The organism is Brevibacillus sp. JNUCC-41, from assembly GCF_014844095.1.
Taxonomy (GTDB): Bacteria; Bacillota; Bacilli; order Bacillales; family DSM-1321; genus Peribacillus; species Peribacillus aracenensis.
The window spans coordinates 4,021,619-4,482,991 of record NZ_CP062163.1; the positions used below are offsets into that span (position 1 = coordinate 4,021,619).

The 461,373-nt window shown below is 39.4% G+C and carries 431 protein-coding genes, 1 other RNA gene, 13 pseudogenes, 8 riboswitches and 1 other annotated feature (2 of these 454 only partly in view); of the genes and pseudogenes, 351 read left to right on the forward strand and 94 right to left on the reverse strand.

Going from position 1 to position 461,373, the window contains the following annotated elements:
* From JNUCC41_RS19600 to JNUCC41_RS19670, 15 genes are all read left to right on the forward strand, one after another.
* Positions 1 to 182 carry the final stretch of a sigma-54 interaction domain-containing protein gene (locus JNUCC41_RS19600; protein ID WP_192204436.1) on the forward strand. The gene continues 1,231 nt to the left of window position 1, outside the view, so only the last 182 of its 1,413 coding nucleotides appear in the window; its start codon lies beyond the left edge, outside the window; it ends in the stop codon at positions 180 to 182.
* A 392-nt stretch (positions 183 to 574) separates the two neighbouring features.
* Positions 575 to 1,207: a YitT family protein gene (locus JNUCC41_RS19605; RefSeq protein ID WP_192204437.1), complete on the forward strand. Its 633-nt coding sequence runs from the start codon at positions 575 to 577 to the stop codon at positions 1,205 to 1,207.
* Positions 1,208 to 1,586: 379 nt separating this feature from the next.
* Positions 1,587 to 2,999 carry an amino acid permease gene (locus JNUCC41_RS19610; RefSeq protein ID WP_192204438.1) on the forward strand — a complete coding sequence of 471 codons (1,413 nt, stop codon included), beginning with the start codon at positions 1,587 to 1,589 and terminating at the stop codon, positions 2,997 to 2,999.
* Between the two features lie 168 nt (positions 3,000 to 3,167).
* A complete protein-coding gene (locus JNUCC41_RS19615) occupies positions 3,168 to 3,623 on the forward strand; it encodes a hypothetical protein (RefSeq protein WP_192204439.1) in 456 nt (151 codons plus the stop codon).
* A 95-nt stretch (positions 3,624 to 3,718) separates the two neighbouring features.
* Positions 3,719 to 4,549, forward strand: a complete 831-nt coding sequence (gene phnX / locus JNUCC41_RS19620; protein ID WP_192204440.1) for a phosphonoacetaldehyde hydrolase — start codon at positions 3,719 to 3,721, stop codon at positions 4,547 to 4,549.
* Between the two features lie 174 nt (positions 4,550 to 4,723).
* Complete coding sequence (gene xsc, locus JNUCC41_RS19625) at positions 4,724 to 6,487, forward strand: sulfoacetaldehyde acetyltransferase (RefSeq protein WP_192204441.1); 1,764 nt, start codon at positions 4,724 to 4,726, stop codon at positions 6,485 to 6,487.
* 147 nt (positions 6,488 to 6,634) lie between these two features.
* A complete protein-coding gene (locus tag JNUCC41_RS19630; protein WP_192208238.1) occupies positions 6,635 to 7,987 on the forward strand; it encodes an aminotransferase in 1,353 nt (450 codons plus the stop codon).
* A gap of 147 nt (positions 7,988 to 8,134) precedes the next feature.
* Positions 8,135 to 8,884 (forward strand): PIG-L family deacetylase, encoded by a 750-nt coding sequence (locus JNUCC41_RS19635; RefSeq protein ID WP_192204442.1) that lies wholly within the window; start codon positions 8,135 to 8,137, stop codon positions 8,882 to 8,884.
* 45 nt (positions 8,885 to 8,929) lie between these two features.
* The gene (locus JNUCC41_RS19640) at positions 8,930 to 9,982 is read left to right on the forward strand and encodes a YeiH family protein (RefSeq protein ID WP_192204443.1); all 1,053 of its coding nucleotides are present in this window, start codon (positions 8,930 to 8,932) and stop codon (positions 9,980 to 9,982) included.
* Between the two features lie 266 nt (positions 9,983 to 10,248).
* A complete protein-coding gene (locus JNUCC41_RS19645) occupies positions 10,249 to 10,956 on the forward strand; it encodes a GntR family transcriptional regulator (protein ID WP_192204444.1) in 708 nt (235 codons plus the stop codon).
* 589 nt (positions 10,957 to 11,545) lie between these two features.
* On the forward strand, positions 11,546 to 12,961 hold the full coding sequence (locus tag JNUCC41_RS19650) for a sigma-54 interaction domain-containing protein (protein ID WP_228467380.1): 1,416 nt from the start codon (positions 11,546 to 11,548) through the stop codon (positions 12,959 to 12,961).
* Between the two features lie 439 nt (positions 12,962 to 13,400).
* A complete protein-coding gene (locus JNUCC41_RS19655; RefSeq protein WP_192204446.1) occupies positions 13,401 to 14,705 on the forward strand; it encodes a CitMHS family transporter in 1,305 nt (434 codons plus the stop codon).
* A 7-nt stretch (positions 14,706 to 14,712) separates the two neighbouring features.
* Positions 14,713 to 16,053 (forward strand): acyclic terpene utilization AtuA family protein, encoded by a 1,341-nt coding sequence (locus tag JNUCC41_RS19660; protein WP_342615568.1) that lies wholly within the window; start codon positions 14,713 to 14,715, stop codon positions 16,051 to 16,053.
* Positions 16,034 to 16,357, forward strand: coding sequence for an AtuA-related protein (locus tag JNUCC41_RS19665; protein ID WP_192204448.1), 324 nt, complete (start codon positions 16,034 to 16,036; stop codon positions 16,355 to 16,357). The genes JNUCC41_RS19660 and JNUCC41_RS19665 overlap by 20 nt, the downstream gene beginning before the upstream one ends.
* Before the next feature lie 240 nt (positions 16,358 to 16,597).
* Positions 16,598 to 16,750: a YfhD family protein gene (locus JNUCC41_RS19670; RefSeq protein WP_076368975.1), complete on the forward strand. Its 153-nt coding sequence runs from the start codon at positions 16,598 to 16,600 to the stop codon at positions 16,748 to 16,750.
* A 534-nt stretch (positions 16,751 to 17,284) separates the two neighbouring features.
* Here the strand turns inward: JNUCC41_RS19670 and JNUCC41_RS19675 are convergent.
* Positions 17,285 to 17,773 (reverse strand): divergent PAP2 family protein, encoded by a 489-nt coding sequence (locus tag JNUCC41_RS19675; RefSeq protein ID WP_192204449.1) that lies wholly within the window; start codon positions 17,771 to 17,773, stop codon positions 17,285 to 17,287.
* A 261-nt stretch (positions 17,774 to 18,034) separates the two neighbouring features.
* On the opposite strand from JNUCC41_RS19675, the gene JNUCC41_RS19680 reads away from it, so the two are divergent.
* Genes JNUCC41_RS19680 through JNUCC41_RS19690 form a run of 3 tightly spaced genes read left to right on the forward strand, consistent with a single transcriptional unit; the run spans position 18,035 to position 20,107 of the window.
* Positions 18,035 to 18,406 carry a hypothetical protein gene (locus tag JNUCC41_RS19680; RefSeq protein ID WP_192204450.1) on the forward strand — a complete coding sequence of 124 codons (372 nt, stop codon included), beginning with the start codon at positions 18,035 to 18,037 and terminating at the stop codon, positions 18,404 to 18,406.
* A gap of 25 nt (positions 18,407 to 18,431) precedes the next feature.
* Positions 18,432 to 19,700 carry an erythromycin esterase family protein gene (locus JNUCC41_RS19685; RefSeq protein WP_228467381.1) on the forward strand — a complete coding sequence of 423 codons (1,269 nt, stop codon included), beginning with the start codon at positions 18,432 to 18,434 and terminating at the stop codon, positions 19,698 to 19,700.
* 47 nt (positions 19,701 to 19,747) lie between these two features.
* Entirely contained in the window at positions 19,748 to 20,107 is a 360-nt protein-coding gene (locus JNUCC41_RS19690) for a hypothetical protein (protein ID WP_192204452.1), read from the forward strand.
* A 27-nt stretch (positions 20,108 to 20,134) separates the two neighbouring features.
* On the opposite strand, the gene JNUCC41_RS19695 is transcribed toward JNUCC41_RS19690, so the two are convergent.
* Positions 20,135 to 20,575, reverse strand: a complete 441-nt coding sequence (locus JNUCC41_RS19695; protein ID WP_192204453.1) for a GNAT family N-acetyltransferase — start codon at positions 20,573 to 20,575, stop codon at positions 20,135 to 20,137.
* Between the two features lie 122 nt (positions 20,576 to 20,697).
* On the opposite strand from JNUCC41_RS19695, the gene JNUCC41_RS19700 reads away from it, so the two are divergent.
* Positions 20,698 to 21,150, forward strand: coding sequence for a MarR family winged helix-turn-helix transcriptional regulator (locus JNUCC41_RS19700; protein ID WP_192204454.1), 453 nt, complete (start codon positions 20,698 to 20,700; stop codon positions 21,148 to 21,150).
* A 116-nt stretch (positions 21,151 to 21,266) separates the two neighbouring features.
* Here JNUCC41_RS19700 and JNUCC41_RS19705 read toward each other — a convergent pair whose 3' ends face one another.
* The 3 genes from JNUCC41_RS19705 to JNUCC41_RS19715 are packed head-to-tail and all read right to left on the reverse strand — an operon-like array spanning position 21,267 to position 25,320.
* On the reverse strand, positions 21,267 to 23,126 hold the full coding sequence (locus tag JNUCC41_RS19705) for an ABC transporter ATP-binding protein (protein WP_192204455.1): 1,860 nt from the start codon (positions 23,124 to 23,126) through the stop codon (positions 21,267 to 21,269).
* Positions 23,123 to 24,847: an ABC transporter ATP-binding protein gene (locus JNUCC41_RS19710; RefSeq protein WP_192204456.1), complete on the reverse strand. Its 1,725-nt coding sequence runs from the start codon at positions 24,845 to 24,847 to the stop codon at positions 23,123 to 23,125. The genes JNUCC41_RS19705 and JNUCC41_RS19710 overlap by 4 nt, the downstream gene beginning before the upstream one ends.
* Positions 24,844 to 25,320, reverse strand: a complete 477-nt coding sequence (locus JNUCC41_RS19715; protein ID WP_228467382.1) for a MarR family winged helix-turn-helix transcriptional regulator — start codon at positions 25,318 to 25,320, stop codon at positions 24,844 to 24,846. The genes JNUCC41_RS19710 and JNUCC41_RS19715 overlap by 4 nt, the downstream gene beginning before the upstream one ends.
* A gap of 470 nt (positions 25,321 to 25,790) precedes the next feature.
* On the opposite strand from JNUCC41_RS19715, the gene JNUCC41_RS19720 reads away from it, so the two are divergent.
* The 12 genes and pseudogenes from JNUCC41_RS19720 to JNUCC41_RS27475 form a co-directional block, all read left to right on the forward strand.
* Positions 25,791 to 26,786, forward strand: coding sequence for a thiamine pyrophosphate-dependent dehydrogenase E1 component subunit alpha (locus tag JNUCC41_RS19720; RefSeq protein ID WP_192204457.1), 996 nt, complete (start codon positions 25,791 to 25,793; stop codon positions 26,784 to 26,786).
* Between the two features lie 12 nt (positions 26,787 to 26,798).
* On the forward strand, positions 26,799 to 27,782 hold the full coding sequence (locus JNUCC41_RS19725) for an alpha-ketoacid dehydrogenase subunit beta (RefSeq protein ID WP_192204458.1): 984 nt from the start codon (positions 26,799 to 26,801) through the stop codon (positions 27,780 to 27,782).
* 46 nt (positions 27,783 to 27,828) lie between these two features.
* Positions 27,829 to 27,969, forward strand: coding sequence for a hypothetical protein (locus tag JNUCC41_RS19730; protein ID WP_192204459.1), 141 nt, complete (start codon positions 27,829 to 27,831; stop codon positions 27,967 to 27,969).
* A gap of 25 nt (positions 27,970 to 27,994) precedes the next feature.
* On the forward strand, positions 27,995 to 29,362 hold the full coding sequence (locus JNUCC41_RS19735) for a sigma-54 interaction domain-containing protein (RefSeq protein ID WP_192204460.1): 1,368 nt from the start codon (positions 27,995 to 27,997) through the stop codon (positions 29,360 to 29,362).
* A gap of 366 nt (positions 29,363 to 29,728) precedes the next feature.
* On the forward strand, positions 29,729 to 31,285 hold the full coding sequence (locus JNUCC41_RS19740) for an AMP-binding protein (RefSeq protein ID WP_192204461.1): 1,557 nt from the start codon (positions 29,729 to 29,731) through the stop codon (positions 31,283 to 31,285).
* Between the two features lie 178 nt (positions 31,286 to 31,463).
* The gene (locus JNUCC41_RS19745; RefSeq protein WP_192204462.1) at positions 31,464 to 32,258 is read left to right on the forward strand and encodes an enoyl-CoA hydratase/isomerase family protein; all 795 of its coding nucleotides are present in this window, start codon (positions 31,464 to 31,466) and stop codon (positions 32,256 to 32,258) included.
* Between the two features lie 474 nt (positions 32,259 to 32,732).
* Positions 32,733 to 34,199: a GntP family permease gene (locus tag JNUCC41_RS19750; RefSeq protein WP_192204463.1), complete on the forward strand. Its 1,467-nt coding sequence runs from the start codon at positions 32,733 to 32,735 to the stop codon at positions 34,197 to 34,199.
* 197 nt (positions 34,200 to 34,396) lie between these two features.
* Positions 34,397 to 34,840: a MaoC/PaaZ C-terminal domain-containing protein gene (locus JNUCC41_RS19755; RefSeq protein ID WP_192204464.1), complete on the forward strand. Its 444-nt coding sequence runs from the start codon at positions 34,397 to 34,399 to the stop codon at positions 34,838 to 34,840.
* Between the two features lie 501 nt (positions 34,841 to 35,341).
* Entirely contained in the window at positions 35,342 to 36,265 is a 924-nt protein-coding gene (locus JNUCC41_RS19760) for a DMT family transporter (RefSeq protein ID WP_192204465.1), read from the forward strand.
* A gap of 448 nt (positions 36,266 to 36,713) precedes the next feature.
* Positions 36,714 to 37,691, forward strand: coding sequence for a ring-cleaving dioxygenase (locus JNUCC41_RS19765; RefSeq protein ID WP_192204466.1), 978 nt, complete (start codon positions 36,714 to 36,716; stop codon positions 37,689 to 37,691).
* A gap of 104 nt (positions 37,692 to 37,795) precedes the next feature.
* Positions 37,796 to 38,395: a nitroreductase family protein gene (locus JNUCC41_RS19770; RefSeq protein WP_192204467.1), complete on the forward strand. Its 600-nt coding sequence runs from the start codon at positions 37,796 to 37,798 to the stop codon at positions 38,393 to 38,395.
* Between the two features lie 86 nt (positions 38,396 to 38,481).
* Positions 38,482 to 38,613: pseudogene (locus tag JNUCC41_RS27475) on the forward strand (TetR/AcrR family transcriptional regulator); the annotation flags it as partial.
* Between the two features lies 1 nt (position 38,614).
* Here JNUCC41_RS27475 and JNUCC41_RS27480 read toward each other — a convergent pair.
* Positions 38,615 to 38,814: pseudogene (locus JNUCC41_RS27480) on the reverse strand (IS110 family transposase); the annotation flags it as partial.
* A 981-nt stretch (positions 38,815 to 39,795) separates the two neighbouring features.
* Here JNUCC41_RS27480 and JNUCC41_RS19775 point away from each other — a divergent pair.
* The 8 genes and pseudogenes from JNUCC41_RS19775 to JNUCC41_RS19810 all read left to right on the forward strand — a co-directional run bounded on the left by JNUCC41_RS19775 (position 39,796) and on the right by JNUCC41_RS19810 (position 45,324).
* Positions 39,796 to 40,668 carry a Cof-type HAD-IIB family hydrolase gene (locus JNUCC41_RS19775; protein ID WP_192204468.1) on the forward strand — a complete coding sequence of 291 codons (873 nt, stop codon included), beginning with the start codon at positions 39,796 to 39,798 and terminating at the stop codon, positions 40,666 to 40,668.
* Between the two features lie 29 nt (positions 40,669 to 40,697).
* Positions 40,698 to 40,778 (forward strand): annotated as a pseudogene (locus JNUCC41_RS19780) (SMR family transporter); the annotation flags it as partial.
* A gap of 59 nt (positions 40,779 to 40,837) precedes the next feature.
* On the forward strand, positions 40,838 to 42,124 hold the full coding sequence (locus JNUCC41_RS19785) for an MFS transporter (protein WP_192204469.1): 1,287 nt from the start codon (positions 40,838 to 40,840) through the stop codon (positions 42,122 to 42,124).
* Positions 42,125 to 42,608: 484 nt separating this feature from the next.
* On the forward strand, positions 42,609 to 42,905 hold the full coding sequence (locus JNUCC41_RS19790) for a RidA family protein (protein ID WP_286182424.1): 297 nt from the start codon (positions 42,609 to 42,611) through the stop codon (positions 42,903 to 42,905).
* A 182-nt stretch (positions 42,906 to 43,087) separates the two neighbouring features.
* Positions 43,088 to 44,038: a sugar phosphate isomerase/epimerase family protein gene (locus tag JNUCC41_RS19795; RefSeq protein ID WP_192204470.1), complete on the forward strand. Its 951-nt coding sequence runs from the start codon at positions 43,088 to 43,090 to the stop codon at positions 44,036 to 44,038.
* A gap of 183 nt (positions 44,039 to 44,221) precedes the next feature.
* Positions 44,222 to 44,563 carry a DMT family transporter gene (locus JNUCC41_RS19800; protein ID WP_192204471.1) on the forward strand — a complete coding sequence of 114 codons (342 nt, stop codon included), beginning with the start codon at positions 44,222 to 44,224 and terminating at the stop codon, positions 44,561 to 44,563.
* Entirely contained in the window at positions 44,564 to 44,878 is a 315-nt protein-coding gene (locus JNUCC41_RS19805; protein ID WP_192204472.1) for a DMT family transporter, read from the forward strand.
* Between the two features lie 203 nt (positions 44,879 to 45,081).
* Positions 45,082 to 45,324 carry an HU family DNA-binding protein gene (locus JNUCC41_RS19810; protein WP_192208240.1) on the forward strand — a complete coding sequence of 81 codons (243 nt, stop codon included), beginning with the start codon at positions 45,082 to 45,084 and terminating at the stop codon, positions 45,322 to 45,324.
* 1,066 nt (positions 45,325 to 46,390) lie between these two features.
* Here the strand turns inward: JNUCC41_RS19810 and JNUCC41_RS19815 are convergent.
* The 3 genes and pseudogenes from JNUCC41_RS19815 to JNUCC41_RS19825 all read right to left on the reverse strand — a co-directional run.
* Positions 46,391 to 47,023: a type 1 glutamine amidotransferase family protein gene (locus JNUCC41_RS19815; RefSeq protein WP_192204473.1), complete on the reverse strand. Its 633-nt coding sequence runs from the start codon at positions 47,021 to 47,023 to the stop codon at positions 46,391 to 46,393.
* A 74-nt stretch (positions 47,024 to 47,097) separates the two neighbouring features.
* Positions 47,098 to 48,060, reverse strand: a complete 963-nt coding sequence (locus JNUCC41_RS19820) for a helix-turn-helix transcriptional regulator (RefSeq protein WP_192204474.1) — start codon at positions 48,058 to 48,060, stop codon at positions 47,098 to 47,100.
* A 63-nt stretch (positions 48,061 to 48,123) separates the two neighbouring features.
* Positions 48,124 to 48,549, reverse strand: a pseudogene (locus JNUCC41_RS19825) (recombinase family protein); the annotation flags it as partial.
* A 113-nt stretch (positions 48,550 to 48,662) separates the two neighbouring features.
* On the opposite strand from JNUCC41_RS19825, the pseudogene JNUCC41_RS19830 reads away from it, so the two are divergent.
* A pseudogene (locus tag JNUCC41_RS19830) lies at positions 48,663 to 51,630 on the forward strand (Tn3 family transposase).
* Between the two features lie 707 nt (positions 51,631 to 52,337).
* Here JNUCC41_RS19830 and JNUCC41_RS19835 read toward each other — a convergent pair.
* Together JNUCC41_RS19835 and JNUCC41_RS19840 are read right to left on the reverse strand one after the other, a co-directional pair.
* Positions 52,338 to 52,538, reverse strand: a pseudogene (locus JNUCC41_RS19835) (GNAT family N-acetyltransferase); the annotation flags it as partial.
* 288 nt (positions 52,539 to 52,826) lie between these two features.
* On the reverse strand, positions 52,827 to 53,648 hold the full coding sequence (locus JNUCC41_RS19840; RefSeq protein WP_192204476.1) for a helix-turn-helix domain-containing protein: 822 nt from the start codon (positions 53,646 to 53,648) through the stop codon (positions 52,827 to 52,829).
* Between the two features lie 363 nt (positions 53,649 to 54,011).
* Between JNUCC41_RS19840 and JNUCC41_RS19845 the strand changes: the two genes are divergently transcribed.
* Complete coding sequence (locus tag JNUCC41_RS19845) at positions 54,012 to 55,442, forward strand: class-III pyridoxal-phosphate-dependent aminotransferase (RefSeq protein ID WP_228467384.1); 1,431 nt, start codon at positions 54,012 to 54,014, stop codon at positions 55,440 to 55,442.
* Positions 55,443 to 55,447: 5 nt separating this feature from the next.
* On the opposite strand, the gene JNUCC41_RS19850 is transcribed toward JNUCC41_RS19845, so the two are convergent.
* Positions 55,448 to 55,657 (reverse strand): hypothetical protein, encoded by a 210-nt coding sequence (locus JNUCC41_RS19850; protein WP_192204477.1) that lies wholly within the window; start codon positions 55,655 to 55,657, stop codon positions 55,448 to 55,450.
* 364 nt (positions 55,658 to 56,021) lie between these two features.
* Between JNUCC41_RS19850 and mbcS the strand changes: the two genes are divergently transcribed.
* Positions 56,022 to 57,614: an acyl-CoA synthetase MbcS gene (gene mbcS / locus JNUCC41_RS19855; RefSeq protein ID WP_192204478.1), complete on the forward strand. Its 1,593-nt coding sequence runs from the start codon at positions 56,022 to 56,024 to the stop codon at positions 57,612 to 57,614.
* A gap of 98 nt (positions 57,615 to 57,712) precedes the next feature.
* On the opposite strand, the pseudogene JNUCC41_RS19860 reads toward mbcS, so the two are convergent.
* Positions 57,713 to 58,386 (reverse strand): annotated as a pseudogene (locus JNUCC41_RS19860) (IS6 family transposase).
* Between the two features lie 168 nt (positions 58,387 to 58,554).
* Here JNUCC41_RS19860 and JNUCC41_RS19865 point away from each other — a divergent pair.
* Positions 58,555 to 59,049 (forward strand): DinB family protein, encoded by a 495-nt coding sequence (locus JNUCC41_RS19865; protein WP_228467385.1) that lies wholly within the window; start codon positions 58,555 to 58,557, stop codon positions 59,047 to 59,049.
* Between the two features lie 178 nt (positions 59,050 to 59,227).
* Positions 59,228 to 60,103 carry a R2-like ligand-binding oxidase gene (locus tag JNUCC41_RS19870; protein WP_192204479.1) on the forward strand — a complete coding sequence of 292 codons (876 nt, stop codon included), beginning with the start codon at positions 59,228 to 59,230 and terminating at the stop codon, positions 60,101 to 60,103.
* Between the two features lie 300 nt (positions 60,104 to 60,403).
* Here the strand turns inward: JNUCC41_RS19870 and JNUCC41_RS19875 are convergent, their stop codons facing one another.
* Both JNUCC41_RS19875 and JNUCC41_RS19880 read right to left on the reverse strand, forming a co-directional pair.
* Positions 60,404 to 60,883, reverse strand: coding sequence for a hypothetical protein (locus tag JNUCC41_RS19875; protein WP_192204480.1), 480 nt, complete (start codon positions 60,881 to 60,883; stop codon positions 60,404 to 60,406).
* A gap of 166 nt (positions 60,884 to 61,049) precedes the next feature.
* Positions 61,050 to 61,319, reverse strand: a complete 270-nt coding sequence (locus JNUCC41_RS19880) for a COG4315 family predicted lipoprotein (RefSeq protein ID WP_192204481.1) — start codon at positions 61,317 to 61,319, stop codon at positions 61,050 to 61,052.
* Positions 61,320 to 62,071: 752 nt separating this feature from the next.
* On the opposite strand from JNUCC41_RS19880, the gene JNUCC41_RS19885 reads away from it, so the two are divergent.
* Both JNUCC41_RS19885 and JNUCC41_RS19890 read left to right on the forward strand, forming a co-directional pair.
* The gene (locus tag JNUCC41_RS19885) at positions 62,072 to 62,449 is read left to right on the forward strand and encodes a hypothetical protein (protein ID WP_228467386.1); all 378 of its coding nucleotides are present in this window, start codon (positions 62,072 to 62,074) and stop codon (positions 62,447 to 62,449) included.
* A 467-nt stretch (positions 62,450 to 62,916) separates the two neighbouring features.
* Positions 62,917 to 63,096 (forward strand): IDEAL domain-containing protein, encoded by a 180-nt coding sequence (locus JNUCC41_RS19890; protein WP_192204482.1) that lies wholly within the window; start codon positions 62,917 to 62,919, stop codon positions 63,094 to 63,096.
* 503 nt (positions 63,097 to 63,599) lie between these two features.
* Here JNUCC41_RS19890 and JNUCC41_RS19895 read toward each other — a convergent pair.
* Complete coding sequence (locus JNUCC41_RS19895; RefSeq protein ID WP_228467387.1) at positions 63,600 to 64,562, reverse strand: D-2-hydroxyacid dehydrogenase; 963 nt, start codon at positions 64,560 to 64,562, stop codon at positions 63,600 to 63,602.
* 700 nt (positions 64,563 to 65,262) lie between these two features.
* Between JNUCC41_RS19895 and mscL the strand changes: the two are divergent.
* The 27 genes and pseudogenes from mscL (at position 65,263) to JNUCC41_RS20025 (ending at position 96,817) form a co-directional block, all read left to right on the forward strand.
* Positions 65,263 to 65,663, forward strand: a pseudogene (gene mscL, locus JNUCC41_RS19900) (large conductance mechanosensitive channel protein MscL).
* An 854-nt stretch (positions 65,664 to 66,517) separates the two neighbouring features.
* A complete protein-coding gene (locus JNUCC41_RS19905; RefSeq protein WP_192204483.1) occupies positions 66,518 to 67,459 on the forward strand; it encodes a M48 family metalloprotease in 942 nt (313 codons plus the stop codon).
* Between the two features lie 123 nt (positions 67,460 to 67,582).
* A complete protein-coding gene (locus tag JNUCC41_RS19910) occupies positions 67,583 to 68,854 on the forward strand; it encodes a type IV secretory system conjugative DNA transfer family protein (RefSeq protein WP_192204484.1) in 1,272 nt (423 codons plus the stop codon).
* A 23-nt stretch (positions 68,855 to 68,877) separates the two neighbouring features.
* Positions 68,878 to 70,080 carry a type IV secretory system conjugative DNA transfer family protein gene (locus JNUCC41_RS19915; protein ID WP_192204485.1) on the forward strand — a complete coding sequence of 401 codons (1,203 nt, stop codon included), beginning with the start codon at positions 68,878 to 68,880 and terminating at the stop codon, positions 70,078 to 70,080.
* Positions 70,081 to 70,299: 219 nt separating this feature from the next.
* Positions 70,300 to 70,431, forward strand: a complete 132-nt coding sequence (locus tag JNUCC41_RS27155; RefSeq protein WP_286182172.1) for a hypothetical protein — start codon at positions 70,300 to 70,302, stop codon at positions 70,429 to 70,431.
* A gap of 1,138 nt (positions 70,432 to 71,569) precedes the next feature.
* On the forward strand, positions 71,570 to 73,945 hold the full coding sequence (locus JNUCC41_RS19920; protein ID WP_192204486.1) for a M14 family zinc carboxypeptidase: 2,376 nt from the start codon (positions 71,570 to 71,572) through the stop codon (positions 73,943 to 73,945).
* Between the two features lie 352 nt (positions 73,946 to 74,297).
* Complete coding sequence (locus JNUCC41_RS19925; RefSeq protein WP_192208351.1) at positions 74,298 to 74,444, forward strand: hypothetical protein; 147 nt, start codon at positions 74,298 to 74,300, stop codon at positions 74,442 to 74,444.
* A 605-nt stretch (positions 74,445 to 75,049) separates the two neighbouring features.
* A complete protein-coding gene (mntA, locus tag JNUCC41_RS19930; RefSeq protein WP_228467388.1) occupies positions 75,050 to 75,457 on the forward strand; it encodes a type VII toxin-antitoxin system MntA family adenylyltransferase antitoxin in 408 nt (135 codons plus the stop codon).
* The gene (hepT, locus tag JNUCC41_RS19935) at positions 75,447 to 75,851 is read left to right on the forward strand and encodes a type VII toxin-antitoxin system HepT family RNase toxin (protein WP_192204487.1); all 405 of its coding nucleotides are present in this window, start codon (positions 75,447 to 75,449) and stop codon (positions 75,849 to 75,851) included. The genes mntA and hepT overlap by 11 nt, the downstream gene beginning before the upstream one ends.
* A 16-nt stretch (positions 75,852 to 75,867) precedes the next feature.
* Complete coding sequence (locus JNUCC41_RS19940; protein WP_155727554.1) at positions 75,868 to 76,029, forward strand: hypothetical protein; 162 nt, start codon at positions 75,868 to 75,870, stop codon at positions 76,027 to 76,029.
* Between the two features lie 107 nt (positions 76,030 to 76,136).
* Positions 76,137 to 77,264: a tyrosine recombinase XerS gene (xerS, locus tag JNUCC41_RS19945; RefSeq protein ID WP_192204488.1), complete on the forward strand. Its 1,128-nt coding sequence runs from the start codon at positions 76,137 to 76,139 to the stop codon at positions 77,262 to 77,264.
* Between the two features lie 87 nt (positions 77,265 to 77,351).
* Entirely contained in the window at positions 77,352 to 78,218 is an 867-nt protein-coding gene (locus JNUCC41_RS19950) for an MFS transporter (RefSeq protein ID WP_228467681.1), read from the forward strand.
* Positions 78,219 to 78,730: 512 nt separating this feature from the next.
* Positions 78,731 to 80,200, forward strand: a complete 1,470-nt coding sequence (locus JNUCC41_RS19955) for a helix-turn-helix transcriptional regulator (RefSeq protein WP_192204489.1) — start codon at positions 78,731 to 78,733, stop codon at positions 80,198 to 80,200.
* A gap of 195 nt (positions 80,201 to 80,395) precedes the next feature.
* Positions 80,396 to 82,072: a urocanate hydratase gene (gene hutU / locus JNUCC41_RS19960; protein ID WP_192204490.1), complete on the forward strand. Its 1,677-nt coding sequence runs from the start codon at positions 80,396 to 80,398 to the stop codon at positions 82,070 to 82,072.
* Positions 82,069 to 83,367 carry an imidazolonepropionase gene (gene hutI / locus JNUCC41_RS19965; protein ID WP_192204491.1) on the forward strand — a complete coding sequence of 433 codons (1,299 nt, stop codon included), beginning with the start codon at positions 82,069 to 82,071 and terminating at the stop codon, positions 83,365 to 83,367. The genes hutU and hutI overlap by 4 nt, the downstream gene beginning before the upstream one ends.
* A gap of 423 nt (positions 83,368 to 83,790) precedes the next feature.
* Positions 83,791 to 85,113, forward strand: coding sequence for an MFS transporter (locus JNUCC41_RS19970; RefSeq protein ID WP_192204492.1), 1,323 nt, complete (start codon positions 83,791 to 83,793; stop codon positions 85,111 to 85,113).
* Between the two features lie 427 nt (positions 85,114 to 85,540).
* Positions 85,541 to 85,693 carry a hypothetical protein gene (locus tag JNUCC41_RS19975; protein WP_192204493.1) on the forward strand — a complete coding sequence of 51 codons (153 nt, stop codon included), beginning with the start codon at positions 85,541 to 85,543 and terminating at the stop codon, positions 85,691 to 85,693.
* Positions 85,694 to 85,971: 278 nt separating this feature from the next.
* Positions 85,972 to 87,357 (forward strand): MFS transporter, encoded by a 1,386-nt coding sequence (locus tag JNUCC41_RS19980; RefSeq protein ID WP_192204494.1) that lies wholly within the window; start codon positions 85,972 to 85,974, stop codon positions 87,355 to 87,357.
* 82 nt (positions 87,358 to 87,439) lie between these two features.
* Complete coding sequence (hutH, locus tag JNUCC41_RS19985; protein ID WP_192204495.1) at positions 87,440 to 88,999, forward strand: histidine ammonia-lyase; 1,560 nt, start codon at positions 87,440 to 87,442, stop codon at positions 88,997 to 88,999.
* A 97-nt stretch (positions 89,000 to 89,096) separates the two neighbouring features.
* Positions 89,097 to 90,227 (forward strand): N-methyl-L-tryptophan oxidase, encoded by a 1,131-nt coding sequence (gene solA, locus JNUCC41_RS19990; RefSeq protein WP_192204496.1) that lies wholly within the window; start codon positions 89,097 to 89,099, stop codon positions 90,225 to 90,227.
* Between the two features lie 300 nt (positions 90,228 to 90,527).
* Positions 90,528 to 91,286, forward strand: coding sequence for a 5-oxoprolinase subunit PxpA (pxpA, locus tag JNUCC41_RS19995; protein WP_192204497.1), 759 nt, complete (start codon positions 90,528 to 90,530; stop codon positions 91,284 to 91,286).
* Between the two features lie 120 nt (positions 91,287 to 91,406).
* On the forward strand, positions 91,407 to 92,546 hold the full coding sequence (locus tag JNUCC41_RS20000; RefSeq protein WP_192208245.1) for an NRAMP family divalent metal transporter: 1,140 nt from the start codon (positions 91,407 to 91,409) through the stop codon (positions 92,544 to 92,546).
* Between the two features lie 72 nt (positions 92,547 to 92,618).
* On the forward strand, positions 92,619 to 93,410 hold the full coding sequence (locus tag JNUCC41_RS20005; RefSeq protein ID WP_192204498.1) for a putative hydro-lyase: 792 nt from the start codon (positions 92,619 to 92,621) through the stop codon (positions 93,408 to 93,410).
* A gap of 23 nt (positions 93,411 to 93,433) precedes the next feature.
* Positions 93,434 to 94,189: a 5-oxoprolinase subunit PxpB gene (gene pxpB / locus JNUCC41_RS20010; protein WP_192204499.1), complete on the forward strand. Its 756-nt coding sequence runs from the start codon at positions 93,434 to 93,436 to the stop codon at positions 94,187 to 94,189.
* Positions 94,186 to 95,181 (forward strand): 5-oxoprolinase subunit C family protein, encoded by a 996-nt coding sequence (locus JNUCC41_RS20015; RefSeq protein WP_192204500.1) that lies wholly within the window; start codon positions 94,186 to 94,188, stop codon positions 95,179 to 95,181. The genes pxpB and JNUCC41_RS20015 overlap by 4 nt, the downstream gene beginning before the upstream one ends.
* 459 nt (positions 95,182 to 95,640) lie before the next feature.
* Positions 95,641 to 95,835, forward strand: a complete 195-nt coding sequence (locus tag JNUCC41_RS20020; RefSeq protein ID WP_192204501.1) for an ATP-binding protein — start codon at positions 95,641 to 95,643, stop codon at positions 95,833 to 95,835.
* Positions 95,836 to 96,061: 226 nt separating this feature from the next.
* Positions 96,062 to 96,817: an IclR family transcriptional regulator gene (locus JNUCC41_RS20025; protein ID WP_192204502.1), complete on the forward strand. Its 756-nt coding sequence runs from the start codon at positions 96,062 to 96,064 to the stop codon at positions 96,815 to 96,817.
* Positions 96,818 to 97,039: 222 nt separating this feature from the next.
* On the opposite strand, the gene JNUCC41_RS20030 is transcribed toward JNUCC41_RS20025, so the two are convergent.
* Complete coding sequence (locus JNUCC41_RS20030) at positions 97,040 to 98,062, reverse strand: NAD(P)H-dependent amine dehydrogenase family protein (protein WP_192204503.1); 1,023 nt, start codon at positions 98,060 to 98,062, stop codon at positions 97,040 to 97,042.
* A 703-nt stretch (positions 98,063 to 98,765) separates the two neighbouring features.
* Between JNUCC41_RS20030 and JNUCC41_RS20035 the strand changes: the two genes are divergently transcribed.
* The 5 genes from JNUCC41_RS20035 to JNUCC41_RS20055 all read left to right on the forward strand — a co-directional run bounded on the left by JNUCC41_RS20035 (position 98,766) and on the right by JNUCC41_RS20055 (position 103,794).
* A complete protein-coding gene (locus JNUCC41_RS20035) occupies positions 98,766 to 100,046 on the forward strand; it encodes an MFS transporter (protein ID WP_192204504.1) in 1,281 nt (426 codons plus the stop codon).
* A gap of 348 nt (positions 100,047 to 100,394) precedes the next feature.
* Positions 100,395 to 101,183, forward strand: a complete 789-nt coding sequence (locus JNUCC41_RS20040; RefSeq protein ID WP_228467389.1) for an SDR family NAD(P)-dependent oxidoreductase — start codon at positions 100,395 to 100,397, stop codon at positions 101,181 to 101,183.
* Between the two features lie 244 nt (positions 101,184 to 101,427).
* Positions 101,428 to 102,222, forward strand: coding sequence for an alpha/beta fold hydrolase (locus tag JNUCC41_RS20045; protein WP_192204505.1), 795 nt, complete (start codon positions 101,428 to 101,430; stop codon positions 102,220 to 102,222).
* Positions 102,223 to 102,308: 86 nt separating this feature from the next.
* On the forward strand, positions 102,309 to 102,557 hold the full coding sequence (locus tag JNUCC41_RS20050) for a ferredoxin (RefSeq protein WP_192208247.1): 249 nt from the start codon (positions 102,309 to 102,311) through the stop codon (positions 102,555 to 102,557).
* Between the two features lie 244 nt (positions 102,558 to 102,801).
* Positions 102,802 to 103,794, forward strand: a complete 993-nt coding sequence (locus JNUCC41_RS20055) for an NAD(P)/FAD-dependent oxidoreductase (RefSeq protein ID WP_192204506.1) — start codon at positions 102,802 to 102,804, stop codon at positions 103,792 to 103,794.
* A gap of 641 nt (positions 103,795 to 104,435) precedes the next feature.
* On the opposite strand, the gene iadA is transcribed toward JNUCC41_RS20055, so the two are convergent.
* Positions 104,436 to 105,608: a beta-aspartyl-peptidase gene (iadA, locus tag JNUCC41_RS20060; protein ID WP_192204507.1), complete on the reverse strand. Its 1,173-nt coding sequence runs from the start codon at positions 105,606 to 105,608 to the stop codon at positions 104,436 to 104,438.
* 37 nt (positions 105,609 to 105,645) lie between these two features.
* Positions 105,646 to 107,067, reverse strand: coding sequence for a YfcC family protein (locus JNUCC41_RS20065; RefSeq protein WP_192204508.1), 1,422 nt, complete (start codon positions 107,065 to 107,067; stop codon positions 105,646 to 105,648).
* Positions 107,068 to 107,356: 289 nt separating this feature from the next.
* On the opposite strand from JNUCC41_RS20065, the gene JNUCC41_RS20070 reads away from it, so the two are divergent.
* Complete coding sequence (locus JNUCC41_RS20070; RefSeq protein ID WP_192204509.1) at positions 107,357 to 109,408, forward strand: sigma-54 interaction domain-containing protein; 2,052 nt, start codon at positions 107,357 to 107,359, stop codon at positions 109,406 to 109,408.
* Positions 109,409 to 109,629: 221 nt separating this feature from the next.
* Here the strand turns inward: JNUCC41_RS20070 and JNUCC41_RS20075 are convergent, their stop codons facing one another.
* Positions 109,630 to 110,553, reverse strand: coding sequence for a LysR family transcriptional regulator (locus JNUCC41_RS20075; RefSeq protein WP_228467390.1), 924 nt, complete (start codon positions 110,551 to 110,553; stop codon positions 109,630 to 109,632).
* Between the two features lie 441 nt (positions 110,554 to 110,994).
* On the opposite strand from JNUCC41_RS20075, the gene JNUCC41_RS20080 reads away from it, so the two are divergent.
* The 4 genes from JNUCC41_RS20080 (at position 110,995) to ggt (ending at position 116,833) form a co-directional block, all read left to right on the forward strand.
* Positions 110,995 to 111,969 carry a TAXI family TRAP transporter solute-binding subunit gene (locus JNUCC41_RS20080; protein WP_192204511.1) on the forward strand — a complete coding sequence of 325 codons (975 nt, stop codon included), beginning with the start codon at positions 110,995 to 110,997 and terminating at the stop codon, positions 111,967 to 111,969.
* 83 nt (positions 111,970 to 112,052) lie between these two features.
* On the forward strand, positions 112,053 to 112,559 hold the full coding sequence (locus JNUCC41_RS20085) for a DUF1850 domain-containing protein (protein WP_192204512.1): 507 nt from the start codon (positions 112,053 to 112,055) through the stop codon (positions 112,557 to 112,559).
* A complete protein-coding gene (locus tag JNUCC41_RS20090) occupies positions 112,552 to 114,546 on the forward strand; it encodes a TRAP transporter permease (RefSeq protein WP_192204513.1) in 1,995 nt (664 codons plus the stop codon). Before JNUCC41_RS20085 ends, JNUCC41_RS20090 begins: the two co-directional genes overlap by 8 nt.
* A gap of 211 nt (positions 114,547 to 114,757) precedes the next feature.
* Positions 114,758 to 116,833 carry a gamma-glutamyltransferase gene (gene ggt, locus JNUCC41_RS20095; protein ID WP_192204514.1) on the forward strand — a complete coding sequence of 692 codons (2,076 nt, stop codon included), beginning with the start codon at positions 114,758 to 114,760 and terminating at the stop codon, positions 116,831 to 116,833.
* Between the two features lie 146 nt (positions 116,834 to 116,979).
* Here ggt and JNUCC41_RS20100 read toward each other — a convergent pair whose 3' ends face one another.
* On the reverse strand, positions 116,980 to 117,882 hold the full coding sequence (locus JNUCC41_RS20100) for a LysR family transcriptional regulator (protein ID WP_192204515.1): 903 nt from the start codon (positions 117,880 to 117,882) through the stop codon (positions 116,980 to 116,982).
* 123 nt (positions 117,883 to 118,005) lie between these two features.
* On the opposite strand from JNUCC41_RS20100, the gene hutG reads away from it, so the two are divergent.
* The 4 genes from hutG (at position 118,006) to JNUCC41_RS20120 (ending at position 122,009) form a co-directional block, all read left to right on the forward strand.
* A complete protein-coding gene (gene hutG / locus JNUCC41_RS20105) occupies positions 118,006 to 118,962 on the forward strand; it encodes a formimidoylglutamase (protein WP_192204516.1) in 957 nt (318 codons plus the stop codon).
* Positions 118,963 to 119,253: 291 nt separating this feature from the next.
* Positions 119,254 to 119,409, forward strand: a complete 156-nt coding sequence (locus JNUCC41_RS20110; protein WP_153246094.1) for a hypothetical protein — start codon at positions 119,254 to 119,256, stop codon at positions 119,407 to 119,409.
* A 60-nt stretch (positions 119,410 to 119,469) separates the two neighbouring features.
* Positions 119,470 to 120,141 (forward strand): SOS response-associated peptidase, encoded by a 672-nt coding sequence (locus JNUCC41_RS20115; RefSeq protein ID WP_192204517.1) that lies wholly within the window; start codon positions 119,470 to 119,472, stop codon positions 120,139 to 120,141.
* A gap of 260 nt (positions 120,142 to 120,401) precedes the next feature.
* Positions 120,402 to 120,509, forward strand: a riboswitch (SAM riboswitch).
* Positions 120,510 to 120,698: 189 nt separating this feature from the next.
* The gene (locus tag JNUCC41_RS20120; RefSeq protein WP_192204518.1) at positions 120,699 to 122,009 is read left to right on the forward strand and encodes a Na+/H+ antiporter NhaC family protein; all 1,311 of its coding nucleotides are present in this window, start codon (positions 120,699 to 120,701) and stop codon (positions 122,007 to 122,009) included.
* Between the two features lie 227 nt (positions 122,010 to 122,236).
* Here JNUCC41_RS20120 and JNUCC41_RS20125 read toward each other — a convergent pair whose 3' ends face one another.
* Complete coding sequence (locus JNUCC41_RS20125; protein WP_228467391.1) at positions 122,237 to 122,782, reverse strand: chromate transporter; 546 nt, start codon at positions 122,780 to 122,782, stop codon at positions 122,237 to 122,239.
* A 47-nt stretch (positions 122,783 to 122,829) separates the two neighbouring features.
* Complete coding sequence (locus JNUCC41_RS20130; protein WP_192204519.1) at positions 122,830 to 123,453, reverse strand: chromate transporter; 624 nt, start codon at positions 123,451 to 123,453, stop codon at positions 122,830 to 122,832.
* Positions 123,454 to 123,712: 259 nt separating this feature from the next.
* On the opposite strand from JNUCC41_RS20130, the gene JNUCC41_RS20135 reads away from it, so the two are divergent.
* From JNUCC41_RS20135 to JNUCC41_RS20170, 8 genes are all read left to right on the forward strand, one after another.
* Entirely contained in the window at positions 123,713 to 124,591 is an 879-nt protein-coding gene (locus JNUCC41_RS20135; RefSeq protein ID WP_192204520.1) for a LysR family transcriptional regulator, read from the forward strand.
* A 393-nt stretch (positions 124,592 to 124,984) separates the two neighbouring features.
* Positions 124,985 to 126,976: an alkyl/aryl-sulfatase gene (locus JNUCC41_RS20140; protein WP_192204521.1), complete on the forward strand. Its 1,992-nt coding sequence runs from the start codon at positions 124,985 to 124,987 to the stop codon at positions 126,974 to 126,976.
* 288 nt (positions 126,977 to 127,264) lie between these two features.
* Positions 127,265 to 128,500, forward strand: a complete 1,236-nt coding sequence (locus JNUCC41_RS20145) for an MFS transporter (protein WP_192204522.1) — start codon at positions 127,265 to 127,267, stop codon at positions 128,498 to 128,500.
* 118 nt (positions 128,501 to 128,618) lie between these two features.
* The gene (locus JNUCC41_RS20150; protein WP_192204523.1) at positions 128,619 to 129,524 is read left to right on the forward strand and encodes a LysR family transcriptional regulator; all 906 of its coding nucleotides are present in this window, start codon (positions 128,619 to 128,621) and stop codon (positions 129,522 to 129,524) included.
* 173 nt (positions 129,525 to 129,697) lie between these two features.
* Complete coding sequence (locus JNUCC41_RS20155) at positions 129,698 to 130,870, forward strand: acyl-CoA dehydrogenase family protein (protein ID WP_192204524.1); 1,173 nt, start codon at positions 129,698 to 129,700, stop codon at positions 130,868 to 130,870.
* A gap of 21 nt (positions 130,871 to 130,891) precedes the next feature.
* Positions 130,892 to 132,466: a class I adenylate-forming enzyme family protein gene (locus tag JNUCC41_RS20160; protein WP_192204525.1), complete on the forward strand. Its 1,575-nt coding sequence runs from the start codon at positions 130,892 to 130,894 to the stop codon at positions 132,464 to 132,466.
* Positions 132,467 to 132,899: 433 nt separating this feature from the next.
* Entirely contained in the window at positions 132,900 to 134,327 is a 1,428-nt protein-coding gene (locus tag JNUCC41_RS20165; RefSeq protein ID WP_192204526.1) for an alanine/glycine:cation symporter family protein, read from the forward strand.
* 171 nt (positions 134,328 to 134,498) lie between these two features.
* Positions 134,499 to 134,717 carry a YozQ family protein gene (locus JNUCC41_RS20170; protein WP_192204527.1) on the forward strand — a complete coding sequence of 73 codons (219 nt, stop codon included), beginning with the start codon at positions 134,499 to 134,501 and terminating at the stop codon, positions 134,715 to 134,717.
* 103 nt (positions 134,718 to 134,820) lie between these two features.
* Here JNUCC41_RS20170 and JNUCC41_RS20175 read toward each other — a convergent pair whose 3' ends face one another.
* The 5 genes from JNUCC41_RS20175 to JNUCC41_RS20195 form a co-directional block, all read right to left on the reverse strand.
* Complete coding sequence (locus JNUCC41_RS20175; protein ID WP_192204528.1) at positions 134,821 to 135,666, reverse strand: energy-coupling factor ABC transporter ATP-binding protein; 846 nt, start codon at positions 135,664 to 135,666, stop codon at positions 134,821 to 134,823.
* An 18-nt stretch (positions 135,667 to 135,684) separates the two neighbouring features.
* Complete coding sequence (gene cbiQ, locus JNUCC41_RS20180; protein WP_192204529.1) at positions 135,685 to 136,461, reverse strand: cobalt ECF transporter T component CbiQ; 777 nt, start codon at positions 136,459 to 136,461, stop codon at positions 135,685 to 135,687.
* Positions 136,448 to 136,759 (reverse strand): energy-coupling factor ABC transporter substrate-binding protein, encoded by a 312-nt coding sequence (locus JNUCC41_RS20185; protein WP_192204530.1) that lies wholly within the window; start codon positions 136,757 to 136,759, stop codon positions 136,448 to 136,450. Before JNUCC41_RS20185 ends, cbiQ begins: the two co-directional genes overlap by 14 nt.
* A gap of 1 nt (position 136,760) precedes the next feature.
* On the reverse strand, positions 136,761 to 137,504 hold the full coding sequence (locus JNUCC41_RS20190) for an energy-coupling factor ABC transporter permease (RefSeq protein WP_192204531.1): 744 nt from the start codon (positions 137,502 to 137,504) through the stop codon (positions 136,761 to 136,763).
* A 20-nt stretch (positions 137,505 to 137,524) separates the two neighbouring features.
* Positions 137,525 to 137,695, reverse strand: coding sequence for a hypothetical protein (locus JNUCC41_RS20195; RefSeq protein ID WP_179086154.1), 171 nt, complete (start codon positions 137,693 to 137,695; stop codon positions 137,525 to 137,527).
* Positions 137,679 to 137,872, reverse strand: a riboswitch (cobalamin riboswitch). It overlaps the preceding gene by 17 nt.
* 203 nt (positions 137,873 to 138,075) lie before the next feature.
* Positions 138,076 to 138,266, forward strand: a riboswitch (cobalamin riboswitch).
* A gap of 150 nt (positions 138,267 to 138,416) precedes the next feature.
* Between JNUCC41_RS20195 and JNUCC41_RS20200 the strand changes: the two genes are divergently transcribed.
* The 16 genes from JNUCC41_RS20200 to JNUCC41_RS20275 all read left to right on the forward strand — a co-directional run bounded on the left by JNUCC41_RS20200 (position 138,417) and on the right by JNUCC41_RS20275 (position 153,022).
* Positions 138,417 to 138,785, forward strand: coding sequence for a (2Fe-2S) ferredoxin domain-containing protein (locus tag JNUCC41_RS20200; protein ID WP_192204532.1), 369 nt, complete (start codon positions 138,417 to 138,419; stop codon positions 138,783 to 138,785).
* A 14-nt stretch (positions 138,786 to 138,799) separates the two neighbouring features.
* Complete coding sequence (gene cobJ, locus JNUCC41_RS20205) at positions 138,800 to 140,437, forward strand: precorrin-3B C(17)-methyltransferase (protein ID WP_192204533.1); 1,638 nt, start codon at positions 138,800 to 138,802, stop codon at positions 140,435 to 140,437.
* Positions 140,438 to 140,455: 18 nt separating this feature from the next.
* Entirely contained in the window at positions 140,456 to 141,382 is a 927-nt protein-coding gene (locus tag JNUCC41_RS20210) for a sirohydrochlorin chelatase (protein WP_192204534.1), read from the forward strand.
* Positions 141,379 to 142,149, forward strand: coding sequence for a precorrin-6A reductase (gene cobK, locus JNUCC41_RS20215; protein WP_192204535.1), 771 nt, complete (start codon positions 141,379 to 141,381; stop codon positions 142,147 to 142,149). Before JNUCC41_RS20210 ends, cobK begins: the two co-directional genes overlap by 4 nt.
* Positions 142,150 to 142,161: 12 nt before the next feature.
* On the forward strand, positions 142,162 to 142,809 hold the full coding sequence (locus JNUCC41_RS20220) for a precorrin-8X methylmutase (RefSeq protein ID WP_192204536.1): 648 nt from the start codon (positions 142,162 to 142,164) through the stop codon (positions 142,807 to 142,809).
* A gap of 5 nt (positions 142,810 to 142,814) precedes the next feature.
* On the forward strand, positions 142,815 to 143,927 hold the full coding sequence (locus JNUCC41_RS20225) for a cobalt-precorrin-5B (C(1))-methyltransferase (protein WP_192204537.1): 1,113 nt from the start codon (positions 142,815 to 142,817) through the stop codon (positions 143,925 to 143,927).
* A complete protein-coding gene (cbiE, locus tag JNUCC41_RS20230) occupies positions 143,911 to 145,125 on the forward strand; it encodes a precorrin-6y C5,15-methyltransferase (decarboxylating) subunit CbiE (protein WP_192208249.1) in 1,215 nt (404 codons plus the stop codon). The genes JNUCC41_RS20225 and cbiE overlap by 17 nt, the downstream gene beginning before the upstream one ends.
* A complete protein-coding gene (gene cobI / locus JNUCC41_RS20235; protein ID WP_098371853.1) occupies positions 145,118 to 145,825 on the forward strand; it encodes a precorrin-2 C(20)-methyltransferase in 708 nt (235 codons plus the stop codon). The genes cbiE and cobI overlap by 8 nt, the downstream gene beginning before the upstream one ends.
* The gene (gene cobM / locus JNUCC41_RS20240) at positions 145,822 to 146,598 is read left to right on the forward strand and encodes a precorrin-4 C(11)-methyltransferase (RefSeq protein ID WP_192204538.1); all 777 of its coding nucleotides are present in this window, start codon (positions 145,822 to 145,824) and stop codon (positions 146,596 to 146,598) included. Before cobI ends, cobM begins: the two co-directional genes overlap by 4 nt.
* A complete protein-coding gene (locus JNUCC41_RS20245) occupies positions 146,595 to 147,719 on the forward strand; it encodes a cobalt-precorrin 5A hydrolase (protein WP_370662537.1) in 1,125 nt (374 codons plus the stop codon). The genes cobM and JNUCC41_RS20245 overlap by 4 nt, the downstream gene beginning before the upstream one ends.
* Positions 147,720 to 147,735: 16 nt before the next feature.
* Positions 147,736 to 149,130 (forward strand): cobyrinic acid a,c-diamide synthase CobB, encoded by a 1,395-nt coding sequence (locus tag JNUCC41_RS20250; protein ID WP_192204539.1) that lies wholly within the window; start codon positions 147,736 to 147,738, stop codon positions 149,128 to 149,130.
* A 35-nt stretch (positions 149,131 to 149,165) separates the two neighbouring features.
* On the forward strand, positions 149,166 to 149,975 hold the full coding sequence (gene cobA, locus JNUCC41_RS20255; protein ID WP_192204540.1) for a uroporphyrinogen-III C-methyltransferase: 810 nt from the start codon (positions 149,166 to 149,168) through the stop codon (positions 149,973 to 149,975).
* Positions 149,954 to 150,517 carry a nitroreductase family protein gene (locus JNUCC41_RS20260; protein ID WP_192204541.1) on the forward strand — a complete coding sequence of 188 codons (564 nt, stop codon included), beginning with the start codon at positions 149,954 to 149,956 and terminating at the stop codon, positions 150,515 to 150,517. Before cobA ends, JNUCC41_RS20260 begins: the two co-directional genes overlap by 22 nt.
* Before the next feature lie 14 nt (positions 150,518 to 150,531).
* The gene (locus JNUCC41_RS20265; protein ID WP_192204542.1) at positions 150,532 to 151,068 is read left to right on the forward strand and encodes a cob(I)yrinic acid a,c-diamide adenosyltransferase; all 537 of its coding nucleotides are present in this window, start codon (positions 150,532 to 150,534) and stop codon (positions 151,066 to 151,068) included.
* Positions 151,069 to 151,081: 13 nt separating this feature from the next.
* A complete protein-coding gene (locus JNUCC41_RS20270) occupies positions 151,082 to 152,599 on the forward strand; it encodes a cobyric acid synthase (protein ID WP_192204543.1) in 1,518 nt (505 codons plus the stop codon).
* A gap of 150 nt (positions 152,600 to 152,749) precedes the next feature.
* A complete protein-coding gene (locus tag JNUCC41_RS20275) occupies positions 152,750 to 153,022 on the forward strand; it encodes an HU family DNA-binding protein (protein WP_076371466.1) in 273 nt (90 codons plus the stop codon).
* Between the two features lie 360 nt (positions 153,023 to 153,382).
* On the opposite strand, the gene JNUCC41_RS20280 is transcribed toward JNUCC41_RS20275, so the two are convergent.
* Positions 153,383 to 154,168, reverse strand: coding sequence for a serine/threonine protein kinase (locus tag JNUCC41_RS20280; protein WP_228467392.1), 786 nt, complete (start codon positions 154,166 to 154,168; stop codon positions 153,383 to 153,385).
* Positions 154,169 to 154,851: 683 nt separating this feature from the next.
* On the opposite strand from JNUCC41_RS20280, the gene JNUCC41_RS20285 reads away from it, so the two are divergent.
* The 11 genes from JNUCC41_RS20285 to JNUCC41_RS20335 are packed head-to-tail and all read left to right on the forward strand — an operon-like array spanning position 154,852 to position 165,599.
* A complete protein-coding gene (locus JNUCC41_RS20285) occupies positions 154,852 to 156,333 on the forward strand; it encodes a 4-hydroxyphenylacetate 3-hydroxylase family protein (RefSeq protein ID WP_192204544.1) in 1,482 nt (493 codons plus the stop codon).
* A 31-nt stretch (positions 156,334 to 156,364) separates the two neighbouring features.
* The gene (locus JNUCC41_RS20290) at positions 156,365 to 157,114 is read left to right on the forward strand and encodes an IclR family transcriptional regulator (protein ID WP_192204545.1); all 750 of its coding nucleotides are present in this window, start codon (positions 156,365 to 156,367) and stop codon (positions 157,112 to 157,114) included.
* Between the two features lie 38 nt (positions 157,115 to 157,152).
* Complete coding sequence (locus JNUCC41_RS20295) at positions 157,153 to 157,713, forward strand: 3-hydroxyanthranilate 3,4-dioxygenase (RefSeq protein ID WP_192204546.1); 561 nt, start codon at positions 157,153 to 157,155, stop codon at positions 157,711 to 157,713.
* The gene (locus JNUCC41_RS20300; RefSeq protein WP_192204547.1) at positions 157,698 to 158,744 is read left to right on the forward strand and encodes an amidohydrolase family protein; all 1,047 of its coding nucleotides are present in this window, start codon (positions 157,698 to 157,700) and stop codon (positions 158,742 to 158,744) included. The genes JNUCC41_RS20295 and JNUCC41_RS20300 overlap by 16 nt, the downstream gene beginning before the upstream one ends.
* A complete protein-coding gene (locus tag JNUCC41_RS20305) occupies positions 158,707 to 159,168 on the forward strand; it encodes a RidA family protein (RefSeq protein WP_192204548.1) in 462 nt (153 codons plus the stop codon). Before JNUCC41_RS20300 ends, JNUCC41_RS20305 begins: the two co-directional genes overlap by 38 nt.
* A 47-nt stretch (positions 159,169 to 159,215) precedes the next feature.
* Positions 159,216 to 160,691 carry an aldehyde dehydrogenase gene (locus JNUCC41_RS20310; RefSeq protein ID WP_192204549.1) on the forward strand — a complete coding sequence of 492 codons (1,476 nt, stop codon included), beginning with the start codon at positions 159,216 to 159,218 and terminating at the stop codon, positions 160,689 to 160,691.
* A 16-nt stretch (positions 160,692 to 160,707) separates the two neighbouring features.
* Complete coding sequence (locus tag JNUCC41_RS20315) at positions 160,708 to 161,490, forward strand: 2-keto-4-pentenoate hydratase (RefSeq protein ID WP_192204550.1); 783 nt, start codon at positions 160,708 to 160,710, stop codon at positions 161,488 to 161,490.
* 16 nt (positions 161,491 to 161,506) lie between these two features.
* Positions 161,507 to 162,388 (forward strand): acetaldehyde dehydrogenase (acetylating), encoded by an 882-nt coding sequence (locus JNUCC41_RS20320; protein WP_192204551.1) that lies wholly within the window; start codon positions 161,507 to 161,509, stop codon positions 162,386 to 162,388.
* Positions 162,389 to 162,422: 34 nt separating this feature from the next.
* Entirely contained in the window at positions 162,423 to 163,442 is a 1,020-nt protein-coding gene (dmpG, locus tag JNUCC41_RS20325; RefSeq protein ID WP_192204552.1) for a 4-hydroxy-2-oxovalerate aldolase, read from the forward strand.
* Positions 163,439 to 164,212, forward strand: a complete 774-nt coding sequence (locus JNUCC41_RS20330) for a 2-keto-4-pentenoate hydratase (RefSeq protein ID WP_192204553.1) — start codon at positions 163,439 to 163,441, stop codon at positions 164,210 to 164,212. Before dmpG ends, JNUCC41_RS20330 begins: the two co-directional genes overlap by 4 nt.
* 25 nt (positions 164,213 to 164,237) lie before the next feature.
* A complete protein-coding gene (locus JNUCC41_RS20335; RefSeq protein WP_228467393.1) occupies positions 164,238 to 165,599 on the forward strand; it encodes an MFS transporter in 1,362 nt (453 codons plus the stop codon).
* On the opposite strand, the gene JNUCC41_RS20340 is transcribed toward JNUCC41_RS20335, so the two are convergent.
* A complete protein-coding gene (locus JNUCC41_RS20340; protein ID WP_192204554.1) occupies positions 165,542 to 165,856 on the reverse strand; it encodes a hypothetical protein in 315 nt (104 codons plus the stop codon). The two genes, JNUCC41_RS20335 and JNUCC41_RS20340, sit on opposite strands and share 58 nt — an antisense overlap.
* 183 nt (positions 165,857 to 166,039) lie before the next feature.
* Between JNUCC41_RS20340 and JNUCC41_RS20345 the strand changes: the two genes are divergently transcribed.
* From JNUCC41_RS20345 to JNUCC41_RS20415, 15 genes are all read left to right on the forward strand, one after another.
* Positions 166,040 to 166,468, forward strand: a complete 429-nt coding sequence (locus JNUCC41_RS20345) for a MaoC/PaaZ C-terminal domain-containing protein (RefSeq protein ID WP_192204555.1) — start codon at positions 166,040 to 166,042, stop codon at positions 166,466 to 166,468.
* A 5-nt stretch (positions 166,469 to 166,473) separates the two neighbouring features.
* Positions 166,474 to 167,796, forward strand: a complete 1,323-nt coding sequence (locus JNUCC41_RS20350) for a sigma-54 interaction domain-containing protein (RefSeq protein WP_192204556.1) — start codon at positions 166,474 to 166,476, stop codon at positions 167,794 to 167,796.
* A gap of 268 nt (positions 167,797 to 168,064) precedes the next feature.
* Positions 168,065 to 169,219, forward strand: a complete 1,155-nt coding sequence (locus tag JNUCC41_RS20355; protein ID WP_228467394.1) for an acyl-CoA dehydrogenase family protein — start codon at positions 168,065 to 168,067, stop codon at positions 169,217 to 169,219.
* A gap of 158 nt (positions 169,220 to 169,377) precedes the next feature.
* The gene (menB, locus tag JNUCC41_RS20360; protein WP_192204557.1) at positions 169,378 to 170,178 is read left to right on the forward strand and encodes a 1,4-dihydroxy-2-naphthoyl-CoA synthase; all 801 of its coding nucleotides are present in this window, start codon (positions 169,378 to 169,380) and stop codon (positions 170,176 to 170,178) included.
* A gap of 18 nt (positions 170,179 to 170,196) precedes the next feature.
* Positions 170,197 to 171,834, forward strand: coding sequence for an AMP-binding protein (locus JNUCC41_RS20365; protein ID WP_192204558.1), 1,638 nt, complete (start codon positions 170,197 to 170,199; stop codon positions 171,832 to 171,834).
* A 51-nt stretch (positions 171,835 to 171,885) separates the two neighbouring features.
* Positions 171,886 to 172,632, forward strand: a complete 747-nt coding sequence (locus tag JNUCC41_RS20370; protein WP_192204559.1) for an SDR family NAD(P)-dependent oxidoreductase — start codon at positions 171,886 to 171,888, stop codon at positions 172,630 to 172,632.
* 138 nt (positions 172,633 to 172,770) lie between these two features.
* A riboswitch (TPP riboswitch) is annotated at positions 172,771 to 172,899 on the forward strand.
* Between the two features lie 134 nt (positions 172,900 to 173,033).
* Positions 173,034 to 173,717, forward strand: a complete 684-nt coding sequence (gene tenA / locus JNUCC41_RS20375) for a thiaminase II (RefSeq protein WP_192204560.1) — start codon at positions 173,034 to 173,036, stop codon at positions 173,715 to 173,717.
* Between the two features lie 14 nt (positions 173,718 to 173,731).
* Positions 173,732 to 174,316, forward strand: coding sequence for an ECF transporter S component (locus tag JNUCC41_RS20380; RefSeq protein WP_192204561.1), 585 nt, complete (start codon positions 173,732 to 173,734; stop codon positions 174,314 to 174,316).
* A gap of 10 nt (positions 174,317 to 174,326) precedes the next feature.
* Complete coding sequence (locus tag JNUCC41_RS20385; protein ID WP_192204562.1) at positions 174,327 to 175,784, forward strand: ABC transporter ATP-binding protein; 1,458 nt, start codon at positions 174,327 to 174,329, stop codon at positions 175,782 to 175,784.
* A gap of 16 nt (positions 175,785 to 175,800) precedes the next feature.
* Complete coding sequence (locus JNUCC41_RS20390; protein WP_192204563.1) at positions 175,801 to 176,577, forward strand: energy-coupling factor transporter transmembrane component T family protein; 777 nt, start codon at positions 175,801 to 175,803, stop codon at positions 176,575 to 176,577.
* Positions 176,578 to 176,617: 40 nt separating this feature from the next.
* A complete protein-coding gene (locus JNUCC41_RS20395; protein WP_192204564.1) occupies positions 176,618 to 177,247 on the forward strand; it encodes a thiamine phosphate synthase in 630 nt (209 codons plus the stop codon).
* Positions 177,231 to 178,355 (forward strand): glycine oxidase ThiO, encoded by a 1,125-nt coding sequence (thiO, locus tag JNUCC41_RS20400; RefSeq protein ID WP_192204565.1) that lies wholly within the window; start codon positions 177,231 to 177,233, stop codon positions 178,353 to 178,355. The genes JNUCC41_RS20395 and thiO overlap by 17 nt, the downstream gene beginning before the upstream one ends.
* Before the next feature lie 14 nt (positions 178,356 to 178,369).
* Positions 178,370 to 178,573, forward strand: coding sequence for a sulfur carrier protein ThiS (thiS, locus tag JNUCC41_RS20405; RefSeq protein WP_192204566.1), 204 nt, complete (start codon positions 178,370 to 178,372; stop codon positions 178,571 to 178,573).
* 1 nt (position 178,574) lies between these two features.
* Positions 178,575 to 179,342, forward strand: a complete 768-nt coding sequence (locus JNUCC41_RS20410) for a thiazole synthase (RefSeq protein ID WP_192204567.1) — start codon at positions 178,575 to 178,577, stop codon at positions 179,340 to 179,342.
* The gene (locus JNUCC41_RS20415; protein WP_192204568.1) at positions 179,339 to 180,358 is read left to right on the forward strand and encodes a thiazole biosynthesis adenylyltransferase ThiF; all 1,020 of its coding nucleotides are present in this window, start codon (positions 179,339 to 179,341) and stop codon (positions 180,356 to 180,358) included. The genes JNUCC41_RS20410 and JNUCC41_RS20415 overlap by 4 nt, the downstream gene beginning before the upstream one ends.
* A gap of 171 nt (positions 180,359 to 180,529) precedes the next feature.
* Here the strand turns inward: JNUCC41_RS20415 and JNUCC41_RS20420 are convergent, their stop codons facing one another.
* Positions 180,530 to 180,673 (reverse strand): small acid-soluble spore protein P, encoded by a 144-nt coding sequence (locus tag JNUCC41_RS20420; RefSeq protein ID WP_083450736.1) that lies wholly within the window; start codon positions 180,671 to 180,673, stop codon positions 180,530 to 180,532.
* Positions 180,674 to 180,786: 113 nt separating this feature from the next.
* Between JNUCC41_RS20420 and JNUCC41_RS20425 the strand changes: the two genes are divergently transcribed.
* Positions 180,787 to 181,050, forward strand: coding sequence for a hypothetical protein (locus JNUCC41_RS20425; protein WP_192204569.1), 264 nt, complete (start codon positions 180,787 to 180,789; stop codon positions 181,048 to 181,050).
* Between the two features lie 141 nt (positions 181,051 to 181,191).
* Here JNUCC41_RS20425 and sspO read toward each other — a convergent pair whose 3' ends face one another.
* On the reverse strand, positions 181,192 to 181,344 hold the full coding sequence (gene sspO / locus JNUCC41_RS20430; RefSeq protein ID WP_034312428.1) for a small acid-soluble spore protein SspO: 153 nt from the start codon (positions 181,342 to 181,344) through the stop codon (positions 181,192 to 181,194).
* Between the two features lie 385 nt (positions 181,345 to 181,729).
* Here sspO and acnA point away from each other — a divergent pair, with 385 nt between their 5' ends.
* The 8 genes from acnA to JNUCC41_RS20470 all read left to right on the forward strand — a co-directional run bounded on the left by acnA (position 181,730) and on the right by JNUCC41_RS20470 (position 187,210).
* Positions 181,730 to 184,441 carry an aconitate hydratase AcnA gene (gene acnA / locus JNUCC41_RS20435; RefSeq protein ID WP_192204570.1) on the forward strand — a complete coding sequence of 904 codons (2,712 nt, stop codon included), beginning with the start codon at positions 181,730 to 181,732 and terminating at the stop codon, positions 184,439 to 184,441.
* 206 nt (positions 184,442 to 184,647) lie between these two features.
* Positions 184,648 to 185,181, forward strand: a complete 534-nt coding sequence (locus tag JNUCC41_RS20440) for a TlpA disulfide reductase family protein (protein ID WP_192204571.1) — start codon at positions 184,648 to 184,650, stop codon at positions 185,179 to 185,181.
* Positions 185,182 to 185,191: 10 nt separating this feature from the next.
* Positions 185,192 to 185,338 carry a hypothetical protein gene (locus tag JNUCC41_RS20445; RefSeq protein ID WP_192204572.1) on the forward strand — a complete coding sequence of 49 codons (147 nt, stop codon included), beginning with the start codon at positions 185,192 to 185,194 and terminating at the stop codon, positions 185,336 to 185,338.
* 242 nt (positions 185,339 to 185,580) lie between these two features.
* Entirely contained in the window at positions 185,581 to 185,709 is a 129-nt protein-coding gene (locus tag JNUCC41_RS20450) for an FbpB family small basic protein (RefSeq protein ID WP_192204573.1), read from the forward strand.
* Between the two features lie 138 nt (positions 185,710 to 185,847).
* On the forward strand, positions 185,848 to 185,991 hold the full coding sequence (locus JNUCC41_RS20455) for an acid-soluble spore protein N (protein ID WP_057275900.1): 144 nt from the start codon (positions 185,848 to 185,850) through the stop codon (positions 185,989 to 185,991).
* 64 nt (positions 185,992 to 186,055) lie between these two features.
* Positions 186,056 to 186,301: a small acid-soluble spore protein Tlp gene (tlp, locus tag JNUCC41_RS20460; RefSeq protein WP_192204574.1), complete on the forward strand. Its 246-nt coding sequence runs from the start codon at positions 186,056 to 186,058 to the stop codon at positions 186,299 to 186,301.
* Between the two features lie 158 nt (positions 186,302 to 186,459).
* Complete coding sequence (locus JNUCC41_RS20465) at positions 186,460 to 186,891, forward strand: acyl-CoA thioesterase (RefSeq protein ID WP_192204575.1); 432 nt, start codon at positions 186,460 to 186,462, stop codon at positions 186,889 to 186,891.
* A 25-nt stretch (positions 186,892 to 186,916) separates the two neighbouring features.
* Positions 186,917 to 187,210, forward strand: a complete 294-nt coding sequence (locus JNUCC41_RS20470; protein WP_192204576.1) for a hypothetical protein — start codon at positions 186,917 to 186,919, stop codon at positions 187,208 to 187,210.
* Between the two features lie 37 nt (positions 187,211 to 187,247).
* Here JNUCC41_RS20470 and JNUCC41_RS20475 read toward each other — a convergent pair whose 3' ends face one another.
* Positions 187,248 to 187,544, reverse strand: coding sequence for a HesB/YadR/YfhF family protein (locus JNUCC41_RS20475; protein ID WP_098371891.1), 297 nt, complete (start codon positions 187,542 to 187,544; stop codon positions 187,248 to 187,250).
* Positions 187,545 to 187,634: 90 nt separating this feature from the next.
* Between JNUCC41_RS20475 and JNUCC41_RS20480 the strand changes: the two genes are divergently transcribed.
* The gene (locus tag JNUCC41_RS20480) at positions 187,635 to 188,123 is read left to right on the forward strand and encodes an NUDIX hydrolase (RefSeq protein ID WP_192204577.1); all 489 of its coding nucleotides are present in this window, start codon (positions 187,635 to 187,637) and stop codon (positions 188,121 to 188,123) included.
* A 405-nt stretch (positions 188,124 to 188,528) separates the two neighbouring features.
* Here JNUCC41_RS20480 and JNUCC41_RS20485 read toward each other — a convergent pair whose 3' ends face one another.
* The gene (locus JNUCC41_RS20485; protein WP_098371894.1) at positions 188,529 to 188,672 is read right to left on the reverse strand and encodes a YycC family protein; all 144 of its coding nucleotides are present in this window, start codon (positions 188,670 to 188,672) and stop codon (positions 188,529 to 188,531) included.
* 314 nt (positions 188,673 to 188,986) lie between these two features.
* On the opposite strand from JNUCC41_RS20485, the gene JNUCC41_RS20490 reads away from it, so the two are divergent.
* A complete protein-coding gene (locus JNUCC41_RS20490) occupies positions 188,987 to 189,313 on the forward strand; it encodes a hypothetical protein (RefSeq protein WP_192204578.1) in 327 nt (108 codons plus the stop codon).
* Positions 189,314 to 189,406: 93 nt separating this feature from the next.
* A pseudogene (locus JNUCC41_RS20495) lies at positions 189,407 to 189,586 on the forward strand (globin-coupled sensor protein); the annotation flags it as partial.
* Between the two features lie 202 nt (positions 189,587 to 189,788).
* Here the strand turns inward: JNUCC41_RS20495 and plsY are convergent.
* Positions 189,789 to 190,376: a glycerol-3-phosphate 1-O-acyltransferase PlsY gene (gene plsY / locus JNUCC41_RS20500; protein ID WP_192204579.1), complete on the reverse strand. Its 588-nt coding sequence runs from the start codon at positions 190,374 to 190,376 to the stop codon at positions 189,789 to 189,791.
* A gap of 491 nt (positions 190,377 to 190,867) precedes the next feature.
* Between plsY and JNUCC41_RS20505 the strand changes: the two genes are divergently transcribed.
* From JNUCC41_RS20505 to JNUCC41_RS20620, 24 genes are all read left to right on the forward strand, one after another.
* Positions 190,868 to 191,278 carry a CoA-binding protein gene (locus tag JNUCC41_RS20505; protein ID WP_192204580.1) on the forward strand — a complete coding sequence of 137 codons (411 nt, stop codon included), beginning with the start codon at positions 190,868 to 190,870 and terminating at the stop codon, positions 191,276 to 191,278.
* Positions 191,279 to 191,662: 384 nt separating this feature from the next.
* On the forward strand, positions 191,663 to 193,648 hold the full coding sequence (gene parE / locus JNUCC41_RS20510; RefSeq protein ID WP_141994290.1) for a DNA topoisomerase IV subunit B: 1,986 nt from the start codon (positions 191,663 to 191,665) through the stop codon (positions 193,646 to 193,648).
* Positions 193,638 to 196,082: a DNA topoisomerase IV subunit A gene (gene parC / locus JNUCC41_RS20515; protein WP_192204581.1), complete on the forward strand. Its 2,445-nt coding sequence runs from the start codon at positions 193,638 to 193,640 to the stop codon at positions 196,080 to 196,082. The genes parE and parC overlap by 11 nt, the downstream gene beginning before the upstream one ends.
* Positions 196,083 to 196,415: 333 nt before the next feature.
* Positions 196,416 to 198,017, forward strand: coding sequence for a long-chain-fatty-acid--CoA ligase (locus tag JNUCC41_RS20520; protein ID WP_192204582.1), 1,602 nt, complete (start codon positions 196,416 to 196,418; stop codon positions 198,015 to 198,017).
* Positions 198,018 to 198,055: 38 nt separating this feature from the next.
* A complete protein-coding gene (locus tag JNUCC41_RS20525; protein ID WP_192204583.1) occupies positions 198,056 to 199,207 on the forward strand; it encodes an acyl-CoA dehydrogenase family protein in 1,152 nt (383 codons plus the stop codon).
* Positions 199,208 to 199,233: 26 nt separating this feature from the next.
* On the forward strand, positions 199,234 to 200,409 hold the full coding sequence (locus tag JNUCC41_RS20530) for an acyl-CoA dehydrogenase family protein (RefSeq protein ID WP_192204584.1): 1,176 nt from the start codon (positions 199,234 to 199,236) through the stop codon (positions 200,407 to 200,409).
* A gap of 20 nt (positions 200,410 to 200,429) precedes the next feature.
* Positions 200,430 to 201,194, forward strand: a complete 765-nt coding sequence (locus JNUCC41_RS20535) for an SDR family oxidoreductase (protein ID WP_192204585.1) — start codon at positions 200,430 to 200,432, stop codon at positions 201,192 to 201,194.
* Positions 201,195 to 201,212: 18 nt separating this feature from the next.
* Positions 201,213 to 201,665 carry a MaoC family dehydratase N-terminal domain-containing protein gene (locus JNUCC41_RS20540; protein ID WP_192204586.1) on the forward strand — a complete coding sequence of 151 codons (453 nt, stop codon included), beginning with the start codon at positions 201,213 to 201,215 and terminating at the stop codon, positions 201,663 to 201,665.
* A complete protein-coding gene (locus JNUCC41_RS20545) occupies positions 201,662 to 202,063 on the forward strand; it encodes a MaoC/PaaZ C-terminal domain-containing protein (protein ID WP_192204587.1) in 402 nt (133 codons plus the stop codon). Before JNUCC41_RS20540 ends, JNUCC41_RS20545 begins: the two co-directional genes overlap by 4 nt.
* Positions 202,064 to 202,484: 421 nt before the next feature.
* Positions 202,485 to 204,182, forward strand: coding sequence for a sigma-54 interaction domain-containing protein (locus JNUCC41_RS20550; protein WP_228467395.1), 1,698 nt, complete (start codon positions 202,485 to 202,487; stop codon positions 204,180 to 204,182).
* 872 nt (positions 204,183 to 205,054) lie between these two features.
* Entirely contained in the window at positions 205,055 to 205,918 is an 864-nt protein-coding gene (locus JNUCC41_RS20555; RefSeq protein WP_192204588.1) for a branched-chain amino acid ABC transporter permease, read from the forward strand.
* A 1-nt stretch (position 205,919) separates the two neighbouring features.
* On the forward strand, positions 205,920 to 206,915 hold the full coding sequence (locus JNUCC41_RS20560; protein ID WP_370662538.1) for a branched-chain amino acid ABC transporter permease: 996 nt from the start codon (positions 205,920 to 205,922) through the stop codon (positions 206,913 to 206,915).
* On the forward strand, positions 206,912 to 207,682 hold the full coding sequence (locus tag JNUCC41_RS20565; RefSeq protein ID WP_192204589.1) for an ABC transporter ATP-binding protein: 771 nt from the start codon (positions 206,912 to 206,914) through the stop codon (positions 207,680 to 207,682). The genes JNUCC41_RS20560 and JNUCC41_RS20565 overlap by 4 nt, the downstream gene beginning before the upstream one ends.
* Positions 207,675 to 208,382 (forward strand): ABC transporter ATP-binding protein, encoded by a 708-nt coding sequence (locus JNUCC41_RS20570; protein ID WP_192204590.1) that lies wholly within the window; start codon positions 207,675 to 207,677, stop codon positions 208,380 to 208,382. Before JNUCC41_RS20565 ends, JNUCC41_RS20570 begins: the two co-directional genes overlap by 8 nt.
* A 23-nt stretch (positions 208,383 to 208,405) precedes the next feature.
* Positions 208,406 to 209,587 (forward strand): ABC transporter substrate-binding protein, encoded by a 1,182-nt coding sequence (locus JNUCC41_RS20575; protein ID WP_192204591.1) that lies wholly within the window; start codon positions 208,406 to 208,408, stop codon positions 209,585 to 209,587.
* Positions 209,588 to 209,938: 351 nt separating this feature from the next.
* On the forward strand, positions 209,939 to 210,853 hold the full coding sequence (gene murQ / locus JNUCC41_RS20580) for an N-acetylmuramic acid 6-phosphate etherase (protein ID WP_370662539.1): 915 nt from the start codon (positions 209,939 to 209,941) through the stop codon (positions 210,851 to 210,853).
* An 11-nt stretch (positions 210,854 to 210,864) separates the two neighbouring features.
* Positions 210,865 to 211,722, forward strand: a complete 858-nt coding sequence (locus JNUCC41_RS20585; RefSeq protein WP_192204592.1) for a MurR/RpiR family transcriptional regulator — start codon at positions 210,865 to 210,867, stop codon at positions 211,720 to 211,722.
* Positions 211,723 to 211,756: 34 nt separating this feature from the next.
* Complete coding sequence (locus JNUCC41_RS20590) at positions 211,757 to 213,127, forward strand: PTS transporter subunit EIIC (protein WP_192204593.1); 1,371 nt, start codon at positions 211,757 to 211,759, stop codon at positions 213,125 to 213,127.
* On the forward strand, positions 213,124 to 214,134 hold the full coding sequence (locus JNUCC41_RS20595; RefSeq protein ID WP_192204594.1) for a MupG family TIM beta-alpha barrel fold protein: 1,011 nt from the start codon (positions 213,124 to 213,126) through the stop codon (positions 214,132 to 214,134). The genes JNUCC41_RS20590 and JNUCC41_RS20595 overlap by 4 nt, the downstream gene beginning before the upstream one ends.
* Positions 214,135 to 214,337: 203 nt before the next feature.
* Positions 214,338 to 216,278, forward strand: a complete 1,941-nt coding sequence (locus JNUCC41_RS20600) for a glycoside hydrolase family 3 protein (RefSeq protein ID WP_192204595.1) — start codon at positions 214,338 to 214,340, stop codon at positions 216,276 to 216,278.
* A gap of 13 nt (positions 216,279 to 216,291) precedes the next feature.
* A complete protein-coding gene (locus tag JNUCC41_RS20605) occupies positions 216,292 to 217,530 on the forward strand; it encodes an exo-beta-N-acetylmuramidase NamZ family protein (RefSeq protein WP_370662540.1) in 1,239 nt (412 codons plus the stop codon).
* A 180-nt stretch (positions 217,531 to 217,710) separates the two neighbouring features.
* On the forward strand, positions 217,711 to 219,186 hold the full coding sequence (gene nagE / locus JNUCC41_RS20610) for an N-acetylglucosamine-specific PTS transporter subunit IIBC (protein ID WP_192204596.1): 1,476 nt from the start codon (positions 217,711 to 217,713) through the stop codon (positions 219,184 to 219,186).
* Between the two features lie 308 nt (positions 219,187 to 219,494).
* The gene (locus JNUCC41_RS20615) at positions 219,495 to 219,923 is read left to right on the forward strand and encodes a DUF1801 domain-containing protein (RefSeq protein WP_192204597.1); all 429 of its coding nucleotides are present in this window, start codon (positions 219,495 to 219,497) and stop codon (positions 219,921 to 219,923) included.
* 60 nt (positions 219,924 to 219,983) lie between these two features.
* Positions 219,984 to 221,027 (forward strand): oxidoreductase, encoded by a 1,044-nt coding sequence (locus tag JNUCC41_RS20620; protein WP_192204598.1) that lies wholly within the window; start codon positions 219,984 to 219,986, stop codon positions 221,025 to 221,027.
* Positions 221,028 to 221,498: 471 nt separating this feature from the next.
* On the opposite strand, the gene JNUCC41_RS20625 is transcribed toward JNUCC41_RS20620, so the two are convergent.
* Complete coding sequence (locus JNUCC41_RS20625; RefSeq protein ID WP_192204599.1) at positions 221,499 to 222,686, reverse strand: MFS transporter; 1,188 nt, start codon at positions 222,684 to 222,686, stop codon at positions 221,499 to 221,501.
* A gap of 121 nt (positions 222,687 to 222,807) precedes the next feature.
* On the opposite strand from JNUCC41_RS20625, the gene JNUCC41_RS20630 reads away from it, so the two are divergent.
* The 8 genes from JNUCC41_RS20630 to JNUCC41_RS20665 all read left to right on the forward strand — a co-directional run bounded on the left by JNUCC41_RS20630 (position 222,808) and on the right by JNUCC41_RS20665 (position 231,950).
* Positions 222,808 to 223,254 (forward strand): MarR family winged helix-turn-helix transcriptional regulator, encoded by a 447-nt coding sequence (locus JNUCC41_RS20630; RefSeq protein ID WP_192204600.1) that lies wholly within the window; start codon positions 222,808 to 222,810, stop codon positions 223,252 to 223,254.
* A gap of 316 nt (positions 223,255 to 223,570) precedes the next feature.
* Positions 223,571 to 225,160, forward strand: coding sequence for a long-chain-fatty-acid--CoA ligase (locus tag JNUCC41_RS20635; RefSeq protein ID WP_192204601.1), 1,590 nt, complete (start codon positions 223,571 to 223,573; stop codon positions 225,158 to 225,160).
* 720 nt (positions 225,161 to 225,880) lie between these two features.
* A complete protein-coding gene (locus JNUCC41_RS20640) occupies positions 225,881 to 226,984 on the forward strand; it encodes an amidohydrolase/deacetylase family metallohydrolase (RefSeq protein ID WP_192204602.1) in 1,104 nt (367 codons plus the stop codon).
* On the forward strand, positions 226,962 to 228,071 hold the full coding sequence (locus JNUCC41_RS20645) for a DgaE family pyridoxal phosphate-dependent ammonia lyase (protein ID WP_192204603.1): 1,110 nt from the start codon (positions 226,962 to 226,964) through the stop codon (positions 228,069 to 228,071). The genes JNUCC41_RS20640 and JNUCC41_RS20645 overlap by 23 nt, the downstream gene beginning before the upstream one ends.
* Positions 228,068 to 228,823 carry a 2-dehydro-3-deoxy-phosphogluconate aldolase gene (gene dagF / locus JNUCC41_RS20650; RefSeq protein WP_192204604.1) on the forward strand — a complete coding sequence of 252 codons (756 nt, stop codon included), beginning with the start codon at positions 228,068 to 228,070 and terminating at the stop codon, positions 228,821 to 228,823. Before JNUCC41_RS20645 ends, dagF begins: the two co-directional genes overlap by 4 nt.
* Positions 228,816 to 229,829 carry a sugar kinase gene (locus JNUCC41_RS20655; RefSeq protein ID WP_192204605.1) on the forward strand — a complete coding sequence of 338 codons (1,014 nt, stop codon included), beginning with the start codon at positions 228,816 to 228,818 and terminating at the stop codon, positions 229,827 to 229,829. The genes dagF and JNUCC41_RS20655 overlap by 8 nt, the downstream gene beginning before the upstream one ends.
* 17 nt (positions 229,830 to 229,846) lie before the next feature.
* A complete protein-coding gene (locus JNUCC41_RS20660; protein ID WP_192204606.1) occupies positions 229,847 to 230,569 on the forward strand; it encodes a GntR family transcriptional regulator in 723 nt (240 codons plus the stop codon).
* Positions 230,570 to 230,624: 55 nt separating this feature from the next.
* Positions 230,625 to 231,950, forward strand: coding sequence for a GntT/GntP/DsdX family permease (locus JNUCC41_RS20665; protein ID WP_192204607.1), 1,326 nt, complete (start codon positions 230,625 to 230,627; stop codon positions 231,948 to 231,950).
* 211 nt (positions 231,951 to 232,161) lie between these two features.
* Here JNUCC41_RS20665 and yppF read toward each other — a convergent pair whose 3' ends face one another.
* Positions 232,162 to 232,344 carry a YppF family protein gene (gene yppF, locus JNUCC41_RS20670; RefSeq protein WP_076371344.1) on the reverse strand — a complete coding sequence of 61 codons (183 nt, stop codon included), beginning with the start codon at positions 232,342 to 232,344 and terminating at the stop codon, positions 232,162 to 232,164.
* A gap of 265 nt (positions 232,345 to 232,609) precedes the next feature.
* Positions 232,610 to 233,899: an MFS transporter gene (locus JNUCC41_RS20675; protein WP_192204608.1), complete on the reverse strand. Its 1,290-nt coding sequence runs from the start codon at positions 233,897 to 233,899 to the stop codon at positions 232,610 to 232,612.
* A gap of 831 nt (positions 233,900 to 234,730) precedes the next feature.
* On the opposite strand from JNUCC41_RS20675, the gene JNUCC41_RS20680 reads away from it, so the two are divergent.
* The 18 genes from JNUCC41_RS20680 to JNUCC41_RS20765 all read left to right on the forward strand — a co-directional run bounded on the left by JNUCC41_RS20680 (position 234,731) and on the right by JNUCC41_RS20765 (position 253,801).
* Complete coding sequence (locus JNUCC41_RS20680) at positions 234,731 to 235,546, forward strand: IclR family transcriptional regulator (protein WP_076371338.1); 816 nt, start codon at positions 234,731 to 234,733, stop codon at positions 235,544 to 235,546.
* 266 nt (positions 235,547 to 235,812) lie between these two features.
* Entirely contained in the window at positions 235,813 to 236,346 is a 534-nt protein-coding gene (locus JNUCC41_RS20685) for a cupin domain-containing protein (RefSeq protein WP_192204609.1), read from the forward strand.
* 123 nt (positions 236,347 to 236,469) lie between these two features.
* Positions 236,470 to 237,408 (forward strand): VOC family protein, encoded by a 939-nt coding sequence (locus JNUCC41_RS20690; protein ID WP_192204610.1) that lies wholly within the window; start codon positions 236,470 to 236,472, stop codon positions 237,406 to 237,408.
* 85 nt (positions 237,409 to 237,493) lie between these two features.
* Positions 237,494 to 238,285 (forward strand): SDR family oxidoreductase, encoded by a 792-nt coding sequence (locus JNUCC41_RS20695; protein WP_192204611.1) that lies wholly within the window; start codon positions 237,494 to 237,496, stop codon positions 238,283 to 238,285.
* A 30-nt stretch (positions 238,286 to 238,315) separates the two neighbouring features.
* Complete coding sequence (locus JNUCC41_RS20700) at positions 238,316 to 240,004, forward strand: thiamine pyrophosphate-binding protein (RefSeq protein ID WP_192204612.1); 1,689 nt, start codon at positions 238,316 to 238,318, stop codon at positions 240,002 to 240,004.
* 12 nt (positions 240,005 to 240,016) lie between these two features.
* Positions 240,017 to 241,462, forward strand: coding sequence for an aldehyde dehydrogenase family protein (locus JNUCC41_RS20705; RefSeq protein ID WP_192204613.1), 1,446 nt, complete (start codon positions 240,017 to 240,019; stop codon positions 241,460 to 241,462).
* A gap of 16 nt (positions 241,463 to 241,478) precedes the next feature.
* Positions 241,479 to 242,264, forward strand: coding sequence for an aspartate dehydrogenase (gene nadX / locus JNUCC41_RS20710; protein WP_192204614.1), 786 nt, complete (start codon positions 241,479 to 241,481; stop codon positions 242,262 to 242,264).
* Positions 242,265 to 242,302: 38 nt separating this feature from the next.
* On the forward strand, positions 242,303 to 243,604 hold the full coding sequence (locus JNUCC41_RS20715; protein ID WP_192204615.1) for an aromatic ring-hydroxylating oxygenase subunit alpha: 1,302 nt from the start codon (positions 242,303 to 242,305) through the stop codon (positions 243,602 to 243,604).
* 21 nt (positions 243,605 to 243,625) lie between these two features.
* The gene (locus tag JNUCC41_RS20720) at positions 243,626 to 244,135 is read left to right on the forward strand and encodes an aromatic-ring-hydroxylating dioxygenase subunit beta (RefSeq protein WP_076371322.1); all 510 of its coding nucleotides are present in this window, start codon (positions 243,626 to 243,628) and stop codon (positions 244,133 to 244,135) included.
* A gap of 42 nt (positions 244,136 to 244,177) precedes the next feature.
* Positions 244,178 to 244,966 carry an SDR family NAD(P)-dependent oxidoreductase gene (locus JNUCC41_RS20725; RefSeq protein WP_228467396.1) on the forward strand — a complete coding sequence of 263 codons (789 nt, stop codon included), beginning with the start codon at positions 244,178 to 244,180 and terminating at the stop codon, positions 244,964 to 244,966.
* Between the two features lie 40 nt (positions 244,967 to 245,006).
* The gene (locus JNUCC41_RS20730; protein WP_192204616.1) at positions 245,007 to 245,966 is read left to right on the forward strand and encodes a VOC family protein; all 960 of its coding nucleotides are present in this window, start codon (positions 245,007 to 245,009) and stop codon (positions 245,964 to 245,966) included.
* 393 nt (positions 245,967 to 246,359) lie between these two features.
* Positions 246,360 to 246,809 carry an SRPBCC family protein gene (locus JNUCC41_RS20735; RefSeq protein WP_192204617.1) on the forward strand — a complete coding sequence of 150 codons (450 nt, stop codon included), beginning with the start codon at positions 246,360 to 246,362 and terminating at the stop codon, positions 246,807 to 246,809.
* 51 nt (positions 246,810 to 246,860) lie between these two features.
* The gene (locus tag JNUCC41_RS20740; RefSeq protein WP_192208259.1) at positions 246,861 to 247,742 is read left to right on the forward strand and encodes an FAD binding domain-containing protein; all 882 of its coding nucleotides are present in this window, start codon (positions 246,861 to 246,863) and stop codon (positions 247,740 to 247,742) included.
* A complete protein-coding gene (locus tag JNUCC41_RS20745; RefSeq protein ID WP_192208260.1) occupies positions 247,742 to 248,218 on the forward strand; it encodes a (2Fe-2S)-binding protein in 477 nt (158 codons plus the stop codon). The genes JNUCC41_RS20740 and JNUCC41_RS20745 overlap by 1 nt, the downstream gene beginning before the upstream one ends.
* A 13-nt stretch (positions 248,219 to 248,231) precedes the next feature.
* The gene (locus JNUCC41_RS20750; protein ID WP_192204618.1) at positions 248,232 to 250,610 is read left to right on the forward strand and encodes a xanthine dehydrogenase family protein molybdopterin-binding subunit; all 2,379 of its coding nucleotides are present in this window, start codon (positions 248,232 to 248,234) and stop codon (positions 250,608 to 250,610) included.
* A gap of 145 nt (positions 250,611 to 250,755) precedes the next feature.
* Positions 250,756 to 252,030: an MFS transporter gene (locus JNUCC41_RS20755; protein WP_192204619.1), complete on the forward strand. Its 1,275-nt coding sequence runs from the start codon at positions 250,756 to 250,758 to the stop codon at positions 252,028 to 252,030.
* A gap of 120 nt (positions 252,031 to 252,150) precedes the next feature.
* Positions 252,151 to 253,200 carry an XdhC family protein gene (locus tag JNUCC41_RS20760; RefSeq protein ID WP_192204620.1) on the forward strand — a complete coding sequence of 350 codons (1,050 nt, stop codon included), beginning with the start codon at positions 252,151 to 252,153 and terminating at the stop codon, positions 253,198 to 253,200.
* The gene (locus JNUCC41_RS20765; RefSeq protein ID WP_192204621.1) at positions 253,193 to 253,801 is read left to right on the forward strand and encodes a nucleotidyltransferase family protein; all 609 of its coding nucleotides are present in this window, start codon (positions 253,193 to 253,195) and stop codon (positions 253,799 to 253,801) included. The genes JNUCC41_RS20760 and JNUCC41_RS20765 overlap by 8 nt, the downstream gene beginning before the upstream one ends.
* Positions 253,802 to 254,025: 224 nt before the next feature.
* On the opposite strand, the gene JNUCC41_RS20770 is transcribed toward JNUCC41_RS20765, so the two are convergent.
* The gene (locus JNUCC41_RS20770) at positions 254,026 to 254,739 is read right to left on the reverse strand and encodes a GntR family transcriptional regulator (RefSeq protein WP_192204622.1); all 714 of its coding nucleotides are present in this window, start codon (positions 254,737 to 254,739) and stop codon (positions 254,026 to 254,028) included.
* 559 nt (positions 254,740 to 255,298) lie between these two features.
* On the opposite strand from JNUCC41_RS20770, the gene JNUCC41_RS20775 reads away from it, so the two are divergent.
* The 3 genes from JNUCC41_RS20775 (at position 255,299) to JNUCC41_RS20785 (ending at position 258,106) form a co-directional block, all read left to right on the forward strand.
* On the forward strand, positions 255,299 to 256,294 hold the full coding sequence (locus tag JNUCC41_RS20775) for a D-cysteate sulfo-lyase (RefSeq protein WP_192204623.1): 996 nt from the start codon (positions 255,299 to 255,301) through the stop codon (positions 256,292 to 256,294).
* A gap of 109 nt (positions 256,295 to 256,403) precedes the next feature.
* Positions 256,404 to 256,907: a DinB family protein gene (locus JNUCC41_RS20780; RefSeq protein WP_192204625.1), complete on the forward strand. Its 504-nt coding sequence runs from the start codon at positions 256,404 to 256,406 to the stop codon at positions 256,905 to 256,907.
* Positions 256,908 to 257,371: 464 nt separating this feature from the next.
* Entirely contained in the window at positions 257,372 to 258,106 is a 735-nt protein-coding gene (locus tag JNUCC41_RS20785; protein WP_192204627.1) for an SDR family NAD(P)-dependent oxidoreductase, read from the forward strand.
* A gap of 135 nt (positions 258,107 to 258,241) precedes the next feature.
* On the opposite strand, the gene JNUCC41_RS20790 is transcribed toward JNUCC41_RS20785, so the two are convergent.
* Complete coding sequence (locus tag JNUCC41_RS20790; RefSeq protein WP_192204629.1) at positions 258,242 to 259,138, reverse strand: LysR family transcriptional regulator; 897 nt, start codon at positions 259,136 to 259,138, stop codon at positions 258,242 to 258,244.
* A gap of 337 nt (positions 259,139 to 259,475) precedes the next feature.
* On the opposite strand from JNUCC41_RS20790, the gene JNUCC41_RS20795 reads away from it, so the two are divergent.
* Entirely contained in the window at positions 259,476 to 261,290 is a 1,815-nt protein-coding gene (locus JNUCC41_RS20795) for an assimilatory sulfite reductase (NADPH) flavoprotein subunit (RefSeq protein WP_192204631.1), read from the forward strand.
* A 27-nt stretch (positions 261,291 to 261,317) separates the two neighbouring features.
* Positions 261,318 to 263,036, forward strand: coding sequence for an assimilatory sulfite reductase (NADPH) hemoprotein subunit (gene cysI, locus JNUCC41_RS20800; RefSeq protein WP_192204635.1), 1,719 nt, complete (start codon positions 261,318 to 261,320; stop codon positions 263,034 to 263,036).
* 679 nt (positions 263,037 to 263,715) lie between these two features.
* On the opposite strand, the gene JNUCC41_RS20805 is transcribed toward cysI, so the two are convergent.
* The 3 genes from JNUCC41_RS20805 to JNUCC41_RS20815 are packed head-to-tail and all read right to left on the reverse strand — an operon-like array spanning position 263,716 to position 267,435.
* The gene (locus JNUCC41_RS20805) at positions 263,716 to 264,801 is read right to left on the reverse strand and encodes a Ger(x)C family spore germination protein (protein WP_192204636.1); all 1,086 of its coding nucleotides are present in this window, start codon (positions 264,799 to 264,801) and stop codon (positions 263,716 to 263,718) included.
* Complete coding sequence (locus tag JNUCC41_RS20810; RefSeq protein WP_192204638.1) at positions 264,798 to 265,889, reverse strand: GerAB/ArcD/ProY family transporter; 1,092 nt, start codon at positions 265,887 to 265,889, stop codon at positions 264,798 to 264,800. Before JNUCC41_RS20810 ends, JNUCC41_RS20805 begins: the two co-directional genes overlap by 4 nt.
* A 19-nt stretch (positions 265,890 to 265,908) precedes the next feature.
* A complete protein-coding gene (locus tag JNUCC41_RS20815) occupies positions 265,909 to 267,435 on the reverse strand; it encodes a spore germination protein (RefSeq protein ID WP_192204640.1) in 1,527 nt (508 codons plus the stop codon).
* A 98-nt stretch (positions 267,436 to 267,533) separates the two neighbouring features.
* Here JNUCC41_RS20815 and JNUCC41_RS27160 point away from each other — a divergent pair, with 98 nt between their 5' ends.
* The 4 genes from JNUCC41_RS27160 (at position 267,534) to JNUCC41_RS20830 (ending at position 268,281) form a co-directional block, all read left to right on the forward strand.
* Complete coding sequence (locus tag JNUCC41_RS27160) at positions 267,534 to 267,659, forward strand: hypothetical protein (RefSeq protein ID WP_286182177.1); 126 nt, start codon at positions 267,534 to 267,536, stop codon at positions 267,657 to 267,659.
* Positions 267,660 to 267,753: 94 nt separating this feature from the next.
* Positions 267,754 to 267,894: a hypothetical protein gene (locus JNUCC41_RS20820; RefSeq protein ID WP_192204642.1), complete on the forward strand. Its 141-nt coding sequence runs from the start codon at positions 267,754 to 267,756 to the stop codon at positions 267,892 to 267,894.
* 55 nt (positions 267,895 to 267,949) lie between these two features.
* The gene (locus tag JNUCC41_RS20825) at positions 267,950 to 268,069 is read left to right on the forward strand and encodes a hypothetical protein (RefSeq protein ID WP_192204644.1); all 120 of its coding nucleotides are present in this window, start codon (positions 267,950 to 267,952) and stop codon (positions 268,067 to 268,069) included.
* Positions 268,070 to 268,077: 8 nt separating this feature from the next.
* A complete protein-coding gene (locus JNUCC41_RS20830; protein ID WP_192204646.1) occupies positions 268,078 to 268,281 on the forward strand; it encodes a hypothetical protein in 204 nt (67 codons plus the stop codon).
* Between the two features lie 71 nt (positions 268,282 to 268,352).
* Here the strand turns inward: JNUCC41_RS20830 and JNUCC41_RS20835 are convergent, their stop codons facing one another.
* Positions 268,353 to 269,804, reverse strand: a complete 1,452-nt coding sequence (locus tag JNUCC41_RS20835) for a flavin monoamine oxidase family protein (RefSeq protein WP_192208261.1) — start codon at positions 269,802 to 269,804, stop codon at positions 268,353 to 268,355.
* A 541-nt stretch (positions 269,805 to 270,345) separates the two neighbouring features.
* Here JNUCC41_RS20835 and JNUCC41_RS20840 point away from each other — a divergent pair.
* A pseudogene (locus tag JNUCC41_RS20840) lies at positions 270,346 to 271,348 on the forward strand (serine hydrolase domain-containing protein).
* 249 nt (positions 271,349 to 271,597) lie between these two features.
* Here JNUCC41_RS20840 and JNUCC41_RS26860 read toward each other — a convergent pair.
* Positions 271,598 to 271,788 (reverse strand): annotated as a pseudogene (locus JNUCC41_RS26860) (transposase); the annotation flags it as partial.
* Positions 271,789 to 271,928: 140 nt separating this feature from the next.
* Between JNUCC41_RS26860 and JNUCC41_RS20845 the strand changes: the two are divergent.
* The 18 genes from JNUCC41_RS20845 (at position 271,929) to JNUCC41_RS20930 (ending at position 290,742) form a co-directional block, all read left to right on the forward strand.
* Complete coding sequence (locus JNUCC41_RS20845) at positions 271,929 to 272,435, forward strand: acyl-CoA thioesterase (RefSeq protein WP_192208262.1); 507 nt, start codon at positions 271,929 to 271,931, stop codon at positions 272,433 to 272,435.
* Positions 272,436 to 273,161: 726 nt separating this feature from the next.
* On the forward strand, positions 273,162 to 274,523 hold the full coding sequence (locus tag JNUCC41_RS20850; protein WP_192204648.1) for a cytochrome ubiquinol oxidase subunit I: 1,362 nt from the start codon (positions 273,162 to 273,164) through the stop codon (positions 274,521 to 274,523).
* Positions 274,524 to 274,537: 14 nt separating this feature from the next.
* Entirely contained in the window at positions 274,538 to 275,584 is a 1,047-nt protein-coding gene (locus JNUCC41_RS20855) for a cytochrome d ubiquinol oxidase subunit II (RefSeq protein WP_192204650.1), read from the forward strand.
* Positions 275,585 to 275,612: 28 nt separating this feature from the next.
* Entirely contained in the window at positions 275,613 to 276,371 is a 759-nt protein-coding gene (locus tag JNUCC41_RS20860) for a hypothetical protein (RefSeq protein WP_192204651.1), read from the forward strand.
* Positions 276,372 to 276,542: 171 nt separating this feature from the next.
* Entirely contained in the window at positions 276,543 to 277,208 is a 666-nt protein-coding gene (locus JNUCC41_RS20865) for a TetR/AcrR family transcriptional regulator (protein ID WP_192204652.1), read from the forward strand.
* 60 nt (positions 277,209 to 277,268) lie between these two features.
* Entirely contained in the window at positions 277,269 to 278,411 is a 1,143-nt protein-coding gene (locus JNUCC41_RS20870) for an acyl-CoA dehydrogenase (RefSeq protein WP_192204653.1), read from the forward strand.
* 124 nt (positions 278,412 to 278,535) lie between these two features.
* A complete protein-coding gene (locus tag JNUCC41_RS20875) occupies positions 278,536 to 280,173 on the forward strand; it encodes an AMP-binding protein (protein ID WP_192208263.1) in 1,638 nt (545 codons plus the stop codon).
* A gap of 12 nt (positions 280,174 to 280,185) precedes the next feature.
* The gene (locus tag JNUCC41_RS20880; RefSeq protein WP_192204654.1) at positions 280,186 to 281,535 is read left to right on the forward strand and encodes an acetyl-CoA carboxylase biotin carboxylase subunit; all 1,350 of its coding nucleotides are present in this window, start codon (positions 280,186 to 280,188) and stop codon (positions 281,533 to 281,535) included.
* 38 nt (positions 281,536 to 281,573) lie between these two features.
* A complete protein-coding gene (locus tag JNUCC41_RS20885; RefSeq protein ID WP_076371237.1) occupies positions 281,574 to 281,786 on the forward strand; it encodes an acetyl-CoA carboxylase biotin carboxyl carrier protein subunit in 213 nt (70 codons plus the stop codon).
* Between the two features lie 17 nt (positions 281,787 to 281,803).
* A complete protein-coding gene (locus JNUCC41_RS20890) occupies positions 281,804 to 282,703 on the forward strand; it encodes a hydroxymethylglutaryl-CoA lyase (protein ID WP_192204655.1) in 900 nt (299 codons plus the stop codon).
* Between the two features lie 19 nt (positions 282,704 to 282,722).
* Positions 282,723 to 283,505: an enoyl-CoA hydratase gene (locus JNUCC41_RS20895; RefSeq protein ID WP_192204656.1), complete on the forward strand. Its 783-nt coding sequence runs from the start codon at positions 282,723 to 282,725 to the stop codon at positions 283,503 to 283,505.
* 23 nt (positions 283,506 to 283,528) lie between these two features.
* Positions 283,529 to 285,058: an acyl-CoA carboxylase subunit beta gene (locus tag JNUCC41_RS20900; protein WP_192204657.1), complete on the forward strand. Its 1,530-nt coding sequence runs from the start codon at positions 283,529 to 283,531 to the stop codon at positions 285,056 to 285,058.
* Positions 285,059 to 285,251: 193 nt separating this feature from the next.
* Positions 285,252 to 286,016: an NUDIX domain-containing protein gene (locus JNUCC41_RS20905; RefSeq protein ID WP_192204658.1), complete on the forward strand. Its 765-nt coding sequence runs from the start codon at positions 285,252 to 285,254 to the stop codon at positions 286,014 to 286,016.
* A gap of 14 nt (positions 286,017 to 286,030) precedes the next feature.
* Positions 286,031 to 286,582, forward strand: a complete 552-nt coding sequence (locus JNUCC41_RS20910) for a cysteine hydrolase family protein (RefSeq protein WP_192204659.1) — start codon at positions 286,031 to 286,033, stop codon at positions 286,580 to 286,582.
* A gap of 61 nt (positions 286,583 to 286,643) precedes the next feature.
* Entirely contained in the window at positions 286,644 to 288,113 is a 1,470-nt protein-coding gene (locus JNUCC41_RS20915; protein ID WP_192204660.1) for a nicotinate phosphoribosyltransferase, read from the forward strand.
* Positions 288,114 to 288,147: 34 nt separating this feature from the next.
* Positions 288,148 to 288,978, forward strand: a complete 831-nt coding sequence (gene nadE / locus JNUCC41_RS20920) for an NAD(+) synthase (RefSeq protein ID WP_192204661.1) — start codon at positions 288,148 to 288,150, stop codon at positions 288,976 to 288,978.
* Between the two features lie 113 nt (positions 288,979 to 289,091).
* The gene (locus JNUCC41_RS20925; protein ID WP_192204662.1) at positions 289,092 to 290,117 is read left to right on the forward strand and encodes a serine hydrolase domain-containing protein; all 1,026 of its coding nucleotides are present in this window, start codon (positions 289,092 to 289,094) and stop codon (positions 290,115 to 290,117) included.
* A gap of 331 nt (positions 290,118 to 290,448) precedes the next feature.
* On the forward strand, positions 290,449 to 290,742 hold the full coding sequence (locus JNUCC41_RS20930) for a hypothetical protein (RefSeq protein ID WP_192204663.1): 294 nt from the start codon (positions 290,449 to 290,451) through the stop codon (positions 290,740 to 290,742).
* Positions 290,743 to 290,907: 165 nt separating this feature from the next.
* On the opposite strand, the gene JNUCC41_RS20935 is transcribed toward JNUCC41_RS20930, so the two are convergent.
* Positions 290,908 to 291,312, reverse strand: coding sequence for a hypothetical protein (locus tag JNUCC41_RS20935; protein WP_192204664.1), 405 nt, complete (start codon positions 291,310 to 291,312; stop codon positions 290,908 to 290,910).
* A gap of 385 nt (positions 291,313 to 291,697) precedes the next feature.
* Here JNUCC41_RS20935 and JNUCC41_RS20940 point away from each other — a divergent pair, with 385 nt between their 5' ends.
* The 8 genes from JNUCC41_RS20940 (at position 291,698) to JNUCC41_RS20975 (ending at position 297,440) form a co-directional block, all read left to right on the forward strand.
* Complete coding sequence (locus tag JNUCC41_RS20940) at positions 291,698 to 291,946, forward strand: hypothetical protein (RefSeq protein ID WP_192204665.1); 249 nt, start codon at positions 291,698 to 291,700, stop codon at positions 291,944 to 291,946.
* 226 nt (positions 291,947 to 292,172) lie between these two features.
* Positions 292,173 to 292,601 (forward strand): YwqH-like family protein, encoded by a 429-nt coding sequence (locus JNUCC41_RS20945; protein ID WP_192204666.1) that lies wholly within the window; start codon positions 292,173 to 292,175, stop codon positions 292,599 to 292,601.
* On the forward strand, positions 292,601 to 292,891 hold the full coding sequence (locus JNUCC41_RS20950; protein WP_192204667.1) for a YwqI/YxiC family protein: 291 nt from the start codon (positions 292,601 to 292,603) through the stop codon (positions 292,889 to 292,891). The genes JNUCC41_RS20945 and JNUCC41_RS20950 overlap by 1 nt, the downstream gene beginning before the upstream one ends.
* Complete coding sequence (locus tag JNUCC41_RS20955) at positions 292,888 to 294,900, forward strand: deaminase domain-containing protein (RefSeq protein WP_192204668.1); 2,013 nt, start codon at positions 292,888 to 292,890, stop codon at positions 294,898 to 294,900. Before JNUCC41_RS20950 ends, JNUCC41_RS20955 begins: the two co-directional genes overlap by 4 nt.
* A 27-nt stretch (positions 294,901 to 294,927) precedes the next feature.
* Positions 294,928 to 295,284, forward strand: coding sequence for an Imm3 family immunity protein (locus JNUCC41_RS20960; RefSeq protein WP_192204669.1), 357 nt, complete (start codon positions 294,928 to 294,930; stop codon positions 295,282 to 295,284).
* 310 nt (positions 295,285 to 295,594) lie between these two features.
* Positions 295,595 to 296,062, forward strand: coding sequence for an antitoxin YezG family protein (locus tag JNUCC41_RS20965; RefSeq protein ID WP_192204670.1), 468 nt, complete (start codon positions 295,595 to 295,597; stop codon positions 296,060 to 296,062).
* A gap of 172 nt (positions 296,063 to 296,234) precedes the next feature.
* Complete coding sequence (locus tag JNUCC41_RS20970; RefSeq protein WP_228467397.1) at positions 296,235 to 297,029, forward strand: DNA/RNA non-specific endonuclease; 795 nt, start codon at positions 296,235 to 296,237, stop codon at positions 297,027 to 297,029.
* Complete coding sequence (locus JNUCC41_RS20975; RefSeq protein ID WP_192204671.1) at positions 297,030 to 297,440, forward strand: immunity protein YezG family protein; 411 nt, start codon at positions 297,030 to 297,032, stop codon at positions 297,438 to 297,440. It begins immediately after the preceding gene.
* Between the two features lie 186 nt (positions 297,441 to 297,626).
* On the opposite strand, the gene JNUCC41_RS20980 is transcribed toward JNUCC41_RS20975, so the two are convergent.
* Positions 297,627 to 299,297: a M4 family metallopeptidase gene (locus JNUCC41_RS20980; RefSeq protein WP_192204672.1), complete on the reverse strand. Its 1,671-nt coding sequence runs from the start codon at positions 299,295 to 299,297 to the stop codon at positions 297,627 to 297,629.
* 499 nt (positions 299,298 to 299,796) lie between these two features.
* On the opposite strand from JNUCC41_RS20980, the gene JNUCC41_RS20985 reads away from it, so the two are divergent.
* Positions 299,797 to 300,036: an immunity protein YezG family protein gene (locus JNUCC41_RS20985; RefSeq protein WP_228467398.1), complete on the forward strand. Its 240-nt coding sequence runs from the start codon at positions 299,797 to 299,799 to the stop codon at positions 300,034 to 300,036.
* Between the two features lie 117 nt (positions 300,037 to 300,153).
* Here the strand turns inward: JNUCC41_RS20985 and JNUCC41_RS20990 are convergent, their stop codons facing one another.
* Complete coding sequence (locus JNUCC41_RS20990) at positions 300,154 to 301,071, reverse strand: iron-hydroxamate ABC transporter substrate-binding protein (protein WP_192204673.1); 918 nt, start codon at positions 301,069 to 301,071, stop codon at positions 300,154 to 300,156.
* 951 nt (positions 301,072 to 302,022) lie between these two features.
* Here JNUCC41_RS20990 and JNUCC41_RS20995 point away from each other — a divergent pair.
* On the forward strand, positions 302,023 to 302,172 hold the full coding sequence (locus JNUCC41_RS20995; RefSeq protein ID WP_192204674.1) for an MBL fold metallo-hydrolase: 150 nt from the start codon (positions 302,023 to 302,025) through the stop codon (positions 302,170 to 302,172).
* Between the two features lie 791 nt (positions 302,173 to 302,963).
* Here the strand turns inward: JNUCC41_RS20995 and JNUCC41_RS21000 are convergent.
* Genes JNUCC41_RS21000 through JNUCC41_RS21010 form a run of 3 tightly spaced genes read right to left on the reverse strand, consistent with a single transcriptional unit; the run spans position 302,964 to position 304,024 of the window.
* Entirely contained in the window at positions 302,964 to 303,245 is a 282-nt protein-coding gene (locus JNUCC41_RS21000) for a hypothetical protein (RefSeq protein ID WP_192204675.1), read from the reverse strand.
* 10 nt (positions 303,246 to 303,255) lie between these two features.
* Positions 303,256 to 303,645, reverse strand: coding sequence for an SHOCT-like domain-containing protein (locus JNUCC41_RS21005; protein WP_192204676.1), 390 nt, complete (start codon positions 303,643 to 303,645; stop codon positions 303,256 to 303,258).
* A gap of 13 nt (positions 303,646 to 303,658) precedes the next feature.
* Complete coding sequence (locus JNUCC41_RS21010) at positions 303,659 to 304,024, reverse strand: DUF2089 domain-containing protein (RefSeq protein WP_192204677.1); 366 nt, start codon at positions 304,022 to 304,024, stop codon at positions 303,659 to 303,661.
* 553 nt (positions 304,025 to 304,577) lie between these two features.
* On the opposite strand from JNUCC41_RS21010, the gene JNUCC41_RS21015 reads away from it, so the two are divergent.
* Positions 304,578 to 304,778: a hypothetical protein gene (locus JNUCC41_RS21015; RefSeq protein ID WP_192204678.1), complete on the forward strand. Its 201-nt coding sequence runs from the start codon at positions 304,578 to 304,580 to the stop codon at positions 304,776 to 304,778.
* Positions 304,779 to 304,948: 170 nt separating this feature from the next.
* A complete protein-coding gene (locus JNUCC41_RS21020; RefSeq protein ID WP_430624070.1) occupies positions 304,949 to 305,920 on the forward strand; it encodes a peptidoglycan-binding protein in 972 nt (323 codons plus the stop codon).
* Positions 305,921 to 306,030: 110 nt separating this feature from the next.
* Here the strand turns inward: JNUCC41_RS21020 and JNUCC41_RS21025 are convergent, their stop codons facing one another.
* Positions 306,031 to 306,345, reverse strand: a complete 315-nt coding sequence (locus JNUCC41_RS21025) for a hypothetical protein (protein WP_192204680.1) — start codon at positions 306,343 to 306,345, stop codon at positions 306,031 to 306,033.
* Between the two features lie 284 nt (positions 306,346 to 306,629).
* Between JNUCC41_RS21025 and JNUCC41_RS21030 the strand changes: the two genes are divergently transcribed.
* Positions 306,630 to 308,234: a phosphodiester glycosidase family protein gene (locus tag JNUCC41_RS21030; RefSeq protein WP_192204681.1), complete on the forward strand. Its 1,605-nt coding sequence runs from the start codon at positions 306,630 to 306,632 to the stop codon at positions 308,232 to 308,234.
* A gap of 173 nt (positions 308,235 to 308,407) precedes the next feature.
* Here JNUCC41_RS21030 and JNUCC41_RS21035 read toward each other — a convergent pair whose 3' ends face one another.
* The gene (locus JNUCC41_RS21035; RefSeq protein ID WP_192204682.1) at positions 308,408 to 309,139 is read right to left on the reverse strand and encodes an IclR family transcriptional regulator; all 732 of its coding nucleotides are present in this window, start codon (positions 309,137 to 309,139) and stop codon (positions 308,408 to 308,410) included.
* 471 nt (positions 309,140 to 309,610) lie between these two features.
* Between JNUCC41_RS21035 and JNUCC41_RS21040 the strand changes: the two genes are divergently transcribed.
* From JNUCC41_RS21040 to JNUCC41_RS21050, 3 genes are all read left to right on the forward strand, one after another.
* Complete coding sequence (locus JNUCC41_RS21040; RefSeq protein WP_192204683.1) at positions 309,611 to 311,410, forward strand: acyl-CoA dehydrogenase family protein; 1,800 nt, start codon at positions 309,611 to 309,613, stop codon at positions 311,408 to 311,410.
* A 25-nt stretch (positions 311,411 to 311,435) separates the two neighbouring features.
* Positions 311,436 to 312,623: a CaiB/BaiF CoA transferase family protein gene (locus tag JNUCC41_RS21045; RefSeq protein WP_192204684.1), complete on the forward strand. Its 1,188-nt coding sequence runs from the start codon at positions 311,436 to 311,438 to the stop codon at positions 312,621 to 312,623.
* Positions 312,624 to 312,899: 276 nt separating this feature from the next.
* Positions 312,900 to 314,180, forward strand: a complete 1,281-nt coding sequence (locus tag JNUCC41_RS21050; protein WP_192204685.1) for an MFS transporter — start codon at positions 312,900 to 312,902, stop codon at positions 314,178 to 314,180.
* A 434-nt stretch (positions 314,181 to 314,614) separates the two neighbouring features.
* Here the strand turns inward: JNUCC41_RS21050 and JNUCC41_RS21055 are convergent, their stop codons facing one another.
* Together JNUCC41_RS21055 and JNUCC41_RS21060 are read right to left on the reverse strand one after the other, a co-directional pair.
* Entirely contained in the window at positions 314,615 to 315,199 is a 585-nt protein-coding gene (locus tag JNUCC41_RS21055; RefSeq protein WP_192204686.1) for a TetR/AcrR family transcriptional regulator, read from the reverse strand.
* A gap of 7 nt (positions 315,200 to 315,206) precedes the next feature.
* A complete protein-coding gene (locus JNUCC41_RS21060; protein ID WP_192204687.1) occupies positions 315,207 to 315,959 on the reverse strand; it encodes an alpha/beta fold hydrolase in 753 nt (250 codons plus the stop codon).
* A 1,030-nt stretch (positions 315,960 to 316,989) separates the two neighbouring features.
* Between JNUCC41_RS21060 and JNUCC41_RS21065 the strand changes: the two genes are divergently transcribed.
* Positions 316,990 to 317,874: a YitT family protein gene (locus JNUCC41_RS21065; RefSeq protein WP_228467685.1), complete on the forward strand. Its 885-nt coding sequence runs from the start codon at positions 316,990 to 316,992 to the stop codon at positions 317,872 to 317,874.
* Between the two features lie 196 nt (positions 317,875 to 318,070).
* Here JNUCC41_RS21065 and JNUCC41_RS21070 read toward each other — a convergent pair whose 3' ends face one another.
* Positions 318,071 to 318,562, reverse strand: a complete 492-nt coding sequence (locus tag JNUCC41_RS21070; protein WP_192204689.1) for a DinB family protein — start codon at positions 318,560 to 318,562, stop codon at positions 318,071 to 318,073.
* Between the two features lie 450 nt (positions 318,563 to 319,012).
* On the opposite strand from JNUCC41_RS21070, the gene JNUCC41_RS21075 reads away from it, so the two are divergent.
* Positions 319,013 to 319,546, forward strand: coding sequence for a YhcN/YlaJ family sporulation lipoprotein (locus tag JNUCC41_RS21075; RefSeq protein WP_192204690.1), 534 nt, complete (start codon positions 319,013 to 319,015; stop codon positions 319,544 to 319,546).
* Between the two features lie 587 nt (positions 319,547 to 320,133).
* Here JNUCC41_RS21075 and JNUCC41_RS21080 read toward each other — a convergent pair.
* Together JNUCC41_RS21080 and JNUCC41_RS21085 are read right to left on the reverse strand one after the other, a co-directional pair.
* Positions 320,134 to 320,658 carry a DUF3900 domain-containing protein gene (locus JNUCC41_RS21080; protein ID WP_286182181.1) on the reverse strand — a complete coding sequence of 175 codons (525 nt, stop codon included), beginning with the start codon at positions 320,656 to 320,658 and terminating at the stop codon, positions 320,134 to 320,136.
* A gap of 168 nt (positions 320,659 to 320,826) precedes the next feature.
* Entirely contained in the window at positions 320,827 to 321,096 is a 270-nt protein-coding gene (locus tag JNUCC41_RS21085) for a hypothetical protein (protein WP_192204691.1), read from the reverse strand.
* 172 nt (positions 321,097 to 321,268) lie between these two features.
* On the opposite strand from JNUCC41_RS21085, the gene JNUCC41_RS21090 reads away from it, so the two are divergent.
* The 15 genes from JNUCC41_RS21090 (at position 321,269) to JNUCC41_RS21160 (ending at position 330,166) form a co-directional block, all read left to right on the forward strand.
* A complete protein-coding gene (locus JNUCC41_RS21090; RefSeq protein WP_192208265.1) occupies positions 321,269 to 321,676 on the forward strand; it encodes a YkvA family protein in 408 nt (135 codons plus the stop codon).
* A 353-nt stretch (positions 321,677 to 322,029) separates the two neighbouring features.
* Positions 322,030 to 322,239, forward strand: coding sequence for a hypothetical protein (locus JNUCC41_RS21095; protein ID WP_192204692.1), 210 nt, complete (start codon positions 322,030 to 322,032; stop codon positions 322,237 to 322,239).
* Positions 322,239 to 322,478: a hypothetical protein gene (locus tag JNUCC41_RS21100; protein WP_192204693.1), complete on the forward strand. Its 240-nt coding sequence runs from the start codon at positions 322,239 to 322,241 to the stop codon at positions 322,476 to 322,478. The genes JNUCC41_RS21095 and JNUCC41_RS21100 overlap by 1 nt, the downstream gene beginning before the upstream one ends.
* Positions 322,479 to 322,620: 142 nt before the next feature.
* Positions 322,621 to 322,974 (forward strand): hypothetical protein, encoded by a 354-nt coding sequence (locus JNUCC41_RS21105; RefSeq protein WP_192204694.1) that lies wholly within the window; start codon positions 322,621 to 322,623, stop codon positions 322,972 to 322,974.
* A 332-nt stretch (positions 322,975 to 323,306) separates the two neighbouring features.
* Positions 323,307 to 323,555 carry an aldo-keto reductase family protein gene (locus JNUCC41_RS21110; RefSeq protein ID WP_192204695.1) on the forward strand — a complete coding sequence of 83 codons (249 nt, stop codon included), beginning with the start codon at positions 323,307 to 323,309 and terminating at the stop codon, positions 323,553 to 323,555.
* Between the two features lie 46 nt (positions 323,556 to 323,601).
* Positions 323,602 to 323,835, forward strand: a complete 234-nt coding sequence (locus JNUCC41_RS21115) for a hypothetical protein (protein ID WP_192204696.1) — start codon at positions 323,602 to 323,604, stop codon at positions 323,833 to 323,835.
* Positions 323,836 to 324,344: 509 nt separating this feature from the next.
* A complete protein-coding gene (locus tag JNUCC41_RS21120) occupies positions 324,345 to 325,079 on the forward strand; it encodes an HNH endonuclease (RefSeq protein WP_192204697.1) in 735 nt (244 codons plus the stop codon).
* Positions 325,080 to 325,843: 764 nt separating this feature from the next.
* On the forward strand, positions 325,844 to 326,047 hold the full coding sequence (locus JNUCC41_RS21125; protein ID WP_192204698.1) for a hypothetical protein: 204 nt from the start codon (positions 325,844 to 325,846) through the stop codon (positions 326,045 to 326,047).
* A gap of 134 nt (positions 326,048 to 326,181) precedes the next feature.
* On the forward strand, positions 326,182 to 326,433 hold the full coding sequence (locus JNUCC41_RS21130; RefSeq protein WP_192204699.1) for a hypothetical protein: 252 nt from the start codon (positions 326,182 to 326,184) through the stop codon (positions 326,431 to 326,433).
* A gap of 107 nt (positions 326,434 to 326,540) precedes the next feature.
* Positions 326,541 to 327,251, forward strand: a complete 711-nt coding sequence (locus JNUCC41_RS21135; protein WP_192204700.1) for a hypothetical protein — start codon at positions 326,541 to 326,543, stop codon at positions 327,249 to 327,251.
* A gap of 478 nt (positions 327,252 to 327,729) precedes the next feature.
* Positions 327,730 to 327,957: a BhlA/UviB family holin-like peptide gene (locus JNUCC41_RS21140; RefSeq protein WP_228467399.1), complete on the forward strand. Its 228-nt coding sequence runs from the start codon at positions 327,730 to 327,732 to the stop codon at positions 327,955 to 327,957.
* Positions 327,958 to 327,974: 17 nt separating this feature from the next.
* On the forward strand, positions 327,975 to 328,322 hold the full coding sequence (locus JNUCC41_RS21145) for an N-acetylmuramoyl-L-alanine amidase (RefSeq protein WP_192204701.1): 348 nt from the start codon (positions 327,975 to 327,977) through the stop codon (positions 328,320 to 328,322).
* 169 nt (positions 328,323 to 328,491) lie between these two features.
* Positions 328,492 to 328,635, forward strand: coding sequence for an SPOR domain-containing protein (locus JNUCC41_RS26865; RefSeq protein ID WP_228467686.1), 144 nt, complete (start codon positions 328,492 to 328,494; stop codon positions 328,633 to 328,635).
* 561 nt (positions 328,636 to 329,196) lie between these two features.
* The gene (locus JNUCC41_RS21155) at positions 329,197 to 329,928 is read left to right on the forward strand and encodes a hypothetical protein (RefSeq protein ID WP_192204702.1); all 732 of its coding nucleotides are present in this window, start codon (positions 329,197 to 329,199) and stop codon (positions 329,926 to 329,928) included.
* A 13-nt stretch (positions 329,929 to 329,941) separates the two neighbouring features.
* Positions 329,942 to 330,166 (forward strand): hypothetical protein, encoded by a 225-nt coding sequence (locus JNUCC41_RS21160; RefSeq protein ID WP_192204703.1) that lies wholly within the window; start codon positions 329,942 to 329,944, stop codon positions 330,164 to 330,166.
* Between the two features lie 151 nt (positions 330,167 to 330,317).
* Here the strand turns inward: JNUCC41_RS21160 and JNUCC41_RS21165 are convergent, their stop codons facing one another.
* The 7 genes from JNUCC41_RS21165 to JNUCC41_RS21195 form a co-directional block, all read right to left on the reverse strand.
* Positions 330,318 to 330,605 carry a hypothetical protein gene (locus tag JNUCC41_RS21165; RefSeq protein ID WP_192204704.1) on the reverse strand — a complete coding sequence of 96 codons (288 nt, stop codon included), beginning with the start codon at positions 330,603 to 330,605 and terminating at the stop codon, positions 330,318 to 330,320.
* Entirely contained in the window at positions 330,592 to 331,116 is a 525-nt protein-coding gene (locus JNUCC41_RS21170) for a hypothetical protein (protein WP_192204705.1), read from the reverse strand. Before JNUCC41_RS21170 ends, JNUCC41_RS21165 begins: the two co-directional genes overlap by 14 nt.
* Before the next feature lie 137 nt (positions 331,117 to 331,253).
* Positions 331,254 to 331,643, reverse strand: coding sequence for a LexA family transcriptional regulator (locus JNUCC41_RS21175; RefSeq protein ID WP_192204706.1), 390 nt, complete (start codon positions 331,641 to 331,643; stop codon positions 331,254 to 331,256).
* Between the two features lie 458 nt (positions 331,644 to 332,101).
* Complete coding sequence (locus tag JNUCC41_RS21180) at positions 332,102 to 332,497, reverse strand: hypothetical protein (RefSeq protein ID WP_192204707.1); 396 nt, start codon at positions 332,495 to 332,497, stop codon at positions 332,102 to 332,104.
* Positions 332,498 to 332,527: 30 nt separating this feature from the next.
* The gene (locus JNUCC41_RS21185; RefSeq protein ID WP_192204708.1) at positions 332,528 to 332,998 is read right to left on the reverse strand and encodes a hypothetical protein; all 471 of its coding nucleotides are present in this window, start codon (positions 332,996 to 332,998) and stop codon (positions 332,528 to 332,530) included.
* Positions 332,999 to 333,071: 73 nt separating this feature from the next.
* Positions 333,072 to 333,503, reverse strand: coding sequence for a hypothetical protein (locus JNUCC41_RS21190; RefSeq protein ID WP_228467400.1), 432 nt, complete (start codon positions 333,501 to 333,503; stop codon positions 333,072 to 333,074).
* Positions 333,504 to 333,880: 377 nt separating this feature from the next.
* Complete coding sequence (locus JNUCC41_RS21195; protein ID WP_192204709.1) at positions 333,881 to 334,708, reverse strand: FtsK/SpoIIIE domain-containing protein; 828 nt, start codon at positions 334,706 to 334,708, stop codon at positions 333,881 to 333,883.
* A 46-nt stretch (positions 334,709 to 334,754) separates the two neighbouring features.
* Between JNUCC41_RS21195 and JNUCC41_RS21200 the strand changes: the two genes are divergently transcribed.
* A complete protein-coding gene (locus tag JNUCC41_RS21200) occupies positions 334,755 to 335,030 on the forward strand; it encodes a YolD-like family protein (protein ID WP_192204710.1) in 276 nt (91 codons plus the stop codon).
* Positions 335,031 to 335,361: 331 nt separating this feature from the next.
* Positions 335,362 to 335,529, forward strand: coding sequence for a hypothetical protein (locus JNUCC41_RS21205; protein WP_153246107.1), 168 nt, complete (start codon positions 335,362 to 335,364; stop codon positions 335,527 to 335,529).
* Between the two features lie 421 nt (positions 335,530 to 335,950).
* On the opposite strand, the gene JNUCC41_RS21210 is transcribed toward JNUCC41_RS21205, so the two are convergent.
* Positions 335,951 to 336,490, reverse strand: a complete 540-nt coding sequence (locus tag JNUCC41_RS21210) for an ECF transporter S component (protein WP_192204711.1) — start codon at positions 336,488 to 336,490, stop codon at positions 335,951 to 335,953.
* A gap of 209 nt (positions 336,491 to 336,699) precedes the next feature.
* On the opposite strand from JNUCC41_RS21210, the gene JNUCC41_RS21215 reads away from it, so the two are divergent.
* The 4 genes from JNUCC41_RS21215 to JNUCC41_RS21230 all read left to right on the forward strand — a co-directional run bounded on the left by JNUCC41_RS21215 (position 336,700) and on the right by JNUCC41_RS21230 (position 338,761).
* Positions 336,700 to 337,548: a pyridoxamine kinase gene (locus tag JNUCC41_RS21215; protein WP_192204712.1), complete on the forward strand. Its 849-nt coding sequence runs from the start codon at positions 336,700 to 336,702 to the stop codon at positions 337,546 to 337,548.
* Between the two features lie 307 nt (positions 337,549 to 337,855).
* Positions 337,856 to 338,059, forward strand: coding sequence for a hypothetical protein (locus tag JNUCC41_RS21220; protein ID WP_053346496.1), 204 nt, complete (start codon positions 337,856 to 337,858; stop codon positions 338,057 to 338,059).
* A 248-nt stretch (positions 338,060 to 338,307) separates the two neighbouring features.
* Positions 338,308 to 338,481, forward strand: coding sequence for a hypothetical protein (locus tag JNUCC41_RS21225; RefSeq protein ID WP_192204713.1), 174 nt, complete (start codon positions 338,308 to 338,310; stop codon positions 338,479 to 338,481).
* A gap of 7 nt (positions 338,482 to 338,488) precedes the next feature.
* On the forward strand, positions 338,489 to 338,761 hold the full coding sequence (locus tag JNUCC41_RS21230; RefSeq protein WP_192204714.1) for a hypothetical protein: 273 nt from the start codon (positions 338,489 to 338,491) through the stop codon (positions 338,759 to 338,761).
* A gap of 238 nt (positions 338,762 to 338,999) precedes the next feature.
* Here JNUCC41_RS21230 and JNUCC41_RS21235 read toward each other — a convergent pair whose 3' ends face one another.
* Positions 339,000 to 340,061 carry a DUF3900 domain-containing protein gene (locus JNUCC41_RS21235; protein ID WP_192204715.1) on the reverse strand — a complete coding sequence of 354 codons (1,062 nt, stop codon included), beginning with the start codon at positions 340,059 to 340,061 and terminating at the stop codon, positions 339,000 to 339,002.
* Positions 340,062 to 340,355: 294 nt separating this feature from the next.
* Here JNUCC41_RS21235 and JNUCC41_RS27165 point away from each other — a divergent pair, with 294 nt between their 5' ends.
* Entirely contained in the window at positions 340,356 to 341,654 is a 1,299-nt protein-coding gene (locus tag JNUCC41_RS27165) for a globin-coupled sensor protein (protein ID WP_192204716.1), read from the forward strand.
* 326 nt (positions 341,655 to 341,980) lie between these two features.
* Here the strand turns inward: JNUCC41_RS27165 and tatA are convergent, their stop codons facing one another.
* Entirely contained in the window at positions 341,981 to 342,187 is a 207-nt protein-coding gene (gene tatA / locus JNUCC41_RS21245) for a twin-arginine translocase TatA/TatE family subunit (protein WP_192204717.1), read from the reverse strand.
* A 359-nt stretch (positions 342,188 to 342,546) separates the two neighbouring features.
* Here tatA and ssrS point away from each other — a divergent pair.
* The 3 genes from ssrS to JNUCC41_RS21260 all read left to right on the forward strand — a co-directional run bounded on the left by ssrS (position 342,547) and on the right by JNUCC41_RS21260 (position 344,882).
* Positions 342,547 to 342,734: non-coding RNA, 6S RNA (ssrS, locus tag JNUCC41_RS21250), on the forward strand.
* A 288-nt stretch (positions 342,735 to 343,022) separates the two neighbouring features.
* Positions 343,023 to 344,390, forward strand: coding sequence for an MFS transporter (locus JNUCC41_RS21255; protein ID WP_192204718.1), 1,368 nt, complete (start codon positions 343,023 to 343,025; stop codon positions 344,388 to 344,390).
* A gap of 303 nt (positions 344,391 to 344,693) precedes the next feature.
* Complete coding sequence (locus JNUCC41_RS21260; protein WP_192204719.1) at positions 344,694 to 344,882, forward strand: hypothetical protein; 189 nt, start codon at positions 344,694 to 344,696, stop codon at positions 344,880 to 344,882.
* Between the two features lie 500 nt (positions 344,883 to 345,382).
* Here JNUCC41_RS21260 and JNUCC41_RS21265 read toward each other — a convergent pair whose 3' ends face one another.
* The 3 genes from JNUCC41_RS21265 to JNUCC41_RS21275 are packed head-to-tail and all read right to left on the reverse strand — an operon-like array spanning position 345,383 to position 347,270.
* Positions 345,383 to 346,033 carry an ABC-2 transporter permease gene (locus JNUCC41_RS21265; RefSeq protein WP_192204720.1) on the reverse strand — a complete coding sequence of 217 codons (651 nt, stop codon included), beginning with the start codon at positions 346,031 to 346,033 and terminating at the stop codon, positions 345,383 to 345,385.
* Between the two features lie 5 nt (positions 346,034 to 346,038).
* A complete protein-coding gene (locus tag JNUCC41_RS21270; RefSeq protein ID WP_192204721.1) occupies positions 346,039 to 346,890 on the reverse strand; it encodes an ABC transporter ATP-binding protein in 852 nt (283 codons plus the stop codon).
* Positions 346,890 to 347,270: a GntR family transcriptional regulator gene (locus tag JNUCC41_RS21275; RefSeq protein ID WP_192204722.1), complete on the reverse strand. Its 381-nt coding sequence runs from the start codon at positions 347,268 to 347,270 to the stop codon at positions 346,890 to 346,892. The genes JNUCC41_RS21270 and JNUCC41_RS21275 overlap by 1 nt, the downstream gene beginning before the upstream one ends.
* Positions 347,271 to 347,545: 275 nt before the next feature.
* Between JNUCC41_RS21275 and JNUCC41_RS21280 the strand changes: the two genes are divergently transcribed.
* The 3 genes from JNUCC41_RS21280 to JNUCC41_RS21290 all read left to right on the forward strand — a co-directional run bounded on the left by JNUCC41_RS21280 (position 347,546) and on the right by JNUCC41_RS21290 (position 350,320).
* A complete protein-coding gene (locus JNUCC41_RS21280; protein ID WP_370662542.1) occupies positions 347,546 to 347,722 on the forward strand; it encodes a hypothetical protein in 177 nt (58 codons plus the stop codon).
* Positions 347,723 to 347,965: 243 nt separating this feature from the next.
* Positions 347,966 to 348,397: an MFS transporter gene (locus tag JNUCC41_RS21285; protein ID WP_228467401.1), complete on the forward strand. Its 432-nt coding sequence runs from the start codon at positions 347,966 to 347,968 to the stop codon at positions 348,395 to 348,397.
* A gap of 299 nt (positions 348,398 to 348,696) precedes the next feature.
* Positions 348,697 to 348,944: a binding site (T-box leader), on the forward strand.
* 128 nt (positions 348,945 to 349,072) lie between these two features.
* A complete protein-coding gene (locus JNUCC41_RS21290) occupies positions 349,073 to 350,320 on the forward strand; it encodes an MFS transporter (RefSeq protein WP_370662586.1) in 1,248 nt (415 codons plus the stop codon).
* 124 nt (positions 350,321 to 350,444) lie between these two features.
* Here JNUCC41_RS21290 and JNUCC41_RS21295 read toward each other — a convergent pair whose 3' ends face one another.
* Both JNUCC41_RS21295 and JNUCC41_RS21300 read right to left on the reverse strand, forming a co-directional pair.
* On the reverse strand, positions 350,445 to 351,452 hold the full coding sequence (locus JNUCC41_RS21295; RefSeq protein WP_192204724.1) for an IS1595 family transposase: 1,008 nt from the start codon (positions 351,450 to 351,452) through the stop codon (positions 350,445 to 350,447).
* Positions 351,453 to 351,759: 307 nt separating this feature from the next.
* Positions 351,760 to 352,086, reverse strand: coding sequence for a YnfA family protein (locus tag JNUCC41_RS21300; protein WP_192204725.1), 327 nt, complete (start codon positions 352,084 to 352,086; stop codon positions 351,760 to 351,762).
* A 525-nt stretch (positions 352,087 to 352,611) separates the two neighbouring features.
* On the opposite strand from JNUCC41_RS21300, the gene JNUCC41_RS21305 reads away from it, so the two are divergent.
* From JNUCC41_RS21305 to JNUCC41_RS21320, 4 genes are all read left to right on the forward strand, one after another.
* Positions 352,612 to 354,276 (forward strand): amidohydrolase, encoded by a 1,665-nt coding sequence (locus JNUCC41_RS21305; protein WP_192204726.1) that lies wholly within the window; start codon positions 352,612 to 352,614, stop codon positions 354,274 to 354,276.
* 88 nt (positions 354,277 to 354,364) lie between these two features.
* Positions 354,365 to 354,586 carry a DUF3311 domain-containing protein gene (locus JNUCC41_RS27395; protein ID WP_192204727.1) on the forward strand — a complete coding sequence of 74 codons (222 nt, stop codon included), beginning with the start codon at positions 354,365 to 354,367 and terminating at the stop codon, positions 354,584 to 354,586.
* A gap of 17 nt (positions 354,587 to 354,603) precedes the next feature.
* Positions 354,604 to 356,070 carry a sodium:solute symporter family protein gene (locus JNUCC41_RS21315; protein ID WP_192204728.1) on the forward strand — a complete coding sequence of 489 codons (1,467 nt, stop codon included), beginning with the start codon at positions 354,604 to 354,606 and terminating at the stop codon, positions 356,068 to 356,070.
* 266 nt (positions 356,071 to 356,336) lie between these two features.
* Positions 356,337 to 357,284: a DMT family transporter gene (locus JNUCC41_RS21320; RefSeq protein WP_192204729.1), complete on the forward strand. Its 948-nt coding sequence runs from the start codon at positions 356,337 to 356,339 to the stop codon at positions 357,282 to 357,284.
* A 297-nt stretch (positions 357,285 to 357,581) separates the two neighbouring features.
* Here JNUCC41_RS21320 and JNUCC41_RS21325 read toward each other — a convergent pair whose 3' ends face one another.
* Complete coding sequence (locus JNUCC41_RS21325) at positions 357,582 to 358,667, reverse strand: MBL fold metallo-hydrolase (protein ID WP_342615711.1); 1,086 nt, start codon at positions 358,665 to 358,667, stop codon at positions 357,582 to 357,584.
* Positions 358,668 to 358,982: 315 nt separating this feature from the next.
* Between JNUCC41_RS21325 and JNUCC41_RS21330 the strand changes: the two genes are divergently transcribed.
* Both JNUCC41_RS21330 and JNUCC41_RS21335 read left to right on the forward strand, forming a co-directional pair.
* Positions 358,983 to 359,729 carry a type II toxin-antitoxin system SpoIISA family toxin gene (locus JNUCC41_RS21330; RefSeq protein WP_228467687.1) on the forward strand — a complete coding sequence of 249 codons (747 nt, stop codon included), beginning with the start codon at positions 358,983 to 358,985 and terminating at the stop codon, positions 359,727 to 359,729.
* Positions 359,726 to 359,905, forward strand: coding sequence for a hypothetical protein (locus tag JNUCC41_RS21335; protein WP_076369116.1), 180 nt, complete (start codon positions 359,726 to 359,728; stop codon positions 359,903 to 359,905). Before JNUCC41_RS21330 ends, JNUCC41_RS21335 begins: the two co-directional genes overlap by 4 nt.
* 278 nt (positions 359,906 to 360,183) lie before the next feature.
* Here JNUCC41_RS21335 and JNUCC41_RS21340 read toward each other — a convergent pair whose 3' ends face one another.
* Entirely contained in the window at positions 360,184 to 361,143 is a 960-nt protein-coding gene (locus tag JNUCC41_RS21340; RefSeq protein ID WP_192204731.1) for a sensor domain-containing diguanylate cyclase, read from the reverse strand.
* Between the two features lie 553 nt (positions 361,144 to 361,696).
* Here JNUCC41_RS21340 and JNUCC41_RS21345 point away from each other — a divergent pair.
* Positions 361,697 to 364,267, forward strand: a complete 2,571-nt coding sequence (locus tag JNUCC41_RS21345) for a helicase-related protein (RefSeq protein ID WP_192204732.1) — start codon at positions 361,697 to 361,699, stop codon at positions 364,265 to 364,267.
* Positions 364,268 to 364,328: 61 nt separating this feature from the next.
* On the opposite strand, the gene JNUCC41_RS21350 is transcribed toward JNUCC41_RS21345, so the two are convergent.
* Complete coding sequence (locus JNUCC41_RS21350) at positions 364,329 to 364,538, reverse strand: YqaE/Pmp3 family membrane protein (RefSeq protein WP_192208270.1); 210 nt, start codon at positions 364,536 to 364,538, stop codon at positions 364,329 to 364,331.
* 551 nt (positions 364,539 to 365,089) lie between these two features.
* On the opposite strand from JNUCC41_RS21350, the gene JNUCC41_RS21355 reads away from it, so the two are divergent.
* A complete protein-coding gene (locus JNUCC41_RS21355) occupies positions 365,090 to 365,761 on the forward strand; it encodes a hypothetical protein (RefSeq protein WP_192204733.1) in 672 nt (223 codons plus the stop codon).
* Positions 365,762 to 365,869: 108 nt separating this feature from the next.
* Here the strand turns inward: JNUCC41_RS21355 and JNUCC41_RS21360 are convergent, their stop codons facing one another.
* Together JNUCC41_RS21360 and JNUCC41_RS21365 are read right to left on the reverse strand one after the other, a co-directional pair.
* Positions 365,870 to 366,181, reverse strand: a complete 312-nt coding sequence (locus tag JNUCC41_RS21360; protein WP_192204734.1) for a hypothetical protein — start codon at positions 366,179 to 366,181, stop codon at positions 365,870 to 365,872.
* 234 nt (positions 366,182 to 366,415) lie between these two features.
* Positions 366,416 to 366,745: a four-helix bundle copper-binding protein gene (locus JNUCC41_RS21365; protein WP_192204735.1), complete on the reverse strand. Its 330-nt coding sequence runs from the start codon at positions 366,743 to 366,745 to the stop codon at positions 366,416 to 366,418.
* Between the two features lie 176 nt (positions 366,746 to 366,921).
* On the opposite strand from JNUCC41_RS21365, the gene JNUCC41_RS21370 reads away from it, so the two are divergent.
* Positions 366,922 to 367,311 (forward strand): DUF948 domain-containing protein, encoded by a 390-nt coding sequence (locus tag JNUCC41_RS21370; protein WP_192204736.1) that lies wholly within the window; start codon positions 366,922 to 366,924, stop codon positions 367,309 to 367,311.
* 97 nt (positions 367,312 to 367,408) lie between these two features.
* The gene (locus tag JNUCC41_RS21375; protein ID WP_192204737.1) at positions 367,409 to 367,774 is read left to right on the forward strand and encodes a DUF948 domain-containing protein; all 366 of its coding nucleotides are present in this window, start codon (positions 367,409 to 367,411) and stop codon (positions 367,772 to 367,774) included.
* A gap of 206 nt (positions 367,775 to 367,980) precedes the next feature.
* Here the strand turns inward: JNUCC41_RS21375 and JNUCC41_RS21380 are convergent, their stop codons facing one another.
* Positions 367,981 to 368,172: a DUF3934 family protein gene (locus JNUCC41_RS21380; RefSeq protein ID WP_192204738.1), complete on the reverse strand. Its 192-nt coding sequence runs from the start codon at positions 368,170 to 368,172 to the stop codon at positions 367,981 to 367,983.
* Between the two features lie 160 nt (positions 368,173 to 368,332).
* Positions 368,333 to 369,664, reverse strand: a complete 1,332-nt coding sequence (locus JNUCC41_RS21385; RefSeq protein ID WP_192204739.1) for a polysaccharide biosynthesis protein — start codon at positions 369,662 to 369,664, stop codon at positions 368,333 to 368,335.
* Positions 369,665 to 370,037: 373 nt separating this feature from the next.
* Here JNUCC41_RS21385 and JNUCC41_RS21390 point away from each other — a divergent pair, with 373 nt between their 5' ends.
* Complete coding sequence (locus tag JNUCC41_RS21390; protein WP_192204740.1) at positions 370,038 to 370,316, forward strand: hypothetical protein; 279 nt, start codon at positions 370,038 to 370,040, stop codon at positions 370,314 to 370,316.
* A gap of 325 nt (positions 370,317 to 370,641) precedes the next feature.
* Here the strand turns inward: JNUCC41_RS21390 and JNUCC41_RS21395 are convergent, their stop codons facing one another.
* The gene (locus tag JNUCC41_RS21395; RefSeq protein ID WP_192204741.1) at positions 370,642 to 372,078 is read right to left on the reverse strand and encodes an amino acid permease; all 1,437 of its coding nucleotides are present in this window, start codon (positions 372,076 to 372,078) and stop codon (positions 370,642 to 370,644) included.
* Positions 372,079 to 372,234: 156 nt separating this feature from the next.
* On the opposite strand from JNUCC41_RS21395, the gene JNUCC41_RS21400 reads away from it, so the two are divergent.
* Positions 372,235 to 372,450 (forward strand): hypothetical protein, encoded by a 216-nt coding sequence (locus JNUCC41_RS21400; RefSeq protein ID WP_192204742.1) that lies wholly within the window; start codon positions 372,235 to 372,237, stop codon positions 372,448 to 372,450.
* On the opposite strand, the gene rocF is transcribed toward JNUCC41_RS21400, so the two are convergent.
* Positions 372,443 to 373,393 (reverse strand): arginase, encoded by a 951-nt coding sequence (rocF, locus tag JNUCC41_RS21405; protein WP_192204743.1) that lies wholly within the window; start codon positions 373,391 to 373,393, stop codon positions 372,443 to 372,445. The genes JNUCC41_RS21400 and rocF overlap by 8 nt on opposite strands.
* Positions 373,394 to 373,887: 494 nt before the next feature.
* Between rocF and JNUCC41_RS21410 the strand changes: the two genes are divergently transcribed.
* From JNUCC41_RS21410 to JNUCC41_RS21455, 10 genes are all read left to right on the forward strand, one after another.
* Positions 373,888 to 375,954, forward strand: coding sequence for a helix-turn-helix domain-containing protein (locus JNUCC41_RS21410; RefSeq protein WP_192204744.1), 2,067 nt, complete (start codon positions 373,888 to 373,890; stop codon positions 375,952 to 375,954).
* Between the two features lie 350 nt (positions 375,955 to 376,304).
* Positions 376,305 to 378,488: an acetate--CoA ligase family protein gene (locus JNUCC41_RS21415; RefSeq protein ID WP_192204745.1), complete on the forward strand. Its 2,184-nt coding sequence runs from the start codon at positions 376,305 to 376,307 to the stop codon at positions 378,486 to 378,488.
* A gap of 7 nt (positions 378,489 to 378,495) precedes the next feature.
* A complete protein-coding gene (locus tag JNUCC41_RS21420; RefSeq protein WP_192204746.1) occupies positions 378,496 to 378,954 on the forward strand; it encodes a MaoC family dehydratase N-terminal domain-containing protein in 459 nt (152 codons plus the stop codon).
* Between the two features lie 75 nt (positions 378,955 to 379,029).
* The gene (locus tag JNUCC41_RS21425) at positions 379,030 to 379,446 is read left to right on the forward strand and encodes a MaoC/PaaZ C-terminal domain-containing protein (protein WP_192204747.1); all 417 of its coding nucleotides are present in this window, start codon (positions 379,030 to 379,032) and stop codon (positions 379,444 to 379,446) included.
* Between the two features lie 13 nt (positions 379,447 to 379,459).
* Complete coding sequence (locus JNUCC41_RS21430; protein ID WP_192204748.1) at positions 379,460 to 380,623, forward strand: thiolase C-terminal domain-containing protein; 1,164 nt, start codon at positions 379,460 to 379,462, stop codon at positions 380,621 to 380,623.
* An 11-nt stretch (positions 380,624 to 380,634) separates the two neighbouring features.
* On the forward strand, positions 380,635 to 381,051 hold the full coding sequence (locus tag JNUCC41_RS21435) for a Zn-ribbon domain-containing OB-fold protein (RefSeq protein ID WP_192204749.1): 417 nt from the start codon (positions 380,635 to 380,637) through the stop codon (positions 381,049 to 381,051).
* A gap of 38 nt (positions 381,052 to 381,089) precedes the next feature.
* Positions 381,090 to 382,286, forward strand: coding sequence for an acyl-CoA dehydrogenase family protein (locus JNUCC41_RS21440; protein ID WP_192204750.1), 1,197 nt, complete (start codon positions 381,090 to 381,092; stop codon positions 382,284 to 382,286).
* A gap of 21 nt (positions 382,287 to 382,307) precedes the next feature.
* Positions 382,308 to 383,444 carry an acyl-CoA dehydrogenase family protein gene (locus JNUCC41_RS21445; RefSeq protein ID WP_192204751.1) on the forward strand — a complete coding sequence of 379 codons (1,137 nt, stop codon included), beginning with the start codon at positions 382,308 to 382,310 and terminating at the stop codon, positions 383,442 to 383,444.
* 55 nt (positions 383,445 to 383,499) lie between these two features.
* On the forward strand, positions 383,500 to 384,975 hold the full coding sequence (locus JNUCC41_RS21450; RefSeq protein WP_228467402.1) for an aldehyde dehydrogenase family protein: 1,476 nt from the start codon (positions 383,500 to 383,502) through the stop codon (positions 384,973 to 384,975).
* A gap of 38 nt (positions 384,976 to 385,013) precedes the next feature.
* Positions 385,014 to 386,291, forward strand: coding sequence for an MFS transporter (locus JNUCC41_RS21455; protein ID WP_192204752.1), 1,278 nt, complete (start codon positions 385,014 to 385,016; stop codon positions 386,289 to 386,291).
* Positions 386,292 to 386,404: 113 nt separating this feature from the next.
* On the opposite strand, the gene JNUCC41_RS21460 is transcribed toward JNUCC41_RS21455, so the two are convergent.
* Positions 386,405 to 387,136, reverse strand: a complete 732-nt coding sequence (locus JNUCC41_RS21460; protein WP_192204753.1) for a hypothetical protein — start codon at positions 387,134 to 387,136, stop codon at positions 386,405 to 386,407.
* A gap of 191 nt (positions 387,137 to 387,327) precedes the next feature.
* Between JNUCC41_RS21460 and JNUCC41_RS21465 the strand changes: the two genes are divergently transcribed.
* From JNUCC41_RS21465 to JNUCC41_RS21520, 12 genes are all read left to right on the forward strand, one after another.
* Positions 387,328 to 388,212: a hypothetical protein gene (locus tag JNUCC41_RS21465; protein WP_192204754.1), complete on the forward strand. Its 885-nt coding sequence runs from the start codon at positions 387,328 to 387,330 to the stop codon at positions 388,210 to 388,212.
* A 302-nt stretch (positions 388,213 to 388,514) separates the two neighbouring features.
* Complete coding sequence (locus JNUCC41_RS21470; protein ID WP_192204755.1) at positions 388,515 to 390,134, forward strand: amidohydrolase; 1,620 nt, start codon at positions 388,515 to 388,517, stop codon at positions 390,132 to 390,134.
* Between the two features lie 89 nt (positions 390,135 to 390,223).
* A complete protein-coding gene (locus tag JNUCC41_RS21475) occupies positions 390,224 to 391,456 on the forward strand; it encodes a Zn-dependent hydrolase (protein ID WP_192204756.1) in 1,233 nt (410 codons plus the stop codon).
* 133 nt (positions 391,457 to 391,589) lie between these two features.
* Positions 391,590 to 391,790, forward strand: a complete 201-nt coding sequence (locus tag JNUCC41_RS21480) for a DUF3311 domain-containing protein (RefSeq protein WP_192204757.1) — start codon at positions 391,590 to 391,592, stop codon at positions 391,788 to 391,790.
* A complete protein-coding gene (locus JNUCC41_RS21485) occupies positions 391,787 to 393,271 on the forward strand; it encodes a sodium:solute symporter family protein (RefSeq protein WP_192204758.1) in 1,485 nt (494 codons plus the stop codon). The genes JNUCC41_RS21480 and JNUCC41_RS21485 overlap by 4 nt, the downstream gene beginning before the upstream one ends.
* A gap of 51 nt (positions 393,272 to 393,322) precedes the next feature.
* On the forward strand, positions 393,323 to 394,189 hold the full coding sequence (locus JNUCC41_RS21490; protein ID WP_192204759.1) for a carbon-nitrogen hydrolase family protein: 867 nt from the start codon (positions 393,323 to 393,325) through the stop codon (positions 394,187 to 394,189).
* 596 nt (positions 394,190 to 394,785) lie between these two features.
* Positions 394,786 to 395,103, forward strand: a complete 318-nt coding sequence (locus JNUCC41_RS21495) for a DUF3870 domain-containing protein (RefSeq protein WP_192204760.1) — start codon at positions 394,786 to 394,788, stop codon at positions 395,101 to 395,103.
* A gap of 174 nt (positions 395,104 to 395,277) precedes the next feature.
* Positions 395,278 to 396,438, forward strand: coding sequence for a DUF819 family protein (locus JNUCC41_RS21500; protein WP_192204761.1), 1,161 nt, complete (start codon positions 395,278 to 395,280; stop codon positions 396,436 to 396,438).
* Positions 396,439 to 396,452: 14 nt separating this feature from the next.
* The gene (locus JNUCC41_RS21505) at positions 396,453 to 397,535 is read left to right on the forward strand and encodes a dipeptide epimerase (RefSeq protein ID WP_192204762.1); all 1,083 of its coding nucleotides are present in this window, start codon (positions 396,453 to 396,455) and stop codon (positions 397,533 to 397,535) included.
* A gap of 25 nt (positions 397,536 to 397,560) precedes the next feature.
* Positions 397,561 to 398,562: a C40 family peptidase gene (locus JNUCC41_RS21510; RefSeq protein WP_192204763.1), complete on the forward strand. Its 1,002-nt coding sequence runs from the start codon at positions 397,561 to 397,563 to the stop codon at positions 398,560 to 398,562.
* 300 nt (positions 398,563 to 398,862) lie between these two features.
* Positions 398,863 to 400,662, forward strand: a complete 1,800-nt coding sequence (locus tag JNUCC41_RS21515) for a S9 family peptidase (RefSeq protein ID WP_192204764.1) — start codon at positions 398,863 to 398,865, stop codon at positions 400,660 to 400,662.
* A gap of 305 nt (positions 400,663 to 400,967) precedes the next feature.
* On the forward strand, positions 400,968 to 402,479 hold the full coding sequence (locus JNUCC41_RS21520; RefSeq protein ID WP_228467688.1) for a histidine kinase N-terminal 7TM domain-containing diguanylate cyclase: 1,512 nt from the start codon (positions 400,968 to 400,970) through the stop codon (positions 402,477 to 402,479).
* Positions 402,480 to 402,577: 98 nt separating this feature from the next.
* Here JNUCC41_RS21520 and JNUCC41_RS21525 read toward each other — a convergent pair whose 3' ends face one another.
* Positions 402,578 to 403,291 carry a class I SAM-dependent methyltransferase gene (locus JNUCC41_RS21525; protein WP_192204766.1) on the reverse strand — a complete coding sequence of 238 codons (714 nt, stop codon included), beginning with the start codon at positions 403,289 to 403,291 and terminating at the stop codon, positions 402,578 to 402,580.
* A gap of 175 nt (positions 403,292 to 403,466) precedes the next feature.
* On the opposite strand from JNUCC41_RS21525, the gene JNUCC41_RS21530 reads away from it, so the two are divergent.
* Positions 403,467 to 403,727, forward strand: coding sequence for a hypothetical protein (locus JNUCC41_RS21530; protein WP_192204767.1), 261 nt, complete (start codon positions 403,467 to 403,469; stop codon positions 403,725 to 403,727).
* Positions 403,728 to 404,215: 488 nt separating this feature from the next.
* Here JNUCC41_RS21530 and JNUCC41_RS21535 read toward each other — a convergent pair whose 3' ends face one another.
* Positions 404,216 to 404,854 (reverse strand): formylglycine-generating enzyme family protein, encoded by a 639-nt coding sequence (locus tag JNUCC41_RS21535; RefSeq protein ID WP_192208272.1) that lies wholly within the window; start codon positions 404,852 to 404,854, stop codon positions 404,216 to 404,218.
* A 407-nt stretch (positions 404,855 to 405,261) separates the two neighbouring features.
* On the opposite strand from JNUCC41_RS21535, the gene JNUCC41_RS21540 reads away from it, so the two are divergent.
* From JNUCC41_RS21540 to JNUCC41_RS21560, 5 genes are all read left to right on the forward strand, one after another.
* Entirely contained in the window at positions 405,262 to 406,059 is a 798-nt protein-coding gene (locus JNUCC41_RS21540; RefSeq protein WP_192204768.1) for a DUF2935 domain-containing protein, read from the forward strand.
* Between the two features lie 250 nt (positions 406,060 to 406,309).
* On the forward strand, positions 406,310 to 406,960 hold the full coding sequence (locus JNUCC41_RS21545) for a GntR family transcriptional regulator (protein ID WP_192204769.1): 651 nt from the start codon (positions 406,310 to 406,312) through the stop codon (positions 406,958 to 406,960).
* A gap of 113 nt (positions 406,961 to 407,073) precedes the next feature.
* Positions 407,074 to 407,862, forward strand: a complete 789-nt coding sequence (locus JNUCC41_RS21550) for an SDR family NAD(P)-dependent oxidoreductase (RefSeq protein WP_192204770.1) — start codon at positions 407,074 to 407,076, stop codon at positions 407,860 to 407,862.
* Between the two features lie 34 nt (positions 407,863 to 407,896).
* Positions 407,897 to 408,649: an SDR family NAD(P)-dependent oxidoreductase gene (locus tag JNUCC41_RS21555; RefSeq protein ID WP_076369189.1), complete on the forward strand. Its 753-nt coding sequence runs from the start codon at positions 407,897 to 407,899 to the stop codon at positions 408,647 to 408,649.
* Positions 408,650 to 408,701: 52 nt separating this feature from the next.
* Positions 408,702 to 409,487, forward strand: coding sequence for a glucose 1-dehydrogenase (locus JNUCC41_RS21560; protein WP_192204771.1), 786 nt, complete (start codon positions 408,702 to 408,704; stop codon positions 409,485 to 409,487).
* Positions 409,488 to 409,722: 235 nt separating this feature from the next.
* Here JNUCC41_RS21560 and JNUCC41_RS21565 read toward each other — a convergent pair whose 3' ends face one another.
* Positions 409,723 to 409,878 carry a DUF4021 domain-containing protein gene (locus JNUCC41_RS21565; protein WP_192204772.1) on the reverse strand — a complete coding sequence of 52 codons (156 nt, stop codon included), beginning with the start codon at positions 409,876 to 409,878 and terminating at the stop codon, positions 409,723 to 409,725.
* A 227-nt stretch (positions 409,879 to 410,105) separates the two neighbouring features.
* Between JNUCC41_RS21565 and JNUCC41_RS21570 the strand changes: the two genes are divergently transcribed.
* Positions 410,106 to 410,753, forward strand: coding sequence for a lysozyme family protein (locus tag JNUCC41_RS21570; RefSeq protein WP_228467403.1), 648 nt, complete (start codon positions 410,106 to 410,108; stop codon positions 410,751 to 410,753).
* Positions 410,754 to 410,796: 43 nt separating this feature from the next.
* On the opposite strand, the gene JNUCC41_RS21575 is transcribed toward JNUCC41_RS21570, so the two are convergent.
* The 4 genes from JNUCC41_RS21575 to JNUCC41_RS21590 all read right to left on the reverse strand — a co-directional run bounded on the left by JNUCC41_RS21575 (position 410,797) and on the right by JNUCC41_RS21590 (position 413,593).
* Positions 410,797 to 411,348: a ribonuclease FAU-1 family protein gene (locus JNUCC41_RS21575; RefSeq protein ID WP_192204773.1), complete on the reverse strand. Its 552-nt coding sequence runs from the start codon at positions 411,346 to 411,348 to the stop codon at positions 410,797 to 410,799.
* Positions 411,349 to 411,790: 442 nt separating this feature from the next.
* Positions 411,791 to 412,291 (reverse strand): VOC family protein, encoded by a 501-nt coding sequence (locus JNUCC41_RS21580; RefSeq protein WP_192204774.1) that lies wholly within the window; start codon positions 412,289 to 412,291, stop codon positions 411,791 to 411,793.
* Between the two features lie 354 nt (positions 412,292 to 412,645).
* Positions 412,646 to 413,059, reverse strand: coding sequence for a VOC family protein (locus JNUCC41_RS21585; RefSeq protein WP_192204775.1), 414 nt, complete (start codon positions 413,057 to 413,059; stop codon positions 412,646 to 412,648).
* 66 nt (positions 413,060 to 413,125) lie between these two features.
* Positions 413,126 to 413,593: a DinB family protein gene (locus tag JNUCC41_RS21590; protein ID WP_192204776.1), complete on the reverse strand. Its 468-nt coding sequence runs from the start codon at positions 413,591 to 413,593 to the stop codon at positions 413,126 to 413,128.
* 466 nt (positions 413,594 to 414,059) lie between these two features.
* On the opposite strand from JNUCC41_RS21590, the gene JNUCC41_RS21595 reads away from it, so the two are divergent.
* The gene (locus JNUCC41_RS21595; protein ID WP_063233829.1) at positions 414,060 to 414,440 is read left to right on the forward strand and encodes a VOC family protein; all 381 of its coding nucleotides are present in this window, start codon (positions 414,060 to 414,062) and stop codon (positions 414,438 to 414,440) included.
* Between the two features lie 81 nt (positions 414,441 to 414,521).
* On the opposite strand, the gene JNUCC41_RS21600 is transcribed toward JNUCC41_RS21595, so the two are convergent.
* Entirely contained in the window at positions 414,522 to 414,842 is a 321-nt protein-coding gene (locus tag JNUCC41_RS21600; protein WP_192204777.1) for a 2Fe-2S iron-sulfur cluster-binding protein, read from the reverse strand.
* A gap of 210 nt (positions 414,843 to 415,052) precedes the next feature.
* On the opposite strand from JNUCC41_RS21600, the gene cdaS reads away from it, so the two are divergent.
* The 25 genes and pseudogenes from cdaS to sdaAA all read left to right on the forward strand — a co-directional run bounded on the left by cdaS (position 415,053) and on the right by sdaAA (position 444,116).
* Positions 415,053 to 415,679 carry a sporulation-specific diadenylate cyclase CdaS gene (gene cdaS / locus JNUCC41_RS21605; RefSeq protein ID WP_430624071.1) on the forward strand — a complete coding sequence of 209 codons (627 nt, stop codon included), beginning with the start codon at positions 415,053 to 415,055 and terminating at the stop codon, positions 415,677 to 415,679.
* A 253-nt stretch (positions 415,680 to 415,932) separates the two neighbouring features.
* On the forward strand, positions 415,933 to 416,679 hold the full coding sequence (map, locus tag JNUCC41_RS21610) for a type I methionyl aminopeptidase (RefSeq protein WP_192204779.1): 747 nt from the start codon (positions 415,933 to 415,935) through the stop codon (positions 416,677 to 416,679).
* A 245-nt stretch (positions 416,680 to 416,924) separates the two neighbouring features.
* Positions 416,925 to 417,677 (forward strand): PadR family transcriptional regulator, encoded by a 753-nt coding sequence (locus JNUCC41_RS21615; RefSeq protein WP_192204780.1) that lies wholly within the window; start codon positions 416,925 to 416,927, stop codon positions 417,675 to 417,677.
* A gap of 117 nt (positions 417,678 to 417,794) precedes the next feature.
* Positions 417,795 to 419,042: a GTPase family protein gene (locus tag JNUCC41_RS21620; protein WP_192204781.1), complete on the forward strand. Its 1,248-nt coding sequence runs from the start codon at positions 417,795 to 417,797 to the stop codon at positions 419,040 to 419,042.
* A 110-nt stretch (positions 419,043 to 419,152) separates the two neighbouring features.
* The gene (locus tag JNUCC41_RS21625; protein WP_192204782.1) at positions 419,153 to 420,295 is read left to right on the forward strand and encodes an acyl-CoA dehydrogenase family protein; all 1,143 of its coding nucleotides are present in this window, start codon (positions 419,153 to 419,155) and stop codon (positions 420,293 to 420,295) included.
* A gap of 566 nt (positions 420,296 to 420,861) precedes the next feature.
* Positions 420,862 to 421,199, forward strand: a pseudogene (locus JNUCC41_RS21630) (metal-sensitive transcriptional regulator).
* A 20-nt stretch (positions 421,200 to 421,219) separates the two neighbouring features.
* Positions 421,220 to 421,426, forward strand: coding sequence for a copper chaperone CopZ (copZ, locus tag JNUCC41_RS21635; protein WP_192204783.1), 207 nt, complete (start codon positions 421,220 to 421,222; stop codon positions 421,424 to 421,426).
* Between the two features lie 122 nt (positions 421,427 to 421,548).
* Positions 421,549 to 422,115 carry a DUF8832 domain-containing protein gene (locus JNUCC41_RS21640; RefSeq protein ID WP_228467404.1) on the forward strand — a complete coding sequence of 189 codons (567 nt, stop codon included), beginning with the start codon at positions 421,549 to 421,551 and terminating at the stop codon, positions 422,113 to 422,115.
* 21 nt (positions 422,116 to 422,136) lie between these two features.
* Complete coding sequence (locus tag JNUCC41_RS21645) at positions 422,137 to 422,469, forward strand: (2Fe-2S) ferredoxin domain-containing protein (protein ID WP_192204784.1); 333 nt, start codon at positions 422,137 to 422,139, stop codon at positions 422,467 to 422,469.
* A gap of 645 nt (positions 422,470 to 423,114) precedes the next feature.
* Positions 423,115 to 424,305, forward strand: a complete 1,191-nt coding sequence (locus tag JNUCC41_RS21650) for a sensor histidine kinase (RefSeq protein WP_192204785.1) — start codon at positions 423,115 to 423,117, stop codon at positions 424,303 to 424,305.
* A gap of 107 nt (positions 424,306 to 424,412) precedes the next feature.
* On the forward strand, positions 424,413 to 426,401 hold the full coding sequence (locus JNUCC41_RS21655) for an acetoacetate--CoA ligase (protein ID WP_192204786.1): 1,989 nt from the start codon (positions 424,413 to 424,415) through the stop codon (positions 426,399 to 426,401).
* A gap of 975 nt (positions 426,402 to 427,376) precedes the next feature.
* Positions 427,377 to 428,564 (forward strand): amidohydrolase, encoded by a 1,188-nt coding sequence (locus JNUCC41_RS21660; RefSeq protein ID WP_192204787.1) that lies wholly within the window; start codon positions 427,377 to 427,379, stop codon positions 428,562 to 428,564.
* 368 nt (positions 428,565 to 428,932) lie between these two features.
* On the forward strand, positions 428,933 to 429,169 hold the full coding sequence (locus JNUCC41_RS21665) for a hypothetical protein (RefSeq protein ID WP_192204788.1): 237 nt from the start codon (positions 428,933 to 428,935) through the stop codon (positions 429,167 to 429,169).
* 280 nt (positions 429,170 to 429,449) lie between these two features.
* Positions 429,450 to 429,549: riboswitch (glycine riboswitch) on the forward strand.
* A gap of 3 nt (positions 429,550 to 429,552) precedes the next feature.
* Positions 429,553 to 429,609: riboswitch (glycine riboswitch) on the forward strand.
* 248 nt (positions 429,610 to 429,857) lie between these two features.
* Positions 429,858 to 431,237: an amino acid permease gene (locus JNUCC41_RS21670; protein ID WP_192204789.1), complete on the forward strand. Its 1,380-nt coding sequence runs from the start codon at positions 429,858 to 429,860 to the stop codon at positions 431,235 to 431,237.
* Positions 431,238 to 431,566: 329 nt separating this feature from the next.
* Positions 431,567 to 431,672, forward strand: a riboswitch (glycine riboswitch).
* Positions 431,673 to 431,845: 173 nt separating this feature from the next.
* Positions 431,846 to 433,096 (forward strand): serine hydroxymethyltransferase, encoded by a 1,251-nt coding sequence (gene glyA / locus JNUCC41_RS21675; protein ID WP_192204790.1) that lies wholly within the window; start codon positions 431,846 to 431,848, stop codon positions 433,094 to 433,096.
* 134 nt (positions 433,097 to 433,230) lie between these two features.
* Positions 433,231 to 434,340 carry a glycine cleavage system aminomethyltransferase GcvT gene (gene gcvT / locus JNUCC41_RS21680; RefSeq protein WP_192204791.1) on the forward strand — a complete coding sequence of 370 codons (1,110 nt, stop codon included), beginning with the start codon at positions 433,231 to 433,233 and terminating at the stop codon, positions 434,338 to 434,340.
* A 162-nt stretch (positions 434,341 to 434,502) separates the two neighbouring features.
* The gene (gene gcvH / locus JNUCC41_RS21685; protein ID WP_098372267.1) at positions 434,503 to 434,898 is read left to right on the forward strand and encodes a glycine cleavage system protein GcvH; all 396 of its coding nucleotides are present in this window, start codon (positions 434,503 to 434,505) and stop codon (positions 434,896 to 434,898) included.
* Between the two features lies 1 nt (position 434,899).
* A complete protein-coding gene (gene gcvPA, locus JNUCC41_RS21690) occupies positions 434,900 to 436,252 on the forward strand; it encodes an aminomethyl-transferring glycine dehydrogenase subunit GcvPA (RefSeq protein WP_192204792.1) in 1,353 nt (450 codons plus the stop codon).
* Positions 436,245 to 437,729 (forward strand): aminomethyl-transferring glycine dehydrogenase subunit GcvPB, encoded by a 1,485-nt coding sequence (gcvPB, locus tag JNUCC41_RS21695; protein WP_192204793.1) that lies wholly within the window; start codon positions 436,245 to 436,247, stop codon positions 437,727 to 437,729. The genes gcvPA and gcvPB overlap by 8 nt, the downstream gene beginning before the upstream one ends.
* Before the next feature lie 249 nt (positions 437,730 to 437,978).
* A complete protein-coding gene (gene lipA, locus JNUCC41_RS21700; RefSeq protein ID WP_192204794.1) occupies positions 437,979 to 438,857 on the forward strand; it encodes a lipoyl synthase in 879 nt (292 codons plus the stop codon).
* Between the two features lie 39 nt (positions 438,858 to 438,896).
* Entirely contained in the window at positions 438,897 to 439,208 is a 312-nt protein-coding gene (locus tag JNUCC41_RS21705; protein WP_192204795.1) for an iron-sulfur cluster biosynthesis family protein, read from the forward strand.
* Between the two features lie 113 nt (positions 439,209 to 439,321).
* Positions 439,322 to 440,719 carry a dihydrolipoyl dehydrogenase gene (gene lpdA, locus JNUCC41_RS21710; RefSeq protein WP_192204796.1) on the forward strand — a complete coding sequence of 466 codons (1,398 nt, stop codon included), beginning with the start codon at positions 439,322 to 439,324 and terminating at the stop codon, positions 440,717 to 440,719.
* 313 nt (positions 440,720 to 441,032) lie between these two features.
* Positions 441,033 to 441,902: a formyltetrahydrofolate deformylase gene (gene purU / locus JNUCC41_RS21715; RefSeq protein WP_192204797.1), complete on the forward strand. Its 870-nt coding sequence runs from the start codon at positions 441,033 to 441,035 to the stop codon at positions 441,900 to 441,902.
* Positions 441,903 to 442,537: 635 nt separating this feature from the next.
* Entirely contained in the window at positions 442,538 to 443,200 is a 663-nt protein-coding gene (gene sdaAB, locus JNUCC41_RS21720; protein ID WP_192204798.1) for an L-serine ammonia-lyase, iron-sulfur-dependent subunit beta, read from the forward strand.
* Between the two features lie 40 nt (positions 443,201 to 443,240).
* Complete coding sequence (gene sdaAA / locus JNUCC41_RS21725) at positions 443,241 to 444,116, forward strand: L-serine ammonia-lyase, iron-sulfur-dependent, subunit alpha (RefSeq protein WP_192204799.1); 876 nt, start codon at positions 443,241 to 443,243, stop codon at positions 444,114 to 444,116.
* 445 nt (positions 444,117 to 444,561) lie between these two features.
* On the opposite strand, the gene JNUCC41_RS21730 is transcribed toward sdaAA, so the two are convergent.
* Positions 444,562 to 445,401: a MerR family transcriptional regulator gene (locus JNUCC41_RS21730; protein WP_192204800.1), complete on the reverse strand. Its 840-nt coding sequence runs from the start codon at positions 445,399 to 445,401 to the stop codon at positions 444,562 to 444,564.
* A 114-nt stretch (positions 445,402 to 445,515) separates the two neighbouring features.
* On the opposite strand from JNUCC41_RS21730, the gene JNUCC41_RS21735 reads away from it, so the two are divergent.
* From JNUCC41_RS21735 to speB, 5 genes are all read left to right on the forward strand, one after another.
* Positions 445,516 to 446,910: an APC family permease gene (locus JNUCC41_RS21735; protein WP_192204801.1), complete on the forward strand. Its 1,395-nt coding sequence runs from the start codon at positions 445,516 to 445,518 to the stop codon at positions 446,908 to 446,910.
* A gap of 137 nt (positions 446,911 to 447,047) precedes the next feature.
* The gene (locus JNUCC41_RS21740; protein ID WP_192204802.1) at positions 447,048 to 448,520 is read left to right on the forward strand and encodes an aldehyde dehydrogenase family protein; all 1,473 of its coding nucleotides are present in this window, start codon (positions 447,048 to 447,050) and stop codon (positions 448,518 to 448,520) included.
* Positions 448,521 to 448,601: 81 nt separating this feature from the next.
* Positions 448,602 to 449,783 carry an iron-containing alcohol dehydrogenase gene (locus JNUCC41_RS21745; protein ID WP_228467405.1) on the forward strand — a complete coding sequence of 394 codons (1,182 nt, stop codon included), beginning with the start codon at positions 448,602 to 448,604 and terminating at the stop codon, positions 449,781 to 449,783.
* A gap of 178 nt (positions 449,784 to 449,961) precedes the next feature.
* Positions 449,962 to 451,434 (forward strand): aldehyde dehydrogenase family protein, encoded by a 1,473-nt coding sequence (locus JNUCC41_RS21750; protein WP_192204803.1) that lies wholly within the window; start codon positions 449,962 to 449,964, stop codon positions 451,432 to 451,434.
* 415 nt (positions 451,435 to 451,849) lie between these two features.
* A complete protein-coding gene (gene speB, locus JNUCC41_RS21755) occupies positions 451,850 to 452,839 on the forward strand; it encodes an agmatinase (RefSeq protein WP_192204804.1) in 990 nt (329 codons plus the stop codon).
* A gap of 256 nt (positions 452,840 to 453,095) precedes the next feature.
* Positions 453,096 to 453,194: riboswitch (glycine riboswitch) on the forward strand.
* A gap of 243 nt (positions 453,195 to 453,437) precedes the next feature.
* Here the strand turns inward: speB and JNUCC41_RS21760 are convergent.
* Positions 453,438 to 453,836: an alanine:cation symporter family protein gene (locus JNUCC41_RS21760; RefSeq protein ID WP_192204805.1), complete on the reverse strand. Its 399-nt coding sequence runs from the start codon at positions 453,834 to 453,836 to the stop codon at positions 453,438 to 453,440.
* A gap of 54 nt (positions 453,837 to 453,890) precedes the next feature.
* Positions 453,891 to 454,088, reverse strand: a pseudogene (locus JNUCC41_RS26880) (IS110 family transposase); the annotation flags it as partial.
* A 326-nt stretch (positions 454,089 to 454,414) separates the two neighbouring features.
* Between JNUCC41_RS26880 and JNUCC41_RS21765 the strand changes: the two are divergent.
* From JNUCC41_RS21765 to JNUCC41_RS21790, 6 genes are all read left to right on the forward strand, one after another.
* Positions 454,415 to 455,407 (forward strand): thiamine pyrophosphate-dependent dehydrogenase E1 component subunit alpha, encoded by a 993-nt coding sequence (locus tag JNUCC41_RS21765; protein ID WP_192204806.1) that lies wholly within the window; start codon positions 454,415 to 454,417, stop codon positions 455,405 to 455,407.
* A gap of 21 nt (positions 455,408 to 455,428) precedes the next feature.
* Positions 455,429 to 456,463 (forward strand): alpha-ketoacid dehydrogenase subunit beta, encoded by a 1,035-nt coding sequence (locus JNUCC41_RS21770; protein WP_192204807.1) that lies wholly within the window; start codon positions 455,429 to 455,431, stop codon positions 456,461 to 456,463.
* 98 nt (positions 456,464 to 456,561) lie between these two features.
* Positions 456,562 to 457,782 carry a dihydrolipoamide acetyltransferase family protein gene (locus tag JNUCC41_RS21775; RefSeq protein ID WP_192204808.1) on the forward strand — a complete coding sequence of 407 codons (1,221 nt, stop codon included), beginning with the start codon at positions 456,562 to 456,564 and terminating at the stop codon, positions 457,780 to 457,782.
* A 17-nt stretch (positions 457,783 to 457,799) separates the two neighbouring features.
* Positions 457,800 to 459,182, forward strand: coding sequence for a dihydrolipoyl dehydrogenase (gene lpdA, locus JNUCC41_RS21780; protein ID WP_192204809.1), 1,383 nt, complete (start codon positions 457,800 to 457,802; stop codon positions 459,180 to 459,182).
* Between the two features lie 22 nt (positions 459,183 to 459,204).
* Positions 459,205 to 459,981 carry an acetoin reductase gene (locus tag JNUCC41_RS21785; protein WP_192204810.1) on the forward strand — a complete coding sequence of 259 codons (777 nt, stop codon included), beginning with the start codon at positions 459,205 to 459,207 and terminating at the stop codon, positions 459,979 to 459,981.
* Between the two features lie 213 nt (positions 459,982 to 460,194).
* Positions 460,195 to 461,373, forward strand: partial view of a sigma-54-dependent Fis family transcriptional regulator gene (locus JNUCC41_RS21790; RefSeq protein ID WP_192204811.1) — the 5' portion only. 708 nt of this gene lie beyond the right edge of the window; the window shows 1,179 of its 1,887 coding nt (coding positions 1-1,179); its start codon is at positions 460,195 to 460,197; its stop codon lies off the right edge, out of view.

A 461,373-nucleotide genomic window follows, 5' to 3' on the forward strand; every position in this document is an offset into this window, starting at 1 on the left:
ATGAGAATAATATATCCCCCCCTAGTCATCTTAATTTAAAGGATGCAATGAATCAATTTGAAGCTCAGATAATCTTAAATGCCCTAAAATCCTCACCAAGCATTCGAAAAGCAGCTTTTAAACTCGAAATTGACCATGCAAATCTAATTAGAAGAATGAAACGCCTTGGGATTCAGTATTGAAGCACTAAATTATATAAAAATATTGCCCATAGAGGATTTGCACCCAAAGTCATTACCTCTGGTTAAATTTTATACCCCTTCAAGAGAATTCTGGATATTTATGGAGGAAGCGCAACTTTCCTAGATAATCATGTTTCTGCAATTTATATTCCCCTTTAAATCACACACAAAATTTTAAAAAACGACCACTATCATAAGATAATTTCCAACATGTAAAAGGTAATTGGACATTCCAATGGAAACATAAGAATGTGATTGTAAAGTTATCGAAAGGTGAAAGGTCCGAAATAATTGGAGTAAGCGATGGATGTGTATCTTATGGTTCAAGTATAAATATATATTTAGGGGGGAAAAAGCATTATCAAAATATCGAACGGGATGGTGAGAAGTTTATGAAGGATATAGTGAAAATTATCGCAGGAAACATTTCCATGACCTTTGCCTATGCTTATTTAATCGTTCCCAATGAAATTATCAATGGCGGGGTAACTAGCTCGGCATTATTATTGAATGCATTATCGGGTTATAACATTGCCTTGCTAGCCAATTTCGTTACAGGTTTACTGTTAATCATCTGTTTAGTTTTTCTAGGGAAAGAGTATTTTTTTAAGTCGATCGTAAGTTCGCTAAGCTATATGGCTTTTTTTAATTTTTTTTATTCATGGAAGATTAATTTCGATATGAATATCGCGTTAGTGATTATCATTTCGTCAATTTTGATAGCGATAGGATATTATTTATGTATAACAGCAAATGCCTCCACTGTTGGCTTTGACGTGATCGCCTTAATTTTACATCATAAAAATGAAAAAATAGATATTGCAGCGACAATAAGGATTATCAATCTTATCGTACTGATATTGGGCCTTCTTGTTTACGGTTATACATCGATCATTAAGGGAATTGCATTTACATTGCTTTTTTCATACCTTCTAAAGATAATGCTGGATAGGAAGCAGAATACCGTTAAATTAGCAACCGAAAGTGTGTTAGATGAATCCTCCAAGGTGAAAGAAGTAAAATGAAAAGTATTAGAGGTTTGCAGTATTAATGGGAACCTTTTTATTTGAAAATTTTCATTTTGTTATCTAAATATTCTGATTTTTAAATTGACTTTAAAAAAATCAGAGTGTATTATACACATAGTAAGTGGTCCTAACATCATGACGTAGTGATGTTATATCCGCTTCGAATGTCAAAATAGCCTTAAGGAAGGGGGAATAATGATATAGAATCTTAAGTTCATAGCGCCATCTCCTGTGTTGTTTTTAAAATGCCATGTTTCCAAGTTCCCACTATCTTTGTGAAAATGTAAAGGACAGGCAGTTAAAAAAGCCTTGTTATTACATGCAAGTAGCGATTATTTTAGTTGATTCCCCAAAATATTGAAAGTTGGTGGAGGGTATGAAACATCAACAGGAAGAACTGAAACCAGGCCTGAAACAAAGACATTTAACGATGATATCCTTAAGTGGTGTCATAGGCGCTGGTTTATTCGTAGGAAGTGGTATCATTATTGGTCAAACGGGCCCCGGGGCGATATTATCATATGTTTTGGCAGGCTTGATCGTTGTTCTAGTCATGAGGATGCTTGGGGAAATGGCCACAGTGAATCCCAATACTGGATCTTTTGCCGTTTATGCAAGAGAGGGGATTGGTGAATGGGCCGGTTTTACAACAGGTTGGTTATATTGGTTCTTTTGGGTTATCGTCATTGCTTTGGAAGCAACAGCGGGGGCTGCAATCATACACAGCTGGCTTCCTTCCGTTCCTGTCTGGGTCATAAGTCTATCTTTGATTATCTTATTGAAACTGACGAATATTTTTTCCGTAAAATCGTTTGGTGAGTTCGAATACTGGTTTTCAATCATTAAAATAATCAGTATCATCCTATTTTTGTGCCTGGGTGTGGCAGTGATATTAGGGTTAATCCCAACGATAAAACCACCTGGTGCTTCCAATCTTCTGAATTTTGGCGGTTTTATTCCGAACGGGTTAAGTTCTGTACTAGTTGGCGTCGCAATTGTATTTCATGCATTTGTTGGAGTGGAGATTCCAGCGATTGCCGCGGGTGAGACGAGTGATCCGGTTAAGTCGGTTAGAAGTGCATTGAATAGTGTGGTATGGCGAATCCTGATTTTTTATATTGGTTCCATCGCTATTCTAGTGACGCTATTACCTTGGAATTCGGCTTCTTTGCTGAAAAGTCCATTTGTTGCCGTACTTGAAATGATGGGAATCCCTTCTGCTGCCCTGATCATGAATATAGTGATTCTCATTGCACTGCTTTCCTGTTTGAATTCGGGGTTATATACGAGTTCACGCATGTTATTTTCACTTGCACAAAAGGGTGATGCTCCAAAGTTATTTTCAAAAGTGAGCAAGAACGGTGTCCCTATATTGGCTGTAGTCGGCTCTACATTATTTGCCTTTATCAGCACCATTTTCAGTTATGTCTCACCTGATAAAATCTTTTTCTTTTTAGTGAATTCCTCGGGTGGAGTCGGAATTCTGGTTTATCTGGCCATTGCGGTTTCCCATCTCAGATTAAGGAAGAGAATGGAGAAAGAAAATCCCGGAATTTTCAAAATCAAAATGTGGTTATTCCCTTATTTGACTTATGTAACCATATTTTCCATGATTTCAGTGTTGATATTAATGGCATTTATCGATTCGCAACGTCCACAGTTTATCTTTACCATGCTATTTAGCTTGATCGTTATCTGTTCATTCTTTATCCTTCGGAGAAAAAAGGCGAAGTATATCGAGAATGAATTAAATATTGTTCCTGGTTCCCCTAATTCTGAAAAATTATAGCTTTTGCTTTATACCATTTTAAGGAAATGTTCGTTTACTTCTATGGAACTCCTCAGACAAAATTCTTCAATCACTAAACAGCTAGAATATGATTCCCATAGAAAAAGAGAGTTGTGCCAACAGGTGCTTGGCGCCATCTGTCTTTTAAATCATGAAGGAGGGATTATGTTGAATGGTTTCCGTGTAATGACTAGTGGGGTTATCCTTGGAGCCATGTTGCTGTCAGGCTGCAGCAATTCAAGTGAACCGGACGAGGCTCAACAAGAAAAAAGTCCAGTCTTGAATGAAAATCCGGATGCAAATACGGGTGAAACCCCAAATGCAGAGGTTATTAAAAAAGGTGTCGGCGATGTGATTCAATCCATAAAGGGATTGGAATCAGAAATAAGTACGGAGGCGGATTCAGGGAAAATTCAAGAAATGGGAAAAGAGATCAGTTCTACATGGGATTCGATAGAAAAGCAAGTGGAAGATGAATACCCCGATTGGTATGAACGGATTGAGAAAAACCTTTACCCATTAATTGGGGAATCCGGGAATGCGGATAAGGACCTTGAAAAAATGAAACGTCTCTCTGAGGCGACTAAAGAAGATTTACAGTTATTTTTGGAAAAAGTGAAATGAATTCTCTTTATACCCAGGTCATCACCAGTGGGGTATTTACGGGTTTAGCAAGTTTGGTGATTTAAAGGAGGTAAGGATAAGGAGGGGAACATAGGTTGGAAAGTGCAAAAGAATGTAAAGAGGTTCAGGCAGTGATCTTTGATTGGGCAGGAACGACGGTGGATTATGGATGTTTTGCGCCGGTCCAAGCATTTGTCGAGATATTCAGGATAAGGGGAATAGAAATTACGATTAAGGAAGCAAGGGAACCTATGGGTTTATTGAAAATGGATCATATTATGGAACTCCTGAAAATGAAACGAATCTCCAATTTATGGATTGCCAAATTTGGGAAAGAACCGGACGAAAGAGATCTAAAATCATTGTATAGGGACTTTGAGGATTTGCTTTTTAAGGTTCTCAAGGAAAACGCCAAGCCAATACCAGGCGTAATTGAATTAGTCAGACGTTTAAGGCAGCAAGGAATAAAAATCGGTTCGACGACAGGCTATACTCGGGAAATGATTGATGTTGTTAAACAAGAGGCGGAAAAATGGGGCTATCAACCAGATTCCATTGTTGCGTCTAACGAGGTGCCTGCAGGAAGGCCTGCCCCTTGGATGTGCTTTAAGACGGCGATGAATCTCGAAGTGTATCCACTCAGCAAAATCGTTAAAGTCGGCGATACGATCAGTGACATCAAGGAAGGCATTTCTGCGGGAATGTGGACTGTTGCCGTATTGAAAGGCGGCAGTGAAATCGGCCTTTCAGAATCGGAAATCAACGAAATGGACCCATATGAACGGCAAAAACGGATGAAACATGCAGAAAATCGTTTTTGGAATGCAGGAGCTGATTTCGTAATTGATGAAATAGGTGATTTATTGGAAATCATCGATCGGATCAACTACAGATTGACAGAAAAAAAGGATATATTTATTGGTTAAGGAAGATTCAAATACATGAGTTAATGACTATGATGATTAAAATTTTAAAATAAATTCAAAATATTCAATTTATTCATTGACTGTTTCATCCAATGATAGTAATATACATCTTATAACTGGTACGGACGTCGCAACGTCATTATCAGAAATAACTATAATTAAGGAGAATGTGCTATGGTCGAAACAAAAATGTTAAGAGGAACGAAAGTTAAAATGACACCAAGTGAAGCCATCGTTGAGACATTAGTGGCCGAGGGAGTTAAACATATCTCGGGAATTCTGGGATCTGCTTTCATGGATATGCTTGATTTATTGCCAACTGCAGGCATCCGTTTCATTGGGGTCCGCCATGAACAAAGTGCAGCACATATGGAAGATGCCTATTGTCGTGTCTCTGGTGTTGCAGGAGTTGTCATCGGGCAAAACGGACCTGGAATGACGAATATGGTCACCTCTGTTGCAGCGGCCAATCAAGCTCATACTCCAATGGTGGTCATATCACCTTCTGCTGGTACACCAACGGTTGGCTGGGATGGATTCCAAGAATGTGATCAGGTTTCCATCTTCAAGGCCATCACTAAGGAAACGGTTAGAGTAACACACCCAGGTCGGGTCGCTGATTGCCTTAGGACAGCATTTCGGATTGCCTATGCCGAAAGGGGACCGGTTTTATTCGATATCCCCCGTGATTACTTCTATGGTGAAGTGGAAGATCAAATACTTCAACCACATCAATATCGCGTAGATGAACGGGGCTGCGGATCTTCTGCATCTTTGGATAGAGCGGCAGAAATTTTAGCTAAGGCTGAGTATCCTGTCATTATTTCCGGTAGGGGAACGGTTGATTCAGATGGCATCGAGGAAATTAAGAATATTGCAGAATATTTAACAGCACCGGTGGCTGTCTCCTATATGCATAATGATGCCTTTCCTGCAGATCATCCATTGTCAGTCGGCCCAATCGGTTACATGGGATCAAAGGCAGCCATGAATACACTAAAGAAAGCGGATGTCATATTGGCGGTCGGTACAAGGTTATCGGTTTTTGGAACGTTACCATGCTATGACATTGATTATTTCCCTAAAGATGCACAAATCATCCAAATAGATATTAATCCAAGGCAAATAGCGAGGACACATCCTGTGGAAGTGGGGATCATCGGAGATGCCCGTGAAGCGAGCCATGAAATCTTGAAACGGTTGAAGGCCAGTAATCCTAACCTAAAACAAGAAAAAAAGCGGATGGTCGAAGTAACGAATGAAAAACAAAAATGGGAAGAAGAATTGGTGAATCTTGCGATGATCGATGGAACCCCGATCAATCCGCGTCGAGCCCTTTTGGAATTGACTAAAGTATTGCCTGAAAATGCTATCGTTACAACAGATATTGGTAATGTATCGTCAACTGCAAACGCTTACTTAAAATTCAATCAGAGCCGCAGGCATATCGCTGCGCTTACATTCGGGAACACGGGATTTGCTTACCCATCTGCACTTGGTGCCAAGTTAGCTGAACCTAACACGCCTGTTTTAGCCATTGTTGGAGATGGCGCGTGGGGCATGAGCTTACATGAAGTGAGTACGGCCGTTGAAGAAAACATTCCGGTCATAGCATGTGTGTTCAATAATAATGCATGGTGTGCAGAGAAAAAGAATCAGGTTGATTTCTATAATAATCGTTTTGTAGGGGCGGATATCCAAAATCCTGATTTCGCGGAAGTTGCCCGATCAATGGGTGCTGTTGGTATTAGAGTGGAAAAACCTGAGGAGTTAGGCGCAGTCATTGAAGAAGCAATAAAATCAAATAAACCGACGGTCATTGATATACAAGTGGATGGAACACAATTAGCTCCACCATTTAGAAAAGATGCTCTAAAAATGCCTACTAGATTATTAGAAAAATATTCTCATTTAGATCATAAAAACTGGGATAAATAATGGTGTGAAAAGGTGATATGGCAGGTGCGATGACTTGAAAATTTTGGTCATCGCACCATCACCAATTCGCTCTAAAAAGGTCTGTAACAGCATGGGAACTTAACTTAATTGTGTTCAATGAATAATAAGGGGGTTTCAATTGTGAAGATGGAAACTGAAACGAAAGACCTTGTTCAAATGGATAAAGACCATTTATGGCATGCGATGCATCGCTATAATGAGAAGGATGCTCCCATGATGGCTACAGAAGGATCCGGCTCATGGTTCACGGATACTAAAGGTGATAAATATCTAGATGGGGTTTCCGGTTTATGGTGCTTGAACCTGGGTCACGGGCGAAAAGAGATTGCGCAGGCAGCCTATGAACAAATGATTAACTTATCTTATTTCCCTTTGACGTTAAGTCATAAGCCGGCAATCGAATTATCTGCAAAAATAAGTGAACATTTAAAGGGCTCCTATACAACGTTTTTTACGAACAGCGGCTCTGAGGCGAATGAGACAGCTTTTAAAATAGCCAGGCAATATCATTCCCAAAATGGCAATCAGGGTAAATACAAATTCATCTCTAGGTACAGAGCTTATCATGGCAATACTTTTGGCGCGCTAAGCGCAACTGCACAGGCAAATCGGAGAGTGAAATATGATCCTGCGGTTCCAGGTTTCCTGCATGTGCCACCGCCGTACAGTTATCGGAGTCCGTTTGGGGAAAACGTTGAAAATTCCGATTTGCTTGCAGCTGAATATATCGATCAGGTCATTAACTTTGAAGGGGCTGAAACGGTAGCTGGTGTTATTCTTGAACCATCCATCTCTGGTGGCGGGGTCCTTATTCCTTCCAAAGAATACTTAACAAGGGTTTCGGAAATCTGTAAGAAGCATGATGTTCTTTTAATTGTGGATGAAGTGGTTTCAGGTTTTGGAAGAACCGGAAAAATGTTTGGGTTCATGCACTCCGATGGGGTTCAGCCTGATATTGTTACAATGGCAAAGGGTTTGACCAGCGGTTATCTTCCCCTTGGAGCAACGGCGGTGAATTCCAGGATTTACGAGAAATTCAAAGAGAACGGAAATTTAAATCATTTCAGGCATGTGTCAACATATGGAGGCCACCCTGCATCTTGCGCTGTTGCGCTAAAGAACATTGAAATCTTGGAAAATGAAAAAATCGTTCAACGTGTATCTGAGCTTAGTGAATCGACACTAAGTGAGCTCTTTGAACTGACAGCCCTGGATAAGGTAGGGGAAGTTCGGGGAGTTGGGTTTTTATATGGCATTGAATTAGTGGAAGATAAAAAGACAAAAACTCCTGTTTCCGATGCGTTCATGGGTAAAATAATCGGGGCTTGCAAGGAAAAGGGTCTTATCATCGGCCGTAATGGTGATACAGTTCCTGGATATGGAAATGTATTGATCATTGCACCGCCTTTATCTTCGACCGTTGAAGATTTACGCTTTGTCATAGAAACGGTTAAATCCGTTTTATATGAATTATGCTAATAAAAATAGATGATTGAGCTTTAGGGACTATATATAGACGAAAAGTGAAGATGGGCATGACATGTCTAACCGTTATGACATCCATGTCCATTTTTTCATGGTGGGTCTAACAGGGGGAAAACAGGAGAATCCGAAGTAGGAGGAAATATGCAATCACAACATAGGTTATTGGTGGTTCTTGCACATCCCGATGATGAGTCATTCCTGTGTGGCGGCACCATTGCCAAAATGTCTGAGCGAGGTGTTCATATTACATTACTTTGTGCGACAAAAGGCGAAATGGGCAGGCGTATGGGAAATCCCATCATTACAACAAGGGAGGCATTGCCTGAACTAAGGGTAGAGGAGTTAAAAAGAGCTTGTGAAGAATTGGGGATAAGCGACCTGCGATTTTTAAACGTAAGGGATAAAACGATTGAATTTGAAAGCTTCGATTTATTGGCTGAGAGAATCGTAAAGGTGATTCGTGAAGTTCAACCGGGTGCACTAGTAACATTCCACGGAAAATATGGGGGGCATCCAGACCATTGTGCGATAGGCCGTGCTGCCGAATTTGCTTTTCTAAAATCCGGTGATCCCGATTATTATCCAGATTCAGTATTTCCAGCTTTTAAGGTTCATAGTCTATTCTTTGTCCTTTGGCATGCTTTTTATGATGAATGGATAAAAGAAAACGGGATGAGCAGTATCACAAGAGTGAATATTGCAGGGACTTTACAGAAAAAAATCCGTGCCTTAAGATCCCATCGTTCCCAGACCCTGGCCGTATCTGAATTGTGGGGGAATCAAAATCCAAGCTTGCCATATTTAAAGAATTCCGAGTGTTTTATTAAAGGGAATTCACCTACCAATATAGAAGAAACCGATTTTTTTCAAACGATTGAAAGGTTGGGATGATCCGTAATTTGGGCTTTAGTTTATCTGGAAAGGGGGAAGGAATATATGGAATTAGAAAAATATGAGCCACTGGAAGAAACACCGCAAGAACAGAAAAAGTTGCTTCAAAACAGGGTGGTTTTGTGGCTGAGCGGTATCGCTTTCACCTTTTTTATTGCCCTCTTAGGCTTGGGGCTGTCCAAGATTGCAGGATTCAATCGAATCGGTCCACTTGCTTGCTCGATCATCATTGCCGTGATTTATCGTCAAATTGCGGGATATCCAGAAAAGTTCCGGACGGGAATAGAATTTTCCGCAAAAAAACTTTTGCGTTTTGCCATTATTTTATACGGGTTGAAATTGAATATCGATGTGATTTTCAATCAGGGTCTGCCATTGTTGGTACGTGACATAGGAACAGTGACTTTTGCAATAGTCGTGATGGTCCTGATTGCAAAGTGGTTTAAGGCAGATGCCTCCATTTCCCTTCTTCTTGCTGTAGGAACCGGAATATGCGGTGCAGCAGCCATCGCGGCAATATCTCCTATCGTGAAAGCGAAGGAAGAAGATACAGCCATAGGTGTCGGGATAATCGCGTTAATGGGAACACTTTTCTCCATTGTTTATACACTTTTACGTCCGGTCCTTCCGCTATCTGCTTTGGATTATGGAATTTGGTCTGGGATCAGTCTTCATGAAATCGCCCATGTTGCCTTGGCGGGAGCACCGGCGGGTGAAGATGCGCTAGCGATTGCACTTCTTGCAAAATTGGGCCGTGTCTTTTTACTTATCCCATTATGTTTCATTTTTATGTATTGGATGAAAAAACGCACAACCGGGAAAATGGGCCATGATGCCAAAATTGATTTTCCATGGTTCCTCGTTGGTTTTATAATCATGAGTCTAATAGGAAGTTATGTGTTTGGAACGTATATCACGGTGACTCCTCTCGTAATGGATGGTATTTCCAAAACGACTACATTTATATTGACAATGGCCATGATCGGTCTTGGACTGAATGTTAGCCTGCAGGCACTGCGGACAAAAGCCATGCGTCCTCTTTTAGCCATGACCATTACTTCTTTGCTGCTCTCGATAATCTCGTACTTTATCGTTTAATAGATAAGATTTACTATTTTTCCCCATTAAATATGCCTGAAACGTGATAAAGGTTGCATATAGGATAAACCCTGAATACATAAATCTATTCAGGTTTTTTTCATCTGAAGAAACGTTTTATTGGAAAAGAAGGAGTGGAAAAAAGGTAGAATCCTAATTTAAGGAAAAATCAACCGTCGGCATGTTTGAATATTATAATTATTTGGTTTACAATATAAGAACTGATACGAACATTATGATGTCTTTTTCTGTTTGGAGGAAATTTTATGGAGTTAGACTTTAAAAATCCAATCCCTTTACATGCTCAATTGAAAACCATATTGGAAAATCAGATTTTGGAAGGTTATTATAAAGATAAAATCCCGAGTGAAAGGGAACTCATGGATATGTATTCTGTCAGCAGGAGCACTGTACGGGAAGCCGTATCCATCCTGGTTCGTGAGGGGATATTGGAAAAAAGGCATGGGAAGGGAACGTTCGTTTCCCTTAAACCTGTACAAGAATGGCTTAAGATGATAAGTTTTACGGAAACCACTAAAAGCATGGGCATTGAACTACTTGATCATGGCCGTGTAATGACACCTGAAAATATAGCTGATGCAAATGGGTTTGATGATGAATCTTACCATATTAAAAGGCTGCGGTTGCAGGGGGATGTCCCAATAGCCATAGAATTGCATTATTATTCTTTGGACCTAGGAAAAAAATTGACGAAATTCGATTTAAGTACAACCGTATTGTATGATGCACTCGAAGGTGATCTAAACATTGACTTTTGTGAAGCGGAACAAATCATAACCTGCGGCTTCCCAACAAAAGAAGATGCAGAACATTTAGGAATAGCCGAAACGATGTGCTTGCTGATTACAGAACGAATGATTTTTGATTCTGATGGTAACTTAGTAGAATATTATAAAGGGTTATTCCGATCGGATATGTACTCATTCGCAATGAAAATGTCTCGGAAGAATTGATTTTGCACATAAAGTGACCTAAGCCTTTCTAAGAAGCAGAGAGGCTTAGGTCATTTTCGCTTCTAATATCATTGAGTTAGTCGATTATTTTGAACCGTATTAAAACGCCATTCAAAACTTTCTATTAAAACCCGATTAGCTATAATATGATTTACCACCGGGTTCAACGTAGTTTTAGGGTAGAAAAATGGCTGATTTAGTTGAGACAATATATAAAGTAAATCTATAATATTCAACGTACACATTGATTGGACTTTATGAAAGGATTGGCTGTTTCATGAAATAACCGCTTCTTCAGTCTTTCAAGACAAATCGTTCCCCCAGGCGCTCCAAGTCAAATCCTTAAATGCCTATTTATGCATACTCGTACAAAAAACGATTCGAAAACAAAGGTAGTCAATAAGGTTGCACACAATGAAAAGTAGACCAGAACTTCGTTGCAGCGACTGACCTCTCCAGACATGCCAAGCGACACATAACAACCACAAAGAAAATTACCACGAATGGGCTGTTTAGAGATAAAAATAAAGAAATGATCCAGGTGAAAAAAGCTGAAATATGGACTATATGGGTGAAAGGAGTAATTTCCTTGAAAGAGCAATCAAATAATAAAAACAATGCTTCAATTAGTGAAAATAGCATAGGCTGGTGGAAATCAATTATAGAATCAATCAATGATGGTGTTTTAGTGATTGATCATAATGGGTATGTAAGGATGATCAATCCTGAATATACACGTATTACAGGTGTTACTGCTGAAATCATAGGGAAGCCACTGGTAAAATATCGGCCCGGAGCGCAACTTACAAAAACACTAAAAGATTGTCAATGTCGTGTTGGAGTTTACCGAAAGACAAAAGACCGAGAATATGTGGTTGATATGGCTCCAATTATTCTCAATGAACAGGTTGTTGGCGCTGTGTCCGTCTGCAAAAGTTTAACTGAAGTTCATAAATTGTCAATTGAACTTCAAAAACAAAACGAGAAAGTCCGGCAGCTTAAAAAGCAGATGAATTCGCTTTATCAAGTAAAATACACTTTTGATGACATCATTGGAAAAGATGGCGGGTTGAAGGACGTTGTGTATGTGGCAAAACGGGTTTCCGATTCCAACTTTCCAATTTTAATTATCGGCGAGAGCGGGACAGGAAAAGAATTATTCGCACAGGCTATTCATCATAAAAGCCATCGTGGTAATAAGCCTTTTATTCCAGTTAATTGTGCGTCTATTCCACCTTCTTTATTAGAAAGTGAGTTATTCGGTTATGGAGATGGGGCCTTTACCAATGCAAAAAAAGGCGGTAAAATCGGCTTATTTGAAATGGCAGACCAGGGTACGCTCTTTTTGGATGAAATTGGTGATATGTCATATGATCTTCAGGCTAAGTTACTCAGGGTGTTACAAGAAAGTAAGATCAGAAGAGTAGGAGAAACAGAAGAGCGAAATATTGATGTCAGGATTATTGCCGCTACACACCGTGATCTACAACAGCTTGTAAATAAAAATCATTTTCGCGGAGATTTGTTTTATAGACTTAATGTTATAGGCTTAAAGATAGCACCTCTTCGAGAACGAAGAGAGGATATCCCTGAACTGGTTCAATCATTGCTTTGTTCGTCATTAACTCCATCAGCTAAGGAGGGTTCTATGTATACTATTGACGAACAAACTTTAGAATTTTTACGGGCATATGAATGGCCTGGCAATGTTCGAGAATTGAGAAATGTGATCGACTATGCAACTTGTATGGCAGAAGGTATGGAGATAAAGATCCAACACCTACCTGATGTATTGATGAAGCTCGAATTGAATCGCTTAGATTCTACTCTAAAACCAAACGGTCAAACACTAAAGGACATAACGGAAGAAGCAGAATCAAAATTCATCCAAGAAATTTTGGGGCAGTTTGGAAATGATATGGAAGGAAGAAAAAAAACCGCAAATTCTCTAGGGGTGTCTTTGGCCACCTTATATAATAAAATGAAAAAATACTGTATTATTTAAAGTGATTTCTAAAAAGTTAGAATAATATCCATCGAATTCTAAAAAATTAGAAATCAACCAAGGCTATAGAATAGGGGATAAAGTAATTTATTTGAGAATCTTAGTGAAATTTTCTAAAAAATTAGAATTTGAATCCACTATAAATGAAAGCGCTAGCAACAAAGTGCTTTCTTTTTTTTGTTTTTAAAATTTTTAAATGAGTACTTAAATAACTGATAAATCAGCATTAGAGTGAACAAACACCTAAGAAAATCAAACTGCAATAATAATTTACATATTACATTCTTTGTTTAGGCATGGTTCTTGCAAAAGTATAGTACACAGCAAAACTCTTATAGAAAGGGTAATGAAATCCTTGGAAATATGCCTCGTGGGGAAAATTTTTTTCATCTGGGCTATGCAGTAAACATTCAAATTACGACTCATTGGGAGGGATTATATGTTAGCTATTTTAGGTTTCTTGACAATAGGGGTTTTCCTTTACCTCATTATGACAAAACGTTTATCAGTCTTGATTGCTCTGGTGTTGGTGCCGATCGTTTTTTCTTTAATTGGCGGATTTGGCTTGGGGATAGGAGAAATGATGTTAGCTGGTATCGTAAAGGTTGCTCCTACGGGAATTATGGTGGCTTTTGCTGTTTTATATTTTGGACTGATGATGGATACGGGTTTGTTTGATCCAATCGTATCTAAGATGCTTCTTATCGTGAAAGGAGATCCCTTAAAAGTGGTGGTGGGCACGGCTGTTATCACAATGCTTGTATCCTTGGATGGGGATGGTGCTTCTACTTTTATGATAACTGTTTCCGCTTTCCTTCCTCTTTATAAGAGATTGAAGATGAATCCTCTCATTTTAGCAGGTGTAGTTGCTTTGGGCGCCGGTGTCATGAATCTTGCACCATGGGGCGGTCCAACAGCAAGGGCGATGGCAACTTTAAATGTCACTTCTGCTCAACTGTTTAATCCTATTCTACCTGCTATGGTTGCAGGTGTCCTATGGGTGTTGTTTTCATCCTATTTGCTTGGAAAAAGAGAAAGGGAAAGATTAGGGATTATAGATATGGGGGAAAAGGACAACATAGCTTTTCAAGAATTAGCGGCAACGACGTTAGAATTTAAGCGACCCCAACTTTTTTGGTTCAATCTTATTTTGACACTGATTCTTCTCATCGCTTTAATCAAAGTATGGCTTCCACTACCTACTTTATTTATTATTGCTTTTACAATTGCTTTATTGGTGAATTACCCAAACCAAAAACAACAGATGGAGCGGATCACAAGTCATGCAAACAACGTTGTTATGGTTTCGACCATGATTTTTGCGGCGGGGATTTTTACCGGTATTTTGACCGGAACAAAAATGATTGATGCTATGGCGTTTTCAATGGTGTCGGTTATTCCTGAAGCGATGGCGGGCTACTTGCCTATTTTGACAGCTATAACAAGCATGCCTCTAAGTTTAGTTTTTACACCGGATGCTTACTATTTTGGAGTTTTACCTATCATTAGTCAAACCGCTTCTACTTTTGGAATTGATCCCATCGAAGTGGGCCGGGCAGCTATACTGGGGCAAATGACAACCGGCTTCCCATTAAGTCCATTAACAGCCTCTACGTTTATTCTTATAGGAATGACAGGCGTTGATTTAGGGGATCATCAGCGTTTTATTTTTAAATGGGCATTTGGAACAACAATTATCATGACTATCGTAGCCCTGCTAACAGGAGCTATTACTATTATTTGAGGTGATTATGTTGATTAGAATCGGTTCAGGTGCAGGATTTTCAGGTGATCGGTTGGAACCCGCACTACTCCTTGCAGAAAAAGGGAATTTGGATTATCTAGTGTTGGAATGTTTGGCTGAACGGACAATCGCGCTGGCGCATAAGCGAAAAAAAGAGAATTCTTCATTGGGCTATGATCCGCTGCTTGAAAAGCGGATGGAGCTTTTACTTCCAACACTCATTCAAAATGGTGTGCGCTTAATTACAAATATGGGAGCAGCCAACCCGGTCAGTGGTGCTGAAAAAGTAATTGAAATTGCCCAACGACTAGGTCTTTCTATCAAAGTGGCGGCTGTGACAGGGGATGATGTATCGTCATTCCTGGATACAGAGGCACAGACTATGGAAACAAATAAGCCTCTACATTCATATGGCCCAATTTTATCGGCAAATGCCTATCTTGGTGTGGAAGCTATTTTACCTGCGTTAGAAAAAGAAGCAGACATTATTCTGACCGGGAGAGTGGCGGATCCATCCTTATTTTTAGCGCCAATGGTTCACCACTTCGGCTGGTCGGTTGACGAGACAGATTTGATTGCAAAGGGAACCATTATTGGCCACCTTTTGGAATGCGGTGGTCAAATTGCTGGTGGTTATTACGCAGATCCTGGGAAAAAGGATGTTCCACACTTGGAGGACTTAGGATTTCCGTATGCGGAGGTACGAGCAGACGGTTCTGCCTTGATTGCAAAAATTTCAAATACAGGTGGAGTTATCAATCTAATGACGGCGAAAGAACAGCTTTTATATGAAGTCACAAATCCGAACGAATACATTACACCTGATGTAATTGCAGACTTTATGTCAGTAAAGCTTCGAGAGGCAGGACCGAATCGAATTGAAGTAACAGGAGGGAAAGGAAAGAAACGGCCGGAAACGTTAAAAGTAAGCGTCGGTTACCATGCAGGGTTTATAGGAGAAGGAGAAATTTCATATGCAGGTTCAAATGCATGGGGACGGGCACAACTAGCTGGAGACATTATGAGAACGAGACTTGAGAAGAGTTTTGATGAGTTGCGGATTGATTATATCGGTGTTTCATCCACACACCGGAATACGTTTGGGCAATGGAATGAACCATACGAAGTCCGACTAAGGGTCGCAGCTAAAGCACAAAGTCTAAGCGAAGCCGCTAAAATTGGTGAAGAGGTTGAATCTCTTTACACAAACGGGCCAGCCGGTGGAGGAGGAGCAAGAAAGTATACACACGAAGTTTTAGGAATTGTTTCTTCTCTACTTCCTCGTGAAGAAATTGAAGTGAGTGTTGTAATAAAGGAGAGTGTACTGCATGAAGAGAAAACTATATGAGCTTGCCCACAGTCGCGCCGGTGATAAAGGGAATATTTTGATGCTTTCGCTTATTCCATATCATGAAAAAGACTATTCCCTTTTATGCAAAGAAGTAACAATAGAGAGAGTAAAACAACATTTTAAGGACATTGTTGATGGTGAAATTTTTCGATACGAGCTTCCAAATATCGCTGCACTTCAGTTCGTTTGCCATCAAGCTTTGCTTGGCGGAGTTACAATATCACTCGGTATGGATACGCATGGGAAAAGTTTGAGTTACGCCTTATTGGAGATGGAAATAGAGTTACAAGAAGCGTTATAGGAGGGGGATAAAAAAATAAGAAAATTTATAAATGGTATCGGACGTTATATCATCTGATTGTCCTCTTATATTTTGATTTTCTGGAACAAGTAACTCAGGTGCGTTAAGTGGTATAAGAAGGAGCTGTTCCAAAAAACTGTTCTTAAGATAAAAATGTTCGTTCATGAGCAAATCTAAAGATATATAAATGTGGTTCTTAGCCATACTAATAAAGATTAAAATTCGTTAGGAGGCAATATAATGGGAAGATCAAACAATCATAAACCATCTAGCAGCAAAAAGGCGTTACCTCAAACTCCCGAAAACTTAAAAATAGAACCGGATCGTGTTGATGAAGAGTTTTCTCGTGAGCTAGGTGAAAGTGGGAAAATTAGAGCTACAAGACCTAAATGAAACAAAAAAAGTGAAAGATACAGACTTATTTTTACACTCCTTTTTAATGTAAGTAAAACAAAAAAATCGCGCTGTTTTTTTATTTTCTTATAGAATCAAAGGTGTGTTAGTGAAACAATAATCGCAGAACGGAAGTGGTTTGGCGAAAAAACTTTGCAAGTTTACTTAAGAGATCGATTTTATAGTTAATGAAAAAAGGATCTTCAATGTGGAGATCCTTTCATGCTGTTTCTTCAACTAAAGTTAATCTTAGTCGAAGAAACAGTGTCACTTTAATAAATATCAATAGTACACCTTTGAGAGAAATACGAATAAACGGGTCATCTTAAGACAACTTAGTTGAAACTTCTATAAGTTAAACAGAATAAATTATTAGTCTTGTCTATGTTAATAAAATAGACATGTTTTGATTGTAATTTTTTTGTATAAGAAAAAACACCTTACTGAGATGTTTTTTTAGATATTGATCTTCTTTACCTTGTTCCTTACATACCTTACTTCAAAATCTGGAATATCAAAGCATGCATGACGTAATCAGCCTTTGATTCTAGAGGGCTTGCCATCCTCCAATTTAGCCGAAATAAGCCCAAGTACCACTCCAAGCAACGCACCTGCTCCAACTTCCACAGGCTGATGTCCGAGCAGTTCATTCAGTTCTTTCTCACGCTCCACATACTCAAAGCTCGGAAACTCTCCCGAAAATTTCGCCATATTATCTTCAAGATCATTCACAAGCTTGGCAATTTCCCCTGTATGGCGCCGAATCCCTTGAGCATCATACATCACAATCACGCCAAACACTGTGGCAAGCGCTGTTTCCGTATGCAGCCAGCCTTTATTCGCTGCCACATATGATGCCAGTGCAGCCACACCGGCGGAGTGCGAACTAGGCATTCCACCTGTTGTGAAAGCCTGCTTCAAGTCCCACTTTCCCGTCAGCTTATAATGCGTAAAAATTTTCAGCCCTTGCGCAATCCCGATTGCTGACAGCGCCGTTAAAATTCCCCGATTCATCTTTTCCATGAGCAACTCCTCCACTCCACTCCAGACCAGTCCAACCCAATCCAGGATATTATCTTCCCTCTTTTGATACCCCAATAATAATTTTTATATGCAGCAGTCCCATGATTATCGGCTGTTATTAAAGGTCAAGCTTCATGTAAATAATGACCCTTTTTTTCAGTGTCCGTGTTAGGCTATTTCATAATAATTATTTATAGGATGGGTACCTTAAGGAAAATATATAAAGGAAGGTAATTAACATGGTGTTAAGGTGGCAATGGAATGAACAAGGTCAAGGATATAAATCCGGAAGAGCAAAAAAAGATCATGGAGGTAACCGAGCGAATGTCTTTCACGAAAAACTTCAGATCAGCTACTGCTGAAGAATGGTTTGTTTTCATTCCCGGCTTTAATGATCCAGTTACTGAAGGAGCTGCTGGAAAGGCTATTGTTCACTACAATCTATATGGAAACAAAGATATGTTCATTAACACGACGGTCATTCTGGATGACCCTGTTCTATTTGAGGTGGAAAATTTTCAGCTGGTTTACTCTATTTGTGATGAACTTATAAATCGTCTAGTGGGGTACGCTGATACTTTACTGTCCGTACACGCAGGTTCAAATTCTTACAATGCTGAGTACAAACGCTAATGGTCGAGAACAAGGGGGGAAAACAGTGCATCATAATCTGGTTCAGTCAATAATCGAACAATCGGTCATGCTTAAAAGTGAAGCAGATTGGGATAAGCTCGTTCAACAAGTTAAAAATTCAAAATTTGTATTGCTAGGTGAGGCATCGCATGGAACATCCGAGTTTTATACGGCCAGAGTCGAAATAACAAAAAAACTGATTCAAGAAAAAGGGTTCACCTTTGTAGCCGTTGAAGGCGATTGGCCCGCATGCCAGGCAATCAATAGGTATGTTAAAGGCTATGACAAAGTATTTAATTCGGCGAGGGATGTGCTAAAGATTTTTGACCGCTGGCCGACCTGGATGTGGGCAAACGAGGAAATGATCGACCTGATTGAATGGATGAAGGAATACAATGAGTCTGGACAAAATCAAACGAAAGTTGGATTTTATGGAATAGATATTTACAGTCTTTGGGAATCCATGGATGAAGTTATCCATTACTTAAAACAAATTGATTCACCTGACCTCGAGGCTGCAAGACGGGCGTTCACCTGTTTTGAGCCATTCAATCGGAATAATGAAGAGTACGCAGTTTCTGCAGGCATTTTTTCTGAAGACTGTATAGAGGAAGTAGCCAAATTACTGACGACTATTCAACGGAAAAAAGAAAAATACCCCAATCATGAAGAATTGAATTTGAACCTTCAAGTGAATGCATTAGTAGCGTATAATGCAGAAAATTATTACAGGACAATGGTGGTTCACGATGATAAATCATGGAATATCCGAGATATGCATATGGTGGATGCACTAAATGAAATAATGGATTTTTACGGTTCAAAAGGCAAGGCGATTGTATGGGAACATAATACCCATGTTGGCGATGCCAGCGCTACTGATATGAGAGATTCCGGGATGATTAACGTAGGCCAGGTCATTCGTGAACAAAACCCAGCTGAAGATGTATTTATCATAGGTTTCGGAACCTATAAGGGAACTGTCATTGCAGCAGATGAGTGGGGTGTTGATCTTGAAATAAAAACAGTACCTCCTGCAATGAATGGAAGTTGGGAGGAGGCAATGCACCTTTCGGGGGCTTATGATAAGTTGCTCATTTTCACCGATGAAAATCGGCAGTTATTCCAAGATAGGATTGGACATCGGGCGATTGGAGTTGTATACAAACCGGAATATGAACAATATGGAAACTATGTACCTTCTGTAATGTCAGAAAGATATGATGCTTTTATTTATATGGATGAAACTCAGGCACTTCACCCGCTTGTTCATAAAACAGCACCCGTTGTGTAATAAATTTCAAGCCCTTAATAACATTTCAGGTTATTAAGGGCTTGTTCGTGCTTATACCTATTGACCAATGTTGGTGTGTTATGAAAATTGTCCTCGCCAAAATGAAAAATATCATTGCCCCAATGACTGTGAAAGATGCAGAACTTTTGCTGCTGAATATAAATCTGATCCTTGCAGGAAGTGTCAAAAGAATGTTTAACTTTTGTAAAACAATACCAAGACATGTTAGTAAAGAAGGTAGTAGACCCATAAATTCTGGTTTTTTCCTTTTTAAGAGCGAACTTAAAAGTATCGTGTGGAAAAAGTCGACAAAAAGAGCATCAAATGGTAATGATGTTCCAGGGTCTGATTGTATCGTTAAAGAACAACCTAAGATTAATAGTATGATCCCATCAAATACAGGGTAATGTTTGTTTTATTCACATTGAACACACTTATTCATTCATTAATTCTTTTATCATTAAAAGATGTGGACCGCCATCTTCCATAAAGACATCGGATGAAGTCTGATAGCCGAGTTTTTTATAAAAACCCTCTGCTTGTGTTTGTCCATGTAATTTAACCTTGGATAGTTCCTTTTCCTTTGCAATCTCTTCTAACGTTTTAATTATTATTTTTCCAAGGCCAAATTTACGGTAAGGCTCCAAGATGCAAATTCTCTCCAATTTACCTAAACCATCAACAACTCTTAACCTTCCAGTTCCGACTGGTTTTTCATTATAATAGACTAATATGTGTTCAGAAGAAGCATGAAGTTCATCATATTCATCAAATTCAGTTTCTAATAGGAAACCTTGCTCCTCAACAAATACTTCTTTTCTGATATGAAAGGCTATTTTTAAATCATTTTCTGTAGTAATTCTTTTTGATTCCAATGTTCTTCATTCCTTTTCTAGATTTATGTAATAAGACAAGTCATAATAAATGTATATCCTTTTTTATTATAAACGAAATTATTTTTGTTGTAAATACAACAAAAAAGTTAGGGGCACTTTGAATGAAAGAAATACTCCGTGAAATTGGAATGATAGCAAGGGCATTGGACTCTATAAGTAATATTGAATTTAAAGAATTTGACCTTACAAAAGGGCAATATTTGTATCTTGTCCGAATATGTGAAAATCCAGGAATCATTCAGGAAAAGTTAGCAGAAATGATAAAGGTTGATCGAACTACAGCGGCTCGTGCCATTAAAAAACTTGAAATTCAAGGTTTTATTGAAAAGAAAAATGATGAGGGCAACAAAAAAATTAAAAAGTTATATGCTACTGATAAAGGTGAAAAGGTCTATCCCTTTTTGAAAAAAGAAGGAGAGTATACCGACAAGATTGCATTATCTGGATTTTCTTTGGAGGAAACGGAAACGATGTTGCTCCTTCTCCAAAGGGTCAGAAAAAATATTGAGGTAGATTGGGAATTTGTGAAAAAGGGAAATAAAAGGGGATATTGATGCTTATAAGTCATCACTGAATCATGGATGTCTAATTGGTTAGCATCAATGGAACGGTTGTTGATAGATTTATAAAGAGAGGCTCAATTCCGATTGGTAATTGAGCCTCTTTCTTATTATCCAGCTACATTTTCAGTAAACTGACTATTGTAAAGATCTGCGTAGAAACCATTCACCCTTAAAAGGTCAGAATGCGTTCCCTTCTCTATCACTTTTCCTTGATCCATAACAAGAATCAAATCTGCATCCTTAATCGTTGAGAGACGATGGGCAATGACAAAGCTCGTTCTTCCTTCCATCAGTCGGTTCATGGCTTTTTGGATAAAGACTTCGGTCCGAGTGTCCACACTAGACGTCGCTTCATCCAAGATCATGATTGGTGGATCTGCTAGAACAGCTCGGGCGATTGTCAAAAGCTGCTTTTGGCCTTGTGAGATGTTCGAAGCTTCTTCGTTTAAGACTGTTTCATAACCATCTGGCAGTGTCCGAATGAAATGGTCGGCATGAGCCGTACGAGCAGCTGCGAAAATTTCTTCATCAGTTGCTCCATTTTTGCCATAAGCGATATTTTCTTTAATCGTGCCATTAAAGAGCCAAGTATCTTGAAGAACCATCCCAAAGCTCTTTCGAAGATCACTACGGGACATACTCCGTGTATCAAGACCATCAATATTTATCTTTCCACCATTGAGTTCGTAAAATCTCATCAAGAGATTTATCATGGTTGTCTTTCCAGCACCAGTCGGTCCAACAATTGCGACCGTCTGTCCAGACAAGACATCGATGTTCATATCTTCAATTAACATTTCTTCCCCATATCCAAAGTCCACATGTTCGAAAGAGACTGCACCATTTGCCCTTTTTATGTGAGCTGTGGTTTGTTCTTTCATTTCCTCTTCTTCATCAAGTAGTTCAAAAACACGCTCAGCTGCTGCAACCGTTGACTGAATAATGTTTGCGATGTTAGCCGTTTGTGTGATTGGCTGGGTGAACTGCTTTGAATAAGTGATGAATGCTTGAATATCACCAATTGAAATCGAACGTTGCGTTACCAATATTCCTCCGACAACACTGATGAGGACATAGCTCAAATTTCCGATAAAGAACATCAGGGGCATGATGATACCAGATATAAACTGTGCTCTGCTTGCCGCTTTATACAATTCTTCATTAACCGCAGTAAACTGGGCACTCGCCTTTTTTTCATGTCCGAATGCTTTAACGACTTGATGGCCGGTATACATTTCTTCAATGTGCCCATTTAATTGTCCGAGTTTACGTTGTTGATCGGCAAAGTACTTTTGGGATTTTTTCAAAATAGGCCGGATTGCAAATATTGATAAAGGTAAGCTGACTATCGAGATTAATGTCAATAACGGGCTAATTGAAAGCATCATGATGATAATCCCCAAAATCGTTACGATTGATGTGATGAACTGCGTCAAGCTTTGCTGAAGGGTGCTCCCGATTGTATCAATATCATTTGTCATTCGGCTAAGTGTTTCTCCGTTTGGACGTCCTTCAAAATATTTGAGTGGAAGTTTCTCGAGTTTTTCGTTAACATCTTCTCGAAGATCATATACCGTTTCTTGTGCAACACTTGACATAATGTATTGTTGTACATAGTTGAAAAGGCTGCTTAAGGCATACAGTCCAGCAAGGAGTAAAAGGATATGGCCAATTTTATCAAAGTTAATGGCTGCTCCTGGTATTCCTTGGAATTTCCCGTATGCTCCTTCGAATAATTCCGTAATTGCCGTTCCCATGATTTTTGGTCCGACAATCATAAAAATCGTACTCATGATTGCAGCAAAGAACACGGCAATCAATTTGTTGCGCCGAGGTTTTAAATAGGTCAAAAGACGTCTAAGTGTTCCTTTAAAATCTTTTGCTTTTTGACCCATCATCATCATGTTACCGCCACCAGGACCATGCCCAATATGACCGCCGCTTTGAGGTTTTTTTTGATTACTCATGCAATTTCCTCCTCCGTGAGCTGTGATAAGGCGATTTCACGGTATATGTCGTTTGTACTTAGCAACTCTTGGTGTGTTCCCATACCTACAATGTGTCCTTCGTCTAACACAATGATTCGATCAGCGTCAACCACCGTACTGACACGCTGGGCAACGAGTAGTACCGTCGAATTTTTCGTTTCTTCTTTCAAGGCTGCGCGAAGTTTGGCATCCGTCTTGAAATCAAGTGCAGAAAAGCTATCATCGAATATATAAATATCGGGTTTCCGAATGAGTGCCCGCGCAATCGAAAGCCGCTGTTTTTGCCCGCCTGATAGGTTTGAACCGCCTTGTTCGATTTCTGCCTGATAGCCGTCTTTCATGTTGTTGATAAAATCTTCCGCTTGCGCAATCCGAGCGGCATGCTCAACTTCATCTTGTGTGGCTGTTTGTTTTCCAAAGCGAATGTTTTCAGCGATCGTACCTGAAAAGAGGACGGCCTTTTGTGGTACAAAGCCAATTTTTGAACGAACTTCTTCTTGTGATGACTTACGAATATCAACACCATTGACGCGGATCGTTCCACTTGAAATATCATAGAAGCGAGGGATCAAATTGACGAGCGTTGTTTTCCCTGAGCCTGTTCCGCCGATTATTGCGGTGATTTCACCAGGACTTGCAGAAAAACTAATATCCGATAATGCAGGTTCTTCTGCTCCTGGATAACTGAACGTCACATGATCAAATTCAATTGTACCGTGTTCACGATCTGCCTTTTCTGTCCCCTCATCAAGGAATGAGGGTTTCATGTCAAGGACTTCGTTTATCCTTTTTGCCGATACGGCTGCTCGTGGAATCATAACGAACATCATGGATGCCATAACGAGAGCGAACATAATTTGCATAACATATTGGATAAATGCCATTAAATCCCCGATTTGCATACCGCCGTTATCAATACGAACTCCACCAAACCAAATGATGCCAACAACCGTCAAGTTCATTACAAGCATCATTACAGGCATCATGAAGGCCATGATTTTATTGACCTTGATCGAGACATCCGTCAATTCTTTATTCGCTTTCTTTAGACGTTCTTTCTCTTGCGTTTCACGATTGAAGGCTCGAATGACGCGAATGCCAGTTAAATTTTCTCGTAATACAAGGTTCAACCGGTCTAATCGCTTTTGCACTGTTTGAAAGAGCGGTACACCTTTATATAGAATAAGCAAGATCGACCCAATCAATAAAGGCATTGTGACAACAATGACAAGTGATAATTTTGCATCCATGGATACAGCCATGATCACTCCGCCGATTAACATGATAGGTGCACTGATAACCATACGAAGCATCATGATAACCACTTGCTGGACTTGCGTTATATCATTGGTCGTCCGTGTAATCAATGACGCCGTACCGACTTCATCAAATTCTTGTAACGAAAATTTTTCAACATGATTAAAGACTTTCAGGCGGAGATCGCGTCCCATTCCCATTGCCGCTTTGGAAGAATAGTAACTTGCGATTATGGATGCACAAGCGCCAAGTGCGGAAACCAACAGCATCAAACCACCGATTTTCCAAATGTATGGAGTGTCTCCTTGAACGACGCCTTTGTCAATAATATCAGCCATTAGTGTAGGCAAAAAGAGGTCCGACATGGATTGAATAAAAACCAGACCGATAACTGCTGAAATAATCCACTTATAAACGGATAAATTTTTCAGTATTTTCATCATTTTGAACACTCTCCCTGTTCGGTAGCTTGTGCTTCTAAAAAGTTTGAAATTTGAAGATGCGTTGCTAGCAACTCTTCAAACTGTTCTTCGGAAAGCATTTCAATGGCCGTTTGAAAGACTTGGTGAATGCTTCCTTCGTGAAAATGAATCGTTTTTAATAAATTTTTCCCCTGATCGGTGATTGACAACTGAATCTCACGCCGGTTGCCCTCCACATGCTCACGATGGAGCATGCCTGACCGAACGAGACCATCGACCGCTTGGCTCAAGGTGCTTTTTGGAAGAAATGTTTTCTCTCCGACATTTTTTTGAGTGGTCTCTTTGTAAAGGGTAATGGTCATCAATATGGAGTATTGAGGAACTGTTAATCCACTTTCTGCGGCTGTCTTTTGAACGAACCGCATAATATTTTTCTGCACGTTCCAAAATGAACGCAATAGTTGTACGGAACGCATTTGTTTTTCATTCTCCACTTAACATCACCATTCTTTCTGTTTTGAACTGTTCCATTTTGAACATTTAATTTTATGAATCATTTTAATTTACAGCTATTATTCCGCTTAGTCAACAAAAAAAGCGATCAAATAATTTCGGTGTTTACCTAGACTTTGGTCGTACATAAAACCCTAGTAAAAATCTGAGTGGTCTTGGCGATTCATCATTGTTTTCGCGTGAAAACACCCACTTATTCATGTACTTGATTCAATGGACATCAAAATGTCCTTTTAACAGAGTGAAATTAGTTGGAAATTTGAGATAAAAAGTGGTAGGATAATATTGCATTGAGTTAGTACCAGGTAATAATACTAGATGATAACGCATTTGAGGGTGTTATATGGCAAGCATACATACATAAACGAGATTTTTCTTCCTTAGATAAATAACCGGATTTAAGTTTGTATTAACCGAAAAATGTTTTGATTTTTAGGAGGGATGATGACATATGGTTGAAAACCGTCATCTACAGGCAGGTCTAAGTGATGATCAGGTGCTTGAGATGTATAGAATAATGTTATTGGCAAGACGTATAGATGAACGGATGTGGCTGTTGAACAGATCTGGAAAAATTCCTTTTGTCGTTTCTTGTCAAGGGCAGGAAGCAGCTCAAGTGGGAGCTGCATTTGCATTGAACCGTGAAAAGGATTATGTCCTTCCTTATTACCGGGATCTCGGTGTGGTTCTTGCGTTTGGGATGACCGCAAGGGATTTAATGTTATCCAGTTTTGCAAAAGCAGAAGATCCAAATTCGGGCGGGCGTCAAATGCCTGGGCATTTTGGGCAAAAAAAGAATCGCATCGTGACGGGATCTTCGCCAGTTACCACCCAAGTGCCACATGCAGTGGGGATTGCACTCGCTGGAAAAATGGAAGGAAAAGATATTGTTTCATTCGTTACATTCGGAGAGGGTTCATCAAACCAAGGGGATTTCCATGAAGGAGCGAATTTTGCAGGTGTACATAAACTTCCGGTTATCTTGATGTGCGAGAATAATCAGTATGCCATTTCCGTACCGATTGAAAAGCAATTGGCTTGCGGGAAAGTGTCAGACCGGGCCATTGGTTATGGCATGCCAGGGGTGACAGTCGATGGAAATGACCCGATCGAAGTATACCGGGTGGTGAAAGAAGCGGCCGATAGAGGCAGGCGTGGTGAAGGACCAAGCTTAATCGAAACGGTTTCATACAGGCTTACGCCACACTCAAGCGATGATGATGATAGTCAATACAGGTCGCCTGATGAAGTGTCAGAGGCCAAAAAAATAGATTCGATCATCACTTTCGGTGCCTATTTAAAAGAAGCTGGAATCATGGATGATCAAATGGAGAAACAAATGAACGAGGAAATAATGGAAGTTGTGAACGAAGCGACGGATTATGCGGAAAATGCTCCATTTGCAAATGAAGACACGCTCTCAAATTACGTTTACGCAGGTAAGTAAGGAGGAAAGAAGATGGCAGTGATATCTTATATAGATGCCGTGATAATGGCGATGCGGGAAGAAATGGAACATGATACCCGTGTATTTGTATTAGGTGAGGACGTAGGGGTAAAAGGCGGCGTGTTTAAAGCGACATCAGGGTTATACGAACAATTCGGGGAACAGCGTGTCATTGATGCCCCGCTTGCTGAATCCGCAATCGCAGGAGTCGGCATCGGCGCGGCCATGTATGGAATGAGGCCGATTGCGGAAATGCAATTCGCTGATTTTATCATGCCAGCAATCAACCAAATCATTTCGGAAGCTGCAAAAATCCGTTATCGCTCCAATAATGACTGGCATTGCCCTATCGTCATCAGAGCTCCATACGGCGGGGGTGTACATGGGGCGTTATACCATTCACAATCCGTTGAGGCCATTTTTGCCAATCAACCGGGACTTAAAATCGTCATGCCCTCTACACCCTACGACGTGAAAGGTTTATTGAAAGCAGCCATTCGCGATGAAGATCCGGTCCTTTTCTTTGAACATAAACGTGCCTATCGCCTTATTAAAGAAGAAGTGCCGGATGATGATTATGTTTTACCGATTGGTAAAGCGGATGTAAAACGTGAAGGCGATGACGTTACAGTGATTACTTACGGCCTTTGTGTTCATTTTGCGCTCCAGGCAGCTGAAAGGCTGGCCAGTGATGGCATATCCGTTCATATACTTGATTTACGAACCGTTTATCCATTAGATCAAGAAGCCATTATGGAAGCTGCGTCTAAAACAGGAAAAGTCCTATTGGTTACTGAAGATAATAAGGAAGGAAGCATCATCAGTGAAGTATCGGCGATCATTGCAGAAAACTGCCTCTTCGATCTCGATGCCCCAATCATGAGACTCGCAGGCCCGGATGTCCCAGCGATGCCATATTCACCATCATTGGAGAAATCCTTCATGGTGAATCCTGAAAAAGTGGAAAAGGCACTGAGGGACCTTGTTGCCTATTGAACGAATGAAATAGAACAAACAAAGCATCCCCCATCTGGGGGATGCTTTGTTTGTTCCCATATTGGATCATGCAGATGAAAAACCAATTAAGGAAATTGCCAAGGATGTCCGTGAAACTGGCCAAAAAGTACACATGAATAAAAAGATCATTGAAACGCCATTTGAAATTCGTGGTATTATATGGTAAAGAATTCTAGTTAAAGGAGCTTAAGATGAATACTGGACAATTCTCCAATAATAAACTATTAGATATGGTGTTTGAGAGTACATATTATGGAATTGTAATTGTCGATAGTAATGGGAAAATTCAATACATTAGCAATAAATATTGTGAATTTTTAAATGTTGAACGCGACACAGTGATTGGTGAACATGTGACGAATATAATTGAAAATACAAGGCTACATCTTGTAGTGCAAATAGGTAAATCCGAAATTGCTGACATACATTTTCTTCGTGGTGATTTTGTTATCGCAAATCGCATTCCTATCATTGAAAATAATGAAATAATTGGTGCAATCGGGACAATCATGTTTCGTGATCTTGATGATTGGAATAAAATGAATAGTCACATCAAGGAGATCTTGACAAAACATAATTTTTACAAAAATGAAATAGGCGTTACAAATGGAGTGAAATATTCCTTACATAACTTAATTGGAAATTCTCAAGAAATACAACAGTTAAAAGAACGTGTGAAAAGGTTGGCTAGAGGTGATATCTCTGTTCTAATTAGAGGAGAAAGCGGTACAGGCAAGGAAATAATAGCACATAGCATTCATCAGCTAAGTGGAAGAAGCGACAAACCGCTTGTGAAAATAAATTGTAGTTCAATTCCGGAACACTTGTTAGAATCTGAACTTTTTGGTTATGAAGAAGGTGCCTTCACAGGGGCAAAAAAGGGAGGTAAAATAGGAAAGTTTCAATTTGCTGATGGTGGAACGGTTTTCCTTGACGAAATTGGTGATATGCCTCAGCAAATGCAAGTCAAGTTATTAAGGGTCCTTCAGGAGAAAGAGTATGAGCCTGTAGGTTCGCTTTACCCCAAAAAACTAAATGTTCGAGTGATTGCTGCAACAAATCGCCCTTTAGAAAAATTGGTTGAAGAAAAGCTATTTCGTGAAGACTTATTTTATAGAATTAATGCTGTCCAATTATTTGTTCCTCCTTTAAGAGATAGAATGGAAGATATCCCTTTACTTGTAGATTATTTTTTCAAAAAAATCACAGCTCGAATGGGGAAACGAGTATCCTCCATACACCCAGAGGTGATTTCATTAATAGAGCGCTATAACTGGCCAGGGAATATCAGAGAACTAGAGAATGTGATTGATGCAGGTGTTCACCTATCAAATGAAGAGTTAATGGGAAAGGATGCTTTACCTGAGTATCTTAAACTTCATAATGTGAATACGAAAGAATTAAGTTTAAAGGATTGTGTAGAGGAAGCAGAAAAGAAGGAAATCGAAAAAGCGTTAAGGAGGTTTAAGTTTGATAAAAAAAGGGTTGCGGAAGCTCTTGGGATAGGGAATTCCACCCTTTACGATAAAATTAGAAAATATAAGATTTCTGACCAATAAAAATAAATCCGGGATTTCAGAATTCAATCCGAAATCCCGGATTTATTTTTTGATTTCCATATTAATGTTGATATGGTTCACATAACTGGAGAAACAAGGCTATAAATTATGAAAAACAATGAATGAAAAATCAGCTGATCTTACTTCAGTTGATTTTTTCCTTGGTTATTTTCCGAAAAATCAGAAAATAAGTCATCGGCTTTTCCTCGATTATTAAGGTGAGTAAGTTTTTTTCCGTTTTGGAATGAATCTTGCATCCAAATTAGAAGAAAGGAGGAAAGAAAATGATAAAGGCGAGTGGTCAATTCAGCGGCCTTGTAGCCTGAATTTTGTCTGTATTTTTTAAATTGAAAAGGAGGAATTTCATTGGATGTCGGTTTTATCACAAGAAAAATGGCGAATGATTTAAATAATATAAATTCTAGAAAAATAGCAATACAAGAAGAAGCAGGAAAGTCGATGACGTACATGGATCTCCACCTTAAATCAAATGCGTATGCAAACAAGCTTTACGAAATTGGAGTGCGAAAAGGGGATCGTGTCGGTATTTTACTTTACAACTGTCTCGAATATTTTAGTCTATATTTTGCCATTGCGAAAATCGGTGCAATTGCAGTTCGACTTAATTTTAGGCTTTCAAGTGCAGAGCTTGAGTATGCATTAAATGATTCACAGACAAAAATATTGTGCTTCCATTCTAACTTAGCCAATCAGCTGGAATCAGTGTGTAATCATGTTTCTGTTGAGCGTTATTTTTGTCTTCCTCATAGAAATGGCCCAACCCCAGGATGGTCTGAGTCATGGAGTGTACTAGAAAGTGGTTCGGTAGATGAGGTCAAAGTCGATAGCATTAAATTAAACGATCCAGTCATGCTTATGTATACATCAGGAACAACGGGAAGACCTAAAGGTGCGATTTGGACACATGATACAACTTTCTGGTTTTCCACGATACAAGCACTGAAATGGAAATTTACAGGGCAAGAAGTTGCGATGACGACAGGACCACTATATCATGTTGGGGCGATGGAAGATATCGCACTTCCCATTCTACTGATGGGTGGAAGGGTAATAATTACAAAAAGCCAAGAATTCGAGATTGGAAGAATTCTTTCCGTTATTGAAGGGGAAAATGTGACCGATTCTTTTTTATTCCCTTTCATGATTTATGAAATGCTAAATTTGCCTGAAATTGAAAAGTATCAGCTGAAATCTTTAAAAACCATTTATACAGGTGGTGACCCGCTAATGCCATGGGCACTGGAACAATTAAAAAAGAGGTTTCCTCAAATTGGAGTTGTTCAAGTTTACGGGTTAACTGAAGGACAGCCAATTGCGGCTTCGCTTGAACCAAAAGATGCTTTTACAAAAGGCCATACCGTTGGGAAGCCGATGCCACTTACAGAAATAAATATTATCGATGAGGCTGGAACGCCTTTGCCAGTTGGTGAAATTGGTGAGATCGCTATTAAAAGTCCAGCGGTTTCTGAGGGTTATTGGAGGAAACCAGATGCCACAATGGAAACATTCGTGAATGGGTGGTGTAAAACAGGAGACATGGGAAAGTTCGATCATGATGGGTATCTATCAATTGCAGGCAGAAAAAAAGATATGATTCGGAGCGGTGGTGAAAACATTTACTCAGCGGAAATTGAAGATGTCTTATACCGCCATGAGGAAGTGAAGGAAGTTTCTATAATTGGTATTCCTGATCCCAAATATATTGAGGCTGTATGTGCTGTTATTGTTAAAAAAGAAGGAGCCAAACTTACGGAGGAAGATGTTGTTAATTACTGTAAGGAACATCTTGCTAGCTACAAAAAACCTAGAAAGGTCACATTTGTTGATGAAATACCACGTACCCCATCCGGGAAGGTCCAAAAGTTTATTCTTCGTGAACAATTTAATGGTATGGATAAATAAGGGGTTTATGGAAGGTTGAAAAAGGCTTTGTGAATACATTATTTCACCTTGTTTAAAAAATCACATAACCACAAGGATTCTATCATAGATATCTGGGTTCACCCACCGATTCCCGTTTTTCAATAATGACAGAGTATTTGGAACCCACAAGTACACTTTAGGTTTAGGAGGAAAGACGATGAAGAAGAAGGATCAAGTTGTTTCATGGTCAAAACAGAGTAATATTGCAACGATCATTATTGATAATCCACCTGTTAATGTATTAAGCGCAGATGTTATAGAACAATTGAATCTTGTGGTGGATGAAATTGAAAGCGATTACAATGTTAAGGTCATTATACTTACCGGTGAAGGAGAAAGAGCTTTTGTTGCTGGAGGGGATATTAAAGAATTTCCAGCATGGATTGGAAAAGGAGTGGAAGAAGGAAAGGGGAAATCACTTTGGCTTCAGGAACCACTTAATAAAATTGAACGGTTATCAAGACCAACTATTGCTGCAATCAATGGATTAGCACTAGGTGGGGGATGTGAACTTGCCTTAAGTTGTGATATTCGAATTGCGGAGGAACATATTAGGATTGGGCTCCCTGAAATTAAATTGGGATTGTTTCCAGGTGCAGGGGGGACTCAAAGACTTCCTAGACTGATAGGTAAAGCCAAAGCAAAAGAAATGATCTTTACTGGAGAGCCACTGAATGCAGAAGATGCCAAACAAATAGGGCTTGTTAATCATGTTGTGCCAAAGGGTGAATCTTTAGAAAAAGCAATGGAAATTGCAAAAGGTATTTGCAATTATTCTTTACAATCTTTAACTTTTGCAAAGCATTCTATTGATTTTGGTTATGAACAAACACTTGAAGATGGACTCGTGATTGAGGCTGGAAATTTTGGTCATGTTTTTCAGACTAGGGACGTAAAGGAAGGAGTTGAGGCCTTTGTCAATAAAAGGAAGCCAAACTTCATTGATCAGTAAGCCCTCATGACCAAACCAGTGGCAGGTCATTTTTTGCTCTTTTCGTAAAGATTGTTGTTTTTAAAACAAAACGATTTAAGGTTGATTGGAGCGCAAGTGCGAGACTCCTGCGGGAGCAGCGGGACAGGTGAGACCCCACAGGCGTTTACGCCGGGGAGGCTCACCGCCCGCCCCGCGGAAAGCGAGCATCTGGAGGGGAAATCAACCACACCGCTTTACTTGGTAAATAGCAACAACGTATGCTAAAACAGCCTTTTTTTAAAAAGATCCTGATGCCGGGATTGGAAAAATGGCAGATTCTAAAGTAACTCATCTTTGTTAGAAACAGTGGATTTACTCGGGAAATTAATTAGGGTTCTTTACAAAATGTGCACTGGAAAACGGTCCTATAATACCCAATAAGTCTCGGGGCAAAGCATTCAAACTAGCAACAAATGATAACAGATATATTTGGAGAAAAAGGGGGAAATCGAATTGGATGTAATGATCATTATTATTTCACTAGGATTACTTATGTTTCTAGCATATCGAGGATTTTCCGTTATACTTTTTGCACCATTGTGCGCTTTGTTTGCTGTATTTTTAACGGATCCTGGACATGTTTTACCTTTCTTCTCTAATATATTTATGGTTAAGTTGGTTGAATTTGTTAAATTATATTTCCCGGTTTTTTTGCTAGGTGCTATTTTTGGGAAACTGGTTGAAATAAGCGGTGTTGCAAAGAGCATAGCAAAAATTATTGTCCGTTTTATTGGGGCTAAACAAGCCATTCTAGCCATTGTGATAATGGGCGCAATCCTGACATATAGCGGAGTTAGTTTGTTTGTTGCTGTGTTTGCCATCTATCCATTTGCTGCTCAGCTGTTTCGCGAGGCTAATATTCCAAAGCGATTAATTCCTGCGACAATCGCAGTTAGTGCATTTACCTTTTCCATGGATTCACTTCCAGGATCTCCACAAATTCAGAATGTCATTCCAACTGGTTTCTTTAAAACTGACATCTATGCGGCACCGATATTGGGGATTATTGGGGCAATATTTATCATTTCCTTAAGCCTATTATACTTAAATCATTGTCGACATAAGGCAGCTAGAAATGGTGAAGGGTATTTTGGAATTGGTGATAAAGCTATTGATAAGGAAGCTGCTGAAGCAGAATTGGCAGCCAGTTCTGCTATATCAATGGAAACGACTAATAAGTTGGGGATGGATTCTGAAAAAGCTATAAGTAGAAAAGACTGGCTTGCTTTTATTCCGTTGGTGTTAGTCGGGGTGATGAATAAGTTTTTTACTGAGTCTTTTCCTCTTTGGTATGCCAAAGGATTCGATTTTGCTACGATTGGATTAAAAGATTATGGTATTGTCGATATGTCTAAAGTTATTGGTGTCTGGTCTGTGGAGATGGCTCTTATTCTCGGGATAATAGCAATCGTCTTATTAAATTTTAAAGCTGTCAAATTAAATTTCAATTCGAGTATTAATATTGGCATTAGTGGGGCATTGCTAGCAACCATGAATACGGCAACCGAATATGGCTTTGGGGGTGTGATTGCAGCTTTACCCGGCTTTACTGTGGTACAAGATTATCTCACTGGAATGTTTTCGAATCCTTTAATTAATGGGGCGATCATGACAAATGTTTTGTGTGGCATTACTGGATCGGGATCTGGTGGGATGAGCATTACGTTGAGCTTAATGGCGGATACGTATATACAAACTGCTGCTCATTTTGACATTCCGTTGGAAGTTTTACATCGTGTCATTTCTATGTCAGCAGGTGGATTTGATACTTTGCCGCATAACGGAGCTATAATAACTCTTTTAGCTGTTACGGGACTCACACATCGCCAGGCATATAAAGACATTTTTGTTATTACCATTATAAAGACACTTGCTGTATTCTTTGTAATTGGTATATTCAGCTTGTTTGATATCGTTTAACTATTTCCAGTTGAACATAGCAAAATACACTTCCATTTCTAGCTTTACCCACTTTTTATATGGAAAAATACATCTCCTAAATGAAAAATTTTTATTCGTGTTGATTTTAAGAAATATCACTAAATTATATAGTCTTCAATATTTAATATCCGAATATTCAGACTGATAAATCGGTCACAAATAAAGGAGATGAAATAATGTTTAATAAATATTTCCATCAATATGAAGTCGGCGAAACATGGATGTCGAAGGGACGTACTATAACCGAGGCTGATTTAGTAATGTTTTCTGCATTTAGCGGAGACTGGTTTCCCCTCCATACTGATAAGGAGTATGCAGCAAATACACAATTTAAGCAACGCATAGCCCACGGAATGCTTATACTTTCGGTTGCAACCGGCTTATCTCATTTTGAACCGGGAATCGTTGTTGCATTTTACGGTTTGGAGAAAGTTCGATTTATAAATCCAACCTTTATTGGGGACACGATACATGTAGAATTAAAGGTGATTGACCTTTTTGAAAAGGGCTATCAAGGTGTTGTAACAGTCATCCAAGAAATAAAAAAACAAAACGGAGAAACTGTAGCCATAGCCAACATGAAAATAATGGTCAATTCTGATGCCAATGTGAAAATATAGTAGTCAATTAAGGTAACCCCAGCTTTGGACTGCTTATGGATGGAGAGGAATTCGGAGTGAAAGTATTACCCCAAAAGAAATACTGCGTCCTTTCTCATTTTTAAGATTAAGGCAAGCCTATAGACCGGCTTGCCTTCTTTAATGCTCTCCAGCTTTTTTTTAGTTTTTTAAAACATGAAATAAACATAAAACGCTACCGAGCTAAAATAATAGGAGAAATCGCACTGAAGATTCCTCTCTTCATTGACCTGCAACTGCTAGGAGACCAACAGACTGATAGCCTTAATAAAGGCTGGATAAAAACGCCAAAATGAATGATTAGTTAAGCCATGCTTTTTACAATTGCAAAAGATTGTTCGAACGATACATGCCGCTCCCTTTATCTTGAAGGTTTGCTAACCGAATTTGGCGGAAAATAACTTTCAGTACTTAAATAGCAAGATTTTATATGAAGTCCTTAACAATGTTTGTCATAATAAGAAAGTAGGAAGGGGGAATATCATGCTTCGATTATACGGGGCTTTAATCGGCCTTAGTTTGATATGGGGTTTATCGTTCGTTTTCATGAAGTGGCTGCTCCCGTCAGCCGGTATTTGGGGGATTGTGTTTCTCCGCTGTTTGGCGGGTGCTGTTGTTCTGCTTCCCGTATTATGGTGGAAGCGCAGTGAAATTAGCTGGAAATTACCATGGACAGCTCTGGTCGTTGTCGGGATCTTCAATTGCGGATTAGCATGGGGTTTAATAGCTTTAAGTGAAACAGAGATTAACAGTAGCACGGCATCAATTCTTAATGCAACCACCCCAATCTGGACGGGGGTCATTGGATTTATCATTTTTTCTTATGTTTTAACCGCCCGACAATGGATGGGCATTCTTATTGGTTTTTTCGGAATTCTAGTATTGATGGATTTTCAAGTCGGTCAGCTTTTCGGCAAGGAATTCATTGGAATTGGTACAATGCTGCTAGCGTCCACCTGTTATGGTTTTGCCGGCCAATATACGAAAAGATTTCTTTCCAGTACAAGCATATTGGTCATTACTACATTTACGCTGCTCACGGGTGCCTTTATCGGTTTGATCGGGATGTTTTTAACAGGGCCGATTAATCCAGTGATGTTGATGGACCCGCTAACGATTTTCTCCATAGTCGGTCTTGGGTGCTTTGGCTCTGGGATCGGCCAGCTGATCTATTTCTACATCAATAAAAATGGCAGCCCGGAGTTAGCCGCAACGGTTACATACCTGATTCCTGCAAGCGCTATGGTTTGGGGCTATGTCCTGCTTGGAGAAGCGATTAATCCTCATGTAATTATTGGCCTGCTGATCATTTTCGCAGGGGTTTATCTTTCTTCTAAGAAGTCAAATAAAAAAGATGGTGCTGACTCTTCATCCGGAAAACAAGGGGAATTGCGTCAAGTAAAATAAGGAACCAAACCGAAATAGCCCTCCAAGGTTTTCTCTTTACCTGGGGGGCTTTCGTATTGAAATACTGATTCAATTTAGCAAGACAAGTGATTGATCGTCATTGCCGCGACTTATACCTATAGATAGTAACCCATATTCGGAATGGCATTTGCTTTAGAATGGATATTCTGTTTCCATCTCTTTCGAAAGATATTTAGAACTAAATGAAAATTGACAGAAGTTATTTCGTCTTTGAGATATATTAATTTGAGATAAGTTGTTGACAGTGAATTTCATTCATGATAAATTATCTTTAAGTAAAGATATATTAATTCAAGATAATAAAAATTATGTAAAGCCTTTTCTAACCCCTTTAATGAATAGCCACTCTTCTTGAAGGAAAAATATAGGGGATTAATTCAAATGTTGAACATCCAAAAATTGATCGTTTTAATGGGAGGAATAATTTATGAATGGATTAAAAGGTATTCACCATGTCACGGCCATAACAAGTAGTGCAGAAAAGAACTATGAATTTTTCACAAATATATTAGGCATGCGTTTAGTCAAGAAAACAGTTAACCAAGATGATATCCAAACCTATCACCTGTTTTTTGCCGACGATGTTGGCGGTCCAGGTACTGATATGACATTCTTTGATTTTCCTGGTATTCCTAAAGGAGTGCATGGCACTAATGAGATTTCAAAAACATCCTTCCGTGTACCGAATGATGATGCATTGGAGTATTGGGTTAAGCGGTTCGACCGTTTAGAAGTAAGTAATAAAGGAATTCAGGAACAGTTTGGTAAAAAGATCATTTCATTTGTGGATTTTGATGATCAGCAATATCAATTAATTTCCGATGAAAACAATAAAGGGGTTGCAGCGGGGATTCCTTGGCAAAAAGGACCGATTCCCCTCGAATATGCCATTACAGGATTAGGACCAATTTTCATTCGAATCGCCAACTTCGATTATTTTAAAGAAATGATGGAAAAAGTACTATTATTCAAAGAAATAGACAAGGAAGGATCATTTCACCTATTTGAAGTAGGGGAAGGTGGGAATGGTGCACAAGTGATTGTTGAGCATAACTCAATCCTTCCTCAGGCACGGCAGGGTTTTGGGACTGTTCACCATACAGCCTTCCGTGTTGAAGACCGTTCCGTTCTGGAAGAATGGATCAAACGAATGGAAAGCTTCCAATTTCATACGTCCGGTTATGTTGATCGTCACTTTTTTGAGTCGCTTTACGTACGAGTGGCGCCACAAATATTATTCGAATTTGCCACGGATGGTCCTGGATTTATGGGGGATGAGCCGTATGAAACGCTTGGGGAAAAGTTATCTTTACCACCGTTCTTGGAACCGAAAAGGGATCAAATCGAAAAGTTGGTCCGTCCCATTGATTCAGTAAGAAGCACAAAGGAATTCATTAAAGAATAACCATTAGCGAATGATATATTGGTTTATGCTCATACTAAAACAGGTAGAAATAAAAAATGGGAATAATCATTTGAAATAGAAAACATGTTCTGGAGGAATGAATCGTGACAAAAGATTTTTACACGGCTATTAAAGAGAGACGATCATATTATGGGATCAATAAAGAGATTCAAGTATCGGATGAGAAAATTAAAGAAATTGTTGAATTTGCGGTAAAACACACGCCATCGGCTTTTAATTCCCAATCTTCCCGCCTTGTTGTTTTGACTGGCTCGGCCCATGATAAATTATGGGATATTACGACGCAAGCTTTAAGGAAAGCTGTTGGTGAGAGAGATTTCTCTGGCACTCAACAAAAAATGGATTCCTTTAAAGCGGGATATGGGTCAATATTATTCTTTGAAGATGAATCTGTTGTGAAATCACTTCAAGAACAATTTGCAGCGTATGCGGATAACTTCCCAATCTGGTCACAACAAACATCAGGCATGCATCAATTAGTTGTTTGGACAGCACTTGAAGCAGAAGGAATGGGGGCAACTTTACAGCATTATAATCCACTAATTGATGATGATGTGAAAAAAGAATGGGATGTCCCGAGTAATTGGAAATTGATTGCGCAAATGCCATTTGGAAATCCAACAGCTCAACCAGGTGATAAAGAATTCAAACCACTTGAGGATCGTATAAAATTTTATAAATGAGTGAGATGCTAAATATTTCTACAGAGAGCCAACCCTGATTGGCTCTTTTTTTCGTTGTTCCGTGATATCTTGACAATGACTATGTCAGCAAACAAAACCTTCTTGAAACCGCGTTTGACCGATTTCATTATGCTGAAGAGATGAGAAGCCTTTTTGAGGGGAAACTCGTTTTTGATTTGTCCCAAGACTTGTTTCTGATCAGTCGAAAGTATCATGAACAATAGGTTTCCAATATACACTGGTACTCTCCATGGTAACATGAGTACAGTTATTCTGTTTAATCCAATCCACTAACTGTATTAGAAAAACAGTTTTTGTTGAAACGTTTGAATCTCCTTTCCTTCTGGTGTCATAATACATGCAGTAATAGTGTCCTTAGGGACATCCATACCACATGCTCTTTCAATGTCTACTTCCATTGAAAACATCCTTTCTACGGCTCTCAATATAATTGGAGGCTGGTGCAAAAACCAGATTAGGATTGATCTACCATGTGTGCTTCCCGTAAGGGAGCGACAGTCAGTGGTGTACCTTGGTCGTTGGAGTCAGACTAACGGATGGGCTCTAACGCACCATAGTTCATCGACCTTCCTCTCCCAGCCGTAGAATCAGTATTGACCTTTCTGAACCAATTTCATTCTCTGTGGTGAAGCGTTGATTTTTGCGCTTCATGGATGGCTAACGGGTGTGTTGGCTGAAGATCAGAGCTGTCTTTAAGGCAGCTTTTTTGTATGAAAACACATTAGTAAAAAAGCCATGCTAAAATAAACCTGCCCGTATTCATTTTGATGATAAAGAAATAGGGAGAAAGGCAATATCTGAGAAGTAGTATGTTTAGGTCTTAACGATGCTTTAACCAGGATCGTCTTTTTGCAGTTTGTGAAGTATGGTACTTAAACCCCCATGAAAATTAAAAACGCTCAAAATCCAGAAAAAACCACAACAAAATAGACCCAGTAGAAACGCTTTTTAAAAAAGGCTGAGCCTTATGAGTGATCTATTTAAGTTTGGTAAATCGTTAAACAATTACCTCCAATCATAGCAAATTACCTAACCAGGAGCTTTGTTTAATGACGAACTGAAAAGAGTGATATGTTTGAATAAAAAACTTTTCACTTTATCTTTAATAGATTTGCCTTTACTTTCCCCTCTTTACGGTCAGCTATTGAGGCTTTTTTCTAGTTGATAATGAAAATAAGAGCAGGTGAATTGGACAAATTAAGACCTGATTTACAAAATCTTAACATTGGATTGATGTGGGGTTTACATTGAATGATTATCATTAAACCGTAATAAACAGTAATAAACAGTAAAAATCCCACATTGAGATTGCTTTTTATTGAGAGCAGGTATCAAAGCTAGATAGAGAAATTAATAGAATGAGAAAAGGGGCTATAAGCATGAGTTTCATCGCGATAGATTTAGACGGAACATTATTAAACGACCAGAACGAAATTAGTGAAGAAAATATAAAGGCGATTCAATATGCCCAAGATAGAGGCTTTGAAGTAGTTATTTCAACAGGGCGGGCTTATTTTGACGTTCAAACAATTTGTGAAAAAGCCGGGATTTCCCCATTTGTAATCGGGACAAATGGTGCAACCACTCATTCCAAAAGCGGAAAGTGCATTTCTTCTATTACGATAACTAAAGATTGTGTCGAATCTATTCTCCAATGGTTAGATGAACGGAATTATTATTACGAAGTGTTTACTGATAAAGCCATTTATACGCTAAAAAAGGGAAGAGAACATTTCCATAATGAGATTAAAAGTTTGAAAAACGCAGATTTGAATACAGATATGAAAGAATTAGTTGAAGTAGCGGAGAGGCAATTTGACCAGTTTGGATATGTTTTAGTTGAAAACTATCATGATATCTTAAAACAGGAGGAAGAATTCTATAACATATTGGCATGTTCTTTTGATAAAAAGAAATTAGCGGAAGCATGGAACCAATTCGAAAAGTTTGATGAGTTGATGGTTGTTTCATCTGCTGATCACAACATTGAAATGACTAGTAAAAGAGCTTCAAAAGGAAAGGCTCTTGAAAAATTGGCTTTTTTGATGAATGGCTCCTTAGATCAGGCTATGGCAATCGGGGACAGCAACAATGATTTATCCATGTTCGAGAAAGTTGAATACAGCGTAGCGATGGGAAATGCGAAAGATGTCATAAAAGATGTTTGTACAACGACAACCCTTAAAAATGATGAAAATGGGGTAGCTTATGCGATTTATCGATATTTGGAGAACTTCGTGGTTCAAAAATAAGTGTCAATGCCGAAGGAGCGAGCGATAAAATGGCCTGGATATATATTATAATGGCAGGACTTTTGGAAATCGTTTGGGTGAACGCTCTTAAATATTCTCACGGATTCACCAATTTTGAGTTTTAACGAATACCGCTAATTATTTTCATATTTATGAGGGGGGATTGTTTATGGCAGTAGCACAGAAGCAGGTCAATAAATGGTTTACCTTATGTATCTTAATTTTGGGAGGAGGAACAATATTTAAATTATCATCCTTAAAAGATGCTTTTTACGTTCCGATGCAAAAATATTTTCATCTTTCACATACCCAAATAGGTTTGGCATTATCTGTATATGCTATTGTACAAATGTTAGGTTATGTAGTCTCCATGTACATCACTGATAGATTTTCTAAAAGGAAGTTAATTCCGATTGGATTGATTGGTGTAGGTGCAACTGGGATTTATTTATCTACTATACCAAGTTATTATGGAATTTTAGCTTCTTGGGGAGTAATGGCTTTATTTACAGAGATTACTTTTTGGCCAGTATTGATAAAAACCGTTAAATTGCTTGGAGACTCCGACGAACAAGGCAGGATGTTTGGATTTCTTGAAGCTGGCCGTGGTGTTGTAGATACAATCGTTGCATTCTCTGCTCTAGGTATATTTATTTGGTTAGGATCTGAGTCATTAGGTTTCAGAGCCGCAATTTTATTCTTTGCCTTGATTACAATTATTGTTGGTATCATCAGTTATTTCTTTATAGAGGACGATATCATTGAAACGTTTGATAAGGGTGGAGAAGAAATTAGTAAAAGTAAAGTAGCTTTGAAAGGTGCGATGCAAGCAATTAAAACTCCCAAACTTTGGTTTTCCTCATTTACAATATTTTGCGTTTATACGGTTTACGCAGGTTTAACTTACTTTATTCCGTTCTTGCAAGAAATTTATGGAATGCCGGTAGCGTTATTAGGTGTATATGGGATTATAAACCAATATGGATTAAAAATGATAGGCGGTCCCATCGGTGGATTCTTAGTTGATAAAAAATTTAAATCAGCGACAAAATACCTTAGATTTACATTTCTCTTATCCATTATTACAATGATAATTTTTATTATGCTTCCACATGACAAAATGAATATTTATATAGGAATAATTGCGACACTTGGCTTCGGATCGATTGTATTTACTCAACGGGCTGTGTTTTTTGCCCCATTAGATGAAATTGATATTCCAAAAGAGATAAGCGGTGCTGCCGTATCAGTAGCTTGTTTAGTTGGTTATGCTCCTTCAATTTTCGCCTTTGCCATGTATGGTAATATTCTGGATCACAATCCTGGAATTACTGGATATAGATATGTATTTTTGATTATGATCGCCTTTGCAGCTATAGGTTTTATTATAAGTAACTATTCAGTTAAAATTTTAAAAAAGCAAAAACAAACTAACCGATATTTGGAAGATAATTAAATGAATGCTTAATTTTTTATCGATATATAAATTGGATTAACTTTGGGTAACAAAATGAAAATTGGATTAGAAACAGAAAGCTTTCACTTGCAGTTTATTATAGTTGAATGAATATTTTCGATTTTATCAGAAAAACAGCTAAATTAGGATTAGCCGGAGTCATACTTTACACAGAATAATTTTAGAAATGTGTCATCCATGTAAGCGAAGGAAGGAAAGGATCATTTAAGATGTAAAACCGTTTTTCAATAATAACTGATTGATCCTTTTACAACATACTATCCAAGTGATGATCTTTTAGAACAAATGTTATTGGCCCAAGATAATGAAATTAAAGAATCTGTACAAACGGTCAAAAAAGTTACGAGAAAAATATTGTAGATAAAAAGGAGATTTTTATTATGAAAGAAGCAGTTTTAACAAGTAATGCGCCACAACCTATTGGACATATTCCCAAGCGGTATTATCAAAAGGGATTCTCTATATTTCGGGGCAACTCCCTTTAAATCCTAATACGAATAAATTAGCTATAGGCATTGAAGACCAAGCAAGACAATGTTTAGAAAATTCAAAGCACATTTTAAGAGAAAAAGGTCTAGAAATGAATTCAGTTTTGAAAACAACTATATTTGTGACTGATTTATCAGGTTTTCAAACTGTAAATGAAATTTATGCGGAATATTTTTCGAAGCCTTTTCCAGCTAGGAGTACCATTCAGGTAGCAGAATTACCTATGAATGCAATGATTGAAATTGAATTGATGGCCGAGGTAAAAAGGTGACCAATTATTCTTTTTTGGGGAGAATGTGTTCCGTCGTTTAGTTGCTGGTTCTTCCCTTATTTAAGAGAACTTTCGTAAGCAAAGTCGTTAAGTAGAAATTAATTCAAATAAAAATAGAAGTCGAACAAAATTTAGTTTAATTTCTACTCGGTACAATAAATTAACATAAAGGTGGGTAAAACATGAAAATTGGATTAGAGACAGAAAGCTTTCATTTGCAGTTTATTACAGGTCGAATGGATATTTTCGGTTTTATCAGAAAAACAGCCGAATTGGGATTAGATGGAGTCATGATCAATATTGTTCCATGGCCAGGTTTACCAGGAATTGGCACATTAGAATCGTTTGAACCGGAATACTTAGACAAGGTGAAAAAAGAAATTCAAAAGTATGGATTTTTCGCTGAAATCGATACAAATGGAACCGATCCGAAACATCTGACACAGGTCATTGAGGCCGCGCATAGAATTGGAGCGGATGTCATTCGTACGTATACCTGCATGGGAGAATATGATCCAGACACATTGAGAAGAGCCCCTGAAGATATTAAACAGATTGTTCCATTATTAAAAAAATATAGAATGAAGCTTGCTGTTGAAAATCACGAGGAAGAGTTAACGGATGAAGTGATTCAAATCATCAAGGAAGTCAACAGCCCTTGGGTGGGTGCTCATTGCGATTTCGGGAATGCAATGATGGCATGGGAGGACCCGGTTGAAGCTGTAAGAAAATTAGCACCATATGCCTTTACAACTCATTTTAAGGATCATATTATCGTCCATGATGGCGAAGATTACAGGGTATGTGGCGTACCTGCTGGGACTGGCAATATCGATTTGGAAGAATGTTTTAAAATATTGATTGAGAATTCAATGTTGACAAGAATCAACGTAGAAATGTGCTTCCCGTATGCCATCCATTTTAAGAGAGAGCCTGGTACAGGAGGAGTCTTTGCAGTAGGCGAAGGAGCATTTAAGGTGGAACAACCTCCTTATGATTTAAATGTAATTAAACCATTGGATTACTATTATCCGCCAGCAGAACTTCTAGAACAAATGATTGTCGATCAAGAAAAAGGTGCAGAGCAATCAGTTAGATATGCACTTGCATTAAGGGATAAATACTGCCGCTAAATAAAAAACAGGGAGAGGTTCTTTCGGGAATAATCTCCCTATTTATTTTGCAGAAGGGTGCTTGAGTTTAACAATAGGGTTGCACGCAACACTTTTTTAAGTTAAATTTACCTTACGAACGTTCGTGAGTGTGATGAAATGACGTCAGAGCGAATTAAGGAAAATGGTCTTGGAGGGAATTTTATGAATCGGAATTGGGCATATGTTATTATTGCCGGTATTATTGAGATAATGTGGGCAATGGGGTTGAAGTATTCAAATAATTTGATTTCTTGGGCCGGCACATTTCTTCTTATCTATGTATCCTTTGTTGTTTTGATGAAAGCTACAAAAAAGCTACCCGTTGCTACTGTCTATGCTGTCTTTACAGGAATAGGAACAGCGGGAACAGTCTTGGTGGAAATGGCGGTTTTTGGAGAACCTTTCAGTTGGACAAAAATATTGTTTATTCTCCTGCTTCTGTCTGGTGTAGTAGGATTAAAACTTGTCACAACTGAATCAAGCAAGAAAGAAGGTGCTGTATAAATGGCTTGGTTATATCTTATCTTGGCTGGAGCCTTTGAAGTGGTTGGGGTTACGGGTATGAATAAAGTTGTTAAAGATAAAAACTTACAGTCGTATATAGTATTATTTATGGGATTTATAAGTAGTTTTGGTTTTCTAAGTCTAGCAATGAAAACTCTCCCTATGGGAATCTCCTATGCAGTATGGACAGGGATTGGAACTGTGGGAGGAGTAATTATTGGAATGTTGTTTTATGGAGAATCAAAAGATTGGAAACGAATTTTATTTATAGGGGCAATTTTAGTAGCAGTAGTGGGTTTGAAATTGACATCATAAATATCATACGTTGTTGAACTCCCATGAAATTAAAAATGCTCAAAATCCAGAAAAAACCACAACAAAATAGACCCAGTAAAAACGCTTTTTAAAAAAATGCTGAGCCTTATGAGTGATCTATTTAAGTTTGGTAAATCGTTAAACAAAAACCTCCAATCATAGCAAATTAAGTAGAAGCTAGCGCGACGACCAAAAAAGGATTAATCTCCCATAATGAACTAACAAAAGGAAACGCGAAAAAAGCAGTCGATTCATTGTTTGAAACGACCTCAAATACACTCGCTAAAGAGGAAAAAATCCAACTAGTTGGATTTGGCACATTTGAAGTGCGCGAGCGAGCAGCTCGAACGGGTAGAAACCCACAAACAGGAGAAGAAATACAAATTGCAGCTTCCAAAGTTCCTGCTTTTAAACCAGGTAAGGAATTAAAAGAGGCTGTTAAATAAAAGGCATAGTAGGTAAGTGTAAAAATACTCTGGGGATGAGATATTCTCCAGAGTATTTTTTTTCTTTATGAAAAGGGAGGTTTTTACTTTCGCCTCGGATTACACATAGGTTAATTGCTATGGTTCTTGACGTCAACAATATGAAAAAAGTTGAGTGTAATTTCCGCATCCAATTCATCTTGAATGAAGATTTTCTTTTTATAGGGATCTAATTATGTACTCGATCCGAGACTTGACGTAAGGAAACCATCTTTTCATATGGTATTGTTTAAAAGTGTTTTTTCCTCGGGCTTCCTGATAAAGCCGTACAGAGTCTTTAATTAATGTTTGGTCCAATTGAAGTTTAGAAATGCTTCTGGCCAACATTTTTCAACATTTTTATGTGTTCCGGCATAAAGAATCCATAACATTTCATTTTCCCATGGACATGAAGAGTAAAAATCGCCCCTTCTTACACCTTTTTATAGGAACGTTCGTTCTTGAATGCGAGTTTTGTCTGACTAACAATTTTTAGAAGGCATCCATTCTATACTGATTTTATCGATTGAACAGCTTAAAGGCTGTGATTTCTTCAGCATTAAGGGTATCAGGTCTTAGAGCATTTTGAATCTACTTCGTGTGGTAGCACTGCAGACTGTACAGAAAGGAAAGAACACTTTTCTGACATTCTGTACGTGTCGCTTCGGTATTAAATGATTCGATAACGACGAACTGTACGGTTCATGCTTCGCCTACATCCTGTAGGTTCCTGATCCATTTACGGCTATCGCCGCCATACCGAACGAGCCGGAAACCATAAGATTAAGGGATTAAGGATTAATAGAATAAAAGGTCACAAGGAAAGCAGCCGGGCGGCTGCTTTTTTTATTATTTTTTCTCTTTGCCTTCCGAATCGTAAAACAGTGAAGGCCGGCAAACCTCCCAGCCGGTAGGACACCCGAACACGTTTAGGCATAATTTGGGGTAGCGTCAGGAAAAGGCGGATTTGCAACGATAAGGAAATTCCAAATTAAAAAGCCCAACTTCTCTACAAATCAAAATAGAGAAATTGAGCTTTTCAGTTACTTCATTTATTTATTGAATTCATTAACTGGTAGAAGTATTCAGGTTTATGAGTCTTATTTAGGTTATACCATGAATGTAATGCATCTGGTGTAAATACATCTATTTTTTTCAGTACCTCCATTGCAAATTCCAGAGGAGCTATTCCTGATGCAGTAACTAAATTCGCATCAGATACCGCAGATCCCAACTCATAGAACTTTTCTCCTTTATAGTTAGGACATACCATTTTAGTATATTCTAAGTTATTACTTGTATGCTTTCTAGTATCTAAGTATCCCATATTCGCGAGGCCCTCAGTTGCACCACAAATTGCAGCAACAATAGTGCCAAGCTTTAAAGCTTGGCCAATTCTTTCCAAGATAGGTTGATGAATTTCTTCACTCCAAGTAGTCCCTCCTGGTAAAATTAAAAGATCTTTACTCTCAAGAGTACATTCATCAAGGGAAATATCTGGTTTTATGCTCAGCCCTCCCATAGTAGTAATCATTTCTTTATTAGCTCCTACTGTAATTACTTTTAAAGGTGCTAAATCTTTTTTGAAATATCTTCCTGTGTTTAGTTCAGCAATTAAATATCCATATTCCCAGTCCGACATTGTATTAAATACATATAGAAAAACTTTTTTTGTTTGCATCCAATAACACTCCAATCACAATTGATATAGCTATTATAATATAACTTCCCTGACAGTTAACGTCAGGGAAGTTATCATACTTGATGAAATTTTATTAATTCCGACAGAACTTCAATAAGTCTTTTCTTAAGACTTATTGGCTCAATAACTTTAATAGATTTATTGTACGGTAAAAGTAAATAAGGTACATATGTATGTATCATATCTTTTTCAAGAAGAAAAAAAGCTTGATTTGAAGTCCGTTCTTGTAAATAATGCCCTAAAAACCAATGTTGGCAAATATCAGCCAATACACTTTTATTCCCATTAATAACCAAAGAAATAATCCCTTCCTTATCTTCTATAGTTGGAAGAAGACTTTTTATAAAAAAGTCACGTGCTGAAAAATTTTCTGGCCGGTTAAACTTATTTTCGGTTAGCGTTAGACTTTCAATTCGATCTACTCTAAAACTACGGATATCATTCCTAAGATGACAAAATCCAATCACATACCACTTATTATTCCAATAGATAATTCTGTACGGATCGACCAATCTATAATTTAATTGCTTTTCGGCATTTTTATGGTAAAGAATTTTTACTGAGTACCCGTCAGCTACGGCCTGCTCCAACTCCTTCAAAAAAGGTTCCATAGAGAGTGAACTTAATCGACTTATTACTTCAAGACTAGATAAATGTTGGTTTATCTTTGTTTCCTGTTCTTGATTTGAGTATTTACTTAGTTTTGAAATGGCCCTATTTAGTGCTTCACCTCCATAATATCCGGCTTCTTCTGCAAAAACAGCAGCGTGAAATAGTGAAGTTTGCTCCTCAAAATCAAAAAAAAGAGGAGCCTCAATAAAATTGTTCAATAAAGTGTATCCACCGTTATGTCCTGGTTCTGAAATTATAGGTACGCCACTTGTTGAAATTGTATCAATATAACGATACACAGTCCTTATATTCATCTCTAACTTTTCTGAAATTTGTTTTGCAGTAATTTTTTCACCTGAACGAAGCATCCATAAAATTGCTAACATATTGTCAATTTTAGGCATATAATTCCACCTCTATATGAAATTTATTTTCTATTATATATTTCCGATTTTTGGTATAACTCATCAACTGTTCCTTTCCGATAGCTTTCTATATAATGAGGCCCTAGACACATTTGTAATTTCACAAATTTGATTTACAGTCATATCTCCCTCTTTATAAAGCTTTACTGCATAATTCATTCCTGCATGATTTTTATGGTACTTCTTTAACCGACCTTTAAACTTTCCTTCTTTCTTAGCCAGTTCAATTCCTTCACGCTGCCGCATACGGATAAGATCACGTTCTAATTGGTTTACACCCGCCATAACCGTAATTAAGAATTGGCTGTAGGGATTATCTTCTGATAAATCTAGCCATGTATCTTTTAAGGATTTTAAATTTGCCTTTTTACTCCGTATGTTATCAATTAATTCAAATAAATCTTGTGTACTACGAGTAATCCGAGTTAAGTCCGTAACATAAATGATGTCACCTTCTTGCACCTCATTTTTGAGACAAGTCTTATGAGACGCTCTTAACTATGGTTTTATCAGTCTCCTACACTCTATTGATATATAATTGAAGTAATAAATTGAAAAATACAGAAATGGGATGATGCTAAATGAAAATTGCGAGAGGTAGGGAATTACTTACACCCGAACAGAGACAGGCTCTTATGCAAACTTCTGAAGATGAGTGGGTGCTAGGAACCTACTACACTTTTTTCAAACGAGATTTAGAAATTATAAATAAACGAAGAAGAGAAGAAAACAGGTTAGGGTTCGCCCTTCAATTAGCCGTTCTTCGGTATCCCGGTTGGCCGTACACTCATATCAAAAGCATCCCAGATTCGGTCATACATTATATATCAAAACAAATCGGTGCCAGTCCATCTTCACTTAGTCTTTATCCTCAAAGAGAAAATACACTTTGGGATCATTTGAAAGAAATTCGAAGTGAATACGATTTTGTAACTTTTACCCTAAAAGAATACCGAATTACATTTAAGCATCTTCATCAATTAGCTTTGGAAAATGGCGATGCCATTCATCTACTACATGAATGTATCGACTTTCTAAGAAAAAACAAAATCATACTGCCTGCTATCACTACACTTGAGAGAATGGTGTGGGAGGCAAGAACAATGGCTGAAAAGAAGCTATTTAATACGGTTAGTCAGTCCCTAACAAATGAGCAAAAAGTAAAACTTGAAGAGATCATTACTTCGCAGCATCCATCCGAATCCAATAAAACGATATTGGGTTGGTTAAAGGAACCACAGGGTCATCCTTCACCCGAAACATTTCTAAAAGTAATAGAACGACTCGAATACATACGGGGAATAGAATTAGAGACGGTAAAAATTAGTCATTTGCATCGCAATCGCCTGTTACAGCTATCTAGTTTAGGTTCAAGATATGAGCCTTATGCATTTCGTGACTTTCAAGAAAATAAACGACATTCGATATTAACCGTCTTTTTATTACATCTTACTCAGGAGTTAACGGACAAAGCTTTTGAAATACATGACAGACAAATACTTAGTCTGTTATCAAAAGGCCGTAAGGCTCAAGAGGAAAATCAGAAACAAAACGGTAAAAAGCTAAATGAGAAAGTTATACACTTTACGAACATCGGACAAGCTTTAATCAAAGCAAAACAGGAAAATTTAGACGTTTTTGAGGTTTTAGAATCCGTTATTGAATGGAATTCTTTTGTCTCTTCGGTGGAAGAAGCTCAAGAGCTTGCACGTCCTGCTGACTATGATTATTTAGACTTACTACAAAAACGATTTTATTCACTTAGAAAATATACGCCAACGCTATTAAGGGTATTGGAATTTCATTCTACAAAGGAAAATGAGCCACTTTTACAAGCTGCTGAGATTATCCGAGGAATGAACGAATCCGGAAAGCGAAAAGTGCCTGATGACTCGCCTGTGGATTTTATTTCAAAACGTTGGAAAAAGCATTTATACGAGGATGATGGTACAACAATCAATCGTCATTACTATGAAATGGCTATTTTAGCAGAACTTCGGGGGCATGTTCGGGCAGGAGATGTTTCCATTGTTGGCAGCAGACAGTATAGAGATTTTGAGGAATATTTGTTTTCAGAAGATACATGGAACTAAACGAAGGAGAATACGAGATTATCAGTTAGTTTATCATTTGAAGATTATATGAAGGAGAGAACCAGCAGCCTTAACGAAAGGTTAAGGTGGTTAGCTTCCAATTCCAACAAGTTAGACGGGGTTTCTCTTGAAAAAGGAAAGCTGTCACTTGCACGCTTAGAAAAAGATGTTCCAGAAGAAGCAAAAAAGTTTAGTGCAAGCCTTTATCAAATGCTGCCAAGAATAAAATTAACTGATTTACTCATGGATGTTGCTCATATAACAGGATTTCATGAGCAATTCACTCATGCTTCCAATAATCGAAAACCAGATAAAGAAGAAACAACCATTATCATGGCTGCCCTTTTAGGAATGGGAACGAATATTGGCTTGAGCAAGATGGCTGAAGCAACACCCGAACTTACATATAAACAATTAGCCAATGTATCTCAATGGCGCATGTATGAAGATGCCATGAATAAAGCCCAAGCTGTATTAGTAAATTTTCATCACAAATTACAATTACTCTTCCTATTGGGGAGACGGTACAACATCCTCGTCAGATGGTATGAGAATGCAGCTATGTGTTTCGTCACTACATGCAGATTCAAACCCACATTACGGAACTGGAAAAGGAGCCACCATCTATCGATTTACGAGTGACCAATTCACTTCTTACTACACAAAGATTATTCATACAAATTCAAGGGATGCGATTCATGTTTTGGATGGTTTGTTGCACCATGAGACGGATCTAAATATAGAAGAGCATTATACAGACACGGCCGGTTACACAGACCAAATATTCGGGCTGACTCATTTATTAGGATTTAAATTTGCTCCAAGAATAAGGGATTTATCGGACTCAAAATTATTTACAATAGATAAAGCAAGTGAGTATCCAAAACTAGAAGCCATTTTACGTGGACAAATAAATACAAAGACCATCAAAGAAAATTATGGGGATGTTTTGCGATTAGCTCATTCTATAAGGGAAGGAACGGTTTCAGCATCCCTCATTATGGGGAAACTAGGTTCCTATTCAAGACAAAACAGCTTAGCTACAGCCTTACGTGAGATGGGCCGGATAGAAAAAACGATTTTTATTCTTAATTACATTTCAGATGAATCTCTAAGAAGAAAAATACAAAGAGGATTGAATAAAGGAGAAGCCATGAATGGGCTGGCAAGAGCTATTTTCTTCGGAAAACAAGGAGAGCTTAGGGAACGAACCATACAGCATCAGTTCCAAAGGGCCAGTGCTTTAAACATAATTATCAATGCCATTAGTATCTGGAATACCTTACATCTAACAAAAGCAGTTGAATATCAAAAACAGTCTGGTAGTTTTAATGAAGAATTATTGCACCATATGTCGCCTCTAGCTTGGGAACATATTAATTTGCTAGGAGAATACCATTTTAATTCCGAGAAAATGGTCTCGTTAGATTCTTTAAGACCATTGAAACTTTCTTAACGTTGTTAAAAATAGGGGAATCGTCTCGGAAATGTGCTTAGCGTTGTAAATCCGCATTTTCCTGACGGTACCCCAATTTAGACATAAATAAGCTTAAAACAATTTTAGGTATTGATATTTGTAATTCTTTTTCAATTAAAGGGCGCGATTGTGGAACAAAAAGCAGTCGCTTTTTTACTAGGAAGAATCGAATTGTTCTATTAAAAGATTGGGTGTCAATATTAAGAAACCTAGCTAATCTTCTCATGTGGAGATAGCTGGGTTTTTTAAAGTTGAATGTGAAAAATAACGCTTAAAACCAACGCGAATTTTCGGTCAAAGTGACAAGTAACCCTATGGGGTCAGTTCATAATGAACTGCACCCCAATTGTTAGACACAACTAACAATTGCAGGTGCAGTTTTTTATGGCGAGATTTTCTTCAGAAGAAAAAATACAGGCAGTAAGACAATATATAGATGAAATAAAATTTGAGCAAAAATACATCGCAAAACCATACTTTAGGATAAATAAAAAGAATCCATTTTGAAAAAAGATTGATCAAAATGGATTCTTTTCCATCCGATATAAGTTTGGGCTATTATAAAAAAGTTTGATCATTTTCTACCTGTGCTGCTTTACAATCGCGCCTTTTTGGAATAACGGTTATCTTTTAAGGAATGAATAAACATATGTATCGTGTGCTTTTCCGTTTTGATACATATAGTCTCATAATACGCCTTCTTTTTGGAAACCTATTTTTGTTAATAACGTACTAGGTGCTTCATTTTCAATAAACACAACAGCGCCTATTCGAGTTAAATTCATTTCATCGAATCCATATGAAATAACTTTAGATGCTGCTTCCAAAGTGTATCCTTTTCTCCAGTGATCTGGATGTATTTCGTAACCAATTTCAGCTCGTTTATGTAAAAGAGGCATACGTTAGGGAATTGAGAAAAAAGGTACTAAAAGAATAATTGGAACAATAGGTTTTAATGATTGGTTACCTAACTTCCAGCAACTTTTGCACCTTTATTCAAAACACCTTGCATTTATTAGCATGGGAGGAACGAATCAATTTTGCTTTTTTTTAGGGTGAGAATACATAATTTTCTGGATATTCTAGTTATTCAACGATAAATCTATATTTCATTCAAACGCTCTAGTAGGGAAAGTCTCTAGTCCGAGCAGATATTCATGCGGTAAATGATCAGTCTACTTAGTAATAATGGTATTGTTCTTTAATTGGGCAGGTTTATATAGATTAAACTTTTTAAAATCATTAATAAGGTGAGCTTGATCACAATATCCGAATTCATCCACCACATCTGAAAAAGAGGTACGTTCATTAGTAAGCAAAAAGAAAGCCTTTTGGAATCTAATGATCTGACTAAAAAGCTTTGGTGGAATTCCAACTATCTCCGCAAACTTCATTCGTAAATATCGCTCGGAATAACCAGTATCTTCTACTAGGTCTTTCATATTAAAGTTTCCTTTGGATAAATATATTTTTTTTATAGAATAATCAACAATTTTGGGTATCTCTCCAAATTTAATGAATTTTCCGATTTGTTCAAACAACTCTATCCTCTTATGAAATGAATTTTGTTCTGCTATTCTGTCAACAATTGAATCTTCTAGTGAAATGATATTACAAAGAGGAAGTTTCTTATCTATAATATCAGGCATGGCATTATTAACAAATTTAATTGCATGCTCAGGTAAAATGCGAACCCCAAAGTGATCATATCCGGGTTGGAAATGTAATTGTTTAATTTGCAATAAACTACCGTAAATATGAGCAGAGGGTTTATTCGGATTACAGCAAAAAATAAACTCGATACATCCGTCGGGAAGGGCCGGGACCCAATCTTTATGATGATCAATCTTAAACTGATAGAATAATATGATTGGAAGTTGGGCAGAATCCTGACTTGGTTTTAGCTCTATATAATAATCAGTATTAGATTTCAATCCAGGTTGAAAGGGAATATAATGAGTAGTTTGTAATGTGTTTCGTACGTTTTTATTAATCATAAATTTCCTCCTTTGCTTTGAAAAATTCTAGCAATACTTATTGAGCTTCTTTATAGATATACAAGGGTTAAGAGCAGGTTGTTATTATATTATTTTACCTTGGAAATTTAGAGAAAAGTTTGCTCCTATTCTCTAATAGTACACTGATCTTCTTCTATCACCCACTTTTATATTTTTAGCAAATCAATCATTTCGTTTGTGCCGCGACTGAAAATTGTCAAAAATAATTAATAGAATAAAGTTTCTAAAACTTTAGATTATATCAAAAAAATTAAAATTTGTAATGTTCCGATTTCTTCAATATAAATCACTGGAAATATAATACACTTAATAGCAACAAAGGGGAAAGGAAGGGATCAAAATATGAGTTTAACAGTGCAAAAAATAAACTGGGAGCAAGTTAAAGAATGGGATCGTAAATACCTGATGAGGACGTTTAGTACCCAAAATGAGTATCAACCTGTACCGATTGAATCAACAGAAGGTGACTATTTGATTATGCCTGATGGCACAAGATTATTAGATTTCTTCAATCAACTTTATTGTGTCAATTTAGGTCAGAAAAATCAAAAAGTTAATGCTGCAATCAAGGAGGCTTTAGACCGATATGGTTTTGTATGGGATACTTATGCAACTGATTATAAAGCCAAAGCAGCTAAGATAATTATTGAGGATATTTTAGTTGATGAAGACTGGCCAGGAAAAGTTAGGTTCGTATCAACAGGAAGTGAAGCAGTGGAAACGGCATTGAATATCGCGAGGTTATATACAAATCGCCCACTAGTGGTTACACGAGAACACGATTATCATGGTTGGACTGGTGGAGCAGCTACTGTTACTCGATTAAGGTCATATCGAAGTGGTTTAGTTGGGGAAAATTCAGAATCTTTTTCAGCACAAATACCTGGTTCATCATATAATAGTGCTGTTTTGATGGCACCATCCCCTAACATGTTTCAGGATTCGAACGGCAACTGCCTAAAAGATGAAAACGGGGAATTGTTGAGTGTAAAGTATACACGTCGTATGATCGAAAACTATGGTCCGGAACAAGTGGCAGCAGTGATAACTGAAGTATCGCAAGGTGCAGGCTCTGCTATGCCCCCATATGAATACATTCCACAGATCCGAAAAATGACAAAAGAACTAGGTGTCCTTTGGATTAATGATGAGGTTCTTACTGGCTTTGGGCGGACAGGGAAGTGGTTTGGATATCAGCATTATGGGGTACAGCCAGATATAATCACTATGGGTAAAGGACTCTCCAGTTCCTCACTCCCTGCTGGCGCTGTCGTAGTTAGTAAGGAAATTGCAGCGTTTATGGATAAGCACCGATGGGAGTCAGTATCCACCTATGCGGGTCATCCAGTTGCGATGGCTGCGGTCTGTGCAAATTTAGAAGTGATGATGGAAGAAAACTTTGTTGAGCAAGCGAAGAACAGCGGAGAGTATATAAGGAGTAAACTTGAACTTCTGCAACAAAAACATAAAAGTATAGGCAATTTCGACGGATATGGCCTTTTATGGATAGTAGATATTGTGAATGCCAAGACTAAGACTCCATATGTAAAATTGGACCGGAACTTCACACACGGGATGAATCCAAATCAAATCCCTACACAAATCATTATGAAAAAAGCGCTAGAAAAAGGAGTGCTGATTGGTGGAGTAATGCCTAATACAATGAGAATTGGCGCATCTCTGAATGTTAGTCGTGAAGACATCGATAAAGCAATGGATGCACTGGATTACGCACTTGACTATTTGGAAAGTGGAGAATTGCAGCAATCCTAATGTTGTCATTTCAGAGTAACAAGGAATGGATCTACAATTAAATCCATAATCATTTGGATATAAACAAGAGTTAAAACGCACCTTGAAATGAGAAATCTTGTCATATTTGGTGTGGTTTTTATGTCTCCTGTAGCTTCAATAATGCTGTTCGGGATTAATGTAACCGCTTCCGAATAGGCTATGGTATTATCTAACCTTATTGCTTTTACTGCCATGTTATTTACTGCATATAGTTATGGAAAGATGAAACAGGTGGCTGTTTAGGGAGTGGTCTGCTGAGAGGGTAATCTTCTTTTTCCTCCTTATATTGTTTGAGCTCATATTCAATACCATAAAGAAGGGAAATTCCCATACGATAAGTAGTGAAGTTTTATAAATTCAATGAAATTAATCAAGCTGCTGCAGACTCCAATAGTGGTAAAACAATTAAACCAATGTCAATTATGGGATTTTTAAGATAGTGGAGGGCTAGCCCTTCACTATCTTAACTAACTTCTATGAAATTATCAAAGAGCAATTCATGAACTGGAAATTACCTCAAAAGAGAATTCTAAACTTACTATACGAGGTGGAATTAGAGTGAAAAAGGAAGATTTAATTGCCCCAGAGTATTATAACTTTACTCAAGAAGTTGAAAAGTTTGTAAACCAGGATAATAGAATTGCAATTAAATGGTTGAATGAGCTAGGAGATTTGTTGGAAATCACATACTTGGATTTAGTTAAACAATTAAATAAATATGCTAACGCTTTATTAAAACAAGGTTTGAAAAAGGGAGATAAAATATTACTGACATTACCACGTATACCTGAATCTTATTTTATTTATTTAGCTTGTATAAAATTAGGTATTGTAATTATCCCATGCTCAGAAATGCTCAGAAACAAAGATTTGAGTTATCGCATAGGACACTCAGGCGCAAGGGCTATCATTTCATATTACCAATTTATTTCGGAAGTAGACGATATTAAAGATGAACTGACAACCTTAACTCTTAAATTTATAATCGGCAATACCTTTGAAGGATGGATTTCATTAGATAAGATTGCAGCCAATGAAAGTGAATTTTGTGAAGGTGCTAAAACAAAAAGTGATGAAATGGCGTTCTTGCCTTATACATCCGGGACAACAGGTAATCCAAAAGCAGTGGTCCACACTCATGGATGGGCATATGCACATTTACAAACCGCATCAAAACAGTGGTTAGGAGTTAAAGATGAGGATACAGTTTGGGCAACAGCTGCCCCTGGTTGGCAAAAATGGATATGGAGTCCTTTCTTATCAACAATAGGTATGGGGGCAACAGCATTTGTATACCATGGGAGTTTTGATCCAAACAAGTACCTACAATTATTGCAAGTAAATAATATTTCCGTTTTGTGTTGTACACCTACGGAATACCGCCTTATGGCAAAGGTGGATAATATTGAAAAATATTCCCTATCAGCACTTAGAAGCGCAGTTTCTGCTGGTGAACCATTGAACCGTCAAGTCATAGATACATTTAAAAAGCATTTTGATGTAGAAGTTCGTGATGGATATGGACAAACCGAAAATACCCTTTTGGTCGGTACATTGATGGGAATGGAGATTAAACCAGGATCAATGGGTAAACCAACCCCAGGAAACAAGGTAGATATTATAGATAAAGAAGGAAACCCTGTAAAATCAGGCGAAGTGGGAGATATTGCTGTTCATAGAAGTACACCTGCTCTGTTTGTAGAATATTATAAGGACCCAGAGCGGACTGCAAAGGCGCTACGTGAAGATTGGTATATTACTGGAGATCAGGCTACTAAAGATGAGGATGGTTACTTTTGGTTCGAAGGTCGAAGTGATGATATTATTATTAGTTCTGGCTATACAATTGGACCCTTTGAGGTAGAAGATGCATTAACTAAGCATTTAGCTGTTAAAGAGTGTGCAGTAGTTGCAAGTCCAGACGAGATTCGTGGCAGCGTGGTAAAAGCATTTGTTGTATTACGTAATCCAAAAGATGTAAATAAAGAGGAGCTCGTTTTAGAATTACAAGAGCATGTCAAAAAGCTTACGGCACCATACAAGTATCCTAGAATTATCGAATTTGTATCAGATTTACCGAAAACAACTTCAGGGAAGATTCGCCGTAAAGAATTACGTCAGCAAAAAGAAGCTAAAGAATTAATAAAATAGTAGAAAATTATTAGACCCTTGGTTATACGAGAAAAAGGGTTCTAGTGCAAAAATCATCGCTAGAAACATAGAATGTCGGTTTCCTTTAAATTGGTAACTTATGAAGCTAACCCAAGCAGTTTATGGATGAATTCTTTTTGGTTTTGGGCAGACTTCCCCCCATGGTGAACCTGCTTCTTTTTAATCATATGCATCGCTTCTATGCCACTCAGTATATAAGTAGCTGTACGAAATGATTCCAATCCTAACTTCGAACGAACTCGCTTCTTTATAAAACGATGATCCTGTTCCACTATATTATTGAGATATTTAACTTGCCTTATTTGTATGCCTTCAGGCATACGTTTCTCTTCTTTTAACACTTGAATCGCTACGGGATAGACTGGGTTTTGTCTACTGTTAGGATTACGCGGTTTAAAAACATGAGAAGCAGCCAAGGCTTTCTTGAAAAAGCGCTTGGCTGCTTGTTTATCTCTTGAAGTCAATCATATTCCCTTCTGAATCGACTGCAAGATACAAATACATCCATTGACCTTTTACTTTCGACTCTCCAAGAGTCATTTGTTGGCTTGAGATGACGCCGTACTCTTTCATTTAAGTCAGGTCCATATTGATGAACCCAACGCATAATGGTTGTGTGAGCTTTAGATAAACCTCGTTCATCCATCATTTCTACCAAATCACGAAAACTCAAACTATACCGCAGGTACCATCTCACCGTTAACATAATCATTTCCGGCTGATAGTGCTTCCGGCTAAAATAAATGTTCATTAATTGGGCATTTAATGGAATAAGACTTTCAAAAAAAAGACTGGATATTTATGTTAATATTTAATGTGGGGATAGAATAAAGAATTTGGTCAATGAAAACAGAAGTAATATAGGTAGAAAAGCTTATACCGGGAGAGATCTTTTATGAAATAACATCATGCGTTACAGTTGTATGACTATCATGTTTGGGCGAACAATAAGTTTTTGGTGCGATTGAAAGAATTGCCGAGAGATATTTATGATCGGGAAATTCAAAGTGTTTTTTCCTCAATTGCGGAGACGCTTGTTCATATCTATACGGCGGATACAATATGGCTTGGTGTAATACGAGAGAATAGTATGGATGAGATTCAAGCTTCCATTATACAGGCGCAAGAAAAGACAAAGGATAAGGGACTCAAAGAAATGGAAACGCTGTTTTATGAGTTGTCAAAGAAGTATCAAGATTTTTTTAAAAATGAGAGTGATTTTGATAAAGGAATTTTCCCCGAACATCCTCAATACGGTCGTTTAGAAACGTATCTTTCCGAATTGATTCAGCATGTTGTTAACCATGGTACTTATCATCGTGGAAACCTTACGGCCATGATACGTCAACAGGGTTACTCAAGTGTACCAACAGATTATGTTTTCTATCTTTATGAAATCAATTCAACAAAATAGTTTTTCTCTTAACTTCCATTCACATTAAGGTAAACAAATTTTTAGCAATCGATCGCTTTTCTTAATGAACTAATAGGTGCGTTGTAAATTTTTCCTTCTTAAGATTTAAACTTCAAAAGTTTATCATAATAAGGTCTCATTTCACGTTAAAATCATAACCAATTTAGGAGGAATGTTGATGCGTCATTATGTGTCTACTAGTCAAAAAGGAATTAATCGAGACTCACTGCCATTTAAACTATATGAGAAGGCTAAAAAATTTGGAACTTGGGATCCTAACAACATTGATTTTAGTAAAGATAAAGCTGATTGGGAATCATTAAATATGGACCAGCAAGATACACTTCTTCAACTAATTTCCTTTTTTTACGGTGCTGAAGAGGCCGTAACCCATGATATTCTTCCACTTATTTATGCAATTTCAAAAACAGGACAATATGAGGAAGAAATGTATTTAACAACCTTTTTATTCGAGGAAGCGAAACATGCAGACTTTTTTAGTCTTCTGTTACAAAACATCGGTATTAAACGAGATTTAAATTCTTTTCTTTCACCTGTTTATAGAAAGGTATTTGATGAAATATTGCCAGAAACGATGGGCCGCTTATTACATGACCAATCTCCTGAAGCCATTGCGGATGCCTCCGTTGTTTATAATATGTTCGCAGAAGGAGTACTTGCTGAAACCGGGTATTGGGATTTTTATGAGAGTTTAGCTAAAATTAAAAAAATGCCTGGCCTCTTAGAAGGGATTACCCATATTAAAAGAGACGAGTCAAGGCACATCGGATTTGGAACCTTCCTATTACAACGTCTTATTTCTGAGAATCCACATTTATTAGACCGTATTTTAAATAAACTCCAAGGATTAATGCCAATTGCAATCGAATTGAGTGAAACGATGCGATTTGAAGAAGTAAGTCCATTTGGTGTAAAAAAATCAGATAGTCAAGCTTTTATGGCCAAACAATTGAATGCAAGGATAGAAGTGTTGAAGCGAGCTCAAGGTAAAAGCTTAGACGAGATTTACCGTACGGAAATTATTTTTGAATAATTAAAAGTCAAGGTGGAAAAGCCACTCCAAAACAGTTTCTTTGGATATTTAATAATTATTGATTTGGCGCAAGAATTGAATAACGATGGACTGTTTCAGCAGTCCATTTTTCTTGTTCTTTAAGCAGTATCAGCAAAAGCCTTAAGCCGTAAAACAGATACATTATGGTGTATTGAAGATAACATGTGTATACAAAACGTTGGATTCAAATTACTGCTGCACACCCAAAAAGCCCTGCCCTTTGATGAACAAGGTTGGGGCTTGTTTTCTGTATAGATTTCGAATTCAACCTAATGACTATTATGAAGAAGCAGATGCTATTTTTTCTTTAAATGCCCTCATTTTTTCTGTCGTGTCATTAGTTAACTGCTTTATTTTTTCCACATCTGATTGATCCTTTTTTATTTCAGCGATGAGTGGATAAAGACTTTCTTCGATGTTTTTATAATCTACAGGGTGCTGTTCCTCAACTTGTTTTTCTATTGAATCCCAACTTTCTTCCAGGTCTTTACCTGTTGTTTGGATTTGCTCGGTATTTTCAGACTCTGTTTCTATATTGGCTTTAAGTTCCAGCAGTGAAATGATCACTTCTTCGCTACCGCTTGAAAGAAAAGCTGGCATGTCTTCACTTGTTGCCTCTTCCACAGTCTGCTTTTCTGGTTGTTCTGTTAATTCAGTTTGCTCTTCATTGGCTTTTTCATCGTTAACATTAGAGCTGCAGCCAGCTGTCATTAAAAGCATAAAAATCATCACCACTAAAAAACAACTAAATTTTTTCATTTTAATCCACCCCTGGACATACTATTTTTATCTTTCATCTGTTCAAAAATATGAATGTTTTTTTGCTTGTTCAAGTTTTCTAACTTAAACAACTCTTTTGCTACTTATCAGCGTTCCTGATTCTTTGTTTTTGCAAAAGACATTATTTACGCCTTGACCATTTATATCACCGGTCTGTAAGTGGATGCCCTTTATACGTTGTTTGCTTTTGTCCGTCACCTCTTATGATTGTTTTAAATTCTTTTTTGTCCAACCATTTGGAGGAGATGATGTTATCTGCATGGAAAAGCGGTGAATTTTCACTACCTTGACCTTTGCAATTACTGACGCTTGAATCACTTTTTGTGAAATAATAAAGTGTCATTCCTTTTTGGTCGATTAAATACTTTCCCACTTCGTCTGATTTAGCATTTAAAGCTTGTACTTTTTGACTCATCCTGAATTATAGTGAAGGAGAAGGTTTTAACATTTCTTCACTTTGTGAAATTATGTTCTTGATGTTCTTGATAGATGTTTCCTTTAATCCAGATGAACAGGAGAATCGAATGCCTATCAATATGCTGCGGGTTTCCCACCACCTCCCTTTGAAAATATTTTTAGTCGGAGTTTTGCTCCCTTCACTATATATAAACGTATAGAGGAGAATATTGGTTTGATTATTTTTTATAAATTTACGATTCATGTGTAGATTGAACCCTTAAATTGAATAATGGCCCCATTTTAATTACGAATTTGATATGTTGATAGACAATTTCTTTTAATCACTTATAATATTTTGGCTGGTTTCTTTTGCACTTGAAAAAATTATATGACTTTTGTGTAGAGAAAAAAGCTAAACTAAAATTTATTCTTATTATCTCTCTTATATGTAGAAGTTATTTTTTCAATAATTGACTTGTATTAAAGAAGTATACGATATGTAAATCTAGTTAACATAATACTGATTATCACCAGACAACTTGGCTGAATGAAATGGAGTTTTAGAAATGGAATTAACCCCAATTTTTGAAGTGGAAGAAATCAAGCAGGAAATCAGAGAGAGGGTTAACCGTTTGATGGAGTAGTGGATACTACAAAAACGCTTCATGAAAAATTGAATCTTTGGATAGATGATAATATAAAAAATATTGATTAAAATTATATGGAGAATAATATGTTTCAAGTCAAAACGGGTGAGGAGGAATGAGCATGAAAATGTTTAAAATGATTGCTGTGACATTGTTAGCTGCGTTGTTGTTCCCTTCTTATACATTTGCAAGTGGCTGGGATTACTTGGGGGAACAATCTCTTTATTCTAATGGTGCTGAAAGTGATGTGTTTGCCTCTACTGGTGGAGATTATAAGATTTGTCGGGATTCTTACGTGGGTCCAGCTGGTAAGTTAAAAGTTGAATTATGGGAGTACGATCCGGACAGTTATAATGATTATGTAGGGGTAAGATATATCGAACGAGGCAAATGTGGTATTTTCCGAGGTATTGGTAATTTTGTTGATGGAGGAAATGAAGCAGAATTTTTTGCTAAATCAAGGACTAACAGTGATATGCATTTAATCTTTTATGATTAATTCACTAAATAAATGAAAAATAAGACCTGGGATTGATTTGTAAAGGCTAAAGACTCTTTTTACACCCAAACAAATTGGTTTAATCAATAAAACGCGACTATTGCCCTTGTATCAGCCTGAAAAGTTGGTGCGGGGGTTTTATTTACGTCCCAAGGAAAATAGCGAAATGTTGGAAGCTTTGCCACGTTATTTTTCACAGGCGGGAAACATCCCTCACAATATAACCCCTTGGGAGCCATGGGGTTTATCGCCTTTCACTTTTATTAATCTAGAGATATAGAATATGAGAAAAATGATGGAATAAATATTTTCATAAAAATTCCCGAACGGTGAGTTTATTTTGTTTGTTGACCATTTCAAATAAATGGGACTTTTCTACAACTTTCTGTACGTGTCGATTCGGCATTAAATGATTTGATAACTTCGAACTCAGTATAATAGAAAAAAGGTAAAGGAGTTGGTTTCTTATGGAAAAGCAATTGCCTGAAACGCTACTGGAACCTGAAGTGACCGCTGAAATGGTACTAAAAAGAGTCCTTGCCGATTACAGGAAAGCCCAAATTGAAAAACAAATCGACGACTCATTGAAAAACCGTAATAAGGAAGAATTTATCCGGTTAACAAATGAATTAAAACGGACAACATAAAATGCAAACAGAACTTAATAAAAAAAGATGATAACTCCTAACTTAATAAAAAATGAATCAGGTAATGGTGATTTCCTGATTCATTTTTTATTTTAAGTGGTCTAGAATGCTTGGAGGACCTCAAGTAGATTCAATGCTTCCATCTATAAGAATAAATAAGAAAATTAAACCTAATGACTGTTGTGTAAGGAAGCATTGTTTTAACATTCAATATAATTATCTTGGCCCTTTACAAAAATTCAGGGCTTTCTTTTATGGATAGCCTAAAAACGCTATCAGAAGTGATGATCTATGTTTTGATATTTTACCATAAACCTTGTTAGAATATAAAGATTGCAACCACCTATATCTTAATTTGTCTACAGACTATAGAAAGTACTTTTAGTAAAACTAAAACTATTTATTATTTACTTTCAGTTTGACAACCGCATTCCTCTGTTGAAAAATGCGGCTGTCTCAATAAATATCTCATTGAAAGCAAATAACAACAATTATTAAAAGGTTTAATACCCTCGGTTCCGATCTACCAATCCCTTTAACGGTTGTTCACTTAAAAATCTCCTTAAATTTTCAATAAAAAAGTTGCTCACTTCGTTATTCGTACTTGGTCCTGACAGATGAGAAGTGACAAACACATTCGGCATTGACCAGAAGACATGCTCTTTCGGCAACGGCTCTGTCTCAAACACATCGAGGACTGCTCCCTGAAGATGCCCTGCTCGCATGACAGATATTAAATCCCCTTCATCTATCAATGCTCCACGGCCAACGTTGATAAGGTAAGCGTTGGATTTCATCGCTAAAAGATGGTCCTTGTTAAGGATATGATAAGTGGAATCCGTTAAAGGAAGGGTTAGGACCAAATAATCTAGATCTTTTACAAATTCACCCCATTGATTTGGAGTAAAGTGGAGATCCACGAGTGTTGCTTGTTTTCCACTAAAGCTTAATCCATGTACATTCATATCAAATGCTCGAGCTTTACGTACAAGTTCAGCACCAATCGATCCAAGTCCAGCCACGCCGATTGTTTTCCCCTTTAGAGTGTCAGAAATGAAAGGATCCCACCTCCGCTCCATTTGAGATTGTTTCATCCGAGGACCGTCTTTCACTATGTCCAAGAGAAACGAAAATACATATTCAGAGATGTAAGCACCAAATTGGTCAATAATTCGGGTTAATGTAATGTTTTTAGGTATTGATTTGTCTGCAATCAAATCATTGACTCCGGCTCCCATTGACTGAAACCAGCGAACAGATGAGGCCATTGGTTTATATAGTAATTGTGTAGGGAAATTCCATCCCAAAATTACTTCAGTACCTGGTAAATATTTTTCTACTTCCCCCAAAGTTTTCGCTGCCTTTACTGATATAAACCCAGTATTGCGGATACAATCAGCATAAGCTTCAACCTCTTTCTGAATAGGACTAAATACAAGAATGTTTGGTTTGTGTGTACCCACCATGGACTCTCTCCTTATTGATTCCTTAAATATAGTATAAATACTTCCCACTAAGACAATAACTTTAAATCTTACTTTAATAACTTACCACAAAAGTCCAATTCATTCTTAAACACCAGCTTGTTACATTTAGTAGAAACCTATTTACAAAGCCAGTCCCTTAAATATGATTATCAACGCCATTAGTATTTGGAAATATTATATTTTTGACAAAATTCGATGGGCTATCCAAAAAGTTTAGGAATGTTAATGAGGATCTTTGGTACCATCATCCCTTTTAGGTTGGAAATATGTTAATTTACTAGGGGGTATAAATTAATTCAGAAACAGTTGTATCAGTTAAATAAAAATTCAGAGGTGGTTAGGGTCCTTCAGGATTAAACGCAAAAAAGCAATAACGAGGATTCGCTGCTGCAGTTGAATCAATATTTATCAAAAAAATGTTTCCGCAAATGCTACAGTATTGGGTGGATTCATCTTTTTATTATGTATAAACAATCTAATACTTCCTTATCTTCACTAAACTCAAATGTTGTTTCCTTCCTTTTCACAGAAAGTTAAAGGGGGATTGTGACATCTATGCTCTCTTCTCCAGAACACAAAAAACATGATATGATTGATATCTTTAAGGGTATGAGTTTTCCCTTGACCACCTATTTGATGAATTAATGAACTTTGACTTAAAGATTTAAAAAAGCTCGGGATGCGATTTGAGCTTCCGGTCTTTATTTTTCAAGGAGATCTTGCCATAGCTGTAGTGATTGGTGCTGCTTTTGGAAAAATCGTATCATCGCTAGTCGGATATATTATCACACCGCTAGTTGGAATTTTACTAGGGGGAGTCAATCCTTCTTCTTTATCTATTACAGTTGGAAACGCAGTTGTTCAATACGGTGCATTTGTTCAAGCTGTGATCGATTTCTTGATTATTTCGTTTGCGATTTTAATGTTTATGAGATGTCGAATTCTCTTTTTAGAAAAAAACAAGTGAACAAGGAAGAGGCAGTGGAAGAGGTACCGGCAACAGAGCAATATTTAAAGGAAATCCGCGACCTTCTACAAAAAAATGCACGGCAGGATGAAAGATTATATGTTCATACTTAATATTCAGCAAACGGGCGCTTTCCTGGAACAAGGACAAGCGCTTATTTTTCATTTTTGGGCCATTTAATGGAGTAATTAGCACAGAAATGTTCAAACTTTATTTCAAGGCTACAAAATTTACGATTAACGCTAAATCCTTATTATTCTCTGTACCTAAGTAACAAAATAATAATGGCCTGCTATTTTAAGGGAATGACTTTAATTATTTGTATAAACCTTATTCTATTTATAAGTTCCATTCCACAAATAAGTATTTTACTCAAAAAAAAGAAAAAAGGTACCTTTTAGATACCTTTTTTCCGGAATGCCTAATCATTAAGCCCAACTCGTATTAAAGTTGCGAAACCGAAAGAAAGCGCAACTCCAGCATAGATAGTCCAGATACTTTCAATTACAATACCAAAAAGAAAAATATACAGACTATACATAAAGCACTTGTCACGTTTCTTCATGGGTTTAGAAAAAAAATAATATAGAATAATCATTATTTTCTTTAGCATAATTATTTTCTCCTTTCTATGTAAACTGTTGTCTTCTTCTACATGGCGACCTTTGTAATGTAAAAAACTTGGCCTGTAAAAGAAAACGATCTCTTCACCTCCCCCCGTATACCTACCTAACGAGAGATAGGCATACGGGAGGGAAGAGACATAGCTTACTAGAGAGAAGGAGTTAGAACATTCCTGATACCCATTATATACATTTTCAATCTATTTAGAGCACACTTCGCAAAAATAATCCATTTTTACTAATATGTAGTTAAAATGGATTATTTTTTCAAAAAAGTGTATATATTTCACAAATATTACTATTTATGAATTGAGTGAGATTAATAAATTTGGGTGGTGATCTAAATGTACGTATTTGACTTTTTTAAAAGGTTGTTTAGAAAGGAAAAAGTTGGAGTTATATTGTATTTATTGTTAAACATAGGCTTACTGTATATTGTCTTTTCACAAAACGACAGTCCAGTGCGAACCATAGTAACAGTTATTGTTTTATATTTTCTTTCATTATGTATTGCCTTATCCCCTATTGGTGAATCTATCTTACGATTTCAGACAGGAGCTAAAAAAATAAAGAGAAAAGATCTTAGAGATAAACTTGAACCATTATTTAATGAAGTATATGAAAAAGCAAGGCTTAAAGATCCTTCTCTTCCCAATGATGTAAGGCTTTATATTGCTAATGATATTTCTGAAAATGCATTTGCTGTAGGTCGAAAGACAATATGTTTATTTAAAGGCTTACTCAGTCTTCCAGAAGAAGAAATACAAGCAATAATTGCTCATGAGTTTGGGCACCTTTCTCATAAAGACACAGATATTAATCTAGTAGTCTATGTAGGAAATATCTTTATAAACGTTATTATGTTTTTTGTAAGAATTGTTTTAACTATTTTTTTATTTATCTTTGAATTCCCTCTCAGACTACTTCTTGGAATGTTTGAAGATAAGACGCCTCGGATAGAAAGAACAATTACCTACGGGGATGCAGACGAAAAACGGCCACGCTTTACATGGTCTGGTGCAATTGTTGATTTTCTATGGTCATTGTGGACATGGTTGGGTGTACTGTTTATCAGGTCATCCACAAGACAAAGTGAATACCATGCTGACTTATTTGCATATGAATTAGGATACGGTGAAGAATTAGCCTCTGCATTAGATCGAATTCAAGTTTATATACCTGAACAAGGTTTTCTTAAGGCCATGTACGCTACACATCCGAGTATGGACGATAGAATAGCAAAATTACAAGAGTTAGGGTCTGAATATACTGACTATTCACTGTAGTAGAAATGTTAGAAAACAGTTACAAATTCTAAACTGAATGAAAAGGCTATTGCTGACCTCTTACTAACAGGAACAACAATAGCCTTTTTATTATAAGAAACACTTTTTATAGGAGTGATTTTTATGATTGAAAAAACGATCATGTTAGAAGGTTTTTCTTTAGTGGACACTCTTGAAATAACCCATGAAGATAGCAATGTGCAATTTAAAGGACATAAACAGAGTATACCTATAACTTACGATTTACTTAGCAAACATTTACTTTTCACTGGTGCAATAGGAACCGGAAAAACAAAGGCTATTTTCCAACTTGTGAGTCAAATCATAGATAACATGAGCCAAGATGACGTGATCATCATCTTTGACACCAAAGGTGATTTTAGAGAAGAATTTTACACTGTAGGAAGAGATGAAATTATAAGTAATGATGAATCAGCAACTCAGTACTGGAACTTAACGAAGGAAGCACTAATTGATGATATATCGAGAAGGCAAGAATCATTGCTCGAAATAGCAAACAGTCTGTTTGAAGAGCGAATTAAAAATTCAAGTTCTCCTTTCTTTGCCAGTGCAGCAAAAGACATTTTCTATGGGATTATGACTGCTTTTACCCGTGATAATTCTGAATGCTACAATGAAAAATTAAAAAAAATTGTAGTAGAAGGGACATCAGAGGAAATTCTAAAAACTTTAACAGAGCATTCTGACTTAAGTGGGATTACAGATTACATACGTGGTAAATCCTCACAATCTCAAGGAGTTATCTCAGAACTAAGAAGCGTAGGTATGGAGCTATTTGTAGGAAATTTCGCAAAAAAAGGCCAATTTTCCATAAGAGAATTTGTTAGGAAAAAAGGTGGAAGAGTACTTTACATAGAGTATGACATGGCAATAGGTAAAGTTTTAACCCCTATTTACAAGATTATGTTTGACTTAGCCATTAAAGAATCCCTATGTAGAGATAAGAGCGAAGGGAATGTTTACTATGTAGTCGATGAATTCAAATTACTTCCAAACTTATATCATATAGACAATGGTGTAAACTTCGGAAGAAGTTTAGGTGCTAAATTTATACTCGCTATGCAAAACATTGAACAGATTTCTGATAGTTATGGAAAAGAACTCGCTCATAGTATTCTATCTGGCTTTAGTACACTCGTTTCATTTAGAGTCCATGATAAAGCAACAAGAAGCTATATAAAGGAACTATACGGAGAGAATAGACGGGAAATTAAGTACCTTTCAGGACGTTATGGAGTGAAAGATGCAACAATTTTAGGAAATGTTATAGAAGATTGGCATATCTCTCAGCTTGGAATAGGTGAAGCAATTATTTCACTCCCAGGCTATCCCCCTGTGAAATTTCAATTTTCAGAGTATAAGAATAAAAGTTAAGCAATGATAAAGGAGAATACTTGATGGATCTTAATAAAACTTCCATATTAAATAACATTACGGGAGCTAACTATAACCCATCCGTTGTAGATATTAGTAAAACTTTGGGGAACGTATTACTCTCGGGAGGAAACGGAAAAGGTCAGGTAACTTTTCTACAGAATGTACTATATCAATCATTAATTAAACAAAACATCCCTATTTTAATAATAACTAATAAACAATCATCTTTTTCACAAAATGTGGACTATCACAAATTCTGTAATTTACTAAATAACAACAAACAGATTTGGAACTTTGATCTTACTAACCAAGAAAACACTGATTCTTTAAACCCTTTTAAGGAAATGAATTATGTTGATTCGAAGGATTTTATAATGGATTTATTTTCTCAGTTTAGTGAACTTGATAAAGAACAATACTTGCGATTTAGTAGATATATATCAAGTATCTTTAAGTTAGTTGATGATAAAAATAAACTTAATTTTAATAATTTACTAGATTACGAAGTTAATCTTCTTAAGGTTATGGTTAATAAAAAAGTACTCCCAGATAATGAAAAAAATAGGATTTTGCGATATTTAGATACTGCATATGATGATTTTATAATGATTGAGACTTATTTTGATTTATTTATACAAAGTGGAATAAGTAACATGTTATCAGGTGAGAAAAGTATTGCAGACATTATGAACAATGAAGAGGTAGCAGTTTTCAAATTGGATCAGTATAACAGTAAAAAATCAAGCGATACAATACTAAAGGCAATCTTAAAGCTCATATTAAAAAGCATTCCGGCAGTTAATACTTTCAAAGGAGCATTGATCATTTTAGAAGATATTAGATTTGAAGAAATTAATGACTTATGTAGCTTGTTAAAGCTAGATAAGAGTTATCAAATTAATACAGTCTTTACAGTAGACGATGTACCAACCCTTATTAGAGAGAATGGTAACAGTATTATTGATTCCTGTGACACATGTGTGGTGTTTAATCAGAACTCAAATGAGAATTGTATCTATTGGTCTGATTACTTTGGATCGTATAATTCTTTTGACAGATCATATTCATATTCGATGGATAGTTCAGATTTAGTGATTGATGGCATGACCACAAGAAATCAAGTTAAACCTATATACAGACCTGAAGTATTTAGAAATTTAAAAGAAAACGAAGCAATTGTATACGTAAAGAGTCTTAAGAAGAGAAGAAAGATAAAATTTTAAATCAAATTAATTTATTTCCATTTTTAAAGCTAATAAAAAATTCTTATCCTAAAGGTAATCTTTTTGCTCTTTTTGTGTGATTTAAATAATGTTGTCCGCGGTCTGTATGTGATGCCTTTATGCTAGTTAGCGATGTGCTACACAAAGGAGAGGCGTATAAAATTTGGAGGCAAGAGTAAGCTAACTACGTATATAAGCTGCCGTGGGAGGTGAGTAAGTATGAGTAATGATGCAAGAGGTTCTAAAAAAAATAAACCAAATGATGCAAACCATGTGAATGCTAAGACGAAAGCCAATCAAAGACGAATTTCAGAAAAGAATAACCAACAGAATAATGGGAAGGTTCAGTAAAAATTTCTTCTCATTTAACAAATAAAGAATATAGAAATTTTAACAGAGAACTGATATACCGACATCAGTTCTCTTTATTGATTTATCACTTGAAAAGGAAGGCATATTCAAGACCGTTAACCTCGTTAGAATATATAATATTTAATATGATCTCTATAAATATAAAATAGTTTCCTTTTGTCCTAGAGTTATTGTCTAATTGAAAACCATATTCACATAAGCTCTAGATTTATGAAGAGAAAGAGAGTGTGGCAAATTATATTTATTAATTTTTGCGTTAAATATCTATTTTACGAATTATAAGAGTGACTAGAAGGCATGTTACGGTTATTTTATATCCCACAATATTAAGAAGAGGTTAATTAATGGTTGCTAATTTTGAAATTGCTTGTTTTAATTCTTCCCACACCTCTTCGTCTTATTCCTTTACTAATCTTTTATGCAACCTCGATAAAACCACTTTACTACCAATAAAACTTAAAGCAAAAGCGGCGTAAGCTCTGATTTTTTCATTTGGGTCGTCAATACATTATCGATAAAGGGTGAAGCAATCTTTTAAAATGAGATTGCCTATATTATATAATGTAATAATATGCTTCTGAAGTGAGGAATATAGGATAAAAATCCAGTTGTTATTATCTGAAAATTCCCAATTTAAACAAAAATAAGTATATAATATTATAAAACAGTTATCTAAGTTTGTGGGTTACTACTTCTAAATAAGGAGGCGATACTCTTAAACATGTATGGAAATTTATTTTTTAGAAAGGAAATATTTGTATGGTGCAGAAAAGGAGAAATTTATTAGTCTAGAAAGGAATTAAAGCAGCTACAGTAGCCGCTGGGAATGCGGGTTTAGGTATTGCGTTTCCACCAAGTCGTTCAATGTTTATTTTATTGGAATTCGCTCCTATTGCAGCACTAGTTTCGGAAGCTCAACTTTATGTAGCATTACTTGCTGGGGGAGCTTATACAGAATATTTTTAACGATGTGATTAGTTCGACGTTATAAAATTAAAGCGCTTTCAACAGAAATTGTTCAGCCCATTAGCCAGTCATTTCGTGTTGTATTCAATTAATCTATGTATTAGTTAATATATACAAAAAAATACTATATATACATACTGGAGGTTTTAGGATGAAAAGGAAAGAAGTATTATCCGGCCTGATGGCTGTGAGTTTACTAACAGTAATTCCGTGGAGTTATGGACATGCTGAGAAACCTCAATGGACAAATGTGAATACATATGAGGAACAGGACGGAAGCAAGTTTAATAGTGAAAACTATGACTTTGTGAAATTCTCACAAATTGGTTCCAAATTAAAAGAGATTGAAAAACTTTCAAACCGTGTGAAAGTTGAAGTCCGTGGAACATCAGCTGATGGAAACCCACTCTACGTTGTCACGATTGCTGACCCAACAACGCAAGGGAAGTTTGGAAAAGTGAAGGCACTTAGAAAGCAAATGTTTAAGAATCCAGGTAAAGCTCAAGAATGGGTTGCCAATAATCCTGACTTTAAAGTTCCAATCATGATTAATGGTTCTATTCATGGGACTGAATTTGTCGGAAGTGATGCAATCCTTCAATTAATTGAACGTTTTGCTACCCAAAATGATGCAACAACCAAAGACGTTTTAGAGAATAATATTCTTATTTTCAATGTCGTACAAAACCCTGATGGACGTATTGATGCCACCCGCTTTAATGGCGAAGGAATTGACATAAATCGTGACTTTATCACCCAATCGCAGCCAGAAACAAAAGAGATGGTTAAGCTCATTAAAGAATGGAACCCGATGGTGTTCCTTGATACTCATGGTTATGTGAAGAATTATCAGCCAAATCTGCAGGGGTTAATTGAGCCTTGTACGCCACCGCATAATCCTAATTACGAGTATGACTTATACGGAAAATGGGCCAATAAACAGGCAGAAGCGATGGAAGCGGAAATAATGAAGGATCATGAGAACTATTCAGGATCCTTGTATCAAAACATGAAAGGTACATATATTCCGCTGCGCGATGACTCCTCTGGCTGGGATGATTACCCACCAATTTTCACACCAATGTATGCGATGTATCATGGTGCTTACGGTCATACATTAGAAGCTCCAACAAATGATTGGGATGGCGTACGATGGATGTATAATTCGATTATGGGGGCACTGAAATTTGCAACAGCTAACAAGCAATCCATGATTACTGATCAAATTGAAGTTTTTAAGAGAGGAATTAACTTTGACCATCCTTTTCATCAGGAAGGGTTATTTCCAAAAGCCTACATACTTCCACTAGACCCGAAGGATCCGACTATTACGAATAAGGCTGTAAATCATTTGATCAATAATGATATTGAAGTTGTTCAAGCCGTGAATGCATTTGAAGCGGATGGAGTGTCATATCCAAAAGGAACGTATCTCGTTGAGATGGATCAGGCGAAGGCAGGATTAGCAAACACAATGCTCTGGGATGGGGAAGACATCACGAACGATACCCCAGCAATGTACGACATTTCCGCATGGAGTTTACCGGAGCTTTGGGGATTCGAGGCAGTAGCCACACAAAATCCTATTAAAGTCAATGCAAAGAAAGTAAACCAGATTACAGCTCAAGGAACGGTTTCAGGAAAAGGACCGTTTCTGATTCCGAACAGCTCTGTCCAATCGGTAAATTTAGTAAATTCATTGCTTAAGCAAGGAATACCTATAGTACGTGATGCACAAGGTAACTTCTTTGCAAAAGCAGTAGCTAATCAGGTATCAGCAGCGGTGAAAGAATCTGGGTTACAGATTGGAACTGCTGAGGCACCAGCAGATGCAGTGGCTATTTCGTCTTTAAAAGTGGCTATATTAAATGATGGAGGTATAGGTAAACAGAAATCACACGCAGGAACAAAGTTGGCTTTGAAAAGACTAGGTTTTGATGTGACAGAAGTTACGCCAGTGGAAGTGGCTAAAAATACCCTTAATGGTTTTGATGTTTTTGTCTATAGTGGAACGGAAAGTCTCATTTCTACCAACTTATCCGAAGCTAATAAAGAATTTGGATTACAGAACCCCGGTCAACTTAATACGTTTAAAGACAATGTAACAAGCTTCTTAAATGAAGGTGGCAAGTATATAGCTGTAGGTGCTGGTGCTTCTAGAGCAACTAAGACACTCGGTCTTACAGACGACATCATTAATGTAGGAGATTCCAACAGTAATGGTATCGTAAAAGTTGATTATGAGGGAACGGGTTTAACAGCAGGATATGGAGAGGATGATATCGGCTTTGTCTATCGTCCAACATGGTTCACGGGTACGAATAATGATGAAGTCGTCGCGACCCTTGCAGATTCAGGTAATTTCTTCGTAGCTGGTCACTGGAAAAATAACATAACCGCCAAGGGCCAAGCCATAATCGTAAAAGAACAGAATAAAGATGTAACTCTTATTGGTTTAGAAGCAGGATTCCGCGACCACCCGGATTACTTGTTCCGTCTTCTATCAAATGCAATTTTCGAAAAATAGTAAAAATAGTCAAAGCTGGATTCAGCACTGAATCCGGCTTTGGCTATTTGAGAAATGCTAAACGCTTGCTCTGAACTCATAACTTATAAATCATCTGTCGCAAAAACAGCTGAAGGACGATTCTTATCAATAAGTAGTTTTTTAGTCGATTAAAAATGGTGACTACTCTTATAATTCACAAGCTGGATATGTAATAACTAACCAGGAATCATTACAGATGAAGTTAAATAATTGGATTAGCGAACAAAATAATTAACTTGCAAAGGGGACTGTGTCTCCTTTTTTGTTTGAAACAACGTATCGGCCCTAGGAGGTTTGGTGAGTACACCTAGATAATTTTAAAGGAGGGGTGATGGTAAACAATTTATTTCCGCGTAAACATGGTGGATTATGGGCTTATTTAGAGAAAAAAGCATATAAAGAAGCTGCGAAATTGCTTATTAAGATTGGTATTGGAGGAAATGTTATTTACAATATGTATATAACTATATTAGTTTAGCAATAAATCTATTGTTCTTCTTTTTCCCAAACTTCTTTAGACTTGTCCCTGTTTTGAGCTTTATAATAAATGCTATCACCGTTAACACTTTTAGCATTCCTTAAACCAACAGCTAATTTATAAAAGGAAGTTTCGTCTGAGTCATATTTATAAACAAACCGGTAATCTCGTTTTACCTTGGGTAACAGCCTACTCATTGTAAAGAAGTCTAATCGACTCCAGTCCTGCAATGCGTATCTTAAAGCCGTTTTAGGTCGATATGGATCCTCTATAGCCTCCATCCACTATAGAATTCAGTAAATTGTTGTCTAGTCATTGACATTGCCAAATGACGTATATCCAAAGGAATTAAATCAGGATGAAGATATACGTCAGTTATAGGATGTTTATTTATTCTTCAAATTTGAATAAAAAGGCAAGGAAGGTTTACGGTGGATACAAGAAAATACAAAAAGGTCCTGGAACATATGTTACATGAATTGAGCACGTGCTTTAGAGAAAGAGGTTCAACTTATCTTTGCGTAAAATACTTATTTTACGAATAAATGGACATGAGAATGAATGTTTGGTATAATCTTCATATAATAATTTAGGGAGCGTGTCTTATGTATATAGAAATGTTTCAAACCATTCAAGATACTCTCATAAAAAAAATAGATCCCGTTTTCATTATTATCTTTGGTTCTTATGCCAAAAACTCTACACATAAAGACAGTGATATCGATATTGCTTTCTACAGTGAGAATCAATCGCTTACTACATATGAAGTTTTTCAGCTGGCACAGGAATTAGCAGATATTCTGAAAATTGAGGTGGATTTAGTCAATATCCGTACAGCATCCACGGTATTTAAAGCCCAGATATATACTACTGGTACAATTATATATTCAGCGAACGACACTCTTCTTAAAAACCTCCAAATGACTGCACTAAGCATGTACGCTAAATTGAACGAGGAACGCGAAAATATCTTAAAAAAAATAGGAGAAAGTGGGACCATCTATGAAGAATGATGTGATATTGAACAAAATCAGTGTTATAGAACGTTGCATGAACCGGGTTAAGGTTGTTTACGAAAACAATCCAGAAAACCTAAAGGACTATACCAAACAAGACTCCATCATACTCAATATACAAAGGGCCTGCGAAGCGTCAATTGACTTGGCTATGCATATTGTAGCTGAACAGAAATTAGGATTGCCTCAAACCAGCAGAGATGCCTTTGATATGCTTCATGGGGCTTTAATTATTGACGAAAATACGGTCAAACGATTAAAGGCCATGGTGGGTTTCAGAAACATAGCCGTTCATGATTACCAGACGGTTAATCTAGAAATTTTGCAGCAAATTGTTACGAACCATCTAGAGGATTTCACTGACTATACAAAACAAATCCTTAAATTTTAATAAAGGGGGTTTTATGATGAATTACAAAATCCGTGTTTATGATCTCCATACAAATAAAGAAACAATCAAGGTAGATAAAATCTTTGAAACGAAGGATGCTGCTGAAGCTGCTATCGAAAATCATAAACTTAAAAATCCAGAAAAATATGAGTATGTAAAAGTTCCTGTTAAAAGTTAATAATTTCACTCCTATCCTTCTGTGCAGGACCTATTACGTTAGTAGTTAGAAACTTGAACATAATATGAATTTTACGCTTAAATTAATGTTAAAAAAGGAGTAAAACAATGGCGAATACCAGACAACATCAAGTCCATGAGCAGAAATTGGAACAGCTGGTTAAGTCCATGCCTTTCTATATCGTTGAATATGTTTACAATAAATTGGATACCCGCTCCCCTTCCACCCTGTTGAATTACGTTCTTGATTATAAATTATTTTTGGAGTGGCTGATAGCTGAAGGCATTGCTAAGCAGGAGCATATTAAGGATATCCCCCTGTCAGTTCTGGAAAAGTTGAAGTTGATCGAAGCTCAATCCTTTATCAAATTTTTAGAACGGAGAAACATCCCCATCAATAAGCAGGAAACAAAAAAAGCGGAAAAGGTATCCGTCAATCGGAAAATCTCGGCATTGCGTTCCCTTTTCAAGTATTTAACGACCCAGACGGAAAATGAGGAAGGCGAACCTTACTTCTATCGAAATGTCATGTTGAAAATTGAAGTGAATAAAGTGAAAGAGACTTTGGGGGTGCGTGCTTCCAGAATATCGACGAAGATTTTCCACAATGATGAGGATGCTCGGTTTCTTGAATTCGTGAAGCATGACTATGAAAAGGAGCTTCCTGAAAATTCCAGGAAACTCATTTATTTTAAAAGGGACAAGGAACGTGATTTTGCAATCTTATCCCTCTTCTTAGGAAGCGGTATCCGCGTGAATGAGTTATCCAACTTAAGGCTACGAGACTTGGATTTTGAAGAAAAGCAAATACACGTATTACGTAAAGGTGGAAAAAAAGATGTAGTGGCAGTCTCTCCTCCGTCTATGCAAGACATTAAAGATTACCTAGCAGTGAGAAAAGAACGTTATAGTGGATCAAACGATGATACGGCTTATTTATTCTTGACTAGGATGAATGATGGAGAGACCCCTCTTTCCAACCGTGCCATCGAGGCTTTAGTTAAGAAATACACGAAGGCCTTTAAGTCCAATAAATCGATGTCGCCACACAAACTTAGGCATACCTATGGGACAAACTTGATGGAGCAGTCAGGAGATATTCATTTGCTGATGACTCAACTGGGCCATACGTCGACCACAACGGCTGCCCTCTATACAAACCCTGAGAAGGAGAAGGCTAAAAAAGCTGCGAAACTGCTTGGAGAGAAAAGAACCAATTATCGTGAAAAGGATTAAATGATAAAGGAGAAGTTTATCTGGTCTTCTCCTGTTAACTTCACGAGACGTACTAAACATAGGAGCCTAATGGGTACTTACACAATTATGGATTGCCCGCATAATGATTTCGTGGGGACTCGTGGTAATATTGACAGGTTTTGCGCAAACAACGATGCACTTATATATTCTCCGTTTTTTATTAGGTGTCACCGAAGCTGGTTTTTTTCCTGGTATAATTTTGTATTTAACTTATTGGTTCAGGACCGCGAAAGAGGAAGGACCACAGCGGTTTTGCTTTTAGCCCTACCGATTGGCGGATTGATTGGTGCACCTGCATCGACATGGATTCTTGACAATATCTCCTGGTTGGGTATGGCAGGGTGGAGATGGATGTTCATCCTTGAAGGCATTCCGGCCATTATTATTGGAATCATTGTTGTTTTCTATTTAACTAATAGACCGGCCAACGCTAAATGGTTATCTAAGGAAGAAAATGATTGGCTAGAAGGGGAATTGAGTGCGGAAAGAAAAGTTAGCTCGAGTATAAATAAAGTTACTAAGCTTGATATGCTGAAAGATTCGAAAATCTGGAAGTTGGCCCTTTTTTATTTCGCAGGGTACACATCAATCTATGGATTATCATTCTGGATGCCAACCATCATAAAATCTTTATCGGAAAATGCCACAACCAATTTAGAAATTGGATGGTTAGCGATGATTCCATCGTTAGTCGGTATACCTGCCATTATGTTTGTAGGCTGGAATTCAGATCGGACCAATGAACATAAATCACACTTGCTCGTTTGTCTCATGATAGCAGTTGTCGGATTTATCGGGTGCGGTTTTTCAAATAGTGTCTTTATGTTGGTGCTTATGTTAACGATTACATCTTTCGGGTTATACGGGTTCAGTGGATGTTTCTTTGCCTATATGACATTTTTCTTCACTGAGTCCCTGCGCCAGTTGGAATAGCCATAGTCAATTCATTTGCGGCTTAGGCGGTTTTGTAGGACCGATTATTCTCGGAACCGTTGCATTTACTCAAGGGATGTTTATTTTATCCGGATTACTTGTGATGGGTGTCATCACCCTATTATCATTAAAATTGACAAGTGCTTCAGATGAAAACATCGTAAAAGAAGTCGAAGTCAATATTAATGAATTTTAACGGTCGTAAATGTATGGAGATTAAAAGTGACTATAAACGAAACATCATCGGAAATCATAAGGTTTCCATGATGTTTTTTTTATTTTCATATAGGAAGTAAGGAAGTACATATAATGGGATGAAAATACTGGTTGAGCATGTCAAATTTCAATCTAAATCGAAGGTTCTGCCCAATAAGGCTTGTTTGTGGTTTTCGGCGGGATTAGAATGGAGATGAGATATAAGTGCTTTCGGAAAGATAGGGGAGTCCTTTTCTTTTCATGTACTGACTTCAATTTATTCATTACAGGAATAACAGCAGAAATGAGGTGATGATGTGGAAATTCATTTGGTGGCGAAAGATGAGATTGAGGCTCAAGGAATTCGTTGGATAGTGGAGTCCCACCTAACGGGAGTTAGACTGATCTTATGGAAAACGATTGAAGAATTTGAAAAGGGCATGCGCAATCAGCAACCGGAATTCGTTATTTTGGATATGGATATTTGGACGGATGAAAGTGAGGCAATGGGTGTTTCGTTAAAGCGGAGGGGAATTCGATGGTTAGGCATTTCCTCTGAGCGAATCTTTCAAACGGCTTATCGAGCCTTACGCTTTCGTGCTGAAGATGTTTTATTCCGTCCTTTTTCTTCGGCGGATTTGGTAAAACATATCCAACAATTGCGTTTTCAATTGAGAAATGGCCCAGGTCTTCTTTCGACAAACACAATGGATGATGGGCATGCTCTGGATATTGGATATCCGGATTTCTTCTTGACAGACCGGGGGCATGAAAGTCGAATAACCATGGTCGCCTTTTTGACACCTGATAACAGGACCCTTCCTTTAGTTTATGATGAACTGCAACGATATTCTTTTACTGGGAAGAATCAAATCTTCGCTTTATCGGATTTTATTTTATGTGTCCAGGAAATAAAGGAAAATGAGGTATATAAGGAAGAGTACCAAGCGTTCCTTGCTCACTGGAAAGAAAGAATGGATGAGCCCCTTGCCATCATAATAAAAGCGGCAACTGCAAATGAGTCTTTAAAAAGGATGTATCAGCAAACACGTGAATTTACGAGACAAATCTTTTTCGATGGATATGATATCATTTTAGCCGAAAGTCAACAGACTTCTCCTCAAGAGATGGACCCATTCCTAACTCCTCTTGAACAAAGACTTTGGATAGAAATGCTCGAAAGGCGGGATGCGAAAGCCATCAGGAACTGGATTGAGCGTGAATTCCTTACTTTTGAACGACCATACCCCGACCCGGAAATCGTTCGTATCCGCCTTACAAGTGTACTCGCACAGATTCGTAGGCATATGAAATCATACAACTTGCAAAATGCTTCTCTAGAAGCAATATACTATGATGTATTTCAGCAAATTGTACATAAACCTGTCATCCATCAAATAGTAAAAGAGCTGCATGCGTTCACCACCCATATGCTTCTGCAGGATCATGGACAATTACAGGAAGGGGCACGCACACTTAGCGAAAAAGCAAGGGAGCTGATCGAGTCCAACTATTGGGACGCCCAGTGGAATCTAGCGAGTTGTGCAGATACTCTGCGTATCAATAAAAGCACACTCAGCCGTCGTTTTGCGGCAGAATCCGGCGAGTCTTTTCGAAATACTCTGCATCAAGTTCGAATTAGGGAAGCTAAACGTTTATTAAAGGAAACGGATTTATCATTGGAGGAAATCTCACAATTAGCCGGCTATTCACATCAAACTTATTTTAATGCCAAATTCAAACTGCTTGAAGAGTGTACACCATCAGCATATCGGTCTGGATTATAAAAAAGGACGATTCAATAAATGAATCGTCCTTTTTTATTTATTTCATAACAATGTAATTATTGAAATTATTCATAAAAAAATAAAGTTAACTACAAAAACTTAAAATAAATTATAAAATAATCATTAAATTATAATAAATTATTCTGAATTTTCCTTATAGAATGAATATATAACAAAAACAAGGGGGAAATGAAAATGAACACGATTACAAACAAGGTTATCCGGTATACTGGAACAGAATTGCATACTAAAGGATGGCAACAAGAAGCAGTGCTTAGAATGCTCATGAATAATTTGGATCCTGAAGTTGCTGAACGTCCGGAAGATTTGGTGGTATACGGAGGGATTGGGAAAGCAGCTCGTAACTGGGAATGCTTTGATGCAATCGTCAAATCACTAAAAGAGCTTGAAGAAGATGAAACTTTACTTGTCCAATCAGGGAAACCGGTGGCCATTTTTAAAACGCATTCGGATGCACCACGTGTCCTGCTTGCAAATTCAAATATCGTCCCTGCATACGCGAACTGGGAAACATTCCATGAACTTGATAAAAAGGGATTGATGATGTATGGGCAGATGACAGCGGGCAGCTGGATATATATCGGATCTCAAGGGATCGTACAAGGTACATACGAGACCTTTGCCGAGCTTGCAAAACAACATTTCAATAACTCGTTAAAAGGCACCATTACACTAACGGCAGGTTTAGGCGGAATGGGAGGGGCACAGCCGTTGGCAGTTACGATGAACGGTGGTGTCTGTATCGGGATCGATGTAGATGAGACAAGAATTGACAGGAGGATTGAGACTCGTTATACCGACGTGAAAACGGATTCATTGGATGAAGCCATTCGTTTAGCCAATGAAGCTAAACTTGCAGGGAAAGCATTATCGATTGGTTTGATTGGGAATGCTTCAGATATTCTACCGGAAATGATCGCAAGGAACTTCATCCCTGATGTCTTGACGGATCAGACTTCGGCCCATGATCCGCTAAATGGATATACTCCTTCAGGCCTGTCAATGGTGGAAGCGGCAGAGTTACGAAATTCGGACCCAGAAAAGTATATTGAACTCTCTAAAGCTTCAATGGCCAAACATGTAAGAGCGATGCTTGAAATGATGGAAAAAGGAGCCGTGACATTTGATTATGGCAACAATATCCGTCAAGTTGCGAAAGATGAAGGGGTAGAGAATGCTTTTGCCTTCCCGGGCTTCGTTCCTGCTTATATCCGTCCACAATTCTGTGAAGGTAAAGGTCCTTTCCGCTGGGTGGCTTTATCTGGGGATCCAGAAGATATTTATAAAACAGACCAAGCCATTTTACGCGAATTCGCTGATAATGAACATTTATGTAACTGGATCAGAATGGCTCAAGAAAAAATTCAGTTCCAAGGTCTGCCTTCCCGCATATGCTGGCTTGGTTATGGGGAGCGCGCCCGTTTTGGTAAAATCCTCAATGATATGGTTGCAAGCGGTGAATTAAAGGCCCCAATCGTGATTGGTCGTGACCATTTGGATTCTGGCTCTGTCGCTTCGCCGAATCGTGAAACGGAAGCCATGAAGGATGGTTCCGATGTAGTGGCTGACTGGCCGATATTAAATGCAATGGTGAATGCAGTTGGCGGTGCAACCTGGGTTTCCGTACATCATGGCGGCGGCGTAGGAATGGGTTACTCCATGCATGCAGGCGTTGTAATTGTGGCAGATGGCACAAAAGAAGCAGCAGCCAGGATTGAAAGAGTGTTGACAACTGACCCTGGGATGGGTGTAGTGCGTCATGTTGACGCAGGATATGAACTGGCAGAGGAAACAGCCCGTGAAAGAGGTATTAATATCCCGATGCTTGATAAAGGAATTGATAAAAAATGACAAAACCAATTTGGATAAAACATGCCGCTCAACTTGCAACCCTTACCTCTGATAGGAAAGGTCCTCGTTCTAAAGAGGCAATGTCAGAGCTTGGGTTGATTACGGATGGAAGTATATGGATGGAATCTGGTTTGATCCAAGCGATCGGTACGACCAAAGAATTGGAAGAACTCTATGCAGATAGAATGCATGAAGCTGAAGTCTTTGATGCAACTGGCCATTTGGTGACACCTGGGCTAGTTGACCCACATACGCATGTTGTATATGGCGGGAGTCGGGAACGTGAATTTGAAATGCGTCTTGAAGGCGCAACATATATGGACATTATGAACGCAGGTGGGGGCATTCATGCCACCACCCGCATGACAAGGGAAGCAAGTGAAGAAGAATTGATGGAGCAAACCATGCGCCGACTTGATTCGTTTCTCGCTCATGGCGTGACTACAGTAGAAGGTAAAAGCGGTTACGGAATGAATTTGGAAACCGAATTGAAGCAGTTGCGGGTGATGAAGAAGTTACAGGAAGAGCATCCGATCGATCTAGTTCCTACTTTTATGGGAGCCCATGCGGTTCCAAAGGATTATAAAGGCCGTGAGGATGAATTTGTCGATCATCTGATTAATGATATGCTTCCAATCGTCTCTGAAGAAAAGCTTGCTGAATTCAATGATGTTTTTTGTGAAAAGGGGGTTTTTACCCCTGAGCAATCAGAGCGGATTTTAAATGCGGGGAAAAAGTACGGCTTGATCCCTAAAATTCATGCTGATGAAATTGAGCCATACGGTGGAGCTGAATTAGCTTCGAAGATAGGAGCCATTTCAGCTGAGCATTTGTTAAAAGCTTCCGATGAGGGGATTACTGCTATGGCGAAGTCAGGCACCATTGCCTGCTTGCTTCCAGCCACCGCCTTGTATTTACGAGAAGAAGCGGCCCCTGGAAGACGAATGGTTGATGAAGGTGTGGCTGTAGCCATTTCGACAGATTGCAATCCCGGATCTTCACCGACGACATCCATGCCGCTTGTCATGAATCTGGCATGCATTTCGATGCGGCTTACCCCTGCAGAAGCTCTGACGGCGGCGACATACAATGCTGCTTGTGCAATCAACAGGGAAGAAAGGGTCGGTTCCCTCGAAGTCGGAAAACAAGCGGATGTCGTTTTATGGAATGTTGAAAACTATCAGGAGCTGCAATATTTATTTGGGGTCAATCACGTTAAATCTGTATGGAAAAATGGTGTGCAAGTAGTGAATGATAAAGTGAAGACTGATTCCAAAAGCCTGACTGGTCTATAAAATTCACTAAAAGAAGAGAGGCTATGCCCATCGACCCTTCATTAGGTTGACCGGATCTCTCATGAAACGCCCATTAAATGAACTTCTATGTATCAGGAGCCTCTTTACATCCGCTGGAATTTTGGCGGATGTAAAAAGGCTTTGATACGTACAATATGATCTAACAGTATTCCGAGTTGCCAAAGCAAGAGATGTATCTGATATTTCAGTTGCACTGGTATACATGCTTCTATCCATGGTGGAATGCCCGCTGATGGTTTTTTAATAGTTTACTAGAATTAAGCCGTATTCGATTGTCATCATGGCTGTAATTTATTACAGGCTGCATAATGCAAACTAGTTTTAGGGTCTTAAGATTACTGTTTTTTATGTTTAAAATCAGTCAGTATTGCTGCTCTCTAACAAACATCTAGGAGTGATTACATGTTGAGAAATAACTATCGTTATTTTATCATTTTTATGATTATTGTTATTACAATCATAAATTATATTGATAGAGGTGCACTTTCATATGCCCAAGCTGAAATAATCAAGGAGTTCAATTTAGATCCAGTAAGTTGGGGAGCAATCCTGGGGTATTTTGGATATGGATATATATTCGGTGCACTATTTGGTGGTGCTTTAGCAGATAAGAAAGGTCCTAAATTCATGTGGATCATTGCCGGAACTACATGGTCTTTTTTTGAAATTGGGACAATATTCGCAGGTCACATAGGTGCAGCATTATTTGGAGGCTCTGCCTTGGCAGGATTTGCGGTGTTTCGTGTTTTATTTGGTTTAGCTGAAGGACCTACATTATCAACGATGAACCGAACGATGGCAAACTGGGTATCTCCTAAAGAAAAAGGGTTTGCTGTAGCTCTTGGATTAGTGGGGACACCAATTGGAGCATTGATTACTGCACCCATCGTAGTAGGTCTTCTAACATTCACTAACTGGAAAGTAACTTTTGTTATTCTCGGTATATTAGGTTTTATTTGGGTAGCAATTTGGAACAAAGTATTTACAAACTTACCTGAAGATCATCCAAGAGTCTCGAAAACCGAACTAGAAGAAATTCGAAGAGCAGATATTTTAATAAAAGGTGAGACGAAATTAGACGAACAAATAAATGTACCATGGTACCACTTTTTTAAAAACCCTACGTTAGTATTTAATGCAATTGGATATTTTGCCTTTTTATATGTAAATATTCTATTACTTACATGGACCCCCAAATATCTGCAAGATGAATTTAATTATTCACTTTCTTCTCTATCATATATTGGTATGATTCCTTGGGTAGGAGCTATTATCACTGGATTATTAGGTGGTAAAATCTCGGATATATTACGAAGGAAAACAGGGAATTTACGTATTGCAAGATCTTGGTTTACAGTAGTCTCCTTATTTTGTACAGCTGTATGTTTTATGTTGATTCCGACTGTCGAGAGTGCGGCGGCCGTACTTGCTTTAATGTGTATAGGAAATGCCTTTAATTATTTGCCTAATTCCATTTATTGGATCGTGGTTCTGGATACAGAACCGAATAAAGCTGGAACATTTGGCGGGGTAACTCATTTCATTGCGAATCTGGCTACCATAATTGCCCCTACCTTGACTGGAAGTCTTGTCGCCATATATGGATATAATGCCATGTTTATTGCAGCATCAATAGCCGTCACGATTGGCATGTTAGCCATGGTATTCGTGAAGCCTGGCAAAAAAGGCAATTCATCGGAAACCACCACTAATATGGTTAGCTAAGATAAGGCAAATGGATGTATATTAATTACGGATTATGCTTTTCACTTTCAGAAGAAGTTTACAAGAGGAGCCTCCGATGATCTAGTTCCTGCTTTTAAGAGAGCCCGTGCGGTTCCAAAGGATAATAAAGGCCTTGAGCATGAATTTGTCGAGTAAAAACGCTCTTTAACGCCATTTGTGAAGAGTGATTACTAAAGCCTGAATGGCCTTTAAGAATCACTTTAAAAAATAAGGTCTTGATCTTCCATCTCAGCAGATGAATTGGGCTTTTAGAAGTATTTATCCACATGTAATGGTGTTGAATAGTAGGATGGTGATTTATCATCCTACCCATTGGCAGCGTTCAATGCTTTACTGCTTTACAGTGAAATTAAATGAAAGTGTTTCAGGAAATCGGGAAATTAATCTTCCATGTGGAGGGAATTTTATGTGGGTAATTACTATCCATTCGAAAAATGGCATAAAAATGTTTGAGTTTACCACAGAAAAGGAAGCTAGGGAAAAATTTGAGATAATTGAAGGCTGTAAAATCCTTAGTGAAGTCATTTATTTCAATGATAAACAATTGATCCAATCCTAAAACTATATTTTCAAAATGAAATAGTAATTAAAAGGTATAATGGGTTGATATAAATCATAAAAAGATTACAATTTCATAATATTCTTTGCTGAATTTTAGTACGAGTCTTAACCATAAAATGAAAACACCTGTAAGTGCTAGATGTTTGAAGGTCAGAAAATCTCATTATTTAGTGTGAACTGAAATCCAGTCATTTCATTTCAGGTTCAAAACCGGAGTATTGCAGTAAAATTTTTTTGATCCATAAATCTGATAAATCAAAAAATGGAGGGGATTCTTTGAACGAACAAAAATACACTATAGACGATGCCCCATTTAAAAAGTTTCATTTTCGAATTGCTGGACTTACCTTCGGATCAAGCTTCTGTGATGGCTATTCCCTTGGGATTATCGCGATGGCCCTGACAGTATTCGGGCCTCAAATGAATATGAATGCGATGTGGACAGGGCTGATCGGCAGTTCTGCTTTAATCGGTCTGTTTGCTGGATCTTTAATACTTGGAAGACTTTCCGATCGTGTAGGCAGACAGAAAATCTTTCTCGTAAACTTTTTACTTATTACGGTAGCTACCATTTTACAATTTTTTGTCAGCAGTCCAGAAGAGCTGCTTATTTTACGGTTGCTAATCGGTTTTGGACTTGGAGGAGATTACGCTGTCGGTACGACTTTACTCGCCGAGTTTTCACCAAAAAAGTACCGCTCCTCTCTCCTCGCGTCCATAAACGTAGTATGGACGATTGGATATGTAGCATCGAACTTTGTTGGTCATTACCTGGGACAGGGTGGTTCAGACTCATGGCGTTGGATGCTTGTCAGCGCTGCCATTCCAGCTATTGTGGTTTTAATCTTAAGAATAGGAACGCCTGAATCACCAAGATGGCTTGTCAGCATGGGGCGTGTCGAAGAAGCTCGCCGAATTGTAAAAAAACACCTTGGACCGAACGTTGAAATGGGAGAAATGACGACTGGCACTGAAAACCAAAAGACTTTAGGATTTCGTGGACTTTTCAGTAAAAAGCTTCGTAAGCGGATGGCTTTTGGCGGAATATTCAAATTAACTCTTGTTATTCCGTACTTTGCCATTTACACTTTCCTGCCGTCCATACTAAGTACAATGGGTTTTGAACAAAACTTTTTTGCCGATACGATGCTGAATTTATTCTTGCTTGTTGGGGCAATTGTTGGTCTTTGGTTGCTTGCAAAATTTTCTCGTAGAGGATTCACAATCGGGGCATTTACAATCCTTACAGTTTCATTGTTTTCACTCAGCTTCTTACACAATAGTTCTCAATTCTTAATGCTGATAGCCTTTTTGATCTTTACTTTTTTCATGTCAGCAGCATCGAACCTTACACTAGTATACCCAGCAGAGCTTTTTCCAACTGAGATTCGTGGATCGGGAATAGGCATGGTTACGGCAATTAGTCGAATTGGTTCTGCGATTGGAACATTCCTGCTGCCTGTTTCTTTAAGTTCATTTGGATTAGGTGCCTCAATGGCAGGAATGGCAGCCATTCTGCTGGTTGGCTTGATCGTATCGATCGCTTGGGCGCCTGAGACAAAATCGCTTTCACTTAATGATGCCAGTAATCCTTTACTTGAAGCGGGGCACCCTCCGATGGAAACAGATATTCCCTTTACTAAAAATGAAAAAATAACATAAGATTAATTTTCAAGCAAATAAATGAGAAGGACCAAAACTTTTTCTCCTTCTTGATGAGTCATATGAGAGGAGATGTGTAAGGATGACAACTACTAATTGTTCACATCCTATGGATATTAAAGAGGTGGCACTAGGGGATGGTGCGATTTCGATCAAAGAGGTAATTGCGGTTGCAAGATATGGTGCAAAAGTTACTTTCACTGAGCCATATTGTGAAAGAGTAAATAAATCACGAAGCTTAATAGAAAAGTTTTTGGATGATAATAGAATGATTTACGGTGTAACGACTGGTTTTGGCAGTAATATGACAGAAGTGATTTCCCCACAGGACGCAGAAACCCTTCAACGTAATATTGTTCGTTCACATGCTGTTTCAGTAGGGGAAACTCTTGAAAAAGAAGTCGTAAGAGCCATTCAATTGATGATCCTTGTGAATTTAGGCCAGGGCTATTCAGGAGTCCGTTTACAAGTTTTAAATCTGATCGCTTCACTGTTGAATCACGATATACTTCCCTATGTTCCAGGTGAGGGGTCTGTGGGGTATCTGTCTCCTGAAGCACACATGTCTTTATTGGTGATCGGGGAGGGGCGGGCGTGGTACAATGATGAGCTTCTCCCGGGAAAGGATGCGTTAGCGCAAGCTGGATTGAAGCCAGTTACGCTTGGGTGTAAAGAAGGACTGGCTCTTATAAGCGGAACTCCTTCCGTCACTGCGATGGCCGTTCTGGCTTTATACAATAGCATGCAAGCAGCGAAAACCGCGGACATTACGGGAGCTATGTCCTTAGAAGTGCTAAAAGGTACAATAAAAGCATTTGATCCCCGTCCCCATGCATTGAAAAAACATGAGGAACAGGCAATGACAGCCAGAAATGTAACAAGGATTCTTGAAGGCAGCCAAATCATTGATACATACCAGGATCATAGATTACAAGATGCACTAAGCTTACGTTGCATCCCACAAGTCCATGGAGCGATAAAAAGAGTATTGAAAGACGCTGCTGTTACGATTGAGAATGAAATGAATTCCGTAAGTGACAATCCTCTGGTTTTTCCGGAAGAGGAAGATGGAATTGCACTAATGGCTGGAAATTTTGATGGTTCATTTGTTGGGATATACGCGGATGCGATTTCCATAGCGCTAGCAAACTTAGCAAAAATAACAGAACGCAGAATAGATCGGCTTGTAAACCATCACCTTAGTGAATTACCTAATTTCTTAGTGGTTAATCCAGGATTGAATAGTGGCTACATGATTCCACAATATACAGCTGCTGGGCTACTGAATGAAATCAGGGTGTTATCGCATCCAGCCACTATCGATAATGTCCCTACATGCGCAAATCAAGAAGACGTGATAAGTTTTGCTTATTTCGCTTCGAAGAAAGCCTATCGGATTTCGAAGAAACTTGAATATATTTTAGCCATTGAACTGATGACGGCAACGCAAGCAATGGATTTTCATCTGCCATTGAAACCGTCACCGGTCACGGAGGGGGTATATCATTTAGTTCGGAGCGAAGTCCCGATGGTTGAAGAAGACCGCTTTTTCCATCCTGACATTGAAGCGGTTTATCGGCAAATTCATGAAGGAGAAATAGTGAAGCTCGTTGAAATTAAAATCGGGGAAATAGAGTTCTAAAAAACCATGTGGAAGCTGTTTTACTTTATTTTATAAGGTAAAGTGGCTTCCTTTTTTAAAAAAGAAGGTTCATATTTAAAAAGAGGAGGGATGCAAGATGCACTATGATGTAATTGTAATTGGAGCTGGATCTATGGGAATGTCTTCAGGATATTACCTTTCAAAAAAAGGACAAAAAGTATTATTATTGGATTCCTTTGCTCCTCCTCATAATAAGGGCAGCCATCACGGGGAAACAAGAATTATTAGACATGCTTATGGTGAAGGAAGGGAGTATGTATCGTTGGCACTTAAAGCCCAAAAGCTATGGGGTGAATTGGAAAGAAATTCGGGGGAACAATTATTTCTTCCAACGGGGGTCCTGAATGCTGGAAGCGAAAATTCCACTTTCATTAAACAAGTGAAAGCTGGGGCAATGGAATATGGTTTACCTATGGAATTCTTGGATTCACATGAAATTCATGATAGATGGCCTGGTATAACACTGCCAGAAGATTACATTGGTTGCTATGAATCGACTTCTGGCGTGTTGAAAAGTGAAGAGTGCATAAGTGCCTATCAACAACTTGCGAAATCTAATGGTGCCGACATCATTGTAAACAGTGAAGTAAGGAAGATAGTTGTGCATGGTGATGGGGTCACGGTTAAAACGGATGAACAGACATTCCACTCAGGATCTTTAGTGGTTGCAGTTGGGGCATGGGCGCCGAAAATACTGGCGATGTTAAATTTAGACCTGCCGCTAGAACCCATTAGAAAAACATTTGCTTGGTTTCATGCAAATGAAAAATTATATAATCATAATGATTTTCCGGCTTTTTCTTTTGATACTTCAATTGGTACATACTATGGCTTTCCTAGTATAAATGGTTCTGGATTGAAGATAGGGAGACATGATGGAGGAAACCGTATAAATCCTGATGGCTGTATTGAAGGGTTTGGTGAATTGGATGATGATGAGGGTGATTTGGTGAATTTTTTAAGGAAATATATGCCTGCTGATCAAAAAATGAAATTTGGGAAAACTTGCATCTACACCATGACCCCTGATGAGCATTTTATAGTGGATAAACATCCTTATTATCCACACATTGCTATAGCAGCAGGGTTCTCTGGACACGGTTTTAAATTCAGCAGTGTCATGGGTGAAATTTTGAGTGACTTGATTATCTCCGGTACTAGCAAGGAAGATATTTCATTGTTTTCTATTAATCGATTCAATAATTGAATGTCATAATATGCTTCACACCTTAATGCTCTAATCATTGCCGTTGCTTTCTTCCAAAGGAAACAACGGCTTTTTTTATTGCTTAATATTTATGAAGAGCTCTTCTTGTATCCAACTTTAATGTTAGGTTATCTAACAAAGTATTGTCGAAATAATTAGAATATGATAGGATAAGAATATTCCGAAATGCGAAACTCAAATTCCGAATTTCGGAACTTATGGTATTGAGTGAATGAAAGAGTACCTACATATTCATATGGATTATTTACTGAAATTTTCGTTATTAAAGGAGAAGGTCGTATGAACACGGTTGATTTGAATTGTGATTTAGGAGAAAGTTTTGGCGCTTACCGTATTGGTAATGATCAAGAGATTTTGGATTATGTAACATCTGTCAATGTAGCTTGTGGATTCCACGCTGGTGATCCGACCGTCATGAGAAAAACGGTTCAGCTTGCTTTAGGGAAAAATGTCAAAATCGGAGCCCACCCAGGTTTACAGGATTTAATAGGATTTGGAAGGCGCAATATGAATATTTCACCACAGGAAGCTTATGATATTGTCGTCTATCAAATTGGTGCATTAAATGGCTTTCTGCAATCCGAAGGCGGAAGTATGCAGCATGTGAAACCGCATGGGGCATTGTACAATATGGCCGCAAAGAATAAAGAGTTATCCATGGCCATTGCCGAAGCGGTATATAAAGTGAATCCCGAGCTTATCTTATTTGGTTTGTCAGGCAGTGAATTAATACGTGCCGGACAGGCTATCGGATTGCAAACCGGGAGTGAAGTATTTGCCGATCGTACCTACCAACATGATGGTTCATTGACTTCCCGATTGGAAAAGGACGCATTGATCGAAAACGATGATGATGCCATTGCGCAAGTCATTCGCATGGTGAAGGAGGGAAAGGTTCTGTCTCAACAAGGCTCGGATGTGGCTTTAAAAGCAGATACCATTTGTATTCATGGGGACGGGGCACATGCTTTATCCTTTGCTCGTCATATTAAAGAATCTTTACAATTATCTGAAATAACAGTCAAGTCCTTTTCTTGAAAATTCAAAACCATCAGGAGGTAGTTTCCATTGGAGCCAATTAAAAATACAACAGCACAGGAAAAGAATCCAAATAAGCCAAAAACAAACCGCACTTTATTGTTAGGTGCAGCATTCCTAATGGCGACGTCGGCAATAGGACCCGGTTTTTTAATGCAAACAACCGTTTATACCCAAAGTCTTGCGGCAAGTTTCGGATTCGTCATTCTTATTTCGGTCATTCTTGATATATTTGCCCAAACAAATGTATGGCGCATTATTGCTGTATCCGAAAAACGGGGGCAAGAAATTGCAAACATGGTCCTACCAGGGTTGGGCTATGTACTGGCAGCCCTGATCGTTTTGGGCGGGCTGGCATTTAATATTGGAAATATCGCAGGAGCTGGATTAGGTCTGAATGCGATGACGGGAATATCCCCCACGACCGGGGCTGCAATAAGTGCAGTCATCGCGGTACTGATTTTTGTGGTGAAAGAAGCAGGAAAAGCGATGGACCGTTTTACGCAAATTGCCGGATTTTTCATGATTTGTTTGATGGTTTACGTTGCTTGGACAACCTCTCCTCCAGTCGGGGAAGCGGTAGTGAGGACTTTTGCACCTGATAAAATCGATATTATAGCAATTGTAACGTTAGTAGGTGGTTCTGTAGGTGGCTATATTACCTTTGCAGGGGGACACCGTCTCTTGGATGCAGGGGTGAAGGGCGTTGACTCATTACCTCAGGTCACGAAGAGCTCGGTAATGGGGATACTCATAACGACGGTCATGCGTGTTGCCTTATTTCTAGCCGTATTGGGCGTTGTATCGAAAGGTTTACAAATTAATCCCGATAACCCTGCAGCATCCGTTTTTCAACTCGCAGCTGGTAATGTAGGATATAAAATCTTCGGTATCGTCATGTGGGCTGCCGCAATAACATCAGTAGTCGGAGCGGCATATACTTCCGTTTCATTTATCAGAACTTTCAGCGAAAAGATAAATAAGAAGGCGAACTGGATAATCATTGGTTTTATTGTCGTTTCGACCATTTGCTTTCTATTCATTGGTCAACCGGTTAAAGTGCTGCTAGTAGTCGGGGCCATCAATGGACTCATTTTACCAATTGCTCTTGGAACATTGCTAATTGCTGCATATAAGAAAAACATCGTGGGTGATTATAAGCATCCTTTATGGCTAACGATTTCCGGTGTGTTCGTGGTAGTCATCATGGCGTTAATGGGCGTATATACTTTAATGAAACAACTGCCCGCACTTTTTTAACGATTAATGAACGAATATCCATTAAATATAGGTTGAAGTGGTTTGCCAGTTCAAAATAGGAGATGAATACTAATGATCGATCTTTCCCAAGCTACCCCGGCTGAGTTGCGTTCCATGATTCGAAACAATGAATTGATTAAACCGACTGCCGGCATGGCAAACGGTTATGCACAAGCGAACTTAGCCATCTTAAAAAAAGAGCATGCTTTTGATTTTTTATTATTCTGTCAGCGCAACCCTAAATCCTGTCCATTGCTGGACGTTACGGAAATTGGTTCACCCATTCCCGCATTTGCAGCAAAGTCTGGGGATATACGCACCGATATACCTAAATATAGGGTATATAAATATGGAGAATTAGTGGAAGAAGTAACGGATATCTCAAACTACTGGGAAGACGATATGGTTGGATTTTTGATCGGGTGCAGCTTTACATTCGAACACGCCCTTTTGAATAATGATATATCGATACGCCATATTGAAGAGGGATGCAATGTGCCTATGTATAAAACCAATATTCCATGCATTGAAGCAGGGATCTTTCATGGGAAAATGGTAGCTAGCATGCGGCCGATTCCACAAAAGGATGTGGTGAGGGCAGCTCAAGTGACATCGCGGTTTCCAGCAGTTCATGGGGCTCCAATCCATATTGGTGACCCTGAAGCGATCGGTGTTTCCAGCATTCAGCATCCCGATTTTGGAGATCCGGTCACGATTCGTGATGGGGAAGTCCCGGTTTTTTGGGCATGTGGTGTAACGCCGCAATCCATTGCTATGGAGACCAAACCGGAGATCATGATCACGCATGCACCTGGACATATGTTCATAACGGACATTCGTGATGAAAAATTAGGAGTTTTATAACTGACAGAAAGAGATGAGTCCCTATGCCGGAAAAGCTATTGAATATAACTGCATGTACACTTTCTCCATTGGGCGATTCCGCAATCGTGATTACATTCGGGATTGAAATGGAATACAGCATACACAAAAAAATAAAATTGTTAATGGATTTACTTGAAGAGGAACCTTTTGCAGGATTTATAGAATGTGTACCGGCTTTTACTAATTTGACGGTGTTTTATGACCCACTTGTTGTTTATAAGGATCAAAAACAAAGCAAGAATACGGAAATATCTCCTTATGAAGTGGTCCGTTCCATCCTGGAAAGGAAATTAAAGTGTTTAAAAGAAACTAAGAAACTCTCACATCGAACAGTTTCCATTCCCGTGTGCTATGGGAAGGAATATGGACCGGATTTGGAATATGTTGCCCGTTATAATGATTTGACTACTGATGAAGTCATTCACATTCATTCAACCGGGGAGTATTTGGCCTATATGATCGGGTTCGCACCTGGTTTCCCGTTTCTTGGCGGAATGTCGGAAGAAATCGCGACACCTAGGCGTTCCTCTCCCCGAATGACCATTCCGGCAGGGGCAGTAGGAATCGCCGGTATGCAAACGGGTGTATATCCTATATCAACACCTGGTGGATGGCAATTGATCGGACAGACGCCATCCAAACTATTTTTACCAAATGTAAATCCTCCAAGTCTATTACGAGCAGGAGACATTGTGAAGTTCCATCCGATTTCGGATCAAGAATATAAAGAAATGATCCTTAAGGAGGGATTACAGTGAGCCTGCGTATAATCAAACCGGGATTATTGACTAGTATACAGGATCTTGGAAGAAAAGGATTTCAGCAACATGGGGTGATTGTAAGCGGGGCAATGGATGGACATTCTTTACGAATTGCCAATATGTTGGTTGGAAATGAAGAAGGAGAAGCGGCATTGGAAATTACTTTAATGGGTCCGACCATTAAAATCGAGAAGAATTGCCTGATTTCGATAACGGGTGGAAATTTATCACCTACAATCGATAATCACTCTGTACCGATGTGGAAGCCTATTCTAGTGAAAAAAGGATCGATTCTTCGCTTTGAAGGGTGTAAATCAGGTTGCAGGGCGCACTTATCAGTGTCGGGTGGCTTCGCCATTCCTGAAGTTATGGAGAGTAAAAGCACCTATCTAAGGGCTGGGATTGGCGGCTATATGGGGAGGGCATTAAAGGCTGACGATGTCTTGGAGTTTAATGAACCTTCGAAAATTATTGGTGATCGGGCGTTCAAAGGTTCATTTTCCTTCCCAATGTGGTTTGTCAATGAGAAGGAGTTCATGCCAAGAGGAAAACCTCTCATCCGTTTCATCGATGGAAGCCAATATGAAAGCTTCACAGATTCATGTAAAGATAGTTTTGTTGCGGGGGCATTTAAAGTTTCCAATCAATCCGACCGCATGGGATATAGATTATCAGGACCGACACTGGAATTAAAGGATAATGGGGAATTATTATCTGAAGCGGTCACAAATGGGTCCGTTCAGGTTCCTCCTGATGGAAACCCGATCATTCTCCTTGCGGATAGCCAAACAACTGGTGGATATCCTAAGATAGCACAGGTGATCACGGCAGATTTACCAATTATCGCGCAGGTCAAACCAGGTGAATCCATTCAGTTCTCACGGGTGAACTTAAAGGAGGCTGAAAAGCTTTTGCTGCAAAAAGAACGGCAATTGAAGGAATTGCAAGCTTCGATTTCCTTAGCCCTGAACAAGTGGCTGGATATATAATTCCGGTCGCAAACGATGAGAAAGTACTCTTTAAGAGGCTTTCTTTTTTGTTTCATTATACAAGGTAAACGATAAGAGGTTTCCTTTCTTTCCCCTTTACCTATGATACTTTTGAATTTGGCTTTTTTTCGGAAGAGGGGAGAAGCTGAAATACATTTTTTACCCAAAAAATCTTGAACCTAACATCCCCATGCCAACTTATCTCTATTATTACCTAACTTCCAATTAGGAATTTTCCAAAAGGGTAATAATGGAATTTAGGAGTATTGACCGTTCTGACAACAGAACGTTTTTTTTATTTTCAAAAGTTAAGGGGATTTTTCCAAAAGGATAGGGAAGTTCCACGATATAGAACAATCGGGGAAGACCTTACAATAAGGGTGAGGAATTACCATTTACTGTATTATTCAAGAAGCATTAACAAATATAGGGAAATATGCCCAAACCTAAGATGCTACAGTGACAATCCGGGAAATAGAAGAAGAAGTTCGTGTGGAAATAGAAGATAAAGGAAAGGGCTTTGATATAGAAAAAGTTACCCGCGGAGTCGGCTTATTCAGTATGGAGGAGAGAGCCAGAGCTTCCGGCGGAAACCTTATTCTTCATTCTGGTGAAGGAAAAGGGACAAAAGTAATATTGAAAATGCCTTTATAGTGAATGGGTTTTCGTAATGATGAAGAAACTTATTCCTCTAGCTTAAGCATTTCCCATTAACGCTCTTAATATGGAAACTTGCAGGATGTTAAAATTTATTCGATTAGGACGTCAGAGCATTTACGAAAAAACAATGAATACGGTTATATCGCATTACATCCTTTCTTCCATGTTTTATAATAGAATGATAGTTAAGGAAAACTTGTATCATGAAAGGAGAAAATGTATGCAGGCACATAACAAGACCGTCGTGAAATCCATGCAAATCCTAACCCTTTTCATAAATCATCCGAAACTGACTTTTAATGAAATGATGGAACTTTCCAATTTGCCGAAAACGTCGTTACATCGTATGGTGGGATCATTGGAGGAAATGGGGTTTTTAACAAAGGACGATGATGGCCATTATTCACTTGGACTGATATTCCTGCAGTTTGGCCAACTGGTAGGAGAACGTTTGGATATCAGGTCTATCGCCTATCCCATCATGAAAGACCTTCGGGATGATGTTGAAGAAGCAGTGAATTTAATTGTGAGGGATAAGGATGAAGCGATGTATATTGAAAAGGTGGACACCCTGCATCCTGTTCGCCTTTATACCTCCATTGGTAGACGTTCGCCATTGTACGCTGGCGATTCTCGAATCATCCTAGCGTATTTGCCGGAAGAAGAGCGGGACAATTATTTGGGAAGCGTTCAATTAAAACCAATCGCCATTGGAACGATAACGGATAAAACTAAACTCCGTCATGCTTTGGATGAAGCGAGAGTGGATGGTTACACGATAACTTCATCAGAACTTGAGGATTATACAAAAGCGGTGAGTGCACCGATACTCAATGGTAAAGGTCAAATAGTAGCCGGTATTAGTGTGGCTGGGATTGAAGCAAGATTTCAGGAAGATCGCTTGCCTGAATTGATTGATAAAGTAACGAAAGCCGCCAAGGCCATTTCCGTGAAACTGGGTTCTCAAACACATTAATGAAAATGGAAAAATCATATCATTTTCGGAATATATTTTCCTGAAATAAGATAATGTACATAAGATAGTGGATTCTATATGCAGGAAGCAGAGCCACCGCATATGGTGGTTTTTTGGCATGTTGGTATGCAATACTATCTGAGCCAGGAAGAAAAGGTGAACCATTCGCGGTTCACCTTTTTTAATATAGTAAGACTTATACGAAAGAGTGATGGTTAGCCATTAAATATGCACAAAGTCAGATTGATTTATATTTCTCGGCACCCCGATGTCAGCCATTGTAAGTAAACCAGGTTTACGGAGGGCATCCATTTGTTTAGCGGTATTGATAATCATCGCAGCGGTTGCGGTATCTCCAAAAATTCCATTGGGAACAATCAGCCTTTGGGATTCGTTCCCATCAATAACGATCTCATCTTCTTGTTTAATACCTGCAGACATCGTTAAATCCAAGGAAATTTCCTTTCCGTCCAGGGTCTTGCCCGTGGAGATTTGATGAAGCCCATTAACATCCCCAGGTTTTATAGTAGTTAGCGGAACGGTCATATTTTCGCTTGCAATCGTTGGTTCAATGGTATTGACAACACTTGAAAGTTCCCAATTCAGCCCATAAGCGATTAACCTAACAGACTCCTCAAGACCTACATGCCCAATTTTATCCCGTTCAGCTAAAAATTCAAATTCTTCTCTGGTCATCCCGATTCCGACCTTTTTTTGTAAGGGGAGGCGCCTTTTCGAAACATCAACTTTACGATTGACCTTGATTTGGTTAACTGTGGTCAATACTGTTGTAAAAGAAATGGCCATAGTATCCATGATGTAACCTGGATTGATTCCGGTCCCAATGACACTAAGCCCTTTTGCTTTAGCATAATCATCTATTTCCTTTGAAAGTTGAGGGTAGCGATGCCAAGGGAAAGAAAGCTGTTCACAGGTGGAAACCACTGAAAAGCCGTGATCTAGAAGCTCCTTGATCTGGGGCCAAACATGTTGTGCGTTGGAACCGGTTGCATGTAATGCGATAGGGTGGTCAGCTTCCGTATTTACTTCTTGTATATGGGAAACTACAAACTTGTTCGTTTCCTTTTCATTGATTAGTAAGCCAATATCCTTTCCTGCCTTTTCGGGGTCAATATCGACAACACCGATAATCGATTGAGGATTCGTTTGATAAGCACTGCGTAGAATTTCAATACCGATGGGACCCAGACCGAATACTGCGAATTCAGAAAATTGCATTGTCATTCATCTCTCATCCTTTCAAATAACTTATAACAAAATGCTAACATTGAGTGATAAATAATAAAAATAGTTAATTTTTATATATTTATAAAGAATCGTTATAAAAGGAAATACGACAATGAATGAAAGGATATAGTGGAGAATCATAATTCAACGGTGTTACCCATCGAAGGGGTTGTGGAATTGCGGTTGACGAATCATATGCTTTATCACCTCAAGCGGCAGCATATATTGGGGTGTTGGACAGGAATCCAAGGTTATCTGCTTGGAGAAACCGCCATACTTTTCACGTTTAAAACCTTTTACTTGAATGGACCTAGACTAAGTAGGTCTTCAGTCCGTAGTATCCCCGGATTTTGGACATGATGGACATTTTCTTGCTTCGGTTAATGAAGTTTCAAAAAAATTATTGAGGTGCATTACTTAAGGCTCGGTTAAGGTGTTGTTTCGGGTTGTTTTCATCGAAACAACACCATATTTAGTTCTGTATATAAAACTACTTTTTCTGTTGAAAAAATATAAAACTGAATATTATTGACTATTATGAAAATTCAATATAACATTAAATATCGGTAACATTGTTTTTTATATAAAACAATAATTGCTACTGTCTTTGGAAAGGGGGAGTTGATGAAGTTTAATAGACATTTTCTTATTGAAATCATGAAAGCGCATTCAAAAGAGCCTGTTAAAAGGGGGAAATAACATGTTACAAGGACAAAAAAGATGGCTGTACATTGCGATTCCTATTTTTTTCTTCTGGTTTTTCGGCCAGATTGATAAAGTAGGTATCTCTGTTATCCAAACAGATCCGGGATTCTTAAGTGATCTTGGTTTAATTGGCCTGGATAAAAATGCGAAAATTGGCTTGATCTCCTTTATATTCATGATTTCATACTCCTGTTCCAACATTTTTTGGGGAGTTATTATCGACAAGTTAGGGGCAAGGAAAACAGCCGTTTTGGGTTTACTGGTATGGACAGCGACAATGGTCATGGGAGGGCTGTCCACTTCATACGAAATGTTTTTGATTAGTAGGGTCATCCTCGGAATTGGGGAAGGTATGATGATCCCGATATCGGGTAAATTCATCTCGAATTGGTTTAATAAACGAGAGCTAGGAAGGGCACAGTCATTCTGGATTACAGGTAACTACCTTGGCCCGGCAGTGGGTACTGTTATGCTCATTCTAATTATTTCAACGTTTCATTGGCAGGCCGCGTTCTTTGCTCTCGCCGCCTTTAACTTGTTTATAAATATTCCCATGTTCCTGTTTTTGACTCGTAATACGCCAGAAGAACATCCACGCATGAGTGAGGAAGAAGTCTCCTATATTCGCCAAAAAGACGAAGCGGATGCTGTTCAGTCGAAGCAATTCTTTGCAAAGGATTATCGTTATTGGATTGTTTGGTTCGGCAATTTGATGTCGTCCTTTCTTTTCTTTGGAATCAGTATTTGGCTGCCTACATATCTCGTTGAGGCAAAAGGCTTTGAAAGGGAAGCAATGACTGGCATTACTTCATTATCGTGGCTTTTCGCGCTCGGATTTGTCCTGGCTGGAGGATTTCTGGCTGACAAAACGAAGCGCCCGAGTTTGCTTGCGACGATTCTGTTCATACTGACAGCTATATTTTTGACGATCGCTGTCATTGCACCAAATCCTATTTTTGCCGGCGTTTCAATGGGGCTCGCAATGGGAACTCAGGGGGGAATGTTCCATCTAACCAATTTCTTCATCATCAAGTTTTCAACGCCTGAAACAGCGGGTCGCGCAGCCGGTTTAATGGGGTTCACAAATATTATGGGTGGATTTTCAAGCTATATTATGGGGTGGAGCCGCGATATGTCCGGAGGTGATTTTGGTCCATCCATTGCTATGCTGATCGTAGCAGCCACTCTAGGGTTTGTGGCGTACTTGTTTATGATTAAACAAGAAGTTGCCGAATATCACCTAAGTAATACGACAGGAAACAAATTAGCTTTATAGAGAGCAAAAAGTTAATATAATACTTTTTTTAGTAGGGTCGCTCAGTAAGAAGAGTGCTGGATTCTTACTGAGAAACCACTATGAAATCTTGAATACTCATTGAAGGGTACATAGGAGTAAGGATAACCACAGATTGATAGAGAACAAGTAACGTTTTTTCCCGAACGATGGCTTCAGTTTTTTTGCAGCTTACATTGACAATAAAGCGATTACATTTTAGAATTGTTTATATGAAAAAACATTGTTTTGAATATAAAACAAATTATACTCGCGTACAAGTCGTATGCTTGAATGGATCTTAGGATAACCGTTCATCACGGTTGAAAGATAGCAGAAGGGGTGGAGACAATGGGCATGGCCTTAAAAGATAAAGTCGTATTGATTACAGGGGGAGCTTCTGGAATAGGGGAAGCTGTCACACGCCGTTTTATACAAGAAGGAGCAAAAGTGAGCATTATCGGCCGCTCTATAGACAAGTTAGCGAAAATGAAAGAAGAATTTGGTGAAAATATCCTTACTTATCAGGGAGATGTAAGCAAATACGAAGACAATGAGCAAGCGGTCCAAGCTACTGTTGAGCAATTCGGAAAGTTAGATGTTTTCGTTGCGAATGCCGGCGTGTTCGATGGATTTGCCAAATTTGCCGATGTGACTCCTGAGGCGCTTTTCGAAGCGTATGATTTCCTTCTCAACATTAACGTAAAAGGCTCTTTTTTCGGGGCTAAAGCCGCACTTGAAGAACTGAAAAAAACAAATGGCAATATTATTTTTACCGTATCCGGTGCAAGTTTTTATCCAGATGGCGGCGGTGTTTGGTACACAGCGAGCAAACACGCCCAAATTGGATTGATGCGCCAGCTTGCGTTCGAACTATCTCCTTCCATCCGGGTAAATGCGGTAGCCCCAGGGGGGACATTGACAGCACTCACGGTGATTCCACCGCTGCGCCCATTTGTGAAAATCGTCGATAATGATACGAAAGCAAGCAGCATTAAAAAACGGAATATTCTTCAACTTGCCCAGATGCCGGAAGATCACGTTGCGGCGTATGTACTGTTAGCTTCTGACGAATCACGCGCGATAACCGGTGAAATCATTTCCAGCGACGGCGGATTGTCAGTGCGAGGACTTGGCTAAGCTGGCACAGTTTTTGAATACTGTTTAAGTTAAGTTGTAAGGCGGGAACGAAAGTCGATTTTCCTGCTTATCTTCAAGAAAAAGGAAGCAATTTCTAAATCAAATCAAAACGAAAGCTTTTTCCAGGCGAAATATTAATTTAGTAAATCATTTTCTAGTTTAAGTAAATATATTTCAAGTTATTACAGTTTTCAAAACTGTTTGTTAAAAGTTTTGCCAAAAACAAATAAGGGGGACTGATAGCATGCCATACGTAAAAGTAGAAGATTTAAGCATTCATTATGAAATAGAGGGCACTGGGGAACCTTTAGTATTATTACATGGTATGAGCAATAATTCACAGTCTTGGAAGGAACAGATCCAGGAATTAAATGAGCATTATACAGTAATTGCCTGGGATGCCCCGGGTTATGGGAAAAGTTCAGATCCAGCAGAAGAATTTAGAAGTTTTAAAGAGTTTGCGCGTATTCTGAACGGCTTGATGGATCAGCTAAAGTTGGGAAAAATCCACCTGCTCGGCCATTCAATGGGAGCGGCAATTGCGATAGAGTACTGTTGCCTGTACCCAGATAAGATTAATAAACTAATATTAGCCGATTCGACAAGAGGGGCTGCTGCTCTAACTCCGGAAGAGAATGAGACAAAATTGAAAAATCGATTATTTTCAATTGAAAACCAATCTACTGAGGAGATAGCGGAAAAGAGGATACATGCACTGCTATCCCCCCATGCTTCAGAAAAAGTACATACACGAGTAAAAGAGATTATGACACAGATAAGACCAGCAGGATATCGTTCGGTAGCATATTCACTTTATCATCTAAATCAAATGAAATCGTTATTTCATATAGATGTTCCTGTTCTTGTAATTTGCGGTGAGTTGGATACTGTAACTCCTATTAAGGAGTCGGAAGCAATTCATGAAGAGTTAATAAACTCCCGGCTAGTGATAATTCCAGAGGGCGGTCACCTGTGCTACCAGGAAAATCCTGAAAAGTTTAATTCAAGCATTTTGGAATTTTTGAACGATATTGAGTAAGGAAAAAACAAATTCGATTGCTTAAGGCTTCTCTAAATGCCTTAGGAAAAAAGGTTTTAGATTATAGAGAGGAATGGAAAGTGAAAATGGCTAATTTTACAATCGTGGATAAAGAAACTTGTATTGCCTGCGGAGCTTGTGGTGCTTCAGCTCCGGATATTTATGATTACGATGAAGAAGGTATTGCGTATGTTATATTGGATAATAATGGCGGGGCAGTGATTATACCTGAAGAACTCGAGGAAGATATGATAGATGCTTCAGAAGGATGTCCAACCGATTCTATAAAAGTGGCTCAAGTATCCTTTGATGGTAATCCTAATAAATTTGAATAATATATATAGAAATATATTCAATAAGGGCGTTTCTACTGATTATAGATTTAAAGATTTTAAAACTAAGGAAATTGAAGTCACTAGTTTGTCTTTTGAAAGGGTGGATATTTAACCGATCTTCTCCATCATTATTAGAAGAGGAAAAGGAAGAAATACTTGTGGAGACATTACAAGTCAATCCCTTACAACCTGTAGTTCATGTTCAGTATGAACAACCAACTTAGAAAAACAAGGAGTGATTACATTGACAGAAGATAAGAAAGTCTATGACATAACAATTATTGGCGGCGGCCCAGTTGGTTTGTTTACGGCGTTCTATGGCGGAATGAGGCAAGCAAAGGTGAAAATCCTTGAAAGTCTTCCTCAATTGGGAGGACAGCTTTCGGCTCTTTATCCCGAAAAATTCATTTATGATATAGCTGGATTTCCAAAAGTAAGGGCGCAGGAATTGATAGAGAATTTAAAAGAACAAATGAAAGTATTCGAACCAACCATTTGTCTTGAAGAAGCAGTTGAACAGATGGAAAAGCAAGAAGACGGAACATTTAAGATCACCACAAACCTCGATACTCATTTTTCTAAATCAGTAATCATTACTGCTGGAAATGGAGCCTTTCAACCCCGTAAACTGGAATTGGACGATTCAACACAGTTCGAAAATAAGAATTTGCATTATTTCGTGAATGATATGAACCGATTTAAAGGAAGAAAAGTGGCGATTCTAGGCGGTGGGGATTCTGCTGTTGATTGGGCCCTTATGTTAGAACCGATTGCAAAAAAGGTAACATTGATTCACAGAAGAGATAAATTCCGTGCCCATGAACATAGTGTAGAAAAATTAGTGAATTCCTCCGTTGAGGTCAAAACACCTTATATTCCCTCCGAGCTGGTTGGAGCAGATCAAATTACTCAAATTGTTTTAGAGCATACAAAGACTCAACAAAAAGAAGTGGTTGACGTAGATGATTTAATTATTAATTACGGCTTTGTCTCTTCTCTTGGAGCGATTAAAGAGTGGGGTCTAAACATCAATAAAAATGCAATTATCGTAAATTCCAAACAAGAAACGAACATTTCAGGCATTTACGCGGCCGGGGATATTTGTACGTATGATGGAAAGGTTAAATTAATTGCTTCCGGATTTGGTGAAGGTCCTACGGCAGTTAATAATGCCAAAGCGTATATTGACCCCATGGCGAAAGTTCAGCCATTGCATAGTACTTCCTTATTTGGTTGATATAATTGGCATCAAGACTCTTCTGAAGAAATGAAAGTACGTAGCGAGAATCCAGAATAAAAGTGATGAATAGGGGTCTCGATAGTCCTGATTTTGGATGGAGATGAAACTTAAAGCAGAAATCGGGGCTTTACAGGTTTAGTTGCCTTATGAACTAACAGTTGATAGTTCAGCAAAGGAGACAGGCCAAGATGACTGAAAACTAAAAGTCGAATTCCTTCACGGTTAGGAATTCGACTTTTTAGTTTGTTTAAGTAACGCCCCTATAGCGATTTTTCACAATATTAAACTTTGTAAGTAAAAGATAGAAATGATCATGCTTGTTAATGGTAAATAGCGGGTTCGTTTCTAACGACATCCACGGTAATTCTGCCACACATGGGGCGGTTCGGTTATACCTCTGGTGAAATAAGATCCCATTGCCCCTATGATGGCTGAAACAAATAATTTAAGAGCTGAATCGATCGGAACAACAAAATATTCATAATGGCCAGTGACCATGCTTTTTACCATTGTATGAATATGATTAAATTAGGATGGACTTCTGCGAAATACGGACCAAAGGATAGGTGATACTTAATACGAAATCTTAAACAATGCGAGTCGTGAAAATTTTTCGATAACGGGTATCTTGTCTAAACTCATTCAAATGTTCCCTTTATCAAAGGAATGCCTTTTTCTACCATAACTTGTCCTCTTGCCATTACCGTGCTGATTGCCAAATTTTCCTTTTGCAATAGTACGATATCTGCATCCATCCCGGTTTGGATATTGCCCTTGTTTGATAGTTTCAGCACTTGTGCGGGATTAGTGGTGATGACCTTCAGTGCCGTTTCAAGGGGAATTCCTTCTTCTAAAACAGAATCACGCACTTCCTGATATAGCGAAGATACTTTTCCCACTTGAAGGCCCGCATACTCTCCATGGGTGTTGAAAAACGGGAGGCTGGCCTGTCCGTCAGAAGAGAAGGTAATGTGTTCGACTGGTATCCCTTCTTCAAGCATCATTCGCAAGGCAATGCTGCACTTCACTTCGCCATCATCCAGAAACTGAGGAATGGTGCTTGTTGTAAAGTCTACGTACCCGCCGCGCTTAGCGTAATCAATTCCCGCCTTGAATAATTCTTCATTTCGGTTGATATGTGTCGGGTGGAGCTGCCGAATCGGAATGTTGGTTTTATCAGCAATAGCATGTAACAACGAGAGCTCGCCATCTCCATCTCCTACATGAACTTCTAAAATACCTGCTTTTCCTGACAGAATACCGCCGTTGCGTGCCGCTGCGGCGATTTTGGCCAATTCTTCAAAAGTGGGTTCTGATGATCTATGGTCCGAGATGGCAATCTCCCCGACACCGATGATTTTGTCGATGAAAATAAGGTCATCTTCGATTTTTCCTGTCAATGTTTTTACTGGCACTTGGTAGGAACCTGTATGAATGAAGCAGGAAATACCCTCTTCTTCAAGAGCCCGGGCCTTGGCAAGCAGGCTTTCCATTCTACGCGTAGTTCCGTCCGTACCGAGCAAGCCGACCAGGGTTGTAATGCCGGAAGTCGTAATATCCGTAAGCATCAGCTCGGGGGTGCGGGTTTTGAATCCGCCCTCACCGCCTCCGCCAATAATATGAACATGTGAATCTATGAAACCTGGAACAACTAGAAGGTTGGTCGCATCAATGATATGAATAGGAGCAAAGTTGTTAGGAATTTCGATTCTGTCATCGATGAATGCAATTTTATCATTTGTGATCAAAACGTCTTTCCGTCCTAAGTAATTGGGTGAGTATATCTCGCCATTTTTGATTAAAGTAAGCAATGTGTTTTTTCCTCCTGTGATTAATTCATGATTTTTATCAGAATGGACCATATCCGATGAAGTGAGCCATGATGACGGCTATTAATCCGATTAGATATTGAATGAGTACCAGGGGCAGGATCCACTTCGCCCATTTTGTCCAAGGTATGCCTGCAATTGCCAAGCCCGCCATCAAGGTGGTTGCGGTCGGGAAAATCATATTTCCAATTCCGTCCGCAAAAGAGAAAGACAACACCGCAGTTTGACGTGTAATATCCAATAAGTCTGCGAGCGGGACCATAATTGGCATGGTCAACATCGCATGACCGGTGCCGGAAGCTAAAATAAAATGAATGAGAGTTTGGAAGCTGTACATGCCGGCAACGCTTAAATAGGCCGGAATATGCTGAATGGCTTCAGATATTTGATGGAGCATAGGGTCGACGATATGTCCCTCATTCAATACAATAAGAATGGCGCGTGATACGCCAATAATCAAAGCACCGCCCAGCAAGGCTGCAGATCCATTGGTAAAGGAGCTGACGATGTGATCGGCAGACAATTTTCCGATGATTCCAATGATAATTGTCAATATGATGAATAAGGCAGCGATTTCTGTCATGTACCATTGGAACTTGATGACCCCAAACGCCAAGACGATATAGTTAATTAAGAAACTGCCTAAGATGAACTTATGTCTCGCAGTTAACTTCACACTTGATTGCAGCAGTTTTTTCGATTCTTCTTTTGTATATTTTCCATAGATTCCGATGGAAGGATTTTTCTTTACCTTCATTGCGTAACGATGGATATAAAGAACGGAAACAAGGTAGACGATAATAAATAAAATAAGGCGCAACCCTATTCCTGAGAACATCGGCAATTCAGCAATTCCTTGCGCAAGTCCTACTGTGAATGGATTCATGATGGCAGTCGTGAATCCCGACAATGCCCCAACAATGACGATGGCGGTTCCTGTAATTGTATCGAATCCGAGAGCCAAAGCTAGCGGAATGATAAGAGGGAGATATGCTAGAGTTTCTTCCGCCATTCCCATTAAGGAGCCGCCTACAGCAAAAAACAGCATCACGACAGGAATTAATAGCTTTTCACGTGTCGCCAACTTCCGAGCCATTGTGGCGATCAGCACATCAACCGTCCCTGTTGCTCTTAAAACACCGAAAAACCCTCCAATAATCAACAAGAAAAAGATGATATTGCCGGCTTCAACCATTCCTGTGTGAATAGCTTTTATCATATCGAACAATTCCACCGGAGCAGATTCTATCCATTTAAAAGAAGTGGCGTCAACAGTTGTCCGTCCATCTGCTTCGATCCGTGTATATTCCCCGGCCGGCAAGATGTAAGTAAATAGGGTTGCTATTGCGAGAATGCAGAGCAGCAATACAAAAACATTGATTTTTCTCTCTTTTTCCCCCGCTGTTTCCAGCAAAACAGCTTTCTCTTCTAATCGGCTCATAAGTGTCTCTCCTTTGTAATAAAATGAGTGCATGAAACTAATATGCTTACAAAATATTGCCGGCCTATCACCTTCATCTGTTTTTCTAGTATTCTGCTTTTTCCTCCTTTTCAAAACCATAGGCATGTCAACGGACGTCAATGTCATCAATGTCAATAGATATGCAAAATCTGTGCCAATACGGGGTAATTGATTTTTATGAAAACTTAATGGTTGAATTGAATTTTTAGGTCTTTATTGGTTCTTTTTGGTGATATAATAGTACCAATTAAAGACAGGTAGGTGTTTTATGTCAAAATCCTCACTTACACTTATAGCGGGAAGCTCAAAAACTAAGGAAGCCTTGCAGGAGCAACTGGAACAACTGCTTGGAGACTACGTGCATGTCAAAAGCCATTCTACCGATGAGGGAATACCTCGTTCTCTTGGAGATGGAATGATCTTGTTTTCATCAGATGCCGCTTATGATAAGAAAGAGGGAATGTATAGCGTAAATCCCGAGAAAATAATCGTCGGAAAGAGAACGGTTAATCATGAATACATTGACAAGCTATTAAGAATACCAGCGGGTTCGGCCGTTCTTTTGGTGAATGATGATGATGATGCAACTATAAACCTTATTGAATCCTTATATCAGCTTGGTGTCGATCATGTTCAATTTATTCCTTTCAGGAAGGGGATATTATTTTATGAGAATGTCCAAATCGCCGTTTCACCAGGAGAAACTCACCTATGTCCCTCTTACATAAAAGAAGTAATCGATATAGGTGTGCGTCTTTTTGATATAACAACAATTTTGGAAGTTGTAGAATGCTGTGGTCTACACAAGGATATATCCTCGAAGATTTCAGAAAGGTATATTAGCAATATCATTGAATTACAACGTAAGCTGTTATATGCAGAGCGTGATGCCAAGCAAATGAGCGATCATATCCAAAATGTGTTGGGGACTGTCGATGACGGCATATTGGTCGTTAACGAGGAAGGGCTGATAACGGTATTCAATAACCAGCTTGCGGCATTGTTCCATGTTGATGCAAAAGATGTAGTTCATCAGTATCTAGAGCATGTATTGAATCGCCGGGATATTATCGATTTCATCATGGGAAGTAATGATGAAAGCAAGTTCTTCAACATAGACGGAGTGGATGTCGTGATTTTTCGATTGCAAATGATGAAAGAAAATACAATCGTCGCAACCTTCAAAAGCGTACACCAAGCTTTCGAAATAGAAAAGACTGCACAAAGAGAAATGCGAAATCAAGGCTTTTATTCAAAATACAACTTTGAAGATATTATTGGCGAAAATGAAGTAATGAAAGAGCGTAAGCAGATTGCCAAGAAGCTTGCCCTGTCTGAGCATCCGATTTTGGTTCAGGGAGAGACAGGAACAGGAAAAGAGCTGTTTGCTCATGCGATTCATGAGCATTCATTGCGAAAGAACGGGCCGTTTCTAGCAGTCAACTGCAGCGCTTTAACAGAAACTTTACTTGAAAGTGAATTGTTTGGTTACGAAGAAGGGGCATTTACAGGAGCACAAAGGGGAGGCAGGAAAGGACTGTTTGAAATGGCGGATAACGGGACGATCTTTTTGGATGAAATTGGTGATATAAGTCTCACAGTTCAATCCCATCTGCTTCGAGTTCTTCAGGAGGGTGAAATACGCAGAATTGGCGGCAAGAGAATCATTCCCATAAATGTTAGGGTAATCACCGCGACGAATAAAAATCTTCATGAAAAGATGCGGGACGGTTCATTCAGAACAGACTTGTTTTACCGTCTGAATGTACTCAATCTTTACATACCGTCACTAAAAGAGAGAAGAGCGGATATTCCACTTTTGATAAAGCATCTCATCACAAAAAGCGGGAAGTGGGTAAAAGTGGAGCAAGACGTTATGGAGTTTTTCATGCAATATGAATGGCCCGGCAACATAAGGGAACTTAAAAGCACGATCGATTACATGCTGACGGTTTGTGAGGGGAATGTCTTGACGAAGATTGACCTTCCGTTCATGCACGGGCATGGGGAAGGAAGTGTTACGGCAGATTATCCCGTCGGTGAAAGTATACTGGAAATTCAGGAGCGAATTTTCATCTTGGAAGTAATCAAGCAATACAACGATAAAGGAAAAGCGGCAAGTCGAGAACTTATTGCTAGTCAGAGTCATGAATCGGACTTTGTCTTGTCCCCTCAGCAAATCCGTCGCCGCTTGGATAATTTGGAAATCGAAGGATTTGTCGTCAAAGGCAGAGGAAGGGCCGGCACTAAGATCACCGCTGAGGGGATGGAGTATTTATATTTTCTTAAGTCAAAGCATGCTATGCATGGATATAATTAGTCACTACCTATAAGAAGAGTTTGCAATTTCAAGGTTTTAATAAGTGATGGAAGGGGTCCCGCCCCAACGCCAATAAGAAGTTTAAGAGTTGAAATTACAATTTTTATAGCCCCATTTCTCAGTGTCACAAGAGAAATGGGGCTTTTTATACAGATTAGTATAGTTCTTAATTATAATTGACCCTTTTTCACTCCGATTTTTTTTCGCAAATTTTTACTACCTCATATATCTTTAAAATCATGATCATTCTCTAACGTTTTCAAAATATGCTTAGTCAGATTTGATGCATCCGTGTTTTTCCAAACTGCCGATATGGAACTGGATAATTCCGAATTATCGATGTTCAAGGCTTTGACTTGGCTTTTTCCCAACAAACTCACCATATCTTCCGGCATGAGGGCTACGCCTAAGTTATTTGAAATGAGATTGGCGATCGTCAGTAATTCAGAGCCTTTGCATAATTCTTTAGGTGAAAATCCAGCAGTTAGACAAGCCTTTTCTAAAAGGAATTGAAGGGAGTGTGCTTGAACGGCATCATAATGGATAAAAGGTTCGTCTTTAGCTTCGTATAATTGTATAGCATCTTTTTGGGCTAGGGGATGATCAATGGAAACGACTAATTGTAAAGGGAACCTCATGAATTCAATCATGCTTAATCCTTCATTAACGATGATGTTACTGTGGATGGGCGTTCGGATGAAACCGATGTGATAGTTTTGTTGGTTTACGAGTTTTACTGCCCTTGAAGATGTTGTTTCATGCACGTAAAATTCCGTTTCCGGGTATTCACCCACAATCTTTTTCAATAGCTTAGGGATAAATATGCTAGCTGCAGAGGGGACGGTGGCAATCTTCAGTTTAGGTTTGGGAATGGTTTTATTTTCAACTATGTAATTCACTGTTTTCTCAATATCTTCAAAGGAAGGAGCTAGTTTTTTATAGATGTACTCTCCTTCTTCCGTCAATGTAATTTTTCTTGTCGTTCGATTCAATAATTTAAATCCTAATTGTTTTTCGAGGGATAAAATCTGTTGGCTAAGTCCGGGCTGGGATATATGCAGGGTTTTCGAAGCCTCACTGAAACTCAGATGGTTAGAAACCTCTATGAAATAGCGGAGGGATAGGAAATTCAAACAATCACCCACTTCAGTTGGATTTGAAAGTAAAAGGCTAAAATGGCCGGTAAAAGAAAGGGCTGACTTCTAATATTCCCTCTCAAACAAAAGCGGGAAATAACGATTAAAGGCTAGAAATATGCTAGGAAAATCATTTTATAATATAGACTTATAAGTTTATAACAATAATATATTTCTAAAATGGAAGAGTCAATATTATCCTTAAAGAAAGGGGAAATAGGTAATAAAAGGTAAAATATTACTATATGATAGCGGATTTTCTTTATTTTAAATAGGTATTTTTACACATTTACGCTTGTTATTTCGATTTATATAAAAATTTTATAATCAATTACTAGTGCTTTAGATTCATATGTCTTATTTTGTAAAAAAAGGGAAAGTAAGGTGTTCGGTAGAATAATAACACTATCATCTCTTGCGGATGAAGAAAACACATGAGGGGGGAGTTTTATGAAAAAATTTCATAAGTGCTTTTTATTGGTCATGATTTTGACGGTCACCGGTATTATCTCGGCCTGCGGAGACAGTAAATCAGATGTCTCGGGCAGCGGAAACCAAAACCTGAGTCTATTGACTGGTGGAACGGGAGGTACATACTATCCACTTGGAGGACAAATTGGAAATATCATTTCCGATAAAACAAAAGCGAATATAACACCTCAGACATCTGGTGCCTCGGCCGAAAACATGGAAACATTAAGGGCCGGAGAGGCTGAAATCGCTTTTTCGCAAACGGATATCGCCGCATATGCACTTGAAGGAACAGAAATGTTCGACGGGAAACCCATTGACAATATAATGGCCATCAGTTCTTTATATCCTGAAACCGTTCAAATTGTAACGACTGCCAAAAGCGGAATTAAATCAATCGAGGATTTAAAGGGTAAAAAGGTATCAGTAGGTGCACCGGGTTCTGGTGCATACATCAATGCCATGCAAATCCTGGAGATTCATGGTTTGTCTGAGAAAGATATTAAAGGGCAAAATCTATCATTCGATGAGTCGGCCGAAGGAATTCAAGCAGGAAATATTGACGCAGCTTTCATTACGGCAGGCACGCCAACTGGTGCAGTTGAGGCGCTGTCCGTACAAAATGATATCATTATCCTGCCTATTGCAGAGGACAAAATTCAAGCATTGGTTAAAAAGTATCCATACTATGCTGAAGATACAATTCCAAGTGGTACGTACAAAATTAAATCCGAGGTGAAAACAGTTGCTGTTAAAGCTATGTTAGTAGTTACAAAGGATCTTGATGAAGATTTAGTTTATGAAATGACTAAAGCTGTTTATGACAACACAGATCAGATCACACATGCAAAAGGCAAGTTCATTACAGCAGAAACTGCACTTGAAGGATTAGGGGAAATGGAAGTTCATCCTGGAGCAGCAAAATACTTTAAAGAAAAAGGTGTTTCCAAGTAATGCAATTTGGTCGGTAGCTCGCTATATGTGGCCTATCGGCTTCGTTTTTTCTGAATGGGATACTGGTTTTGAAAGGGGTGCCTATGAAATTCAAGAGATTCATGGCTTTTGGTATACCTCTGCTCATCGCTTTTCTATTATTTTTTCCGTATAAGCATGTAATTGCCTTTACCTTCGAGGACCAAGGGGAATTAGTCGCATACTTTCCTTTGAAAAAAGAAAAGGAATTCAAGATTAAGTATTTACATTCCATCCATCTAACGGATGTATTGGAATCATATCGGTTATCGGATAAGCAAATCGAACAAACCGAACTTGCTTATCATGATTTTGCAGTCGGTATGCCTTCCAATGCAGAGGGGGAGGAAGTATTCGAAGAGAAAGACGGCACCTACTTCATAAAAAATATGAATCGCAATTTCGCCTATATAGATTTACGGGTAGGACAAGTCAGAGCTAACCATCGGTTAATATATGATGAAAAAACATACACATTGGCAGACTTTATTAAACCAGGGACATGGGTCAGGATTTCATCAGAAAGAATTTCATTATGGGAACAGTTGAAGGGAGTGAAGATTAGTGGCTGATCAAGAAAAAACGAAGTATTTAACCGAAGCAGAACAACAGGAGTTATTGGAAAAATATGATCCTGAAGCCGGGACAAGGAAATTAACTGGTGTCTTGGGCCACATTGCATTTTTTGGACTCTTGGCTTTTTCGTTATTTCAATTATACACAGCTATTTTTGGCGTTTTTACAGCCCAAATCCAACGGACGATACACTTAGGGTTTGCACTCTCCTTGGTTTTTTTACTATTTCCTGTAAACCGGAAGAAGCGTCAAAAAGGAAAATTTCAAATTGCCTGGTACGATATCATATTAGCGCTCCTTAGTATCGGTGTAGGTGCATATTGGCCCTTATTTTTTGAAGATATCGTCATGAATGTAGGACGTCTGGGTGGATTGGATTTTGCAGTTGGTTTAATGGCCATTCTGCTAGTTTTGGAGGCAACTAGGCGTGCAGTGGGTCTTCCTATTATGGTCATTGCTTTATTATTCATTTTCTATGGTATTTTTGGGCAGTATATGCCAGGATTCCTCGCTCATCGCGGTTTAACTCTGGAGCGTTTGGTGCAAACGATGTTCTTCTCGACAGAAGGCATTTTAGGTACTCCGTTAGCGGTGTCATCGACATTTATCTTCCTTTTTTTACTGTTTGGATCCTTTCTAGTCCGGACAGGTGTCGGTCAATACTTCAATGATCTTTCAACCGCCATTGCAGGCAGAAGGATAGGGGGACCTGCAAAGGTTGCGATTTTTTCCAGTGCTCTTCAAGGAACGATTAGCGGAAGCTCTGTAGCTAATGTTGTCACTTCAGGAGCATTTACGATACCGATGATGAAAAATCTTGGTTATAAGAAGGAATTTGCTGGGGCAGTGGAGGCGGCCGCTTCGACAGGCGGTCAATTGATGCCTCCGGTAATGGGGGCAGCGGCATTCTTAATGGTTGAGTTCATTGGGAATGGAATAACGTATTGGGATATAGCAAAGGCGGCTGCGATTCCAGCGATCCTTTACTTTTCAGGAATATGGATCATGACCCATTTTGAAGCGAAACGACTTGGGCTGCGTGGACTAACGAAAGAAGAGATGCCAAGTAAGAAGGAAGTGTTCGGCAAATTTTATTTACTAATACCGATCCTTGCCATTATCTTCTTGCTCATGCTGAATATTACGGTTACACATGCAGCACTGTATTCCATTGCGATCTCGGTTCTTGTAGGATTCATAAACAAGGATGTCCGCATGAAATTCATCGATATCATTTATGCATTGGTGGATGGAGCCCGAACGGCACTTTCGGTTGCAGCCGCGACCGCAGCAGCCGGCATTATTGTAGGAATCGTTACGAAAACTGGATTAGGGCTGAAGCTGGCTAATGGTTTGATTGATTTGTCTGGCGGATATTTGATTCCAACATTGATGCTAACGATGGTAGCGGCACTCATTTTAGGAATGGGATCACCTACGACCGCCAATTATGTAATCACATCGACGATTGCAGCACCTGCAATCATTTTGCTTGGTGTACCTGATTTATCTGCACATTTATTCGTCTTCTATTTTGGCATTATAGCAGATATAACTCCTCCAGTTGCATTAGCGGCATTTGCAGCGGCAGGGGTGGCAGGCGGTGAACCGATAAAAACGGGAATTGAGTCATCAAAACTTGCAATCGCCGCATTTATCATTCCATATATTTTTGTTCTTTCGCCACAAATGCTGATGATTGATACAACTTGGATGGAGGTTGCCTGGGTCGTAATTACAGCAATGGCCGGCATGATCGCCATTGGCGCGGGTGTTATAGGTTACTGGATGAGGGGGATGCACTGGTTGGAAAGAGTCCTCGCCATAATCGTTGGTTTACTTTTAATCTATCCTGAAACGATGTCGGACATCATTGGGGTATCTGCTTTTATCGTATTGCTGGCTTTACAATATCTTTGGAAGAGTGGCAATCACGACAGTCCCAATATCTTGGAACATAAGCAAAGCATAGGGAAAAATTAAGTCTTCGAATATCAATCCTGAAGTAAAGGGTAGTATTGTACCATTTGGGGGGGTGATTTTTTGAAGTGAAACATCAAAGAGTGCAGGGAATGTGCTGACTGCAATTATTTCGGCCAGCATATTCCTACTTGAAAAGCAGAGTCATTTGCTCGTATATCCAGTTGGCGTACGGTAAAACCCAAATTGTTTTATTTTGAAAGGAGACTAATTCATGAAATTTTTAAAAAGTTTTATTTTAGTTACTTTCAGTTTCTTTTGTATGATCACACCAGCTTTTGCAAGTGTTCCTGGAGTGGATGGGTCAATGGGAAAGGGAGCGACAAAAGGAATCGTATCAGTTTCCCACCCGTTAGCAGCTGAAGCGGGCATAAAGATATTAAAACAAGGTGGAAACGCAGTCGATGCAGCAGCAGCCATTCAATTATCGTTAAATGTAGTTGAACCAATGATGTCTGGAATCGGTGGCGGTGGTTTTATCATGATTTATAATAAAAAGGAAAATAAAATAACGATGATTGAAAATCGCGAAATGGCACCGAAAAATGTTACGCCTGAACTTTTTTTAGATGGAAAGGGAAAACCTGTTCCTTTTAGTAAGCGGCACACATCTGGTAAAGCGGTTGCAGTTCCTGGAACTCTGAAGGGTGTAGAGACTTCTCTTGAGAAATATGGAACATTGAATTTATCACAAGTCATAGGCCCGGCCATTAAACAAGCTGAACAAGGGGTAAAAGTCAATTGGGCAACAGCACAATATATCGATGAAAATGTAACAAAGCTTAAAAATAACCAAGCGGCTGCAAAGGTTTTTGTACCAGACGGAAAGCCTTTGGAAGAGGGAGACACCCTTGTTCAGCCAGATCTGGCAAAGACTCTTAAGTTAATAAAAAAACAAGGTTCCAAGGCTTTTTATAAAGGTGAAATCGGGGAAGCCCTAACCAAAGAAGTTCAAAAGCGTGAAGGAACGATGACAACTGAGGATTTGCAAAACTATGAAGTGAAAGAAAGAGTGCCGATTAAATCGGAATATAGGGGATTTGAAGTGGTAGGGGCAGCTTCACCAAGCTCAGGCAGTTTGACTGTTCTACAAATCCTGAAGCTTATGGAAGGATACGATGTACAAAAGATGGGGGCGAACACACCTGAGTATCTTCATTATCTCACGGAAGCCATGCATCTTGCTTTTGCCGATCGAGCTGCCTATATGGCAGATGAAGATTTTTATGATGTACCTACAAAAGGACTATTGGATGAAGATTATATTAAAGAAAGACGAAAACTCATCAATCCAAAAAGATCAACAGCTGATGTCAAGGCAGGCGATCCATGGAAGTATGAGGGCAAAGAACCTACTTCAATGAAGAAGGTAAAAGAGGAGAAAACACCGATCGGTCAAACAACCCATTTCTCTGTAATGGATAAATGGGGAAATATGGTTGCTTATACGACTACAATCGAGCAAGTATTCGGATCGGGTATCATGGTACCTGAATATGGATTCATGCTAAATAATGAAATGACGGATTTTGATGCAACACCGGGTGGAGTTAACCAGGTGGAACCAGGAAAAAGACCAAGAAGCAGTATGTCACCGACCTTCGTATTAAAAGATGGCAATCCCTTCATGGCCATTGGTTCACCAGGAGGAGCGACGATAATAGCATCTGTATCTGAAACGATTATGAACGTGCTTGATCATAAAATGCGAATCCAAGATGCCATATTAGCGCCACGTATTTATTCCGCTGGATATCCGACAGTTAGATGGGAACCGGGAATTGAACAAAATACAAGGTTGGAGTTAATGGCAAAAGGCCATGTTTATGAAGAAAAACCCCAGCATATCGGAAATGTGCAAGCTGTTATTTATGATTATGAAAAGGGGAGAATGTATGGGGGAGCCGATAATACGAGAGAAGGAACTGTTCAAGGAGTGTATAATGTTTCCTATAAATCGAAAAAGCCAAAAGAAATAAAAGAAGAAAAAAAGGGACCGTTTACCTTAAAAGTGAATGGAGCCGTTTATCCTTATTCAGCTGAACAAATGAAACTGATAGATGAAAAACCCTATATCCAATCAGACAAATTGTTACTAGGTTTGGGTGCAATTGGAACAGGGGACTTGGAAACATTCAAACCAGATAAAAAATCGTATCTACCGGTATTAAGGGTTGCGCAATCATTAGGATATAAAACAAAATGGAATGAAAAAGACAAAGAGGCACTATTGGAAAAAGATCCGGCGGATATTGGAGATCCAGACGATGATGGCAGTGTCACGAATTAATTTACCCTGACGAATTTAGACTGAAACTGCTCTAGCAAGCAGTTTATAAGGAAATCGAGGGAAATGGCCAAAGCAATAAAATCAAACATCCCCCCTGTGCAATGTGCATATGGGGAATGTTTTTTTTGTCATTACCTTTGATTTTTTTAGTCACCGTTCCTGACATCACTCTTAAAAAAGCTATGTATGTCCTCGATTAACCTACATACCGCAGGAGACAGATATCGATCTTTCAAATAAGCCAGGTAAACAGTCCTTTCCAAATAATTTGAATCGATCGCGCGAATTGCAGTATTGGTTGTTGCAGCGGATCTTATATAGTTTTCCGGTAAAATTGTAACCCCAATCCCTGCTTCCACCAAACTGCAAGCCGTTTCAAGCCTTTCTATTTCGTATAGGATATTGGGAATTGCATTTTCATCCTTAAATGCTTTTAAGATATCATCTCTTGTTTGAAATCCAGTTGTACTGATGATCAATTCTTTCTTTGCTATGTCTTGGAAGGTGATGGACTCTTTTCCGTTTAAATCGTCATCTTTATGGATCAAAAGCATGAATCTTTCATTATAAAGGGGTGTGGACAGAATTTCCTCATTGTTGATGGGCTGGTTCGTGATGGTGAAATGAACATTATACTGATTTAACGAATCGAAAACCTTCTCTTCCCCTAATATTTCCCTGACTTTTATATGAATTTTAGGATAATTGATTTTAAAATTCCTGATGATCTTCGGGAACCAAAATTTGAATGATTCTATGGAACCTATTGATACGGTTCCGCTTCCGACATCCTTCATTTCTTTAAGCTCCACCTGCATATTATCGAATCTTCTTAACAGATCAACAGATCTCGTATAGAAAATCCCCCCTGATTCCGTGAGCTCAAGCCCTCTTGTATTGCGTTCCAAAAGCTGAAAACCAACTACATTTTCTAATTTCATTATGGCATTACTTAGGGAAGGTTGTGATATATGCAGCGTTTTTGCTGCTTTTGAGAAATTCTTTTCCCGGACAATTGTAGTGAAATATCGAAGTTGACGAAGATCCATATATTCTCCTTTCTATAGCTTTAAGCTATAGATATATTGAAATTTTGTATTGGTAATTATATATTATCTCATTTATAATTTTGAAAAAAGATATTTCGGAATTTTTTAAATAAAGGAGAAATTATGTATACAAATCCGACTTTAAATTATTGGAATGGAAGAATTGATTCCCAATCTGACATGGACAGCTTCAGATACCACCAAAGAGTACGTTTGGCACCGATTTCGGAATTAGCCATCTCTTCCAATTCATCCAGGACCTTTGGATTGATTGGCTTCAAATGTGATGAAGGCGTTAAAAGGAATAAAGGCAGGATTGGTGCGGCAGAAGGGCCTGATCATATTAGGCAGTCATTGGCGAAATTACCCTGTCATTTACCTTCCCAAACCGAGCTGGTGGATGCTGGTGATGTAATATGTGAAGGTACAGAGATGGAGGCCGCTCAATCCCAATTGGGTTCGGCTGTTACCCGGATATTGGAGAGTAGAGCGATTCCTATCATACTTGGCGGAGGGCACGAAACCCTGTATGGCCATTATCTTGGGATTAGGGAATCCATTGGACCAAGAGCTAGCTTGGGAATCATTAATATTGACGCTCACTTTGATATGAGGCCTTATGAAAAAGAAAGTTCATCAGGAACGATGTTTAAGCAAATTTTGGACGAAGATAAAAATTGTGGTTATTTATGTGTCGGAATTCAGAAGCAGGGGAATACGAAGGCACTGTTTGAAACTGCCGAGAGAAGTAAGATCGATTACATATTGGAAGAAGATTTGTCATTGAATGAAATGGATGAAACTAAGCGGCGGATAAATGAATTCGCTAAGGGACATGACTACATTATTCTTACATTATGTACAGACGTTATTGATTCAGCCTACGCACCTGGGGTAAGTGCTCCATCGCCTTTTGGACTGAATCCTAAATTGGTCCGTGCCATTATCAGGCATATCGTATCGAATGAAAAGATTCTCTCCTTTGATATCGCGGAAGTGAATCCTTCGTTGGATGAAAATAATAAAACCGTTACATTGGCAGCACATTTAATAAATGAGGTTTTACTTCATTTTAAATAATGAATGGTCTTACTAAAATGCCATCTCCGTAATCAACTATCTGTATTGAAGCGAAAAACCTTTTACAGCGCCTGACTGTCCATGAATCATTCATGGGCAGTCTTTTTTATGCCGCCAATTCAAGGATTTATGCTCCCGGGCTTTGTTCGAATAACCCTTTAATGTGTAAAGGAACCTACATGCGGCCTCTTCATTAGTAGATTAACCCATGAATCTGCAAGAGTTCAATACTGATACTTGTGGTCTTTTGGTTTATAATAACAAGCATCTAGCCTTATGAGGGGGGATTCCATGAATGAATATAAAGTAACGGTAAGGAATGGTAGTACCTTGATTTTGTCGGAAATCATTAAAGCTGAAGATGAAAGAGAAGTCCTTGGCACCCTTTTGATTTCCAGCGAATTATTTAATCAGCCATTTACCGACATCAGGATTTTAGAACGCTGATTTGTGCCTGTTTGTTCCATTTGTTACACTGTAATAAATCTTAATACGGTAGGCGATATTATGTGTGGACGTTTCACCCTTTTCACTGATATTGAGGAAATAAAAGATCGGTTTGATATTCAAGGATCATTTGATGAGGAATACCAATTCAGCTACAATATTGCTCCCTCCCAATCCGTGCTATCCGTCATTAATGACGGGGCAAGGAATCGACTTGGATATCTTCGGTGGGGACTCATTCCTTTCTGGGCAAAAGACGAAAAAGTGGGCTATAAAATGATCAATGCCAGAGCGGAAACCATTGCAGAGAAAACAAGCTTCAAGAATGCGTATAAGAAGAAGAGATGCTTGATAATCGCTGACTCATTTTATGAATGGAAGAAGACACCAGAAAGAAAAATACCGATGCGAATAAAACTGAAGAATCATGCTCCATTTGGAATGGCCGGTATATGGGAATCCTGGAAATCTCCTGAAGGCCTCAGCATCTACTCGTGCTCCGTTATAACAACCGTTCCTAATGAGCTGATGACCAGCATTCATGATCGTATGCCTGTCATCCTTAAACCAGAAGATGAAAAAGATTGGTTGAATCCATCCATTAATGATCCTGCATATCTGCAGCAGTATTTAAATTCATTCGATTCGGAACAAATGGAAGCTTTTGAGGTATCGACTGATGTGAACTCGACTAAAAAAAATTCACCTAACCTAATACAACAAATTTGCTGAGAGGTCATTAGACCTCTTTTTATGTTAATTCCGTCCCGATTAACTGCATATGTCAAGATTCCTAATTAATCATTAAGAAGTGCATGGAAATACTTTAAAACTAAACCTTGCGAAAATAGACAAAATGCTGTACTCTTATATTTGCTTTTCAAAACGACTTCGATGTCTCTTTCAAAAACTCAGATTGGTTTCGGCAACTTTCCAGCCTGGTGCTTTTCTGGCAGGCATCGTAATATTTGATAAATTATATAAATTTGATCTTCTTATCAAGAGAGACGGAGGGACTGGCCCGAAGATGTCTCGGCAGCGGACTTAATGGGAGTGCTGTGCCAAATCCAGCAGGCTGATTTTCGCCTGAAAGATAAGGAGGGTGTTTTTTATAAATTAAAAGACCTCTTCTTGTTGTTAAATAGAAGGGGTCTTTTTTATGCCGGCAGTTTTTTAGCTATAGCTCCATGACTGGAGAATCAAGTTCAAGTTGGTGTTATTTGCGAAAACTGTTAAAAGGATAAAGGCTATGACACATGTCATGGGAAAAATAAAAAGAGGTGTACATCATGAGTGCAAACAATAAAGGGAATCCATGGGCATTGATTCCATTTGTCGTATTTTTAATTTTATTTATAGGGTCCGGAATCATCACTAAAGATTTTTATTCTTTTCCGGTGATTGTAGCCATTTCTATTGCATCAGCAGCTGCATTGGCAATGAATCGGAAAGAAAGTTTCAATCAAAAAGTTGATATTTTCTGTAAAGGTGCAGGGGACGCCAATATTATGTTAATGGTTATCATTTTCCTTTTAGCCGGCGCTTTTTCCGAAGTTGCGAATGGCATGGGGGCGGTTGAATCAACGGTGAATCTTGCCTTAGCCGTTTTTCCGCAAAATCTTTTGATGGTAGGGATATTCATTATCGCTTGTTTTATTTCTCTATCTATGGGGACGAGCATGGGAACGATTGTAGCCCTAGCACCTATCGGGGTCGGAATTAGCGAGCAAACCGATATTTCGCTTGCCCTTTCAATGGCGGCCGTTATTGGTGGTGCGATGTTTGGGGATAACCTATCCTTCATTTCAGATACGACAATCGCTGCAGTTCGAACACAGGGAACGAAAATGAAGGATAAGTTTAAAGTGAATTTTTTCATCGTTTTACCTGCAGCCATCATCACATGTGCTATCCTAGGAATATTAACGATGGGTGAACAAGCCGACATCATCCAAAATTCTTATAATTGGGTGAAGATTCTTCCATACCTTTGCGTATTGATCACTGCATTGGCAGGAGTCAATGTGTTCCTGGTGCTTTCCAGCGGAATCGTCTTTGCCGGAATCATCGGCTTGGCTGATGGAAGTTATCAACCGTTGGGTGTCATTCAAAAAGTTGGTGAAGGAATGGCGGGAATGTATGAAATATCCTTCCTTGCCATTTTAATTGCAGGTATGGTTGCTGTAATCAAACATAATGGTGGCATTGATTATCTACTCCAGCTCGTGACCCGAAATAGCAAATCAAAAAAAGGGGCGGAATTCAGTATTGCCGGGCTTGTTGGCTTGACGAACCTTTCCACGGCAAATAATACGATTTCGATTATCATTGCTGGGCCACTTGCCAAAAACATCGCTGAAAGGTATGGGATTGATCCGCGTAAATCGGCGAGCATACTTGACGTTTTTGCCTGTTGTATCCAAGGGTTGATACCATATGGGGCACAACTGCTTGTTGCAGCAGGGGTAGCAAAAATCTCTCCGATAAGCATCTTGCCGTATTCATATTACCCGATACTAATTGGACTTTGTGGAGTCGTGGCCATCTTGATTGGTTATCCACGGTTTCACTCGGATGAAACGAAGAAACGGACTTCTTAAAAAGAGGACAAAAATGAAAAAAACACCCTGAATCATTGGATACAGGGTGTTTTCTGTATGGGTGAAATCTTCGCATTCATGTCAGTATCAGTGTTCAAAAAGTAATCAAGGCAGTTTTCAATTCATCTGTTTGGTATTTCTTTTATTTATGGTATACCATTTTATTCATAACTAAAATAACTGCTCATTCCGGTCCATATTGATAATGGTTTTGCGTGCGGCATTTGTCATGAATAGAGGACAACACCAACTAAACCAGAAAGTATAATTACATAAGCTGGGTGCCAGCGTAATTTCATCAGGGCAAATAACGATAATCCAAATACGAGTAATAAGCTTATCGTATGCCATGAAAAGTTAGGGGCTATCATATGATTGGAAAGTGATAAACTGATTGCTGCAAAGAGGATTAGACTAGTGACAATGGGTCTTAATCCATAAAACATGGATTGAATAACTGGATAATGATTCAATTTGCTGAAGAAGGTGGCTATAACGGTCACGAATATTATAGCAGGTAGCAAGATTCCGAGAGCGGATGATATGGCTCCTGCTAATCCAGCAGTAGAATAGCCAACGAGAATGGCACTATTGGCTGTGACAGGTCCTGGGGACATCCCGGAAATTGCGATTATATCGGTAAATTGTTGCGTCGTCAGCCATCCATGCTGTGAGACTTCCGATTCTATTACGGGAATCATGGCGTATCCGCCTCCGAACGATACAAAGCCGATAATAAAGAAGGTGCTAAACAACTCCCACAATTCCATCATTCTATCACACGCTTTCTTGAAAATTAGTTAGACCCTTTTTGATTTACCTATATGCCAGCACCCATGTAAGGTTCGAAATCATTTTCTTCTTTTGTCTTATCTTTTCTGTCCAACTTGACATCGTATCCTAATTTTCTCTTGATGGAGATTGTCACAATACCCACTACAGCTCCTGCCACTATAACTATCACAGGGTGAAGAAAGAAGAGGACTGGAATTCCTGCTAATAAAATACAGAAAGTTGATTTGTCTACAACAGCCGTTTTTCCTATCTTGATAGCCGCATAGGCGATGATCGCTACTATGGAAGCTCTGATTGATATGAATGCGGATTCTATCTTCGAATTATCCTGAATGAAAAAATACAAAATGCCTAGGAGCAGGACAATTAAAAAGGTAGGCAATGAAACACCGATCATGGCTGCCATTGCCCCCCTCATTCCGGCAATTCGATGGCCGATAAAGGTGGCGGAGTTAATAGCGACAGCTCCCGGTACGGACTGAGATAACGCAAAAACATCCGTAACTTCTTCGCTATTCATCCATTTCCTCTTTTCGACCACTTCTTTTTCGATTAAAGGGATCATCGCAAACCCGCCTCCGAATGTGACAGGTGCTATTTTAAAAAAGGTCCAAAATAAATGGAATAGAGTTTTCCATTGTCCTTTCATTACATCAGTCACTTCCTTTGCCGCTAAGTTTAAATCTTATTACTAACATATCAAAGAAAAAGGAATGGGTAAATTGCAACAAAATCATCGGGTATAACAAAAGGTTATACCCAGAAGATTTATCCGTTTTATAAAGAATGCGGCCAATAATTTAATAGCCTCACTTATTCAGGGAAGCAGCATTCTTTTTTCATTTCACCATTTACCTTTATGATGCTATCATTTTAATGAACTATCTAAAAACATGGAGGTCGTTTTCTTGAAATTAGAAAATCTAAAAATGTTTTGTTTAGTGGTGGATGAAGGAAGCATAAGCCAGGCAGCGAGGTTAAGTTTCCTATCTCAACCCGCTGTAACAAGACAAATCCATCAACTGGAAAATTATTATAACACTTTGTTATTCGACCGTGAGGAAGGAAGGCTGAGAGTTACAGAGGCAGGTAAGTTGTTATACCCTTTTGCAAAAGCTATTGTAAATGACTTCAACCATTCAAAAGAAGTGATTCAGCAATCGACTGGCAAGTACAATGCAAACCTCATAGTAGGGGCATCCTTGACTATCGGTGAGTATTTGTTGCCGAGCTTGCTTGGAAGATTCAAAAAACAACAGCCTGAAATAAAAGTGACATTAACGATAAAAAATACCCCCCGGGTTCTGCAGGATCTTACAAACGATGTCATTGATTTGGCCTTGGTAGAAGGGCTTGTGGAAAACAGCGATTTTATTGTAGACAAGTTCGCCGAGGACGAATTGATATTGGTATGTCCATCCGACCACCCCTGGAAAGACAGAAAAGAAATCCAGCTTGAGGAATTGGGGAATGAAAGAATGATTTGGCGTGAATCCATTTCAGGAACACGGCTTATAGTGGAAAACATGTTAAGGGAGCATGGGGTTTTAGAAAAAATAGAAAGCTACATGGAGATTGGTAGCACACAAGCGATAAAAAGTGCGGTTGAAGCTGGACTTGGAATCAGCATTCTGCCCAGGTTGACAGTGGCCAGGGAATTGGAGCAGGGCTTTTTGCGGGAAGTGGGTATTTCAAGAATAGATATAACTAGAAATTTATGGCTAGTCAGGAAAAACAATCGTTTTAATAAAATTGGGGTGTCTAAATTTGTTGATTTCCTTCAATAATAAGGAAGGAAAGCCACTTTGGTTTACTATTACAATTTTTCAGCGTTTTCAATTTCGTGGTTAAAGATGTGCCCAAGGCCCCTTACCCTGAAAAAGTCATGGAAAATTGAATATACCGCATGATTATTCATAAAAGCTCTTCTCTATCGGGAGGGGCATTTTGTATTTGGATGTGCAGTTCACCGCTATACGAACTAACATTCGTTAATAAGTAGTTTATATATAAATAAAATTGAAGTTACTATTAGAAATAGGAAATATACTTAATGGCTAATTAATTATAAAATAAATTCATATTATTCTAAAAATTTCTACAAAAAGAGTAAGTTTACTTCTTCAACAAAAGGAATATAGACATGATATCTACTTATTCAAACGAGAAAGGGGTATGAAATGTCCAAAGTATCTATTATTAAAGGCATTGTTTCCGTTCCCATTGTTTTTGCTATGCTCGCAGGATCTTCTGTTACAAATGCTTCATCTGGTGAGCCAATGCCCGCAACATATGCAACTATTTCAGCAAATAAAGTATTTTATGAACAGTTGAATTTTAAAGACAAGGAAGATTTCAAGGATGCACATAAAGGGTTCATTGCACCCTTGAATATGAATCCAATAAAAAATTCAAAAGGTGACGTAGTATGGGATAGTAAACGATATTCATTCATCAAAGAAGATCAGCCGGCAAGTAATACTGTAAACCCTAGCTTGTGGAGACAGGCACAATTACAAAATATAACAGGCTTATTTAAAGTGGTAGATGGCGTTTATCAAGTTCGGGGTCAAGATTTATCAGTGCTTACCATTGTGGAAGGAAAAACAGGATTAATAGTTTTGGATACACTTTCTACAATTGAAACGGCCAAAGCAGCGATGGATCTTTATTTTGAACATCGATCCAAAAAACCGGTAAGTGCCATTGTTATTAGTCATAGTCATGCGGATCACTTTGGTGGTATAAAGGGCATTGCTCAGTACGCTGAAAATCCAGCTAAGGTGCCCATCATTGTTCCCGAAGGTTTTAACGATGAAGCGCTAAGTGAAAACATTCTTTTAGGTAATATAATGTCTCGCCGGGCAGGTTATATGTTTGGAAATCTTTTACCCGCAAATGAAAGAGGGTTTGTTACTTCTGGTATTGGACCGGGATTAAGTAACGGAACTTTTAGCTATTTACCTCCAACAATGGAAGTAAAGGATGAGATTCAAACGGTGGAAATAGACGGAATAACTTTTAAGTTTTTATTGACGCCGGATTCAGAAGCTCCATCTGAGATGCATTATTACATCAAAGATTACAAAACTTTAGTGGTAGCCGAAAACACGGGACACACGTTACATAACATTTATACATTAAGGGGAGCTAAAACTAGAGATACCTTAAAATGGGTGAAAGCACTTGATGAAACAGTCGATCTGTTTGGAAATGAAGATATAGATGCCATGGTTACCGCTCATACATGGCCCATATGGGGAAAAAACCATGTTCTGGAGCAGTTGGAAAGTCAGCGTGATTTGTATAAATATATTCATGACCAAACGATACGATTAGCTTATTTAGGACTCACACCTGATGAAATCGCGGAAAAGTTGAAGCTTCCTGAAAAGTTGGATAAAGTTTGGGCCAATCGGGGGTATTACGGAACATTGAAACAAAACGTAAAAGCGGTGTACAACTTTTATTTAGGATATTTCAACGGTAATCCATCCGACTTGGATACTTTACCACAAGAAGAATCGGGCGCTAAATATGTGGAGTATATGGGTGGGGAAAAGAAGGTCATTAAACGGGCAAAACTTGATTATAAAAAAGGGGAATATCGCTGGGTGGCTCAAGTTTTAAAGCATGTAGTCATGGCTAACCCCAAAAATACAGAAGCAAAAAATTTACTGGCTAATGCTTATGAACAATTAGGTTACACCGCTGAATCCTCTGTGTGGCGTAATTTCTATCTTACCGGCGCAGATGAGTTAAGGAATGGAGTGGCAGACACGAAAGGAACTGGCGGAATGATGAATCTCGATACGCTGCTCAATATGCCAATGGATGATTTCATGAAATTCTTGTCCATTAAGTTAAATGGAACAAAAGCGGAAAATAAAATTATGACATTCAATTTGACATTTACAGATTCGAAAACCAATTACATGTTTGATCTGGATAATTCTGTATTGAACTTCGAAAAAGGGAAAATGGCGTCCAACCCTGATGCAACATTAACATTAGATAGTATGACCTTTTATCAGATTGCTCTAGGACGTGAAGATTTATCCAAAATGGAAGCGGCCGGTAAAGTTTCCATTTCCGGTAATAAAGAACAGTTCGAAGATTTCCTGTCTTTGCTTGATCAATTTCAACCGAAGGTCAATATCGTTACTCCATGATAATCAATTACTTTATAGCATGATGGATCAAGTGACCAATGTTTCTACCCGCGAGTCTACTTATTAGTCCCGTGGGTTTGAATGTATCTAATAATCTTGTAGGCATTCCAGTTTCGTTTTTTTAAATCATTATTGTCTTTTAATGAAAAAACGCTCCTAATAGTCACAGAACAAAAATCAATAAGTGAAAAGTAAATTTTCAGTCTTGGGCATTTTGAAAGGGATTGTAAGCGCTTCCCTTATATATTCAAAAGTTTTGTGAAAATCTAAAAAATGGAGTGATGAGGAATGCAGCTGTATGCAAGTAAGAAACGAAAATTAGTGATCAGCGGCCTTTTATTTGTTGGAATGATTTTAAGCTTTTTTGATCGCGTTGCCATTAATGTCGGAATTATTCCCATTGCAGATGAGTTTCATCTCAATACGTCCCAGACAGGGTTTTTAATTAGTATATTTTTTGTTAGTTACTCGCTCATGCAACCGCTTGGCGGATGGATGACCGATAAATATGGAGCAAGGGTCATGGTTACTGTTTCTTTGTTTAGTTGGTCACTGTTCACTGTTATGTCCGGGTTTGCTTGGTCTTTCATGTCTTTATTATTCATTCGTTTTCTGTTCGGGTTAGGTGAAGGGCCTTTCTATCCTGCCAGTATGTCCACTATAAGAAATAACTTCCCGGAAGAAGAACGGGGCCGGGCAAATTCATTTTTCCTGTCTGCCCAGAATATTGGAGGGATATTAGGTACCGCTCTTGCCGCTTCGATGGTTGTAGCTTTCGGTTGGCGGGGCATGTTTACCATTGCCGGGATTCTAGGGATATTAATTTCTTTCGGTATTTGGTTCATTCTAAAGCCTCAAGGAACTCAGGTTAAAACAGACAATCCGAAACAAAAAAAGGTAGCTCTGAAACTATTATTTAAAATCGAAAATATTTGGAAACTTATAACTTTCAAGTTTATCTCAAATATTATCAACTATGGTCTGATCACTTGGATGCCTATATATTTGGTTAAGGAAAAAGGGGTTGATTTAATAGCCGCCGGGGGTTTATTGGCAATCCCTTATGTTTTTGGTTTCTTGATGTTTAATGTAAGCGGATGGCTTCTGGATAAGCATATGGCTAACCGGGAGAAGTATCTTGCTGCTGCAGGAGCTTTATTATCGGCAATTTTTCTCTTTTTAATGTCTAACGCCACATCCATAGCACTTTTCATCACTTATCTCACTCTTAACTCCATAGCGCTGTCTTTCTTTGGAACCGTTCTATATACGATTATCATAAAATACTCACCAAAGGAACTTACGGGCTCTGCCTCCGGACTCGTAACTTTTGCCGGTCAAATTGCAGGTGCGGTTTCTCCTTTAGCCCTAGGTTTGATTATCAGTTTGTTTAATGACTCCTATGACGCAGCTTTCCTGTTTTTGGTGATAATGGCGTTGTTGGGAACGGTTGTTGCCGTTTCTATTAAAAATAATCGGGCACAACCCGCTAAAGAATACGAAAAAACAACTACCATTGTATGAAACCGGCACTCTGCTTTTGAGGAGACAGTTCGAGGGGGCCTGAATCTCCTTCTCTAAAATTGAAAGGGCTTTCTGTTCGAGGTATGATATGGGTAATAGGCCAGAAGGAGAATGAACCATGAATATTGAACAATTGGAATATATAATAAAAGTGGCCGAGGTAAACTCGATTTCCATGGCTTCAGAGAGCCTCCATATCTCTCAATCTGGAATCAGCATGGCCATTACCAGTCTGGAGAAGGAATTAGGTATAAAAATCTTTAAGCGGTCACGGTTAGGAACCATACCTACAGAGGACGGAAAGGAAATCATCCAGAAAGCTCTTGAAGTATTAAGCAAATTGGAAGAAATAAGAGACAGTGCGCAAATACATTCAGATACGATGGAAAAAGAGTTACGCCTATCCTCTACACAAGGTTTATTTCTTACGGTTTTGCCTAAATCATTGGCATTATTTAAGAAGAAGTATCCCAAGGTGAAAATCGTGATTGAAGAAAAAGGGGGACAAGAGATAACCGAAGAAGTACTGAATGCTAAGATAGACATCGGGCTCTTGAATATTCCAAAGATTAAGCCAAAAGAAAATGAGTTGGAATTTCAACCTTTAATGGAAGCAAAAGTGATTGTGTCGGTCAGTAAGAATTCCCCTTTAGCCAACCGTAAAAGCATAACCCCACAAGAGCTAATGGACCAAAATCTGGTCGTTTACAATGGACCAAGGATGAAGGCGTTCATCAAAGGTTTTTTCGATCATTACGGTGAGATGAATATTTTGTTTTTCACAAATAATACAGAAATCATCAAAAAAACCGTCGCTGAGGGATTAGCTATTGCCTTTTCCTATGATATTGGAGTGAACAGTGACCCCTATTTCCTAAGCGGGGAACTTGTGGCCATTCCTTTGGTTGAGCTAGAAAATAATACAATGGAATTCGGTTATGTTCGCTCTAAGAAGCAGTATTTTTCAAAAGCTGCCAGAGAGTTTATAAAATGTCTCGAATTCTATACTGCTCTTAAATATTAGTTTCCCATGATGAAGGGAACTAATATTTTTTTGTGTTTTTTTACATCAATTTTTCTTATGTGTATATCATATTTCATTATTTTACTTAAATATTATTTACCTTTAAGATTATTTTTATAACATTTTAAATATTTGAACAGTTTGACAAAACCAAGAAATGAAAGGGGAAACTTATGGTAACAACGCAGGAAGAGAAATTAGAGGTACTTCAAACAAAGTTGCAGGCTTTCATTCAAGATGAATTGCTTCCATTTGAACAGGAGCATGGATTGAACGCTGAAGAGGATATCCCGATGGAAGCCATACGATGGGCAAGAAAACGATCCAGGGAATTGGGTTTTTACGGAATTAACCTCCCTGAAAAGTATGGTGGACAAGATGTTAGCTTAAAAGGATTATGCATGTTCAAGGAAGAATTGGCCCGTTCCGGAGCAGTGTTATGGGGGCAGGTTATCGGCGAGATTGGCGGGCCGCTAAGAATTGGTCAGATGTTGGAAAGCTTTACAACGGAGCAAATAGAAAAATATGTGATGCCCGTCGTGAAGGGGGAAGCGAGCTGCTGCTTTGCCCTTACAGAACCAAATGCCGGATCGGACGCCTTTGCTATCGAAACAACAGCCGTTAAAGACGGAAATGATTATATATTGAATGGAAAAAAACATTTTATCAGTGCTGCACCCTATGCTGATTTCGCCATTGTCATAGCGAAAGAATCTCAGGAAGGAGAGAAAGAAAGAATCACTGCTTTCCTAGTAGATAAAAAAACACCCCAACATTCGGGGTTCGAACTAGGAGACATTCAAGTTCCCCTATCAGGAGAGCGCATACATGCTGAATTGAATTTCAATCAATGTCGAGTGCCTGCCGCCAATATTATCGGAGAACCAGGAAAAGGGTTGCTGCTCGGATTGAAGAGAATAAACACAAATCGCGCTTCCCATGCGGCCGGCTTTATCGGAATGGCTCAACACCTTCTCAATTTATCTATTGAGCATGCTAAAACGCGAGTCCAGCACGGCCGGCCCATTGGTGACTTCCAGGCAATTCAGCATATGCTCGCAGAAATGGCGACGGAAATCTATGCAGCAAAGTGCATGGTCTATGATGTGGTTGAAAAAATTGATCAAGGAAAAGAGGATCGCGCCGGCACATCCATGGCAAAGCTATTTGCTTCAGAAGTAAATAGTCGTGTGGCTGACAAGGCCATCCAAATCTTTGGCTCCAAAGGCCTTGTAAAAGGCCATCCTGTAGAAAAAATGTACAGGAGCGCACGGATGTATCGGATTTTGAGCGGAACCTCGGAAATTCAAAAAAATACAATTGCCAAAGCATTATTAAAAGGATAAAACCGAAGGAGGAAAAAATACATGCTGCATAAGTTGACATTTCAGTCACTGTTGAATAAAGGAATGAAACGATTCGGCGAACTGCCCGCAATTACCTTGTTGCCAACCGGGGAAACGATAACTTACGGCGAGTTATGGAAGAAAACAAACCTTATCTCTTCTTATTTACTTCGCTTAGGTGCAGGAAGGGGTGTCCGCATAGCGACCATCATTCCAAACAGCTTGGAAAGTGTGATGTTTGGTTTGGCCATCCAGCAATGTGGAGCTACCTTAGTGCCATTAAGTGAAAAACTGGGGAAACGAGAAATACAATTCATCCTTAAGGAAGCAAAACCAGAAGTGGTCATAATAGCTACAAAGACGCACTTTGATACCTTCTTTGAGTATTTGGAAGAAATGAATCAGGAAAATGTCCATGTCATTGGGCTTCCTGGCTTTGCTATTAATTATCCAGAGGAGTTTGAACGGTTTCAATGGCCCGATGAAATAAATGATTTAGACTTGCCATTAGCTGAAGCGGAAGACATTGCCCTTCTCTCATATACAGGCGGGACAACGGGTACACCAAAAGGCGTCATGCATACCCAGAAAGGACTCGGCGCCGCCATACTTTCTGCCGCTATCGAAGACCCACTTGACGACCGAGACCGAGTATTGCTAAGTACGCCTATTGTGCATTCAGCCGGTTCTTTACTTTGGAGATCCCTTGTTTCGGGCGTCCATGTCTATGTGATGGGCTCATTTGACGCTGCAGAATTCATACGGGAGATAAAGGAACATGAAATTACGACGACATTCATGGTACCGACCATGTTATACAGACTGCTTGATCAGACAAAGAAGATGGAATATGATATGAGCTCCATGCGCAATATTTTCTACGGCGCGTCACCAATTTCACAAAAGCGCCTTAAAGAAGCCTTTGAAGTATTCGGGCCTATCATGCGCCAGCAATACGGCATGACTGAATGTAATATTGTCATTACAAGACTATCGAAAAGCGCTCATGTATGGGCTTATCATAACAATTCGGAAATTTTGAAAAGTTGTGGAAAACCGTGCATTCTTACCGAAGTTCGACTGATCGATGATGAAGGAAATGATGTAAAACCTTACGAGCTTGGTGAAATTATCGTAAAATCGCCAGCGATGATGGCAGGTTATTATCAAAGACCTGATCTTACCCAGGAATACATCCGTGATGGCTGGTTTTACACTGGTGATATTGGCAAATGGGATGAAAGCGGTTACCTTTATATTGTGGATAGAAAGAAAGATATGATCATTTCAGGCGGGATGAACGTATATTCTTCAGAAGTTGAGCGGGTGGTGAACCTGCACCCTTCTGTTGCATTAAGTGCTTGCATAGGTGTTCCACACCCAGATTGGGGAGAAGTAGTGTGTGTCGTTGCATCACTGCAAGATGGATTGAACTGTACTAGTGAGGAATTAATTGATTTCTGCAAACAAAGAACCTCAAAGTATATGGTTCCTAAAGTAGTCTATTTTCTAGATAAGTTTCCATTAACGCCGATTGGAAAAATTGATAAGAAAGAATTAAGGAAGATATTTGCACAAGGTATTCTAACCATATAGGAGAGGCAGAAAAAAGGATATCATAAAAGATTTAATTTCAACATTGGGACCTACAGCAATCCTGAATCAGATAATTGCAAAATAAGCCTCGCACGTTAATCTGGAAACAGGTCGTGTGAGGCTTTTCTATATCCAGGTTGTTTTGATTAGGAATTTAAATAACGTTGCAGTGAATGTTAAATGAAGTGAGGATGAAAGATTATTATCTAAAGGAAATGATATTGAAATATTATATATTTCGATAGATTACACTAATTCATGAATGAAAAAAATAGAGTGTTAGGATATAATATATAATGGTATTGGAGATTCATTACGGAATTTCCTTTTTTTATGGCTTCATTTGTTTATCTCCTCAATGAATAGGGAAATAAATTATAGCTGTATATGTTTTTGTAATAACAATTAGCGTGAAGTAGAGGGGTTTGTTTTAATGGAGATCTTAGAAAATTTTATTAGTGAGGCAAATGATGTGTTATGGTCTTCCATATTGATCATCATGTTGATTGGATTGGGTCTTTATTTTTCCGTCCGCACGAAGTTTGTTCAATTCAGAATGATAAGGGAAATGTTCCGGCTATTAGGCGAAGGGGCCACTGCGGAAAAAAAAGGTGTGACATCCTTTCAGGCATTTTGTATAAGCACGGCTTCCCGGGTAGGAACGGGTAACCTTGCAGGTGTTGCAATTGCGATCACGACGGGCGGCCCTGGAGCCGTTTTCTGGATGTGGTTAATAGCACTGATCGGATCTGCTTCGGCTTTCATTGAAAGTACACTTGCTCAAATCTATAAGGTCAAGGATGGGGATGCATTCCGCGGCGGTCCTGCGTATTATATGGAAAAAGCATTGAATGCCCGCTGGATGGGCATCACTTTCGCTGTGTTGATTTCGCTGACATTTGGACTAGCTTTCAATTCGGTACAAGCCAATACGATTACAAGCGCATTCAACGAATCGTTTGGGATTGAAAAGTGGGTTACGGCTGTCATTCTGGCAATCGTCACGGCAGTCATCATTTTTGGCGGGATCAAAATGGTAGCAAAGGTCTCTGAGGTCATCGTTCCGATCATGGCAGGAGCCTATGTGATAGTGGCGTTGATTATCATCATCATGAATATTACGGAGTTACCGGGTGTTTTTGTTCTGATCTTTGAAAGTGCATTTAATGGCATAAAAGAAGTGGCTGGCGGAGTACTGGGAGCAGCCATGATGCAAGGAATCAAGCGCGGCCTATTTTCAAATGAAGCCGGGATGGGTAGTGCACCTAATGCTGGCGCGACGGCAGATGTCAGTCATCCCGTCAAGCAAGGCCTCATTCAGTCACTGGGTGTTTTTGTCGATACGCTCATCATTTGCAGTTCGACTGCCTTCATCATTTTGTTTTCAGGTCTTTATACATCGAAGGAAACGGATGGAATCGTCCTTACCCAAAACGCCCTTGGAACGGCATTGGGATCTTGGGCAGGTATTTTCCTTGCCATCATTGTACTGTTATTCGCTTTTAGCTCCATTGTGGGCAACTATTATTATGGAGAGTCGAACATTGGCTTCATCAATGAAAATAAGGTTTGGTTAAACATCTATCGTATCGCAGTCGTAGGGATGGTGATATTCGGTTCTCTTGCCTCACTGGATTTTGTTTGGGGATTGGCTGACTTGCTTATGGCCCTTATGGCCATTATCAACCTGATCGCCATAGCATTACTAGGGAAGATTGCATTTGCTGCATTGGCGGATTATCAAAAGCAAAAGAAAAGTGGGAAAAACCCTGTCTTCCATGTAAACAATATTAAAGGCTTGAAGAATGTGGAATGTTGGGGTGACCCATCCGATAATGTGGATGTGAAGAAGGAAGCCTAAGCTCTCAAAAAGCTTACAAGTAAAATCCTTGAAAGAGGATTTTACTCGTAAGTTTTTTTTTGCCTTTTTTTATCATTATTGAATATTGCTTCAGTTTTTACACAAAATACCTTTGTCTTAATACTGCTGTCAATGGATGATGGGAAAATTTAAAAACTAGGAGTGAAAAAAATGGATAGCAAGCAATCAAAAAATGAATCTTCAGAAATTGCCGGAAGAATATATGATGTTAGTGATTATAAACGGGAAGATAATTTATCTTCTGGACTGGCTACAACCCACGAACAAGTTTCGGATACTTATGCGGAAGGGGAGGTAAAAGCAGTTGTTGATGATGTGAACGGAAGAGATATTGAGCTTGCAAAAGAAAGAACTGAGGAAGAAAAGTAATGAATAATAAGATTTTTGGTTTTTAGGAACAAGAATGATCGCCTGCTATTTCAAAGATCCCCTAGCTTTTGGAAAGAGGAAACAATAGCTAGGGGATGCTTAATTAATAAATCCTTTCAGTCTCCAACATTTGAAGCAATTCTTCCTTCGTTCTTGGGAAAAGGTCCCGTTCAGACGGTTCCCTTGATTGAAGAAGGGCTTGAAACATTTCAAAAACCCACGGCTTCTCCAGATGTGCCTGCAGCAAAACGTCTTCATCATGGAAAACGGATACGGGATCCCCTTGGTATATGACCTTACCATCGTTCATGACAACCACTTCATCAGCCCATTGATATGCTAAATTAACATCATGAGTTGATAGGATTATCGTTTTGTCATGGTGGTGGATACTGTCTAGCAGAGCCATGATCTGTCTTGAGAAATAAGGATCCAATCCAGCTGTAGGCTCATCCAAGAGCCAGACATCAGGTTCCATGGCGAGTACCCCTGCAATGGCGACACGTTTTTTTTGCCCAAGGCTCAAAAAATGGGTGGGTCTGTCTTTAAGTTCCGTTATTTCCGTTTCAGCCATCGCCCAATTTACTTTCTCCTGGACTGCTTTTCTATCCCATCCTAAATTCATCGGTCCAAACGATATATCCTGTTGTACATTAGCGGAAAAGAGCTGCGAGTCGGGATCTTGAAAAACAATCCCGACTTGCTTTCGTAATGATAATAATGCTTTACGGTCATATTTCATTTTCTTGCCCTTAAATCTGATCTTTCCTGCCGTAGGTTGTAAAAGCCCATTTAAATGGAGGAATAAAGTCGATTTGCCGGCACCATTATTGCCTAGTAATGCTATCTTTTTACCGTGTTGGATCGTTAGCGAAAGGTCGTTTAAAGCAAACGTCCCATCCGCGAATTGATGTGTGAGGCCTTCTATATGAAAAATATGCTCGTACATTCTTGGGTTGCCTCCAATTTACAAATATTCATTAATAAAGATTAAGCTTCCTAGTATTACAATCGCGATCAGCCAATTGCGTGAGGAATAGGTGTAAGTATCCTCTATATAGGAAAGGTTCTCCTGATAGCCTCTTGCGTTCATGGCCATCGTCAAATGTCCAGAGCGCTGCAATACTCCTAAAAATAATGATGAGGTTAGTAATCCGAGAGATCGAATGCCTTTCATTAACGAACCATACCCCAGCCGTGAAGCTTGTGATTGGTGAATGGCCAAAGCCGTTTCTAAAAAAATAAAGATGAAGCGATAGGTCAATTCTATTAAATCGACCAATAAGGAAGGCACTTTAAGTTTTCGCATCACCGATAGAATGACGGTAATGGGTGTAGTTAAGGTAAGAAAATATAAACAGCTGATGCTGCCTAATACGACAGTGATCAAATTGATCACTGTTCCTATGCTGTCATCGCTGATGAATATTTGCCAGTTCCCGACCTTCCAGGACCACCATATATTCGAAAACGAAGTAAATTTGCTTGTAAAAGAAATAAGGATGGTAATTGTTCCTGATAGTATAAAAAATCCCGGTAATAGAAGTAATTTAAGATAATAAGAAAGCGGGATTTTTGCCGCAAAAATGATTAAAGCGCTCATCACCGTAAAAGTGATGAGCGAAACGGTCATATCCCTTACCGTTAACGAAAATAGCATAAGGGAGAGTGCAAAAACCATCTTTTCCAACGGATGTACATCCTTTAGCCCATTGAAATAGGCATATTTATCAATGAGTAACATGCTTCGATTTTCCGGGAATTTCCTGTTTGGTTTGTTTATTCCGTTGTCTCGTTACACCTATGAAATAACCAATGAAACCGGCTCCGATTGCAGCTTGCAGCGCAAATAATAAACTTTCGGTTTCCGCACCTGGCGGCTCCCAAATACTGTTGAACCATGGCTTGTATTCCGGCTGGATTTTGGTGATGGCTTTTTCAGCTTCTCCATCGGCACCGCCAAATTCCGTTCCTTGTTGGGTGATTAACGGTATGGTAGCAAGAACGACGACCAGGAAAAGCAACAGTAAACTTTTTTTCATGTTAACGGGCCTCCTTAGATAAAACTCGCAGCAATTTCAATTCGCCTAGATTGTATTTTTTTAAGAAATTCATCACGACGACTGTCAATAACCCCTCACTGATTGCCAAGGGAATTTGGGTCAGGGCAAAAATCCCTGCGAATTTACTGAAAGAGGCCATGAATCCTCCTACCTCGGATGGAAAAGCAAGAGCAAGTTGAATGGAAGTTACCACATAGGTTCCCAAATCTCCAAAAGCAGCAGCCAAGAACACGGCAAATGAAAAGGACCAACCTAATTTAGTTGCGCCCTTGAAGACGAAGTAAGCAATGAACGGTCCGCAAACGGCCATGGAAAATGCATTGGCCCCTAATGTCGTCAATCCTCCGTGAGCCAGTAAAACGGCTTGAAATAACAGAACGATGGAGCCAACGACACTCATGGCCAACGGTCCGAATAGAATGGAGCCCAAACCAACTCCGGTAGGGTGTGAAGAACTTCCCGTAACGGAAGGAATCTTTAGGGCAGATAAAATGAATACAAATGCACCCGATAAGCCAAGCATCATTTTTGTTTCTGGGTTTTCCCTTACTTTGGATCTAATGGACCGGTAACCCAGGATTAAAAATGGGAGCGTCACGGCCCACCAGAATATAGCCCATTCAATGGGTAAAAAGCCCTCCATGATATGCATGGCCATTGCCCGTTTTGGGACGAAAAGCAGTAAAATGACAAAATAAATGGTCTTCCAATTGGTTCTTTTCATTCTTTCTCCTTTCAAAACTTTTAATTTTTCTGATCAATCTTGAGAAGAAAGGCGCGCCCAACATAAAAAGCACTTCTCTCAAAGGAAAGAAGTGCGTAATGAACAGGAATTTTGCAGCATAAACCAACCATGGGCCTTTCTGCCTGATCCGCACACCCATCCTCGTAGGTTGAAACAGTTTCACGCTTCATGGCAGGTCTCCTGGCTTTGGTTCATCATCCCATTACATCCTTCCCATCTCATTTGACAGTGGAATAGTTAAAGTAATAGGACTCCCCTTTACAGTGGCGGGACCGCTCCGGATTTTCACCGGCTTCCCTTTTAAGCTGAACTCCGAAAAATTCAACACCATAAAACTTATGTAATTATTTAGAAAATTCTCGTATAGTGTACCATAAAGAAATAATTCCAGCTACACTATCTTTTTTTTTTTTGACTAAATTTGTTGCAAGGAAAGGCTTGTTGACAGGATATACACTATTAAACTTTTCTAAACAGTCGGAATAAACTATTGAATTTTGATAAAGTTGTTATATGATAGATAAAGTTAGTTAGAAATGTATAATAAAACCAAATATTTCATTTTAAAAGTGCCCTTGTGTGAATAAGCAAGGGATAATAGGGAAATCGGTGAAAATCCGATGCAGCCCCCGCTACTGTAAACGCTGATGAAATTGTCGATAGCCACTGGCATTGTTGCCGGGAAGGGACAAGGTAAAATGAAGCGTAAGCCAGGAAACCTGCTTTTAAAATTGCATGATACTTTTCGGAGGGAAAGGTAGAAGGACTATGACGATTTTGGGAGATTGGGCATTCTTGCCTGGGGCTCCTCATCCATATAGTTTTTTTAAACCTTGACTCTTATGTTAAGGTTTTTTATTTTGCCTTTTCCCTGAACGCAGGAGGAAGAACATGACTACTTGGAACTTAATGGGTACAAATACACATCTGTTGATTTGTAATGGAAGCAGCTGTATGAAAAAGGGCGGGGAAGAAGTAACCCAGGCGATTCGCGATGAAATTACTTCCAAAGGACTGGACATGAAAATCCATACAACCAGGACACGGTGTAACGGAAGATGTAAGGATGCCTGCGTTGTGATTGCCTATCCTCAAGGAAACTGGTATCGAGTGGAGACACCTGATTTCGGTCGCCAAATTGTCAGCCATATCGATGATGGGGAGTTTGTTCCACAAATGATCTACCAATTCAATGATGGGGAAATGGCACCCAATCCAAATTTTCCTGCTCATACGGGTATTTCAAAGAACAAAGCGTGAAAGGAGATGTCTTAATGAGTACAAACGGTAAATTATTCGTCGTGGGCTTTGGACCAGGGAATTTTGAACACATTACCAAACGTGCTGTCGAAGCCCTTCAAGAAAGTGACTACATCATTGGTTATAAAACTTATGTTGAACTCATTCAGGGACTGCTTACAGATCAAACGATTATTAGTACGGGGATGACTGAAGAGGTATCACGTGCTCAGGAAGCAGTGAAACAAGCGGAGCTGGGTAAGAAAGTTGCGGTAATCTCCAGCGGGGATGCTGGAGTTTACGGGATGGCTGGGTTGGTTTATGAAGTATTGATTGAAAAAGGCTGGAAAGAAGAAACTGGAGTGGGCATTGAAGTCATTCCTGGCATTTCTGCAATAAACTCTTGTGCATCTTTACTTGGGGCACCAGTCATGCACGATTCGTGTACAATCAGCCTCAGTGATCATTTAACTCCTTGGGAACTGATCGCTAAAAGGGTTGAAGCAGCTGCAATGGCAGACTTTGTCATTGCCCTGTATAATCCGCGCAGCGGCAGGCGGACGAGGCAAATTGTTGAAACACAGAACATTCTCCTTCGCTACCGTTCGCCCGATACACCTGTCGGGTTGGTGAAAAGTGCATATCGAGATAGGCAGGATATTGTCATAACCAATTTGAAAGATATGTTGAATCACGATATTGGAATGTTGACCACCGTCATTATTGGTAATTCATCCACCTTTTTATATGATGACAAAATCATCACACCAAGAGGGTATCAGAGGAAATATACTTTGAATTCGGAAAAGCAACCATTGAAGCCGCATCAGCGTCTGCAAAAAGAAGCGGAACCGTGGGCATTAGATCAAGAAGCCTTCACCGAATCCTCTGGAGGAGTTGGATTACTTACAAAAGCACCTGAAAAGAAGCCAGCTTCCTTTGAAATGGCAATGGAAGCACTGTCAAGAGTCAAGGGGCAAACCGTTCAGCAATCCATTGAGCCGATCGTTCAGCAAAAAATGGAGTCGGTATTCGAACTTGCCGTTAGTCCAGGTGTGGCGAATAAACAATTCACTCCCAAACAAATGATGACACTTGCGGAAGTTGTCGGGGAAAAGGGCACGATGGAATACACGCCAAATCATAAAATCGTATTAAAGATTCCGACAATGGATCCGGAAGTCATTACGGGGAAATTGCAATCAGCAAACTTTCTATTATCACCGATTGGAGATGTACTGACATTAAAAGCATGTGATTTCTGTGATGGTGAAAAAACCGAATCCATTCCTTATGCGGATGAAATACATCGGGTGCTTGGCGGAATGAAAATGCCAAAGGAACTTAACATCGGTTTTAATGGGTGTGGGATGGCTTGTTATAGTGCTGTGATGGATGATATCGGGATTGTCTTTCGAAAAGGGAAGTTTGACTTATTTCTTGGAGCTAAACCGGTTGGAAGAACAGCCCATCCAGGTCAGCCTGTTGCGGAAGGCATTGAACCTGAACAGCTTGTTGAACTGATTATTGATATTGTCACGGAGTATAAGCAAAATGCCCATCCAAATGAGCAGCTTTTTAAATACTTCAAACGTTCGAAAAAGATACAGAATTTTTCTTATCAGGACATCGCTCCCAAGATAAACATAGAGCCTGCGCCTTGTGAAGACTAATCAAGAGGGGGAAAATAAATGAAAGCAGTTTTGTTCGTAGGACACGGAAGCCGCTTGGCTTCGGGAAACGAAGAAGTCCTTCATTTTATTGAAAATATGATTCCGGCATTGGATGGGCGCTTCCTTATAGAAACGTGCTTCTTGGAATTTGCGGCACCGAATATATCCAAAGGCATTGATAATTGTGTAAAACGAGGGGCTTCTGAAGTTATCGTCATACCGATCATTTTGTTGCATGCAGGACATTCGAAATTACATATCCCAGCTGAAATAGAGGATGGGAAAACAAAGTATCCAGAAGTGAAATTCACATATGGCCAAACGATCGGGGTCCACCATGATATATTGACAATCCTGACAGACCGTCTTGAGGAAGCGGGATTCGATACAGCTTCTGAACAGGCTGAGACAGCAATATTGCTGATTGGCCGAGGTGGCAGTGATCCTGATGCAAATAGTGATATATATAAAATTTCACGATTATTATGGGAAAAATTGAACGTAAAATGGGTCGAAGCATCTTTCATGGGTGTAACGGACCCGCACGTTGACGAAGGTATTGAACGATGCATCCGCCTAGGGGCAAAAAAAGTAGTGATGCTGCCATATTTCCTCTTCACAGGGGTGTTGATGGAAAGAATGGAGGATATGCTGAAAGGCTATCAAGAGCAATATCAAGATCAAGAATTCATTTTGGCGAAGTATTTTGGATATCATCCAACATTACAGAACATTCTGCAAGAACGTGTAATTGAAGCTAGTGAGGGCAGATCAAGCGGGGCACGTGATTTGGAAAACTATCGTAAACATGTCGAGGAACATGGACATGCCCACCATCATCACCATCATGACCACGATCACGATCACCATCATGATCACCATCATGATCACGATCACGACCATAATCATGATCACGATGGGCAAGTGGCGGGGACGTCAAAATGATTTTGTTTTTGGCGGGTACAAGTGATGCAAGGGAATTAGCGATTGAGATGCAGCAGGTGGGATTCAAGGTTTTGGCAACTGTTGTAACCGAATCGGCGGCCAAAAGTTTGCAAGATGCAGGCATATCCACCCGGATTGGCCGCTTAACTGCAGAGGATATGACATCTTTAATTTCTGAAAAAGGTTTTCAGGCTGTAGTTGATGCAAGTCACCCATTTGCCGAAGAAGCATCCAAGAACGCCCTTAACGGAGCAAAGGCAGCAAATGTCCCTTATATTCGTTATGAGCGTGAAAGTCAACGGTTTCAGAATGATAAATTGATAGTTGTCCGTGATTATGAGGAAGCTGCCAAGCTTGCCGCTGTGAAACGGGGAGTCATCATGCTCACGACAGGAAGTAAAACCTTGGCCGTGTTCGCAAAAGAATTGGTAGGGCTAGAGAATACAAGAGTCATAGCGAGAATGCTGCCGCGCATGGACAATATGGAAAAATGTGCGCAGCTGGGCATTGAACAAAAAAATATCGTTGCGATTCAAGGGCCATTTTCCAAAGAATTAAATAAAGCTCTATATGAACAGTATGGCGTCACTTTGATGATTACGAAAGAAAGTGGCAAGGTCGGTGCGGTTGATGAGAAATTGGAAGCAGCATTGGAATGTGGAATAGAGACGATCATGATATCGCGACCGGATGTTGACTATCAAAATGTTCATTCCAGTTTTGATCATGTCATCGCCGAGTTGAATAAACAACTAAATGAAAAATAGGAGGAATGCAAGATGGATTTTAAAACGGATTTTAAACCACTAACGGTAGACCCAGACAAAATATATGATTATAGCTTCTCGATCATAGCTGAAGAAATGGGCAATCATGATTTTTCTGAAGATGAATGGAAGATCGTCCGCCGGGTCATTCATGCTTCAGCGGATTTTGAATTGGGAAGAAGTGTCATCATCCATCCAAATGCCATTCAAGCTGGTATGGAAGCCATTCGCAAAGGTAGACATGTCATTGCGGATGTGCAAATGATCGAGAGCGGTACAGGCAAAAAAAGATTTCAAAAACACGGCGGGGACGTTCATTGTTATATTTCAGATCCGGATGTGATGGTCGAAGCAAAACGTTTGAATACGACAAGGGCGATCATTTCGATGCAAAAAGCCGTTAAAGAAAATGAAGGGGGCATTTATGCCATTGGCAATGCACCTACAGCTTTACTTGAGCTCATTCGTCTTATTAAAGAAGGGATTGCAAAACCGGACTTAATCATTGGAATGCCTGTTGGGTTTGTTTCTGCAGCAGAATCGAAAGAGGAACTCGCTAAGATCACGGAAGTTCCATTCATTACGAATATTGGTCGAAAAGGCGGAAGTACTGTCACTGTTGCTGCATTGAACGCGATTTCCCTTTTAGCTGATAGTTAAAAAACATGGAAAAGAAAGTAAAAAAAGACCCCTCACAAATGCGTCATGGGTATACGACAGGGGCATGTTCGACTGCCGTGACTAAAGCGGCATTGACTGCATTGATCACGGGGGATGCACTTGATGAAGCGACGATTTCCTTGCCCATCGGGCGAGATGCCACTTTCACTATTGAGAAATATGATATATCGGAAAATGCGGTTAGTGCTGAAACGATCAAAGATGCCGGAGATGATCCCGATGCCACCCATCTGGCACATATTATCTCTACTGTCAGCTGGTCGGAGGCACCTGGGATTATCCTGGATGGAGGGATAGGTGTGGGTCGTGTGACCAAACCCGGGCTTCCTGTCCCCGTAGGAGAAGCGGCCATTAATCCTGTACCGCGCAAAATGATTTTAACCACTGTGGAACAAACATTGGAAGAATTTAAGATCAATAGAGGAGTGAAAGTCGTCATCTCCGTACCAGCAGGTGAAGAAATAGCGAAAAAAACATTAAATGGCCGCTTAGGGATTGTGGGAGGCATTTCCATTTTAGGAACAAGGGGCACTGTCGTCCCTTTTTCCAGTTCAGCCTATATGGCAAGCATCGTCCAGGCAATCAGTGTCGCCAAAGCGAGTGGTTGTGAGCATCTTGTCTTAACTACTGGCGGGCGCAGTGAAAAGTATGCGATGGGCCTTCTCCAGGATTTGCCTGAGGAAGCCTTTATTGAAATGGGTGACTTTGTGGGCTTCTCGCTTAAGCAATGTAAGAGACAGGGAATTAAAAAGGTATCATTGGTCGGCATGATGGGGAAATTCTCCAAAGTGGCCCAAGGTGTGATGATGGTGCATTCAAAAAGTGCCCCGGTCGACTTCGGTTTTCTATCGGAAATAGCCCAAAGCGTCGGAGCTGAAGATGATCTTGTTCTTGAAATCAAGAACGCAAACACGGCGTCCCAAGTCGGGGACATGATGTCAGCGATAAATAATTTTGATTTTTTTAATAAACTATGTGAATCCTGCTGTCACTCTGCCATAAAGCAAGTGAAGGGCGGAATTGAAATGGAAACGGCGATTTATTCGTTGAAAGGACAATTACTGGGAAGGGCTGTTGGAATTGAGTCAATCGATTAAATTAATCGGGATAGGGGATAACGGTCAGGAAAGCTTGCTGCCCCAATATGCCCAATGGATAGAAGAAAGTGAAGTGCTGGTCGGAGGTGAACGGGTCTTATCGTTTTTTCCGAACTATTCTGGCAAGAAGATTGTCATAAAGGGCGGTTTGAAAAAGGTGGTGGAACAACTGCAGGATGAAACTCGTCCAACAGTTGTCTTAGCTTCCGGTGACCCATTGTTTTATGGAATGGGAGGCTATCTTTCCAGCAAAATCAACATAGAGGTTTACCCATATTTCAGCTCAATTCAGCTTGCTTTTGCAAAAATGGGTGAAAGCTGGCAAGATGCCTTCCTAGTCAGTGTTCATGGCCGCAGTATGAAAGGTCTGGCCCAAAGGATAGATGGGAAGGCGAAAGTAGCTTTGCTTACTGACTTCGAAAATAGTCCAAATCAACTTGCTAAATATCTCATTTCATTCGGAATGACTGAATACCGGGCATTTGTGGCTGAAAATCTTCAAGGAGAAAACGAAGACTCTGGCTGGTATGAACTTGAAGAAATGGTGGAGCGGGAATTCTCGCCGTTGAATGTCGTCATTTTGAAAGGAAAATCAGAAGGCCCAAGCTGGTCCTTGGGGATAGAAGATGAAGAATTTTCGCAGCGGAAACCCGACAAAGGCCTCATAACCAAAAAGGAAATTCGGGTATTAAGCCTGCAAGCGTTGAATCTCAGGAAAAACAGCACCGTTTGGGATGTTGGGACGTGTACGGGCTCAATGGCAATTGAAGCGGCCAAGCTTGCATCCGAAGGCCAAATTTTCGCAATTGAAAAAAATGAGCCTGATTTAGAAAACTGTTATCAAAACCAGCGTAAATTCCGTACTGATATAACGGCCATTCATGGAAAAGCTCCGCAAGGACTGGAAACTTTTCCGGATCCTGATGCGATTTTCATTGGCGGGACTGGCGGCGAAATGGCAGATCTCATCCATACATGCTGCAAACGACTGAAAGAAGGCGGCAGAATCGTTCTGAATGCCGCGACGATTGAGAATCTATACAGGGCTAATGAGGCATTTGCTGAAGCTGGTTTTCACACTTCCATCATGCATGCCCAAATCTCCAGAAGTAAGCCAATATTGGGAATGAACAGATTTGTTCCGCTTAATCCTGTGTATATCATTACTGCACAACGAAAGGAAGACATGAATGAGTAATCTTGGTACATTATATGGCCTTGGCGTGGGCCCGGGCGATCCAGAGCTTATTACAGTAAAGGCATTTCGCGTGATTCAGGAATCTCCGGTCATTGCGTATCCCAAAAAAAGAAAAGGGAGTAAAAGCTACGCCCATCGCATTGTTGAAGTTTACATTCGTCCTGAAGAGAAGGATATGCTGGGCCTGGTTTTTCCGATGACGAAAGATCAAGCGATTTTGGATCGGGAATGGAACGGAACGGTCGAAAAAGTTTGGCAAAAATTAAATGAAGGTAAGGATGTTGCTTTCGTTACGGAAGGCGATCCGCTTTTATATAGTACGTTCATACATATGATGAAATTGATGCAGGAGCTGCATCCCGAAGTCGAAATCAAGACAGTCCCGGGCATTTCTTCTTTTAATGGGTCAGCGTCAAGGCTGGGCATCGCTTTGGCTGATGGTGATGATCATGTTGCGATAGTTCCTGCAAGGGATGACTATGAAGCGATGAAGAAGGCGATCGAAGATCATGATGCCGTGGTGTTCATCAAAGTGGCAAAGGTCATCGATTTAATGATTACCGTTTTAAAAGATTTGGACTTGCTTGAAAAGGCCTCGGTCGTAACCAAAGTCACTTCCGATGAAGAAGTGATTTGGAAAGTGAGTGAATTGGAAGGACTTGAACTAGAATACTTAACATTGATGGTGGTGAGAAAATGAAGATATATATTGTAGGTGCTGGCCCGGGTGACCCGGATTTGATAACTGTAAAAGGATTGAACATTCTCCAAACGGCTGATGTGATTTTATATACGGATTCATTAGTGAATGAAGAGTTGATTGACAAGGCAAAGCCCGATGCCGAGGTGCTAAAAACGGCAGGTATGCATTTGGAGGAAATTGTTGGCATCATGGTTGAGCGTGTTAGAGAAGGAAAGATGGTTGCTAGAATCCATACAGGGGATCCTGCCATGTATGGTGCAATCATGGAACAAATAGTCCTTTTGAAGAAAGAGGGTATTGGTTATGAGGTGATCCCGGGCGTAAGTTCGGTATTCGCCTCGGCAGCTGCAATAGGAGCAGAGCTGACTATCCCTGATTTAACACAGACACTCATATTGACGAGGGCTGAAGGACGTACGCCTGTTCCGGAATTTGAGAAGTTACGTGATTTGGCAAGTCACCACTGTACGATTGCCCTTTTCTTGAGTGCGACCTTGACTAAAAAAATCGTTAAAGAACTCCAAGAAGCCGGTTGGAAGGATGATACTCCGATAGCAGTCATTCAACGGGCAACATGGCCGGACCAAAAAATCGTCCGTACCACGTTAGTGAACTTAGATGATGATATGCGTCGAAATGGTATCCGCAAGCATGCGATGATTTTGGCTGGATGGGCGTTGGACCCTACCATTCATGATAAAGATGAATACCGATCCAAATTATATGATGCGAGTTTTACCCACGGTTTCAGAAAAGGTGTTAAGCCATGATCATTGAACTGAAAGAAGCGGAACTTGCTCCCATTAAACGGTCTCATACTTATGCGATTGTGGCGATTACAAAGCATGGTGTCGAGCTGGCACGAAAATTACATACCGTTTTTTCGAATTCCGATCTATATTACATGAGCAAGTTTGAAAAAGGGGACGAAGAGCATAAACAGATCCAGCTTTTTTCGGGCAGTGTCCGTATGCTATTACCCGCTTTATTCAAGGAATATAAAGGAATCATATTAATAATTTCACTCGGTGCGGTAGTCAGGATGATTGCACCAATTTTGAAGGATAAGAAAACGGATCCGGGTGTCGTTGTCATTGATGATAAAGGGGAAAATGTCATCAGTGTACTGTCAGGGCATCTGGGAGGAGCGAATGAACTGACTAAGGAAGTTGCTGCAGCCCTTGACGCAAGAGCTATAATCACCACGGCTTCTGATGTTCAAAAAACGATTCCTGTCGATTTATTCGGACAGCGCTTCGGCTGGATTTGGGATTCTGCAGAAAAATTGACGCCAGTGAGTGCGTCCGTTGTAAATGAAGAGCATGTTGCCGTTGTACAGGAATCAGGTGAACGGAATTGGTGGACTTATGAAACGGCATTACCCGAACGCATAATCGTATACCCATCCATTGAAGAAGCGCTTCAAGCAAAGCCGCAAGCAGCACTGGTTGTAACTCACCGTATTCTTAGCCATTCGGAAAATGGGATCCTTGAAAATGGGATCGTATATCGGCCAAAAGTCATTGCTCTCGGTATCGGGTGCAATAGGGGAACAGCGGCAGCTGAAATTGAGCAGGTGATTGCAGAAACACTAGCGGAATTATCGTTTTCATTAAAAAGCGTTAAAGCGATCTGTACAATTTCCTTGAAGAAAGACGAAATCGGCTTGATTGAAGTAGTTGAAAAATACGGCTGGGAATTCGTGCATTATGAACCGGAAGAGCTTAATCAAGCCAAAATCGAAGCGCCATCGGAAACAGTATTTAAATACACGGGTGCATATGGTGTGAGTGAACCGGCTGTGAGGATTTATGCTAAAGCTGAACAATTGGAGCTGGTTAAGAAAAAATCGGGTAACGTAACCATTTCAGTTGGCATCATACCTTTTTAAGGAGGGAGAAGCAAATATGAACGATAGAAGATTGGTAATTGCGGGTACCGGAAGCGGTGTCGGTAAAACGACATTGACCATCGGAATCATGGCAGCCCTCCAGAAGAAAGGCTATACTGTCCAAGGGTTCAAATGTGGTCCTGACTATATTGACCCTACTTATCATACAGCCGTTACAGGACGGATTTCACGCAATCTTGACAGTTGGATGTTCGAACATGACACTGTCCGGGAAATTCTTACCAAAGCAGGTAACGGATCTGATATATCGATCATCGAAGGAGTCATGGGCTTCTTCGATGGCAAAAGTCCTTTATCCAATACAGGATCGACGGCTGAAATCAGCATCATCACGCAAAGCCCTGTCCTGTTGGTAGTCAACTGTGCCAGCATGGCACGGAGTGCAGCTGCCATCGTAAAAGGATTTCAGGCCTTTTCGACCGGTCCGGACATCATTGGTGTAATTGCCAATCAAGTGGGAAGTGCGGGGCATTACAAAATTGTCAAATCAGCCATTGAGAAAGAATGCGATGTACCGGTGCTGGGTTATATGAAGCGGGAAATGGATATTGATATTCCTAGCCGTCATTTGGGTTTAATTCCAGCTATTGAACGCGGGGAACTAAATCCGTTTTTCGATAGGCTTGCACAATTAGTCATGGAAACGATCGATATCGATCAGTTGTACCATTTATCCAAGACATGCCCCGTTTCCAGTGGAAACTCAAATATATTTCAACCCCAAAATGAAAAGGAAGTGTGCATTGCCGTCGCAAAAGATGCAGCCTTCAATTTTTATTATCAGGAAAACCTTGAGTTGCTTGAAGCATTTGGGGCGACCATCAAGTATTTTTCTCCATTGAAAGGGGATGAAGTTCCATTGGATGCTGATGGTTTATACCTTGGAGGCGGTTTTCCTGAGGAGTTTGCAGCTGAACTTTCCGGTAATGTGGATGCTATCAAATCCATCAGAAGCTCCATTGAAAAAGGGATGCCGACTCTAGCGGAATGTGGCGGTTTCATGTTTTTGAGCAAATCGATTGAAACGACTTCCGGAGAAAAGCATCAGATGGCAGGTATTATTCCGGGCAGGATTAAAATGCAGAAAAAACTTGCAGCACTAGGGTATCGAGAAATTACAGGAACTCCAGGCAATTTTTTGATTAATGAAATGGAGCAGGCAAAAGGACATGAATTCCACTACTCGACATTTGAAGCGGATGATGAACTTACACATGCTTATGAAGCTAAAGGCAGATTCGGTTCAAAACAAGAGGGGTGTGTATTGGGTAACCTTGTTGCTGGGTATACGCACTTTCATTTTGCTTCCAATCCAACACTTGCAAAGAACTGGATCGATGCTTGCTTTAAACAAAAAAAAAGATCTGCCCATGAAACTATCGACAAGTAAAAGATATTTTTTGAAGATTAAGAGGAGGCGCGAGCATGAAACCGGGAAAAGTTCATCTGGTCGGTGCGGGTCCCGGAGATCCGAAACTGATTACGGTATATGGACTGGAATGTATCCAAAAGGCGGATGTCATTGCATATGACAGGCTTGTCAATCCAGAATTATTAACGTATGCAAAAGAAGATGCAGAACTGGTGTATTGCGGGAAATCACCAGGGAAACATCATCTCATTCAAAATGAAATACATGAACTTTTAGTGGAAAAAGCCTTACAGGGGAAAAACGTCACCCGTCTGAAGGGTGGAGATCCGTTTGTCTTTGGGCGGGGCGGTGAGGAAGCGGAGATACTGGCTGTTAACGGGATTGAATATGATATCGTTCCAGGAATCACGGCGGGAATCGCAGCACCGGCTTATGCGGGCATCCCGGTGACCCACCGTGATCATGCCTCAAGTTATGCGATAGTGACAGGCCATGGCCGTGATTACAAGGGGCAGGATAACTTGAATTGGCAGGCATTGGCTCAGGGCATCGATACCATCGCCTTTTATATGGGAATAGGTAATATGCCGTTTATCTGTGAAAAATTGATGGAGCATGGAAGGGACGGGAATACGCCAGTGGCTGTCATTGAATGGGGCACGACAGAAAATCAAAGGACAATTACCGGTACTTTGAGTTCGATTTCTATGAAGGCTATAAAAGAAGAAATTCAAAATCCATCAATCTTTCTAGTAGGGGATGTCGTCCAATTAAGAGAAAAAATCCAATGGTTTGAAAGAGTGATTGAATCAGAGTCCATTATTGAAGGGAATGAGTCGGAATGTCCATCATTCAAGAACTGAAGGAACGCCGGGCAATAAGGAATTACGAAGAAAAAGAAGTGGAAGACCAAAAAATCAGGCAGCTATTGGAAGCGGCTACCTATGCCCCTAACGATCGATTGCGTGAACCTTGGAGTTTTTATGTAATCAAGGGAGAGGCGAAGCAGCGTTATGAAAGATTGGCAGAAAGGTATTTACATGAACGCTTCCCGACCAAACCGAAATTGATTGAAAGTTCACTGGAAGTTGTAAAGACGACGCCGCTTATCATCGTCGTGACTTCCGATATTTTGCCTGATGATCCGGATTCATCCGAAGACAATGTATTCGCTTCTTGTTGTGCCGTCCATTCGATGTGGCTTGCCGCAAAAGAACTTGGTCTCGGTTTCGTTTGGCGCACTAGAGGAGTGGGACTTGTCAGGGATGAACGCCTGCACGAATTTATCGGTTCACCTGAAAACAAAAAAGTGATCGGCACCATTTTTGTCGGATACCCTAAAGGCGATCAACCGGTTCCTGCAACTAAAAGGACTTCATACATAGAAAAAACAGTTTGGCTATGAAGGTAGGTGAGTGAGTGGCACGCAGAGGATTAATGCTTATTTATACAGGTAACGGGAAAGGGAAGACGACTGCCTCATTAGGGGTGACTTTAAGGGCAATCGGCAGAGGAATGAATGTCAAATACCTTCAGTTCATAAAATCTCCAGAGCGTACATATGGGGAAGCATTGGCTTTGAAAAAATTAGGAGTTGAAATGGAACAGCTAGGTATTGGTTTTACATGGACCAAAACTCCAGAAGAGCATCGCGACGCATTGTCGTTAGCTTGGGAAAAGGCGAGACTGGCCCTAAGTGATCCCGGCATTGATTTACTTGTTTTGGATGAGTTGAACAATGCATTGGCGATTTCCAAATTCCCGATCGAAGATGTCTTGCCATTGACTGAAGTCATCGATGCGATTCGAAGTCGTCCCGCTCATATGCACATAGTCATTACCGGCAGGGATGCCCAGCCAGAGCTTATGGAAATGGCCGATTTGGTTTCATCGATTGAGGCGACCAAGCATTATTATGACCAGGGCATCGGCGCTGTCAAAGGATTAGAGTTTTAAGGGGGTGAATGTAATGAAGGCACGATCCATCATGATACAAGGGACGTCGTCTGATGTAGGGAAAAGTTTGATTTGTACGGCATTTTGCCGGGTATTTTCCAATAAAGGATTACGTGTCGTCCCATTCAAATCACAAAACATGGCTTTGAATTCTTATGTAACCTTGGATGGCGGTGAAATCGGACGGGCTCAGGGAGTACAGGCGGAAGCAGCAAGGATCACGGCAACGACCGATATGAATCCGATATTACTGAAACCAAAGCAGGATATGGTTTCGGAAGTCATCGTGCACGGAAAGCATTTTCTTGATATGAATGCAAAAAGCTATCGGTCCCAATTTGTCCAGGAAGCCATGCCGATCATCCGTAAATCGGTCGAAAAACTTCAAGAAGACTATGACATCATCGTACTCGAAGGGGCAGGAAGTCCGGCTGAAATTAACCTTAAGGACCGGGATATCGCAAATATGCGAATGGCTAAACTCACGGATGCGGCAGTCATTTTGGTGGCCGATATTGATCGTGGTGGAGTATTTGCCTCCATCATCGGCACACTTGCTTTATTGGATCAAGATGAACGAGATAGTGTAAAGGGGATCATCATCAATAAATTTCGTGGCATGCGTGAATTGTTGGACGATGGCATTGAATGGGTGGAAAAGGAAACCGGGATTCCGGTTCTCGGGGTACTGCCCTATCTAGACGTGAATATTGAAGCGGAAGATTCACTTGCCCTTTCTTCCTTACGTTTTAAAAAACCTAAAAAGGCTGAGTTTCCGATCGATGTAGCCGTCTTGAGATTTCCGCGGATCTCCAATTTTACAGATGTGGATCCTTTTTTTGATGAACCCGGAGTAGGTGTCCGCCTAGTAAGCAGTGTCCATGAGTTAGGTAATCCCGATCTGGTAATTTTGCCTGGTACAAAAAACACGATGGAAGATTTAAAATGGTTGAATCGTATGGGGTTGGATCGGGCCATCAAAGAACTGCGGAAACAAGGAACGATGATCTTTGGCATATGCGGCGGTTTTCAAATGCTAGGGACTAAACTATTCGATACGAATGCGGTCGAAGGTGACGGTGAGAATGCGTACGGGCTCTCGCTTCTTCCGGTGGAAACCGTTTTTCAGGCAGAAAAGAAAACAGTACAAATGGAAGGTGTCCTTTCTGCCGGGATAATGGAAGGTCAAATGAATCTTAACGGTTTCGAAATACATTTAGGCAGAACGACATTGAAGTCGCAAGTAAGGCCCTTTCTTTTATTGAGGGATGGAAGAGAGGATGGAGCCATTTCCAATGATAACAAGGTAATGGGAACATATCTTCATGGGATATTCCATAATCGCTTGTTCACTAGATTGCTAGTTAACCAAATTCGACGGAACAAGGGGTTGGAAGAAGTGAAGGAGAACGTCCAAAGCGACTCGGAGCGTAGGGAGGAAGCTTACAATCTCTTGGCTTCCCATTTGGAGGAAAACATTGATATGGATACCATCTATCAATGGCTGCAGCTGGAAACTGCAGAAAGTTAATGTTAATCCAAGCCCTTTTATCTTCAAAAAAGCTCAATTTAGAGCTGCAATCCCTTTTATTTTAGCCATAATAAGTGACAGGGGCATACAAGATATGTTATGTTGTCTTCTCTACATACTTTATACAAAATAAAAGGATGAGGTGTTCATATGAATAAAACAGAATTAGTGAGCAGTGTTGCAGCACAAGCTGAACTGACAAAAGACGAAGCAAAAAAAGTAGTGGATGCATTGTTTGAAACAATCACTGCTACACTTGCTAAAGAAGAAAAGATCCAATTAGTTGGTTTTGGAACATTTGAAGTGCGTGATCGTGCTGCCCGTACAGGAAGAAACCCGCAAACTGGCGAGGAAATACAAATTGCAGCTAGTAAAGTACCGGCATTTAAAGCAGGTAAGGAATTAAAAGACGCTGTAAAATAAATGATGAACGAAGAAAAAAACCTGGCGATGCAATGCTCGCCAGGTTTTTTATGTTTACAGTCATTTCAACTTACCCGGTTAGTAATAGAAAGTAACACATATGAAAAAATTATAGTATTTATTAATAAGGTTTATACTGTGATTATGTTAGGCTAAATGAATAACAAGCTTTAAAACCATAATAAAAGAGGTGAAAGATATGCTGAAGAAAATAATGAAAAAAATCAAACAGCTTTCCCAAGGAAGCAGTGAGCGAAGACATGGTCATTATCGCCGAGGCAGCAGCAGCAGCCGAGGGTTTAAAAGGTATCCCATGAGTGGAAGTGACCGCTACAAGAGAAAGGGGCGTGGCAGCAGCAGTTAATTCAATTTCTGTGACTTCAATGCAGCCTGCAGGTCCATTGAGATTTCCTTGATATCTGAATAAGGTTCTTGGATGGTTAATAACCTTTTCAGAATATGCACGGTTTCTTTTTCTAACGAAAGCTCTTCTGTCCAAGGAAGAGCCTTTTTACTTTTGGAAGCGTACGTCGTATAAAGTGCATATAGAAGTATTTCCCCCAAGTCGTAAAAATCCTGCCTTTTCAGCTCTAAAATGGATTCTTGTGCGAGATCTGTCGAATTGATCATTATAGACAAACCAAAGTCTATCAAAATGGGCTGATGGTTCTTAAGTAAAATATTTGGTATTCGTAAATCTTGATGGCAAATGTCATGGCCATGTAGATAAGTTACTAAACCGACCAGCTCATCCAGAAAAAATAGAGACTCTTTCTCATTGAACGTTAATTGATTCGAGAAAATATGGGCTTCTAAATTATCCCCTGCAATGAAATCCATCACAAAATAAACATTTCCGCCATATGAAAAATTCTCGTGAAATTTGGGGATGTTTGTGTGGTTTAACATTTGTAAAATGGTCATTTCATTTTCAAACTGTTTCAGCTCTTTTTTGCTGCGGCGTTTACTATTCCGGAGCTGCTTGATCACTATATTCTCATTCTTTTTCAAATCATTGCAAAGGTAAACAATACCATAGCTTCCTGTACCGATTACAGTTTTCACCTCGTAACGGTCATTCAAAACCACTCCTTTTTTTAAAGGTATATCCACAAAAAATTGGTAGATCTTTCTTAAGGAACGCAAAATTGAAACTTCCCTCACCACTTTTATATATTCGAGTCGAAATGACCAAAGCTGGAAATACGAATGATCATGGATAGTTTAACACTGATTTTTGTTAATGCGGTAATGAAAGTCTTTTTACGATAATTCACAAATAAAACGAGCTATTAAAAAAAATCCCTTAAATTTCATAATATGAAATTATATGATTTTTAAAATTATTAAGTTTACTATAATGAATTCATAATGAAAGAGTAGGAGGTGATTAGATGGATGAGCGCGAGTTGAGAAATTGCTCTGGTAAATTCCTAACCGGAGTCTTGATGGGAAAGTTCAAATGTGAATTCATTTACCTAGGTTTCCTTGGATTCCCCGCTCGCTTTAGTATCAATTCATAATGAAGCAAAAGCCTGCACTAGCATGAAAGATAAATCTTTTACCAATAATATTTTGTCGGATGAGCAAGAATCTATTGCATGGAAATTTGCGGGCAGTAAACGACTGGAATAACAAGGGGATTATGCCAAAAATAAATGGGAGTGTTGCCTGGATGGAATGCAAACCATGAAGAGAGTTTGAGGCTGGTGATCATGTATTGTTCATCGGTGAGATCCAGGAGTTACATTTCGAAGATTTGGAAGCGCTTACTTTCATCGAGGGAAAATGGGGTCTGCTAAACAACTTGTAAAATGAGGGGGTTTCTTATGGGCATTAAAACCGGTGAAGAATATATTAATAGAATTAAATCGAGAAAGCCAGAAGTCTGGCTTGGTGGAAGAGTGGTCGAGGATATTTATAATGAGCCAATTTTTAAGCAGCCGATACAAGAAATTGCGAGGTTGTATGACATTCAACATGACCCGGAATATCAAGATGAAATCACCCACATTTGCAAAGAGACCGGGGAACGTGTTAATAATGCTTTCTTATTCCCGAAGACATCGGAGGATTTGCAAAAAAGAAGTAAATTATTTGAAGTGTATGCAAGGATGACATATGGACTAATGGGGAGAACGCCGGACTTTTTAAATGTCGTGGTCACTTCCATGGCACATAATTCCTGGTTTCTTGATAAATACAACAAAGACTGGTCAAAGAACATCAAGGATTATTATGCCTATATTCGTGACAATGATTTATTCTTGACGCATGCAATCATTAATCCTCAAAATGATCGAAGCAAGCAATCTCATGAACAAAAAGAAACATATACCCACTTAGGGACTGTTGAGGAAAGAGAAGAAGGAATACTTGTTCGCGGTGCAAAAATGTTAGCAACGCTGGCACCGATTACAGATGAAGTGATTATCTATTCTTTCCCAGGATTCACACCAGGGGATGAACGTCATGCGGTAGCATTTGCACTGCCGATCGATACGCCTGGACTGCGCATTATCTGCCGGGAACCAATGCAGGACGGAACACGCTCGATGTTTGACCATCCACTGGCCTCCCGTTATGAGGAAATGGATGCCCTGCTTGTATTTAATGATGTTCTGGTTCCTTGGAATCGTGTCTTCTTATACAACAATGTGGAGGCGGCAAACCGCTTGTATCCAATGACGGGAATCGCTGAACAGCCTGCTCACCAATCAGGCGTGCGTGGATATATTAAACTGGCATTTGCCGTTGAAGTCGCTTGTAAAGTGGCAGACTCTATCGGAGTCGATGGATTCCTGCATGTACAGCGTGATTTGGGTGAACTTGTTCAATCTGTGGAAGTCATCCGTTCACTGCTTCGGGTAGCGGAATATGAGTACACGATTAATGACTACGGTGAGGCCCGGCCAAATCCGGATGCATTGGAAACGATTCGCGGTTTCCTTCCAGAGATGTATCCACGTGCCATAGAGGTTATCCAGACCATTGGAGCTGGAGGGCTGTTGATGTCTCCGACAGGGGCCGACTTTGATAATCCCGAATTGCGCATTGATATCGATAAATATTATGGAGGACGTAGCGGGGTTTCAGCGGAAGAGCGAGTTCGCGTGTTTAAACTTGCTTGGGATTTATGCGGGGAAGCGTTTGGACAGCGCCTTCTTCAATACGAACGCTATTACACGGGTGATCCAGTTCGGAAAAGAGCGATTTTTTATAATAAATATAAGAAAAACAACAACTTTAACATGGTTGATGAAGTGCTTAACAAACCGATGCAAGTAGCCATCGATGCGGTTAACCAGTAATTTTAATAGTTGAATGGGGAGGGGGGCCGTCATGATTTCGTCCGTTGAGAAGCTTATAAAGATACTTGATTTATTCACTAATGAAGAACCCGCACTTGGAAATAAGGAAATAGCTGAAAAATTGAATATGAGTCCAAGCTCATCACATCATCTAGTGAAAACGATGTGCAAGGAAGGGATGCTGATCCAAGGCAAAGATCGAAAGTACCGGCTTGGATGGAAGTTACTTGAGTGGAGCAGTAAAGTCATGTATCAGCAGGATATTCATTATGAGGCAGGTCCAATTATCAGTAATCTTGTCCTGCAATTTAAAGGTAATTCTCACATCGGTATGTTTCACGAAGGCGAAGTCAGGTTTGTGATGAAAATGACGTCCCCTCATGCCGAGCATATGACAACATATATAGGAGCAAGAAAACCAGCTCATTGTACGAGCAGCGGGAAAGTATTACTTGCCTTTAACCCATCCTTTATTCAGCCTACGCTTGCAAAAGGGCTATTGAAGCACTCAACTAACACGATTACTTGCATCAACCAATTGAATGAAGAATTAAAGGACATCCGCAAACAAGGATATGCGATTAGTGATGATGAAAATGATCATGGTTTATATGGAGTTGCAGCACCCATTAAATCCTATAATGGCCAAGTTATTGCAGCACTTAACCTTGTCGGGGATCGAAATTATATGATTGGGAAAGAAAAAACGAGAATTATTCAGTCTGTAATACGATCGGCACAAATGATTTCAAAACAAGTAGGTTACATGTCTTTAATGTGAATTTTCGGATTATTGAGAAAAATGGAGGTAGTTTATTTATGAAAGGATATGCTCAATCTTCAAAATTACAGGCTAGATCATTAAATCTAATAAAAATTATTGAGGACAATAAACATTTATTGAAACCGCCGGTTAATAACAAAGTGCTTTGGGAAGATTCCGAATTCATCGTCATGCTTCTTGGTGGTCCGAATTATCGGCGTGATTTTCATGTAGACCCTTCTGACGAGTTGTTTTATCAGATAAAAGGCTCCTGCTATGTAGAATGCATCAACCAAAGCGGGGACCGTGAAGTAGTGGAGGTGAATGAGGGGGAAATGTTTATGCTGCCAGCTGATGTACCTCATTCTCCTCATCGTGTACCTGATACTTACGGCATTGTCATAGAGCGCAAGCGTGCTAAAGATGAGCTTGAAGATTTTGTTTGGTTTTGCGGGAATTGTAACCATGAGATGCACAAAGTTACGATCCAATTGACGAATATTGAGGTCCAGGTGAAAGAGGCGATCGAGGCTTTCAACGGAAGTAAGGAACTTCGCACCTGTAGTGAATGCGGTCATGTTATGTCAGAAAACGTTGAGGCTTGGAAATGCGAATAGATTTTCATACACATATTCTTCCGCTGGACCTGCCAGACTTAACCGGTAAATTTGGTCAGGGGCGCTGGCCAGTGCTAGAGCAGAAATGCTCTTGCGGGGCGGATATCATGGTAAGCGGAAAACTGTTCAGGAAAGTGACTGACCAGGTATGGGACCCTGAAAAACGCATTCAGGATATGGATGCGGAGGGAGTCGATATGCAGGTGCTCTCACCGGTGCCAGTGACATTTTCATACTGGGCGCCAATTGATCAGGCGCTATACATGTCCCAGTTCCAGAATGATTTCATTTCTGGGACTGTGAACAGGCATCCTGACAGGTTCATCGGTCTCGGTACTGTACCTCTTCAGGATTTGAAAGTGGCAATCAGGGAAATGGAACGCTGTAAGTTTGAGCTTGGTATGGCGGGAATCGAAATCGGTACTAACGTAAATGGAGAAAATCTGGATTCTCCTTTTTTATTGGAATTCTTCCAAATGGCTGAAAAGTGGAATGTCCCACTGTTTATACACCCATGGGAAACAATGGCAAAAGACCGAACGGAACGGCATAACCTCATGTATACAGTGGCGATGCCGAGTGAAACGGCATTGGCGGCAGCAAGCATTTTATGGAGTGGCATCATGGAAAAGTTCCCGGATCTGAAAATCTGTTTTGCACATGGCGGGGGCTCATTTCCATATATTTTACCTCGGATCGATCAGGGATGGGAAGTATGGCCTGATTTAAGAAAAACATCAATGCCGCCAAGCCACTATGCACAAAAGTTTTATTTCGATTCACTGAACTATGATACCCGGAATATTCAGTATCTGATTGACCGTTTTGGATATAAGAAAGTGCTGATGGGTTCCGACTATTCATTTTTATTGAGAGAAAAGCCCCCAGGTCAAGTAATTGATGACACTCTAAATCTATCAGATGAAGTGAAAGCGAATCTTTTAGGGAGAAATGCACTGAGGTTTTTAAATTTGGAATCACGAGGGGAGAATCATGGGAAAACAGGTAAAAGCACCAGAACAAGTCCTTGAAGAACTTGGAATCATGCTTGAGCCGCCAAGGGAAGCGGTCGGCAACTACGTTAGCCACGTCCGGGTGGGAAATTTGATTTTCACATCCGGACAAGGTGTTGATGAATATCACGGTAAGCTTGGCAAAGAGCTGACGGAAGAGGAAGGGTATCAGGCAGCGAGGCAGTCAATGATTAATCTTCTGAGGGTACTGAAGGATGAGCTTGGAGAACTATCCAGAGTGAAGAAGGTAATCAAAATTCTCGGAATGATTAATTCAGCTGAGAATTTCACAGGACAGCCCAAAGTATTGAATGGTGCATCAGACCTGCTTGTGGCCGTATTTGGAGAGAGGGGTAGACATGCTCGTTCAGCAGTGGGAATGGCACAACTACCAAATAACACTGCAATTGAAATTGAAATGATTGTGGAAATACAAGATTGAGGCACTTGAACTGAGCGGGTGTCTCAATAAAGGGAGAGGGATGTTTCATGCAAGTTGCAAAAGATAGCATAAATACAACTAAATCAATAGATTGCCGTCACTTTATTAACGGGGAATTCCTGAATCCAGATCAATCCAAGACTTTTGACAATATCAATCCCGCAACGGAAGAAATACTTGGATGGGTTGCAGAAGGAGGAAAAGAGGAGGTGAATCAGGCTGTTTCTGCAGCACGACATGCGCTTAAAGGTCCTTGGAAATCCTTTACCGATAATGAACGCTCTGTGGTTCTAAGGCGAATCGGCGATCTCATTTTGGAAAAGAAAGAAGAACTGACAATGTTGGAAACCCTTGACACAGGGAAACCATATAGCCTTGCACTGGAAATGGATATCAAGCGTTCGGCTCACAATTTCCACTTTTTTGCTGACTATATCACTACACTTGGTAATGAATCCTTCAATCAGAACAACATCGCACTTCATTATTCCATTAGGAGGCCCGTAGGAGTGGTAGGAATGATCAATCCTTGGAACTTACCTTTGCTATTGTTGACATGGAAATTGGCACCATGCCTGGCAGCTGGCAATACAGCTGTTTTGAAACCGGCTGAACTGACGCCGATGACAGCGACAAAGTTAATGGAGATTTGTAAGGAAGCGGGAGTTCCCGATGGAGTTGTCAACCTTGTGCATGGATATGGTGTAAATTCAGCTGGGGCTGCTCTAAGTGAGCATCCGGACGTCGATGCGATAACATTCACTGGAGAAACAAAAACGGGAACGGCGATTATGAAAGCTGCCGCGCCCACGTTGAAAAAAATCTCTTTTGAACTGGGCGGGAAAAATCCGAATATTGTATTTTCAGACTCGAATCTTGATGAAGTAATCGAAACGACATTGAAATCAAGCTTCATGAACCAAGGTGAAGTTTGTTTATGTGGATCAAGAATCTATGTTCAGCAAGGATTGTATGACGAATTCCTTGAAAAGATGGTCACGCGAACAAAAAAACTAAAAGTCGGGGATCCGTTTGATTCCGAAACGGAAGTAGGAGCTGTAATAGGAAAAGAACATTATAAAAAAGTGATGAGTTACATTGACCTGGCGAAAGAAGAAGGAGCGGAAATATTAACTGGAGGAAGAAGAGCCGGACAGTTTGAAAATGGCTTTTTCATCGAACCGACAATTATTGCCAGAGTTACGCGTGAATCCCGTTGTGTACGGGAAGAAATTTTTGGTCCTGTGGTAACGGTCATGCCTTTCGAAACGGAAGAAGAAGTACTGGAGCACGCAAATGATACTCATTACGGACTGGGTGCAACGATCTGGACCAATGATTTAAGGAGAGCGCATCGTGTCGCTTCTAAAATAGAGGCGGGCATTATCTGGGTGAATACCTGGTATTTGCGTGATTTGCGCACACCTTTTGGCGGTATGAAGCACAGTGGCATCGGCCGTGAAGGCGGGTCTCATAGTTTCGAATTTTACAGTGAACTGTCTAACGTCACGATTAAATTATAAAGAAGGGGGAAGCATCATGAACGTTAGTTTAACAGAATGGTCTGCCAGGTTTTTGAAAGCGGAAAAAACAGGAATAGGGATTTCGGCCCCCACCAGTGAAATTCCCGATTTGGATGTGGAGGATGCCTACCAAATTCAACTTGAAACCATTCGAAGGAAGACCCAGCTCGGTCTGGAAGTATCAGGTAAGAAAATAGGCTTGACTTCTAAGGCTATGCAGGAGGTTCTGGGAGTGAATGAACCAGATTACGGACATTTACTTGATGCAATGAATATGGAAAATAATGGCTGTATTTCGGGTCTGCGGTTGATCCAACCGAAAGTGGAGGCAGAGGTAGCTTTTATTTTAAAGAAAGATCTACATGGTCCCAATATTACGGTTAATGATGTAATCGATGCCACTGATTATGTGGTTGCTTCGATTGAAGTGGTTGATAGCCGGGTGATGGACTGGAAGATTAAACTTCCGGACACTGTGGCGGATAATGCATCATCGGGCCTATATATTCTGGGAGATCGCAAAATTCACTTGAGTGAAATCGACCTTCCTTCCATTCAAATGAGCCTTTATAAAAATGGCGAATTCATGAACCAGGGAACAGGTGAAGCGGTACTTGGAAATCCAGCAACGTGCGTAGCGTGGCTGGCAAATAAACTGCATGGGTTTAAAGGTTCATTGAAAGCGGGCGAAGTAATTTTGTCCGGTGCGTTATCCGCAGCAATCGAAGCGAAACCAGGTGACTGTTTTTCTGCTGACTTTGGAGAAAAACTTGGAAAGGTCTCGATTAATTTTGAGTGAAAGGAGCCCAGCGGCCTTGAAAAAACTAAAAGTAGGCATTATTGGATCAGGGAATATCGGCACGGACTTAATGATGAAAATTCATCGGTCGGATGTTCTCGAAATGTCGGTAATGATTGGTATTGACACGGAATCAGAGGGTTTGAAGAAGGCCAGGATGCACGGACATCATGTCATTGAAAAGGGCCTGGATGGTTTTTTGGAAAGGCCGGAGCTTGCAGACATTTTATTCGATGCCACATCTGCGAAGGCGCATGTTTTTCACTGCAAAGCCTTGAAAAAGATGAACAAGAAGCTGATAGACTTGACGCCTGCCGCAATCGGACCGTTTATCGTTCCTTCCGTGAACTTAAAAGAAAATTTGAATGAGGCGGTTGTTAACATGATTACATGCGGCGGTCAGGCGACAATCCCCATCGTTCATGCGATCAGTCAAGTGGCACAGGTCGAATATGCCGAAATAATAGCGACAATTTCCAGCAGGAGTGCCGGTCCCGGAACCCGTGCCAATATTGATGAATTCACCCAAACAACTGCAAGGGCCCTGGAACAGGTGGGTGGAGCGAAAAAAGGAAAAGCTATCATTCTGCTAAATCCGGCCGAACCGCCACTCATCATGAGGGATACCATTCATTGTCTGCTTCAATCGGATTCTTATGATGTGAAGGAAATAACAACGTCCATAAATAAGATGGCGGAAAAAGTATCTGAATATGTTCCAGGGTACCGCTTGAAGACCGAGGCGATATGTGATGGGAAACAAATAACGGTCTTTCTTGAAGTGAAAGGATTAGGGGACTTTCTTCCCGTATATGCCGGTAATTTAGATATAATGACGGCTTCAGCAGTAAAAGTAGGGGAAGAGATCGCTAAAAGCCAATTCGAACAATTTGTTTGAAAAAGGTAATCGGAACTGTAAAGGTGGGATTCATTTGCGTAAAGATGTATTGGTGACTGAAGTTGCATTGCGGGATGGGAGCCATGTAGTGGCACATCAATTCACCATCGATCAAGTAAAGAACATGACTGGGAAACTCAGTGCTGCAGGTGTCCCTTATATTGAAGTGTCGCATGGAGATGGCCTGGGAGGATCATCTTTGCAATATGGTTTTTCAAAAGTGAATGATATTGAATTGGTGGAAGCCGCTGTTGAAGCTGCAGGCCAATCCGTTATTTCAGTACTTTTAATCCCTGGTATAGGGACGATCGACCAATTAAGGGAAGCTGCTCAAGTTGGGGCGAAAATGGCGCGGGTTGCAACTCACGTAACGGAAGCGGATGTCTCAAAGCAACATTTGGAAGCTGCGAAACATCTCGGTATGGAAGCAATCGGGTTTTTAATGATGTCTCACATGGCATCACCGGAAAAACTTCTTGAACAAGCCCTTCTAATGGAATCCTATGGAGCGGATGCTGTGTATGTTGTTGATTCCGCAGGATCTTTTTTGCCCCAAGATGTGAAGACGCGGATCCGGTTATTAAGATCAAAGCTGAATATCGATATTGGTTTTCATGCTCACAATAACTTATCGCTGGCTGTGGCAAATTCGCTTATTGCAATTGAAGAAGGGGCGAATAGAATCGATGGCAGCATTCGCTGTCTCGGTGCAGGGGCTGGTAATACCCAGACAGAAGTGCTAGTTGCCGTTCTGGATAAGATGGGTATCCGTACCGAAATTGACTTATATAAAATGCTCGATCTTTCGGAGGAAGTTGGAAATACAATCATGCCCAAGCCCCAGGAAATAACAGACTCTAGTTTAATCATGGGTTATAGTGGCGTGTACTCCAGCTTTTTATTGCATGCAAATAAAGCGGCGAAAAAGTATGGAGTTGATGCCCGGGATATTTTGCTGGAGCTTGGTCGGCAAAAAGTGGTTGGCGGTCAGGAAGATACCATAATTGAAGTAGCTGAGCAAATGGCGTTTCAGAAAGAAGGGACTTTAAGATGAAACTAGTTCAACTAGCAAAACGGGTAGCCGAATCGCAAAAAAACGGACGTGAAATGGATAAGCTTACAATATCCAATCCTGATCTAACAGTAAATCAAGCATATGAAATTCAGAAGTTGAGCATAAATGAGACGATCACTGGTGATAACAGATTCATCGGGTGGAAGATGGGCTTGACGAGCAAAGCCAAACAACAGCAAGTAGGGGTAGAGGAAGCAATCTATGGCAGGTTGACATCTGCAATGGAACTAACTAAACCAGTATTAAAAGCTGGGGAACTCATTCATCCGAGAGTGGAACCTGAATTTGCTTTTTTGTTCAAGGATGAATTGAAAGGTGCAAATATAACGGCGAAAGATGTCTGGCCGGCTGTAGAATGTGTATTTCTTGCGCTAGAAGTTATTGACAGCCGTTATAAAAATTTTTCTTTTACACTGACCGATGTAGTAGCGGATAACGCATCCTCAGCCAAAATCCTGCTTAGCAATCAAGCATATTCTCCGTACCACACGGACTGGGCTCAAGCAGAAGTTACGCTTTATCAAAATGGTGAAATGCAAAAGAGGGGTCTTGGAGAAGCTGTACTCGATCATCCGATTCACTCGATTGTGGAACTTGTAAAAATGATTAGCCGTGAAGGACTTTCCATTCAAGCTGGAATGATTGTATTGGTAGGCGGAATTACAGATGCCGTTTCCATACAGGCAAACGATGAAATTATAGCAGATTACGGTGAACTAGGGAAACTGACCTTACATGTTATATCGTGAAATATGGCAAAGGGGAGGGAATTAATTGCGTGAAGTTAATGCTTCGGAAGTGGTAGGTAATAGTAGATTTGGCCGTTTTCACTTAATGGTCTTTATGTGGTGTTTGTTCGCAATTACCTTCGATGGATTTGATATAGCCATGTACGGAGTAGGTTTACCTTTGATGATGGAGGAATGGAACTTGACGCCCGTCGAAGCTGGCGGAATAGCAAGTTATTCTTTGTTCGGAATGATGGTGGGGGCCCTCATTTTTGCACCCCTGGCGGATAAACTAGGGAGGAAGAAAGTGCTTGCCATTTGCATATGTTTATTCAGTGTTTTTACATTACTTTCAAGTTTTTCCACGAATCCTGCCTTTTTCTCGGTTATACGATTCATAGCAGCCTTGGGAATGGGAGGATTAATGCCAAATGTCATCTCCTTAATGGCGGAATACTCACCCAAAAAGAATAAGGTGCTCATTGTAACCACTATGTACTGTGGTTATTCTATCGGAAGCATACTTGCTTCTTTAATTGGAATGTATGTGATGGAACAAATGAGTTGGAGGGTTTTATATTGGATAGGGGCTCTTCCCTTACTGGCACTGCCATTCTTCATGAAGCAATTTCCTGAATCGCTTTCCTATTATGTTATTCGAAAACAAGGAGCAAAGCTTGCTGGAATTCTGAATCGCATTGACCCTGAAGGCGACTATAAAGAGTCGGACGATTATGAGTTTGCCAAAGTCCAAGAAAGGGCAAAGGGCTTTCCAGTCAAGAAGCTCTTTGAAAAAAAGCGTACTCTTAGCACTTTTGCTTTTTGGGTAGCTGCCTTTAATTGTTTACTTATGGTATACGGACTCAATACATGGTTACCCAAAATCATGCAGCAGTCCGGATACGGCCTTTCCTCCAGTTTATCTTTCAATCTTATATCGGGAATAGGACAAATTGGCGGATCGATAATTGGAGGGTACTTGGTTGGGAAAATAGGCCATAGAAGAGTACTTGTATCACTCTGTGTAATAGGTACCGTCTGTTTTGTCATATTAGGATTGACCTCAAATGTAGTAGCATTATATATTCTGATCGCCTTTGGAGGCGCCTGTACAGTTGGCACGATGAATTTGGCCAATACGTATATATCCGAATATTATCCGCGTGAGATAAGGACCACCGGGATAGGTTGGGCATTGGCTTTTGGTAGAATTGGAGCGATTGTTGCCCCTACATTAATTGGATTATTGCTTGCTGCAAACTATTCGCCACAAAATGCATTTATGGCCTTCACAGTCCCGAGCATAATGGCTGCCCTGGCGTTACTCGTTGTGAAAGAGAGGTTTGGCAGCTATGATAAACCGCAGATCGAGGGAAATATAAAACTAAAAGCAACATCGAATGTATAATATTGTTTTTTAGTAGATGACCTAAATGTCAGCGGACAGTCATGCAACTGTTCCCTGACATTTAGGTCATTTTTTAGAAAATAAAAGAACTCACGAGTAAACCGGTTGAATTCACGAGTAAAACCGCCCAACTCACGAGTAAACCGGCTGAATTCACGAGTAAAACCGCCCAACTTACGAGTAAACCGGCTGAATTCACGAGTAAAACCGCCCAACTCACGAGTAAACCGGCTGAATTCATGAGTAAAACCGTCCAACTCACGCAACTCACTTGTAAAGCACCCAAATTCATGAATAAACCGGCTGAAATTACGGGTAAACCATTCAAATTCAGGAGTAAAACTACAAACGAACTCCCTTTTATAGTATTTGATTGGAAAGTTATGTATAGTTAGTATTATATTAAAATTGAATATTCTGAAAAGATAAGGAGCGATGTTATGAGTTTAACAATCACTGATTTGTCCATCGGCCAGGTTGCTAGTATACAACGTACATTTAATGAATCTGACGTAAAATTATGTAATGAATTAACAAAAGATTACAGTCCGATTTATCAAGTGAATAAAGAAGCATGGAAAAGTAATTTCAGCAAGCCGGTTGTACCTGGTTTGTTAACGGAAGGCCTTATCACTCAAGTGATCAGTGAAAAACTCCCGGGTAGTGCCTGTATACTTTTACAAAAGGAATTGGTCTTTTATCATCCAGTACATATAGGCGATATGATTTCAGCGGAACTGGAGGTCATTGATATTAATTTGAATAGAGAGTGGGTTACGCTAAAGGTGACTTGCTTTAATCAGGCAGGAATTGAAGTCATTAAGGGTCAAGTTGTAATTTTTGTTTTAAGTAATCAAGGTATTAGGTGATGTGAATGGAAAATGTTAAAAACGCAATAAGGAATTGGGGATCAATTGAAGTAGATGAAAATGGAAGAATTATAGGCGCCACTGCTGATTTTTATGAATATTTCATGATGATGCCGACTGATTTGATAGGAAAGTCCATTACGAGAGTCATTCACACTTCTTCCAACTTTTCTTTGAAAGGTCTGGCCCACAAACATGTGTTTTCTGGTGTGATCAGCGGACACTCTTGTTTTATAAGGGTATTTCGACGAGAAGCTGATACCATTTATACCATAATAATCCGCCAGGACGAACTGGAATACAGTGATCTAATGTATTTTGCCAACACTTTGGAGAAGAATAAAGCCAAGAAAAATTCCGTTGTTCAAAGTCGATATAGCTTCGAAGAGATTGTTGGAAAGAGTAAGGAGATAGAGAGGGTAAAAGAGCTGGCCGCCAGAATAGCTACTAGCAGTTCAACAGTACTGCTTACAGGGGAAACGGGAACGGGAAAGGAACTTTTTGCCCAAGCGATCCATAGTTTGAGTACAAGAAAGGCACAGCCTTTTGTGCCGGTAAATTGTGCCGCGATTCCAGATGAATTATTTGAATCGGAGATTTTTGGTTATGAAGCTGGCGCTTTTAGCGGGGCAAAAAAAGAAGGTAAGCCGGGAAAAATAGAATTAGCCCAAAATGGTACGTTGTTTTTAGATGAGATCTCTGAATTGCCCTATCAGGCTCAAGGAAAGCTATTACGAGTTTTACAGGAAAGGGAAGTGGAAAGACTAGGCGGGACAGGGACTAAAAATGTTGATATACGTATTATCGCGGCGACGAACAGGGATTTAAGAACCCTTATTCAAGAAGGGAAATTCCGCCAAGATTTATATTATCGACTTTATGTTTTTGAATTGAAAATTCCTTCTTTAAGGGAGCGGCACGAAGATATTCTTCCTCTGGCATATCATTTCATCGAGCATTTCAATAACAAGTTAGGGTCCAATGTGAAAGAAATTGATCCTAAACTCCAAGATTGGCTTATCCAATATGAATGGCCTGGTAACATCCGTGAAATCAAAGCGATAATCGAAAGAGGAATGAATATCGTAGATGGAGGGACTCTAACTCTGGATTCTTTATATTTTACACCTAATTTCATATTGGAGGTTCCCTCATGTATGGATAATTCTATGTCCGGTACGTTGGATGAAGTTGTAGGCAATGCTGAAAAATCCGCCATTCAGCGAGCATTGAAAGATTCGGAAGGGGATCGTTCTTTAGCAGCTCAAAAGCTGAAAATTCATGTTGCTAGTTTATATAGGAAAATTGCCAAATACAAATTGAAATAGCTGTATCATCCAATGAAATGTAATCAGGGTAACCATTAGGGCACACTTATAAAGTGTGTATTTTTTTTGAGGTTTCGCAAATTTGATTTGCAGAAATGAGAAAAATGCAAACATGCGAAAGGTTTTGGAAACTATAGCCAAAATTGTAGCGGATTCAAGTTGGCACACAACTTGCAATAATAGTTTGTCATGTAAGAGGTTTCATGTTTCGTAGAATGTTCTAAATATGGGTTCAGATAAATTAGTAATTAATCAAGGGGGTAATGATGTGCTGAATTTTTCTTTTACGGAAGAGCAAGATTATTTTCGTAAAATATTGAAAGAATTTGCGAAGGAAGAGTTGCTTCCACATTATACAAAATGGGATCGCGAAGAGATTACTCCAAAACACTTGTGGAAAAAGCTGGGTGATCTTGGCGTGAATGGCCTTCGGATTCCAGTGGAATATGGCGGAAGCGGTGCGGATTGTGTGACAACGGGGATAGCTGCTGAGGAGATAGGTCGTGGTGATTTCAACCTTACTTACGCGGTGATGTTGAATGCATTAATCGGTGAAATTATCAATAATCACGCTAGCGAGGAACTGAAAAAGGAGTGGCTTCCCCAAATTTCAAGCGGTGAAAAAATTGTTGGCATTGCCATTACGGAGCCTTCCGCCGGTACGGATGCGGGCGGAATTAAAACAACAGCTGTACATAAAGGAAATAAGTATGTGCTTAATGGAGAAAAGTCTGGAATAAGTGTTGCTATGTGTGGAGATGCATTTGTTTTATTTGCAAAGACGGAACCTGAATGGGGAAATCGTGGGATAAGTGCTTTCATGGTACCTGCCGATATTCCGGGTGTTGAATGTAGAGGGTACACGGACATGGGGAATATCCCCATTGGAAGAGGTTCGATATATTTAACAGATGTCGAGATTCCGGAAGAGTATATGATCGGTCTTCAAAATAAAGGGTTTTCCCAAGTGATGAATGGGTTTGATTTAAGTCGGCTGTTAATAGGCCTTCAATGTGTGGGCACCGCTTCACAAAGTATTGATGAAACCATCGAATATGTGAAAATCAGGCATTCATTTGGTAAACCGTTGGCGACATATCAAGGGGTCTCCTTCCCCATTGTGACCCACCATACCCAATTAGAACTGGTGAAGTGGCAAGCTTACCGAGGCCTTTGGCTTCGTGACCAAGGGCTGAATCATAGTAAAGAATCGGCTTCCGTTAAGTGGTTAGGTCCTAAATATAGTGTAGAAGCTATCCATGAATGTTTACTGCTGAATGGTCATTATGCTTATACGAAGGAAATGCCTCTTGAGCAACGCTTGCGTGATGTGATTGGGTTGGAAATTGGTGATGGCACTGCTCAAGCCAATATGATGGTCATTGCAAAGGACATTATAGGAAAGGAGTTCCGTTCTCATTAATCCAATGGATTGGTATTTTTGCATTCTGCTGAAACGGAAACTATTACGAAGAAACTGAAATTATTCACAGTCGTATTGGGTACCGATTAAGTTCGTAATTAACAGTGAAATGATGGGATACAAGGCAAATCACTAAGATAATGAAGGGAATGAAAACGATGGAATTAACAGATATAATCTATGAAAAAAATGGTGGGATTGCAAAGATAACAATGAACAGACCTAAAGTTTATAACGCTTTTCGTGCCAGAACCATTCAGGAATTAATTTGGGCTTTCCGGGACGCTTGGGATGATAATCGTGTTGGTATCGTGATTCTGACGGGAGCAGGTGAGAAGGCATTTTGTGTAGGTGGAGATCAAAAAGAAAAGGGAGAGGAAGGAGGATATAATCATTCAGGTGGTTTAGGGGGCGGAATGGGACTGGAAATCGAAACGCTGCACCAAACGATCCGAAACATTCCTAAGCCGGTCATTGCAGCGGTTAATGGGTTTGCCATCGGAGGCGGGCATGTCCTGCATGTCATTTGTGACCTAACCATTGCATCTGACACGGCAAAATTTGGCCAGAGTGGGCCAAAGGTCGGTAGTTATGATGCAGGTTTTGGTTCAGCTTATCTAGCACGAATTGTCGGAGAAAAGAAAGCAAGGGAAATCTGGTATTTATGTGAACAATACTCTGCACAAGAAGCAAAAGAAATGGGACTTGTGAACAAAATCGTTGCTTCGGAACAATTGCAAGAGGCAGCAGAGGAATGGGCAAGAAAGATCCTTGATAAGAGTCCTACTGCGCTAAAAATGCTCAAATATTCCTTTAATGCAGATAGTGCCAACATTCAAGGGATTTCTCAACTATCGATGGGCAGTTTGGCAATGTTTTACAATACAAAAGAATCGGAAGAAGGAAAAAACGCCTTCCTAGAAAAGAGGCCTGTAGATTTTAAAAAATTCAGAGGTTGATGAGGGGGATGAAAACTGGTGAAATTGGAGACGATTTTGACTCAGGAATATGTGGGGGAATTTAAAGGCGTTTGGCCAAATCGTACCATCTTGGATTATTTGAATGATGCTATAGTAAAGCATCCAGATAAGGTGGCGATTATCGATAAAAAAAGTAGTTTTACTTACAAGCAGCTTGGTAAGTTGGTCGATCGGATCGCTTTGGGTCTCTTGCATATAGGATTGGGTAAGGGGGATGTTGTCTCTTTTCAACTGCCTAACTGGAATGAATTTATAATCTTGCATTATGCTGTTACAAGAATCGGTGCCATTAGCAATCCATTGATACCAATTTATCGAGATAGGGAAATTGGCTATATGGTTGGGATGGCAGAATCTAAAATGATTGTTGTACCAGAGTATTTCCGTGGGTTTTATTACCCTGACATGATTGAAAGACTAAGTCATCAATGGCCATCAATGAAACATATATACGTGATGGGTGACAGTGCGCCGAATGGGATGAAACTGTTCTCCTCTTTATTTGAGGAACCTTGGGAAGACCGGATGGATTCAGCTATTTTGGATGAAATCACACTTGACCCCAATGATGTGACTGAAATTATCTTTACCTCGGGAACCACAGGAAGTCCAAAAGGAGTTATGCATACCCATAATACTCTTTGTATATCAACGAATTATTGGATTGACCGCTTACATTTAACATCCGATGATGTTCTTTTCATGGCGTCAACGTTCGCCCATCAAACAGGTTTTGGTTATGGAGTTAGGCTCCCTACACATATTGGAGGTACGGGAGTCTATCAAGACATTTGGAATCCGAGAGAGTTTATTGAATGGGTAGAGAGGGAAAAGATAACGTTTACGGCCGGAGCTACTCCTTATCTGCAAGATACGGTCCAAATGGAGGGGATAGAAAGGTATGACCTTAATTCGCTACGAGTCTTCGTAGCTTTAGGTGCCCCGATTCCCAGGCATTTAGTAAAGGAAGCCATGGAAAAAGTCCCGTTCAAGATATTGTCAGGGTGGGGTCAAACGGAAGATGGCTTGGTAACCTTGACGAGACTTGAAGATCCAGAAGAAAAACTGACGAATACCGACGGAATTCCGTTTCCGGGAATGGAACTAAAGGTCGTAGATTTTGAAGGGGAGGTGTGTGCCCCGAATATAGAAGGCTCTTTATTAGTAAGGGGTCCGGCTCTTTTTGTCGGCTATTTTAAACGGATCGATGATACTTTAGCTGAATTTAGTGACGGATGGTTCATTACCGGTGATCGAGCATTCATTGATGAAGAAGGATATATTCGAATTTCTGGAAGAAACAAAGACATTATCATACGTGGCGGTGAAAATATTCCAGTCGCTTATGTAGAAAATGTATTGTATGAACACCCGGATATTTCTAGCGCTCAGGTTATTGCAGTTCCAGATTTCCGACTTCAGGAAAAAGCATGTGCATGTATCAGCATGAAAACGGGGAAGAGCCCGATCACGATGGATTCTATGCAGGAATTTCTCTCGCAAAAGGGTTTGGCCAAACAATATTGGCCTGAATTTCTTGAAATTATGGACGACTTTCCTCGTACGGCAAGCGGGAAAATCCAGAAATTCCGGCTCCGGGAAATGATAAATGAAAAGTTAGTCGACAAGATATAAGCAGTTTAAATAAAACCATATTGACTAAATGGTGAAAGTGGAGGGAAATATATGAATAAAAGAATCGCATTTATTACCGGTGCCGGAAGCGGAATTGGCAGAGAGATTGCAAAAAAATTGGCTTCTCGCAATTTTAACATCATCGTGGCTGATATAAATCATAAAAATGCTGAGGAAACGGTTTCTTTAATCGAAAATTCGGGTTTTGGAGCCAGAGCGGTCCATTGTGATGTAACGAAATTAGAAAGTGTTAAAAAAGCCGTTGAAGAAACAGTGAATCATTATCATAAAATAGATATATTGGTTAATAACGCAGGCTGGGATAAGGTGGAACCTTTTTTAAAAAGTGATCCTAGCACTTGGAAAAGGATTATCGATATTAATTTACTTGGCCAGATCCATACTTGCAAGGAAATTTTACCGCTCATGATTGAAAATGGTTACGGAAAGGTAGTAAATATTGCATCTGATGCAGCTAGAGTAGGATCAAGTGGAGAGGCAGTTTATTCGGCTGCTAAGGGAGGGGTGATTGCCTTCACAAAAACGATAGCAAGAGAAATGGCACGTCACAAACTCAACATCAATTGTATTGCGCCAGGTCCTGCAGATACGCCCCTATTTCAAGAAATAGGCTCATATAATGAAGGTATAGCAGGTGCCTTGGAAAAAGCGATTCCATTTCGCCGGCTAGCTCAACCAGAGGACATTGCCAGTGCTGTTGCCTATTTCGTTTCGGAAGATGCAGGGTATATTACGGGTCAAACTCTTTCCGTAAATGGTGGATTAACAATGGTTTAAAAATCAATATAGTTGGGTGGTTATGCAAGATTGAAAGGCTAGTAAACTTAAAGCATTAGGTTGAAAACTTTTTCTAATATGTTTGACAATTGGGTTTATCGTGTTAATATAAAGGCAAATGGAAATTAAATATACAATTTGTACCACTAGGGGTGCTTTAATGGTAAAAGTTTATTTTACCGCAGAAGCTGAGATTAAAGTATGACTTTAAGACCCTTAGAACCTGATCTGGTTTATACCAGCGTAGGGAAGTGGGGTCTGGAACGATACGATTCTGTATTTTTTCAAGCACAACCACTTTCTTTACGTTTAAGAAAGTGGTTTTTTGTTTGCAAAAAAAGGGGTGATAAAAGGCTTTTTCTGTAAGATTCATTGAAAAATACAATTTGGAGGTAAGGGACATGAAGTTTTCAGAGGAAATCCGTCGGGAAGTTGATCACATTTGGGAAGCTAGTTTTAATCACCCGTTTGTTGCAGGAATAGGAGATGGCACATTGCCATTGGAATGTTTTCGTTTTTATGTCATGCAAGATGCCTATTATTTATCTCATTTTGCCAGGGTTCAAGCTTTAGGGGCAGTCAAAGCTACAGATTTACATACAACAAGCAGGCTTGCCGGCCATGCACAAGGAACATATGAAGCGGAGTTGAAACTTCATGAGAATTTTTCTGAGAGATTAGGCATCACAAAAGAAGAAAGGGAAAATTTCAAACCCGCCCCGACTGCTTATGCTTATACTTCCCATATGTATCGTGCAGCTTATTCGGGACATTTAGGTGATGTTATTGCAGCCATCTTGCCGTGTTACTGGCTGTATTATGAAATAGGTGAAAAGCTGCAAGGTTGCATACCCGAAGAGCCGATTTATCAAGAATGGATAGCGGCGTACGGAGGAGAGTGGTTCCGCACTTTGGTGGAAGAACAAATTGCGAGGCTGGATGAGATTGCTGAAAAAGTAACGGACGAAGATAAGGAGAGAATGAAAGAGCACTTTATCCTGAGCAGCCAATATGAATACTCATTTTGGGAAATGGCTTATCGTTTAGAGAGATGGCCTGTGCACCAGGAAACACTGGAAGTATAAAGGAGAATGAAATAATGAAAAAAGGATTGAAATTAACGGATATATTAGTCACGATCGTGATTTCGGTAGCATTTGGAATCGTTTATATCCTTTGGGGTTCGATTTACTATTCCGTTAAACCATTAGGATTACATCTGGATCAACTTATTTATGGAATGTGGTTTATAGCTGGCCCCGCCGCCTTTTTAATTTTACGGAAACCGGGTGTGGCACTTTTGGCAGAGATTGCTGCAGCTTCCGGGGAATTCTTTCTAGGTTCTCCTTGGGGGCTGACCGTACTGTTATATGGGGTGGTCCAAGGCTTGTTCGCGGAACTGGTGTTCATGGCGTTCAAATATAAAAAATTCAATATGTCGGTGGCCGTTTTAGCTGCGGTAGCTTCCTGCCTTGCATCCGTACTAATGGATTTTGCATATGGGGAAATTGGTGCGCTTTCCACTTGGAATCTATCTTTATTCATGATAGCGAGGTTTGTGGGTTCCATTTTCTTTGCAGGTGTGACTGCCTATTATCTAGTTAAAGTCCTGGAAGCGACAGGAGTAACTAATCTTGTTCGTCCGGTTTCAAATAAAGATTATGCAGAACTGGATCAAAATTAGGTTGGGTGCCATGGAACCAATCATTTCTGTAGAGAAGTTAAGAATGAAATATCCCGGTGATGAATCTTTGATTTTCAAGGACCTATCCTTATCGTTTGATAAAGGAGAAAAGGTACTATTGTTGGGACCATCAGGATGTGGTAAGTCCACTCTTTTGCAAGTGTTAAGCGGATTGATTCCGAATTCCATCGAAGTCCCGATGAAAGTTGAAGAAATGAAAGGCCCTTCTTCATGGGGGTATGTTTTTCAAGACCCTGATAGTCAGTTTTGCATGCCATTTGCCGATGAGGAAATCGCCTTCGTCCTTGAGAATCTTTCCGTCCCTAAAGATGAAATGAAAGGGAAAATCCAAAATCATCTCCGTAAAGTAGGATTGAACCTAGGCCATACAAGTATAGAAACATTGTCAGGCGGGATGAAACAGCGTCTGGCAATCGCTTCAGTATTGGCCCTTGAACCAGAAGTGATATTTTTGGATGAACCAACCGCCATGCTTGATCCGGAAGGAACAAAGGAAATCTGGGACTTGTTGAAGGAAGTTGGTCGAGACAAAACGGTTATAATCGTCGAGCATAAAATTGACCATGTTTTAGAATTCATCGATCGAATCGTGCTTTTTAATGATGACGGTCAAATCATGGCCGATGGTCCAAGAGACTCCATTCTTTCACGATATAAATATGAAATGAAAGAATATGGAATATGGTTTCCAGGTGTTTGGGATGAATATGTAAATGAGCATGAACCCATTCGTGAACACCAATTTACAGATGGTTCACTCCTTATGCATGTGCAAGGATTTAGCGGTTTTCGGAATAAAGAGGAAAAAATCAAGATTAAAGAGCTGAAGGTTCATTCAGGGGAATGGATTGTAATCAGGGGAGAAAATGGCGCGGGAAAGAGCACTCTTTTGCATGCACTGATGCAGTTCATAAAAACGGATGGTAAGTATGAATTAATGGGGACCCCCATTAAAAGAGTGAAAAGCCCAACGGAGGATATGACGTTTGTCTTTCAAAATCCTGAGTTTCAGTTCGTTGCAAATACTGTATATGAAGAGATTGCCTATTCATTGCGGTTTGACAAACGGCCTCAACAAGAAATAGATGAGAGGGTCCGCACATTGCTTAAAGTGTTCGGCCTTATGGCACATCGGGATAAACATCCGTTTCAATTATCAATGGGTCAAAAGCGCCGCCTAAGCGTAGCTGCTTCAATCGTAATAGATAAAAAAATCATTCTCCTTGATGAGCCGACCTTTGGCCAAGATTCGAAAAATACCTTTGCATTACTGGAATGGTTTGAGGAATATCGAAGGCGCGGAATAACAGTGGTCATGGTAACTCATGACGATCATATTTCAAAAAACTTTGCAACCAGGATCTGGACGGTTAAGGACGGAAACGTAATAAGTGATGAAAACATCGCGCAGGCCGGATTTTTGGAGACTGAAGTTTTATCACTTTAAAAGGAGTGTCATGTAGATGAATGTTTCAAATACAGAAACATGGCTCCATAGAATTAATCCAAGCCTTAAACTTGGTGTACTGATCGTGTTATGCATCGTGGCGTTATTCATTCATGACCTGAATTATATGATGAATATCACCATTGGCGTATTACTTTTATTTTTGTTTTTTACCGGGCATTCGATAAAACGAATCTTACTTTTATCGATTCCCTTTTGTTTCATTTTTATATCCACCTCTTCCGCAATGATATTATTCGGGCAAGGGAAGACGCTCTGGTTTGAGTGGGGCCTAATATCGATAACGGAAGAAAGTTTCATGAGGGGAATACTTGTGGGCTTTCGAGCTTTGTTCTTTGCGGCCCTTGGTTTAACGTTTTCCTTAACGACAAGGCCAGTGAACTTGTTTTATTCGTTAATGCAGCAAGTGAAGCTTAAACCGAAGTATGCCTATAGTTTCATGGCGGCATTAAGGCTGATTCCCATCATGATGGAGGAGTTCCAAACGATACGAAACGCGATGAAGGTACGCGGTTTCGAAAGGGGAAAAGGGCTAAGATCGGTATATTTTAAGATGAAAGCCTATTCCATCCCGTTGTTATCCGGAAGCATAAGACGTGCTCACCGAATCGCGGTTGCGATGGAGGCAAAGCGATTTACAGACACTCGGGATCGAACATACTATTATGAATTTGGGTTTTCAAAAAAGGATCATGGTTTCATTTTGTATTTTATCATCCTGCTGTTGGCCGGCTTTTATCTATCGATTCAATTCCCGTTAGTATCTATTTGATTTTATGAGATTGTAATTTTACTAGTTAGGGGTTCTTAGTATGAATGCACATGAATTGCATATTATTTCTACTGGGAAACAGCCAATTGAAAAGTTTGTCGAGATCGCTTCAAACATTCAGGAACATGTTGATTTCTTTTATCTAAGGGAAAAGCAAATGAGTGCATCGGAACTCTATCGAGCAGTGACCCTATTACATGATAATAAGATTCCGCTTTCTAAGATCGTCATTAATGACCGGATGGATGTAGCCTGGGTACACAAAGTATTTGGTGTGCAATTGGCTTTTCATAGTTTAGATGCGGGAGTCGTAAAAGGAGCTTTTCCAGGGATGAATATTGGCTGTTCGATCCATTCCATGGATGAAGCGAAAGCCGCATTCAGCAAAGGAGCCAATTACGCGATTTATGGACATGTTTTTGAAACGGATTCAAAAATCGGACTTCCTCCTAAGGGAGTTAAGGAGCTTCATGCAATCACAAGAAATGTCAATATTCCGATAATTGCGATAGGCGGGATAACACCTTTCAATTGCCAAGTCGTGCTGGATGCGGGGGCGCGCGGAATTGCCGTCATGTCAGGTGTGCTTGAAGCCGAAAACCCGGTTAGAGCCGTTAAAGAATATTCGAAGTCTTTGGGAAAGGAGACATTAGATGAATTCCATATATGATGCAATCATTGTCGGGGGAGGAGTAATAGGTGGATCCATTGCTTTTCAATTAGCCAAACGAGGCAAAAAGGTCCTTTTATTGGAAAAAGATAGACTCGCCAGTAAAGCATCCAGTGCTGCAGCCGGGATGTTAGGGGCACAATCCGAGTTGGATGCTGATAACCCGCTTTTTACATTGGCAAGCCGAAGCAGAGGGATGTTTCCTGCACTGGCGGAAGAATTAAAAGACATAAGTGGAATAGACATCGAATTAGTGAACAAGGGCATGTTTAAGGTGGCGCTAACGAACGATCAGGTAGCAGAGTTGAAGAACATGATCAGAGTCCAGCAAGATGCGGGACTTGAGGCTGAATGGCTATCGACTGCCGAAATGAGGAAAACGGAACCGCTTCTATCGGATGAGATTAAGGGGGCCATGTTCATTCCGAAGGATGGACAAGTTTCTGCCACTAGGCTTTCGCTCGCATTTACTGAATCTGCAGCTGCCCTTGGTGTAGACATAAAGGAATTCGTTCATGTCTCCGATTTAGTTACGGAAAACGGATGTGTGACGGGAGTGGTCACGAACATAGGTGGATTTTCAAGTGAAAATGTCATCGTGGCAGGTGGGGCTTGGAGTGCTTTCCTCCTTGAAAAATCAGGGATGGGACTCAATAGTTATCCAGTAAAGGGTGAGTGCTTTTCCGTCCGGACCGATCGTCCATTGCTTGAAAAGACAATCTTCTCACATGGCTGTTATCTTGTACCCAAAGTTGGCGGAAGGATCATTGTCGGGGCAACGGTTAAAGCGAACACTTTCGATCAAAAGGTAAGTCTTGACGGGATTTCTACGTTAATAGAAAAGGCAGCGCAATTGCTTCCGGCGATTAAAGGAACCGAATTGGAAAAGACATGGGCAGGTATACGGCCCCAAACTGGGGACGGCTTGCCGTACTTTGGTGAACATCCTGCATGCAAAGGACTTTTCATTGCAACGGGGCACTACAGGAATGGCATCCTGCTTTCTCCAATTACAGGTGTACTTATAGCTGATCTTTTAGAAAGGAAGACAAATGCCGAATGGTCCGCTTTTCGATTGGATCGTTCGGTACAGACTCTTTTTTCTTAATGGAGGTGGATGAATTGGAATTGATTATTAACGGGGAAAAAATAAAGATTCCTGCTGATGAATCAACAGTTACAGGGCTTTTGCAACACTTTGATTTACATCAAAAAGTGGTGATCGTTGAATTGAATGATGAAATATTAGCAAAAGAAAGTCTAAGTGAAACACTTTTGTCAAATGGAGACAAGGTAGAGATTGTACATTTTGTAGGAGGCGGATGATATGTTAAAGATAGGTTCTTATGAATTTTCTTCAAGATTGTTATTAGGTACAGGAAAGTATCCAAACTTTGATGTTCAAAAGCAATCAGTGGAGGTTTCGGAGACGGAAATATTAACATTTGCGGTCCGGAGAATGAATATCTTTGAAGCAAGTCAGCCCAATTTTTTAGAAAAGCTTGATTTGAAAAAATACACACTCCTTCCCAATACAGCAGGAGCTAAAACTGCCAAAGAGGCAGTGCGCATAGCACATCTTGCAAAGGCATCTGGCTTATGTGACATGATTAAGGTAGAAGTCATAGGCTGTCAAAAAACATTGCTGCCTGATCCGATTGAAACCTTAAAAGCTGCTGAAGAATTAGTGAAACTGGGATTCACCGTATTACCCTATACTTCTGATGACGTGTTGCTCGCTAAGCGCCTGGAAGAAGTGGGGTGCCATGCAATTATGCCTGGCGCTTCACCAATTGGCTCTGGTCAAGGCATTATAAACCCACTGAACTTACGATTCATTATGGAACAATCTGAGGTTCCTGTAATTGTCGATGCAGGGATTGGAACGCCCTCCGATGCAGCAATCGCCATGGAATTAGGGGCGGATGGCGTATTGCTTAACACTGCTGTTTCCGGCGCAAAAGACCCTGTCAAAATGGCGAAAGCAATGAAACTTGCCATTGAGGCAGGTCGATTAGGGTATGAAGCAGGAAGAATCGCAAAAAATGATTACGCGATAGCAAGCAGCCCAATTGAAGGATTGAGCATTGGATGAATGAACGTTATTCACGACAAGAACTTTTTGGCCCCATAGGGGAAGAAGGGCAATTGAAAATTCTCAAAAAACATGTTTTGGTGATTGGAGCGGGTGCTCTCGGTACGGGAAGTGCAGAAGGTCTTGTACGAGCAGGGATTGGGAAACTCACCATTGTGGACAGAGATTATGTAGAGTGGAGCAACCTTCAAAGACAACAGCTTTATTGTGAAGATGATGCTAAAAAAAGGATACCGAAAGCAGTGGCAGCAAAGAATCGTTTGAAGGCGCTAAATTCGGACGTTATCGTAAAATCGCATGTGGCGGATGTCTCGGTAGATGAATTGGCGAAGCTTGTTGAAGGCGTGGATCTAATATTGGATGCCACAGATAATTTCGATACCAGGATGCTTATAAACGATACTGCGCAAAAATATAATATACCTTGGATTTACGGTGCCTGTGTAGGGAGTTATGGGATAAGTTACACGATAATCCCAGAGGCGACACCATGTTTGAATTGTTTGCTGGAAACGGTTCCAATTGGAGGACTGACATGTGATACGGCGGGGATCATCAGCCCTGCTGTTCAAACGGTCGTTGCCCATCAACTGGCGGAAGCATTGAAAATCCTTGTGGAAGATTTTGGATCACTAAGAAACAAAATCGTTTCATTTGATCTTTGGAAAAATGAATATTCATCCATAAATGTAGCGCAATTAAAAAAAGATTCTTGTTTGTCATGCGGGTCAAATCGAACGTACCCCCATCTCTCCTATTCAAATCGAACGAAAACAGCCGTTTTATGCGGAAGGGATTCTGTCCAGATTCGGCCGGCGATGAATCTTGAAAGAGACTTAGCGGAAATCGAAAAAAATCTTCTCGCACAAGGTGGTAAGATCGTCAGGAATCCTTATTTACTTTCATTTACGATCGGAACCCATCGGTTGGTCATTTTTAAAGATGGGCGGGCGTTGATTCATGGAACAAAAGATATTTCCGAAGCAAAAACGTTATATCATCGTTATATTGGCTGAACTGTAATCATGGAATGACAAAGACTTAAAACGCTAAAATCAGTGGCCCATATAATAGGAAGAAATCGAAAATTCCTTTTATGATTTATGTGCTTCACAAACGTAAAACGAAAGCGGTGTCTGCCTTTTCCGGGCGGCACCGCTTTTTTTTGGAACGATTATTTAAGCAGCCTACATATCATGACTGCTATTATGCTTCTGACGGGAGTGCTGTCTGTTTTTCACCTTATGAGAACCGCTTAACGGTGCAGGTTGACCTGGGTTATTTCCTTTAGGTGCATTTTTTCGAATATCTTTACCATCGTTTTTGTTCATGTGCGATCCCTCCTATCTCTTAAGATAATCAGTCCGTGAAATTTTATTCACATACATATATTTGCAAACCTCGTACATGCTATGGATGGACACTAATTAAGGAGCTGAACCAAATGCAGGATAAACAAGATAAGCGAAGGACTTTCCAGGAAGCCCAGCAAAGTTATCAACAAGTATTTGATGTATACTCATCCATTGAGAAGAGCGCACCGAATTACGGAACGGAATTGAAACATGTGAAACAGGAAGTGAACGAGGCCTATCAGCAAATACAATCCGCTTTAGTCACCGCTTCCGAACACCAGAAAGAACAATTAAAAAAATTCGAACAGGATATTCAGGCAATCGTCAATGAGGTCAATTCAGAGGAATATTGAGTGGCAGGTTCCATCATTGTGAGTATTTCGCGTTTCACTTATGCATTTCCTGATTTTAGAATGGAATAGGCTTTTTGAAAAAAGCAGTACATCTGCCATTGCAAAAAGCCTATCCTATTTAAAGCCTAGAAATGAGGGAAATCATTGGTTTTTCTTTCTTTTTTTATTATTTTGCCTTTGCATTTCCGATAATGGCGGTTCATTTCCCAGTTCATCATTGTATCCTGCTCCATTGCCTTGCGCTTTTGCTGCATTCATACCTGGAATAACATGATTTGCCTTTTGTTTTGTCATTTCGACACCTCCACCCATAGAATGCGATAATGTTGAATGATTATGTATGAAGTGCTAATATGTTTTGCTGGAATAATTTATCAGGCTACAAATTGGGGTATTTTCAATAAAATGCATATGGGTAAGGCTTCCAAAATGCACTTTAATATGTGGGGAATTTTTTTCTATAAGAGAAACTTATCAAAAACAATAACTTTCTTGTTATTTACTTATACTCATTTCTATATTAGTATTAAGTTGAAGGAAGAGTTAGGGTGGGAGAAGAGAGAGAAAATTCGACAAACTAACTTTTTTACTTATATTTATAGTAAACATGGTTTCAGTGAACCAGGTTTTACTTTTATGTGCAGAATAAGTTCTGACAGTTTAATAGGGGGTAATATTCATGACGAAAAATGACGTATACCAAGCGCGTAAGTCCTTTGAGATTGATGGGCAACGCTACAACTACTACAGCTTAGACGCTATTGAAAAAGCAGGGGACGGCAAAGTATCACGCCTTCCATATTCCATTAAAGTATTACTTGAAGCGGTACTTCGCCAAGTGGACGGAAGAGTAATCACAAAAGAACACGTTGCGAACCTTGCTAAATGGGGAACAAGCGAGCAACAAGATATAGATGTTCCGTTCAAGCCATCACGTGTAATCCTACAAGATTTCACTGGTGTTCCAGTTGTTGTTGACTTAGCTTCTTTACGTAATGCTTTCGCAGCACTTGGTGGGGACCCTGACAAAATCAACCCGGAAATCCCGGTTGACCTTGTAATTGACCACTCTGTACAAGTTGATAAAGCAGGTACAATGGATTCCCTTGATGCCAATATGGATCTTGAATTCGAACGTAATGCAGAGCGTTACCAGTTCCTAAGCTGGGCTCAAAAATCATTCAACAACTATCGTGCAGTTCCACCTGCAACTGGTATCGTTCACCAAGTTAACCTAGAGTACCTTGCAAACGTGGTTCATGCTGTTGAAACTCCAAACGGCGACTTCGAAGTATTCCCTGATTCTGTTTTCGGTACAGATTCACATACTACAATGATCAACGGTATTGGTGTTCTTGGTTGGGGTGTCGGCGGTATCGAAGCAGAAGCAGGCATGCTTGGACAGCCATCTTACTTCCCAGTTCCAAAAGTGGTTGGTGTTAAACTGACTGGCGAACTTCCTAAAGGTACAACGGCTACTGACCTTGCATTGAAAGTAACACAAGTTCTTCGTGCACACGGCGTAGTTGGTAAATTCGTTGAGTTCTACGGCCCAGGAGTAGGATACCTTCCACTTGCTGACCGTGCAACAATCGCTAACATGGCTCCAGAATACGGTGCTACAGTTGGTTTCTTCCCTGTTGATGCAGAAGCGATCGATTACATGCGCTTAACAGGCCGTGATGAAAAACAAATTAAAGTGGTTGAATCATATTGCAAAGAAAATGGATTGTTCTACTCTCCTGAAAACGAAGATCCAGCATACAATGATGTTGTGGAAATCGACCTTTCAGCAATTGAACCAAACCTTTCAGGCCCTAAACGCCCGCAAGATTTGATTCCACTTTCTCAAATGAAAAAATCTTTCCATGACGCTATCAATGCACCTATGGGCAACCAAGGTTTCGGCATGGACAATTCTGAATTGGATAAAGAAGTAACTGTTAAATTTGCCGATGGTAAAGAAACGGTGATGAAAACAGGTGCGATTGCAATTGCTGCAATCACAAGCTGTACGAACACTTCTAACCCATATGTAATGCTTGGAGCGGGTCTTATTGCTAAAAAAGCAGTTGAAAAAGGCCTAACTGTTCCAGATTATGTAAAAACATCATTGGCACCAGGTTCTAAAGTTGTTACTGGTTACCTTCGTGATGCTGGTCTTCAACCATACCTTGACCAATTAGGATTCAACGTAGTTGGTTACGGTTGTACTACATGTATCGGTAACTCAGGTCCATTGGCTGACGAAATCGAAGCAGCTGTTGCTGAAGCAGATCTTCTGGTAACATCAGTACTTTCAGGTAACCGTAACTTTGAAGGACGTATTCACCCACTTGTGAAAGCAAACTATCTTGCTTCTCCTACTTTGGTTGTTGCTTACGCTCTTGCTGGAACTGTGGACTTTGATCTAAACAACGATTCACTTGGTAAAGACAAAGATGGTAACGATGTATACCTTGCTGACATCTGGCCATCACAAGAAGAAGTTAACGCTGCTGTTAAAGCAACAGTTACACCTGAGTTATTCCGTAAAGAATACGAAACGGTATTCAACGATAACAAACGTTGGAACGAAATCCAAACTAGCAACGAAGCGATTTATGCTTTCGATTCTAAATCAACATACATTCAAAATCCTCCATTCTTTGAAGGATTATCACCAGAACCTGGTTCAGTTAACCCACTTTCCGGTTTGCGTGTAGTTGGTAAATTCGGTGACTCAGTTACAACTGACCACATTTCTCCTGCAGGTGCAATCGGTAAAGATACACCAGCTGGTATCTACCTTCGTGAAAACGGTGTGAAACCGCGTGACTTTAACTCTTACGGTTCTCGTCGTGGTAACCATGAAGCGATGATGCGCGGAACGTTCGCTAACATCCGTATCCGTAACCAAGTTGCTCCAGGTACAGAAGGTGGATTCACAACTTACTGGCCAACAGGCGATGTAATGGCTATCTATGATGCTTGTATGAAATATAAAGCTGATGGAACAGGTCTTGCAGTCATCGCTGGTAAAGACTATGGTATGGGAAGCTCTCGTGACTGGGCTGCGAAAGGTACTAACCTTCTTGGCATCAAAACAGTCATCGCTGAAAGCTTTGAACGTATTCACCGTTCTAACCTTGCATTGATGGGTGTTCTTCCTCTTCAATTCAAAGAAGGCGAAAACGCTGAAACGCTTGGATTGACTGGTAAAGAAGCGATTGCAGTTAAAATCGACGAAACAGTTAAACCTCGTGATATCGTAACAGTTACAGCTACTGATGAAGCTGGAAACGTAAAAGAATTTGATGTGCTTGTTCGTTTCGATTCCGAAATCGAAATCGACTACTACCGTCACGGTGGTATCCTTCAAATGGTATTACGTAATAAATTAAAAGGCTAATTTCAGCTTTTAGAAGGCGGTAAACCTACTTGTCAGGTTTACCGCTTTTTTTGTGTCAAGTTTTTGAAACAAAGCGATATCATGATATGATTTGAAGGAATTACACTTTTCCGGATGTCCTTTTATTGTTAAGATGGAATAGGAAAGTTGTTCTATTTCTGGAAATGGAATAATATTTTTATTGTAATGGGACTAGGAGGACGAGTATGCTTAAAAAAATTATTGCTTCGGTGGCCTTACTGTCACTTATTACGGTAGCGATCGTGCAGGCAATGGATAATGAACCGAAGGGAAATGACGAAAAAGATGCTTTGGGCGGATTGAAAATTGGAGCTAAAGCACCGAATTTCTCCCTGAAAACTTTGGATGGGAAACAAGTTGAATTATCTGATTATAAGGGTAAAAAGGTAATGTTGAATTTTTGGGCAACGTGGTGTCCGCCTTGCAAGAAGGAAATGCCGGATATGGAGAAATATGCACAGCAAGCTGGTGATGATGTGGTCGTTCTTGCGGTCAATATTGACCCCGAAAACGATGTACAAGCATTTGTAGAGGATAATGGAATTACTTTTACAATTCCGCTGGACAGTCAAAGTGCCAAGAATCCAGTGAATGAGCGTTACAGGATTCTCAGCATTCCAACAACTTACTTCATCGACAAAAAAGGCATTATCAGGAATAAGGTAATTTCAGCCATGCAACTTAAAGATATGGAACGAAATATAAATAGCATGCAGTAGGAGAAACTTTATGAAGTACCATCAGAATGGAAGAAATTATCGTCACTTGGTACAGACGGCGGTAAGGGAGCAGATATCTGGAAAAGTTTTTTCAGAACAAAATGGTTCAATTGGCTTTTTACCGAAATTAGACTACAGTTGGACGGAACCTTTATGAGGTTCCGTTTTATTGTATGTTAACAAAGTTGTCAAAATTCAATGATAAAATCTAAAAATTTTAAAAATTATGGTTAATGTTTTATGAAAAAAGGGTTAAAGTATAAAGAGTGGAGAAATGGAACTTATTCGGATTTAAAAATCTGATAATTATGACAATTTTAAGGACGGAAACCATATAGTCATAATTTTACGTTAATTTGGCAATACTGAATAGTATATTAAAATAAGTAGGTGAAAAGCATGAAAAAAAGAAAAAGGACATTTGAAGAATTAATAAAAGAAAACAAAAAGGAATTATTGATGGACGTTAAACAAATGGAGAGAATTGAGGAACGTCTTGAAAAGAAACATATGCAAAAGGCTGAATAAGTTTTGCAATATATATTAAAAAGAGCCAGTGCCATGAAGGTCCCTTCAAAGTGCTGGCTCTTTTTTCATGGCTTTTTCAAAAACTGGCATTCATGAATTTCCTCTTTTTTATCCATGATAAGAGAAGGAGGCGATAGAATGGGTAATCCAAAAAAAGATTCCAAACACTTTAGACCGAGCCATCTAGGGACACAACCAATAGCAGCGGGTGGGAATAACGGTAAGAAAATGCAGGACAAATCCGGGAAACATCCTCAGGTCATTCAAACTAAAGGCGAATAATCAAGTTATACTAAAGTGATCGTAATAATATTATGTAAATAAAAAATCATGAGGTGAAAATATAATGGGCTCATATAAACACAATCAGGATAACCGTTTGGATAATGTTGAAAAAATTCAGGATGCAATTCAAAATACAGAAGAAAACATAACCGCTGCAAATGAAACGTTATCATTCTCTTCAGGTGTGGAGAAACAGGCAATTGAGGCCAAAAATGAACGAAGAAGAAAGAGCATTGAAGGAATGAAGGAAGAAATGCAAGATGAGCAAGAAGCACGGGAAAGCGGTTATAGTAACGATAATATGTAAACAACTAAGTAAAGGGGAGAAAGAGGGCAAAATCTTTCTCCTCTTTATTTTTAGTTTTTCATGGCAGGGAAGCAGTCAATCAAGACAGCTTAAATGAAAATTGCACATTTGTTATGGTAGAATGTTTATTGCAATAGAAATGAAAGTGGGGAAACGTAATGTTCATAGCTGAAAACGAAATTGAAGTGCGGTACGCAGAGACAGATCAAATGGGTGTTGTTTACCATGCGAATTATTTGATATGGATGGAACTGGGCAGGACAAAATTGATAAATGATTTAGGGTTTTATTATGCTGATATGGAAGCGGATGGCATCCTCTCACCTGTTATGGATATTCAGGCTTCGTATAAAACCCCTGTTAGATATGGTGATAAGGTAAAAGTTAAAACCTGGATTGAAAAGTATGACGGCTTACGGGTCATTTATGGGTATGAGATCGTTAATGGGAAAAATGAAGTGGCGGCTACAGGTCATTCTTCCCACGTATGCGTTAAAAAGGAGAGCTTCCGCCCGATATCCATTAAACGAATGTATCCTGATTGGCATGAGGCCTATGAGAAAAATAAAAAGCAGGATGAAATGGATTAATTATATTTATTGAGGTGATCAAGAAATGGCTTTTGGGATTAAACGGGGGGACGTAGTAGCCTGGAAGCAGAAAATAGATCAAGGTCAAATAGCTTTTTTAACTCATTATTGGCTAGATGACCGATTTCCTGGCTGCAAGACGGTTACTAAAGTGGGATGCAAAGATTTACTGCGTTTATCGGAGTGGGGTAAGAAATACGGGCTAAAAAAAGAATGGATTCACCACAGGAAGGATGGCTATTCTCATTTCGATCTTTTAGGGGACAAGCAAGTGGAAATTTTAAGGGCGGAACATATAAAAGAGCGCCTGCTCGATTGAACAAGAAAAAACAGCAGTTAACACCGCTGCTTTATTGTCAGGCACTTTTTTCATAGTGGAATTCTGGTTCTGTCAGTTTTTCATTAAAAGTAATGAGTAAATCGTGATCATCAAAGTACCATAAATCTTTTTCTTCTACATAAAAATTTATCTCATTCATAGTTGTTACTGCTGCTGCTGTTTCAGGTTCTTCTTGCATGATACCTAATGAAAAGCCGCTTTGGACGGTACTATGCCCGCCATATCTTACATAAAAGCGCAAATGAGAGCCTTCTTGAAGCCCCAGCTCATCAATATACCACTTGGCTGCTTGATCGGAAATGGTCAGTTTCATACTAATTCTCCTTCCTAGAGGTTCGTTATTAAAGTATAAAGTAATTATGAAGTAGAAGCGAATAATGTGCGTTTCAGAAAGGAAACAACCATGGATATTATATATAATATTTGTTTCATAACTCGAAAAAGATCCAACGAAGTTGAAGTGTTGATGCTATTTCGCCAAAAGAATCCGAATAGGCATAAATGGAATGGTATAGGTGGGAAAATAGAACAAGGTGAAACCATTGATGAATCGATGGAACGGGAAATTCTTGAAGAAACTGGATTGAAGGTAAAGGGGATGGCCTTTCGAGGGATCGTGACATGGAATCAGACGGGCGGAATGTATGTTTACCGAGCTGAAGATGCTGGGGGCGGACTATCTGCCTGTGATGAAGGGGAACTTGCCTGGAAGCCATTTAAATGGGTTTTGGAGTCAAATGAAGTTGTGTCCAACATAAAGTATTATCTAAAAGATATATTACAGGATGAACCATCACTAGAATTTGCCTGTACCTATGAAAATGAACACTTAATATCGGTCATAAAGAAGCCATTGCCTGATTTTGCAAAAGAATTGATCTTCACCAATTGAAAACCGCCCAAGTGCGGTTTTTTGCCTGTTTTGATACCTGGAATATTCGGGGAATTGGTATAGGGTAAGCAAGATACGGAAAATTTTAATGCTAAAAGCAATATACCATCTGGGGATGCTGATTTGTGGAAAAGGAGATGGGGCTCCTTTCATTTTTGGCTCATATGGACATGTATGGATATGAGATGTTTCGAACAGCTCAAACTGATGGTTAATTACATTATAAAAGAAAGCTGCAGGTTCCTTAGAAGGACTGAAAAGGAAATATTTATGCGGCCGGAGAAGGTGGGTATTGCTCATTTTCAAGATCAATGGGCAGGATGGAACGCCTTTTAAGATATACTCCGTAAGGCCGTTTCGCACACAAATGAGTGCGCACAAAAATAGCTGCAGATTCCTCTGCAGCTATTTTGTATTTTCTTTTGCTTCTGCCTCGGCAAGCTTTCTCAGCAAGACGGGTGTAGGCATATGCATGATTTGTTCTAAAGGCAAATTTAGTGACTTTGATAACTTTAATGCGGTTTCCGGTGATATTTGTAATGGCTTCATGGCACTTTCTCCTAACGATATTTAATAGTTAGTTCCAGTGTAGCCTCTGTTCTGCAATTATTCAATCCTTACTTGACCATTCCTCCATTAAACAAGATCCATACTATCCTTTTGATGGGAAGTTAATGCAGAAATGATCCGGGTCCATTTACCTTGACAAAAGAATTGCAATGAAGCCAGAATAAAAATATATATAGTCTTAATGAATCATTTACTTTAAAGATAATCGATTTATTTTTAATTAATTGATAGTAAGACTCGTATCGGCTTGGTGGAATATCTTGGATTCACTTCGAATTAAGGGGGAGAGGGATGTGGAGATTTTCAAAAAAGGCAAGCTGGAACAAGCACTCTGGTTTCAAAAAACAAAAGAAACAGATGGCATATTGGATGTAAGCAATGAACAAGTGAAACGGCATATGAATATCATCGATTTAACTGAATACGATTTAAAGCTGATACGTTATTTAAGTGAAGAAACGGATGCTTCCGTTAAGCAATGGATAGAAAGCGGTCAATATGTCAAAATGCAGATCGCAACGCGCGCTGAACAATCACTTTGTTCCAAAACATTGGCTGAAGAGGGGCAGAATCGTATGCAGATCTTAACGGAAAAGATACAAACCTTGTTATCTTCATGAAAAATGTTGATGAAAATCTCGTTTTATTAAACCAATTTTTCCTAAGCATTACCGAGTTTGTTATGCTTGTACAGGGAATAAGGCGAACATGGTGATGGATTTGCAGTTGTTTCAAATGAGGTCAGGAAACTTGAAGAACAGACTAAAAAATCGATAGCTGAAATAGTGCAAACATCTAATGAATATATGAAAGATTTTCTTGATTCCATCCAAAGGGTCAAGGAAGCGGTTCAAGCAGGAGAGAAAGAATTGGAGTTAACAGAAATTCTTTAATGAAATAATCGGGGTTATCAAAGGGAATATAACCGTTTCTGCAGAAAAGGAAAAGGAAATTCAGGGATTGGTGTCAATCATCAAGGAAATCGGGACCGATACTGAAAAGGGTTCAAGGCATGCCGGTATCCTGAATAACACGGCTAATGAATTGCAGAATGGAAAACAGGCCCATGCATAAGGGCCTGTTTTCACTTTGATCTTACAACCACTTTACCTTCGGTTCAGTTTTATCGATAATCCGCTTGATGTTTGCGCGATGCCGGTAAAAAATGAAGATCGTTATTAAACTGATTACAATAATGAGCGCCGTGTCATGAATATGAAAAACTAAACTGTAGATGAGAGCAAGTAGACAAGCAATCATGGATGAAAGCGAGACATATTTGGATATGTATAAGGATATAAAGAAAATGATGACGGCAAAGACAAAAAACCATGGTTCATAAGCAAGAATGACACCAGCAGAAGTTGCCACCGCTTTTCCGCCCCGAAAGTTTGCAAAAATGGGAAACATATGACCGATGACCGCAATAACTCCGGCTAGCAATAAATGCATGTCCACGCCTAGCATATACGGCAGACAAGTTGCTAGGGTACCCTTAAGTATATCCATGATGGTAACGGTTAGCCCTGCCTTGACACCAAGTGTCCTGAAGGTATTTGTCCCGCCCAGATTTTTACTGCCATGCTCCCGGATGTCGATTTTGTAAAATGTTTTACCAATTATTAAACCGGAAGGAATCGAGCCGATCAGGTAGGCAGCCAGTATAGTGATAAATGTAAGCATTCTATTACCCTTTCTTTTAAGAAAAATCTTCTTTTTTTATCACGTTTAAGGGTCGATTAATCCCTTTTTCAAAAATAAACGTGTAGAAATAGCTAAAAACAGCCTTAAAATACCTGTTAAGCTTCTCTTATTGTAACATTTTCGTGACAAAATGGGACGGTTGTCCAAAAAAAATCCACTAAAAAAATGAATTTTCCTTGATGAACTTACATCTTTTGATATACGTTAAGTTCATGAAGGGTGAAAGGTTTAGCCTTCCTTATTTTCGTCAATATAAATGAAGGATGCCTCTATTGTATAAATTGTTACAATACGTGGTAGTCTGTATGAACATAAGAAAGTTAAGTGAGTCATGCCTTTTCGAAACTTTTTCTTTCTTGTATAATGGTTTTTCTTAATAATGGTAATAAACAGCTTTTGTCTGTAGATACCTTTGTTAGGAATACTCTTTAGTCAAATATTACATTTTATTATAAAGGGGATTGAAAAGAATGATAGAAAATCCAAGCAGGGAAGAAATGGGAAAGATGTTGAAAAAATCGAAGCGCATCGCTGTCGTTGGTTTATCTAATAACCCTGAGCGTACTTCTTATATGGTATCGAAGGCCATGCAGGAAAGCGGATATGAAATCATCCCGGTAAACCCTGCTATATCTGAAGTGCTGGGTGTCAGGGCAGTTAAAGCTCTGAAAGATATTGAAGGGCACGTCGATATCGTCAATGTTTTCCGCCGTTCAGAGTTCCTTCCGGAGATAGCCAAGGAATTTGCAGAAATCGATGCAGATATCTTTTGGGCGCAGCTTGGGGTGGAAAATGAAGAAGCCTATAATTTTTTGAAAGAAAAAGGATACACTGTCATCATGAATCGATGCATAAAAGTCGAACACGCCCTTACCAAGTAATATGAAGAGCGGAACTTCCGCTCTTTTTTTAGGCATCGCTGTATCTCAATCGGAGAAAAAACTAAAAGGCAGCCATAGCGGGCATTGAGCGATCGGGAAATTTGGGCCATTAAAGCTTAATTTGATTAAAATAATAAAAGTATATTTGCCAAATGAAAATTTACCGCTACAATTAGAATGGTAGCTATGATACGTTTTGTTCCACACAAATGTGCAAACGCTAATAAAAAGGACAAAAAAATAGAACACTTGTTCTTTGTTCGGGAAAGTATTATACTTTTTATATGATATTAAGGTATTAAAGAATTTGTTAAGCTAGTGAGTCATTTCATTGCAGTATGATTTGGCCCGGAAATTGTGTTTAGTAAGGAAAGGGGAATTTCTGTGGCAAAGAAAGTAAAAACAATCGAGTACAATGATGATGCAATTCAGGTACTGGAAGGACTCGAAGCGGTCAGAAAACGTCCCGGTATGTATATCGGCAGTACTGATGCACGCGGACTTCATCATTTAGTGTACGAGATTGTAGATAACTCCGTAGATGAGGCTTTAGCTGGATATGGAGACCAAATTAGTGTGAAAATACATAAAGATAACAGTGTAAGTGTGTCGGATAAAGGGCGCGGAATGCCTATTGGCATGCATAAATTAGGTAAACCGACGCCTGAAGTCATTTTGACGATTCTTCATGCTGGAGGTAAATTTGGACAAGGCGGATATAAAACGAGTGGAGGCCTTCATGGAGTAGGTGCTTCGGTCGTTAACGCGTTGTCTGAATGGCTTGTCGTGACGATCAAAAGGGACGGGTTCATTTACGAACAACGTTTTTTCAATGGCGGAAAGCCAGAAACCACACTGGAGAAAATCGGTAAAACGAATCAAGCTGGGACCAAAATCCACTTCAAGCCCGATCCAAAAATATTTTCAGTGACGACTTTTAATTATGATATCCTATGTGAACGTCTTCGCGAATCGGCTTTTCTTTTAAAAGGCATGAAGATAGAATTGACGGATGAGCGTAACGACCATAATGAAATTTTCCACTATGAAAATGGAATTGAAGCGTTTGTTGATTATTTAAATGAAGAAAAAGAGACCCTCCATAGTGTAGTCAGCTTGGAAGGGGAACAAAATGGGATAGAGGTCGAACTCGCCTTTCAATTCAATGATGGTTATTCAGAAAATATTTTAAGCTTTGTAAATAACGTTCGTACAAAAGACGGAGGCACCCATGAGATTGGTGCAAAAACGGCCATGACAAGGGCATTTAATGATTATGCCAGAAAAATGGGACTATTAAAGGAAAAAGATAAAAACCTCGAAGGTACCGATATACGTGAAGGCTTGTCTTCAATCATTTCAGTACGTATCCCTGAAGAACTTCTTCAATTCGAAGGACAAACCAAGAGCAAGCTTGGAACCAGTGAAGCCCGTTCTGCAGTCGATTCCATCGTATCAGAGCACTTAGCCTACTTTTTTGAAGAAGATCCGACAACGAGTACCCTATTGGTTAAAAAAGCGATTAAAGCGTTCCAAGCAAGGGAAGCCGCACGCAAAGCTCGTGAGGACGCAAGAAGCGGGAAGAAACGGAAGAAATCCGATGCCATCCTTTCTGGGAAATTAACACCAGCTCAATCGAAAAATCCCGAACGGAATGAATTGTATCTTGTGGAAGGGGACTCTGCTGGGGGATCCGCTAAACAAGGCCGGGATCGCCGTTTCCAAGCAGTACTGCCATTACGGGGTAAAGTTATCAATACGGAAAAAGCGAAACTAGCCGATATTTTTAAAAACGAGGAAATAAATACGATCATCCATGCCATCGGCGGAGGTGTCGGGGCGGAGTTCAACACGCCGGACACTAACTATGATAAAGTGATCATCATGACTGATGCCGATACGGATGGTGCCCATATCCAAGTGCTGCTGCTGACTTTCTTTTATCGCTATATGAAGCCGTTAATAGAGTCAGGGAAGGTTTACATTGCCTTGCCCCCTTTATATAAAGTGAGCAAAGGGACCGGGAAGAAGGAAGTCATTGAATATGCATGGAGTGACGAAGAACTTCAGGGAGCGATAGACAAGGTGGGGAAAGGCTATATGATTCAGCGCTATAAAGGGCTGGGTGAGATGAATGCCGACCAATTATGGGATACCACCATGAACCCGGAAACAAGGACATTGATACGTGTGAAGATCGATGATGGTGCCCGTGCAGAAAGACGTGTTACAACATTGATGGGAGATAAGGTTGAACCGCGTCGTAAGTGGATTGAAGCCAATGTCGCTTTTGGTCTCGAAGAAGAATCGAATATTTTAGATAATGAAAATATGTCGATTGAAGAGGAGGTCATTAACGATGGTATTTGAAGAAACGTTTAGAGATTTACCGCTTGAAGAGGTAATTGGTGACCGCTTCGGGCGTTATAGTAAATATATTATCCAAGACCGGGCACTTCCGGATGCTAGGGACGGTTTAAAACCGGTGCAGCGCAGGATATTGTATGCGATGCATGTCGAAGGAAATACCCAGGAAAAAGGATTCAGGAAATCCGCAAAAACGGTCGGAAATGTAATAGGTAACTATCACCCTCACGGAGATTCGTCCGTTTATGAGGCAATGGTTCGGATGAGCCAAGACTGGAAGCTGAGGAAGGTCATGGTCCAAATGCACGGAAACAATGGCAGTATCGATGGTGATCCTCCTGCTGCGATGCGGTATACGGAAGCAAGGCTTTCATCGATTGCCTCCGAGATGCTGCGGGATATAGAAAAAAGGACGGTCGATTTCGTACCGAACTTTGATGATACTTCGGAAGAGCCCATTGTATTACCTGCAATGTTCCCTAACCTGCTTGTAAACGGCTCTACAGGAATTTCAGCCGGCTATGCCACTGAAATCCCGCCACATCAACTTGGTGAAGTCATTGATGCTGCCATTATGCGAATCGATAAACCGGAAGCGACAGTCACTGATTTAATGACGGTCATTAAAGGGCCGGATTTTCCTACTGGAGGTATCATTCAAGGAATTGAAGGCATTCGTAAGGCCTATGAAACAGGTAAAGGGAAAATAATCATTCGTGGGTTGGCGGAAGTGGAAACGATTCGGGGCGGTAAGCAGCAAATCGTCATCACTGAAATCCCATATGAAGTCAATAAAGCAAACCTTGTCAAGAAGATGGATGAGTTCCGTCTAGACCGGAAAGTGGAAGGCATTGCCGAAGTAAGGGATGAAACCGACCGTACAGGACTGCGCATTGTCATTGAACTGAAAAAAGAAGCAGATGCAAATGGAGTCCTGCATTATTTATACAAAAATTCCGATCTCCAAATCGCTTACAATTTCAATATGGTTGCGATTTATAAAAAACGGCCAACATTGATGAGCCTGCCTAAAATGCTCGATGCATATATCGAACACCGTAAAGAGGTAATCGTGAACCGTTCACGTTATGAGTTGCAAAAGGCACATGACAGGGCACATATCGTCGATGGTTTAGTGAAGGCTTTATCCATATTAGATGAGGTCATCGCTGTCATCCGGGCATCTAAAGACAAACGGAATGCTAAAGATAACCTCATTGCTAAATTCGCTTTTACAGAAGCGCAAGCTGAAGCCATTGTCTCTTTGCAGTTATACAGGCTGACAAATACGGATATTACAGCACTTGAAGCAGAGGCAGCGGAATTGAAGAACAAAATAGAGGAATTGACAAAGATTCTTGGCAGTGAAAAAGTTCTTCTTCAAGTAATTAAAAAAGAACTTCGATTCATTAAAAAGGGCTTTGATGACGGACGGCGTTCCAAAATCGAAAAAGAAATTGAAGAAATCAAAATCAATCTTGAAGTCTTGATTGCTAGTGAAGATGTGATGGTTACCGTGACGAAAGAAGGCTATGTCAAACGGACATCGTTACGATCATATGCAGCATCAGGAGGTCTTGATTTTGGCATGAAGGATTCCGACCGCCTGCTCCAGAGGCTGGAGATGAATACAACAGATGTCCTATTGCTGTTCACATCCAAAGGGAATTACCTATACTGTCCAGTTCATCAGCTTCCTGATATTCGCTGGAAGGAAACCGGTCAGCATATCGCGAACATCATTCCAATCGACAGGGAAGAACAAATCATAAAAGCGATTCCAATCAAAGATTTTACCATGCCGGAATTCTTAGTGTTCATCACGAAAAATGGTATGGTGAAAAAGACAGAATTAGCTTCTTATAAAGCCCAGCGTCATTCAAAACCGCTGGTTGGTGTCAATTTAAAAGGTGACGATGAACTGGTCGATGTCCACCATACCGATGGCCAGGCTGACCTTTTCCTAGTTACTCATAACGGATACGGTTTATGGTTTGATGAAGAAGAAGTAAGTGTTGTCGGTGTCCGGGCAGCGGGAGTCAAAGGGATTAATTTGAAAGAAGATGACTATGTCATTGGCGGAAAGGTTTTGGCCAAGGATAGTAAAGAATCGATCTTTATCGTTACACAGCGCGGGGCCATAAAGAAAATGAAATTAACCGAGTTTGAAAAAACGAGCCGGGCAAAACGCGGTGTCGTGGTCTTAAGGGAATTGAAATCGAATCCTCATAGGGTCATTGGTTTCGATATCATTAACAAAACCGACAGTCTATTCATTCTTTCTGAAAAGGGAACGATTGAAACGATTCATGCCGCTTCATTAAAAAATCATGATCGGTATACGAATGGGTCATTTGTTTTTGATGAAACGGTTAGTGGGAAAGCTAAAGAATTATGGAAAATATCATTGGAAGATGACTCTGCCATAGAGCAGTGAATCTTTTTTCTAACGGGATGCTGATCTTATCAGCATCCCGTTTTTTTTCCTTTAAATGACCAGTCATATCCTTCCAGAAAATAATCTGCACCTGCCACGCACACAAGCTGAGTCCTTTTACCAAATTAATCAATCAATTCAAAAATGACTTATTGAGTCAAATTTAAATTCTAGTATTATGAACCGAATATTATTAAGAGGACAGCAAATAATTCAATTTTGAATTTTACCTTTAATTGAATCTATGAAACATAACGATTTATTTTTGGCACACTCCTTGCATATTGTTTAGTATGACTTCTTTATTTTTTGAATGAAGAAAGGGGAGGACCAATGGATAGACCTTGGAAAAAGCATATCCCGCAAGGAAATCCAATTGAGATTGATATTCCTGAAATGTCTTTGACAGAACTATTTTATCAATCAGTTGAACAATATTCGAATAAAACAGCGGTTACGTACATGGAGCAGAGGTATACATATTCAGAGTTGGGGAAGTTAGTGAAAAGATGTGCACGCGTGCTTGCTGATGAGGGTGTTGGAAAGGGAGATCGTGTGGCTCTTATGCTTCCCAATTGTCCCCAATATCCAATTGGTTTTTTTGGAACCCTTTTGACTGGAGCCATTGTTGTCCAAGTCAATCCAATGTATAAGGCGAACGAATTAATTCATGTCCTGAAAGATTCAGGTGCAAGGCACATCATTGTGCTCGACGATTTATTGCCAATAGTTGAAGCCATTATAACTGAAACCGATGTTGAAAAGGTGTTGAGCGTGTCGCTGGAAATGGAAAAATGTGAAATGACAAAAAAGCTACTATCTGTAACAGAGGCGGATTTCACTGTGGAGATTGAACCTGCCAAAGATGTCGCCGTTCTCCAATATACAGGAGGAACGACAGGGCGTTCTAAAGGGGCGATGCTAACCCATCGTAATATTGTTGCCAATACGCTGCAAAGTGCAGCCACTTCAAGAATCAATACTCAAAAGGGGAAGGAAAGGGTACTTGGCGTTTCCCCATTATTTCATGTTTACGGCATGACTTCAGGAATGAACCTGACGTTTTATAATGGCGGGGAATTAATTCTTGTATCACGGTTTCAGGTGACGGAGATCGTCGATATCATCAATAATCTTAAACCGACTATTTTTCCAGGGGTACCGACGATGTATATTGCTTTATTACAATATTACCAGTCCCATCCATTTGATTTGGATACATTGAGATCTTGCGTTTCGGGTTCGTCACCATTGCCATTGAATGTACTGTCAAGATTCAACGAATTGAGTGGAACAAAGATTGCAGAGGGCTATGGCCTGTCCGAGGCTTCACCAGTCACGCACCGGAATCCAGTTAGCGGCCTGCAAAAATCCGGAAGTATCGGGATTCCTATACAAAATACCGATGCCGCCATCATTGACAGTATTACAGGGGAGCCAGCCCTTTTGGTTGATACACCAGGTGAATTGGTCATAAAGGGCCCACAGGTAATGAAAGGCTATTGGGGCATGCCGGAAGAGACGCGGCAGACGATTCAAAACGGATGGCTGCATACCGGTGATATTGCCAAGATGGATGAAGATGGCTTCTTTTACATTGTGGGACGGAAGAAAGAGATGATCATCGCTGGCGGTTTCAATATTTATCCAATTGAAATTGAAGATATACTATACAGCCATCCTAAGGTTCTGGAAGCTGCCGTCTTTGGCGTTCCCGATCAATATCGCGGTGAAACGGTACAAGCTGCGGTAGTTCTAAAACCAAATGAAAGAATAACTGAAAACGAATTGAAGGATTATTGCCGAAAGCAGCTCGCTGCCTTTAAAGTCCCAAAAGCAATCACATTTGAAAGTGAACTTCCAAAGACGGCGGTCGGTAAAATCTTAAAACGCAAACTTCAAGAAAAATATGTCGCTTATTCGGATAAATTATGAAAGCGTTAACACTAATTCGTAGATAAAGGGGAATGCAAATGGACTTTCGCTTAGATGAAGACATCTTGCTATTAAAAGAAAATATACGCCAGTTTATTGAAGAGCAAATCGATCCATTTTCCATGCAGATAGAGGATGAAGATCATATCCCGGAATCTATAATAAATTTATCGAAGGAAATCGGTCTATTCGGACTTAGTATCCCGGAAAGGTATGGCGGGCTCGGAATCGGGATGGTGGGAAAATGTGCTTTATATGAGGAAATCGGCAAAACCCATAATGGATATACCACTCTGATAGGGGCCCACACCGGTATAGGGACGGTGGGGATAGTTGAAATGGGCAATGCAATGCAAAAGGAAAAGTATCTACCAGATATGGCAAGCGGTAATAGAATTGGCGCATTTGCTTTAACTGAGCCTGCAGCTGGGTCCCATGCAACGAATCTCAAAATGACGGCTGTCAAAAATGGTGATAAATATATTCTAAATGGGACCAAGCATTATATAACGAATGCAGATGTAGCTGATATTTTTACAGTTATGGCTGTAACGGACAAAGATAAAGGGGCGAAAGGAATCACCTCATTCATAGTAGAAAAGGATTTTCCGGGTTTTAGAGTTGGCAGCCTGGAAAGGAAGATGGGTCTTCGAGGCTCACATTCGGCCGAATTGGTTTTTGAAGATTGCGAGGTTCCTGCCGAAAATGTACTTGGGGACGTTGGCCAAGGGTATGTAAATGCATTGAAGATCCTTGCAAATGGCCGCGCAGGCCTTGCTGCCCGTAATTTGGGGTCCTGCCAATACCTGCTCGACCTATCTACTAAATATGCCACAGAACGTGAACAATTCAATGTCCCGATCATTGATCATCAGGCCGTATCCCATATGATTGCCGAGATGGCAATGGAAATAGAGGCACTTCGCTCCTTCACATACCGGGTTGCATGGATGGTCGATCAGCAAGAAAAAATCATTAAAGAAGCGGCAATGCTTAAGTTGTATGGTTCGGAAGTATATAATCGTGTCGCTGATAAGGCCGTTCAGATTCATGGCGGGATGGGATACATGAAGGATTATCCGGTTGAACGTTTCTATCGGGATGCCCGAATCACTAGAATATATGAAGGCACATCCGAAATCCAAAAAAATATCATTACCGGACAATTGAAGAGAAAATATCAAAACTAGTCTAATTGGAAAGCGGAGGGGTTAAGATGGATTTACGACTATCGGATGAACAAAAAATGGTACAAAAAACAATACGCAAGTTCGTGGAAAATGAATTGATTCCCTTGGAAAATGAAGTGCTTCGCAATGAAATGGCAGGAAAACCTAGTTTACCAGAGGGGACATTGAAAGATTTACAGGAAAAAGCAAAAAATGCAGGGTTTTGGGGCATCAATACCCCGGAGGAATATGGCGGGGCAGACCTAGGGCAGCTTATGATGGCAATTGTCTTGATGGAAGTATCAAAAACATTTGTACCATTCAGCTTTGGAGGTTCGGCTGATAACATACTTTATTATGCAAATGAAGAACAGAAACAGAAATATCTGATCCCTACGATTAACGGTGAGAAAAAGTCCTGTTTTGCCATGACGGAGCCGGGGGCTGGGTCCGATACGCGAAATATTAAAATGACGGCAGTAAAAGAAGGGAACGAATGGGTGCTTAACGGTGAAAAAACTTTCATTACCGGAGGAAATGATGCCGATTTTGTCATGGTCATTGCTATAACCGACAAAGAACGTCATCAAGCTACAGGAACGGAAGGGGTAACCTGTTTCATTGTAGACCGTGATATGGGCTGGAGATCAGAGTATATCAATACGATGGGAGAATGGGGACCGGCCGGTTTAGTTTTTGATAATGTCAGGGTACCCGAAGAAAACATCTTAGGGGAAGTGCATGGCGGTTATCAACTAGGCTTGGAATGGATTGGGTTTGCAAGATGGATCGTGGGCGCACGCGCTGTCGGTTCTGCAGAAAGATTGCTGCAAATGGCTATAGAATACGCTAAAGAACGAGTCACATTCGGTAAACCGATCGCGGAGCGCCAGGCCATTCAATGGCAGATAGCTGATTCGGCCGTAGAGATCGAAGCTGCAAGATGGCTTGTATTGAATGCGGCTTTTACACTTGATAATGGGGAAGACAATCGCCATTTAGCTTCAATGGCTAAACTTTATGGAGCCAATATGGGGAATCGGGTCGTTGATCGCGTATTGCAGATACACGGAGGCATGGGCTATACGAAGGAGCTTCCCATCGAGCGTTGGTACCGTGAGGCCAGGCTTTGGAGGATTTATGATGGTACGGATGAAATACAGCGTATGATCATTTCCCGAAATTTGATTAAGGGGCATGTTAAATTAGGACAATTCTTATAATAGATTGGGAGGAAACGATTATGACAGGGAGATTTTCAGGTAAAACGGCTTTAGTTACAGGTGGAAGCAGGGGGATTGGCCGGGCGATCGTCGAACTATTTGCCAGTGAAGGCGCAAACGTGGCGATTATCGATATCAACGAAGAGGTTTTGACATCAACGGGAAATGAATTAAGGGATAAGGGTTATACCATTTTTACCAAAGTGGCCAATGTGGTCAATTCCGAAGAGATGGATGCATCCATAAAAGAAATAGCCGATACATTCGGATCACTTGATATTCTCGTGAATAATGCCGGGGTCATCCGGGATAATCTACTTTTCAAAATGACCGATTCAGATTGGCAGACGGTAATGGATGTGCATTTAAAAGGTACTTTCAATGCAGTACGTGCCGCCCAGAAGCATATGGTTGCAAATAAATACGGTAGAATCATCAATATATCATCCACTTCGGCCCTAGGTAACCGCGGTCAGGCTAATTATTCAGCTGCTAAAGCCGGGCTTCAGGGGTTAACAAAAACACTGGCGATTGAACTTGGCAAATATGGGATAACGGCTAATTCGGTCGCACCGGGTTTTATCGAAACCGAAATGACGAAAGAAACAGCTAGGCGGGTGGGAGTGAGTTTTGAGCAATTCATCCAGGATAGGGCAAATAGCATTCCGGTTGCAAGAAGCGGTTTGCCGAGTGATATTGCTCATGCAGTTGCATTCTTTGCCGATGAAGCATCCTCATTCATTAGTGGGCAGGTTTTATATGTTGCGGGCGGTCCAAAAAATTAAGGGAAAAGGCGGGATGTTATGTTCAACGAAAGTATTGGAAAACGATCCAACCCCGTTAAAAATATAGTTGAACGGGGAGCCGTTAAAAAATTCGCATTATCGATTGGTGATCCCCACCCGATTTTCATTGATGAAGAAATAGGCAGGCAATCAAGGTACGGAACGAATATAGCTCCACCAACTTTCCCAAGGGTCTTTGATTTTGGGACGATAGAAAGTTTAAATCTCCCGAATAAAGGATTGATTCATGGTGAGCAGATATATCGCTATAACAGGCCGCTGAAGGTAGGGGAAGAAATCACCTGTTATACGGAAGTGAAAAACTATTATGAGAAAAAAGGGAAACAAGGGGAAATGGGATTTCTAGCCTTTAAAAATTATGGGTCGGATGCGAATGGGGAAATTGTCTTCACTGCTGAACAGCTTGTCATTTTAAATGAAACGATCAGAAGGATGGTGATGTTTAAGTGACGACATTAACGGAACTTCATATTGGTGACTCGTTACATTCCATTGAGCTTCCGCCTGTAACGCGATTGGACCTCATTAAATATGCAGGCGCATCAGGTGATTTCAATCCCATTCATACCATTGATGAGGAAGCAAAGAATGCTGGTCTTCCCGGTATCATCGCACATGGAATGTGGACGATGGGAAACCTCGCAAAGCTTTTCAGTAATCTTTATGAAACTGGATTTATCGAAGAATACAAGATTCGCTTCAAAGGAATGGTTTTCTTGAATGATGTCATAACTCTTCATGCGGATCTAAAAGAAAAAGATGGGGATAGATATTTTTTCAATGTAGCGGCCACTAACCAGTCAGGTAAGGAAGCGATCAGTGGAGAGGTTATTTTTCAGACTTACTGAGGGAGGGTAATATTATTACATCACTTCCAGTCTGTCTACAAAAGGGAGTTTGGAATGGTCTCATCCCGAACCATGAATGTAAAACAAGGTTTTTTACTGTTTATGAAACTTTCACTGGATTGAAGAAATTTGCGAAACTCCTGCCGAATAACTGGCTAGCCAAGACTCCATAGACGCTTGCTTTGATGAGGCTTGGCAGACAGTCGGCGGAAAGGGAGCGGATTTCTGAAATCAACTAGAATTTTTTTATGGAGAAAACTGTAGGCAAACTGATCTTCTGTTAATTTGTCTAAAGTCTGTAGTGATGAAAATTATTTCATCACTACTTTTTTTAGGAGCGAAATTCGACAATTTTAAAGGAGTTTCGAATTTTATCCAGAATTGTACTTAAAAAGAATTCTTTTTGCGGCGGTGAATAGTAATGAATCAAGTGAAACAGGATTCTCAGATTAATTTGCTCAAAGAGTGGACCTTTCCTGCACTGGTCGTGGATTCTGCAAATCGGATAAAGGATTGGGGCACCTATTTTAATCAGTCATTAAGACAGAATGGTAATAATACACTAACCGAACAATTCGATGAGTGGCAATTTCTAGATAATAAAAGGCTTGCAGCTGCAAGGCTGCATGATAAACGGTATTTATTTTTATTAATGAAACAAATGGATACTGACAATATTCTATATATAGGCAGTGAAACAGAATTTTTGGACGATTTATTGATTGATGCTCATAAAACGGATAAATTGAATCGCGCTCTGGATGCCATTATCGAAAATTCCTATGATGGGATATACATCACCGATCAAGATGGAGTCACGCTTTACACCAATTCGGCAATTGAACGGATCACTGGCATACCAAAAGAGTATTATATCGGCAAATCGGTGGACCAATTGATTAAACGCGGCATCTTGAATGCTTCGGTGACGCATAAGGTAGTGAAGCTGAGACGAACGGTATCGGTCGTACAGGATAATTTTGCCGGAAAGGAAACATTGATTACTGGAAGTCCCGTTTTTAATGCCGAAGGGGAGATAGAGCAAGTCGTTACGAATATAAGGGATTTATCTGATTTAAATGAACTGATGCATGAGTTGACGAAAGTTAATGAGCTGAATAATCAATATAAGCAGGAAATTGAGAAACTGCGGAAGATAACAAGCAAGGATGGAGTCGTATTTGTCAGTGATAAAATGAAAATGATCTATGAGATTGCTGAAAGAATATCAGATATTGACGCGACCGTACTCATTCTGGGGGAAACGGGTGTTGGAAAGGATGTCCTTGCCCGCAATATTTATAATCGGAGCATCCGATCTAAAAAAGGGGATTTCATCAAAATAAATTGTGGGGCAATTCCCGCCGATTTATTGGAATCCGAGCTTTTTGGATATGAAGGAGGGGCATTTACCGGAGCAAATCAAAAAGGCAAACCAGGGATGTTTGAACTGGCAGAGAGTGGGATCTTATTCTTGGATGAAGTCGGTGAGCTTCCCTTGCAACTTCAAGTGAAGCTGCTTCGGGCGCTTCAGGAAAGGGAGATTCAAAGAATCGGAGGTACAAAGCCAAAGAAAATCGATGTTCGGATAATAGCAGCCACGAACCGAAATTTATCGGAGATGGTCAAATCGGGTGATTTTCGCGAAGACCTCTTCTACAGGCTGAATGTCATTCCGATCACGATTCCTCCTCTAAGGGAAAGAAGAGAGGATATCTTGGCATTGATTGACTTATTTTTAACAAAGGCAAACGAACAATATAAATTCTCAAAAGAAATAGATTCGCGGTTGAAGGAATATTTTTATCAACATGATTGGCCAGGAAATGTCCGTGAATTGATTAATATAGTGGAGAGGCTCGTCGTGCTGACGGATAATCAAATATTATCGATTAACGACCTTCCGGAAGAATATCAGCCGGAAAACCGGAATCAGCCGGACCTCAATGCTACCCTAACTTTAAAAGAAGCGGTGGAAAGGGCCGAAAAGGAAATCTTGACGAAAGCGGCTCAAACCTACCAAACTACATATGAAATCGCGGAAGCCCTTGATTCCAGCCAGGCAACAATTGTGAGGAAACTTAAAAAATATCGATTAAAGGTCAGTGGAAAAGAATAGGTAAGTATGAACAGCACCTCATTGTTGGACATTATTCAACAATGCAGGTGCTGTTTTTGACTGAAATTCCTAATTATTTACGCGTTTTTGGGGGACGGGCTTTATTGCCTTATGGGTTTTTAGAGATTTATTGGTTGTAAAGTTGTTTTTCACCTGCTATTGCGTGAAATGATTGTAGTTATAAAGGAGATTCTTGAATCCTTTTCATTTTATGTCTACAATTAATTCTTTTATTGATTCAGAAATGACTTTTTCAGTCAATAGTGAATGACGGACATCCCATATGGAATCGATACTTTTGATTTTTACAATTCAATAATGAATTCACTGACTGGTGAATAGCCTTATTGACGGTGATTTAATGTTGGCACGGCACTTGCATTTATTAACAGGAATAACAGGAATAACAGGTAACAGTAAATTAATCTACGAAATGATCCACCTATAGAAGGTGCGAGGTGAAAGGGGTGAACGAACCAGAAATACCATGGGTAAACCGTTATTAAAGAGAGGATGGAATCATTGGCTATCCCTAAAAACAGCATATGCTTGTCAGCATACCACTTAATCCTTAAGTAGAGTCAATGAAACTATGATAATTTCTGATGGTAACCAATTGAATTAAGTGGTCATCAAAAAAATGAAAGCGCTAACAACTGATCGATGGGCTTTTTGCGCTACACCCTAAGCTATATCTGATGTTGAGAATATAGGGAAATAAAACTTGCTGTTCCTCTCCGGGAGGTTGAGCCTGTGGGGAAATAAATGAAGGTGTTTTTCGTCTTAGTTGTATGCTTTCAAAATATGGACAGGATTGCGGTCCAGGTAAGGTACAGCAAAGTGAAACTCAATAATTTTCAAGGAGGAAGTAAATGGAAATTTTGATCCAGCAGCTTTTCAATGGTTTGACGATTGGCAGCGTATATAGTCTTGTTGCCCTGGGATTGACGCTAGTATATGGAATTTTGCATATCCCGAACTTTGCCCACGGTGCCCTATATATGTTGGGTGGATATATCACATTGTCAATGATGACATTATATGGGGTCAATTACTGGATTGCCATGTTCGTATCCATTATCGTTGTTGGTTTGTTGGGAGTCCTTTTGGAACGTTTCGTGTTCCGCCTGTTAAGGGAGGCACCTCCATTGCACGATAAGATTGCAGCAATCGGAATTCTCCTTTTTCTTGAAGCTTTTGCCCAATTTGTCTGGGGTGCCGACTTTCATACAATGACTTCCCCATACGGCCAAGTGGTCAATATCATGGGCCTGACATTCACGCTTCAGCGATTATTGATCATCGTGTCAGCTATCGCAGTGATGGTTTTACTTTACCTTTTCCTTAAGAAAACTTATGCCGGTTCAACGATAATAGCGATGTCCCAAAGCCGTGAAGGGGCGTCATTAGTGGGAATAAACATTAATAAAGTCGCGATGCTTACCTTCATGATATCGGGTGGATTGGCAGCGATCGCTTCATCCCTTGCATCACCGATTAACCTTGTCTTTCCAGGAATGGGGCATTTAGTCATACTAAAAGCATTCGTCATTATCATCTTGGGAGGGATGGGTAGCATACCGGGGGCGATTGTAGGTGGATATATCCTAGGTTTCAGTGAGAGCTTGGGCGCAACTTATATTTCAAATGACTATAAAGACATCATTGCATTCATTCTTTTAGTCGTAATATTAACCATGAAACCAACAGGTCTTTTTGCCAAGGGGGAGAGGTAGCGTGAAGATATTAACAAAAAGAAATGGGATTATCGCACTTATCATCTTTGCTTTTTCATTCCCCTTTATCGCGCAAAACGACTATTATCTCCATATGCTGACACTTTCCTTCATCTGGGCGATAGCTGTTTATGGAATCAATTTATTGTCAGGCTATACTGGATATCTCTCGCTTGCACATGCTGGTTTTTTTGCGATTGGAGCATATTCACTAGGCCTTCTGACGGTAAAAGCAGGAATGAACTTTTGGCTGGCACTTGTAGCGGCATGTTTAATCACATGTACAATTGGGTTTTTGATCGGCTTGATCGCGCTGAGGACAAAGGAACACTTTTTTGCGATTTATACCCTATGTGTGGGTTACATCATATACCTGGTCATCGATAAATGGGAGGGACTTACAGAGGGGGTTAGGGGATTGATCGGTATACCTGCTCCTGGAAATATAGGGCCGATCACATTCGATACTGCAGCATCCCAATATTACCTAGTCCTCATTTTCCTGCTTGCAGTGATCTTAATTGTGTATCGAATTATACGCTCGTTGACAGGCAGGACGTATATGGCCATCAGGAACAGTGAGGACCTTGCTCAAACGATTGGTATATCCACAATGAAGAATAAGTTAACAGCATTTGTCCTATCCACATTCTTTGCAGGATTGGCAGGTGCCTTGTATGCTTCATTCATTCGTTTCATTGGACCTGATATCGGATCAACTGCCATAATGTTCGATCTATTGATGTATTTATTGGTTGGTGGAATCGGGACACTCTCAGGCCCGTTGGTAGGAACATTATTGTTAGTAATCCTTTCGCAGAATTTGCAATTCCTTCAAGAATATCGAATGTTGATATTCGGGCCTTTGCTTACGGTGATCATTATCTTTTATCCGCGCGGAATCGCAGGGGCCTTTTTTGATTGGCAAAGAAAGCGAAAAGATAATGAGCTGTCCGGGGTGAGGAGCGAAATGCACATAAAAGCTGAGGAGGGATGAAATTGCTAATCGATACGAGGAATTTGACAAAGCGATTTGGAGGATTGGCGGCCGTAAATAATGTGGATTTTACGATTGAAAAAGGTAGAATCAATGCAATAATCGGACCAAATGGTGCAGGGAAATCAACTTTTTTTAACTTGATCAGCGGCTTTCATCGACCAACGTCTGGGACAGTCCTTTTTAAAGGGATTGATATCACCAAACTTCCTGCAAATGAAATAGCGGGGCTCGGAATTTCAAGAACCTTTCAAACGACAAGCCTTTTTGATCAATCGACCGTATTGGATAATGTCATTGTCGGGCATAGACTGCGAACCAAATCCAATCTGGTGGATGCCATTCTAAGAACGAAACGATTAAAACGGGAGGAAGCGGCATGCAGGGATAAGGCAATGGAGGTACTTGATATTGTTGGATTGACGGAATCGGCTGACAGAATGGTCTCCAGCATCTCCCAGGAGGAAAAGAAACGGACAGCCATTGCTCTTGCCCTTGCGACGGAACCGGAAATTATCTTTCTTGATGAACCTGCTGCGGGAATCAATCCGGATGAAACGGAAGGCTTGACGGAACTGATTAAAAAATTGAATCGATCGGGACTGACCGTTTGTTTAATCGAGCACAAAATGCATATGATCATGAACTTGGCAGATCACATCATGGTCCTTAATTACGGAGAAAAAATCGCCGAGGGCACACCTAAGGAAATCCGCGGAAATGAAGCGGTGATTAAAGCCTATTTGGGAGGTAGTGCCAGTGCTTAAGTTAACTGATGTCGTCGTGAATTATGGGAGTTTCACTGCGATAAATCATGTGAATATCGAAGTTGCCAAGGGAGAGATCGTTGTTTTGTTAGGAGCGAATGGGGCAGGAAAAAGCACGACTTTTCGTTCCATAAGCGGAATCAGTAAGCTGTCCAAGGGGGAAATTCATTTTCTGGGCATGCCGATAGGGGGCCGTGCCCCGGATAAGAATGTTCGGGAAGGAATCGTCCAGTGTGCCGAAGGACGTAAACTGTTTCCACAGATGACTGTCTCGGAAAATTTGAGGATGGGTGCTTATGTGCACCGAAAGAAGAAAGCGGAGATCAAGGATTCCTTGGAATACGTCTATCACTTATTCCCGATTTTAAAAGAAAAACATCATGATGAAGCGGGAAGCCTGAGCGGAGGCCAACAGCAAATGCTCGCAATTGGAAGAGCCTTGATGTCAAAACCGAAATTGTTGATGCTTGATGAGCCTTCGGTGGGACTCGCTCCACTTATTGTCGAGCAAATGTTTCGGGTCATTAAAGAAATAAACCGCGAAGGAATCACGGTCCTGCTAGCTGAACAAAACGCGAATGCCGCTCTCGGCATTGCAGATAAAGGATATGTTTTTGAAAATGGGGAAATTGTCGTTCAAGGGACAGCAAGTGAGTTATTAGCCAATGATGAAGTAAGGAAAGCGTATATTGGGGCCTGAAAAAATTGAATGGGGGAATCATTATGAAAAAACTGAAAGTATTACTTGTCTTTCTCCTGCTAATCATCACTGTTTTGACCGGCTGCAGTAAAGGGGATAGCCCTGTGTCAAGCAGTGGCAGTAAAGGCAAAAGTGAAAATGTCGTTAACATCGGTTTTAGCGGTCCTTTAAGCGGGGCAGCAGCCTTATATGGGAAACGGACATTGAATGGTGTCGAAATGGCCGTGAATGAAATTAACGATGCTGGCGGGTTTGAAGTAGATGGTAAGAAATACACGCTGAATTTAGTATCGTTGGATGATAAATACTTACCTAATGAAACAGGGTCGAATGCTAAACGGTTAATTCAGGAATATGATACGCCAATCATTTTCACGCCTCATAGCGGAGGTGTGCTGGCACTTCAGGTTTTTAATGAACAAGAGGAATTCATCATTGGGGCATATACGAGTGAACCGGCAGTGACCGAGAGCGGAAATTCATTAACCGTTAGGATTCCACCGAATTACGAGGGGTATATCGAACCTTTTACAACATATGCAATGGAACATTTCGGCAAGAAAATTGCCGCTTTGCCAACATCTTCGCAATACGGTAAAGACTGGACCGAAGCTGTGCTTCCACATTGGGAAAAGCAAGGCGGAAAAGTCGTTTATAATTCCTCGATTGATTTCGCTAAAGAAACCGATTTCTTTACGATTGTCACCAATGCCTTGAAAAAAGATCCTGATGTGCTTTTTATCGGTGGTGCTTCAGAACCTACGGCAAAAGTGGCGAAGCAAGCTCGGGAGCTAGGATTTAAGGGCGGTTTCATCATCATGGATCAAGCAAAGCTGGATCAAATGAAGCCGATTGCAGGGTCATATGAAACATTGGAAGGCTCGATTGGCGTTCTGCCGCTGATGGACTCGGAAGAAGAAGCAGTGCCTGCTTTCGTTGAGAAATATCAAAAGAATTATAAGGAAGATCCAAGCTCCGAAGTAGGATTGAATTATATCGCCATGTATGCGTTTGTGGAAGCGATGAAATCTGCAGGCAGTGTTGATGATGCAAAGGCCATCCGTAAACATATGCAAGATGGACTTTCCAATATAGGACCAGATCAAAAAATATACGATATTCCCTCGATTGATGAAAATGGGGGATTTGCATCAACGATTGTCGTCGGTGCAGTAGAAAAAGGGAAAGTAGTTCCTGTCCGTTAACTGGGTAAAGGGATGCATGTTCCGGATAGTATACTAGTTTAACATTTTGCTAAATATTTGTACGTGTATCGTTCCAGATCATAGGGACGGTACACGTTTTTTTATCGTTGAAAAAATCTACACCTAAAAATAGTAGGCTCCTAAAGCGGCCATAGATTCATATTTTATTTAATAAGGAGTTCGCCGCATTGGGGTTTGAGGAAAGAAACATGATAATTAACAAATTTTACAAAAATATCTTGTATCAGAGTAATGAAAACGCTATCATTGAATATAGTATGAAATATAATTTCATTATTTTCTATTAAAAAATGAAATTATATTTAAGTAATTGTTTATAGGAGGATTTAATTGTCTATGGAGGAACATTTGCGTTCATTAACGACTGAATTACGGAACGAAAAGACGATGAATATCGATAGTGTAAATACGATGGAAGTCATTTCTGCAATCAATAAGGAAGATTTTAAAGTGGCAGCAGCGGTCCAGGAGGTATTGCCAGAGATTGAAACGGTAGTTGAATGGGCTTGTGAATCATTAAAGAACGGAGGGAGACTCATATACATCGGAGCAGGAACGAGCGGAAGACTCGGTGTTCTGGATGCCGTGGAATGTCCCCCGACTTTCAGCACACCACCTGATAGGGTGCTGGGAATAATCGCAGGAGGGGAAAAGGCGTTTGTTCGGGCTGTTGAAGGAGCAGAGGATAAAGAGGAGTTTGGGGAATGTGATCTGATTGACGTGGAACTTACAGCAAATGATACGGTTATTGGCATCGCGGCTAGCGGCCGTACCCCTTATGTGAGGGGTGCTTTACGTTATGCGAGAAAAGTTGGGGCTAAAGCGGCGGCATTATCATGCAATAAAAACGCGAGCATCACGGAAGCAGCTGATATAGGGATCGAAGTGGTAGTCGGACCGGAAGTGTTAACAGGATCCACAAGAATGAAAGCGGCAACTGCACATAAAATGGTACTCAATATGATTTCAACTGCAACCATGATCCGGTTGGGAAAAGTCTATGAAAATCTGATGGTCGATGTTAATGTCAGTAATCAAAAACTGAAGGACCGTGCAATAAGCATCATAGAAACTGTAACGAATGCTGACTATGATCAAGCTTTGAATACACTTGAAAAGGCCAATAATCAAGTTAAACCAGCGATTGTCATGATAAAAACGGCAACAGATTATGAAAAAGCAATGGAGTTACTGGAGAATGCGGATGGAGATGTCAGAAAAGCCATCTCGATCCAGGAAGATTAAGGAGGGAAGCAATGGCTACAGGAGGATTATCCATCATACAGACGATGTTGAGCAAGCTGCCGCAATCAGAACAAAAACTAGCAGAATATATACTACAAAATCCTCATGAAGTTGTGAACAGCACTGTACAGGAATTAAGTACCTCTGCCCAAACTAGCGGGGCCGCTGTTATTAGGTTGTGTAAATCGCTTGGAATAAAAGGATTTCAAGATTTGAAAATAAGGATTGCTGGAGATTTGATGAAAACCGTCGAACAGGGTTATCGGGATATCGAGCCTTCCGAATCACTGTATCGGATTGTGGAGAAAACAACGAGTAATTCGATTCAGTCCATTAGGGATACATCTGAAATAATCGATCACGATAATCTCAAGCATGCGATAAAGCTGATGCTGAATGCTAAAACCGTCCACTTTTGCGGTGTGGGTGCTTCGAATATAGTTGCTGCTGACGCTCAGCAAAAATTACTTCGCGTCAATAAAGGGGCAACGGCTTTTACAGATATGCATTTAATTGCAACCTTGATTGCAAATGCAGATGAAAATGACATCGTTTTTGCCATTTCATTCTCAGGGGAAACACCAGAAGTTGTCAATATATTGAAGCTGGCAAAGGAACGTGGGGTCAAGACAATCGGGCTGACTCATTATGGCCAAACAACGGTATCATCCTTGTGCGACGTCACACTGTATACATCCTATTCGAATGAGGCACCATTTCGAAGTGCAGCAACATCCTCACGATTGGCGCAATTATATATGATTGACATTTTGTTTTTGGGGATGGCTTCAGAACAATATGAAGAGACTGTCCAATATATCGATAACACCAGGTCTGCCATTAAATCGATGACAGATCAATATAAATGATTCATACGAGATTTGACAAAGGGAGGGCTTTTGAATGGGTAAGGGGGATAAGTACGCCAACTTAGCAGAAGAGTTATTGGGAAAATTAGGTGGGGCATCTAATGTTGCCGATGCTGCACATTGTATGACCAGACTCAGGGTACTGCCAATCGATCGTTCGAAAGTGAAAATGGAAGATATAAAAAATACGGAAGGCGTTTTTGGCGTCATTGAAGAGGAAACGATCCAAATCGTCCTCGGGCCAGGCGTGGTGAACAAGGTTCATACAGAATTTGAAAAGCTTCTGGAGGAATCCTCTGGCGATTTGAACCTAAAAGAAGTAGCCTCGAAGAATAAATCTGAGATTAATAGGAAAAACGCAAAACCGTTTAAACTTTTTTTACGCAGGATTGCAAGTATTTTCATCCCTTTAATTCCCGCCTTAGTGGCATCAGGTTTGATTACCGGCATTACAAAAGCAATCGTTCAAGCGGGCTGGCTTGCAGCAGAATCGCAATTAGCCATCATATTAACCGTTATCGGATCGGGGCTGTTTGCCTACTTGGGGATTTTGGTTGGGACCAATGCAGCAAAAGAATACGGTGGATCACCTGCACTCGGTGCACTTGCAGGTATCTTGGTCATAAACCCGGCCGTCGGCGACATTTCATTGTTTGGTGAAAATTTGCTCCCTGGTCGCGGTGGGTTAATAGGAGTCCTTTTTGCAGCTATTTTCATAGCCTTGGTGGAAAAACAGGTCAGGAAATTCATTCCTCAATCACTGGATATCATTTTGACGCCAACCATCGCTTTACTCATTACTGGGATTATCACTTACATTATATTTATGCCGGTAGGAGGGTTTTTATCGGATGCGATTACGACTGGGTTATTGAATGTTTTGGATTTCGGTGGTGTCGTAGCTGGATTCGTGCTTGGTGCGGCCTTTCTCCCTCTCGTCATTACTGGTTTACATCAAGGTTTAACGCCTGTCCATCTAGAATTGATCAATTCGATTGGTGATGATCCACTGCTTCCCATTTTGGCGATGGGTGGCGCGGGCCAAGTTGGAGCGGCATTTGCCATCTATATGAAAACCAAGAAAGCAAGTTTGAAGCGAGCTATTGGAGGGGGCCTTCCTTCCGGGATGCTAGGTATCGGTGAACCTCTTATATTTGGAGTGACCCTGCCATTGGGGAGACCTTTCTTAACTGCATGTTTAGGTGCAGGAGTAGGTGGAGCCTTCCAAGCTCAATTCGGAATCGCAACGTCGTCCATCGGTGTGTCCGGACTGCCGCTTACCTTTTTAGTTCATCCAAACCAAATCGGACTGTTCCTCGCTGGTTTGTTCATTTCCTATATAGCAGGTTTTATTTTTACGTATCTGTTTGGATTCAAAGATGAAATGGCGGTTGAATTCAAGTGATCGGAATTTCTTTTTATCTACAAGATCCGCATGCAGAAACACAAATCATCCATGCTGCTAACCTGGGAGTGAAAAAAGCATTCACCTCGCTTCATATTCCTGAAGAAAAGGGTGATCTCGTGAAAAGGATGATCACGCTTTTAAAACTTTCAGAGGACTATGGAATGGAAATCCATGCAGATGTCTCATTAAACACGCTTGATCATTTGGGGATTGGCAAATTCGCGGATTTATGGCCATTAGGTATTAAAGGTATTCGCCTTGATGATGGGTTTGATAAAGAAACGGTCATATCTTTATCTAAGGTGTTTTCGCTCTCACTAAATGCAAGTACATTGAATGAAGAAGAACTTTTAGCCATACTTGGGGGCGGTGTGGAAACGGAAAGTCTGATAGCTTGGCACAACTTTTATCCGAAGCCTGAAACGGGCCTTGAGGAAGGGTTCTTTCATCAACAAAATCGAATGTTCAAGAAATACGGCATACCGATCTTTGCTTTCATCCCAGGTGCAGGAAGCAAACGCGGTCCTCTTCATGTGGGTCTTCCAACACTCGAAAAACACAGGTTGATGAATCCTTACGCTGCCGGTATTGAGCTGATTCAGCATGTGGAAGGAGTTTACGTTGGAGATCAAGGAACGGAGAATAATCTGCTTGAGAATCTAACTGCCTATGAAAATCTAAATATTCTAACTGTTAGAATGGAATCCCGAATCTTGCAAAGCGGTCAGTATAAATTAAGGCCAGATGTTTCTCAAGATGTTTTCCGGCTGCAGAATACCCGGGTCATGGCAAATGTTGAGCCGAGTAATACAGTTGCACGCAGCCTTGGATCCATAACGATGGACAATGATGCTTACGGAAGGTATCGGGGGGAGGTCCAAATTTGCAAGAGAGACCTAGGGGCAAATCACCGTGTTAATGTGATAGGTCGAGTTATAGAAGAAGATATTCCCTTGCTGTCCCTTCTAAAGCCTGGTCAAACGATAAACCTTATAATTGAGTGACCAATTGATTCGATTATACAGCAGGTAAATGGATATAATTCATGAAGGCTTGTTAAAAGAGGCGGCTGCGGGGTTTCCAATGCTGCCTTGTTTTCTTTATAGGATCTATATAGTTCATTTCCATTCATTTTTCCCCCTTCATGAAAGTGGATATGGAATTGTTGCTAACGGAACTAAAAAGTATACAAGGGAGGAAACACTAAATGATAAAAAGGATATGTGCCCCTGCTGGAATCGCATTATTCTTTGTTTTATCCATTTTGGGAGGGAATGCGACAGCAAAGGGATCAGAGACCGAAAACTCTGTATCGGATATTCAGAAAATCGTAGAAAACATGACAATCGATGAAAAAGTCGGTCAAATGCTAATGCCGGATTTTCGTAATTGGCAAAAACAAGGAGAAGTCAAGGCGACCGGGTTTATTGAAATGAACTCAGAAGTTGCAAGCATTATCCAAAAATATCATCTGGGCGGTGTGATTTTATTTGCTGAAAATGTAGTCGATACCGAACAAACGGTTCGGCTAACAGATGGTTTGCAGAAGGCAAGCCCGGGCCTGCCGCTGTTCATAACGATCGATCAGGAAGGAGGAATCGTAACTCGCCTTCAAACTGGAACGAACCTTCCTGGTAATATGGCACTTGGTGCAGCCAGGAATGAGAGTTACGCTTATCAATCTGGAGAAATCATTGGCAAGGAACTGTCGTCACTTGGCATAAATGTCAATTTCGGGCCGTCTGTCGATGTAAATAATAATCCAGGAAATCCTGTTATTGGCGTTCGTTCCTTCAGTTCTGATCCGGAACTTGTATCAAAGCTTGGCATTCAGACGATAAAAGGATTGCAAAATCAGAACATGATAGCAACGACCAAGCATTTCCCCGGCCATGGAGATACAGCAGTCGATAGTCATTATGGTCTTCCCCTTGTTTCTCATGATAAAGATCGTTTGCGTTCCATCGAGTTGGTTCCTTTCCAAAGGGCCATCGATGGTGGAGTAGATATGATGATGACAGCACATGTTCAATTTCCTGCGTTCGATGACACTAAGTATATCAGTAAAAAAGACGGTCAAGAAATAATGGTTCCTGCAACGTTGTCACAAAAGGTCATCACGGGTCTATTACGTGAGGAAATGGGTTTTAACGGTGTTGTGGTTACAGATGCTTTGAATATGAATGCCATTGCGGACAACTTCGGACAGGAAGAAGCTGTGGTCCTTGCCCTGAAATCTGGCGTTGATATTGCACTGATGCCTGCACAGATTAACTCGCTTCAAATGGAAAAGAATATAACCTCTGTATTCAATGCAGTGAAGGCAGCGGTGGAAAGTGGGGAAATTCCTCTAGGTCAAGTCAATCAATCTGTAACGAGGATACTTGAACTGAAAGTGAAGAGAGGGATATTAAACCCTGATGACACTCCGATCGATAAAAAGATCGAAACCGCGATTAAAGTGGTCGGGAATGATGATCATTTGAAAAAAGAAAGGAAAATGGCGGAAGATGCCATCACTCTTTTGAAAAATGAAGACAAAATATTGCCTTTCAAACCTAAGAAAAATGATAAAGTTTTAATTCTTGCTCCTTTTGATGATCAAGTTGAATCCATGTCCAGGAGCATCGGCGAATTAGCTGATAATAAGAAAATCAAGAAAGTCCAAATAACGGGTATGAGTTTTTCAGGAAAGTCATTTTCAGATCAAGTGGCCAGACTCATTGATGAATCGGATTTTGTCATAACTGGTTCCTATATTGTCAAAAACGATCCAGCTGTCAATGATGGAGTGATAGATGATAGTATTCAAGATTCGTCTAAATGGGCAACAGCCTTCCCTAGGGCGGTCATGAATCATGCTAAGAAGAAAGATAAAAAATTTGTATTAATGAGTTTAAGAAACCCTTATGATGTTGCAAACTTTGAAGAAGCGAAAGCGGTTCTTGCTGTTTACGGGTTCAAAGGGTATTCGAATGGGCGTTATAGACAGCCAAATATCCCGGCAGGCATCTCGACCATTTTTGGAGAATCAAAGCCTAGAGGGACGTTGCCGGTCGATATACCATCAGTAACCAAGCCCAATCAAAGCCTTTATAAATTTGGATATGGATTAGATATTAAATCTGGAAGACCCATTAAAAAATAGGGAGGGATGCAATTTGAAAAGGATGATAATCCTATTTACCATTTGTCTGATGACTTTCGGCATTGTTTCCTCAAAAAGTGTAACCGCTGTTAAAGAGAAGAAAAAACAAAAGGTCAGTCCCGGTATTGAAGTTCTTTTAAAAGAAGAAAAGGACGTGTTAAGCGGAAAAAAAGTCGGCTTGATTACGAATCCAACTGGCATCGATTCTAAATTAACCAGCATCGTCGATCTACTTAATGATGATCCGGATATTAATTTGACAGCGCTATTTGGTCCTGAACATGGAGTGCGTGGAGATGCGCAAGCTGGTGCAAGCGTTGAATATTATATGGATGAAAAAACGGGGTTGCCCGTTTATAGCTTATATGGCAAAACGAAAAAACCGACGCCTGAAATGTTAAAGGATGTCGAGGTGCTTGTTTTTGATATCCAGGATGTCGGAACACGCTATTACACCTATATCTACACGATGGCTTATGCAATGGAAGCAGCCAAAGAAAATGATATCCCCTTTATCGTGCTGGACCGGCCTAACCCACAAGGCGGGGAATCGGTAGATGGGCCTGTCCTTGAACCTGAATTCTCATCGTTTGTTGGTTTGTACCCAATACCTCTTAAGCATGGGATGACTGTTGGGGAACTGGCTACTTTGTTCAATAAGGAATTTAAAATAGGTGCAGATCTAAAGGTCATCAAGATGAAAGGCTGGAAGAGGGATATGGACTATGAAGAAACAGGTCTTCCTTTTGTCTTGCCGTCACCGAATATGCCGACTGTTTCCACTACGTTCGTATATCCGGCTACAGGCTTGATCGAGGGAACGAATGTCTCGGAAGGCAGAGGAACGACTAAACCATTCGAATTGATTGGTGCTCCTTATATAAACAGTGATGAGCTTGCTGGGAAATTAAATGCATTAAGGTTACCTGGCGTAAAATTCAGGGCAGCCTCCTTTACACCTACATTTTCAAAACATGCAGGTAAACTTAGCCATGGAGTGGAAATTTATATAACCGATAGAGAGGAATTCAAGGCTGTCCCTACCGGACTTCACATCATCAAGACCATTCAGGATCTATATCCTGCAGATTTTGAATTCCTTGCAGCCAAAAATTTCAATTTATTGATTGGCAATGGATGGGTAATGTCAAGAATTGAAGAAGGTTCATCAGTAAATGAAATCATGAAAGAATATCAAGCAAAGCAGGATGCTTTTAAAAAGGTTCGCAAAAATTACTTGCTCTATAAATAAGAGAAAAAAGAAAAGTCCGGTTGGACTTTTCTTTTTTTGATGAACTTTCGAAGAAGGAGAAAATCGCTAAGACTTTATTCCTGAATAAAGCCAAATTTATAAGTTCTAAAATGGAAGGAACCGTTGTCTAATAGAATATGGGGTTTACCCTAAATCAGTAATTGTCAGGGGGAAAGCGGGATGAAAAAATATCTTCAAAAAATTGGACGTTCCTTGATGCTTCCAGTAGCCGTCTTGCCGGCAGCCGCCATATTAATGGGGATCGGTTATTGGATAGATCCAGCAGGATGGGGAGCGGGAAGTCCGTTAGCGGCTTTCTTAATTAAAGCGGGTTCTTCAATCATTGATAATATGGCTATTTTGTTTGCTGTTGGAGTGGCGTTGGGGATGTCGAAAGGGAAGGATGGAGCAGCCGCTTTGAGCGGTCTTGTAGCCTATCTAGTCGTAACGACATTGCTTTCCACGGACTCGGTAGCGATGCTGCAAGGAATAGATGCAAAAGATGTAAATCCAGCATTTGAGAAAATAGAAAATGCATTTGTCGGAATCCTCTCGGGCCTTATAGCGGCAGCTATGTATAATCGGTTCAGTAAGGTCGAGCTGCCGGATGCACTCGCTTTCTTTAGCGGTAAACGCCTTGTCCCGATCCTTACTGCGGTTGTAATGTTACTCGTTTCTCTTATATTATTCTTCGTATGGCCACTCATCTACTCCTGGTTAGTTATATTTGGGGAAGGAATTAGTGAATTAGGTGCAGCTGGAGCAGGACTCTATGGATTTTTCAATCGGCTTTTAATACCAACAGGTTTACATCATGCTTTAAACTCCGTATTCTGGTTCGATGTAATAGGACTTAACGATATCGGTAAATTCTGGGCTGGAACAGGAATAAAAGGAACCACGGGCATGTATCAAGCCGGATTCTTTCCCGTCATGATGTTCGGTTTACCGGCTGCTGCTCTGGCCATGTACCATTCGGCAAAATCACGGAAGAAAAAACAAGTGGCCTCATTGATGCTCGCAGCCGGTTTCGCTTCATTTTTTACAGGCGTTACTGAACCGTTGGAATTTGCTTTCATGTTTGTTGCACCTGCCCTGTTTGTTGTGCATGCTTTATTAACAGGGATATCATTAGCTATTGCTGCGACTTTCCATTGGACAGCTGGGTTCGGTTTTAGTGCAGGATTCATTGACTTTGTTTTAAGTTCAAGATTGCCATTGGCAAATGAACCTTATATGCTACTTCTTCAAGGACTGGCTTTTGCTGTCATTTACTATTTCTTATTCCGATTCTTGATAAAAAGGTTCAATTTAATGACTCCAGGCAGAGAAGATGATACAGAAGATGAGCTTGATGGTGGAGAAGTGATTGCGGAAGCAGACAGCAGTCAAGGCGGGAATGATAAGAGTAAATTCTTTGGAATGGCATCCGTTATTTATGAAGGTTTAGGCGGAGACGCTAACGTAATATCTGTAGATAACTGCGTTACCCGATTAAGGGTTGAGGTAGAGAATATGGGAGCTGTCGATCAGAATAAAATCAAATCAACAGGGGTTGCCGGAATTAATATCGTGGGTCCCCAAAGCATTCAAGTCATCGTTGGGACACAAGTACAATTCATAGCTGATGAAATTGAAAAGATCCGAAGGCAATAGCTGATTCTCTAAAAATCTACGATCAGGATTATATTTTCTGATCGTAGAGATTTTTATGATAATGACTTTATTAACTCTGCTCATAAAATAGAATAAAACGAATCAATGTTCTATAATATATAAAGGTATTGTTGAAGGATTTGCAATGAAGCTTGAAGAATTAGTAATGAAGCTCGTCCGCCAATCATTTGAGTAATTAGGATATCAGCAGTAATGAAGGCTGTATACATACCAAAAACACGATCATATAGTTTACTAAGTTTTGAGCAAGGGATATCTTTTGCATTTAGTATAGGGAGGTTCCGGTCTTGTATAAACAAAAAACCAAAGAAACTGACAGTAGTGTCATTGAGTTCATTGAGAACGTCGAAAATCCAAAAAAGCGTGAAGATGCATATGAATTGTTGGATGTTTTCACCAAAACGACAGGTTATGAGGCAAAGATGTGGGGACCGAGCATCATTGGGTTCGGTATCTATCATTATAATTATGAATCAGGTCATGAAGGAGAAGCCCCTCTGGTAGGCTTTTCCCCTCGAAAAGCAAAAATCAGTTTATATTTCACTCCAGGGGATAAAAAAAGGGAAGAATTGTTACAGGCATTTGGAAAACACACTTCCGGAAAAGGGTGTGTGTACATCAATAAAGTGGCAGATATTGATATTAATGTATTGAAAGAATTGATTAATCAGTCTGTCAAGTTTTTGAGAGATAAGTACCCGGACAATGAAATATAAGAGAACGGATGATCAATTTATAATTGTTAAAGAGGAACAAGAAAGCGAGTGGGAACGAAAATGAGAAAAATTAAAGTGGGCATAGTTGGGTACGGATTGTCAGGAGCTACATTTCACGCTCCATTACTAAGTGTTTTAGGGCAGTTTCAAATAACGAAAGTTGTCAGCTCAAAGAAGGAAAAAGTCCAAAAAGATCTGAAAGATGTGGAAGTGGTAAGCAGCTTAGAGGATATTCTTGAAGACGCATCGATTGATTTGGCTGTTATTACGACACCGAGTGGTTTGCATTATGAAATGGCCAAGCAAAGCTTGTTGGCCGGGAAGCACGTCATCCTTGAAAAGCCGATGGTAGTGGAAGCTTGGGAGGCAGAGGAGCTAATTAAGCTTGCCGAGGAAAAGAATCTTCTATTAAGTGTCTATCATAACCGGAGATGGGATAATGACTTTTTGACCGTGAAAAAACTTATGGATGATGGAGTGCTTGGGGAAATCAATACATACCAAGTCCATTATGATCGATACAGGCCTGTAGTCAGGGATAGATGGAGGGAAAAACCAGGCCCGGGATCAGGCATGCTATATGATTTAGGATCACATCTCATCGATCAAGCACTGCATTTATTTGGATTGCCGCAATTCGTTTGGGCAGATGTTTTTTCCCAAAGAGAAAATGCAGAAACGGATGATTATTTCCATGTGATATTAGGATATGAAAAGCTGAGAGTTATCTTACACTCAGGCTCAATCGTTCCGAGTAATGGACCGCGGTATCAGGTGCATGGAAGTAAAGGATCATTTATCAAGTACGGTCTTGATTGCCAAGAGGCGGCCCTGAGCGAGGGGAAAAAACCGCTGGATGACTCTTGGGGTGCAGATGAACCCGAATTCTATGGTAAGTTGGTTACGGTTGAAGGAGAAAATGAGATACATGAAACCATTGAAACACTGCATGGTTCTTATTTAACGTATTACCAGGCAGTTGCCGATAGTATATTAAGCGGGAAGAAAGCTCCAGTCACTGCCCAAGAAGGGTTATCTGTCATTAAAATCATTGATGCGGCTTTTGAAAGCAGTAAAGGAAAGAAAGCCATTTATATTAAATGAAATTCAATTTCCCCTCATAACAATATGAATTGAGAAAACTGAATGTTAAGCGGCCTTATTTTTAGAAATAAGGTCGCTTTTAATTTTGGTCAAATGCATGATTTACCGGTTTATTAGATAAAACAAAACTCGTGACTTCGAATGTTCCGCAATAATTAGAACTGTTTTTGCATAAAATTAGAGCGATTATTCGAGAGATTGAGTATTTACTCGTGAATTCATGCAATTTACTCGTGAATTTGGAGAAAATACTCGTGAAATTCATACATTTACTCGTGAATTATCCCCATTTACTCGTGAATTCAAATGATACGCAAGAATTAGAGCTGTTTCCGCATAAAATTGGAGCGAATATTCGGTAGATTGAAGTATTTGAACTGTGGATATTCTGTTTTGGAGGATTTATATTGAAATGAAATCCCCCGAATGGCCGCTGCTATTCGGGGGGCGTTTAGGTATTTAACTTTAGCTCTAGGATAATGCCTTTGCATGAAGAGATCGCTTTTGCCAAGCCATGGTAATCATCAAAGTAATGAATAAGAGGATAAGGCCCAACATGAAAGGATAGGTGATGTGGATATCATACATCATTCCGGCAAGTGTTGGTCCGAGCACATTACCGATGCTCATATATGCATTATTCATACCCATTGCAAAGCCCTGCTCATTTCCTGCCATCTTGGAAATCAGTGTGTTAAGAACTGGACGTAAGATGGAGGTGGAAAGGAAGATGACCAGTGAAATTAAAAAGAAAATCAGGTAACTTGAAGCAAAAAGTGATAGAAGGAAACCGATGGCTGCAACACTGATAAAGATATTCAGCACATTCACTTCCCCGAAACGCCGTACAATCCGGTCGACGACAAACAGTTGTACAATTACACTGACGATACCTGTGGCTGTAACCATGACGGCGATGTCCTTAGGGCTTGAATTGAATTGATTATCAAGATAAAGACCAATGACAGATTCATATGCCATTAAGCCAAAGCTCATTACAAGAGTAATGATGAGTGGGATGAAATAGGGCATTTTCACGGATAAGGCAATCTTCCGAACCATCGTTTCGGTTTTTGCATCCATGTCTTGAGTAACTTGTGCCGTTTCGCTTTCTTTTAAAACAAAAATCGAAAATACTACAGCTGATAGGGATACCAGCGCAGAAATCAAAAAGGGAAACTTCAAGCCAAAATCAGCTAAAAAACCTCCAATTCCTGGACCGACTACAATGCCCAGTGACATGGCGGCAGATACTAAACTATTGCCTTTAGCGCGCTGATCAAATGTGGTGATATCGGCTACATAAGCAAAAATTGCGGGGATAAGCAAAGCTGCCCCAATCCCGCCAATGATGCGTGAAGCATATAATAACCAAATGGAATTGACTGCATAAAAAATAAACATGGATAATGTCAAACCAATCAATCCATAAATAATCATTTTTCTGCGCCCGAATTGGTCAGTCCATTTTCCGGCAATTGGTGAAAAGATAAGTTGTGCACCTGCGAAAATGGCAATCATTAGGCCAGCGGCGGTTCCTCCTTGATTAATGGAGGCCAGGTATGCTGGTAAAATGGGAATGATGATACCGAAACTTCCTATTGCTATAAACATATTGATCATGAGGATAATGATCTTCTTGCGTTGTTCTGCTGACATGGGCAGCCTCTCTCTCTCTTTAAAAATCAATAACCAATTTAATTCGCATGGTTAATTTTTTGATACGTTAATTATGTTATAGTTTTAGATAGATAGTGTCAATAAGAAAGGATTGTCAAACATGCATTCAAGTGAATTGTATAATTTACATCTAGAAATCAAGGAACTAAGCAGCCTCTCACAGGAATTGGTGGAACCTTTTTTGGTTAAATATGATTTAACTTCTGTACAGTATCGCGCATTGCATTTAATTGTCTTGACTGAATCCATAGCAGTTAAAGATGTTTCGAATCATTTAAAAATCAAACCTGCAGCAGGAACTGCACTAATTGACCGGCTTGAACGGAAGAAGTTGATTGAGAGGGTACACAGTGAGGATGATCGGCGGTTCGTTTTTATCCAATCCACCGAAAGTGGAAGGAGAATCTATCATTCCATAAATAAGTGTTTTGCCAAGATCTTTCGTGAATTTTATGGGGTCCTAAATGAAGAGGAAACGCAAGGGCTCAAACAAATCGTCGGGAAACTGACCGAACATGCATCGTCTTGCATAGAGAATAAAATATAGTCTTCCTGACGTCTATAGTTTCCAATATAATAGAAAGAAGATAGACCTAATATTTACTAAAGCAGTGAATACCACTGCTTTTAGGGGATTAATTATCTGAATAATCAAAAAATAAATGAGTCACTCCCCTGAGTAAAACAAGTTAGGTTTATTCAATGATTCATGATGTAAGAAATCCATTAAAGAAGATATGGCTTTTGGAAAATGAATCTGTATCAAAAAAGTTAAGAAAATTTTTTCTCAATGACTCATCATGACGAACCAAGCAGAGGTAGTGTACTAGAAGCAGAGAATCGCAAAAGAAGGAGATGGTAAAATGTTTTCGCCATTAACCCCAATGGATTGGAAGCGCAGGGCCGTAAAATATTATCCCCATAAAGTTGCAGTCATCGATGAAGAGAAAGAGTTTACATACAAGGAATTCGGGCAGCGGACAGATCAACTTTCCAAAGCACTGTATTCTTCGGGAATTGAAAAAGGCGACCATATTGCAGTAATGTTGCCAAATACGCATTATATGTTGGAATGTTTTTATGGCATTTGTCAAATGGGAGCTGTAATGGTTCCACTGAATTATAGACTGGCTGCAGAGGATTTGGAATATATCATCAAGCATAGCGATTCAAAAATGTTGATAGTCGATGAGGAATTCACCGCTCCGATCGAAAAGATCATTACTAGACTTTCATTGGAAAAAATCATTATCGTGCCTGTTGAAGGACATGAAACCACTTTACCTGGAATAGACTATGAGAATTTCATTTTGCATGCAATTGATGAAGCACTGCCAGAGGTTAAAATCGATGAAAATCAACTTTTGACTATAAATTATACGAGTGGAACGACTTCAAAACCAAAAGGGGTAATGTTAACCCATCGCGGGAATTACATGAACGCCGCTAATTTCATTTATCACCTTGGAGTGAATCATGACGATGTATACTTACATACCCTGCCAATGTTTCACGCTAATGGCTGGGGAGGTGTATGGTCGGTAACGGCTACAGGCGGGACTCATGTATGTCTAAGGAAAGTCGACCCCCCTCTTATCCTCAAATTATTCGCCCATCATAATATTACATTATTATGTGGGGCACCGACTGTCGTCAATATGCTAGTGAATGAACCTAAAGCAAAAGAAACAAATATCAAAGCTCGCCCAAGGATGGCAACAGCAGGTGCACCTCCAGCAGCAGCGCTTATACAAAAGGCACAAGAAATCCTTGGTTTGAATATGATTCACGTATATGGGTTAACAGAAACTTCCCCTTTCATCCTATATAACGAGTGGAAGGATGAGTTTGAAGCTAAATCGGCGGACGAACAAGCAATAATAAAGGCAAGACAAGGGATTGAATTGGTTTTCAATGGGGAAACGATGGTAGTCAATCAAGATGGGAAAGAAGTCGTTTGGGATGGAAAGGAACTGGGAGAAATCATTACCCGCGGCAATGTTGTAATGGAAGGATATTATAAGGATCCGGAAAAAACGACCGAAGCAATTAGGGATGGCTGGTTTCATACAGGAGATCTGGCAGTGACCTATCCTGATGGTTATATTGAAATACAGGACAGGGCTAAGGATTTAATCATTTCCGGGGGAGAAAATATTTCTTCAACAGAGGTGGAAGGGGTATTGTATAAACATCCAGGTGTTTTGGAGGCGGCGGTCATTGCCATCCCAGACGATAAGTGGGGAGAAACGCCTAAGGCAATCATTGTGTTGCACCAAAATGCAAAAGTGACAGAAAATGAGATCATAACCTTTTGCCGCTCTAAAATGGCTCACTTTAAAGCACCGACAACAGTTGAATTCGTAGAGTCTTTACCGAAAACGGCAACAGGTAAGCTACAAAAATACCGTTTGAGGGAAATCCATTGGAAAGGAACAAAAAAGGTAAATTAAAGGCTTGATTATATGAACGGGACTATATTAAAGGTTGTCAAAATAAGTTAAAACCAAATAAAGTACGGCAAATAACAAGACCAAGAATGCTTTTAAAATAGCATTCTTGGTCTTTATTATTATGGAAAGCACCATTTCCTCTGTAACCAGGTAGTTAAATTAACGAGGGCTTCCCAATGAAAGGTTTGACTTAGTGCAATATAGATAAACTTGTTTTTTTACCATTAGCATCGACTGATGGATGATAAGCGTGATTTACCTGAATAATATGCTGCTATTAAACTATAAGGAATGCCAGCGAGTGCTGATGCCGGTGCAGGATACGGGCAGTACAAATAAATAAGTAAACGAAGGAAAAGGTTTTAAAACAGTGATAATTGTACTTATTTCAATAGTTTTCTTTAAAAGCATTATTTCTGGATAATTAGAGTAGAGGCTTACATCAATCGTTATTTTGTAAAAATTCGTGAAGAATAAAACGATAAATTTTAAAAAAACTAAATGAAATTACATTATAAGGAAGGAACTGTTGAAAAGTAAGTGATTATCCATTAAAAATTCTGTAAATTTAATTAAACATTATAACGTTATATTGATTAGTTCGGCAAAATATGATAATCTATTTTTGTAAAGAGAAATGAAATGAACTCTCACACAATTTAGTGTAACCGTATACAAAGTACTTGCAATCGATAGGATGTACCGAAAAGGATGAGGGAAATGGCAGATACGTTAGTTCTGAAGAATGTAAAGATGTTAGAGGGAAAAGCAGCGGATATCATACTGGAAAATGGGATGATTAAAGAAATCGCACTTCCCGGAACTGCAACAGGGGATAAGATAATAGATTATGATCAAAAAGTTTTTGTTTCCAGCGGATGGATTGATATGCATGTACATGCTTTCCCGGAATTCGATCCTTATGGTGATGAGGTTGATGAGATTGGATATAAAACGGGAGTAACAACGGTCATTGATGCGGGAAGCACGGGGGCAGACAGGATATCTGATCTCGTTAACAGCTGTGAAAATTCCAAAACGAATGTTTTCGCCTTTCTGAATATTTCGCGGATTGGCTTGAAAAGGATTGATGAGTTATCGGATATTTCATGGCTGGACGAAGGGGAATTAAGGAAGGCAATTTTCAAGTACGGGGATTTTGTCGTTGGACTTAAGGCGAGAATAAGTAAAAGCGTGGTTGGTCCAAATGGTGTCGAGCCATTAAAAATCGCTAGGAAGTTCTCGGCTGAAACTGGTTTACCATTAATGGTCCATATCGGTTCAGGGCCGCCTGATATTAAAGATGTCCTTGAATTACTTGAGGAAAAGGACATTATTACACATTTCTTAAATGGTAAAGCGAATAATTTATTTGATGAAAGAGAAGAGCCGCTTCCTGAGTTCAGTAAGGCGATTGAACGTGGTGTCCATTTGGATGTAGGTCATGGAACGGCAAGCTTTTCATTTAAAACTGCAGAAATGGCGAAAAAGCGGGGAATACGCTTCAATACGATCAGTACGGATATATATCGGAAAAACAGAGAGAATGGGCCAGTTTTTAATATGGCTAATGTGCTTACAAAATTTTTGTATCTGGGTTATCCATTAAACGAAGTAATAGATGCCGTTACGGTCAATGCAGCAGCTTGGTTGCATAAACCCGAGCTTGGCAGGATTTCAGCTGGGGATATTGCGAACTTGACCTTATTCTCGATCAAGAATGAGCCGACCCTTTTAATGGATTCCGAAGGAGAAAAAAGGATGGCAGAAAAAAGGGTTGTCGTAAAAGGAGTGGTTATAAATGGAGAATTCATTGAATGCTAAATACGGTTTGAAAAGAGTCATAAATGCAAGCGGAAGAATGAGCATATTGGGGGTTTCTGCCCCAACTGACACAGTGATGGACGCGATGAAAAAAGGTGGGCAAAATTATGTTGAAATTTCTGATTTAGTCGATAAGTCAGGCCAGCATATAGCGAAATTGCTTCATTCTGAAGCAGCTGTCGTCGTTAATTCAGCTTCAAGTGGGATTGCGCTTTCGGTAGCGGCGATCGTTACGGAAGGAAATAGAAGGAAAAGCGAAAGGCTTCATCAAGATCTCATTCAAAAGAATGAAATCATCATGCTGAAAGGCCATAACGTTCAGTATGGTGCACCGGTTGAAACCATGATTTACCTTGGTGGCGGAAAATTGGTTGAAGTTGGGTATGCAAACGAAGGGAAGGCAGAACATATTGCGGATGCCATAAATGAAAATACTTCTGCCATTTTATACGTGAAATCGCATCATGCTGTTCAGAAAAATATGATATCGGTCGAAGAAGCATGGGAAGTGGCCCAAACGAATAATATCCCTCTGATTGTCGATGCAGCTGCGGAGGAGGATTTGGGGAAATATGTACAATTCTCCGACTTGGCCATTTATAGTGGATCAAAAGCCATTGAAGGACCCACATCCGGTATCGTTGCTGGCAGAAAAAAATATATTGAATGGGTAAAGGTTCAATTGCATTGTATCGGAAGGAGCATGAAGGTTGGAAAGGAAACTACCTTTGGGCTGCTTCAGGCATTGGATGAGTATTTCGTCAAGACAGATAAAAGCGAAAAAGAAAAAGCTAGTTTACAAGTTCTCACATCACTTGAATCCATTGAGGGCGTAAAAGTAACGATAGTTCAGGATGAAGCCGGCCGTGCCATATATAGAGCACGTATTTCCATTGATCCTTCAATAACGGAAACGACGGCGAAGGAAGTGAACGAGCAGCTCAGAAATGGGGATATCGCCATTTACACACGCGATTATGGGATACGGCAAGGCTTTTTCGATATAGATCCGCGTCCATTACAAGGTGATGATATACATGTCATCGAGGCACAATTAAGCACCATATTAGGAGGAAAACAGGGATGACAAACATTAAAAAACGGTTATTGAATGATCGTGTAGCCTTAAATGTACTTGCAAATAGTGTAGAAAATGCAGTGGAAGTCTTTGAAGCGGCGGAAGGCCATGTATTGGTTGGTGTACTCTCAAAGGATTATCCAACAGTGGAAGCTGGTGTTACAGCAATGAAAGAATACGGGGAAGCCATTGATGAAGCCGTTTCAATAGGATTGGGTGCGGGCGATAATAGACAGGCAGCGGTTGTCGCAGAAATAGCAAAACACTATCCAGGCAGTCATATTAACCAGGTTTTTCCTGCTGTTGGTGCTACGAGGGCCAATTTAGGCGATAATGACAGCTGGATAAATTCACTTGTTTCTCCAACTGGGAAAGCGGGTTATGTGAATATCTCCACTGGTCCAGTAAGTGCTGGTGCAAGTGAAACTGCCATTGTGCCTATCAAAGCTGCCATTGCGCTGGTTCGCGATATGGGGGGGAATGCTCTGAAATACTTCCCGATGAAAGGCCTGAAGCATGAAGATGAATATCGTGCTGTCGCAAAGGCTTGTGGTGAAGAAGGATTTGCTTTGGAACCAACAGGTGGAATCGATTTAAATAATTTCGAGACTATACTAGAGATCGCATTAGAAGCAAAAGTGCCTAAAGTCATTCCCCATGTATATTCTTCCATCATCGATGAAGAGACTGGAAAAACGAATGGGGAGGATGTACGGAAATTATTGGCCATAACTAAAAAATTGGTTGAAAAATATGCCTAAAAGGATTGTGGCATTCGGGGAAGTAATGATGCGTTTACAGGTACCAGGGCATGAATTGCTATCACAGGCCAACACTCTGCAATACTCCTTTTCAGGCACGGGGGTAAACGTTGCTTCTGCGATGGCAAAGCTCGGTCATGAGGGGTTTCTTGTGACAAAGTTACCGGATAACCCACTTGGGGATTCCGCGATTTCATCTTTGCAGCGCTTAGGAATTGGAAGGAACTTCATCTCTAGAGGTGGCAAGTACTTGGGGATGTACTTTTTGGAAAATGGTTTTGGACAGCGGGCGAGCCGTGTCACATATTCCAATCGACTGGAAAGCAGTTTCAATAAAGCCTCTTTATCCGATTATGACATGGATATGATTTCGGAAAGTACGGATATCATCCATTTTTGCGGAATCACGCTTGCAATGGCGGAAAATGTACGGGAAAGTATGAAGGTGCTGGCTAGAAAAGTCAAAGAAAAAGGCGGTACAGTCTGTTTCGATTGCAACTACCGCCCCTCATTATGGGAGGGAGGTTATGCCGACGCAAAGCCTCATTATGAAGAAATGCTTACTTTGGCTGATATCGTCATGATGAATGAGAAAGACGCCCTATATATTTTAGGAATGAAGTCTGAAGGCTCCACTAGGGAAGAACAGCTAAACGAGTTAATCCCTGAGGTGGCGAAAAAATTCAATATTCAGTCGATAGCAGGGACACACCGTTCAATCAACAGTGATAATAGCCATACATTGAGGGGGTATATATACAAGGAAGAAACATTTTACTTTTCCGATATCCTATCATTTTCCGTATATGATAGAATAGGTTCAGGCGATGCTTACACCAGCGGAATCTTACATGGAGAATTACGAGGATATTCCCCTGAAAAGACAGTTCGGTTTGCGGCTGTTTCAGGAATGCTGGCATGTACTGTCGTTGGAGATACTCCTTTGGCAACCGAAAAGGAGATACTCTCGGCAATGGAAGGTAAAATGGAAGATATTAAGAGATAAAAGGCAGGAGATTAGGAATGAATGTGAACAGAAAAAATGGGCCGATGTATTTACAGATAAAAGAAATATTAAAGGATCGTATTTTACATGGGGTTTATGCCATCGACACAAACATTCCCTCTGAGCCTCTTTTGGAAGAAGAATTTAACGTAAGTAAGGTCACTGTCCGTAATGCAATCAAAGAACTCGTGCAAGAGGGGTATGTTGAAAAGAAAAGCGGCAAAGGCACTAGGGTCATAGCTAATGGTTCGATTGTCAAACTTTCCAAAGGAAAGCGTTTCACAGAGCTGTTGGTGGAGGAAGGGCACTCCATTTTAAAAAAGGTGTTAAACATAAGTCATGTTGACCTTTCTTCGGTCCCTAAGCTGCATTCTTTATTTGGTGACCATTGCATAAGTATCGAACGGATATATTTATTGGACAATGAACCTTATATTTACTTTACACATTATGTTTCACTCGATATGAACGAAGAAGATATGAAAGAGCTCCAGATCAATTCTTTGTACCGCTTTTTGGAAGATCAAAACGTCAAACTTGAAACATTCAGAGATGAGTTTGCCGTTGCTATCGCTCCGGATCACATTTGCGAAACACTGAAAATCGAAAACAATAGTCCTGTATTAAAAAGGATTCGGATTTCCAGTGATGGGGACGGAAATGTTATGGAATACAGTGAAGGGTATTACAACACGGCTAAACAAAACTACATCGTGACATATAATGAGCCGGTACAATAATCCAATTATTGTATCGCATTGATTGTAAGCGATTTCAATGGGGTGGGGAGAACATATGGATCTATATTTATTAGGAATCACGCTGATAGCCATCGTAATTGTTATTTTGGGGGTATCATGGTGGAAATGGCATGCATTCATTAGCTTGACTGTAGCCAGTTTATTTTTAGCGGTTTTTTCAGGACTGCCGATGGACAAGATTGTAGGAGCATATGAAACGGGTGTCGGAGCGGTCCTTGGTCACCTTATTGGAATATTGGCTTTAGGGACCATCTTAGGAAAGATGATGTCCGACTCTGGAGCCGGTATGCAGGTTGCTGACTTTTTCATTAATAAATTCGGCGTGAAGAACCTGCCGTGGGCCATGCTTTTATCTGGTTTCATCATAGGCATTCCGGTATTTTTCGAGGTTGGTTTAGTAATATTGCTACCTTTGGTCATTTCCATTCGGAAATCAACCAAAGTGAACATCTTGTTAATTGGTATTCCTGTACTTGCTGGTTTATCGATCGTACATGGGCTGGTACCTCCGCATCCGGGAGCCATGACAGCTATTGGAATCTATAATGCAAACATGGGACAAGTACTTCTGTACTCATTGATCATCGCATTCCCGACTGCTGTAATTGCCGGACCGCTATTCGCAAAATGGGTTCAAAAACGGGTTATTCCTGTTGGGGAACCGGAATTGATTCGGGTGGTAACAAAGTCAAGTGGTTTACCAGGGACTGGGGTTTCGTTCTTCATCATCCTTTTGCCTGTATTGTTGATGGTTATAACTGTCTTGGCTCCTTATTTGCCGCTACCGGGTTCCGTTGAAAAATTCTTATTGTTTATCGGCAGTCCGGTGATTGCCCTATTAATCTCCTGTTTTGCTGCTTACTACTTCTTGGGATACAGACAGGGAATGGACAAATCACTAATTAAAAAGTTGACGGAAGAATGCCTGTTGCCATTAGCCTCCATAATCCTTATTATCGGTGCTGGCGGAGGATTCAAGCAAATTTTAATTGATAGTGGCGTAGGGACTGCAATCGCTTCCATGTCTGAAGAAATTTCTTTATCCCCGATCGTTCTTGCATTCCTTGTGGCCGGATTGATCCGGATTGCCACAGGTTCTGCAACCGTCGCTTTGACCACGGCAGCAGGGATCGTTTCACCGGTCGTTGCCAATATGACAGGTGTTAATCTAGAATTGCTCGTTATTGCCACGGGAGCAGGCTCACTTATGTTCTCCCATGTTAATGACGCAGGTTTCTGGTTGGTAAAAGAATATATGGGACTAACCGTTAAAGAAACATTCAAAACATGGACAGTCATGGAAACATTACTTTCCTTCGTGGCATTCGGTTTGGTTTTAATTTTCGATATATTCATTTAATTAAAGAAAATTTCTCAATGTGTGAATAAGTAACATTTACCTCCGTGAACTGTCTTGGGGTGACAGATCACGGAGGCTTTTATTTAGTCATGGAACATACTGGGGGTGGAGAAAATGACCGGTTTTACTCTTAATGATAGGTCATTGCAGAAACCAGAAACAAAATTCATTCACAATCGGAAGTAGTTAGACTATTGACAAGGGGGCAGTTTCATCCAGGAGATGTTTGTTTGGCTCCTCGAAGATATAAGTCCTGACAGAGACTTCTATATTGGAAGATTGACAGCTTCCCGTTTACATATTCATTCTGAATATAATCTAATAATTCATTGGCATGGTTAGGCTTTTGACGTTTTTCCTGAATATAATGGAGAATTAAAACTTCTATATTCACACACTCACCTTACTTGACAAGTATTTTTTTCCATTAACAATATAACATGGGCATTCAAAAAAATATCATTTTTTGAATATTTTAACTATCGACATATTTATACAAATAAAGGATTGATTCGGAATAGCGGTGGGGAATTTTATCGGGTAATGCAAAAAAGAGCGATATTGTACTGACTTACTTTTAAGTCGGCACAAGAAAAAACCCTTGAAAATTCAAGGGTTGGATTGTTAATTAAGGTGACGAAACTGATTTTACAAGGACTTCATGCTTGTATCTTTTGTACAGGTATAGGTGATAAGCGCAGCTCTGCGGCTTCTCTCTTAATGGAGAATAAATAAGCTGCCAAACCTAAGATGGCTGTAAAAATCAGCATGGCGATCGATGAACTGAAATCCCCGCCAGACAAGTCACGAAGCCATCCCATGATATAGCTCGAAAAGCCGCCCATGATATTCGTGAATCCAATTAGACCAGCGGCCCGTCCTGCCGTTTCAGGTGTTGAGTATTTTACCATGAGCATATTACTTAAATGGAACACACCGCCTTGACATCCCATTGCCAGTCCCATACATAGTCCGGCTAAAATTGGATTGGGGATGAAGATCGCTACAGTCAGAAAGACTGCTGTCAATGAAAATAGAATCGTGGCCATCAAACTTGGACGTCTGGTTTTGTCAGCCAGAAAACCGCATGCCAAGACAAATCCTAAAGCGAATAGCCAGGAAAGTGAAGTGATACTCGACATTCCTTCCTTTTCGAATCCTTTTGCTTCAATGAGGTAGGTAGGAAGCCAAATGCTGATACCGAAAAATAAAAAGGAGCATACAAGCATGCCGAACCAAACAATCCAGAAACGATAATCTTGGGCGAAACTCTTATTCTCGGAGGCAGCGGTTTCTTTCACTTCATCATCCGTTTGGCGAATGAAAGCCAATTCCTCCTTACTTATACGGGGGTGTTCTTCTGGTGTATTCCGTGTCATAAAGATGAACATCGGGATATTTATAAATAAGTTGAATGCTGCAAGCATAAAGAAAGCTGCCTGCCAGTGGAGTAAAGATATCACGAGCACCAAAACAATGGCTCCCATTGCCGGACCTAAATAGTTACCGGTAAGCCATGATGCCTGGGCCCTCCCCAATTCCCGTTTATTAAACCAGTTAGAAATGAATTTGCCGGATACCGGAATCATCATCCCCTCACCAAAACCAAGAATGATCCTGCTTATTAAAAACATTTCATATGAATTTGCCAGGCCTGACATAATCATCGTGAGTGTCCAAACGAATAAACCGGCAATGGCTGTTTTTCGGGCACCTAATTTATCAATGATGAAACCCCAAAAAAGATTGGAAACTCCATAGGCAATGGTGAATACAAAAGATAGAAGACCAATCTTTGCATTTTTGTCATCGCCTGTCATACCGAGTGCATGCAAGAATTCAGGATCTGTTTGAATGATGGAAATGCCAACCTTATCAATTTGTCCGAAAAACCAAAAGAAAAAAATTGGAACGGCAATATACAACCATCTTTTTTGCCCATTTAACATAATACCATCTCCTTGTCGCTTTTTAGCATTCCCTAAAAACACTTACCATTGCAAATAAGTGAATTACGGTTACCCCTTTAGAAAGGTACTAGTTTTGATTTTTCATTTAAGCGTGTAATCCCGCCTTTCTTAATAATTTTGATAGATAAAAAGTCACGGAAATGTTTTGTAAGGAAAACAAAGTTTTACTTTCTTAACGATAAATTAAAATAATTTGATTGTCAATTTAATATTTTGATAATTTTCTATTTTTAGAATAAACAAACTTATAAGCGTTTTCATATTTAAAACAGAGTTCCATTGCCGCCTTTTGTACATTCTTTGAGAATTATTTAATCAAATGAGTGGATGGACCTCTATCACGGACTTAAAAATGGAAGTATTTAATCTTTTATGTCAAAAAAACAAATTATTATCAAATTATCAAAAATTCCAACTTATCGATATTGAATTTAAAATCAGGAAAATCTATAATTCATTTATGTTGTTTTGTATATAAAATACTTAATATGGAAAAATTATGATTTTGGCAGAATATATCGATGTATAATTCTTTATTTGTTTTCATTTGTAATATTCGTTATATTTGGTTGTATCGAGCTTTTCTATTGATACGTCAATTAAGCTAGACTTCCACATAGTTTTATATATGTAAATATGCTTTAATTGACACATATACACTAATCTATTTTAAACAAATGATCTTCCAGAACTTCCAGAAAAAATGTACATATACTTGCAAGTTCTTCTTTGTAGGTATGAAGAAAGTTTTACTGAATGGGTTATATTCAGGAGGAAATGAGATTTATTTACAACGGGGGGAATTCTCGAATGGCAAGCGAAGAAAAAGAGAAAGAGAAATATAGTGCTAATTCATTGGTTAGAGGATTGGAAATCATAAAGCTCTTTAATGAGGTACAGCCGAGTTTGTCTCTTTCAGAAATTGCAAAACAACTGGGAGTAAGCAGAACGGTACCATATCGTTTATTATTCACATTACAAAATATCGGTTATTTGTCTCAGGATGAACATACCAAACGTTATAGCTTAACCCCAAAGGTTCTTGAATTGGGATTCAGCTATTTGAATAGCTTGAAATTCCAGGAAATTGTCCAACCATATATGGAGAACTTGCGTGATGAAATCGGAGCCTCCTGCCATCTATCCATTTTGGATGGGCAGGAAGTTGTTTATGTTGGAAGTGCCCCAATCAGAGGTGTATCCGCTGTCAATGTGAACATAGGTTTACGGCTGCCGGCACATGCATTGGCCAATGGAAAATTACTTTTGGCATATCAACCGAAAGAAATGTTAATGCAAATGTTCAAAATATCAAACCTGACACCTTATACAGACAAAACACTCACCGCGCCGGGTGAATTTCAAAAACAGCTGGATTCAATCCGGCAGAATGGTTATTCGATGACAAGCGGGGAATTCCACCCTGGCATCCGTTCTGTTGCCGCTCCGATTTTTGACCGGACTGGGAAAGTATTGGCTGCGTTGAATGTCGTGGCAACTGAGTCTGCTTACCAAGAGGATTTCATCGATAAAATTGCCTTGCCGAAACTTTTGGAAGTTTCTCGGCAGTTATCTGTTTATATGGGATATAGCGGGGTTAAGCCGTATCAACACGAAGATGTCTGATCTTACTTGAGCCCCAATCTATTAATAAGTTAATAACCTTTTTTGAAAGTGTGGATCCCCAATAGGGTATCCACACTTTTTTTTGTTTAAGAAATACGTTTATCCCAAAGCGCCAAGTGTTCGAATTATAAAAATAGTTTTAAATATTCTAAAAATTAATTGACTTTGAAGCGGTTTCATTTTAGACTTAATTCATAGACAAAACATTGTTTTGCTTGTAAAACACAATGCGTTTTAGTAACAACCAATAAGGGAGGAATTTTAAAATGACAAAAGAAGCTTTTTCAGTGAAGGATTTTGAAAAAAAATATGTTGCACGATTGAAAGACCGTTCGCTTGATTGGGATGTCTTGAAGTTCCAGGAAGAAATCGATCCCGCTTATCGACGCGCACAGATGAGATATATCGGACGTGGTGCCACTGCCAATAACGATACGAATGTAATTGCAGGTGAACATTTCACTTTAAGTACAATGGTGCTGCCTCCGGGATGTATCGGTCCTTTGCACCTTCACGACGATGTTGAAGAAGTGTTTTTTATTCTAGAGGGTGAAGTCACGGCATTAATTCAAGAGGATAGCTACAGCGAAGTGCATGAAATTAAATTAAGTGCGAGAGATTGCATCAGCAGCCCACCAGGGGTTTATCGGGGAATTAGAAATGACGGGGATGTGGAGGCGCGCATGCTCGTGATGTTAGGGGCAGTGAAGCCTAATTTACCGACATATCCTGAAGGCAGTGACCTGGAAGAACTGCGTAAACAGCGCGCTAAAGAAAGAGAAGCCATTATTAAAGACTGATTATTTAGCCGAAAAGGGCACCTGCATTATGAAAATTAATGAGGCGCCCTTTTCGATTAGATTGTTAAATATGGCCCATGCAATTTATCTAAAGGCCAATCTAAATTATGGGAGGTATGAAAAATGCTTGGGATTACTCATTTACGACATATAAGCATGATAACTCCGAATTTCGATGATCAAGCAGAGTTTTATGAAAAGGTTTGGGGACTGGATAGAGTGGATGTTCCGGAAGAGGAGAATACGGTTTATTTCCGCGGGGCTGGACCGGAACATCATATTTTAAGCCTTCACAAGGGAGAAAAACGTGGTTTGCATCATATAGCTTTTGGCATGGTCGATAAAAATGCGGTGGATCGTGCAGCAGGGATATTACAGTCGAAGGGCGTTCGAATTATTGAACCGGCTGGATATTTGGATGAAGCAGGTGCCGGTTATGGCCTGCGGTTTATTGATCCGGAAAACCGCGTAATAGAGCTTTCGGCTTGGGTGGAAGTACAAACGTCTATATGGAGCAAGAAAAATGTTGATCCAGTGAAACTGAACCACGTTGTAATGAATACAAAGAACTTGGATATGATCGTTGAGTTTTACACGGATGTACTTGGGTTTAAAGTTACAGATTGGAGTGAGCACCAAATGTCATTCCTGCGATGCAACAGGAAACATCACTCCATTGCCTTCAATCAAGATGAGCATGCGTCAGTCAATCATATCGCATACGAGGTCGATTCCGTGGATGAACTGATGCGGGGAATAAGCAATGTGCGAAAAGCGGGCTTGTCAGAACTTTGGGGACCTGGACGTCATGGGCCTGGAGACAATATTTTCTGTTATTTTCAAGACCCAGGCGGTTTTGTTATGGAGTATACATGTTATCTGGAAACGATCGAAGATGAAGCGGAGTGGAGGGCACGTGTATGGAAACGGGTTCCGCATTTAATGGATCAATGGGGGATTGCAGGTCCGCCGAAACCAGAAGCCCGCAAAGCAATGGGAGGAGATCCCGATCCAGGCTGGGTTGATTCTAAGATAGATGATTCAATCATGGCGGAAAAATGAGGAGGATATTGATTTCCTCCCATTATTCTTGTGCGTAATTAGGAAAAGCGTTTAAGGAAAATGGTTTTGAAAAGGAGTGACGAGAGTGGATTTAGGATTGCAAGGAAAAGTGGCTGTCATAATGGGCGGCACGTCGGGCGTGGGATTAAAAACAGCAGAAATGTTTCTGGCTGAGGGAGCGAAAGTGGCTATATGCGGCAGAAGTGCAGAGCGTATGGAGAGTGCACAAACACAATTGCTGTCATTTGGTGAAAAGGCAGATATTTTTGCATCAACATGTGATGTCACCTCAAAATCGGATGTGGATTCTTTCATTAATGGTACCGCTGAGAGGTTTGGCGGAATCGATATATTGGTGAATGCAGCCGGTCAAAGCGTGATGGGTCACTTTTTTGACATAACGGATGAGCAGTGGGAAGAACAGATTCAGTTAAAGTTCTTTGCCATCATATATGCCGTTCGTGCATCGCATCCTCATTTATTGAAAAGGGGAGGAGGGCGGATCATTAATATTAATGCAACGCTTGCTAAAGAACCTGAACGTCATATGATAGCGACTGCAGCAGCAAGGGCTGGTCTCCTTAATTTAAGCAAAACCTTGTCCCAGGAATTGGCTTTTGACAATATATTGGTTAATTCAGTGAGTCTTGGATTGATCCGGACGGATCAATGGGAGCGAAGAAGATTGAAAAATGCGCCTGATATGGACCCAGAAGAGTATTACGGAGACCTTGCGAAAAAACGGAACATCCCTCTTGGCCGCGTTGGTGAAGCGGAAGAAGTGGCCAGTGTCATCGTTTTCCTTGCTTCAGACAAAGCAAGTTATGTAGCGGGTTCGACGATTGAGACGGCAGGAGCAATCGGAAAGGCACTATAAATATATTACTAAAAAAGGTAGGATAACGCGATGAAAATACAAGAAGAATTAGAGTTTACGACCGCCGATTCCATCGTAAAGGAGCTTGTTCAGGCAGGAGTGGAAGCTGCTTTCGGAATTGTCAGTATTCACAATATGCCAATATATGATGCAATTCTTAGAGAAGGGAGCATCAAACTCATTTGTTCACGCGGTGAGAGCGGTGCCGTAAATATGGCTGATGGATATGCCCGCGCCACAGGGAAATTGGGTGTAGTGATTACAAGTACCGGAACAGGGGCAGGAAATGCTGCTGGTTCACTAGTGGAAGCATGGGCAGCTGGTGTCCCCCTTCTTCATCTTACCGGTGAGGTGGCTTCTTCTTATCTTGGTACAGGCAAAGGATACATACATGAGTGTAAAGACCAGCTTTCAATGATGAGAGGAGCTTGTAAAAATGCAGTGAGGCTTAGAAACCCTGACCAATCTGCAGCAGTGGTAAGGAAGGCGATCCAAGAAGCCTTAACTGCACCAACGGGTCCGGTTACATTGGAAATCCCGATTGACTTTCAATCGGCGATCATAGAAGATCTTTCACTCGAGGGGCTACGGGCCTCTACATCTGAAACAAATGCATTGCCATTTATTCCTGAAAAAGCCGTGCAAAAAATCTTAGGCGCACGCCGTCCTGTAATATGGGCAGGTGGTGGAGTCATCAGTGCCAATGCATCGCAAGAGCTGCAAAAATTAGCGGAACTCCTTGGTGCAGCGGTTATAACAAGTCAGTCAGGAAAAGGGTCGATTCCAGAAAACCACGAACAATGCATCGGACATTTTGCAGCATATAAAACAACAAAAGAGTTTTTAAGAAATGCAGATTTATTGATTAGCGTAGGTGTAAGGTTTAGAGGGAATGAAACATCCAACTGGAAAGTGCCGGTGCCACAAGAACATATAGCGATCGATGCGGATTGGCAGGCCATTAACAGGAACTATAAAGCCACGTTAGGATTGGTTGGTGATGCAAAAGGTATGTTAGCTGCCATCATTCAAAAACTCGAAGAACATTCAGTTCATGCGGAGCCTTCTTATTTACAAGAAGTTCTTTCGCTTAGAAATGAAGTGCGTGCTCAACTCAGGGAAACGCTTGGACCTTATGAGCAATTTGTGGATGGTATGAGGGAGATATTACCAGACGATACCATTCTGGTTCGAGATGTAACCGTACAGGCAAACGTTTGGGGCAGCCGTTTATTTGAAGTCTATGAACCGAGAACATCCATTCATGCATCAGGCGGGGGAATTGGTCAAGGTCTTCCAACAGCAATCGGTGCCCAAATGGGGTGTCCGGATAAAACCGTTGTTCTTATGGCTGGAGACGGTGGGTTTATGGTGAATGTCGGGGAAATGGTTACTGCAGCCGAAGAAAACTTACCAGTTATCATCGTTTTGTTCGATGACTCAGGCTATGGGGTTCTTCGCAATATTCAAACAGCCGCATATGGTCGGCAGGTAGCCGTGGATTTATTGAGTCCTGATTTTGTGAAACTGGCTGAGTCCATGCATTTTGATGCTGTCCGTATTGGTTCTGGAGATGAATTCATATCCGAACTGAAAAAGGCAAAGGAAAGACGTAAACCCTCAATGATCGTTGTTGATATGGAAGCTGTGGGGCCTATGGCCAAGCCATTTGGCGGACCTCCAGGAGCTGCGGAAGCGTTCAAGCCCAAAAAACTATAAGGAGGATTGACAATGATTTCGACATACCCATTTGTTTCAGGAAAATACCTAGTTAATGGAGAATGGAAAGAATCGGAGGATAAAGTCGATGTAGTAAATCCGGCATATACATTAGAAGTAGTTGGCCAGGTGGCGAAATGCTCTGAACAAATCGTGAATGACGCAATTGAAGCGGCAGAAAATGCTTTTGAAACGTGGTCTCGCTCTGATATCGGGGAACGGGCCAATCGGATGAACACTGCGGCAGAAGAACTCTCAAAAGTTATTGAGGAAAATGTTACAGTGTTTGTACGTGAAAATGGCAAAACACTTGTTGAAGCTAAAAAGGATTTACTGCGCTGTGTTGAAGTCATGAAGGGCTGTGCAGCAGAGTTACTTGATTGGTGGAAGCCTGAAGTGCTCCCTGGAAAACAAAAAGTCCAGATCCGAAGAAGGGCAAGAGGTGTCACGGCAATTATCACACCGTGGAACTCTCCAATGATATTAACCTTTAAACGGGTCATACCTGCTGTTTTGGCAGGCAATGCCGTTGTTGTAAAACCTGCAACGAATTGCCCGTTAACGATAATGACCTGTTTAAAAGTAGTTTCTGAACATTTTCCTCCAGGGGTAATCAATATAATCTCGGGATCAGGAAAAGCGATCGGCGACAAACTATGTTCCGATTCACGCGTACGGACTTTGGCGTTTGTCGGAAGTACGGAAACCGGAAAAGATATCATGCAGAAATCAGCTGGAAATCTGCAAAAGGTATATATGGAACTTGGCGGAAATGATCCTGCCATCATTTTGGAAGATGCCAATATGGATGAAGCGGCCATCAAACGTTTGAGGATGGGGATATTACGAGCAGCGGGTCAGGTCTGTTCTGCAGTAAAAAGAGTGTACGTCCAAGAATCACGTTATGATGAGGTTGTGGAAAAGCTGACCAAAGAGTTTAGCCGGATGGTAATTGGTGATGGCATTCAGCCTGACGTGACAATGGGTCCATTGAATAATAAAGCACAATATGACTTTGTGAATGGCTTGATCGAACGTACCGCTAAATCAGGAGGAAATATAATCACGACTGGCATCCAGCTGAATCCGGAAACTTGGGATAAAGGTTATTATATGTGTCCTTCCATTATTACAGGCGTCGATCAGCAGAGCGAATTAGTTCGGGTGGAGCAATTCGGACCCATCATTCCAATTTTACCTTTCAATGGTATTGATGAAGCTGTAAAATTAGCGAATGATAGTGAGTTTGCCTTGCGTGCTTCTGTTTGGACCGAGAATGAAGATATCGCTGTCGAAATGGCAGATCGCCTTGAAGCTGGTGCTGTTTTCCATAATAATCATACCGTTTTCAGCGACTTGGCTCTGGATTTCCCAGGATTAAAAGAAAGTGGTGTTTCCCGGGAAACAAGACATTGCGGGCTGGAATTTTTTGCGGACTCATACGGGTTTGCTGATTGAGGAAGGATGAAACTACATGAAATTAGGTTTAATCGGATGCGGTAATATCGGTAAATTTCTGCTACAGGCCATTAATAAGGACGGGCTTCTTCCTGGTGGTAAAATCGTTGCGATTTATGCCCGCCGTGAAGAAGTCGCAGCACAACTAGCTGAAGAATTCAGGACACAGCCATATAGTGATGTCGATGAACTCCTTCAATCCGATGTAGAATTAGTCATAGAGGCTGCAACGATCGAAGCAGCTGAAGAGTATGCATTGAAAGTGCTTAAAAGTGGGAAGGATCTCTTGCTGAGCAGCATTGGCGTGATGGCGAATCGTGCCTTTGAAGAACAATCAAATCAGATTTGCAAAATGAATAACGTGAATATTCTCCTTCCGTCTGGTGCGATTGGAGGTCTCGATGTACTTAAGTCGGCAAAGGCGGTGAATGGCCTTGAATCTGTTTGCATCACCACAAGAAAACCGCCAAACGCATTGCCTGCAGGTTCTACAGTGACAGAAGAAACGGTATTATTTGAAGGATCTGCTGCAGAAGCGATCAAACAGTTTCCGAGAAACATTAATGTTGCGATTGTGCTGTCCATGGCTGGTCTTGGATCTGAAAAGACGAAAGTGAAAATCATTGCCGATCCGAATGTGTTAAAAAACCATCACCTGATAGAAGCGTCAGGTTCGTTCGGGAAACTGAAATTGGAAGTGGAAAATGATCCGATGCCAAATAATCCGAAAACGAGTTATTTAGCGGCATTAAGTGTTTTGGCTACTCTGCAAAATAAGGAAAAGAGCGTTCAAATCGGGTAAAGACTTATGATGTAAAGCTTGGAAGGGAGAGGAAAAGTATGCTTAAAACTGATAAATCCTTAGAAGAAATGTCGAAACAGCAAGTTATTAACTATCTGAATGAAACGGTTAAACCAGAGGAAGGCGCTATACCTGCATACCTCCTTGGAGACCCAAAGGTTTATGATATAGAACATGAAAAAGTGTTTTTGAAAACATGGGTTTTTATCGGTCATGATTCTGAAATACCCAACAAAGGAGACTTCATGACCCGTGAACTGGCTGGCTACTCGCTCATCATCACTCGTGATGGTGAAGGGGAAATCAGGGCGTTTTATAATATGTGCACACATCGCGGAATGAAACTATGCCGTGCAGATAAAGGAAACAAGTCATTATTTACGTGTCCCTACCATGGGTTTAATTTCAAAAACACTGGTGAGCTCGTAGGGGTGCCTTTACAAAAGGACATATACGGGGGCAACCTTGACCGGTCGGAAATGGGCCTTCACAAAGTGAAGCTTGAATCCTATAAAGGTCTTTTATTTGGAACTTGGAATGAAGAAGCCGAGCCGCTTGAAGAGTTTCTTGGTGACATTAAATGGTATTTGGATATACTCGTAGGTCGTGCAGAAATGGAAGTAATCGGGGTTCCGCAAAGATTCGTAGTCAATTCCAACTGGAAAGTTGGTTCCGATAACTTTGTTGGTGATTCCTATCACACGATGGTCACACACGGTTCCATTGCCAAACTGGGCATGGTTCCAAATGCTACCTATTCAAAGCGCGGTTTTCAAATCCATACAGATAACGGGCATGGACTGAACTTAGGGACACCTAACCCTGAATTCGCTTTCCCGGAAGAATTGAAAGAAGAATTTAAAACTAATTTGTCTGAAGAACAATATGGAGTGTTATCAAACTTAAAGAATATGATTGGGAACGTTTTCCCCAATTTATCATTTTTAATATCCCATACAAAAATCAAGGACCAATTCATCTCCAACACTTCAATTAGAATGTGGCGGCCAATCGGTCACAATAAAATGGAAGTGATCGCTTGGATGCTCGTGGAAAAGAACGCCTCCCAAGATTGGAAAGATAGATCAAGAGATTCATTTATATTGACCTTTAGCCCATCCGGTATTTTCGAACAGGATGATACGGAAGTGTTTACGGATATTACTGAAGCAGCCCAAGGCCCAATGCCTTTCCTAAAGAATCTAACCTACAATTATACAATGGGTCTTCATCGTGAACCAGTTGATTTTATAGGACCGGGTGTTGCTTACGATGATAAATTCACTGAAGCGAGCCAAAGGAATTTTTACAAATACTGGCTTGAATTAATGACGAAATGATAAGCGGGAGGGGGAACGGAAATGAATGTGGAGAAAATGTTGCTCAAATGTGAATTTGAACAGTGGCTGTATGATGAAGCTCAACTATTGGATGATATTGAATTTGATGATTGGTTCGATTTAATGCACTCGAGCTTGCGTTATCAAATGCCTGTACGTGTAAATAAAGAAGGTGTGGAACGCCCGGATTATTCAACGGAAATGTTTACATTTAATGATGATATTGAGCTGCTTAAACTGCGCGTGGATCGTTTGAAAACGGATTATGCTTGGGCGGAAATACCGCCGTCAAGAACACGGCGTTTTGTCTCTAATGTACGCGTTAAAGACTATGTTGAAGGTGAAAAGGCAGTTGTCAAGAGCTATTTGCTTATCTATCGGAGCCGCAGCACGGATATTCAACATGATTTGATTTCGGGGGAACGAAATGATGAATTCATTTTCGAAGAAGGTAAATGGAAACTTTCCAAACGGATATTCATTGTTGATCAATCAACGATAAATACCAGAAATCTTGCTATCTTCGTATAATATTGACTTGGATAAAAAGAGATAACAAGGAGGCTGGATTCAATGGCAATGGCGTTAAAGGATAAAGTAGTGTTGATTACCGGGGGCAATTCAGGTATCGGAGAGGCTGTCACTAGACGTTTTATACAAGAAGGGGCAAAAGTCAGCATCATCGGCCGCTCGATAGAAACGCTAAAGAAAATGAAAGAGGAATTTGGTGAAGAGATTCTCATTAACCAAGGCGATGTAAGCAAATATGAAGACAATGAGAGGGCCGTACAGGCCACAGTCGAGCAATTCGGAAAGCTGGACGTTTTCGTTGCTAATGCAGGTGTCTTTGATGGATTTGCTAAATTTGCCGACGTAACTCCCGATGCACTTTCCGAAGCATATGATTTTCTGATCGATATTAACGTTAAAGGATCTTTTTTCGGTGCTAAAGCCGCTCTTGAAGAATTGCAAAAAACGAATGGCAATATTATTTTCACCGTATCCGGTGCCAGTTTTTATCCAGATGGCGGCGGGGTGTGGTACACAGCAAGCAAGCATGCCCAAATAGGATTGATGCGCCAACTTGCCTTTGAACTTGCTCCTAACATTAGGGTGAATGCTGTAGCGCCTGGTGGCACTCTGACAGCATTATCGGTCATTCCTCCCCTACGTCCATTCGTTAAAATCGTGGATAATGAAACGAAGGCAAATAGCATTAAAAAAAGAAACCCTCTTCAGCTTGCACAGATGCCCGAAGATCATGTAGCTGCATATGTCCTGTTAGCATCGGACGCAGCGCGTGCAATTACCGGCGAAGTCATCTCCAGTGATGGAGGATTGTCAGTTCGCGGACTGGGTTGAGTTCATTTCAAAATAAACTATGGGAAGAAGGTTTATAAGTATGGCTGAATCACTATTGGGCAATAGGAAGATTAATCAACTCGCATTTGTTGTAAAAGATATTGAGGCTGCTAATCTAGCTTTCACAAGACTGCTGGGCATAAAGAAGGCAGAACCATTTCTAACCGGTGAAAGTTCTGTTTCGAAGGTCACTTTTAGAGGTGTACCAACGGGATCACAATCCAAACTTGCTTTTCTGAATACACCTACCGTCCAATTCGAACTTATACAACCCGATAAAAATCCAGGAACGATGCGAGAGTTCCTGGATGAAGTAGGTGAGGGGATTCACCATATAGCGTTTGATGTAGACTCTATCCAAAAGAGGCTGCCAATCATGGAGAATAGCGGCTACCCAGCTTTGCAAACAGGTGAATTCACTTCAAGTGACGGCCGATATGTATATGTGGATACACTGGATGATCACAAAACATTAGTTGAACTGCTTGAAAGTGCAGAGCCAAGAAAAACGGCATGGGAGAGACCAGAAGATGCAAGCGTTCAGCCGCTATTAGGGACCAACAAAGTGGAACAGCTTGCCTTAGTTGTAAAAGACCTGGATGCGGCTGCGGAGGCATATTGTAAGTTATTGGGTATTGAAAAGCCTCCCATCATTCATTCTAGTTCAACAGATATTACAAACGTGATATACAAAGGGAAGCCCACTGAAGGGAAATCAAAATATATGTTCATCGATACCCCGTTAATTCAAATTGAATTGATCGAGCCGGGCGAATCACCTAGTACGTGGAAAGATCATCTTGAAACATATGGTGAGGGTGTTCACCATATCTCTTTTGTCGTTAAAGACATGGAGGATAAAATGAAGATGTTAGAAGAAATGGGCTATCCGGTCATACAGACAGGTAACTTTTTTAACGGAAAAGGCAGATATGCCTATATGGATACCACATCGACCTATAAAGTGATTATTGAATTGTTAGAACGTTTTGATGAGTAAACATGTATCGATGGATCATAAAAAGGTTTCAGCAGAGCACTTGTAACTTACATTTTTAGAAATAACGAACTCCAGTGGTCATTAAATCGAAAACCTAGCCATTTTCCCTCCTATTCAGCTGATTAACTTACTGTACTAGTGAAACCGTAAAAAGCATATACAAGGCAATGGGCAGGAAGGGGACTTCAACCATGGCCTTGTACGGTTGGCATAATAATGACAAATTTAACAACAAAACGGGAAAAAATAATTGACAAATAATTCAGAATATAAATATTATTAAAGGTAGTTATTGGTTTGAAAATTTTTTAAACTAAGATGTATACATGTATGCAGATGGAATGTTGTTTTTTCTAGGGAACAATAGGTTAAAAAAAATTGGGGGCTGAAAAAATGGAGATATCCGGAAAAATAAACTTTGATTATAGCGCAGAAGTGATTTGGGAAGCCATGCATAATCCGGAATTGCTCAAGAATGCCATTCCAGGATGTCAAGACCTTTCATTGGTTGCAGCTGGCGAATATGATGTTGAACTAAAGCTTGGTGTTGCAGCTGTAAAAGGTGACTACACGGGAAAGGTGAAATTGAAGGATTTGGAAGTTCCCTATCAGTATATTTTAAATGCTGAAGGCAGCGGGAAGCCAGGTTTTGTATCTGCCGAAATGGACTGTAAAATCGTTCCAGGTGGTGATGGTTGTCAATTGATTTGGGAATGCAACGCAGATATAGGTGGAATGATCGCTGGTGTGGGAAGCAGGGTTATTGGTGGTATTGCAAAATTCATGGCAGGTAAATTCTTTAAAGATATGGAGAAACAGTTAAAAACTCATCAAAGAATTTAATGCCGGTCATTCAAAGCATTTAAACGATGTATCACGAATGGAGGGGTTCCTATCAAACCAGCTAAGTTTAATTACCTTCGGCCTTCGAGTTTGGAAGAAGCTGTGCACTATTTATCAGAATACGGGGAAGATGCGAAGATTTTATCCGGTGGACAAAGTTTGATCCCATTATTGAATATGAGACTTTCAACGCCAAAATACCTTATTGATATAGGCAGGGCTGAGGGGTTGAGCTATATACAAGAAGAAGGTGAATCACTGGTCATCGGTGCTTTGACGAAACACAGGGAAATTGAAAAATCCGAGTTGGTTAAGGAGAAGTGTCCATTGTTATCGGAAGCAATACGGTGGGTAGGCCATGAACAAATACGCAATCGAGGAACTGTTGGTGGCAGTATCGCCCATGGTGATCCATCTGCGGAGCTACCATGCGTTTTAACCGCTTTAAGAGGAGAAGTGGTCATTGCCGATGTAAACGGCGAAGAAATAGTAAGCCCTGAAGATTTTTTCCTAACCTATATGCTTACATCCTTACAGCCGGATCAATTGGTTAAAGAGATTCGGTTCCCGATATTGAAGCAGACTAGTGGATCGGCATTTGTTGAAGTGGCCAGAAGGCATGGGGATTTTGGTTTGGTTGAGGTGGCTGCAGTAGTTGATCTAAGTGAAGATGGAAGTTTTTCTGAGGTTAAATTAGCCATAGGTGGCGTGAATTCCGTTCCTACAGCTTTAGGGGATGTGGAAAGGCTTTTGGTTGGAAAGGAACCGACTGAGGAGAGTTATAAGGATGCGAGTGTTTTAACAATGGAGATGATCGAACCTGAATCCGATCTCCACGGTACTGCTGAATATAGAAGGGAACTATCTGGTACGATGGTCATCCGGGCCTTAAAGCAAGCGACCATTCGTGCACAAGGGGGCAGGGTGATGTGATGGATGGAGTTAAGATAAACCTAAAAGTAAACGGACAAGATATATCGAGGGAAGTAGACTCTAGATTGCTATTATCGGATTTTATCAGGGAGAGCCTGTACCTTACTGGAACACATATTGGCTGTGAACATGGAGTTTGCGGAGCTTGTACAATCCATGTTAACGGTGATCCAGTCCGCTCATGTTTAATGCTTGCAGTCCAAGCGGATGGATGTGAAGTCAAGACGGTGGAGTCACTTATCCAGGAGAATGGGAAGCTTAATTACCTACAGCAAGCATTTTCGGATAATCATGCCCTGCAATGCGGATTTTGTACTCCAGGATTTTTGATGACGGTTTCAGGTTTCCTGGAAGAAAATTCAAAACCTAGTGAAGATGAAATAAAAAAATGCATTTCAGGAAATTTATGTCGTTGCACCGGTTACTCCAACATTATTAAAGCTGTGAAGCAGGCTGCGCAAACTGTGTCTAATTAAGGAGGGAACAGGCATGACAAAATACGTTGGCCAAAGTGTTAAGCGGAGGGAAGATTATCGTTTGGTTACAGGTACAGGGCAATTCGTGGGAGATATCCGAATGGCAAATATGGTTGAAGCGGTCTTTGTCCGCAGCACACATGCACATGCCACAATCAAAGGGATTGATATCTCCGAAGCTCAGGCATTGGAAGGGGTGCATGTTATTCTCACCGGAATGGATATAGATGGAATCATAAAGCCTCTTGTCCAATTTGAATCACATTGTGCTTTGCCCCCGAATCTAGAGGAAGCGATCAATCCCACTATCCATTATTGTTATGAAGATGTCCTGGCAAAGAATAAGGTGATGTATGTAGGGCAACCCATTGCAGTCGTCGTTGCAGATAACAGGTATGTGGCCGAAGATGCAGCAGATTTAATAAAAGTGGAATATGAAACGCTAACAGTGGTTGTCGATCCATTCAAGTCATTGGAAAAAGACGCACCATTGATTCAAGAGCATTTACAGAATAACGTCCAGTCAGACTTCCATGTTACGACTGGAAATGCTGTACAGTCCCTTAAAGATGCAGATCAAATTCTCAAGGCAAGAATCCAAACGCCTAGAGTTTCTTCCAACCCGCTCGAAACGAGGGGGGTCGTTTCCACCTATGAAAACCGTACAGATCAATTTCATATTTATTCTTCCACTCAACTTCCTTTTGAGATTAGAACTTATATCGCTAGATCATTGGATTTGGTTGAACAGCAAATCAGGGTGACCGCACCTGACGTAGGTGGTGGTTTCGGACCAAAAGGTGGGGTTCACCCAGAAGAAATCTTAATTCCATATCTTTCGAAGTTATTGAAGAGACCTGTCAAGTGGATTGAAGATCGTCTAGAACATATGACAAGTGCACGCCATTCACGGGATCAAATCCATGATGTGGAGGTTGCTTTTAACCAGGATGGCACTATTTTGGGAATTAAAGATCACTTCATTATAGATAGTGGTGCTGTAAATTATTTTGGATTAACATGTGCCTACAATAGTGCCTACCATTTAAGGGGAGCATATAAGATTCCAAACTATGATGTTACTTGCCAGATTGTCTTAACGAATAAAACACCGAATGTTCCCTTTCGGGGAGCAGGAAGACCAGAGGTCGTTTTCGTAATGGATCGAATTATCGATATGGTCGCTAGAAGGTTGAAAAAAGATCCAGTGGAAGTAATGCGAAAGAACATGATTCAAGCGGAGGATATGCCTTATGACCAAGGGATTTTGGTTAAAGATGGTGCGAAGCTGATTTATGATAGCGGGGATTATCCCGCTGCATTGGATCAAGGTTTGAAAATGATTGATTATGAAGGATTTAGAGAGCAGCAAAAAGAGTTGAAGAAGCAAGGAAAGCTAGTCGGAGTCGGCATTTCCACATATGTAGAAGGAACAGGTGCTGGTCCATTCGAAAGTGCCTATGTCACGATTGATGGAAGCGGTCAGGTCGTGGCATACCTTGGATCTTCTCCGCAGGGGCAGGGTCACGAAACGGTATTCTCCCAAATCTGTGCGGATGAATTAATGCTTAGTCCAAATGATATTACAATAAGGGTCGGGGATACAACGAACTTGGCCTTTGGGGCCGGAACATATGCAAGCCGGAGTGCAGTGAATGCTGGATCGGCCATTCAAATTGCTTCAGCGAAATTAAGGGGAAAAGTATTGGCCGTCGCAGCTGCCATGCTTGAAGTTGAATCCTCGGATTTACAAATGGAAAATGGCAAAGTCTTTGTTAAGACCAATCCTGAAAAATGTGTGACCTATAAGGAAATTGCTAAAGCGGCACGTCCAGGAAACAGATGCAGGGTACCTGGTGGAATGGAGCCAGGCCTGCAAGTCACACATTACTTCGTTCCGCCCACTGTTACTTTTTCATCGTCCGTCCATATAGCCATGGTGGAAGTGGATAAGGAAACAGGTTTAGTCGAGTTGAAAGGTTATAGTGTGGTACATGACGCAGGAAAGGTCATCAATCCAATGATCGTGGATGGTCAAGTGCAGGGTGGCATAGCCCAGGGAATTGGGGCAGCTCTTTTTGAAGAAGTCGTTTACGATGAGAAAGGCCAACTTTTGACCGGATCTTATATGGATTATTTATTGCCGACATCCATGGAAATCCCGACTGTAGAAAAGTCCCATCAAGAATTCCTCTCTACCAGAAATCCACTTGGCATCAAGGGAGTAGGTGAAGGTGGAGCCATTTCCCCGCCTGCAGCCATTGCGAATGCGGTTGTTGATGCGCTCGATCCATTAGAAATCACGATCAATCAATTGCCCATTAGTCCAAGCAAACTCCGTAATTGGATTAAGGAAGCGGAAAGGAAAAAGTTCAAAATCGAAATAGGTTAAAAAATTCGTTTAGCAGTTCAGAATTCATTGTTGATGGATTCTACCCTATACCATGACAGAACGACAGACGAGCATGAAAATGGAAGGTGTAAATAGGGGATTACACTAGTTACGAAAATTTTCATGATAATAGGGGCTGATTTTTTTGAATAATTTAAATCCACAAATGCATGATCCATCGGGCAAAATGACGAATACCCGTTGGTTCTTCACGGCTTTTCCTTTGCTTGTTCTTTTCACTGTTTCCATGATGGATAAGGCAAATATTAATATTTTGCTTGCCAACAAGCCTTTTCTAACTGATTTAGGTATTGATGGTAATTTGGTGAAAGGAACACTTAGCAGCATATTTTTAGTGACTTATGCTTTTGGCCAATTGGCTTGGGGCTTTATCGTTGATAAGATAGGTGCACTGCGCAGCGGTTTCATCGGGATCGCTCTGTGGGCATTTGCGATGGTGTTAGGTGGAATGGCCGATTCCATCAGTGCGATTTTATGGTCCAGGGCCATATTGGGAATCGGTGAAGGAGTCCTGTATCCAATGGCATTGAAATTGACCTCAAGCTGGTTCCCGCAGAATGAACAAGCAAAGGCACAGACAACTTGGTATAACGGAAATGCGATAGGACCGGTTGTTGGGCTTCCGCTAATAGCAATCATAGCCTCCACATATGGCTGGCGGGAAAGCTACTTCATACTTGCGGCATTATCTGTCGTTTGTTTGATTTTATTCTTGATCATGACAAGAGATAATCCGGCTAAGCATTATGCGGTTAATTCAATGGAATTAAACTATATTCAAAGTAATCAAAAAGTGGGGGGGACTCCAACAGCAAGTAAAGATAATGTTAAAGCGGTTCTTGCGAGTCCGATGTTCTGGATCTTAACGATTGTTTATTCTTGCATTTCCATTGCCTATTATGGGATTTCGACCTTTTTACCAAGTTATTTGACAGAAGAAAAAGGGATTGCTTTTGTAAATTCCGCTGTTATAAATGCCGGTGGATTCGCATTAGCCATTGTTGTACAAGTGGTGGCTGGGTTTCTATCCGATCGATTCATGAAGAGGGCGATTTTTGTAGGCGGGGCATGTGGGCTTATCATCATTTTCATGCTTTTCTCCCTTTTCACTGCTAACAGCACAGTTGCTGCCGTCTTGAGCATTTTATTGATTGGTCTTTTGTTTATGCCAGCTGCGCTGACCATGACCATGCTTCACCGTGTCGCATCACCCGATGTAATGGGGAGCATCAGTGGGGTTTTCGGCTGTGTATCTTATTTAATTGCAGCTCTTGGACCCATGGTTGTCGGTTTATTCAGTCAAATGAGCGGTTCATATAATGGCGGGTTTATTGCCCTTTTATGTTTTGTAGCCCTCTCCCTTTTCTTGAGTGTTTTCTTAGTCAGAAAAGGATATTAGTGCTCTGATTTAAATCATTGAAAATGAATGGGGAAGAGAGACAAATACGGTATTTTCGATTTGTCTCCCTTTTTCTGCTTCCAAATATGTGAATACCAGATTTAGAGGAGGGGGTTAAGGATGTCAAGGTTACAAGAATTAAAAGACGTGCTGGAAAATATAAGTTCCGCATGGGAGCGGCACGAAAAAGCAGCAATGGTCATGCAGATAAGTGTCAAGGGTTCCGCATATAGACTTCCAGGCGCAAAAATGATGATGGCATCGGACGGCCGTATGTTTGGTACGATAAGTGGCGGATGTTTGGAAAGCGATTTATATGGCTGGGCGGAAAAAGCTATGGAATCCAACACTTGCGTTATACACCAATATGACTTGAGCGAGAATGAAATTTGGGGGTTGGGAATAGGTTGCAAAGGTAAATTGGATATATTTATCCTCCCAATTGAGCCAGATGACGAATTCTGGATGATGACATATCAAATTGTCCAAAAAGGTCAGAGTTTCACCATGATATTGGATGTATCCTCCGGTAATGGTTTAATCGTCGATAAATATGATAACCTCATTGGAAATCATGGAAGTGTGCCATCTGAAGTCGTTGAAAAAGCAAGGAGGGTAATGGATACACAAACTCGGGCAGAATTGGTGAATCTGGAGGGAAAACGATATCTAATTGATGCTATTAAGCCCAGTGAACAATTGATTATTGCCGGGGCTGGCATGGATGCTGTTCCAGTTGTCGAATTGGCAGCAAAAGCAGGCTTTTCCGTAACGGTATTGGATTCACGCAAGAGTTTCAATAATGATCGCTTGTTTCCATTGGCTTCGAATTTGCAAAAATGCCCAGATGAAATAGACCCTTCTGAATTTACTGGATCATGGTGGATAGTCATGAATCATATCCAGTCATTAGATGAGAAAACCCTACAAGTGGCATTGAAAAGTGCCCCACGATATATTGGGGTGCTTGGCCCAATATCCCGTACAACGGAAATGCTTAATACAATTGGAGAAGACTTCAACAGCGGTCCAATCCACTCACCAATTGGCCTGGATATCGGTGCTGAAACGATGGAAGAAGTTGCACTAAGTATTGTGTCGGAATTGATGTCTGTTAGAAATGGAAGATTTCCTGCACCCTTGCATGGCAAAGTGAAGATTCATGCCTAAAATAGGCGCAATCATACTTGCGGCAGGCATGTCGATTCGAATGGGTGAACCTAAACTGTTACTTCTATTGCGGGGACAACCTCTATTTCGTCATGCCATTGATTCTATCCTTGGCAGCCCCGTGCAGCCCATTTATTTGGTTGCCGGTAAATATATAGAAGAAATCCGTCAACATAGTGAAGACTATCCAGAAATGAAGATTATTCATAATCCGAATTATGCAGATGGAATGTCCACTTCTTTAAAACTAGGAGTTCAATCCATCAAAGAAAATGTGGATGCAGTCATGATCTTCCTTGCGGATCAGCCCCTTATTTCCCGTGTCATCATACAATCTTTAATAGATAAATATATTCAGTGTAAAGATGAAGGAGTACGGATCGTCCGGCCAAAATATAAAGGGGAAGTAGGACATCCGATACTAGTGGATGCAGTATTACTCAATGAATTCCATTCAATAAATGGTGATCAAGGTGGTAAAAGCATCATCAAAAAATATGAGGCGGTGACAGAGACCGTTTCTTTTGACAATTCGATGTGGGGATTTGACATTGACACGCCTGAAGACTTCCAAAAAGTGAAATTGCATTTGTATTCATAATGCAAAACAGTTGATATGAAATAAATGATCCTGAATGGAATACTAAGTTCGGCCGAATAAATCATTGGAAGGTTGGAAAAAGCAGCGGAACAGCCGGAAAAAGAGAGGGAAGGCCCATATAATCCCCTAATCGTTCGAAATGCTGCCTTGAAGAGTTATATATTAAAAGGGTTCCTACAATTGCGGACTGAATACTCGCAATTAGGCACCCTTTAATGTTAATTTTATTCGGATACATGTTTTATGTAATCAAGATAATAATCATAGTTTTTTTGGATATGGATCGTATTCACCTTTATTGCTTTTTCTACATCTTTGTCACGAATGGCATGGATTAGCTGTAGGTGCTCATTGTTTCGTTCCTCATACCAAGATTTATCAACCATTGTAACATCTTCATTACGGGCCGATAAAAAGGAAATTCGAAAAGATAGCCATAACGAATCTGTAGTTTTTTGGAGAAAGGTATTTCTCGAGTAGGAATATAATAAGCGGTGAAATTCAATGTTTGCTCGACTTGCCGCTATTCGGTCATTACTATTAATTGCTTGTTGCAGTTTATCCGTTGCCCATTCCAGTTTTTTTAATTCCTCTTCCGTAATTCCTTCACAAGCTTTTTGTATCGAATAGTTTTCGAGCATTTTCCTGATTTCCAATTCCTGGTGTAAAAGTTCAATATCCACATTGGATATGACCATCCCTATACCAGGTTTCACCTGAAGCAAATTTTCCTGTTCCAATTTCCTCAAAGCTTCACGAACCGGTGTACGGCTACAATTGAATTGTTGAGCGATATCATCTTCCGTTAAACGGTCTCCAGGCAAAAAAATCCCTTCAATGATCGCATTTTTTATAACAAAAAATATAGCTTCCCTTAAGGGCTTAGAAGAATAATGTTCTATTTGTTCTGTAATATATTGATAGTGATTAGTTTCCATGGTGCTCCTTTCTACAATCCAATTATATACAAGTATATTTATTTTATCTTAAAAAACGATTGAAGTCATTGCAATGCTTCAGACTTTTAATTATTTATACTATTAAATGGGGAGGGTCCGTTTCTGTTTTGGCACAACAAATGATTTAGAGTTTTAGTTCATATAAAAATGTGGTTTAAATGATCTATGAAACAATTATAACCAAACACGCCCACAAGGCTATCTTTCCTTATTGGCAAGTTATAAAATTCAGGGAAGCCCCACCCGTCCTGAAACTGGGGAACTGCCTGGTAATATTAGGGGAAACAAGGGTGTCATAAAATAAGCGGAAGTAAACTTACAGTAAAAATCGGTTTGGATATGTGTCACTTTGCCGCGATGATTGTTGTATATGGAGAATTCTATCCTGCTAGAAGTGAATTGAAGTTGCTCGATTACCCAAAGATGCTATGATGGAAAAGGAGCGTTTGCCATTATTTATTATCTAAAGTAAAGAGAACATCAGATTGATATACTTTTTTCTTTAATGTACAACAGAGAATACAGGAGGAGTTTTTAAATGAATTTAGCGCAATTTCCCAGAAAACGATATACACCAACATATACACCGATTGAAAGATTAGATCATTTTTCTGAAGTTCTTGGGGGCCCATCCATTTATGTTAAACGAGATGATATGCTTGGTTTGACGGCTGGGGGAAATAAAACAAGAAAACTGGAATTCCTTGTTGCCGATGCATTGGAAAAAGGAGCTGATACGTTGATTACATGTGGAGGCATTCAATCCAATCATTGCCGCTTGACACTAGCTGCTGCCGTTAAAGAGAAAATGAAATGTATTCTTGTGTTGGAAGAAGGTCTTGCAAATTCTGAACCAGATTTTAACGGTAACTATTTTCTCTATCATTTATTGGGCGCTGAACAAATCAAAGTAGTGCCTAATGGAGCGGACTTAATGCAGGAAATGCAGAAAATAGCTAAAGAGGTAACAGAGAATGGACATAGCCCGTACATCATTCCGGTTGGGGGATCGAATGTCATTGGTGCAACGGGATATGTGGCTTGCGCACAGGAGATCTTGGCACAGTCCTTTGACCAAGGGATTGATTTGAAAGCAGTTGTTTGTGTAAGCGGCAGCGGAGGAATGCATGCTGGTTTGGCCGCAGGATTTCATGGAAATCAAAGTGGAATATCAGTAATTGGGATAAACGTAAGCAGAGGAAAAGCTGAACAAGAAGAGAAAGTTCATCAGCTAGTTAAAGAAACGTTAGCACACATCGGGATTCCACATTCAATTCCTCGTGAGGAGATTACGTGTTTTGATGAGTATGTCGGACCGGGTTATGCTTTGCCTACACCTGAAATGGTGGAAGCAGTCAAGCTAATGGCAAGAACGGAAGGGATTTTGCTGGATCCGGTATATACGGGTAAAGCGGCAGCGGGACTCATCGATTTAATACAAAAAGGCACCTTTAAGCCTGAGGATAACATTCTATTTGTTCACTCTGGTGGAGCTTCATCGTTATACGCCAATACTTCTCTCTTTAATGGATAAAATCTTGAGAAATTCGTTAAGAAATTTCCCACAGTTATTTTATGTGTGTTTCACATTATATCATGTACTTTGAGTAAATAATTATCTATCGAATTAGGGGAGGAATTATATGTATATTACCGTTTTGGATTTTATTAAAGAATGGAATAAAGAAGCCATACTTACTCAAAATGTTTTGGATGGTTTGACCGATGATTCATTAGATCAACAAGTTTATCCTGAAGGTCGCACTTTAGGAAGAATTGCATGGCATTTCACCACGAACATTCCAGATTATCTAGCCCATTTCGGGTTAAAGATAGACAGGATAGAAAGTTCGGAAAACGTTCCATCTTCAGCCCGGGAAATTGCTATCACTTTTAAAAATGTCAGTTCTCACGCAGCAAAAATCATTGAACAGCAATGGACAGACGAATCCCTGGAACAAATACAAGAAGCGTTTGGAAGACAGGAAACAAATGCTTCCATTCTTATGGGGCTAATCAAGCATATTGTTCATCATCGCGGACAAGTTACGGTTCTGATGCGTCAAGCAGGAATAAAACCTTCTGGGGTTTATGGGCCGCCAAAAGAAGATTGGATTCATCTAGGTGTGCAAAATCCACCACTTTAAAACATGTGCTATCTTATGGAGTTAGGGCAACAGACAGGCTCTGAATTTTATAAATATCCCAATTTCTCATTTATATCACTGAGAGATTGGGATATTTAATTTTTGCTTTCTTTCCTTATAATTAATTCAGCATAGATAGACGAGCAATTAAAACCCCATCATCAAGCGATCACATCAAAGGAATTTGAAATCGGTAAGGGTAAAGAGACGAGAAGAATTACAAATATTCTATGGAATCTTAAAACGTTGTTATCACAAATATTGGTGTAGATTATTTTCAGAAAAGAACGATATACAGAAACAAAATATCGATAAAGTCCTTTTTTGATTAAAAAAGGGGAGATTACTGGATTTCTTAATTTTGCTAAATTGTAATAAGCTGGGAGTTGAACAATGTTAATGGGTAACGCTCATGATACAATCTAGTTAATAGCAGTAATGAATAGAGAGAGGAGCTTTAATAAGTGCTCAAAAATAGAAAAGTAATCGTAACTGGCGCAGCTTCTGGAATAGGAAAAGAAATAGTGAAACAATGCTTATTTGAGGGGGCTTCAGTACTTGCATGCGATATTAATGAACATTCTTTAAATGATTTAATGCTGTCACTGGACAATCGATATCCCCTGCATACATATCAGTTAGATGTAAGTAATCATGAAGAGGTGGTTAAATTTTTTGTATATGTTGAAGCAGAACATGCTGATGTAGATGGTTTAGTAAATAATGCTGGAATTTATTTGGCGAAAAATTTATTGGATTATCAAGTAAATGAAATTGATAAAGTCCTGAATATAAACGTTAAAGGGTTTATTTATCTCTCACAAATGTTCGGTAAAAGATTGTTCCAAAGCCAAAGTGAGGGAGTTATCGTTAATATGTCTTCAGTGTCAGGAATAGAGGGCAGTTCAGATGCAATCTATGGGTTATCAAAAGCTGCCATATTAGGTTTAACGAAAAGCTGTGCCATGAATTTTTCACCCTACATCCGAGTTAATGCTGTTGCCCCAACGATGGTTAATACTCCCATGATGGGTAACATACCTGGATGGAGAAAAGAGGAGTATGTAAGTCACCAACTTATCCATACACCTGTCCTGCCTGAAGATGTGGCTGATACTGTTGTCTTCTTATTATCAGATAAAGCCAAGCATTATACAGGCGCAACGTTTGATATTAATAATGGGGGGTATCTAAGATAGTTCTGCTTCCTTGCCCGTTGCCCTTTGTAGTAGTTTTAAATTGATTTTAACATGTATAAAATTAGCTCTAAACTATCAATGGGTTTACATACAGCATTAATAAGCGAGCATGCTTCTCAATGATCATCCTATCGGCTATGCTTTCATAGGCCATTTTTTGTTTAATTCCGTTATGAAAGTTTTGACATTCTTTTTATCTTCCATAATTGGGGAATAGACGTACGAAAGTGTTCTGTTAAAGAATTCATTTTTCACCTGAATAATAGAAAGGATTTTATTTTGTACATCCCTTTCAATTACACTTCGGGATAGAAGGGCCAGCCCTGCGCCATTTTTTATAAGTGTTTCTTTAATTCCTTGATTACTGCTTATCGTGAGTATCGATTTAATTTTCAATCCATTTGAACGTATGACGTGATTAAGGTATTCACGTGTCCCAGATCCAACTTCCCTTGTTACCCATGCTTGGTCATGTAAATCAGTAATCCCGACTTCGTCTTGATTAGCGAGTTCATGATTGTTAGAAGACACAATGAATAGCTCATCTTGCATGAATGGGTGTACGGAAAGCTCTTTTTCATTAGTTTGACCTTCGATTAAACCAATATCCACTTTGTATAGCCGAACGGCTTGGACGATTTCTTCCGTGTTACCGATTACGACTTGAAGTTCAAGTTCAGGATAGTCCTCTTGAAGGTCGATGAGTAAAGAAGGGAGGATATACTCTCCTATTGTAAAACTTGCTCCGATCTTCAATTCACCCTTGATGGACCTATCGTGTTCCTGAATGTCTTGTCTGGTCTGTTCATAGATTGTGATCATTTGCTTGGCCCGGTCGTAAAGAATTTCTCCCGTTAAGGTGACTTTCAGGAATTTAGGAGAACGGAGAAATAATTTAGTTTGGAACTCTTCTTCCAATTTTTTTATATGCAAACTAACACTTGGTTGCGACATAAGAAGCATTTCTGCTGTTTTAGTAAAATTCTTGACTTCCACTAGGGTCACAAATGTTTTTAGAGCATCATAGTACATAGAAATTTCTCCTTATTATTAATATTCTTAATAGTTACAATAAATTATATATATTTTACTAATGATGCGCCTTCCGGTAAAGTTTTAATGAGAAACTTATTTTAGGAAGAGTATAAGCTGGGGAGGGTTAATGTCCTTTATAACCTTATTTTTTATTTGTAGCGTGCTATGAATCTATAATGACTGTATTTTCAATTTTTTTTGGAGTTAAAACCGACTTCGTCTATAGGAGTAAACGAATTAATTATTTTATGGATGGAAATAAAAATGTTTAACCCACTCGTTATACCTAAGAACCAACTAAGATAAGTTAATATTCCTTTGTGAGGTGGAAATCGTGCAACTTCAGGTAAGTAACAGTCCCTTTAATCATGAGCAGGCAGAGCTCCTTAACAGCCTCCTGCCTAGTTTGACAGAAACACAAAAAGTTTGGTTGAGCGGTTATCTGGCTGCATCTTTGTCAGTTTCGAATATGAGTTCAGCCGACGCTCCGGTATTGGAGGCTCAAAGCAGCGGAAAGACAGTATCAAAAGAGGTGACCATTCTTTATGGTTCACAGTCGGGCAATGCTCAAGGGCTGGCAGAAAATGCGGCGAGTAAGCTTGAGGGTAATGGCTTTCAGGTTACCATTTCATCCATGAGTGACTTTAAATTCAACAATTTGAAAAAAGTCCAAAATCTCCTCATTTCCGTTAGCACGCATGGAGAAGGTGATCCGCCGGATAATACATTGTCTTTCCATGAGTATCTTCATGGCAGGAGGGCTCCAAGCCTCGAAGGTCTCCGCTTTTCAGTATTGGCGCTTGGGGACAGTTCATATGAGTTTTTCTGTGAAACGGGAAAACAATTCGATAAACGCTTGGAGGAACTGGGCGGGACACGGTTATTTCCGCGAATGGACTGCGACCTTGATTATGATGAGCCTGCTTCCGAATGGCTGGAAGGAGTCATTTCTAGTTTAAATGAAGGTCAAGGCAGTTCTGTTGCTGCAGTTCCTGCAACGGTGGCTTCAGTAGGTGAACAAACGTATTCGAGAACAAATCCGTTTAAAGCGGAAGTGCTTGAAAATATAAACTTGAACGGTCGTGGCTCCAATAAAGAGACACATCATCTCGAGTTATCTCTTGAGGGCTCTGGTCTTGCATTCGAACCTGGAGACAGCCTTGGTATTTATCCGAAAAATGATTCGGATTTAGTGGATAGGCTTCTTAAGGAACTCAATTGGGACCCAGAAGAAATCGTGAAGGTCAATAAACAGGGAGAAGTTCGTCAGCTTAGGGAATCGCTCATCTCCGATTTTGAAATTACGGTTTTGACAAAATCCCTCATTGAACAAGCGGCCCAGCTTTCAGATAACGAAGATTTAAAGGAGCTTTTAGTGCCTGGTAATGAAGAAAGATTAAAACAATATCGTGAAGGCCGTGATTTGCTGGATTTTATCCGTGATTTTGGCTCGTGGGGTGAATCGGCGCAAGAATTCGTATCAATCCTCCGGAAAATTCCAGCCCGCCTATATTCAATTGCGAGTAGCTTATCCGCATATCCGGATGAAGTGCATTTGACAATCGGAGCTGTCCGGTATGAAAGTCACGGACGAGAAAGAAAAGGTGTCTGCTCCATTTTATGTGCAGACCGATTACAGCCTGGGGACATGCTGCCTGTTTACATTCAGCATAACCAGAATTTCAAGCAGCCGAAGAACCCAGACACTCCAATAATCATGATTGGACCGGGAACGGGTATAGCTCCGTTCAGATCCTTTATCCAGGATCGCGAAGAATCGGAAGCGAAAGGGAAAACGTGGCTCTTTTTTGGCGATCAGCATTTCGTGACGGATTTCCTTTATCAGACTGAATGGCAAAAGTGGTTGGAAACAGGCGTACTTACGAAAATGGATGTTGCCTTTTCACGTGATACTGATGAAAAAGTATATGTTCAAAACCGGATGCGCGAGCACAGCGGGGAATTATACGAATGGCTTCAAGAAGGAGCAGCAGTATACATTTGCGGTGACGAGAAAAACATGGCACATGACGTCCATAATACGCTTATTGAGATCATTGAAAAAGAAGGCAATATGAGCCATGCTGATGCGCAAGCTTATCTTGAAGAATTGCAACAAAATAAACGCTATCAACGTGATGTGTACTAAAAATTTCGAGGAAAAGGAGATAACAACATGGTGAACCCACTATTGAAAGCACCAGAAGGCCCGCCTAGTGATGTGGAGCAAATTAAAGACAAAAGCGATTATTTGCGAGGTACACTTGGAGAAGTGATGCAGGATCGGATTAGTGCCGGTATTCCGGATGATGACAATCGACTAATGAAACATCACGGCAGTTATTTGCAGGATGACCGGGATCTGCGCAATGAGCGTCAGAAACAAAAACTGGAGCCTGCTTATCAGTTTATGTTGCGTGTCCGCATGCCCGGCGGGGTGGCACAGCCTTCTCAATGGCTTGTTATGGATGACCTTGCTCAAAAATACGGTAACGGGACCTTGAAATTGACCACAAGACAAACATTTCAAATGCATGGTATTTTGAAATGGAATATGAAAAAAACCATTCAGGAAATCCATGCTTCCATGCTGGATACCATCGCTGCATGCGGAGATGTAAACCGGAACGTAATGTGCAATTCGATTCCATTTCAATCCGAAATCCATTCCGAAGTATATGAATGGTCGAAAAAATTGAGTGATTACCTCTTGCCACGTACAAGGGCGTACCATGAAATCTGGCTGGATGAAGAAAAGGTGGTCGGTACTCCTGAATTGGAGGAGGTCGAACCAATGTACGGAAAGCTTTATTTGCCAAGGAAGTTTAAAATCGGCATTGCGGTACCTCCATCCAATGACATTGATGTCTACTCCCAGGATCTTGGCTTCATAGCCATTGTTGAAAATGGAAAACTCATTGGTTTTAATGTGGCGATCGGCGGCGGTATGGGAATGACCCATGGTGACAAGGCGACATATCCCCAACTAGCCAAGGTAATCGGCTTTTGCAACCCAGATCAAATACTGGATGTGGCTGAAAAAGTCATTACGATTCAGCGTGATTATGGAAATCGTTCCGTACGGAAAAATGCACGATTCAAGTATACGGTTGACCGGCTTGGGCTCGAAACGGTAAAGGCTGAATTGGAAAATCGTCTAGAATGGAAGTTGGATGAAGCGAGAACTTATCATTTTGATAATAATGGTGACCGCTATGGATGGGTAAAAGGCATGCAAGGAAAATGGCATTTTACACTATTTGTCGAAGGTGGCCGAATTGCCGATTCCAATGATTACATGCTGATGACGGGTTTGCGTGAAATCGCAAAGATCCATTCGGGTGATTTCCGTTTGACGGCCAATCAAAACCTGATCATTGCAGATGTGTCAAATCAGAAAAAGAAAAAAATCATAGAATTGCTTGAAACATACGGTTTGACGGATGGTGCACATCATTCGGCGCTCCGACGCAGCTCGATTGCATGCGTGGCACTTCCAACATGCGGGTTGGCAATGGCCGAAGCAGAGCGCTATTTGCCGGTTCTGCTTGATAAAGTCGAGGCCATCGTAGATGAAAACGGGCTGAGAAACGAAGAAATTACGATACGCATGACCGGTTGCCCGAATGGCTGTGCCCGGCATGCACTCGGGGAAATAGGTTTTATCGGTAAGGCACCTGGCAAATACAATATGTATCTCGGTGCTGCATTCGACGGAAGCCGATTAAGCAAAATGTACCGTGAAAATATCGGTGAAGAAGAGATATTAAAAGAGTTGCGTGTACTTCTTTCCCGATATGCAAAAGAACGTCAGCAAGGAGAGCATTTCGGTGACTTTGTCATCAATGCGGGCATCGTTAAAGAAGTGACGGATGGAATGAATTTTCATGATTGATTAAATGCAGCGAGAGACAGGTATATTTTCCTGTCTCTTTTTGTATTCAAAAGTTTTCCGGAGGGCAATGATAAGAATGATGACTATGCCTGGAACACCGGTATTGAAACATGACCATTCACTCACATCGACTATTTTTTGACTTGCTGTTTATTTTTATAGGCTACCTCTGCTTCAATCTAATAAGATAATCCGGCGAAACCGGACTTTGCACCCCTACTGTGGAACGAGCGGTTTTTACTGGATTTTCCTTTGTATTAAAGAAGAGGGCATAGGCGTCAAACCAACCTTGATAATCTGGTTCATTTTCATAGCGAGGGAAAGCCCTTTAGTTTTCAAATCTGCTTTTAATGTTTCTAAGATTCCGATTGCCTGCCTTTCTGTATTGCCATATCTCTCATAAGTGTTTTTTCCGTCCTTGTTTAAAAGAGGAGGGACTGTTCCGCTAAACAATAACCGGTTATAATTTTGAGGTACAGCAACTGAACTGGAAATCGCAGAAGTCGGGGAGCCAAAGAAGGTCACTTTATCTGAGTTCAATTCATTTTTATCGTTACCTGCGGAAGCAAAAGAGATTCCTGTTATTGAACTTATACCTAATAATGAAGTAGCAATGACTGAAATTTCATACTTTTTTCAAAAAGTCAGCTCATTTTCGAAAAGGATTCCTAAAAATTTATTATTCAGAGACCCCGGTTTGGAGAATGTCAACTTTGGTTTCTATTTTAATGTCCATCATGGGATAGACCTTTCTCCATTGTTCATAGGTCATTTGTTTATTTTTGGCGTGATATTTTTCATTCAATCCAATCGGGTCAAGGGATTTTTTCTGAAAATCTTTAATAAGATGGTTCGCTTGCTTGGTTATATCATCTTCCATTTCCTTTTCAATTTTTTTTATCATCTTTCTATTGGTAAGGTTGTCACTTCGCATAGATTCCTTGATTTGTCCTTTAATTTTGAGCTTAATCGTAATGGACGGATTTCTTTCTGAGGCGGATACATCAAAACTTGATCCGCTTCGTATACTTTCCACTACGATATAGCTACTTTTCTTGTCTTTTAATTTAAATTTGTAAATTCCCCGCCTATGGTTTTGAACTAATGTCTTGAAAATGAACATATCATCCGTTCGAACTTTACTGACCATTTTATTTTCATGAAACAAGGCCACTCCTGATACTGCAACTTCTTTATTAATTAACTTAAACAAAGGAAGAAACGAATCGCCGCCTGTTTCTAGAGAGTTTCCTAAAAAAAGATGGAGGTTTGTATCCGGGCCGTTCCCTGTTTCAATTTGTTGATTGATCAAATCCGATAAATAGATTCCGATATTTACATTCGTATTTGGTGGTTTTGTATTTACGAAATCCTTGACCTTTCCTTCAACGATGGCCAAAAAGACCCTGTTTCCAAGTTGAGGCTCACGGTAGAGATAGTCGGTCAGTTCTGTCATTCCTATTTCATGTACGATTTTTTCGCTAAATAAAACGATGCGTGTCTGTCCAAGCATCACCGGTTTATCCGCTTTTTTGGATACGATAGCCTGAACATCACTCGTTGTTGTCGATGTTCCAGTTAAGATTTGATACTTACCCATCTTGTCCTGTTGGAAGATAGGGATGATGAACATTCCTTCGATTATTTTATCCTTTCGTATATCGTAGCCAATAGCTTGGGACATATTGACTTCATCAACCACTCTTGGCTCGGCACAGCTGCAAAGGAGGGGAAAAGCCAAGATGACAAGAAATAATTTTCTCATAAACGTTTCCTCCTTTTCTTTATATAAATGATGGCTAAAAGAAGAGGCAAATATAATGTAAGGAAAAGCACGGCGTATGGATTGATGATTTTATTCAATATATATAGGGAATCTTGATCAAAAACAAATATATTAGTGATTAGGATAATAATGGATATCGCCCATAATGGATACTTTTGCTTAACATTTAATATGCGCTTGATACCCCTGCTGGCAGCCCACAAGCAGATGGTCATGTTGGGTATGACAAAAATGGCCCACCAAGAAACTTCTATATATTCAAATCGCTGAATAAAGGGCAGTTCGACAATGCTGGTCATTGTAAGTGTCGGCCAGATAGTTAGCTCCAACTGTTTGTGTGAATAAAAAATCAGTGAAACTAAATAAATGAAAACGGTTAATAAGGTTGTTGTTAATGCCCCTCCATGAGCATATTTTTGTGATGTTTTAGCATCTTTGATGAACGGATAAAACATCAGGATCATTTCAAAACCAAGAAAAGTTAAGGAAGTACTTCTCGTTCCCTTCAGTATATCCAATAGATTGTGGTCGAATATAGGGAGCAAATTGGTGAATTCAGAGTATTTCATGGCATAAAATGGGACAAAGAAAATCCAGTAAGACAAAATGACGCTTAAAAAGGCAATTCCCGTAATTGTACGGAAGCCTCCCGTATTTATATAATAGATCAGAAGCAAGAAAACCACTGTAAACGCCCAAGAAGCTACCGCTTCAAACATCCAAACATGTATGACATTTATATAGCTGATAATCATATCCATCCCAATGATCATAAAGTAAAGAATGAATAATAGACTGAAAAAATTCCCAATCCATTTTCCGAATGCATGATTATTGGCAGAAATGATATCACCTGGAACGATACTTAATATTTTATATATGATCCAGATCAATACATGAACGATCAGTCCGGCAAGTAGTATCGAAATCCAGCCATCAGTTCCCGCCGACTTTGCTAAAACTCTTTGAAAACTTAAAACGCCTACTCCCGTTTGCATGGAATGCACTAAAAAAAACACATAGAACGGTGATACCTTATATTTTTCATTAACACCAGCTTGGTTCATACAGGCCCCTCATTTAAGATCATTCATTAAAATCATTTTTTTTGATTCTTGCTTTTTTTGGATGTGGCTGTCTGGATCTATCATCAGGACGTAAATTTACAGGCCGCGACTTGAAAATATTAAAGGGAAGACGTACAAAGCTGTCTTTCCAATCTTTCATACGAAATGGGTATATGGGTTCAAGGTACGGGTGTCCCATTGACGTTAATTTGATAAGGTGGGTTATCAAAAACACGGCCGTAATGATTATGCCAAGTCCCCCCCAAATTTGGGCTCCCACTAAAAAGGGGAACCGCAACAGCCGTATGGCATTACCCATTTTGTAAATAGGAGTAACAAATGATGCCAATGCCGAGAGGGCAACGATGATCAACAAGATATTACTGGTCAAACCAGCAACAACGGCTGCTTGACCGATTACGATACCGCCGACGATACCTAATGTCTGACCCACCTTTGTTGGTAGCCTGGCAGCCGCTTCCCGTAATAGCTCTATGGAAATCTCCAAGAATAATGCTTCGATCAATGGCTGAAATGGGATTAAGTTCCTTGAAGTGACGATCGTTTCCAAAAGATCTTTAGGGATCAGTTCATAGTGATAAGTAAGAACGGCTACATAAATAGGAGTGGCAAATATCGAAAAAGCGACCGCGAATATCCTTAATAACCTGAAAGCAGATGCCGGAACCCAAGGCATATTATAATCTTCCATGGTGATAAAGTATTCCAACAAAATGGTTGGTGTAATGAGTACTGAGGATGACCTATCGATTAACAAGGCTACTTTACCTTCAGCCAGTGCACTTGCGATGCGATCAGGCCTTTCCGTATTTAGAAAAAGGGGAAATAAGGTATTTGAATTATCATATAGCATTTGCGCGAGATTGGACCCATCCAATATTTCATCAAATTCTATGTCATTGATCCTTTGTATAACATTATCTACATTTTCCTGGTCAACGATTCCTTCTATTGATAACACTGCCACTTTTGTTTTAGACAATGACCCCACAGTCTTTTCACTTACTTGCAATCCAGGGATAGGCAGCCTTTTTCTAACTAGATTCAGATTAATATCAATATCCTCGACAAACGCTTCTTGAGCACTTATGATCCCAAATTCGAGTTCAGGCTTCGCAACTTGTCTTCCTTTTTGGGCTGCAACATTGATTAAAAGGCATTCATCAAGATTTCCATCTAAGCGAAGTGCAATTTCGCCTCTCATTATCCTTTCTTCGATTACAATCTTGGTACTGGTAATCAGTGTATTTTCAATAGGTACGTTTTCCTTTATTTGCTCCAAATTTATCGTTTCCAGAGTCGGTATGACAGAAAGAATACTTTCGTGAAGCTCCTTTGCATCGATTAAAGAGCGATAAAAGGATACCCAATATCCTATGCCATTATATGTTCCTTGATGGTTTACGAAATCAGTGGATGAAGAAAGGGTATTGAAAAGGTCCCTTACTTCCGAAACTTTATTTAATTCATCATTTTTATCGTTTGGTTGATTGGTTTTTTTTTTGAACTTTCCGCGGTTAAACAAATGTTGTCACCTCTAATCTAAAGCTAGTTATCCTAGCATTTGCAATTTAATTACAAATTAACCATTTCCATATTAAATTGGATCAAAAGAAGGACTAATTGAAATCTGAATTGGATATGCAGGATGATGAAGTTTTTAAGCGGATTTTCATTCCCGGTTATGGAGTTTCGGCTTTTTCCTATTTGTCAATGGAACGATGGATTATCCAGCATTCAATGAAATAGTCCTGGATTTATCGGCTGTGAGGTCGAATCAAGGCACACGGTTTCCAGCGAGATGCTGGTCATTTCAAAAATCTGTTCAGTCAGGGAGCAGGATGTGGAAACATACGAAACAGCCAAAGAGCATATTTTTGACGGAAAAACGCTTTTATTTATAGATGGAATGGCAAATGGTTTTGTCTTGCACCTGAAAAGGAAAAAAACCGAACGTTTGGTGAACCTTCTACGGAGAGGGTAGTCGTTTCCATTCAGGCCGTTGATATTAGGGGCGGGAAATTTTGGAGGGTGCAGGGGTGATCAACAATTCAAAGTTGGTCGGGGTCATGAATGATGAAGATATAGTTGCATTAAATTGTTTGAATGGTGAGGTAAAGGGAGGAATAATGAAGCGGTCCAACACGGTAAACCATTAAGTATTGAAGTGATCAATAGGACAAGGAAGAAAATCAAGACGGAATTGAACCGGAATCATTTGACGATCAATATTAGGTATGTCGAAGATCAGCATCCAAAGTTTCGGGAGAAAAATAAGAAGAAATGGGACGGAATTTTCAGTAATGCTGTCATTCATTATGAAGTGGATATTAGGGTCGAAGATGTCGTTTCAAAAGGAGGGATAAAGTGACTGGTAAAAAGAAAACCTTCCAAATGGGAAGGTTTTATGCCTAGTGCCCTTTAGTTGATTGATTGGCTATTTTAAAAAGGCTCATTGAATGTTCTAGGCAGACTCGTCACTTCATGTGCAACCCTGATGCCGGATTGAACGGCTCCTTCAATCCATGCTGGAACTGTTGATGTATGCTCACCGGCAAAATGGACCCTTCCTTCAGGTGTTGGGATATATGGAAACAAGTCCGTTTCCTGACCAGGTTTAAACATGGAGAAAGCACCGTATGAATACTGATTCATTGTCCAGCTATAAGAGGCCCCTGATAAAAAATGATCGTATACTTGTTTTCCATGGACCTGAGCCAAATTTTTCAATGCGTGTTGTATACGGTCTTTCTCAGGAAGTATATCCCACAAAGTGGCATCATCTTCCCATGTATAACTTGCTAAGATGAGACCGGATTCACTTTGATTGCTCGTTTGCCTGGGGTAATAAGAAAATCTAATGGGTAAATCGGTGGTCAATTTACCACCGAAGATTCCTTCTTTTTCCCAAAACCTATGTGTAAACTGAAGTCCGATTTTCGTGGACGCAGCATAATGGAGCTCCCTTATTGCCTTCCACTTATTATGGGAAAAGGAGTTCCGGGGTTCAATATCTATAAATTGCAACAATTGAAGTGGGATAGTCACGATGGCAAGGTCACCGGTAACTGTTAAGGGGTTTTGGCTTTGAGTATGTTTAGAGTGGATGGTTACTTGATTATCATGTTGGATGATCTTTGTCACTTCATATCTGAAGTTGAGATTATCCTTCAGTTCCGGTACAAAAGCATAAGGAAGCCGATCGTTTCCCCCTTCGATTGCAAAAAATTCTATGTCTGGATTTAAGAGTGGCATAATCTCCCGAAGTATGGCAGTAAAAGAAAGTTCCGGGAATCCTTCTAATCCCATTAAGACTTTGATGCTTTCAATCGCCCCTGTTGAAAGACTCATACCTACTGGATTGTACTGCAAAAAGAAGCTCATGGAGTATTTATCAAACTCTTTTATGACTATTTCCCAATTTCTACGTGGGTTTTGAATGATGAAGTCAGTCACAGGCTTAATTGCCATGTTGAGTAATTCTTCAGCTGTTTTACCTCTTTCATGGGGAGCTACAGGGTACCTGAGTATATCCGGGTTCCGTTGATATATGGCAGCGGTTGTCTTGATTCCGTTGGCATAAATTGGATCATTAGGAGTCGCATTAACAAAAGTGTTGACTCGTAAACCATACTTCTTGATGTATTCAACAACTAAGTAATGATAATTCGGAATGCGCATGGCACCGGCTTCAAGGTAGGAACCTTCTGAAAATGGTTCACGTATGGTCAAGACACGTCCTCCGACCCTCCCGGTTGCTTCCAATATCGTAACCTCATGCCCTGCTTGTTTTAAAAGGGATGCTGCAACCAATCCAGACATGCCGGCACCAATGATAATGATTTTTTTGGGGATCTGGGAAGGCCCCAGGCCATTTCTGATAACAGCAAGCATTTGATCGGGTGATAGCGGATCTTTGAAAAAGGACAAAGTGTTGTTCTCCTCTCTTGTTACACTTCCTATATGGGATTTATGCTATCTTATTCCTATTGGGTTACCAATTATGAAGAATCTTCAATAATTTGTCATGCTTGATTATTGCTATCATATTCCTCTAGGTTTATCCTTTATGTGGAATACTCAATTATTAGATAATTTAAAGGGGCAGAAGATGAAAATGTTGATATATTGTTAATAAATGATGCCATTTTTTCGGAAGCTAACTATCTAAAGACTACGTATGATCGAGACGAATTTAATTTAGAAAGTTATAGAAGAAGTGTTCAGCTTTTCTGAACAATAACGAAGAATCTATTCGCAACCTTATTTCGAAAAAAACAGAGGTTTTTATTATAGTATTCCGTATCAATCGATAGAAACATAGAGCGAAGTTATATTGCTTTTGCCCTTAAAGGATCATTTTAAACGTTTGTACATAGGAGTTAATCTGGGGGTTGTTAGTATCAAAACACAAAATATCATTATTCAAAAGCTTATGGAAGATTATAATGTAACTGGATTAAGCATTGCAGCAATTGATGGTGGTAACATAAGAAGTACAGAATGCTTCGGTTTCCTTGAAGCGGAAACAGATAAAAGTGTGGAAAGTAATTCTATTTTTAGTGCCTGTTCAATCAGTAAATTTTTAACCTCAATTCTAGTGATGAAATTGACGGAACAAAGTATTCTTGATTTAGATGAAAATGTAAATGAAAAACTTTTATCGTGGAAGGTTCCTCATAATGAACTAAATAAAAATAAGAAAGTTACCTTAAGAAATTTACTGAGTCACCAATCTGGTGTTATTGACCCCGCAGGAAGTTTTATTGATCTCAATTCGAGGATGGATAACCCCACAATGGTCGAGATATTAGAAGGAAGAACACCCTATTGTAAAGCTCCTATTGAAATTAAGTATGAACCTGGGAGCACCTTTCAATATTCAGACGCAGGTTTTTGCATTATACAGCTTTTGATAGAAGACGTTACTGGAAAACCTTTTAAGGAAGTAATGAATGAACATATTTTTCACCCATTATATGGAAAATAGCATATTTGAACTTCCAACATCAGAAGCAACCAAAAAATATTTCTCTTGCGGTCACAACAAAAGTGGAGAATTAGTAAATGGAAAATATCCAATTTATCCATATCCAGCAGCTTCTGGGTTATGGACAACGCCTACAGATTTAGCTCTTTTGGTCATTGAATTAATGAATGCTTTAAATGGTGAGAGTAAGCTTAAGCTTTCAGTATGTAAAGCAATTGAAGTTATAAATCCCCAAGGTTGTAAGGAGTGGACTGGGCTAGGAGTTTTCCTAAATAAAAACGAAAAGGGAATTGAAATTTCATCTCTTGGTTGGGGTGTTGGTTTTCAATGTATGATGGTGGCTTATCCTTATTTAGAAACGGGAGTAGTCATAATGATAAATACCGATCTAGGTGTTCATCAATTAAAAGGTATTATTGGTGAAGTCTACAATGCTTATCCTTTTTAAATATTTGCTATTCAGCAAACGATGGCTTTAATGGAATAACCGGATCACTTGCATTATCACGCTTAGAGTAAAAATGCTCTGAGCGTTTTTTAGTACACCGAAGCACCAAAGCTGGTTAACTTCTGAACGTCTCAACAGGATGATAATTAGATTTTTGGCAAGCTGAAATAAGCATTTGTTCAACTCGTTTATCAAATGCCATATTCTTTCCTATTTCTTGCCAGCGAAACCGGTAAAGGTAATTATCAAGATCTTGGGTAAAATAACACCCTCAATCATAAACCTCATATATTCCACCCTTTTTCTGGGGTATTTAGAGCCTGGAAATGAGTATTAGTCATATCATTGAAGGATTTACTGCAATCCCTACATAAATAGCGTTGCCTTAAACGATATTTCCCATTACGTTTTACAGATGTACTTCCAAATGATAAGCAAGCTGCGGATTCTCGGAACACTAGGCTACGTACGCCATAGTGTTTTAAGGATAAAAAGCTCAAAATTGTATCATAATATAACCATATACTAAAAGTTTACATAGGTGATGATTTCAGCTCCCATGTTTTAGGAGGACGGGTTTATAGAAGCAAAATATTGCAGAGAATCAAGGGTGATAAGAACGAGTCGTATATTTCCAAATGATGTGAACAATCATAATACATTATTTGGCGGCAGATTAATGAGTGATGTCGATCAAGTTGCATCGATTTCGGCAGCACGTCATAGTCGAAGTGAATGTGTAACTGCTTCAACAGATTCCGTTGACTTTTTACATCCCATTCGTACAACAGATTCAGTGTGTTTTATATCTTATGTGGCATGGACCGGCACATCTTCAATGGAGGTTTTTGTGAAAATTATTGCTGAAGATTTAAAAAGCAGTGTTCGTAGAATTGCAGCGACTGCTCTATTAACATTTGTTGCACTTGATGAGCATAAACGTCCAACACGCGTTCCAAAAGTTATTCCGGAGACAGAAGAAGAAAAAAAATTACATGAAACGGCATTAGATCGGGCAAGTATGCGGCAACAAAGAAAACAAAAAAGCAAAGATGTGGCTATGTTTTTAAGCGTAGATTATCCTTAACTTTCATATAGTGACTTAAAGTGGCAATCCTCAACAATATCGATCAAGTTGAACACTCCCGCAAAGACACACATAGACTACTATATTGTAGTGTATATGTGTCTTTTTTATTGAAGGAATTATAAAAATGAATACATAGTTCTTTAGAGGAGCAATCCTCAAAAGTGTTATCGATGGTGTTTTTACGGTGATCCGTTCGTTGCGCGGAACCATAAATTAATAGGCAGTTCTGGCAAGCCAAAAGGTTTGGACGGAGGTTTTTATGTGAAATCTATTATCTTTGCTGATGTGACGAACGAAATAACGATATAACAAAAAGAGATCTTTCGACCGGTCTGCATAATGTTTGTTTTTGACGGTGCCGAAGAAGCAATTTAGATTGCAAACGACAAACCGTATTGATTGGCAGCCTATGTACCAAGCGGGGAAATAAAGAAAGAACGTGCTGTATATTGTATTCGGGCCGGATAGGTGTATTGGTGGAGGCGGAGTAAACATCTTCGAAATGACGGCACCTAAGCAGGGGTAGGAAGCGATCAAACGGAGTAGACATATCCCAATAATAACCTCGATAGAATATTTAAATAGAACAATCAACAAAAACATCATCAAGTAAAATACTGTCTTTCTGCAAAACCATGAAAATTTAGTTTGTGGAATATTATTAAATATTTTCCTTTACAGAGGAGATACTACCAAGAGACAAAGGTTGGAAAGGAAGACAGTATGGATCATATACAAATGGCCCGTGCGATGTTCGGGACGAATATGGCTGTACATATCATATTTGCAACGATCGGCGTCGGGTTGCCAATGATGATGTTGGCAGCGGAATTGATGTATCAAAGGACAAAGGATTTACAATATGTTGTCATGGCTAAACGCTGGACCAAAACATTAGGGGTTTTGCTAGGGGTCGGGATTCCGACTGGTACGATCGCGGGTGTGCAACTGTCACTATTATGGCCTGGGTTTATGGAGGTGATTGGACGTGTCATGGCGCTTCCATTCCAAATCGAGATTTATGCATTCATGGTTGAAGCGCTATTCATGTCAATCTACGTGTATGCTGCTGAAAAAATTAAGCCATGGGCCCGTATCGTAAGTTTATTCTTTGTTGCATTCGGCGCAATGGCTTCGGCGGTTTTGATTTCTAATGTCCATGCTTTTGAAGGGACACCGGCTGGGTTCCGGTTTGAAAATGGGGAAATTGTCGATGTCGATCCTTGGGCGGCATTTTTCAACCCAAGTTTCTTGGTGACGGCAGGTCATACGGCCCTGACTGCTTATACGACAGGTGCTTTTGTCGTAGCGGCAGTGGCAGCCTATAAGATGCTAAAAAATAAATATGGCACTGCTGAATTTAATTTTCACCAAAAAGCACTGAGGCTCAGTATTGTATTGGGTTTGGTTTTTTCCTTTTTGACGGCATTGAACGGTCATGCGACTACACAGCATTTATATAGGGAACAGCCGGAGAAACTGGCGGCGGCTGAAGGGTTGTTTGAAACAAAGGACCATGCCGGGCTTACCTTGTTCGGTTATACCGATAGGGAAGCCCAGGAAGTGAAGTATGGGATTGAATTCCCATGGTTATTAAGCTTTCTATCCGGAAATAGCTTCGATACGGTCGTGACCGGCTTGAACGATTTTCCTGAAGAGTATTGGCCGCCGCTTTATGTCCATATCTTATTCAACGCCATGGTCATCATCGGTTCCGGTTTAATCGCCTTAGCACTGTTTGCATTGGTATGGAATAAATGGCTGAAAAAGGAGACTTATCCGAAATGGGTTCTCTGGCTGTTTGTTGCTGCAGGTCCGCTTTCGGTGATTTCGATTGAATGCGGTTGGATTTTTGCCTGTACAGGCAGACAGCCATGGACGATATACAGGATGCTGACTACGGAGGATTCGGTCACTTCGTACGAAAACCTTGGATTTTTATTCACGATGTTCATTATTGTATATATCATTTTATGCGTTTCTGTCGTATTTACACTTTTGTATTATTTCAAACGTCATTCCGTTATGGATGATATTTATAAGGCAGAACAAAAAGATGTAAGGCATTTTGATTCGAATTCATAAAGGGGGGAAGGCGGTTGAGTGATGCTCTTCTTGCAATAACATTGGTCTGGGGCTTTATTTTTCTTTATGCCATCATGGCCTCTATGGACTTTGGCGCTGGCTTCTGGGCGATGACTTACATTAAAAAGGAAGAAACGAATGCTACGAAGATTGCAAATAGCTATTTATCGCCGACTTGGGAAGTGACCAATACATTTGTTGTTGGTCTTGTCATTGCGATTTACAGTTTATTTCCAGGTGCGGTTTTCCCGATTGGAGTAGCCTTGATTGTTCCTGCGAGCCTGATATTGGTCCTGCTATGTATTAGGAGCGCTTTCTTGGTTTTTTCGCATAGCGTAGACAAATATGAAAAAGCGTTAACATATATCTCAGGATTGACGGGATTAATCATACCCGGGCTATTAATCAGTGTATTGCCCATCACCCACCTTGGATTTGTCGAAGGCGTAAGAGGAAATGAAGAATTGAATCTATCTAAACTTTTCACGAGTCCGAATGAGTATGCATTTGTGGGGTTTGGAATCATGAGCACGCTTTTTTTATCATCTTTGCTACTGTCTGATTACTCAAAACAGGCTGATGAAATGAAAGCATACAAAATATATCGCAGGGATGCGATGATAACGGGACCGCTTATGTTAGTCATGGCTCTGTTGGTTATGCTCACGTTAAAAAACGAAGCGAATTGGATCTACCAAGGAATGATGAAAAACTCGGCATTGTTATTCGTCTCGCTAGTTTTTTTCATCATTAGCGGGATAGCACTGTACTTACCCCATTTTTCTAAGCAGGAGGTTAAAGGAATGCCTCGCGTCGCTGTAATAGCGATTATCATTCAGTATTTAATCGGCAGTTATGTTTATGGAATTGCACATTTACCTTATATCATATATCCAAATGTCACGATTCTCTCAGGATTTACCGATCCAACATCTTTCAGGGCTGTTTTTGCCACATATATCGTGGGCTTTGCGATATTAGTGCCAGGGTTCTATTATTTCTGGTCCATCTTCATGAAAGATCAGCGGCGAAAGTTCAAACGGCGGCAAATGTCAAATTAGTTCATCTTGGAAAAGAGAGGTTTTCACTATGAAAAAGTTAGATCTGCTAAAATATGCGGTTTTAGTCATCTCACTCTTTTTGAGCTATCAAGCGGTTGAAGCGCATGATAAAAATTTTCAGGTCGATGGCACTTATATTTCAACAAAAAGAGATGTAACAGGTGACCAGAAAATAGACATCATCCAGGTTCAGGGGTTGCCCTATGAGGAAGGAAGCAAGTTTCTGAAGAAAATCGAGTTAAGTGTGGAAAGCAATCGCCGTACAATCAGCGTCCCGCTTAAAGCTGGATATAATCCAGATCTCAAGGTTGCCGACTTGAATAATGATGGGGTCCAGGATGTATTGATCACGGTTTTGATGGAAGGTAGAGAGCGGTTGATAACCAGTTACGCCTATACGTTCAAGGATGGAAAAGTGAAGGAACTGGAAATCCCTCCATCCGTTCCTGTAATGGCCCAATTTCTTGACGGATACAAAGCGGAAGTCATTATTGAAGGTCGAAAGCCTGTGGTGATAGATGTCAGTTCCAGAAAACAAGCTTATGATGAAATGGGCATTTATCTAAATGGAAAACTAAATGAACCGACAGAGCTTTTGGTTGATCCATATTCTTCATTGGACTTAAAGAACGTTTTTGGAAAAGGGAAAGCGCTTGTGGGAGTCCAAAATGTAAAAGGGTTCGATGAACGTGATTCGATAATGGAAATCAAATCAGTATGGAAGTACAACAATGGATGGCAGCTTATAAAAGCCCAAGTTAAACCGGTCAAGGGAAAAAATAAATAGTGAATGGCAATAAGGGTTAGTGTCGAATGAGTCATATTCAAGCATAAAGTAGGTTGACAGCTCTCGGTGTTGAGGGCTGTTTTTTGTTTGTAATTAAAAATTGACAATTTTTAAATATTTGGTAAAATCTAAATAAATCCAGTTTTTACATAATAAATCTCTTTATTCTGGATGAAATGTAAGCGGATACAAGGGAGGTGCAGTCTTACGGAGTTAAAAGAAAAAATAATTGAAACATCGTTGGCGCTCTTCGATCAGCATGGTTTTCATGGTGTCTCCGTCAACGAAATCGTTAAGGCATGCGGAACTAGCAAGGGGGGATTTTATCACCATTTCTCTTCCAAAGATGAACTCCTATTTGTCATTCATGATTACTTTATTTCATATGTTTTAATAAAAGCACAGGAAGCCATTTCAGAAAGTACCCATCCAACAGAAAAAATGCAAAAGATCATTCAATCATTCGTTAAAGTTTTTGACCTCTATAAACCACACATCTCAGTTTTCTATCAAGAAAGCATTTACTTAAAACCACCTTATGTTGAAGCAATCAAAAAAAAGCGTCAAATGTATAAAGAAATCATTTTTTCCGTCATCAAAGAAGGAATTGACAAGGGAGTGTTCCGCAGCGAATTGCCAGTGGAAATTACCGGAATGTCAATTCTTGGAATGGTGAACTGGTCCTACAAATGGTACAAAAGGGACGGTGGAAAAACGATTGATGAAATCGGTGATATTTACGTAGATTTAATCCTGAATGCCCTATTGACAGAGAAACAAAAAGATGCGGAAATCACCCAGCCATTTCTACTGAAGAACAAAGTTGTTGTGGATTAAACAATTAACTTGATTTGTACAGACCAACTAGTCGGTCTCAATTGAAAGGGGAATGAACATATGGATTTTTCACTTACAAAAGAACAGCAGATGATTAAGGAAATGGTTAAGGAATTTGCCGAAAAGGAAATTAAACCCATAGCGATAGAGTTGGATGCTAAGTCCATGTTTGCGGAGGATGTTTTCAAAAAAATGGGGAAACTCGGGTTGCTTGGAATTCCATTTCCTGAAGAATATGGCGGTTCGGGCGGAGATACGATTTCATATGCCATTGCAGTTGAAGAGGTTGGCAAGGCGTGCGGGGGAACCGGCTTAAGTTATGCTGCAGCCGTTTCGCTCGGAGCAAGCCCAATTTACTATTTTGGAACCGAAGAACAGAAGCAAAAATATCTGGTTCCAATCACGACCGGTGAAACTCTGGCAGCTTTCGGGTTGACAGAACCCAATGCGGGTTCCGATGCTGGCGGTACGAGAACCACTGCCGTGTTGGAAGGTGATGAATATGTGATCAATGGTGAGAAAACCTGGATTACAAATGCCAGCTATTCAAGAACCGTAACCGTCACTGCTGTATCGGGCAAAGATTCAAAGGGCAAGAATATCATCTCGGCATTCATCGTGCCAACCGATACCCAAGGGCTTACGATCAATAGCAATTATGAAAAAATGGGAGTTAGGGCTTCCAATACTTGTGAAATCATTCTGGATAATGTCCGGGTACCAAAGGAAAATATATTGGGAGATCCAGACAAAGGGTTCAAACAATTCTTATTCACACTGGATGGAGGAAGGATTTCCATTGCAGCTTTGGCCGTCGGTATCGCTCAGGCTGCCTTCGATAAAGCTTTAGCTTTTTCAAAAGAGCGCATTCAATTCGGTAAATCGATATCAAATTTCCAGGCCATTCAATTCAAGCTGGCAGACATGGCGATGGAAATTGAATTGGCGAGGAATATGGTATATAAGGCTGCATGGTTAAAAGACAATAAAAAACCCTTTGCGAAGGAAGCGGCATACGCCAAGCTTTTTGCAAGTGAAACCGCTTTCCGGTCCAGCAATCAAGCGATTCAAATACATGGCGGATCTGGTTACATGCGCGAATATGAAGTGGAGCGCTATTTAAGAGATGCTAAGTTATTGGAGATTGGTGAAGGCACATCCGAAATTCAAAGACTTGTTATCGCCAGACAATTAGGCTGTTAATCTTTATGGAACGTAAAATGAACGATGATGCTTTGGTTCATTTTGGTGAAAAGCAGATGTTATCTATACAGCAAAACGCGTCCATTCTTACTTTTATTTGATTAGGAGGAGTTTGATGTCTGATTTGCTAGATGTTACTATCGGGAAATTGCTTGAAAGGACAGCTGAACAATATGGTGATAATGAAGCGGTTGTGTACCATGAACTGGGCCTCCGCCATTCCTATCGCGAATTTGAAAAGATTTGCCGAAAGGCGGCCAGGGGGTTCATGTCACTCGATATAAAAAAAGGGGAACATATCGCCATTTGGGCGTCCAATAAACCGGAATGGCTGATATCCCAATTTTCCACCGCGAAAATGGGCGGGGTGCTGGTTACGGTCAACACTAATTACCGCACAAGTGAACTGGAATACTTGCTTAAGCAATCCGATGCGACGACGATCATCCTGATGGAACAATATAAGGATCATTCATATATAGATACGCTGTACGAAATCGTACCTGAATTGAAAAATGCAGAACCAGGAAAATTACAATCTGAGAAACTGCCAAAATTGAAAAATATCATCGTTTTAGGTGAAGCGCGTTATCCCGGAACGTTTTCTTGGGATGATGTCATTAGCGGAAGCGAATCCATTTCGGAAGAGACACTTGACATGAGGATGGAGGAATTGGCTCCAGATGATGTGATTAATATGCAATATACATCAGGGACGACAGGATTTCCAAAAGGAGTGATGCTGACGCATTCAAACTTGGTCAACAACGGATTGAATGTCGCGGAATGCATGAAACTTACCGAAGTTGACCGGCTTTGCATCCCAGTTCCGTTTTTTCATTGTTTCGGCTGTTCCCTTGGTACGATGGCCTCGGTTTCTGTCGGGGCAACAATGGTGCCAATCGTGGAATTTAATCCACGAGTAGTCCTTCAGACCGTTGAAGCCGAAAAATGTACGGGACTTCATGGTGTTCCGACGATGTTCATCGCTCAACTTAATCTCGATGACTTTGACAAGTATGATTTACGTTCATTGCGGACTGGAATCATGGCAGGCTCCACATGTCCGATTGAAGTCATGAAAAGCGTGGTGAATAAGATGGGAATTTCGGAAATCACGATTACTTATGGTCAAACGGAATCGTCTCCAGGAATTACGATGACAAGAACGGACGATCCGATCGAACTTCGTGTTTCCTCAGTGGGAAGAGCTTTGCCGAAAGTAGAAGTGAAAATTGTCGATCCAGTTACCGGGGAAGAAGTCCAGCGGGGCAAACAAGGGGAACTCTGTTCGAGGGGATACCATGTAATGAAGGGATATTATAATAACCCGGAGGCCACTGAGCAGGCGATTGACCAGGAAGGCTGGCTTCATACGGGAGATTTGGCAGTGATGGATGAAAGGGGTTATTGCAAGATTACCGGCCGGCTGAAAGATATGATCATTCGCGGAGGGGAAAATATTTATCCCCGGGAGATCGAAGAATTCCTCTATCAACATCCTGCAATTGTCGATGTCCAGGTACTCGGCGTTCCAGACCAGAAGTATGGGGAAGAGGTAGCGGCATGGATCATTCTGAAAGCAGGAGAAACCCTTACGGAGAAAGAATTGGTAGAGTATTGCAAAGGGAAAATATCTTTTCATAAAATTCCCCGTTACATTCAATTTACCGATGCTTATCCCATGACTGCATCCGGGAAAATCCAAAAGTATAAGCTTCGGCAACAAACTCTTGATCTACTATCGGAACGCACTAAATAAGGAGGGGATCGAATGATTCGAAAAATTCTTATCGCAAACAGGGGAGAAATAGCATCACGCATTATTCGTACATGCAGGAAGATGGGAATACTTACTGTCGCCGTCCATTCGGAAGCAGATGCGGATTCGCCATTTGTGGGATTGGCGGATGAGGCACATTTATTGGGTGGCCCGAGAGTACAGGAAAGCTATTTAAACGTCAATAAGATTTTGGAAATAGCTAAGAAAACGGGAGTGGAAGCCATTCATCCTGGATACGGATTTCTTAGTGAAAATGCAGATTTCGCACGTTCATGCGAAGAAGCCGGCTTGATATTCATTGGCCCAAAACCAGAAATCATCCAGCAGATGGGCAATAAAGTCGAGGCACGGAAAAAGATGGAACAAGCGGGACTCCCATTGGTTCCTGGATTTTCACGTCCGTTAATTGATAGTGCAGAAGCGGCAGCCGTTGCCGAAAAGATTGGCTATCCAGTCATGTTAAAAGCAGCAGCAGGCGGCGGGGGAATCGGCATGCAGGCCGTTGCTAATGAAGATGAACTGACCAAGGCCTTCGAGGGGAATCAAAAACGTGCCCAATTGTTTTTTGGCAATGGAGATATGTTCATAGAAAAATTGATAGAGAAGCCTCGGCATATCGAAATTCAGGTATTGGCGGATTCCTTCGGGAATGCTGTTTACTTATGGGAAAGGGAATGCTCCGTTCAAAGGCGCCACCAGAAGGTCGTGGAAGAGGCTCCCTCTTCTTTCCTTGACGAAGAAACAAGAAACAGGATGGGAGCGGCTGCTGTGAAAGCGGTAAAATCCATCGGTTATAGCAATGCGGGCACCCTCGAATTTTTAGTTGATGGTGATAAAAAATTTTATTTCCTGGAAATGAATACACGTCTTCAGGTTGAGCATCCTGTCACCGAAGAAATTACGGGGCTGGATTTAGTCGAACAGCAAATTAAAATTGCATCGGGCAACAAATTGGAATTCACTCAAAGTGAGATTAAACAGGATGGACACTCCATTGAAGTGCGCATATACGCTGAAGACCCGAAAACGTTTTATCCAGCACCGGGGAGAATCACCGACATGGAACTTCCGGAAGGGGAAGGGATCCGTCATGAATTGGCGGTACATGGAACTTCCGTCGTATCCCATTTTTATGATCCGATGATCGCCAAATTGGTAGTGAGCGGCGATTCAAGGGATAAAGCGATCAAGAGATTAAGAGAAGCACTGGCAAACTATAAAATAGAAGGAATAAAAACAAACCTTCCTTTGCTTATGGAAATAATTTCTCATGAAGCTTTTTCCCAAGGAGATACGACCACGGATTTCATTGCGAAATATATTAAAAAATTGACTGTATAACGCATATTTTAAAACATAATGATCAGGAGGAATGTAAAATGGCAGAATTAAAGGCAAGCATGGCAGGAAGCGTTTGGAAAATCGTAGCGAATGAGGGGCAAAGTGTAACAGACGGACAGGACATCATTATCTTGGAATCGATGAAAATGGAAATCCCGATTGCAGCCGAAGAAGCTGGCACCATCAAAGAACTTAAAGTGAATGAGGGGGATTTCGTAAATGAGGGCGACATTTTGGCCGTCATTGAATAAAAGGACGGAGGGGTAAGATGAATTGGCCTGAAAAAGTGACAATTAAGGAAGTGGGTCCGCGTGACGGGCTGCAAAATGAAAAGGTCATGATACCTGCACAAGGCAAAATGGATTGGATCGATCAGCTCTCTGATACGGGATTATCTTATATAGAAGTGACTTCTTTTGTCCATCCAAAGTGGATCCCCCAATTGAGTGATGCCGCCCTTGTGACTAAGGGAATAAAGCGCAATCCCGGTGTCACTTATGCGGCCCTTGTACCCAATCAAAGGGGATTGGAGTCGGCTCTTGAAGCTAATATCGATGAAATTTCCGTGTTCATGTCATCCAGTGAAACGCATAATCTTAAAAATATTAATAAATCGATCTCCGACACCTTTCCAATAATGAAGGATGTCATCGGGACAGCAGCAAACAGCGGAAAAACGGTCAGGGGCTATATTTCAACCGTTTTCGGCTGTCCTTATGAAGGGGAGGTTTCGACGGAACAGGTTTTCCGTGTTTGTGATCAACTGTTTGAGTATGGAATCGATGAGGTTTCATTGGGTGATACCATTGGGGTCGCATCTCCAAGACAAGTTGCCTTGTTCCTTGAACAGGCAGTAAAAAGATATGATATAAGCCGAATTGCCCTCCATTTTCATGATACAAGGGGGATGGCACTCGCAAATGTTCTTGAATCACTGAATTATGGTGTTGACACTTTCGACTCCTCGCTCGGAGGTTTAGGAGGTTGTCCGTATGCACCAGGTGCGAGCGGTAATGTGGCAACAGATGACCTGATCCATATGCTACATAAAATGGGGATTCAAACGGGAATCAATCCAGAAAAACTAATGAAGGCTGCGGCCATGATGCAAAGCTTTTTGGAAAAACCATTGCCTAGCCATCAGATGGCTGTTTATAACGCACAATAAGAGAAATTGAGGTGAATTTATGACTTCATTAGTGGAGATCAGTCATGAAGATAAGGGAATTGCCCTCGTGACTTTGAACCGGCCGGATGCTGCTAATGCTCTATCCACGGAACTTCTTCATTGCTTAGTCGAAGGGCTGTATGAATTGAAAAGAGATTCAAATTTACGAACGGTCATTTTAACGGGAGCAGGTGAAAAGGCGTTTTGTGCAGGTGCGGATCTTAAGGAACGAGCAGGTATGAATGATGATAAAGTCAGGGAGACAGTCAAGTTGATTGGTGACACGATTACGGCTGTAGAAAACCTTCCAGTTCCAGTCATCGCCGCGATTAACGGTTCGGCTTTTGGCGGAGGGCTGGAGTTGGCACTCGCATGTGACATACGCATCGCATCGGAAACGGCTAAGGTTGGACTGACAGAAACATCTTTAGGCATCATCCCAGGCGCCGGTGGTACTCAGCGTCTGCCGCGGATAGTCGGGATGCCGACAGCGAAGGAACTGATTTATACGGCAAGGAGGTTGGATGCAAAAACCGCACATGACTTGAAAATCATCAGTCATGTATATTCACCCCAACATTTACTTGAGGAAGCGAAAAAATTGGCTGGGGAAATTGCGGTCAATGCCCCATTAGCACTCAGGGCTGCAAAAGCGGCGATCAATCAAGGGGCTGAGACTAATTTGAAAACAGGATTGCAAATTGAAAAAGACTGCTATCAGACAACTTTAAAAACCCGTGACCGACTGGAGGGTCTGTCAGCATTCAAGGAAAAGCGCAAACCGGTTTTTAAGGGCCAATGATTTCAATTGAAGGAGGAACAGGGATGGTAACGACGGATAAACTAACCGAAACGGTTGAAACGATTAAAAAAGGCGGTTTAGAAAAATATCATCAAAAAAACGCTGAAAAAGGAAAGCTTTTCGTACGTGAACGGCTCGAGCTGCTTTTCGATGAAGGGGTTGAAATAGAGGACGCTTTCTTTGCTAATTGTGCCAGTGATGGATTGCCTGCTGATGGTGTAGTTACAGGCATCGGGAAAATCAATGGTCAAAGGGTCTGTGTCATGGCCAATGATTCGACTGTAAAAGCTGGTTCCTGGGGAGCAAGGACCGTCGAGAAAATCATTCGCATTCAGGAAACAGCTGAAAAGCTGCAGTTGCCCCTTCTTTATTTAGTCGATTCTGCCGGGGCACGAATTACGGATCAAGTTGAAATGTTTCCGGGACGCCGCGGAGCAGGACGAATCTTTTACAATCAAGTGAAGTTATCAGGAAAAGTCCCGCAAATTTGTCTATTGTTCGGTCCGTCTGCCGCAGGAGGGGCATATATCCCAGCTTTTTGTGATATTGTCGTAATGGTCGATGGCAATGCTTCCATGTATTTAGGTTCGCCGAGAATGGCAGAAATGGTCATTGGCGAAAAAGTAAGCGAAGAGGAAATGGGCGGGGCGAAAATGCATTGTTCTGTGTCAGGATGCGGGGATGTGCTTGTCAAGTCGGAGGAAGAATCCATCGCGTTTGCGCGCAGATACTTAAGCTATTTTCCAGGAAATTATCAAGAAAGACCTAAAAGCGTAAAACCTGAGCTGCCTGCGGATTTCGAAAAAACATTGGAAGAACTGATTCCCAAAAATCAGAATGCACCCTTTAATATGTATGACCTGATCGATAGGGTTATAGACAGGCAATCGTTTTGTGAAATCAAGAAACTATTTGCACCCGAATTGATTACTGGGCTTGCAAGGCTTAATGGACAAACGATAGGGATCATAGCCAATCAGCCGCGTGTCAAGGGCGGCGTCCTGTTCCATGATTCAGCTGATAAGGCAGCCAAGTTCATCAATTTATGTGATGCTTTCCATATTCCGCTGTTGTTCCTGGTGGATATTCCAGGATTCATGATTGGTACGAAGGTCGAACAGGCAGGAATTATTCGCCATGGTGCGAAAATGATTTCGGCCATGAGTGAAGCCACCGTTCCCAAGATTTCTGTCATTGTCCGTAAGGCTTATGGTGCGGGACTATACGCGATGGCTGGTCCCGCTTTTGAACCTGACTGCGTTCTTGCCTTACCGACGGCATTGATTGCTGTCATGGGGGCAGAGGCTGCGGTCAATGCAGTCTATGCCAATAAAATAAATGCGATGGAACCAGAAGAGCGCCCAGCATTCATCGAACAGAAGCGCAATGAGTATAATGAAGATATCGATATCTACCGCTTAGCCTCCGAAATGATTGTTGATGGCATCATCCAGCCAAATGACTTGCGAGATGAATTGAGTGCCAGATTTGAAGCGTATAGCAGTAAACAATTGACATTTACCGATCGTAAACATGGGGTCTATCCCGTTTAAAGAATACAATTAACAAGCCCGGTCATCATGACCGGGCTATTGATCATGTAAGAAAATAAATGATTTTTTGAATAATTAGAAAATTTTTCTGATTTTGAGTTGCTAAATTACACAAGGAATAGTACTATAATTAGTAATTAATGATTTACTAATTACTTAATCCCATACTTAGTGAAAGAAAGTGAGAGTTGCCATGGTTCAGCAGGAAAAAAAGAAATATATTACTCCAGATGGATACACAGCAGATATTGCGATCTTTACGATTACAGCGAAGAAAACGGCAGAGAAAGCCCCGCCTGAAATGTTTTTGAAGCTATTATTAATCAAACGTGCCACAAAAGATAAGGAAGGAAGCCCCAATGTTGAAGGAGATAAATGGGCCTTACCTGGAGGCTTTGTCAATGCTGGCGAAACTGCTTATGAAGCAGCCAAAAGAGAATTGAAAGAAGAAACGGGTGTAGCTGGATTCCATGTCAAGCATTTCGGGGTTTATGACCAGCCGGGACGCGATCCCAGGGGATGGATCATCTCCAATGCCTTTTATGCAATTGTCCAGGAAGAGTTTCTTCATCAAAGAAAAGCGAATGACGATGCAGCCGAAGTTGAATTGTTCACGATTCAGGAAGCCTTACAATTAGATCTTGCATTCGATCATTATACAATTATAAACGATGCTATGAATTTAATGAAAAAAGAAATGGTGCAAACGACGATAGCCCAAAATTTCCTGCCGGATGAATTTACGCTTTCTGAACTGCAACGGGTTTTGCTGACTGCCAGAGATGATGCGAAAATCAGCGCAGACTCACTTTTTTATGCAAAAGCGCCGAAACTCCCGTTTTTGGAGAAAGTCTTGGATGAAAAAGGAATGCAGAAGAAAACGAAACGTAATTCTTATCGGCCTTCACAGCTTTACCGATTTAATGCAGAGGTTGTCATGGACTCTATTTACTACTGAGGGGGAATCGTGCCATGGGAAAAAAGGCATTGATCAATATAGATTATACGTATGACTTCGTGGCAGACGGGGGTTCATTGACCTGCGGGAAGCCAGGCCAGGATATCGAAAAGACACTTGTCAGTATAACCAAGGATTTTATCAAACAAGGTGAATACACGGTATTCGCGATTGATTTACATGTAGAAGGAGACCGCTTACATCCCGAATCGAATTTGTTTCCACCGCATAATATTAGCGGTACAATGGGTAGAGACCTCTACGGGGCGTTAAAAGAGGAATATGAAACAAATAAAAATCAAAAGAATGTTCATTATATAGATAAAACACGTTATTCGGCCTTTGCAGGAACGGACCTTGATATTCGCCTGCGGGAACGCCACATTACCGATGTATATTTGGTCGGGGTTTGTACAGATATCTGTATTTTGCATACGGCAATCGACGCTTATAATCTAGGCTATAAAATCTTTGTATATGAAAATGCTGTGGCCTCGTTCAATGATGCCGGTCACCATTGGGCGCTTGGACATTTTAAAGGATCTCTTGGAGCAACCATTCTATAATATCCATAAACGCAACAGAATAGAAGGGAAGCGAATGCTTCTCTTTTGGGAGGAACTATCCATGGAAAAAAAGTACAATGACGACAGTTACGCATTACACACTGATTTATACCAAATCAATATGGCCCAAACTTATTGGCAGGACAAAACACATAATCGAAAGGCAGTTTTCGAAATATTTTTCAGAAAGCTTCCATTTAACAGCGGATATGCGATTTTTGCGGGACTTGAAAAAATTGTCCATTACCTTCAAAACTTTTCCTTCTCGGAAAGTGATATCGACTATTTAAAAAATGATCTGCACTATGATGAAGAATTTTTGAACTATTTGCGTAACATCCGTTTCACGGGAGCCATACGCTGCATGAAAGAGGGAGAGCTTGTCTTCGGCAATGAACCGATTTTACGGGTGGAGGCACCGCTTGGTGAGGCTCAACTCATTGAAACTGCGCTGCTTAATATTGTGAACTTTCACACACTCGTGGCAACAAAAGCTTCGCGCATCAAGCAGGTCATCGGTGAAGAATCTGCCCTTGAATTCGGTTCAAGGCGGGCACAAGAAATGGATGCTGCAATTTGGGGAGCGAGAGCGGCCTATATTGCTGGCTTTGATTCCACCAGTAATGTACGTGCTGGCAAGCTGTTCGGCATTCCGGTTTCAGGGACTCATGCACATTCCATGATCCAAGCTTATAAAGATGAATATACCGCTTTTCATAAATATGCTGTTTCCCATAAAGACTGTGTATTCTTGGTTGATACTTATGATACATTGCGCTCTGGCATCCCGAATGCAATCCGTGTTGCCAAGGAACTGGGCGATAAAATCAATTTCATTGGCGTCCGTCTTGACAGCGGTGATTTAGCTTACTTATCAAAAGAAGCACGACGTATGCTTGATGCTGCAGGATTCCATGATGCGAAGATCGTCGCTTCCAATGACTTGGATGAATATACGATCATCAACTTGAAACAACAAGGAGCAAGAATTGACATTTGGGGCATCGGAACCAAATTGATTACGGCTTATGATCAGCCAGCTCTCGGTGCCGTTTATAAAATGGTTTCAATAGAGGGCGAAGATGGGAATATGAGAGATACCATCAAAATTTCTTCTAACCCTGAAAAGGTTACGACACCTGGTTTAAAACGAGTTTATCGCATCATCAATAAAGTGAACCATCATGCTGAAGGTGATTATTTGGCGATGGAATATGAGAAGCCGCAGGAACAGGAAAAATTAAAAATGTTTCATCCTGTCCATACCTTCCTAAGTAAATTCGTCACGGATTTCGATGCGGTTGATCTGCATGTGGATATTTTCAAGGATGGAAGTTTGATTTATGAATTGCCAACCATAGATGAAATCAAGGCATTCACGCAAAAAAATCTCCAAGTATTATGGCCGGAGTACCTGCGTGCACTTAATCCTGAAGAATACCCGGTAGATCTAAGCCAGGATTGTTGGGATAATAAAATGAGGAATATAGATGAAGTTAAAGCCAATGTAGAAAGAATGCTTACGAAATGACAATCCTATTTTATTAGAAAGCGGGGCTTTGCCAATGCGTCCATTACAAAAAGAAATCGTAAAAAAATTACTTGTCCAACCAACGATCGACCCTGAAGTTGAATTCAGGAAAAGTGTTGATCTATTAAAAGGGTATATGAAGAAAAATACGTTTCTGAAAAGCTTTGTACTTGGAATATCTGGAGGGCAAGATTCAACACTGGCGGGGTATATTGCCCAAACCGCTGTCAACGAATTGAACGAAGAAACGAATGGCAACGACTATAAGTTTGTTGCTGTAAGCTTGCCATATGGAGTGCAGGCTGATGAAGATGACAGGCAGCTTGCATTAAAATTCATCAAGCCAAGCCAAACGGTTACAGTCAACATCAAGGAAGCGGTGGATGCATCAGTAAAAGCTGTGGAAGAAGCAGTTTCTGAAAAGCTAACGAATTTCTTAAGGGGAAATGTTAAAGCACGTGAGCGAATGAAGGTACAATATGATTTAGCCGGACTTTATAAAGGCGTCGTGCTGGGTACGGACCATGCAGCAGAAGCGATCACAGGTTTCTTTACGAAACATGGTGACGGCGCAGCGGATATCATTCCATTATACCGTTTAAATAAAAGGCAAGGAAAAGAAATCCTGAAATTCGTCGGTGCACCTGAGCGTCTTTATAAGAAAATACCAACGGCCGATTTGGAAGATGACAAACCGTTACTTCCTGATGAAGCGGCTTTAGGCGTTAGCTACGATGAAATCGATGATTACCTTGAAGGCAAGGAAATCAGAACGGAAGCTGCTGAAATCATCGAAGGTTGGTATACTAAAACCGAACATAAACGTAATGAAGCCATTAACGTTTATGATACTTGGTGGAAATAAGAAGCTGATAAGTTATCCCGCATCACATAAGATGCGGGTTTTTTGGCAAGACATTACAAGCACCTTGGCCAACACATCAGTAATGATAATTTTACCGCAAAGGGGAAAACGAAATGTCGACTCTACATATGGATATATCCAGGAATATTGAAGAAACGAGCAAGGAAGTTGAATTCTCGGGTGTAATTGGTGTGAAAGCGGGAGATGACCTGATCCATAGTTCAGCACATGGCTATTCCAATCGAGCGGATGAAATCATGAATACGACCGAAACAAGGTTCGGAATTGCTTCCGGGTGTAAACTGTTTACGGCAATATCCATTTGCCAGTTAATACAAAAAGGGACACTTAGGTTTAATACCAAGTTGAAAGACTGTCTTCCGAACGTGTTTCCTGATTTCAACCAAAATATAACCATACATCACCTCTTAACACACTCTTCAGGCATTCCTGATTACTTTGATGAAGAAGTGATGGATGATTTTGAAGAGCTTTGGCAGAAAAATCCGATGTACCATATAAAAAGATTAAAAGATTTCCTGCCAATGTTTCAAGAAGAGCTGATGATGTTCGAACCTGGGGAAAGATTTCATTACAATAATGCAGGCTATATTATATTAGGGTTGATTGTTGAGGAACTAACCGGACTTGAATTTACTGAATATATCGACAAGAAGATCTTTCTGCCTTGTGAAATGAAAGATTCCGGATATTTTTCCATGGATCAGCTACCTAAAAATACTGCATTAGGGTACATTGACGAAGAAAATGGAGCATGGAGAACAAATGTTTATTCCCTTCCGATCAAAGGCGGTGCGGATGGAGGGGCGTATATTACAACATCGGATATGTTCAGATTTTGGGAAGGGTTATTTTCGAATCAGTTACTGAATCAAGCGTATACCAATCTTTTATTGAAGCCCCATATTGCTATGGAAGATGAAGGGGAATACTACGGATATGGCATATGGATAAGTAAAAAAAATGAAGCGATTTTCAAATATCATCTTATGGGGTATGACCCGGGTGTAAGTTTCAATTCAGCGGTATATCCGGCGAGTCGATTGAAAACCGTCATTACTTCAAATGAAAACACGGGACCATACCATATTGCTTACGCGATTGAGAAAGAACTATGAACAAAGGGAACCTTTCTGCTTGTGAAGGGTCCCTTTGTTTATAGTCAATGTGAATTCTTTCATGGAGAACCTGTTTTAGAATTAAGAAAGGGACGAATTCGCATTCAATTGCTCGATTGTTTCCAGAAATTCAGGATTTTCTAGTGAAGATACTTCAACTGTACCTTTATTTAAGACGCGGCGCATTACTTTCCATTTCTTGTATTAGGTAGATCTTTAAGTTCAAGGCTTTTCCAAACAAAGAATTTGTATATTTAGATATCTTGAAGTAGAGTATATTTAATAAACATTATTTTAACCGGTATTTTCCGATGGAGGTTCTTTTTACTTTATGAAGGCAAGATATGAACTCGCGAATATGAACTTAACAGTAAGCAATGTGACTTTACGTAATGCGGCGGATAGTTATGTCCTCTTGAAAGCTGCAGATGATCAAAATAATGAAATCACGATAAAGCTTTCCCACGAGCAAGCGGAATTTCTGGAAGCGGAATTAAGGGAAGTGAATCGCCGCCGCAGGGAAAATAGTCCTGATATATCCGGGTATGACCAGGAACGTATTAATGACGACGATTCTTTCAATCTGTTCAGCATTGATTTATTCAATGAAAGTGAACCGAAGTAATTGAGAGTATATATTACCCCGAATCAAATTTTCTTCTCTGTAACCTTCCTTCGGGTTTAAGATGATGCTACAGAGATTTTATCATTCCCGCCAATACAAAATCCGAATTTAAAGTTATTGAAAGGCCATTAGGAATGTTTTGAGCAAGGTGACCTATCGTTACCTTTATTTTGATGGCTTGAAAAAATTCTTCACCAAAAGGAAAATGGATGATAGTACAGCAAAAACCATGAAAAATACGATGAACCCCCAAAGGCCTACCGCCGCATCCTGAAACTCCATATTCCCCCTGCTGGTAAGGGCTTGCTGTATTTCAATGGCAAATACTAAAACAACCATGACGGTAAAGGTATAAAGGAAAGAGAGTATCGTTATCCCAAAACGCATCCGGGAAATTAAATTAGATAAAAATAACACGAACAAAAATATGATGATACCGATGATCCCCATTATCCAAAAATGCAAATCTTTGTCCGTTGCATTTGAATTTAATGTGTCACTCACAAAGAATAGGATGAAATCGTGAAGATTATTGACGATTTCAGCTAATATCTGGATGATTTCTTTCATTTTTCACACCTCCAATCCTTAGATTATAGCAGGTTATAAATCTATATAGAAGAGGGCGTTGCCAGACTGACCTTCGATGGAAGTAATATGAAATCATAGACATGTTAAGAGAAGTATATCCCGGGTAACGTAAAAAAACATAAGGAAATGAATTGGGAAGTCAGGAAATGCAACGTCAGTTTACTAAGATTATAGTTAATAGATCAACCAAAATACATAAAAAAAATAAAGTATAAGCGATTCAGGGAAAGTATGTGTGTCTATTTCCAATGTTTTAATGCCTTTAGCGATCTTAACCATGGTTTGTTGTTTGGATCGGTTTCTTTATTATAATGCTAGTAAAAAATATCTTTACTTAATGCTTTCATGGTTGGAGGAAAAAAGAATGAATGATGTACATGATCATGTGTTAACGGTAATTGATTTTATGAAAACCGGTCACAAAACTTGCTTTGTGAAAGTCATCGGTTTTGATGGTGAAAACGGACAGGCTTTTGAAGGCGAAGTTAAGTTTGTCGGTGATTTGCCTTTTGGAGATTTGATACATCCTGAGCGGTCACATCTATCTTCGACTTGCAGGGAGTTTGTTCGGGATGATTTGTTGCACAGATACAATTTAGGGCAGTTTGAATGAATTGGGGCAATACTTTAGGGAATACATTCTGCCCACTTGTTTAAAATTGGTAAAATGCAGGGTATAAAGAATATGGTATGTAGGAACTTTTTTATGCCAATCTTCACTTTTAACTGACAAAATAGCATATTTCTCCCTATTTAACTCTCGGACTTTAATCCTTATAATATTAAATAGGAAAATATGACATTTAGTGTAGGATTATACTGTTTCTGAGGTGAGTTTCATGGTTTATGCAGATATTTTGAGTAATATAAACTCTGCTATCTCCAGTAAAAAAGCTGATTTGAATGTGAAAATTGAACGTTTAGAAAATGCGAAGAACGATATTATAAAAGAGCAGAGCATGTGTCTGAACGAGATTAGGAAAATAAAAGACCCTGGGCTAGGTGGCAGCTGGACAGGGAATCGCTCGGATCAATTTCAGGAAGCCCGTCATGATGCCTATAATGTGATGTTCAGTATCATTCATGACGATTATGACGATTACCAATGGAAAATCGAGGCAATGATTACAAAGCTGAATGCCGAAAATACGCTTCTGAGCATAGCGGGGAATATAGCCCAAGAAGCCGACTCCCTTTTGAGCAAAGGCGAAGAGGCATTTGAGCAGCTGGAAAGTAAAATAACAGATTTAAAAAGGCGGTTGTTTTAATGACGACAATCAAACTGAATCATCCTGCCGTAACGAAGCAAGTCGATCAGGTGAAGACGGCACTTGGTACAGTCACGCTTGGAAATTTGCCTGCAGGCGAGCTTGGCAGCAATAAATTGGAATTCACCTCGAAATGGATCGACCGGGAAATAAACCTGGAGAAGGTCTTCGAGCAATATATCAAAATCGTCCAGAAAAACGTGGAAGATACCCGTGCCAACATTGACTTATTAAAAGAACAGGATGAAGCCATCGCCCATACGTCTTCACATGGGTATCCTATGCGATGAAAATATATGAAGCCAAGACATTAACGGCTGCAACCAAGTCGCGCGCCAAGCAATATGAAGAACTAAAGAAGGAAGTCGCAGCCCTGAAAAAGGAATTTCAGGGCATCGTCGGCTTGGACAACGAGTTTCAAGGGGCCGGTGCCACTGCCATCAAAAGCTTCTATGAAGCGCAAATCGAGGTGGCGGACGCCTGGATGGAGCTATTCACGACCCAGATCAGTTTTTTGGAAGGCATTCCGGCCAGCCTGGAAGAGGCGGACCTCTCCGGAAATACGGTGGTCGAGGTTCCCTTTTTAGATGGGGAAGTGTCGAACGGCATCAGCCAAGCGAAGTCGCTTGTCGATGAACAAGCGAACGATCTCCAAAGGATCCTCGACAGCATTGACGATATCCTGCCTCTTGATAGGTTCGACCAAAAGGACTTTAATGAAAAAATCACGCTGGCCGGACAAAGGCTGGATGATACCGTGACAAAGGTCGAGAATGTCGACCGGCAATTGGTCGAGGAATATGATGTGTCCGTCGGGCAGGAAAACGTTGCCGTTGGCCTCTTCCGCGCCTTGCTTGATGCCACCAAACAGGACGGCAACGTTTCGCCGATGACGTTCAACCAATCGGCATTCAAGAATAGTGACGTCTATCAAGTGAAGGATGAGGTCGCCGGTCAGATGAAAGACTATCAGACCTTCAAAAAGCAGCAAGCCGAAGCCAGGAAAATCGAACAAGAAATGGAAGAACTCGAAAACCGCCCATGGTACGAAAAAGCCTGGGATACGACAAAAACCTTTACAGGGGAATTCACGGGATATTATGATTCTATCAGGGCCTCAACCGGAGTCGATCCAGTAACCGGCCGCAAGCTGTCCGATGCGGAACGAATCGCCGCCGGCGCCATGGCCGCCGCTGGATTCATCCCCGTCGTCGGCTGGGCCGGCCGGGCCATCAAGGGTGGCAGCGCCATCTACAAGACCGCCAAAGGACTCAACGCAGCGGACCACGCGCTCGATGCCTATAAAACGACAAAAGGCTTTAGCCTCCTCCAGAAAACCGAATACGGAATATACGGACTCCTCGCAGCCAACGGACTTGGTGAAGCAGCAACAGGCAAAGACATGTTCGGCAACCAGCTGACCGAGGAACAGCGCCAGAATGGGCTGTTGATGGCACTCGGAATCGGCGGTGTGGCAGGCGCAGCCAAAGTCGCCGATAAAGTGGCGAGTGGTACAAAGTTCGTCCCTTACAGCAAGGAATTTGCGCAAAAGCAGCTTCAGAAGGCTCAAGCTACAATAACAGACATAGCGAGATCAGGAAAAACCACTTTAAAAAATATAGGTGAAGAACTAAGTAAAAAAGAAATTCCTAAACATATAAGTGTGGAACAAGTTTCCCTCGCAGGAGGACCACCCCTTCGCCAAGTTATGATGGAAAAGCAGACAATTAAGGAAGCCTATCAGAAATTTACGGTGAAGGATAGTAAAGTCGAGGGTGTTTCAGGGGAGAGTATTCCTAAGGGTACGGGTAAAGTGTATCCAACTAGACAAATAGATCCCGTAGCAGAAGCACATATAATTGATAGAGTGAAAGAACTAAGAGGGAATTTAACAAGTAGGTATAAGAAATCTGGTAATTTTGCTGTAGCAGAAGTGGATGTCAGTGGGATAAATAAATCTGAATTTTATGCTCAAAGTAGCATAAATGAACTTAAAGGTAGTCTTGAGGATATGGTACCTGATATTTCTTTACAACCTGAAAATCCAATGTTTAAAGCTACGGAAGCAGTTGGTAAAGAGGGAGAGAGTTACTTAAGGAATACAGATACGGAGTATAAAATACTAAATGACATTGCTTATAGGCTTGGAGAGAATACACAAGCTACAGGGAAAATTAAGTTATTTACAGAATTGGATACTTGCGACAGTTGCAATAAAGTCATATCAGAGTTTGCTGCTAAATATAAAAATATTGAATTAGAAGTCATACACAACGATGGTAATAGAATTATTCCTTAATCTTAATTTGTTTGGAGGGGAAAACTAATGAAAGACTGGAAGTATAATGAATTATTTGATGCAATTCAGGAGACATATGAAGAGTTGTTAGATGAAGATAGGGGATATAGGTATGCTATAGCAAAACTAGCTGATGAATTTGATAAATTAGGCAAGATAGAAGATGTTATTGTTGATACAGCAATTGGAGAAATTGCAATTGGCCATGAAAAAGTTTTTGTTGGGCGCATTGAAGGTATTACTAAAAGATTAAGTATGTTTAACCCACAAGAAGCAAAAGCTGACTTAACATTAGAAGAGGTACAAGACTTATCAAAACGAATTAATAAAGTAATAGAGGGACTAAGAAATGCAGAGGTTGATTATAATTCCTCAGCAGAATAGCATTATGAAAGAAAAATAAATAAATGTAGTGTTAACCTTGGGTGGCTAAAGCCATTCAAGGGTTTTTTAAAATCGGCTAGGAACATTAATTTCACCTATTAGCTCAATTCTAATAATGTTAGGATTGAACCCCGGAACCTTATCCAGCTGAAATAACATTTACATTCCCTTTTCTAAAACAGATGAGGTGAAAATTACTCTAGTTTAAAGGAGACTCTAAGCGGCCCGCTAGTTTTAGAATAAATTATAAGATTGATAATAGTCGTTGGGAGAGAAGAATTTTTGAAAATAGATCAGGAGGTAGGTAAGTATGAATGAAATTAAACTTAATAGTATTTATCAACAAATAGCTCAAACTATTAATGAAACTATACCAGAGGAATGGTCAAAGGTATTAATGTACGGTGAAATTGCTGAAGGTACCGGTACTGCATTCTTTTTTTATTATACTCCTAAAAGTGAAGTGCCTATTTATAGTCATGATATACCTGAAATATATAGTTTTAATGAAGAAGAATACGATAAATTATGGTATCAATTATTAGATGAATTAAAACTATTGTCAGATGAATTTAAAAATAATAATCAAGAACAATGGACCAATTTAACTTTCACTTTAGAAAGTACAGGGAAATTTAAAGTTGACTATGATTATGAAGATCTATCAGATGCAGATGATCATGAAAGAAGGGTTATTTGGGAATATACTCGTTTGGGCCTTTTACCTGACTCTGATTATGATAAGAGTATTTCAGAAGAATACCTTAAGAAAGAATGATATAGGGCAAGAAAAGCCTGTTCGAAAGACCTTAACGTAAAAGTTAAGGTCTTTTCATTGTATAGAATATGTATCATCTTAGTTATATCGGTTACCTCAGAAAAAAGGCCGTCAGGTCAAGAAAAACTTTCTTTAGAAAATATATGGATTTACTGACCTCAGGCAAGGTGCCTTGAATATAGTAGCGAGTGGTACAAAGTTCGTCCCTTACACTAAGGAATTTGCGCAAGGGCAGGTTCATAAGGTTCAAGCTACAATAACAGACATAGCGAGATCAGGAAAAACCACGTTAAAAAATATAGGTGAAGAAATAGGTAAAAAAGAAATCCCTAAACGGGTAAGTATGGAACAAGTATCCCTCGAAGGAGGACAACCCCTTCGCCAAGTTATGATGGAAAAGCAGACAATTAAGGAAGCCTATCAGAAATTTACGGTGAAGGATAGCAAAGTAGAGGGAGTTTCAGGGGAGAGTATTTCTAAGGGTATAGATAATGTTAGATATGGTGAACAATACACGAAAGTAAATCGTAAGAAGACCTTAAAACCCAATGTAGAATATACAACAAAAGAAGGATATAAATATACCACTGATGATAACGGGCGTATTGCAATTGCTGAAGCTAAATTAGAATTTGGTAAAGCAAAACAAAATCCTTATGCCCAAAGAAAGGTTGGAGGAGGCGATAGACTATCAAACGATGATGGTGGACATTTAATTGCAAGTATCTTTAAAGGTTCTGGTGAAATAGATAACTTAGTACCCATGAATGCTACTTTAAATAGGAGTGAATATAAGACTCTAGAGAATACATGGAAGAAGGCTTTAGTAGAGGGGAAAGAAGTAACCACTAAAGTAAAACCCATATATGAGGCACAATCAGCTAGACCAAGTGAGTTTAAAATCAACTATGTAATAGATGGTAAAAAATATTCAGATAGATTAACTAATTATTTAGGAGGTAAGTAGATGGAAAGCAAAATAATGGAGCAGACATATCAACAAATTGCGAATACATTAATTAATATAATTCCAGAGGATTGGAAACAAATCTTTTTATACGCTGAATTTAGAGAAGGTTATAAAAAAGTTTTTTTCTATTATTACCCTAAAACTGGAGGGGAACCAGTATATAGTCTGGATATAACAGATTTATTTAATGTTGATGAGGAAGAGTTTGATGGGCTTGATGATGATTTGTATAATTGTTTTTCGAAATTGCGTGAAGAATTTAAGGAGCAAGGACAGGAACTATGGACAAACCTAACTTTCATTTTAGATAGCACAGGAAAAATGAAAATAAATTATGGGTATGAGGATATTTCAGAACTTAGCCCTGTAGAAAAACAAGATAAATGGGAAGCTGAATATCTAAAGTAAAACATAATATAGAATGAAACCTCTTGATTGGCTAAATACCTTTCAAGGTTTCTTCTTTTGAGGGCTACCTAATGCCGAAAAAATAGTCCCCCAAGCTCTTATTCTGGGGGAACATTAAACGCACTTCAATATTCTTCTAAAATCCGCTAAAAATATTGATTCCTGCGGGCGGATCCAATTATATACTTAGTAAATTCCCACCGAATCAAATCCGGCAGCAGCTGCAGCCTCTTCCTTGCTACCTTCACCATAAATATCAATTGCAGACTGAACAATAGCCTTACGAGCGTCACTAAAATCGGAATTTGGCGTTAAATAAATGCTTATTGCACGATAGTAGATTTGTCCTAACTTGTGCCTTCCAATTTCTTGACCAATCAAGTATGCAGCGTGGTTTGTAATCGAGGAGTTAACATGGACACCGCCGCCATCTACCGAAGTTGGCATGTGATAAAATTCATCCATATGAGCCGGATAGACTCCACTGCCATATGCAGCTCTTTCCGCATTACTTACTACAACACTGTTTGGATTACTCAAGCTGCGCAATCTCGTTACACCGTCAGCTTTAGCAGCTGGTGCCATAATATCCTCACCCATTTCCCAATCATCGTCGTCAACAAGTGCACCAAAGACGTCAGCAAATGATTCGTTTAGTGCTCCAGATTGATTGCGGTAAACTAAATTTGCTGTATGAGTGATGACGCCATGAGTCATTTCGTGAGCAGCAACGTCAAGACCGGCTGATAGTGAAATAAAGAACTCACCGTCACCATCCCCATAGGTCATCCAACGCCCATTCCAGGATGCATTGTTGTAATTATTGCCATAGTGGACCTTGGAAATGATTGCCATTCCTTCACCGTCAAGAGAATTTCGGTCATGCTCATTAAGGTAATAATCATATACCTTTTCCGAATTATAGTGTGCATCGACAAGAGCCCGATCATAGTCGCTGATAAATGCAGCAGAATTCCCCACATAGAGAGTATCATTACTGGAACTATTATCATTTTTAGCATCAAACGTAAGTATTCCATCAAGACCATTATGAGAGTAATCAGCTAACGCAAACTGAGTTCCAGATTTAGGTTCCTTCACTTGGGTAATATGTAATTCCCTGTGAGCACCATGTACCCCTTTTCCAGCACCTTTTTGTGTTTTCATTTCATCAGCATGCATTAAACCATTATACTTATCGATGATTTCTCCCGTGTTTGCATCCACAAAGACAAACCAGTTGCCAGGCTCATCCCCCATGAAGTTAACATTCACTTTATAAGCTGTATGATTCTCTCCTTCAAAAGGATAGACTACAAGCTCAGAAGTTGGCTCATACGTTAGCTCTTCAGGGGCATTGACAGATGATAGTGCCTGATTTAGTGCTGCATCACTGCTTAAGGAGGCAGTCGTGTACACCGCATCATCGGCAATCGTCTGATTTACTCTTCCGTTGACGGATACGACTTCATTATTCTTGTTAAAATGAACAATAACTTCGGTTCCTTCTACGTTCACTCCATTTATTGATTGATTAAAGCGAACGTGGGTCATACCGAGTTTATCTTTTTGTGAATCTTTTACTTTTAGGTTTTTATCTGGATTTTTAATTCCGGTTTTACCTTCGTTTTTCTTTAAATAATTTAGTGCATTGGAAGGGTTGCTAGAAGAGAATTTCTCAGCAAATCGCTCCTTCACAAAAACAGGAACGCTTGCCTTCTCATTCCACTTTTTAGAAGCTTGTACACTACTAGCCACCTTCGAATCAACCGGCTTCGCAAATACATTACCGGCTGGGATAGAACCTACCAACAACGCTGACGATAGAACTGCAGGAACAATAAACTTTTTCTTCAATATCGATACCCCCCAATTTTTTCTATCTGCTTTATTATAGATTAATAAAAGTTAATTCACATGAATAATTAGAATTATTAGAATTTTATAAAAACAATCAAAAAACCCAGATGCTATCTTGTGGTAGGTATAATTTACCACCTGATATTGTGATGAAATTAAAAATAATTCTAAATTTATTGGATTTTCTATACTTTTTTTGTAGTTAATTTAAACTAATTATAAAAAGGAGGATCTTAGCTAGTTAATGAATATCCATTATAATAGGTATAATGATAGTCGGTTTGACACGGAAACTTTGCGGGCATGATGCACGGCCATGCCGTCAGGTTTTAGGAGAGTTAGCTACCTTTGGGTCAGTCCCAAGAAAAGAAGTGCCAGGCACCTTCCAATTTAGTTGATTTTCTTCAAAAAATAAGAGTATTCGAAATGAAACTCGAATACTCTTATTTTATCGAATGGAGAATAAGTAATAATCGCCCACACTTCTTAATTTCGCGTGTCTGCTGAACTCCAAAAAGTTTTTACTTATAACGATCAAGTACCTTGGTTTTCGGTGACATTATTAGTAAATGATACAGAAAGGTTAAATGTACATTTTGATTATACAAATTGGCTTGAAAGTGAATTTGGTCCAACAGCTAGAATTAAGTATTTTGAATATAAATATATAAGCGACAACAAAGAACAGCTAGATTTAGATTTAATAGAGAGAATGAAAGAATTTGAAGAAAATTAAACAAAAAGCACCTGATTGCCATTTAGGCACAGGTGTTTTTTGTTTTTCTAAGAAGAAATTCAAGTATAAACCACATTAAAGCAGGAATTCTTATTTAAAGAATTCCTGCTTTGCATACTATTTGTTAAGAAAGGATTTTTCGAAAAATTCGAGAAGATGCTCTAGAGTGATTGGGTCACTGTAGGTGGAAGCTTTACTATTTATTTCAAATATACGATCGTTTTTAACGGCAGGTATATTTTTCCATGTGTCAGTCTCCACGAATGAATTAACCACATCCGGGTTTTTACTAAAGATAATATAATCTCCAGTATACTCAGGAAGCACTTCCGGTGAAAGGACATAAATGCCGGGTTTAAGTGCTTTTTCTTTTACTTTTTCAGGCATTTTCAAATCCATTGCTTGATACAATATTTCTGTCCCACGCGCATAATTATTTCCGAATACATAAAACTCTTTAGCATCATTTTCAATGACAGAAACGGTTGTTGCATCTTCACCAATTTTTGCACGTATCGCTTTTCCTGCGGATTCTGCACGCGTTTTGAAATCATTAACCCATTCTTTTGCTTCCTTTTCTTTATTTAATAGTTTTCCGATTTCAATCTGCTGTGATAAATAATCTAATTTTCCCCAAGTGAATACTACAGTTGGAGCAATTTCATTTAGCTTTGCAATATTTTTCATCTCGGATCCCGCTATGATTAGGTCCGGTTCCAGTTCAATGATTTTCTCCAGGTTATCTTCTGATACGACTTCGACACCCTTTAGTCTTTCTTGAAAAAGGGGATTCATATTAGTCCATTGATCTATCCCGACCACATTACCTTCTAAAGCCAATACATTAGGTCCATTGGAGAGAGCAATTATTCTTTTTGGGTTTTTAGGAATCTCAATAGGGCCAGTTTCTGATTGATACGTAACTGTTTCTTTTTTTGTCTTGGATTCATTATCTTCGTTCGATGTCTCTTTGTTCCCACAAGCACTAAGAATAAATACAAACAAGAGCAGGAAGGGGATGAATAGCTTTTTCATTCTGATTTTCTCCTTACTAATTATAGTGTAGGTTAAAAACATATCAAAAAAATGCACGTAATTAATAATGATATTCATTTTCAATGACTACATCAACATATTAATAGGAATGATAATCATTGTCAATAATTTTCGGAAGATTGCCAAACTCCGTGAACCAAACTGTCAATCTACTTGTAGAAATATGTTTGAGGCTGGTTGGAGAAAAGCTATACACTAATGAAGGAGTAGGGTACTCATATATTAATGAAGGAAAAAACTATCCGGTAGTTGGTCTAAAGGTAGCCAAGGAGGAGAGGCAAGGTAAGGTCAGGAATTTTTGATAGATCAGAACCATTTTCAATTGGCATACCAGAAGGATATGATGGGTACGCTAATTTGGAAATCCCTGCTTATCCAAGCGACAAAGACCGAACAAGCCTTTTCAGAAGAAAAGCTAAAAAAATTGGCTTATTTTCTCATTCTTTCGTTAGTGCAAACCTTTGTTTCTCATTTACATGATGATAATCATCATACCTTTCCTAAAACGGCTTCTTCACTTTTTAATATAGCGAAATTGTTTATCAAGGATCATCCAATACAACCTTTAAAAACTTACTGATGTAGCGAGTCATTTGCATATGTTTGGTTGGCACTTGTTCTAATATTAGTCTTGGAATCAGGTGTAAGTTACTCGGAGTTTGTTCAAAATGAGAGAATACAGAGAACTGCGACCTTACTCAAAACAACAGATTTATCCATTAAAGATATTTCGGAAGAAGGCAGTACTTACCATTTTTTATTTTTTGAGCCACTAACCTGTATAAGCGCCTGTATCTGAAATGTTTAGTTATGAAAGATATTTATTCCTTTCTGTACTATAGTTATAGTTCCAAATTTGAGTTCAAATATATATGACATTTCTTTTAATATCTCATAATATAATTATGTAAATAGAAAGGGGATGCAAAATTGGCAAAAGAGTTCAACTATTCTATTCCTGACCCTTCACTGGACAAAATGGCAACACCGTTAACAGTTGGAAATATGAAAATTGAAGCATACATCCCCGGAGAAACCCAACATGGCTGCCAAAGTATAATTTATTATTTGGTGATATGATTTTCTTGCTGGAACAAAAGAAATCAGGAATCATCTATGAAGCAAACAAGGAAGCATGGCCAAATACGATGAAGAATTTCATATATGTATATAAAAGATTCGAAAATCACCTCATACTTATGAAATTGTGCAGAATCATGGAAAATCAATTAATCTGCATTCACTTCTAAACTTTTAGCAACTTGTCCACACCTTCCACCAGTCCAAGCATATACAATAGTAAGGAGGGTGTTAGGATGGAGATGAATTGTTGTTTTGAGGAAAAATGTTTTGTGGACAATGATCCCAGTACAGTATGGTTTCCTGGGAAACATTGTAAATGTAAATGCAAATGCAAAAAGGACAAGCGCCGTAAACATTAAGTGAATGAAGCAACTGTAAAAGTTGTTCAACAGAGGCAGTCCTTGTGGCTGCCTTTTTTATTTGGACATGCAGGTATGGATTAGAATGGGGTGTATGAGTGAAAATATAAAGATGAAAAAAACACTCCAACATGATGGCTAAATAATGATATTTTGCACGATAAGTAAATTTATTAAGGAAAATTTTGTAGCCTTAAAATAAAGATTGATTAAAATAAGTTTTAAGCTTATTTAATAGCAAATGTAAAAACCCCATTTTGAAAAAGGATTGATTCAAAAATGGAGTATCACTTTTTACCTAAGTATAAGATTTTTATAAGTTTGATTAAATGTCCTTATTCCCCTAAAGCACATGTTTGTTTTAGTGCATTTATTCACAAACCCCCTTTAATTGAAGGATAATTTAATGAAGGTGTATTCTATATTAAATTACAGTCTAACCTTAACCTCAGTACCGTCCTTAGCTTTGACATCTACTAGCACGATCCCTTTATAATTTTGTAGTTCCTTGACGATAGGCTTTAGCGTTTTTTTGTCTATTAGCGGAAAGGTAAAGTCCAGTTTTTTCCTTTCGAAGTGCTCTTTTATCCATTTGTTTGCATTTTGCTGAAAAAATTTTGAAGACAAAATTGAAATAACAATGTTTAAAAAAGCATATGGAACTGGGATGGAAAACCGAACGTCTTTTGCTTTCACTTTTACATGCATCATAAGCAAATCACTAATCAATGATGACCGAAACGGTATCCCCGTTTGCCGATTTAATATCAACTATCTGGCCATCTAATTCGTTTTCGATTGCTTCAATAATAAGGTTTATGTTTATATCTTTAACGTATTTTTCCGATTGAGGAATACTAGCTGCGATGCTGTGTCCAGCCATTAATACGACCTTGACGAGTTTTATAGGCAAATTGACCGTGACGTTATCATTTTCGGATGATACAACACGAATTTTTAATGTTTTATCTAAATATTTAGTCGGTTTTTCAAGAAGCTTATTACCTGTTTCTTCTTTCTCTTTTAATACTTGAATCAGTTCTGATCCCTTATCTGCATCAATCTTCCCTTCTTGAACCATTGTTAACACTCTTGTAATTTCCTCTTTCATGAAAAATGCCTCCTTATTCCTCTTTTAAGAGCTTAATAGCTTCTTCTGGTGTGATTTCGCCATTTTCCAACATGGTGACAACTTTTTTCTCGTCTACTTCATTTTTCTTCTTCTGCACATATCCAAGGGATGAAATGATGTCTGTTAGCTTGCCTCGAACCGTTGGATATGAAATCCCCATTTCCTTTTCAACTTCCTTGATATTCCCTCTGCATGTTAAAAATACTTCCACAAAATGAAGCTGATCCTTTGATAAAGATGCCAGCTTAGATAATTCAAACTCATTTTCAATCGTGGTGTGACAATGAGAGCACTGTAACTTTGTAATTTTCAATGTTTCACTGCAAACAGGACAATTTGTGATTACTTTATAAGCCATAATGAAATTCCTTTCTTTTGTGTGATTCGATTATACAACAAGGAATTGAAAATATAAATAATTAATTTTAGATTTTTAATTTAAAAAATCAATAATATTAATTTGCTGTTTAATATTATTGATTAACCGTGTCCGTTATTCATTTAAGTATTATATTAACCTTAGTGGTGAATTGTAGGCATTCCTCTTGGTGAAATCCCCAGTTACATATTGAGCACGATTACTTAGACTATGAAATGCTGATAAATAATCCCTGGATATTCGATATTAATATTCCACCTGAGGATGATTCAGCAGTCGTAGCATTGATGTATTATTAAATGATTTAGAACTTGAAAATTACTTCGTCATATTTAGTTAATAGGCGCTATTTTTGAATGAAAATTAGATTTTTAAACGACTTTAATGTTATATTTTTTAAGTACAGTGAAGGATACTATTTCGAAAATTATTCGACTATATTTTAATCCCGTCCTAAATTTTTGAACGGGGTCTTCTTAGCCTGTTTTTCCTGTATAATAATACTATATTTTACATTCAGGAGGGAATATTAATGGACCACGTCAGCAATTTAATAGGGCTTTTTGCAATCATACCGATTTTGTTTTATCTGGGACTTATTGTTTTAAGTGTTTATTTCATAATTAAGGTAATAAAATTCATCAATACAAAGACAAGATTAGATCAAGAAAGAAATGAAAAGCTGGATGAATTGATAAAAGTTATTGACAAAGAAAAAGAAAATCAAAATTAGCCTCTATAAAATAAAAGCACAGCCCCATTAAGGGTTGTGCTTTTGTTGTTTTACAAGAATTGTATGGATGATGAATTCATAATAGGTCCACTTAAAAGGGCGTTTTTTTTGTAACCCGTCAAGGGGGGGTGTACAAGCATTTCCTAATAAGTGCCATAACATATTAGGAGGTGATAAAATTGCCAGTTAAATTAGAAACTTTATTGAATCGTTCGGAAAAGAATATGGGCAGCGGAATTCATCCAGTCGTAAAAGAATCAGCATTGGAAATGGTTAAACAGGCATACGAAGAGGGCATTTTTGTCCAAATCAGTGAAGGTTATCGGTCTATGGAAGAGCAAGCAAAGCTATATGGTCAAGGACGCCTGGGTTATATCTACGATGGAAAAAACTATAGTGATTTATCGAAACCGAGAGTGACCAATGCGATGCCAGGTCAATCTTATCATAACTATGGACTAGCCATTGACTATTTCATAGTCAGCGATGATGGAAAGAATGCCATTTGGACAATTGATGCAAAATGGAAACGGGTAGCGGCCATTGGTAAATCCATGGGCTTTGCATGGGGCGGGGATTGGTCAAACTTTAAAGATTATCCGCACTTGGATATGACGGACGGACTAACTTATTCTCAGTTAAAAGCGGGCACAAAGCCTAAACTGATATCAAAAGTGAATGGAACCACTCCACCAGCAACACAAGTCGAATCGGATGTCATTGTAAAAGATACGCCCGCAAAGGATAGCGGCAATCAGACTATCAAGTCCATCCAAAGGACATTAAATAGCCGGTATAATGCAAAGATAGATGTGGATGGTTATTATGGTCCTAATACTAAAAAAGCTTTGATAAAGGGTTTCCAAACCGAATTGAATAAACAATATGGTGCAAAGATTAATGTTGATGGAATATGGGGACCCCAAACAAAAGCGGCTTCACCTAATGTTAGGGAAGGGGCGAAAGGGAATATCACCTATATTCTTCAAGCTGCACTTTATTTGGAAGGGCAAAATCCACATGGCATAGATGGTATCTTTGGAAAAGGAACGGAAATAGCGGTTAAGGCATTTCAAAGGGCCAAGGGAATACCTGCAGACGGTATTGCAGGTAAAAATACCTTTGCAAAACTATTGGGATAATATATGAAAATAAAACGATAATGCTTAAATGAAATTGGCTTAGAAAAAAAGCCCTAATAATGAGGGCTTTTTTTGTTTGAATAAAAAATGGTTTTATAATAGCAGTTTTTTTAAAAGTGAATATCCCAATCGTTCAAGAAACGTAGTATAAGAAATGTAAGAATACATACTGGGACAAGAAATGTGACCGCATTTACGATATGGAAGTACTTCAATGTGGGATGCTTTATACCTTTGACTTTAATCACTAAATAAAAGAATGATAAGGTTGCGATAATTGGGCATAGCAAACCAAGATCTGTTAAAATCCTTGAAATTGGATTGTTCATGATACTAAGTCCAATAAGGAATGAAGCAAGGCAGATAATATTGATAACCGACAAAATGGTTGGTATTAATAATAAGTTCTTTTTTACTGTCTCCATACATTTCACCTCCAAAGTGATAATCCAATGTGTTATCTTATACTATCCACTGATTAGGTAGCAAGGCAAGGTTTAGGCTTTGTTAAAGTAAAGGTTTATTTACTGAGTGCAAAGAGAAAATATCCAAAAGTTGTCCTTTCACAAATATGAATTGTAATATTTTTCGAGCATTTATACTCATTTTTGTTCACTTAAAATTGACTGAAATATAATGGTCTTTTTAATTTCCCATCACATTTAGACAATAAAGTTAAAGGAGGACATAACTTTATTGGAGGAAAAATATGAAAAATATATGGAAAAAGCCAATTTTGCCTATCGCCTCTATTAGTCTAGCGTCATGGATGATTGTAAATGCGATTCCTGAAACTCCAGTTCAAGCAGAATTGAATGTTCAATCACAGGTGAAAATGAAAAGTCATGAGCTTCCACTGGGAACGTCTTATTTGCATGAGCGAAGAACTTCCATGAATCCAGCGCCTGGATTGACGTATACCAAAATCAATCGTGGTGAAACATCTTCTAAAGACTATTTCACAGTGGATGTGGCATTTGTAGAAACACAGAAGCAGGCAAAGATATTGTTGGGAGGTTTAAAGAGAGACGGTTTCAAAAATGCCCGCATTATAAGGGAACCGGATCGGGCCTTGGATGACCGGGAAAAAGGTCCACTTGGATACATTGTTCGCATCGGCCAATATCAGCAGGAAGCGGATGCAGCCGAAATGAGAAACAAGTTATCGGATAAGGGATATTCGGGTCTACGGACTGTTTATACGGGTGAAGACGGTGAGAAAACAACAGGACCTTGGGTAGTGAACGTACTTGAAGTGGATCAGGATCGATTTCAAGGGCATGTGGTGCCTGAATTAGCAAATGACGCAGTGATAGGAAAAGAAACATTGACCCAAATGGCTGATAGAAATGATGCCATTGCAGGAGTTAATGCTGGATACTTTGTTGTTGGAGCCAAGGATGGAACACCAGGCGATCTTGCCGGTATATTCGCCAGCAATGGTCAACTCGTCAGTGAAGCGATAAATGGCCGTTCAGCTCTGATTTTATCTTCTGTTGAAGAGAAGGCAAACATTGCATCTGTTTCCACGTCCATTCAGGCTACTTCATCTGATGGTGCGGTTAGGGAAGTGGATGGATTAAATCGTAAGCCGGGATTGATCCGCAATTGTGGCGGTGTTGGAGGAGATACGACAACAGAACGGCCGAAACATGATTATACTTGTATGGATGAAAGTGAGCTTATCCAATATACATCCGTATTTGGAGAAAAGACGGAATCGGGCGATGGTGTGGAAGTGGTAGTGAATCATGCCGGGGAAGTGGCGGAATTCCGTAACCATCGTGGGGGAATGATTCCAAGCAGCGGTTCTGTTCTTGCAGGAACGGGGGAAGCGGCAGAATGGCTTCGTGACCATGCCCAACAAGGGATGAAGATTCAGGTGAAAAGTGAAATCATCGGGGATGGAAAGCCATTAAAATTAGACCAAACCACTAGCATGATTAACGGAGGTCCTCGATTAATGGAAAACGGAGAAATTTCCATTAATGCCGTAGAGGAAGGATTTCACTGGGAAGAAGATCCTGGGTTTTATTATCGTTTTGGGGAACGTCGTAATCCGAGAACGCTTGCAGGAATAAAAGAGAATGGAAATCTATTATTTGTCACCATTGATGGGCGCGCACCCGGATGGAGTGTGGGGGCAAATTTTGAAGAAAGTGCAAAAGTCATGAAGTCATTAGGAGCCATAGATGCCATCAATCTTGACGGCGGCGGATCGACGACCATGACAGTTGGGGCTGATCGAGTCACAAGACCATCTGACGCAACAGGTGAACGCCCGATTGCCGACGGAATATTGTTAGTAAAATAATAGTTGAACATGTAAAGAAGATAAAGGGTAACTTCTTCATATATTCAGAGGATACCTTTAAGCAACGATAGTAGTTTTAGTTCAAACAGGCCGTCACGAATAAACTAAAAAATCTCTTCAGATAGGTTTCTGAAGAGATTTTTTAATAATGGGATCATCCGAGCCAGATCAATTTAATATAAGGATTTTGAAATACTTTCAGCAGTTTTTAACAATAAAGAGATATGTTGTTCCATCGATTCCTTATTCCAGCGAAAGACAGGCCCGGAAATGGAAATAGCTCCAATGACTTTTCCTTTAGCACCGAATACTGGTGCTGATAATGCAGCTACATTCTTCGTGATTTCTTCCTCATTAATTGAGTAACGGGTATTTACTATAATTTCTAATTGCTGTTGTAGCTTTTTTCTTTCCTCCCCTGGAAGGAGGTTTAACACTTGTGCCTGTAAACCTTCGCTTAGAAATGCCAATATTACCCGTCCGCTTGAGCCAAATTGTAGCGGAATCCTATTGCCAACCCCTGCTCTTCTGCTTATTTCCTGATTACTTACATGTTCAATTACACACATCCTTACCATATTTGTTAACATATAAAACCCTACCGTTTCCTGTGTCTCGTCTCTTAATTTAATTAGTTGTGGATCGATTATTGAGACAAAAGGTACATCGGTGATTATTTTATTTGCATAATCAATAAACACCGTACCAAGTGAATATTTTTTAGAATCTGCATCTTGGAATACCAAACCGTCCATTTTTAAAGTAGTAAGCAGACGATGAGTGATAGGGGGAGAAATGTTAAGATTTTCGCTAATATTTTTAATTCCTTGTGGACCGGTTGTTTCATTTAAATAATTGATGATTTTGATTGCACGTTGCACCGTAGAAGAAATCTTAGTGTTCATAAATAAATCCTCCAAATAAAATTCCAAATTAATTTAATTATTAAAAATATTATATCATAGTGTAATAAGGGCCAATCAGTAGCTAGAATAGTTTCCGTTATCATTATTATGAATTGAAAGGGATGATTCAGAAAGTTCACCAGTAGTGATCTTTTTGGAATATCCCATTTTTTTAAAAAATTATATTTATATAAATTTTGAGAAGAAAAGGTCAAATTTTCTGCTAGTTGAGGTCTTGAATAATAAATTGACTTTTCTGAAAATTAACTTTATTATTCATAATATAGGAATTATAATTCCTTTATTATGAATAATAAATTATTGCAATGTTGAAAGGAAGTGAAATAGTAACCTGAAAAATGAATAACTTGTACGATCCTGATTCGGTAAACCGTAAAAAAGTAAAAGGAGGGATAACAGAAATATTCTTTATTAATTATTAAAAATGAAAATTAAACAAGGGGGATTAATATGTCCGTGAAATTAATAAATTCTAATTCAAGAAAAGCCTATTCTGGTTCGATGCCCGACACAAAGGGATTAAACTTTTTTGAAGAGGATCAAAATTTGTCTTTTATACTTAAGCATTATCTTTCTATAGAAAATTATAATCGGGCCCTTCCTCACTTAAAAGAGTTGGGGGAAATAGCCGGAACAAGGCTTGATGAATTATCCCGGATGGCGGATAGGCATACTCCCGAGTTAATAAATTATGATGCAAAAGGGGAACGAGTAGACGAAGTTGCCTATCATCCGTCCTATAAAGAGATGGAATCATTAGGATATGGAAAGTTCGCACTGGTCGCTATGTCTCATAAACCTGTGCTGGGATTTCCTACTAAACTACCGCATGTGTTAAAGTACGGATTTTGGTATTTGTTTGTCCAATCCGAGTTTGGTTTAGCTTGCCCGATGAGCATGACTGACTCTGCCGCTAGGGTCTTAAGTAAATTTGGTGATCAAGGATTAAAAGAAACCTATTTGTCTCGTATGACGAGTACAGATATGAAAACATTATGGACAGGTGCCCAATTTATGACCGAAAAACAAGGCGGGTCTGACGTTGGCGCAAATACGGTCACAGCAAAGAAAGTTGATGATCATTGGGAGATTTGGGGTGATAAATGGTTTTGTTCCAATGTTTCTGCAGATGTAGCATTAGTTTTGGCTCGTCCTGAAGACGCCCCCGAGGGTACTAAAGGTCTTGGAATGTTTTTAATGCCAAGGAAACTGCCAGATGGATCTCTTAATAATTACAAAGTTAATCGCCTAAAAGATAAATTCGGGACCCGCGATATGGCTTCTGGTGAGGTGACTTTTGAAGGGGCCGTTGCGTATGTCGTAGGGGATATTTCAAAGGGTTTTAAACAAATGATGTCAATGGTGAATTCTTCACGGTTATCGAACGCCGTACGTTCTAGCGCGATGATGCGTAGAAGCTTTTTAGAAGCACTCGTTTCATCTCGAGGTCGTGTCGCATTTGGCAGCTCATTGTCTGAAAAACCCCTTATGAAAGAAACTCTTTTTGAACTATTGCTAGATTGCGAAGCAGCTGCGTCCATCACATTTTACACAGCTTCCGTTTATGATAATTCCGATCAAGGGAACCAGGAAGATGAAAAGCTATTACGAATTTTGACGCCATTGCTAAAAGGATTCATTTGTAAACGTGCAAGAAATTCTACCTCGGAAGGGATGGAAGCCAGGGGAGGAAATGGATATATCGAGGATTGGATAGATTCGAAACTTGTACGTGATGCTCATGTGGGCTCCATTTGGGAAGGCACCACGAATATTGTTGCTTTAGACGTTGTAAGAGCGTTAGTGAAAGACGAAGCAGGAGAAATCTTTTTTAAGGACCTATACAATCGATTGGATGGGATTACGAATTCTTTGACTCAACAGATTGGGAAGATCCTTCTGCAAATATCAAAAAAAGTTGAATCGCAATCAAAGAGGATAATGAGTCTGAATGGACCAGAAAGGGAATTGCCTGCTAAACAATTAATGAACCGGATGTATCATATATTCACTGCCAGTCTTCTGCTAAATGAAGCGGAAGTACAAATTACAGCCCAAGAAAACTATCGAAAATTATACATGGCTTTGCAGTATATCCATCGTTATTTGCTTTCAAGTGGCTTGGATGAACTTAATTACTTTGATTCATCACTATTAAAATGGTTTGATGCTATTGTTGACTTTGACCAAGTATCAAAAGGGGCCGTAGAAGGTTTACTGGAAAACGTGCAACAGGCCGTGAAACTCTAAACATCAAAGGATGGAGGTGAGAACAATGAATGGAGCATTAAGCCGGATAAAAGTTCTTGATCTAAGCCGAGTGGTGGCTGGACCTGTCTGTACAAGTATTTTAGGAGATCTGGGTGCAGATATTATTAAAGTGGAAGGGCCGGATATCGTGGATGAAACACGAACATGGTTTCCTCCGGACATTGAAAATATTAGTTTGTATTATATGGCAGTTAATCGAAATAAACGTGCCATAACGGTGAATTTAAAGACAAAAGAAGGAATTCAAATCATAAAAAAACTCATCCAGGAATCTGATGTTGTCGTAGAAAATTTTAAGACAGGAACGATGGAGCGGTTAGGACTGGGATATGAAGACTTGAAAGCGTTGAACACTAAAATCATTCACTGCTCCATTACAGGGTTTGGTCATACAGGACCGTATAAACAATTACCTGGATATGACTTTCTTGCTCAGGCAATGAGTGGGTTTATGAGTGTGAATGGCACATCCGATGGTGCACCTGTTAAAGCAGGGATTGCTATGGCCGATTTATATGCAGGACTATATGCAACCATTAGCGTATTAGCCGCTTTGGAGGCTAGGAATCATTCCGGTCGTGGTCAGCATTGTGACATCTCCCTTATGGACTCGATGGTTGCTTCATTGCTTAATATAGGAACAGGTTTTTTAAATACAGGAAATCTGCCTAAACGATATGGAAATCAGCACCCGACCCTAGTTCCCTATCAGAATTTCCAAACAAAAGATAAAGAGATTATAATTGCAGTAGGCAACGACAGACAATTCCGGCGTTTTTGTTCATTAATAAATGCAGAGGAATTACCCCAGGATGAGCGTTTTGCAACAGCAAATGCAAGAATCATATATAGGGAAGAGTTAATTCCTATATTACAAGAAGTGATATTAACAAAAACAGCAGCTGAATGGCTTAGAATTTTCCAAGAAAACAATATTCCATGCGGTCCCATCAATACTTTAGATAGAGTTTTTATAGATGAACAAGTACTTGAAAGGAAAATGATTCAGGAAGTTGAACATCCTTCAGTTGGAATTGTTAAACTTTTGGGGTCACCATTAAAACTCTCTGATACACCTGTCACAATCGAGAGGCATCCCCCTTTACATGGGGAGCATACTGAAGAAGTACTGATGGAATTAGGCTACGATAAAGAAGAAATTAAATCGTTTATGGAAGATAAGGTTATTTGAAATGACTAAATCGGCATCTATATATATCGTTAATGGTGGCTGGAGTAAGATTCTGTAGTTAGCTTTTAAAGAAATCTCTAATTAATCAATAATACTATTGAAGCTAAATAGCATGTTAATTGAACAATATTAGTTTGGGAAAACGAAGCAGTGATGAATAAAGTCTTCATTAGTTCCTATCATCCGATGATTTTTCAACTTCAAATTGATGGCGCTTACATCGAATAGATGTTTACCGTTTTTACAAGTAGATAATCCAAAATCAAGGGGGTTAGTATGAATAATGGTGCGTCAGATCGGACTTGGATTGTGGTATTCGTCGCATGCTTTTTAGGTCTTATGGTAGATGGCATGGACTTAATCATGCTATCTATCACGATGCCTAGTCTAATGGAAGAGTTTAATATTGGTAAAGTAGATGCAGGTCTCATCGCTACATGGTCCTTAGTGGGTATGGCCGTTGGCGGAATCGGTGGCGGTTGGTTATCTGACCGGTTTGGCCGGGTAAGAATGGCAACCTGGATGATGGTTCTATTCTCCATTGGAACGTGTTTACTTGGATTTGCCCAAACGTATGAACAATTTATCGTTATTCGTTTCATTTCTGCTATCGGGATTGGGGCCGAATATACTATCGTTACGATGCTCATGGCTGAATATGTACCTACGAAAAAAAGGACGACGATTTTAGGTACACTACAAGCAGCTTATTCATTAGGATATTTAGTGGCGGCTTTATTGGCTGGTGCAATCTTGCCTGAATACGGATGGAGGCCTCTTTATTTTATCGCTGTTGTACCTGTTCTTTTGGCAATTTATATCAGATTCAAAATTCCTGAACCTGAAGGGTGGAAAGAAAGGGCTCAAGCTCAAAAACAAATGGGTAGGGGAAATAAGAAAAATGAGTGGGCTGCGATTTTCAAAGATTCAAAAACAAGAAAGACTTTTATATTTTGGGGACTTACTGCGACCTTCTTACAATTTGCTTATTATGGCATTGGTACCTGGCTGCCGACGTATATTGTTTCTGATTTAGGCTTTGATTTTAAAAAAATGACAGGGTATATTGTAGGGACATATACAGCGGCGATCTTAGGTAAAATCATTGCAGGTTGGCTGGCAGATCGATACGGTCGTAAAACGCTGTTTGTATTTGGTGGTTTCTCTACTGCTATTGTCTTACCAATCGTTTATCTTTATAATTCACCGTCTAATATTATTCTGTTACTTACTTTACTAGGTTTTCTCTATGGTATACCTTATGCAGTTAATGCTACTTACATGGCTGAGAGTTTTCCTGCACATATTCGTGGTACAGCTGTAGGGGGATCATATAATGTTGGTCGAGTCGGATCAGCTATGGCTCCATTTCTCATTGGTATCATGGCGGAATCCTATTCAATTGGGTTCGGATTAGCTACACTTGCTATTGCGTATGTGGTATCAGCGTTAATTCCTGCACTGTTTATTCGGGAAAAAATGTACGATCCATTTGGGAAGGAAAAAAATTCTGCAACCAAGCAAAAAGAAAGTGTTTACGAGAATCAAACTATATAAATTATATTATTAGCCTTTGTTAATGCAAAATTTGTTCGGTGGTTTAAAGGAAGCACTGATTATAAATGAATATCAGCAAAGTGTTTACATAATGGTAAAGAGGAAGTGTTATGAAGGACGAAGGAGGTTATATTTACCTCGTTTATCGTGGTGGAGTATGAATATTTATCTATAGAAGTCGAGGGTGTCCTCTACGAGCTTACAGATGTTAGAAAGGAAGCAGAAGTTGGTAAACAAAAAAGTGAACGGAGAATTTTCAGAAAATAATTTTCAGAAGGCTGCCCAAGATGACTGAAACATCATTTTGCGGTCAGCCCCTTTTTTTCATTCTAGCAGGATATGTGATTTCCAGGTTCATGCCCAAAGGTTTAACACCCGGTTGCTGCAGTTCCTCATTTAATCTTTATTCAAGATATGGCCTGTCAGACGGTAGACTAGTTACAAAACTCCCTTATAATCTGGTTCTTTATTTCTTCTACCGGAAACCCTTGTTGGTAGGTGGAAATCATCAACATAATCCCCTGTAGCACAGATGAAAAGTATAACGATCGTTTCCTTGGTTCCTCTTCCCCCATACTTTCAAATATCTTACATTGAAACTCAAATTGTCTAGCATTTTCTTCAATTATGAGATGACTGTATTTTATCAAATCTTCATCAGCCTCTGGCTGAGTTTGCAGGTGTAGATAGAAGCGGTGTACTTCCGGTTTTTTGTGGATATTATCAATGGCACCATTGACTATATATTCAAGTTGTTCACGAGGTGTATTTAAGGTGAAAGCTTCTTCCATGACTTCAACCACTTCCTTGATTCTGGCCACGACCATTTCAGAAAGAAGTTCTTCTTTTCCTTTGTAATAGTTATACAGTAACCCTTTAGAAATCCCAGCCTTCTTGGCTATATCGCTTATAGAAGTAGCGTAATATCCTTGTTTCATAAATAACTCCATGGCTGCAGCACGGATTTTTTCTTTGGATGCTTGGCGAATGCGGTCATTCTCTTCGGGTGTACGTGGCATTTTACCTTCAATCCTCCATAAAAGCAGTGAATTCTTGATATAAAACTTCAGAATGGGTGAGGGGCAGCATATGATCGGCATCCTCCAGTTCGATGAAACGGATGTTTGGAACCTTGCGGAAACAATCGGCAACCCGAAAATTGTCTGCCAAGTCCTTTTTGCCGATAAAAAATAAAGTTTCGGGGTTCAATTCTTCTAATCGTCCCATTGCTGGCGGCTGAGGCCATATCATGCAGAAATCAGCGGGCCACTTAAGCATGCGCCCGAAATGATGCCTGAGCATTTGAACAGCGAGATCTTTGTACGGACTATCGATAACAACTTGATATGTTGGTGAAAGAAGGGCAAGATCCAACATCTTATCTATATTGGGGGCACTTTCCAATATTTTGTCATGATATTGTACAAAGTCCTTTGAATAGGGAAAACCAGTTAAAGAAGGAGCAATTAATACAAGTTTCGATACTCTTTCAGGGTGATTAAGGGCGAAATCAGTTGCAATCTGTCCGCCCATTGAATGACCTATAAGCGTTGCCTGATTAAGTTCCAGGTAATCCATTAATGCCAAAACATCGTCAACATAGTTTGCATGTTTTATAGGTGATGGTGATTTACCAGCACCACGTCCATCAAAAGCAATAACTTTGTAATCCTTAGATAAAAGAGAAGCCAAAAATGTCCATTGCCTCAAATCAGCACCACCGCCATGAATAAGAACAACAGGATGACCACTGCCAGTAATCTCAAAATGTAAATCCAATGCAACCCCTCCATTTTTCACTGAATTTTCAGTATTATTTTATTATTGAATGAACGTTTAGTCAATATAAAACACGGGTTAATTTTAAACGATTTTAGATTTTATATCGATTCCGCATAAAGGCGCTAATCAATAGTAAATCCGATGGCTTCAGCTTTACTCTGAATAAGATTGTTTATGATGCTGAAACAGAAATAAAAGCATCAGAACATGAATTAAATATATTACAATCCGCACAAAATGAAGCGTATAGTGATAACTATTTTGGAGCAATTGAGAACAACTCGGCTTATCCTTGTGGTGTTGGTAATCATGGACATACACCGGATAGATTCATTAGAAACGTTCGTATTAATGATCATACATTTGAAGGTTGTACTTTTGCATGAATTCGACCTTGCAAATTTGAAAATACTTAAGAATAATACCTTTGATATCTGTGAATAGGGAATACGTCTCTAATCCTGTTGGTAAAGGTACATATGACAATGGAGTCCCAGAAGCAGCTAAAACGTTACAATTAAAGATAATTCCGCAAATGACACAACCACGGAAGTAGTGTATATAAATGACGGTGATGTTGCATAATTTCTTCGTAAAGGATAAACAAAGGATTATTACGTTAGTGGAAATAGAGCTGAAAGGGTTAGGCGTACTGAATTAGTTATTTCTGGTTTAGATGGAGTAGAGATACATAATAACGTATTAATTGATATCACATTCGAAAATGTCAATGGAAGAAGTTGCATCAGTTTATCCAGTTCTTCAAGAAATGGTCGTGTTTACAATTATAGGACAATAACTTTGCGGGGGGATTTTCATCTCAGGTGGAGATGTAAAAGGATTCTTAAGTAATGCCTTAAACATTGAACAAAAAATATATCGACATTGGCATCGAAGAAATTGATCTGTATTAAAACGATTGGAACAAACTAAGCGTAGGCTAGAAATTCTATTATTCAAAGTTATTTTTCCTAATTTGATATTAGGTTATAATAGTTATAAATGAATAATAAAAGGTGTGGTTTTTCTGAAGGAAGGTTTAGCACGAAAAAAGCAGCATAGACAGTTATCCCGTTTGGTAATTATCCAGCGGACCATTCTTATTACAATTGGTGCGTTGTTAATGGCCACTGGATTGGAAATCTTTTTAATTCCCAATCATGTAATTGATGGTGGAATTACAGGTATTTCCATTATGCTTTCTCATCTTACAGGTATAAAACTAGGAATCTTTCTTTTCCTATTGAATCTACCATTTGTATATCTGGGATATAAACAGTTTGGAAAAACTTTTGCTATATCTACTATATATGGGATTGTAATGCTTTCCATTTTTGCAACATATTTTCATCCTATTCCACCCTTCACTGAGGATATCCTTCTTGCTACAATTTTTGGCGGTATTTTCTTAGGTGTAGGTGTAGGAATTGTAATTCGTAACGGTGGTGCGCTTGACGGTACAGAAATACTTTCCATTGTAATAAGTAAAAAAGTGCCTTTTTCTGTTGGCGAAATTGTTATGTTCATCAATCTATTTATACTGGGTTCTGCTGGATTCGTTTACACATGGGATAGAGCCATGTATTCAATCTTAGCTTATGTAATTGCTGCTAAAGCCATTGACATTGTTATTACTGGAATGGAAGAAACAAAGTCAGTGTGGATAATTAGCGATGAAGCAAGAGAGATAGGTGATGCAATCAATAATCGCCTAGGACGTGGTGTGACATACTTACATGGTGAAGGTGCCTATTCTGGAGAGGAAAAGAAGGTAATTTTCTGTATAATTACCAGACTTGAAGAGTCTAAGTTAACTACAATTGTTGAAGAGATTGACCCTTCATCTTTCTTAGCAATTGCAAATATTGCGGAAGTACGTGGTGGACGGTTCAAAAAGAGAGATATTCATTAAAAAATTACTTATAAACAAAAGCCAGCATCAAAATGTTGGCTTTTGTTTATGTCACACTTGAGCAAATTTTTAGGCTTTGTTAAGCAGTATTATCGTTTTTTAGGTAAAATACCGGGAACGTCCGATTTGGACGTTCCCGTTCTTATTCAATTAAAACTCCCTATAATGGAATAACTGTAATGCTAATGAAGCTTTTTTAAAAGCTGCGTTTCTCTGGCCAAGCTCCTTGCATTTTACTAAGGAATACAATTTGCCCAATATGATATGCGTCGTGCATTGCTAAACTCTTCAGTTCAAGCACTAATGGATTATCTCCTGGAATCTGTCTATACAAATCTTCAGGTTCTGATTTTGCTAGTATTTTTCCAAGTTCACGATGAACATAAAAGTATTCTTGTTTTGTTTCCTTCCAATTTTCTAACGTCTCAGTTGGTAATCGAAATGTAGAGTCATTATTTTCTGCCTGTGGTTCATTCGCTGTTTCACCAAGAAATCGCATCAGATATCTCTTTTCATAGAAAAGTAAATGACAAACAAATTCCCAAATGGAATTCATTGCCCCATCAGCTGGTTTCCAAATTGCCTGTTCAAAAGTGATGTCTTCTAGCACTTTTTCAAGTGGTGGAAACCAGTCTTCTTCATCTAAGCAGCTTGCCCATTGTTGTAACAAAAGTGTTTTTACATCCATTTTCTATTCCCTCCAATTCAATCCCTTTGGTCAAAGTTCATTTGCGTCGTGTTGTAGATAGCTAACTAATTAAGGTGTCATGCCAATCACTTGTTCAATTAAACTGGCCCTTTAAAGGAACAATGAACGTTCCGTAATTTCGAAAATTCTGATAAATTTAGTTTATCATAAATTGTGTTAACTGAGAAAGATCAACTGTCTAAAACCATTTTGGTTATTTTAACGGCATTAAACTCACTCGCTCTCAGTAATTATAGTTCACCACGGAATTTGTATATATGGCTTATAGCAAATACATGGATGAACATGATCGATTAATCGAAAAGCATAAGATAAAATGTGTATCCGTTGTTATCTGGGTATAGTTTAACTTAAAGTGCTTTTTTTTATGAATATTCTCGGAAATACAGCAGATAGTAATAGGGTATCTAATTTAAAGGAGTGACTAACATGAAGTACACATTTTTAACAAGCGCTTTGATTGCTCTATTCCTTACTGGCTGCGGAACAAATGATAATAATAATGATGGAAAAAATGTTGGAATGAATACTCGAAGCAATCAAAATGATGCCTTTGACAATACCCTGAATGTAAATGACAGAAACGGCGACAACGATCACAATGCAAGGCAATTAAACAATGATGACAATGATAATAAAATGCGCGTGGCTGATGAAGTAGCAAATCGGCTAGAGGACATGGATGATGTAAAGGGTGCCTCTGTCATTGTTACAGATAATAACGCATATGTCGCCGTGGATCTGACAAATGACAAGAACCTGACAAATGACTTAGAAAAGAAAATTGTTGATCAAGTAAAAAAACATGATCAAGGTGTAGACAACGTTTATGTCTCTGCAAATCCAGACTTTGTTAAAAGTATGAAGGGATATGTCAACGATATTCAAAATGGAAAGCCGATTAGCGGACTATTTAATGAGTTTGGTGATATGGCACAAAGAATGTTCCCGGATGCCAAATAGAAGAGGTCAGTTGTAACGGTAATGTAAGTATTCTGCAGCGTTTCTGCTGCCACAATCCAGAAGAGAATGTAATTAATAAGAAGAGGCAAACACCGGTAGTAAGGTTTAGAGGTTGAAGCTTACGATATATTATAGGCCATTCCATCCATGATAAAACCCCTTGGTCTCAAGAAGGGGTTTTATGCATTCAATTACGACAAACTAGTGACCCAAGTATACACGCTCTTACTTGACGAATTATTCCTTTAGCTGTTTCATTTATTTTTATCCGCATTTTGAACATAGGTTGGAATCTCATTGTCGGGACTTCGAGGTACATATAATGAACCACCGAAAATGGCAGTCCTTTAGAAAGACAAACATGAAAAAGTTAGTGAATTATTGCAGTAGTAACATCAATTGTTTGTTTATGTGGAGCTAATCAGGTTGATTACAAAGATATTTCTGATCCGGTCGGTGGACCACGTCATGTGAGGTAAGTTTATATAAATAAATAGAAGAAGAATTAAAAAAGGCAGTCACAAAGACCACCATGATTGGGATATAAAGTCACAAATCATCAAATTTTCGTGTGACTCAGATTATTTCTAACTTTTATTTTTGATTTTTTCAATTAGTACTTGTAACTCATCCGGCCCATGAAACTCAATCGGCGACACGCCTTTATCGAATTCTATTGTATTGGATTCTATCATCAATACATACTTCCCATTGATCTTTCCTAAGTGGATACTGTCGCCGAAATCGGCTAGAAGTCCTTTGATGGATGTACTGCCTAGCTTCATGCGAAGTTCGGCTTCAGGTGTATCCCTCGACAATCTGGGCTGTGGCTTCGACGACCAGATGGGTTTCAAGACGCTCCTGGATTTCACGCTTTTCACTCGTTTCGGTCTTTTTTTCGAATTTGTGCAGTTCGTCACTGTTTTCTTCGAATTGTGAGGATACATGCTCATAACCATGTGGATGACCTGGTTTTTCATGATTTCCGGCATCGATTCTCCATATTCGACGAATTTCAAGAAGTTCTCGAAGTAGCGGGCATGTGAGGCCTTAGAAAATGGATTATTATCAGATGAAGACATGGTGATGGTTGATAAGATAGTGCATGGCAAGATTGAAAAACACGGATTGCCAAAGTATCCAGCTGTACATAAAATTGGGTTTACTAATACTTATACTAGCAATTGATTATTTAGAAAAGGCTAGCTTTCATTATAAGAACCGAGAAGATAAGTATTCGGATGTTTTTTATTTGGTGTACTTCATGCATAGAAAAGCACTTAACCTAAATGGTCGAGTGCTTTTTGAGTCTTATTTAATACTTCTTTATTCTTATTAATGAAAACTTTATTTCTTACTATCATTTCTTTATTATTAAGCTCATCATTCAGTCCGGTAGTGTTGTCCAGTTTCTCTAGAAGTGAGACTATTGATGGCATTGTTAATAATTCATGGAAAGCTATGTTTGTTTTAGTAGATAAGATTTTTAGCTCAGTAAGTTGACGAGGAGATAAAAAAGACTCAAATGGTTGCCTTTCATTTATTTCCATTGATTGTACCCTCCATATGATGATGAATTATTAAATTGTAATTTAATTATAAAATAGATAAGTTCAATAAATATATTAATTATGTAAAGATTTAATGAATTGCAGAAGGTTGGATGAAATTAGGGTAATATTCCTGTTATTATGGTAAAATATCGATGGTGAATAGGGGGAGATTATAATAGATACAACTAAATACTCAGATAATTTTTCTGAAGATTCATTTTGGAAGAAGATTAAAAAATTCGGCAAAAAAGCAGGGGTTAAAGTTGTTTATGTAGCTTTGTTATTGTTTTACACACTTCAAAAGCCAACTACTCCTGTTTGGGCAAAAACAGTAATTGTTGGTGCATTGGGATATTTCATACTTCCGATTGATTTAATTCCTGACCTAGTCCCAGGTGGATATACTGATGATTTTTCAGGGTTATTTGGAGCATTGATTACTGTTTCAATGTTTATCGATGAGGAAGTTAAGCTAAATGCAAAAGAAAGAATTGGGATTTGGTTCGGTGAAAGTGCAATTTCTGATACAGATTCAGTTGATGATAAATTAAATAAGAAAACGGATCAGGATGAGTAAGATAAAGATGAAGATAAGATAAATAAATTCAAAAAGAGCACTTAACCAATAGGGAAAGTGCTTTTCTAATTTGTGCCAATGAGATAAAATAATTCCCTACTTTTCTGTACGAACACCTTTAAATTTCCCACCAGAAGAAGTCTTTTGATCCATAAAACGTCCTGTAGATGCATCTCGTTGGAGCTTTGAATTGGGTTCTGTTTTTTACCGCTCCATCACGATGATTTTTACCTGAATTACCAGCCATAATACTCACCTCACTTTCTACTAAAATATAACATTATATGAAAAAAATATGTAGGTAAATCACTCGCCTATATAGAAAGTATTAGGTAGAAGGGGGTGTGATATTCGTGGATAAAGATATATTGTTTGATAAATTAAAAGAGTTTCCTGGTAACACAAGGGTATTCGGAGGATTGACAGAAATACAGATAGATAAAACGTTAAAATCAGCAAATGATTTACACGATGAACAGCGAATTGTTTTAAAAGAAGCTGCTAAAGAAGATAGCCAAAGTGTACGTATTACAGCTGTAATAAAAGAAGGGAGTTCAAGTTAATGGTGGAAAAGTCAATTGATTATCAGGTTGAAGTAACACCTATTTTAGCAACACAAGGAAAAAGAGAAACAAAAACCTATAATTGGGTAATTAAAATTGGACAAAGGAATAATAAATACTATGGCTCTATAAGTTGTAAAGAAAATGGAGTTAAACAACAGTTCTCAAATTTTGATAGTCAAAATGAAGAATCTGTTATAAATAAATTAAGGGAATACTGTAGGGAAAGAACAAGATAGATACCAATTAGAAGCATCCTTTCGAGGGTGCTTTTTATTTATCGAAATTATTTTTCTACATAATTTTTTCGCAGGATATATTCCGATTTTTGTTTCAGAGAGTAGATATTAATGGTTATAGTTTCCATTTAGAAGGGGAAACTTGAGATATACACTACTCAAGAAAGGACAAAGTGAATTGGCGAGAAAAAAGGAAGAGAAAATTGATTATGTAAAAATGTTTCGTGAAGAATGGAAAAATAAGTACAACGATGAAAAGTTGAAAGGAAAGAACGAGGAACAGCTAAAAGCAATTATGGAAGAGCTAGAAGACGGACTAGCAGGGGCAAGAAAAAAACAGAAAGAATATGATTCGATCAATGAAAGTTGGACGAAATTAGCTGACAACGTACTCATCATATTTAAGTTAACAGATGGTGATCGGATTGAAGAAGCGATTTTAGAACAAAAAAGAGAGCTTGGTTTCCTTAAGGATGATGAGGAAGAGATCATGTGAGAAAAGATGACTCCTTATTAATTAAAGAATTTAGAGGGAACAAGGGAAAAAATAAAAATTGGGGTAGAGTACAAATGTACCTACGAAAAAAGTGGTGGTGTGACCAGTTCAATTGGTACACCAAATTCGGAGGTATTAGGTAAGTTTATTTATTCTAAGTTTTCTCAAGAACGGGGGCTTAGTACATTGAGCTCTGAAACACAGATAGGCTTATTTTTCGATAGCTGGAAAAAAAGTTAATAAAGCAAGTCCTTCGACACTAATAACGCATTGATCATTGATTAATATACTCAGTGATTTGTGCGTTCTTTTCTGTGGAAAGGGGAGTAGTTATGGCTAAAATTATACATTTTCCTAATAAGGATGAAGACTTAATTGAACAGTTGGAATACATAACGGAACAAGCTAGGGAAGGTAAGATAAAGAATTATGCGTTAGCTGCAGAGCTCCAAGGTGATGATGCAGGGTTAGTTGCTACTTCTTATTACAATGCTGATGTTGAGACGAAACAGCTTCTTAACTCACATATTCATATTGATATTGTAGTGGAAGTGGTTAAAGTAAATTTCCTTGAAGAATGATTAATATAGTGTCCTTTCTTATTTAACGTGTAAAAGGGGGTAGGAGATGAGGTGGATAAGGATTGCTCAGACAGTCGGAGTGAGTAGAACAACCTTATATAACTGGATGAAGAAAGATGATAATTTTAATGCTGAGGTGGACAGACTCAAACGAGAACATAGAAATTTCGGACATCAATTAATTGAATCTAAACTAGTGGATGCTATTAATGGATATTGGAAACTGATCATTGAATCTAATAATGATATGGTTAAGAATTCTTTATTGAGAGAAGTCTAGGTAAGCTATCCAATAAGACTGAAATAAGCGTGGATAATACAGTAACTAAAGTAGATGAGGATATATTAGATACTGAACATGAGCGTTGGTTGAAGGATATGGGTGATGTAGTGGAAGCAGAGTACAAGGAGATTGAATAAGATATATATTCTAATAGGAATATGCAGTGTTTTATACACTTTCTTAGCTATGTGTTGGTCAATGTATATACAAGGAACGTTGGTATATCAATGACGTATAAAAAGATGTATGACGGTAATGGTGATATGGCTTCAATAACTGGCAAGCCGTTAATGCAGGCAGTAGAAGCGATTACTGATGCCCAAACAGGTTAACTTGAAAGGTTAACTTTTAACCTTGTCGTATAGGGATATACGGAAAAATAAACTCGGTTAAATCGGTGAAAATCTTTTATAAAAAATCAATTACCCCATGTTTTGTTATACCATATTATGTTAAAATTAGATAATTTTAATTAAGTATAGTAGATTATAACGCGGGGTGAAAACATGGAATTCATATGCCAAGAATGCGGTAAAAAATTTATTAAAGGGTATAGCACAGCAAAATTCTGTTCAAATGAGTGTAGATTTAAGGGTGTATCAAAAATCAATAGGAAACTTTCTGATAAAGAATGTGAGTATTGTAAGAAAGTATTCCGACCTAAAAGCTCAAGAACAAGATTTTGTTCTGTTAAGTGTAGACCTGCAAACAGGGAAAATAAAATTCAAACAAATTGTCTGAAATGCGGAAAAGAAATGCACATCATCCCTGCTCGATTGAAGGATGGTAGAGGTAAGTATTGTTCCAAAAAATGTTTTGCTTCTAGAACGGGAGAAACAAATTGTAAGCATTGCGGAAACAAATTGACCCTTTACCTAAGTGATATTAAAGAAAATAATTTTTGCGATCAAAAGTGTAAAAATGAATGGATGTCTTACACTTTCAATGGTGAAAATGCTCCTTCATGGCGAGGTGGATGTGATAATTATAGAGGTGAAAATTGGAAATCACAGAGAAGAAAAGCATTAAAACGTGATGGGCATAAATGTGTACAATGCGGAATACCTGAAAGTGAAGCAAAATTGATGGTCCATCATAAAATCCCTTTCCGTTTTTTTAATGGCAATTATGAAAAAGCTAATATTTTAGAAAATCTTGAAACGAACTGTAATTCTTGTCACAGTTCCCAACAATCTCATTTATGGCATCAAGTACCCGAAAAATTCCAATGTTTTTTATAAAAGACAATACCGAGGAAAGCCCAACTGGAAACAGTTCGAATCTATAGAGAGCAGAGGGAGGCTAAAGCTTTAAGCTATGCCAATAACACTCGCCATGGGAAGGTAACAACTACGACCAGAACGGTTGAAGATGTGCTCTGAACCATATGGTGACATATAGAGACAGACAGAAATGACCTGTCTTTTCTTATGCCTTGATTTCCAATGCGAAAGATGTTCCTCCTTATAGAAATTGTGAAACTTTCCATTGATCAGGTATGTCTTTCTTCCGGTGAGGTTTTTTACACAGCTGATTAAAGATTGTATTTTCATTACCGTATAGGATTGTTAATAACATAGTTAGAGATTTCAATTCTACAATCCTTTAAACTATGACAAGTTGCTAAATATTTTTCAGGAGAATGAGGGGATTTAAAACTGACAGAATACGAACCATCCAGTTGAGGTCCCTCTGTTATAAAATAGAATTCATGACTTTTAAATTTTTTGTGACTTAATGCTAACAATCTCATTTTAGCCACTCCTTCAAATATAATAAGTTAATTATAATATAACTGTTATATATATTGTCGCTTTCGGAACAAACTGTGCGGTAATAGAGTGGGAATCAGATGGAATTCATCCACTAAGATATCCGGGAACATATATGTGGTCATATATTGACAATGTTGGACACGCTTTAAATTATAAAACGTCAACTAAAATTAAAGGAAACACTTACACTTTTGTCGAAAATAGTTTTCAATGACAAAGGAGGCTATTTTATGTTAAATGGATATGTTATTTTATACACCGGGTGGGCAGGTCTACAGCAATATTCGTCAACTGGATCTTGTCAAGCTAAGTTGGTATCGAATGAAACATGGTGTTGCCAAATTGTAGTACCGAGAGAGTCGACAAATATTGAATGGGATGGTGGAGAAAAAGGTATTCCTGATATTGTAAAGGTTGATTTGAAGAAACGTTAACAAAGAAAGCAACTTTCCATAATGTTATGCATTTTAACTTTTGAAATAAACATTTCGTAATAATTCTTCATTTCTATTGACAATTTTTGCACTAAAAGGTTTAGATATCAATAGATTAAAAAGGAGGATTTATTATGAAATCGAAATTACATGTCGAAGAAGTTTTTGTAGCTGAATTAACACAACAAGATTTCCCAGTATATCTGCTTGGATATGACCCGTTTACTGATCAAAATTTTAAAGGGAAATTTGTTTACCGTGATGGTGAATTATTACCAGTATCATATGAAACCTCAAGGAATAAAAAAATTAGCACTCGGTTTGTAACAGAAGCAGTTTCTTATATGAGGCGCTATAAAGAGGATTATGAGAAGATAAGTAACTGAGAATTGGTACAAACTGTCCGGTATGCACTTCTTAATTGAAGTGCTATTTTTTATGAATAAACAGGGAAATGAGTTTAAATGTAGAATATTAATAGTGAGGTGGAATTGTGGCAGAATTTTTGAGTACATTTGTATTTATTTTACCTGGTATTATGGCTTACTTCTGGTTGCAGGCATTCGGGCTTACCCCTTCTGTAAAACATACTGCACCAGAGCTATCAGGGATAGCAGCTTTATTATGGCTTCCTGTTAGTTTTGGTACACTGTTAGTATTAAATGCTTGGGGAGCGGTATTTAAAAATGGTCCTTTATCAGTAAAAAGAGTCTGGACTGTTGAAAATTTAAATACTGCAACATCAGATATTCAGTATCTAGTATTGTTTTTATTTTTAAGTTTTGTAGTAAGCTTTTTAATTTGTTCATTATGGAGTTTATGGGGAAACGATATACTCCATATGCTTATTAATAAAATTAGAAAGTTGAGAAAGATAGCACCATTATCTTCAAGTACGTCAGTTTGGGAAGAATTTTTCATTAAAGTCAATGAGGATGAAAAAGAGAAGGAAGCTGTCTATATTGTTTATAAAATTGATAAACCTGAGGAAAAGATTATAGGTTCTATGGCTAAAGCTTCAAGACCCGTAGAAACCGATAAAGGACTTGTATTGGAGAAAACAAATGAATGGAAAGAATCAATTAACAAACATTATGACTATGAGGTTAAAAGAGTATTTGTTGACACCAAATCAGGAATGGTTATTGAAGAGATAGATCATAGGAATCTAAAAGATAAAGCCATTCCTGAAGATAGTCAATGAAAACTTATATCTTTTTAGGTGGTGGGGATACGATTTTACCATCTACAGATCCATTAATTCCACCACCTGGAGCTTTTCCAGTTAGTTTAACTGGGGATGTAGATCCTACTTGTTTTTTGCTCATGTAATTCATCCTTCCTGATTTCTTAAAAAAGAAAATTGAACAATTAATGCTCTCTGAAAATAATTATTAATTATTTTTTAGTTGTTGGAGGAGAAGGTGGGGATACAATCTTACCCTCTATGGATCTTGTTTCAGTAGATGAATTATTAATACCTATGATAATTTCCTCCTTTGAAAAAATTGATATGTAACCTTTATTTATAATTCGACATAAGGAATGATTGTCCTTTTTTCTTTTTTAGAAGGATGCGAATGGTGAGATAACTTGTGTGGTACTGAAAACTAAATAGCAATCTAATTCTACGTCGTCCAAGAGGGCGGCTTTTTTTTTTGCAATCAAAGGGGTGATGGACATTGGAAACTGATATCTTAAGCATGTTTTTAAAAGAAGGTGTATTCGCAGCCTTATTTGTATGGATGTTGTACTCAACAATGAAAACTAATAAAGAAAGAGAAGCGAATTATCAAGCTGTAATTGAAAAGAATCAAGACGTAATTGAAACACAAGCTCAAGCATTCTCAACACTGGCTCAAGATGTAAATGAAATTAAACAAATCATCGTTCAAGATAATAAGAATTAACCAGGGAGGTATTTAAAATGAATGAATTCGTTATTTCAAGTGGACACTCTAAAGTTATACGTGGTGCAAGTGGATATATTGATGAAGTAGATGAAGCAAGGATGGTTGTACCGAAAGTTGCAGAATATCTAAAAGAATTAGATTGTAAAGTACATACATTTAATGATGATACGTTAAAGACACAACGGGATAATATCAAGACAATTGTAAAATATCACAATGGTAAAAGTCGGGATTTAGATGTATCTGTACATTTTAATGCTGGTACAAAGGAAGTCGGTGGTACAGAAGTGCTTTATTATGGAGACGGAAATAAAGCATTGGCTAAAAGTGTAGAAGGCTATTTCAGAAGCACTTGGAATTAGTGATTGTGGTGCGAAGAAAAGAACTGATCTCGGATTTTTAAAGGGAACAGCTAAACTAGCTATTCTGATTGAAATATGTTTTGTTGATACTAAAACCAATGCTGATGCATACAAAAAGAACTTCGATAAATGTTGTAAGGCTATAGCTGAAACTTTATCAGATAAAAAGTTGAAAGAACAAGCTAAACCAGTTGATAAGAAAAGTGTTTTACATAAGGTACAAGTCGGAGCTTTCTCTGATGAAAAGAATGCAACTAAGTTAACGGCAGGGTTAAAGAAAAAAGGATATTCAGCTAGTATTGTAAAAGGGTAAAATCATAACCCATACTCCTTTTTGAGTATGAGCTATTTTGTCTTAATCATAAATAAATCACTATACTAGTAGGTCTGAAAAACTATTCCTCATAAGTCAAAACTTCATTTTTGTTGCCCTAAATAAATCTTTTGCAGCCTCAATGTCATAACTTATTAAATGACTTTTAACATGAATCTGTGATTGTTCAGGGTTTAATTTCCTAATAGTTTTTTAGTAGGTGGATTTTTCAATTTCAAAGAATCATAGTTATTTGATTACTTTTTTAACAGATTTGGATTTAATGGAAAACTAGGTTCACTTGATATGCTATTAATTAAGTCAGAGAGTTTGATCATGCATGTAGCCTATCGATTTAAGATGAAGCAGAAAAGTTATATTAATGATTTAAGGAAGGATGTTCAACAATTGAAGGTAGTGGCTAATTATTTTAAATGGTATATAGACATAGTCCCAGTGCTAGTATTATGGAATATTATTAACCAAAATTTGTTTACAAATACAATTTATGGTTTATAATATTATACGTGATAAAAATAGTTAAAAGGGAGTGGTGAGAACATGGTAAATTTCAAAAGGTTTTTTTATAGTTTCTTAGCTTTAATACTATTAATTGGTTTTATAGGTCCTGGTGTTGGTAATGCCAATACAGTTCAAGATAATTCCAACCAAATTGAATATTCTGATGTTATAAATGACACAGTATTATCTGAAGAGTTAGTAGATATTGAGCAGGAGATAGATAATTACTTAGAAGAAATTCCATATACAGAATCAGATTACGAGAATATGAGTGATGAAGAGTTCGAAGAGGTTTATACCAAATACTTCGAAAGTAATGAATTTTTGCAATTAGAAAAGGAACATGAAACGTTATATAATGAAATAGATGGTGATCAATCAACAATTACTCCAAGGATTGCTCCAATCTTAATTCCTATAGCTGCAGCTGCTGCAAGAGTGGCTTTAAAGACCATAGTAAAGCAAGGTAATAAAATAGCTACAAAATACCTGAAGAATAAGTTGAAATCTGCTGGTAAAAAATATAAGTTAGAATGGAATGTGAAAAATAGTAAAGGTAAAATTACATCATTATTAAAAATAACTCATAAACCCTCTAAAACACAGATTTTTCGTTTAGATAATGGTAAACTCGGACTAAAACCAGGTACAAATGATTGGTTTTGGCATTATCATATAGGTGATACAAAAGGCAAAATGAAGCATCATTATTCATTAAGGTCACTTGTACCATCTAAATATAAGCCGCTATCGAATACAACATTGTATTAAAAAGGAGTAAACTATGAAAATATATGATATTCCCCTTTCGGGTTTTTTAATTAATAATTTAGTAGCTTATGAGAGCGAAGAAAATGATAACCAAATAGTTTACCAAATAAAAAAAGGGAAAGTTCAAGTCTTAGGTGAATTTAGATCAGTAAAATATGATAGTGGTATTGCATATATTATTTTTGCTAATGATGAAGTGATTTCAGTTGACAAGGACATGGTGAAGTTAAAAGACTAAATAAAACCCTTCTCTTTTGAGAGGGGCTTTTTTATATCAGAAAAAAGACTTCAAATTTATTATAGTATGATTACATTAGTAATTAACTTTTAATATCTTCTATTTCTCTTCTTATTTTTCCCCATTATTGTGGGAAGCATTTCAATTATAATTACAACATAGTATCTAAATCACTAATTTCAACTTTACCCGGACGGGATGTGTCAAGATACTTAACTTTACCATATATCCCTCTTTTGTTATTTTCTGTCTTCATGTAAATTACTTTCCTATCTCGATTTTTAAGCTTGTTCGGATTCAAAGGATTTAAAATATATTCATTACCTTGTATTAAATCTATTTTCCTAATAAGTTCTCCATTATTTCCCGAAATAGTTAAAACACTTTTATGGTTAAATTCCTTTATAGAAATAATCTGCATTTTATTATTCCCACTCATTAGGAAGTACTGCTATATTATCATCTGCAAAAGTATCATTGAAAATAACTTCATAACCACTCCCAAACTTATAAGGTTCAACAGTATAATTCTCAAAAGAAACTCCAAGTCCTTTTTCGATATCTTCAATAGATGACTCAGTATCAACTTGCATATGCGCTATTTTACCTTTATAGAAAATTACAGAAGCATAATCAAATACATCATTTTCTCCATAATTAAACTTATCTGCGGTTACAATTGATCCATCTTTCAATTGAAATTTTCCGTTTGGATATTGTGTTTCTTCTGGATCTTGCTTAAACATTGCATTAAATTCATCAGCAGATAGTGAATCTTTAAGACTGTTACTTTCTTTAGGTTCTACTTCCTCATTGCCGTTAGTTGTATCATTAGCAACTTCATTTGACACGTTTTTTGCTGTATCCTTCGCAGGTTCACTAGTTTTTTCTTCATTACTACAAGCTACTAGCATTAAAGCAGCAAAACTTACAATTATTAAATTCTTCATAGATAATCTTCTCCTTGTGGAATATATCCGTATTTATTATAATTCACTTTGATAAAATTATTGAAAAAAAATTACATGCCCTTACTCTAATTAAGTTGGGTTTTGGTTAATCTTAAGATTGATTAATAATATTATTATCATACTTTTTTCAATATTAAATCGTGAATATATCCCCATGCTTGTTGTACTTCATTTATTTCTAATCCCAATAATTCTTCCTGCTTTTTGTACTTGCCAATTAATGAAGGAGCGCCTTCTAACAATTCAACAACTTTGACTACATTTGGATATGGTGTGTAATTTATATCATTGTGAAGTAATCTGTAAGCTCCTGGTGCCTCTTTGACTATGGCATTATACTTAGCTAGAATTTTTAATCTGTTACTTACATTTGTTGTACTAATACTTAAGTGAGATGAAATTTCCTTTTGAGATAAATAAGAAATACCATCTTCATTTTGACTTGTTTCGATAAGGTCTAAAATAGCCATAAATATGTTAAACCGACTTTTTAATTCATCTTTCATTACTCTCACCTACAACTAATTATTTCCTATAAGTCCTATATACACGTTCAGCAATATCTAACCTAAATTGATTTACACACATCTTCATTCATTTCCTTTAAACAATATGCCAATTGTACAATCAGTTGAGCCCAATCTTCAATATTAGTTAAGAACATTGTGGTGAGTAACGACACTAGTAAATCATTATAATCTATATCTGATTCATCAATAGTTAGTAAAATTTTAGTGGTTCTAACTTCTGCTCTTGAACGAAATGGTTTGTTTTCTGATTTTGTAATAATCAACTCATCTATTAACTTAATAAGTTGTGAATTCTCGAAATCTCTATATTCATTCTTATAATTATCTACTGTTTCATTTCCGCCATGTTCATTAAGAATATCTGTCCAAATTAATAATTACCTTTTGTCATCCATGCATTCTTCTCCTCTGAAATTTGTTTCACTTTAAAACAATCATTTTTTCTTTCTCTTTTTTTCAACAGCCATCTGACATTCTAATATTCTTTCTGGAGTTAAATCTTCAATTGCGTCTACTAGATAATCGAAAAGCAAAATGACTTTCAGCGATATAGGTAAAGTGCCAAAATCTGTGTGACCGCCATGTAATATAGCATGTCGACTAATATCGTTACCTAATTCTTCTCCATGTCGGAAAGATACTAAAATATTTGAGTTATAATAATCAAATATTACCTTGTCAAAACCCAAACTGCTCATACTTTCATGTTTCAGTAAATGCTCTAAAAGTATTTGTTGAATGTTTCCATTTACATACCCAGTAATTTTAAAAGCATCTACGATAAGTCCTTCATACTGAGAAATAATTCCCAGAACAGATAATTGATACATTCCTTGATTGTGAGATTTAACTACATTTCTTTAAATTTGAATTCTTTTATCAAGAAATGGTTTGCCTTCCCACTTTATCAGCATTTCATAGATAGCAGTATTATCATAATTCCATGCCATAAATTCATCAATATATTCCACTACTTGTTTCTTATCCTCAATGAAATCTCTAATAATAATTCTCATCTGTCTAATATCAACATCATAGTGAGGTGGATATCCTAATTCAACAATTGTAGCCTGAAATACTTCCATATCTTCCTCAGTTTGTTTAATCCCTTTGCGTATCTTTTCAAAAGTATCTTGAATTTTATACTGTGGAATTACGGATTTTATAATTTGGTCAACATTTCCAACGGCTATTGCACTTTCTCGTATTTCTCTAAATACAGGAGGTATTATGTCTTTGGTTGAATTTGCAAGATCTATAGAATGTTTAATTAATTTATTTTGTTTTTCAATTGCTGCAATTAGTGGATTTTTATATGGTTTAATTTTCACAATTAATCTCCTATTATAATTTAGTTGAAATGAATTTAATTCCCTTTCTGGGATTTAAAGGTAAATAAATCCATTACATTTGAAGATTAACAGTTATAGATATGTTTTGTAAATCCATTTTATTTTTTAACTTCAACGATCCACCATTAGATTGAATTACATTTTTAACATTTTTAGGTTTGATTTGTAGTGTTGATCCGCCTAACCTACTTTCAATGAAGTCAGCAATAGAAGGGGATTGATAAATTTCAAGTTTTATACTTTTAACAGCATATCGAGTAGGAGTAATAATTAGGATAGAAGGGAATACCTTTTTATCTGGCTTTTGCCAAGGTTCATCTTTCCAATCACCTGTATCATAATAAGTTTCATAAAGATCAATTTTCTTTTGCATGACTACTTTCGTATAAACATTTCGCTGAACTTCAATAAATATTGGATTAAACCAAATAGCAAAGATGTCTGGTTCTATTGTGCCTTTGTCACCATATTTAGGCTCAATCATGAGGTTTTTAGTTTCTCTGTGTGCTTTCATTTCAATAACAGTATCGACTAGTTCAAGAAAGTGGGGTATTTTAGTTGAGTCTGGTTTAATATTACACAGTCAACAGTGAAGTAAACGTATGGAGAGTGAAGAGTACTGCATTTGATAAAGTTATCTCTTGTTAAACACTTTAAAACGCTATTAAATGAATTTATAGGATTCTTAAGATGCTTAAAATGCAATTAAACTATCTGGTTTCTTGACATCATTCTGAATTGTCTCAAGTCATTAATAATGGCTTTATCCCTTTGGTTCACTATCGAACACCTCATCTAATGAAAATTCATTTACCTTTCGATCTGCGACATCTTCAAGCTCTATTTTTTCTTGTTTCACTTTTAATGGATCAAGTAACCTTTTAGAGGTAATTGAATCACTATTTCTTTACCTTGAATTGAAAGTATCATCCTTCCTGTATTAAATAATTCAACTGATTGCTTCAATCCACTTATTTTTGCATTCGTTTCATCTGATTGTTTACCTGATATCCTAAAGGTAAGGTTATTTTTCAATTGTCCACCTAATGATTTCGCATCACCACGTTGCATTGACAACATCAGATAAACACCATTAGAACGACCTATACAAGATATACTTTCAATTATCTTCATTATTTTTGGTTTATCTTTAAGCAATAAAATATCATCAATACAAACCACAATTGTAGGTAGCTTCACTTCTAATTCATAAATACTTTCAACGTCCATCGCATCAAGTAATTTACCTCTTCGAACCATTTCTTTTTCAATTATTTGAAGGGGAGGGAGGAGTAACTTAGCATCCATAAAAACACCCATTACATGAGGTAAACGTTTATATATCCCGAATTCAGAGAACTTCAAATCACCAAACAAGAATTTTACTTCATCAGGTGAGTTATGCAGAATCAATGAAGTCAATATCCCCCTAATCAATGATGATTTTCCACTTCCAGTTGTTCCTGTAAGCAACATATGATGTTCTTCTACCATGTCTTTTACATTCATCTTACCTGACCTATCTACACCACACATAATAGGGACTATTTTATCCTTGCAATGTGGCTGGATCTTTTTAAAATCTATCGCGATATTAAAACATGTATGAAGGGACTCTGAAACATCATAATTTCCTTGATGTTCAAAAAACTTTTCCAAGAGAGCTATAGAAAGTAACCCAACACCCATTAGGCAAATTACAGGGTCTAGCATTACAAATGGACTGACTGAATACATGTTAATGTTCGGAATAGCTTTCCATTTTTCCTTCTTTTTAACCTTAAAAGTTCCGTCCTTAAATGAAGCAAATAAGGATTATTACCGTCAAGTAAAGCCAATATTAGATGAGTACCAGTTAGAGGAGTTTGAAAACAAGATACATACCGCAATGGAGTTTGCTTCACTTGTAAAGTTTAAAGTTTGGGGAGATGGATTTGATTGGGAGTATACAGGAGATGATACACAGGCTAGATCCATTCACCAAGGCGATATATTTGGAGCTGGAAAATGAGAAGGGACATATTATTAAGGTGAAGTTTGAAGATCTTGTAGCGGTAGAAGTAATGGAGTGAAAAAATGACTAAAGCAAAACCAAAAAGAAAACTGTGGATTAAGAGTAGAACATTCCTAAATGAATTTACAGTAGATAAATACTTGAAAAAAGAAGTGAAGTTAATCTTAGCTAAATATACATAATGAATAGAAATCACCAGTCTATACGATTGGTGATTTTTTATTTTCTATAATTTTACTCGTTACTATTTTCATAGATAATTTAGTGAAATGTGAATATAAGATATTTTGTTTGGAGATTATTATGTAGGACAGGAGAGTGATAGTGATTGGATAAAAAGTCAAAGAAAATTAATCTTAATGATGTCGATATGACCGATGTAGAAGTTATTTCAGCGGATAATATCGATATTAATGAATATTTTAGAAGGAAGCTTTTCGAGTGTATAGCCAAAGAAGAAAGTAGGCTGTTTTTGTATAAGGAAAAGAATAAATAGTTTAATTGAAAGGACTATTCTAATGTGAAAAAGAGTAAACCAAGAAAAGAACTGCGAGGAAATGGCTATTTTGTAATTGAACCTAACTACGAATTAATGGTTAAGGCGTTTACGGAACTATACTTTAGTTTTACTAAAGGTGGATCTGGAGATATAGAATTCGACAAATAAGGCACGATAGCTTTATTTTCTGCATTGGCAAAAGATGAAAAAGGGAAACAAAAGGAATTAGATAAAATGAGAGCTCACGTTAAAAGACTTAAGAATGAAAAAAAGAAATAGATAAAGTCTTGTCGTGGTCATCTAGTTTACCCTCTGCATGCAGAGTACCGATAAAAAGGGAAGCAAACAAAACATAGCCCCCAAATACACCATCCATGTAGTATTTGGGGGCTACTTGACGTTTACCTTTATAGCGAATTTACTTAAAATAAGGAACCTTTTTCAAAGCCACACAAACTGGAACGGCAACGATAATTCCTAATATATTTTGAACGAGATCTCCAGGTATCGAAGCTAAAGGTGCAATCCAAGTACCGTATAGAATCCCTTCACCAATATAATAAACAGCTATCATAAATGGAATGGAAACGATTGTTGCTATTACATTGAAAGCAGTGCTAGTACCGTTGCGACCCTTTGACCAAGCGATTTTACCAACTATATATCCTTGCAAACCACGCGCCACAATGGTGATAGGTGCCCACAATGTCCACCCTCCAACTATATCAAATAACCCCATTCCTATCGCACCAGCAAGAGCTGCTTTTTTAGGACCAAATAAAATAGATGCAATAAAAAGCATAGCTGTTCCTAGATGAACTAACCCTCCATTTGCGGAAATTGGCAGTTTAATATTCAAAAAGAAAGTAGATACGAACACAAGTGCAATCAACATTGCGGTAATAATTAAATCCATAGTTTTTTGACTTGACCTTGAATAACTTTGTGTATTTTGCATATCTGTAAACCTTCCTAACTAGAATTTTCTTATGATTTTAGCAAAAGACTGGTGTCTATAAAAGTGTCAATTTATTAAAAAACTATGAGGTCAGTTGATAAAAAATACAGATATTATACGTATTGAAAAGAGAGAGGAGATGACTGTTTTTAGCTGATTTATGATAAGATAAATAAAGTTTAAAGTGGATAGGCCATAGGGAGGTTATTATGAAAAAAGTTGCTGTACTACAGGATTTATCATCTTTTGGAAAATGTTCATTAACAGCTGCAATTCCGGTTCTTTCGGTCATGGGCGTGCAGGCATGCCCTTTACCAACGGCCATATTGACTGCGCAAACCGGATATCCAAGTTTTTTTTGTGAAGATTTTACATCCAAAATGAAATACTTCATAGAAGAATGGAGCAAGCTTAATGTAATCTTTGATGGAATCTATACCGGCTTCGTTACTGGTGAAGAGCAAATTGATAATATTTTCCATTTTTTAGATAAATTTTATACAAAAGAAACCATTTTACTTGTTGATCCAGTAATGGGGGATATAGGAGAAGTCTATAAACTTTTTACCGATGAATTACTGGTACTTATGAGAGAACTGGTGAAGCGTGCAGATGTCATTACACCAAATGTTACAGAGTGCTGTTTATTAACCGGATTGTCTTATGAAAAGCTGCATAGCTATTCAAACGAAGAGGACTATATTAAAGCGATAGAAGAAGCAGGGAATATGTTGCAGCAAGAAACGGGAGCTCAGGTTATCATCACTGGAATGAATCCACCGTCAGCAGATTCAGAGAAGCAGTTTATCGGAAATATGTATTTGGACGGAAGTAGAACCTTTTATAGTGCGACGCAGTATAACGGTGAAAGCTATTCAGGTACTGGTGATTTATTTGCATCTGTGATTATGGGAAGCATGATGCGTGGAGAGAACCTAGAAAAATCCGTACAGCTCGCAGTGGCATTCCTGACAGAGGCTATCAATGATTCCTCCTTGGAGCAAATTCCTAAAGTAGAAGGAGTTAACTTCGAAAAATATTTACGAATGTTATTATGAATGCTTTAAAAAATGGAAAAAATAGAGTAACAAAAGCTCGGCTTTTTGACTAACCGAGCTTTTTGTATAAATTAAATAGTACTTATATTTTGCCGAATATTGTAAAAAATCACTTAAATAATAAGGAAACTTTCTATTTACCTCACAACAGCCAGTATTTATGTTCGTTAAAGTTTGAAAATATTTAACTTCCATAGACCTTTACAAAGATTAAGAAAAATTACTTGAAGAAAAAACAATATTATCTACAATCGAGGAATTAGAAGCTCTATTTCCTGATAAGGATAGATCAGAAATTATAAAGAAAATGCGTCAATTAGGTTGCTTAGAATTAAAAAACGCAAAAATTCCATGGAGTGCAAAAACAAATAAAGAAGATAGACCGCCTTGTAAAATTACTTATGCTAATGAGCCTAATATGGAATTAATGGCTAAAGCATTCACTCACCTATATTATGAACTATTAAAAAAGGGTAAACTTAACGATAAACCTTGGCTTGAAGAGGAATGAAAAAAGCTAAGGAATATACCTCAGCTCAGTTAAGGGGAATTAATAAAGAAAGAAAAGCTAGTGATAATAATATCTTTTACAATAAATTTCCTGTTTATACAAAAGACCACCAGTAATTGCTATTGGTGGTTTTCTTCAGTTTGAACTAATTCAATTTCAAATAAATCTTCTAGACAACTCAAACAATTGAGGTTAAAAAGGTATTCGTAACTGACAACCAAGAGCAATGGATTGTATTTGAAGAAGAAATGCAAGCAGGATTCCAATACAAACTTGCTACTATTGACGACCTTCACGATTATGTAGCTGGAACTGGCGAAGTGTTTACATACAACGTAGAAACATCAGAGGGTGTGTTCAATGGCATGAAGAACACTTTCCTTATGATTCTCCAGTTGACTACATCTGTGAATACAGGGTGATCAACTAATGAATAACAGATATCTTCCTTCCATTACTCTCGCCAATGATGTCCTCCAAGAAATTATCACAGCCACTGAGTTAGAGATTACCGAGTTAAAGAGGCAACTTGATAAATACGATAGGAAAGGTAATAAAGAAGCTGCAAAAGTCACGGTGGAAGTGTTATTCGCTACAATGAGGAAGCAAACATCTTATGAGAAAATGCAAAATAATCTTCCTAAACGTGGCAGGCAAGGGGAAATTTATAACTTTGGAATACCAGAACGTGAAGTTGTATGAAAACAAGTTCTATAAGAAAAGAGGCTAAGTAGCAGTATTTACTTAGGCTCATGATAAGCATGCATTTCTAAAAAATATATTTAACTTCTTAATTGAAAATAGGATTGGAAAAAATAAATAAACTGGAGAAACTACTAACAAAAGTTAGTAGTTAGATTTAAGAGTATTAATAGTATTTTAAGGTCTAAAATTGATTACATACTGCTCACATTTTTGCTCACAAAACTCGGACTATTTCTTAACTTTTATTTATTATTTTTTCAATTAGAATTTGCAAATCATCCGGCCTATGAAATTCAATCGGCGAGACACCTTTATCGAACTCTATCGTATCGGCTTCTATCATTAATACATACTTCCCGTTAATCTTGCCTAAATGGATGCTTTCGCCGAAATCGGCTAGAAGTCCTTTGATGGATGTACTGCCTAACTTCATGCGCAGTTCGGCTTCAGGTGTATGCTCGACAATCTGGGCCGTGGCTTCGACGACCTGATGGGTTTCAAGTCGTTCCTGGATTTCCCGTTTTTCACTCGTTTCCCAGATTTCCAGGTCTTGTTCGAATTTGTGCAGTTCGTCACTGTTGTCTTCGAATTGTGCGGATACATGTTCATGGACCATGTGGATGACCTGGTTTTTCATGATTTCCGGCATCGATTCGCCATATTCAACGAATTTCAAGAAATCTTCGAAGTAGCGGGCATGTGAAGCCTGGTGAATTTTCAGTTCGCCTTCTTCGACCATTCCTTCTTCGGGCATGTAGGGGTATTGAATCGATTTCATATTTTTAGTGGTGATTGCCATTTCAACGTGCCTAATCAAGGTTCGTTCATCCGAAATGGAAGCAACTTTAGGCTCGAAATCACATTTTAATAAGAATACGAATGGTTCATCAAGATATTTCGATAATTTAGCCGAAGCAATTATGAAGACACCGCCACGGACGGCACTTGTATCAATATAGGACCGCGTGAATTGTTCATTTTCCTCTTGGAATTCCTCTTTCGTTTTGGCATAGCGAACACGGTTAAATACATTGTAATTAGGGTTGGAATCAAGTGCATGTCCTTCTTCGACAATAAAAGAACCGAGTTTCGTCGGTATTTGTTCAGTTTTTGGATGACGGTCCACTTTTCGCTTGGAAATCTTCATCAATTCCCCATCCAAAAAATCCTTTAGAGGACTTTCCTCGTATTCCTGGGTATCAAGTGTTTGGAAATGTTTAAAACGCTTATCAGCTTGATCGCCTTTTCCTTCAACTTGGATTAGATAAAAAGATAGATAGGTAATTGTAAAATCCATGAATGTCACCTTCTTCAATTAGTAAGCATTATTCCCGTACTTTTTTTAAGACTTAATAAGTATAGTGATGTACTTTGATTCCGTCAAACGATTGGTGCACGAATGGTCAGAAGAATATTGATGAATTATTTCATAATCTTCTCTGAGACACTCACTGGAGTGTTTTTTTGTTTGGACATAAATAGTTCATAAGTCTTGTGTGAATGAGGAAAATTTATCAAAGTGAATTAAGATTAATAGACTTTATGTCGAAATAGTATATATGGGTAGAAAAAAATGGAGGGTAATTCAATCATGAAAAGTATATGGAGAAGTAGACAAAAGATAGATTCAATAGACTATATGCAATATAAAGAACAAGTCGGTATCAATATCAGCGAATATCCGAGTGTATTGAATCAAGTGGACATGATTCATTTGACGATCGGGGATTTGTGCATAATTCGTTCTTTACAGGAAAAAGTGAAAGAGCACTTGACCCAAATTGTAGGGAATTTTTATAAAAATCTAGAAAATGAACCCTCTTTAATGAAAATCATTTCGGACAATAGTTCTGTTGAGAGATTGAAAAAAACATTGCATCGCCATATGTTCGAAATGTTTAGCGGTACCATTGATGATGCGTATGTTAAACAGCGTTATATTATCGCACAAGTACATGTGCAAATTGGACTGCAGCCAAAATGGTATATGAGTGCTTTTCAGGATTTATTGCAATCATTAATCATTCATGTGATTTCCGATATAAAAAATATTGAGCAATATCAAGAAAACATTCTGGCTGTCACTAAAATTTTTAATTTAGAGCAGCAAATAGTTTTAGAGGCATATGAACTTGAAAATGAGAAGATTCGCCAAAAAAGCTTAGCAGAAAAAGAAACGATTAAACTACAGGTCAATCATAATGCAGAGGAATTGGCAGCAATCAGCCAAGAGACTAGTTCAGCAACTCAATTAATGGCAAATAAGGTAGGCGAAATTCATGATTTCACTCAAAAAGGGTCAGAGATTGCCATACATGCAGAGGGAAAATCAAATGAGGGAGTCGAACTGTTACAAGGATTAGAGAGAAGATTGGTAAAAACGCAAGAGCAAATGACGATCATCTCCAAAGATATGGAACAGCTATCCAATACGTCAAAGGAAATTGAACGAATTGTCACGATCATCACTTCAATTGCAGAGCAAACGAATTTGTTGGCGTTGAACGCAGCGATTGAAGCGGCAAGAGCCGGTGAAAATGGTAAAGGATTTGCGGTTGTGGCTGGTGAGGTTAGGAAGCTTTCAGAAAATACCAAGGAATCAGTTTCGGAAGTAGTGAAACTGGTTAATGGAATTGCTCATTTTACCGATGTCATGAACACGTCAATTACCATGGTTAGCGGTGAAATTACTAAAGGCACGAAACAAGGAAAAGAGACTGGCATATTTTTTACTGAAATAGCAAACTCCATGCTTTCTGTTAAAGAGCAGAATATTAAGATCTCAAAGGAAATGACAGAGCTGAATGGGATATTCGAGGATATTAATGAAGCGTTCAATCAGGTGGCCGTTTCCTCGGATCAATTGACTCAATTGACGATGAACTTGTAATGAAGTGTAACGATTTTGTTTGATGGAACACCTTGTTGGGGTGCATTCATATTTTAATAAACAACTCGATAGAATATTTATAAAAAAGCCCTAAAGCGGTTTATAGAATAGGAACAAACATGAAGGAAATAAAACGATCCCAAGGTACCGGTAACAGGCTGCTCAATAAATCACTTGATATAAAATAAGTTTAATGTTATATTAATAAAGCGATGAGCTAATTTGTGTAAGTCGTAGAACATGCTTTTAGCTAAACGTCGGGATGTGGCCTGACGGTTCTGCGCCACAAACGCATCAAAGACGCCTGCTGCGTGCAGGCGTCTTTTTCATTTGATCGATTCTTTTTTTGCAGCTTGTACATCTTCCTTGAATTCCTCTTGTATTTCTTCTGTTATTCCTTTGGTTGCATCCTTAAACTCCCTTAGTGAGGTACCCACTGCCCGACCAATTTGAGGCAGCTTGTTCGGTCCAAAAACAATTAAAGCCAAAAGAAGGATTAAAATCAAACCGGGAAAACCAATGTTTGAAAGCATAACTAGTCACTCCAATCAAGTCTGTTAGTTAATATTATAGACTCCTTCCATGTATTTGCAAATGTTATTTAGGATATACTATAAAGTTCAGCATCTGATGATCTTCGCAAGACAAACACTTTCAATTCCGTCCTTATTTTATCTTGCACATTCTATCAGAAAATATTAAATACCCAAGGATGCTATTTCTTAAATAGATATCAATGAAAGTCGGGGACAGCATGGGAAATTAGAGTGCAGCCATTAATTTTGCCGTTTGGGCATGACTAATCCGCCTGCTTAATGTGTAACATGAAATTTTTTTGTTGTCTTGGAATGATTAAACTTGCAAGATTGAAGATATTTCGGTATTATAACTATACAAGCTGCGTTGTTCGTAATGATAATTAAGTTTTAACCTTTAAGCTGTAATAGGGAGTTTTATATCGAGACAGGAATGTTATGCCTCGTCACTGACTTGGACAACAGGATCGTTTCTGCAAACACCCACTTTGAGGAGTGGTGGTTTAAAACTTTCTTACTTGAATACGGCAATTGCGGCTTACTACTTTTATAATTAGAAACCAGTTCCGATAAGGGACTGGTTTTTTGTTGTTCTTACTTATTTTCGGAACTTTGTATATATCGATAGCATCAGAAAACATTTTAAGATATTTATGAAAAATATATGAAACTTTTTATTGAAATATCAGATAATTAGCATTTATAATAATAATTAGATAACACAGTTCACTATTTGTATAAAATGATGGTGAGTTGATATTTTTTTAAAGGATTACGTAAGCGCTGTCATTTTGATGGAAGTACTGGCGTCACCTGGAGAGGAGAAAATTTTATGGCTAAAATTAATACGAGCGAGGTAATTAGCAACAGTAAGTTCAATCGATTTCATTTTGGATTGCTGGCATGGTGTTTTATCATTATCCTTTTTGATGGCTATGACCTCGTCGTTTACGGTACGGTTGTCCCGGTATTGACGGAGGAGTGGAACCTTACTTCCGTGGAAGCGGGGGCCATGGGGAGCTATGGACTATTTGGAATGATGTTCGGGGCCATTTTCTTTGGTACATTAGCAGATCGGATTGGCAGAAAAAATGTAATCGCTATTTCACTGATTTTATTTAGTTTATTTACACTATTATGTGGATTCGCGAACACGCCTACCATGTTTTCGACTTTCCGATTTTTAGCCGGATTAGGGCTAGGGGGAATCATGCCGAACGTCATTGCCTTATTGACGGATTATGCACCGAAAACGATGCGGAGCATGGTCGTTTCAATCGTTTTGTGCGGTTACTCATTCGGAGGGATGCTTGCCCCGATACTGGGTATCTTGCTTATGCCTTCACTAGGCTGGGAATCAATATTCTGGTTTGCAGGTATACCATTGTTATTTTTACCCTTCATGATGAAGCGTTTACCAGAGGCTTCGACGCATCTGATCAGAATTGGCAAAAAAGAAGAATTGATCAGGGTATTATCCAAGGTCAGTCCGGAGAGTAAATTCGACATCAAGGATGAAATGGTGGAAGTGAAAAAAACAGATGCGAATATGCCGATTGTTGGATTATTCAAGGATTCCCGTGCATTAAGCACACTGATGTTCTGGATTGCCTTTTTCATGTGCCTATTGATGGTATATGGATTGAATACATGGTTACCAAAGTTAATGATCGAGGCAGGCTATGCGCTGAATTCAAGCTTAGGTTTCTTGATCGTTCTTCAAGGGGGCGCTATCGTAGGCACACTTATCATCGCTAAACTTTGTGATCGCTATGGATCCAAGAAAATGCTTGTGCCGATGTATGCGCTTGGGGCAGTCAGTTTGACCCTATTGGGAATGGGCGGAAGCTCCTTTGTAATTTACACTTTGGTAGCGGTTGCAGGAGCCTGTACCATTGGTGCCCAAAATCTTGTACAAGCCTATGTTTCCCAGTACTATCCACCCAATATTAGATCTACGGCATTAGGGGTTGCATCTGGAATCGGAAGGATCGGCGGTATGCTCGGACCAATCCTCGGCGGATTCCTATTATCCATCTCGCTGCCCATCCAACTGAATTTCATCGCCTTCGCTATTCCGGGTCTCATTGCAGCGGTTGCGTTATCATTCGTTCCAGTAAAAATGGCTTATTATAAACATGATCATCTGGAACCAGCTGAAGAAATGGTGGAAGAGTCCAATAAAATGAACGTCTTGTAAAATTAAATGCATGAAATGCAGTGCAGGGATACCTCCCTCCGCAGTCATTTCATGCATATTTGTTTTATTGTCCTATTTTGACGAAGTAATGGTTCTATATGAAAATTGAAAAGAATAAGCGGAAAGGTTTCTGGATGGCTTGTCCTATTCTTGAGAAAAGTTGCTTAAATGTTCATAATTTCGTAATTCAAGTCACTCTTAAGGGTAAGAATAAATGTTAGAATGATGGTACGGATAATTAATTCCTCCTTAAAATGGAGCGAACTAGAAAAAATAATCTCATCTTTTGTGAGGAGTCTTACTTTGAAAATTTTAAAACATGTAATTTTTTGGTTAAGCATTATAGGGACATTATTCTCTATGATTTATTTCTTTGTAGCGGACATTCCGTTATATGTTAAATTATTAGGCGGAGCCATCATCCTTTACCTTGCTTATGATCTTATAACAGAATCAAGGAAAAGAAAGCGTAAAGAAGCCTTGGAAGCTTAATCCTTATATTCGTTAAAAGCCCTCTTTGAAAAGAGGGCTCATTTGTTTAAAAAAGGGGTTTGGAATGGTCACATTTCGAATCCCTTTCACGATTTTATCGAGGGAATTATCACTCGGATTTTATAATAAGATTTGAACGGCGTTTTCCTCTCCAGGCACTCGCTTTCCGCGGGCGGTCTGCCCATTGGCGCTGCTTGCGACTGTGGGTGGACCCCTTTCCCCGCAAGGAGTATTGAACGCATATTCCGATCAACTGGAATGTTTTTTTAGAAAAAAATGTGGACAAACTGGCGTGTCTTCGAGTTTGCCTCCAGTCTGAGCTCTCTTTAATAAGAGGGGGGGAAGCCAATATTTCGGAAATTTTGTACGCTTAGGAAATTTAAATCTAAAAAAGCCGATATCCTTCAAAGGAATCGACTTTTTTTAATTACAAATACTAAAAATGCAAACAGTATTACAAATATTATTACTTTCATGTATATTCACCTCAAAATAAGAAGCTATAAGTTTTTCTTTGAAAAGATTTTGATTGATATAATCATTGAAATTAAGATAATAAATATAGATATCATAAAAGGCATCCAAACCATTACTGTTTGAGGTAGTGGCAAGTGAAAATTGATATTAAAATTCATCGATTGATACCATTCAATAATAGTAGGTAGTATAAATGGAGTTAAAAATATCAAAATAAAAAAGATATACTTTGTTTTTTCATAGCCAAATTTAGTTTGAATAGGTATTAATATTCCGAAAAAAATAGAAATGATCAAAAGAGCTATCCCTATACTATAAATATTTAATCTTGCTAGCCCTGTAGAAGAACCAATTGCTCCTGCAAGGTTAAATAAAAGGAAACACCCAATAAAAATCACAAGAACAAATAGATATTTTGCTTTAATGACACCATTACGAGTATGTGGGGTTGTACAAAGAAGTGCTGATCCCACATATTTATCCTCTTGCATCGAAACCATATTAAACAAAATATATTCCGTAAATAAAACGGTAATAAGAAAACTTGTAAAGCTACCGTTATCAAATCCTAACTTTGAATAAATAATTATGGGTCCAATAACTGCAAAAATAACCATAAATAATAGATATTTTTTGGCTAGAATGAAATCCTTTTTGACAAGATGAAATAGCATTTTTATCACTCCTTTACATAGGCTAACATTATATTTTCAATGGAAGGCCTCTCTATTAGACAATCGTTCATTTGTTCACGTACTACCTCTAATTTGTCGGTAATTCCTTCGAAGCCAACTGCTGTTTGACGCAAACTTAAAAATAATCTTCTTGTATGTTCATTGATTAAACTATTATCTCCTTTGACCAAAGCATGCCTATCCAGTAGGTCATCTTTACTTTCGTTGAATATGATTCTGCCTTTATCAATCAATATAAGCATGTCAGCTACTTTATCCAAATCAGAAGTTATATGAGTAGAAAAGAATACACTTTTTCCATCCTCTTCCATGAAGTCTAAAAGTATCTCCATTAACTCATTACGAATTAATGGGTCAAGACCACTTGTTGGCTCATCCATTATCAATAAATCAGCATGATGAGAAAGAGCTAATGTAATGGCAAATTTCATTCGCATACCTTTCGATAAGGTTGCAATTTTTTGGTTTAATTTCAAATTAAATCGATTGATATACTTTAAAAAAACAGATTCATCCCAGTTCGTATATGCAGGAGCAATTATACTTTTCATTTCTTTCAATGTCATATCTTCATAAAAATAGCCTTCATCTAAAACAACCCCGATACGATTCTTTACTATGTACTCATTTTTTTCTATTTCTTTGCCAAAAAACTTAATGCTACCTTCGTCCCTTGGATAAAGTCCAAGTATAGTTTTTATAGTTGTTGTTTTTCCGGAACCATTAATTCCGATAAATCCAGTTATACAACCTTCGTTTAATAAAAATTCAACGTTATCTAAGCTGAAAGTATCTAACTCTTTCTTTAAGTTTTTCACATCTAAAACAGCTGTCATCACTCATCATCCTCTTCAAAAATGATATCCATCATTAAATAAAGTTCTTGTTTATTTATTCCTAGAGTTTTAGCCATTTGCCATGCCTCTGAGAGCTTTTTTTCAATCATGCGCCTTTTAGATTCCGACAACATCTCTAAGTTGTCGGATGCTACAAATGAACCCTTTCCAACGGTTGTTACAATAAATCCTTCCTTTTCTAATTCGTCATATACTCTTTTTGTTGTAAGAACACTAACATGTAAATCATTTGCTAATGAACGAATGGACGGAAGTTTTTCACCTTCTTTTAATTCCTGACGGAGAATTCCACCTTTGATTTGATCCTTTATTTGTTGATATAACGGATGTTCGGAACCATTTTTAATAATTATTTTCATAGAAACCCTCTTTTTCAACTGTATATTTCATTGATATACACTATATACATAATATACAATCATTACAAGTTAATTTCAATTATCAAGAAAAAATAATTTCTTAAGATTAATCCAATAATTGTAAAGGGCGACCGTTTTTAATGGCATTCCCAAAATCAAAGTAACAATTTTGATATCTAATACCGTTTTTGGTGCTAATAAAGGGTTATATAAACTATTGCAAGTGATGAATGATGATATTTGATTATGCACGTGTAAGTAAGAAGGAACAAAACTTGGATATGAAGGTTGATGCTCTTACAAAGTTTGAGGTAGAAAAACTTTATAAAAAAATTGATGAAAGTTTTTCTTTCGTACAATGGCAAAAATTGCAGAATAAGAACGAGAGCAAGCCAGAGGAAGGAATGGTGGCAGACCATCGAAGAAAAAGGACAAAGTTGAAATGGCAATAAAAATGAATAAAGAGTCAATAAATTATTTAATGATAAAAAACAAAAAAAGCAAATTGTTGGACGTTCTGAATCAAGTGAATCTAGACGGACAATGCACCATGAATGATAATTATGTCTTTCAGGAGCAACTCAAAAGTGAAACGAAAGGGCTTCCAGTTTCCAAAAAGGAATGACTTTAAGCACCCTCATGTTTTTGTTCGTAATATATGGCTTGAGTAGATGGCTTCCAAAGATCATGGGAGGGTGGGATATGAATTAGGTTCAAACCTGACATTCTTAGTAGTATTGAACCTTGGAGCAGTTTTTGGAGCAATTGTTGGAGGGAAGCTTGCAGACAGATATGGTTCCAAGGGGATTCTGGTAACTTTTTTGGTCATTGGATTCATCACCCTCACGATGCCGAGTTTCAAGCCAAGCATGATCATGCTTTATATACTGATTTCCATTCAAATCGTCACGAATGCATATGTATCCCATTATTATCCGAATGAAATCCGTTCTACAGGAGCCGGCTGGGCATTGGGCATCGGCAGAATTGGCGGAATACTTGCTCCTACTTTCTGCGGGATCCTGCTTGATATGAGCTTGTCATTGGTCAATTTTTTAGCTTTTGCCATACCATGCATCATGCAGCAGCGGCGATTTGGTTCATTCAGGATAATTTCAGCAACATGACTGCAATCAGGCAGGAAAAGAAAATGATATAACGTACTCCAATGCTGAATCACTGCAAGTGGAGAATTTGGTAATAGAAATTGCTCATTTCGTAAAGAGTGTTGTTTTTAAAAATGGCTGTTTTCTAAAAGATTGTTGCTTTCAGGAAGAAAAATAACCCCGTTATATCCATCTACTAGGCAGTTTAATGGAATAGAGATATTTGTTCACCTATTGAGAGAGAATACCTTATCTAAAAATGTTGTTTTTTAGGATTCGCATTTACATATAATGTTAATATGGGTATTATAGATTTAATAACAATTGCGATGAAGAGAAGAGTAGATAAGATCAATTCTTTATAGAGAGCTCCGTTTGGTGGGAAGGAGCAAGAATGATTTATTGAACCAAGACTCTGAGTGTCATATTGGAACCCTATTGGGGGGGATGGTGTGACGGGAGCTCCCGTTACAGAGCTAAGGTATAGAATTATTGTACCTGATAAGATTAGTATGGCGACATATTAATAAAATGGGGTGGCACCACGATTATAAATCTCGTCCCCAAGACACAGGTCTTGGGGGTGGGATTTTTTTGTTTTGTATATTGGTTATTGAAATACACTAAAAAAGAAATATTTTATTCCTACAAGTAGAATTTTTACTTGATAATGAGAGGAGAGAGGAAAGAATGGTTTTGATAAAAAATTTATCTTCTTGGAAATATCCATCCATATTATTAATTGGAATCGGAGTTTCAAATGTTGGCGAATGGATTTATTTTATAGCTCTTAATTTAATCGTTTTGGATATGACCAACTCACCCCTTGCTGTATCAGGACTTTATATCATTAAACCCTTGGCTTCACTAGTTACGAATTTTTGGTCCGGGAGTATGATTGATCGAATAAACAAACGAAAACTTATGGTTTTTCTTGATGTATTCCGAGCTGTATTTATAGCTTTTTTACCCTTTATGACATCCATTTCTCTAATTTATATAGTTGTATTTATTATAAATATGGCGAGTTCTATGTTTGGTCCAACTTCAATGATTTATATAACAAAATTAATTCCTCAAGAAAAAAGAAAACAATTTAATTCCCTACATAGCCTTGTTACATCCGGAGCATTTTTAATTGGACCAGCAGTTGCAGGGTTATTATTTTTTATTGGTACGCCGATATTTGCAATTTATATAAATGCAATAGCATTATTTATATCAGGAATGATTACGCTAATAATGCCTAATATAGAAAAACAAACAGTTGCTTCATCAACGAATAATAGGCTATCGATTGCAATAATAAAAAATGATTGGAATTCTGTCGTTGAATTTAGTCGCCGATCTCGTTACATAATGTTGATATACTTTTTGTTTAGTTGTGTAATGGTAGTAATGGCGAGTGCCGTAGATTCCCTTGAAGCTGCTTTTGCCAAAGAGGTTTTATTTTTGTCAGACAGTAAATATGGTCTATTGGTCACAATAGCAGGAGCTGGAATTATAGTTGGATCTATAATTAATTCCTTACTAGTAAAAAAACTGGAAACATCAATTTTAATTGGTTTGGGGACTGTTTTAGTCTCATCTGGATATATTATATATGCCTTTTCAAATTCTTTTACCGTTGCAGCAGTAGGTTTTTTTATTCTAGCTTTTTTTATCGCCTATGCTAATACAGGCTTTCTTACATTTTATCAAAACAATATACCAGTTGATGTTATGGGACGTATTGGGAGTGTCTATAGCTTGATACAAGCGATTTTAGTTATAACAATAACTAGCATTATGGGAGTGGCAGCTCAGATTACTTCAATTGAGACAGTTGTGATTTTAGGTGTTTTAATAATGATGATATTATCCATAGCCTTGTGTATATTTACCTTAATACCCGCAAATAAAAAATTCTATAAAGGTGAAACTGATGGAACTATTGGTCTTTAACCCGAGACTAATGGTGCTATTCTTCTAGCAATAATCTGGGCCTTAATACCGAATAACTTAAATTATAACGCTTAGAGTAAATATGCTCTGAGCGTTTTTTTGTACACCAAATTACCAAAGCCGGTTAATTCCTGATCATTTCAACAGTATGATAATTAGATCTTTGGCAAGCTGAAATAAGCATTTGTTCAACTTGTTTATCAAATGCCAAATTCTTTCCTATTTCTAGCCAACGAAACCAGTAAAGGTAATTATCCAAATAATATGTTCCGACTCCTTGAAAACGCTCCATCCAACCCTTTAGTCTGTTGTGAAAGTTATTAACGTGCTGTATATGATATATACCTTTTTTTACACGTTGCTTGTTACGTTCATTAATCGTCTCGTGCAGTAAGCCTTTTATCTTGGCAAATTTTTTATAGTTTGTTGCGGTATCAGTGCATAACAAAGCAGATGGGTGAATAAAATCACCTATCACTGCATCAATTTCTTCAGCTTTAACCCGCCCTGTACCTGCTTTACGTGCAACCATATTTCCATTGCGGTCTTGAGCTACAACTACGGCAATCTTAAGATTAGAAATTCCTCTTTTTTTGTCTTTTTCTCCTCTTTTTTTCGGTTTTCTATGATTGATCACGCGGCGGCCTTTTAAAGACTCACGAAAAAATGTTTCATCACTTTCACCAATACCTTCTAATTGTTTGAAGCCGAGGCTACCTATTGCGTTCAAGATTTTATGTCTCCAATAGAATGCAGTGGAGATATGTATTTTTAAGCGTTTAGCTATCTTGGGTAAAGTAACCCCCTCAATCATAAACTCAATATATTTCACCCATTTTTCTGGATATTTAGAGCCTGAAAATGGAGTATTAGTCATATCATTGAAGGATTTATTGCAGTCCTTACATAAATAGCGTTGCCTTGAACGATATTTCCCATTGCGTTTTACAGATGTACTTCCACAATGAACGCAACCTATTCCTGAAGCAAATCGAGCTTCACGTATAGATCCGAGCAATTTATCAATTTTATTAGTTTCTTCTGGAAACAAATCTTGTTTTATTGCCTCAAATAGAGTCATCTGCTGTGACTTAGTTAATTCGTTGAAACCTTCGTATACATTTTCCCACATAACTAAACGCCTCCTATAAAACGGATTATATCAACGTTCAATTAGTATGTGGAAAAAACAACAATCTATACGAAAACAGCCTTAAAAATAAACGATTTACGGTTGATTGGAGCGCAAGTGCGAGACTCCTGCGGGAGCAGCGGGACAGGTGAGACCCCACAGGCGTTTACGCCGAGGAGGCTCACCGTCCGCCCCGCGGAAAGCGAGCATCTGGAGGGGAAATCAACCACACCGCTTTACTTGATAAATAGCAACAAAGTATGAGAAAACAGCCTATAAATTAAAGGGCCTTATGCCCTTTAATTTCTTAGTGTCTAGGGCCCCATATAATGACTGAAACCCCGACCAAACAGATTACAGCGCCAATCCAATCATATAAATCAGGGGTTTTCTTATCGATGCCCCATCCCCATAAAACCGATAAAACAATGAAAACCCCACCATATGCAGCATAGACCCGCCCAAAGGTTGGGAACGTTTGGAAAGTTGCAATGATGCCGTATAGCACCAATCCGAAACCTCCGGCTAAACCTAGGTAAATGGATTTACCTTCTCTTAACCAGAGCCAAATCAGGTAACCGCCACCAATTTCCGCCAGGCCAGCCATAATGAAAATCAAAGTAGTAACTACCATATATATACCTCGCTTCCTCGTTGAAATTTTATCATATATTCAACTGTAAATGATTATACTTCAACAAAGTTCTAACTAAATGAAAGTTACTGGAGAATCATCTTTTTCTTCATTAATGGGATATAGGTATGAGGGTGTTTGGGCAGTTCTGGTAACCTTCTATATTTTTAAGATAGAAGTTAAAAGAATATTGATAAACGTTAAAGTAGGATCGTTTAAAATATATATATATGGCGGAATATTCTGAATTTTTATTGACTTTTTATAACGTTGTGTGTATTATTCACTAAGAAGTGGTACTGACGTTATGATGAGTTTTCGTAAATGTAAAAATATATTCAATTATAAAGAAGGAGGAAATTAAATAGCGGAAATGTTATTACGTATAGTGGAAGGATGTATTCGCCTGATTACTGATGGGTGGGTTATATACTATTTTCGAAAGAGACAAGAAAAAATTTAAGGCTTTAATGTTACTTCTTTTATCCGTATTAATTCAAATAGATCTTTAAAGGAGGCATTTTTATGGTTCATGTGGATCTCTTGATAACGAACGCAAACGTTTTGACATTAGATAAAAAAAGTCGTATAGGAGGTTCTGTAGCAGTAAGTAATGGAATCATCATCGGAATCTGGACTGGATTGGAACCTCCGCGCGCGTCCATTGAATATTCCAGCCGGACACAAGTTATCAATTTAAAAGGTGCAACATTGCTTCCTGGCTTTATCGACACCCACAACCATTTATTGATGTATTCCCAGTTTCGAAAACAAGCAAACTGCAGTTCACCCCTTAATCAAAAGATTGAAGATATACAAGCCCGCCTTCTTTCAATCGCCAAACAAACTAAAAAAGAGAATTGGATTTTAGGTTTTGGCTATGATGATACCCTTTTAAAAGAACAAAGGCATCCAACACGGGCTGAATTGGATGCAGTCGTACCAGATCATCCCGTTTTTATCAGGCATGTTTCCGCACACTTCGGAGTGGTAAACTCTGCAGCTCTTAAAATTGCAGGGATTGATGAAACTGTTTTGGACCCTCCTGGTGGACATCTGGGCCGGGATAGTTCAGGGCGACTGAATGGTATATTATATGAGCTGCCTGCTATGAATTTGGTGGAAACGAAGATCCCGGCACCATCTTTGGATTTATTGGTTTCACTATTAAGCGAAGGCTCTAAGGATTACGTAGAAAAAGGCATCACTACAAATACTGATGCCGGTGTAGGGTTAAATATGGGCATAGTTGAACTAGAAGCCCATCTTCAGGCAATGGCAGAAAGAAAAAATCCAATGCGGATGCAATTAATGGTCATGCACAATATCCTACGGGAAGGAAATGAATTAGGAAAATATACAGCAAGTGAACTCAATATGGAGATTATTGAAAAATCATATGGTCGCGCCCGTCTGGATAGTGCTAAGTTGTTTCAAGATGGGTCAATTCAAGGATTAACAGCAGCATTGCGGCAGCCATACCATTGTAATCCTAAAGTTTCCGGTGAATTATTACATGAACAAAAAGAATTCAACGAAGAAGTTCTTGATTTAAATAAAAGGGGTTTTCGCATAACTACACATGGAAATGGAGACAGGGCCATTGGCTCCATTTTAGATGCTTATGAATTCGCATTGAAAAAAAATCCCCGCATAGATCACCGCTATCGAATTGAACATTTGCAAACCGTGACTAGATACGATTTAGAACGAATGAAAAGCCTTGGCATAGCAGGTTCATTTTTCATTAATCACGTGTATTATTGGGGTGATAGGCATAAAAAAATGTTCCTTGGACCTGAAAGAGCCAACGAAATGAACCCGTTAAGAGACGCGCTTCAAAATAACTTGTTATTTACTTTGCATTCCGATTGTCCAGTAACACCCATCTCACCATTATTTTCAGTTTGGGCTGCAGTCAATCGCATTACAATGGGAGGGGAAGTATTAGGACCTGAACAAAGGATAGACGTAGAAAGTGCACTGAGGTCAATGACGATATGGGGTGCGGAAATTAATTTTGATGAAAAGAATACCGGAAGTATCGAGATTGGAAAGAGAGCGGACTTTGTTATTCTTTCAGAAGATCCACTGAAGGTCGATCCATTAGAAATTAAGGATATTCCGGTACTTGCCACTATTGTGGATGGTCAAGTTGTTTACCAAATGGATTGGAGTTTAATAGGTTGAACCTAAGTCGTTTAAAAACACTACCCACTTAGCAAAGTATTCGATAGGAATCGCATACTTAAAAATCTAAGGAAAGGTGGAGAGAATTATGCCTCGCCGAAAATTAGCTGGTATATTCATAGGTGTGATAATTCCATTTCTGGCCATTATAGGCATCGTTCCTTTTATTGCGAAACTTGATTTTAGTGTTCTGGGAATACCCATCCTTTATTTTTGGGTGTTTATGTGGTTTCCACTAACTACCCTTTGTCTTTGTATATCTTGGCATATTTATGATCGTCATCAATATAAAAATGAAAAGATGGGGTAGATAAGGAGGAATGAATAATGGCGGCGATTGTGTTTGGATCTATTATACTCTTATCAATTGGAATCGCATTGAACAGTCGGGGTGGAAGAGGGAAAATTGGTGTTGAAGAATATTTGGTAGGAGGCAGATCATTCAGTGGAATATTGCTATTCTTCCTCGCCGTAGGTGAAATATATAGTATAGGAACGATGATTGGATTTCCAGGAGGAATATACGCCAAAGGTCCGGGATATGGCATCTGGTTTCTAGGTTATATACTTCTTGCTTACCCCATTGGATATTATATGGCCCCTTTAATGTGGAGAGCTGGGAAAAGGTATGGAGCAATGACTCTTCCGGATATATTCAAAGGGCATTACTCCCATAGAGGTTTGGAACTAGTAGTGGCAATTTCCGCATTGCTCTTCATGATCCCATGGGGACAGTTGCAATTTGAGGGACTCGTCGTTGCTCTTGATGCCCTAGGTTTTAATTTATCCCCAACACTGTCAGTCATTGTTTCAGGGTGTTTAGCATTTATTTATATATCGATTTCTGGTGTGAAAGCTCCAGCACTCATTTCTATCCTTAAAGATATAATTATGCTTCTAGCGATCATAATCACTGGGATAGTGGTTATAAAAGAAATTAATGGGGTGTCAAACCTATTCAATTTGGCGGAGCAACATGGGGCGATGGTTACGATAGACAAATCAGAAGATGTCGTTTTTAGCATGACCACTATATTTTTTCAATCATTAGCATTCTATTGCATGCCAATCATCGTTTCTGTCGTATTCACTAGTAAGTCAGAAGGGACAATTAAGCGAACTCAAAGATTCATGCCATTGTACATGTTGATGTATCCTTTTCTCATACTAGCTTCATATTTTGCTCTTGTTTCAATACCTAATTTAGATAATCCCAACCATGCCTTCATGGCAACGGTTACAAGCATCCTTCCTCCTTGGGCAGTCGGTTTGGTAGCTGCTGGGGCAGCTCTTTCAGGTATTTTAGTACTTGCTGTAACTAGTTTGGCAGTTGGAGGTCTCGTTTCCAGGAATTTATTAAGTAATGTTCCTGAAAAATCCCAGAGGAAATGGGTCCAAATTATTGTTCTTCTCTATCTGTTGTGTTCGATGGGGCTAACATTGTTGGCGCCAAGCTTGATGCTGAATTTGATTAACACAGCATATTATGGATTTGGGCAATTCCTGCCTGGATTATTATCGATTTTCTTTTTCCGATCCATAAGACCTGCAGGAATTGCAGCAGGCCTCATTGCAGGGGATCTGTTCGCCATCTGTATGCATTTAGCACAGATGAATTTCTTGAATATTAATATTGGCTTAATTGCTTTATTGATCAACTTCTCAGTTACTTATTCAATTAGTATGTATTTGAAAAGAAAACAGAAACATCAGACCACTTTTGAAGAACCGATCGCCTACAAAAGCATTGAAGTAGAAGAAGCCAATCCAAATAACTCTGCCATTGTCGATTAATAATTATAGTTTTATGCATTTATAATCCTCAATATAATTTCATGTTCCTCATGATAAACGGGTATCCATCAGTGTTCTTGCAAATTAAAACAACAAAAAATGCTAATAAAAATATCAACACCACATTGTTGTCTTTTTACATTTCAAATACGTAAAATATCCCTAAAAAGACCAGGATTTTTTAACTCTAACTTGGATTGCAAAACAGATGCAAAGGGTACTATACCTAAATAGGAATATAGTAATCCAGTTGAGGAGTTGCAGCCATGAAATCCCGAACATTTGCATACATGTTAGCACTATTTCATTCAAGTATTGTCGGCCTATCTTTCTTATTTACGAAAATGGCGATTGCAGAATCGAATCCGCTTGATACTTTGGCGTTCCGATTCACGGTTTCTTTCGCCATCATTTTATTCCTGGTCGCCGTTAAAGTCATTAAGGTGAACTATTCATGGGAGTCGGTTAAAAATCTGATCCCACTATCCTTATTGTTCCCAACTCTTTTCTTTGCCTTTCAAACTTTCGGACTTAAGTATTCGCAATCCACCGATGCTGGAATTCTGTCTGCCGTCACCCCAATTCTAACATTGATGATAGCTGGATATTTCCTGAAGGAGAAAACTTCTTTATTTCAAAAGCTTTCGATTGTTTTGTCTGTAGTCGGGGTCATTTTTATTTTTGTGATGAAGGGGAGCACCATCGATTTTTCCGACATGCTTGGGATGCTATTGATCTTGCTATCCTGTATTGCAACGGCCTGTTACACAACGATGACCCGTTCACTTGCCAAGGACTATACGCCAGGTGAAATGTCCTTTTTCATGATGGGAACAGGCTTTGTCATATTTAACGTGGCTGCGCTCTTCACCCACTTAAAACAAGGAACGATGGCGGAATTCTTTACACCATGGTCGAGCATGGAATTCATCAGTTCCATTTTGTATTTGGGAATATTGGCTTCATTGGTCACTTCGTTATTATCCAATACGATTTTATCAAAAATCAAAGCGTCCCAAATGAGTGTGTTTGCTAACCTTTCCACAGTTGTCACGATAACGGCAGGAACTCTCATTTTAAATGAAAAGATTACCATCTATGATATTTTAGGGTCGATACTAATCATTTTAGGTGTAATAGGCACGAATTATTTTGGTGTGAAGAAAGAGCATTCAATAAAAGTGAAACTGGAATATAATGAAGGGAAAATGTGAATGAAAATGGTCCGTCCCATTAGGGATGGACCATTAAGACTGTAGACAAACTGAAAATCGGGCTGTCTACAGTTTTTTTTATGGCTTGTACAATTTAGTCGTTGATTTCCGCTCCAGACATGCGCTTTTCTAAGCAGGAGTCTCGCACATGCTCCGATCAACTTAGGTATAGCATTTAGATTGAAACTATATCCGAGGAGTTGAAGATATTGCTTTGGGTCAGTTGGTTCGGGAACAACATTTGATGAAAGAAACGTTTTCCGACCCCCTTTTCTAAACAAACTGAATGGTCCATTATCATTTCCACCAACTTGTTTGAGGGAAGTCTGTTGAACCAATCACTACTGGTTCGCCTATTTGTGGTGTGCAAACCTGGACACCAAGATCATTACCTGCTTTTGTTACCCGTTCTATCGGATCTGTCCAGTCATGGAAAGACAAGGTGAACCCAGCCCAATGAATGGGGATCATCCGTTTTCCTTGTACATCGATGTGTGCTTGAACGGTTTCTTCTGGAACCATATGGATGGTTGACCAACGTTCATCATATTGGCCGCATTCCATTAAAGTTATATCAAAAGGTCCGTATTTTTCGCCGATTTCTTTAAAATGGCTGCCATATCCACTATCGCCGCTGAAAAATACCTTTTCTTGTTTTCCATTAATTATCCAAGAACTCCAGAGTGTGGTATTGCCATCACGTAAACTTCTACCAGAAAAATGCCTTGCAGGCGTACAAACAAATTGCAAATCCTTGAATGAAACTTCATCCCACCAATTAAGTTCCTGAATCAGTTCTTGTTTAACGCCCCATCTTTCAAGATGACCACCGACACCTAGTGGGACAATGAACTGACTGACCTTATCTTTTAATTTCTTTATTGAAAAATAATCCAAGTGATCATAGTGATCATGTGAGAGGAGGACGGCATCGATAGGAGGCAGCATATCCAAATTGATAGGGAGATCACCGCTAAATCGCTTGTTCCCAAACCAAGGAAAGGGAGTGGGCGCTTTGCCAAACATGGGATCCACTAAAATGGTTTTCCCATCTAACTCCAACATGAATGCAGAATGACCAAACCAGGTGATTTTATTGGACTTCACAGATGCAGCTTGTTTTGTTCCCATTACAATGGGACGGTCGGGCCTCCTTTTTGGATTAGGTTTAATGAAGTCACGTAAAATGGAACCAGTATGTTTAAGACTCATCGCTTGACTGGCAGGAATCTGATTTTGGAATTTCCCCTTGACAAAATTCTCTTTTGTAGTGAAACTTCTCACTTTTTCTTTGTTTGTCCGTCTTCCAAGTGGAGGATAGAGGTTTAGGAAAAGTAACAATATTATAAAAGAAGAAATGAGAATCTTAATAATTTTCATCATGATAGCTTCCTTCCGTATTAATCAGAACTTTTATTAAAACATATCATATCACAAAATTTATAGGGTTATTTACTATGATGCCCCACTAAAAATATGATTAAGATAAACCATTCCGAGACAAGGGGAATGGAAGGTGAAACATATGATTCATTCATTGTAAACCGACATTGGGAGGAGTGTTTTTTCTCAAGTCTTCTGACAAGTGTTTAAGTTTCACCCGTCTTAGGCAGGGAATAGAGGTATATATAATGAATAATATAGAGAGCGGTATAAGGAATGTAGCAGCCGAAGGGTAGGGTGATAAATCGATTGTTAATGTTTTTCAGGGTCTTTGTATGGGTAGTATTTATTGCTTTATTAGCCTATGTCATTCTTTCTTGGAAATATAAAGACAAGGTAAGTAAAAGGATTGAAGCGATTCGAAAAACCTGGTATATCATTTTTATATTGGGTGCATTGATTTATTGGAATTTCTATCCGATGAGCATTTTTAATGAGTGGAAAAATTTCTTGATTATGGCTATCGTATTCATCCTGATTGATATGTTTGTGTTCTTGAGCATGTATATATCCAAGATTGGCGATAACGAGCTATCCTATGCAACAAAAGCCGTTGCGGAAAGTGACAAACTTTTAACGGATAATAGGGAAAAGGTCAAGAATATGTTTCATCTCCTAAAAAAGGAAGGAATACCTGAGTATTATCAAACGAATAAGGAATATTTGGCTTATTTGAGCATTCTCCTGCAAGCATATGCGGCAAAGGAAGGGATGAACGTGAAAATCCTTCCTTTCAAGACGGAACAGGATAAGCAATTGGTGATAAGTGGGCATCCGAACTTGAATGGCAGTACCATTCGTGCTACATTGGAAAGAGAAGATACGTATTATAATGATGAAGAAAAAATGGCTTTGCAGCCTGTTAGTATTTTGATGGAACCTTATATCCTTGACGTTAAATCGGAAAGCTTCGTTTCAGAAGTCGATTGTTTATTAATAGCATTATTAATCATGATGTTCGATATGGTCATAAAACAAAAACAGGTGGTGAAGGATAAATGAGCATATATGATAAAGCGGGCAATGACGTGTCAGTTGCCGTAATCAAACCACAGGTGAAAATACCCGATGTAGGTTTAAGTCCCCACACTAAAAAAGTGATGAAACAAAACGAACGCATTATCCTGAAACAAAAAGAAAAAGCTGCACGCTTCAGCCGATTAAAAAATGTTTTATAAGAAGGGAAGGGGTTTTTCCTTTCCTTATGATATTTCATGGAGAACCCGCATATACTATTCAAAATCAAAGAATAGGAAGGGTCTTTCAGATTATGAACAAAAAACCCGAGAGAGTTAACATCCCAGTCCCCTCCGCTTCACCATCCGAGAAACGGATACATAAGGGAAATGCTGAGTTGCTCAAGCTTTTACAAAAGCTGAAAGCTAAACGTTGGATTTTTTTAAGGTAAAAGAAAACCAGTCTCCAAGGAGAACTGGTTTTTTTATTTTTCAGATGATCACTGCTGGTGGAAGTATTGAATTTTCTTACGTCCAGACTCTTTAGCCAAATACATGGAACGGTCCGCTTTTTTTAAAAGTGACTCCATTTCCGTACCATTATGAGGATAAAAACTTATTCCTATGCTAGCTGATACAAAATGATCATTTCCATTAATGTGAATGGGCATGGTGGATAAATGCTTCAGTAATAATTCAGCGTTTTGCTGAGTGTTTTTCATTAAATCTTCACAATGCGATGGATGTAATAATACAATGAATTCATCACCTCCGATTCGGGCCACATGACTGCCTTCGGGAACGGTTTGCAAAAAGCATTCCGCTGCCTTTTTGATAACGTCGTCACCAGCATCATGGCCAAAAGAATCATTGAAAAATTTAAAATGATCAAGATCGATGTAAAGAAGGGCCATTTCATCGTTTGTTTTATCTTTATGATATTCGAAATAATTATCAATGAAGTGCCGATTATATAGACCTGACAAAGGATCCCTGATAATCCCTTTTTCAAGAAGTATGGTATGACTAATCAAAGCTGCCAAAGACTTAATGAGTATCAGATCATATTCTTTAAAAACATGGGGTTTAATGTCAAATGCACATAATGTCCCAATGATTTCACCCTCATTTATTAGGGGGACTCCCATAAAACACCCATTCCCTATAAACTCCGTTGCGGGATGGCCACTAGTCAATTCATGTTCCCTCAAATTCGTGATAACGAGTGGTTCCAAACCATTCTCAATAACTAATTTGCAATAAACCATATTATAAGGAAGGATGTCACCTTCACAAATCAACTCTGCATTTCTATTGAAGGATTTGATCATAAAACTCTGGATGGGATTCAATAAAGAAAGGAAGAATGTATTGACCTCAATGGTTTGAGCTAATAGTGCTAATACTTCTTTAGCGATAGAATCGAAATTTTTATAATAGTTGATATCTTGCTGAATCATTCTCAGGCTCCTCTTTTATCTATAGTCTTTTTAGTTTTCCGGATGTTATTTTCATATTGAACGACAAAGACACAAAAGCGGAATCTGAATACCGTGACAGTAGTCGGGTTTTCCACTAAACTCAATTAAGGGGTCGGATTCGTTTTATCGTTGAATCTGTAAACGAAAAAGTTAAAAAATTGACCTTTACTTTATTTTCGGCATTTTTTTAATATCATTAAATTTTCATTCGCCGGATTATCAACCAGCTAAATTTCTGTATCCGTTTCTGGATTTCCGGGATGGGTATCACTTCATGATCCATGCCTAAGGCAATGATCAGTCCATTCATCATGCATTATACTGTAAATGAAATGGGAAGAGTACCTTTGATGTGCATGCTTTTTTCTAATTTGCCCTGGAGCGTTCGAATGTAAAGCAACTTGGCATTCCTGCACCTGAGGGTACATGAATTTAGATAAAACGGATGTGTCGCGCTCATTTATAAAAAAAATTTGGGGAGGATAAAAGCAAGCAATAAAGTACATATTGGATAATTCAAAAGGGGATCATTATGGGAAAATTAGATAGTATATATCCTATTGCTATAGAGAATACAAAGGAAAAAATAATCCAGGATATGGATTTTTATTTAGAGAATCAAGAGACGATGCCTTCTTATTCAGCTTATATATCAGACAGGACGACTTTTATTGAGCAAATTTGGATAAATGTTTGGCTAAATAAAGCATCAAACGATGTGCCAAGAAAGGAAAAAAAGGCGTTTTTAAGCGAAAGGGGATTTGTAACGGAAGGTTCAGATCATAAACTGATCAATAGCATGTTCCGGAACGAATTAAAGAAGTATCGCCCGTTTGATGGCTTAACGTGGATTAAAAAAACCTTTGCTGATAATCAAGAAGATTGGGAGAAGAGATATAAAAATGCAAGGGAAAAATTCTTTAGGCGACAAGAAGAACAACGGCTTGCCAAGCAGCGCTGGAAGATACGCGCAAGACTGCAAGAAGAGGCCAATGGCTTTTTTGAAAGTAACTCACTTTTTTTATATTTACATGTCAGGTATTATATTGCTGGAGTTTTGGCAAAAGATCTTAAGAATAAGCCTAAATTCCAATATGTCGATCCATACTTGCTTGAAGAACAGTTGGTTGAAGAGGGAGGCTTTCAAGCTGCCGAATACCTAATGGTCACTGATTTTTTTGAAGAACTGACAGGCGATATTCACTCATTGATCGGTTGGGGAAGGAACCGTTATGAATATGAAAATTACTTCTACAGGTATGAAAGATTAGTTTCGGATTTCATAATGGAATTAGCCCCTGGCAAATACTTGCAACATCTATCTGCTGCACTGCATCATGATTTTTTTGAGTCATATGGGGAAAGGCTGACGGTTGATGCCCTTAAGGGTATACTAAGCGATGAATTGGCTGATTTGTCTCAGTCCTGTTTCGATGAACTTCAGGAAGAATACCTTTCTGATTTACTGAAGCTTGAAGGAATTCCTTTTAATGAAACATTGCACGAAGAAATATACGAAAAAGACGTGGAGAACAGGGAGAGAAGAAAAGCTGAAGTATTGGCAGAGCAAGCCAAGAAGCTGGCAGAAGAGCAAAGGATGATCGATGACATCATCGGTAAGGCCTATACTCCATCATTAGGAAAAAAAGTAAGATATGTTTTGCATATCGGAGAAACCAATACAGGGAAGACGCATAAGGCCCTAGAGAAAATGAAAGAGGCGGAAAGCGGTTTGTATCTAGCTCCCCTAAGACTGTTGGCCCTTGAGGTATTTGATAAATTAAATGCGGACGGTGTACCTTGTACATTAAAAACCGGTGAAGAAGAAAAGGCGGTTGAGGGAGCTAAACATGTCTCCAGCACCGTTGAAATGTTTCATGAGAAAGACTACCATGAAGTAATCGTAATAGATGAGGCCCAAATGATTGCCGATAAAGATCGAGGTTTTTCATGGTTCAGGGCAATCACGCAAGCAAATGCGAAAGAAGTACACATTATCGGGAGCAATAATATCAAAATGATGCTTCTTAACCTTCTGAATGAAGCTGATTTAGAACTCCACGAATACAGACGGGAAATACCGCTTGAGGTAGAACAAAGGGAGTTTGGACTGAAGTATACAAAAAAAGGGGATGCCCTCATTTGTTTTTCGAGAAGGCAGGTACTGGAAACCGCGTCCCGGTTAAAAGAGAGCGGACATAACGTCAGCATGATATACGGCAGTATGCCTCCTGAAAATAGAAAACGGCAAATAGAGTTATTCAATCGTGGTGAAACATCAGTTGTCGTTGCCACCGATGCGATTGGAATGGGATTGAACTTGCCAATACGCCGCATCGTCTTTCTTGAAAATGAAAAATTCGACGGGACACGGAGAAGAAGATTGACTTCTCAAGAAATCAAACAAATCGCAGGTCGAGCGGGTAGAAAAGGAATTTATGACACGGGAAAGGTAGCATTTACAGCAGAGATCAAAATCATGAATAAGTTGCTGGAACAGGTAGATGAACCAGTTCAAACCTTCACTATCGCCCCAACCTCTGCTGTGTTTGAACGTTTTCAAAAATATTACCGGAACCTAGGGACATTTTTCGAAATGTGGGAGAGGTTTGAGCCTCCTAAAGGCACAAAAAAGGCATCTCTATCGGAAGAAAGGGAGCTTTACGAACTTATAAGGGATACTGAAATCGAAGCGCGTTTCTCTTTAATGGATTTATATGGTTTCCTGCATATTCCTTTTTCGGCAAAAGAACCGAGTTTGATCAGACAGTGGCTGGAAACGGTCGAAGCGATTGCCGAGAACAGTGACCTTCCTGAACCGATCATCAAGACTAGAAATCTGGAGGAATTGGAGCTATCTTATAAAGCGATAGGTCTTCATTTACTATTTTTATATCGGATGGGTAAGCGGACGGAAGCTGTTTATTGGGAGCGTATCCGTGAAGAAATCAGTGATGGCGTTCATGATCATTTAAAAGACGAAATGTTGAATTATCAAAAAAAATGCAAGCGCTGTGGAAAAAGGCTTCCGGATGACTCGCGTTTTCATATATGTGATGCTTGTTATCATAAAGGGCTTAGAAAGACGCACAGATACAATTAACCGAATTGTATTGATAGTAATAACCCGAATGCGACATTCGGGTTATTGGCAGTTGTATAAATCACTTTGTCGTTTGTTTCGATTTAGCTATAAGTGCTGCTTGCAGCTTCATTCGTTTATCAGCTTTCTTATCATGCACCACTAAGATTGCATGAATTAAACCAGGGACATAGAAAAATAGTGTGAGTACCAGATTAAACACTGCCTGGATGGGTTTACCGGCTAAAAATACGGCTAATGGAGGGAAAAGAATCGCAATTAAATAAAGAATGGTGAACACTCTCCAATAAAATGATTTTTATCTGTCGATTACGGTTTGCTTTTTTCTTTTGGCTGTTTTCGCATACTTTGTTGCTATTTACCAAGTAAAGCGGTGTGGTTGATTTCCCCAGATGCTCGCTTTCCGCGGGGCGGGCCGGTGAGCCTCCTCAGCGTAAACGCCTGTGCTCCCGCAGGAGTCTCGCATTTGCACTCCAATCAACCTTAAATCGTTTAGTTTTTAAAAACAACAATCTTTACGAAAAGAGCCTTTCTTTTTAATGATTTTTTTATTCTAAAACAAATGCTTTACTTGAGTCGAGAAGTAATTAGGTTACTGAAGTTCCATTTTCCTGATGTTATCTCTTGCTAGCGCCTTGATAAATATATGCTCAAGAGCCGGATTCATACCAACTGAGCATTCTGACACTATAAAGCAGTCTTTTAACTCCCGATGAAGACAGGAAGAATATGGCTAATCATCGTTTTTCCGATAGCGGTCAGTGTAAAGCCAGGTTTTATGTTAGAATAATCAGAATACTACTTGTGGAAAGCGGGAGATCCATGAAAAAAAAGATAGGCTGTTTGCATGCACATCATACAAATATAGAATACATAGAAACCGCATTCTCGAACTTCGATATTGAATGGCTTCATTTCGTAGATCCGGGATTGGTGCAACGGGTGTCAACGGATAAAAATTTTAAGCATTCGGATGCTCAAAAAAGGGTTAAACAACAAGTAGAATGGATTGCCGAATGTAAAGTGGATGCCATTTTGATAACCTGTACAAACTACATCGCCTTTTTAAACGAAGAGCAGCTATCCTTACCCATGCCTATCATTAAAATTGATGAACCATATTTTGAGCAAATTTGCCAATTGCAGCAACCGCAGATGATATTATTCACGAACCCTGCCACTGTTGAAGGAACAGTCAAACGTTTAAATGCTCATGCTGAAAAATATGGGGCTGTGGATTTTGAAGTTATCCTCATCGACGATGCCTTTGAATTCATTATGCAGGGATTTGGAGAGAGGTATAATGAGGAAATTTTGAACTTCCTATACCAGTTTAATAACGAAAATAGACCACTGTCGGTGGCTCAACTATCAATGGTCGAAGCAGCAAAGAGATATGAACTTCAGACAGGAATGACAGTTTTAAATCCATTGAATGCATTAGTTGATTCCATGATCGTTCAACTAAAACTACGTTCATCGAGTGGTCTTTGAATCAAAGATTTCTGGTGCCGCATGAATGGAATGATTTTTCTTTGTATATGTAGAAAATAAAAAGATCCTTGCATGATCTGGTTAAATCCCAGTGCAGGGATTTTTTTATTATTCCTTTGTGCGGATTTGTTCACGGATGTTTTCAAGTTCTTCAAGGGATAGAGCTGTCAGGGAATTTTTTATTTCTTCTTCGACCCGTTTTCGATCAAGCTCCCTATATTCGCTCCACCAATCCCGCAGCCCTTCGGTGTTTTCGAGAAGATACTCTATATCAATTTCTTCTTGCTCATCATCTGATAAATATCGCATGACCGCACCTAATAATCGATTGAGTTTGGCTACTTCACTTTCCTTATCAGGTGAAGCGGGGGTATCTTTCACTTCTAAATCATCTTTAGCCGGAACATTACGAGGTGTCATAATATCCTCCTGTTTTTAATACTAGTGTGCCTAAAAATGGCGGTTTTCAATATGAATTTTTCGTATTTTTACAAATTTCATTTGTAAAGTATTTATTTATATTAAAAAAATTTCAACATAAACCTCGCTAGAATATATAGAGTCTATCATCATCCTTAAATAGGTTTAATAAAGTAATGGCTAGGTAAGGGGGGAAGTATAAATAAAAGGAATAGCTTAGTGCTATTCCTTACATCAAGCGGCTAATTTTCTGCATTCTTCTGCACATCTAAAGCATGCTTCAGCACATTTTTGACAATGTTCATGATCGTGTTTTTTACATTCGTTTCCGCAGCTTTCACAAATCTGGGCACATACTGCAGCCAACTCTGAAATAAACGGTGTACCTCTTCCTATCGCCTGTTCTAAATAAGAGCAAATATCCGCACATTCCCGATCCAAGCGAATGCACTCCACCATCATATTGACATGATCTTCTTTTAAGCATGCATCATAACAATGATTACACGCGGTCATACAATCATTTAAAGTTTGGATAACAGATGAATAATTCTCATGTGACATGAACAAATCTCCTCCTGTAATATGGCCACTCCCTTATTATTATCCTATAAACTTCCCCTTTAAACTTCTAATAGGATAAGGTGAATGGTTCTTCTAAAAACTGACTGGACAAGTGAAGGACTTTAGGGAATTAATGGAAGGGGTAGTGCATAAATTTAAATGAAAGGAGTGGATATATGAAAATGTTCATTAAATTAAGTGTGGCCAGTGTTTCCGGAGCCGTCGTGTATTTGATATATAATGTCAACCAGACGCTGCGTAAAGGAATGGGAACGCTCGAAGAAACAAATAAGACATTGGAAGAGGTAAGGAATGCTGTACATGGATTGACGCAAGAGTCCAAACAATTGATCCACTCTGCCACTCAAATTACAGCGGATGTTAAAGGGAAGATGGAAAATGTCGATCCATTGCTGGAATCAGCTCAAGATGTTGGGGAAATGATTCACAACGTAACCAATTCCATGAAAGAAGCGAGTTTGGAGGGCAGCCCTAAGGATTTATCCACTCCGACAGTTCCTTCAACTCGAACTGAAGCTGAGGGGGTTCAAATAATAATCAAATAGTATCATCATTTATCATCAAAGAAACAGGCACCCCGGGATTCACTAACCTATTTAAAGCAATCGTTTCTACTATTTAATTTAGAGGGGGAGCTTTATCTTGATAATTCAATATAGTGTGGCAGCGATCGCTTTAGCCTTCATTTGGTTGGTCGTATTTTTAATCAGTACTCTTCAAAAGGGAATGGTCACGATAGGAGAAGCCAATCAAACATTGGCGGAGGTGAGAAATGCCATCCACGATTTGTCCGGTGAATCGAAACAGCTATTGCAAACTGCAAATGAAATCACCGACGATGTAAAAACTAAAATGAAAACGGTTGAACCATTATTGGATTCTGCTCAGGATGTTGGTGAAGCGATACATTCAGTTACAGACTCTGTTAAAAAAGCCACTAACGGTTTCCGTACAGAGTTTACCCCCAAAAAAATCAATGCTATCAAACCCAAAAACCAATTCAGATAAAAAGAATATATTAAAAAATGAAAGACACTGCCCGGATTTGGAGTGTCTTTTTTGATGGTATGTATAATAGCTGTAGTCTTATGCTTTATATGGATATCGTCAGTGGTTTATATCTATAAGACCCATTTCTCTCATACAGATTTCTTTACACTCTGTATGAGAATATGGAACAAACATAAATTCTGTATGGAATATAGGACAAGCTATTATTTTTCTGTCCTGTCACCTGCAGCATGACTGGATGTTTTTGAGTCATTGGAATGTTTGACGCCTTTACTTACATATGGTTTCGCGCTTTTTTTCTTGTTGGCACTTGTTTTCCAACGATTCCAGCCTTTCTTGCCCGTTCCAGTGCCCGTACCTTTACCCGTTCCACTCTTAGCCTTCGCTTTACTCATGAAATCACTCCATTACAATTCTATGGTTAGTTTAAACCATTTTACTTGATTATTACCCAAGTATGTTGAAATATACAGTAACGAAGGTGATATGTACAGGGAAAGGCTCAATATTTTTAATCTTGATCGTAATAAACCAATGACAGCAAGGATTTTTGCCTCACTTTATCGATATGGATCTTGATTTCGTCAGTAAGATGCTTATGCCGATTTTCTTGCAAATGGTCAAGTAGTGCATGAAAGTTAATAATACAGCCCCTGTATTCATGCCTAAAATGATTCCTCCCATATTAAGAGAAGCTTGAGACCCTAGGATATACATCATTAAAAAGGCAACAATATGGGACCATACGGTATGGATGAAAGCATCCTTCACTAAACCCAGGCCGATGAGATAAGCTTGCATGGGAATGACAAAAAAATGAAAAAGGAAATAAGGACATAATAATTTTAAATAGTATGCGGCAGATGTTGAAGAAAAAAAGAGGGAGGTCAAAGGTTCCGCAAAGAAGTAAATGAAAATCACAGCTGGAACTCCATATAATACGGTGAAAGACATCGATTTTTGCAATAAAACCCTCAATTTTTCCTTATCCTGCTTCTTGTATGCATTCGAAACATTCGGAATGAGCATGATCATTAAGGAATGCGCGATAAAGGCCGGAAAGAAGCCAATCGTCATCGCAACCCCAGTCAGCATCCCAAAATGCTCTGTAGCCACTACCGCACCGAATCCTGCCGAGAGAAGGGCAGTATGGATCAAAAAAGGTTGGATGGCATTCGTTATCGCATGAAAGATCCTTAACCCCATGGTAGGCAGCGAAACTTCCAATAACTTTTGTCGTGCATGTTTACCGGTTGTCCGCGAGTTCGTACCGCGCCTCATGATTCGCATTTGAAGAATCAAAAGGTTGATCAAGTATAGAAAAACGAGGAATTCACTGCCAATCAAAACAAAAAAGGCCATCAATAATGACTTTTCCTGGTTAAAATGAAATAAATTAAATATGAGGAAAAGCAAACCGAATTGAATGATATCTTTTAAAAAGTTGGATAAGGCAATCTTCCCCATTTGTTGGACACCCATGAAATAGCCCCTAGCAATCGATGAAAAGGAAACTATGGGGATCAATGTGATGAGCAGCCATTTAATATAGGGGTGGTATCTGTCCATTATGGATGAGAAGGAAAGTATGAAAGGCATGACTATACACATTACCAATACGACGACCGCAGCCATTTTAAGTGCATGAATGATAAGATTATAATGCATTGCCTGTTTATTTTCCGCAACGAATTTTGAAATGGAAATATGTAATTCAAGGCTGGCAATCACATATATCAAAAAGAAAATTGGCAATATGGACATATAAAGCCCCATGCCCTCTTCGTGTAATTCCCTGGCCAGGAGCATGTTCACTAAAAATTCGATACATTCACCAAAGAACGCTGCGACAATCAAAATGAGCGTTCCTTTATAAAAAGACTTCATGTTGGCCCACTCCTAACAAGGTGTTTGTATAAAGATATGAGACATGCCATGGAATATTCATGTGGAACTGCATATCCCGGCGATACAATATGCGGTCATGCCTAGGGGAATCCTTAATAATCGTTGTTGTAAGATAAAAAATAAAATCGGGGTTAGGTTGGGTAATTGATTGAAATCGATTGGTTTCATTCATTTGTTATTGGGAAATCCACATGAAAGACTTCATGGGTGATATTCCAAACAAAGTCATGTTTTTGTCATGTTCCCTTTGGTCGAAAGTGTCAGGGGAAGCATGAACATAAGACCGGGACTTGAATTTCGCTTTGAAATTCATGCTTTATTTTGCTATCCTTTAGCAGAGGGGATGATCTATATGAAATTCACATCTATTAGTCAATCAAATATAGATGAATTGTGCATTGCGTTTGAAAGTTGTCTTACGAAACATGATATTACATTTAAATATGTAGATATGACGGTAGATAACGGAATCATATCGTTTATTTTTTGTAATGATCCGGAAAATGCGAGATCGGTCGACATGGAAAGTGAACGTTTTATTGGATTGGATACGGATTACATAGCCAAGGAAATTTTAGAGCCTATCCTGCCTAGATTAAAGGAATATGCACAAAATAAAATCATCGATTAAGATGATTTTTTTTGTTTTGATACATGTTTTTATTGTCCAAATGGAACTGGAAATTTAACTTCCTATTATATGCGTATTATCATAACAGGGAGATGATATTTCATTGATCGGAAAGTGTATAGTTAGGGGAATTAAAAAAGGCCGGAAGGGAAAAGGAAGAATTAATAAAAAGGTTACCATTGGATAGCTTTGCAGGAAACGGCGTTTAAATAGAAGAAAAACCCTTGGTTGAATACATCCAGGGTTTTTCTTCTTTGAAAAGCCATCTTTATGAATTGTAAAGATCGCTTTTCACCATTTTCACTCAACTCCTCAGCCTTCAGGATCAAATGACCATTTTTTTGCCGGCATTTAATTCAACTTCCTGCTTGGGAGTTTCTATGGTCTTGTTTTTCTTCACTCTTAAATGATAAACCGCATAACATCCAAGGAAGAATGTTCCCCCGCAATAAAGGGCCATTCGCTGCTCAGGAACAAATGCAAGACTGATCATGACGATACAGTTTGCTAGTAAAGCAAGAATGGGGATGAATGGATATAGCGGAACTTTGAATTTCAGATTTTCTATCTTTCCGCCTTGGCGGGTATAGGATTTTCTAAAAGCAAGAAGACTGGCCGATATGGCAATCCAGCCAATTTGTGCACCTAATCCTGCAAGGGAGAGAAGAAAGACAAATATTGTTTTGGCAGCTACTACACTTGAAAGTAAAGACAAACCGGCAATTGCAAGGGTAATAAGCAAGGCATTAAGCGGAATCCCTCTCTTATTCACCAAACCGAGCTTCGGACTTGCCATACCTTCCCTAGAGAGCGAATAGAGCATACGTGTCGCAGCATAAAGACCGGAGTTCGCCACTGACAATAGTGCTGTAAGAATGATGAAGTTCATGATGTCAGCTGCATACGGAACTCCGATACTATCTAGTACAACAACGAATGGACTTTCTGAGATGCTGGCTTTTTCCCTTGGAATCATCGCCGATAATACAGTGACAGAAAGAACAAAGAAGAAAAGGGTTCTCCAAACGGTTTGTTTGATGGACCTTGGGATGACCTTTTCCGGGTTTTCACTTTCTCCAGCGGCAATTCCGATTAATTCTGTGCCCTGGAAGGAAAAGTTCACTGTAATCATTGTGATTAGCAGGGCCGATATCCCATTGGGGAAAAGACCCTCAGCTAAAAAGTTGGAGAAAAATGGAGCTTCTTGTCCGCCTTTCATATCAATCATTCCAAACATGGCAGCACCGCCAACGATGATGAACAGAATGATGGCCAATACTTTTATGCTGGAAAAAACAAACTCCGATTCGCCAAATGCTTTTGCTGATAAGGCGTTGAGTGAAAATATGAGAAAAGCAAAGATTGCACACCACATCCAAACGGGTGATTCGGGAAACCATCTTTGCATAAGCTGTCCTGCTGCCAAAAACTCTAAAGCAACTGTAACGGCCCAACCTAACCAGTAAAGCCATCCGATGGCAAACCCGGTTCCAGGACCGATGAACTTAGTCGCATATGTCTGAAACGAACCGGAAACAGGCATGGCAACGGATAGTTCACCTAGACAAAGCATCGTTAAATACATGATGAAGCCGCCGACTATGTAAGAGAGGATAGCACCGAATGCTCCTGCTTCATGAATGGTATAGCCTGAACCAATGAAAAAGCCCGTACCAATACATCCCCCTATTGAAATCATAAATAAATGTCTTGCTTTCATGCTCCGTTTTAATTCATTTGGTTGATTTTCTGCTGTTTTCATTGAAAAACTCCTTTACCTGATGGTGCAAACGGTTTCATTTATGTTGGGACGTTATTAGGGAATTTGTGTTTTCACAAGTCTAATAGCTTTGATTCTTAGATAGTATCGAATTCCCTCCGAAAAGAGATTACTTCTGCATTAAAGAATCATGAGTCAATGAACATAGGTACCTATGCAGAATTAATTTCGAAAGCGCCGCTTAATAAAGAAAAGGAAGCCAAGCGTCAGGAAACTAGGGATGTAAATTGGTTCAAGTCGATCATCCGCCAACGGGGGAAGAAGCACATAAAAGAAGTATGGGCTTTTTCCTATGGATTATCACTTAACGAACTCTCTATTTTTCTATCAAAAACATTGAGTCCGATTATTTAACATGAGCCAATAAATCAGGAGTGATATGATCTTCCGCTCCATAAAGTAATTTTTCCCCAAGCAATGAGCCCATTAATGCAACGGCAACTTCAGCCGTTTTATTATGCTCGTCCAATATTGGGTTTATCTCAACAAACTCTGCTGATGTAATGATATTAGCTTCAGCTAGCATTTCCATGGCAAGATGGCTTTCACGGTAACTAATACCTCCCATTACAGGCGTTCCGACCCCTGGTGCATCATCTGGATCAAGACCATCAAGATCAAGTGATAAATGAACAAGATCCGTACGTTCCTTCAGGTAGGCAATCGATTCTTCCATCACTTTTGTCATGCCCATTCTATCAATCTCATGCATCGTATAGACTTTAATTCCTTTTTCCCTGATTAACTCTTTCTCACCTTGGTCTAAAGAACGGGCACCAATAATGACAATATTTTCTGGTTTGACCTTTGGAGAATATCCGCCAATGTTAGTAAGTGCAGGGTGGCCAAGACCCAAACTTACTGCAAGGGACATACCATGTATGTTTCCTGATGGGGAAGTTTCGGCAGTGTTTAAATCCCCATGTGCATCATACCATATTACCCCTAAGTTTTCAGAATGCTTCGCTAAACCGGCTAATGTCCCGATTGCTATACTGTGATCTCCGCCTAATACTAAAGGAAACCGATTGGATTGGATGACTTCATCCACTTTTTGACTCAATTTTTCATTACCTTCTGCTACGTCCTGCAGATTCTTTAGATTTGTGTCGATATCACTTTGTGCTCTTTCCTGTATTTCTACTTTAATATCACCTTCATCACGGACAGTATAGCCAATGTTTTCTAGTCTTTCACTCAATCCTGCATATCTTATGGCACTAGGCCCCATATCCACTCCTCTTCTAGTTTGACCAAGATCCATTGGAACACCAATAATTGAAATTTCCTTCTTCATGTGTAATTCCTCCTTCGATTTTTCTTCCCTAGTATAAGGGTAAAATGATAGATGACTCAACTCGACATTTTTTTGAATATTTATACGATTGGGAAAAGGCTGAAAGTCTTGGGTTGAATTTCCTAACATTAATTATTCATGAACATTGAATCATTACCGTGCAGGGTATGTTCATAAATAAGAAAAGTGGTGCAAATCCCTTTAAATCTGGAAATATGGTGATATTTTCATCTCGCGGATGAAAGTGGCAGCGTTCCCAATCTGATTCTTACGCAAAGGATGATTCAGAAGGTGATGGGTATATTTTGCTAGTTACATTTATTCATAAAAAGGAGCAGTTTCACTTGTAATGCATGGAAGGATTTTTCAATTTTATATGGAATATATAAAAAAAGACTAAAAATATTTAGTAGCTTAAAAGAATTTCGCAAATTTTTTTCATCTAACTCACTGAGTACTTTGTTTTTAGACGCAGTTTGAATTAGGAGGTATTCATGTTGAATAGCAATGATAGACATAGTGGAAAAATGGAACCGAACCTAAGGAATCAGAGCTTTGAGTATTTATCGAACCGCTGGTCAAGCAAAATAAATAACTTTTTGGTTCTTTGCATATATGAGCAAAACAATCAATTTCATGACTTCAATAATAAATTCAAAACACACAAGTTAAGAGATTCGAAAGGGTTTCTAACCTTTAAAGATGGGTTGAATAATAAAAGTTTTGTTATTTGGGAACATGCATATAAAGAGAACGAAGAGCTATTTGCCAAGCTGAGGTTAACGGCGAGAAATGAAACATTATCACATATTGCCCAACATGTCGTATTCTATCTATTAAGTGAATATAAAAGGATCTCTACAGGAAATCATGCTATTTTAAAAGATAAACATTTAATGGAAGATTCAATTTACCAAATGGAAAAAAAATTAAAAAGTGATACCTTTTTGGCTGAGAAATCGGTTTGGGAGGACTTTTACAGCTGGTTTAGACTGCTGGTAAAAGAATGGGTCCTTGAGGAAATAGCCTTAACAATAGGCTTTAATGAAATGGAAAGACTTGATGATCAAGCATTAAATAAGTTATTTTACAGTCATCTCACAAAACATTTTACTGAAAACACTGAATTTTTATCGAAAGTAACAGATATCGTTAATGAGTATATTAAAAATTGGATCGATAAGATCATGATTGAATTTAATATCGAAAATAATACGATCGAAAAGATAGAAAACCTGTTATGTTTTAAGAAGGATTTGCAAACATCGGATGTACTATTATCCACGATGAGGGATTTTGCTTTCAACTTTACAAACCAAGATCATTTGCTTGTAATGAATAGTGCTCCATATCAGTCGGTTAGAGATGCAATTTATAAAAAAAAATTCGAAATCATTGGAAACAACCCTTGGCCTGCAACACCAATATTAAAGGGGAATACGGAAGGTTCCATACAAATAATCCCTTTTGGGAATGATCATACAACCTTTGAGCAGACGAATGTAAAAGAAGCTTGGAACCGTTTCCACTCTTTATCTGATGTTGATGTTGATGTTTTTGATGCTCTTTGTAGCCTTTTCTTGTCAAAGGCTGCTCATAATGAGGAAACAGTGGAAATTTGTTTAAATGATCTCCTTTCAATAAGAGGATTGAAGCCAAAACTTGGTGGATTAGGACGTCGGGGTGGTTACGAAGCTAAACAGCGTGAACAAATTTTGAAATCGCTTACAAATATACAAAGCATCTGGATTAACATTAACAAAGCTACCATCTATGAAAAAGGCAAGCCTGTCCAGACCAAGCTACAAGGGAGGACATTTATTTTTAAAGATCGTGCTGGTGTGGAATATGATATATCGGAAGAAACTTGCAGGAAAAAGATAACGTTCACGATTGACAAGGTTTTCGCTAAGTATCTTAATGGCTCTGCGAGGCAAGTCGCCCTTCTTTCGATAAAGGCCCTTCAATATAATCCATATAAGCAACTTTGGGAAAAAAGGCTTACAAGATATTTAAGCTGGCGCTGGAGGACCCAAGCAAGAAAAGGAGACTTTTTACAGCCGAATAAAACCAGTACCTTAATGGAATCGATCGGTGAAAAATTAAATGACCGTACACCGTCCCGTACTAGGGAACGTTTCGAGAAAGCTTTGGATGTTTTACTGGATGATGGTGTAATCGCATCATGGCATTATGAAAAATGGGATGAATCGATAGCCGATTATAAAGGCTGGGCCAGCATTTGGCTGAATTCGATGATATTAATAGAACCGCCTGATATCATAAAGGAGCAATATCGTTCCATTGAAAAAAAACAAAGATCTCACCCTGGCAATCGGCTTACAAAGCAAGCCCCGGCTAACCTAAAGAGCAGTGATCATATTGGTGAGCAAATAAGAATTGAAAGAAAAAGACTCAACCTCTCTTTATATCAATTAGCAGAGGAGTTGGAGATATCAGCGCCATACGTAAGTAACATTGAAAGAGGTATGAAAATTCCATCCCCTAAAATTCAAATGAAAATGAAGAAATGGCTTGAAAAACAAATAAGAACATATTGATGAATTTTGAACAAATTGAACCCTTTCCCCATATAAGGAAGAGGGTTTTTTTTGTTGTGAAAACAGGATTTTTAAGAATACCCCTGTATGTGTTGCCTTATACACAAAAACATTGGCGTTTATCTCGTTCAAATGTCGGGGCTATCACTGTAAAAAGTCGGGGTCATCGAGAACACAAATTTTTCATTCCATTTTTTTGGCCCTGCTGCAATATGTGAATTTTCGTCTTTTACAAATAATTAACTGTCTAATGTTTTAAATGAATTTAACAATCTATGTTTTTTCAGAATATAACACCCTCCATGTAAGATTAGTTCAAAGATATCTTTTTATATGTAGGGGGGAAGATCATGATAGAAAATCAACATTCAAACAATTCTCATGAAACACTTGAGCCGTTATTCAATCCAAGATCCATCGCAATCCTGGGTGCCTCCAAGAGTGAATACAAAATAGGGAATTTACAGGTGAAAGCCCTTTTGGATGGTCATTTTAATGGGGAGATTTATCCGATCAATCGCAAAGCAAAAGAGATTGAAGGGATAAAGTGCTATGAATCTTTGTCCGATGTCCCGAATGAAATTGATTTGGCCATTTTTTGCCTTGGGGCGAATCAGGTGCAGCAAGGATTGGAGGAATGTGCACAAAAGAAAGTGAAGGCAGCCATCATTTTTGCTGCTGGTTTTTCCGAAACAGGAAAAGAAGGCATTAAGCAACAGGAATTGCTAACAGATATTGCAAGAAAGAATGGAATACGGATAGTGGGTCCCAACTGTGTTGGATTAGTGAATTTGTCGAATGGTTTGATTGGCACTTTTTCCCCTGCCATTCAATCAGTGCCATTAAATGACCAAAGAGGGGTCGGTTATGTCTCCCAAAGCGGTGCATTTGGTGTTTTGACCTATATGGCAGCAGCTCAGAATGGATTGAGTTTCAATTACTTCGTGAGTGTAGGAAATGAAATGGAAACTGAATTCTCGGATGTAATTGAATATATGATTCATGATTCAAAAACAAGTGTGATTAGCGGCTACTTGGAAGGTGCTAAAAACCCAGATAAATTACGAAGCCTGGCAACAGAGGCATTGGATCGAAATAAACCCATGATTGTCATGAAAACCGGGAGGAGCAAGGCCGGAAGCAGGGCGGCTGCTTCTCATACAGGATCACTTGCGGGATCGGATCAAGTGTATGATGCCTTTTTTAAACAAGCTGGCATCGTAAGGGCCGACGATTATGAGGATATCATATCTTTTTCAAAGCTATTCCTATCAAAGAAGCTTCCAAATGGACGCAATACGGTAATCATCACCAGTTCTGGCGGGAGGGGTATAAATGAAGCGGATCGCTGTGAATCATACGGACTTACCATCAATCCACTCAGCTTAAAGACAATAACAGAAATCAAACGTAATCTACCTGAGTATGCAAGCGCTTCCAATCCAGTGGATTTAACAGCGGCCGCATCTGTTTCCAATCCTGAGTTATTCCTTGCACCATTGAAGGCACTTGTAGAAGATCCGGATGTCGATAATATCATTTTTACGGAGTTTCCTTTTAATTGGACTGCCGAGCATCCTTTGCTTCAAGAGTTTATTGAAATTTGCAGAAGCTCAGATAAATTTGTATTCATTACCACATTTCCATTAGATGGCATGACACTCCCGCCTTGTACCGCTGAGCTCGTGAAAAATGGCATACCAGTGATTCCGGGAAGCCTTAATCCGATAAGAGGGCTGGCGAAACTAGTTGAATACAGTGAATTTTATCGAAAAAATCTTGAAATTCGAGTTTCTAATAGTACAAAGAAAATAGAGAAACAAAGCTTGCAGGACATGCTGAAGCCGGGTATTACATTAAGTGAATCTGAAGCTAGTATGGTTTTGGAACGATATCGGATTGCTACCACGAAACGTGTTATAGCTGAAAATGAAAACGATGCCGTCCAATTCGCTAACAGTATCGGTTATCCGGTTGTGTTAAAGGTCGATTCGCCGGATATACCACATAAGACGGAAGCAGATGCGATTCGATTGAATGTAAGTACTGACCATGAGGTCAGGAATGCTTTCACGGATATTAAGCGGAGTGCACTAAATTATAAACCTGAGGCTAAAATAAACGGCATTTCCGTACAGGAAATGTTACCTGATGGAGTGGAAATCATTGTTGGCTCAAGTGATGATCCCGTATTTGGACCGGTTATCATGTTTGGTCTAGGGGGAATATTTGTTGAGATTTACAAAGATATTTCGTTAAGGATTGCTCCACTGTCAAGACAGGATGCACTTGAAATGATTGAAGAAATCAAGGGGAAGGACATTTTAATGGGAGCACGCGGGAAAGCACCGGTTGATATCGAAGCCATCATTGATGTGATATTAAAGGTTTCCGATTTAGTTACAGATTATAAAGATTCCATAGACGAATTGGATATCAATCCTTTGCTGGTATATGAAAACGGAATCAAAGCCGCTGATGCCATGATTGTTGTAAAAAATAATGTGAATGATAATACCGTTATTAGGGGGTAGAAAGCAAATGGAACTTGATCATTTGAACGGTTTAACGGGAGCTGAATTTATATTTGAAGTTGAAAAGAGGCATATCCGTCAATTTGCTGAGGCGATTGGTGATTTGAACCCCTTATATGTGGATGAAGAATATGCAGCGAAAACTTCATATGGTGGCATTATAGCACCTCCGACATTCCCGATTGCCATTGGTCAGGATAGTGGCGAAAGCCTTGACTTGGGCCTCGAACAAAGGAGAATGCTGCATGGTGAGCAGGAGTTTATTTATTCCCGCCCCATTAGACCAGGTGATAGGTTGCATTGTCAGATGAAAGTAACAGATGTATACGAACGGGAAGGTAGAAAAGGAACGATGCAATTCTTGGTACTTGATACAGAAATGAAAGATGAGTCAGGTGAAATGGTGGTCATAAGCCGAACGAATATCATTTATCGGCCCATCAGGAGTAATCATGCTCCTGTTTGAAAAAACATGCCGATAGTTTAGGGGCTAAAGTATCGATGTTAATTTCCGGAAAACCGCAAGCGGGAGGAATCAGGGATGTTGAAATATGAAAGTTTACATGAAGGTCAAAGACTTGAAGCTCTCATCAAGCCAGCTGTAACCAAGGTACAACTTGTTAAATATGCCGGAGCTTCAGGAGATTTCAATCCATTACACACAGATGATGCTTTCGCACAAGAGATTGGCATGCAGGGTGTGATTGCTCATGGAATGCTAGTAATGGGCTTTCTTGGTGAATATGTAATGAAACTGGCTGGTGATCATGCTGTACCGGCAACCTTTAAAATGAGATTTGGTGCCGTAACGGTACCAGGAGATCGAATCACATGTTCTGCTTTCGTTAAAAGTCTGTATGAAGAAAGAGGTCAACGCTTTGTAAGACTGGACCTTACTGCAGAAAAGGAACCAGAGCAAGTTGTGGGTTCAGGTGAAGTCGTTTTACGCATTCAATAAGGGAGGTTTTTGTATGGAAAGTATTAAAAATCGCTATGCCATTGTCGGTGTAGGGGAAAGTGAGCGTTCTAAGAATTCAGGTACAACCCCGTTACATTTGGCGTTGGACGCTGCTCGAGCTGCATTGAATGATGCGGGGCTAAAAGCGAAAGATATCGATGGGTTCATGAGTTATTCTGAAAACGATTCTTGTACATCTCATCAATTAGCAACATATTTAGGGGTCCGTCCCAAATATGTTAAGGATATTCTGGGCGGGGGAAGCAGTACCGAAATGTTGATAGCTGACGCTGTTGGCTTAATCGAATCAGGTCAATTGAATACGGTGTTGATTTATCGTTCCATGAATGGACGCTCAGGAGTACGGATGGGCGGAGGCGGCTGGAATGTGAATATGCTTCAAACAGCAATAGAAGGCGGAAGCTTTATCATTCCTTACGGTGCTGGCAGTCCAGCTCAGTGGTTCGGACTCTTTGCAACGCGACATATGCATGAAACCGGGCTGACCCAGGAACATCTAGGGCATGTCTGTTTAGCTTTTTACGAACATGCTCAAAGGAATCCTAAAGCATATTTCCATGGTAAACCACTAACGATGGACGAATATCTTAAAACGCCATATTTAAGCTATCCATTTAAAAAACATGATTTCTGCCTGGAATCCGATGAAGCAAATGCAATCATTGTCACTTCAGCAGAACGTGCTGAAGGATGCAAGTCCAGACCGGTATACATCATGGGTCTATCTGCTAGGCAGTGTGTGTCCCATGCACATTATTGGAATGATTTAACGGAAGTGGCTGCAGACTATGTCGCGCCTGAAGTATATAAAATGGCTGGAGTTAAACCTGAAGATATTGACGTTGCATCCATATATGACTGTTATAGCTGGGTTGTACTTCGGCAGTTGGAGGCTTATGGATTTGCTCCGCGTGGAGAGGTCGGTAATTTTGTAGCAGAAGGAAACCTGCGGATCGGTGGGAAATTACCTTCGAATACCGCAGGAGGAATGCTATCGGAAGGATATACACACGGAATGAATAACGTTTTGGAAATCGTCCGTCAAGTTCGCCACGAATACAAAGGAACCGATCGTCAAGTGGAAAATTGTGAAATCGGAATCTGTACTGGCTGGGCTGGACCTGATATGGCGGGTGCCATGATTTTAAGAAATTAGGAGGGAACAAAATGGAATACCAAAAACCTATTCCGCTAAAAACACAGGATAATAGTCCTTATTGGGATGGCGCAGATCGTCATGAACTAATTCTTCAAAAATGCAATTGCTGTCATCAATATTCCCATCCTCCTGGTCCGAGCTGTGCAAAATGCGGCAGTTCTGAACTTAGCTGGGAAAGCCAAGGCAGCGATATTAACGGTAAAGTCTATTCATATATCGTTTCCTACCGGCCCTTTTTACCTGGATTCCAGGATGATTTACCGCTAGTGATTGCCATAGTCGAATTAGATATGTTGCCTCAGGTCAAGTTAATCGGAAATATTCTGCATTGCTCACCAGAAGAGATTGAAATGGGTATGCCAGTAAAGATGGTTTGGAAGGATATTATGGATGATCGATCAATACCGCAATGGATTCAGGTATAGAAGTGTAATTTGCAAGCATTAAAGGAGGAAAGTAATCTATGGATTTTTCGTTTACAACCAAAGAGGAAAAATTCCGTCTTGAATTGAGAGCGTGGCTTGAAGAAAATTTACCTGAAGGTTGGCTTGAAGGAACCAGTAATGTTTCTAAAGATGAAGGTGAGTATGCCGTTTTCCTGAGGAATTGGCAAAGGAAATTATATGAAGGCGGCTGGGCAGCGATTGCTTGGCCAAAAAAATACGGCGGTCGTGAAGCGACGTTGATGGAGGAAATAGTTTATCAACAGGAAATGGTTAGAGTAAAGGCTCCGGCACTTGTGAATTATGTAGGCATCCATATGGTGGGACCCACTCTTATGCAGATTGGAACGGACGAGCAAAAATCAAAATATATCCAAAAAATTATTACAGGAGAGGAAGTATGGTGTCAAGGATATTCTGAACCGAATGCTGGGTCTGATTTATCTGCCATCCAAACTAGCGCCGTAAAGGACGGAGATCGGTGGATCATTAATGGTCAGAAGGTTTGGACTAGCTTTGGCCACTTAGCTGATCGATGCTTTTTACTGGCCCGGACGAATCGATTCGATAAAAAGCATAAAGGGATAACGGTATTCCTTTTGGATATGAATCAGCCGGGTGTGGAAACTAGGCCCATCATTCAAATGGATGGTCAGCATGATTTTAATGAAGTCTATTTGAATGATGCGATTGCATACGATGCTGAAATAGTTGGGGAAGTGGATGAAGGCTGGAAGGTTACGATTGCATTGCTTATGCATGAAAGAACGGGAATCGGAGCGCAAGTTTTTACATTGGAGCAACAATTTAAGGAACTTGTAGCCTTAGCCAAAGAATTGAAAGAAGATGATATGCCATTGATGGACAATCCGCTTGTTCGTCATACAATGGTAGATTTATATACTAGAACGCGCGGTTCACTTTTGAACTATTATCGGAATCTGACTAAGACATTAAAAAACGGTCATCCAGGTGCAGAAGGTTCGATGGATAAATTGATGGTAAGTGAACTTACTAAAGAACTGCTGTCCCAATCGATTTCATTGCAGGGACATAAGGGTGTTCTGTGGAAAGAAGATGCCATCTCCTCCAACTCGTATTGGCAGGATAATTATCTTTATTCTTTTGGACAAACAATTGGAGGTGGAACGAGCGAGATACAAAAGAACACTATTGGGGAAAGGATTCTAGGTTTACCGAAAGATATGGGACGTTAAGATGAAAAGGGGGGAATAAAGGTGGATTTTTCTTTAAATCAAGAACAAGAAATGTTTCGTGGATATGTCCGGAAATATTTAGATGGTGCTGGGCAAACAAAAACGGCCCGCGCATACATAGAGGGTGAAAATGAATCTCTAAGGACCTTATTATCCGGGCTTGCCGAACTGGGATGTTCAAGTATTAATATATCGGAAGATCACGGAGGAATGGGCTTAGGTCCCCTTGATTTAATTCCTGTACTTGAAGAAACCGGCCGTTCTTTATTGCCAGGTTTATTTTTAGAAACGAATGCACTGGCTGTGCCATTAATAGAGAAATTCGGGACGGAAGTACAAAAAGATAGGTATTTAGCAGAAATTGCGGCTGGTAGAAAAACATTCTCGCTAGCTTGGTTAGAACCAGGTGGAAGTTACGGTCCTTCTGACATTAACTTGGAGGCAAAATCCCTAAACGGTCAGCTGATATTGAGCGGAGTGAAATCAATGGTTCCCGATGCAGGGTTGGCTGATCATTATATAGTATTGGTCCGTACAGGCAAAGGTAAACGAAATGATGGGATTACACTACTTATCGTCGATCGAAATGAAACGAATATTACGATGGAAAGCCAGAAAAACATTGATGAAACCCGGCATTTGGCAGCATTGTCTTTCCATGATGTTGAAATTCCCATGGGTCAGGTACTTGGATCCATGCATCAAGGTTGGGATGCCCTCCAAGAAGGGTTACTTTCTTTCAATGCAGCTCTCTCAGCAGTAATTGTCGGGTGTATGGAGAAAGTGGTGGAGATGGCAGCAGAGTATGCGAAGATCCGTGAACAATTTGGTCAGCCCATAGGAAGATTCCAAGCGATTAAACATAGAATCGTCGATATGAAAATGGATCTCGAAACAGCTAGATCTTTAGCTTATTATGCTAACTGGGCTTTGGAAAGCGGTGCAGAAGATCGTGTTCAAGCCGTTTCCTGCGCACGAATATTTGCCACGAAAGCATTCGTACGTATTTCATCAGACAATATTCAGGTTCATGGCGGAATCGGGTTTACAGAAGAAATTGATTGTCATCTTTTTGTTAAGCGTGCCAGATTCTATGAGAATTATTTAGGAAGTACTGAACAATATTACAAACAGGCAGCTACAGCATTAGGTTGGTAGAAAAATAGAATGGGTTACATTCGTGCTTTACTAAGCCGAAGGGTGGAGATGAACATTGGAAATTTCATATAAAGTGAAAGAGTTCCAGAATATGATTAATGGCGAACTGGTTCCCGCTTCTTCCGGGAAGCGGATTGAGAGCTACGATCCGTCAACTGGCAGGGTTTGGGCAACCATTCCTTGCAGTATGGCACAAGATGCTGAAGCGGCGGTAGAAGCGGCCCGAAGTGCTTTTGCCGATTGGTCCATGAGACCAGCTATGGACCGGGCAGCTTATTTGAGGAAAATAGGTGATTTAGTCGTAAAGCATGGTGAAGAACTAGCTGAGTTGGAATCTAGAGACAATGGTTGGGTGATCAGGGAAACGAGCCACGGCCTCATTCCCAGCTTAGCAAGCCTTTGGTATGATGCAGCAGGTGCTACAGCAATTGGGAGTAAGGGAGATACTGTCCAATTGGGACCTGCAAGTGTAGGTTATTCATTGAGGGAACCTTTAGGGGTAGTAGTAGGAATCCTTCCATGGAACTCACCGCTTTTCACGTTTACCATTAAAGCGGCTTATGCGATTGCAGCAGGAAATACTGTCATTATCAAACCATCAGAGTTGGCTACTATCGCGTCATTACGATATGGAGACCTGATTAATGGAATCCTCCCGCCAGGAATCCTGAATGTCGTATCAGGAACCGGAGCGGAAGTGGGAGATACTCTAGTAAAACATCCAGATGTGAACAAAATCAGTTTGACCGGTTCTGGAGGAACGGCAAGGGCGATAGCACAATCGACCGCACGAAATCCTAAGCCCATGATTTTGGAGCTTGGTGGGAAATCGCCAAACATAGTCTTTGCGGATGCTAACCTTGAAAAAGCAGCACAAGGGGTGACGAACTATGGGATATTTAGCGGCAACGCAGGCCAACTATGTGTAGGCGGATCGAGGATTTTGATTCAAAGGTCCATATTCGATGAAATGATCATTAGGATGAAAGAAGTGATGGAACAGCAAATTCATCTGGGTGATCCAATGAATCCAGCCACTTCAATGGGACCGATCGCTAACGCTGCTCAATATGAAAAAGTCCTCTCATATATAGAATTAGGCAAAAAGGAAGGAGGGGAAATCATCATCGGTGGCCGTCATGGAGGTGTCAGCCTATTACCTGATGAACCCGAATTAGCTGATGGCTATTGGGTTGAGCCAACACTGATCAAGGTCAATAGTAATTCTCTCCGTATCTGTCAAGAGGAAATCTTCGGTCCGGTAGCGACCGTTATCCCCTTTGATACGGAAGAGGAAGCCCTCACCATAGCTAATGACAGTGATTATGGTTTAGGAGCTGGAGTATGGACCTCGAATTTGGATCGGGCACATCGGATGGTACGCAAACTGGAATCGGGTAATGTGTGGGTGAACTTGTTTCGCAGGGTGGGACCTGAACTCCCATTCGGAGGCCAAAAAAGCAGTGGATTCGGAACGGATACCATTCTTGAATATACCCGAGAGAAGACCATTTATATGGAAATAGGATGAGGGAATTCGCTGTAAATAGTGGACTGGGGGTTCTGTAAATGGCACAAGATTCTAATGGCATTTTTTATGGATGGTATGTGGTGTTGTGTGGCTTTTTCATAATGTTCGCCGGTTTCTCGATAATAAATTCCCTGCACAGTTTGTTCATGGTCCCGGTTACAGAAGATTTAGGAATAAGCAGAACAACTTTTTCCATTGCACTTTCCATTGCTGGCCTTGGAGTGGCTGTTGCTTCTCCAATCATGGGGAAACTACTCGCTAAAGGGAATATGAAATGGATCATGTCAATTTGCGTAGTAATGGCCGGAGCAGGATTCATGTCATACTCGCTTGCCAACTCAGCTGTATATTTTTGTATCATAGGCTTTGTAATCGGCATCTGTGTTGCAGGCTTTTCCAATATTCCCATATCAATCATGTTAACCAATTGGTTTTATGAGAAAAAAGGAAAGGCCATGGGTTTGGCATTTGCGGGCTCGGGAATTGGGGCAGCGGTCCTAAGTCCGATCATTACAAAATTGATCTCAAATTATGGTTGGAGAACGGCCTACGTAATAGCAGGGATACTGATAATTGTCTTGACATTACCCTTGGTTTTACTATTTGCAAAGAAAAGTCCCGCAGAAAAGGGGCTTGTTCCACTGGGCTCTGACAAAATGGAAATGGCCGAAACGACTGTGGAATCTGAACAGGGTGGCTTAACGATGGGAGAAGCAAAGAAGACGGCAATGTTTTGGGTTTTCGTCCTGGGAATCGTTTGTTTTGCATTGGTTGCAGGAGGGGTGCAAATGCATATCCCGGCATATCTGATCGACATAGGGCATCCAGCCATCTTTGCAGGAACCATTTTCGGAATACTATCTTTGGCAAATACGGTAGGGAAATTGATTTTAGGAGCTGTATTGGATAAGTTCGGTACAGCTGGCGGTGCCATTTATGTAGGGGTTTGCATGACAATCGCAATGGCAGCACTATTGTTCGCGAAAACACAGGCATTCGCATTCCTATTCGCCATCGCCTTTGGCTTTAGCATAGTGATATCCACCCTAGGCCCCCCCTTCATGACAAATGATATCTTTGGAAAGAAAGACTTCGGCTCCATCTTTGGCATCGTGCAAGTTTTTTTTGTGGCAGCAGGTTCAATGGGAGTGATCGTTTCGGGTTTAATCTATGACTTGACAGAAAGCTATCGTGCAGCTTGGATCTTTTTCCTTTGTTTATTCATCTTTAGTATGGTTTGCGTACTAACGGCAAATGGCATGAAAAAAAAGACCATCAGCAAAATCAAAAATATTCCCGACCAAAAAATAGGATAGATTGCTAGAGAAAAAAAGCCATAATGAAGGGGTTGTCTCCTGTAAACAAAAAAGGTAAAGAGCGGCAGGCTAGAATGTTGCTCTTTACCTTACTGTTAAACTATATGATGGTTTTAAAACTTTTTACTCCATTCCTCATCTTCAAGTTGCACACCATTGGCACTAATATATTCTACAATCATATTTCCATGTTTAAGAACGCCATTTTTTATTAGGGCATTGATAATTTTGGTGAAGCGGCCATCATCTGCGTCTTGTTTCTTACGTGAAAGGGTTATCCGGATGGTTGGGGACACTTCGTAATCTTTATAGCTGGCTGGTTTATTCGGATCAATCTTCAAATCTTTCCCGATTTCCTCATCAAAGACCAAGAGTAATTGATTATGATCGCCTATTTCTTCCTGAATCTCCTTCCACTCATCACTCTCTGCAATATCTCCCATTTCTTTGGAAGTCAATACGTCACCAAGTTCTTTTTCAACATAAGGCCTTATTTCTTTTTCTGCATCATCTTGCCATTTATCTGATATGAATGTGTCCTCCATTTCCCCTGTTTCCTCATTTAAGAAAACTAGAAATTGAGTATCATATTTTTCATGTTTCACTTTAGCAGCGTATTCAAAATTGCCCCGGTTTCCCATATTGTCGTATAGGACATCATATATTTCGGTTCCGTCATCAAAAGTTTTCCCTAAATATCGTTCAGCTTGATCCCGGACCTTCTTTTCTTCTGCGGGATCTGCTTTCATACTCTGCGTGAATGAAAACATAAGTATCACCAATCCGGCGACGATGATTGAAAAAATACCTAGTAAAGTAAGTAAAATCTTTTTTGTTTTGCTCAAGGAACACCCTCCTGTAATCTCTGCTACTTATCAATAATTACCATATTATTCTAACATTATTATCGCTCATTTTACTATGGAAATTGAGCGGATCTTTTCCCGGTGCGAAATCTAAATTGCCCGCCCTCCAAAATATCGGGATACTTTGTTACAATAAATAAATGGTTAGTACCCTAAAGGGAGAGATTGACTTGGAAATCTATCAAAGAAAAATGAATCATAATCGGGATGAATACAGAAAGTTGCGGTGGCAACAGCATCGTCTACAAGTTACAGGGCTATTCGATGCCGTTTTTTCAAAAAAAGCGTTCGTAGATAAAGTGGCCATCGTTGGTGCAGGCAATTGCGATGATTTGGATTTAGAGTATCTGGCGACTAAATGCAACTCCATATATTTATTTGATATTGATATGGAAAGTATGGAAAAGGGTACGGCGAAATTGCCTGAACGGACCCGGAAGAAAATTCAACTTGTTGAAATCGATGTAACAGGCCTTGATAAAGTGGATTTTGAACATGACCTATCTTCCATGCTGGATCGTGGTGAAACGGCAAAGGGAATTACTCAATATTTAAAGGAAACCGAGAATCGGTTAGGTCAGCTTTCTGAAAGTGTTTTTGCTAATTATTATAATGATTTTGATATCGTGGCAACATCAGCCATTTATACCCAACTATTTTATAATTGGGCCAAGGAACTGTTTTCTGATTACGAACACCAATATCAGAAAGAAGGCGCAGAAGAGATTAAGAATGGAATTTTAGATTTAAGGGATGAAATCGTACGTAAAATGAATCACTCTATTTCTAAATGTACCAAGCAAAAGGGATTCTGTATTACATGGACTGATATCTTAAAAATCGAACCTGAGTATATGGATACAATTAATGAAGGGATGAATGCCATCTTTGCATTGGCCTCGAACGTAGGATATGGGGCAGCATTGATTGGGGTAAAAACGTTTATTGAAAATGTGGATAAAAGCGAATTAAGCCTTCGATACTGGACATGGGATTTTAATGCAAACAAACAGTATTTGACCATTGGCATTATTGGAAAATTGAATGGCTTGTAAATAAATGAAAGGCGGGATAGCAGCTAAACCTATCCCTTTTTTTATTGGTTAGAACCTATAGGAATATTATCAATCACTTTTGCGTGATAAAAGGGAATTGGATCGGTAAATCTTAAGGAATAAGACATAATTATATAAAAGGTATAAAAAAACGATGAAATTTTTGACTATTTGTCTAATGATTTAACAATCTGGTGTGGATATAATAAATCTGTTGAAAACAGAATATTCCGATAAGTAAAGGCGAGAGTAAGAAGAGGACGTAGTAATGAGGGTGAAGCAATAAGGAAGGGGTGTGTTGTTTGAAAGCTGATATCGTGTTCATGAACGGCGAGGTCATAACTGTAAATCAAAAAAATGAAGTAGCAGAAGCCCTGGCGATTAAAGGTAATCGCATCTCGGCAGTCGGTACCAATCATGAAATCAAGGCATTTATCGGAGAAGAAACAAATGTGGTTGATTTGCAGGGGAAGTCATTACTTCCCGGGTTTATTGATTCTCATATTCATCTTATATTGTACGGTGCCAATCAATTGGCAGTAAGTTGTAAAGCAGAACATATCAAATCTGTAGAAGATTTATTGATCGATCTCAAGAAGAAAGCTTCAACTATTCCAAAAGGTGAGTGGATCCGCGCCTGGGGCTTTAATGAGACCGCCGTGAAAGAAAAACGTTATCCAACAATAGCCGAGCTGGATGCAATTTCAACAGACCATCCCATCATGGTAACCCGCACATGCAGCCATATAAGCGTGGTGAATAGCAGGGCGTTAGCGATTGCCCGAATTGATGAGAACTCAGAGAACCCAACTGGGGGGATCATAGAAAAGGATGGGGCTGGGAGGATTACAGGCAAACTCATTGAAACAGCAAATATGATAATGGCCGACAGAGCAAGTTATTCAGAAAGTGAACTGTTGAAAGCAGTGAAAATAGCCTCGGAACATTTTATCGCAGCAGGCATAACAAGCATTCATGAAGCTGGTGCCCATGGTCCTGAAAGTTTCCGTTTAATGCAGCAGGCCATAAAAAATAACGATATTCGTGTCCGTATCTATGCGATGGTCGGTTCATTGAATAATTCTCATGAATTTGTAAATAAAATGGTGGATTCGGGAGTCATGACCGGAACTGGGGACGAAAGATTCAAAATCGGACCAGCAAAATTGTTTACGGATGGCAGCAGTACCGGTCCGACAATCGCTACCCGTGAGCCTTATTCGAGTGATCCTGGCAATTTTGGCATTCTTTATTATAAAGAAGAGGAAATCTATCAAATATTAGGTCAGGCACATAAAAAAGGTTATCAGATCACAGTCCATGCCCAGGGCGACAAAGCGATAGAGATGTATTTGAATTGCGTGGAAAAGGCTTTGGATGAATCGCCCAGAAAAGATCATAGACATAGAATCGAGCATGCAGGGATATCTTTGCCAGATTTACAAATGAGGATGAAAGAACTTGGAGTCATCCCAATCCCCAACCCCCCATTTCCTTATGAGTTCGGCGATATATATATTGAACACTACGGCAATAGGGTCAACCACATGTACGCCGCCCGTGATTATATTGATAATGGCATCTTGGCCGCAGGAGGTTCCGATGCTCCCGTTACTGATCACAATCCTTTATTAGGCATACACGTTGCTGTTAATAGAACAAGCAGATCTGGTACGAAAATAGGTCCGGTTCAATCTATTAGCGTACTGGAAGCCATAAAACTATACACATGGAATGGCGCGTTTGCGAGTTTTGATGAAGATATCAAAGGCAGCCTGGAGCCAGGAAAGCTGGCCGATTTAGTAGTATTGAATGATAGTATATTGAAAGTGGATTCCCAAAGTATCAAGGATTTGAAAATAGAGACGACAATTCTGAATGGGGAGATTCTTTATCATAGGGGAACATTAGTAGAAATATAAATCCGGCATTACCATTCTAAAACAACCATACCTTCAATTTCATTTTTTCTTAAGCGAACGCATGTAGAATTTAAAGGGGGATATTGGCTATGAAAAAGCAAAAGTTATCAATTAATGGTGAGAGGCTGAGTCGTACGCTCGAGAAATTCGCTGATTTTGGAAGGACAGAAAATAATGGAGTCACACGGCTTTCCCTTTCAGAAGAAGACCGATTAGTCCGTGATTACTTTTGCGCTTGCTGTAAAGAATTGGGTATGACCATTAAGGTTGATGATATGGGGAATATTTACGCTACATTAGCGGGAATTGAAAACAAACCGCCTATTGTGATGGGATCACATATGGATACCGTAAAAAAGGGCGGGAGGTTTGATGGTATCTTGGGTGTAGCTGCAGGCTTGGAAGTGGTGCGGACTCTGGTGGAAAATAATATCCAACCTAAAATTCCGATAATGATCGTCAATTTTACAAACGAAGAGGGAGCCAGATTCGAACCTTCCATGATGTCTTCGGGAGTCCTTTCAGGTAAATTCGAAAAATCCATCATGCTGCAAAAGACGGATAGTGACGGAACGACTTTCGAAAGTGCTCTGAATGCCATTGGATATGCAGGGGATAAAGAAAATCGTTTAAAAGAAGCGACTGCATTTCTAGAATTGCATATTGAACAAGGGCCGATTCTTGAACGTGAATCACTAACGATCGGTGTCGTTGAATGTGTCCTTGGCATGGTGTGCTATGAGATAGAAGTTACTGGAGAATCCGATCATGCCGGCACCACCCCGATGAATATGAGAAAAGATGCTTTCTTCACTGCGAATACCTTGATTATGGAGGCTCGTCAGAAGCTAGGCATGCTTGAAGACGATTTGGTTTTTACGATGGGAAGGGTAAATGTGTTTCCTAATATCCATACGGTTATTCCTAATAAAGTGGTTTTTTCGCTAGAAGCGAGACATAAGGATTCCAATGTCATCGAAAAGGTGGAGGAAATCATTGAAAGCCTTACAACTACAGGTTCAGAAGGCGGATGCGACATCCAAGTGAAAAAATTATGGGACAGGGATACCGTTTGGTTCGACAAGTCCACTTGCAATTTGCTAGAGCAATCGAGCAATACATTAGGTCTACCCTATAAGAGAATGGTAAGCGGTGCAGGACATGATGCGCAGTTTATAGCCAGTTATATACCGACTGCCATGGTTTTCGTACCAAGCATCAACGGTAAAAGTCATTGTGAAGAGGAACTTACTGCTTGGGAAGATTGTGAAAAAGGCGTCAATGTTATATTGGAAACGGTCCTTGCCATCCAGTCTCCTTAAGACGCATGTACAATTGGTTGTAAGCAGCTAATGACAGTTTGCCACGGATTCTATCAAACCATCAGTTCAGTTTGAAACTAGGCTTGACTGATGGTGATCCATTTTCGGAAACCTAATTTGGGGAGGGTATAATTTGAATGCTATTAAGCTATTGCTTTTTGTTCCATTTATAGGGTTCTTAGGTTTATTGTCCTATGCAAATAAAATAGAACCGTACATATTGGGGATGCCTTTTTTGTTATTTTGGGTCGCATTTTGGATGGTCATGGCATCGATCATCTTAATGATTGTCTATAAGTTCGATCCTGATAATAAAGGGAGTGATTCCGAATGAATATATCATTACTCATCATTTCCATTTTCTTGGTTCTGGCACTTTATTTAGGGATAAAAGCAAGAAAGGGGAAGGATATGGACATGGAGCAATTTGCCGTAGGGGGCAGGGGCTTCGGTACATTCTTCATTTTTCTCTTGATAGCAGGTGAAATTTATACAACTTTTACATTCCTGGGCGGAAGTGGGTGGGCTTACTCAAAGGGTGCCGCTGCTTATTATGTTCCCGCCTATATTTTCTTAGCCTACGTCCTATCATATTGGCTCGTCCCTAAAATATGGAGATATTCAAAACGCCATTCCATCATCTCTCAGCCAGAATATTTTGCATCTAAATATAAAAGCAGGACAATGGGGATGATCGTTGCTGTATTGGGGAGCTTAGCCCTCGTGCCGTACATAGTCATACAGCTTAAAGGATTAGGTATCATTGTTTCCGAAGCATCTTACGGGGCGATTTCTCCAGTAGCTGCAAGTGTCATCGGTGCTGTTGTCGTAACTACCTATGTAATGATTTCAGGCATTCATGGATCAGCATGGACAGCCATACTGAAAGATTTCATGATCTTGGTAGTCGTAATCTTTTTAGGGATTTACATTCCATTTCATTACTTCGGGGGCATACAGCCAATGTTCGAGACCGTCCAAGCTGCTAAACCGGAAATGTTGGTTTTGGCAGATCAAGGATTGAGTCAGTCCTGGTTTGTGTCCACCGTTTTGCTGAATGCACTAGGATTTTATTTGCTGCCACAAACATTCATGGTCGTTTTATCGTCCAATGGGGAAAGGACCCTTCGCAAAAACGCGATTGCGTTACCCTTATACACATTGTTACTGCTATTCGTTTTTTTCATCGGATTTACAGCCATCATGGAAATCCCGGGATTGCAAGGAGCTGATGGGGATCTCTCACTTTTAAGGCTGGCGATTCAAACATTCGATCCCTGGGTGATAGGGGTTATCGGAGCTGCAGGTTTATTGACGGCCCTAGTACCGGCTTCAGTCATGCTAATGGCTGCATCGGTAGGTCTGACAAATAGCTTTTACAAAGTTCTGGTACCTGCTGCGACTGAAACACATCAGTTGATTGTCTCGAGGATCATCATCATCGGTATCTCAATCATTGCTTTAATTGTAACGGTAACAGGCGGCGAGGCTTTGGCCATCTTGAATATCATGTCATACAGTTTGATTACACAACTGGCACCTTCCTTGTTTTGCAGTTTATCAAAAACCAATATGATCAATAAGTTTGGTGCAATGGCAGGGATATTGGCAGGTGTCCTGATAGTTTTATATGCGACAATTGCAGATCTGAAAGTTGCTACATTTCTGCCGGATATCCCACATGTAATTAATGATATCAGTACAGGCGTCATAGCTTTGTTGTTTAATATTCTTGTAACATTCATTGTAAGTGCACTGACTAAACATATCTCTATGCAACAGACCGAAATGAATGATCTGGACAAGATATCCTAATTTCTTTTAACAAGGCTAATGGAATAAAAAGCATGATATGGGAGGGCTTTTGTGAAAATTAATATAACCGCTTGTCAATTTCGAGTAGAAAAAGTGTCAAATTTCAATGAATTTCAGAAACAAGTAGAAGACTTGATCACCCAAGTTCCCGAAAACTCGGATTATATCATTTTTCCTGAACTGTTAACCATCGGGTTATCAGCGGCCTTTGGAGAACAAGATGCTTCGTCCGTTATCAGGATTGATGAATATACCAAACAATATAAAGACCTTTTCCGCTCACTTTCCAGAAAAAGAAAGCAGGTCATCATTGCGGGCACGCATCTGGAACGCCGCGAAAATGAATACTTCAATATCGCATACATTTTTGATAAAGATGGATCGGTCGTTGAGCATAAAAAAACTCATATCTTTCCTGCTGAAGAGAATTGGCATACTTCTGAAGGTGATGATCTGAAAGTTTATTCCTTAGGTCCGGTTAAGATAGGAATAGCGGTATGTTATGAAGCGGAGATACCTGAAATTTCAAGGATATTATCAGTGAACGGGGCCGACATCATTTTTTGCCCATCCTACACATTTACAGAGGCTGGTTTTTGGCGGGTACGCCATTGCGCACATGCACGCGCAATCGAGAATCAGGTGTATTTTGTTCATTGCCCAACTGTTGGTGAACCTGGGACACCGCTGCCGAACGGTTACGGCCGTGCGAGTATACTTAGTCCCTGTGACAGCGCTTGGCCAGCAAATGGAGTAGTAGCCGAGGCGGTAATGAATGAACATACAGTCATTACCGGGACGGTCGATATGGACGAGCTTTATGAGAATCGAAAAAGTGGTGCGGCGACCACTTTTAAGGATCGTAATCGCCGAAAAGAGATGTATGCGAAATATGAGCCTTATGAAGGGCTGAAATAATCTTGTCTAAAAAAGGTGGTTCGGAGATTATCCCGATTATTATTTTTCACTGTTTTATATGAGATGATTCTCAATGAATGGAATGGATTTGTGTTACTCCTGCCGAATAACTGGCTAGCCGGGACCCCACAGAGCGAGGAGTCTAGCCAGTCGGTAGGCGGAAATGGAGCCGATTTTCAAAAGTAAGCTGGAACTTTTAAAAAAAAGACTGCTGGCTTTTCTCCGAATTTGTCTACAGTCTGCGACAATATTAATACAAGAGTGTTTTTCCTCTTCTATCTTCCAATAAAATAAAAAAACAGAAGGAATAGTCATACTAATCTATTTTAAGATTTGCATAACCTTTCGTTTAATGGCTTCCATATAGGCATTTAACGGTATGATTTTGCATTTATTCCTCACTTGGCGCGCATTAACTATAAAACGTTTCTATTCTCTTGCGCATGAAACGAGAATTGACTTAATATACAAAATATATTGTCAAATGCATGTTACATATATTAAAATGTATGTAACCATTTCATATTGTAATAATATAGATAGTCACCCTATTTATACCTGTTATGATGTCTGTAATGGCAGGAGGCATTATAAGTATGTTTCAGCAGAACACAGTATATATAGTTGGCGAATCGAAGGCAGCATCCAATAATCCAATTACACAGCAATTCAACTGCTTTTTTATCGGTTTCGTCATTGATAGTGATACGCATGATATCGTGGATGCGGAATGCTCGACTACAATATCGATTACATCACGCTTCATTCAATCCATGTTAGTCGGTAAATCAATTCTACGGCCCGATGAATTGGAGAAGGAAATTGAGAAACGGTACTTTGGTTCATCTCAGAAAGCACTGACCGTCGCTCTAAGAAATGCGAGCATTAAATATCAGCAACTTTATAAGTCATAGCTGCTTCTTTTGTCAGTCGCAATTGAAATCCAGCTGTTAAAGAGTGTGTACGCGCTCTTTGGCAGCTGGATTTTTTTATGTAGGTCTATGCAAGGCTTCATTGGCGGGTTTGAATAAAATAGAAAATTTAATTTTATTATCATGAAACTCCCTAAATATAAGGAGGTATGGAATATGATTCAAGATGGTGTGATGTTTGTCTGTTTTTTATTGGCATTTACGGCCGTGATTGCGGTAGCGGAAAAAAAGATAGGAGGAAAGTTCTTCAAGTATGTTCCTGGTATTGTCCTTATTTATATTGGAGCGGCATTGATGAAAACATTTGGGGTCTTTTCAGATAGTGAGTCAGTCGAAAGTGCATATGGCACCATACGAGGACTCCTGCTACCCGCCATGTTAATGCTCATGCTTTTGCAATGCGATATGCGAAAAATAATCAGACTTGGACCAAAGATGCTTTTAACTTTTTTTGCGGCTTCCTTCAGCATCATCGGGGGATTCACTCTTACTTACGTTTTAATGAATGGTTTTTATGCTGAAGGAACATGGAAGGCGTTCTCGGCCTTGAGCGCAAGCTGGACAGGGGGATCTGCCAATATGGTGATCTTGCAAGGAATACTCGATGTACCTGAAAATATATTTGGCTATGCGTTGATCATGGATACAGTCAATTATTCCATTTGGGTCATGTTCTTGTTTTGGCTGGTGCCTCTTGCTGGAAAATTCAATATTTGGACTAAAGCGGATACATCTTTCATTGATCAAATGACTTCCGAGCTTGAAGCGGGGGAAATCGCCAAGACGGAATTTGGATTCGTGGAATTGATCGGTTTCTTGGCGCTGGCTTTAATTGTATCAGCAGGGGCAACCAAAATTGGGGAGGGACTGCCAGTACTGGGTGCCGCTGTGAATGGAACCACTTGGACGATCATCATCGCTTCGACCGTAGGTTTAATTCTGGCTGTCACAAAGGTTGGACGTATTGCCGGTTCCATGGAAATTTCAAAAGTCATGCTTTATATAGTCATTGGTTTAATAGCTTCCCATGCCGATTTTTCACAGCTGTTTCAAGCACCTGTGTATATTTTATCCGGATTTATGATTCTATTCTTTCATGGATTGATCATGGTCATTTTGGCCAAAATCTTTAAGTTGGATCTATTTACAATGGGAGTTGCCTCATTGGCCAATATAGGGGGGGTGGCATCAGCTCCTATATTGGCAGGTGCATTCAACCGGGCGCTAATACCGGTCGGGATATTGATGGCTGTACTTGGCAGTCTTCTGGGCACCTATTTTGGAATTCTTACATCATATATACTCTCAAGCTTTTAGGAAGGGTTGTTAATATGAAGATTGAAAGTTTAAAAGTATCAGTGGAAACCTTGCCACTTGTCAAGCCATTCAAAACGGCATTACGCACAGCAATGGAGATTGAAAACATCATGGTTTCCGTAAAGTTGGAGGATGGAACGGAAGGTTTGGGGGCCGCAGCCCCTACGGTCGCCATCACAGGAGATTCTACAAAAGGAATCATGACGGTCATTGAAGAAGTAATCACACCACATTTAATTGGCCGCGACATCGAGAATATCAATGCATTGTCTCAGCAGATCCAACAATCCTGTGTAGGTAACACAAGTGCAAAGGCTGCTGTTGAAATCGCTTTGTACGACGCAGTCAGCAAACGATGGCAGCTCCCTTTATATCAATATCTTGGCGGTAAATCGAATGTCCTGAAAAATGATATGACAATCAGCGTTGATGAACCCGAAGAAATGGCTAAGGCGGCATTGTCCCTCATTGATGGCGGATTCTCAACGATGAAGATAAAATTGGGGAAAGACTGGAAGAGTGACGTGGAGCGGGTTGCCTGCATTCGTGCTGCTGTTGGCGATCAGGTTACTATCAGGATTGACGCAAATCAAGGGTGGACAACAAAACAAGCGATTTCCATTATTCATGAACTCGAGGAAAGAAAGCTGAATGTTGATTTGGTGGAACAGCCGGTTCAAGCCCATGATATCAAAGGGTTGAAAGAAATAAAGAGGTCTGTCCAAGTGCCGATCATGGCCGATGAAAGTTTGTTTTCCCCTCGTGATGCAATGAGACTCCTGAATGAACATGCTGTTGATTTACTTAATATTAAATTAATGAAAACAGGAGGAATTCGACGTGCACTTCAAATCGCCGATATGGCAGAAGCAGCAGGGGTGGAATGCATGATCGGGAGTATGATGGAATCGACCGTGAGTGTAGCAGCCGCAGCTCATCTGGCAACCGCCCATCCTAATATAACGAAGATTGATTTAGATGCACCATTATGGATTATGAATGAACCATTTGAAGGCATTCAATTTATGAAAGATCAACTTCTCATTGCTGATAAACCTGGACTAGGAGTCAAGAGGAAATCCTCATTTACTCAATAAAAACTATTTCGAAAGGGTGATTATTTTGAAAAAGTTAACAGTTGTGGTGCTATCTTTATTTACTCTCGGTATTTTAGTTTTCAGTCCCATTGAAGCCAATGCAAAAGAAAAGGAGAAAATTGCCTATGTAGATGTAGCTGTGGCCACTCTTTGGACTGAGCCTGGATTAATAAGGGAAATCGATGCTCCTTCAGCATCGAACCCTGTTGATATGAATGCCTGGATCGGCTCGATGAATTATGAAGACAAACTTTGGCTTGTAGGTAACCTGGAAACACAAGCGTTATATGGTTCAAAAGTGACGATTCTAGAAGAACAGGGTGAATGGGTGAAAGTAGCCGTTGCCAATCAACCGACGCCCCGTAATGATATTGGTTATCCAGGATGGATGCCAAAGGCACAATTAAAAGACGGAAATTCTTTTGAGAAGCAATTTAAGCGAGGATTTGCCCTTGTAAATGCCCCTAAGACTTGGCTTTATTCGGATTCGAAACTTCGGTTCAAATTCATGGAGGTCAGCTTCGATACCCGCCTCCCGTTATTACAGGTGAAAAAAGATAAAGTGAAGGTGATGACACCGAGTAATGGCGCAAAATGGATAGAAAAGCAGGACGTGTCAGTCTATCAAAATGAAAATCAAATACCTGCTCCAACCGGTAAGGACATCGTTGATTCAGGAAAAGAATTTTTGGGGCTTCCTTACCTATGGGCTGGAATGTCCGGTTTTGGATTTGACTGTTCTGGATTTACCTATACAATGTACCATGCTAATGGAATTACGATTCCAAGGGACTCTTCCGTTCAGGCGCAACAGGGCAAAAAGGTGGAACAAGAAAACCTTCAGCCAGGTGATTTACTATTTTTTGCCTATGATAAAGGGAAGGGAAGGGTCCATCATGTCGGAATGTATATTGGTGATGGAAAAATGATCCATTCGCCAAACAGCTCAACACATGTAAGGATAGATGAAATAAAAACATCGGGATATGGGGAGGAATATGCAGGAGCAAGAAGATATATCGATTGATGCTTAAAAAGCTTAAGAGCCCAATGCCCTTAAGCTTTTTTCGTATTTGAACATACCTATTCCATTATTCTATCGGATGACAAAACGATGCCCCGATGACTTAAGAATTAGCATACAGCGGAAGAGACGTTGATTCCCGATTAGAGTCTTAGTAAAAATAGTTATATAAGTTTTATACCAGAATAATGAACTAGAATTCTCTACTTCCATAAACTGAAGGCATACGTATACCGATAAGGAAAAATATGGTATAGTTAAGTGCAGATTTTTTTTATATTATAATGTGAGGGGCTGCCAAAGATGATCACTTTTCCGAAACCTGATGTTGAGCAATTTTTACGAACCTTTTCCATTGCTGATTTTGCTGTAAGTCCAGATGAAGAACATCTGGTTTTCAGTACCAATTTGAGCGGCAAGTATAATTTATGGGGAATGGATTTGCCAAACTCCTTTCCTTATCCGCTTACAACCATTGATCAGAGCTGCCAAGAGCTGATATATGATAAGAAGAGCCGGTTTATAATTGCTGGTTTCGATCAAGACGGGAATGAAAATACCCAGTTTTACGGGATTCCTTTGAATGGCGGGACAATGAAGGAAATCGTCCAGCATGAAAATACACGTAATTTCATGCCAAAATTATCGAATGACAGTAAAAAGCTCTATTACACGACATCCAGAGGAAATCCTACCTTTCTAAATTCCTATTGTTTAGATTTAGAATCAGGACAGGAGAAGCTGGTACTCGAGGGAAAAGACGCAGCGACCTATTTATTTGGCTTCAGCCCAGATGAAGAAACCTTACTTTACTATAAACACTTTGCTAATACAAATACCCTTCTCTATGCAAAAAAAGGGAATGAAGATATCCTGCTCACTCCGCCCTCCGAGAAACAACATACAGTGAATGATGGTGTTTTTGTTTCGGATTCGATGATATATTTATTGACTGATTATGATTCGGACTTTACCTATTTGGCTTCATACAATCTTGAAACAAACAAATTCAATAAAGTTAAAGAATTGGAGAATGAGAGTTTTACTGCCATTAAATATAGTAAAGAGAATCAACTATTATATATAACTAGTCAAAAGGGTGTAGAAGATCAATTATATGAATTCAATCTGCAAAATGAAGATTGGAGATATATCCCCGTGCCGTGCAGCGTCATTAATAAACTTGAAGTTACTGCAACTGGAACGCTATACTTATTTGGCATGAGCGCAACAAAGCCTCATAACATCTATAAAAAAACAGGTGATGAGTGGGTATCATTAACTAAATATACTGTTCCTGGCGTCGATTCCGATGAATTGGTTGAACCGGACATCATTACATACCCTTCCTTTGATGGCCTGGAGATCGAATCGTTATTTTTTAGGGCAAAAAAGGAAATTGACAATGGTGAAATCATTTTTTGGCCACATGGAGGTCCTCAAGCGGCAGAACGGAAATCCTTTAGGGCATCATTTCAATTTTTCCTGAATCATGGTTACAGTATTTTTGCGCCAAACTTCCGCGGTTCGACTGGCTATGGTTTGGAATTCACAAAAATGGTGGAAGGAGATTGGGGAAATGGACCAAGACTTGATAATGTAGCCGGCCTTGATTGGCTCATTAACCAAGGGCATGCACAAAAAGGCAACATTCTATTGATGGGCGGAAGCTTCGGAGGGTATATGGCACTTTTGCTGCACGGACGACATGCGGATTATTTTAAAGCGGTTGTCGATATTTTCGGACCATCCAATCTTTTCTCATTTATCAATTCCGTACCAGAAGAGTGGAAACCAGTCATGGATCAATGGGTAGGAAATCCGGAAAAAGATAAAGAAAAACTAATCGAGTATTCGCCTATCACCTATTTAGAATCCATGATAAAGCCAATGCTTGTCATTCAAGGAGCAAATGATCCCCGTGTCGTCAAAGCAGAATCAGATCAAATCGTTAAAGCGTTGAAAGATAAAGGAAGAGATGTCGATTATATGCTTCTGGAAGATGAAGGACATGGATTTTCCAAAAAAGAAAATGAAATTGCCGTCTATCAAAAAATACTCACATTCTTAAAGCGATTCACAGCAGTAACAGAAAAAGTGTAATCCGCATTAAAATATTTCATTTATTTACATTTTAATTGGAAACCCTGCCACTCACGTTCCAGTGATGAAGCAGGGTTTCTTTGTTTGAAAACTGGCATTTTAGGTACGTCGGTTTGGGGAGTTAGTAAATGGCTTCCCAATATGGCGTGTTTATAAAATCCTGGCATTTAAAATTCAGAATTCCCTGAATAAACTCTGGTCACCTAGGCATAAAGCGCTATATAATATACGGAAAAAGTATTTTTTGTTAAACGGAGTTGATCGCATTGCCACGGGAATTATTGTTATACATACTCGTAGTTATAATGGCAGGTGTTTTAAGCTTGTTCCTGTGTTTATTTGCACAGTTAAGGATCAAGGATGCACCTGGAGCAAAACCCTATATTTTCGTGACATTTTTGTCTTCCATTTTTACTTTTTCCTATGCTTTCGAACTTTCCAGTACATCTTTGGAACAAATCATATTTTGGTTAAGGGTCGAGTACTTGGCATTACCATTCATCCCAGTATTCCTTTTGTTGATGTGCCTTGAATATGTTGGGCAGAGAATTAAGAAGGTCTGGCAATATGCCCTTTTCATCATTCCGTTCATCACCATATTCATGCATTATACAAACGGCCTTCATCACTTGTATTACAAATCAATGGAATTGAGAAGCGAAAGTCCTTTTCCAATTATTAAACTGGTGGGGGGCCCTTGGTTTTACGTCCACTCCCTTTTCCTTTTTTTATGTGTCATGTTAAGTATAATCATATTGCTAAAACATATGAAAAAATCCTCATTCAGATTCAGGATGCAAATATCAATGATGGTGGCAGGTCTTATTATTCCTATAATGGCAAATTACTATTATATCAACGGATTAAGCACATATGGCATCGATCTTGGTCCTGTATCCATGAGTATCACGTTTATCTTTCATGGTGCGGCACTTTTGACTTTTCAAATGTTCAATGTAGCCCCGATCGCTCGGGAAACTGTCTTTGAAAGTATGAAAGAGGGCGTCATCGTTTTAAATCAACAGAGTTTGATTGTTGACTATAACAATGGAATGCGCAAAGTCATACCCATGTTGGATGAACATTCCATAGGTAAATCGATTACAAGTCTGCTAAATGGGAATCATCAACTTAGGGAAATAATCGACCTTAAGCAAGACAGTGATTTTAATTGCAGCCTAAATGGTAATATAGTACATTACCATATTGGTTTTTCACCTGTGCTCAACAAAAGTAACCTGCCTATCGGACAGATCATCACTTTCGCCAACGTAACTGAAAGAGTTCTTATGCTGGAAAAGTTGAAACAACTGGCAAGCTTGGACGGATTAACCCAAATATTGAATAGAACCTTTTTCATTAATAAATCGGAAATGCTATTCGATGTACTAAGCATGGAAGGCGGCAATGTTTCAGTCATCATGTTCGATATTGATCATTTCAAAGATGTAAATGATTCTTTTGGACATGAAGCAGGGGACGCAGTCATAGCGCTTGTTGCAAATACTGCAAAGGAACACATTCGGGAAGGCGATCTATTGGGGCGTTATGGCGGTGAAGAATTTATCATATGTTTACCGGATACCGCTTTAGCCACTGCATATGAGTTGGCCGATATTATTAGGAAAAAAGTTTCTGCAAGCATTGCAATTGTTAACGAAGAGAGGATTTCCGTTACCTGCAGTTTCGGGGTGACTCATGCCTTAATTGAAGCTGGTGATCGAAGCCAATCCATCAAAACATTGATGCCACGGGCTGACCAAGCCTTATATGTCGCAAAGAAGAATGGAAGAAATTGTGTAAAGATCATCGCCTAAAATGGAACCATCCCTTTAAACCTTGAACTTGTTATAGGTTTTTTTATTGTGTTCATAATTCCTGACAATCTTGAGCTGAGTCATGCATTATAAATGCCCTACTTTTTACTTGCTCTGTATACTCTATACCCAAGGCTGTGTCCATAAGATAGAATGAGGCGGTAATGTTCGTCCATGACTCGTTCCAAGGATTCATTCATTGGCTGAACGAGGCTATTTGATGCTGAAGAATTCATTAATTCCTCTAAGACGGTACTCGATCTCAAGATTTTTGAATCTTTAAATCCGTTTTGTTGAAATGCCTTTAACCATTCGGATTGCGCCAATAATTCTCTTAATTTATAGAAGTCCATGATTTCTTTTTTTGAGGCAGAATCAAGGCTGGTTTCTGCTGTCATATCAATGGATAACAAAGTTCCTTCTAATTTAAGGACCCTGAAAAATTCACCGAGCGATTTTGATATATCCGTGAATGCAATCGTTGATTCAGCTATGATAAAATCAAAAGAATTATCGTCAAAAGGCAGTTCTTCAATTGAAGACTTATATAGGTCAATGCTTAAATTAGCTTGTTGGAATCTTTTTTTTGCATGTTTCACCATCTCTGGGTGATGATCAAGCGCGGATACTTGGCAAAGAAACGTTTGTGCCAAGTAAGATGAGGTTTGCCCAGTCCCGCATCCGGCATCAAGGATTATTGACGTATGATCGAGTTCTTCATTTTTCAAGAGCTGCTTAGTCAGTTCAAATCCACCAGGGTGTGCCCCTTCAATTCCAATTATGGCTAGTGCGTCTTGGTATGAGTGGTTCATGGCATAATCTCCTTTGGTACCTGAATAAATGTATTTTATGCTTTGGTTTCAAAGAGTGTTTAACCATTCGCAAGGAATATGGGAAAGACTTTTAAAGGTTTGGTGGGTATTTAATTCATGCAGGCTAGTCTCCTAATGCATACGATGTATAATCAACGGACAAGGGGAGTGTAAAATGGGTTATCATAATTATTATCATAAATGCAGGCAAGGTGTTGGAAGACCAGTTGAAATTCGTACAAGTAGAGGGACCGTTCATCGGGGAATCATACACCGGGTTACGGCGAACCGTGTATATATTCGTCCATTTGACGGTGGCAGAGACCTTGGTGGGTTTGGTTATGGAGGTTTTAATGCAGGATTTGGTTGGGGTGCTGCAAATGGATTTGCCTTTGGGGCAATTGCATCTTTAGTTTTTCTCGCATTTCTCTGGTAATGGAATGATAAAAATTAAAAAAACCTGAAAAATTATCAGGTTTTTTATTTTGTTCACAATTGGAATCCAACCAAAAAAACGGGAAAGAAATATGAATAGCAGTAAGGCTAAAATACATGTAAGACGATTCTTTTTTCTGGATTTAACCTCTAATCTCTTCTTTTTTTGGGTTCATCACAAATAAATACAGCTGATCACTCTGTTTTCACTCCTGTTATCCGTTAGTAAAACTCCTTGAATTAAGTTGGCTTGATTGCTGAAATTAAAAGGCTGTTTTCGCATACTTTGTTGCGATTTACCAAATAAAGCGGTGTGGTTGATTTCCCCTCCAGATGCTCGCTTTCCGCGGGGCGGGCGGTGAGCCTCCTCGGCGTAAACGCCTGTGGGATCTCACCTGTCCCGCTGCTCCCACAGGAGTCTCGCACTTGCGCTCCAATCAACCTTAAATCGTTTTGTTTTAAAAACAACAATCTTTCGAAAAGAGCCAATTAAAAAGACCTGGCAAGACGGAATCCTAGGTCGTCTATGCGGAATGTAGGATGGCTGCGCCGACGACATGAAGCTCCACAACCCCTGGCATCCTCAGCCCAGCTACCACCCCGAAAAATACGGTAGGTGCCGTACACTTGTTCATCATATAAATCCCAGCACCATTCCCAAACATTCCCTAACATGTCATGCAGCCCCCATGGATTCGATTCCTTTGTTCCTACGTCATGGATTATGCCCCCTGAATTTTCGTTATACCAGGCAATCTTATTCAGCTCACCATATCTGTAACCAGCAGTCCCAGCTTTACATGCGTATTGCCACTCTGCTTCAGATGGAAGTCGAAAACCGCTTGATTCCCAATTACAAACTATGTTTTCACCATTTTTAGAATAACACTCTGCCAGTCCGGCTTTCTGTGAAAGCAGATTACAAAAAGAAATTGCATCATTCCAAGAAATATTCACAACAGGTTTTAGATTTCGATAAAAAGAATTAGGCGGTTTATTTGTAATAACATAGTAGAAATCTGTAGTAACAGGATAACGGGCAAGAAGGAATGGTCTTATTTCAGCTTTCCATTTGCTTTTAATTCTATCGTCCCTTAATTCTATTTCTCCCCCTGGAATTTTCACCATTGGACAGTCAATGTATCTCTTTATTTCCTTTGACAATCTATCTTCCTCCAAACATTCAGAATTTTACAAACTTTACCACAACCAGAACCGTTAAATCAATACAAATATGATGTTTGTATTTGCAGATAACTGCCAGGGAGTTAAACAAGTGCTATAATGACCGTTTTCTGGAGGGTATGCACACGTTTGACTCACTGCGGGGCATATCGGATTAAAGCGTAATAATCAGGTGAATGAAGAATCTACTTCAAATAACACTTTAATTTCTTGGGGTATAAACATTCCTGCGGGTAAAGGATCAAGTTTAAGCTTTGTAACGCCACCATACAATTTATATTAATAAGTTTGCAGGCTTTGGCATACAGATTATAAGTGAGTTTCGATACTTTGAATTATGGGGGAGAGCGATGAACGAGTTTTTGGAAAAAACCGCGAGATTCGAGCACCGGTTTTGGCTGCAAATCTTAGGAGACCATAGCAGGTTCATCCATGAGTCTTTAGCTCCGGTTGAAGTGGAAAACATAGAAATTGCCTCAGAATTCATTCGAATTTTTGATAATCTCCTTGGTAAATCCAATTCAGAAGAGATTTCGCAACTAACGGCCATGGCTGAAAAAGAGGCATTAAGGTTTCGGGAGTTTAAGCTATACCTACTTAAAGAACATCTGGTTGGTAAAATAAAAATACATCTTTCACCTTCATTCATTAATCATATGGTGAACGAATTAGAAGAATATTTAAGATTATTGAAATACTTCAATTCAAATCAAATGCCGCCTGTTTTCCATGAACTTCATCATCATTTGCTTTGGCTTTTAGATGCAGCGGGGCATGCAAGTGCAATTTCATCTAATATGGATGATGTTGAAAAAAGATTAAAGGAGAAAAGTGACCAATATAAAAAACATTTTAATGATTTTTATTTAAAAGCGGTTGAAATGGCTGGATATTTACGAACCAATCTGTCAACATTCCCAGCATTGGAAAAAATGAATCAGGACGTTAAATTGGAAATTAAATTATTTCAGCACTTTCTGCTTGAAGTGGAGGAGCTTGATCTCAGTACGCAGGCTCTCGGAACGTTTTCGCCATTAATGGCAGATCATATGTGGCGAGAAGAATGTTATTATTTAACGAAACTCGCTGAATCGACAGACACAGAAAAGCCAAACTGCGATCCAGCGAAACCTAGGCTAGTGGAATAAAAGAGTCCACCATAGAGCCCTTTCTATAAAAGGGGCTCAAATCTGTTGAATGTATCATTAAACTCAGTAAGATCGTTAAATCTTCGAAGAAGCATTCGGTCATCTTTTCATTCTGAGTCACACATGGTTTAAAACGTTTTTCTTGGTGGGTTAACATTAATGGGAGTAATTTTTAAGGAAGTTAATTCCTATCCATATGTTATACTAATAGAACTAAAATCAATTATTAGAAGTATAGGAGTGCTGAAAGATGTTTGGAAATACTTCCAATTTTACAGATGGCATTTATTTTGGGGAATCGTTACCACACCAAATCGCCAAACACATTTTAAAAAAAATCATTGAAGGGGAAATAGAAGCTGGAGAGAAAATCGTCGAAGAAGACATTTCCAAAGAATTGAATACGAGCCGTGCACCAGTACGCGAAGCGCTTTATTTATTGCAGGTTGACGGAATTGTTGAGAGGATACCGAGGCGGGGAACGATCGTCAAGCCATTCTCACAAAAGGAAATCATTGAATATAATGATGTTACGATCGGGCTGATCCAGATGGGCATTGAATTTTCCCGAGGAAGGTGGCACGAAGAAAATAAGCAATCATTACGAAAGCATTTGGAAGGTGCAACGGATGAGTGTGAGAAAAGTAATGTAATCGAGTATCAAAAAAAAGCTGAACAGATATTTCGATATATTTTTACAATCGCTAATAACAAAGCATTATCAAGATTTTTTGAGGAAGCCAGTCATATCCTCATGGTTTTTGCCCAAAGTCAATGGAATACAGAAACGATGGAAAGTTTCCATTTCAGATTAAAAATGTCTATTGAGGGCATTCTCGAAGACGATTTCGTTAAGGCAAAAAATGAAATTCATGAAGCTCTGAATCGTGGAGTGATGTAGAGTCTTTGACTCTAAAAGTGAATTGTCGACAATCGACAAAAATAGTGTTATGATGTAAACGTATTCAAACAAGAAGATCATCACCAAGATTAAAGGGAGAAAGGGAGAATATTATGCAAGCATTTGATTTTACAGAAAAAGTAGCAATTGTTACCGGCGGCGGCGGGGGGATCGGCCGGGCGGCTTCTATTACACTTTCAGAAAATGGTGCCAAAGTGGTTGTTGTTGACCTTTCTGAAGAGGCTGGCATATTAACGGTAAATGAAATCAAAGAAAAAGGCGGCGAAGCGAAGTTCATTAAAGCCGATGTTACAAATGAAGCCGATATAAAAAATTATGTTCAAAAAACGATAGATTCTTATGGGAAAATCGATATTTTCCTGAATAATGCTGGGTGGGAAGGCAAAATCATGCCTCTTGTCGATTATCCTACTGAAGTTTTCGATCAATTAATGTCAATAAATGTACGCGGCGTTTTCTTGGGTTTGAAACATGTATTGCCCTATATGATTGAACAAAAAAGCGGGGCGGTCGTAAATACAGCATCTGGAGCTGGTTTACTCGCAACGCCAAACATGGTGGCATATGGTGCAAGTAAACATGCGGTTCTTGGAATGACGAAAACTGCTGGTGTCGAAGTTGCTCCCCATGGTGTACGGGTGAATGCTGTCTGCCCAGGCGTCGTCAACACGGCTATGATGCGGTCGATTGAAAGCGGGTTTGGTCAAGGTGATTCCGCGGCAGCTGAAGCGGCTAGAAAACAATTGGAAGCAACGACTCCGGATGGCCGGTATGCTGAGCCTCAGGAAATTGCAAATCTAATGATGTACTTAGTATCAGATCTTTCCAGCCACATTACGGGTCAAGAACTTGTAATCGACGGCGGGGCCATTTTAATCTGATAAGCAATAAACTTTATTATAGGGGGACGAATATATGAGTTTAAAGGGAAAAGTCATAGTAATTACAGGAGCAGCCAGCGGAATTGGAAAGGAAACGGCATTTAAATTAGCTGAACAGGGAGCTATTGTCGTAGCAGCTGATTACAATGATGTTGCTGCTAAAGAAACGGCTGAAGCCATTCAACAAAAGGGAGGCACAGCTTCTTTTGTGAAAGTGGATGTAGCTAAAGCGGAAGAAGTGGAAGCGATGGTAGAAGCTGCTGTTGCCAATCATGGCACCATCGACGGCATTTTCAACAACGCTGGAATTGGACTAGTAAAACCATTTTTAGAGATGGATCCAGAGTCTTACCACAGAGTCGTTGATGTTGACCAACACGGCGTTTATTATGGCATGTATTATGCAGCAAGGAAGATGGTGGAGCTTGGGGTAACAGGCGCAACGATCGTCAATACAGCCTCAATATATGGGACGATGGTTTCTATCGGCAGCTTTAATTACCATGCTGCAAAAGCTGCAGTCATCGCCATGACTAAATCTGGAGCAATTGAACTTGCGCAATTTGGGATTCGTGTTGTCGGTGTTGCACCAGGTTTTATCGAAACGCCGATCATTGGTGATGATCAAGAGTTCCTGGACAGTTTGGCACAACTTCATATGAGGAAAAAATTGATTCAGCCAGAAAAGGTTGCTGAAGTTGTAACGTTCTTGTTCTCCGAAAAAGCGGATGCCATTAATGGACAAGTCATTCCTGTCGATGATGGATTCTTAAGCTTTAAGGGGTAATTATTATTATCAATTAGATCTTCAAGATATCTTAAAAAGGGAGTTTTGACATATGAACAAACGATTCGATGGCAAAGTAGTAATCATTACAGGTGCAGGATCAGGTTTAGGACAAGCAGCCGCATTGGAAATGGCTAAAGAAGGAGCTAAACTTTCATTAGTTGATTTAAACGATGCATCTTTGGAAGCAACAAAAAAATTAATCTTTGAAATTGCACCAAATTCAGACGTGCTTCTGATCACTGCAGATGTATCGGATGAAGAAGCAGTAAAGAACTATGTAGACCAAACAGTCAGCAAATATGGAAGAGTCGATGGTTTTTATAATAATGCGGGTATCGAAGGTAAACAGGCACCTACAGCTGAATACGATAGCAACGTTTTCAACAAAGTGACGGACATCAATATTAATGGTGTATTTTATGGCATGAAATACATCCTGCCAATCATGAAAGAACAAGGATCAGGGGCAGTGGTGAACGTTGCTTCTGTAGGCGGAATTCGTGCGGTACTTAACCAAGCTGCCTACGTTGCAAGTAAGCATGCTGTAGCAGGATTAACAAAAACAGCTGCCATAGAATATGGTCAATACGGAATCAGCATAAATGCCATTGCACCAGGAGTAATCTTAACAGCGATGGTGGAAGGTTCATTCAGGCAAATAGGCGGGGAGAATTGGGAAGAAGCAATGGCGGATTTCATCAGTGTGAATCCTAAAAAACGCTTTGGTAAACCTGAAGAAGTCGGCCGTTTAGTCGCTTTCTTATTATCAGGGGAATCAGAGTTCATCAACGGGGCAGTCATTCCGATTGATGGCGGACAATCTTCACAATACTAATTGAACAAAGGGAGTGGCAGCATTTGGCCACTCCCTTTTAATGGTATCTTTTTAGTTAATGACCCAACGTATTCACATTTGCAGAAAACGAAGACCTTCTGGGTTTTCGTTTTTTGTGGCATATGTAAAAAATCCGTTCATAGCCTAAATGAATTGATTCGAGAAGCTCAATACAGATGAACTCATTAAAAAAACGCCATATTAGGCGCTTAACTAAATTTCAAGAAACCAATCGTCATTTTTCTTTATCATGTAGCTTATCTTCATATTCAGTTTCCAACATACCATACAGACCATTCATTTCTTGTTCATCAGGATCTGCCCCAAACTCATTTCTATTTTTATTCTTTTTATCATCAAGGATTTCATCTTTATCATTCTTCCTATCCATACATATCACCTCCACACAATAGGGTGTCTCATTATCCGAAAAAACATACGCTGAGTGACCGGGTCTTTTTAAGTTTTCTTGTGTTTAAATTAAGAGTTAAAGATAAAATAATAATTCAATGCTAGTAATCTTCTTTTCAAGAACATTTAATTGGTATTCTAAATAGTTATTACTCTTACTATTTGTTAAGATATAAATATATAACTTAGAGATAACGGAGAGAGATTGTGAAGAAGAAACGTAAGAAATCAAAGAATGTTTTTGTCATTTTTATCCTCATCTTTGCATTTTTGCTACTAAAGGAGATCATGCGAACCCCCAATTACGAAAATGTTTCCACATCAGTAAATACGCTTGATTCTTTTGCGAACGTGAAAAAGTATAGTTCACTTCTCAGGGACGAGCTGGCTAAATACGGGCTTGAGGAGCATACTTCGACATTGATTGCTTTGATGCAGCAGGAAAGCCGGGGACGGGGCGGTGACCCAATGCAGGCATCTGAGTCAGCGGGTCTTGATCCAAATACGATCACAGATCCAACGGAAAGCATTAAGTATGGAGTGAAACATTTTAAGAGAATCAATGAATATGGCAATGAAAAGGACGTGGATTTTGCCACGATCATCCAAGCATATAACATGGGAATTGGTTATATTGATTTCGTTGCGGAAAAAGGGGGCAAGCATACTGAGGCGCTTGCGAAGAAGTTTTCCATGCTTCAGGTCGAAAAAAACCCTACCCTTTATGATTGCGGCGGAGACAAAGAGAATTTTCGATACCCATATTGCTACGGTGATTACTCATACAGTGCAAAAGTATCTAAGAACATTGAGGAGCTTGACGACAGTATATCGGCTCAAGCTGATGGTGAGTGAGGGAGAACAAAAAGCCTACTGAACGAAGTAGGCTTTTTGTTTGTCATTTGTTGTTCAACCATGGAAGGAGGTCATTATGTTTATAGAGTTTCTCGGATTCTGAAATGGTTTGTGAAAGAAGAATATCAATGGAATCAAGTAAAGAGTTTAGGGCTAGTTTAACAGAGCCACTCTCATATTGCTCTAATGGCAAAGGTAACTCTTCCTCGTCTAAAATAAAATGTTCCCCATCCGGAAGCACCAAGATATCAATGATCAAATCCTCAAAGGAAACCAACTTATCCTCCATATATGTATTCCTTACAATATTAAAATAGGATCCTAAATAATGCCCTTCGTTATCTCTCCAGATGTATAAATTATAAGGACGGTCTTTCCAATAATGAGCAATCGTATAACTGCCTATAGGAATGGTTAGTTTTATATGACCCGCTTTCATCGTGAACGTATCCATGATTTCATGAAAAAGCACGACATGTTGCTTTTGTGCTTTTAACAGCAAACAGTTATATTCCACAACTACTGAGTCATAGCGGATTTTTCTTTCTATTATTTCATCGCCACGCTGTAGTGCTGGTGTAAATATATTGTCCATCGTTTCTATTCTCCCTTAAAAACTATCTAGATCATTTATTTCATTATACTCAATAAGGTTTTTCTTTTCTAATGGCTCTTTTCGTAAAGATAGTTGTTTTTAAAAACTAAACGATTTAAGGTTGATTGGAGCGCAAGTGCGAGACTCCTGAGGGAGCAACGGGACAGGTGAGACCCCACAGGCTCACCGCCCGCCCCGCGGAAAGCGAGCATCTGGAGGGGAAATCAACCAAACGGCTTTACTTGGTAAATAGCAACAAAGCATGCGAAAAAAGCCTTTCTAATAGGTGGATCGCCAGGAAATGAGGATTAACAGCTTCAAGGAAATTTAAATCTCAAAACCTAATTTCACACCTGAAGTACCAAAAAAATAGGCTTAATTCACTTCAAATTCATACGCTTCTGGAATAAACACAACTTACGAGATAGTTGTTTCCTGGATCCTATCCCATAAACGCCTGCTTTAACGTTTTAATGTCAATTTTCTTCATTTGGAGAAGCGCTTTCATTAGTCTTTCCGATTTTTCAGGATTCGGGTCGTTTACCATTTCGGTTAGTTCCTCAGGGACAATTTGCCATGAAACACCAAATCGATCTTTCAGCCAACCGCACACTTGGGCTTTTTCGTCTCCGCCTTCGGAAAGTTTTCCCCAATAATAATCCACATCTTCTTGATCCTCGCAATGGATGATAAATGATATTGCCTCTGTGAATTTGAATTGAGGACCGCCATTCAATGCTACGAATGCTTGTCCTTCCAATTCAAATTCCACGGTCATCACTGATCCCTCTTGCTTCCCGTGGATTTGATTTCCTTCATTTCCATAGCGAGTGATTCTTCCAATCTTAGAATTTCCGAAGATGGAAGTGTAGAACTTTGCCGCCTCTTCAGCTTGAGTATCAAACCACAAGTTAGTTGTGATTTTTTGAATTTTATTTTTCATAATTTCTCCTTTTCGATTACATATTTAGCAAGTCTTCGATAACTAAACCCTTCAGTTATTGAGGTAATAAGTGAAATTTGTTTTTTTGATTATGGATGTACCCTTGTCAGGAAACAAGAAAATAAGCGTTAGGTTGAAGTTATAAATCATTTTGAGAATTCAATTTTTACTAGCCAATCATTTAACTGATAACCTTTATATAGCATCCCCTAAGGGTTAACGAAAAATTGTTTCCTTAGTTATAGAATCTTTGCCCTTGGTGATGGAAATACAAAAAGGATATAGAAACTTTTCACCAGTGAAAAGACCTATATCCAAATCGAAGATTAATTAATAAAGGCTCATTTTCATTTCTTAGCTCTCGAAGTTAAATTGCCAATTGATTCCGAATTTATCGGTTAACTGACCGTAAATTTTACTCCAGAATGTTTCTTGGAGCTCCAGACCAACCGTTCCTCCTACACTTAGTTTGTTAAAGATCGATTTAATTTCTTCCAAATCATTACCGACATATGCCAGGCTGATATTGTTACCTTCAACAAAGGGCATACCAGGAAAAGTATCGGAAAACATGACATTGCTTCCAGTAATATTCAGCCTTGTATGCATGACTAAATTTTTCGCTTCTTCTGGAAGGGGAAATTCCGGATTAGGAGGTGTTTCACCAAAGGTCATGATATTTGGTTGCTCCGTTCCAAAAACCTCTGCGTAAAACTTTACTGCTTCTCGGCAATTCCCATTAAAATTAAGATATGCATCAACTGACATTTATCTCACTCCTATTTTTTTATTTATTATTCGTTGCTACAAGTTTAATGACATCATGTTTCATTATTACCTGACGAAAAATTCCGGTGGTTCAATTCCGAGCGTTCTAAGATAGATATACCCTTGTCCCCTATGATGGATTTCATTTTCCAAAGCATATTGAAGTCTATCAAAGTGGCTTTGTGAGGGACCAAAAAAGGGATCCTTTTCCACGACTGCAAGCGTTTCCTCAGTCACTTCCTCCCACAGTTTCCTAGTATCAGCCCTTACCGCTTCGCATGCTGAAACTAGTTCCTCTTTGGTGGAAATCCCAGCAAACGAATCTGGATACTCCCAAACACTAAGTGCAATTCCACGCATATATCCAGTCTCAATGTTCATGATTTCTTTAACCATCTCTGCGAAAGGGCGAAGCTTCCCAGCCGGGGTATAGTGAAATAATTCCTCTTCAGGAAAGGCTTCAACCACCCGCATCGTTAATCTCCTGTTGCCTTCTAATATATTTAGCAAACCCTCTTTCGATAGAACCACCATTTCACTCTCCTTTGAGAAATACTCTGTATAGAAGTTCTGGGGAAAATCGAAAAGTCCTGCTACTCCTGCAATTTTCTTTATGTAAAGTTTGTACAGCTTTTTTTTCTAACGGGGGCATCTTCTTAAAATAACATTTTTCTTTTACACTTGATAAAATGAATAGGAGTAAAACCACAGAGATGGTTTTTACTCCCATAAGAGATGGAGTTATGGAACGATTAACGGTGATAGCGCAATATCTGGAAGGGAATTCGCACATACAGATACTTAGATCATGCAGAAGTGATAATTAAGCAATATTCGTAAGAAATTGACTTCCAAAAGCCGGGAAATGGAATCTTGGTAAATATTGATTAAATTTTGGATTTATTATACCATTCAATTAGTTATCTAGTTCCAACCAACAATATGCTTATACTTAATGGATATCATTAATAACGGAGCCAGAAGAAAGGAAGAGAAGCAAATGATTAATAAAGTCGGTCAAATCATGTTATATGTAAATAACCAAGACGAGTCATTGAAATTTTGGACGGAAAAATTCGGTTTTAGTGTAATTTCTGAAGAAGATAACGGCCAAGGGCTAAGATGGATTGAAATAGCCCCAACAAAGGAAGCGCAAACGAGTATCATCCTGCATAATAAGGAATTCATCGCTAAAATGCAGCCGGAATTAAATCTTAATACACCTTCGTTAATGTTTTACTCGGATAATCTTGATGAATTATATAAAGACTTTTCTGAGAAGAATATCAAAGTCGGGGAACTTGTGAATATGCCATCTGGAAGAGTCTTCAATTTTGCTGATAACGAAGATAATTACTTTGCAGTCATGGAAAAGAAGTAAATCATTTAACTATAAATAAAGAACATCAAAACGACTCGAAATACTATTTTTAGTCATTTTGATGTTTTTTTATACTACTATTTAGTCTGCAGGCCTTGGCCCAGAAAGAAGTCCAGAGTTCTCAACCGTCTTGATCGGCCGAACGGTTATGTCCCCATTCACATAAATTTGACAAGATAAACGCAAATGATCTTCCATTCCTTTTTCTTCAAAGATCTTTTTTTCTTTATGTGTGACCTCCAAAAAATCACCTGCCAAAATTTCCACTCTGCAAGTTGTACATTTAGCCTTCCCGCCGCAGCGGTGGAGAATATTAATACCGTTATCTTCCAATGCTAATACTAGCTTTTTTCCATTTTCAACTTCAAACGTTCCTTGGTCAAATACTGTTACGCAAGGCATCTAATACCACCTCTTATTATAAGATATCTTTCAACAGGTCATTTATATATCTATTCTCTTACCTTGTCCATATGACATAAAAAAATGTGAAGTCAATTACTGAATGATAGTTAAGATGAATAATTAATTATCTTGAAGACAAACTTTAAGTACATTCATAATAGAGAGCCAATTAAGATTTAAAGAAGTGAAATAATAAAAGGGAGGTGCATGCCTGTGACTAATGGCAATTGTGATTTTTCACCAATGAAACAAATGTTAAAAGAGGATATTCGTCAAGTAATATCGTCATTACAGGATAACTTAGAAGCAATGGGTGATGAAAATTATTGTCTTCTTGGAAACTTCGAGAAAATAAAGGAAAAATTTATATACATCGATATGAAAGCAGCAACCTTTTATTTGAACTGTTATTTGTCACCGTTTACGGACAAATATCCTGAGTTATCAACTTGCGTACAAAATTTGTCTAATTTGAGACATGGCGGCTTGATTGTGATTCAACGTGGAGACCCTATTGATTCATTGATTCAACCCGGTATTTCAATAGGAGCGGAGTTAACCCATTCTTTATTGGAATCAATTTTTTTCCCTGGAAATCCACTACATGATGGCGCCGTATTGGTTAATCAAAATCAAATTGTTTCCGCAGCAAATGTCCTTCCGCTTTCAGACAGATCAACAGGGGGAAAAAAACTTGGAACACGCCATCGTTCTGCTTTAGGTTTATCTGAACGGAGTGATGCCCTTGTATTGGTGGTATCAGAGGAAACAGGAAGAGTTTCATTTGCATTTAATGGGAATCTGTACCCAATTAATGCCCATGGGCCTATATAGAATTTTTGAAACAATAATGTTGTAGGTTATTCATCCCCCGGAAAAATAATCATTTTGGGTAAAGGATAACGTATTTTTATCAATTTTGTCATTCAAAAGCTTATTTTCCTCGGAATTACAGGTACGGAATAGGTTATGAATTAATGAACCCGGTGATTTTTACCGGGTTTTTGGTTGCTTTTTATATAAAAAAAGGCATATGATAACTAAGGAGTCTCAAGCAGAAAAGTTATAAAACGAAAGAGGATTTTAAATGATAACCATTAAAAGTGAACGAGAAATAAATTTGATGCATGAAGCGGGCAAACTTCTTGCTGCGACGCATAGAGAAATTGCAAAAATGATAAAACCGGGCATCACGACTTGGGAAATCGAAGAATTTGTCGATAAGTACTTGGCTGAGCATGGTGCTACACCTGAACAAAAGGGCTATAACGGCTACAAATATGCAACGTGTGCATCAGTGAATGATGTAATATGCCACGGCTTTCCGCAAAAGAAAGCCTTAAAAGAGGGAGACATCGTTACAATTGATATGGTGGTGAACCTTAACGGAGGTTTGGCGGATTCTGCTTGGACATATGCAGTCGGTGAAGTTTCCGATGAAGCTCAGCGTTTAATGGATGTAACCAAGAATGCTTTATATAGAGGCATCGAAGTTGCACGGGCAGGAAATCGTCTTGGGGACATCGGGCATGCAATCCAGTCATATGCAGAAGGTGAAAAGTTTTCTGTCGTTCGCGATTTTACGGGGCACGGAATCGGTAAAACCATGCACGAAGACCCAACAGTCCTACATTATGGCAAGCCAGGTAAAGGTGCGCGTCTAAAAGAGGGAATGGTCATCACGATCGAGCCAATGCTGAATGCAGGAACATGGCACATGAAAATGGACCAAGACGGCTGGACGGCGAGAACGGCAGATGGAAAACTCTCCGCCCAATATGAACATACCCTCGTCATTACAAAAGAAGATCCGATCATTTTAACGGAACAGTAAACAAAAAGAAGAAACGGCCTTATCATGTGCCGCTTCTTCTTTTTGCTTTATCAAAATATACCACAATAAAACTCGACAGAATATTCTGAATCCCTCACTCCCCCAATAGAGCGAATTCGAAAAATTAGTAATAGGCAGGCAGGCATTAAAAACTTTACTATTATGTGGGAGCACAGGATAATAAGGGGAAGGAAGAAATAATTAATAATATGTTATATAAACACTATATAAAGGGGGTTTTGACAGTGAAGAAAGGGGAGAAACTGTCTGCAACGGTTGAAACGGTTGGGTTGAGCCAGCGGGAATTTTTAACGATTTTTTTACTACACTCTTTGAGAATAAAAGCGAATTATCCAAGGGCGATTCATCAGGACCTAAAAAATACGTTCACTGGAAAAGTGCATAGCTATGACTATCTATGTAAAATATCCAATACGCTAGTCGAATCCAACCATTTATCACTATATACGGATAAGGGAAGAAATTATTATCAAATTACTGAAAAAGGCAAAGAGCTTTACATATGGTACCAAGAAAATTTCCTGGAACGGTTTTCCGAAGTGAAAAAGGTCATTGATCGCTTCATGTTCGATTTAAGGGGTTCTGGTGAAAACCCACCGGTTATTAATGAACTGCCAGAAGAATACAGGTCGTATTTCTCGAAAATAATATCGGTGAAAGACCTTGTCCGTTATGTAACTTTAAAAGCCGCTTTCACTAAGAAGCCTATTTATATGGGGGAAATTGGCGATCTGCTTAAAAATCAGTTCGGTTGGATCGCTTCAAACGGGTATTTATACGATTTATCTCATGAAATGGAAGAGAACGGCCTTCTTGTCGGCAGATGGGAAAGTGAAAAACGAACTAAACGGTATTTACGAATCACCGATGAAGGACAGCATCATTACAAACAGATTGCGGATTCTGCCGCCTTTCAAGTCCAGGAAATCCAAAAATACATGGCCAGTGTCGTTATGTTCCTAAAAGAAAAGAATTAAATGAAAATATGAAATGGAGCCCCTTAATTTTGCAAGGAGATTGGAGTTACATGCTTAAATTGGATCGTTCCAGGGTAAATGTTACTTAAAAAACTTCTTAACAAGGGGGAATGACTGATGGTGGAAAAACACGATGAAATGGGAAGCATATTCAGTTTCATTAAAGGCCAAGTAAATAAGCTGCCTATTTCACAATCGAAAAAGAACAAAATGCTCGACCAGCTCTTAAAGTTAAAAACAATGACAGTTGATGCAAGGGAACCGAGAATTGCTCTTGTCGGAAGGCGAGGGTCCGGAAAATCATCACTGATCAATGCGATGTTTGGACAGGAACGGCAATATGTCAGTTCCGTTAAATCTGGAACGGGTAAGGGAAAATGGCTTTGGTACCCGAGTGATGCCGAGCCCAAAATCCGTTTGCTGGACTCCCGGGGGCTGGGAGAGAGTGAAGCTCCTACTGAAGAGTTCGAAGAAGAAACACCAATGGATGAATTGATAAAAGCGGTAACCGAAGAACAGCCTGATGTGTTTCTTTTCTTGATTAAGGCAAAAGAAACGGATTCACGTATTGAAGAAGATTTACAAGAGTTGAAAAAGCTGCGGAAAATCGTTAAAGAGAATCACCATTATGATGTACCTGTCATCTGTGTGGTCACACAAGTGGATGAATTAGATCCGCCACATTATAAACAAGTACCTTTTGATGCCAATCCTAAGAAAAAACAAAATATTGATGAAGCCATCGCTTTGATGTCAAAACGATTTAAAGAGAGTGATATACCACTATTGAACACCATTCCTACTTGTTCGTATATTGATTTTGATGAAGGCGGAAATATTGAATATGATATGCGTTGGAACATAGAATTGCTTTCTGATTACTTGATCGAGGCCTTACCCAGTGAAGCGAAGCTGAAGACCGCCAAAGCGATGCAGAGCCAATTCGTTAAGAAGAAATTCGCGCGGACGATAGTGGGAACGTTTACGGCAATAGCCGGTATAATCGGTGCAGAGCCAATACCTTTCGCCGATTTTCCCATTTTGACTGGCATTCAAGGTTTGATGATTGTGGTGATTGGTTTTATCGCGGATAAAGAGATCAATACGAAAACGGCAAGTGAATTCATTGCGGCATTAGGGATCAATGTTGGAATCGGTCTCCTTGTCAGAGAAGGGGTCAGGGCTGCAGTCCGTTTCATCCCAGGAGCTGGTCTAGCCGTTTCCGGTGCGGTAGCGGGCGCGGTCACATATGGAATCGGGCAAGCAGCGATAGCTTACTTTCTCGAAAACAAAGATATTGATCAGGCGAAGGAAGCTTACAAGAATGCGAACAAAGAATATAAAAATGAAGATATTGACTCTTAATGGGCAAATTCAAACTATATACTACACTAAGGTGATATGATAAATTGGAGTTCGCAGTTCTGTTTCTGCTGCTGTATGGTTCAGGATTTTCTACAGGAGGGATGATCTTCATGTCGTTTTTTCAATCACGGAAGCAAAAGGAATATATACAAAAATTAGAGGAAGCGATTCAGTCCTTTTCCAGCCGAGCTGAAGCGCTTGATGATTCAAAGGGATTTCCTTTTGAAAACATTCAGGAGTTAAAGGAATTCGGATATCCCCAATTAACTTTAGCAAAAGAAGATGGCGGATATGGCGGTTCCTTATATGATTTTCTCCTTTGCCAAGAAAAAATAGCCCAATATTGCGGCCCAACAGCCTTAGGGATAGGCTGGCATGTTGGAACGGTCCTATCCTTAACGGAGAAGAGACCATGGGAAAAAGGAGTCATGGATGAATTGTTTGATGAAGTGTCGAAAGGAGCTCTCATCAACACGGCGGCATCCGAGGCTGGAACGGGAAGCCCGACGCGCGGAGGCCGACCGGAAACGATCGCTATCAAAAAGGGTCAGCAATGGAAGTTGAATGGCAGAAAGACCTTTACTACACTCTCTCCTGTTCTTGATATTTTTCTAGTAACGGCATGGGTTCCCGAGGATGAGCGGCTAGGCACATTTTTAATTCATCGTGATGTAATGGGGGTAAGTATAGAAGAAACTTGGGATATGATTTCCATGCAGGGGACAGGAAGTCATGATTTGGTGTTAAATGACGTCAGCCTGCCTGAAAAGTATTATGTCATGAAAAGTAATCCAGGTGAAAAAAGAAAACCTGAAGCGTGGCTATTACATATACCGGCTTGCTACTTGGGAATCGCAGTGGCTGCCAGAAATTACGCAGTCGAATTTGCGAAAACCTATTCTCCCAATAGCTTACCAGGACCAATCAGGGACCTTCCGAATGTTCAAAGAACAATTGGGGAGATGGAATTGGAATTGGGCGAAGCACACCATTTCCTCTACTCTGTCGCAGAAAAATGGGTGCGGAACCCTGAAGATCATGAGGAATTATCGGAGCAATTGGGTGCCGTAAAGTTATCAGTCGTCAACAAATCGATTTCCATCGTCGATAAAGCGATGAGGGTCGTCGGAGCCAAAAGTTTACAACGAAATAATCCCCTGCAACGTTACTATAGGGATGTACGCGCAGGACTTCATAATCCTCCGATGGATGATGCGACAATCACCATGCTCGCAAAGTCAGCTCTTTATTAAGTTCTTATTCTTTATTTTCATGAAGGCACTGAAATGACTTCGTCGTTTCAGTGTTTTTTCTGTTCATTTTTTAGCTATTCATCTTTTGTATCTCGGTAAAGTTATGCATAAAAATCCTCTCTAATGTGAACCCGTATCACATACTCTCCCATCGAAAAGCCTATTAAGCCGTACTTCAAAAAGTTGTTCCATATAGTTCTGGGAGTGAGCGTAGCTGCAATTCAACGTCCGTGATAATTCGTTTCTGTGAATAATTTAACGGAATGTGAAAAAAACCTTATCCATGTGTAAGCGATGGTCACCGTGCCTTCTTCAAACCGTTCAGTTTTGCATGAGGTGAGACACTGAAATTCCATGCCAAATCATTGAACAAAAAACCTTACGGACGATATATTAAGGCAAAAAAGGTGGGAATGGATCTAGTTCTTTGCTTATCAATAGAGAATCATCCAAGTGTTATAAAACACTATGTCCATTAACTATTATCAACGTATAAATAAAAAGAGGTTTACATACCATAGGGGGGTAAAGTATTCTTTCGTTAAAGGAGTTGAGAAAAATTGTCAATGAATTCAGAAGGTCTTGATAATATTGTTGAAATCGATTCATGTTGCTCATCAGAAAATAAAAGGAAAAGTCACCATTCAGATAAAGTGAAAAAAATTTAGCAACAAGATTAAATCGGGTTGAAGGACAAATCCGGGGAATAAAAGGTTTAATTGAAAAAGATACGTATGACGATGTAATTACACAAATTGCTGCGACCCAATCAGCTTTAAATAGTGTTGCCCGAATTTTATTGGAGGTTCATTTGAAAAGCTGTGTCCTTGAAAGAATTCAAGAGGGAGATACAGAGGTTTTAGATGAGGTACTGGTTACATTTCAAAAATTAATGAAAAAATAGAAGGGGATTGATCATTCATTATGGTTAAAAACAATGTAAATCTAAAGGGTATGACTTGTGGACATTGCATTAGTGCGATTGAAGGTAGTGTAGGGAAATTACCTGGAGTTAACTCCGTGAAAGTAAACTTGGATTCAGGGACTGTTGCAGTGGAATTTAATCCAGATGAAGTAACCCTTGACTCTATTAAGGAAACAATTGACGATCAGGGTTATGATGTACAATAACATTTAATAAAGAACGTGCGAATTGAAGCACGATTTCTTTTAGAGTAACATATACTATACCAGGGTATGGTTTAAAATATGTCACAAACGTAAAGTATGAAAAAGGCTTAATTACAATCGATGTGAAGGATAAAGATCAAAAATCACCTAAATTAGAAATATCACATGAAAAGAGTATGCATTTAATTATTGTAAGTGCCGACTTAGAAGATTATTATCATCTACATCCTGTGAAAAAGGGAAATGGCATGTATACTCAGAAATTCGCCCTACCTGAAAACTCTTATAAAGTGTTTGTTGATATTAAACCAAAAAATCTTGCCTATCAGGTTAGTCCGATAGAGCTGCTGGTGGGTGAAGGCCATGGTGAACATGAGGAAAGGTCAAATTTAACAAAAACAATCAATGAAAAGACAGTTGAATTAACAACTACAGAGCCAGGGATAAACAAAGATGTGACGTTAAACTTTGATACGAAAGGGATTACTTCAGAGCCCTATCTGGGGGCTCTAGGCCATGTTGTTATTTTGGATGATAAGGGTGAAAAATTTGTTCATGTGCACCCTACATCAGAAGAAAAGACACAATTTGAAACAAAATTTGATAAGCCTGGGATCTACAAAGTGTGGGGAGAATTTAAATTTGATGGTAAAGTCAATAGCTATCCATTTGTTATAGAGGTCAAATAAAAAGGATAAAGGGGAATTTTTATGAACTTAGATGGGGGTAGCAAACATCTATTAATTTGCAACGGGAAAACATGCACGAAAAATGGAGCAGAAGAAGTAACAGAGACCATTAGGGGAGAATTGAAAAAATTAGAGCTACAAAAGGAGATTCACACAACAAAAACATTATGTAACGGCCAATGCAAGCATGGTCCGATAGCTATTCTATATCCACAAGGGACCTGGTTTAAAGAAATGAATCAAACAAAAAGTGAGGAACTTATTCGTCAATTAAAAGAAGATGACAATGTTCATTTAGACTCTGAACTTTATTACCATGATGGGAAGACATTTAAGAACCATGAGATTGAATGAACTGTAACATCTTACTTCTATATCTAAAAAGGGTTTCTGTTCAGGGCGCTTTTCGAATCAGAAAAATATTTGGACTGATCATTTTATCGATCAGTCCATATTTCCTTCAATAGGGATTACTTCTCCCCATAAATACTAATTGAAAAATTGGGATTATTGGAAAAGGCATTAGCATTCATGTAAGAAGTATGAGAGTGTCATTGGTTAATAGGCGAGTATGATTATCTTTTAAAAAGTGGCTAATAAAGAACTGAAAGAATGGGAAATATTCATTTGAAAGGTAAATAAACTCGGAATTATAATAATTTTAACTAGACTAGCGTCATAGAGAAATTAAATATTCAACAGTTTTACCTATATGGGAGGAAAAAATGCCCTTTCGTAAAAATACACTTTTACGAAAGGGCATTTTTTTATAACATTACCTCAAATTCCTTTCTGGATGTCTGAATAGGAACTTTTTAAGTTCCTGAATGGAAATTTCACTAGCATATCATTCTCTATCTTGTTATTATTGATATACCTGTCTAAATCTTCGAAAAATATCGAAAGTTCGGTGTATAAATGAATCTTATGACAAAAGATTTACTGATTAACTTTTTAATTATCCTTTTTCCGATTTTTTTATTGCAAATGAGCTATCTAGTGAAGTACGTATACCGTTTAGATGCATTAAAAGGATCCTTCCTATCGATTTTCCCTATTCTTTCACTTGTTCTATGCATGTTATTTCCCGTTGTTATAGAAGAGGATTTTGTTTGGGATCTTAGATGGATCCCTTTTCTCTTAGGCGGTTTATATGGAGGCTACCGGTTAGGAATCATATTGATCGTCATCACTCTTGTTATCCGCTATTTATCAGGGGGTGATAATGGATTTTATATATCATGCATCACTTTTCCACTAATGGGAATTTCCCTGTTTTTTATATCTAAGTACTATCTAAAAATGTCTGTCAGTAAAAAAATCCTTATTGGTATATCATTAATATTCATTGTCCATATTCTTACGCAGTTTATTTCAACAGTCGTATTTGAACTTACTATTGGCATAAGCATATGGAAACAATACTTCACGATCCAAGTCATTGGAATCGTTGTTGTAATCTTACTATGGGAAGTCATCCTCACTAATTTTCAGGTTCTCGAAAAATTAGTGAAAGCGGAAAAATTGCAGGTCGTCAGTCATCTGGCTGCAAGTATATCTCATGAAGTCAGAAATCCCCTTACAGTTACCAGGGGATATATTCAAATGTTAAGCGAAGATGTGACTTCACATACAAAGGTCAAATATGCAAATATCGCACTGAATGAATTAGATCGGGCCACGGATGTCATTAATGATTATTTGACGTTTGCTGCCATAAGCCCTGAAAACACAGAGCGATTAAGGGTATCCGAGGAAATTCAGCATGTCGTGGACAGCATAAAACCCTTTGCTAATAATAATGGAATAAAATTGAAGTTATCCCTGCTCGAAGATAGGGCTTATTATGTCATGGGTGAAAGGAAGAAATTCCAGCAATGCTTGTTCAATATCATAAAGAATGGAATAGAATCGATGGACCATGATGGCGAAATATACATTCATTTATTTCATGCAGCCTCCACCATCCAAATTAAGATCCAAGATCAGGGAATTGGAATGACACAGGAACAAATATACCGTTTAGGTGAGCCTTACTTCACGACAAAAAATAAAGGGACGGGATTAGGCATGATGGTTTCGTATAGTGTCATCAAAAGTATGGATGGAACGGTACATGTATCAAGCATACAAGGGAAAGGGACATGTTTCGCTATTAACCTGCCCATACATAGAAACGAGCTTATTTAAGTTTAGTGTAAATTGACGGTTTTAAACTCATAGATTACAATTTAAGTAAACTACCAATATTATGAAATGATTCAATAACGCATTTGATACCTAAGGGAGATGACGAAATGAAATCGCTTACAGATGGGCAAATCATTTGGGAACCGACAATGGAACAAATCGAGCAAACGGTATTGACTCAATATGTGAAATGGTTAAAAGAAAAGAAAGGTTTAACATTTTATGATTATCATGAATTATGGAAATGGTCGGTAGATGAACTGGAGGAATTTTGGGCTTCAATTTGGGAATATTGTGATGTAAAAGCAGCCAGGAAATATGATAGGGTTTTAGCCGAGCAATCCATGCCAGGTGCGAAATGGTTCGAGGGGGCAAGGCTTAATTATGCTGAAAATGCATTATTGAATGATCAAGAAGAGAAAACGGCGATTTTTTTTCGTTCAGAACATATCAGGCAGCAAGAGGTCAGCTGGAAAGAGTTGAAAGAAAAAGTAGCTTCTGTCGCCCATTCATTAAGGAAACTTGGTGTGAAATCCGGTGACCGTGTTGTTGCCTATATGCCGAATATTCCTGAAGCGGTCATAGCTTTCTTGGCAGCAGCAAGCATAGGTGCCGTCTGGTCCAGTTGCTCACCTGATTTTGGGGCAAGAAGTGTCATAGATCGTTTCAAACAGGTTGAACCGGTTGTATTACTGGCGGTTGATGGGTATCAGTACAATGGAAATGTATATGATAAAACATCAGTCGTCTCACAGCTTATACAGGAATTGGACACTGTCAAACATACCGTTTTGTTTCCTTACATAGAAAAAAAGATTTTCGAAGTGAATCTGGAAGATGTGATTCCTTGGGATGACCTTTTAGAAGAACAGGCAGAATTATCTTTTGAAAGTGTTCCGTTCGATCATCCGCTGTGGATCCTTTATTCATCAGGTACAACCGGGATGCCAAAACCAATTGTACAAGGGCATGGCGGTATATTATTGGAGCATTTTAAATCAACAAGAATCCATCAAGGCATGACTTCCGGGGATACTGTATTCTGGTTTACGACGACAGGCTGGATGATGTGGAATCTCCTTATGGGCGGTTTGCTTAATGAAGGGACCATCGTCCTTTATGACGGCAGTCCCTCTTTTCCGAATATGGATGCCCTTTGGGAGTTGGCGGAAGATACAGGCATGACTTTCTTTGGAACAAGTGCACCTTTCCTTACCAATTCCATGAAATTAGGTAACAAACCGATGGGAAAATATGATTTATCCAAATTGAAGGCTCTTTTTTCCACTGGAGCTCCATTGTCTGGCGACGGTTATAAATGGGTGTATGAGAATGTCAAGAAGGATATCTGGCTCAGTTCATCCAGTGGCGGAACCGATGTTTGTGCCGGTTTTGTTGGCGGTGTCCCAACATTGCCCGTGAGAATCGGGGAAATACAAGGAAGGGCATTAGGGGTTTGTGCGGAAGCCTTTGATGTGCATGGTCAAACATTGATTAATGAAGTCGGTGAATTGGTCATTACCAAACCGATGCCGTCCATGCCGCTATACTTCTGGAATGATCAAGACGGGTCAAGATACTACGAGAGTTATTTCGATACATATCCTGGCATATGGAAGCATGGTGATTGGATAAAGATCGACGACAAGGGCAGCTGTATCATTTATGGACGTTCCGACTCGACCATCAACCGTTCTGGTGTACGGATGGGAACTAGCGATATCTACCGGGCCGTCGAAGCGATAGACGAGGTGATGGAAAGCCTTGTTATTGATAGGGAAGTGCTTGGCCGGGGTTCCTCACTGCTGCTGTTCGTTGTTCTAAAGCCCGGTAAAGCCCTGGATACTTTATTGACGGCAAAAATCAAGGAACAAATCAGAGGGCATGTGTCCCCTCGCTTTATTCCTGACCAAATCCATGTCGTTGAACAAATTCCAAAAACATTGAACGGAAAGAAAATGGAAGTCCCAATTCGTAAAGTGTTATTAGGGTTCGAGTTTGATAAGGTAGTGAATGCAGACTCCATGGGAAATCCAGAATCGCTACAGTACTTTAAAGAATTAGCTCTCGAGTTGAATGAGAAAAAAATATTCTAGCATGAAGGCGGAGCGTAAAGCTCCGTCTTTTTTCGTTTATTGGGCCTGGTGCTCTATTTCTGGAAATGGGTTTGTATTTTCGAAGTCAATATGAAAATATTTTTGTACGAAAAAGGAAAGCTCATTAGCATAAATCCTGAGCTGCAGGCGTAGTAGTTCATGATTATGAATTTCGCTGCCTTATGAACACCTGGATGACGATAAGAACTATCCAACAGTGTCCCTGTAGGCAATATCCCCAATAATGTCTCATTATATTTGAATAGTATTCTTATAATTAATTTAGAGGAAACAGTTAGAAGGCTATGAAGAAGCAGGAGAAAGGTATACGGGAAAAGACGTAATATCTTTTGCGAAGGTGCAATCGCAACTTCCATGTGGCGGAGGTGGATTTTCATTCTTTGCAATAATTGGTGTGTTTCTGCTGAAAGATAAACCAGAAAGGAAACGGTGCCTATAAATTCGATTACACTGACTTGATCATTTTTACCATTATAATGATTGCCCTGAATGTATTTATTAATTACGGAGCAGATTAGGATGGACAAGTCCGATTTCAATCGTCCTAATCGTTGCCACAATCATAGGAGTTATTGTTTTAATCGTTGAAAATAGCAATGATATCGTTCTGCTTGACTTTGCTGTATTTCAATAAGCCATATACAGGGGGCAAGCTCACTTGGCAGTGCATTCGGCGTCGCGATTTCTTCAGCTGCTGTTTACGGTGGAATAGCAGCAAATTGAAAGCTTGAAACAGTGGCTTCAATAGGGATTTTCGTAAACGTTATATTCGCTTTGCTTTCAATATCATCTATTATCTTTTTGGTGTAAAAGATACCGCTAAAACATCTAATGCTCCTAAAAAATCACCGGCTGGTACCAACCGGAACCCTATTGCAGAATAATTAGCTGTTGGAAATGTAAAGTGCCACATTTAACGGCGTTTTCAAAAAATGATGAAGGGATGAAGAGATTATGAGAAATGAATTAATGGAAATGCTACAATCCCGTACGGATGAAATGATTGAAATTCGTAGATACCTACATGAAAATCCCGAGCTTTCTTTTAAAGAAGAAAAGACAGCTCAATATATTATCGATTTTTATAAAGAAAAAGACGTAGAAGTTCAATCTAATGTTGGTAATGGATACGGAATTATCGTGACCATTAAAGGTGGAAAGCCTGGAAAAAACATCGGTCTTCGAGCTGATTTTGATGCGCTTCCAATTGTTGAAGAAACGGATGTAACCTTTAAATCAAAAAATGAAGGCGTTATGCATGCGTGTGGTCATGATGGCCATACAGCCTACTTGTTAGTCTTGGCGGATTGCCTCATTCAATTAAAAGCTGAAATTCCAGGTACAATCAAAATTATTCATCAGCATGCGGAAGAAGTTCCGCCAGGCGGGGCAAAGAGTATTGTAGAATCCGGCGTGATTGACGATTTAGATAATATATTTGGCATCCATTTGTTGCCAATGGATTCAGCAGGAGTTGTTGGTTATCACGCTGGATATTCTTTTAACGGCAGGGCTTATCTGAAATTAAAAATTCAAGGCAGAGGTGGACATGGTTCCTCACCACACCTAGCGAATGATGCCATTGTGGCTGGTGCTCATTTTGTTACAGCTGCTCAAACGATTATTAGCCGTCGATTAAGTCCATTTGATATTGGTGTGATTACTATTGGATCTTTTGATGGAAAAGGAACATTTAATATAATTAAAGACAGCGTAGAGCTTGAAGGCGATATCCGTTATATGACTGTTGAAACAAAAGAAAAAATTGAAAAGGAAGTTAAACGCCTTGTAAAAGGACTTGAAGAAGAGTTTGGAGTAACATGTGATCTTACATATACGAATGACTATCCACCTTTATATAATGATCCCGATCTAACAGGAAAGGTTGCTGAGTTTCTTAAGAATGCAAAGGATAAAGATATTAAAGAAGTAATGGAATTTCCAGCAATGCCGCCATCTGAAGACTTTGCTTACTATGCTGAAAAAATCCCTTCCTGCTTCTTTTACATTGCTTGTACACCTAAAGGAGTAGAAAAACCTTATTTTAATCATAATCCTAAATTTGATATCGATGAAGATGCCCTTCTCGTGGCAGCAAAAGCAGTAGGGTATGTTGTTTGTGGTTATTATGAGTTAGATTAAGGAAAAGAATAGAATCATTTGTAAGGTGTGGTTCAGATTACCACAGGATTTGCTGAATTAGATAAATTGAATTTTTATAAGGGTGTGTTTGGATCATCCTAAACATGCCCTTAAAATATTTCATTTTATCAAGGTAAGGTATAGAATGGATCATACTTTATGGATATGTTTTAAAAGAAGAGGCTAACCAAATTAGGGGCCTGGTTTGACGCTGGTAAAGTGAAATGGGAGATGGTTTCGTTAACACGTCAAGCATTGTGAAAATGAATGCGTGATGATAAATATAAACCGTATTGATCCAAATTATGTTATTCTATTTTTGTTTACAACAGTCCGTCTGAAAAACTGTAAAGGGGGTATAAGGCTTAATGGTTAAGGAAAAGAAAATCAAGCTAAAGAAGCCAAAGAAGTGGTGGGTATGGGTTCTAGCAATAGTCATCATTGCTAATATAGCAGGTGGTGGGGCTGAAGAAGAAGTTGAAGAGAAGGCTTCTGATACTGCTGAACTTAGGGAGGAAGCTCCTAGACAATCTTTACTGCTGCAAGGATTTTCGCGAGTCTCGAATTTTCTCTTTTTCCATACATTAATTATGTTAAAACTATAGACTTTATGACCTTTCCCATCTTTAAAATTCACCGTATTGTCAATCGGAAAAATGTAAAATTGTTTCGCTTATACATAAGCTTGTTTGGGATTCCTTGCGACATAGAAAAGCTGCTATAAGCTTGTTTTTTCGTAGCTAATAACTTCAAATTATACACTGTTCATAAAGTTCAAACTTGTCCATATTTAATTATCAGAAAATAGTGCCTTTTCAGATAATGATTGAAATATCCATTAAAACCCGATAATATACAACTAGTAGTACAACTCTATACCAGCGGATGAAGATTGTGGGAGAGACTAAACATTGTTTAGCACCGAAGGAGCAAACCCTAAAAAGCAGGGGACTAATCTCTCAGGTAAAAGGACTACAATTGGACGCGTCTCTGAAGAGAGCCATAGGCCACCGAAGGAGTTAAACTCTCAGGTAAAAGGACAGAGGAAGTTAGGAAAATCCCTATCTTTCCTCTGTCTTTTTTTGTACTTGGAAAGATAAAAAGAGAGGAGAGTGCATGGAGATATGTAGATAAATGAGTCTATCCTTAAACTATATCTAGCACCTGCCAAGAAAGCGCTTACACTGATAAGGCAGTCTCCCAGTATGCTAATAATACACACTAATTGAAGGACTGAACCTTTATAAGGGAAAAATTCCAAGTAGCCTATAAAAGTAGAAAGTGGGGAATCGTATGCAGGAACAAAAGTTGGATAGAGGGTTAAAAAACAGGCACGTACAACTCATAGCTATTGGTGGTGCAATCGGAACGGGATTATTTCTTGGAGCAGGAAAATCTATTCATTTAGCTGGACCATCAATTCTATTTGCTTACATGATTACAGGCATCATTTGTTTTTTAATCATGCGCGCACTTGGAGAACTACTCTTATCTAATTTGAACTTTCACTCCTTTGTTGACTTTGTAAGAGACTATTTAGGTAATATGGCAGCATTTGTAACCGGCTGGACATACTGGTTCTGCTGGATTTCAATCGCAATGGCCGACTTAACAGCAGTTGGACTTTATACTCAGTATTGGTTTCCTTCCGTACCGCAGTGGATGCCTGGATTAATTGCACTAGTCATTTTGCTATTTATGAATCTTGCAACCGTAAAACTTTTTGGCGAAATGGAATTCTGGTTCGCATTAATTAAGGTCATAGCTATTCTAGCATTAATTGTTATCGGTATTTTCATGATTATTAAAGGCTTTTCCACTGATTCAGGCGCAGCAAGTTTCACGAATCTATGGGGTCACGAGGGTATGTTCCCAAATGGAATAAATGGTTTTGTCCTCTCATTCCAGATGGTAGTGTTTGCGTTTGTGGGCATTGAACTTGTAGGACTTACAGCAGGTGAAACAGAAGATCCAGAAAAAGTTATCCCCAAGGCGATCAATAATATTCCTATTCGGATTATAATTTTCTACATTGGCGCACTTATTGTGATTATGAGTGTTTATCCGTGGAACGCAATCATCCCAACGGAAAGCCCATTCGTTCAAGTATTTGTGGCTGTAGGTATTGCTGGAGCTGCTGGTATCGTTAATTTTGTCGTCCTAACATCGGCTGCTTCGGCATGTAACAGCGCAATCTTCAGTACAAGCCGGATGGTATACTCACTTGCCAAAGATAAAAATGCACCTGTACCTTTTGCAAAACTTAATGACCGTAAAGTACCATCCAATGCATTGTTCTTTTCAACTGTTGTCATTTTAATTTCTGTTGTTTTGAATTATTTAATGCCTGAAGGAGTATTTACCTTGATTACAAGTATTTCTACCGTATGTTTCATCTTTATTTGGGGAATTACAGTCATCAGTCATTTGAAATACCGTAAAACAAGACCAGATCTAGTGAAAAAGAACAAATTTAAATTACCACTTTATCCAATTTCCAATTACTTGATCCTTGCTTTCCTGGCATTCGTCCTTGTTGTTCTTGCACTTGCGGACGACACTCGTGTTGCCTTATTCGTTACTCCTGTTTGGTTCATTCTGCTGATTGCGATTTATAAGATGCGCATAACGAAGGTGGATCAGGCGAATCAGAGAGAGGTAGCCGGGAATTAAGAGGCAAGAAATCCTTTGATTCTATTTGCTGTGTTTGTACAGATAGTTGCTGCTCCATTTTTTCCAACTCGGTGAGTAAAAAATCTGCCCGTTTTAAAAAGCCAAAGATATCTGGTTGATTCTATGATAATTCGAAATAAATATTTTAGAATAGTATTGTTAGCGCTTTCAAAAAGGCTTGACATAATTATTCTCAACAACTATTCTAAATGTACCAAATTGAATAAGCGGATGACAGTTGTGGGAGAGTGCAAAGCGACAAGCCACCGAAGGAGCAAGTTCCAAAAAGACCCTTGGAACAAATCTCTCAGGTAGATGGAACCACAAATGGACGCACCTCTGGAGAGCGCGTATAAACATATACGCCACCAAAGGGGAAAGGCTCTATTTAAAAAATGGAGCTAAACTCTCAGGTAAAAGGACAGAGAAGGGTAGAGAACGCTACGACCCTTTTCTGTCCTTTTTTGCGTGCAAAAAAGGTTGTAAAGCATACTGTTTTTAGCAGTTTTCATAGAAATGCAGGTCTGTAGCGGGAAAGAGCACCATATTGGAATTGATAATTATGTAAAAATTCTGAATTTACAAAAATGTCCGGGAGGGAAAATGAAATGAGTTTACAACAAAATGATTCAACCATTTTTGAAGCGATTGAGAAAGAAGGACAACGTCAACATCAAACACTGGAATTGATTGCATCAGAAAATTTTGTTAGCCCAGATGTATTAGAGGCAATGGGAAGCGTGATGACAAATAAATATGCAGAAGGTTATCCAGGAAAGCGCTATTATGGTGGGTGTGAATTTGTCGATGTGGCAGAACAAACGGCCATTGAGCGTCTAACAAAGCTTTTTGGTGCCAAATATGCAAATGTTCAGCCTCACTCAGGTGCACAAGCCAATTTCGCAGTTTTTTTCGCACTCCTTCAGCCTGGTGATAAGGTGATGGGAATGAACCTTTCACATGGTGGCCACTTAACTCATGGAAGTCCAGTCAGCGTTTCAGGAAAATGGTTTGAAGTTGTGTCTTATGGAGTTAGAGAAGATACTCAGTTAATTGATTATGATGAGTTGGAAGCTATCGCAAAGAAAGAACAACCTAAATTGATTATTGCAGGAACAAGTGCCTATCCAAGAACGATTAATTTTGCACGATTTAGAGAAATTGCCGATCAAGTTGGTGCAAAACTTATGGTGGATATGGCTCATATAGCCGGGCTGGTAGCTACTGGTCTTCACCCATCCCCAATCCCATATGCGGATGTTGTGACAAGTACAACTCATAAAACATTAAGAGGACCTCGGGGGGGCATCATTTTAACGAACGATGAAGTAATTATCAAAGCGATTAATAAATCCGTATTCCCAGGAATTCAAGGCGGTCCACTTATGCATATCATTGCAGCAAAAGCAGTTGCATTCAACGAAGCTTTACAACCAAGCTTTAAGGATTATGCGAAACAAGTCATTGAAAATGCTGCAACACTTGGCGAAACATTAAAAAATGAAGGTGCAGCACTTGTTTCTGGTGGAACAGATAATCATATTGTCCTTTTAGATTTGCGTCCGTGGAATTTAACAGGAAAAGAAGCGGAGAAATTATTGGAAGACGCAGGCATTACCGTGAATAAAAATACGATTCCCTATGATCCAGAAAAGCCATTTGTTACGAGCGGTATCCGAATGGGGACAGCAGCTTTAACAACTCGAGGCATGAAGAGGGAAGAGATGGTGAAAATTGGTGAAGTGATTGCAACTGTTCTAAAGAGTAAAGGGAATAAAGACGTCCTTCAGAAAGCAAGAGATACAACCAAAGAGATTTGTGGTGTTTATCCGTTATTTCAACAGCCAACTACTGTGTAAAGAAAGGGGCAGCTTAATGGAATTATGCCTTTGCTGAAAACTGAGCAACTGCCATGGCAGTGAGATACTACTAGCAATAAAGAAACCTTTAACAGTTGAACTATTTTGCAGAAAATCATAATTGGGGGTAAAACATGGGTATTGAAACAGCATTAAAGCAAACACCGCTTTTTGAAGTATATAAAAAATACGGAGCAAAAGTTATAAATTTTGGTGGCTGGGCTCTACCGGTTCAATTTACCAGCATTTTAGAAGAGCATGAAGCTGTTCGAACTGAAGCAGGACTTTTTGATGTTTCTCATATGGGAGAAGTGCTTGTGGAAGGGAAAGATGCCGAGAGTTATATTAACTACCTTGTTACAAACGATGTAACAAAGCTTGGCATCAATCAAGCACAGTATACAGCAATGTGTTATCCAGACGGTGGAACGGTCGATGATTTATTAGTTTATAAATTAGGGAATGAAAAATATTTACTTGTCATTAATGCTGCAAACATTGAGAAAGATTACGAATGGATGAAGCAGCATGTAAAAGGAGAGATGGAGCTCCAAAATATTTCGGAGGACATCGCTCAGCTTGCCATCCAAGGACCAAAGGCAGAAAGCATTTTGCAAAAGTTAACGGAAATTGATTTATCAGAAATTGGTTCATTTAAATTCGCCCAACACGTCAACATCTCGGGGATTTCCGACGTACTTGTATCCCGTACAGGTTACACAGGAGAAAATGGATATGAGCTTTATTTATCTGCAGACAAAGCGGTAGCACTTTGGGAAAAGCTCTTAGAAACAGGAGCCACGAGTGGATTAAAACCATGCGGACTTGGTGCACGGGACACGCTTCGGCTGGAAGCACGTCTTGCACTCTATGGCCAAGAACTAAGTAACGATATCAGCCCGCTTGAAGCAGGAATCGGCTTTGTCGTAAAGACGAACAAAGAAAGTGACTTTATCGGAAAATCTGCTCTTACAGAACAAAAAGAAACTGGATTAAAACGAAAATTAGTAGGGATTGAAGTAACAGGCCGGGGGATTCCGCGTAATGGTTACAAGGTAATTTCTAAAGATGGAGAGGAAATTGGTATTGTTACATCAGGAACACAATCACCATCTTTGAAGAAAAGCTTAGGTCTTGCCTTGGTATCAGCCGATCAAGCTGAAGTGGGGACACCGATAAAAGTGGAAATCCGAAATAAAAAGATTGAAGCCGTTATTGTTAATGCACCATTCTACAAAAGGTAAGCGGAAATATTTTAATAGAGTTATCGTGTAGTTTTCATGAGTCGATATCCGTTACCTTGCATACAGCCTAAAATCGAATACCTAAGAGCAAAATTACCTAAATTATATTCTGAATTATGGGAATGGTTAAAAAGAAAAAAGAAAAGAAAAGGGGAAAATACAATGACGAAATTATTATCAAGTTTTCGATATAGCAAAGAACATGAGTGGGTGCAACAATTAGAAGGAAACCGTGTTCGTATTGGAATCTCTGATTATGCACAAAAAGCGTTAGGTGATATCGTCTTTGTTGAAAATCCAGCGATTGATGATGAAGTAACGGTCAATGAATCGATGGGAACGATCGAGTCTGTTAAAGCAGTTTCCGAACTTTACTCACCTGTTTCAGGGACCGTAGTTACTGTAAACGAAGAGTTAGAAGGCGCTCCAGAGACGATTAACGAGCATCCATTTGAAGCAGGGTGGTTAGTTGAAGTAGAAATGTCCAATCCAGAAGAATTAGACTCACTTCTAAACGAAGATGAGTATCAAGCATTTACTAATGAAGGAGAGGAATAATATGACAGCCACTTATAGATACCTTCCTGATACTAAACAAGACCAAGACGAGATGCTCACATTTTTAAATATTTCTTCTATAGATGAGTTATTTGAAGATATTCCAGCTGAAATCAGCCTGCAGGGGGAGCTAAACATCCCGAAGGCGGTTCCTGAACCGCTGCTTGTGAAAAAAATGAACCAGCTTGCTACAAAAAACAAAAATGCGAATCATTACCCGACTTTCCTAGGCGCGGGTACATATGATCACTACATTCCAAGTGTGGTAAACCATATGATTTCACGCTCCGAATTTTACACAGCCTATACACCTTACCAACCGGAAATCAGTCAAGGTGAATTACAAGCAATTTTTGAATTTCAAACGATGGTCTGTGAGTTGACAGGAATGGATGTGGCTAACTCTTCCATGTACGATGGTTTTACATCGCTTGCAGAAGCTGCATCACTTGCTGTTGCGGCTACGAGACGTTCGAAAGTTCTTGTTTCCAAAGCGGTACATCCTGAATCCCGTGCTATTTTACATACAGTAGCAGGTGGTCCGGGATACACAGCTGAGGAAGTAAACCTAGCTGATGAGATTACTGATTTAGGGAAGCTGCAAGAACAAATAGATAATGACACTGCTGCCGTAATTGTTCAATATCCAAATTTCTTCGGTTCCATTGAGGATATAAAAGCAATTAAGAAAATTGCGGAAGAAAAAGGTGCCCTTTTAATCGTAAGCGCCAATCCTCTTGCACTAGCACTATTGCAGGCACCTGGGAAACTTGGGGCAGATATTGTGATCGGTGATATGCAGCCATTAGGAATCCCGATGTCCTTTGGCGGTCCACACTGCGGCTATTTTGCGGTAAATAAAAAACTCATGCGCAAAATCCCAGGACGAATTGTAGGCCAAACAGCAGATGAAAAAGGACAGCGTGGATTTGTGTTAACACTTCAAGCACGTGAACAGCATATTCGCCGTGATAAAGCCTCATCGAATATTTGTTCCAACCAGGCATTAAATGCTCTTGCCTCTTCTATTTGCATGACATCACTTGGAAAGCAAGGGATTCGTCAAATGGCACAGCTAAACATTGAGAAAGCTGATTACATGGCGAAAACTCTAGAACAGAAGGGCTATACCATAATCAATGAGGCACCATTCTTCAATGAGTTTATAGTCGAGCTTCCTCGTTCGGTAAAGGAAGTCAATGCAAAACTTCTTAAGGCGGGTATTATCGGTGGATTTGATTTAGAAAGTGATTACGGTTTTGAAAACAAAATGCTGCTAGCTGTGACTGAGCAGCGAACAAAAGAAGAAATTGACCAATTTGTTGATGCTTTGGAGGCGATTTTTAATGGTTGAATATAATGAGTTGATTTTTGAAATAAGTCGTCCAGGACGGGTAGGTTCAAGTATTCCGGATAGTGACGTTGACTATGTTGATATAAATGAAAAATTTCCAAAGCATTTAATTCGTGACGAACCTGCTGAGCTGCCAGAAGTATCAGAGTTGCAGCTTGTCCGCCATTACACAGCGCTCTCTAATAAAAACCATGGAATCGATAATGGATTCTATCCACTGGGTTCTTGCACGATGAAGTACAATCCGAAAATAAATGAAGATGTGGCACGGCTGGAAGGCTTTAGCCGCATTCATCCCTATCAGCCCGTTGAAACAGTACAAGGTGCATTAGAAGTTTTATATGAATTACAGGAAGAGCTAGCCGTCATTACAGGAATGGATGCTGTAACATTACAGCCATCCGCAGGGGCTCAAGGGGAATGGACAGGTTTAATGATGGTTAAGGCGTATCATGCTGAAAAAGGTGAAACCAGAACGAAAGTACTTGTTCCAGACTCAGCGCACGGTACAAATCCTGCAAGTGCAAGTGTTGCTGGTTTTCAAACGATCACGATTCCATCCGATAAAAATGGATTAGTTGACCTAGAAGAATTAAAGAAACATGTAGGATCTGATACAGCTGCGCTAATGTTGACGAATCCGAATACCCTTGGACTTTTTGAAAAAGAAATTGTGGAAATCGCTCAGGTTGTTCATGAAGCAGGGGGGCTATTATATTATGACGGAGCGAATGCCAATGCCATTTTAGGAAAAACAACACCAGGTCAAATGGGCTTTGACATTGTGCACTTAAATCTTCACAAAACATTTACGACTCCTCATGGAGGTGGCGGTCCAGGTGCAGGTCCTGTCGGTGTGAAAGAGAAACTTACTCCATACTTGCCAGTTCCGCGCATAGAAAAAGAAGGTGAAAAATATGTGCTGAACGCTAATTATTCGCACTCTATCGGAAGGGTAAAGGGGTATTATGGAAACTTCGGAATTCTCCTGCGGGCGTATACTTATATTCGCACGATGGGGCCTGTTGGGCTTCGCCAAGTGTCGGAAAGTGCTGTGCTTCATGCTAATTACCTTCGTAAAAGATTGGAGCCATTCTTTGAAGCGCCATATTTACAAATTTGCAAGCATGAATTTGTCCTATCCGGATCCAGGCAGAAAAAGCTAGGTGTAAGAACGCTTGATATAGCAAAACGCCTGCTAGATTTCGGCTACCATCCGCCGACCATCTATTTCCCGTTAAATGTTGAGGAATGTTTGATGATTGAACCGACAGAAACAGAGTCGAAAGAAACACTCGATGCATTTGCGGAGGTCATGATTACAATTGCCAAAGAAGTGGAAGAAAACCCAGGGGTTGTTTTAGAAGCACCACATACTACAGTGATTGGGCGATTGGATGAGGTCCAAGCAGCTAGACAACCTATCTTGCGTTACTCCAAAGAAAAAGTAGTAGAGGAAGCAACGGTAACGTCATAATTGAATGTTTGAATGAACATGAACCACCAAGGATGAATATTAAGACAAGAATCTCAATATTTCATACAAGGTGGTTTCATTTAAGCGTGCTTATAAAGGATGGAAAAAGTGCCAAGAGGTGCAAGGAGAAAATAGTCTTGAGAACTAAAAAGACAGAGCAAAGAAGAAACTCAATAGGTCTTTTTTTTTTAGGCGTATGGAACCTCTTTAAAGCTAAAATTACATCTGCTCATAGGAGTGAGAAATAAAATGTCCACCACTGATCTTCGTAAACCAGAATGGCTTAAAATTAAATTAAATACAAATGAACAATATACAGGCTTAAAGAAAATGATGCGTGAAAAAAAACTTCATACTGTTTGTGAAGAAGCAAGATGTCCTAATATTCATGAATGCTGGGCGGTACGAAAAACGGCAACTTTCATGATTTTAGGAAGTGTTTGTACCCGAGCTTGCAGGTTCTGTGCAGTTCAAACAGGGCTGCCATCAGAACTTGATTGGGAAGAGCCCGAACGTGTCGCAGAATCAGTAAAGCAAATGAACCTAAAACATGTGGTGATTACCGCTGTTGCTCGCGATGATTTAAAAGACGGCGGAGCAAAGGTATTTGCAGAAACTGTAAAAGCAGTGAGGCGGCAAAATCCATTTTGCAGCATTGAAGTTCTCCCCTCAGATCTGAATGGGGAATATGACAGCTTAAAAACATTAATGGATACAAGGCCAGACATTTTGAATCACAACATTGAAACAGTAAAACGCTTATCCCAAAAAGTTCGTGCACGTGCAACATACGAACGTTCATTAGAGTTTTTAAGGCGGGCAAAGCAAATGAATTCCACTATCCCTACGAAATCAAGCATTATGATTGGTCTAGGTGAAACAAAAGAAGAAATTATGGAAACAATGGATGATCTTCGTGCTAACGATGTAGACATCATGACTATTGGTCAATATTTGCAGCCTACTAAACGACATTTGAAGGTCGTAAAATATTGGAGTCCAGAAGAGTTTGAAGAACTGAAAAACATTGCCATGTCAAAAGGGTTTAGTCATTGCGAAGCCGGTCCGCTTGTTCGCTCCTCCTATCATGCTGATGAACAAGTTCGTGCAACTAAGGTTAATGCATAATCATTTTTTCAATAAACCATTAAGAAAGGGGAGAAACAGATGATAGACAAAATAAAGATAACAGAGGCAGCTATGAATAAACTAAAGGAAATGACATGTAAGGGTGCGCAAATTCCTCGCATTGACGCTGATATTGCCGGCGGCTGCGGGGTGTCGGTGAAGTTCTCCCTCTTATTGGACGAGCCCCGCAGAAACGATGTATTGATTGAATATGAGGGAATTCAGCTTAGATTTGATCATTTTACAAAACGCTATTTAGATGAAGAAACACAAATTGATTATAAAGAAGATTGTGGCTTTATTGTTGAAGAAGGCTTTGTATCCAATGCATGTGCCATTGAAATAAATTAAAGTATCATGATCGTTTACCTATTAATAGAATAAATCGTGCTTAATAAGTTAGTTGTTTTCTTAGACTATCCATATATCTCTATGGTTATGAAAACAAGAGGGGGAAGTATTGGGTGAATCAAAAATATGACGTTGTTATCATCGGTGGCGGCACCGGTGGATATGTTGCGGCCATTCGTGCGTCTCAATTAGGATTAAAAACGGCGGTAGTTGAACAAGGTAAACTTGGTGGAACATGCCTTCATGCAGGTTGTATTCCTAGTAAAGCATTATTAAGAAGTGCAGAGGTATATTCGAATGCAAAAAATGCAGAAAAATTTGGTGTTATTGCACCTGAAGTTGGACTGGACTTCTCAAAGGTACAGGCTAGGAAAGAAGAAATTACTGAACGCTTATTTAAAGGTGTACAACATTTGATGAAAAAAGGGAAAATAGATGTGTTTGAAGGGAAAGGGAGTATTTTACAGTCAAGAGATGTTTTAGTGAGATTGAATAATGATGAACGGGAAACAATATTAAGCTCTCGAAATATTTTAATAGCTACAGGATCTCGTCCAAGGACATTACCCGGCCTAGAAGCAGATGGCGAATATGTGATGACATCGGATGAAGCGCTACAAATGAAAGAGCTCCCAAATTCCATCATTATTGTCGGCGGCGGTGTTATTGGAATAGAATGGGCTTCGATGCTTATTGACTTTGGATTAGAAGTGACTGTGATTGAGTATGCCGGTCGCATTTTACCGACGGAAGATAAAGATATTTCAAAGGAAGTACAGCGACTAATGAAGAAAAAAGGTGTGAAAATCGTAACAGGGGCAAAGGTGCTTCCAGAATCGTTAGAAAAAGGTGACGGTGTCTCTATAAAGGCGGAATATAAAGGAAAAGACACGTCATTTTCAGCAGAAAAATTATTAGTATCTGTCGGAAGATTAGCAAACATAGAAGGCATTCACCTTGAAAATACCAAAGTTGAAGTCGAACGTGTGATTCAAACAAATGAGTATTATCAAACGAATGAGCCAAACATTTATGCAATTGGAGATGTGATTGGAGGATTACAACTTGCACATGTTGCTTCACATGAAGGGATCATCGCCATTGAACATATGGCAGGAGAAAAACCAGTGCCACTTGATCAATCTCTTGTTTCCAAATGCATATATAGTAACCCGGAGGTAGCTAGTGTTGGATTAACAGAAGAGGAAGCGAAGGAGATGGGGTATCAAGTAAAAACAGGGAAGTTCTCCTTCCGTGCGATTGGAAAGGCTCTTGTTTTTGGTGAATCAGACGGTTTTGTCAAACTCGTTGTTGAAGAAGAATCTAGTAAGTTGTTAGGAGCACATATGGTTGGGCCGCATGTAACCGATATGATTTCGGAAGCTGGTCTTGCACGAGTATTAAATGCAACAGCTATGGATATTACGCATACGATACACCCTCACCCTACATTAGCGGAAGCAATTGGGGAAGCTGCCCTAGCTGTATATGGTAAGGAAATACACTCATAGATATAAAGGATAGTAAAAGAAGAGTTGAATACTTCTTCCTTCATGGGGGATGGCGAACCATTTGATGTGGGAGAAGCAAGGTATCAAGTAGTATCACTATAAAAACTGGTGATGTGAAATCATGGAAGGAAAACCGTCATGTCAGTAAAAAAATTTTAAGGTTCGCCCTCCCTCACCGTAGTTCAAGATTGCTAGAAATGAAATTGTAGTAACGGTATTGTTCGGACACCTATAGCGGTTGAGTTAGCCATCATTCTGAATTCGAAAGTTTTTACATATTTTTATTACAAATCTAAAGGATGGTGAGAATCCATTGTATCATGTAGTGAATGTTAATCGTGCTAAATTATTAATATCTTGTCCAGAGAAACCAGGTATTATCTCGGCCGTATCTAACCTTTTATTAGAAAACAGAGCAAATGTTGTTCATTTTGACCAACATACTACGGATCCACAAGCTGGTATGTTTTTTATGAGAATCGAATTTGATTTAAACGACTTTGATGCTTCCTATGCAAAACTGGAAGAGGACTTACATGTGCTAGCCCAGGCTTATGCGATGGAATGGAGCTTAAGCGGCAATAATAAAAGAAAACGAATGGCTATCTTTGTATCCAAAATGGATCACTGTCTTATGGAGCTTATATGGCGTTGGAAATCGAATGAACTTCCAGTGGAAATTCCGATGGTGATCAGTAATCATCCTGATTTAAAAAAAATAGTAGAAAGTTATGGCATACCATATTATCATATTCCTTTAGCTCATGAAACGAAGCAACAAGCAGAACAGAAAGCAATAGGTCTATTGAAAGGGAAAGTAGACTTTATTGCCTTGGCTAGATATATGCAAATTCTTTCCCCTGCCTTTGTATCGGAGTTCCCAAATCAAATTATTAACATTCATCATTCTTTCTTACCGGCGTTTGTCGGTGCTAATCCTTATGCGAGGGCCTATAACCGTGGTGTAAAGTTAATTGGGGCAACTGCTCATTATGTTACGAATGATCTTGATGAAGGACCCATTATTCAGCAAGATGTAAAGCGGGTGAATCATAGACATACAATCGAAGAATTAAAGGTTACCGGAAGTCATGTGGAAAGACAGGTTCTTGCCCAAGCTGTTTCTTGGCATATTGAAGACAGAGTTATTATTCATGGTAATAAAACAATCGTGTTTGAGTGAATACAATATTATGATGCTTTAAAGATAGGAGATAAACTTTACACTATTTTTAGAGATTTTCCCCACTAATTCTATTAGAACAGACAAAACCCTCGACCTTGTGAGTATTTTGTCATATCTCAAACAGGACATCATTACTATTTATTCCTATATTAATGCCACATTTCAATCTCTATTATAATTGAAATAATTCCATAAAGGGTTTGCCTTCGTTTACCTAAACGAATAACAGCTTGATTCATTTTGTGCATTTGTTGATTGAGCCGATTCACTGCTAATTTCGGAGGATTATAAATATAAACAAGCATTGTAAGTTCGAAATGTACTTTATCTTTTTCGCCTGTTCGATAACTGAAATTATTATTAGTTGAATAAACTCTTTTTTTAGCATTGACGCACTCAACGGCCGTTCTCGTCTTGTAAAGCTTTTTCCCTGCTTCTGACCCATAATGTAACCGGGGCAGCCACACCAATCACAGGGTTTGGAGTTTTGTGCGATTCGGTAGGTTTCCTTGGCTTAATCGTATCAAAATTAAAAGATTAGGCCCTTTCACGAATAAGGGCGAAAGAAGAACAAATAGCGGCATAAAGAAGACGGTTAAACAAATCTTTTCCCAGAAAAGGGGCATTACACGATGAAATACAGATCTGCATTCGATATAATCGGTCCCGTCATGATTGGACCTTCAAGCTCACATACAGCAGGAGCTGCCAGAATTGGCAGAGTAGCACGGACATTATTCGGAAAGCAACCGAAGAAAGCCATCATTTCTTTATATGGATCTTTTGCAAAAACATACAGGGGACACGGTACGGATGTCGCTGTCGTAGGCGGGATATTGGATTTTGATACGGATGATGAACGAATCCCTGCCTCTTTAACGATTGCGGAAGAAGTTGGTATGGAAGTTACCTTTACAATCGAGGATACGGTGATGGATCATCCTAATACAGTCAAGATCAAGCTGTTCGACGTAGATAAGGAATTGGAACTTGTTGGGATCTCCATTGGCGGCGGAACGATAGAAATAACGGAATTGAATACGTTCAAGCTTAAATTGTCGGGTGAAAACCCAGCCATTTTAGTCGTGCATAACGATGTATTCGGAATCATATCTTCCGTTTCGACAGTATTGGCGAATCATGAAATTAACATTGGACATATGGAAGTTTCACGAAAAGAAAAAGGTCAAATGGCCCTCATGGTGATTGAAGTCGATCAGAAAATCAAGAGCGATGTCATGAAGGAAATTGAAGGATTGGAAAACGTGTCGCAAGTCATAAGGATGGTTGAATGATAAACATTAAAAGTGTTGGCATAGATATGGAGGTAAAAACATGTTCCGAAATGTAGCAGAGTTGGTTGAACTTGCTGAAAGTAAAAAAGTAAAAATCGCGGAAATCATGATTTTACAAGAAATGGAGTTCTCAAGCCTTTCGAGAGAACAGATCATCGAAAAGATGGACAGGAATTTGACAGTGATGGAACAAGCGGTGGAAAGAGGCCTGAAAGGTGTGCAATCCGTGACAGGCCTAACGGGCGGGGATGCCGTTCTTTTGCAAAATTATATCAAGTCGGGCAAGGCGCTCGCAGGCAATTTATTATTGGATGCCGTCAGTAAAGCTGTTGCGACGAACGAAGTGAATGCCGCAATGGGAATGATTTGTGCCACTCCGACTGCCGGTTCGGCAGGCGTTGTTCCCGGGACATTATTTGCCGTGAAAGAAAAATTAAACCCGACCCGAGCAGAGATGATTGAATTTCTTTTCACTTCCGCTGCCTTCGGTTTCGTGGTTGCAAACAACGCTTCCATTTCTGGAGCGGCTGGTGGCTGCCAAGCAGAAGTGGGCTCGGCAAGTGGAATGGCCGCGGCTGCGATAGTAGAACTGGCCGGCGGTACGCCAAGCCAAGCTGCAGAAGCGATGGCGATCACATTGAAAAATATGCTTGGACTGGTTTGTGATCCAGTGGCTGGATTGGTCGAAGTTCCTTGCGTGAAACGTAACGCAATGGGTGCCTCCAACGCGATAACGGCAGCTGATATGGCACTTGCAGGCATTACGAGCCGCATTCCATGTGACGAAGTGATCGATGCCATGTATAAAATAGGATTGACCATGCCGGTTGCACTTCGCGAAACAGCAGAGGGCGGGCTGGCTGCGACTCCTACTGGGCGTAGATTGGCAAAGGAAATTTTCGGTTCATATAAATAAACCTATACATTGAGCTCAGTTATGAAATCATGTCCAACAAAGTTTAATTGAAAATTGGAACAAAAAATTCAATTCTTAAAAAAAGATAAATTATAATGTGGAAGAAAAAGTCTTATGCCTTTAGGGAAAAGGGTTCTATCTATGAATTAAAACAAAGTTGATTGGAACGGAAGGTACGAGACTCCTGCGGGAAATGCGAGTCACGGGAGACCCCACAGGCTGAAAGCCGAGGAGGCTCCCGGACCGCCCGCGGAAAGAGAGTGCCTGGAGTGGAAATCAACGTCCAAATTGTACAAGCCATAAAAAAAGTAGACAAACTCGATTTTCATCGAGTTTGTCTACAGTCTGAAAGAACTAGCAATTAGCTAGTTCTTTTCCATATCAAAAATTCTCCTATATCTTTCGTCTAAACCATACACATTAACATTTATCCTGCGAAAACAGGTCAGACCTTTTGAACGGGAACTTGAATTTCAAAGGTAATCTCGTTTGGTTTATCTGTGATCGTAATATCAACATGCATAATTTGCAGCGCATCGCCGGTAATTTGATAACCACCTTCATCAAGATAATCCAATATTTTACTCAAGCTTTCACTTCGGTTCCATAGTAATTCTCCGTTATAACGGGTACACGCAAATAACCCAGCCGGAACGATCCGTTGGTACTGTTTTGGTATTTTTTCTTTACTTTTTGCCACAACAAAAATGACTGATGGTTCTTCAAAACGTTTAGCTCTAAGATCTGCTTCCTGGATGAGAATCCCTAGTCTGTTACTGGCCAGAATCGGTGTCTTCTCAGCAAGCATATTTTCTAGCCTGATAACACCATAACAAAGTTCCAAATTATTATTGATTTTTTCATTCAATGTAATTAACTTTCTGCGTCCTATTTCACGAAACATAACCGTTTGAAGTTCCTTTTCTCTTGCTACGTGATCCAAATATACAATTTTTTCCCGGATGTTTTCCTCCAAGTCTGTTAATTCGTTCAGTTTTGAAACAAGATCCGCGTGCTTTGCTTTAAGAATGTCCAAAGACTTACTAAAATTGCGTTCATTGAAATAATCCTTTATTTCGTCCGTACTCATTCCAAGTTGCCTTAACTCTTTAATGGTACCTAAAACCTCGTACTGGAAAATAGAATAGTAGCGATACCCCGAGTTTGGATCGATATATTGCGGCTTGAATAAGTCAATCCGATCATAGTGGCGCAAGGTCTCCGCCGTCATCCCTCTTAACTTTGCCATCTCACTGATGGTTAGTTTTTCTTTCAGTTTAACCACCTCCTTAAATAATATAATACAGTATTGACCTTTGTGTAACAAAAACCTTTATAATCAAGATACAAAATATTCTAAAACTTCTGAGTATTCTTTATCAATAGGAGGGAGCTGATTATGGAAAGAAAGAAGCTAGTTAGAACGCTTACTTTGTCACAGGTTGTTTTTTTAGGAATTGCTTGGAATAACCCCATGGTATTTTTTAATACCTATGGAATAGCTACCGTAACCTCACATGGTGTAATTACGGGTGCGTACATTATTGCATTTCTAGCGATACTGTTTACAGCCCTCAGCTATGGAAAGATGGCAAAGGCATATCCTATCTCAGGTTCAGCTTATACATTTACTCAAAAGTCTATTAATTCTGAAGTTGGGTTTCTTGTAGGTTGGACAATTATGCTTGATTATATTTTAACACCTATGGTGACGTGCTTGATGTCCACTGTCTTTTTAAATGCAGTGTTTCCGGGGATTCCGCATTATGTGTGGATTATTCTTTTGACTGCTATCATAGTGGTACCGAGCATACTAGGTGTAACGATATCAGCATCCACAAGTAAAATTTTTGTTATTGCTCAAATCATTTTCGTTTGTTTTTTCTGGCTATTAACCGTCAAAAGTTTAATAGAAGGAGTAGGGACAGGCACTCTTTTCTCAAGTAAACCATTGTTAAATTCAGATGTTCCCTTGTCCGTTATCTTAGCAGGAGCTTCGATTCTTTGTTTTAGTTTCCTTGGTTTTGACTCACTTACTACCTTGTCAGAAGAAACAATTAATCCCGAAAAAACGATCCCAAAAGCTATTATCATAATGCTTTTGTTTACAGGGATCTTGTACATTGGCTCTTCCTACTTAGCACAATTGGTGCAGCCAGGCTATTCATTCGAACACCCTGATTCTGCAGCCATGGAAATCGCAATACTTGTTGGAGGAAACGTATTTAAATCATTATTTATTACTGGAGTAATTGTTGGGAACTTTTCTTCGGGAGTTGCTGCAATTACAAGTGCATCACGTGTGTTATATGCCATGGGACGGGATTCTGTATTGCCTAAAAATCTATTTGGTTATATTCATCCAAAATTTAATACACCGTCACACGGCATTATCGTGATAGGCACAGTTTCTTTACTAGGTATCTTGTTGACCTTGGAGCAAGTCATCAAGTTTATCAATTTTGGAGGGCTCATTGCTTTTACATCCGTTAATCTATCTGTCATCGCACATTATTTTATTAGAAATCAGAAACGTTCTTTTAACGACTGCATACGGTATTTATTTTTACCGCTCATAGGTGCAGCATTTACTATGTGGTTATGGTCATATTTAGAAATAGAGGCTTTGATCCTTGGAGGCATCTGGGTCGCATGCGGCTTGGCATATCTTCTTTACATGACAAAATTTTTTCGCAAGCCTCTTCCAGAGTTTCATTTTGATGAAGAGATCATTCCTCAAGAGGCAGAAGATATGAATGAAAAAATTCTTTCCCAAAAGGTAGAAGACTTTTAATCCTTTTTTTACTCTGAAGTAAGTATATGTAACTAAAAGAGGGGTCAATATTTTGAAAATAAAGAAAAATGAAAGCGTTATCTATTTTTAAGGCGAGATCGTTAAAGTAAGAATAACGAACAGGAGGTTTTTTCAAATTGTTGAAGCTGAAAAAGTTTATAAACGGTGAGTGGATGGATTCTTTGAGTAAACAAAAGAGTCAAGTTGTTAACCCCGCAAACGGCAAGATCATTGCGGAGGCTCCCAACGGAAATGCAGAAGATGCCCGGATGGCCATTGATGCGGCACGAACCGCGTTTGATTCCGGGATTTGGTCAGACCTGTCAGCTTCGGAACGGGCTTCCTATTTATTTATAATAGCAGAGAAAATTGAAGAACATGCATCTGAGCTTAGCCAACTTGAAACAGCCAATACCGGAAAACCTCTTAAAGAAGCAGAGTTTGACATTGCGGATGCAGCGGATTGTTTTCGTTATTATGCCGGTTTAGTCACTAAACCGGACGGCCAAACGTATCCTGTTTCCGGTCCTATACAGGCCATGGTTGTTCGAGAGCCTGTGGGGGTATGTGGACTGATTGCTCCGTGGAATTTTCCTTTACTGACTGGAGCTTGGAAAATAGCCCCTGCCCTTGCTGCAGGAAATACGATTGTGTTTAAAACATCCGAGGTTACTCCGATTACGACTACTAAATTATTTGAGATTATCGAAGAAGTTGGCATACCGGATGGCGTTGCAAATCTAGTTATGGGTGGTGGTGCAACAGTAGGAAATGAACTAGCGGAAAGCGATAAAGTTGATATGGTTTCGTTCACTGGCAGTACATCCACAGGCAGAAGCATCATGAAAGCAGCAGCTGGAAATATTAAAAACATTGCACTCGAATTAGGCGGCAAGTCACCTAACATCGTTTTCGCCGATGCGGACTTTGAGACAGCTGTGGATTATGCTTTATATGGGATTTTTGTCAACGCCGGCCAAGTTTGTAATGCGGGATCTCGTTTACTGCTTGAAGAGAGCATTCACGACAAGTTTATCGATAGATTGATAGAGAAAGCGAAAAAGATCCGAGTCGGCCCTGGCGATCAACCGTCTACACAAATGGGTGCCCTTGTCAGTGAAGCACATATGAATAAGGTACTCCAATATATTCAACTTGGCATAGAAGAAGGGGCGAAATTAGTATGCGGCGGCAAACGTATCACAAGCAACGGGCTTGAAAATGGCTATTTTGTTGAGCCGACGATATTTGTTGACACTAAACCTGACATGAAAATTGTTCAGGAAGAAATATTCGGGCCAGTACTTACCGTGCAAAAATTTAAAGATGAAGCGGAGGCCATCCAGCTTGCCAATGATACTCCATACGGCCTCGCAGCAGGTGTATTTTCACAAGACGGTGCGAAGGCTTTACGAGTAATTAAGAAAATAAGAGCCGGAATTACATGGGTTAATGCCTATAATCTAGCCTACAATGAAGCGCCGTGGGGAGGATACAAGCAGAGCGGAATTGGCCGGGGATTAGGAACTTTTGGGTTGGATGAGTTTAGTGAGGTAAAACAAATTAACATTAATTTAGAAGTAGAGCCAACTAAGTGGTTTGATCATTAAAAATTGAAAAGTAGATATAAAAAAGTAAAAGAGAGTGAGTCACTACTATTACACTATTTGAAAAATTGAAAGGGGAAATTAATGATGATCTGGGATTTTAATTTCAATATTCCTACCTCTATAGAGTTTGGAGGCGGAAAAGTTAAAAATATTGGGAAAAGAGCAAAAGAGCTAGGAGGAAAAAAGGCTCTTCTTATTACCGATAAAGGACTAGCGCAAACTGGAATTTTGCAAAAGGTTATAGATGCGTTAGACCAAGAAGGTGTCAATTATATTGTTTTTGATGAAATTACGCCTAATCCAAAAGATGTAGATTGTCAAAGAGCCTATGAGCAATTTAAAGACGAGGAAATAGATCTTTTGATTGGTCTTGGCGGAGGAAGTTCAATGGATACAGCCAAAGCAATTGGTACACTTTTAACCCATGGAGGAGAGCTTAGAGAGCGTTACGGTGTAAATTTACTAGAGCGAGAAATCACACCACTTATTTGTATCCCTACAACTTCAGGTACTGGAAGTGAAGTTACAACAGGTTCTGTCATTACAGATACAGTTACAAAACAGAAAGAGGCTATACTTGACATTAGATTGGCTCCGAAACTAGCAATTTTGGATCCTGAATTAACTCTAACTCTGCCTAAATCTATTACTGCTGCTACTGGAATGGATGCACTTACACATGCTATCGAAGCTTATACCAGCAATATTGCTGAACCCATTTCCGATGCTCTCAGTCTTTATTCAATTGAATTAATTGCTAAGTACCTTCCATTAGCTGTTGAAAATGGGAACGACTTAGAAGGACGGAAAAATATGCTTGTAGCCAGTTTAATTGCAGGTATGGCATTTAATCACGCGGATCTTGGTGCTGTACATGCTATGGCTGAACCACTTGGAGGTCTTTATGATACTCCACATGGGGTAGCAAATTCTATTTTTCTTCCACATGTTTTTGAATTTAATATTCCTTCAAACCCTGAAAAGCATGCAATTGTAGCTGAAAAACTTGGAGCAAATAAAGAAGGTAAAACAATTGAAGAAACTGCCTATGAAGGTGTTGTCTTGTTAAAAGAGCTTGCTCGTAAAATTGGCATTCCCGATTTTCGAGATTTAAATAATGTCAATCCTGAAGATTTCCCATTCCTTGCTGAAGGGGCAGCAGTTCATTTATGCACACAGACGAATTCAAGAAAAGTGACACGCGAAGATTATTTGGCATTATTCCAAAAGACTTATGAGGCGAAAAACACAACATTAATTTAACTATAAAGATTGATTTAGAAAATTTGACATGACCAATTCTAAATGTTCCTCGATGGAAGATTTGTCGAGTTTTTAAGTGTTAATGTGGATTAAGAGTTTTTGAATCGGTGGTCAGCTTGATAGGAGCTTTAATTGGGCGGCCACCATGGCTTACATAAAAACTGGAGGTGTTTTTACAGTGTTAAATCTGAAAATGTTCATAAACGGAGAATGGATGGATTCTTTAAGTAAACAAAAGAGTCAAGTTGTAAACCCTGCAAACGGCAAGTTCATTGCAGAGGCTCCCAAGGGAAATGCAGAAGATACCCGAATGGCCATCGATGCGGCGCGAACCGCATTTGATTCCGGGATTTGGTCAGATCTGCCAGCTTCAGAACGGGCTTCCTACCTATTTAAAATAGCGGAGACACTTGAAGAAAGAGCATCTGAGCTTAGCCAGCTTGAAACAGCGAATACCGGAAAACCTCTTAGAGAAGCGGAATTTGACATTGCGGATGCAGTGGATTGTTTTCGATATTATGCCGGTTTAGTCACTAAACCCGATGGACAAACATACCCGGTTTCCGGTCCTGTACAGGCTATGGTTGTTCGGGAGCCGGTAGGGGTATGCGGACTAATCGCTCCATGGAATTTCCCTTTACTGACAGGAGCCTGGAAAATTGCGCCTTCCCTTGCTGCAGGAAATACGATTGTGTTTAAACCAGCCGGGATCACTCCGATTACGACTGTTAAATTATTTGAGATTATCCAAGAAGTCGGCATACCGGATGGCGTTGCCAACCTAGTTATGGGCGGCGGGGGAACAGTAGGAAATGAACTAGCGGAAAGCGATAAAGTCGATATGGTTTCGTTCACTGGCAGCACAGAAACAGGCAGAAACATCATGAAAACAGCAGCTGGAAATATTAAAAACATTGCACTCGAATTAGGCGGCAAGTCACCTAATATTGTTTTCGCTGATGCAGATTTTGAAACAGCCGTGGACTATGCTTTATATGGGATTTTTATAAATTCTGGCCAAGTTTGTAATGCAGGATCTCGTTTACTGCTTGAAGAGAGCATTCATGCCAAGTTTATCGAGAGACTGGTAGAGAAGGCGAAAAAAATCCGGGTCGGCCCTGGCGATCAACCGTCTACAGAAATGGGGGCGCTTGTCAGTGAAGACCATATGAATGAGGTGCTCAACTATATTCAACTAGGTATAGAAGAAGGGGCGAAACTAGCCTGCGGAGGCAAACGTATCACAAGCGATGCGCTTGAAAACGGTTATTTTGTTGAGCCGACGATATTTGTTGACACTAAACCTGACATGAGAATTGTTCAGGAAGAAATATTCGGTCCGGTACTGACTGTGCAAAAGTTTAAAGATGAAGCAGAAGCCATCCAGCTTGCGAATGATACCCCATATGGCCTCGCAGCAGGTGTATTTTCACAAGACGGTGCGAAGGCATTAAGAGTGATTAAGAAAATAAGAGCCGGAATTACATGGATTAATGCCTACAATCTAGCCTACAACGAAGCACCGTGGGGAGGATACAAGCAGAGCGGAATTGGTCGAGGGTTAGGAACATTTGGTTTAGATGAGTTTAGTGAGGTAAAACAAATCAACATTAATTTAGAAGTGGAGCCAACCAAGTGGTTTGATCATTAAAAATGGAGAAGTAGAGATAAATGAGTAAAAGAGAGTGAGTAATGCTTACATCGAAGAAATTTTTGACTAATAATAGAGGATGCATTTTTTAATTTGCCAATATTTTAAAACTTAATGATTTTCAAATATTAATTCTGAAGATGGGCTTTAACAGAAAGAAAGCTGTCAGCCTACTTGATTATTTTACGAGTAAAAGGCCAGTTCATCAAGATTTGTCTTTTTTAAGACCTAATAAGACATGCATAGTATTTGAATTATATTCTCCGAGCTCTTTCTCAGTGGCGTTTACTAAGAAAAATCGAGTAATCAGAAAATATGTTGGTTCCTAGTAGTCATTATTGACTCCTAGTTTTATAAGTTGGCATGAAGCATGCGTATATTATCGAGAACGTAATACAAGTGGGAGGCAACGTACATGTCGAATAATGAAAAACAACACCTTAATTTACCTTTTACCGGAATCTGTACTTTCGGGAAATATCCCGTGTGTCCTGATCTAGACCAGCTAGATGCAGATGTAGCTGTCATTGGAGTCCCAAATGATATGGGAACACAATGGAAGTCAGGCGCAAGAATGGGTCCAAGAGGAATTCGTGAAGGCTCTACATTATATAGTTTCGGGTTAGATGGAGCCTATGATATTGAAAATGATATCATGTATCTTGGCCCGAAATGGAAAGTTGTTGATTGCGGTGATGTAGACATGGTACATGGGGATATGATCCAATCCCATGATAATACGGAAGAAGCCATTCGAAAAATCGTTTCAAAAGGTGCAATGCCGGTTGTTTTAGGTGGAGATCATTCCATTACAATTCCAGTAGGAAAGGGCTTGGATGAACTCGGGCCATTTCATGTGATCCAGATTGATGCGCATTTAGACTGGGCAGATCACCGTTCAGGAATGCGGGTTGGACATGGAAGCTGCATCCGCCGCTTATCTGAAATGAATCATGTTCAAAAGATTTTTCAATTGGGCATTCGTGGAATCAGCAGCAGTAAAAAAGAAGATGTCGATGCTGCCAGAGAATACGGAAGTGTCATCTTGTCTCCCCGCCAAATGAGAAAGATGGGATTTGAACAAGTTCTGGAACTTATTCCAGCAGGTGAAAAATATTATATTACCATGGACATTGATGGCCTCGACCCATCAATCGCCCCTGCGACAGGCACACCTTCTCCTGGAGGCCTGCTTTATGATGAAGTCAACGAATTACTCCATGGAATTGCAAAAAGAGGAGAAGTAATCGGTTTTGATATGGTAGAAGTAGCTACACCTTACGATCATACGGGAATAACTGGACAAGTGGCAGCGCGCCTCTCATTAGACTTGCTTAGTTATGTTTTAAAGGAAAAAGAGAAAAACAGGCTGCAATCAGCGATCATCAAGAGAAGAAATTCATAAAGAAGCATTAGTCTGTTAAATTTTAAAGCGTTTGCTGATATAAAGTGATTTTCCTCTTAGTTTCCTAAATATGTATAAATGATAGAAGCGATATCATAAAAATATTTATGTAAATAATTGTCTATTTTGAATATATTGAGTATCTAAAAAAGTATAGAGGATGACGGTTGTGGGAGAGTGCAATGTAGACAGCCAACGAATGAGCAAGTTCCCAAAAAAACCTGGAACAAATCTCTCAGGTAAAAGAAACATAATAGGACGCAACTCTGGGGAGCGCGTTTATAAAACGCCACCATTGGGGAAACTTTTTTTAGCATAGAGTTAAACCCTCAGTTAAAAGGACAGAGAAGGGAATGTTGCCATTACTCTTTTCTGTCCTTTTTTGCTTTGTGCGGGAGCCATTCTATTTAGGCTCCATTGGTAACGATTTGTATTGTATATATGTGTAACCAAACTTTATTTTCATTGATATCGATTCTCCATAATAGTAGTTACCAATAATGGAACTAATATGTGAATAACAGTACGATAATGGCAAGCCAAAATGCCTGCCCAAGATTCTAATATCGTATCAAGCCCATTTTGTGTAAGGATGAAATCATCTGTTTCCTTCGATATATACAGGCCTGAAAACAAAATAAGGTAGGCTGTCGAACCAATAGGGGCAATACCCATCCGACTTCATTTGAAAATAGACCCTCTTGATTACTTGCAACATAACAGCGCCTAGTTCTCCGCCAGCCACTTCCCTTAATCCAAATGCACTTTCAAAGATTAAAACAAAAACACTCTGTAACTCGGTAACATTCATGACGACGATAATAATCAACGCTACTAACACGTATGCTCCTGCCATAATAGGGACGATGACAACAGATGCTTTTGCAATCATTTTAATCCCGCCAAAAATGATGACAGCCGTAACCCATTTTTCGATTCCAAACGATTCATTGAACGCACTTGTAATCGTGTTGGCTTGTACCAAATAGAAATTCAATCCCTATCCTTTTTGAAGGTGGGGATATTTTACGCTTACTCATAGAAAAAGAGATGGCTCCAAATCTACTTTATTATACAGCTTGCAGAGATAGCAAGCATCAATCACATCTGTCTTTACTTTTCGTAGAGATGAGCTCTTTTCATGCTATTAAACAAGTGGGTTAATGATAATTAATAAATAATCTCTTTCCTCGAAATGCTGAACAACTGGTGTATGACAATGACTAGTAGACTCTAATACGACCGAGGTCGAATTCCTGTTAAGTTTTCTATTTCCCTCTTACTTACAAAAATCCATGATAGTAAGTACTGACACCTAAATAAATGGTTCATAAAGAACTTATTCCATAAACAGGCTCCCTCCACATTCAAACCATTTTTTCACTTCAGTGATGATCGAATTAGGATAATTTATTTAAACAAAACGAGACAAAACGAGACAACAATCTCATTTTGTCTCGTTTTGTTTCGACTGAAAATAAATAAAATCCTCATTTTAGCGACCTCCCATCTTGGCACGGCATTTGCAATATCAATATAAAGAATGACTCATTATTATTGATTGGGGGCTAAAAAATGGAAACGGTTCAATCGAATGAAATAAAGTTATCACAGGACAGGGCTTATTGGATGTACAAAAAAATGCTGGAGATCAGGAAATTCGAAGACCAAGTTCATGAATCTTTTGCAAAAGGGATTTTACCAGGTTTTGTCCATTTGTATGCTGGGGAAGAAGCGGTAGCTGTAGGAGTATGTGCTCACCTTTCTGAAAAGGACAGCATTACAAGCACTCACAGAGGGCATGGCCACTGTATTGCAAAAGAATGTGACCTTAACGGGATGATGGCTGAAATCTATGGGAAAGTGACAGGGCTTTGCAAGGGAAAAGGCGGTTCCATGCATATTGCCGATTTGGATAAGGGGATGTTAGGTGCTAACGGGATAGTTGGTGGAGGCTTTCCGCTCGCATGCGGTGCAGCATTAACTGCGAAATATAAAAAGACCGATCATGTTAGTGTTTGTTTTTTTGGTGATGGTGCCAATAATCATGGGACATTCCATGAAGGTATAAATCTGGCGGCAATTTGGAAGCTACCCGTAATATTCATCGCAGAAAATAATGGGTATGGGGAGGCCACGCCATTCAATTATGCTTCAAGCTGTAAAACGATAGCCGATCGGGCGATTAGCTACAATATCCCGGGTGTCCGAGTGGATGGGAAAGATGTATTGGCTGTGTATAAGGCTGCCGAAGAAGCCGTTCAGAGGGCTCGCAGGGGAGAAGGTCCATCATTGATCGAATGCGTTACTTATCGTAATTATGGACACTTCGAGGGAGATGCACAGAAATATAAAAAAGAACAAGACAAAAAGGAGCATAAACAAGAGAAAGATGCGATTGCCCTGTTTAGGAATTACTTACTCAAACAGAATCTGCTGGCGGAAAAAGAACTGATTTCTCTTGAAATTGCCGTTGAGGAATCTATTAAACAAGCAGTCAAGTTCAGTGAAGATAGCCCATATCCAGAGGCTTCCGATTTATTAAAAGATGTTTATGTATCCTATTAAATGATAAAAGGAGGAATTAAAATGAGTAGAAAAATCAGTATGTCACAGGCAATAAATGAAGCAATGGCCATGGCAATGAGAAAAGATGAAAATGTCATCCTTATGGGAGAAGATGTAGCCGGAGGCGCAGAGGTTGATCATTTGCAGGATGACGAAGCATGGGGTGGTGTTTTAGGTGTCACAAAAGGATTGGTTCAAGAGTTTGGCCGTGATAGAATCCTTGATACTCCCATTGCGGAAGCCGGTTATATGGGTGCGGCCATGGCAGCTGCTTCGACAGGCTTACGACCGATTGCCGAGCTAATGTTCAACGATTTCATTGGGAGCTGTTTGGATGAAGTATTGAATCAAGGTGCGAAGTTCCGCTATATGTTTGGAGGAAAAGCACAGGTTCCCGTGACAATCCGTACGATGCATGGTGCAGGGTTCAGGGCTGCAGCACAGCATTCACAAAGCCTTTATGCCTTGTTCACTAGCATTCCTGGATTGAAGGTCGTTGTTCCCTCATCCCCCTATGACGCAAAAGGGCTCTTACTTTCAGCCATAGAAGATAATGATCCCGTCATCTTTTTTGAAGATAAAACGTTATACAACATGGTCGGAGAGGTTCCGGAAGGCTACTATACAATCCCATTCGGCAAAGCTGAAATTAAAAGGAAAGGCTCGGACTTGACGGTCGTTGCCATCGGTAAACAAGTTCACACCGCGATGGAGGCTGCTGAAAAACTTACTGCTAAAGGCATTGAAGTCGAGATTGTCGACCCTAGGAGCTTGTCACCACTGGATGAAGAATCGATTCTCAATTCTGTGGCAAAAACAAATCGTTTAATCGTGATCGATGAAGCGAACCCAAGATGCAGCGTCGCAACGGATATTGCCGCACTGGTGGCGGATAAGGGATTTGACACGCTCGATGCGCCAATTAAAAGGATTACGGCACCACATACACCTGTACCTTTTTCTCCACCGCTAGAAGATATTTACCTTCCAACATCAGAAAAAGTGATACAAGTCGTTTCAGAATTATTGGGGGAGCCTTCCATTCTTAGGGTGTAAATATGATGCATGCTCCAGCTTTTTCGCATAGAACTGCAAAAGTTGGAGCAACAAACCAATGGTGGACACAGAAACCAATCTGAAGGGAGAAAAAAGATATGGCGGTCGAAGTGGTAATGCCGAAATTAGGCATGGCAATGAAAGAAGGCACTGTTTCGTTGTGGAGTAAGGCTGTTGGGGATTCAGTAGAAAAAGGTGAAGCAATAGCCAGCATCAATTCAGAGAAAATCGAAATGGATATTGAATCTCCTGCTGAAGGTACGATTCTGAATATAGCTGTTCAAGAAGGACAAGGAGTACCTCCAGGAACCGTTATCTGTCATATCGGAAATCCGAATGAAGAAATAGTGATCGATGATCATGTTGCTGAACAGACTCAGTCGATAATTGCTGAACAAGAAAAGCCGAAAACAAAAGAGACACCCATTTTGCCAATGGGAGATCGTTTGATGATCACCCCGGTTGCACGAAAAATGGCACAGGCAGCGAATCTTGACATTGAGAAGATTCAAGGCACCGGGCCAGGTGGAAGAATCACTAAAGAAGATGTACAGAAAGTAATCGAAAAAAGGGATTCCATGTCGGTAAAAACAGAAGAAAGAATAGTTTCTCCCCAATCAACTGTAGAGAGTCGGCAGCAGATCCCTGTTACCGGTATGAGGAACATCATTGCAAAACGTATGAAAGAGAGCCTGCAAAGCAGTGCCCAATTAACTCTAACGATGAAAGTTGATGTCACTGATTTAGTCATTTTGCAAAAACAGGCTACTGAAACGCTACAAAAACAAGAATCAACTAAATTGACGATAACGGACTTTGTTGCCAAGGCTGTCGTGCTTTCACTTAAAGAGCATCCTAAAATGAATAGTGCTTATATTGAAGATAACATCATTTTGTATGAGCAAATCCATCTTGGAATTGCGGTGGCATTGGAAAAGGGGCTCGTTGTTCCCGTCATAAGAAATGCCGAAAATTGTACCCTAAGACAGTTATCGAAAAAGGGTAAGGAATTGGCCCGATGTGCACGTGACGGTCAATTGCCCATTGAAGACATGCAAGGGTCCACTTTTACCATCAGTAACCTTGGGGCATACGGCGTTGAGCATTTTACACCGATTCTCAATACACCGGAAACGGGGATTCTTGGAATTGGCTCTGCTTACGAAACCCCGCGTTATATTGGCGAAGAATTGGCGAAGAGAACGATCTTGCCACTCAGTTTAACGTTTGATCACCGTGTACTTGACGGGGCACCTGCTGCTGCCTTTTTACAAACACTTAAACGGTATTTAGAAGAGCCGATCACCGTGATTTTATAGAAAAGGAGGGAAAGCTCTTGAATCGTATAGCTATTATAGGCGGCGGTCCTGCAGGGTATGTAGCGGCAATCACTGCTGCCCAGCAGGATAAGGAAGTCATATTGGTAGTCGATGGGCCATTAGGGGGCACCTGTTTAAACGAAGGCTGTATGCCAACGAAGTCATTATTGAAAAGTGCTGATACGTATGACTTGGTGAAAAATGCCGGTCATATGGGAATTCGCCTGCCCTCCAATTTGATTGAAGTTGATTGGGATACCGTACAGGAACGAAAGAGAGATGTCATATCTAAACTAGTGAACGGCATTCGATATTTAATGAATAAGAATAAAATAAAAGTCATTCAGGGAAGGGCGTCTATCCTGACGGGCCATCGACTGCGAATCGAGAACGGAAATAAAAATAAAGAGATTGAAGCTAGTAAGATCATCATTTCAACTGGGTCCGAACCGATTCCTTTACCTTTTGCGCCGTTTGATGGTGAATGGATCATCCACAGTGGCCAGGCCATGTCACTTCCTGCCATTCCCGAGTCGCTGCTCATTGTCGGAGGCGGCGTCATCGGATGTGAATTTGCCAGTATTTATAGCAGGATGGGCACCAAGGTTACCGTTATCGAAATGGGGGCAAAGCTGCTTCCGGGGGAAGACGATGATATTACGAGCATCCTTCATGGAGAATTAAAAAAACAAGGCGTAACGGTCCAAACCTCCACATCTGTCAAAAACATCAATGCAACCAGTAAGACGGTATTTTTGGAGAAAAGCAATGGAGAATCGGAAGAACTTCATGCAGATTACGTACTCGTATCAATAGGGAGAATACCAAGAGTGAACGAAATGGGCTTAGAGGGAAATGATATTGATTTTTCCCGACTTGGCATCTCGGTGGATGATCGAATGCAAACAAGCAATCCATCGATTTATGCCTGTGGTGATGTGATAGGGGGCATACAACTTGCCCATGTTGCTTTTCATGAAGGGCGAGTTGCGGCTCTGAATGCCTGTGGCCAATTTGCACAAGTGAATTACCGGGCAATCCCTCGCTGCATTTATACCTCCCCGGAGATTGCCAGTGTAGGCTTGACTGAAAAAGAAGCGCGTAAAAAATATGGGGAAATTAAAGTTGGTGAATTCGCTTTTTCCGCAAATGGGAAAGCGATCCTTTCCAATGAACCGGTAGGAAAGGTCAAAGTGCTAGTGAACCCACAATATAATGAAATTCTAGGTTTTACCATTGTTGGTCAACATGCGACAGAATTGATCGGTCAAGGTACGGTCATGCTGCATGCAGAAATAACGGCAGATATGATGGATGATTTTGTAGCGGCACATCCAACCTTGTCCGAATCCATTCATGAAGCTTTTTTGAACGTTGTAGGTCAAGCTGTGCATTCATAAAAACCAGAAGGGGGATTTTTATATGGCTAGCGGTCAACGGACGGCGGTAGTCACTGGTGCAGGACGCGGTATCGGACGTGCCATTGCATTAAGATTGGCTCAAGATGGATTGAATGTGGTCATTAATGATGTCAATCTGGATACGGCTGAATCGGTCGTGAATGAGATCAGGGAAATTGGGCGTGAAAGCTTTGCCGTTAAAGCGGATGTAAGCAATAGACGGGAAGTATTCGAAATGGTGAATCAAGTTGTAGAACGTTTTGGACAACTGGACGTTATGGTTTCAAATGCAGGTATTGCTCAAATAAAGCCTCTATTGGAGGTAACTCAAGAGGATCTGGAACAGATTTTCAATATAAATGTAAATGGTGTCCTCTTTTGCCTCCAAGCTGCTGCTGAACAAATGAAAAAGCAGGAAGGTGGGAAAATTATAAGTGCTGCCAGCATCGCCAGTTACAAAGGCTTTAGTTTACTAGGTACATACTCGGCCACAAAATTTGCCGTAAGAGGCATTACACAAGCGGCAGCTCAGGAATTGGCCCAGTTTGGCATTACGGTGAATGCATACTGTCCAGGAATTGTCGGGACGCAAATGTGGGATTTAATTGATGAAAAAATGGGTCAATATATGAATCTTGCTAAAGGGGAAACATTTAAAAAGTTTACAGATTCCATAACCTTAGGACGCTCCGAAACGCCAGAAGATGTTGCGAAATTCGTATCTTACCTTGCTTCACCGGATTCGGATTATATGACAGGGCAATCCATCATGATAGATGGCGGGGTTATATTTTCATAAAACTAACGCATTATATTGTTAGATGGAGAAGCATCGTGTGAATGATCACATGATGCTTTTTGTGTAAACTAAATCTATATATTGTAAGCGGATACATAATCTACTATAATTAAATGGACCTCGATTAACATCCTATTTTATACTCCATGGTATTTTTCCTCTAGATTGACTGGTCAAATGAAGGTTTAAACCAAATGATTAGAGGAGGATTTTATGCTATCCACTAGTTGTTATCTACGCACATGGGAACGCTTTGTAAGTGAAGGGGTTCTCGATTCAAATCGTCTGAACAAGCGAATAATGGAATCCTGGCATCGCTGCAAAAAAGAACAAGTCAACCCATACCTTAATAAAGGCAAACACATTTTGACGAATGAATTATTGGACATTCAAAGAGAAAAGAACTCCTTCCTATTAGAAGTGGCATCACCCCAATTAACTAGGATGAATCAATCAATAAAAGAATCAGGAATGATGGCCTTATTGGTCGATCCGGATGGATATGTCCTTTCACTTTCCGGAAACGAGAAAATCCTCGATGAGGCAGGCAAAATAAATTTTGTGGAGGGCGTATGCTGGACGGAGGGGGAGGTCGGAACGAACGCGATTGGAACAGCCTTGAAAACGGGTGAAGCCGTAATGATTCAAGGTACCGAGCACTATTCAATTGCCTCACACAAATGGAGTTGCTCTGCCATGCCCATTTTAAATGAAGACGGTAAGATATTGGGAGTTTTGGATATATCATGTCCAGTAGATTATTTCCATCCTTCCATGCTGGGTATGGTAGCCAGTTTGGCGTATACAATCGAACAGGAAATGGGAGTGCGTTCCTATAAAAAGGAGCTGGCATTGACCCAGCACTCGATAGAACTTGCTGAGACCTACCCGGATTTGCCTTTTATCGTCTGTAACCATAAAGAAATGATAATCTCCGCCAGTAAACAGATTCGCAAAAAAATTCCTCAATCCATTGGTATGGCATTGGCCGATCTATTAAATCATGGATATCGAATCGTAAAGGAAAATCCGCTTCTATCCAAAGAGGATAATAGAGTTTCGGGTAAGTGTTTATTCTTATCAGAGAATCATGGTCATGAAACCAATCGGCTTTTCCCTGCTTCAATGCCTGCAGAAAGGTTCGCCTTCAAAGGGGAAAGCGGGATTAGCGAAGCCTTTCATAACACATTACACAAAGTGAAGCTTGTTGCACCGACAGAAGCAAATGTGTATATTTCTGGTGAAACAGGGGTCGGGAAAGAGCTTATTGCCATGGCCATTCATGAAAATGGGTTTCGTAAAAAAGGACCGTTCGTCACGATAAATTGCGGGGCCATACCTAAAGATTTAATGGAGAGTGAATTATTCGGGTATGTCGAAGGTGCTTTTACT

What these genes read in the sequence shown, in the direction of transcription:
- JNUCC41_RS20945 (WP_192204666.1), top strand. Translation starts at nt 292,173, where the DNA reads ATGGTTTATGCAGATATTTTGAGTAATATAAACTCTGCTATCTCCAGT.
- JNUCC41_RS21355 (WP_192204733.1), top strand. Translation starts at nt 365,090, where the DNA reads ATGAAAAAAAAGATAGGCTGTTTGCATGCACATCATACAAATATAGAA.
- JNUCC41_RS20115 (WP_192204517.1), top strand. Translation starts at nt 119,470, where the DNA reads ATGTGTGGACGTTTCACCCTTTTCACTGATATTGAGGAAATAAAAGAT.
- JNUCC41_RS19605 (WP_192204437.1), top strand. Translation starts at nt 575, where the DNA reads ATGAAGGATATAGTGAAAATTATCGCAGGAAACATTTCCATGACCTTT.
- JNUCC41_RS20345 (WP_192204555.1), top strand. Translation starts at nt 166,040, where the DNA reads ATGAGTTTAACAATCACTGATTTGTCCATCGGCCAGGTTGCTAGTATA.
- JNUCC41_RS20810 (WP_192204638.1), bottom strand. Translation starts at nt 265,889, where the DNA reads ATGAACCAAGCTGGTGTTAATGAAAAATATAAGGTATCACCGTTCTAT.
- JNUCC41_RS20190 (WP_192204531.1), bottom strand. Translation starts at nt 137,504, where the DNA reads ATGAAAAGAACCAATTGGAAGACCATTTATTTTGTCATTTTACTGCTT.
- map (WP_192204779.1), top strand. Translation starts at nt 415,933, where the DNA reads ATGATAACCATTAAAAGTGAACGAGAAATAAATTTGATGCATGAAGCG.
- cdaS (WP_430624071.1), top strand. Translation starts at nt 415,053, where the DNA reads ATGCCTGTGACTAATGGCAATTGTGATTTTTCACCAATGAAACAAATG.
- JNUCC41_RS21365 (WP_192204735.1), bottom strand. Translation starts at nt 366,745, where the DNA reads ATGTCACATGAGAATTATTCATCTGTTATCCAAACTTTAAATGATTGT.
- JNUCC41_RS19735 (WP_192204460.1), top strand. Translation starts at nt 27,995, where the DNA reads ATGAATACTGGACAATTCTCCAATAATAAACTATTAGATATGGTGTTT.
- JNUCC41_RS20505 (WP_192204580.1), top strand. Translation starts at nt 190,868, where the DNA reads ATGATAGAAAATCCAAGCAGGGAAGAAATGGGAAAGATGTTGAAAAAA.
- plsY (WP_192204579.1), bottom strand. Translation starts at nt 190,376, where the DNA reads ATGCTTACATTTATCACTATACTGGCTGCCTACCTGATCGGCTCGATT.
- JNUCC41_RS21415 (WP_192204745.1), top strand. Translation starts at nt 376,305, where the DNA reads ATGATAGAAAATCAACATTCAAACAATTCTCATGAAACACTTGAGCCG.
- JNUCC41_RS21735 (WP_192204801.1), top strand. Translation starts at nt 445,516, where the DNA reads ATGGAAAGAAAGAAGCTAGTTAGAACGCTTACTTTGTCACAGGTTGTT.
- JNUCC41_RS20050 (WP_192208247.1), top strand. Translation starts at nt 102,309, where the DNA reads ATGGCTAATTTTACAATCGTGGATAAAGAAACTTGTATTGCCTGCGGA.
- JNUCC41_RS21100 (WP_192204693.1), top strand. Translation starts at nt 322,239, where the DNA reads ATGGTGGAAAAGTCAATTGATTATCAGGTTGAAGTAACACCTATTTTA.
- JNUCC41_RS20700 (WP_192204612.1), top strand. Translation starts at nt 238,316, where the DNA reads ATGAAAATACAAGAAGAATTAGAGTTTACGACCGCCGATTCCATCGTA.
- JNUCC41_RS20590 (WP_192204593.1), top strand. Translation starts at nt 211,757, where the DNA reads ATGGGTAAGGGGGATAAGTACGCCAACTTAGCAGAAGAGTTATTGGGA.
- JNUCC41_RS20655 (WP_192204605.1), top strand. Translation starts at nt 228,816, where the DNA reads ATGCCTAAAAGGATTGTGGCATTCGGGGAAGTAATGATGCGTTTACAG.
- JNUCC41_RS20925 (WP_192204662.1), top strand. Translation starts at nt 289,092, where the DNA reads ATGTCGACTCTACATATGGATATATCCAGGAATATTGAAGAAACGAGC.
- JNUCC41_RS21505 (WP_192204762.1), top strand. Translation starts at nt 396,453, where the DNA reads ATGAAGATTGAAAGTTTAAAAGTATCAGTGGAAACCTTGCCACTTGTC.
- JNUCC41_RS20865 (WP_192204652.1), top strand. Translation starts at nt 276,543, where the DNA reads ATGAAATGTAAGCGGATACAAGGGAGGTGCAGTCTTACGGAGTTAAAA.
- JNUCC41_RS20720 (WP_076371322.1), top strand. Translation starts at nt 243,626, where the DNA reads ATGAATGTGGAGAAAATGTTGCTCAAATGTGAATTTGAACAGTGGCTG.
- JNUCC41_RS20420 (WP_083450736.1), bottom strand. Translation starts at nt 180,673, where the DNA reads ATGAACAAAAACGATGGTAAAGATATTCGAAAAAATGCACCTAAAGGA.
- JNUCC41_RS20130 (WP_192204519.1), bottom strand. Translation starts at nt 123,453, where the DNA reads ATGAAAGGACAATGGAAAACTCTATTCCATTTATTTTGGACCTTTTTT.
- JNUCC41_RS20005 (WP_192204498.1), top strand. Translation starts at nt 92,619, where the DNA reads ATGATCGATCTTTCCCAAGCTACCCCGGCTGAGTTGCGTTCCATGATT.
- xsc (WP_192204441.1), top strand. Translation starts at nt 4,724, where the DNA reads ATGGTCGAAACAAAAATGTTAAGAGGAACGAAAGTTAAAATGACACCA.
- JNUCC41_RS21530 (WP_192204767.1), top strand. Translation starts at nt 403,467, where the DNA reads ATGGGTTATCATAATTATTATCATAAATGCAGGCAAGGTGTTGGAAGA.
- JNUCC41_RS19820 (WP_192204474.1), bottom strand. Translation starts at nt 48,060, where the DNA reads ATGCCTAAAATTGACAATATGTTAGCAATTTTATGGATGCTTCGTTCA.
- JNUCC41_RS19655 (WP_192204446.1), top strand. Translation starts at nt 13,401, where the DNA reads ATGTTAGCTATTTTAGGTTTCTTGACAATAGGGGTTTTCCTTTACCTC.
- JNUCC41_RS21010 (WP_192204677.1), bottom strand. Translation starts at nt 304,024, where the DNA reads ATGGCTTATAAAGTAATCACAAATTGTCCTGTTTGCAGTGAAACATTG.
- JNUCC41_RS20760 (WP_192204620.1), top strand. Translation starts at nt 252,151, where the DNA reads ATGTCAAGGTTACAAGAATTAAAAGACGTGCTGGAAAATATAAGTTCC.
- cysI (WP_192204635.1), top strand. Translation starts at nt 261,318, where the DNA reads ATGGTGAACCCACTATTGAAAGCACCAGAAGGCCCGCCTAGTGATGTG.
- lipA (WP_192204794.1), top strand. Translation starts at nt 437,979, where the DNA reads ATGTCCACCACTGATCTTCGTAAACCAGAATGGCTTAAAATTAAATTA.
- JNUCC41_RS20285 (WP_192204544.1), top strand. Translation starts at nt 154,852, where the DNA reads ATGGGCATTAAAACCGGTGAAGAATATATTAATAGAATTAAATCGAGA.
- JNUCC41_RS20145 (WP_192204522.1), top strand. Translation starts at nt 127,265, where the DNA reads ATGCAGCTGTATGCAAGTAAGAAACGAAAATTAGTGATCAGCGGCCTT.
- JNUCC41_RS20730 (WP_192204616.1), top strand. Translation starts at nt 245,007, where the DNA reads ATGGCTGAATCACTATTGGGCAATAGGAAGATTAATCAACTCGCATTT.
- JNUCC41_RS20690 (WP_192204610.1), top strand. Translation starts at nt 236,470, where the DNA reads ATGCTTGGGATTACTCATTTACGACATATAAGCATGATAACTCCGAAT.
- JNUCC41_RS20975 (WP_192204671.1), top strand. Translation starts at nt 297,030, where the DNA reads ATGGAAAGCAAAATAATGGAGCAGACATATCAACAAATTGCGAATACA.
- gcvPA (WP_192204792.1), top strand. Translation starts at nt 434,900, where the DNA reads ATGACAGCCACTTATAGATACCTTCCTGATACTAAACAAGACCAAGAC.
- JNUCC41_RS21555 (WP_076369189.1), top strand. Translation starts at nt 407,897, where the DNA reads ATGAGTTTAAAGGGAAAAGTCATAGTAATTACAGGAGCAGCCAGCGGA.
- JNUCC41_RS19795 (WP_192204470.1), top strand. Translation starts at nt 43,088, where the DNA reads ATGAAAATTGGATTAGAGACAGAAAGCTTTCATTTGCAGTTTATTACA.
- sdaAB (WP_192204798.1), top strand. Translation starts at nt 442,538, where the DNA reads ATGAAATACAGATCTGCATTCGATATAATCGGTCCCGTCATGATTGGA.
- JNUCC41_RS21300 (WP_192204725.1), bottom strand. Translation starts at nt 352,086, where the DNA reads ATGGTAGTTACTACTTTGATTTTCATTATGGCTGGCCTGGCGGAAATT.
- JNUCC41_RS20955 (WP_192204668.1), top strand. Translation starts at nt 292,888, where the DNA reads ATGAAAATATATGAAGCCAAGACATTAACGGCTGCAACCAAGTCGCGC.
- JNUCC41_RS20475 (WP_098371891.1), bottom strand. Translation starts at nt 187,544, where the DNA reads ATGAAACTGACCATTTCCGATCAAGCAGCCAAGTGGTATATTGATGAG.
- JNUCC41_RS20455 (WP_057275900.1), top strand. Translation starts at nt 185,848, where the DNA reads ATGGGTAATCCAAAAAAAGATTCCAAACACTTTAGACCGAGCCATCTA.
- JNUCC41_RS21055 (WP_192204686.1), bottom strand. Translation starts at nt 315,199, where the DNA reads ATGCCACGTACACCCGAAGAGAATGACCGCATTCGCCAAGCATCCAAA.
- JNUCC41_RS19680 (WP_192204450.1), top strand. Translation starts at nt 18,035, where the DNA reads ATGAACAAGGTCAAGGATATAAATCCGGAAGAGCAAAAAAAGATCATG.
- JNUCC41_RS21120 (WP_192204697.1), top strand. Translation starts at nt 324,345, where the DNA reads ATGGAATTCATATGCCAAGAATGCGGTAAAAAATTTATTAAAGGGTAT.
- JNUCC41_RS21345 (WP_192204732.1), top strand. Translation starts at nt 361,697, where the DNA reads ATGGGAAAATTAGATAGTATATATCCTATTGCTATAGAGAATACAAAG.
- tlp (WP_192204574.1), top strand. Translation starts at nt 186,056, where the DNA reads ATGGGCTCATATAAACACAATCAGGATAACCGTTTGGATAATGTTGAA.
- JNUCC41_RS20470 (WP_192204576.1), top strand. Translation starts at nt 186,917, where the DNA reads ATGGCTTTTGGGATTAAACGGGGGGACGTAGTAGCCTGGAAGCAGAAA.
- JNUCC41_RS19645 (WP_192204444.1), top strand. Translation starts at nt 10,249, where the DNA reads ATGGAGTTAGACTTTAAAAATCCAATCCCTTTACATGCTCAATTGAAA.
- JNUCC41_RS19800 (WP_192204471.1), top strand. Translation starts at nt 44,222, where the DNA reads ATGAATCGGAATTGGGCATATGTTATTATTGCCGGTATTATTGAGATA.
- pxpA (WP_192204497.1), top strand. Translation starts at nt 90,528, where the DNA reads ATGAACACGGTTGATTTGAATTGTGATTTAGGAGAAAGTTTTGGCGCT.
- JNUCC41_RS19850 (WP_192204477.1), bottom strand. Translation starts at nt 55,657, where the DNA reads ATGGCAGTAAAAGCAATAAGGTTAGATAATACCATAGCCTATTCGGAA.
- JNUCC41_RS20520 (WP_192204582.1), top strand. Translation starts at nt 196,416, where the DNA reads ATGGATAGACCTTGGAAAAAGCATATCCCGCAAGGAAATCCAATTGAG.
- rocF (WP_192204743.1), bottom strand. Translation starts at nt 373,393, where the DNA reads ATGAAGAAGGAAATTTCAATTATTGGTGTTCCAATGGATCTTGGTCAA.
- JNUCC41_RS19875 (WP_192204480.1), bottom strand. Translation starts at nt 60,883, where the DNA reads ATGAAAAAATTTAGTTGTTTTTTAGTGGTGATGATTTTTATGCTTTTA.
- JNUCC41_RS20935 (WP_192204664.1), bottom strand. Translation starts at nt 291,312, where the DNA reads ATGAAAGAAATCATCCAGATATTAGCTGAAATCGTCAATAATCTTCAC.
- parC (WP_192204581.1), top strand. Translation starts at nt 193,638, where the DNA reads ATGGTATTTGAAGAAACGTTTAGAGATTTACCGCTTGAAGAGGTAATT.
- JNUCC41_RS21220 (WP_053346496.1), top strand. Translation starts at nt 337,856, where the DNA reads ATGCGTCAATTAGGTTGCTTAGAATTAAAAAACGCAAAAATTCCATGG.
- cobA (WP_192204540.1), top strand. Translation starts at nt 149,166, where the DNA reads ATGAAACCGGGAAAAGTTCATCTGGTCGGTGCGGGTCCCGGAGATCCG.
- JNUCC41_RS21330 (WP_228467687.1), top strand. Translation starts at nt 358,983, where the DNA reads ATGTTTTTCAGGGTCTTTGTATGGGTAGTATTTATTGCTTTATTAGCC.
- JNUCC41_RS19975 (WP_192204493.1), top strand. Translation starts at nt 85,541, where the DNA reads ATGTGGGTAATTACTATCCATTCGAAAAATGGCATAAAAATGTTTGAG.
- JNUCC41_RS20900 (WP_192204657.1), top strand. Translation starts at nt 283,529, where the DNA reads ATGGTAACGACGGATAAACTAACCGAAACGGTTGAAACGATTAAAAAA.
- JNUCC41_RS20480 (WP_192204577.1), top strand. Translation starts at nt 187,635, where the DNA reads ATGGATATTATATATAATATTTGTTTCATAACTCGAAAAAGATCCAAC.
- JNUCC41_RS21655 (WP_192204786.1), top strand. Translation starts at nt 424,413, where the DNA reads ATGAAATCGCTTACAGATGGGCAAATCATTTGGGAACCGACAATGGAA.
- JNUCC41_RS19710 (WP_192204456.1), bottom strand. Translation starts at nt 24,847, where the DNA reads ATGATGAAAATACTGAAAAATTTATCCGTTTATAAGTGGATTATTTCA.
- JNUCC41_RS20905 (WP_192204658.1), top strand. Translation starts at nt 285,252, where the DNA reads ATGGTTCAGCAGGAAAAAAAGAAATATATTACTCCAGATGGATACACA.
- JNUCC41_RS21215 (WP_192204712.1), top strand. Translation starts at nt 336,700, where the DNA reads ATGAAAAAAGTTGCTGTACTACAGGATTTATCATCTTTTGGAAAATGT.
- solA (WP_192204496.1), top strand. Translation starts at nt 89,097, where the DNA reads ATGCACTATGATGTAATTGTAATTGGAGCTGGATCTATGGGAATGTCT.
- JNUCC41_RS20930 (WP_192204663.1), top strand. Translation starts at nt 290,449, where the DNA reads ATGAAGGCAAGATATGAACTCGCGAATATGAACTTAACAGTAAGCAAT.
- JNUCC41_RS21580 (WP_192204774.1), bottom strand. Translation starts at nt 412,291, where the DNA reads ATGAAAAATAAAATTCAAAAAATCACAACTAACTTGTGGTTTGATACT.
- JNUCC41_RS20705 (WP_192204613.1), top strand. Translation starts at nt 240,017, where the DNA reads ATGATTTCGACATACCCATTTGTTTCAGGAAAATACCTAGTTAATGGA.
- JNUCC41_RS21125 (WP_192204698.1), top strand. Translation starts at nt 325,844, where the DNA reads ATGTTAAATGGATATGTTATTTTATACACCGGGTGGGCAGGTCTACAG.
- JNUCC41_RS20540 (WP_192204586.1), top strand. Translation starts at nt 201,213, where the DNA reads ATGTTCAACGAAAGTATTGGAAAACGATCCAACCCCGTTAAAAATATA.
- xerS (WP_192204488.1), top strand. Translation starts at nt 76,137, where the DNA reads ATGGCGAATACCAGACAACATCAAGTCCATGAGCAGAAATTGGAACAG.
- JNUCC41_RS19760 (WP_192204465.1), top strand. Translation starts at nt 35,342, where the DNA reads ATGCTTCGATTATACGGGGCTTTAATCGGCCTTAGTTTGATATGGGGT.
- JNUCC41_RS20885 (WP_076371237.1), top strand. Translation starts at nt 281,574, where the DNA reads ATGGCAGAATTAAAGGCAAGCATGGCAGGAAGCGTTTGGAAAATCGTA.
- JNUCC41_RS27395 (WP_192204727.1), top strand. Translation starts at nt 354,365, where the DNA reads ATGCCTCGCCGAAAATTAGCTGGTATATTCATAGGTGTGATAATTCCA.
- JNUCC41_RS21600 (WP_192204777.1), bottom strand. Translation starts at nt 414,842, where the DNA reads ATGCCTTGCGTAACAGTATTTGACCAAGGAACGTTTGAAGTTGAAAAT.
- JNUCC41_RS21175 (WP_192204706.1), bottom strand. Translation starts at nt 331,643, where the DNA reads ATGAAAGATGAATTAAAAAGTCGGTTTAACATATTTATGGCTATTTTA.
- dagF (WP_192204604.1), top strand. Translation starts at nt 228,068, where the DNA reads ATGACAAACATTAAAAAACGGTTATTGAATGATCGTGTAGCCTTAAAT.
- JNUCC41_RS19815 (WP_192204473.1), bottom strand. Translation starts at nt 47,023, where the DNA reads ATGCAAACAAAAAAAGTTTTTCTATATGTATTTAATACAATGTCGGAC.
- JNUCC41_RS21550 (WP_192204770.1), top strand. Translation starts at nt 407,074, where the DNA reads ATGCAAGCATTTGATTTTACAGAAAAAGTAGCAATTGTTACCGGCGGC.
- JNUCC41_RS21190 (WP_228467400.1), bottom strand. Translation starts at nt 333,503, where the DNA reads ATGATTGAGCCTAAATATGGTGACAAAGGCACAATAGAACCAGACATC.
- JNUCC41_RS20040 (WP_228467389.1), top strand. Translation starts at nt 100,395, where the DNA reads ATGGGCATGGCCTTAAAAGATAAAGTCGTATTGATTACAGGGGGAGCT.
- JNUCC41_RS21440 (WP_192204750.1), top strand. Translation starts at nt 381,090, where the DNA reads ATGGATTTTTCGTTTACAACCAAAGAGGAAAAATTCCGTCTTGAATTG.
- JNUCC41_RS21360 (WP_192204734.1), bottom strand. Translation starts at nt 366,181, where the DNA reads ATGACACCTCGTAATGTTCCGGCTAAAGATGATTTAGAAGTGAAAGAT.
- JNUCC41_RS21390 (WP_192204740.1), top strand. Translation starts at nt 370,038, where the DNA reads ATGAAATTCACATCTATTAGTCAATCAAATATAGATGAATTGTGCATT.
- JNUCC41_RS21155 (WP_192204702.1), top strand. Translation starts at nt 329,197, where the DNA reads ATGGTAAATTTCAAAAGGTTTTTTTATAGTTTCTTAGCTTTAATACTA.
- JNUCC41_RS19805 (WP_192204472.1), top strand. Translation starts at nt 44,564, where the DNA reads ATGGCTTGGTTATATCTTATCTTGGCTGGAGCCTTTGAAGTGGTTGGG.
- JNUCC41_RS21775 (WP_192204808.1), top strand. Translation starts at nt 456,562, where the DNA reads ATGGCGGTCGAAGTGGTAATGCCGAAATTAGGCATGGCAATGAAAGAA.
- JNUCC41_RS21200 (WP_192204710.1), top strand. Translation starts at nt 334,755, where the DNA reads ATGTTAATGTTCGGAATAGCTTTCCATTTTTCCTTCTTTTTAACCTTA.
- JNUCC41_RS21265 (WP_192204720.1), bottom strand. Translation starts at nt 346,033, where the DNA reads ATGCTATTTCATCTTGTCAAAAAGGATTTCATTCTAGCCAAAAAATAT.
- JNUCC41_RS20175 (WP_192204528.1), bottom strand. Translation starts at nt 135,666, where the DNA reads ATGTACGAGCATATTTTTCATATAGAAGGCCTCACACATCAATTCGCG.
- JNUCC41_RS20735 (WP_192204617.1), top strand. Translation starts at nt 246,360, where the DNA reads ATGGAGATATCCGGAAAAATAAACTTTGATTATAGCGCAGAAGTGATT.
- JNUCC41_RS21130 (WP_192204699.1), top strand. Translation starts at nt 326,182, where the DNA reads ATGAAATCGAAATTACATGTCGAAGAAGTTTTTGTAGCTGAATTAACA.
- JNUCC41_RS21335 (WP_076369116.1), top strand. Translation starts at nt 359,726, where the DNA reads ATGAGCATATATGATAAAGCGGGCAATGACGTGTCAGTTGCCGTAATC.
- JNUCC41_RS20910 (WP_192204659.1), top strand. Translation starts at nt 286,031, where the DNA reads ATGGGAAAAAAGGCATTGATCAATATAGATTATACGTATGACTTCGTG.
- JNUCC41_RS19635 (WP_192204442.1), top strand. Translation starts at nt 8,135, where the DNA reads ATGCAATCACAACATAGGTTATTGGTGGTTCTTGCACATCCCGATGAT.
- JNUCC41_RS20575 (WP_192204591.1), top strand. Translation starts at nt 208,406, where the DNA reads ATGAAAAAACTGAAAGTATTACTTGTCTTTCTCCTGCTAATCATCACT.
- JNUCC41_RS19630 (WP_192208238.1), top strand. Translation starts at nt 6,635, where the DNA reads ATGGAAACTGAAACGAAAGACCTTGTTCAAATGGATAAAGACCATTTA.
- nagE (WP_192204596.1), top strand. Translation starts at nt 217,711, where the DNA reads ATGAAAAAATATCTTCAAAAAATTGGACGTTCCTTGATGCTTCCAGTA.
- JNUCC41_RS20225 (WP_192204537.1), top strand. Translation starts at nt 142,815, where the DNA reads ATGGAAAAGAAAGTAAAAAAAGACCCCTCACAAATGCGTCATGGGTAT.
- JNUCC41_RS21660 (WP_192204787.1), top strand. Translation starts at nt 427,377, where the DNA reads ATGAGAAATGAATTAATGGAAATGCTACAATCCCGTACGGATGAAATG.
- JNUCC41_RS20535 (WP_192204585.1), top strand. Translation starts at nt 200,430, where the DNA reads ATGACAGGGAGATTTTCAGGTAAAACGGCTTTAGTTACAGGTGGAAGC.
- JNUCC41_RS21045 (WP_192204684.1), top strand. Translation starts at nt 311,436, where the DNA reads ATGAATGGAGCATTAAGCCGGATAAAAGTTCTTGATCTAAGCCGAGTG.
- JNUCC41_RS20330 (WP_192204553.1), top strand. Translation starts at nt 163,439, where the DNA reads ATGAAACTAGTTCAACTAGCAAAACGGGTAGCCGAATCGCAAAAAAAC.
- JNUCC41_RS21225 (WP_192204713.1), top strand. Translation starts at nt 338,308, where the DNA reads ATGCAAGCAGGATTCCAATACAAACTTGCTACTATTGACGACCTTCAC.
- JNUCC41_RS20620 (WP_192204598.1), top strand. Translation starts at nt 219,984, where the DNA reads ATGAGAAAAATTAAAGTGGGCATAGTTGGGTACGGATTGTCAGGAGCT.
- JNUCC41_RS21115 (WP_192204696.1), top strand. Translation starts at nt 323,602, where the DNA reads ATGAGGTGGATAAGGATTGCTCAGACAGTCGGAGTGAGTAGAACAACC.
- JNUCC41_RS21665 (WP_192204788.1), top strand. Translation starts at nt 428,933, where the DNA reads ATGGTTAAGGAAAAGAAAATCAAGCTAAAGAAGCCAAAGAAGTGGTGG.
- JNUCC41_RS20170 (WP_192204527.1), top strand. Translation starts at nt 134,499, where the DNA reads ATGGATAGCAAGCAATCAAAAAATGAATCTTCAGAAATTGCCGGAAGA.
- JNUCC41_RS20120 (WP_192204518.1), top strand. Translation starts at nt 120,699, where the DNA reads ATGAGTGCAAACAATAAAGGGAATCCATGGGCATTGATTCCATTTGTC.
- JNUCC41_RS19845 (WP_228467384.1), top strand. Translation starts at nt 54,012, where the DNA reads ATGAGTTTAACAGTGCAAAAAATAAACTGGGAGCAAGTTAAAGAATGG.
- JNUCC41_RS19970 (WP_192204492.1), top strand. Translation starts at nt 83,791, where the DNA reads ATGTTGAGAAATAACTATCGTTATTTTATCATTTTTATGATTATTGTT.
- JNUCC41_RS20045 (WP_192204505.1), top strand. Translation starts at nt 101,428, where the DNA reads ATGCCATACGTAAAAGTAGAAGATTTAAGCATTCATTATGAAATAGAG.
- JNUCC41_RS21255 (WP_192204718.1), top strand. Translation starts at nt 343,023, where the DNA reads ATGGCTAAAATTAATACGAGCGAGGTAATTAGCAACAGTAAGTTCAAT.
- sdaAA (WP_192204799.1), top strand. Translation starts at nt 443,241, where the DNA reads ATGTTCCGAAATGTAGCAGAGTTGGTTGAACTTGCTGAAAGTAAAAAA.
- JNUCC41_RS20850 (WP_192204648.1), top strand. Translation starts at nt 273,162, where the DNA reads ATGGATCATATACAAATGGCCCGTGCGATGTTCGGGACGAATATGGCT.
- JNUCC41_RS21195 (WP_192204709.1), bottom strand. Translation starts at nt 334,708, where the DNA reads ATGGGTGTTGGGTTACTTTCTATAGCTCTCTTGGAAAAGTTTTTTGAA.
- hutG (WP_192204516.1), top strand. Translation starts at nt 118,006, where the DNA reads ATGTATACAAATCCGACTTTAAATTATTGGAATGGAAGAATTGATTCC.
- JNUCC41_RS20440 (WP_192204571.1), top strand. Translation starts at nt 184,648, where the DNA reads ATGCTTAAAAAAATTATTGCTTCGGTGGCCTTACTGTCACTTATTACG.
- JNUCC41_RS21230 (WP_192204714.1), top strand. Translation starts at nt 338,489, where the DNA reads ATGAATAACAGATATCTTCCTTCCATTACTCTCGCCAATGATGTCCTC.
- JNUCC41_RS20780 (WP_192204625.1), top strand. Translation starts at nt 256,404, where the DNA reads ATGTATATTACCGTTTTGGATTTTATTAAAGAATGGAATAAAGAAGCC.
- JNUCC41_RS21645 (WP_192204784.1), top strand. Translation starts at nt 422,137, where the DNA reads ATGAACTTAGATGGGGGTAGCAAACATCTATTAATTTGCAACGGGAAA.
- JNUCC41_RS19905 (WP_192204483.1), top strand. Translation starts at nt 66,518, where the DNA reads ATGTACGTATTTGACTTTTTTAAAAGGTTGTTTAGAAAGGAAAAAGTT.
- JNUCC41_RS21040 (WP_192204683.1), top strand. Translation starts at nt 309,611, where the DNA reads ATGTCCGTGAAATTAATAAATTCTAATTCAAGAAAAGCCTATTCTGGT.
- cobK (WP_192204535.1), top strand. Translation starts at nt 141,379, where the DNA reads ATGATTTTGTTTTTGGCGGGTACAAGTGATGCAAGGGAATTAGCGATT.
- JNUCC41_RS20770 (WP_192204622.1), bottom strand. Translation starts at nt 254,739, where the DNA reads ATGGAAACTAATCACTATCAATATATTACAGAACAAATAGAACATTAT.
- cbiQ (WP_192204529.1), bottom strand. Translation starts at nt 136,461, where the DNA reads ATGTTACTCATTGATAAATATGCCTATTTCAATGGGCTAAAGGATGTA.
- JNUCC41_RS20200 (WP_192204532.1), top strand. Translation starts at nt 138,417, where the DNA reads ATGACTACTTGGAACTTAATGGGTACAAATACACATCTGTTGATTTGT.
- cobI (WP_098371853.1), top strand. Translation starts at nt 145,118, where the DNA reads ATGAGTAATCTTGGTACATTATATGGCCTTGGCGTGGGCCCGGGCGAT.
- JNUCC41_RS21035 (WP_192204682.1), bottom strand. Translation starts at nt 309,139, where the DNA reads ATGAACACTAAGATTTCTTCTACGGTGCAACGTGCAATCAAAATCATC.
- JNUCC41_RS20465 (WP_192204575.1), top strand. Translation starts at nt 186,460, where the DNA reads ATGTTCATAGCTGAAAACGAAATTGAAGTGCGGTACGCAGAGACAGAT.
- JNUCC41_RS20410 (WP_192204567.1), top strand. Translation starts at nt 178,575, where the DNA reads ATGTTAAAGATAGGTTCTTATGAATTTTCTTCAAGATTGTTATTAGGT.
- JNUCC41_RS20395 (WP_192204564.1), top strand. Translation starts at nt 176,618, where the DNA reads ATGAATGCACATGAATTGCATATTATTTCTACTGGGAAACAGCCAATT.
- JNUCC41_RS20450 (WP_192204573.1), top strand. Translation starts at nt 185,581, where the DNA reads ATGAAAAAAAGAAAAAGGACATTTGAAGAATTAATAAAAGAAAACAAA.
- JNUCC41_RS21770 (WP_192204807.1), top strand. Translation starts at nt 455,429, where the DNA reads ATGAGTAGAAAAATCAGTATGTCACAGGCAATAAATGAAGCAATGGCC.
- nadE (WP_192204661.1), top strand. Translation starts at nt 288,148, where the DNA reads ATGCGTCCATTACAAAAAGAAATCGTAAAAAAATTACTTGTCCAACCA.
- JNUCC41_RS21765 (WP_192204806.1), top strand. Translation starts at nt 454,415, where the DNA reads ATGGAAACGGTTCAATCGAATGAAATAAAGTTATCACAGGACAGGGCT.
- JNUCC41_RS20150 (WP_192204523.1), top strand. Translation starts at nt 128,619, where the DNA reads ATGAATATTGAACAATTGGAATATATAATAAAAGTGGCCGAGGTAAAC.
- JNUCC41_RS20745 (WP_192208260.1), top strand. Translation starts at nt 247,742, where the DNA reads ATGGATGGAGTTAAGATAAACCTAAAAGTAAACGGACAAGATATATCG.
- JNUCC41_RS21420 (WP_192204746.1), top strand. Translation starts at nt 378,496, where the DNA reads ATGGAACTTGATCATTTGAACGGTTTAACGGGAGCTGAATTTATATTT.
- JNUCC41_RS21110 (WP_192204695.1), top strand. Translation starts at nt 323,307, where the DNA reads ATGGCTAAAATTATACATTTTCCTAATAAGGATGAAGACTTAATTGAA.
- JNUCC41_RS20370 (WP_192204559.1), top strand. Translation starts at nt 171,886, where the DNA reads ATGAATAAAAGAATCGCATTTATTACCGGTGCCGGAAGCGGAATTGGC.
- hepT (WP_192204487.1), top strand. Translation starts at nt 75,447, where the DNA reads ATGAAGAATGATGTGATATTGAACAAAATCAGTGTTATAGAACGTTGC.
- JNUCC41_RS20000 (WP_192208245.1), top strand. Translation starts at nt 91,407, where the DNA reads ATGGCGACGTCGGCAATAGGACCCGGTTTTTTAATGCAAACAACCGTT.
- JNUCC41_RS20030 (WP_192204503.1), bottom strand. Translation starts at nt 98,062, where the DNA reads ATGACAATGCAATTTTCTGAATTCGCAGTATTCGGTCTGGGTCCCATC.
- JNUCC41_RS20415 (WP_192204568.1), top strand. Translation starts at nt 179,339, where the DNA reads ATGAATGAACGTTATTCACGACAAGAACTTTTTGGCCCCATAGGGGAA.
- JNUCC41_RS21500 (WP_192204761.1), top strand. Translation starts at nt 395,278, where the DNA reads ATGATTCAAGATGGTGTGATGTTTGTCTGTTTTTTATTGGCATTTACG.
- JNUCC41_RS21320 (WP_192204729.1), top strand. Translation starts at nt 356,337, where the DNA reads ATGAAATCCCGAACATTTGCATACATGTTAGCACTATTTCATTCAAGT.
- JNUCC41_RS20070 (WP_192204509.1), top strand. Translation starts at nt 107,357, where the DNA reads ATGTCAAAATCCTCACTTACACTTATAGCGGGAAGCTCAAAAACTAAG.
- hutH (WP_192204495.1), top strand. Translation starts at nt 87,440, where the DNA reads ATGACAACTACTAATTGTTCACATCCTATGGATATTAAAGAGGTGGCA.
- JNUCC41_RS21235 (WP_192204715.1), bottom strand. Translation starts at nt 340,061, where the DNA reads ATGGATTTTACAATTACCTATCTATCTTTTTATCTAATCCAAGTTGAA.
- JNUCC41_RS20385 (WP_192204562.1), top strand. Translation starts at nt 174,327, where the DNA reads ATGGAACCAATCATTTCTGTAGAGAAGTTAAGAATGAAATATCCCGGT.
- JNUCC41_RS21070 (WP_192204689.1), bottom strand. Translation starts at nt 318,562, where the DNA reads ATGGATGTAAAAACACTTTTGTTACAACAATGGGCAAGCTGCTTAGAT.
- pxpB (WP_192204499.1), top strand. Translation starts at nt 93,434, where the DNA reads ATGCCGGAAAAGCTATTGAATATAACTGCATGTACACTTTCTCCATTG.
- JNUCC41_RS20860 (WP_192204651.1), top strand. Translation starts at nt 275,613, where the DNA reads ATGAAAAAGTTAGATCTGCTAAAATATGCGGTTTTAGTCATCTCACTC.
- JNUCC41_RS20390 (WP_192204563.1), top strand. Translation starts at nt 175,801, where the DNA reads ATGAATGTTTCAAATACAGAAACATGGCTCCATAGAATTAATCCAAGC.
- JNUCC41_RS20965 (WP_192204670.1), top strand. Translation starts at nt 295,595, where the DNA reads ATGAATGAAATTAAACTTAATAGTATTTATCAACAAATAGCTCAAACT.
- JNUCC41_RS20100 (WP_192204515.1), bottom strand. Translation starts at nt 117,882, where the DNA reads ATGGATCTTCGTCAACTTCGATATTTCACTACAATTGTCCGGGAAAAG.
- JNUCC41_RS20160 (WP_192204525.1), top strand. Translation starts at nt 130,892, where the DNA reads ATGCTGCATAAGTTGACATTTCAGTCACTGTTGAATAAAGGAATGAAA.
- JNUCC41_RS19705 (WP_192204455.1), bottom strand. Translation starts at nt 23,126, where the DNA reads ATGAGTAATCAAAAAAAACCTCAAAGCGGCGGTCATATTGGGCATGGT.
- JNUCC41_RS21385 (WP_192204739.1), bottom strand. Translation starts at nt 369,664, where the DNA reads ATGAAGTCTTTTTATAAAGGAACGCTCATTTTGATTGTCGCAGCGTTC.
- JNUCC41_RS20425 (WP_192204569.1), top strand. Translation starts at nt 180,787, where the DNA reads ATGCAGGATAAACAAGATAAGCGAAGGACTTTCCAGGAAGCCCAGCAA.
- JNUCC41_RS20630 (WP_192204600.1), top strand. Translation starts at nt 222,808, where the DNA reads ATGCATTCAAGTGAATTGTATAATTTACATCTAGAAATCAAGGAACTA.
- JNUCC41_RS20680 (WP_076371338.1), top strand. Translation starts at nt 234,731, where the DNA reads ATGGCAAGCGAAGAAAAAGAGAAAGAGAAATATAGTGCTAATTCATTG.
- JNUCC41_RS19775 (WP_192204468.1), top strand. Translation starts at nt 39,796, where the DNA reads ATGAGTTTCATCGCGATAGATTTAGACGGAACATTATTAAACGACCAG.
- JNUCC41_RS19720 (WP_192204457.1), top strand. Translation starts at nt 25,791, where the DNA reads ATGGTTGAAAACCGTCATCTACAGGCAGGTCTAAGTGATGATCAGGTG.
- JNUCC41_RS21030 (WP_192204681.1), top strand. Translation starts at nt 306,630, where the DNA reads ATGAAAAATATATGGAAAAAGCCAATTTTGCCTATCGCCTCTATTAGT.
- JNUCC41_RS20880 (WP_192204654.1), top strand. Translation starts at nt 280,186, where the DNA reads ATGATTCGAAAAATTCTTATCGCAAACAGGGGAGAAATAGCATCACGC.
- JNUCC41_RS19660 (WP_342615568.1), top strand. Translation starts at nt 14,713, where the DNA reads ATGTTGATTAGAATCGGTTCAGGTGCAGGATTTTCAGGTGATCGGTTG.
- JNUCC41_RS20960 (WP_192204669.1), top strand. Translation starts at nt 294,928, where the DNA reads ATGAAAGACTGGAAGTATAATGAATTATTTGATGCAATTCAGGAGACA.
- JNUCC41_RS19885 (WP_228467386.1), top strand. Translation starts at nt 62,072, where the DNA reads ATGAAAATGTTTAAAATGATTGCTGTGACATTGTTAGCTGCGTTGTTG.
- JNUCC41_RS21545 (WP_192204769.1), top strand. Translation starts at nt 406,310, where the DNA reads ATGTTTGGAAATACTTCCAATTTTACAGATGGCATTTATTTTGGGGAA.
- JNUCC41_RS19665 (WP_192204448.1), top strand. Translation starts at nt 16,034, where the DNA reads ATGAAGAGAAAACTATATGAGCTTGCCCACAGTCGCGCCGGTGATAAA.
- JNUCC41_RS21585 (WP_192204775.1), bottom strand. Translation starts at nt 413,059, where the DNA reads ATGTCAGTTGATGCATATCTTAATTTTAATGGGAATTGCCGAGAAGCA.
- JNUCC41_RS21455 (WP_192204752.1), top strand. Translation starts at nt 385,014, where the DNA reads ATGGCACAAGATTCTAATGGCATTTTTTATGGATGGTATGTGGTGTTG.
- JNUCC41_RS20530 (WP_192204584.1), top strand. Translation starts at nt 199,234, where the DNA reads ATGGATTTACGACTATCGGATGAACAAAAAATGGTACAAAAAACAATA.
- JNUCC41_RS19890 (WP_192204482.1), top strand. Translation starts at nt 62,917, where the DNA reads ATGGAAAAGCAATTGCCTGAAACGCTACTGGAACCTGAAGTGACCGCT.
- JNUCC41_RS20245 (WP_370662537.1), top strand. Translation starts at nt 146,595, where the DNA reads ATGATCATTGAACTGAAAGAAGCGGAACTTGCTCCCATTAAACGGTCT.
- JNUCC41_RS20295 (WP_192204546.1), top strand. Translation starts at nt 157,153, where the DNA reads ATGAAAGGATATGCTCAATCTTCAAAATTACAGGCTAGATCATTAAAT.
- cobJ (WP_192204533.1), top strand. Translation starts at nt 138,800, where the DNA reads ATGAGTACAAACGGTAAATTATTCGTCGTGGGCTTTGGACCAGGGAAT.
- JNUCC41_RS21435 (WP_192204749.1), top strand. Translation starts at nt 380,635, where the DNA reads ATGGAATACCAAAAACCTATTCCGCTAAAAACACAGGATAATAGTCCT.
- JNUCC41_RS21705 (WP_192204795.1), top strand. Translation starts at nt 438,897, where the DNA reads ATGATAGACAAAATAAAGATAACAGAGGCAGCTATGAATAAACTAAAG.
- JNUCC41_RS21145 (WP_192204701.1), top strand. Translation starts at nt 327,975, where the DNA reads ATGAATGAATTCGTTATTTCAAGTGGACACTCTAAAGTTATACGTGGT.
- JNUCC41_RS21430 (WP_192204748.1), top strand. Translation starts at nt 379,460, where the DNA reads ATGGAAAGTATTAAAAATCGCTATGCCATTGTCGGTGTAGGGGAAAGT.
- hutI (WP_192204491.1), top strand. Translation starts at nt 82,069, where the DNA reads ATGACAAAACCAATTTGGATAAAACATGCCGCTCAACTTGCAACCCTT.
- JNUCC41_RS21535 (WP_192208272.1), bottom strand. Translation starts at nt 404,854, where the DNA reads ATGGTGAAAATTCCAGGGGGAGAAATAGAATTAAGGGACGATAGAATT.
- JNUCC41_RS21160 (WP_192204703.1), top strand. Translation starts at nt 329,942, where the DNA reads ATGAAAATATATGATATTCCCCTTTCGGGTTTTTTAATTAATAATTTA.
- JNUCC41_RS20870 (WP_192204653.1), top strand. Translation starts at nt 277,269, where the DNA reads ATGGATTTTTCACTTACAAAAGAACAGCAGATGATTAAGGAAATGGTT.
- JNUCC41_RS19765 (WP_192204466.1), top strand. Translation starts at nt 36,714, where the DNA reads ATGAATGGATTAAAAGGTATTCACCATGTCACGGCCATAACAAGTAGT.
- sspO (WP_034312428.1), bottom strand. Translation starts at nt 181,344, where the DNA reads ATGACAAAACAAAAGGCAAATCATGTTATTCCAGGTATGAATGCAGCA.
- JNUCC41_RS20640 (WP_192204602.1), top strand. Translation starts at nt 225,881, where the DNA reads ATGGCAGATACGTTAGTTCTGAAGAATGTAAAGATGTTAGAGGGAAAA.
- JNUCC41_RS20525 (WP_192204583.1), top strand. Translation starts at nt 198,056, where the DNA reads ATGGACTTTCGCTTAGATGAAGACATCTTGCTATTAAAAGAAAATATA.
- JNUCC41_RS21075 (WP_192204690.1), top strand. Translation starts at nt 319,013, where the DNA reads ATGAAGTACACATTTTTAACAAGCGCTTTGATTGCTCTATTCCTTACT.
- JNUCC41_RS19950 (WP_228467681.1), top strand. Translation starts at nt 77,352, where the DNA reads ATGGATTGCCCGCATAATGATTTCGTGGGGACTCGTGGTAATATTGAC.
- JNUCC41_RS20185 (WP_192204530.1), bottom strand. Translation starts at nt 136,759, where the DNA reads ATGAAAAAAAGTTTACTGTTGCTTTTCCTGGTCGTCGTTCTTGCTACC.
- JNUCC41_RS21275 (WP_192204722.1), bottom strand. Translation starts at nt 347,270, where the DNA reads ATGAAAATAATTATTAAAAATGGTTCCGAACATCCGTTATATCAACAA.
- JNUCC41_RS21325 (WP_342615711.1), bottom strand. Translation starts at nt 358,667, where the DNA reads ATGATGAAAATTATTAAGATTCTCATTTCTTCTTTTATAATATTGTTA.
- JNUCC41_RS21180 (WP_192204707.1), bottom strand. Translation starts at nt 332,497, where the DNA reads ATGTATCAATTATCTGTTCTGGGAATTATTTCTCAGTATGAAGGACTT.
- gcvH (WP_098372267.1), top strand. Translation starts at nt 434,503, where the DNA reads ATGACGAAATTATTATCAAGTTTTCGATATAGCAAAGAACATGAGTGG.
- mntA (WP_228467388.1), top strand. Translation starts at nt 75,050, where the DNA reads ATGTATATAGAAATGTTTCAAACCATTCAAGATACTCTCATAAAAAAA.
- acnA (WP_192204570.1), top strand. Translation starts at nt 181,730, where the DNA reads ATGACGAAAAATGACGTATACCAAGCGCGTAAGTCCTTTGAGATTGAT.
- JNUCC41_RS21305 (WP_192204726.1), top strand. Translation starts at nt 352,612, where the DNA reads ATGGTTCATGTGGATCTCTTGATAACGAACGCAAACGTTTTGACATTA.
- JNUCC41_RS20790 (WP_192204629.1), bottom strand. Translation starts at nt 259,138, where the DNA reads ATGTACTATGATGCTCTAAAAACATTTGTGACCCTAGTGGAAGTCAAG.
- JNUCC41_RS19920 (WP_192204486.1), top strand. Translation starts at nt 71,570, where the DNA reads ATGAAAAGGAAAGAAGTATTATCCGGCCTGATGGCTGTGAGTTTACTA.
- JNUCC41_RS19670 (WP_076368975.1), top strand. Translation starts at nt 16,598, where the DNA reads ATGGGAAGATCAAACAATCATAAACCATCTAGCAGCAAAAAGGCGTTA.
- JNUCC41_RS20305 (WP_192204548.1), top strand. Translation starts at nt 158,707, where the DNA reads ATGGGAAAACAGGTAAAAGCACCAGAACAAGTCCTTGAAGAACTTGGA.
- JNUCC41_RS21015 (WP_192204678.1), top strand. Translation starts at nt 304,578, where the DNA reads ATGGACCACGTCAGCAATTTAATAGGGCTTTTTGCAATCATACCGATT.
- JNUCC41_RS20275 (WP_076371466.1), top strand. Translation starts at nt 152,750, where the DNA reads ATGAATAAAACAGAATTAGTGAGCAGTGTTGCAGCACAAGCTGAACTG.
- JNUCC41_RS19640 (WP_192204443.1), top strand. Translation starts at nt 8,930, where the DNA reads ATGGAATTAGAAAAATATGAGCCACTGGAAGAAACACCGCAAGAACAG.
- JNUCC41_RS21670 (WP_192204789.1), top strand. Translation starts at nt 429,858, where the DNA reads ATGCAGGAACAAAAGTTGGATAGAGGGTTAAAAAACAGGCACGTACAA.
- JNUCC41_RS20895 (WP_192204656.1), top strand. Translation starts at nt 282,723, where the DNA reads ATGACTTCATTAGTGGAGATCAGTCATGAAGATAAGGGAATTGCCCTC.
- JNUCC41_RS20765 (WP_192204621.1), top strand. Translation starts at nt 253,193, where the DNA reads ATGCCTAAAATAGGCGCAATCATACTTGCGGCAGGCATGTCGATTCGA.
- JNUCC41_RS21210 (WP_192204711.1), bottom strand. Translation starts at nt 336,490, where the DNA reads ATGCAAAATACACAAAGTTATTCAAGGTCAAGTCAAAAAACTATGGAT.
- JNUCC41_RS21495 (WP_192204760.1), top strand. Translation starts at nt 394,786, where the DNA reads ATGTTTCAGCAGAACACAGTATATATAGTTGGCGAATCGAAGGCAGCA.
- JNUCC41_RS21785 (WP_192204810.1), top strand. Translation starts at nt 459,205, where the DNA reads ATGGCTAGCGGTCAACGGACGGCGGTAGTCACTGGTGCAGGACGCGGT.
- JNUCC41_RS20750 (WP_192204618.1), top strand. Translation starts at nt 248,232, where the DNA reads ATGACAAAATACGTTGGCCAAAGTGTTAAGCGGAGGGAAGATTATCGT.
- thiO (WP_192204565.1), top strand. Translation starts at nt 177,231, where the DNA reads ATGAATTCCATATATGATGCAATCATTGTCGGGGGAGGAGTAATAGGT.
- JNUCC41_RS21315 (WP_192204728.1), top strand. Translation starts at nt 354,604, where the DNA reads ATGGCGGCGATTGTGTTTGGATCTATTATACTCTTATCAATTGGAATC.
- nadX (WP_192204614.1), top strand. Translation starts at nt 241,479, where the DNA reads ATGAAATTAGGTTTAATCGGATGCGGTAATATCGGTAAATTTCTGCTA.
- JNUCC41_RS21340 (WP_192204731.1), bottom strand. Translation starts at nt 361,143, where the DNA reads ATGATTCAGCAAGATATCAACTATTATAAAAATTTCGATTCTATCGCT.
- JNUCC41_RS20310 (WP_192204549.1), top strand. Translation starts at nt 159,216, where the DNA reads ATGCAAGTTGCAAAAGATAGCATAAATACAACTAAATCAATAGATTGC.
- copZ (WP_192204783.1), top strand. Translation starts at nt 421,220, where the DNA reads ATGGTTAAAAACAATGTAAATCTAAAGGGTATGACTTGTGGACATTGC.
- JNUCC41_RS21170 (WP_192204705.1), bottom strand. Translation starts at nt 331,116, where the DNA reads ATGAAGAATTTAATAATTGTAAGTTTTGCTGCTTTAATGCTAGTAGCT.
- JNUCC41_RS21165 (WP_192204704.1), bottom strand. Translation starts at nt 330,605, where the DNA reads ATGAGTGGGAATAATAAAATGCAGATTATTTCTATAAAGGAATTTAAC.
- JNUCC41_RS21520 (WP_228467688.1), top strand. Translation starts at nt 400,968, where the DNA reads ATGGCAGGTGTTTTAAGCTTGTTCCTGTGTTTATTTGCACAGTTAAGG.
- JNUCC41_RS21575 (WP_192204773.1), bottom strand. Translation starts at nt 411,348, where the DNA reads ATGGACAATATATTTACACCAGCACTACAGCGTGGCGATGAAATAATA.
- JNUCC41_RS20715 (WP_192204615.1), top strand. Translation starts at nt 242,303, where the DNA reads ATGCTTAAAACTGATAAATCCTTAGAAGAAATGTCGAAACAGCAAGTT.
- JNUCC41_RS21000 (WP_192204675.1), bottom strand. Translation starts at nt 303,245, where the DNA reads ATGATGCATGTAAAAGTGAAAGCAAAAGACGTTCGGTTTTCCATCCCA.
- JNUCC41_RS21295 (WP_192204724.1), bottom strand. Translation starts at nt 351,452, where the DNA reads ATGTGGGAAAATGTATACGAAGGTTTCAACGAATTAACTAAGTCACAG.
- JNUCC41_RS21370 (WP_192204736.1), top strand. Translation starts at nt 366,922, where the DNA reads ATGAAAATGTTCATTAAATTAAGTGTGGCCAGTGTTTCCGGAGCCGTC.
- JNUCC41_RS19785 (WP_192204469.1), top strand. Translation starts at nt 40,838, where the DNA reads ATGGCAGTAGCACAGAAGCAGGTCAATAAATGGTTTACCTTATGTATC.
- JNUCC41_RS21525 (WP_192204766.1), bottom strand. Translation starts at nt 403,291, where the DNA reads ATGAACCACTCATACCAAGACGCACTAGCCATAATTGGAATTGAAGGG.
- JNUCC41_RS20080 (WP_192204511.1), top strand. Translation starts at nt 110,995, where the DNA reads ATGAAAAAATTTCATAAGTGCTTTTTATTGGTCATGATTTTGACGGTC.
- JNUCC41_RS20675 (WP_192204608.1), bottom strand. Translation starts at nt 233,899, where the DNA reads ATGTTAAATGGGCAAAAAAGATGGTTGTATATTGCCGTTCCAATTTTT.
- JNUCC41_RS21595 (WP_063233829.1), top strand. Translation starts at nt 414,060, where the DNA reads ATGATTAATAAAGTCGGTCAAATCATGTTATATGTAAATAACCAAGAC.
- JNUCC41_RS27155 (WP_286182172.1), top strand. Translation starts at nt 70,300, where the DNA reads ATGAGTAATGATGCAAGAGGTTCTAAAAAAAATAAACCAAATGATGCA.
- JNUCC41_RS19940 (WP_155727554.1), top strand. Translation starts at nt 75,868, where the DNA reads ATGAATTACAAAATCCGTGTTTATGATCTCCATACAAATAAAGAAACA.
- JNUCC41_RS20835 (WP_192208261.1), bottom strand. Translation starts at nt 269,804, where the DNA reads ATGCTTGCTGTTATCAGAAATGGCCTGGGGCCTTCCCAGATCCCCAAA.
- JNUCC41_RS20445 (WP_192204572.1), top strand. Translation starts at nt 185,192, where the DNA reads ATGAAGTACCATCAGAATGGAAGAAATTATCGTCACTTGGTACAGACG.
- JNUCC41_RS20665 (WP_192204607.1), top strand. Translation starts at nt 230,625, where the DNA reads ATGGATCTATATTTATTAGGAATCACGCTGATAGCCATCGTAATTGTT.
- JNUCC41_RS20210 (WP_192204534.1), top strand. Translation starts at nt 140,456, where the DNA reads ATGAAAGCAGTTTTGTTCGTAGGACACGGAAGCCGCTTGGCTTCGGGA.
- gcvPB (WP_192204793.1), top strand. Translation starts at nt 436,245, where the DNA reads ATGGTTGAATATAATGAGTTGATTTTTGAAATAAGTCGTCCAGGACGG.
- JNUCC41_RS21400 (WP_192204742.1), top strand. Translation starts at nt 372,235, where the DNA reads ATGAACATAGGTACCTATGCAGAATTAATTTCGAAAGCGCCGCTTAAT.
- JNUCC41_RS20260 (WP_192204541.1), top strand. Translation starts at nt 149,954, where the DNA reads ATGTCCATCATTCAAGAACTGAAGGAACGCCGGGCAATAAGGAATTAC.
- JNUCC41_RS20550 (WP_228467395.1), top strand. Translation starts at nt 202,485, where the DNA reads ATGAATCAAGTGAAACAGGATTCTCAGATTAATTTGCTCAAAGAGTGG.
- JNUCC41_RS20155 (WP_192204524.1), top strand. Translation starts at nt 129,698, where the DNA reads ATGGTAACAACGCAGGAAGAGAAATTAGAGGTACTTCAAACAAAGTTG.
- JNUCC41_RS20350 (WP_192204556.1), top strand. Translation starts at nt 166,474, where the DNA reads ATGGAAAATGTTAAAAACGCAATAAGGAATTGGGGATCAATTGAAGTA.
- JNUCC41_RS20165 (WP_192204526.1), top strand. Translation starts at nt 132,900, where the DNA reads ATGGAGATCTTAGAAAATTTTATTAGTGAGGCAAATGATGTGTTATGG.
- JNUCC41_RS27165 (WP_192204716.1), top strand. Translation starts at nt 340,356, where the DNA reads ATGAAAAGTATATGGAGAAGTAGACAAAAGATAGATTCAATAGACTAT.
- JNUCC41_RS19895 (WP_228467387.1), bottom strand. Translation starts at nt 64,562, where the DNA reads ATGGTGGGTACACACAAACCAAACATTCTTGTATTTAGTCCTATTCAG.
- JNUCC41_RS20220 (WP_192204536.1), top strand. Translation starts at nt 142,162, where the DNA reads ATGGATTTTAAAACGGATTTTAAACCACTAACGGTAGACCCAGACAAA.
- hutU (WP_192204490.1), top strand. Translation starts at nt 80,396, where the DNA reads ATGAACACGATTACAAACAAGGTTATCCGGTATACTGGAACAGAATTG.
- JNUCC41_RS20940 (WP_192204665.1), top strand. Translation starts at nt 291,698, where the DNA reads ATGAATGATGTACATGATCATGTGTTAACGGTAATTGATTTTATGAAA.
- JNUCC41_RS21270 (WP_192204721.1), bottom strand. Translation starts at nt 346,890, where the DNA reads ATGACAGCTGTTTTAGATGTGAAAAACTTAAAGAAAGAGTTAGATACT.
- cobM (WP_192204538.1), top strand. Translation starts at nt 145,822, where the DNA reads ATGAAGATATATATTGTAGGTGCTGGCCCGGGTGACCCGGATTTGATA.
- JNUCC41_RS19925 (WP_192208351.1), top strand. Translation starts at nt 74,298, where the DNA reads ATGGTAAACAATTTATTTCCGCGTAAACATGGTGGATTATGGGCTTAT.
- JNUCC41_RS19610 (WP_192204438.1), top strand. Translation starts at nt 1,587, where the DNA reads ATGAAACATCAACAGGAAGAACTGAAACCAGGCCTGAAACAAAGACAT.
- tenA (WP_192204560.1), top strand. Translation starts at nt 173,034, where the DNA reads ATGAAGTTTTCAGAGGAAATCCGTCGGGAAGTTGATCACATTTGGGAA.
- JNUCC41_RS19915 (WP_192204485.1), top strand. Translation starts at nt 68,878, where the DNA reads ATGGATCTTAATAAAACTTCCATATTAAATAACATTACGGGAGCTAAC.
- JNUCC41_RS20645 (WP_192204603.1), top strand. Translation starts at nt 226,962, where the DNA reads ATGGAGAATTCATTGAATGCTAAATACGGTTTGAAAAGAGTCATAAAT.
- JNUCC41_RS21410 (WP_192204744.1), top strand. Translation starts at nt 373,888, where the DNA reads ATGTTGAATAGCAATGATAGACATAGTGGAAAAATGGAACCGAACCTA.
- JNUCC41_RS20085 (WP_192204512.1), top strand. Translation starts at nt 112,053, where the DNA reads ATGAAATTCAAGAGATTCATGGCTTTTGGTATACCTCTGCTCATCGCT.
- JNUCC41_RS20660 (WP_192204606.1), top strand. Translation starts at nt 229,847, where the DNA reads ATGAATGTGAACAGAAAAAATGGGCCGATGTATTTACAGATAAAAGAA.
- JNUCC41_RS21475 (WP_192204756.1), top strand. Translation starts at nt 390,224, where the DNA reads ATGAAAAAGCAAAAGTTATCAATTAATGGTGAGAGGCTGAGTCGTACG.
- JNUCC41_RS19725 (WP_192204458.1), top strand. Translation starts at nt 26,799, where the DNA reads ATGGCAGTGATATCTTATATAGATGCCGTGATAATGGCGATGCGGGAA.
- JNUCC41_RS20485 (WP_098371894.1), bottom strand. Translation starts at nt 188,672, where the DNA reads ATGAAGCCATTACAAATATCACCGGAAACCGCATTAAAGTTATCAAAG.
- JNUCC41_RS21590 (WP_192204776.1), bottom strand. Translation starts at nt 413,593, where the DNA reads ATGGTGGTTCTATCGAAAGAGGGTTTGCTAAATATATTAGAAGGCAAC.
- JNUCC41_RS21540 (WP_192204768.1), top strand. Translation starts at nt 405,262, where the DNA reads ATGAACGAGTTTTTGGAAAAAACCGCGAGATTCGAGCACCGGTTTTGG.
- JNUCC41_RS19910 (WP_192204484.1), top strand. Translation starts at nt 67,583, where the DNA reads ATGATTGAAAAAACGATCATGTTAGAAGGTTTTTCTTTAGTGGACACT.
- JNUCC41_RS20915 (WP_192204660.1), top strand. Translation starts at nt 286,644, where the DNA reads ATGGAAAAAAAGTACAATGACGACAGTTACGCATTACACACTGATTTA.
- JNUCC41_RS21485 (WP_192204758.1), top strand. Translation starts at nt 391,787, where the DNA reads ATGAATATATCATTACTCATCATTTCCATTTTCTTGGTTCTGGCACTT.
- JNUCC41_RS20250 (WP_192204539.1), top strand. Translation starts at nt 147,736, where the DNA reads ATGAACGATAGAAGATTGGTAATTGCGGGTACCGGAAGCGGTGTCGGT.
- glyA (WP_192204790.1), top strand. Translation starts at nt 431,846, where the DNA reads ATGAGTTTACAACAAAATGATTCAACCATTTTTGAAGCGATTGAGAAA.
- JNUCC41_RS19700 (WP_192204454.1), top strand. Translation starts at nt 20,698, where the DNA reads ATGAAAGAAATACTCCGTGAAATTGGAATGATAGCAAGGGCATTGGAC.
- JNUCC41_RS20290 (WP_192204545.1), top strand. Translation starts at nt 156,365, where the DNA reads ATGATTTCGTCCGTTGAGAAGCTTATAAAGATACTTGATTTATTCACT.
- JNUCC41_RS20775 (WP_192204623.1), top strand. Translation starts at nt 255,299, where the DNA reads ATGAATTTAGCGCAATTTCCCAGAAAACGATATACACCAACATATACA.
- JNUCC41_RS19870 (WP_192204479.1), top strand. Translation starts at nt 59,228, where the DNA reads ATGCGTCATTATGTGTCTACTAGTCAAAAAGGAATTAATCGAGACTCA.
- JNUCC41_RS20140 (WP_192204521.1), top strand. Translation starts at nt 124,985, where the DNA reads ATGTCCAAAGTATCTATTATTAAAGGCATTGTTTCCGTTCCCATTGTT.
- JNUCC41_RS19880 (WP_192204481.1), bottom strand. Translation starts at nt 61,319, where the DNA reads ATGAGTCAAAAAGTACAAGCTTTAAATGCTAAATCAGACGAAGTGGGA.
- menB (WP_192204557.1), top strand. Translation starts at nt 169,378, where the DNA reads ATGGAATTAACAGATATAATCTATGAAAAAAATGGTGGGATTGCAAAG.
- JNUCC41_RS21425 (WP_192204747.1), top strand. Translation starts at nt 379,030, where the DNA reads ATGTTGAAATATGAAAGTTTACATGAAGGTCAAAGACTTGAAGCTCTC.
- JNUCC41_RS20035 (WP_192204504.1), top strand. Translation starts at nt 98,766, where the DNA reads ATGTTACAAGGACAAAAAAGATGGCTGTACATTGCGATTCCTATTTTT.
- JNUCC41_RS20025 (WP_192204502.1), top strand. Translation starts at nt 96,062, where the DNA reads ATGCAGGCACATAACAAGACCGTCGTGAAATCCATGCAAATCCTAACC.
- JNUCC41_RS19755 (WP_192204464.1), top strand. Translation starts at nt 34,397, where the DNA reads ATGTTTAATAAATATTTCCATCAATATGAAGTCGGCGAAACATGGATG.
- JNUCC41_RS21625 (WP_192204782.1), top strand. Translation starts at nt 419,153, where the DNA reads ATGTCGTTTTTTCAATCACGGAAGCAAAAGGAATATATACAAAAATTA.
- JNUCC41_RS19745 (WP_192204462.1), top strand. Translation starts at nt 31,464, where the DNA reads ATGAAGAAGAAGGATCAAGTTGTTTCATGGTCAAAACAGAGTAATATT.
- JNUCC41_RS20625 (WP_192204599.1), bottom strand. Translation starts at nt 222,686, where the DNA reads ATGTCAGCAGAACAACGCAAGAAGATCATTATCCTCATGATCAATATG.
- JNUCC41_RS20990 (WP_192204673.1), bottom strand. Translation starts at nt 301,071, where the DNA reads ATGAAAAAGCTATTCATCCCCTTCCTGCTCTTGTTTGTATTTATTCTT.
- JNUCC41_RS20725 (WP_228467396.1), top strand. Translation starts at nt 244,178, where the DNA reads ATGGCAATGGCGTTAAAGGATAAAGTAGTGTTGATTACCGGGGGCAAT.
- JNUCC41_RS21565 (WP_192204772.1), bottom strand. Translation starts at nt 409,878, where the DNA reads ATGGATAGGAAGAATGATAAAGATGAAATCCTTGATGATAAAAAGAAT.
- JNUCC41_RS21085 (WP_192204691.1), bottom strand. Translation starts at nt 321,096, where the DNA reads ATGGAAATAAATGAAAGGCAACCATTTGAGTCTTTTTTATCTCCTCGT.
- JNUCC41_RS20635 (WP_192204601.1), top strand. Translation starts at nt 223,571, where the DNA reads ATGTTTTCGCCATTAACCCCAATGGATTGGAAGCGCAGGGCCGTAAAA.
- JNUCC41_RS20890 (WP_192204655.1), top strand. Translation starts at nt 281,804, where the DNA reads ATGAATTGGCCTGAAAAAGTGACAATTAAGGAAGTGGGTCCGCGTGAC.
- JNUCC41_RS20950 (WP_192204667.1), top strand. Translation starts at nt 292,601, where the DNA reads ATGACGACAATCAAACTGAATCATCCTGCCGTAACGAAGCAAGTCGAT.
- JNUCC41_RS21050 (WP_192204685.1), top strand. Translation starts at nt 312,900, where the DNA reads ATGAATAATGGTGCGTCAGATCGGACTTGGATTGTGGTATTCGTCGCA.
- JNUCC41_RS21025 (WP_192204680.1), bottom strand. Translation starts at nt 306,345, where the DNA reads ATGGAGACAGTAAAAAAGAACTTATTATTAATACCAACCATTTTGTCG.
- JNUCC41_RS20555 (WP_192204588.1), top strand. Translation starts at nt 205,055, where the DNA reads ATGGAAATTTTGATCCAGCAGCTTTTCAATGGTTTGACGATTGGCAGC.
- speB (WP_192204804.1), top strand. Translation starts at nt 451,850, where the DNA reads ATGTCGAATAATGAAAAACAACACCTTAATTTACCTTTTACCGGAATC.
- JNUCC41_RS20110 (WP_153246094.1), top strand. Translation starts at nt 119,254, where the DNA reads ATGAATGAATATAAAGTAACGGTAAGGAATGGTAGTACCTTGATTTTG.
- JNUCC41_RS20685 (WP_192204609.1), top strand. Translation starts at nt 235,813, where the DNA reads ATGACAAAAGAAGCTTTTTCAGTGAAGGATTTTGAAAAAAAATATGTT.
- JNUCC41_RS21620 (WP_192204781.1), top strand. Translation starts at nt 417,795, where the DNA reads ATGGTGGAAAAACACGATGAAATGGGAAGCATATTCAGTTTCATTAAA.
- JNUCC41_RS20195 (WP_179086154.1), bottom strand. Translation starts at nt 137,695, where the DNA reads ATGAAGCGTGAAACTGTTTCAACCTACGAGGATGGGTGTGCGGATCAG.
- JNUCC41_RS20565 (WP_192204589.1), top strand. Translation starts at nt 206,912, where the DNA reads ATGAAATTGCTAATCGATACGAGGAATTTGACAAAGCGATTTGGAGGA.
- JNUCC41_RS19840 (WP_192204476.1), bottom strand. Translation starts at nt 53,648, where the DNA reads ATGATTAATAAAAACGTACGAAACACATTACAAACTACTCATTATATT.
- JNUCC41_RS21380 (WP_192204738.1), bottom strand. Translation starts at nt 368,172, where the DNA reads ATGAGTAAAGCGAAGGCTAAGAGTGGAACGGGTAAAGGTACGGGCACT.
- JNUCC41_RS20065 (WP_192204508.1), bottom strand. Translation starts at nt 107,067, where the DNA reads ATGAGCCGATTAGAAGAGAAAGCTGTTTTGCTGGAAACAGCGGGGGAA.
- JNUCC41_RS20270 (WP_192204543.1), top strand. Translation starts at nt 151,082, where the DNA reads ATGAAGGCACGATCCATCATGATACAAGGGACGTCGTCTGATGTAGGG.
- JNUCC41_RS21515 (WP_192204764.1), top strand. Translation starts at nt 398,863, where the DNA reads ATGATCACTTTTCCGAAACCTGATGTTGAGCAATTTTTACGAACCTTT.
- JNUCC41_RS21745 (WP_228467405.1), top strand. Translation starts at nt 448,602, where the DNA reads ATGATGATCTGGGATTTTAATTTCAATATTCCTACCTCTATAGAGTTT.
- JNUCC41_RS21560 (WP_192204771.1), top strand. Translation starts at nt 408,702, where the DNA reads ATGAACAAACGATTCGATGGCAAAGTAGTAATCATTACAGGTGCAGGA.
- JNUCC41_RS20585 (WP_192204592.1), top strand. Translation starts at nt 210,865, where the DNA reads ATGGCTACAGGAGGATTATCCATCATACAGACGATGTTGAGCAAGCTG.
- JNUCC41_RS20805 (WP_192204636.1), bottom strand. Translation starts at nt 264,801, where the DNA reads ATGAGAAAATTATTTCTTGTCATCTTGGCTTTTCCCCTCCTTTGCAGC.
- JNUCC41_RS20380 (WP_192204561.1), top strand. Translation starts at nt 173,732, where the DNA reads ATGAAAAAAGGATTGAAATTAACGGATATATTAGTCACGATCGTGATT.
- tatA (WP_192204717.1), bottom strand. Translation starts at nt 342,187, where the DNA reads ATGCTTTCAAACATTGGTTTTCCCGGTTTGATTTTAATCCTTCTTTTG.
- JNUCC41_RS20315 (WP_192204550.1), top strand. Translation starts at nt 160,708, where the DNA reads ATGAACGTTAGTTTAACAGAATGGTCTGCCAGGTTTTTGAAAGCGGAA.
- JNUCC41_RS20600 (WP_192204595.1), top strand. Translation starts at nt 214,338, where the DNA reads ATGATAAAAAGGATATGTGCCCCTGCTGGAATCGCATTATTCTTTGTT.
- JNUCC41_RS21395 (WP_192204741.1), bottom strand. Translation starts at nt 372,078, where the DNA reads ATGAAAACAGCAGAAAATCAACCAAATGAATTAAAACGGAGCATGAAA.
- ggt (WP_192204514.1), top strand. Translation starts at nt 114,758, where the DNA reads ATGAAATTTTTAAAAAGTTTTATTTTAGTTACTTTCAGTTTCTTTTGT.
- JNUCC41_RS21005 (WP_192204676.1), bottom strand. Translation starts at nt 303,645, where the DNA reads ATGAAAGAGGAAATTACAAGAGTGTTAACAATGGTTCAAGAAGGGAAG.
- gcvT (WP_192204791.1), top strand. Translation starts at nt 433,231, where the DNA reads ATGGGTATTGAAACAGCATTAAAGCAAACACCGCTTTTTGAAGTATAT.
- JNUCC41_RS19675 (WP_192204449.1), bottom strand. Translation starts at nt 17,773, where the DNA reads ATGGAAAAGATGAATCGGGGAATTTTAACGGCGCTGTCAGCAATCGGG.
- JNUCC41_RS20125 (WP_228467391.1), bottom strand. Translation starts at nt 122,782, where the DNA reads ATGATGGAATTGTGGGAGTTGTTTAGCACCTTCTTTATTATCGGCTTT.